Here is a 459640-nt window from a genome sequence, read left to right on the forward strand (position 1 = left end):
CCTCACGTCGTCGGTCCCCTGCACGACGCCGTCGGCCGAGACGCGGGCCCCGTACATCGCGCGACCGTCCCGCTCGTCGGCCCACGCCACGAGATAGCTGCTGCCGTCGAACGCCGCGACGGGGGCCCCGGTGCCCGGGCTCGGCCGCGAGATCGGGAAGTCCCTTGCCGTGATCGCGCCGTCTGCGCGCAGCACCGCGCCCCGGATCGTGCTCGTGGGATCGTCCCGGACCCATGTGGCCAGGAAGCTCGTCCCGCCGGACGCGAGCGCGACCAGCCGCGCGTTGTCCGGCCCCTCCGAGATCGGAACACCGCCGGTGTCGAGCGCCGTCCCGTCGCCGGCCACCCGGGCCGCGCGGACGGCGCGCGCACCGCCGCCGGCGACGTCGTCGTCCCAGGCCACGACGGAGACGTCCGCGCCGGCGTCGACCGCCGGGCGCGACGCGCGGCCGCTCGTGGAGAGGACGCGCTCGGCGCCGGGAACGGCCCTGCCGCTCGGGTCGATCAGGGTCGCGCGGACGTCGTCGGCCCCATCGTCGGCGAGGCTGAGCCAGGCGGTCACGAAGCGCTCCCCGTTCCATTCGACCGAGGGATACACGCCCTCGTCCGCCGTCGAGACCGCGAAGCTCGCCGACCCTTCGAGCGCGCCGTCGGGTCGCATCACGCGGCCGCGGATGGTGATCCGGTCGTCGGCGCCGTACTGGCTCCAGGTGACGAGGTAGCGGCCTCCTCCGTACGCCACGCTGGGCAGGTACTGCCCGGCGGACGCCTCGCCCAGATCCAGCCAGTCGGGATCGAGCACCTCCCCGCGCGCGCCGACGCGGACCGCGCGGATGCGCGACAGATCCTCGAAGACGACGACGTAGCTCGTCCCGTCGGTCGCGATCTCCGGAGTGACCCCGACGTCTTGCTGGACGGACACGGGCGGCTCCGTCCCGATCTCCGGGCCCACCTCCGGATCGAGCAGCGCCGGATAGCCGCTCTCCTCGACGACCGCGGCGGGCACGCGCAGCTCGATGTGGCCGTCCGCCCAGCGGGCGGGCACCGGAACGCGGCGGCCCGACGCGTCGATCCACGCGCCGTGGCCGTACACGAACCGCTGCCCCGGCGCGTCGCCGAGGACGAGGCCGCGGGCGTCGCTCGCGACCGATGGCGCGGCGTCCGCGGCGCCGAGCCGGGCGCTCACGCGCACGACGAGATCGCCGCGCCCCCCGGGCCGCTCGGGGAACCGGAACGCCTGCTCGGCGTTCGCCTCGTGGTTCTTCCATAGCTCGCTGCAGGTCGCGAACGCGCGCTCCGCGCCGCCATCCGCCGCGATGCGCGCGCGGCCCTCGCCGTCCACGCACTCGTAGCCGGCGCGGGCGATCGATCGCGTCGTCAGCGTGAGCGCGCCTCCGGGCTGGAGCTCGCCGGGCGCGCCCTCGAGGGGAGGCCCGCGGAGCGCGCGGCGGCGCGCCGCCAGCTCGGCGGCGGAGCGCGCCTCGACGAGCGCCTGGAGCTGCCTCGCTCGCCCCCTGCGTGCCGCCCTCGCCGAGGGCTTCGCGCGGATCCGCGCCGCGCCGCCATCGAGGTCGAGCCGATGGGCGGCGCCCTCGGCGGAGAGCCCTCGTCGCGTGGCTCGAAAGCTCGCCCGCGCCCTGCTCACGATCCGCTCCAGCTCGACCGGCGCGGCGCCGCTCGGCCGGAGCGCGCGCGCCGCGGGGCGCTCGGCAGGACCATTCCCCGCCGCCTGCGGTCCGGGCGCGCTGCAGGCCGAGGCGCACCCTGCCATCAACAACAACAATGCTCGACTCGAAGCCAGCGTCATAAGGCACCTCCTGACGGCCTTGGCAGCCGACGGGCATCACGCCGTTCTCTGATGGATGAGCCAGCGGGACGGTAACAGCGCGCGTGCGCTCACGTCGATCGTCGACCACGACGAGGTCATGCGATGACTCCGATATTACGACCGGGCTACAGCGGGGTGCAGGTTCGTGCGCTACGGGCTCAGCCGCGTCGTTCGGCTCGCTGCGGCGTACCGTTGTACGCCTCACTCACCTGCCTTGCGGCTGAGCCCTTATCACACGAACCTGCACCCCGCTTCCGATCGCGGAGCCAGCGAGAGCCAGAGGATGCTGTGCGCTCGACAGGGGCAGGGACGTGAAGATCGCCAGCGGGCCAGAGCGAGCCGGCCCGCAGCTCTCACTACGCTCTCACTGGAGAATGGCCGGGGACGGATTCCCTGTATAGACTTGCGAGCAGCGGGGCTTCTTCACGTCGGATGGACAGCGGAGCCCCTGGTAGAAGCTCAGCGTGTTCGCCAGGGGAGCGTAGCCGCTCGGGACCTGGAGCTTCGACACCGAGCCGAAGTAGGCGAGGCAGGCGTCGCGCCACCAGCGCGCCTCGTAGTGCTGGATCTCGAGGAAGTCGCTCACGTCACCGAAGCGCTTGCCATCGATACGGCCCTCGACGGACTTCCATGTCTCTCGCATCACCCCCACCTCATCGACGCCCTGGCTGTAACGATGGACGAGCTCCTCCCAGACCGTCCTCCCCGACTTCGCCTTGTCTTGCCAGCCGACGCGGTGGAAGAAGAGCAGGAGATCGTCCGGCACCGTGTCCCGGCTCCCGAACTTCTGTCCTACCTGCGCAGCGTACTGGGCGACAGCGTTGCTGCCCGACGAGGTGCGGTTGAAGCCGATGCTGTTCGCGTCCGCCTTGTGATAGTAGACCGGGTTCCACTCGGCGCGGCTCAGGCTGTTCAGCCACGGCCCTGGCCCGTAGTGATGGTCGTTGCCCATGATGTGGACGAGGCCGAGGGGCGTCATGTAGTCGACGAGCGCCTTGCGGGACTCCATCATGATCTGAACGACCGGCTCGACGACGACGGGGTCGTTCGAGAAGGTCTGCCGGACCCACTCCTCTGCGATGGCCTCCGAGGAGAGGTCCGGGTTCCACGCCAGGCGCCCGAACACGTACCAGTTCGCCTGGTTCATCTGCGACCCGGTCCAGTTCGCGTCGTCACCGACGTTGGCGACGCCCGAGATCGCGGTGGTCGTATACTTGTGGAGGGTGCCGTCGATGACCCGCGCCACGGTCGAGCCCTCGCCGGCCGCGTAGGTGTCCGCCTTGAGGACCTCCTCGTAGAGCGGGCCGAGGTAGGCGAGGTGCGTGTCCTCGCCGAGGTACTCCTTCGTGATCTGGAGCTCGAGGGCCAGCGGCGTCTTCGGCATGGCCCCGAACAGCGGATGGAACGGCTCTCGCGGCTGGAAATCGAGCGGGCCGTTCTTGGCCTGCACGAGGACGTTGCTCTTGAATTTGCCGTCCAGAGGCTTGAACTCTTCGTAAGCCTGCTTGATGCGGTCCGGGGGGCTGGTGTCCGAGTAGACGAAGGCGCGCCATATCACGATGCCATCGTGCGGCGCGAGGGCGTCGGCGAGCATGTTGGCGCCGTCGGCGTGGGTCCGACCGTAATCTTGCGGCCCCGGCTGCCCCTCGGAGTTGGCCTTCACAAGGAAACCCCCGAAGTCGGGGATCTGCTGGTAGATCTCGTTGACCTTGTTCGTCCACCATTGCTTGACGCTGGAGTTGGTCGGATCGGCCGTGCTCAGGTTGCCGATCTCGACCGGCGCGCTGAAGCGGGCCGTGAGGTAGACCTTGATGCCATAAGGGCGGAAGACGTCGGCGAGCGCCTTGACCTTCGTGAGGTACGAGGGCGTCAGGACCTGCGCGTTGGCGTTCACGTTCGTCAGCACCGTCCCGTTGATGCCGATGGAGGCGTTGGCCCTCGCGTAGTCCTTGTAACGGGGAGAGATCGTGCCGGGCAGCGCGCTCCAGTCCCAGATGGATCGGCCCGCGTAGCCGCGCTCCACGCTGCGATCGAGGTTGTCCCAGTGGTTCAGGATGCGGTGGCCGATCTTCGGAGAGCCGGTGAGCGACAGCTTGTCGAGGGAGCTGTGGCTCTGGACGTGCCGGAGGAGCGCGAAGGTGCCATAGAGCACGCCCACCTCGGAGTTGCCCGCCACGGCGATCACCGGCTGGCCCCCGACGTCGGCGGCCTCGACGAGGTAGCCCTCGGGGCCCAGGGCTCCGAGGCGCGATGCGAGCGGCAGGCCCTTGATGGCGTCCGAGGTGGCCGTCCCGATCACCACGGCGCCCGGTCCCTCGACGGCCGCGCCGGTCTCGACGGTTCCACCCGTCAATCCGCTCAGCCCTTTGACGAGCTCGGCCTGGGCGACGTCGAGGCTCGCGCCGGTCCCCGACTTGACCACGCGCTTGAAGGCCGCCTGATACTCCGCGAGGCGCCCCGGAATCGGCACCTTCGGGTACCTGAGCCAGAGGTCTGCGCCCGTCTCGTCCGGCAGGGCGTTCGGCACGGGGTACTCCTCGTCGGAGCCCGGCATTCCGCCCGTGCTCCCGGTCGATGCGCCCGTGTCCACGCCACCCTGGCCGACCGAGGCGCCGCCGCCCGTACCGCTGTTCGCGCCGCTGCTCGCGCCGCCTGTGCCGGTGGCCCCGCTGGGGCTCCCCGACGAGCTGGAGCCGCCGCTGCCGGTCACCTCGTTCGGCTCATCGGTGCCGCTCGAGGAGCAGGCGCCCGCGAGCGCCGCGCTCAAGAGCCCGACAACGAGGAGCGGTACCCTCAGGATCTTCATCGAGTGAGGCCGTCTGGTGGGCGGTCGACCCGCGCAACGTGACATCTTGTTTTCCGAAGGAGGCGCCATCTGAATCAGCCTTTCCATGGAAGGTGGCTTGGGAAATAGAGTGAGCAAACCGGTTCACCGATCTCGAGGGTGAATCTCGACGCCCGTCAAGGGCTAAACGCGCCGTGAAAGACCGCAGAGCACCGCGGCTTCGCCATGCCTGCCCCGCCTCGTCAGAGGTCGCTCCTTGTACGGTCGTGCGCGAAGTGTTCAGCGCTCCTGCATCTGGGCGGGGTCAGGGCAAAAACCGTCAGAAATGCGGGCTGAAGCCGCCAATCCTCGTGATCGACGCGCCTTCCGCTGCGAATGCTCACCCGATCGCGCTGCGGTCCAGTATCTCCGACACCGACGTGCTCAGGCGCGACGGGGCGAGGGCCGATCTGGCCAAGTGGATGAAGTGGACGGCGCCGACGCTCGAGTGACCGCCGCCGTCCGGGCTCGCTTCCAGAGGCCCGGCGTGGCGCCGCATCGTGGAGCGGCGCCGGGCCGCGCGGTGGCTGTGTTATGCCATGGCGGTGTCCAGCGCCGCTGATCCCTCGGCTCCTCCGCCGCCGCCCGCCTTCGAGGCCAATGACTACAGCTGGCTCGTCGGCTTCGAGGGTGACTGGCGCGACACCTGGTGGAACCGCGATTTCGTCGAGCTCATCGCCCGCCGGCTCCGGCTCGACGAGGTGCGCGCGGCGGTCGACGTCGGCTGCGGCGTAGGGCACTGGGGTCGCACCCTCCTGCCCGTGCTGCACGGCGATGCCACCCTGGTGGGCGTCGATCGTGAACCGTCGTTCGTCGCGCGCGCCGCCGCCGAGGCCGAGGCGTGCGGGGTCGCGGCGCGCACGTCGTACCGGGAGGGCCTCGCCGAGGCCCTCCCGCTGCCCGACGCGAGCGTCGACCTCGCCACGTGCCAGACGGTCCTGATGCACGTCGCCGACCCGCTGCGGGTGCTGCGCGAGATGCGCCGCGTCCTGCGCCCCGGCGGCCTCCTGCTGGCGGTCGAGCCGAACAACTTCGCCGAGAAGGCCACCGCCCTGGTCACCGCGCCCGGCCTGTCGCGCGCCGACCGGCTCGCGCTGCTCGAGCTCGAGGCCATCTGCCAGGACGGCAAGCGCGCGCTGGGACAGGGGGACAGCTCCGTGGGCGAGCGGCTGCCAGGCCTGTTCCGAGAGGCAGGGCTCGGCGATCTCCACGTGTGCCAGTCGGACAAGTGCGCCGCGCTGATCCCGCCCTACGAGACGCCCGCGGAGCGCGCGGAGCTGCGCCAGGTGCTGGCGTGGATCGACGGCGGCATCTGGCTCGGAACGGGCGGCACCCGCGATCAGGCCCACGCCTGGTATCTGGCCGGCGGCGGCGATCCGGCGCAGTTCGAGCGGCTGTGGGCGATCGCCATGCAGGAGGCGCGCGCGTGGAAGCAGGCCGCGCTCGCGCGCACGCTCGGCGGGGCGGGCGGGGTGACGTTCTATCTGGTGTCGGGGCGCAAGCCGGCGTGACGCCCCGCCTCGGAACGGCGTAGTTCGACGATCGCGCGCGCCCAGGCAGCCTGAGCGACGACGGCACGATCCGGAGGACCGACTCAGCGGGAGACTGCTGAGCGCTCGCTCCTTGCAGCTGCGTTTCCGAGTCGCTCTTGCTTTCTCATGGTGCCCCGCCCCACCTCGGGGTATCCGCATGTGAGTAACTGTCCGACGAACACCGTGGTTGCCAGGCATGAGGTCGGCAAGGTCCGCGAGGTGTTCATGATCAGGCGCACGCTGGCCGGGAATATTGAGCCCTACCAATAGAACGAGGGTTCGCGGGTGCATGTATCCACCTTGAGCAGAAGCCCGCGACTCAGCTTTTTCGATCACGGAGAACCTTATGCGTACCACTCACTTGCTTGGCTACATCTCGGCTGCGTTCGCGTTCGGTCTGCTTGCGTGTGCCGTCGAGCCCATCGACGAAGAGGAGCTCGACACGCTGGACGGCGCACTGGACAGCGCCGACGGTTCGATGTCGGCGGATATCGCGATTCAGTCGGACTGGGGGAGCGGCTACTGCGCGAACGTGACCGTGAAGAACAAGTCCCGCTCCCCGGCCACCTCCGCCTGGAACGTGGGCGTCAGGCTCAACGGCGCGACCCTGGCCAATTCGTGGAACGTGAACGTCACGCAGTCGAGCGGGCAGTTCACCGCCACGAACGTGAGCCACAACGGAGCGATCACTCAGAACGGCTCGACGACGTGGGGGTTCTGCGCAAACGGCAGCGGGCGGCCCGCGGTCGCGTCGGTCACCGGCAGCGGAGGCACGGTCGTCGGTACGGGAGCGTCCTCCTCATCGAGCAGCAGCTCGAGCTCGTCGTCGAGCAGCAGCTCCTCGTCGAGCAGCAGCTCGTCGTCGAGCAGCAGCTCGAGCTCGTCGTCGAGCAGCAGCTCCTCGTCGAGCAGCAGTTCGGGGGCGGGCGGCTCGGGCGGGGCAGGCGGCTCCGGCGGCGCGGGCGGCTCCGGTGCGGGCGGCTCCGGCGGCTCCGGCGGTGCCGGAGGGAGCACGGGCGCGGTCGAGGACAGCGGCGCGAGCTGCCCCAAGCCGACGTTGCCTGCCGCCTCGTCTCTCCCGGTGTTCGATACGCATCACGATCCGTTCCTGAGCTTGAGCGGTTCACGCATCACGAAGAAGTCGGAGTGGGCGTGCCGGCGCGCGGAGATCAAGTCGCAGGTCGAGACGTATGAGTCCGGATCGAAGCCCGTGGTGTCCAAGGACAACGTCACGGGGCAGTTCTCGGCGAACAAGCTGACGGTCAACGTCAACGAGGCAGGGAAGAGCGCCTCCTTCTCCATCAACATCAGCCGGCCTGCCGGGGCGCCGACTGGTCCGATCCCGCTCGTCATCGGCATCGGCGGTTCGAATCTGGACAACACCGTGTTCAGCCAGAACGGCGTCGCGATGGCGACCTTCGACAACAACGCGATGGGCGCCCAGAGCGGCGCCGGCTCGCGCGGGACGGGCACGTTCTATAACCTCTACGGCAGCAACCACTCGGCCAGCTCGATGATCGCGTGGGCCTGGGGCGTGAGCCGGATCATCGACGCTCTGGAGAAGACCCCGGGCGCCAACATCGACCCGAAGCGCATCGCCGTGACGGGCTGCTCGCGCAACGGCAAGGGGGCCCTCACGGTGGGCGCGTTCGACGAGCGCATCGTGCTGACGATCCCCCAGGAGTCGGGCGCCGGGGGCTCGGCGAGCTGGCGCGTCTCGCAGGCGGGCGCGAGCGCCGGGGAGAACGTGCAGACGCTGTCCAACGCGGCCAACGAGCAGCCGTGGTTCCGCGCGAACTTCGGCTCGACCTTCGGCAACCGGGTGACGTCGTTGCCGTTCGATCATCACATGGTCATGGGCCTCGTCGCGCCGCGCGCGCTGCTCGTCATCGACAACAGGATCGACTGGCTCGGCATCAACAGCACCTTCACGGCGGGGTCGATCGCCCAGCAGATCTGGAAGGGGCTCGGGGTGCAGGACAAGATGGGCTACTGGCAGACCACCGGCCATAACCACTGCGCGTTCCCGTCCTCGCAGAGGGCGGCCCTCGAGGCGTACGTGAAGAAGTTCCTCGTCGGCAACGGCACCGCGGACACCAACCTGCTCAAGGGCGACGGGGCGACGGCCGACCTGGCCAAGTGGATGAAGTGGACGGCGCCGACCCTCCAGTAACCGCGCAGGCCGAAGGGGCGGCGTCGGTACTACGCGCTCGCGCGGGCCCCTCCTTGGCCCTGGCGCCCGCCGCTCAGCCGCTGTCCGAGGAGCTGCTTCGCGCGCTCCGCGAGCCGCAGCTCCTCCTGCCGGACCTCGCTGAAGAAGGAGGCGAGCTCTTGATCACCCTGCTTCTTCGCATCCTGGATGTACTGTGAGTGGGTCTCCGCGCCCTTGAGCACATGGTAGAGCACGCTGACCAGGTTGTAGTCCTTGTCGGAGACCACGCTGCTCTCGCTGCGGCCCTCCTGTAGGCCGGCGCCCTGCTGCCCCTGCGCGCCCGGTCCCTGCTTCTGCTCGGTCGCCATATCGAACCTCCTCGACTCCCCCCACCGGGGCGGGGCAATGCAAGCGGGAGACCGCCCAGCAGGAAGCCCCCGTGTCGAGGGCCCTGCGCGAGCGGCGCGGTGGCTCTACCCCGCCCGTCGCGTTCCGCGGCAGCAGGCAGACGCCCGCGCAGGATCGCACCACCCTGCGCGCGCACCCCCTCACGCGGAGATGGCCGCGGGCGCGCTCGACGCAGCCCGCGCCAGGCCACCGCAACAGGCGCTGCTCAGCTCGCATGACACGCTCCCCGTGGCGCCTGCCACGCTGACCTGACGGCCTTACAGGAGGCTCCTCCTTTCCCGCATTCTCCTCGCGACCGCGCGTAGCCAACGTTGTTCTCTCCGCTCTGGTTGGATCTTCCAGTGTGCCATTGGCTGCCGAGACTGCCTATCGCGGGCACGTGGTGATCGCCCCCACGGCAGCGAGAACTCGGGCGGCTCGAGGCCCGGACGAGCTGATACGCTGCGCCTCACGCACCAGCTCGTCCCTCTGAGCCCGCACCCATCCTTCCATGAAATCACGTTCTCGCGGCTTTCCTCTCCCTCTTCACACCCTCGCTCCGGCGCTCGCGTGCGCCGCGCTCACGGCCGCGGCGTGCGGCACGGACGCCCCCGGGCCGAGCGAGCCGCGGGACACCGGCGTCCATCCTCGGCTCCTCGCGCGCCCGGAGCACCGCGATCTCCTGCGCTCGCGGGTCGATCGCGAGCCCTACGCCTCGATCCTCGCCACCCTGAAGCGCCGTGCCGACCGCCCCTACGAGGAGGAGCCCGACCCCGCTTCATGGGACTACAGGACGAACGGCAACAACGCCTCGACGGCGCAGGCGAATGCCCTCCTCGCCTGGGCGTTCGAGGACCGGGCGGCGGCCGACAAGGCGCGCGAGTTCCTGCGCCGCCTGGAGACCAACTGGGACACGAACACGGTCCTCGACATGAACATCCGGATGGCGAAGGTCCTCATGGGGTACACGAACGCGTGGGATCTCCTGAGCGCCACGCCGTGGTTCCCCGCAGAGGAGTCCGCCCAGGCCGAGGGTAAGATCACCGACATCACTGGTCAGTTTTTCGCCAAGTACCTGGAGCAGGATTTCTATCGAGATCTCCTGCTGCGCCCGGCGCAGAACAACCACCCGATCCGGACCGCGGACGCGATCGGTTATGTGGCGCTCGCGTTCCCCGAGCACCCGGCGGCCTCGACGTGGTGGAACTGGTCGATCTCGGAGCTCGACTACCTCTGGGGCCCGGAAGGCCAGTACGTGCAGCCCGACGGCGGGGCGTCCGAGGGCCCGTATTACTCCGGCTTCGCCTGGGGGCCCACGGCGGCGTTCTTCATCGCCCTCGACAACGCGCTCGAGGGCGAGGTGGCCTTCACGCGCGACTGCCGCACCCGGTCCGACGAGGACCCGTGGGCCGGACACGGCTGCGTCGACGGCGAGCAGGGCGCGCTGGAGGTCCCGCTGCGCGGCGGGCTCTTCACGAAGGCCGTCGACTGGTCGCTCTCGCTGCGCCTCCCCTGGGGCAGCCGGCCTCCGGTCGACGACGGCGTCTTCACCCCGTTCAACGGGGGCTCGCTGCTCACCTCCTTCGGCGGAGGCGGGGAGTACCTCTGGGACTGGGAGCAGAACCGCGACCCCCAGGCCATGGAGTTCGGCGCCGACCTCATCGCCCATCACCTGCTCTACGTCGACGACGTCGTGGCCCCCGAGGCGCCGCGCTTCCTCACGCGTTTCTTCCCCGACACCGGCCATGCGGTGTTCCGCTCGGACTGGGGCGACGACGCGCGCTGGCTCCTGCTCCTCGCGGAGCACGGCTCGGCGCGCAAGGCGATCCACGACCACGTGGACGGCACGTCGTTCTCCCTCGCGGCCTACGGAGAGTACCTGTTGATCGACGCGGGCTACTACAAGCCCGATTCGCTCGACAACGCCAAGACCAGCCAGTCGCCGTCGCACAACGTGATCCTCATCGACGGCCGATCCGCGCCCGACAAGGGGCTCTTCGACGATTTCGGCGACGCGGACGCCTTCCTCCGGAACACCCACGACGGCGACGCCGTCGATTATGCGGAGGCGCACCAGGACTACCAGGACACGCACGTCGAGCGATCCGTGGCCTTCATCGACGGCCGCTACTTCGTGGTCGGCGACCGCCTCTCGACGTCGCACCCGGCGGCCCGCAAGCATGCGTGGCGGCTGCACGGCTACGCGGGGCTCACGTCCGGCGGCACCTTCGAGCTGCTCCCCGACGGCGGCCGATGGGAGCGGGCGCGGGCGGGCGTCGAGGCGCGCGTGCAGTCGACGTCGCCGGGGCTCGCGGTCGTGGAGCCGCCGTACACTCCGCTCACGGTGCCCCACGTCCACGAGTTCGAGGAGGACCGCAAGGCCGCCGACCACGCCGTCATCGACGCGACGGTGGAGGCCGAGGCGCCGGGGTTCCTGGCGGTGCTCCTGCCCTACAAGGTCGGCGTGGCCGCGGGCCCCGACGCGCCGCTCCAGGCGGCGCCGATCGCGGCGGAGCCCGGCGTGGTCGCGTGGCAGATCGAGAGCGACGGCGGGACCGACGTGGCGGTGCTGAGGAGCAAGGGAGCCCCGGAGGCGCTGGAGCTGCCCGGGGGGCAGGTCCTCGAGACCGACGCGGAGCTCGTCGTGCTGCGGATCGAGGGCGAGCGGCCGTTCGCGCTGATGGCCCGGGGCACGAGGGTGGTCCTCGACGGGAAACCCCGGGTCACCTCGCCCGACGCGCGCGGCATCGCCGTGGAGGAGTGAGATGCCCCGTCGCGAACGTGGACCTGGACGTGAACGCGGACGTGAACGTGGTCGTGGTCGTGGTCGTCGACGACAAGAGCGTGGACGTGCACGTTCTGCCGATCCCTCGGTTCACGACCACGTTTACGACCACGACCACGACCACGACCACGACCACGTTCACGACCACGTTCACGGCCACGACCAGATGCCGCCGAGCGCGCGCACTCCCCTGTCGCGCCGGTCGTCGCCCTTCCGCGCGCTGCTCGTCGCCGTCGCCGCATGCGCCGCCGCGGCCAGCGGGTGCACGGGGGAGCCGGACGCCGGGCAGCCGGCCAGCTCCGGCGCGGAGTGCACGCCGACGTCACCGTCGGCGGACGACGCGTTCGCGCGCGAGCGCGCGCCCGACTCCGAGAGCATCGCGCTGGCGCGCGCCGTCGCCGACCGCTGGATCGCCGAGCACCCGGCGGAGGCGCTCCCGTGGGACTGGGGCGAGGGCACGGTCATGCTCTCGCTGGTCGAGCTCTACCGCGTCACGCAGCACTCCCCCTACCGGGACTACTACCGGCGCTACATCGACCACCACCTCGAGTACGGCTACGAGATCACGACGAGCGACCGGTGCCCGCCGGCCATCGCCGCGCTCGAGCTCCACGAGGAAACGTGCGCGGCCCCCTATGCGAAGGTGGTCGACGACGTGCTCCGCTACCTCTACGAGGAAGCCCGCCGGACGGAGCAGGGCGGCATCAGCCACCTCGGCGTGTCGCCGCTGTTCGAGCCCACCCTCTGGGTCGACTCGCTGTTCATGTTCGGCAACGTGCTCGTCCGCGCCGGCGAGCGCTCGGGCGAGGCGCGCCCGCTCGACGAATTCTCGAATCAATTCCAGATCTTCGCGTCGCTCCTCCAGGACGAGCCCGGGCTCTTCCGGCACGCGTACGACTGGCCGGCGCCGCAGGATCCGGACGTGTACTGGGCGCGCGGCAACGCCTGGGTCACGGCGGCCGGCTACGAGTACCTCCGCGTGCGCGCGGCGCGCGGGGAGCGCGACGACGCCGTGGCCGGTGCGCTCGATCGGCAGGTCGCGGCGGTCCTGGGCGCGCAGGACCAGGACAGCGGCCTGTGGTGGACCATCATGAACCGCCCGGGCGAGATCTACCTGGAGACGAGCGCGACGGCCCTCTTCGCCGTCGGGCTCGCGCGCGGGCTGCGCCACGGCTTCCTCGACGCCTCGGTGCGCCCCGCCATCGACCGCGCCATGGCGGGCGTGCGCTCGCGCATCGAGGAGGACGGCTCCGGGCGGCCGGTCGTGACCGGAACCTCGGGGCCCACGACGGTGGGAAAGCTCGAGGATTACGCGGCGGTCGAGCTCCGCGACGACCTCTCGTACGGCGTCGGGGCCGTGATCCTGGCGCTCGTCGAAACGTCCGGGCTGTAGCTCCGCCAGCGCCACGCCCGCCGTGGCCTCGGCGCGCGACCGCCGCGCTCCTGCGCTGCGGTTGCCTTGCTGCTGCGCTTCGCCTACGCCTCAGCGCGCTCGCCGGCCTTCGCAGCGTGATGGCCGGAGCGACGAGCGCGGCGCACCCTGGTGCGTCACGCGCGGGTCAGGTGAACCGGGCTCGCGCGCGCCGCGGCCGTCCCCGTGGACGGCGCGCAGGCCACCGCCGAGGACCCTCATGTCTGCACTCGTGAAGCTCGACGCGATCACCAAGGTCTACTGGATGGGCGAGGTTGAGGTGCAGGCGCTCCGCGGCGTCTCGCTGGAGCTCTCGCGGGGCGAGATGGTCGCCATCATGGGCGCCTCGGGGTCGGGCAAATCGACGACCCTGAACGTCATCGGCACGCTCGACCGCCCCACCGGCGGCCGTTACCTCCTCGACGACGAGCCGGTCGAGGAGCTCGACGAGGTCGAGCTGGCCCAGCTCCGCAACCGCAAGATCGGGTTCGTCTTCCAGTCGTTCAACCTCCTGCCGCGCGACACCGCCCTCGCGAATGTCGAGCTGCCCATGGTCTACGCCGGCGTCCGACCGACCGAACGGCGGGCGCGGGCCGCGCGGGCGCTCGCGCGCGTCGGCCTCGACGACCGGGCGCACCACCTGCCGAACCAGCTGTCCGGCGGCCAGCAGCAGCGCGTGGCGATCGCCCGCGCGATCGTCAACGAGCCGCCGCTCCTCCTTGCCGACGAGCCGACCGGCGCGCTCGACTCCGCCACCACCCGGCAGGTCATGGAGCTCTTCTGCGCGCTGCACGCGCAGGGGATGACGGTGGTCGTCGTCACCCACGACCGCTCGATCGCCGACTACGCCACCCGCGTCGTCACCTTCAGGGACGGCGCCATCGTCGAGGACACCGGCCCTCGTGGCCGTCGCGTGGACGTCTCGTCGCCGGTTCCTGGACCAGCGTCGTCGGTTCCTGGACCAGCGTCGTCGGTTCCTGGACCAACGTCGTCGGTTCCTGGACCAGCGTCGTCGGTTCCTGGACCGTCGTCGTCGCCTCCCGGAGGCCTCTCGTGAGCGCCCGGCGTCGGCGGCGCCTCTGGCCGTGGCTCGTCGGGGCGCTGGCGCTCGCCGGGGGCGGGGCCGTCGTCCTCGCGAAGGCCGGCTCCGGCCCCGCGCCCATCGACCCCGCGCTCGTCGTGACCGCGAAGCGCGGCGACCTCGCCGTCGAGATCCTCGAGACCGGGCGCATCGAGGCCCGCGAGCAGGTCGAGCTCAAGTCCAAGGTCGCGGGCCAGGTCGCCCAGGTGCTCGCGGACGAGGGCGCCCGGGTCCAGAAGGACCAGCTGCTGCTCGTGCTCGACCCGACCGACTACGAGCGCGAGGTCGCCCGCGCCGAGGCCGAGCTCGCCCGGGCCAGGGCCGCCGCGGGCTTCGCCAAGCGCGTCGTCGCGCAGCGGACCGCCGGCGTCGAGGCCAGCGTCGTCCCCGCGCAGGAGCTCGACGTGGCCAAGCACGACCTCACCGAGAAGACCGTCGCCATCCGGCTCGCCGAGGTCGCGCTCAGCGCCGCCAGGGACCAGCTCCGGTACACGAAGATCGCCTCGCCCCTCGACGGCACCGTCATCCAGCGCAACATCGAGCCCGGCGAGGTCGTCACGCCGGGGGTGCAGTCGACCTTCAACGGAAAGGCGCTGCTCACCGTGGCCGATCTCTCGACGCTCGTGGTGAAGGTCGACCTCAACCAGATCGACGTGGCCAAGGTCGCGCTCGGCCAGACGGCGACGCTGACGCTCGACGCGCTCCCCGGCAAGACGTACGCGGCCAGGGTCACCAAGATCGCGCCCGCCTCGGTGAAGCTCGAGGGCCGCGAGGTCGACGTCTTCCCGGTCGAGGCCGAGCTCACCCAGATCGACGGCCTCATCAAGCCCGGCATGACCGCCGACGTGCGCATCCGGCTCGACAGCCGGCCGGGCGTCGTCTCGCTGCCCATCGAGGCCGTCGCCGACGAGGGCGGCAAGCAACTCGTCACGCGCGTCGTCGACGGCCCCGACGGCAAGCAGACGACCGAGAAGGTCGAGGTCGCGCTCGGCGCGCGCAACGATCGCGACGTCGAGATCGTGAACGGCGTCCCGGAGGGGGCCCGCGTGCTCATCAACCCGCCCTCGGCGGCCGCGAACGAGACGAAGATGTGAGGTGGTCCGCCTACCTCGCGATCGCCGCGAAGGCCCTCTCGGCGCACAAGCTGCGGTCGCTCCTGACCGTGCTCAGCATCACGCTGGGCGCCTTCGCCATCGTGCTCATGACCTCGCTCGCGGAGGGCGGCCTGCTCACGCTGGGCCGCGGCATCGAGCAGCTCGGCGGCGCGCGGCTCATCCTCGTCGCCCCGAAGGCGCCGGAGCGCGCCGAGCGGAAGAAGACCATGTACGTCACCGGCTTCACCCGCCGGGATCGCGATCGGCTCGCGCGCGGCGTCCCCCACGTCGCCGAGCACACGATGTACGCCATGCTCGGCTCGCGCGACGTCACCTCCGACGAGGGCAAGGAGGATCGCACCGACTTCGTCGCGGCCGACAGCGGCTTCCTCGACGCCTTCCGGATGCACGTCGCGCGCGGCCGGACGTTCTCCGACGAGGAGGATCGCCGCAGGGCCCGGGTCTGCGTCGCCGGCCCGAAGCTCGCGGCGCGGCTCTGGCGCGGCGACCCGATCGGCCGGTGGGTGACGGTCGGGACCCTGCGCTGCCGGGTCATCGGCGTGCTCGCCGACGCCGATCGGATGGGCGTGAACTTCGGCTTCAGCTGGGTCGACCTGCTCGTCGCCCCGTTCGACACGGCGGCGGACGTCGAGAAGGCGGTGGGCACCTCGGCGCTGCTCGTCATCAAGACCGACGACGTCCGCAACAACGACCCGGTGAAGCGCATCATCAACGCGCTCCTCGTCGACCGCCACCACGGCGTCGACGACTTCACCCTCCTCGATTTCAGCAGCATCATGCAGAAATTCGAGGCCGTGTTCGCCACGATGAAGGCGATCGTCGGCCTCATCGCGGGCGTCGCGCTGCTCATCGGCGGCGTGGGCGTGATGAACATGATGCTCGTGAGCGTGTCCGAGCGCGTGCGCGAGATCGGCATCCGCAAGGCGCTCGGCGCGTCGCCGCGCGACATCAGCGCGCAGTTCCTGGCCGAGGCGGCGCTGCTCTCGGGCTTCGGCGGCCTGCTCGGGGTCGTCGGCGGCGCCGCCGCGGCGGAGCTCGCCTCGTCGATCATCCTCCGCTTCACGCCGAGCTGGGTCGGCGCGGTCTCCACGCCGGCCGTTGTCGCGGCGCTGCTCGTCTCCTCCGGCGTGGGCGTGGTCTTCGGGTGGCTGCCTGCCCAGCGCGCGGGCCGGCTCGATCCCGTGGCGGCGATGCGGCGATGAGGCTCGACGATCTCCTCCACTCGACGCGCGCCGTGGTCGCCGACCGGACCCGCGCCGCGCTCACGCTGCTGGGCATCATCATCGGCACCGGCTCGATCGTGCTGCTCGCCTCGCTCCTCGCGGGCGGCGAGGAGGCGCTCCTCCGGGCGAGCCAGCAGGCCGTTGAGGCCGACCTCATCCAGGTCCACCCCGCGGAGGTGAGCGTCGGCGACCGGCGCCGCACCCGGCGCGATCTCTCGCGGGACGACGCCAGCGCGCTCGCCGCCTCGCGCGCCCTCGGCGGCGCCTCGGCCCTGAGCGAGTCGGTGCGCCCGACCGAGGCCCGCGCCGGCGGCAAGAAGAAGCGGATCTCCCTCGTCAGCGCCGTGCCGGCGGCGCCGGCCCTCTACGACCTGGAGCTCGCGGCGGGCCGGTTCCTCGTCGAGGCGGATCTCGCGGCGCGGCGGCGCGTGTGCGTCGTCGGCCACGAGGTCTGGGCCGAGCTCTTCGGCGGCCCTCCGGCGCGGGCCGCGCAGGCCGAGCCCCTCCACATGACGGCCGACGGCCACGTGTGGACGGTCGTCGGCGTGCTCCAGGACCGGCCGATCCTCGGCTCCACGGACGACACGAACATCTGGAACCGCAAGGTCCTCGTCCCGCAGACCACCTACGACGCGCTCTACGCGCCGTCGCACAAGACCGACCGCCTGTACGTCCGGCAGGATCCGCTCGTCACGGTCCGGACGCCGCTCGCCGCGCTCCGCGGCGTCATCGACGCGACGCTCCAGCGCCGCCACCACGGGGTCAAGAACTTCAGGATCGAGGACAAGGACAGCCACGGCCAGGAGCAGCTCGTCCTCGACATCATCAAGATGCTGCTGCTCAGCACCGGCGTGGTCGCGCTGATCGTGGGGGGCATCAACATCATGAACATCATGCTGGTGACCGTGACCGAGCGGACGCGGGAGATCGGCATCCGCCGCGCCGTCGGGGCCTCGCCGCGCGCGATCCTGCTGCAGTTCCTGTGCGAGGCGGCGGCCGTCTCGCTGCTCGGCGGCGTGCTCGGCGTGCTCTCGGGGCTGGCCCTCTCCTGGCTCGCCGGCGCGCTGCTCGCGCAGGTGGTCGGCCGCTGGGCGTTCCAGGTCGAGCCCTGGTCGCTCTTCCTCGGCCTCGGCCTCTCGGTCACGATCGGCGTGGTCTTCGGCTTCTACCCGGCCTGGCGCGCCGCGCGGCTCGACCCGATCGAGGCGCTCCGCTCGGAGTAGCGCCGGCCGGCGGCGCGACGCCGGCTCGGTCCACGCCGGTCAACCGCGGATGAACACCCAGACCGCATCGTCCTGCTGTCGCGCGCCCGCCCTGTAGAACAGCGAGACGTCGACGTGCCGTGTCTTGTGAGGGAAGTGGAACACGAAGCCGAAGGTGGCCTTGAGCTCGCGCCGCTCGACCCCGTCCAGGAAGCGCCCGTGGAACTTCTTCACCCGGCTGCAGGGGGCGATGTCGGTGAAGAAGTTTTTCCCGATGACGTCCTGACGATTCCGGCGCGCCTGACGTTCCTCGTAGAGGTTGTAGGAGAGCACCGTGCCTTCGCGATCCAGCCGGATGATCCCGAAGGGCTGCGCGTCCAGGCCGCGTTCATCCAGGTTGAACACCCCGATATCGAACTCGAACTCACCGCTTGAGGACTGCTCCTCCGAATCCATCCGAAAACCTCCCGACGTGCGCTGCCCCCGACAGACGCTCGCCAGGGTAGGGGACGCCGAGGAGCGCGGCAATCCGGCGCGACCTCATCGTGGCGTCGGGCAGGGGAGGGGGGCCGCCCGGGGTCGAGCGGCCCTGCCCGCGCGCTCGCCGCGATCTCGCCTCGCGCGCGGCGCGGCGCGGTGCAGGCGTGCCCGCGTGGACCTCGGCTCGCCGTCCTTCGCGCCGGTAGGACCAAGGGGGTCGCGGCGGCGTCGGTGGAGCGGGCGTTCCTGGGCGATCGCGCGCGCTGCGTGGGTCGAATGAACCGGCGCGGATTCTGCGCGCTCAGCGCAGCAAAAGCACCGCGCGCGCGAGCGCGGGGGAGGCGACGCGGGGGATCGCCTCTCCGGTACGCGTGATGCATCTGGTTGGAGCGTGACGTCTCGAATGTCTAGCCTGGCGGCATTGAATTCTTGAGTACTGGTCTGTGTCGAGTCAGGTCGCAGAGGGAGTTCGATCGACGCGTTCTCCGATCTGATGCGCATCTCGCGCGGCGCGGCGGCGGAGGAGGAGGTCCGTCTGCATGAGGAGCTGTTCGACATGTAGAGGAACACCATGACCGGCCTGTACGAGCTTCTTGCGAGAGAAGAGCTGCTCCTGCTCTTCGCCGTCATCCTGCTCGGGCTGACGCTTGGGCGGCTGGAATATCGCGGCTTGCGGCTCGGGACGGCCGGCGTCCTGTTCGCGGGTTTGGGGCTCAGCGCCTGGCTGCACCCTCTGGGAGAGCTGGAGCTGGCGCCGCAGATCAAGGAGCTCGGCCTGCTGCTGTTCGTGTACTGTGTCGGCCTCACCAGCGGTCCCGGCTTCTTCGCCGCGTGGCGCAGCCGCGGTCTGGGGATGAACCTGGCGTGCGCCGCGGCGCTCGCCTGGGGGGCGCTGCTCGCGTGTGTCGCAGGCTGGCTCTTCGGGTTGAACCGCGCGCAGATCGCCGGCCTGTTCTGCGGGGCCCTGACCAATACACCGGCGCTCGGCGCCGTCAGCAGCCGGCTCTCCGGCACCGCGCTCGAGGCGATCCCCGCGCTCGCCTACTCGCTGACCTACCCGGCGGGCGTGCTGGGGGCGCTCTTGCTCGGACGTGGCTTCGCGAAGCGGCGCCGCAAGGAGCTCGCCGGCGAGGTCGCGCGGCAAGCCGCGTCGCGCGTCGCGATCGAGTCGAGGAGCGTCGAGGTCACGAACCCCCGCGTGCTGGGACATTCGATCGGGGAGCTGCGCGTGCGCGACGAGTTCGGCGTCGTTGTCTCCCGCCTTCGGCGTGGTGAGGTCGACTCGGTCCCGAACAAGTATACGGTGCTTCACGCGGGTGACGTGATCACGGTGGTCGGCACCCTGTCGTCGATTCGATCCGCCATCGAGTTCTTCGGGAGGGTCTCGAGCGAGCGTCTGGAGCTGCGCCGCGACAGGGTCGACATGCGTCGGGTGCTGGTCTCGAAGCGCGAGCTCGTCGGGCTCACGCTGGGGGAGCTCGACCTCGCGCGTCGCTTCAACGCCCAGGTGACGCGCCTGCGCCGGGCCGACCTCGACTTGATCCCCTCCGACGAGCTCCGCCTGGAGCTGGGGGACCGCCTTCGCGTCGTGGCGCCCGTCGAGCGCCTGGGCGAGCTCAGCAGTTTCCTCGGCGACTCGGAGCGCGAGATCGATGTCGACTACGTCGCGCTGGCGGTGGGCCTCTGCGTCGGCCTGCTGTTGGCGCGGGTGCCCATCCCTCTCTTCGGGACGTCCGTTACGCTGGGGACCGCCGGAGGGCCGCTCGTGGCCGCGCTGATCTTCGGTCGCCTGGGGCGGACCGGCAAGCTGATGTGGGCGCTGCCTTACGAGGCGAACCTGAGCTTGCGAGAGATCGGCCTGCTCCTGTTCTTGGCAGGGGTCGGCGTGAACGCGGGGGGCAAGCTCGCGGGGTTGATGAACCGGGAGGGCCTGGCCATCATCGCGATCGGCGCCTGCGTCACCGTGACGACCGGCGCGCTGGCGTTGGTCCTGATGCGGCGCTGGGGCGGGGCGGGCGTCGTGGCGGCGCTCGGAGGCGCGAGCGGCCTGCAGACCCAGCCGGCGACGCTGGCGGCGGCCTTCGAGCTGTCCCAGCGCTCCGAGGAGACGTACGTCGCGTACGCGCTCGTGTATCCGCTGGCGATGATCGGCAAGATCCTCATTGCGCAGCTGCTCGCCGTGTTGGCCTGAGGCCGTCCCTCGACGACGAGCAGCGCGGCTCCCGAGGACGGCGTCGCGCGGCGAGGCGCCGGGCAGCTCCTCACGTCGTCGCGGCGGCCTCGGCCGTGCCTCCGCCGTCCGCGCTCTCCTCGGGATCTCGCTTCGCGTGCGGGAAGCGGTCCATGCGGCTGAGCACGGGGAAGCCGAGGGCCCACAGCGCGGCGACCACGAGGGTGGCGCTGCCGCCGAGGAGGATGGCGGGGAGCAGGCCGAGCCAGCTGGCGGTGAGGCCGGACTCGAACTCGCCGAGCTCGTTGGAGGCGCCGATGAACACCGCGTTGACGGCGCTCACCCGCCCTCGGATGGAGTCCGGCGTCTCGAACTGCACGAGGATGTGACGGATATAGACGCTCACCATGTCGCCGGCGCCGACGAGGAACAGGGCGATGAGCGCGACGGTGAAGCTCCGGGTCTGCCCGAGGCCGATGGTGGCGAGCCCGAACACGGCGACGCCGCCGAACATCCAGCGGCCCACCTGGCGCGTGATCGGCCGGAAGGCGAGCACGCCGGCGGTGATCGCGGCGCCCGCGGCCGGCGCCGTGCGGAGCAGGCCGAGGCCGGTCGGGCCGGCGTGGAGCACGTCGTGAGCGTACGCGGGCAGGAGCGCCACCGCGCCGCCGAACAGCACCGCGAACAGGTCGAGCGAGATCGCGCCGAGCACCGCCGGCTTCGACCAGACGAAGCGCAGCCCCTCCAGCACCGCGCTCCACGACGTCGGCTCGGCGCGCCTCGCCTGCTGGGCCGCGCGCACGAGGCTCATGAGCGCGAGAGAGACGAGGAGCAGCGCCCCGACGATCGAGTACACGACCTTCGACCCGGCGAGGTAGAGGAGCCCGCCGAGCGTCGGCCCGACGATGACCGCGACATGGAAGCTCGATGAGCTGAGCGCGACCGCCTTGCTGAAGCTGTCCTGCGGCACCAGGTTCATCAGGATCGCCTGCTGCGCCGGCATCATGAAGGCGCGCGCGCTGCCGAACAGCACGAGCACCGCGAACACGGGCCACACCACGGTCAGGCCGGACACCGTGAACGCGAGCAGCAAGAGCGAGCAGAGCAGCTCCACGGCGAGGCCGACCGTGATGATGCGGCGCCGGTCGAACCGATCCGCCGCCTGGCCGGCGAAGAGGATCAGCGCGAAGAAGGGCGCGAACTGGGCGAGGCCGATGAGGCCCAGATCGAAGACATCGCCGGTCAGCGCGTAGACCTGCCAGCCGATCGCGACGCTCTGCATCTGCACCGCGACCGCGGAGAGCAGCCTCGCCGCGAGGTAGAACGCGAAGCTCCGGTGGCGCAGCACGCCGAGCCCGGTGAGGTTGTTGGAAGACATCTCGGCGCCTGCGGCGGCCCCAGAGGGGCGATGTGGACTCTCGCTCATGTACGATGAGCACTAGGGCATGTCGCGACCGAGTCCAGGAGTCGCGCCGCCGTTGCCAGCACACCCGGCGTGTGCGACGGGCGATTCGCCTCGCCATGAACCGCAACATCCGTACCAAGGTCCCCGCGCGCGCGGCGGCCGCCGGAGCGGGGCGCGCCAGGCGCTATCAGGCCGCGGCGCGCGGAGGGATCGCGGTCGCTGCTGCTCCAGCAGCAGCCGGTGGTGCTCCGCTGCGCCGCCGCGAGCAACGCAGGCAGCGAGCGCGTCAGCCCTGCGCGAGCCGGGCGAGCGCCTCGCCGGTGACGCGGTGGACGGTCCACTCGTCCATGGGCTTGGCGCCGAGCTTCCGGTAAAAGCCGAGCGCCGGCTCGTTCCAGTCGAGCACGGACCACTCGAAGCGCCCGCAGCCGCGGTCCACCGCGAGCTTCGCGAGGTGCACGAGCAAGGCCTTGCCGTGGCCCGCTCCGCGGTGCTCGGGGAGCACGAAGAGGTCCTCGAGGTAGATCCCGGGCTTGCCGAGGAAGGTCGAGAAGCTCTGGAAGAAGAGCGCGAATCCCACCGGGATCCCCTCCGCTTCGGCCAGGACGACCTCGGCTGCCGGCCTCGGGCCGAAGAGGTGCGCTTCGAGCTCGCTCTCCTCGAAGGTGACCTCGTGCGCGAGCCGCTCGTACTCGGCGAGCATCCGGATGAGGCGGGCGATGGTGGGGATGTCGGCGGCGGTCGCGGGGCGGATCATGGCGTCTCTCCGGCGCGTCATACCGCATCGTCGCGCAGCGGTGGAGGGAGTAGGCTCCCCGCCTGCATGACCATGAAGACGCCGCCCTCCGCCGCCGGCCCGCGCTGGCTCTACCTGCACGGCTTCGCCTCGGGCCCGAGCTCGACCAAGGGCGTCCGGATCGCCGCGCACTTCGAGCAGCGCGGGGTCGCCGTCGAGCGGCTCAACCTGCGGATACCCTCGCTCGAGCAGCTGCGCCTCAGCGCGATGATCGACGCCGTGAAGCAGGCGCTCGGCGGAGAGCGCGAGCGGGCCGTGGTGATGGGCTCGAGCCTCGGTGGCCTCACCGCGTGCCGCGTCGCCGAGGAGGACGCGCGGGTGTGCGCGCTGGTGCTGCTCGCGCCGGCGTTCCGGATCATGGAGCGATGGCGGCAGCGGCTCGGCGAGGAGGGCTTTCGGGCGTGGGAGGAGCAGGGGTGGCTCGAGGTCGACGATTACGCCGAGAAGCGGCGAGCCCGGGTGGACTTCGGCTTCGCCGTCGACGCGGCCGAGGTCGATGACCGCTCGGAGGGCTGGCCGGACGTGCGGGTACCGACGCTGATCGTCCACGGCCGGAGCGATGACGTGGTGGACATCGAGCTCTCGCGGACGTTCGCCGCAGGGAAGCGGCATGTCCGGCTCATCGAGGTGGACGACGGCCACGAGCTCGTCGCCTCGATCCCGCGCATCCTCCGCGAGGCAGACGAGTTCCTGCGCCACTTCCTCGTTGGCTGTTGAGGTATTCCCTCGAATTCTTCGGAAAATTCACAGGGAGGCGGGGAGGCGGGGAGGGAAAGTTTCAAAATCCTCCCTGTCTCCCCGCCTCCCTGTTCAAATTCTCCGCTGAAAAGGGCTGCAAGATGAAGGGATTCAGCGGCGACTGACGAACACCCGCTGCTGCCAGGACCGCGGACGCTGAGCGTTTGTTCAGCGCGGTACGCTCGTCGGCCGTCCCCTCACCAGCCGACTGACATTCTATGCGAGAAGGGCACAGCTATCAAGAGCGAAGAGCGTCGCTTACAGATCGCGTGTGATCGGCCGCGGACTGGCCGCGGTCGAGCGATCGGAGGAGCGAATGGCGACAGCGACGGCCACCGGGCGCACCGCGCCCGTCAACGACATCGAGATGCACTACGAGCTTCGCGGCGAAGGGCCGCCGCTCGTGCTGCTCCATGGCTTCACCGGGGCGAGCGGCGACTGGGCTCACGTGTTCGACCTCGCGGAGCTCGGGTGTGGACACACGGTCATCGTCCCCGATCTGCGCGGCCACGGCCGCTCGACCAACCCGGCGGGCTCCCTGACCATCCGTCAGTGCGCCTCCGACGTCTTCGCCCTCCTCGACCACCTGGGGGTGAAGGCGTTCCGGGCCATCGGCCTCAGCTTCGGCGCCAAGTGCCTCCTGCACCTGGCCACGCAGCAGCCGGACCGCATGGAGTCGATGGTCCTCGTGTCCGCGACACCGTACTTCCCCGAGCAGGCCAGGGAGATCATGCGCCTCGTCTCCGACGAGGGCCGCTCGGAGGAGGAATGGCGGGACATGAGGAGCCGCCACGCGCTCGGCGACGCGCAGATCCGAGCGCTGTGGAACCAGCCGCGCCGCTTCGCGGCCAGCCACGACGACATGAGCTTCACGCCCCCCCACCTGTCGACCATCACGGCGCGCACGATGATCGTGAGCGGCGACCGCGATCCCCTCTACCCAGCCGAGATCGCCCTGGAGATGTACCGCGCCATCCCGCGCTCCTGCCTGTGCATCCTGCCGAACGGCGGACACGGCCCCATCTTCGGGGAGTGGAAGGAGCCGTTCGCCCGCGCGGCGCTGGCGTTCCTGCGCGGTGATCCGGGCGAGCAGGCCGTGATCCAGGCCTGACGAGGGAGACGCGCGCCGCGCGGCGTCACTGCGCGCCCTCGGCGCGCTCCTCCGCCGGTGACTGCGCGCCGAGCTTCGGCAGCCGGACGCTCAGCGTCTTCATCTCCCCTGGCTCCACGTTGACCATCAGCGTCTTGGACGCATGCCCAGGGGCGGACAGCACGAGACGGTGTCCCTCACCCACCGTGAGCCCCTCGATCCTCGTGCGATTGCCCTTCCAGAGCTTCCCGTCGATGAAGACGCTGGCCGGCGGATCCACCCAGAGCACCACCGTCGCCGTGAGCCTGTCCAGATCGGCCACGATCTCCTTGAAGCGCACCTCATCGCTCAGCTTCACGGCCGTGCGGTACGGCTTGTATCCGTCTTTGGTGAGCTTGATGTGGAGCTCACGCCCGAGCGGAAGCTCGCGGAGCTTGGCCGGCGTGGCGACGGGGTGAGGCTCGCCGTTCACCCAGATGGCGCAGCCCTCGGGCTTGCTCGTGATCTCCAGCGAGCCCTTCGCCTCGACCGGCGCGGGCGGCTCCTGACGGCTCGCCTGGGCGTCGTGGACCATCGTCATGAACTCGGCGTGCCGCTCCGAGAGCTGGCCCTGCATGTAGAGGAACCCAGGCACGAGCGCGAGCGCGCTGGCGGCCGGGATGAGCGCCGCAACACCTCCCTTGCCCGCGAGCGGCGGCGGGCTGCTCAAGGTCGTCGGGCTCGTGCTCGTCGGGACGCCGCTCTGCGAGACGGTCGCGCCGCCGCTCATCTCCAGCGACCAGCGCTGCTGCTGCGCCGCGATCACGTCGATGAGCTGCCTGACGCCGAGGAGCGCCTCCTTGTGGCGAGCGAGCTTGTCCCGGAAGAGCGACTCCATCCATGCCGTGAGGCCCATCGGCGAGACGGGGATGCGCTCGTCGCGGATGAGCTCCTCGATCGCCGCGTGCATCTCGCGGGCAGACTGGTAGCGATCCTCGCGCCGCTTCTCGAGCGCGCGCAGGACGATCTTCTCCAGCCCCTTCGGGTAGCCGGGCTTGATCGCGCTCGGGAGGGGATACTCCGACCCGTGGATCTGGAGGAGCGTCCGCATCTGGGTACCGCCCTTGAACAGCCGTTTGCCCGTCGTCATCTCGAACAGGACCACGCCGGCGGCGAAGATGTCCGCGCGATGGTCGATGCGATCCCCCGCCACGTGCTCCGGGGCCATGTAGGCGAACTTGCCCATCAGCACGTTCTCTTTCTGCTCTTCGACGTCGCCGAGCCCGCTCCGCGCGATGCCGAAGTCGACGATCTTCACGTCGCCCGTGTAGCTCACGACCACGTTGCGCGGCGAGATGTCCCTGTGGACGATGCCAAGCGGCGTGCCGTCGAGGCCGCGCTTGTCGTGGATGTACGCGAGCCCCGCGCAGACGCCGAGGATGACGCTGAGCGCGTGCTCGAGCGGGATCCCCCCCGGGTCGCGCTCCGCCGCCTCGCGCACGATCGAGCCGACGTCCTCACCGTGGATGTGCTCCATCGCGATGAAATACGTCCTGTCCACCTGCCCGGCGTCGAACGTCTGGACGACGTTGGGATGCGAGAGCGTCGCCGCGACGCGCGCCTCGTGGAGCAGCATGTCGATCAACGACGGATCCTGGTTCATCGAGGGCAGGATGCGCTTGATCACGACGAGCTTCTCGAAGCCGAAGGACGAGCGATGCAGCGCGAGGAAGATCTCCGCCATGCCCCCCGACGAGAGCTTCGACAGGAGCGTGTATTTGCCGAACTGTTTCGGCAAGAGCTCAGGTGCGTTTCCGGCCGTGCTCGGCGGCGCGCCGCCCGCGGCCGACGCGGTACGCTCTTGCATGAGACATTCTCCTGGTTCCATGGACGCCACTGTAAGGCCAGCGCAAAGGGGCCTCGCGAGGAGCGCTCTCGTGCGAGTCTTACCATGGAGCGGTCATGAGATCTCAGCTTTTTTGAATGCGTCCGCCTGAAATGGCGGAGCGCGGAGCGGCGCGCGCAAAGCAATCTCCGGAAACATGAGCGATACATGTTCGTTCCGGCGCTCGGCTAATGTCTCCCTCCTCGCCCATGGAGGGAGAACAATGGCGCAGGTTTCCTCCGAGCTCCTGGCACCGACCCGCCGGTTGACGCGCCTGTACGTCAGCGCGCTCGGCGCCGTGGCGCTCTTGTCGGTCGTGGCGCAGCTCCTCGTGCAGCACGCGTTGAACCAGCAGACGAGCGACGCGCACATCGTCAACGTGGCCGGACGCCAGCGAATGCTCAGCCAGCGGCTCAGCAAGGCCGCGCTGACGTTCCAGGTGACGACCGACCCCGCCGAGCGCAAGGGCCGCGCCGACGAGCTGGCGCAGGCGATGGCGCTCTGGGAGCGGTCGCATCGCGCTCTCCAGCACGGCGATCCCGGGATGGGATTGCCGGGGAAGAACACGCCGGAGGTGACCCGCATGTTCCAGGCGATAGAGCCATTGCACCAGAGCATGCTCCGGGACGCGAAGGATCTCCTCGCCGCGGTCGGCGCCGGCGGTGAAAAGCCGGTGGAGGTGGCCGCCATCCAGCCGATCGTCTCCGCGATCCTCGCGGCGGAGCCGGGCTTCCTGATCGGGATGGACCGGGTCGTCTCCCAGTATGCCCAGGAGGCGACGGCGCGGATCGAGCGGCTCCGGCTCGTCGAGCTGATCCTGCTGTGTGTGACCCTGGGGGTCCTCTTTCTCGAGGGGCTCTATATCTTCCGCCCGGCGGTGCGCGAGATCCGAAGGACGATCAGCCACCTCATCCAGGCCAGGGGGCACCTCGACAACACGGTCCAGGCGCTCCGGGCGATCGCTGGTATCGGGCACCCGTGATGCACGTCGGCGCTCCGTGACCGCCTGTCCGACCTGCGCCGCCGCCGGGTGGCGTTCAGCGGGTGGAGGCGGCGGTCGCAGCCAGCCGCAGCCGCCGTCGAAGTCGAGGGGCGGCGTGGGCTCCGTGGACGACTGCGATTCACGACAGGCATCCTCGATGTTCTGTCGCAACGTCAACATCAGGTTGTTGTCGTCCTGGATGTCCGTGTCCGGGTACTTCCCGAGCCACGCCGCGATCGGCGCCTTCATCATCTCGATGACCCCGAGCGAGCGCCGGCAGTCGCCCGCCTGGTAGAAGTCGAGCGCGCCGCGCAGCGCCACCCGTTGCTCAAAATTGAGCACTACCCGTTTTTTGACCAGCGCCCAGGTCGCGATCTCTCCAGGATCCTGTTTGGGAGGCGATGCCCAGGTCAGGATTTGGGCGCTCCTGTAAAATTACGCCAGACTCACTGTCGCGACGTCCGTTCTGACGTTCCACGAGCGCCGGCCGCGGAGGCGACCTATCGAGACGGAGCGCTCAAGCTTGCTCGCGCGCCCCTCCAGTGGCACCGGCAGCCCGAGCAGCCCGTCCAATCGCCGTAAATTCTTCCTCCGGGGGCGCGGCACTACAGCGCGGCGCACCGGGGCGCGACGTAGCGGCCATTCGGGTCGTCGTCGACGAAAATGGTGCCCACGTCGGAGAGCTCGAAGGTGACCGAGGTCGGGTCGATCGCCGTGATGGTGAGCCTGCCGAATCCCGTGTTGCCGCCGCCGCTGACGGCCCCCGTGCTGCTGCAGTCCGCGCGAGAGGACGTCCCGAAGATCGTGAGATCTCCGCTCGCCGTGTCCACCTCGCCCACGGCGAGCATCGACTCGGGCATGCGGAGCTCCAGATCCCACCAGTCGCTGCAGGGCTCGTACGTGGGGTTCGCGTCGGGATCGCTGCAGGACAGGGCCAGGGTGGCGATTCGGAGGGTCACGGTCGAGTCGCCGAAGACGATCGCGCTCACCCGGCGCCCACCGCCGCCCGAGGTCGTCGGCGACGGCGCGACCGAGCTCGTCGTCGAGACCGGGCCATCCGGGTCGTCCGGGCTGCCCTGGCCGCCGGTGCTGCCCTGGCCGCTCGTGCTGCCCGCGCCGCCGGCCCCGCCTCCTCCGCCGTCCATGACCACCGCGCCGCCGCACGCGCTTTGGACGAGCAGCGCGAGCGAGCCTACCGCCACTGAGATGCATCGAGGTGAGCGCTTCATCGTCGTATCGTATCGCCCTCCGGCCGGCGATCGCAGACGAGGGCAAGCCTCCGTCGATGGACCGGCCGGGGCGCACCTGTGCTACCATCGACCACAGCAGGCTCGGATGGCAGCACGCCCCGTGGCCGGGCGTGAAGCGCGGAGCTCTCATGAAGCCACCTGTCGTCGAAGGAGACGTGATCGCCGGCAAGTACCGGGTCGATCGCGTCGTGGGCCGAGGCGGCATGGGCATCGTGGTCGCCGCCAGCCACCTGTTCCTTCCGCAGCGTGTCGCGATCAAGCTCCTTCTCAGCGCGGAGAGCCCTGCGCTCGTGCAGCGGTTTCTCCGCGAGGCGCGCGCTGTGGTTCGCCTCAAGGGCGAGCACGTCGTGCGGGTGTTCGACGTCGGCGAGCTCGGCTCGGGCATCCCGTACATCGTGATGGAGTATCTGGAGGGCGAAGATCTCTCCGATGTGCTCCGCGCCCGCGGCACGCTCAGCGTCGTGGACGCGGCCGACTACGTCCTCCAGGCCTGCCTGGCGATGGCCGAGGCGCACGCCGCGGGCATCGTGCACCGCGATCTCAAGCCGGCGAACCTCTTCCTCACGACGACGCCCGGCGGAGCGACGCTCATCAAGGTCCTCGACTTCGGGGTCTCGAAGGAGGTGCCGGGCAGCACCGAGGGCGTCGGCGGGTCGTTGACGCAGACGCGGGAGATGCTCGGCTCGCCCATCTACATGTCCCCGGAGCAGATGCGGTCGTCGCGCTCGGTCGACGCCCGCTCCGACGTGTGGGCGCTCGGCGCGCTCCTCTACCGCCTCCTGGTAGGGCAGCCGCCGTTCGATGCCCCGGCGCTCGCCGAGCTCGTGCTGCAGGTCGCGAGCGCCGAGCCCATCCCGCCCACCGCGCTCAGGAGCGACATCCCACCGGCGCTCGAGGCCGCGATCCTCCACTGCCTCCAGAAGGATCCGGCCCGGCGGCCGCAGACCGTGGCCGATCTGGCGCGCGCGCTGGTCCCCTTCGCGCCGGCGGGCGGGCACGAGCGCGCGGAGCGCGCCGCGCGGATCCTCGGGGCAGGGACGCAATCGCTGCCGCCGACGACCGGTTCCGTGCCGGCGCCGCGGGCCGTGCCGGCCAGCGGCCCTCCGAGCGCCCCGTCCGGCACGATGGCGAGCCTCCTGCCCACGACGCGCGGGCTCACGCGAACGCCCGCGCAGCCTGGGTCGCGCAGGGTCCTCGGGGTGGCGCTCGGGGCGGTCGTGATCGCCGTGCTCGCGCTCGCCCTCTGGGGCGCGGTGGCGTTGCCCGGCAGAGCACCGGAGGCGACGGCGCTGCAGGCGGCGGCGGCCTCTCGGGACGAACCGGTGTCGGGGCGCGCGCGGCAGGACACCGGGGCGCGGGGCGCGGACCCGCTGATCGCGCCGGAGCCGCCGGCGGTCCGTGACGCCTTGCCGCCGCAGCAGCCGTCTGTCTCCCCGGTCGTCGCGCCGGCCACCGATGCGGCGCCCTCCGGGGCGGCGCTTCAGGGCCGGCGCGCGCCCCCGGCGACGAGCGCGTCGGCAACGCCGAAGGCGCCGTCGGCGCCCGGAGGGACGAATCCCTTGGAACGACCTATCCAATGAGACAGGAACCTCCCGCGTCCGACGGGCGCCATCTCGCATTCCAGCCGGATGCAGGCGAGGCGCCGGTGCGTTTGCGCCGCCCGGCGATGGGGCTCGCGCCAGCGGTCGCCATCGTGGTGTTGACCACGGCCGGCGGCGCGGCCGCGCAGCCACCCCAGCCCGCGCCGGCGGAGGCTCCTGCGCCGACTGCCCCCGCGCCGACCGCCCCCGCGCCGACCGCCCCCGCGCCGACCGCTCCCGCGCCGACCGCCCCCGCGCCGAGCGAGGCCCCTGCTGCCCCCGTCGCCGAGCGGCTGAGCGGTGAGGCAAGGGCCGATTACGAGTCCGGCAAGGCGCTCTTTCGCAACGGCGACTTCGCCGACGCCTTCCTCGAGTTCCAGAGCGCGTACGAGAGCTCGAAGGACGCGCGCCTCCTCTGGAACATGATCGCCTGCACGTCGAAGATGCACCGGTACAGCCAGCTCCTTGCGCTGGTGGAGCGGTTGAAGCAGGAGGACCGCGGCGTCCTGCTCCCGGAGGACTGGGCGACGATCGCCGAGGTCGAGCGGAACGCTCGCGCCCTCGTCGGTCACCTGGACATCGCCGTGAGCGAGCGGGACGCTGAGGTGACGATCGACGGCCAGCCGATCGGGAAGACGCCGCTCCCGGGCAAGGTGATCGTCGACGCCGGCACGAGACGAATCCGTGTCTTCAAGCCGGGGTTCAAGGAGCATCTCCGCGTGGAGAGCGTGGCCCCTGGCGCCCAGCTGGCGCTCGACGTCCGGCTGGCGCGGCCGATGAACGGCGGCAGGCTCTCCATCCTTGCCTCTCCGGGCGATCGCCTTGCGCTCGACGGGGAGTTCCTGGGCGAAGGGCAGTGGGAGGGCATCGTGCCGAGCGGCCGCCACGTGGTGAGGGTGACGGCGCCGGGGAAGGTGCCCTACCAAGCCCGGATCCTGATTCAGGACGAGGCGCTGAGCAGCGTCAGCGTCGGTCTGGTGCCGGCCGAGAAGCACGGCGGGACGCCCCCGTGGGTATGGATCGCAGGCGCTGGGGCGGTCGTCGCGGCGGTCCTGTCGGCCGGCCTCCTCCTCGCGCACGATCCCGATCCCGCGCAGGTGGGTGCGGGCCAGGGAGCCCTCAGCGAGGGCCGCCCGACCGGATTCGGTGGCCGGTTTTGAGCGCGCCGCCCTGGTTGACGGCGGCGATCGCAAACGAACCTGCACCTCGCTCTGGCGAGCGCGGCCCGCAGGCCGCCGTCAGATCAATCCTACCAGCGGTCCTGTGCAGTAGTCCGGGTCGCCGAACGTGTCGGCCTCGACGCCCATCACATTGAGCAGCGACAGGAGCAGGTCGTTGTGCGCGACCTCCTTCTGCTGGACGACGTATCGACCCGTCTTGAACTGGCCTCCCGCGCTCCCGGCGACGACATAAGGGATGTTCTTGCGCAGGTGATTGCCGTCCGCGTGCTCGTTGGTCCAGAAGATCACCGTGTTGTCGAAGACCGTGCCGTCGCCCTCCGGCATGCTCTTCAGCTTGGCGATCAGGTACGCGAGCTGCTCGGCGTAGAAGCGGCTGATCCTGGTGAGCCGCCCGCGGTTCACCTGATCGGCGTAGCCGTTGTGCGCCATCGGGTGGTGGCCCTCGGTGATGTCCGGCCCGAGGAAGCTCAGCACCTTGGTCGTCGCGGAGTTCGTGAAGTGCAGGCTCGCGACCCGCGTCAGATCGCAGGCGAGGGCCATCGCGATGAGATCCAGCTGGAGCCGGCAGAGCTCCGGCATGCTGGCGACCTTGTCGACGTCGAGATCCGGCGTCAGCGTCGGCGCGGCGCACGCCGGGGAGGCCGGCGCCGAGCCGCGATCGAGGCGCGACGCGATGTCCTCCACCGACGCGAGGTGCCCGTCGAGCTTCAGCCGATCCGCGGCGCCCAGCCGCTTGCGCAGCCGGTCGTAGTCCGAGGCCACCTTGCCGAGCACCGCCCTGCGCTGCTCGGTCTTCCGCATCGCGTCCGCGGGCGCGACCGACAGGTCGGAGAAGAGCCTGTCGAACGCGGCGTACGGGCTGTTCTCCGGCGGCAGCGGCTGCGCCGGCCCGCGGTACGCGAGGCGCGCGCCCACGGTCGCCCCGTAGACGAGCACGCCGAGCTCGAGCGAGAGGAACTTGGTCTTCGTGCCGATGTGGTTCGCGATCTCCTGGTCGACCGAGATGCCGTCGGCCCAGCCGCACGACAGCCCCGCGTCGCCGGGGAAGTCGCCCTCCTGCATCGCGCGCGCCGTCAGGCACTGCCCCGTGCCCTTCTGGTGCGCGTCGCCCGGCCCCGTCAGCGCCGACAGCGCGCTCACGTTGCCGAGCACCAGCAGATCCCTGTTGTGATCCTTGAGCGGCGCGAGGATGGGCGACAGCTCCTCGCCGTTCTGGAACGTCGAGGACGACGGCCAGAAGTCCGGCGGGACGGTGCCGTTCGGCGTGTAGAGCACGATGAACCGCTTCGGGAACTCGACCCCGAACGCGGCCCGCCCCGTCTGCTCCGACGCCGGCGCGAGCCGCTTCGAGCAGCCCATCGCCTCGAGGAACGGCAGCGTGAGCGCCGCGCCGCCGAGGCCCCTGAGCACGGCGCGGCGGCTGAGTCGGAACGGCTTCATCACGGCTCTCCTTCCGGGGCGCTCTCCGAGGCGCCCCTTGCGTCGTCTCCCACGTCGCCTCCCACATCGATCTCGCGCCGGTAGCGGAACGCGTCGGTCTGGGTGAGCGCCACGAGAAGCGCCCTGATGTTGTAACGGGACGCCTCGAACGCCTCCGTCGCCTGCGAGAGGCTGCACGCGTCCTCGCGCTGCTCGGCGCGGCCGTAGCCGAAGCGGAACCACTGCTTCACGACGCACGCGCGCACCTGCTCGCTCTCCGCGAGCCGGTGCGCGAGCTCGACCGCGCCGTCGAACGGCCCGTCGGTGTCGGTCTGCGTGAGCTCGCCGCTGGCGTCGACAGGGATGCCGTTCTCGGCGTCCCGCCAGCGGCCGAGCGCGTCGTAGTGCTCGAAGCCGAACCCGATCGGGTCGAGCAGCGTGTGGCAGCTCCTGCAGCCAGGGTCGGACACGTGCTGCGAGAACTGCTCGCGCGTCGTCTTCGTCCGGTCGACCATCGGCGGCTCCGGGACCACGTCCGGCGGCGGCGGCGGGATCTGGCAGAGCAGGCTCTGGCGCACGAACCGGCCGCGGTGGACCGGCGAGGACCGGTTCGGCTTCGCGTAGAGCGAGAGCAGCCCGGCGTGCGTCAGGAAGCCGGCCCGCTGCGACGGATCGAGCTCCACCCGCTCGAACGCCTCGCCCTTCGGGCCTCCCTTGATGCCGTAGAGCTCGGCGAGCTCCCGGTTCATCATCGAATAGGACGCCGTGAACAGCGTGCTCACGCTCGCGTCCTCCTCGAAGATCGCGTGATCCAGGAACGCCTCGGTCTCGGCCTGGAACAGCGGCAGGAGCTCGTCCCGGTACTCGGGGTAGAGCTCCGGGTCCCTCCCGCCCGCGGCGATCTCGTCGATCTTCGAGAGCCCGAGCCACTGGCGGTGGAAGTTCTTCACGGCCTCGCGCGCCCGCGGATCGTCCAGCATGCGCCGCGCCTGCGCCTCGATCTCCGCGGCGGTGCCGAGCGTCCCCTTCTCGGCGGCCGCGAAGAGCGCGTCGTCGGGCATCGTGCCCCAGAGCAGGTACGAGAGCCGCGAGGCGATCTCGTACGAGGTCAGCGGCACGACGTCGCTCTCCACCGGATCCGGCATGCCGAGCTCGACGCGGTAGAGGAAGTGCGGCGACTGGAGCATCGCCTGGACGACGAGCGAGAGGCCGGTCGACGCGTCGTCGGGCGTGTCCCCGAGGCCGAGCCCGCGGTCGAAGAGCGCCGCGAGCTCGGCGATCTCGTCCTCGGCGAGGGGCCGGCGGAACGCCCGCTTGCCGAGCGACGCGATGAGCGCCGCGATCTCGCCGCGGCACGCGGCGCCCGACGCGGCCTCGCGGCACGCGGGCGCCTCGCCGAGCAGCTTGCCCGCCGCGCGCGCCGCGATGCCCTCGGCGGCTGTCATGTACTGCTCCGCGAGCAGCGGGCTCACCACGAGCGCCGCCGCCTGGTTGTTGAAGCCGAGCGACTCCTCCTCGGGCACGAAGGCCCTCGCAGGGCGGCTGTCGTCGCCGAGGAGATCAAGTATCGTATTGTCGTACTCCACCCGTGTCATGCGGCGCAGCGGCGACTCGCCTGGCTCGATCGAGGCGCAGAGCGGGGCCGTCGCCTCGCCGCCCTCGTCGTTCGCGGGGAGATCGCCGAACTGCCCTGTGCAGGAGGCGAGGAGGAGCAGGCCGATGGGCCAGCGGAGAGCTCTTGGTTCAGCCATGGTGCCTCTTCGACGAGCGCGAGCGGGAGCACGGGACGGTGCGCGCCCCTCCGTGCAGCGTGCGCGGCGCGGCCGTGTGCGCGGCGCGCCAACTCGCCATCCTCGAGGCAGCGTATGGCAAACCGCCGCTCCCGGATAGGAGCCGCGCTCGGAGCGGCCGAATCAAGTGGGAGCACGGGGCCGATGTGATCATCCCGTGCGCGCGTGTCTTACGGCGTTGCCGCGGACTCCGGCCTTCGAAGGCGGCTCGACCTGCGGTGTGCGGAGCGACTATGCTCGCGCCCAATGCAAAGGCGAACGCTCGCCTGTCCTGTCTCTCCTCGGGGGTCGCGGCGCCGCGCGCGCCGCTCTTCTGCGGCCGCGCTGCTCGGCGCGGCGCTCTCGACGCTGTCGGCGCTCCTGGCGCTTTCGGCGCCAGGCTCCGCGCTCGCCGATCCCGGCGCGGCGTCCAGCGCCGATCGCCCTCAGCGCGATGAGGGCGCCCGGCCGCCCGCCGCGGGGACCGCGCTCTTCAGCGCGGGTGTCGATCTCGAGATAGCGGGTCGTACGCTGTCCTATAGCGATCTGCTCTCCGACAACCTCCGCACCTACGAGGTGCTGGGCGTGCCCATGCCGTCCCTCCGGGGCGAGCTGTACCCGTTCGCGCGAAGCGCCGTCCCGGTGCTCCGCGACCTCGGTGTCGAGCTCTCGTACGCTCGCGCGCTCGGCCTCGACTCGGAGGGCGCCGGGGGAGCGAGCGTGTCGACCTCGTGGAGCCGGCTCCACGCCGGCCTCCGGGGCCGTTACCGCCTCGCCGGGCGGGACGGGCCGGTCCTGTTCGCGGGCGGCGGACTCCGCTGGACCGACTTCGATATCGAGTCGACGGGCGACGCGTCGCGCGACGCCGCGTCGGTGTCGTACCTCGCCTTGCGCGTCGGCGTGGACGGGCGATTGCCAGTCGGCCCGGTCGCGCTGGAGGCCGGGGGAGGGGTTCAGGCGCCCCTCTCGATGGGGGCCCTCGCGTCTCATTTTCGCGCCCCGAGCGCCGGAGGCGTCGATTTCCGGATCGCGGTCGCCGCCCCCCTCGCGCCGGGGATCGAGGCGCGCGCCGGCGCGTCGTACGCGCGGTTCTTCTACGACTTCGACTCCGAGCCAGAGGACACGTACATCGCGGGCGGGGCGCTCGATCAGCTCTTCAGCGTTCACCTGGGGGTGGCTTATTATGGGGAGTGAGGTGCGCTCGGCGCGCGCCGTGTCTGCCCGTCGCGGCGGGCGCTTCACGGCGGCGGTGACGGCGGCGGCGCTCGTCGCGCCGGCCTTGTCGCTGCTCGCAGGGTGTCCGGGGACGATCGACGACCAGGAGCGGTTCGGCCGGCGGGACGGCGGCCCGCAGCCCGCGTGCGCCGACGTGCCCGCGGTGTTCGCCGAGCGGTGCGGCGGCGCGAACTGCCACGGACCGGGCGAGCCCGCGGCTGGCCTCGACCTCGTCACGCTCGGCGTCGGCGATCGCGTCGCCGGCCGCCAGGCCACGAGCTGCGCCGGCGTGCTCGCCGACCCGGACCGGCCGGAGGAGAGCGCGCTCTACGTGCGGCTCACCGACGCGCCCTCGTGCGGCGCGCGCATGCCGCTCGGCGGGGCCCCGTACTCGTCCGAGGAGATCGCGTGTGTCGCCGCCTGGATCGCGGAGCTCACGCCGGCCTCGTGCAGCGGCCTCGACTGCGGCTGTCCCGGCTGCGTGTGCACGCCGAGCGCGCAGGAGGCGTGTTACACGGGCCCGGAGGGGACGAGCGGCGTCGGGCGCTGCGCGGCCGGCACGCGCGTCTGCAACGCCGAGGGCACGTCGTGGGGCCCGTGCATGGGGGAGGTCGTGCCCGCGTTCGACGCGTGCGACACGCCCGACGACGAGGACTGCGACGGCGCGACGCCCGCCTGCGAGGACGTGTGGAGCCGCGGCTTCGGCGACGCGAGCGGCCAGTACGCCCGATCCGTCGCGTTCGACGCGGACGGCAACGTGATCGTGGCCGGCCAGCTGGAGGGGACCGTCGATTTCGGCGGCGGCCCGCTCACCGCCATCGGCACGGACGCCTTCGTGGCGAAGTTCGACAGGTTCGGCACGCACCTCTGGAGCAAGGTGTTCCCGGGCGAGGGCAACCAGTTCGCGATGGCGCTCGCTGTCGACGCGGCGGGCAGCGTCCTCGTGGCGGGCCGCGCCTTCGGCCGCGTCGATCTCGGCGGCGGGGAGCTCGCGTCGCACGGGAGCGACGACGTGTTCGTCGTCAAGCTGGGCGGCGACGGCGAGCACATCTGGAGCAAGATCTTCGGCGGATCCGGCGCGGATCGCTGCGACCGCATCGCCGTCGACGCGGCGGGCAACGTCCTCGTGGCGGGCGGCTACAACGGCACCGTCGACTTCGGCGCCGGCGAGCTCACGAGCGCGGGCAAGCGCGACGCCTTCGTGCTGCGCCTCGCCTCGGAGGACGGCCGGACGCTCCTCGCCGTGCGCGCCGGCGGCGAAGGCGACGACTACGCCTATGGGATCGCGGCCGACGCCGACGGCAACCTGCTCGTCGCGGGTTATTTCGAGGGATCCATCGATCTCGGCGGCGCGCCGCTCGAGAGCGCCGGCCTCTCCGACATCTTCCTCGCCAAGCTCCGTCCTTCCGGCGACCACGTCTGGAGCGCCCGGTTCGGCGGCGCCGAGGCCGACGAGGCGCACGACGTCGCGGTCCACCAGGCGACCGGCGACGTGGCGCTCACGGGCACGTTCGCGTCGACCCTCGACCTCGGCGGCGATCCGCTGGTGAGCGCCGGCGGGCGGGATCTGTTCGTCGCCAGGTTCTCCGGCGCCGGAGCGCACCTCATGAGCCGGCGCTTCGGCGACGCCGAGGACCAGCTGCTCACCGATTTCGAGACCGGGGCGCGCGCGAGCGTCGCGGTGGACTCCGCCGGCAATCTCCTGCTCGCGGGGCCGCTGTTCGGCTCGGCGGACTTCGGCGGAGGGCCGCTGACGAGCCGAGGAAAGACCGATGTCTATCTGGTCAAGCTCGGCGCCTCCGGCGGTCACGTGTTCAGCAAGCTGTTCGGCGACGTCCAGACGCAGGTCGGCCTCGACGTGGCGGCAGGCTCAGGCGCGAGCGTGCTGATCGCCGGCCGTTTCTACGGCGCCATCAACTTCGGTCAAGGAGTGCTCTCGAGCGCAGGCCAGGGCGACGCGTTCGTCGCGAAGCTCTCTTTGTAAATACCGTTCTCGTTGCAAATGTCGCGCTCGGCGGCGCTGCGCGCTGTTTGCCCACCTTTTCTGCCGAGGTCACCCACGGCGCGTGGCAATTTGCCTCGCTGGGGCAGCATGGCTGTTCGCTCATCGCTCGTATGGGCGCGCTACTCCCACCCCTTGCCCCGTTTCCAGCTTTCTCGCAGTGGCATGTTCTCTGCTCGACACCGCTCGACCGCGCGGCGAGATGCTCCCCTGATCGGAGGATTTTCGTCGAGCCGAGCGGGCCAGTCCGAAGGAGCAGAGGTATGCGCGTCCTGCTTATCACCAAGATCTTCCCGAACGCGACAAACCCGGTACAGGCGCCGTTCAACCGGCGGCAGTTCGCCGCGCTTTCGAGGTATTGCGACATCGACGTCTTTGCGACGATCCCCTGGTTTCCGTGGGCTTCCAGGTTCTCTCGGTGGTCCATGTCGAGCGACGCGCCTCGCGAGGACGTGATCGAGGGATTGCCGGTGCGCCACCCGCGGTTCCTCTATGTGCCCAAGGTGGCGCCCTATCTCAATGGCCCGCTCTATGCGGCGTCCATGCTCTTCGAGCTGGCGCGCCACCGTCCGGCGCCGGACGTCATCGTCGGCTCGTTCGCCTATCCGGACGGGTTCGCCGCGGTGTGCCTCGCGGAGCTGCTCGGCGTCCCGGCGGTCGTCAAGGTGCACGGCTCGGACGTCGACGTGCTCTCGCGGCAACCGGCGGTCAGGCCCTCGCTCGAGTGGGGTCTCCAGCGCGCGGCCCGCGTCGTCGCCGTGAGCAAGCAGCTGGCCGAGGGGGTCCACGCGCTCGGCGTCCCGCGCGACCGCATCGATGTCGTCATGAACGGCGTCGATCGCGGCATGTTCCACCCCCGCGACCGGCGCGAGGCCCGCGCCGCCCTGGGCCGCCCCGCGGAGCGCCGGCTGCTGCTCTACGTCGGCCACCTGCTCCGGGACAAGGGCGCGCTCGACGCGATCGCCGCGTTCGAGCGCATCGCCGCCGCTCACCCCGACATCGACCTCGCGCTGGTCGGGAGCGGCGCGGACGAGCAGGCCTGCAGGTCGGCGGCGGAGCGGCTCGGCGGGCGCGTCCTGATGACCGGTCGCCTGCCGCACGACGAGGTGGCGCGCTGGGTCGCCGCTTGCGATGCGCTGGTCCTGCCGAGCCATCACGAGGGCACGCCCAACGTCGTGATCGAGTCGCTCGCGTCGGGCCGCCGGGTGGTCGCGACGCGGGTCGGGGGCATCCCCGACGTGATCAGCCGCCCCGAGCTCGGCGAGCTCGTCTCGCCCGGCGATCTCCCCGCCCTGGCCGGCGCCATGGAGCGCGCGGCGCACGCGCCCTACGATCCCGAGCGGATCTCGGCGCTCTCCGGGTGCAAGGGGTGGGACGAGAGCGCTCGCGCGCTCCACGACACGCTCGTCATGGCGCGGAGCGAGCGGCGCTCGCCGGCGCTCGCGCCTGCGCCGCTGCGCGTGCCCGTGATCGACAAGCGCCCCGCGCTCCAGGCGGACGCGCAACCCCCTGCGTCCGTGCGATGGGCGCCGCCCCCCTCGCGGCGGTTCCCCGACGGCGCGCAGCTCGGGGTGAGCCAGGCCTGAAGGGCCCGCGCAGGCCCTGCGCGCCGCTCGCCGCTCGCCTCGTCCCGGCCCCGCCTCAGGCCACGGGCACGGCCTTTTCTGGCCGCAGGCGCACGGTGGGGCCGGGATCCGGGGGCGGCGGCTCGGCGCGCGGCATCGCGGCGCGCGCCGTCCAGAAGCTCCTTGCGTCGTCCGGCGTCCACGCCGGCGTCGGCTCGCATGCGTCGAGCGCCGCGAGAAGCTCGCGCGCGCTCTGGTAACGGTCGCCTGGCCGCTTGGCGAGGCACCGCATCACCACCTCTTCCAGCTCCGACGACAGCGGCCAGGGCGCGCGCAGCGACGGCGGGATCGGCGGCATCGTCAGGTGCGAGTAGACGAGCTTGCCGAAGCTCCGGCCGTCGAAGGGGGCCACGCCCGTCAGCAGGTAATAGAGCGTGACCCCGAGCGAGTAGATGTCGCTCCGGGCGTCCACGGCGCCGGCCGAGATCATCTCCGGGGACATGTACGTCGGCGTTCCTTTGATGACGCCGACGTCCGTCATGCTCGCGTCTCCCTCCAGGCTCACCTGCTTCGCGATCCCGAAGTCGAGCACCTTGAGCACGTCCTGATCGTCGCCCACGCGCGTGATGTAGAGGTTGTGGGGCTTGATGTCGCGGTGGATGACGCCCGCGTCGTGCGCCTCCGCGAGCGAGAGGCAGGCCTGCCGCGCGAAGTGGACGACCCGGGAGGGCGGCATCGGGCCGTGATCGCGCACCAGGGTGGCCAGGTCGGCGCCGGCCAGGTGCTCCATCGCGATGTAGAAGATGCCGTCGCTGCTCGCGCCGAAATCGAAGATCCGGATCGTGTGCGGCGACGTGAGCCGGCTCGTCGCGCGCGCCTCGCGCTCGAAGCAGCGCACGTCGCCCTCGGACTTGCTCTCGCTGCGGAGCAGCTTCAGCGCCACGTCGCGGCGGAGCGACTCGTCCCAGGCGAGCCACACCTCGTTCTGCCCGCCCCGACCGACCGGCGCCACGAGCCGGTAGCGGCCGAGCTTGCGGGCCTCGTAGACCTGCTGGCGCGCCGACCAGAGGCCGTGGCTCGCCGCCGACACCAGGATCGCTGTGGCGAGCACGAAGATGTAGTTGCAGGCGAAGATCACGAGCGACCGCGGCGACGTCCACTGCGCCGCGAGCGCCGGGTCGAGGGACGCCCCCGCGCCCATGATGATGGGGAAGCTGAGCGCCACCGGGATCGTCATCCGGAGCGATCGCGAGAAGTGCGTGGGCAGGATCGTCGCGTCGACGAGCATCACGATCGAGAGCCCGTGCATGTAGTTCCAGGTCAGATCCCCGAACTCCAGCGCCATCACGGAGATGAGCCCCCCCGTGCTCCAGACCGCGAAGACGTGCGCCGCGTCGAGGAGCTCTGCCGAGGTCTGCTCGCGCCGGGCGAGGAGGTACAGCCAGAGCAGGATGACCTCGCCGAGCAGCCGGTAGAGCAGCAGCCGGGTGACCGAGGCGCTCGGAAACACCGCGAGCACCACGAACACGTCGAGCGCCGCGAACGTGGGCCAGGTCACGAGCGCCGTGGGGAGGCCCCGCGCCATCGCGCGGCGCTCGTCCGCCGAGCTGGCGCCTCGAGGTCCCTGGGATCCCGTCGAATGGAAGCTGCTCGAGGCGGTCATGGTGCGGCGCAGGCCGTATCGCAGGCCATTGGAGCCCTGCGCTGGCGCGGAGTCAAAGCGCGCGTCGCCTGTCTGGAGGAGTGAGAAATGACGCAATGCACGTGTCGCACGCAACGTACGTGCGGCGCGCATCGCACGCATCGCACAGGTCGTACGCGTTGCCCACGTCGTACGCACCACGCGAGCGCCGTCCGGGCGCGGCGCGACGAGCGCGCCTCCGGGGTTCCGCCGGCGGGGCGTCCGTTGTAGACGCGCTCCGAGCTCGCTCCGAGGCCCCCGCGCTCGCGGCGATCTCGGCGGCGATCCGAGGGGAAATGGGATGAAGCAGAGACGTGCGCTCGTGATCCTCGCTGTCCGCAATGGCGTGCTCGCCGGCGCGGCCCCCGCGCGGGCGGCAACGGACCCGCACGCGATCCTGGGACCTGCGTTCTCTCGCGCGCGCGGCTGCGGCGCGCCGGCGCGCTGACGGCCCGTGGCCAAGATCGGCTACTACGTCCACGGGCGCGGGCGCGGGCACGCGAGCCGCGCGCTCCCGATCCTGGGGGCCCTCCGCGAGCGCGGCGACGAGCTCCGGATCTACGGCGGCGGCCAGGCGGCGGATCTGCTCGGCGCGCTCCCGGAGCACCGCCTCGTGCGGCCGATCCACCGCGGGCTCGCGGGCGTGATCGAGCTCCCGCGCCGCCTGGCGAAGGAGATCGTCGAGCAGGCGGGCTTCCGGCCCGACGCCATCGTGAGCGACGGCGACGTCCCGTCGCTGCTCGCCGCGCGCGCGCTCGGGATCCCCGCCGTCGCGCTCGGCCACGATCTCGTCTTCTCGCGCTGCCGCCTGCCCGAGGGGCTGCCGTGGCGGCGGGTGCTCGCGTGCCGGCGCACGACCTGGGCCTCCAGCCGGGCGCGCCGCGCGGTCGCCGTCCACTTCCTGCCGATCGAGCCGGAGACGCCGGGCACCCTCGTCGCGCGGCCCGAGCGCCGGCTCGCCCCCGCGCGCGCCGGCGAGCCCGGGGCCGTCGTCTGCTACTTCAGCGAGTGCGACGCGCGCCGCGTGCTCGAGCTCGTCGCGCGCGACGGCCGGCGCGTGGTCGCGTTCGGCGACCCGGGCCTCGACGTGCCCGGCGTCGAGGCGCGCCCCTTCGATCCGGGCGCGTTCCTCGCTCACCTCGAGGGCGCGTCGGCGGTCGTGACCACCGCCGGCAGCAACGTCCTCGCCGAGTGCGTGCTCGCCGGCAAGCCCGTGCTCGCGCTCTACGACGACCGCCACAACGAGCAGACGCTCAACGCGCTCCTCGCCGAGCGGGCCGGCGTCGCCGTCGCGAGCTCGCTCGCGGCGCTCTCGCCGGCCGTGGTGGGGCGCTTCTTCGATCGCTGCCGCGCCGCCGACTTCGCTCGCATCGACCTGGAGCGCGCGCTGCCGAGCGCGCCTTCCGCCGTGCTCGCTTTGCTGGACGAGGCGTGCGCGGGCGCCTCGTGATGAGGTGCATCGCGACGTTCGCACCTCGCGCCATGGCCGAAGTCAACACAAGCGGCATAAGGTTTGCTAATTACGCCCACCGCCGACAGGCCGATCGGCCGACGAGGAACGGCTGCTGTGCCGAGCAACAGGCCGCGCTCGCGGCCGCAGCGCGACACGGCTGTCGCAGGCGCGACACGAACGCCCTACCGCCCGTCACGCCGCGCGCCTCGGTCGGCCATCGACCACGGTTCGCGCCGCTTCTCCAGGAGCAACGAAGATGACGATGGATGCAATTCTGCCGCTCAGCGACCACCGGAGCGATCGCGCGCCGCACGAGGCGATCGCGCCGGCGCGCCACACGCCGTCGACGGGACCCGCGCGGGGAGGGCACGCCTCCGTCAGGGCGCAAGCGGCCATTCCAGAGAATCCCTTCGCTGCCCTCTCCGGCGCCAACGGGCGGCCGCTCAAGGTCGCCATCCTCAGCGATTTCACGCGCATTCCTTACGCGAATGGCGCGGTCTTCCAGACGCGCGCCCTGTATCGCGCGCTCAACACCTGTGGTCACCAGGCAACACTGATCGGACCTCGGGATCCGGATGCCTCGGCCGATGAGGTCCCTCCCGGCACCGTCGCCTTGCCGAGCCTGCCGCTGCGCACCTACCCGGGGGTGCACCTGCCGATCCCCGTGGGATCCTCGGTGCTCGATCCGATGCGGTGGGATTTTGACATCTGCTTTGCGCAGACCACGACCCTGCTCATCGAGTTCGGCATTTGGCTGCGCAAGATGCGCGGCGTCCCGCTGCTCTGCGTGAACACGACGCACCTCGCGGCCGCGTACGACGTGCTCCTGCCGGAGCGGGTCTCCCGGATCGGCGCGGTCCACACGGTGCTCCACAAGACGCTCCGCGCGCCGATGGAGCGGCTCTTCGTGGACCTGTACAACCAGGGAGACGGCCTCGTCGTGCTGAGCGAGGGCCTGCGCGATTACTGGCGCGAACGGGGCGTGACGGTGCCCATCCACGTCATCCCGCGGATGGTCCCCGAGGACGTGTTCGAGCGCCCGCTCGGCCCCGACCCGTACGTGCAGCTGCTCGAGGAGCGCGGGCTCGACACGCGCGGCCCGCGCCTCGTCTGCGCGGGCCGCCACACCCGGGAGAAGTCGCAGCACCGGCTGATCCGCATCTTCGCCGAGCACATCGCCCCGCACGAGCCGCAGGCGACGCTCACGCTCGTCGGCGACGGGCCGGACAGCGCGGCGTACGCGGCGCTCGCGCGCGAGCTGGGCGTCGCGCGCCGGGTCATCTTCACGGGCGAGGTGCCGTACAGCCAGATCTCGGACTACTACCGGCACGCGAACCTCTTCCTGCACTCCTCGCTGAGCGAGACGTTCGGAAACGTGCTCAGCGAGGCGCTGTGGTGCGGCTCCCCGACGGTCGCGTTCGCCGACGGCATGGGCGTGAGCTCGCAGATCCAGAGCGGCCACAACGGCCTGCTGATCGACCCGGGCCGCGGGCCGATCGCGGAGGAGAGCGCGAACGCCGCGTTCGGCAAGGCCGTGATCGCGCTCGCGCGCGACCCGCTCGCCGCCGCGCGGCTCGGGAACGCGGCCGCGCAGCGGGCGCGCGAGCGGTCCTCGCCCCTCGTCGTGCAGCGGATGCTCGCGAACGCGTTCGCGAACGCGCGCGAGCACGCGAGGCAATCCAACCTGCGCCCGCTCGTCGACGGGCCGAAGGCGCTCCAGTGGCTGGAGACTTTCCGGCACTTCCGCACCTGGATGGGCTTCACCGGCGGCCTCTTCGCGTTCGGCCACCTGCGCCCCGCGGCGGCGCCGCGGCCCAAGGGCATCCAGCCGTCGTTCTGCGCCTAGCGCGCGTGGTAAGACCGGCCCGAAGCCGGCCCGCACGCGGCCGCTTCGAGGTGTTCCCGGTTTCGAGGTGTCCTTCGAATGCTCCTCAGGATGATCGGTGCGCTCGTCGATTTCAGCGGGCGCCGTCCCTGGCTCGTCATCGCGCTCGCCCTCCTCTCCATGGCAGGGCTATGGGGGTACGCGTCGCGGCTCGAGCTGCGCACGGAGCTCCGGGAGCTCTTGCCGCGCGACAGCCCGGCGTTCCAGGCCTACGAGCGTCAGGCGCAGCGCGTGGACGGCGGAGCGCAGCTCATCGTCATCGCCGAGTCGCCGGATCGGGGCGCGAACGAGCGGTTCATCGACGCGCTCGCGGAGCAGCTGAACGAGCCGCTCCGGAAGCGCGCGGCCTGCGCCGCCGCGTGCGGCGACGACGCCTGCCGGGCGGCGTGCGGGCCGGCGTCGCTCATCCGCTACGTCGAGTCCGGCACGAAGGAGGTCCGCCGCTTCTTCGACGCGAACAAGTGGCTCTACGCGAGCGTCAGCGAGCTCGAGGCGGCGGACGAGGCGATCGAGCTGGAGCTCGCGCTGCGGAGCGGCCTCATCGAGGACCTGGAGGCTGGCGGGGCATCTGGGAGTGATGCGGGCGAGGCGGGCGCGGCGGCGGCGCCGGCGCCAGCGAAGAAAGGGCTGTCGCTCGACGAGACCTGGCAGGAGCTCCAGCGGCGCCTGAAGAAGATCGACGAGTTCCCGAGCGGCTACTTCGCCACCCCCGACGGGCGCATGGTCGCGCTCCGCATCGTCTCGCGCAGCGCCGGGATGGGCGATCGCCGCGCGGCGGAGCTCCTCGACCAGGTGACCGCGCTCGTCTCGCGCCTCGATCCTGCGGCGTTCCACCCGGCCATGCAGGTCGGGTACGCGGGCGACATCCCGAACGCCATCGCCGAGCAGAAGTCGCTCGTGAGCGAGGCGGTGTGGGCCACCGTCATCGCGCTCGTGCTGATCGTCGGCGGCGTGATGATCTACTACCGCTCGCCCTGGTCGCTCGTGGTGATCATGCTCCCCACGGCCCTCGGCGCGAGCGCGGGGTACGCGTTCGCGACCCTGACCTACGGCTACGTCAACACGGTCGGCGCCTTCCTCGGGGCGATCATCGTCGGCAACGGGGTCAACTACCCGATCGTGCTCCTGTCGAGGTACCGCGACTTCCGCGCGCGCGGCATGCCCGCGGACGAGGCGCGGCGCGAGGCGGTCATCAACGCGTTCCGCGCCGAGCTCGTCGGGGCGAGCGTGGCGGCCATCGCCTACGGATCGCTCACGATCACGCACTTCCGCGGCTTCAGCCAGTTCGGCACGATCGGCTTCGTCGGGATGTTCATGGTGTGGGCGTCCATCGTGCCGCTCGTGCCCGCGACGCTCGTCGCGATCGAGCGCATCCAGGCGAGGCTCCCGCGCTGGATGCGCGATCCGGCGCCGCGCGTCTCGGACGAGGGCACCTCCGGGCCCGGCGCGCGGGCGCTCGCGCGCGTGACGTCGCGGTGGCCGTTCGCGTTCCTCGCGGTCGCGCCGGTCATCGTCGCGCTCGCGGCGTGGAAGCTCCCCGCGTACATCCGGGACCCCTGGGAGTACAACTTCGCGCGCCTCGGCTCGAAGAGCTCGCGGGAGAAGGGCGCGGGGAGCTGGTCGCTCAAGGCGTCCGAGGTCTTCGGCGGGAAGATGAACGTCGCCGGCGCGATGATGCTCGCGGACGCCCCCGAGCAGGTGCCGGCCATCAAGGCGCAGATCCTGGCGAACGACGCGAAGGATCCGCAGGGCCAGCTCGTGGCCGACGTCGCGACGATCGCCGACGCCCTTCCCGGCACGGCCGAGGAGCAGCAGCGGAAGATCGAGATCCTGGAGCGCATCCGGGACCGGCTGACCCCGCGGGTGCTGAAGGCCCTGCGCCCCGAGGAGCGCGAGCGCGTCCTCGCCATGAAGCCGCCGGAGTCGCTGCGCGTCATCGGCCCCAAGGACCTGCCCGACCTCATCCGCCGCAGGTTCGAGGAGAACAACGGCGTCGTGGGGACGGTGTTCTACGTGAAGTACAAGAACAACGTCTCGTTCTCGAACGGCAGGAACCTCCTGCGGATGGCCGACACCACCGGCAACGTGGTCCTCCCTGACGGGACCCACGTCGTCACGGCGAGCAGGCCGACGGTCTTCGCCGAGATGATCCGGTCGATGGAGCGCGACGGCCCGCTGGCGACGGCGGCCTCGCTCCTCGCGGTCACGGCCGTCGTGGTGCTCGCGACGGGCAGCATCGCGGGCGCGCTCGCGGTGCTCCTGGCCCTCGTGCTCGGCGTGCTCGGGACGGCCACCGCGATGGCGATACACGACGTCAAGATCAACTTCCTGAACTTCATCGCGCTCCCGATCACGTTCGGCATCGGCTGCGAGTACCCCTTCAACGTCTTCGATCGCGCGCGGCTGCTCGGCGGCGACGTGTCGCTCGCGGTCAAGCGCTCGGCCGGCCCCGTGGCCCTCTGCAGCTACACGACCGTGCTGGGCTACGGGTCGCTCATCTTCGCCGACAACCAGGCGCTGAACTCGTTCGGCTGGGTCGCGGTCAGCGGCGAGATCGCGTGCGTGGCGTGCGCGCTCCTGTTCCTCCCGGCGCTGCTCCACCTCATGAACCGCTCTGCGCGGATGCGGCGCTCGTGGAAGGGCGGCCTTCTCCTGCGCGGGAGCAACCATTCGTGAAGATCCTCGACGTCGCGGAGTTCTTTTCGTCCCGCGGGGGCGGCGTGCGGTCGTACCTGGAGGAGCTCGTGCGCCAGGGGAGCCGGCGCGGCCACGAGATCGTCGTCGTGGCGCCCGGGCCGCGCGACGAGGTCGTGCCGCTCGAGCGGGGCCGCATCGTGCGGGTGGCCGGCCCGCCAATGCCGTACGACCCGACCTACCACGCGCTCCTCCGGCTCGGCGCGGCGCGGGCGATCATCCGCCGCGAGGCGCCGGACGTTGTCCAGGCGAGCGCGCCCTACACGGCCGCGCTCGTCGCTGCGAGCGCCCGCGAGGTCCCGCTCCGCACGTTCGTGTACCACTCGGATCAGATCAGCACCTACGCGGCGCCGCTGCTCGACCGGGTGCGCCCGCGCGCGGTCGCCCGGGCGCTCGAGGGCGCGTTGTTCGCCTGGCCGCGCGCGCTGTCGCGGCGGTTCGACGCGACGATCGCCCCCGGGACGTTCATCGCGGAGCAGCTCCGCAGCCACGGCTGCGAGCGCGTCCACCGCGTCACCTTCGGCGTGAAGCGCGGCGACTTCGGCCCCTCCCGCGCGGACGCGGCGCTGCGCCGCAGCCTGCTCGGCCGGTTCGCGGACGAACCGTCGGCCGCGCTGCTGCTCGTCGCGTGCCGGCTCGCCGTCGAGAAGCGGGTCGCGCTCGTGATCGACGCGGCGCGGGAGCTCGCCGCGCGGCGCCCGATCGCGCTCGCGGTGCTGGGCGACGGGCCCGAGCGGGCGCGGCTCGAGCGCCGCGCGGCCGCCCTGCCGCAGGTGACCTTCCTCGGCTTCGCCAAGGACCGCGCCACCTACGCGGCGCTGCACGCCAGCGCCGACGTCTTCGTCCACGGCGGCGCCGCAGAGACGTTCGGCTTCGTGCTGGGCGAGGCGCTGTGCTCGGGCCTGCCGCTCGTCGTCCCGGCCGCCGGCGCCGCGCTGGATTTCGTGCAGCCCGGCGCCGCCGAGGTGTACGCGCCGCGCGCCTCGCCCGGCGAGGTGGCCGCCGCGATCGAGCGGGTGCTCGCGCGCCCGCGGGAGGAGCGCGTCGCGGCGGCGCGGGCCGCCGGGGAGCGGCTGCCCACGAGCGACGAGCACTTCGACGCGCTGTTCGCGCTCTACGCGGACCTGCTCGAGCGCGGGGTGCGCGGCGAGGGCTGACGTCGTGGACGCCAGCTTGCCCGCGAGAGGATCGATCGTGCGCCCCTTCCTGCTGATCTCCCCCGCCTTCGCTCCCCAGACGAGCGTCGGCGCCTTCCGCTGGGTGAAGCTGGCGCGGCACCTGCCGCGCCACGGCTTCCGCCCCGCCGTCCTGTCGGGGACCTTCCCCGAGGACCCGCGCGACGACGGGCTGCTCGCCGCGCTGCCGCCGGAGGTCGAGGTCTTCGACGAGTACCTCGATCCGGCCGTCCTCGCCGTGGGCGCCGCGCTGCGCGCCCTCCGCGCGCGGGCGCCGCTCCCCGCGGGGCGCGCGGGGCCGCTCGTCGGGCTCCGCCCCTTCCAGGCGATCACCGACCGCTGGATCGCGCACGCCCCGCGCGGGGCGCGCGCGGCGGTGGCCCTGGCCCGCCGCACCGGCGCGCGGGCCGTCGTGGTGAGCGCCGGGCCGTACTCGGCCTGCCCTGTCGGCCTCCACGTGAAGCGGGCGCTCGGCGTGCCGCTCGTCCTCGACATGCGCGACCCGTACTCGCTGCACGAGACGGGGAACGGCCCGCCGTCCGGCCTGGCCGAGCGGGCCCGGCGCGCCATCGTCCCGCGCCTGGAGCGCCGCTGGCTCGAGGGCGCCGACCACGTGATCTTCAACACGCGGGCCGCGCTCGAGGCCTACCGCGCGCGCTTCCCCGAGCTCACGCCGAAGTCTTCGTTCGTGCGCAACCACTTCGATCTCGCGCTGTACGCGCCAGCGCCCGCGCCCGAGCCGCCACGCCGCTTCGTCGTGCTCCACCTCGGCACGATCCGCGAGGAGGCCTCCGCCGACCAGATAGGCGCCGCGCTGCGGCGGTTCATCGACCGCGAGCGGCTCGCGCCCGACGACGTCGTCCTCCGGCAGATCGGCCGGATGTCCGATCACGATCGCGCCTGCTTCGAGCGCATGGGCCTCACGCCGTACATCGAGGCGCTCCCCCCGGTGCCGCAGCGCGACGTGCTCGGCGAGCTCAGGCGGGCGCACGTCCTGCTCGCGATGCTCAGCCCCCACGTCGTGCTTCGCGTCTCGGCCAAGACCTACGACTACGCCGCGTCGGGGATGCCCGTCGTCAGCGTGACCGCGAACCGCGAGGTCGACGATCTGCTCTCGTACCGGAGCGACAACGCGCGCGTCGCGCCGGACGACGCCGACGGCATCGCCGCCGCGCTCGCGCGCCACCTCGCGCGCTTCCGGGAGACGGGCGCGCTTCCGGTCCCGGCGCCTCCGCCCGCCGAGCTGTCCTCCGAGGCGGCCGCGGCCAGCATCGCCGCGATCCTGGACCGCGTCATCGCCGACGCGTCCTCCACCCATCGCGCCCGCCGGCCTCCTTGAAAACGTCCCGCCAGGGATCCGGAGCGAGATTTCAACGCAAAGTCGCAAAGGCGCAAAGTCGCAAAAAAGAATAAATTTCATGCACTTTGCGCCTTTGCGCTCTTGGCGTCTTTGCGTTGAAATCTCGCTCCGGATCGCTGGCAGGACCCCTGGTGGGTGGAACTAGACTGGCGCGCGCCGCGCCGCCTTCGCGGCGCCATCCCCCTTCCTCGGAGCTGTGCATGCGCTTTCTCCACCCCGAGCATGACGAGAGCCTGGAGCTCGCCCTCGAAGACGTGTTCCTGACCCCCGGGTACTTCGCCGGCGGCTCCCGCCTGGAGACCGACCTGCGCCCGGCGGACTTCCCTGGCGGCTCGCACCCGATCGTCTCGGCGAACATGAACGCGGTCACCGGCAAGCGGATGGCGGAGACGATGGCCCGCTTCGGCGGCCTCGGCGTGCTCCCGCAGGACATGGATCTCGACACGGTCGAGCGCATCGTCCGCCACATCAAGCGCGCCGACCCGCGCTACGACACGCCCCTCTCGGTCTCCCCGCGGGCGACGCTCCGCGACGTGCACGGCATCATCCGCAAGCGATCGCACGACATGGTGGTCGTGGTCGACGACGAGCGGCGGCCGATCGGCATCGTCACCCACGCCGACCTGCGCGACCGGGACCAGTACACGCCCGCGTCCGCGCTCATGTCGTCGCGCCTCATCACCATCCCGGTCGGCACGCCGAACCGGACGGCCTTCCTGCTGATGGAGGACGCCCGCGTGAAGGCGGTCCCCGTGCTCGACGGAGACGGGCGGCTCCACGGCGTGCTGACGCGCGACGACGCCGTGCGCCTCGAGCTGCTGAAGCCGACGCTCGACGGCGGCGGTGAGCTCATGGTCGCGGCGGCGATCGGGATCTCCGCGCAGGCGGCCCAGAGCGCCGCGCGCCTGATCGAGATCGGCGTCTCCGCGATCGTGCTCGACACCGCGCACGGCCACCAGCGCCGGATGATCGAGGCGATCCGCGCGGTGCGGAGCGCCGTCGGCGACGCCGTCCCGCTCGTGGCCGGCAACGTCTGCACGGCGGAGGGCACGCGGGCGCTCATCGAGGCGGGCGCAGGCATCGTGAAGGTGAACGTCGGCCCCGGCGCGATGTGCACGACGCGCATGCAGACCGGCGCCGGCCGGCCGACGTTCTCCTCGGTGCTCGCGTGCGCCCGCGAGGCGCGCCGCCACGGCAAGCGTGTCTGGGCCGACGGCGGCGTCCGTCACCCGCGCGACGTGGCGCTCTACCTCGCCGCCGGCGCCTCGCGCGTCATGGTCGGGACGACGCTCGCCGGCACGTACGAGAGCCCAGGCGACGTCATGGAGGACCGCGACGGGCTGCTCTACAAGGAGAACTACGGCATGGCGAGCGCCCGCGCGGTCAGCGAGCGCACCGCCGAGCTCGACGCGTTCGAGCGCGCCAAGAAGGCCTTCTTCCGCGAGGGCATCTCGACGTCGCGGATCTACATCCACGAGGGGCGCGAGAGCGTCGGCGCCATCCTGATCGAGATGATCACCGGCGTGCAGTCGGCGTGCACCTACGCCGGCGCGGCGAACCTCGACGAGCTCCACGACAAGGCCGTCATCGGTGTGCAGACGCTGGCGGGCTACGGCGAGGGCAAGCCGCACGGAATCGAGCGGCGTTGATCGAACGGCGTTGATCGAGCGGCGCGGGATGACGGAAAGGTGACGTGACTTCCACCTGGGCAGCGACGAACCTCTGGCTGCTTACCGTCGAGGTCCTCCATGCCGAACGCACCCGCTCCACGCTTTTTCGCCGCGCGCCGCGCCGTTCGCCGGTTCGTCGGCCGCACCTGGTTGTCCGTGTTCGGCTGGCGCGTGGACGGCATCACGGAGCTCCCGTCGAAGGCGGTGATCATCGCGGCGCCCCACACCTCGAACTGGGATTTCCCGTTCACGCTCGCGGTCAGCTACGTGCTCGACCTCGAGTTCTCCTGGCTCGGCAAGCACACCCTCTTCGAGCCGCCGTTCGGCTTCTTCTTCAAGTGGCTCGGCGGCGTCCCCGTCGACCGCCGCGACAGGAACAACCTCGTCGCGGCCGTGGTCGACGTGCTGAAGGAGCGCGACGAGCTCATCCTGGTCATCGCGCCCGAGGGCACGCGCTCGCGCACGAAGCGCTGGAAGACGGGCTTCTACTACGTCGCGCTCGGCGCCGGCGTCCCGATCCTCCTCGGATACCTCGACTTTCCCCGGAAGCGGGGCGGGATCCTCCACGTGTTCCACCCGACGGGCGACATCGAGGCCGACATGGCGGCGATCCGCCATCACTACGATGGCATCGAAGGAAAGCACCCGGAGCGGATGAGCGAGATCACGCTCGGCGCCAGGGGTGCTCCGGCGAACGGGGTCGTGCAGCACCCCTGAGCTCGGGTCGAGGGCGCGCGATCCGCCTATCCGCGCGCCCGGGGGCGCTCGTCAGCGCGGGGACGGCGCGCGGACCGACGAGGCGGGCCCCGCCGTGATCCTCGTCGTCAGCACGCCAGCGAGCGCCCATTCGAACGCGGAGCGGTCGGTGTACACGTTGAAGCGGCCGCCCGTGGCGAGGTTGGCGACCGTGACGCCCATGGCGACGAGCCCCGGCCGCACGAGGATATGAACCTCCTTCAGCTTGCCGGGGTTCCGCAGGTGCCACGCCGTGAGCCTGGCCCGGACGTCGCTGTCATAGCCGGTGCCGAGCTCGAAATCGTCGAACACGACCGGGTGCACGCCCGCCTCGACGAGGGTCTCCAGGTGCCTGATCGCCGGCTCGATGAGATCGAGCGACGCGTACCCCTCGAGGCGCCTCGTCACGACGTCGGATGCGGGCGTTCGAATATCGAGGACTCCGCGCCCGGTCGACCAGCGGTCGCCCCGCGCTCCGAGCCGTGTGTGTGCCAAATCCATCTCGATTTCGAGACTTTAGTCTATGGGCGGCGCTCCGCCATGCGATCCGTCCGATCCGCGCCCTTCCCCGACGCTGGGGGTCTGGACTGCGCTCGCGGACGGCGCCTCGCCGGCCGGGCGCGCGAGGCGGCGGCGCGCGAGGCGGCGGCGTGTCGAGCACGTCCGGCGGGCCAGGCCGCCTCCTGCTGCGTCGAGCGCCGTCGGCGCGGCCGAAAGCGGCTATGATGCCGCGGCTGTTTCGGCCGCCGGCCGGTGCTGGCGGTTCGCGAGGCGTCTTCGCCCGCAGCAGAGGGACGAAGGAGGAGCTACCGAGATGAGAGGACATGTTTCCAGGGTGCTGCGGCTCGCTGTCGTGGCGTTTGCGTGCGCGCTGATGGCGGGCTGCGGCGGCCCGCTGCGCTACACGCCGCAGGGCATCGGGAAGGCGCCGGGCGCGGACGCCGTGATCATCGCCGACGTCAACTTCGACGCGGCCATGACCCGCCTCGACATCAACGCGAAGGACCTCCCGCCGCCCGATCGCCTCGACTCGAGCAGCACCGCCTACGTCGTCTGGGCGCGCCCGGACAGCGACTCGCCCTGGCAGCGGATCGGCGCGCTCAACTTCGACCCCGATACCCGCACCGGCAAGCTCAAGGACGTGAGCGTGCCGCTCACCCGGTTCGAGCTCGTCATCAGCCTCGAGAAGACCGCCAATCCCGAGTCGCCGTCCTCGGAGCTCATCTTCAAGCAGGACGTCGAGTACTGACGAGACGGCGTTCGCCGCCGGGGGTGCATCTTCGCAGCGCTGCTCGAAGCGCTCCCGGCGTGCGCGTCGCAGCCGTCCGGCGCGACCCGCGGCGCCAGCGGCATCACCGTGCCGTCCGCCGTGGATCGCGTGAATGCCCGCGAGCTCCGGTGCATCGAAGCGCGGGAAGTGAAGATTCTCCTCCTGTCGCAGTGGTATCACCCCGAGCCGGTCGCGCGCCCCCACCTGCTCGCAGAGGCGCTGGCCGAGCGCGGGCACCAGGTGACGGTGGTGACCGCGTTCCCGAACTACCCGCATGGCCGCACCTACCCGGGCTACCGACAGCGGCTCTGGGACGTGGAGCACGCGAGCGGCGCCAGGGTGATACGCCTCCCGAGCTACCCGGATCACAGCCGGTCGCGCGTGCGGCGGACGCTCAACTACGCGAGCTTCGCCGCCTCGACAGCGCTGCTCGGGGCCGCCCTCTCCGGGCCGGCGGACGTCGCCTGGGTCCACAATCCCCCGCCGAGCCACGCCATCGCCGCCTCCTGGCTCGCCGCGCTCCGCCGGATACCGTGGGTCTATGAGGTCCAGGATCTGTGGCCCGAGACCGCTGCAGCCTCGGGCATGCTCGATAACAGGCTCGTGTTCGCTGGCATCGATCGGGTGAACCGCGCCCTCTTCCGGCGCGCCGCGGCGATCACCGTCATCAGCCCGGGGCTCGAGCGCGAGCTCTCCCGCAAAGGCGTGTCGACAGACAAGGTGCACCTGATCCCGAACTGGGCCGACGATCGGATATACAGGCCGGTGGAGCCCGACCCGCAGCTCGCGGCGGAGCACGGGTTGTCAGGGCGGTTCGTCGTCCTCTTCGCCGGCAACATGGGCCCTGCCCAGGCCCTCTCCAGCGTGCTCGACGCGGCCGATCGGCTGCGCGACCTCACCGACGTGCGGTTCGTGATGGTCGGGGACGGGAACGACGCGCCCAGGCTCCGGCGCGAGGCTGCGGCGCGGGCCCTCTCGAACGTCGTCTTCATCGGCCAGCAACCCCACGAGCGCATGCCGCATTTCTTCGCGCTGGCCGATGTGGTGCTCTCGCACCTCCGGCGCGATCCGCGCTTCGAGATCACGATCCCCTCGAAGATCCCGGCCTACATGGCCGCCGCCAGGCCGGTGCTCGTCGCGGCGGGCGGGGATCCGGCGGATCTGGTGCGCAGCAGCGGGGCGGGGCTCGCCTGCGAGCCCGAGAACCCCGCGGCGCTCGCGGACGCCGTGCGGCGGTTGCACGGCATGACGCCGGAGGCGCGGCGCGCGATGGGGGAGGCCGGCCGGCTCTATTTCCTTCGCTGGTTCACGCGCGAGCCGCTCGTGCGTCGTTATGAGGAGATCTTCGCGCGCGCAGCGCGGTGAAGCGTCGTCGTGGAGACGCCGGCGCCCTCGGGCACCGGCGCGGGGCTGGGGGGCTATCGAGGGACGCAATGCACCGGTGCATTGCGGTGAGCAACGTTTCTTGGGCGAGACGACAGACACAACGGTGAGCACCATGCAAGGTTACAAGGACCGGAGGATCATCGTGACCGGCGGGGCGGGCGCGATCGGCGGCTCGCTCACGGCGGCCCTGGCCGACGCGGGCGCGGAGGTGATCGTGGTGGACGACCTCTCCTCCTCATCCCGCTGGGGTATCCCGGCGCGGCGCAATGTGCGCTTCGTGGAGGGGAGCGTCGTCGATGACGGCTTGCTTGCGGCGGTGTTCCGGGAGCAGCCCTCGCATGTCTTCCACCTCGCCGCGCTGTTCGCGAACCAGAACTCGGTGGACAACCCGGAGCGCGATCTCGAGGTCAACGGCCTCGGCACCTTGCGGGTGCTGCAGCACGCGCAGCGCAGCGGGGCGCAGCGCGTCGTCTTCGCCTCGTCCGGGTGCGCGCCCTACGGCAGCGACCCGCCGCGGCCCGTCCACGAGGAGCACCTCGCGCTCGATGTCCACACGCCTTACCAGGCGACCAAGCTGCTCGGCGAGCTCTATTGCAATTACTTTTGCGATCATTCGGCCGGCCACGAGGGGCTGAGCACCGTGCGGGTGCGCCCCTTCAACTCGTATGGTCCGGGCGAGGTCCCTGGCCGATACCGCAATGTGATCCCCAACTTCGTCTACTGGGCCCTGCGCGGCGAGCCGCTGCCGATCACCGGGACGGGAGAGGAGACCCGCTCGTTCACCTACGTGGGCGACATCGTCGATGGGTTTCTCCGGGCGGGCGCCGCGCCGGCCGTCTCGGGCGAGGCGTTCAACCTGGCGTCTGGCGAGGAGATCGCCATCATCGACGTCGCGAAAGCCATCAATGAAATGACGGGCAACCGCGCCGGCGTCCGGTTCGTCGCGCGCCGAGCGTGGGATACGCAGCGCCGTCGGGTCGCGTCCACCGACAAGGCCCGTCGCGTCCTGGGCTTCGAGGCGCGCACGGGCCTGCGCGAGGGGCTCGCGCGCACCGTGGCGTGGTTCCGCGAGCGCTGGGACCAGATCGAGGCCGAGGCGCGCTTCTAGGGACATGCGCGTCGCGCTCTGGGGCCCCCTCCCGCCGCCCGCCGGCGGAATCACGCGGTGGATGCGCAATTACCTCGCCGCGGCGGCAGCGGCGGGCATCGAGGCGGACGTCATCGACACCTCGCCACGAGGCGCCTCGATCGATCCGACGAGCAGGCTTCGCCCCGCGCGCGTGGTCCGCGCGGGCGAAGCGCTGGCTGCGCTTCAGCGTCTGCTCGCGCGACGCCGGCCGGACGTCGTCCATCTGTGCACCACCCTGTTCTGGGCGACCGCGCGCGACGGCCTCGCGGTGGAGCTGTGTCGTCGCGCGGGTGTGCCCGCCGTGCTCCACCTGCGCTTGTCACCGCAGATCATCGCCTGGCATCGGGCCCTGCCGTGGCCGGCTCGGCAGGCCGTGCGCGCCGTGCTGGGCCGCGCTGCAGCCGTTATCACGCTCTCGGAGGAGCTGCGGTGTTACGTACGGGCCTTGGTTCCAGGGAACCGTGTTGTCCGGATCGCCAACCCGGTCGACACCGACGGCTTCCACCCCGCCGCCGCGCCGCGCTCGCCCGGCCAGCCGCTGCGGGTGCTCTTCGCGGGGCTCGTCACGCCGCAGAAGGGGGTCCTCGAGCTCGCGCGGGCCGTGCTGTCCGTCGATGGCCTGACCCTCGCGCTGGCGGGGCCTCGAGACGCAGGGGGCGCTGCCGGCCCGTCCCGCCGCCTCGACGAGGCGCTCGCGGAGCTCGAGCGGCAGGGCCGCCTGAGCCTGCTCGGCGAGATGCCCGAAGACGCGATGCCCGCGGTCTACCGCGACGCGGACGTCTTCTGTCTACCGAGCCATGGCGAGGGCCTGCCCAACGCGTTGCTGGAGGCGATGGCCAGCGGCCTGCCCTGCGTCGTCACGCCGGTCGGCGCAGTGCCGGAGGTGATCCAGGGCGAGGGCGGTCGGGTGGCCCTCCTGGTGGCGCCGAAAGACGAGGAGGCGCTGCGGGGGGCGCTCCGCTCCCTGCGCGACGACCCTTCCCTGCGGGCGCAGCTCGGCGAGGCTGCGCGCCGGCGCGCCGTGCACCGCTATGCGAGCAGGACGATCATGGCGGAGTACGCCGCGCTGTATGCGCAGCTCGCAGCGGGCTTCTGAACCCTAATTCGCAGCCGCCGGCTGTTCGGTCGGAGAGTAGCGGAGCACCATCACGGTGACGTCATCACGAAGCCGCTGCCCCGCCATGGGGCCCACGAGGCCCTTCACGATGGTGCTCGGCGACAACCCTTGCGCCGCGAGCGCGTGGAACCGCTCTGCCAGCCCCTGGGTCTCCAGCATTCCGCCTGCGGGGGTGACAGACTCCGTGAGCCCATCGGTGTACAGCAGCATCGTATCCCCGGCGCCTATCTCTATCACGTCGTCCCGGAGCAGCGCCGTGATGTCGTCCTCGATCCCGATCCACATCCCGCTGGTCTCGACGAGCTCCACCGTGTTGGAGAGCGCCCTGTGGATCAAGATGTCCAGGTGGAGGCCTGCGTAGCGGACCGTCCCGCGGCCGAGCTCCAGCGCGACGAGCGTCATGTACTGATCGGGGCTCACGCGGAGCAGGTTCTCCCGGACCGCGGTTCGCCCGGCTCAGCACGACTGCAGGGGTGAGAGGCTCGCCGTCGCGCGGCGACGTCGTCAGGATGGTCCGTACGGCGGTCTGGACCATCATCATCGTCAGGCCGGCGGTGACCCCATGGCCGGATACATCGCCGATGAGGACCCAGCTGCTCCCGCCCGTCTGGACCACGTCGTAGTAGTCGCCGCCGACGCTCTCGGCCGGCGTCATCAGGGCGGCCATGTCGTAGTCCTTCAGACGACTTTGCTGCGGAAGGAGCACCGTCTGTATCTTGCGCGCGAGATCCATCTCGCTCCACAGCTCCGCGACCAGGCGCCTTAGCTCGGCGGTGCGCTCGGCGACGAGCGCTTCGAGGTTCTCGTTCGCGCGCCGGAGCTCCTGCGATGCGGCCTCCAGCCGCCCGTAGAGCATCGCGTTCTCGAGGGACACGGCGGCTTGCGTCGCGAGGAATTGCAAGAGCCCGCACCGCGCAGGGCTGAACGCCTCCGCGGTGATGCGGTTCTCCAGGTACAGGACGCCGGTGACCTTTCCGCCCTGGAGCATCGGAGCGCACATGGGTTCCACCAGCGGGGACAGCTCGAGAGAGAATCAAATCCAGAGCGGCTCGGAGGAGCAAGGTGGTATCCCGAACGGATGCAGAAGAAGGAATGAAGTCCAGAACGGCTTGGGGAGGTCAAGCATCTGCCGGGCGCGCTGCTCGGAGGTGAGAGGGCTGCCTCACATCGGCATGCGGCATGCTGTGCGCCCGCGCCCCGTCGTGCTCGCGGGCGCCTCGTGTCCTGGTCGACGCTAAAGCTCATGCGGCGGCTGGGCCGCATACCTGACGGCGAGCTTCCGCCGTCATGGGCGTGGCCGAGGACCCGGCGCGCTTCGAGCGCCGCGCGTCGAAATAGGGGCTCTCCCGATCCGTTTGGCTGCTGGCGTCCTCTCGATTCCATATCAGTCTAGTGCGCCGATGAACGGCCGCCTGCGCGTCCGTCAGGCTCGGATCGAGCCTTGAAGGGACGTCGCCGTTCCCGCCAGAAGCGGAGGAATCGAGGTGTCAGTGCGAGCGGACCTCTTCAGAAGCGCTCCGTTCACGAAGGTCCTGTCGCCGCTCGTCATCGCTGCTGCCTTGATCGCGGTCGACTGCGATCGTCCCCGGCAGGCGTCGGGGCCGGAGGCCGGCGAGGGCGGGAGCGGCGGGAGCGGCGGAGGCGGCGAGGACGGCGGGGGCGGAGGGGAAGCCGCGCCTTGCGCCACGGCCGCGGACTGTCCCGGCGTCGACGGCGCGTGTCAGCGGCGCACCTGCGAAGGCGGCCGGTGCGGCCTCGACGCCGCGCCGCGGGGAAAGCCCGTGGGCGAGCAGGTCCTGGGCGACTGCAAGGCGCGCGTTTGCGATGGGCATGGCGCCGTGATCGAGCTCGATGACGACCAAGACGCCTTCTCCGACGGAGACCCGTGCTCGGCCGACGTCTGCGTCGCCGGGGCGCCCAAGAACCTTCCGGCGCCGGCGACCACGGAGTGCGGCGGACCCGACGCGACCGGAGCGCGCTATTGCGATGGGAACGGCGCCTGTGTCGAGTGCCTCGTCGCCGGCGATTGCCTGAGCGACGTCTGCGTCGAGAACCGCTGTGTCGCGCCCGATTGCGGCGATGGCGCGACGAACGGCGCCGAGACCGGCGTCGACTGCGGCGGCTCGGACTGCGTGCCGTGCGCGGATCTCGAGGCCTGCCTCACCGGCGCGGACTGCCGGAGCGGGATCTGCGAGGACGGCAGGTGCCGCGCGTCGTCGTGCACCGACGGCGCGACGAACGGGGCGGAGACCGACGTCGACTGCGGCGGACCGGCGTGCTCGCCTTGCGCCACCGGCAAGGCGTGCGCCGCGGACGGCGACTGCCTGGGCGGCCGCTGTTCAGGGACGACGTGCCTCCCGTCGTGCACCGACGTCGCCCGGAACGGCGCGGAGACCGACATCGACTGCGGCGGCCCCGCGTGCGTCGGGTGCGCCGCCGGCATGCGCTGCGCCGTCGGGCGCGACTGCCTGAGCCACGTGTGCAGCTCGGCAGGCACCTGCGCCGCGCCGGTCTGCGGCGACGGCGTGGTCAACACCGCCGCCGAGGCGTGTGATGACGGCAATACGAGCAACACGGACGCGTGCCTCACCACCTGCGTCGCCGCCTCGTGCGGGGACGGGTTCGTCCGCGCGGGCGTCGAGGCGTGCGATGACGGCAACGCGAACAACACCGACGCCTGCCCCACGAGCTGCGCGCGCGCCGTGTGCGGCGACGGGTTCGTCCGCGCCGGCATCGAGGCGTGTGACGACGGGAACCGGAACGCGGGCGACGGGTGCAGCCCAGGGTGCCTCCTCGACGGCTGCGGCGACGGCGTGATCCAGGCCGGCGAGGAGTGCGACGACGGAAACACGAGCAGCACCGACGCCTGCCCCATCACCTGCCGCGCCGCGAGGTGCGGCGATGGCTTCGTGCGGGACGGCGTCGAGGGCTGCGACGACGCCAACACGTCGAGCGGTGACGGCTGCAGCGCGGGCTGCGTCGTGGAAGCGAGGTACACCTGCCGGGGCACGCCGAGCGTGTGCTCGTACTCGAAGGAGCGCAACTGCGGCGACGCGGAGGACGACGACCTCGATGGCGAGACGGACTGCGCCGACCCGGACTGCGCGCTCGGATGCGACAATGCCGTCGGCGCGTGCTCGCCCGGGCAGGTGCTGTGGGTGCAGTCGTCCATGGACATACCCAAGACCGTCACGGATCGCGCTGTCGCTGCCAGCGTCCTCCCGGTCGTCTCGAGGGGCACGATCCGGCGCGTGACGCTCGAGGTCGATATCGCGCATTCGTTCGACGGAGATCTCGATATCTCGCTCACCTCTCCGTCGGGTACGACGGTCGATGTGTCGAGCGACAACGGCGGCTCCGGCGACAACTACCGGAAGACCGTCTTCGACATGGGCTGCGCGACCGCGGTCACGGGAGCGATGGCGCCGTTCCGAGGCTGTTTCCGCCCGGAGTCGTCGTTCGCGGCCTTCCTCTCGGGGCCGGCGAACGGCACGTGGACGCTCCGGGTCGGGGACGACGCCGGGTCCGACTCCGGCACGCTGACCGCGTGGTCCCTCGCGCTCTGCATCGAGCCGTGATCGCAGGGAGGCGCCGCCGCGCGCGGGCCGCCCGCCGAGCGCGCCTCGAGGGCTGCGACGAGGGCAGGCGCGGCCGCGCCCGGCCGGCCCGATCGGCCGCGCTCGCCTGGCATGGTCCCCGTACCGGCGGCCTTCGATCCATGCCAGGGTGCGCCCGTGCCCTGGGTCCGCGCATCGCTTCGAGGTCAAACGGTCTATGCTCGCGCCGACGCCGCCGGCGCCTTTGTCGCGGAGGAGGGCGGTGGCGTCGAGATCCGCTACAAGCCGCACGACGGCCGCAGATACAAGGCGCGCGCCGAGAACCTGACCGTGGTCGACCCGAAGGTGTTGCCCGACGACACCTGTGGGCCTGCGGAAGCGGTCGTGAAGGCGCGCGCCGGCGAGCCGCCCGAGGGGGGCGCGGCCGCCCCGGCGCCGGCCGGGCGCGCGCAGCGCAAGGCGCCGGCGCGGGGGGAGTCCGGCGCAGCGCCCGTCCCGGAAGGGGCCGTCATCGTCTACGCGGACGGGGCGTGCTCGGGGAACCCGGGGCCGGCGGGGCTCGGCGTGGTGATCATCGACGGCGGCCGGCGGATCGAGCGCAGCGAGTTCCTCGGCACCGCGACCAACAACATCGCCGAGCTGACGGCGATCCTCCGCTCGCTCGAGGAGGTGGAGGAGCCGGGGCGGCCCATCGTCATCCACACGGACAGCCAGTACTCGATCGGCGTGCTCCAGAAGGGGTGGAAGGCAAAGGCGAACGCCGAGCTCATCGCCTCGCTGCGCGAGGCGCTCGCCGCGCGGCCGCGCGCGCGCCTCGTGTATGTGCCGGGGCACGCGGGCGTGCTGCTCAACGAGCGCGCCGACGCGCTCGCGCGCGAGGCCGTCCGCGAGCGCGCGTCCCGTCGGACGGTGTACCCCGGCTCCGGCTGAGCCCGGGCCGCGCGGGGCCGGAAACGCGTGGAACCGCCCGGGGCCCAGTGGTAGAGGCGCGCGATGCGTGTTCCGCTCCGCCTCGCGCTCGCCGGGCTCGTCGCCGCCGCCGCCTTCGCCTCGCCGCTCGCCCACGCGGTCGTGAGCGAGCGGATCGTCGCCGTCGTCGGCGATCGCGCCATCCTGCTCTCGGATCTGCGGCAGCGGGCTCGCCCCTTCCTGCTGCAGATCCAGGCCCGGGTCCCGCCGGGCGCGCAGCAGGCGGCGGCCGAGTCGCAGGTCTTCCGCGATCTCCTCCAGAAGATGGTGGACGAGGAGCTCGAGGGGCAGGCCGCCGAGAAGGCCAATATCCGCGTGACCTCCGAGGAGATCGAGAACGCCTTCCGGAACATCGCGGCCGCGGAGCAAGTGACGGTCGAGGAGCTGTTCCGGATGGCGCGGGCGAGCTCGGGGCTCACCGACCAGGAGTACCGCGACGAGATCCGCCGGCAGATCCTCGAGGGGAAGATGCTGCAGCTCCGGGTGAAGGGCCGGGTGCGCATCACCGAGCAAGACGTGCGGTCCGCCTTCGATCGGCTGGTGCGCGAGGAGCGCCGGCGGCGCGACTACCACCCGGCGTGGATCGTCCTGCGCGTCCTTCCCGGCTCGAGCGCCGAGGCGGTCGAGGAGCGCCGCGCGCTCGCCGCGGCGCTCGCGGAGCGCGCGCGCGGCGGCGAGGATTTCGCGGCGCTCGCGCGGCAGTTCTCGGACGACACAGCGACCCGCGAGGAGGGCGGCGACCTCGGGGTCCGCGCGCCGCAGGGGACGCAGGCCGCGGCGACCGGCCAGCGCGAGGTGATGGCCCCGGAGCTCGAGGCCGCGCTGATGGCGATCGAGCCGGGCGGCGTGACCGCGCCGATGCGCGCGGGCGACGCGTTCGTGGTCATGAAGCTCCTGAGCCGCCAGCCGTCCCGCTTCACGACGCTCGAGGCGGCTCGCCCGGAGGTCTTCCAGCGGCTGCAGGCGGAGATCATGACGAAGGCCAAGCAGAAGTGGCTCGACGATCTGAAGCGCGGGACGCACGTCGAGGTCCGGCTCTGACGCGCAAGGGCGAGCGGGCCGCGGTGGGCGTGGCGCGCGCGGCGCGCGCGGGCGGCGCGAGCGGCGAGGGAGATGCGGCCGTCCCCGAGTGCACCGCGTGCGGCACCTGCTGCTTCTCGACCCTGCCGGAGTACGTCCGGGTCTTCGGCTGCGATTACGATCGCATGGACGATCGCGCGCGGGGGCTCACGCGCTTCATCGGCAACCGCTGCTACATGCGCATCGAGGACGGCCGCTGCGCCGCGCTCACGCTGGACGCGGAGCTCGGCCGCTTCCTGTGCTCGATCTACGAGGTGCGGCCCGACTGCTGCCGCGCGCTCGAGCGCGGCAGCGGCCAGTGCCTCGGCGAGCTGAACGAGAAGCGGGAGCGGCCGCTCCTCGCGCTCGAGGCGCTCCGCCGCCGCGCGGGCGGCGAGGGCGGCGACGGCGTTGCGGTCTCCGCGGGTGGCGCGAGCGGCGAGGGAGACGCGGCGGGCGCCTGCGGCGCGAACGGCGCGGGGACAGCCGGCGGCGCCGTGTAGGCGTGGCCGGCGCCGCGGTCAGGGCGACGCGTCCCTGTCCTCCACCGGCGGCGCGCCCGCGTCGATCGCGCTGCGATCGATCCGCATGCTCACGTCGAGCGTGACCGTCTGCCCCTCGGAGACGGTGATCGTGCGCTTCTCCTCGGGCGCGTTCGGGTGCCGGAACGTGACGTAGTGCCGTCCGGCCTGGAGCGGGATCGCCCGCGCCATCGGCGTCACGTCGATGAGCTCCCCGTCGATGACGACCTCCGCCCACGGCCTGGCGAGGACCTTCAGGTAGCCGCGCTCCTCCGAGCGCTCGCCGGGCTGCCTGACCTCGGCGCTGGGCGGCTCCGCGGCGTCGTGCTGGCGGAGGCTGAGCTCGATGAGCGCGCCGCCCGCGACGATCAGCGCGAAGATGCCGACGAGCCGGCCCACGTCGGGCGCGAGCGACGGCGCGCTGCGCTGCCCGACGGCGGGGCGCGCGGAGGGCGCCTGCGCGGGCGGCAGCTCGTCGCCGCCGAGCTTGGCCGCCGCGAGGGCGCTCGCGATGAGCGCGCGCGGCTGCGGATGACCGCGCTCCGCGAGCTCCTCGGCCAGGGCGTCCGCGACGGCGCGGCCGTTGTCGTAGCGCTGCTCCGGCTCTTTCTCGAGGCACCGGAGCACCACGCGCTCCAGGCCGCGCGACACGTCGGGCACGAGCCCCCGCAGCGGCTGCGGCGGCGCGTTGCGGATCCGGTGCGCGACGGCCCTGCCCTCGGCCCACCGGTCCTCCTCGCGCTCGCGCGGCGCGCCGGGCGCGGCCGACGCGCGCTTCGACGCTTGATTCGACGCGTGGTTCGAAGCGCGGCTTGCGTCCTCCGGCCCCGCCTTCGGCTCGTCGAACGGGCGCACCCCGGTGAGCATCTCGAACAGCACGACGCCCAGCGCGAACACGTCCGCCTGAGGCCCGGGCTCCGCCCCGAGGATCTGCTCGGGCGCCATGTAGTCGGGCCGCGCGAACGTGTCGCTGCCCTCGAACGGCTCCGGCAGCGAGGGTTGCCGGCCGTCGGACGCCGCCGCGAACTCGAGGATCTTCACGCCGCCCGCGGGCGTGACGATGACGCGCTCGGGGCGCAGCTCGCGGTGCACGACGCCCCGCTCGTGCGCGTGCCCGAGGCCGCGCGCGATCTCCAGCGCGATGGCCGCCGCCGCGCCCTCGTCGAGGCGGCCGGCGCGCGCGCACAGGGCCGCGAGCGTCGGCCCCGAGAGCGGCTCCAGCACGAGCCATATCCGGTCCTCGTCGCGCTGGAAGTCGTGGATGTCGATGATGTTGGGGTGCCGGATGCGCGCGAGGATCTTCGCCTCGCGCTCGAGGCCGGCCGCGAACGCGCTCGCGGCCGACACCGTGGGCTTGAGCGTCTTGATCAGCGCCGCCCGGCCGAGCCCCGCGTGCTCGGCCCGGTACGTCACGGTGAGCGCCCGCGACGAGACGGCCTCGCGCAGGATGTACGGGCCGAGCTGCCTCTGGTCGGCGCCCACTTACCGCTGTCGGACGCGGAGCGTGCGCCCCGTCATCGCCGCGGGCTGCGGGAGGCCGAGGATCTCGAGCATCGTCGGCGCCACGTCGCAGATGCGGCCGCCGGACCGGAGCACGACGCCGGGATCGTTCTTGTTCAGGTAGTAGAGCGGCACCGGGTTGAGCGTGTGGGCGGTGTGCGGGTTGCCGTGCTCGTCCTTCATCTGCTCGCAGTTGCCGTGGTCCGCGGTGATTAACAGCGCGCCGCCGGCCTCGCGCACGGCGTCCCCGATGGCGCCGAGCCCCTTGTCGACCGCCTCGTTGGCGTGGATGGCGGCCTCGAGGATGCCGGTGTGCCCGACCATGTCCGGGTTCGCGAAGTTCACAAGGATGAAGTCGTACTTGCCGCTCTTGATCGCGGCCACGACCTCGCTCGCGACCCCCGCCGCGCTCATCTCCGGCTTCTTGTCGTAGGTGGCGACGTCGCGCGGCGAGGGCACGAGCTTCCTGTCCTCGCCTGGGAACGTCTCCTCGCGGCCGCCGTTGAAGAAGTACGTGACGTGCGCGTACTTCTCGGTCTCCGCGCACCGGAGCTGCGTGAGCCCGGCGCGGGCGATCACCTCGGGGAACGACTCGGTCACCTCGTCCTTCGGGAACGCGACCGGCAGCTTCAGCGCCGCGTCGTACTCCGTCATGCCGCTGTAGCAGTTGTCCTGGAAGGCGAAGACCGGCTTGCCCCGGTCCGAGAGGAGCTCCAGCACCTCGGCCGGCAGGTTCCGCCGCGTGAGCATCGCCGAGATCTCGCGCATCCGGTCGGGCCTGAAGTTGACGGAGAGGCCCACCTCCTCTCCCTGCCACTCCCAGCGGGGCTCCTGCGAGGCGAAGTCGGCCACGAAGTCGCCCTTGATGCCGTTATAGTCGCCGATGCGGATGGGCTCGACGAACTCGTCCGTCTTCCCGGCCGCGTACGACTGCTGGATCGCGTCGAACGCGGAGTCGGCCCGCGGCGCCTCGCCGCGCACGATCGCGGTGTAGGCCTTCATGACGCGGTCCCAGCGCTTGTCGCGGTCCATGGCGTAGTACCGGCCCGAGATGGTGCCGATGACGCCGATGCCCTGGAGCGCCTCCTCGATCTTCTCGACGTAGCCCCACGCGCTCTTCGGCGGCGTGTCGCGGCCGTCGAGGAACGCGTGCAGGACGAGGGGCACCTCGTGGAACTTCGCGAGCTTGATCAGCGCGAGGAAGTGGTCGAGCGACGAGTGGACGCCGCCGTCGGAGACGAGCCCGAAGAGGTGCACCCGGCACTTGCGGTCCTGCGCGATGCGGAACGTCCGGTCGATGATCTCGTTCGAGCCGAGCTTGTTCTCGGCGATCGCGACGTCGATGCGCGAGATGTCCATCAGCGCGATCCTCCCCGCGCCGAAGTTCAGGTGGCCGACCTCGCTGTTGCCCATCTGCCCCACCGGGAGCCCGACGTCGGGGCCGCTCGTCCCGATCAGCGTCTTCTCGGAGTCCCGCTTGATCGCGTCGAGGTTCGGCATCGCCGCGAGGGCGATCGCGTTCTGGTCCTTTTCTTCGCGCTCGCCGAATCCATCGAGGATGCAGAGGACGAGCGGACGGGGGCGTTGCGTGGGGGAGGGGGCTGCTTCGCTCATGGCGGCGGAATCTACAACGAACCCGCGGCGATCGGAGGGGGGCTGCTCACGGATTTTCGCCGGGCGAGCCGCCGCGCGCGGCGTGCATGCTAACATCCGAGCATGTCCGACTGCGCCCGTCGCGCCACGTACCAGGATGTGCTTGACACGCCGCCGAATCAGGTGGCGGAGGTCCTGAACGGCGTCCTCCACGCGACGCCGCGGCCTTCCGTGTTCTCCCGCAACGTGACGTCGGTGCTCGCGGGCGAGCTTTACCTGCCATTCCGTCGGGGCATCAAGGGGCCTGGCCGGTGGGCGCTGCTTGTCGAGCCCGAGCTGCACCTCGGCACCGATCCGGACATCGTGATCCCTGACATCGCCGCGTGGCGCCGCGACCGGATGCCGCAGATCCCGATGCGGAACGCGGCAATCTTCCTCGCGCCCGACTGGGTGTGCGAGGTGATCTCGCCGTCCACCGAGGCGCTCGATCGCCGCGACAAGATGGAGATCTACGCGCGCGAGCTCGTGGCGCACTACTGGCTGATCGACCCGCGGCTCCGGCTCCTGGAGGTCTACCGCATCGACGGTGGCCGGTTCGCGCGCGTGGGGGCGTGGGAGGGTGACGTCACCGTGCGCGTGGCGCCGTTCGACGCTGTGGAGATCGAGCTCGGCGTTCTTTGGCAGGAATAGCGCAGGAATAGCGCAGGAATAGCGCAGGAATAGCGCAAGAATAGCGCAGGAGCTGCCGTCGCCGTCCGGCGTCGAGCCGCGCGCCCTCATGGGATCGAGCGGCGCGCGCACCGGGCAGGGTGCGTGAGCTATGGTCGGCGTCGCGGTGGGCCGGAGCGCCCGGGGGCTCCGAGTGCTCGGCGAGCGCTGCGTGGAGGTGACCCTCGAGCGGCAGGTCGCGGCCTCTGGTCGATGAGCTCCGCGTGGTTCGAGGGCAGGACGATGTGTGCCCTCATTGCGCGCTTGCCCCGTGAGAGATCCGGTTGTCTTGCATGATCCGCTCTCTCCCTCTCTCGTCACACATCGCGTAGTGCGCCGACGGGATACTCGGCCGATGGGGACCTTTATCGTGATTGTCACCCCGCGAGAGGGGAAGCGACGGCCCTCCGCCGGATGCGGCCGGGGCGTGCGGCTTGCATGGACGTTGAGGACGCACGGCCATGTTCGGCGCTCATCATGAGCAGCCGTCGCACGGGGGGATGAACATGAAGCGCATCAACATCATCGGCATGCTGGCCGCGACGCTCGCGTGCCTCGGGGTAGCGCAGCTCGCCTCGGCCGCAACCACGACGCCCGTCGAGGAGCTCGTCCTCGTCGCGGAAACACGGGCTCCCGTCGCCGCGGATGCACCCAACGCTCGTCCTGCACGCCAGCGGCCCTGGTACAGGCCCTGGCACGGGTACTGGTATGGTCATTGGCACGGGTACTGGCATGGTCATTGGCACGGGTACTGGCATGGTCATTGGCACGGGTACTGGCATCGTCCTTGGCACGGTCATTGGCATCGTCTCTGGTACGGGTACTGACGGTGACATGGCCGGTGGCGGTCCGATGGGGCCTCACACCTTCGGCCGGTGGACGCCCGATGGGGGCAGGATGAAGCGTTGAGCGCGCCGGCGTGGCGGCGCTGACGCCGCGAGGCAGGAGAGCGCGACGGGCGGCCCCATCTCGCCTCGCTCTCGTCGGTCAGGATCGCGAGCGGGTACCACCGGAGGGAGCAGCATGGAGGAAAAACAGAACAGCCGGAGCCACGCCGCAGCCTTGGTCGCCGTCGTGGGCCATCTAGGCCTCGTCGTCATGGGGGCTCTCCAGATCTATCCCGAGGGAGACGGTTGGCTGGCGCGGGCGCTCGCGTATTACGGCGCGCTCTCCGGGGCCGAGAGCGGCTATGCCTTCTTTGCTGACAGCATCACCCCGCTGCCAAGGGCCAGCTTTCACGTCTCGGAAGCCGGCGGCGCGACCATCACCGACGCCCTCGAGTCGGGCGCCAGCCGCGAGACGGAGATCCGGATCCTGAACCTCATCACGCCTTTCTTGAACGTGGAGGATCCGACGATCCAGCGCTCGATCGCTGCCTCGTGGGCGGGCAAGGTGCTGGCGAGACACCCCGCGGCCGAGAGCGTCCTCCTCCGACTGGAGACGTATGATCTGCCGTCGATGCGGGAGTACCGGGAGGGGAAGAGGTCCAGCTGGAACCTGCAGTACGAGGCGAAGTTCATGACCCGCTCGAAGCTCCGGACCTCTCGAGAGGCGAGCGGCGGTGCGCGGTGAAGGACCCTTCGAACTGCGTCCACGAGCCGGCCGAAGGCAGCGAGCGCGCGCGCGTCCTCCGCTCGATCGAGCGCTTCGCGCTGGCGCCGGCCTCGGCGGCGCCGCTCGCGGCCCTCCGCATCGGGCTCGCGGCCGTGCTCTTGCTTCAAGCGGCGCTCGTCGCGCCCGCGCTCTTCGAGCTCTACGGTCGGTCCGGGATCCTCCAGGGGCCCCTGCGCGACGTGTTCGCGAGGACCGAGCTGCCTCGCATCGGCTGGGCGGTGGAGCTGCTCGCCCCGCTCGGGATCGGGGAGGATCCGGTCATCCTGGGCACGGGGGTGATCTACGTGGTTGCCCTCGCCGCGCTCCTGGGCGGTTGGTGCACCAGGGCCGCGGCCTTCCTGGCGTGGCTCACCCACCTGGTGCTGGTGACGACGGCGAGCTCCACCGTCTATGGCGTGGACAGCTTCGCCAGCATCTTTCTCTTCTATCTCCTCTGGGTGCCCTCGGAGGCCGCCTTCTCCATGGATCGCCGGCTCGGGCGCGTGCAGGGAGGACCCACGCCGGCGGCCCGGCTCGGGCTGCGCGTGGTGCAGCTGCATCTCTCGTTTGCTTACCTGGTCAGCGGGCTGGGAAAGGCCGCGGGCGAGCCGTGGTGGGACGGCGAGGCGATCTGGCGTTCGGTCATGTTGCCGGAATACCGGCAGTTCGACCTCTCGTGGCTCGCCCACGCCCCCTGGCTCGCGGCGGTCGCCGGGTGGACGGTGCTGCTCGTGGAGATCGGCTATGGCTTCCTGATCTGGCCGCGCCGCACGCGGCTGCCCTGGGTCGTCGCCACCGTGGCGCTCCACGCCGGGATCGCCTTGTTCATGGGGCTCCTCGTGTTCGGCGCCCTCATGGCGGTGCTCACCATCGCCGCGTTCGCGGTGCCGAGCGAGCCCCCCGGGCCTGCGGCTCCGGCTGGCGCGGCGCCGGGGTGATCCGCGCGTCCCCCCTTCTGGCGAACGGCGCCCCCGGATAAGCTGTCGCAGGTTCGATCATGTCGCGCGCGGCCATTCCGACCTGGTGCTTCGCCGTGGTGCTGGTGAGGCACCGGAACCGGTTCCTCCTCGTGCACGAGCGCAAGCACGACCAGCTCTGGTATCTGCCGGCGGGCCGCGTCGAGCCCGGGGAGACGTTCGCGGAGGCGGCGCGGCGCGAGGCGCTGGAGGAGACCGGCGTGCCGGTGGACCTGGAGGGCATCCTGCGCATCGAGCACAGCCCGGGCCCCCTGCAGGCGCGCTTCCGGGTGATCTTCCTCGCGCGCCCTCGGGACGCCACGACCCCGAAGAGCCAGCCGGACGAGCACTCGCTCGAGGCGCGCTGGGTCACGCTGGAGGAGCTCGCTGCCTTGCCGCTGCGCGGCCCCGACGTGGAGCTCTATTGCGCCGACGTGCTGGCCGGAGCGCAGGTCTTCCCGCTGTCGCTGCTCGGGGCCGAGGGGGAGCCGCTCCTCGTGAGCGGCCGCTGAGGCGGCGCCTCTCGCGCCCTGGCGATCCTGCTGGCCGCGCGGCTGCTCGTGTCTACAGCTTCAGCTTCATCCCCTCGTGGCTCGCCACGAAGCCGAGCCGCTCGTAGAAGCGGTGCGCGCGCAGCCGCGCCTTGTTCGAGGTGAGCTGCACCCGGAAACACCCCCGCCGCCGCGCCTCGTCGATGGCCCATCGCATCATCGCCTCGCCGATCCCGCGGCCCCGCAGGCCCGGGTCCACGATGACGTTCTCGATCTGCGCCACGCGTGCACCGCGGTTCGCCACGTACTGGATGATGGTCAGGTGGAACGCGCCGGCGACGCGCCCGTCGACCTCGGCGACGAGCAGCGCGTTGTTCGGATCTTCCGCGATGGCGGCGAGCGCCTCGCCGTAGCGGGGATCGAGCGGCGGGCCGGGGTGGTCCGTCTTCGCGTTGCCCTCGTCCGGGATCGAGAAGAGATGGACGATCACGGGCAGGTCTGCCTCGGTGGCGCGGCGGATGGCGGGTACGAGCTGCGGCTGGCTCATGCACGCATCCTGCCACAACGCATGGCGGTCCCGGGCATCGTGCGTCGTCCGCCCGCGCTGGCCGCGCCCCCCGCCGACCATAGGCGCGCAGGCGCCTCCGCTGCGGGCGAACACGTGAGCGGGAAGCAAGGGAAGCAAGGGAAGCATAGAAGCACGGAATCATGGAAGCATGGAATCATGGAAGCAGAGGGGCAGGGAGGCAGAGGCGCAGAGAAACAGACGATCAGGAAAGCAGAGATGCTGAGAAGCAGCGGCGCGGGGAGCGGGAAGTGTGAATGAAAAGAACTGCAGGAGTTCTTCCTTTTCAGGCCCGTAGGATTCGCCTTCATGCCCGAGTGTGATCTAGACACAAGCGATCAAGCCGTGCAGAGTCGACACACCATCATGTCGACCCGGAGGACCGTGTAGATGCGCGTAGTCAACACAGCCGACATCCTCGCGATCGAGCCTCTCAAGGCGGATGAGCGCACCCTGCTGGGGCTATTCAAGGATATCCGGAAACACTCGGAGCTCTCGGCTTACCTGCCGGAGGCTTGCCGCCTCTCCTTGAGATGGATCCGCCTCCTCGAAGATCAGCCGCTCAAGCCTCGTTCGCTCCCCGGCAAAGGCATGCTCGTCATCACCGAAGGCTCAGGCGAGGTCATCGGGGACTCGCGCCGGGGCGTTCGGGCGGGAGAGGTCGTGATGGTCCCTCCCGGCGGGCTGCAGGGGCTCGTGGGCGGCGCGCCGGACGGGCTCTCCGCTCTATCCGTCCATTTCGAGGAGTTCGATGAAAGCGAGGCTCGCTGGGAAACGCCGTGTCTGTGCGCGGCGCTCGGGCGGGAGGACAGCGTGGAGGAGGGGGCCCCGGATCGCGCCGTGTCCCCGGTGGATCTCCTCATCGAGGAGAACGAGGTCCACGCGCGGGAGTTCGCGGGCAGCCCCTTGATGCAGCTCATCCGGTCCGAGCGCGCCCTCCGGGACGACGTGAAGCGGCGGATGCTCGGCGCGCTCCAGATCTGGTCGAACGCGTTCCAGAAGGTCCTGTGCGCCCGGGTCGTCTTCGAGTCGCACCCTGGGGCCATCGCGATCGCCGAGCGCCACCTCGCCGACGAGGTCGGGCACAACCGGAGGCTCTCCCGGATGCACGACCCGCGGAGCTCGCCGTCCTGGGACCGCGGTATCGCCGCGGCGTCGTCCTGGTTCATCGAGCGGATGGGCTCGGCGTCCACCGAGGAGCGGACGGTCCTCGTCCACTTCGTCATCGAGCGCTGCGCCGACGTCCTCCTCACGGCGGCCCAGCAGATCTTCCCCGACTCGGACTACTTCGCGACGCACGCCGAGGTGGACGCCGAGCACTTCAAGCTCGGGCACAGCCTTCTGAAGGGCTTCCCCGGCCTCGACCTCGGCCCGCTGCGGGGCGCGCTCACCGAGGGCTGGCAGATGATGAACCTGATCTGCCAGCGCATCAGCGACATCGCTGCGGGGGACGGCGACGCGGCCACCGAGATGCCGGCGGGCGGCGCGAGCCCCGGCGAGCTCGCCCGCGATCCTCGGCGCGAGCTGACGGCCGTGCTGGATGGCCTCTACGGTGGTGTGATGTGAACCGCTGAAACGCCGAGGGAGAGGGAGAGCCCTTCGCTCTCTCCTCTCCCTCTCGCTCCTGGCGCGCGTTTCGCTCCTGGCGCGCGTGCTCTTCGTGGCGCGCGGCGCGCCGCGCGTCCGGCGCTAGCTCGAGGCCTTCACCACGTCGGTGATGCCCTGCACGCTCTTCGCGCTCTTCGCGAGCATCTCCTTCTCTTCTGCGGTCAGCGGCAGCTCGACGATCTTCTCGATGCCCTTGCCGCCGAGGATGACCGGCACGCCCATGAAGATGTCCTTGTACCCGTACTCGCCGTCCAGGTAGGCCGCGACGGGGAGCAGCCGCTTCTGGTCGAGCAGGTAGCTCTCGGCCATCGCGACGGCGCTCGAGGCGGGCGCGTAGTACGCGCTCGTCCCCATGAGCTGGACGATCTCGCCGCCGCCCTTGCGGGTCCTCGCGATGAGGGCGTCAAGCTTCTCCTTGCTGATGAGCTCGGTCGCGCGCACGCCGTTGATCGTGCACGCCGACGGGATGGGCACCATGTCGTCGCCGTGGCCGCCGAGGACCATCGCGCGCACGTCCTTCACGGAGACGTTCGCCTCGCGCGCCAGGAACAGCTGGAAGCGCGCGCTGTCGAGCACGCCCGCCATGCCGAGCACGCGCTCGCGCGGGAAGCCGGTGCGGCGCTTGAACTCGTAGACCATCGCGTCGATCGGGTTCGAGATGACGATCACCAGCGCGTTCGGGCAGTGCTCCTTCGCGCCGTCGGCCACGCTGCGGATGATCGGCAGGTTCGTCGCGACCAGGTCGTCACGGCTCTGGCCCGGCTTGCGCGGGATGCCGGCGGTGACGATGAGGACGTCGGCCCCCGCACAGTCGGCCCAGCTCGAGGTGCCCTTGATCGAGGCGTCGTAGCCCAGGACGGCGCCGTTCTGCTCGAGGTCGAGCGCCTTGCCTTTCGCGAAGTCCGTCTTCTGGGGGATGTCGAACAGCACGACGTCCCCGAGCTCCTTGCGCGCGATGAGGGCCGCGAGCTCCCCGCCGATGTTGCCGGCGCCGATAAGGGCGATCTTTCTTCGGTTTGCCATGGGCGGCCCTATTACCACCCCCCCGGCCGGAGACCAACGGGGCTCCAGGGCGGGCGCAGGGGAGGGAACTCGGCCGGCGCCTGCGAAACCTGTCGACTCGGCCCGCGAGCCCGGGTAAGCCGCGCCCCATGGTCACCGAGGACGATCTGCGCACCGCGCTTGGCAGGGTGCTCGAGCGCACCTCGCTCGCGGGCCCCTTCGCCCGCTACGAGGGCAAGGTGCGGGACTGCTACACGACGCCGGACGGCCGCCGCCTGCTCGTCGTCACCGACCGCATCAGCGCCTTCGATCGCGTGCTCGGCACGCTGCCGCTGAAGGGCCAGGTGCTGAACCGGCTGTCCGCCTTCTGGTTCGAGCGCACGCGGAGCGTCGCGCCGAACCACATGATCTCCCAGCCCGACCCGAACGTCCTCGAGGCGATCGAGTGTGTGCCCCTGCCGGTCGAGATGGTGGTGCGCGCCTACGTGACGGGCGTGACCTCGACCAGCATCTGGACGCACTACGCGCGCGGCGAGCGCGTCTTCTGCGGCCACCGGCTCCCCGACGGCCTGCGGAAGAACGAGCGCCTGCCACAGCCCATCCTGACGCCGAGCACCAAGGCGCCAAAGGGCGGGCACGATCTCTCCGCCTCGCGCGAGGAGATCCTCGCCCTCGGCACCATCGCGCCGCGCGACTTCGACGCCGCCGCCGAGATGGCCCTCGCGCTCTTCGAGCACGGCGCCCGCGCGTGCGCGGAGCAGGGGCTCATCCTCGTCGACACCAAGTACGAGTTCGGCAAGGACCGGGACGGGAACATCGTCGTCATCGACGAGATCCACACCCCCGACTCGTCCCGCTTCTGGTTCGCCTCGTCCTACGGCGAGCGCTTCTCGGCCGGCGAGGACCCGGAGTCCTTCGACAAGGAGTACGTGCGCCGCTGGCTCGCCGCGCGCGGCTTCCAGGGCGACGGGCCGATCCCCTCGATCCCGGACGAGGTCCGGATCGAGGCGTCCCGCCGCTACATCGAGGCGTTCGAGCGGATCACCGGGGCGGCGTTCGTCCCCGACCTCGAGGACCCGGCGGTGCGCATCCCGCGCAACCTGGGGCCTCGCTCGGCAGCGCGCCCGACCTCGAGCAGCGGCTGAAGAAGATGGCGGACGAGATGCTCGCCAACACCGTCATCGAGGAGTACGAGGTCACGATCGCGCCGTAGCCCTGGCCCCGCGGGCGGCGGCTCAGGCCTCGGGCGCGACGAGCTTCTTCGCCCAGAGGATGGCGTCCTTGCGGGCGCGGCCGACGACGAGGTGCCGCGCCAGCACGGCCGAGCGGCGGAAGCCGTTCGCGAGGAGGGCGGCGCACAGCTCCTGGTCGTCGGCAGGGGCGAAGGTGAACGTGCTCACGGCCTTCTCCTCGACGAGGCGGTCGCAGAGCGCGCCGATGGCGGCTGTCGTGGCGAGCCGCTCCGACTCGTGGCGCGGCGAGCTCAGGAGCTCCAGGAACGAGTTGCCGAAGCACGACTGCATCTCCCACGCGGCGTGCAGCGTGAAGCCGCCCCGCGCGGACAGCACGTAGCCCGTCCGCACCGCGTCGCGCCCGAACGGCTCGAAGCCCGTCAGCGCCCGCCCTGCCCGCTGCGCGGCCGAGGCCGCGCGCCGCAGCTCGACGCCGCTCGCGGGCGCGATCTTGATCGCGGGCAGCGGCCGCCCCTCGGCCTCCCGGAGCAGCCGCCGCGCGCGGGCGATCGTGCGCTCCGCGAGCAGGACCGCCGGCGAGGCCGCGACGTCGTCGCCCTCGCCGCCCTCCTCGCCGTCGCCGCTCGCGCGCAGCCGCGACGTCATCTCGGACACGACCGCCCCGAGGATCCAGGCATCACTGCGCTTGTAGAAGCCGGGGATCGACCCCTCCCGCGTGAACCCGAGGCGGGTCCACGTCGGCACCTCGTCGCGCTCGACCAGCGTGAAGATCTTCTCGACCCCCTCGCGCTTGGCGGTCGACAGGACGAAGCTCCGCTTGGACGGTGTAGGTCCCGCGCGGAAGTCGACGATGCGGAGCGTCCGGTGCCGTCGATTGACCAGGAGACAGAGCGAGACGGAGTCGTTCCGGAACAGGAGCTCGTCGACACCGCTGCTCGCCGTCGAAGACAAGTTTGTCGCTGCCATACCCCTCACGCTCGGCGCAGACGTGACGCCTCGGATCAGATGGTCATTGCAGAATTGCAAATTGCAGATCTGCAATGCCCCCCTAGCAGCCGAGGCCCACAGCGTCAACGATGTCGGCGGGATCGCGGTGAGGAGGGGGCTCAGGGGGTCGCGGCGAGCCGGCTTGCGTCGGTCGGCTTGACCCCGAGGGCCACGAGCGCCTCCTGGAGCCGGGAGCGCTGGAGGGAGATGCGGGTCGGCATCCCTCCGGAGATCTTGAAGGTCTCGAGGAAGTTCACCCCGCTGTCGAACCGGGCGGCGAAGGTGATGCTGTCGTTGTCGACGACGACGGAGATCGGCGCGCGCTCCTGTCCGATGAGGAGGAGCAGGGTCTTGTCGTAGGCCCCGCCCCGCTGGGAGGCGTCGACGAGGACGAGGCCCGGCTCGACGCGCTCGTAGCGGAGCGCGATCCGGCGGGTCTCGGCTTCCATGGTGGCGAGCTCGGCGCCGGCCTGGTCGATGGGGGTCCAGAGCGACGGGTCGGAGAGGCCTGACGCGAGGTGCCGGACGATGAGGCCGAAGAGGGCCTGATCGCGCGGGCGGGCGCGGAGCGCGCGGTCCATGCGGGTGGCGGCCGGGCCCGGGACGCCGATGCGGGTGTCGATGGCGCGGGCGTCGTCGTCGCAGCCGGGATAGGGCTCGACGCCGCCGCGCATCCACTTCGCGCCGCTGGCGAGGCCGTCGAAGTCGACGTGGCAGACGAGGGTGTCAACGCGCCCGGCGCGGGCGACGAGCTCCGGCGTGATCATCTCGGGGCAGGCGCCGTGCTCGGCCTTGGTCGACAGGACGAAGCGGGGATCGCCGGCGAAGCGCGCGTGGTGGGCGCTGTCGTGGTGGTCGACCCAGGCGGCGAGCCGCGGCCCGAGGTCCTGGATGAGGGGGAGAGTGACCGTCTCGAAGCTCTTGCCCCCCGCCTCCGAGGCGAAGGCGATATCGAGGACGGCGACGTTGCCGCGCAGATCGCGGGCGCGGGGGAGCTTGCGGGGGGAGGCGAAGGCGAGATCGAATCCGTGCATGGCGTGGCTTCCCGGGGAGGCAGGTACCGTCCAGCCGGGCGACCCGGCGCGTGCCGCGTCGGGCGCCCTGCTCCATACACCCGAAACGCTCGAAGCGCTGCGGTGGAGGACCTTTCTCGGGCGAGGCCTGAATGATCCGCTAGGATGATCCGACCAACGGCAGGGGCGGCTCGGCGTGCCGGGCGGCCCTGCAGTGCTCCGCCGCGCAGAGCTGGCCGGCGGTTCCAGGGAGACTCGACAGGTGGAGACCGCGCTCGGGCTCGCCGCGCGAGCCGGGCTGCCGGCCTGTGTCGGAGGAAGTGGATGAGAAGCAACGTTCTGGGACTCGGTCTTCTGGCTCTTGGGGGGGTGCTCTGCGCGGGGCTCCCGGGCGCGCCGGCCGTCTCCGAGGCGAGGGCAGAGCCCGCCCAGGTGGTGGTCTCGGCCGCACAGGTGACGGGGGCGGCCGCACAGGCGACCGCGACGGTCGGGCAGGCGGTGTCGGGGCCGGCGTGCAAGCTGAAGGGGACGGCGCCGGTGGCCAAGGGCGCCCGGCTGCATGACGCGCCGAGCGGCGGGCGGGCGGTCGCGAGCTTCACCGGCGCGCTGGTCCCGATGACGCTGAGCGCGATCCCGGCGGATCCGGCGGCGGGCCGCGCGCGGCTGAGCACGTCGGACAGCTCGCCTGCGCTGCGGATCGACGGTTATATCGCGCCCTCGGACGTAGCGGTGTTCACGACGCGCGACATCCCGGTGATCGCCGGGCACGTGTGGATCTCGAGCGCGCAGAAGGTGAAGCTCGTCGCGGCCACGGGTGATTCGCTGCGCGCGGAGCTCTTGATCTCCGGGTCCGAGGGGCAGACGGCGAAGGCCTCGGCGCCCTGCGACGCCTTCGCGCTGCAGCGCGGCGTCTCCATGAAGATGGAGATCCCCGGCAGCGCGCGCGGCTACCTGATGAAGACGTCGACGATCGAGCTCTTCGATCGCGCTGGCGGCGACGTGATCTTCACGCTGAAGATGCTGGAGGGGGCGGCCCAGCTCTTCTGGAGCACCGAGGCGAAGCCCGGCTTCGTCCACCTGATGTCGCGGGGCGACCTGACGATCGACGCCTGGGCGCGCCTCAAGGATCTCGAGCCGCTGAAGAAGGGCGAGATGATGGACCAGTACATCCCGCCGACGACCGCGGTGGCCGGCGCGCAGCTCGCGCTCGACAAGGCGCCGCCGATCGTGAAGGCGACGAGGGCCATCCCGGTGCGCGCGCGGCGCGACGAGAAAGAGAAGCCGATCGGCGAGATCGAGGCCGGCGCGGAGATCTACCTGCTCGAGACGGTGGCGGGCTGGACCAACGTGCTCCCGAAGGCGCTCGGGATGACGCCGCCGGACGAGGGCGGCTTCTGGATCCCCGCCTCGGAGACGCCGAAGTAGCGAGGGCGCGCGGGCCCGCCGGGCGCGGCGGGCAAGCCCGGACGACGCGCCGCAGCGCCGGTCCGGGTGGGAGCGGCGCTGTGCTCGAGGCGCCAACTCTCGAGGGGTCTCGCCGCGTCGGGCGATTAGGATGGCGCGCATGTCCAGATCGCCGTTTCGTTTCCGGCGGCCTCGCCTTGGCGCCGCGGCCGGGGTGATCGCTGCCTCCGCCGCCGTCGGTGGCAGCGCCGCCGCGCAGGTCGCGCCCGTGGTGCTCCCTCACGCGGCGGGCCAGCAGGCGCTCGCTGTCCGCATCGATGCGGGCGGGGTCACTGCCCGCGCCTGTCCAGCCGCGGCGGCGTGCGCGCCCGACGGAGGCAAGGTCCTCGCCGTGCCGTCCGAGGTGGCGCCGCTGCTCGGCGGCGCGCGCGTCGTGCCGGTCACCCTGGCCGACGGCAAGCGCCTCGCCAAGATCGAGGCGCCGGCCGCAGGAAAGCCGGCGGGCGCCGGCGCGCCGGAAGGCGCGGGCGGCAGCTGGGTGATGCTGCTCGCGGCGCCGCTCGCGGGGAAGGGGACGGAGCCGCTGGTGCTCTGGAGCGGCTGGACCGGCGTCGCGACCGGGGAGCACGGCGAGGGGCGGAGCGACGCCGTGGTCGTGGAGCCGCTCGGCAGCGGCAACCGCGTGCTCGTCGGGCAGCTGCGAGACGACGTGACCCTCTGCGGGCGGCCGGCGCTCGTCGGCGCGAGCGAGGTCGATCCCCGGACGATGACGCTCCTGAAGGGGGCCAGCTTCCAGAACCTCCCGGCGGAGGAGCGGCGCGCCGCGGGCAAGGTGGTCGCCGAGCGCCGCGACGCCGACGCGCCGGCGGCTACCTTCCGGCTGCTGCGCCCGACCGCCGCGTCGAGCGCGGTCGGCAAGCGCTTCGCGGAGATCGCCGACGGCGACCCGAAGACCGCGTGGTCCGAGGGCAAGGTGGGCGCGGGCCGGGGCGAGTTCGTGTCGTTCTCGTCGGCGGACGAGGTCGGGATCACGGGCCTCGGCCTGCGCATCAAGCCGTCCGACGGCGTCGAGGGTGGCGCCGCGCCGCGCACGCTCTTCGTGGCGACGCCCGATCGGCTCTTCCAGGTGAGCCTGCCCGAGGACGCGTGGCTCAAGGAGTCCGCCGGCTACGAGGTGAAGCTCCCCGAGGAGATCAAGGCCTCGTGCATCGCCGTCGTGCTCGACGACGCGTACGCGCCGGCGGGGGCCGGGGGCCGCGGCGCGCCCTCCGCTCCGGAGGTGCGGGTCACGATCGCCGAGGTCACGGCGCGCACGGCGTTCGACGGGCAGAACCCGGCGGCGCTCGTGGGCGCGCTCGCGGGCGGCGGTGAGCGATCCAGGGCGGCGGCGGCGCTGCTCGCGCGCGGCGGACCGGAGGCGGTCGAGGCGGCGATCGCCGGCTATGACAGGCTCGACCCCGCGGGCAGGCAGCTCGCCCGGGGCGTGATCGACACGGCGCCATGCGCGGTGCAGATCCCGTTCCTCACCGCGCGGCTGGCGTCCGGCGCGGCTTCGGCGGCGCAGCTCGCGCCCGGCGCGGCATCCGCGGGGCGCGCGTCCGGCATGGCATCGGCGCCGGGGCGCGCCCCTCGCGCCGCGCCGCCAGAGCCGGATCCGGAGCTCCACCACGCGCGCGATCGCATCCGCCGTTGCGGGCGCGCGGCCGCGCCGGCGCTCGCGGAGATCGTGAAGGCGGGCGCGGCCGCGGCCAGGGTGGCGGCGGCCCGGGAGCTCGTGCTCGTTGCGCCGGCCGAGGCGATCCCGGCGCTGCTCGACGCCCTCGCCGGGGCGCGCGGCGCGGCGCGGAGGGAGCTCCGCGCCGCGCTCGCGCTCGCGGCGCGGAGCGAGCGGGCCGCTTCCGTGGTCGAGGAGGAGGTGCAGCTCGAGCGGCTCCGCGCCCGGCCGGAGGACGCGCAGCTCGATCTGCTGCGCGCGCTCGGGCCGGCGCTCGGGCGGATGAAGGGCGGCGGAGCGGCGTTCCAGGCGCTCGCTTCGGCGGGCGGCGCTCCCTTCGATCGGCGCTACCTGCTGCAAGCGCCGGCCGCGGCGCTCGCGCGCGTGGGCGAGGCGCCGGCGGAGGCGTACCTCCGGGCGTCGCTCCGGAAGGACGCGGACGCGCACGTGCGCCTCCGCGCAGCCGAGGTCGCGGCGGACGTGCCGGCGCTCGCGCCGGACCTGCTCGCGGCGGCCTCCGATCCGGAAGCGCGCGTGCGGGAGGCGGCGATCGTGGCGCTCGCGCGCGCGGCCTCTGCCGGCGCGAAGCTGCCTGCTGGCGCGGGCGAGGCGCTCGCGGCGCGGCTCACCTCGGACCCGTGGACGTTCATCCGGGGCGGCGCTGCGCTCGCGATCGGCGCGATGCCGGCGACGACGGCGGGCGACCGGGCGCTCGTCGGGGCGCTCGCCGACAGCTCGCCCGAGGTGCGCCGGCACGCGCTCGACGGCCTCGGCGCGCACCGCGCGACCGCGCACATCGAGGCCGTGCGCGACCGGGCGGAGGACAAGGAGGAGGACGTCGAGGTGCGCGCGCGGGCGATCCTCGCGCTCGGAGCGATGTGCGACGCGAGCTCGGTCGACCTGTGGACGCGGCTCGCGCTCCGCGCGAAGTCGCCGATCGGCGAGCACGATCAGCGGCTCGGCTCGGCGGCGCTCGCGGCGCTCGGGTCGGTGCACCCTGCGGATCTGCCCGCGCGCCTCAAGCCGCTCCTCGACAAGGACACGCCGCACGGCCTGCGCGAGGCGGCGAGGGCCGCGCTCTCCGCGCCGCCGCAATGCCGCCGCCGCTGACGCGGCAGGCCGGCCCCCGCGCGCGCCGTTCGCGCGCTAGGCAAGGTCGCCGCCGAAGCAGCTCGCGCGCTTCGACTTCTGGGGTCGCCCCTTCCGACCACGGCTGTTCCATCGTGAGAGCGCCAGCGCTCACCTCACGCCGCGGCCTGCTCGCCGCGGCAGCACGGCGCGCGCGCGCGCGAGCCACTCGCCGAGCGACGTGGCGTCCGGGGGGACCGCGTCGAGGTCGGCGTCCTCCGTCACGCGCACCATGGCGGCGCCGTCGCCCGGCATCATGCCCTTCGCCGCGAGCATCGCCTGCGCCCTGAGGGGCGACATCTCCTCGGTCGCCTTCTCGCCGAGCAGCGCGAGGATCCAGCCTCCGAGCGCCGGCGCGGCCACGCCGCCGATCACGTCGGGCGGCGAGGACAGGGCCGACGAGACGCGCCGGATGCCCTCCGCGATCGCCTCGCGGCGCGCCGGATCGCGGTCGATGTCGCGGGCGAACGCGAGGATCTCGCACCCCGCCTCCTGCGCGTCGAGCGCCGCGCCCAGCACGTGGTGCGTGTCCTCGTGGGCCGCGCCGCGCGCCTGGTACTTCCGGATGCTCTTCCACTCGCGGGCGCCGCCGACGACCCATCCGCTCGGCTGGACGCGCGAGAGCAGCGTGAAGAGCACGCCGGGGTGCTTGTCCGACTGGTAGGCGGGCGCCCCGGCGCGGCTGCCCAGCTCGCTCTCGCCCTCGCCGACAAGGAAGACCCGGATCCGCTCGGGCGCCTTCATCACGGCCGCGGCCCTCCTCCGAGGAGCGGCGCCTCGTCACCGCCGTTGGCGTAGCTCAGCCAGAGCTCCCCCAGCGCGTACACCCTCGCCCGATCCTCGAAGCCCGGCGTCTCAAGGATGCGCGTGGCCCTCATTCCGTGCTCGCCCGCGCGGGTGACGACCGTGACCTCCTCCGGCTGCAGCTCGTTCACGACGAGCGGGCTGTGCGTCGCGAGGAGGACCTGGGTCTTCTCGGAGACGAGGCGCAGCGCGCGCATCACGTCGGCGATGCGCGCGGGGTGCAGCCCGTGCTCGGGCTCCTCGACGAGGAGCAGGGGCGTCGGATCGAGGTGCGGCAGCGCCGCGAAGGCGAGGTAGTACAGCATGCCCTCGCTCATCAGCGACGCCGGCACGACGGCGCCGCCCTCGAGCTTCACGCCGATGGCCTTCGTCGTGGAGCTCGGGTTGGCGAGGTGGAGGCTCTTCACGCTGGGGAACAGGCGGGTGAGCTCCTCGTTCAGATCGACGTACGCCGACAGGTCGCGGCTGATGACGGCGTCGTAGACGGCCGGCAGGCCGGTGCCGCGCTCGTCGGCGAAGCAGAGCGGGTGCCCGTCGGGGATGAGCGGGTGCGGGGCCCTCAGCGCGTCGGGATCGAGCCGGAGCATCTGGGCCCCGCGCAGCGCCTGGACGATGTCCAGGGCAGGGCGCTCGGGGCTGGGCCCGCCGCCCGCGTCGTCGTCCCCGTCTGCGTCGTCGAGCAGGGAAGGGGGCTCGAGGTCCCTGGGGAACGACATCGACCGGACCCGCCCCCCGGCGTCGAGCTCCACGCGCCACGTCGTGCTCGCCGCCGACACCTCGAACACGGCGCCGCCCGGGGCCTTGCTCGTGGGGCCGGCGCGCCCGAGCGTGTCCGGCGACGGCGCACCGAGCGCCCGCTCGAGGACGGAGGAGAGCGTGCGGAGCGCCCGCAGCACCGTGCTCTTGCCGCTGTCGTTGGGCCCGATGAGCGCATGCAGCGGCGTCAGCTCCAGCGTCGCGTCCTGGACGCAGCCGTAGCCCTGGATGCGGAGCTGCTCGACGTAGGGTCGGTCCATCGAGGTCGACGCCAGCATAGCCGCTCGCTCGGCAGCAAGGAACTTGGCCCGCCCTCGCCAGCCCCTCTACGCCGCGGTCATGCGCCGCCTCCCGTCGATCGCGCTCGTCGTCCTCATCGCGCTCGCCGTCCCCGTGGCGAGCGGCCTCGGCGAGCGGCACGCCAGCGCCAGCGTCGCTTATGAGTCGCCTTACACCTTCGAGCAGACCTTCGGCACGGCGCTGCGCCTCGTGCGCGTCGATCTCGGCTTCAAGATCGTCGAGAAGGACGTCTCCAATGGCTACCTGCTCTTCGAGTACCGGAGCCCGGAGAGCGGCGGCAGGGCGACGCAGGGGGCGATCGAGGTCGTGGACGGCCGCGCCGGGGTGCACGTCGCCGTGCAGCTCCCCGCGATGCCGCAGTACCATGAGCAGGTGCTCCTCGACGGGCTCGTGAAGAAGCTCGCCGCCGAGCACGGCGACCCGCCGAAGAAGGCGCCCGCAGGCGGGGGCGCCCCTCCCCCCGACGCGGGCGCCCCTCCCCCTGACGCGGGCGCGCCCTAGCCGCGCCGCACGTACTCGAAGTCGACGGGCTTGCCCTTGAGCCCCTTCGCCGGCGCCGCGATCCAGTTCGCCATCTGCTTCGGATCGAACACCGGCTTCTCCATCAGGCTCTTCACGTAGGCCTCGTCGCTCGCGGTCGGCAGCCACGCGTCGCGCCGGCGCTCCCACTCCTCCTTCGAGAGCGGGTTGCCGTCGACGTCGAAGTGGAGCCCCGCGTAGATCCCCGAGCTCCGATGGAAGCGCCGGCTCGGCAGGCTCAGCCTGAACGACACGCCCGACGCCTCGATCACCCGGTTCATCTTGTCGATCCCGCGCTGCGAGTCGGCCACGTACTCGTCGCGCAGCACCTCGTTCATCGCGTTCCTCAGCGGCACCTCCTCGCGCCGCCAGCCGGGCACCGCGCCGCCCCCGGCGGCGGGCGCGTGCGGAACGTCGAACACGTACACGCCGTCGAGCGCCCGGTGGTCGTCGTACGACGCCTCCTTCGCGCGGCCCTTCACGCTCGAGGCGAAGAACGACGCCGCGTTCGACGAGATCTCCCCGCCGAAGAGGTCCAGCGACAGCGAGTACCAGAGGTTCAGGTACTTCTGCATCGTCGGCAGATCGATGCCGCCCTCGGCGCGCGCGTCCTCGTTCCTGTTGCGCTTCATCAGCTCGCAGGTGCGCTCGATGATGCGGAGCAGGCCCGTCTCGCCGACGAACATGTGGTGCGCCTCCTCGGTCAGCATGAACCGCGTCGTGCGCGACAGCGGATCGAAGCCGCTCTCCGCGAGCGCGAGCAGCTGGTACTTGCCGTCGCGATCCGTGAAGTAGGTGAACATGAAGAACGAGAGCCAGTTCGTGCACGGCTCGTTGAAGGCGCCCAGGATCCGCGGCTTGTCCGGGTCGCCGCTGCGCCGCTCCAGGAGCGCCTCCGCCTCCTCCCGGCCGTCGCGGCCGAAGTGGCTGTGCAGGAGGTACACCATCGCCCAGAGGTGCCGCCCCTCCTCGACGTTCACCTGGAACAGGTTCCGCAGGTCGTAGACGCTCGGGCAGCTCTGGCCGAGCAGCCGCTGCTGCTCCACGCTCGCAGGCTCCGTGTCCCCCTGCGTCACCACCAGGCGCCGTAGCATGTTCCGGAGCTCCCCCGGCACCTCTTGCCACGCCGGCTCGCCCAGGTGGTCGCCGAAGCCGATCGTCCGGTCCGCCACCCGATCCGCGAGGAAGATGCCCCAGCGGTACTCCGGCATCTTCACGTAGTCGAAATGCGCCCACCCCTCGTGATCGACGCTGATCGCCGTGCGCAGGTAGATGTCGTCCGCCTGGAAGCCCTCGGGCCCCGTCTCCCGCCACCAGTCCAGGAACTTCGGCTGCCACGCCTCGAGCGCGCGCTGCAGCTTCCTGTCCGACCCGAGGTCGACGTTGTTCGGGATCCTCTCCGAGTTGACCACCGCGCTCATGTCCGCCTCCAGTCGAATTCGGGGCGCTCCGGCCGCCCATACACCGTCAGCGCGCCCCGCTGGCCCACCGCGTTGGGGCGCTGGAAGATCCAGTTCTGCCAGGCCGACAGCCGCGAGAAGATCTTCGTCTCCATCGTCTCCGGCCCGCAGAAGCGCAGGCTCGCCTCCATCCCGGTGAGCGCGTCGGGCGACAGGCTCACCCGCTCCTCGATCGCGAGCCGCACCTCGTCGTCCCAGTCCATCGCGTCCGGCGCGAAGGTGCAGAGGCCCTCCTCCAGCGCCTCCTCGGCGGACAGGAGGCCCGTCCTCTCCTTCAGCGCTGCCACGCGCTCCGGCGCGCCGAGGAAGCGCGACGCGAGCCGCGTGAGGCCGTTCGACATGACGAGCGGACCGAAGTTCAGCGAGCTCAGCGCAATCGACGCGGGCGACGCGGGCGACGCGGGCGACGCGGGCGACGCGGGCGACGCGGGCGCCCCTGCCTGCCCCTCGTCCCCTCCGCCGTCCAGCATGTAGGAGCGGTCCGCCGCGAGGGCGAGCTCGAACAGGCTCCCCGCGAAGCAGGAGCCTGGCTCGATCAGCGCGAACACGCTGCGCGCCGTGAGGTCGAGCCGCTTGAGCACGCGCCGCATGTGGAGCAGCACCTCCTTCACGAACCAGTCGTCGCGGCTCGCCCACAGCGCCTCGTCCGCGGCCCGCACCGCGGCGGGAGAGCCGGACGTCCGCAGGAGCACGAGGCCCACCGTCGGGTGGTTGAAGCGGAGGTCGAGCAGCGCGTCGTCGAGCTCGCGGAACGCGCGGAGCGCCCACAGGTCCGCGCCCGCCCGGCGCATCTCCGCGGCGTCCGTCGACACCTCGCGCCCTTCGCCGTCCGGCCCGAGCACGCGGATCTCCGCGGTCCTCGCGGCGCGGTCGACCTTCATCGACACGTGGCGGTAGTCGCAGGTGGACACGTCGCCCGCCGTGGCGCGCCGCGCCTCGAGCGGCGGGAGCCTCACCCCGGGCCCCGCCCTGTCCGGCGTCGCCGCCGCGAGCTCGGCGGCGCGCTGGGCCACCGCCTGCTCGAAGCGGCTCTTCGGGATCGAGCGATCGACGAGGCCCCACTGCTCCGCGCGCTTGCCGCGCACCCCCTCGGCCAGCGTCGAGAACACGTCCGCGAGGTCGCGCCGCACCTTGCGCTTGTCCACGAGCCGCGTGAGCCCCCCGGTCCCCGGGAGCACGGCGAGCAGCGGCGTCTCCGGGAACGAGACGGCGCTGCTCCCGTCGTCGGAGAGGAAGATCTCCTCGCACGCCAGCGCGAGCTCGTAGCCGCCGCCCGAGGCGACGCCGTTCAGCGCCGCGAGGTAGCGCTGCCCGCTCTCGGAGCACGCCTCCTCGAGCGCGAGGCGCGTCTCGTTGGTGAACTTGCAGAAGTTGACCTTGAACGCGTGCGTCGACGACCCGAGCATGTAGATGTTCGCGCCCGCGCAGAAGATCCGCGGCTGCGCGCTCGTCACGACGACCGCCTTCACCTCGGGGTGCTCGAAGCGCAGCCGCTGCACGATGTCGGCGAGCTCGATGTCGACCGCGATGTCGTAGCTGTTGAGCTTCAGCTGGTAGCCGGGCCGCGCCGCCGCGTCCTCGTCGACGTCCATCGCCACGCGCGCGATCGCCCCCTCGAACGAGAGCTTCCAGTGCCTGTAACGACCTGGCTCCGTCTCGAAGCGGAGGGGCGCGTCCTCGCCGGACGAGCCGTCTTCCCGGGCCCTGGTCTGCGGCGCCGGCGCCGCGGAAGGAGGAGAGGTGGTCGCTTCCATACCCGACGAGCCCACCACCGCGCCGGGGTTCAGTCAAGCAGTATAGTTCTTGTTGGTCCGGCTTTCATGAAATATAGTGCATCGACGAGATGGCGTCCCGTCAGACATCGCGCAGGGCGCGCGCAGGCCAGGGGCCGGAGGCCGGCGAGGCGGGCGCCGCGGACGGCGCGCCGCCGATCCTCGCGCACCTCGGCGGTCGGCTCCGGCAGCGGCGGACGGAGCTCGCGCTCACCTTGCGCGAGCTCGCCGGGCTCGCCGGCGTGAGCGAGCGCTTCCTGGTGCTGCTCGAGGGCGGGCGGGCGAACGTTTCCGTGGTGCGGCTCGAGGACATCGGCCGCGCGCTGGGCACCTCGGCCGCCGCGCTGCTCTCGGCCGGCGAGCTCGGCGAGGAGGCGCCGCCGCGCGGCCGGTCGGCCGGCGAGGCGGGGGGAGGAGCGGGCGCGCCCCTCGTCGCGCTGCTCGGCCTGCGCGGGGCCGGCAAGACCACGATCGGCGGCCGCGCCGCGGCGCGGCTCGGCGTGCCCTTCCTCGAGCTCGACGGCCTCGTGGCCTCGCGCGCGGGGATGACCCTCGCCGCCCTGTTCGAGATCCACGGGAACGCCTACTACCGGCGGCTGGAGCGCGAGGAGCTCGCGCGGCTCGAAGGCGCGCGCGCCCACGGGATCGTGGCCACGGGCGGCGGCCTGGTGACCGATCCGGCGACCTTCGAGCGGCTGAGGCGCTGTGCGGTGACGGTGTGGCTGCGGGCGACACCCGAGGACCACTGGCGCCGCGTGGTCGAGCAGGGGGACGCGCGCCCCATGGCCAACCGGGCCGACGCCATGAAGGAGCTCCGGGCGCTCTTCCAGGCGCGGCGCGCGCTCTATGAGCAGGCCGACTTCGCGGTGGACACGTCGGCGCTCGGTCTCGCGCGCTCTGTCGATCGCGTGGTCAAGATCGCGCGCGAAGCTGGTAGAAGGAACGCGACGCGCTCGCCTTGAGTCGGGGGCGCGCTCCCCCTCCTCCCCATGTCCATGCCGCGCCTCAAAATTCTCTTCGTGGTGTCCGAGTGCGTTCCCTTCAGCAAGACGGGTGGTCTAGCCGACGTGGTGGGCGCGCTGCCGATCGCGCTCGCCGCGGCCGGTCACGACGTGCGCGTCGTGATGCCGGCGTACCGTGTCGCCAAGCGCTACCTTGCCCGCCAGATCGCGCTCGCCGAGCAGCGGCCCGCGGGCAGCGAGGCCGTCGCCGCGCCGGCCGTCGCCGCTGCGGCCGCCGGCAACGGGCTCGCTGGCTCGGCGGCTGACGCGGTTCCCTCGGCTGATGCCGCCCCGGCTGCCGATGCCGCCCCGGCTGCCGATGCCGTCCCGGCGGTCGACGCCGCTCCGGTGGCCCACGCGGCCCGAGGCGGAGACGGCGAGCCTCCGGCGGAGCGCTTCGTGCCGCACCGGCTACCGCTCTCGCTCGGCGTGCCCCTCGGCGGCGGCGAGGCGTGGACCGCCGTCTGGGAGACGCGCCTCGATCCCGGGACGCCCGGCGCGCCTGCGCCCCGCGTGTACCTGCTCGAGCACGACGTGCTCTACGATCGCGACGGCATCTACGGCGACGCGCACGGCGAGTTCGGCGACAACCTCGCCCGCTACGCGCTCCTCTCGCGCGGCGCGCTGCAGCTCTGCCACGCGCTCGAGTTCTGGCCGGACATCGTCCACGTCCACGACTGGCAGTCGGCGCTCGTCCCGCTCTACCTCAACGTGCTCGAGCACCGGTCGCCGCTCGCGCGCGCCGCGTCCGTGCTGACCATCCACAACCTCGGTTACCAGGGCTGGTTCAACAAGGGACAGCTCCCCACGACCGGGCTCGGGTGGGATCAGTTCCACAGGTTCTGCCTGGAGGCGTACGACAGCATCAACCTGCTCAAGGGCGGCATCTACAACGCCACGCTCGTCTCCACGGTCTCCCCCAGGTACGCGCAGGAGATCCAGACGTGGGAGGGCGGCGAGGGGCTCGACGGCGTGCTGCGGGATCGCGGCACCGACGTGATCGGGATCCTCAACGGCATCGACGATTCCATCTGGAACCCCGCGACCGATCCCCACATCGCGGCGCCGTACTCCGCCGAGGATCTTGGCAACAAGCGCCTCTGCAAGGCGGCGCTCCAGCGAGAGATGGGGCTCGAGGAGCGCCCCGACGTCCCGCTCCTCGGGCTCATCAGCCGCCTGGCGACCCAGAAGGGGATCGACATCCTCGCGGGCGCGCTCGATCACATCCTCTCGCTCGACGTCCAGCTCATCGTCCTGGGCTCCGGCGAGCGCTGGGCCGAGGACCTCTTCTCGCGGATCTCCGGCGCGAGCGACCGCTTCCGCGTCTACGTCGGCATGAACGAGGGGCTCGCCCACCGCATCGAGGCGGGCGCCGACCTCTTCCTGATGCCGTCGCGCTACGAGCCCTGCGGGCTGAACCAGATGTACAGCCAGCGCTACGGGACGCTGCCGGTCGTGCGCGCGGTCGGCGGCCTCGACGACACGGTCGAGAACAACGTCACCGGCTTCAAGTTCGAGGAGATGTCGTCGAGCGCGCTCGGGAACACCGTCGCGTGGGCGGTACACCTCTACCGCGCCGACCCGGCCTACTTCCGGTCGATGCAGCTCCGGGCGATGAAGAAGAACTTCGGCTGGGCGCAAGCCGCGCGGCAGTACGAGGCCCTCTACCGCCTCGCGATCGCCCGCCGCACAGGCCGCCCGTTCTGATCGCGCCCGCGCCCCCGGCGGAGGCGCGGCGCGGTCGGCTCGTGCCTCCCTCGAGGGAGGCGCGCGCCCCCCTCGCGGGGAGCGCGCCCGGGCGCGTCACTCCTTCTCGGGCTCGGGGGCGGCCGGCGCGGCCGGCGCGGCAGGCTGCACGGCCCCGGCGGCCTCGCGCGTCGCCGCCTGGCTCTTCGCCATGAGCGAGCGGGAGAGCGCGCGGTGCTTCCCCTCGATCACCGACACGAAGCTCGTGACGACCGGCAGGAACAGGGCAGGGGAGGTGATCCCCTTGTCCGTCAGCTTGGGCTCCGCCGCCTTCACGTCGCGGATGAAGCCGGCGAGGGCGGGCTCCATGATCTTGGCCCACGGGTCCGTCTGGTGGGTCGAGCCGTACTCCTTGAGCGCGGCCGCGGACGTCTCCAGCTTCTGGAGCGCGGTCTTCTCCGCCGCGGGATCGACGCTCTTGCTGGCGAGGATCAGCATGAGCGCGCGCGCGTCCTCGAGGGCCGTGATCGCCTCCTTCTGGCCCGCTTCCGCCTTCGCGAGGTCGGGCAGGTGGGACGAGTGCCACGCGGACACCGCGACGCCGAGCTTGTCGGAGTGCGCGTCGAGCTTCTGGAAGTCGGCGACGAGCTTCGCGTGGAGCTCCTTGCCCTTCGCGAAGCTGTCCTTCTTGTACTCCTCGCGCTGGTAGTAGTTGGCCGCCGCGGCGATGTTCTTCGCCAGCTCGGTCGCGAACGGCGCGTACTCGGCGAGCGCGGCGTCGACGTCCGCCATGGCCGGCTCCTTGAGGCTGAGGGCGACGGTGCAGGCGCGCGCGTTGCGCTCGTGCGGCGCGCGCGCGCTGAAGTTGATAGGCCGGCGCTCATCCACCTTGCCGGGCGGCGCCGTCGGGCCCTTGGCGACGGGGGCGCTGGTGCCTCCCGGCGCCGCGGCGGTGCCGGGCAGGCCTGTCGTCTTCGGCGCGGCGGCGGCGGCGGGCGCCTTCGCGGGGAGCGGGCCCTTCGCGGCGTCTCCGGCCTTCGCCTGATCGTCGTTGCCGAAGCTCGGGATCTTCTTCTCGCTGGGCTCGTCCTTGCCCAGGCTCGCGAGGTACGCGTCGCGGGCCTGCTTCAGCGAGAGCGTCCCGAAGTAGCAGACGTCGACGCGGTACTCCTTCATCGACTGCGGGTCGACCTTCGCCATCGGCGACACGGGCGTCCGCAGGCTCGCCTTTCCCTTGTTCGCGTTCGCCGCCGCGGAGCTTGCCGGCTCCGGCTGGGGAGGAGGCGGGTCCTCCTTGCAGCCGGCAGCACCGCTGGCGACGAGCACGAGCGCGATAGAACAGAGAGACCTGACGGAAATCATTCGGTGTGCCTCCTCGGCTGGCGCAGGAACGGGCGCATCATGCCTAAGCCGGCGGCGCTTGCAACACCCGGCCAGGGGCGAGAACTTGCGGCCCTGGTCGGGAAAACCCCGCCCTCGGCCCAAAACACGCGATGCCGCCCGGTTCTTCCAGGCCTCCGCCGGGGCCGTCCTCCCCCGGCCTCCGCTGTGGCTGACGAAACGTTCCGGGTCTAATGTCCGCCGCGTGAAGTTGCGAACCTTGACCCTGGACGAGCTGACCATCGACGACGAGCGCTCCTTCCGGCACGTCGCGCTCTACGACGATCTGAAGCAGGCACTCCGGCGCGACGGGTACCGCTTTCGCGTGCCCGAGGGCGATGCGAGCTGGGATCGCGTCGTCTTCTTGAACCTGACGTTCTGGAGCCAGAGCGAGCAAGGCGACCTGATCGCCGGCGATCATGTCGCCGCCGACGTCGTCGCGCACGTCGCGTGGCACCACCTCGCCCACCGCGCGCTCACGGCCGCGGGCGGCGGCGCTCCGCCCAGCGCGGAGTCGCTCCTGCTCGCCGAGGCCATCGCGAGCGCGTTCGATCTGTACCTCGTCGGGCGCCTCCTTGGGCACGCTCCCAGCTCCGACTTCCTGGCCACGCAGGTGCCCGCGATGGCCGAGGCGGCCGAGGCGGCCGGCCTCTCCGACGCCGGATTCGAGGCGCTCCTGGAGAGCGTGTCCGCGGACCCGGAGCGCGCCTTCGAGGACCTCCGCGCCCTGCTGTTCGACGTCACCACGGCGCTCGTGCGCTGCGATCGCCTGAGCCGCGCCGCGGAGATCCTCGCCGGCTTCGACGCCCACCGGTTCGCGCCGCTCCTCCACCACTACGAGCTGTCGAACTGGATCCTGTCGACCCGCGCCTCCGGGTCCGCCCCCGCCCCCGATCCGGTCGCGCGGGCCGTCGACGCGGCGCTGCGGAGCGCGCCGGTCTCGCTGGAGTGGTTGGATCAACGCTGGGTGCGCCCGCCCGCGCCCCTGCCCGCGCTCGCCGGCGAGCCCTCCGCTTAGGCAAATCCAGCGGGATCCGGCGGAATCCCGCGGCCCCGAGCCGGGCGGAGCGGGCGGACCCGAGGACGACCGCCCTGGTCACCTGTGAAGAAGATTGCGCGTGCTGGCGAGCTGCGCGATTCTCTTCTCAAGGTGCAACTCGCCTGCTCTCTCTGCAGGACCTACGTGGAGATCGGTGTAGGACGCGAGATGCGTCCGTCCTTGCCGTTTGTCTGCAAGACGTGTCGCGCGAAGAGCAAGCAGTCCGCGTCCGAGAGGGGTGAGCCACGGTCTTCCCCCTCGGGCGTTCCGAGCTCCGCGAACGGACGCGACCGGCGGGAGCCATCGAGCGAGCCCGAGCGCGTGAAGCCTTCCTCTGGGCGCCGCTCGGAGACGGGGGCCGGGCTGTCGACCGATGTGCTGGACGCCGAGACGACGCTCCCGGGCGCTGACATCCAGCGCCGGCTGGAGACCGCGGGCGACACGGAGCGGCGCGCTGCGCCGGCGCCGGCCGCGCGCAGGCGAGGGCTCACGCTCGCGGAGCGGATCGCCCAGCAGGAGCTGGACGCCGCGCCCGAGTCCAGCCCGAGGGCGCACCCGCTGGATGCGTTCGACGCGGCGGCCGAGGCCTCGCTCGAGCACGCCGTCGTGACGCCGGACGGCGGGCTGGGCCGGCGCGAGGTCCCGGCGCGGCATCGCACGTTCGCCGGCCTCTCCTGGGACGACGCGCCCCGCGCCGTGGCGGCGCCGGCCGGCCGGAGCCCGTCCGCGCTCCCTCCCGCCGACTCGGATCCCGTCTCGATCCAGGACCTCGCGCAGATGCTCTCTCCGGGGATCGAGCCGCCCTCGCTCTCGTTCGGCTCGCACGCCCTCGAGGAGGAGCGCGCGAGCCAGCCCGCGCCTCCGCTCGAGCCCGCCGCCGCACCCCGCGCGACCCCGCGCACGCCGGTCCCGGCGCGACCGCCTGCGCGGCGCGAGCAGCGCGTCACGGCGGCGCTCGCGCGTCCGCGGAGCGCCGCTGTCCCGCGCGCTGGCGGCTCCTCGCGGCCCATCGCGCCGCCGTCGGAGATGCCGCCGGCGCCGCTCTCCGAGATACCGTCGGCGCCGCTATCCATCGACGAGGGCCGGCCGTCGTCGCACCGCTCGTCGCCCGAGCTCCGGCTCCAGGATGTGCAGGCCATGGCGGCGCTCGCCCCGCAGCCCATGCCGTCGGCGCGGCGCGCCCGGTCCGGCCCGAGCGCCGCGCAGCCCGCCGACGCCTCTCCAGCGGACCTCGCCTTGCTGGGTTCGCTCGCCCCGTCGCCGGCCGCGAGCTCGCCGCGCGCCGCCGAGGAGCAGCGGCGAGACCGCGCCAGGTCCAAGGCGGCCGAGGCGCAGGGCGCCGCGGGAGGGCAGCGGGATCAGGGGAGCGACGAGCGGCCGTCGTACGAGCCCCTCGCGCTCACGAACCTCTCCCCGCGGTCGACAGCCCACGCGGCGGGCGACTGGCCCAGCCAGACCGAGCCTCGCGGGCGCGCCGAGCGCAAGGAGACCTCGGGCCTGATCGACCTGCGCAGCATGGCGCCGCCGCCCGGCGCGGAGGGTGAAGCGCGCCGCAACGAGGACCGGGCCGATGACGAGATCCTGAGCATCAACGGCGGGCTGTTCGACGACGCCGCGGCTGGGCGGAGCTCGGACCCCTCGTTCCCCGCGCAGCCCGTCGAGCCCGAGCTCCCTGCCGTCGAGGGACACACGTCGTCCGGGGAAGAGACGCCGGTGCGCACCTCGATCACGGCCGGCTCCCTCGTATCCGAGAAGCTGCGCGCCCTCTCGACGCCGGCATCGCGCCAGAACCTGGCGCTCGCCGGCTGGGTGACCGTCGTCTTCATCGTGTTCGGCGCTGCGCTCTACCTCGCGCAGGCTCACGGCCGCTCGTCCAGCGCCGTGGCGACCCAGAACGCCCACGCAGACAGCAGCGGCGCGCTCGAAGCGGCGCCGCCTCCGTCGCCGGCCGCGACGGCTCCCGCTGGCCAGACCGCCGACCGGGAGCCGTCCCTGGATGACGAGCCGGCCGCGGATCCGCCGGCCGCCGCTCCCGGCCCTGCGGAGCAGGCGCTGGCCGCCTCCGCCGGTCCGGCCGGCGAGCCAGCTGCACCCCCGCAGCCCGTGCAGGCAGGGGCTGCTCCTGGGGCGGCACCCGAGCCGACCGCCGCGCCGGCGGCGAGCGCCGCGCCGGCGGCGACCGCCGCGCCAGCGGCCACCGCTGCGCCAACGGCGACCACCGCGCCGGCGGCGAGCGCCGCGCCGCGAGCCAGCGAGAAGCCTGATGGTGCCGAGCGCCCTGCCCGGGCCACGGCGCCGAGCGAGCCCGAGCGCGCCAAGCCGGCGGGCAAGCAGCCGTCGCCGGGCGCGCCGCTCCTTCCGGCGAAGGACGAGCCAGCGCGCTTCGATCAGAGCGCGGCGTCCAGCGTCCTCGCGTCCGCGGCGGCGGCCGCCGCCGGGTGCACCGGCGAGGGCCTCACCGGCACGGCCCGCGTGGCCGTCACCTTCGCGCCCACGGGGAAGGCCATGTCGGCGCGCGTGGAGGGGGGCGACCTGGTCGGGACCGCCACCGCCGGGTGCATCGCCGCTGCGTTCCGCGACGTCGCGGTGCCGCCTTTCGAAGGAATTCCGGTCACCGTCATGAAGCAGGTGAAGATCCGCTGACGACGGGGCGAAAGCTTTCTATCCTCCCGCCGCTGTGCTGGTAGCGCTTCGGGTCAAGAACTTCATCCTGATGGACGCCCTCGAGCTCCGGCTCGAGCCTGGGTTCAACGTGCTCACCGGCGAGACGGGCGCGGGCAAGTCCATCGTCGTGGGTGCGCTCTCGCTGGTCCTCGGCGGCCGCGCGAGCGCCGAGCAGGTCCGCCCCGGCGCGGACGAGGCCGAGATCGAGGCGCTCTTCGACGTGCGCGGCTCCGATCGCGCGATGGCGATGCTCGACGCCGCCGGCATCGCGAGCGAGGGCGAGCTCGTGGTCCGCCGCGTGGTCCAGGCGACCGGCCGCTCGCGCGCCTACCTGAACGGCCGCCTCTGCACCGCGGGCGAGCTCCAGGCGCTCGCCCCGGAGCTCGCCGACGTCGCCTCGCAGCACGAGAGCGTGGCGCTGACCGATCCGTCGACGCACCTCGGCTACCTCGATCGCTTCGGCCGCCTCGTGCCTGCGCGCAGCGAGCTCGCGGCGGACGTCAGCGCGCTCGAGGCGCTCACCGCCGAGCTCAGGGCCGCCCGCGAGCTCGAGCGCGGCCGCGGCGAGCGCGAGGCGTTCCTCTCCTTCCAGCTCCAGGCCATCGACGCGCTGTCGCCGCGCCCCGGCGAGCTCGCCGATCTCGCGGCCGAGCGCAACCGGCTCCGCCACGCGGGCCGCCTGCACGACATCACGCGGCGCGCAGCGTCCCGCCTCGATCAAGGGGACGACGCGATGTGCGACGAGCTCGCGCGCCTCGCCTCGGAGCTCCGGGCCGCGGCGGAGATCGATCCCGCGCTCGACGATGTCGCCCGCGCGGTCGACGGCTGCTGGACGGAGCTCAGCGAGGCGGCCCGCCAGATCGCCCGTTACGCCGAGCGCGCGGAGGCCGATCCGGATCGCCTCTCCGAGATCGAGGATCGCATGTACCGCCTCGAGGGCCTGCTCCGGCAGCACGGCCCCACGCTCGACGACGTGCTCGCCGCGCGGGCGCGCCTCGCGGCCGAGCTGGAGCGCCTCACGGGGGTCGAGAGCCACGTCGCGGAGCTCGAGCGGCGGCGCGACGCCTTGCTCGCCGTCGCCGCCGAGCGCGCCCGCAAGCTCTCGGCGAAGCGGCGGAAGGCCGGCGAGAAGCTCGGCGCCGCGATCTCCACGGAGCTCGCCGATCTCGGCATGGGCGGGGCGCGGGTCGTCGTGGACATCGAGCCGCACGGCGGCGATCGCGCCGAGCTGGTCGTCGACGGCGCCCGCCTCGGCCAGGACGGCATCGACCGCGTCGAGTTCCTCATCTCGCCCAACAAGGGGATCGAGCCTCGCCCCCTGCGCCGCATCGCCTCGGGCGGCGAGCTCTCGCGCGCCCTGCTCGCCCTGAAGCGGGTGCTCGCGGAGTGCGGGCCCGCCGGGCTCTACGTCTTCGACGAGGTCGACAGCGGCGTCGGCGGCGCCGTCGCCGACAAGATCGGGCGCGCGATCGGCGACGTGGCGCGCCACCACCAGGTGCTCTGCATCACCCACCTCGCGCCCATCGCGGCGTTCGCCGGCGCTCACTTCGTCGTCGCCAAGGAGAACGCGGGCGGCATCGCCAAGAGCTCGGTCACGCGCGTCGACAAGAAGGACCGCATCGCCGAGGTGGCGCGGATGCTGTCGGGGGCGAAGGTCACCGGCGCGTCCATCCGGGCCGCGACGGAGCTCATCGAAGCCGCGCGCCTCTAGAGCGGCGTACCCAAGGCGGGTCGCGTGGCGCGGATCAGCTACGCGCGAGCGCGTAGTCGTTCAGATCGACGCGGATCAGGTCCTTGAGCCAGGGGTGCACCGTGATCGCGGTGCGGTAGAGACCCTGGGCCATGCGCCGGTAGCTCGTGTGCCCCTGCTTCGCCGAGCGTAGCTCGATGACGTGGAAGAGCTCGCGCAGGTTCAGCGTCCAGAGGGTCCTCACGCGGAAGCCGAGCGGCACCGCGTACTGCGACTCGAGGGGGTAGCGCTCCTCCATCGCGTTCCACGCGTCGCGCGCGGCGAGCATCGCGTCCTGATACGCCTCGGCGTGGCCGAGCTCCGAGAGGGCCTGCGGCGTCTCGAAGCCGAGCCTGCAGGTGAGCCGCTGCGTCGCGGGCGTCAGCATCCGGTGGCGCTGCAGGTCGCGGTACGCGCCGTAGTCGAGCATCAGCTCGAAGGTCATGCTCGACGCCTCGAACGCGCGCGGCGGCGCGTCGTACGGGCCGCGCTTCTCGCACGCGGCCTTCGCGATCCCGATGAGCTCCGGCAGCGTCGCGCGGCGGAGCGCGTCGCTCAGGTTGTAGGCGTGCACGCCCGGATCGCTGCCGTCGTACGCGAGTGCGAGCGCGACGCGCTCCAGCGCGTCCTTGTCGTAGCGCACCAGCCGGACGGGCTGGTTGATCACCATCGTCGCGCTCACGCCCTCCTCCGGCGGCGTGTAGACCCGCTTCATCGCCGCGGCGACCGTGGCCTGCAGCGTCTGCCGGAGCTCGTTCGGCGCGGCGTACTTCACGAGCGTCGGCGTCACGGCCAGCGCCGCCGTGTGCATGTCGCGGGCGACCCTGCGCACCTCCTCGAGCGGGTGCGACAGCATCTTCGTGAGCAGGATCTCGAGGGCCCTCGCGTTCGCGGTGAGGCCGATGTTCGTCCGCGTCCCCGCCGGCAGGAGGCCGCGCAGGAGATCGCACGCCTGCGCGCGCAGCGCCCCCTTGTAGGCCGCGTCCGACATCTTCTCGGGCTTCGGCGAGCGCTCGCCGAGCCGCTCGGTCACCCTGGGGACGAGGTCGAGGTAGGTCGCGAAGAGCCGCTCGCTGGACGCCTTGTATTTCGCGGCGTGCTCGGCGTCGAGCTCCGGCAGATCGATGAACGAGTGCTGATCGAAGACCACGTAGCGCGTGCTCTTCTCCGTGTACGAGCCGAGCCGCAGGTCCTCGATCACCTTGGAGGCGACGATGCTGACGTTCTCGATCGCGAGGTGCACGACGGCGTGCTCGGCGACCGACGCGTGGCCGTAGCCCACGACCCATTTCTCGTGGAAGCTCCGCGCCTTGTCCGACGCGAACGCGAGGCCCCGGCGCGGCCGGCCGTCGGCCTCCGGGGCGACGTCGAGCTCCTCGTCGCCGAGCAGGCGCGCCAGGTTGGTGCGCAGATCGTCCCGGCTGCGCGAGTAGTACGCGAACAGGACGGCGATGACTTCTTCCGGCAGACCCGACAGCGAGAAGACGTCGGCCGTCGGGCTCGACACATACGGCGCGATGCGGGCACGCGACGCTTCGTCCAAGGCCATGCCCCTGCTTCTACTCCCAATCGCCGGCCGGACGGTCGACAAAACTCGGTCCCGATCGACAGATCCGGCCCACGTCAGCTCATCGCCGCGTCGGCCCTCGTGGCCGGGGCTGGCCGGCGCGCGTGGTCCGGGCGCGGCGCGGCGCGCATTTGACGTCGAGCGCGTCGAGCGCGTCGAGCGCGTCGAGCGCGTCGAGCGCGTCGAGCGCGCTCTGCGTCAGAGCGCTCGCGCCGCGGAGACGGCGAACGGATCGGCGAAGATCTCGCTGTTCGCGAGCGGCCGGCTGCGACGGGTCAGCACCTCGCAGCCGTTCCTCGTCACGACGATGGTGTGCTCGAACTGCGCCGACAGCGAGCGATCGGCCGTCAGCGCGGTCCACTTGTCTTCCTGGATCTCGACCTCGTAGGTGCCGAGGTTGATCATCGGCTCGATCGTGAAGCACATGCCGGCGCGGAGGCGGGCGCCGCTTCCGTACTTGCCCACGTGCGAGACCTGCGGCGCCTCGTGGAAGCGCCGCCCGATGCCGTGCCCGACGAAGGCCCGCACCACCGAGCAGCCCTCGCCCTCGGCGAATTCTTGAATGGCGGCCCCGATGTCGCCGAGGCGCGCCCCGTCCCGGACCTGGGCGATGCCGAGCTGCAGGCTGCGCCGGGACACCTCGGTCACGTGCTTCGCCTCGGCCGACGGCTTGCCGATGTAGAAGGTCGCGGACGTGTCGCCGTAAAAGCCGTTGTAGATCGTGGTGACGTCCACGTTGATGATGTCGCCCGGAACGAGGACGCGGTCGCACGGGATGCCGTGGCAGACCACCTCGTTGATCGAGGTGCAGACGCTCTTCGGGAACCCGTGGTAGTTGAGCGGCGCGGGGTAGCCGCCGCGGCGGATCGTGTCCTCGTGGACGAAGGTGTTGATGTCCTCGGTGGTGATGCCGGCGCGGATCATTTCGCCGACGCCGAGGAGCGTCTCCGCAGCCATCTGCGAGGCTGTGCGGAGGGCGTCGACTTCCTTGACCGTCTTGATGCTCACGTTGCTCACGGCGCAGACAGCTCCCCGAGGACGACGGCCTCCTTGACGGCCGCGGCGACCTCCGCTGTATCAGGTGAAAGGTGCCAGTGGATCTCCGGCTCGCCAGCCTCGCCGGCGAAGCGCCGGATGAAGGCGATGAAGGTGAGCCCGCGGAGCCGCGCGTCGATCGCCTTCGCGACGCCGAACGCGCGGCTCTGCGGCCGGATGTGGAGCTCGAACGTCCGGTCCGGCGCCCGGGGTGTGGCCAGCGGAGGGTAGCCGACCTGGATCCCGAGGTGGTAGGTGCTCTGCTCGCCGATCGAGTCGACGGTCACCGTGTTGACGCGGACCCGCGCGACAACGTCGGCCGTCTGCGCCCTCTCGCGCAGGAACGGGTCCGATCTGGGCGAGGGGCCGTCCAGCGAGAAGCCCACGGCGGCCGGCTCGATGTTGTCGTCGAAGACCTCGCGCGCGCGCCCCTCCCATGCGGGCAGGCCGGCCTCTGGATCGACGGACGCCGCGGGGCGCTCGTGATCGGCGACGCAGCCGCCGGCGGGGCCAAGGGCCGCCAGCGCGGCGAGCGCAAGGCGCAAAGGTGCAGCACCGGCGGCAGGGATCATCCTTGGGGCCAGAGCTCGTAGCACGTCGGCCGTTCCCTGTCAGGACCCGGCACACACCGGCCACACGCGCTGCCGAGCCTGTTTTGCCCTCGTCGCGATCCGATTCGCGATCCGCCTTGCGCTCGCTCTCCATCGATCCACCCGAGCGATCGTCCAACGGCGGTCGACCCCGCTCGGTGCGGAGAACCTATTCTCCTGTCCTACCGCAGGTGCTAGCGTTCTCCGGCTTGCCGGGCTGGGTTTCCTGGCTTTTGCGATTGCACAGAGCGCAGGGACAGGGCCTGCGCCGGCTGGAGGAGGAACATGAAAGCGAAGAGGCTCCTGGGAGCGGCGCTGGCTCTGGGGCTGGGCCTTGCGGCGATCACGAGTGCGACCGTGGCGGCTGCCCAGCAGAAGCGGGGGACGGCCGGGGCGCCTGCCGCGGCTCCTGCCAAGCCTGCCGATACGCCGGTGACGAAGAAGACGATCGCGCTGACGCCTGCGGGCATCGCCTGGGGGATGACCACCAAGCAGGTGGCGGCGGTCATCGACAAGATGCTCGATGAGGCGTACGTGCCGCGTTACAAGGCGATCTCGCCCGGCGTGAAGATGAGGGCTCTCGACGCGGAGCTCGCCGAGGAGAAGAGCGCGTTCCGCCGCAGCCGCATCGACTTCGGCAGTTTGCCGACCGGCATCGACGGGACGCCGCTCAAGGGCGAGTACACCTACCTCAACAAGGAATCGATGATGACGCTGACCCGCGACAGCGGGAAGCGGTACTTCTTCTTCATCCAGGACAAGCTCTGGAAGATCATCGACGAGCACCCGCTGGGCGAGAAGGCCGCCCGCGGGAAGGACTATGCGTCCGCCGTGGTCAAGCTCGCGACGGCGTTCGGGGTGCCTGGCCGCGTGACGCCGCCCGCTCCGGACAAGGGCCGCTACGTCAACGAGGTCGACTGGAAGGACGCCGCCACGCACTTCCGTGCGATCGAGCGGAGCGACTCCGAGATCGCGTTCGCCTACGAGGACCTGGTGACGCTGGGCAGCCTCGAGTCGCTTCGCCCCAACAAGCCGGCCGACACGAACGCCATCGACCCGGCCGTCGCCTCCGCCGTCCGCAAGGAAGAGCCCCCTCCCGGCCCGCCCCCCTCCGCCGACAAGCCCGGCAAGAAGAAGTAGCTCTTCTTCTCGCCCCGCCCCGGTAGCCCAGCTGAGGCGGTCACCGGTAGCCCAGCTGAGGCGGTCACCGGTAGCCCAGCTGAGGCGGTCACCCGCACAGGAGACGGGCCCAGATCGGCGTTTTCGGCGCGCAAGCGCACTCCAGTGCGCTGAGCACCGAAAACGTCGAGATGGGCCCGTATCCGCAGCGGGTGCCCGCCTCAAGCGAGGGAGGCGCCATCGGGGACACGCATGCCGTTGGTCACGATGACCCGTGCGGACGGCGCGACCGCGAGCACCGCTGGCTCGATCACCGCGCGCGCGGTGAGCATGGCTCCGGGGCAGCCCGAGCATGCGCCGGCCAGGTGGAGCGTCAGGTGATCGGGCTCGACGGCCACGATGTAGAGCTCACCGCCGTCGGCTCGGACGAGCGGCGCGATCACCTCGCGGCAAACCTTGAGAAGCTGATCGATGGAAGCCGGCATGGGGGTGAGCTCGGCAGCGCGAGCCAGTCGCCACAGCCTAGCACGGTAGCGCTCGATAAGGAGATCTCCCCCAGGCCCGCCGCCGACCGTCACGGCACCCGGGCCGCAGGCCGGGGGCCGCCCCGGAGCTCGCGCTCAGAGCGTCGAGACGAGCGCGGCGACGCCGGCGTCCGCGGCGAGCTCCGGAGCGCGCTGCGCCGCGGCGCCGAAGGTGCGGCCGGCGATCTCCACCGTACCGCTCCAGGGGCCCGAGGCGGTCTTCGCCGGCAGGTCCAGCTTCTCGAGCGCCTCGGTGTTGACGTCGGGCGTCACCGGTCCGCCGTACGCCTTCGCGCCCTTCCACGCGAAGACGTAGAGCAGCGGCGTCGACTTCAACCCGTCGCGCTTGGCGAGCTCGGCGATGTCGCGCTTGGCCGCCTCCTGCAGCCGGTACGCGTAGGCGCGGAACGACCAGCCCGTGACGAAGAGGCCCTGGAGCTCGCCGCCGCTCCGCGTGACCGGGTGCACGGCGACCCACTGGAGATCGGGGCCGTTCCTGACCCCGCGCATCTCCTGCATCTCCCCGAACGCCTCGACGACGCCGCTGCCCGGCGCCAGCACCTTCCTGAGCTCGGGGAACGAGGCCAGGACGGACCTGTTCGCGAGCATGTCCGGATCGGCCTCGCTGCGCAGCACCGTGCCGCTCGGATCGGCGAAAGAGAAGAAGGTGCTCTTGGCGAACTCGAGCTCCTTCACCGAGGCGCGCGCTCCCGCGATCGCCTTCTGGAGCCCGAGCAGGTTCGCGCCCGGGTCGGTGTCCACCAGCGCCGCGAGCTTCTGCGAGCCCGCGGGGAGGCCGGTCCGCACCTGGCCGACGTCCTCCGCGACCAGCGGCGCGAGCTTGGCGCAGAGCTCCGCGGCGTGCCTCTGGGACGTCTTGCCGTCCTCCTGACACGCGCTCCCGAGGGCGGCGGCCAGCGCACAGGCGAGCACGGCAGGCTTGCTTTCGCTTCGGGCGAAGGTGGAAGAGCGCATCATCGAGAACGACTCTCCGAGGCGAGCGGAGTTCCGGCGGCCGGGACCATCGCGCCTCACAGGGTTTCCGGGGTTACAAAGATGATCTCGACCCGGGCGTTGCGGGCGCGCTCGCTGCCCCCCGGATCGACGACCGGGGACGCGGATCCCGCGAGGAACGGCGCGATGGACGGGCTCGCGGGCGCCCCCGCGGCGGCCGCTCCTTGCGCCGGCCCCAGGGCGCGGACGACGGCATCGGCCCGCGCCGCCCATGCAGGCTCTTCCCTGGCGCTGAGCTCCCGGTCCGTGTGCACGACGACGGCCACGGGAAAGGAGGGGTGCGCCGCGGCGACCAGCGCAAGATCGCGGAGGCGCGCCTCGCCGGCCTTCGTGAGGGCGTTGCCGGCGAACAGCCCGCGAAGCGTGACAACGATGCCGCGATCGTCGCGGACGGGCGACCAGGTGCCTGCGGCCGACAGCTCTGCGAGGAGCGCATCACCGGCGCCAGGCGCGCGGGTCACCGGCGTGGCGGCGCGGCGCGCGGCCGTCAGCGCGGCGAGGCAGCCCGCACGGGCGCGGGAAGCCTGGTCGATCGGCGCCAGGATGGCGCGGGTGGAGCCGCTCGCCTCCGCGAGCTCCGCGTCGAGCTTCTTGATCGCGGCGGTCGCTCCCTCGAGCTGCGCCGCGAGCTCGGCGCTGCCGGGCTGGGCGCCAGCGGGGCTCGCGGTCGCGGGCTGGGCTCCGGCGGGGCTCGCCGCAGCGGGCTGCGCGCCTGCAGGGGTCGCGGCAGCGGGCTGCGCGCCAGCGGGGCTCGCGGCAGCGGGCTGCGCGCCAGCGGGGCTCGCGGCAGCGGGCTGGGCGCCAGCGGGGCCGGCGCTTGCGGGCTGCGCGCCGTCCGGCGGCGCCGGCGCGATCAGGAGGCGCGCCGCGCCGCACAGCAGGCGGGCCTGGAGCGCGAGCGAGCGCGCTGCGGCGAGGCGCGCCTTCTCGCGATCCGCGTCGGCCTTGCCCGACGGGACCACGGGCTGCGCGTCGCGGGCGACCTTGGTCCGCATGTCGAGCGCGTCGACCTCGGCCGCGACGCGCGACTGCTCGGCCTCGAGGCCCGCGAGAGACGCCTCGCCGGCGGAGCGCTGCGCCTTCGCCTCGGTCTCGGCCGCCTCGGCCCGAGCCACCCGCGAGAGCGCGTGCGCGTGCGCGTGCGCCGCGATGGCCTGCTCGCCCAGGATCTGCGCCCCGGATCGATCCTCGCTCTCGAGCGCGGCGAGCGCATCGCCGCGGAGCTTCTCCGCCCGCGCGAACGCGCCGGGCGCGTACCGCTTCGACTCGGCGGCGACCGCCCCCGCGCGGACATGCTCGAGCTCATCGAGCACCGCTGGCCGCGGGATCGGCGCGCACGCGCCGAGGAGCACCCCCGCGATGGCGACCCCTGCGAGGCGACGCGCGCTCAAGGCTTGCCCTCCTGGCCCGCGGGAGCCGTCGCCTTGGCGGCGCCGCTCTTGGGCCCGGCGCCTGGCGCCGCGGCGGCGGCCCGCTCGGCCCCCCGCGTCGCCGGCCTCGCCTCCTTGGGCGCCGCCCCTCTCTTGCCGGCCTCGATCCGCTGCGCTTCGGCGTCCGCCGCCGTCCTTGTCGCCTCGCGCGCCTCGGCCTCGATCCGATCGAGCTCCGCCGCGGCGCGGCCTCGCCGCGCCTGCGTCTCTTCGAGCAGCGCGCGCGCCCGCTCGAGCTTCGTCTCGACCTCGCGCGCGCGCTTCGCGGCCTCCACGGCCGTCGCCTCCGCCGCGGCGGCGCGCAGCAGCGTCCTCGCCGTCTCCGCCCACTCGAGGGCCACCGCGTCGAGCTGCCGCGCGTGCGCCGCGTCGCCCGCAGCGCGCGCGCCGTGGGCGCGCTGGAGCGCGCGCTTCGCCTGCGCCACCGGCTCGGCCACGACCTTCGCGGCGGTCGGCGAAGGCCCGCTCGCTGCGATCGGCTCGACGGGCGGCGCCCCGACAGCGCCCTTCTCGCCGTCGGCGGCCTTCTCGCCGTCGGCGGCTGCGGGCGGGGGCGCGACGCGGCCCTCGATCTCGCGGAGGATCTGCGCCGCCTTGGCGCCGTCGCCGGGGGGCGGCGCGGGCGCGGCGGCGAGCGGCTTCTCTCCTCCGCCGTGCGCCAGGGCGTCGGCGCTGCCGAGCGTGGCCGCGAGGGCGAGGAGCAGCGCCTGGCTCGACCGGCGCTGCCGCGCGTCACAGGGCATGGGGCGGGAACGCACGTCCGCCAGGTAGCAAACAGGGCTTCCGCGAGCAAGCGCAGCGGCGCCGCGGCTGCAGGGACGCGCGCGCGGCCGACGCGGGCAGCGCGCGTCACTCCGGAAGGAAGTTGCGGATGGCCCAGTCGATCTGCTGCTGATGCCGCTCGACAAGCGCCTTCGCGCCGCCCGCCTCGTGGAGGAAGACGCGATCGTCGTTGACGAAGACGGTGAGGTAATAAAGGTGCGCTTCCTTCCCCTCGTCGTGCCCGAAGCGCAGCTGGACGCCCGGCTGGCCGTTCCGGGCCTTCACGTCGGTCTTGCCGAGCAGCGCGTAGCCGCCGCCCTCGCGCAGCCGCTTCTCGATCACGCGGGACCAGAAGGCGAGGTCGCCCTTCGGATCGTTCTCGAACGCGCGGATCCCGATCACCAGCCCCTCGGCGGTGGTCGCGCGGTACTCGTCGTCGCCGTAGCGATCGCCGAGGTCGACGAACCCCGGCGGGGTCGCCGGGACGAAGGGCCGGCCGCAGCCGATCAGCGCCGCCGCTCCGGCGAGCGAGGCGAGGAGGACGAAGGCGTGGCGAAGGGAGTGGTTCATCGGAGGCGCCCGGTTCACAGGTTGAGGAGCCGCGAGAGGCCGAGCTCGTTGAGCCAGTCGATGGGGAGCCGCGGTCCCGACGGGGCGAGGGTCTCCGTCGAGCGCGGCTGGAAGGTCACGGTGAGGGTCGAGAACGCGACCCGATCGCGCAGGAACTTGAGCCGCCCCTCGAGGCGCTCGAGCTCGCTGGACACGCGCGCGAGCTCGCGCTCCAGCTGGATCGACTCCTCGACCTTGGCGGCCTTCTCGAGGAGCTTCTCCAGGCGATCGCGCACGGCACGCGCGTTCCGGATGCGGATGCCGAGATCGAGGAACTCCTCGGTCACGTCCTCGGCGACCACGTTGCGCTGGAGGATGTCGCCGAGCCCCTCCAGGCGCTTCAGCGCCTCGTCGAACCGGGCGGCGGGGATGCGGATCGTGATCGTCCGATCGTCGCGGCGGGCGAGGAAGCCGCCGAGATCCCGCGCGAGCGCCTCGACCTTGCCGAGCGACGCGCCCACCTCGAACACCGCCATCGCGATGTCCGCCGTGTAGACGAGGAGGGGCGCGCGCGCCGCGCTCACCTCGCCGGCGGCCTGGGGCGCGCCCTGCGGCGCGGCGCCGGACGAGGTCGGCGCCGGCTGCGGCGTAGCGGCGGTCGGCGCCGGCCTCGCCGCCGGGGGCTGAGCGCCGCCGCCGGGCGCCGGCGGCGGCGCAGCCTTGGCGAAATCCCCCGCCGCCGACACCTCGGCGTCGTACGACTCCTCGCGCACCGACGCCGAGCGCGTCGACGCGCCGGTCGTCTGCATGACGCCAGGAGGCATCCCCGCCACCGGGGCCGGCGCCGCCCCGTACGACGGCGAGCTGGAGGCGTCGCGCGCCGCCGAAGGGGCGGAGCTGCAGGCGGTGGGGCCGGCGAGCGAGGCAAGGAGAGCCCAGACGGGCAGCGTTCTTCGCATGGTTCCTCGGAGCATGGAGCCGGTGGCAGGCGCTCAACGCGCCGCTTCGGCCGACCTTACACCAGGAGCGCCTCCAGGCGGCGCCTACGCCGCCCCGGGCACGCGGCGGAGCTGGCGCGCCCAGTACGAGACGCCCGCGGCCGCGCCCGCGATCGCCGACGCGGCGAGCATCGCGGTCAGCGCCGAGGGGAGCGCGATCGCGGCGAAGACCGCCGCGAACTGCACCGCCGTGGCGAGCTTGCCGGGGATGTTGGCGCTCGCCGCCGACAGGCGCGCGCCCTGGAAGCGGCGGCTCACCGCGATCCAGAGCGCGAGCGGCAGCTCGAGGAGCTCGCGGGCGAGCAGCGCCGGGATGCCCCAGAGGGGGAGCGCGCCGCTCTCGAGGAGCGTGCCCACCACCGCGAGCGCGAACACCTTGTCCGCGATCGGGTCGACGATCGCCCCGGTGGGCGTCACCTGACCGGAGCGGCGGGCCAGCCAGCCGTCGAGCACGTCCGTCAGGCCTGCGCAGCAGAGGACGGTGAGGGCGAGCGCAGGCTGCGTGGCCACGATCGGGAACAGCGCCGCCAGCGGCAGCCGGGCCAAGCTCAGGAGGTTCGGCGGAAGCGCGAGATCGCGCGGAGACAGGGGCGACATGCGAGGAACTCCACGCGCCGCATGCGACGCAGAAGCCGGGGCCCTGACCCGCGTCGAGCGCGGTCGAGCCCGCGTTAACCCAGTCGAGCGCGGCCCTGCCCGCCGCGCCCCGGCCGGCAGCCGCGCCGGTCCGCTTACCGCGAGGCGCCGCCGAGGATCAGCTGGCCACGCGCACCGTGAGCACGGGGATGTTGCTCTTCCGGATCACCTGCTCGGCGACGCTCCCGAGGAAGAGGTGCGTGATCCCCCGGCGGCCGTGCGTGCCCATGACGATCATCGCCGCCCCCTGCTCCTCGGCGGCGGCGAGGATCTCGGTCGCAGGGTCGCCCTCGCGCAGCGCCGTCGAGAGCCCCCCTGTCTGCGCCGACAGCTGCTGGACCGCGCGCGACGCGGCGGCGCTCACCTCGGCGTGGAACCCGGGCATCAGCGCCGGCTCGAGCCCGGGGTACGTGTAGACCGGGAGCTGATAGACGTGCAGCAGCACGACCCGGTGACCGAGCCTCGCGCCGAGATCCCTCGCGAGCTCGATGGCCTTCATCGAGGCCGCCTCGAAGTCGACGGGCACCAGTATCACGTTCGCGCCTTCCTTCATCGCGCTCTCCTCGCACGCGGGACGGGTGTCCCATCGAACCTCGACCGCCGCTGACCTCCGGGACGCTTTCGCCGCTGGCGGAGGCGCGTCGCGCGCATCTTGGATCCAAAAATTGGCCACTCCCAGGAGAAATCGTCCCGCCGAGGCCGCGCTGACGCCCTGGGCGGTATGCAGCGCGCTGGGGCGCAGTGGCCGATCCGCCCGGATTCCGCGGCAAATCAGGCGTTACGCGGGCGCGCCGCGGCGAGCACGGCAGCGCAGGAGCGCGGCCGCGATCACCTGGCGGACTGCTGGGGCCGCATGCGCGCGCGATCGAGCGCGATGTCGAGATCGACGTCGTCGGCAGGGGCGGGCGCCGCGGGGGCAGGCTCGCCGCCGGCGCGCGCGCGCCGGTGCTCCGCGGCGCGCTGGCTCTGCCGGGCGCGCTCGAGGGCGCTCTGGTTCGCGCGCACGAGCGAGGACAGCAGCGAGCACTGCGCCCTCCGCCGCGCCACGTAGGCGGCGTCGCGCGCGGAGGGCGAGCGCGGGTTCTTCCGCTCCTCGCGCTCGGCGATCGCGAGGGCCTGCTCGGCCTGCTTCAGCTCGGCGATCGCGAGCGGGGAGAGCGGGTTGTCCCGCGCCTGCACGACGGCGGCGCGCGCCGTGACGAGCTCGGGAGACGGCCCGGCCGCGCTCCGAGCGCAGCCCGCGAGCGAGAGCGCCAGCGCGAGCGGGACCGCGGCGCGCGCGCGGCCCGTCACTCGGCCCGCCCCGCGAGCGTGCTCGCCTCGTCCAGCGTGCGGCCCGCGGCGTCGCGGAGCCCCGCCTCCCTCACCATGAGCGTCGAGAGCTCCGCGTCGACCTCGGCCCTCCGCAGCAGCCAGCGGGCTCCTTCCTTGTCGCCCACCGACAGCCGCCGCCTCGCCTGGGCGAGCTCGCTCTTCGCCAGCGCGAGGTGCATCGCCGAGCGCCGGTCCGCGCCCGCGCCCTCCCGCTCCGCCGCGCGGATCGCCGAGAGCGCGTGGGAGAGCTCGGGCGGCGCCGCCGGCGATCGAAGGACGGCACATCCGGCGAGCTCCAAGGCGGCGAGCACGAGCGCGGCTTTGGCGAACATTTGCGTGGATTCCCGATCTCACAGCGCCAGGTGGCACCGTTGTGCACCGTGGCGCATCTCGGGCGCCTTTGTGCATCGACCAGGCCAGCGCGCTCCCCTGCGCGCGAGCTTCTCGCTCCAGCGGGGGCGTTCCGCTGCGTGGCCGAATGCCTGCTGCGGCCCTCGTGCCGTTTCCGGCGCTCGCGCAAAGGATTGCGTGATCCCGCATCGCCTTACGGCGCCTCCGACGGCACGCGCCCCTCGCGCCGCGCGATACCCCGGTCGCGTGCAACAGCGCTTGCGGCAAGTTGTCAGGAGAGTGAACTCCCGACCTCGACCATCCCACCGATCCGATGACCGAGGGAAGCCTCCAGGGACAGGCAGCCGGCGGCCAGGGACACAGAGATCGCCACCAGGGACATGGGCAAGAGCCGGGCGCGGGCCGAGGTGCTCCCGCAAGGGACAGGGAGGCTGCGTATCAGGGACGTGCGGTGAAGCGTCAGGGACCCACATGCGTGCCGCGAGGGACAGGGGGCGACGCGCCAGGGACACCCCGACGCATCGTCCTCTGTCCCTGGAGCCGTTCTGTCCAGGCACGCCACGTGTATCCCTGTGGCCGTGTCGCGAAGCTCCCGAGCCTCGCGCGCTTCGATAACGGCCCTGCGCCTCTCGGGGCGCACGAGCTCGGGAGTGACGCGTCGAGGTCCTTGTGAAGGGGAGCCCGGTTCACGGCTCTCCGGAATGGATGCCCGGGATTGCCGCTCCGGACAGGGGGTCCGGCGCCGCGACCCAGGGGAGGTCGAAATGGCGAAGAAGAAGAGCGATATCGAGCAGTGGTCGGACGTCGTCCAGCAGATGAGCGCCGGCAATCTCCCGGCGATCACGGTGCCCTTGCACGTGCTCCTCGGGGAGGCGGTCGACGTGGCGAAGTTCTGCGACAAGTACTGGAAGACACAGGTCGATGCCCAGAAGCGGGTGACCCGCCTGGGCCTCGAGTCGGCGGTCCCGAAGGACGGCAAGAAGGGGGACGCCGCGCGCCTCGGGCCGAGGACGGCAGAAGAGATCCTCTCGCTGCAGCGCGCCACGCAGGAGGCGCAGACGCGGTATCTCCTGACCGTCGAGAAGAACAAGAGCCCTCGCGAGCGCGGGAAGTTCTTGCTGGGGGAGATCTCGGCGACGCTGACCTTCTATTTCGACGACGGCGTGGACGACGCGAAGGACGAGATGCTGGCCCGCATCGACGCGGCGCACGCGGAGGATCCCGACACGGCCGACGCCCTGGCGAGCGCGCTGGACGACTACGCGCTGCTCGGGGAGAAGCACCGCGACGCGCTCGACGGGCTCGGCGGCTTCGAGCCGGCTCACCTCGACGAGGCGCGCGCCGTGGCGGTCGAGCTGCGGAGCCGGCCGGCGCAGGCGGAGGCGATCTCCAGGCAGGCACAGGAGGCGCTGCTGCTCCGCAACAAGCTGGCGACGCTGCTGGTCGAGCGCATGGGCCTCGTGCGGAACGCGGCGCGCTTCGTGTTCCGTGGCCAGCCGGAGATCGTGCGCGATGTGACGAGCGCGTACGAGCGCCGCAAGCGCGCAGCGGCCCGGCGGGCCAAGGCGACGGCGGCACCCTCGCCCGCGGCACCCGCGCCGGCGACGCCTTCGCCGGCGGCGCCAGCGATCCCTCTGGAGGGCTGAGCGGCACGCGAGGGGGCTCGCCTCGCCGCGGCAAGCGATCCAGAGCGCGATCGCAGCCCGAGACATAGGCGTCGAGCGACGGTGCCCCCAGGGAAGCCCAGCGCTTCTGCTGAGCTTCCCTGGGCCGACCCACGATGGTACGCTGCGGTCATGAGGGCGCTGCGAGCCAAAGTGCACGGCGGCCGGCTGATCCTCGACGAGCCGACGAGCTTTGCCGAGGGGACCGTGATCGATCTCGTGGTGGCCGACAACGACGACCTGGACGGAGAAGAGCGGGCTCGTCTCGACGAGGCGCTCGAGGTGTCGCTGGCGAGCGCGCGCGAAGGCACGATCGACGCGGACGAGTTTCTGGAGGAGATCGCGCGCCTCGAGCCGGCGCGCGGATGAAGCGAGCCCGCATCCGGCTCACCAAAGAAGCCGTCCGCCAGGCGAGGGAAGCGGCCGCATGGTGGATCGAGAACCGACCTGCCGCTCCTTACCCTGTTCCGCGAGGAGCTCGCGGCCCTGCTCAGCCTGCTCAGGACAGCGCCCGAGGCCGGAGCACCGCACGCGCACCGGCGGATCAAAGGCGTTCGCCGCGCTCCACTCCCGACATCGCGTTACCTGGTCTACTACGTCGTCGACCGCGAGAGCGGAGAGGTCCTTGTGCTGGCCGTCTGGAGCGCCCTGCGCGGGCGGCCGCCGCAGCTCTCGCTGGAGTGAGCGGCAGCCGGGTGGACTCGTGCACGTAGGCGCGACGCTCGACGTCCGTTTTCTCCCGGCGCCGTAGCGCCGGGATAGCCGCGGTGGCGCACCTCCGCGTCGACGCGACGCTCCGAGCGAGAGAACGTGAGCCCGCCGGCGCCTCCGCCAGCCTCCGCGAATAAACGCCCCGCGCCGGCCGTCTTCCGTCCGCCGGCTTCTTTCTCAGCGCTCGCTGCTTCCGCTACTCTGGCAATCGCTGTGCCGCCCGTCGACCCCAACCTCCGCACCACGATCGTCCACGCGTTCGCCGTCACGGTGGCGGATCCGTCCAGCCTGGTGCGCACCACGTCGCGCGGCGGGACCGACGACCCCGCGAGGAGCAGCAGCCGCGGCCCGTCGATCCTCCCCGAGGTCGGCCAGATCGTCGGCGGGCTCTACCGCCTCGGGCGCCTCCTTGGGCAGGGCATGTTCGGCAAGGTCTACGTTGCCCAGCGGATCGACGTCCCCGAGCACCAGGTCGCCCTCAAGCTCATGCCCCGCTCGCTGTACGCGATGCGGAACGTCGAGCGAGAGCTCGTCATGCTCGCGACCGTCGGGCACCCGCACGTCGTCCAGCTGAAGGACCACGGCATGAACGCCGACTACGTGTGGCTCACCATGCCGGTCTACGAGGGCGAGACCCTCGCCCAGCGGCTCGAGCGCAGCCCCCTCGGCCTGCGCGAGGCGCACGACATCTTCCTCGCCGTCGCGCGCGGGCTCGAGGCGCTCCACGCCGCCGGGCTCCGGCACCAGGACGTCAAGCCCGACAACATCTTCCTCGCCAGGTTCGCAGGCCGCGTCCACCCCATCCTGCTCGACCTGGGCGTGGCCGCGGAGCGGGAGGCCTCCTTCTGCGCCGGCACCGCGCTCTACGCCTCGCCCGAGCAGCTCCGGGCGCTGAACGGCTTCCCCGGCGCCGTGCCGCTCTCGGAGAAGATGGACACGTACGGGCTCGCCACGACCCTGCTCTACTCGCTCGTGAACCCCAGGGACTTCCCGGGCGAGTCCGCGCAGAGCCGCACCGAGCTCGCCGAGGCGCACGACGTCCGCGCCGACAAGCCGCTCGCCGACAACGCGCTGCCGGACCTCACCGGGCGCCCGCGCGAGCTGTTCCAGGCCGCGCTCAGGCGATGGCTCGCGATCGATCCGAACGAGCGGCCGTCGATGACCCAGCTCGCCGAGGAGCTCGACGTGCTGCTCGAGCCGGAGCGCGAGGCGGAGCGCGAGGCGGAGCGGCTGCGGATCAAGCAGAAGACGTCCTACCTGCGCGCGCGGATCGCGGCCGGCGCGATGACCCTCGTGGGCTGCGCGGTCGTGCTGCTCGGCTTCTCGAAGCGCGAGACGCTGCGGCTCGCGAACGAGCTCGAGCAGGCCCGCCAGCGGGGCGCCGAGTCGTTCGACAAGCTCGATACCTGCGTCGCCAGCCACCAGATCGCCCAGTCCGAGGCGATCGCGTGCCGCGGCGCCCGCGAGCAGGATCGCGCGGATTTCAACGCGACGCTGGCCACCCTCCAGAAGAGCGGCTCCACGTCGGAGGCGGAGCACGCCCGCGAGATCCAGGCGCTGCACGCGACCCAGGCGGCGCGCCTCAAGACGTGCGAGGACAGCGCGGCGGCCGCGCAGAAGGCGGCCATGGCCGAACACGAGCGGCTCGCCGAGGTCGAGAAGGCGCGCGCCGCCGTCACCGCCGAGCGCGACGAGGCCAGGGCGCTCGCCGACCAGCGCTCGGCGGACCTCGCCAACGCGGCGCAGCTGCGGGCCGCGTGCGACGCGGAGCGCGCCAGCTGTTTCGCAGAGCGCGATCGCCTGAAGGCCGACCCGTACGAGCCGGACGAGCCCGCCACCCCGCCGCCTGCGCACGCGCCGCCTGCGCACGCGCCGCCCGCCGCGAGCGGCGCGCCGCCGCAGGCGCCGCAAGCGCCGCAGCCGGCGAACACGGGCGCCTCCCCCGCCGCAGGCGCTCCGGCGACGCCGGCGGCCCCAGCAACCCCGGCGGCCCCAGCGACGTCCACCGCGGCTCCTCCTTGAGCGCCGTCGCTGGAAGCGCCGGGAGGCGGCGCACGTCGCTGCCGCCAGGCCACCTCTGCTTGTGGCGATCGCCCGGGGAGGCTATCCGTAGGTCCAGGGAAGGCGAGGGCCATGGGTGACATTTCTCGACGTGAAGTGCTGCGTCGGCTGGGCGCGGCGGGCCTCGTCCTCGGGGGCGCGGGCGGGCTCGCGGCGGCCCGGTGGGACCGCGGCGGCAGCGCCGCCGCCGCAGCCGAGCGCCAGCAGACGCGGGACTACCGGCTCCGCGACGCTCCTGCCGACCTGCCGCAGCTCGTCGTCGCCCGCGCCGGCGCCGAGGCGCTCGCCGGGGGCGCACCGGACCCGGCCGCCCTGGTCCGGAAGGCGGTCGACGCCCTCGGCGGGATGCGGCGCTTCATCTCGCGCGGGGACGTCGTGGTCGTGAAGCCGAACATCGGCTGGGATCGCACGCCGATCCACGCGGCCAACACGAACCCCAAGGTCGTGGCCGAGGTGGTGCGCCTCGCCTACGACGCCGGCGCCAAGACCGTCATCGTGACGGACGCCTCGTGCAACGAGCCGAACCGCTGCTTCCAGCGCTCCGGCATCTGGAAGGCCGCCTACGACGTCGGCGCGGAGGTCGTCATCCCCGCGGCGCACCGCTTCCGCGGCATGCGCCTGAAGGGCGAGGTGCTCGACGACTGGCCCGTCTACACGCCGCTCGTCAACGCGGACAAGGTCATCAACGTGCCGATCGCGAAGCACCACAACCTGTCCAAGTACACCGCGGCGATGAAGAACTGGTACGGGGCGCTCGGCGGCCGGCGCAACCGCCTCCACCAGAACATCGACGTGTCGATCGCCGATCTCGCGACGTTCATCCAGCCGACGCTCACCATCGTGGACGCCGTCCGCGTCCTCATGCGCAACGGGCCGCAGGGCGGGAACGTCGCCGACGCGAAGGACATGCACACCGTGATCGCGACGACCGATCAGGTCGCCGCCGACGCGTACGGCTGCCAGCTCATCGGCCGCAAGCCGGAGGAGATCCCGTACCTGAAGATGGGCCACGAGCGGGGCCTGGGCACGATGCACTGGCAGAACCTGCGGCTCGCCGAGGTGTAGTACTCATGGCAAACCTCGATCCGACGCCGGCCGCGCCGGCGCACCGTGAACCGGCGGCAGGAGCGGGCGCGGCGCCCGCGAAGGGGAGCGCGGCGCCGCCCGCCGCACCGAGCGCGGCGGCGCCCGCGAAGGGGAGCGCGGCGCCGCCCGCCGCGTCCGCGAAGGAGGCCCGCTCGGGCGCGCTGTTGCGCGTGTTGCGCAAGGCCGGCTCGATCGTCCGGCCCGCCCCGAAGCGCCGGCCCGGCTCGGGGCTGCCGGCGCGCAAGGTGATCCAGGTGCTCGTCTGGGTGCGCCGCGCCGTGCAGGCGGGCTGCCTCGGGCTGTTCCTCTACTTCCTGTTCCAGACGGGCTTCCGCGGCTCGTTCGCCTCCGCCGAGGCGCGCGTGCGCCTGCCGCTCCCCGTCGAGGGCTTCCTCCTCGCCGACCCGTTCGTCGGCGCGATGACCCTGCTCTCGACGCACACCGTCTACCGCGGCCTGCTCTGGTCGCTCGGGATCCTCGCGCTGACGCTCGTCTTCGGGCGCGTGTTCTGCGGCTGGATCTGCCCCTTCGGCACCCTCCACCATTTCTTCGGGTGGATCTTCCCGTCGCGCTACGGCAAGGGCGGCAAGCGCGTCGAGGCGAACAAGACGTACACGCGGCAGCGGGTGAAGTACTACCTGATGTACGCCTTCCTCGCGGCGAGCGTGGCCGGCAGCGCGATCGGGGGGCTGTTCGATCCGATCTGCGTGGCGGTCCGGGCGATCGGGCTCGCCGTCATCCCGGCCGCGCAGTACGTCGCCGGCGTGGTGACCGGCTCCGCGGCCGGGACCGGGAGCCGATCGGTGCAGCTCGCCGCGGACCACACGCAGGACTTCCTCGCGGCGAGCGTGTGGCAGACGAAGCAGTTCTACTTCCACCAGACGTGGTTCGTCGGGATCCTGTTCGTCGCGATCCTCTTCATGAACCGGTTCATCCCGCGGTTCTGGTGCCGCGTGCTCTGCCCGCTCGGCGCGTTCCTCGGCGTGTTCGCGCGCTTCGCGCTCTTCGGGATGCAGAAGGATCACGCGAAGTGCACCGACTGCAACCTGTGCCTCGTGCACTGCCAGGGCGCCGACTCGCCCCAGGGCGGGGTGAAGTGGCGGCAGGACGAGTGCCACATGTGCCTCAACTGCGAGAGCGCCTGCCCCGAGGACGTCATCAAGTTCCGCTTCCTGCCGAACCGGAAGAGCGCCCTCGTGACGCCCGACACGGGCCGCCGCACCGCGCTCGCGACCGCAGCGGCCGGCGCGGTGATCATCCCGACGGCGCGCATCGCCGACGTGCTCGACGCGAACTACGACCACCGCGTGATCCGGCCCCCGGGCTCGGTCGAGGAGCGCGAGTTCCTGGAGCGGTGCATCCGGTGCGCCGAGTGCATGAAGGTCTGCCCCAACAACGCGATCCACCCCGCGTTCTTCGAGGCGGGCATCGAGGGGCTCTGGACGCCGATCGTCATCCCGCGCATCGGGTACTGCGAGCACTCCTGCGTCCTCTGCGGCGACGTCTGCCCGACCGGAGCGATCCAGAAGATCACCGAGGAGCAGAAGATGGGCATCGGCCAGAAGCCGATCTCGATCGGCACCGCGTTCTACGATCAGGGGCGCTGCCTGCCCTGGTCGATGAGCGTGCCGTGCATCGTCTGCGAGGAGTTCTGCCCGACGTCGCCCAAGGCGATCTGGGTCGAGGAGGTCGACATCCCGAAGCGCGAGCCGGTGGCGGCCGAGAGCGGCAAGGAGCCGCCGATGAAGATGGTCCACGTGCAGCGTCCGCACGTCGATCCGTCGCTGTGCATCGGCTGCGGCGCGTGCGAGAAGGTCTGTCCGGTGCAGGACAAGCCCGCGGTCTACGTGACCAGCGTCGGCGAGACCCGCTCGAAGACGAACGTCATCCTTCTCGAGGACACGGACTACAACAAGGCGTCTTGACCGCGCACGCCGGCTCCGCGCGGCGGGACCACGACAGGAGGCAGCTCGGGTGCGCACGCTTCGCTTCTACGGAACCTTCTCGCTCGCCGCGCTGTGCGCGCTCGCCGGCTGCGGCGAGCCGTTCACGGCGGCCGGCGCGGACGCCACCTCCACGTCGTCGAGCGGCGGCGAGGGCGGCGCCGGCGGGGCCGGCGGCGATGGGGGCGGGGGCAGCGGGGGAGGCGGGGGCCCGGCTTCGTCGTCCACCGCGTCGGGCGGGGGCGGCGAGGGCGGGTGCGGCGCGTGCAAGGACGGGGAGTTCTGCACGGCCAGCGAGACGTGCGTTTCCTGCGCGGCCCGCGGCGGCGTGCTGGCGTTCGGCGCGCTCTCGGAGGTCGAGGTGGCGGGGGCGATGCCCGCGTTCCCGCGCGTGCGCGCGGAGGCCGGAGAGGGCGAGGCGACGCTCCGGCTCGTCTACACGGCCAAGTTCGGATCGGACGACACGAAGATCGCCACGGCCACCGGGCGGCCCTGGACGGCTGGCGAGGCCGTCTCGAGCTTCGTGGTCGACGATGCGGGCCAGGAGTCGGGTCCGCTCCTCCTGCCCCTGGACGCGCCCTCGCCGGTCGAAGGCTTCCCTGCGGGCTCGCTGCTCTTCGATCGCCTCCCCACCGAGCCGGGCAGCCTGCCGCAGCTGCTCGTCGCGGATGGGATCGAGGCGACGCAGGCGAACGCGCTCCCTGCGCTCAACCCGGACGGGGGGAGCCGCTCCGTGGCGGTCGCCCACGGGCTTCGGCCCTCCTACCGGTACTGGTTCATGAGCAGGCACCAGGAGGGCGGCGGGACCACGAGCCGGCTCGTCACGAAGCGCGCAGAGGACGCGGAGGTGCAGGCGCTCGACATCCACCTGCCAGGCGACTGCCCGGCGCAGGGAGACGACCTCGCCCCGTGGGTGACGCCCGACGGCAGCCTGCTCTTCTTCCAGGCGCCCTACAGCGCGCGCGGCGAGTGCGAGGCGGCGTCGGTGCTGCGGAGCTTCTATGTGGCGCTCGGGGACGACGGGCTGCCCGTGGACGGTCAGCCGGCGAGGATGCTGCTGCCGAACCTGGCCCCGACCGTCGCCGTCATGACCCCGTCGCTCTCTCCGGACGAGTGCACGCTCTACCTGGCGTCCAACAAGGACGGGCAGCAGAAGCTCTACTCCGCCTCTCGGCGGTAGCCGGCGCGACGCGTTGGGATCGAGGGGGGAGGCCTTCAGCGTCGCCCGGCCCGAGGTGGGCCTACCGGGGCGCGGGGAGGCGGGGGCTCACTGCGCGCGGAAGCCCTCGGCGGGGCGGAGGCGCGCGGCGTAGAGGCTGGGCACGATCGTGGCGGCGAGGCAGATGAGGATGGCGATGCAGCCCGTGATGATGAACTCCTGCGGGCGCGCCTGGACGGGGAGGTGGGAGATGAAATAGACCTTCGGGTCGAGCGGGAAGCCGTACACAAGGAGCCCCTTGCACACGGCCACGCCGAGCAGGAGGCCCAGCGTGGTGCCCGCGACGCCGATGATCCCGCCCTGGTAGAGGAAGATGCGCAGGACGGCGGCGTCCGTGGCCCCCATCGCCTTGAGGACCGCGATCTCCTTCTTCTTGTCGAGGACCACCATGATGAGCGTCGCGATCACCGTGAACGCGGCGACCACGATGATGAGCGCCAGCACCGCGCTCATGCCGATCTGCTGGATGCGCAGCGCCGTGAAGAGCCCGTGGTTCAGCTCCTCCCAGTCCATCGTGTAATAGAGCCCGCTTCCGAGGAGCTTGCTGATCTCGCGCGCGATGCCGCTCGCGTTGTCGATGTCGTCGACCTTCATCTCGACGCCGGTCACCGTGTCGCCCTGGTCGTAGAACGCCTGCGTCTCGTAGAGATCGGCGTACGCCAGCTTGGTGTCGTACTGCTCGAAGCCGGCCTCGAAGATCGCGATGACCCGGAATCGCTTGGCGACCGGCGGCTTGATGGCGCCGTTCGCGAACGAGAAGCCGATCGTGGGCGAGGTGACGGTGACGCACTGGCCGAGCTCGAGCGACAGGTTCTTGGCCAGCGCGGCGCCGATCACGATGCCCGGCATCTTGGCGATCTGCTCCTTGTCGGCGCAGGGGTCCGGATCGACCTCGGGCGGCAGCTCGTCGTCATCAGGGAGGACGCTGCCATAGCCGCCCTGCGGCTCGATCGCGCCCCGCGGGGCCCCCTCGGCGACAGCGACCTCGGCCTCCTCGTCCCTGGCGTCCGGCGCGCCGTCCGCCTCGGCCGCGCGCGACGTCGGGGGCGCGAGCGCGGCGTCGCGCGCGGCCGCGGCGCGCTCGTCCTCGCGGATCCGCGCCTCGTAGGCCTTCAGCAGATCGATCTCGGCGCCCGCGTCCGGCGCGGGCGCGTCCGGCGCGAGCGCGCCCCGCGCCCCCGCGTCCGGCTCCAGGACGGGGACGTCGGGCAACGACGGCACGGCGCGCTCGGCGGGCTTCGAGCCAGGGCGCCGCAGCCCGGCGAGATCGCCGCCCGGGAGGATGTGACGGGGCAGGTCGAGCACGGCCGTGGAGGCGCCCTCGGCCCCCACGCCGAGGCTCCTGGCCGGGTCGACCCCCTTGACCAGGACGCCGGTCGCCGTCGCGTCGCCGTGCGTCAGCATCATGGGGTTGATGCTGAACGGCGCGACGCCGATGACGCCGGGGACCTTGGAGACCTGCTCCATGATCGTGCGGTACTCACGGAAGTCCGTCGAGTACTTGATCACCAGGACGTGCGCGTTGACGCCCAGGACCTTCTCGCGGAACTCCGCCTGAAAGCCCCCGGTCACGCTCATCACGGTCGCGAGCGCCGCGACCCCGAGCGCGACCCCGAGGATCGCGAACGTGGTGCCGACCGAGATGAACGCCCGCTTCTTGGAGCCGAGATATCGCAGCGCGACCTCGATAGGGTAGCTCATCGCGGTGCCCTCCTAGCAGAACGCGGCGCGCGCGGCACGCTGGGCCGCCATGGTCGGCGACGGGCCGACCCGCGGTCGACGCGCACGCACCGCGGCCTTTCGCGCGCGGGGTCCGCATGATCTCGCTTCCCGGACCGAACGCCTGCTAGAATCCAATCCTGTCGCAGCTGCCGGCATGTGGCGTGCACTTCTGCCCGCGAGCCTTTCATGAGCGCCACCAAAAACGAGCACCACACCGCGCGCAGCAGGGTCTTCAACGCCGAGGAAGGCGCGCTCGAGGAGGCACCGCCGTCGCGCCCCACGAGCGCGGCTGGCGGGGCTCGCTCGTCCGGTGTCGCGGCCGCGTTCGCGCCGTCCTCCGCGGAGCCGAGCGGCGCCGATGACGACGTGCCGGTGGAGGTCGAGCTCCGCCCCTCGTCGAGGCCCTCCAGGGCGGGGTGGGTCGAGGGGCCCGCGAGCGAGGTGCCGCCGAGCTTCCGGGCTCCGCCGAGCTTCCGGGCGCCGCCGCCGCTGCGCCAGATGGCCCCGCGGCTCGGGCGGCAGAGCGAGCCCGACGCCGACGAGATCAGCGGGCGAACGAGCCCGGTTCCGATCAGCGAAGGGGAGCCCTCCCTGGAGATCCCGCCGCCGGACGAGGTCGAGCCGCGCGAGCGGCGGCCGCCGGGCGCCAAGGACCCTTACATCGGGACGACATTCGATCACCGGTACAAGATCGAGCGGCTGCTCGGCGAGGGCGGGATGGGGTTCGTCTACCTCGCCCGCCACAAGGTCATCGACAAGCGCGTCGCGGTGAAGGTGCTCCGCGCGGAGCTCGCGCGGGACCGCGAGATCTTCGAGCGCTTCGTGCAGGAGGCCCGCTCCGCGTCGAGCATCGGCAACCCGCACATCGTGGACATCTCCGATTTCGGCGACCTGCCGGACGGCTCCACGTACTTCGTCATGGAGTACCTGGAAGGCGTGAGCCTGGCGCAGCTCATCGACTCGCCGAACGACCTGCCGATGGAGCGCATCTGCCACATCGCGCTGCAGCTGTCCGCGGGGCTCGCCGCCGCGCACGACGCCGGCATCATCCACCGCGATCTCAAGCCGGACAACGTCTTCGTGGTCGCCCGCGGCAGCGATCCGAACTTCGTGAAGATCCTCGATTTCGGGATCGCGAAGGTGTCGACGAGCACGACGACCAAGCTGACGCGCGCCGGCGCGGTGTTCGGGACGCCGCACTACATGTCCCCGGAGCAGGCCGCGGGGGCGCCGATCGATCACCGGACCGACATCTATTCGCTCGGCGTGATGCTCTATGAGCTCGTGAGCCGCCAGCTCCCGTTCAACGCCGACAACTTCATGGGGATCCTGACGCAGCACATGTACAAGGCGCCGGTCCCCATCCGCGCGCTCGTCGGCGGCCCCGACTGCCCGCCCGGGCTCGAGGCGGTGATCCTGAAGTGCCTCTCCAAGAAGCCGGAGTCGCGCTACCAGACCATGGGCGATCTCCACACCGACCTCGAGCAGGTGAAGTGCGGGGGCGTGCCGGGCGCGGTCGCGGAGATGATGGCGCGCTCGGGCGGCTTCAACGTGCCGCACGATTACTTCAAGACCTCGAAGGTGATCGTCCCCGCGACGCCGCCGTCGCCCCCGCGCTCGCACTGGCCCCGCTACGTGTGGGTGGCCGGGGCGGCGGCCGCGGTGGGGATCGTGACGGCGATCTTCGTCATCGGCGCGAGCGGGTCTGCCAGGGACAACGCCCAGAAGGCGCAGAAGCCGCCGGTCGAGGCGCCCGCCAAGCCGGCGCCCCCCGAGCCGCCGCCGGTGCAGAAGATGGTGGTCGCGCTGGCCGCGGTGCCCGAGACGGCGGTCGGCTACCGCAACGGCGTGGAGCTGAAGCTGCCGGCGAGCATCGACGTGGAGCAGGGGCAGACGGTCACGATCGACATCCGGGCCGAGGGGTACCAGACGAGCACGGTGGTGCTCGACGGCACCGAGCCGAGCAAGCTCGTGAAGCTCGAGGCCGACGAGAAGAGCGGTCCGAAGGCGAGGCCCGGGGCGGGCCGGCCGCCGGCGGTGCCGGCGACCCGGACGCCCAAGAACCCGGATGTCCGGGACCCCTGGGCTCACCCGAAGAGGTGAGCGCGCGCTCGGCGGGGGCCCTGCTCGCCGTGGCCCGTGATAAGCCGCAGGCGTGACCCCGATCGATCACCTCATCGACGCCGTCCCCGAGGACGTGCTCGGCATCTGTCGCCGCCTCCGCGAGCGCGGCAAGCGCGGCTGGATCGTGGGCGGCTGCGTGCGCGACCTGCTCCGCGGGCAGGACGCCAAGGACTGGGACGTCGCGACAGACGCGCGGCCGGAAGAGGTCGTGGCCGCGTTCCGGAAGGTGATCCCGACCGGGATCCAGCACGGGACGGTGACCGTCCTCGTGCGCGGCGTGCCGTACGAGGTCACGACCCTGCGCGGCGACGGGACCTACAGCGACGGCAGGCGGCCGGATCGGGTCGAGTTCGTGGACGACATCACCGCCGATCTCGCGCGGCGGGACTTCACCATGAACGCCATCGCGATCGATCCGGTGGACGGGCACCTCATCGATCCGTTCGGCGGGCGGAGCGATCTCGAGGCGAAGATTATCCGCGCGGTCGGGGATCCGGGCGCGCGGTTCGCCGAGGACGGGCTGCGGGTGCTGCGCGCGGCGCGCTTCGCCGCGACGCTGGAGGGCACGCTGGACCCCGAGACCGAGCGCGCCATGGGCACCGCGCGGTCGCACCAGACGTTCCGCTGCGTGAGCGCGGAGCGGGTGCGCGACGAGTGGCTGAAGGCGATGCGCGCGCGCCGCCCGAGCGTGGCGTTCGAGATCATGCGCCGGACGGAGCTGCTGGCGATCACCTGCCCGGAGATGATCGAGTCGGTCGGGTGCGAGCAGAACCGGTGGCACGCCTACGACGTGTGGGGGCACGCGATGGCCTGCCTCGACGCGTGCAAGCCCGAGCCGATCCTCCGCGTGGCGGCGCTGATGCACGACATCGGGAAGCCGAGGACGCGCGAGTTCTCCGAGAAGACGAAGGACTACACGTTCTATGAGCACGAGCGGATCGGGGCCGAGATGGCCGACCCGATCCTCACGCGGCTCCGCTTCTCGAACGACGAGCGCGCGCGGATCGTGGCGCTCATTCGACACCACCTGATCTGCTACGACGACACCTGGACGGACGCAGCGGTGCGCCGCTGGCTCCGCCGGGTGACCCCGGCCCTGGCGCCGGATCTCTACGAGATCGGCTTCGCCGACGCGCTCGGCAAGGGGCGCGAGGCGACCGAGGACATCGCCACGATAGGGCGGCTCCGGGAGCGCGTGGACGCGCTGCTCGCGGCGGGCGCGGCGCTCTCCGCCAAGGATCTCGCCGTGAACGGCAATCGATTGATGAAGGAGCTCGGCATTCCGCCGAGCCGGCTCGTCGGCGAGCTCCTGGAGCGCCTCGTCGAGCTCGTCACCGAAGAGCCCGAGGCGAACACGCCCGAGCGCCTGCTCGCGGCGGCGCGCGAACTCGTCGCCTCGAAGAGCGCAGTCTAGCGCCCCCGGCCGTCGCAAAGGTGCGAGTCCCGCCGCGGAGCCGACGAGGGGAGCCGCCAGGATCGCTGTGCGCCGCGCTCGCCGCGTGTGCCCGAGGGTGGTCTCGCCGGGCTGCCCCGGGCCGCATCGTCGGGCGTCGCTCCCATTCACCCGCCCTCGGCCATCTCCTCGCTCCTTTGGTGAGCCTGTCCCAGAGGGCGAGTCGAATGGTCGTGGACAAGGTCCCTGGACCGACAACGGTGGTCGGTTGTCTACCTCCTGTCGGGCTAGATTATTTCATGTCGATCGCGTCCATCGGGACGTGAGTCTGGTAACATCCGTCGCTGCGCATTGTCGCGTTCCCCGATTTGGAGGTCATTTTGAAGCTCTCGACGAAGACGCTTGTTGGGCTGGTTGGTCTGGGTTTGCTTGCGGCCGCGGCGGCCATCGGCGGGTGTTCCGGCGGGGGGGGTGAGGCGAGCCCCGGCAACAGCGGCTCTGGGAGCGGCAGCGGCAGCGGCGGTAGCGGCGGCAGCGGCGAGACGTCCGGGAGCGGGTTCGGGAACGGCGGTGAGTTCGATGTCGGCTCAGGGACCGGGGACAAGGACGCGGGGCTCAACGAGGACACGGCGTGCATCGCGACCCGATTGCAGGCCGATTACCAGCAGCGCCCGGCCGACATCATCTTCATCATCGACAACTCGGGGAGCATGACGGACGAGATCAACAGCGTCCAACGGAACATCAACCAGAACTTCGCCTCGATCATCGCGGCGAGCAAGATCGATTACCGCGTCATCATGCTCTCGAAGCACGGCAGCTCGGACGTCGAGCAGTCGGTCTGCATCGAGGCGCCGCTCGGCAGCGGGAGCTGCTCGCCGGTCCCGCAGAACCCGAACACCAACCCGCCGCACTTCTACCAGTACAGCCTGGAGATCGGCAGCCTCGACTCGCTCTGTCTGGCGATCGACACGCTGAACGGGGCGATCCCGCCCAAGGGAGAGGCCACGTCGCCCGGGTGGTCGCAGTGGCTGCGGACGGACTCGCTGAAGGTGTTCGTCGAGATCACCGATGACGGCGTCAACTGCACGACGAAGTCGCTCGGCGCGGACAAGGCGGTCTTCGATGAGGGGGCTGACATCACGCTCTACGACGTCGACGATGACGAGCCCGCGAACAAGAACGTCGCCGGCGGCACCAAATCGGCAGAGGCCTTCGACGCGGCCCTGACGACGATCGCGCCGGAACTTTTCGGCTCGAAGGACGCGCGCAACTACAAGTTCTTCAGCTTCGTGGGCATCAAGGAGAACAACCCGCCGACCGCCCCCTGGCCGCCGGAGGCGCCAGCCACCTGGGAGCAGTGCCGGCCAGACTCGGTCGATCCCGGGACGACCTATCAGGTCCTCAGCGTCATGACCGGCGGGCTGAGATACCCGATCCAGCAGCACGCCACCTACGATGCGGTGTTCCAGGCCATCGCAGACAGCGTGATCTCGGGCGCCAAGCTGTCGTGTGAGATCGATGTGCCCAAGGCGCCGGATGGGCACTCGATCGACCTGAAGACGGTGCAGATCGAGTTCACGCCGAGCAACGGCGGGCAGAAGCAGACCTTCTCCCAGGTGAAGAGCCTCGAGGAGTGCGCCGGGGCGTCCTCGTCCTTCTACATCGAGGAGGGGATCATCAAGCTGTGCGAGGACACGTGCGCCATGGCGGCGCAGGACAACACCGCGGGCATGGAGCTGCTCTACGGCTGTTCGGTCACCCCGAACTGAGCGAGGAGGCGCTCCCGGGCGCATCACCCCGGGAGCGCCGCCACCTCGAGGCGCCCGGCCGAGCGAGCCCTCTCCGTGGAGGGATCGCGGGAGCCGGGCGCCCGCACCTGCTACCCTGCGCGAAAGGCAGATGCGGGTCGATGTGGCGTGCCGTGCCGGCCACGGCGGGAGCGAAGAGCCCGAGACGGTCACCCTGGGGGAGCGCCGCGTGCGGGTGACGGAGATCCTCGACCGGTGGCCGGGGGGCGATCACCTCTACTTCAAGGTGCGCGGGGACGACGGCGCACGGTACATCCTGCGGCGAGATTTCGAGATCCTCGTCTGGGAGCTCGAGGTCTATGAGGCCGCCGAGGAGGAGACGGAGACCGGTCAGGGGTAGACAGACCGGCCGCGCACGAAGGCGCGCTCGACGGTCGCGTCGGACGAGAAGACGAGGTGGTTCAGCGTCTCGGCCTCGCCGATCACGTGCTCGGGGAAACGGACGGCGATGAAGTCCGCCTCCTTGCCGACGTCGAGGCTGCCGACGACGCGGCCCAGGCCGACGGCGTCGGCGGTGCCCTGCGTGGCCATGACGAAGAGATCGGCGGGGGTCAGGCGGTCGCCGAGGCAGAGGGCGTTGTCGAAGGCGCTCGACATGCTGCGGCGCATGTCGAAGCTGCGGCCGGCGCCGACGTCGCTGCCCAGCCCGACCGGGACCCCGCGCGCGCGCGGGTCGGAGAGGCGCATGCGGCCGCTGCCCAGGAAGAAGTTCGAGTCGGGGCAGTGGACGACCGACGAGCCCGTCTCCGCGAGGCGGTCCCACTCGCGCGGCGAGAGGTGAATGGCATGCGCGAGCAGGGCGCGCCCGGTGAGCAGGCCGACGCGGTCGTAGACGTCGACGTAGTCGCGCGCCCAGGGGTGCGCGCGCAACGTGGCCTCGCCCTCGGCCGGGTTCTCGGCGACGTGCGTCTGCACGAGGAGGCCGTGATCGCGTGCGAGCCGCGCGGCCGCCTCCATCAAGGGACGGGAGCAGCTCGGGGCAAAGCGGGGGGTGATCGCGAACTCGAGGAGGCCGCCGCCCTCGCCGTGCCAGCGCTGCGCGAGATCCCGGGCGGCGGGGATGGCCTCGTCGCGAGGGACGCGGAGCGCCTCCGGGCAGCTCTGGTCCATGAGCGTGAGGCCGGCGATGCCGCGCAAGCCGGCGGCCAGCAGGGCGCGGAACAGCCGGTCGGTCGCGCCGGCGCACGAGCTGGAGAAGACGACGCAGGTGGTCGTGCCCGACGCGAGCAGCCGACCCGTGAACTCGCCGGCGACGAGCGTGGCATAGGCCTCGTCGCGGAAGCGGGCCTCCTCGGGGAAGACCGACCGCTCCAGCCAGTCGAGCAGCGGGCCGCTGGCGCTGCCGATGATGCGCGTCTGCGGGAAATGGACGTGCGCGTCGATGAAGCCCGGCATCAACACCGAAGGCCGCAGGTCCAGCACCGGCCCGCGGAACGCGCCCGGGGCGAACGGCGCTGCCTGGGCGATCCGACCGTCGCTGCCGACAACGAGTAGCGCGTCGTCGATGGTCCGGACCTGAGCGCCGTCCGGCGACGCGGGGATCGGGGTGAGCAGGCGACCGCGGTAGGCGCGCGGCGACTCCGGCGAGCGCGCGCTCATCGGATGGCGATCTCGCTCCGGCGGGCCCAGCCCATGAGCAGGTCGCCCCCGCCGTTCTTCATGACGAGGGCCCACGCGCCCGCCTCGCGCACGATCATCACGATCTCGCCGGCGGCGATGGAGCCGACCCGGGCGCCGTCCGCCCGCGGCTCGTCGAGCAGCGTGATGCCGCGCGAGGCGATGCCCGCCTGGAGGCGCCCAGGCGCGCCCGGATCCTCCTCGTCGTCGAAGGCAGGGCCGTCGTCGTGAGGTGATGGGCGCTCGTCGGAGCCTGGATCCTCGTCGAACGGGAAACGAGGGTGGACCTGCGCGCCCCGATCCGCCGGGGGACGCCCGTCGAGGACGTGCGCGAACCGGCCAGCGCTCTGCACCGGCGAGCGATCGCCGGCGACCGCCCGAAACACGACAGGCGCCATCGGGAGCAGCACGACGGCGGCGGCGGCGAGGAGCACGAGCCCGGTCAGCCGATCGAGCTGGCGCGCGCGCGGCGGGGCCGGCGCGGCGCCCGGCGGCTCCGCCCGGGCAGCGAGGCGTGTGCCGGCGTGCTCGGCGCGCACGTCGCGGGGGCCAGGCGAGGCACCCTGTCCGGCGGGGGGGTGGTCCATCAGCGCAGAGGATACGCGCTGCGGCGAGCGCGGTCGACTGCGCGGCGAACGCGAGCGGCCGCGCGCTCGTGTGCGCTGCGGCGAGCGCGTCAGCGGAGCTCGCGCGGCAGCGGGGCGGCGGCAGGGTCGCCGGAGACGGCGCGCTCCGCGGGGACGCCGATCGTGGCGCCGTGGTCCGCGCAGCAGCGGAAGCCCTGCTGGTAGAACATGTGGTTCTCGTCGTGCGAGCGGGTCGAGGGGCGGCAGCGCGTGCGGACAGGGCCCCAGTAGCCGCCCTTCAGGATGGAGGGGCGCTCGCCCTCGCGGACGGAACGGGTCCACTCGTCGATGTTGCCGGTCATGTCGTAGACGCCGAAGGGGCTCCGGCAGCGGGGCTGGACGCCCGACGCCATGCCCTGCCAGAGCCGGTCCATCTCGGCCATGGCCGCGGGGCCGCCCCGCGGGCGCAGCGCGGTCTCGATGTACGGGCGCCATGCCTGATCGACGACGCACGCCTCAGGCTCGCGGACGTAACCGTAGGGGTAGGGGCGCGCTTCCTCGCCCTCGCAGGCGAAGGTCCACTCGGCCTCGTCGCAGAGGCGCTTGCCCTCCTCGGCGCAGAGCTCGTTCGCCTCGTAGAACGAGACGAGGATGAACGGATAGACGCCCTTCTGGTTGGGGTACTCGTAGCGATCCATGCAGAAGTGCATCGGCTTCGTGTCGAGGTCCTTCGACATCGAGAGCCACTTCTCGCGATCGAACTCCGCGCACCGCTCGGGGTAGTCCCTGCTGATCCAGTGCTTGCAGGTGGTCCGCTGCATCTCGTCGATGGAGCGCAGGTCGCCCTGGGCCTTCGGGGCGGGGTCGAGCTTCATGAGGCCGGAGACCTCGACCATGCCCGTCGGGCAGGCGCCGCGGGTGCCCTCGATCTGGTCGGTGGCCTCGCGCGACTCGGCAGGCGACGAGGCGATCTGCCAGTGACGATCGCGCACGAGGCGCCACTCGAACCGGAGGCGCCGCGGCAGCGAGCCCGTGATGGCGCCCGCGCCGAGCGTCAGCGGCACGGACGGCGCATCCGCGAGCCGCACCACGAGCAGCGCGAGCGAGGCGAGGGCCACCGCGAAGCCGACGGCGACGGCGGCGCGCAGCGCCCTCGCGCGCGGGGGCGCGGGCTTCCGCGTCGAAGGGGCGAATCTGTGCATGATCCCTCGCAGTAAACTCTACTGCGAGGGAGACTCGAAGGCAGACAACTTTTCGCGGAGCCGCCCGAGGTCGGCCTCGAAGCGCCGCTCGCCGGACAGGTCGCGGGTCTCGCGGGGATCGCTCCCGAGATCGAACAGGAGCAGGCGGTCTTGTTTCGCCCGCTTCTTTCGCTCGATCACGAGGAGCTTGAGCTGCCCGTCGACGACCGCTGCGCGGCGGGCGGTGCGAGCGAACACCGGTCCCCGGGGCGCGCGCTCGGCGCCCGTGGCGATGGCGGTCAGGGAGGCGCCTTCGACGGCCGTGGCCTCCGCGCCGCCGATGTCGAGGACGGTGGGCGCGATGTCGACCGTGCTCACGGGATGCGGGTAACGGCCCGGCGCGGCGCCGGGGAGGGCGATGACGAGGGGGACGCGGATCGCCTCCTCGTAGAGCTCGACGCCGTGCCCGACGGGGCCGTGCTCGCCGAGCCCCTCTCCCTGCGAGCCGTGGACGATGACCGCCGTGCGGCCGGCGCGGGGGCCCCTCGCCACGGCGTCGAGCAGGGCGCCGAGCTGCCGGTCGACGTAGGCGATCTCGCCGTCGTAGGCGGCGGTCCTGCCGGAGCCGAAGCGGATGCCGGGGTGGGCGACGTAGCGCTCGTGGGCGTCGAAGAGGTGGAGCCAGAGGAAGATCGGCTGGGTGCGCTTGGCGTATCCGTCGAGGAGCTCGATGGCCTTCTCGACCGCGAGGTGGCCTGTCGCCTCGCGCTCCGGGTGGGCGTCGCCGTAGACGGTCTCGAAGCGGTCGAACCCTTGATCGAAGCCGCGCTCCTGGCTGATCCACGTGAACGAGCTGACCGCGGCGGTGAGGTAGCCGGCGCGCTTCATGCGCTCCGCGAGGGTGTCGTTCTCGGGCAGCAGCGTCGGCCACTCGCGGCGGTCGCGCGCCGCCCGGTTGAGGCGGCGGCCGGTGACGAGCGGCGAGATGGCCCGCTGCGTCTCGCTCGAGGCGGCGTAGGCGCGCTCGAACAGCACGCCGCGGGCCGCGAGCTCGGCGAGCCGCGGGCTGGTGTCGCGGCCGTAGCCGTAGGCCGACGTGTGGTCGGCCCGGACCGTGTCGAGCGTGATGAGGAGGACGTCGGGGCGCGTCGGCGCGGCGGCGGGCGCGGCGGGCGTGGTCCCGGCGGGGGGGATGGACTTCGTCAGGACGGCCGGGATGACCGCGCCGCCCTCGTCGCGCGCGGCAGGCGCCGACGCGGCGCGCACGTGCGCGGCCGTCGTGGCGCCTGCGGGAGCGGCCGGCGTGGCGCCCGCGGGAGCGGTCGACGCGGCGCTGGAAGCGGCGGCAGGCTTGGCGCCGGCAGCCGCGGTCGTCAGGGCGCCGGCAGGCGAGCCCGCGACGGCCCTGGCGGGCAGGGGGGCGGCGCCCTCGTGGGCTCCGTCGCTGCAGTCCTGATCGATGCCGTCGCCCGGCGTTTCCCGCGCGCCGTGATACCGGGTGGGGTCGCCCTCGTCGCAGTCGAGGCCGCCGAAGTGCGAGCCCATGCCGTCGCCGTCGCGGTCGGTCCACTGCTCGAGCGCGCTGAAGAGGGTGGCCGCGAGGCCGCCGCCTGCGCGCACGGCCTGGCCGAGCGGGGGAAACGACTCGATCCGGGCGGTCGCGGTCATGAGGACCAGGGCGGCGAGCGGGACGCCCGCGATGCCGGCGAGGCGGCCGACGGCCGCGCTGAGGTCGACGCTCGAGACGAGCGCGGTCGCCACGAGCGCGATGGCGCCGTCGACGATGGCGGCGCGCACGGCGGCCCCGGCGTCGCCGCTCGTGTTGCCCGCGTGGGCGGCGAGCGGAGCCAAGGCGGCGACGAGGGGCACCACGCCGATGGCCGTTCCCGCGACGGCGAGCAGCCACGGCTTCACGCCGCGGGCGGCGAGGCGATCGCCGAGCGCGACGAGGCGCTGGGTGACGAGCGCCGCCGCCGCGACGCCGGCGAGGCCGAGGACGCCGAAGGTCGCGCCGGCGAGGCCTCGGTGGTGGGTCGTCGCCTTGAGGAGGGCGGCGAGCGCGGCGAGCACCGGGAAGGCGACGCCGATCCAGAGCGCGACGCGGAGGACGGCGAGCCGCTCGCCGCCGGCGCCGACGATGCCGCGGAAGCCGCGGCCGGCGGCGCGCGAGAGGATGAGCGCGAGCGTGACGAGCGGGAGCAGGACGGCGGTGCCGACGAGGAGCCCGTCGAGGAAGGAGGCGCCGGCGCGGGCGGTGCGCAGCGCGGTCGGCACGGCGGAGAGCGAGGCGACGCCGAGGCCGAGCACGCAGGCCTCGCCGAGGCGGGTGGTCCAGGCGCTGCGGCGCGGCGGCGGAGGGGCCGACCGCCCCGGCGGGGGGAGGGAACGCCCCGGCGGCGCGCTCTGCCGGGCGGGCGGACCGCTCTGCGATCGCGGCGGGACGCTGTCATGAGAGCCGGCGGCGCTCGGCGGCGGCGGGGGACCTGGTTCGGCGGTGATCATGGGCACGCAGGGGGGAGGGCCGCGCGGGCGCCTCGCGAGGGCCGGTCGCGCCTGGCTGCGAGGTCGTGCGCCCTGGAGAACGGGGCCTACCATCGGTGTACCGGGCCGCAAAGTATCCTGCGGGAGCGGACGAGCCGGGGGCGCCGGGGTCAGGGCGCGGGAACCGGGCCCCGAGGGCGCCTTTCGTGTAGGCCGGGCGGCGCGGAAGGCGTCGCGCTGGAGGTATCCGACCGGCCGCGCGCGCTGGAGACTGCCGGCGGCGCAGCGTGAACGCTGCGTCCGTGAGGCGCATGATCCCGTGCAGCACGTCGAGCTAGTGATCCTCCTCGAGGATCGAGCGCAGGTGCGCCCGCGCGTCTCGCAGCCGAGACTGCACCTCGCGCTTGTTCAGCGCGCCCGGGGAGTACGCCGAGCGGCCGCAGCCGAGCTTCGATGGATGCAGCCTCCATGGGCTGATGCTGAGTTGGCGGGCCGTTCTGCGTGAGGCTCACGATCGGCGCGCTGGCTCGGCGAGCCAGCGGACCAGCGCGTCGCCCTCGAGCTCGAGCAGCGTGTCCTCGACCTCGCCCGGACCGAGCGCGCGCGCCCGATCGAGGATCGAGCGCTCCTCCTCCGTGGTGGGTCGCCGCCCGACCCGCCGCGCGAAGAGGCGGCCGAGCAGCTCGGCGATCGCCTCCTCACGGCCCTTCAACTGTCCCCTCTGCTCCGCCTTCTGCTCGGCCTCGATGATCATCTCGCCGATGATCGGCGTGCGCCGAAGCAGCCCTTCCTCCATGTCCTCGACCATCGTGACGAGCTCCTGTTGCAGATTGTGCCCCCAGGGGTCGACGGTCGCCAGTACCAGGAACGCCGTGTACAGCTCCGCCCGCTCCTCACCGGCCACCGTCCGCGCGTGAATCTGGGCGATGACCTCCCGCATCGCCTTCGCGGTCGCGTCCCTGGCGAGCGGCGCGAACGCCAGCCAGAGCACGCTACCGCGCGCTCGGAGCTCGGCGACCGTGCGTTGATAGACCGCGTCGATGCGGAAGTGCGTACCGCTGAACCGCCGCTCCGGCCAGGCCGTTCGGAGCACGCCGGTCACAGGCAAGCGCTGCCTGCGGCCCGAGAGGACCACGGCGACGCTCTCGATGGGCGGCACCGGTTCGCGGGGCGCTTCGATGCGCAGCGCGGCGAAGAGGAAGCCGAGGTACTCGAAGACCTGAGCCGGGACCTCGTCGCGCAGCGCGAAGCAGAACTCGACGTGTAGCACGCGCAGCGTGCCGTCGATATGCGATGTCGGCATCTCCCATGCAACGCGTCGCTCGCAGGGAGCGTGCCAGGGGATGGATGGCAAAAAGTGACGGCATCCTCGCGTGTCTCTTGAGCTCCGGGGGGTGGCGGCGCCATGGCGGATCGCCGCCCGCGTTCAGCGGGAGCAGCCGATGAGCGGCAGCGCGATCGTGTCGTCGAGCGCGGCACAGCCGCTGGGAAGCTCACCCTTTCCACGGCGAACCGCTCGGAGACAGCCTGAGAGCGGCCCGAGCCCGTCGAGCGTGGCTATCTCTCCTCAGATCGACGCTGCCGTTGCCGCCTCGTCTGTGCTGCCGGCAACTCGGAAGCGATGCGCTCGGAGTCGAGGTGGCGCCACGCGAGGCCGACAAGATGTCTGCTCGGGTGCGCCAGGGACCCGCGAGGCGCCTGGCAGGTGCCCGCTGGCGGGCTCCGGGCAGGTACGCCACGATGGTGAAGCCGTGTCGCTCCCCGCGCGCAAGCTCGCCACGATCGCGGATATGCTGGCCCTCCCCGAGGCGCAGCGCTTCCACGACGCAGGAGCGCCCTCGACGGCGCGCGCCCCCGGGCTCGTTAGGCCTGAGGCCGCGCCGGCGGGGAGCCTGGACGCGCGCTCATCGGCAGTCCGCTGGACCAGCCCCTCGCCATGCCCTGGACCATGGCCTCGTAGTCGGTCGCCTTGCTCCTGCGATCCCTCGCCTCGCAGAGCGCAGGATCGGTCGCGAACAGCGAGCGCGCGAGGTCGCGGGCGCCCGCGTTGATCGCGGCGTTCTTGGCGTGGCGGCGCTTCGTGAAGGCGGTGAACGCCTCCTCGAGGGAGGCCGCGCTGCTCAGACAGTCGGCCAGGTGCCACGCGTCTTCGAGGGCCTGACTGGCGCCTTGGCCCGACGTGGGCAGCGCCGCGTGCGCGGCGTCGCCGATCAGCAAGACGTTGTCTCGATGCCACGTGTCGATGGGATCGTGATCGTGGACATAGATCTTGTTCATGCGCTCGGAGGGCGTCTCCTCTATCAATTCCGGTATCGGGCTCGGCCACCCGCGGAAGAGGGCGCGGAGCTCGGCCCGGTAATCTGCTGGCTCCTTGCCCCGAGCCTCAGGGCAGGCCGCGGCGCCGGCCCAGTACGCCTTCGACCGAGATACGGGCACGACGCCGAAGCGCACGCCGACACCCCAGCAGTCCATCACCTCGATCTGCGATTCCGAGAACACCGCGCGATCGCTCTCGAACGTGCCAAGCCAGTTGACGAAGCCCTGGTATCTCGGGCGATTGTCGCCGTGCACGAACGCCCTCGCGACCGATCTCATCCGCCCGTCCGCTCCGAGGATCACGTCCGCCGCGACGGTCGCTCCGTTCGCGAAGTGAACGCTCGCCGGGCCGGCGGCCGAGGGCTCGATGCGATCGGCGGCGTGCCCGTACCGCACGCCGACACCCAGCCCGTCGACGCGGGACAGCAGCGCCGCCTGGAGCTCTCTCCTCAGCACCGAGAGGCTCGGGGACCCCATGAGCTCGTCCAGCTTCCGGATGTCCAGCGCGCCGAGCTCTTCGCCGGTCCACGAGACCCTCCGCATCCGGGTCGGGCGCCCGGCCAGCCCGGCGACGGAGTCCAGGAGCCCGAGCTCCCGGAGCACGAACGAGGCGTTTGGCCAGCAGACGATCCCCGCGCCGATGTCCGTCGGGGCAGCGTGCCTCTCGAAGACCTCCACGTCGAACCCCCGTCCGGCGAGGGCGATCGCCGCGCCCAGCCCGGCGATCCCGCCTCCAAGAATGGCTATCCTCAACATGAACCTTTCCGTGCTCTCTCGTGGCCTACCTGCGACCACGACCCTTGCAACGACGCTGGTTGTGGTTGCATACCACACGCCTCACTTGAGCGCTGGCTTGATGTCGAGGATCGGTGTTCCGTCGATGGCTTCGATCGGGCCGATCCGCAGGCGGACTCCGTCGATCGCGCGCACGAAGACCGGATGGAGGCCGAGGGGGTTCGGTCTGTCCGGAGATCGCGTCGCGAAGACGCCCGTGAGCGGACTGCGCGCGTCGGACCGTGGGTGGACCTGGAGGACGTCGCGACGCGCCTGGTGAAACCACGTGATGACGATGATCTCGTCGCCGACGGCGAGGCCAAGCAGTCCTTCCGCCGCCCACGGGTACACCTCGAGCCAGGCATCCGGCGCTCCCTCCGAGCCTTGCCTCGGCGCCTCGCTGCGCTCTTTGAGCAAGGACCGGATCACGCCAACCGGGCGCAGCTGAGCGCCGTCCAACGCCCCCTCGAGTTCCATGGTGCTCATGGAGGGTAAGGGGACGCCAGACGATGTGCTGGTGTCAACGGCGAATCGTCACGCGTGCAGTTGACACTCAGTTGACCGATGCACGGTGACCGACGCTCCTTGCGCGACACAAGCTGGCGCCAAGCGATGGCTTCCCTGCGAACTTCAGCGCCTGTCATCTCGTCTGCCATAGGACGGGATGCGGCGCCGGCCCGAGCGCGCGGAGATCTTCGACAGCGTGCTCTCTGTCTTCAGCGTCTACCGAGGCGCCGGCGAGAACCGGTATCCCGCGCCGGCCTCCGGGCCGCTGTCGACCCGTCGCGATGCCGGCGCTGGCCGCCTGCGAGGGCACGAGGACCGTCCAGCGGAGGCGTGGCCCGCGGATGGCGGTGGAGAGCGCGGAGGCCTCGGAGGTTCGCTGATCCGAGGAAGCTCGGGCCATGGCGGCTGAAGCGGCAGCTCGGCGGCGGCTCAATGCGCGCGGAACCCGCTTGACGCTCGTCGCACCCGCAAGCTATGTTCCCCGCATGTCCCGCGCGCTCCCCGCGTCCTGCGCTCGCTGCTGTTCCGAGGCCTTCGTCCTCGGCGGCGCGTCGCGCTCGGCCGTCGAGGTGGGTTCGTGCGTGGCAGGGCTGCGCTGGTGGCGCTGGTGCTGTACCACGGCGGGCCCTTATCCCGGGTAAAGCGCCTCCCTGCGAGGAGGACGACCTGAAGGAAAGAAGAAAGAGGGCCCGCCGGAACAACGGTGGGCCTTTTCGCTTTTGTCCGCTATGCAGTGCGCCGCGGCGCGACGCCCGAGTCCCGAGGATCCGTGTCTGCCAGAACAGCCGTGAACATGAGGAGAGAACCATGATGCATGCAGTCATCGATGCGCTCTGCGCCGGCGTGGACCTCTCCACGGAGCAGACCGAGGCGCTGTTCCGCGACCTGATCGCCGGGGCGCTGACGGAGATCGAGCTCTCCGCGCTGTTCGTCGCGCTCAAGGCGAAGGGCGAGACCCCCGCGGAGATCGCGGGCGCGGCGCGCGCGCTCCGGGGGACGTCGGTGCCGTTCGCGCGGCCGACCTATGCCTATGCCGACTGCTGCGGCACCGGCGGAGACGGGCAGTCCACCGTCAACGTGTCGACGGCCGTCGCCTTCGTCGCGGCCGAAGCAGGCCTGCCGGTCGCCAAGCACGGCAACCGCTCGGTCTCCTCCCAGTGCGGGTCCGCCGACGCGCTCGAGGCGCTGGGCGCCCGGCTCGATCCGCCGGCCGAGGTCTCGCGCCGCTGCCTCGACGAGGTCGGCTTCTGCTTCCTCTTCGCGCCGCAGTACCACGCCGGGCTCCGCCACGCGATGCCCGTGCGCCGCGCCCTCAAGGTGCGCACGATCATGAACCTGCTCGGCCCGCTCGTGAACCCGAGCGCGCCGCCGATCCAGGTGATGGGCATCTACGATCCGGAGCTCGTCACCCACGCCGCGCGCACGCTCGGCATGCTCGGGTGCCAGGCCGCGCTCGTCGTCCACGGCGGGGGGCTCGACGAGGTCGCCCTGCACGCCCCGACGCGCGCGGCCCGGCTCCGCGATGGGGTCGTCGAGGAGCTCACGATCGACCCGGCCGACGCGGGGGTCGCGCCGGCGCCGATCGACGCGCTCCGGGGCGCCGGCCCGGCGGCGAACGCGGCGTGGCTCCGCGACCTGCTCGCCGGGCGCGGGGCGCCCGCGCACCGCGACGCCGTCGCGATCAACGCCGGCGCGCTGCTCTGGATCGCCGGGCGCGCGGAGGGGCTGCGGGAAGGGACGGCCGTGGCGCTCGACGTGCTGGGCTCCGGGCGCGCGGCGGAGCGGCTCACGCGCTTCGTGGCGCTGAGCCGGGACGGGGCCCAGGAAGCGCGGAAGGAGGCGAAACATGGCTGAGCAGGGCAATGTGCTCGCGCGCATCGTGGAGCGGAAGCGGGCGGACGTCGCGGAGCGCGAGCGGCGGACCCCGCTCGCCAGCCTTCGGGCGAGCGCGCCGCCCACCTCGCGGAGCCTCCGGCGCGCGCTCTCCGCGCCGGGCGCGCGGTTCGTCCTGGAGTGCAAGAAGGCCTCCCCGTCCGAGGGCCTCATCCGGCCGGATTTCGACCCGCACACCGTCGCCGCCGCGTACTACGGCGTCGCCGACGCGGTGAGCGTGCTGACCGACGAGCCGTTCTTCCAGGGCAGCTTCGAGATCCTCCAGGCCGTGCGCGCGGTCGTGGACGTCCCGATCCTCTGCAAGGACTTCGTCGTGGGGCCCTACCAGGTGATCGAGGCGCGGGCGCACGGCGCGGACGCGATCCTGCTCATGCTGTCGGTGCTGGACGACGCGACCGCGCTCCTGTGCCTGGGCGCCGCCGAGGCGCTCGGCATGGACTGCCTCGTCGAGGTCCACGACGAGGCGGAGCTCGAGCGGGCGCTCGCGCTGCCCGCGCCCGTGATCGGCATCAACAACCGCGATCTCAAGTCGCTCAAGGTCGATCTCGCCGTCTCGGAGCGGCTCGCCCCGCGCGTGCCGCGCGATCGGATCGTCATTGCCGAGTCGGGCGTCGAGTCGCGCGCCCACGTGGAGCGGCTCGCGCCCTCGGTGGACGGGTTCCTCGTGGGCACGTCGCTCATGCGCAGCCCCGACATCGCGGACGCCGCGCGCGCGCTGGTGACCGGCAGGGTGAAGATCTGCGGCCTGACCCGGCCCGGGGACGCGCGCGAGGCGGAGCGGCTCGGGGCCCGCTTCGGCGGCCTCGTCTTCGCCGAGACCTCGCCGCGGCGGGTGACGCGCGAGCAGGCCGAGATCGTTGTCGCCACGGCCGCGGGGCTGCCCTTCGTCGGCGTTTTCCTCAATCAATCCGTGGATTTCGTCGCGGATACGGCGCGGGCGATCGGGCTGCGCGCCGTGCAGCTCCACGGCGACGAGGACGCGGCGTTCATCGAGGCGCTGCGGCGCGCGCTCCCCGAGGGGTGCGAGGTCTGGAAGGCGGTCCCGATGGCGCCGTCCGGGGAGGCCGCCAGCGCGGCGGGCGCCGCGGGCGCGGCCGGCGAGGCGGGCGCGGAGGTCGAGCGCAGCGCCGATCGGCTGGTCTTCGACACGCGCACGGCGGAGGCGCGGGGAGGCACGGGGCGGACGTTCGCCTGGAGCGCGATCGACGGCCACCCGGCGCGCGCCCGGAGCCTGCTCGCGGGCGGGCTGAACCCGGACAACATCGCCGCGGCGCGCCGGGTGGGGACGTGGGGGCTCGACGTCGCGTCGGGCGTCGAGCGCGCGCCCGGCGAGAAGTGCGCCGACCTGCTCGTGCGCCTGTTCGACAGCGCGCGCGGCCCGTCGCGCCACGACCGTGACCCCGCGGCCCCGGCGGACCGCGCCTCCTCCTGACGGCACCTCTCACGACCCACAACGCACAACGCACCACCGACGATCGAGGCAATCACCATGCAGCAAAGCGGCCGCTTCGGCGCCTTTGGCGGCGCCTATGTCCCCGAGATCCTCGTGCCCGCGCTCGAGCAGCTCGAGCGCGCGTACCTGGAGGCGCGCGGCGATCCGTCGTTCGCGGCAGAGTTCGACGCGTTGCTGACGACCTACGCGGGGCGCCCGACGCCGCTCACCCTGTGCCGGAACCTGACCGGCGACCCGCGCGTGAAGCTGTACCTCAAGCGCGAGGACCTGCTGCACGGCGGCGCGCACAAGACGAACCAGGCGCTCGGCCAGGGGCTGCTCGCGCGGCGCATGGGCAAGCGGCGGCTCATCGCCGAGACCGGGGCCGGCCAGCACGGCGTCGCGACCGCCATGATCGGGGCCCTGCTCGGCATGCCGACGCGCATCTACATGGGCGCGAAGGACGTCGAGCGGCAGCGGCTCAACGTCTTCCGGATGCGCCTCATGGGGGCCGAGGTGGTGCCCGTGACCTCGGGCTCGCAGACGCTGAAGGACGCGCTCAACGAGGCGCTGCGCTACTGGACCGAGAGCTACGAGGACACGCATTACCTGATCGGGACGGTCGCCGGGCCTCACCCGTTCCCCACGATCGTGCGCGATTTCCAGTGGGTGATCGGCCGCGAGGCGCGCGCCCAGATCCTGGAGGCCGAGGGGCGCTTGCCCGACGCGGTGGTCGCGTGCGTGGGCGGAGGCAGCAACGCCATGGGGATCTTCTCCGAGTTCATCCCGGACAAGGACGTGGCGCTCGTCGGCGTCGAGCCCGCCGGTCACGGCCTGTCGACCGACAAGCACGGGGCGACGCTGCTCAAGGGCCGCCCGGGGGTGCTTCACGGGTCGGAGACCTACATCCTCCAGGACGAGCACGGACAGGTCGCCGAGACGCACTCGGTCTCGGCGGGGCTCGACTACCCCGGCGTCGGGCCGGAGCACGCGCACCTGATGACGTCGGGCCGGGCGACGTACGTCGCGGCGACGGACGACGAGGCGCTCGACGCGTTCCAGCGGCTCTCGCGCAGCGAGGGCATCATCCCGGCGTTCGAGTCGGCGCACGCGATCGCGCACGCGCTGAAGATGGTGGCGGAGGCGGCGCAGGCAGGGCGCGAGACGGTGCTCGTCGTGAACCTGTCGGGCCGCGGAGACAAGGACATGGAGCAGGCGCAGAGGCTGCTCGATCCCGGGAGGTCGACATGAGTCGGGAGACGGTGACGACGCGCTACGATCGCGCATTCGAGCGGCTGCGGCAGCGGGGCGAGGGGGCGTTCATCCCCTTCCTGATGCTGGGGGATCCCGACCTCGCCACGAGCGCGCGGCTGCTGCGCGCGGCGGTGGAGGGCGGCGCGGACGCGATCGAGGTCGGGATCCCGTTCTCGGATCCGATCGCGGACGGCCCGACGATCCAGGCCGCCGCCGTGCGGGCGCTCGAGGCCGGCGTGAGGCCGTCCGATTGCATCGAGCTCCTGGCGCGCTTCCGGGCGGAGGCGCCGGAGGTGCCGATCGGCATCCTGACGTACGCGAACCTCGTGAAGCACCGCGATCTGGCGGGCTTTTACGCGTCGGTGGCCGCGGCCGGGGTCGACAGCGTGCTCGTCGCCGACGTGCCGGTGAGGGAGTCGGATCCGTACGTGGCGGCGGCGCGCGCCGTGGGGGTGGCGCCGGTGCTGATCGCGCCGCTCAACGCCTCGGAGGCCACGCTGCAGCAGCTCGCGGAGCGGTGCAGCGCGTACACGTACTGCGTGACGCGCAAGGGCGTGACGGGGGCGGACGAGCAGCTGCGCCTCGGCCACGGCGCGCTCTTCGAGACGCTGCGCCGGTTCGGCGCGCCGCCCGCGATCCTGGGGTTCGGCATCTCGAAGCCCGAGCACGTGCGCGACGCCCTCGCCGCCGGGGCGTTCGGCGTGGTCAGCGGGTCCGCGGTCGTCCAGCGGGTCTCGGCGAACGTCGGTGATCCCGAGGCCGCCGCGCGCGCCGTCGCGAGCTTCGTGCGCGAGATGAAGGCGGCGACGGCGCGCTGAGCGCGGGGGCCGGCGTCGGTCCGAGGGCGCGACGTCGGCCGGCCGCCGTCCGAGGGGGCAACCGGGGGCTCGCCAGGGGCGCCGACGCCGATCGTAAGGCGTCGGCGCGCGGCCCGGCGGCATGGGACGATGTCGTTCCACCCGTCGAGCCGGTCGGGTCCACGGCGGAGCGCCGTCGCTACAGCGCCATGCGTGGCTCGCCTTTCGGGCGGCGAGCCGAGCTCACAGGCACGTGGCGTCGCAGAGTATCTCCGAGAGCGCGATGCAGCTCTCGTCCCACCCGATCGTGCAGCAGAAGCTGTCACCGTCCTCACCGCACACGGTCTCGACGCAGCTGTTGCAGGACGCGTCGAGGGGCGCGCCCGTCTCGCAGAGGTCGTGGGCGCACCCGCAGGCCCGCCCGCAGGCGGCGGTGAGGCCGGCGACGCAGTGGGTGTCCCAGTTGCTCATGCAGCACGCCGGGTCCTCCGCGCACAGCTCGGTCACGCACGGATCGCAGCCCATGAGCAGGGGCGCGCCTTCCTCGCAGAGGTCGTGGCTGCACTCGGCCGGCGGGCACGCGCCGCAGTCGGTGGCGCACGCCTGACAGTTCTCCCTGCCGGGCTCGCACACGCCATCACCGCAGACCGGCGGGATCGGAGGGCACACGCCGCAGTCGATGGCGCACGAATCGCACGTCTCGCCGGCGTCACACCGCAGGTCGCCGCACTCCGCCGCCCCGCCCGCTCCACCGCCGCCGGCCGCGTCGCCGCCGCCCGTCGATGCGCTGCTCACCGAGCCACCGCCAGCGGCGTCGCCGCCCGTCGATGCGCTGCTCACCGAGCCGCCGCCAGCGGCGTCGCCGCCTGTCGATGCGCTGCTCGCCGAGCCGCCGCCAGCGGCGTCGCCGCTGCCCGTCGAGGCGCTGCTCGTCGAGGCGCTGCTCGTCGAGGCACCGCCGCCGCCGGCATCGCCGCCGCCCGTCGAAGCGCTGCTCGTCGAGGCGCCGCTCGTCGAGGCGCTGCTCGTCGAGGCGCCGCCGCCGCCGGCGTCGCCGCCGCCCGTCGAGGCGCTGCTCGTCGAAGCGCTGCTCGTCGCGCCGCCTTGCCCGTCCGCTCCGCCGCCGCCTGCGGCATCGCCGCCAGCCGAAGCGCTGCTCGTCGCGCCGCCTTGTCCGTCCGCTCCGCCGCCGCCAGTGGCGTCGCCGCCAGCCGAGCCGCCTTGCCCGCCCTCTCCGCCGCTGCCCGCCGATCCGCCGGCCGCACCGTGCCCGCCTTGCCCGCCTTGCCCGCCGGCGCCGGACGTGCTCGCCGCGCTGCTCGGCGCGGCGCTCTCGTCGTCGCCGCAGCCGGCGATCGTGAGGGTCGATGTCAGGGCGAGCAGAGCACATATCCGGAGTGAACGGTTCATCAGGGGAGCCTCGTTATCATCATGCGGTTGGGAGCCGCCTCGCGCGCGACGCGGCCTGTCAAAAGAGCCCTACGGAGAAGTGGAGTGCACCGTCGATCTCGTCCAGCTCGTCGCGCGGATCCAGGTTGAATCCGTAGTCGAAGGCGAGGGGACCGATGGGCGTGTTCACCCGCAGGCCGGCGCCGATCCCGTAACGCAAGAGCCGCGGATCGAGGTTGACGTTCTTCGCCCTGATCCAGAGGTTGCCCGCGTCGAGGAAGAGCCCGAGCTGGAGCAGGTCGGTCAGCGGAATGCGCAGCTCGGCGCGGGGGTTCACCATCACCGTCCCGCCGCGCGGGATATCGTCGGTCGAGACCTTCGCGTCCCCGCCCAGCGCCTTTTTCGCCTCCTCGAGCCCGTCCTCCGGATACAGCGACTCGGCCAGATGGGAACGGAGCGAGTCGACGCCGCCGAGGAAGAACAGGCGATCCGGGTACGTCCCGCTCTGGGCCACGAGCGGCTGAATATACCCTCCGGACAGGCTCAGGGCGAGGGTGAGCCGCGACCGCGGCGCGAGGGGGATATACCCCGACACACGGCCCGTGAATCGCAGAAAGTGGCTCTCGGGGAAGCTCGATTGGGTCCGGACCGAGGCGAAGGCGTCGAAGGCGTCGACGTGCTCGACGCCGCCGGAGAGGAGGAAGCCCCGGGTCGCGGCGAAGGGGGTATCCCGCGTGTCCCAGGACGCGTCGAGCCGCTGCGCCAGGGCGATCGTGTCGCCTTCGGGCATGCGCAGCTGATCGAGGATATCCCGCTTGTCGGCGCCGACGGCGCCCGGGAAGAATCCGACTTTGTTCAGCTCGGTCGACAGGGCGAGCTGCGTCGTCACGGCGCGCCGCGGGCGGTAGGTGATCGCGGGGATGATCGCCGTCTTCGTGACGCCGAAATCCAGCTGGTTGTCGCGCACGTGGATGCCCGCGAGCGACATGCTGACGAGCGGACCGAGGCCGATGTCCGGGAGCGCGACCGAGACCGCGATGCGGCGCTCCAGCTGGTCGTCGACCTGGAGCTCCTCGTAGTGGCGGCTCGCCGCCTTGTCCACGATCATGAACTCGAACAGGTAGCTGAGCTGGACGCCCATCGTGAGGCCGATGGCGAGGCCGCCGATGTTGCGGTGTCCGTACTCGAAGGCGAGGCGCGCGCCCTCGCCGGTCGAGAACCCGATCTGCGGGTTGAGGTACTGCGGCAGCTGCTCGACCACGTGGATGACGACCCGCTTGTTCTTCTGCGGGACTTCGGGATCCTCGAGCGAGATCGACACGCTGGAGAAGGGGCCGAGCGTGGCGATGCGCTCCTCGCTCAGGCGGGCCTGCGACTGGCGGAACGGCGCGCCCTCGCGGAGCAGCACGCGGCGGAGGATCAGCTGCTCGTCGGTCCGGACGGCGCCCTTGACGACGATGCCGGTGACGAACACCCGATCTCGCTCCGAGACGATGAAGCGCGCGCGGGCGCGCGTGCGGTCGGGCGAGGGCTCGATGGCCGTGCGGACCTCGGCGAACGCGTAGCCCAGGTCGCGGTAAGCATCCATGATGCGCAGCCGCGCGGCGTCGAGTGCGAGCGTCGAGAGGGGCTGTCCGACCTTCAGATCGGCGAGGTCGCTGAGCCAGCGCTCGCTGAACGGCCGCGCCTCGGCGCAGAGGGCGCGGTCGCGCTCGCTCAGGCCGGTCTGGCCGCAGAAGCCCTTGTTCCCCTCGAAGGCGAGATCGTAGAGCTGGGTCTGCGGGCCGGGATGGACAGGAATGCGGAGCGTCACCTCGGGGGCGCACGCGATGTGCCGGGCGGCGTCGGGGCGGCACGTGAGGGCGGCGGGGACGGGCGGCTCGGGGAGGGGGAGCCCTTGCGCGTCGGTGAGGCACTGGGCCGTGACGCGCTCGGCGACCGGCTCGGGGATGCAGGCGCCCGGCGGGGAGCGGCGCGAGCAGGTGGCGCGGAGCACGGAGACAGGGCCGACGACCGCGTTCAGGTAGCCCTTGCTGAAGTAGAGATCGCGGAGGTGCTTGAGGGCGCGCTCGTAGGTCTCCTGCGCGTACGTCATCGAGGGGATGAGCTCGACGGGCCGAGCCCGGCCGCCGGCGCCGCGGGTCGGGCCGAAGAGGTCCGAGATGCCTCGCGGGTCGGGCATCGAGAAGGCGTCGGCGCCGGGCAGATCCTCCTCGAGGAAGCTCTCGATCTCGCGGCCGAGGTCGTCCGGGCCGAGGTCGCCCGTGAGGCAAGGGAAGACGCGCTTCGTGACCCGCACCTGGTCGTGCTCGCGGACGGTGAACGTCAGGTAACGGACCGCATCGTCGGGCTTGCCGCCCAGCGAGGGGGTGACCTCGGCGTCGAGGAAGCCGCGCGCGACGTAGAACGCGCGGAGCCGATCGGTGAGATCGTTCGTCTTCGTCTCGGTCGTCTCGCCGAGATCGAGCGCGGCCTCGAGGGCGTCGTCGTCGAAGGCGCGGTTGCCGTCGAAGACCGGGACGATGCGCGCGCCGGGCTCGAGGTAGACGTAGAGGTAGTTGTGCGGGCCGACCGCGAGCACGCGGTGGGAGACCTCGGCCTCGTGAAAGCCGCTCCGGCGGAGCAGCTCGGCCATCTCGCGGTCGGCCACGGCGAGGGCGGGCTCGTCGACGCGGGCGCCGACGCCGAGGCCGTAGCTCTGCTTGAGCGAGCCGAGCTCCCGGTCCGCGCGCGGCGCCACGACGAAGACGCGCTCGGAGACCACGCGCGGAGCGCCGGCCTCGATGTCGAGGGCGAGGACGACCTGGGAGGGCTCGTCGGTGTCGACGGCGCGGATCGTGACGGCGGTCGCGGGGTAGCCGTGAAGCGCGTAGAACGCGCGGATGCGGGGGCTGATCTCGGCCAGCGTGGCCGCGGTGATCTCGCCGCCCTCGGCGATGCCGGCGGCCTCGAGGGTGTCCTGCCGGTCGAGCGCGCCGCCGGTGATCTGGATGGTGGCGATGCTCCTGCGGGGGACGACGACGATCCGGAGCGCGGCGCCGTCCGGCACGAGGTACGCCTCGGCCGACGCGCGGGCGAAGTTGCCGGAGGCGAGCAGCTCGCGCATGGCGCGGCGCGCGGCGTCGGGGCTGAGCGGCTCGCCGAGGTCGACGCTCGTGACCGGCGACACGATCTGCCATCGATCGCCCTGCGCCGTGACATCGATGCGGACGATCGGCTTGCCGACGAGCTCTCCGAGGGCCAGCGGCTGGCCGAGCGACGGCACGTCGGTGGCCTGGGTGCCGGCCTCGCCCGAGGGCACGGCCCGTGCCGAAGGGTTGACAGCGTCGACAGGGGCGACGCTGGCCTGACCGGGGTTGAGGTTGGGCTGACCGGGGTTGAGGTTGGCCTGAGCCGGACGTGCGGACGTCGGGGCGGCGTGCGCCGGGACGGCGAGCGCGCCGAGCGGCAAAAGGCCGAGCAAAAGGGGAATGAGGGTGGAACGGAAGCGAGCCATCAGGCGCGGAGCGCCGGGGGACGAAACTGAAATGAACCGGCGCCGGCGTGCACGACGGACGCAGCGTAGCCCGGTTGGGCGCTGGATGGGCAAGAGGCCGCCCCTGAGGCGCCGATGTGCGAGACGCGGGGCTCTCGGCGGGCGAAGCTCGTGCTAGCGTCGCCGCCCGTGCGAGGCACCGGATGAAGGACCTGGCGATGCTCGTCGGCGCCGTGGCGCATGACGCCAAGGTGGTGACGCTGTGGGAGAGCCTGCGCGAGCACTTCCGCGAACATGGAATCCTGATTGATTTCGCGCTGTTCTCTACCTACGAGCGCCAGGTCGAGTCGCTGATCCGCGGGCACATCGACGTGGCCTGGAACAGCGCCGTCGCGCACGTGCGGGTGAAGCGGCAGACCGAGGGGCGGTCCCGCTCGCTGGCGATGCGCGAGATCGATCGCGACTTCCACAGCAAGCTGCTCGTCCGCCGCGACGCCGCCGTCGGGGCGCTCAGCGATCTGGAGGGCAAGGCGCTCGCGGTCGGGAGCGTCGACTCGGCGCACGCGCGCATCCTGCCGCTCCACTTCCTCCGGCAGGCGGGGGTGGCCGTGGAGAAGATCCAGCTCGTGCCGTTCGAGGTGGACGTCGGCAAGCACGGCGACACCGCGACGAGCGAGGTCCAGGCGCTCGCGGCGCTGCACGAGGGCAAGGCGCAGGCGGCGGCGGTCGGCGACGCGGTGTGGCTCGCCGAGCAGGCGAACGGACACATCGACCTCCGCCGGGTCGACGTCCTCTGGACCACGCCGGCCTACGATTTCGCGATGTTCGACGCGCTGCCGGCGCTGCCCGAGGCGAAGGCCGAGGCGTTCCAGCGCGCGCTGCTCGGCATGACCTGGAAGAACCCGAAGCACCGGCGCATCTTCGAGCTCATGGGCCACAAGCAGTGGGTCTCCGGCCGCGACGACCGGTACGGCGCCCTCGACGCGGCGCTCGCCGCGGCCACCTGACGGCCGCGGATCGAGCGCCGCGCGAGCGTCGTTCGAGCTCGATCCTCGGCTCGAGCGTCACTCGAACTCGAGCCGCCACCTCAGGTCGGCGCCCACGTTGCCGAGCGGCGAGCTCGAGGCGTCGCTCGAGTTGTCGTACGACCCCTGGAGGCTCATCCGGTCGCTGAGCTTCACCTCGACGCCCGCGCGCACCTGGCTGCCCTGCGAGAGCCCAGTCGTCACGTTGGCGCGCACCGCGTCCGTGATGCGCTTGCCGATCGTCACCGTCGGCTCCGGGGCGCCGTTCTTGGACGAGTAGCCGGTGCCGAAGCGGAACTCGTCGATGAGGGGGACCATCGTCTTCACCGCCTTGTCGGCGCCGGTCAGCGACGAGAGCGCCTCGAGGCCCATGGTCTCGCCGAGCGACGACACGGCGCCCTGGTTGAGCTCGGCGCGCGTCATGCCGAGCGTCAGCAGCAGGACGATGTCCTCCTGGCTGAGCGGCGGATCGCTCGTCAGGTTGAGCTGGAGGTTGTCGGCGTCGCCCTGGGCGTGCAGCTTGATGCGCCAGAGCCCGCTGGAGTTCGCGCTGCTGCCCGCGGCCGCGGCCGTCGGCGCCGCGGGCTCCGCGCCCGACGTCGCGTCCGCCGCGGCGGTGCTCGTCGCCGTGTAGCGGCGGTACTCGCTCTCGGCGCGCACGTCGACCTTGGGCGCGATGCGGAACGGATCGTCGAAGCGGACGTAGCCGTCCCGGACCTCGAACTCGGTGCTCCGCAGCATGAGCTTCGAGTCGGGCAGGATGCGCAGCGTGCCGCGCGCGCCGAAGCGCTGGTTCGTGCCCGAGAGCGCGAGCCCGGGCTGCGAGACCTCGAGCCGCATGTCGGCCAGATCGTTCGAGAAGCGGAGCGGGTTCGGCGAGGCGACGGTGACGTCGAACCGGACCACGTCGGCGGCGGGGTCGTAGGTCTGCACCGTCGTCCGCTGGCGCCCCGTGAGATCGCCGAGGTCCATGCTCATCAGGATGGGGCGCGTGTAGCTGAACGACGTGAGCGTGATCTTCCCCTCGACCCGCGGCAGGTTCTTCTCCCCCGACGCGTCGTCCTCGACGCCGGGCCGGAAGCTCGCCGTCAGGTTGGCGTTCGCGGTGAGGTTCACCCCCTCCGCGACCGGCAGCTTCACGCCGGTCGCCACGATGGAGGCCTGCGCCGTGCCGAGGGTCAGGCCGCGCACCGGCATGTGCCCCACCGCGGTCACCGTGCCCGTGCCGACCCGCGCGCTCGCCCGGGTGAGGCGCACCTGGTCGCCGCCGATCGCGAACTCCACGTCGATGTCGTCGAGCGACACCGGCAGGCCGACCACGTCGAGCTCGCCCTCCTTGAGCGTCGCCGAGCCCGTGTAGCTCAGCCCCTGGAGCGGCCCGGCCACATGGACCTCGGCCTGCACCGTGCCCCGCGCGCGCCGGATCTGCGGGATGTCGGCGCTGAGCCGCGACAGGTTCGTCGGGCTGACCCGGATCGCCACGTCGAGGTCCGGCGCCGTGAACACCCGCTTGACCTCGCCGGACGCCGTGAACGCGGCGGACAGGCGCGAGGCGGTGTGCGCCTCGAGGTGGAGCTCCGGCACCTTCAGCGTGTTGCCCGCGAGGCGGATCGGGCCGCTCGGGCTCGTGAGGTGGACCCCCTGGCCCTCCCGCTCGAGCTTGAGCGCGTCGACCGTGAGCGTGAGCGCCGCCTGCCGGAAATCGGCCAGGGGGAGCCGCTCGATGTCGAGCGACCCGGTCATCGTGCCCTTCGGCGCCGCCGCGAGCGCGGCGCCCGGGATCACGTTCGCGAGCGTGCCCAGGTCGAGCGCGTCCATGCGCACGTCCCCGTCCACGATCTTGCGCCGCTGGCGCGTGACGCGGAGCCCCTTCAGCGCGACCTGCCCGCCGAACAGCGAGCCGTTCGCGACGAGGGAGCCGTCGGGGAGGTCGCGGTCGTACTCCGCCGGGTCGAACGGCGCGCCCTGGGGGTTGCCGCAGATCGGCGTCCTGCCGATGATCTTCGGCGCCTTGTCGTTCGGCACGATCGTGAGCTCGACCCGCGAGGGCGGCAGGCTCGCGTGCGTGCGGCGGATGCCGACGCGCGAGACGTGGACGTCCGCGAAGCCGGAGAGCCTGCTCACGGTGCCGCCCAGGCTGGCGACGACCGACACCGAGCCGTCGAACTGCGAGGCCGCCGCCCCGAGCCCGTCGATCCGCGAGAGCGGGAGGCCGCTCGCGATGACGCTCCCCTTCAGCGCGCCGCCGTGCGCCACGGAGGCGCTCGCCAGCACGGAGCCCGTGCCCTTGCGCAGCGACGCCGAGCGGACGTCGAGCCGCATGCCGTCGGCGCCGGCGGCCTGGTCGTCCCAGATCATGTCGAGGTCGACCTCGCCCTCGTCGAAGCGCTCGTCGAGCAGCTCGATGCCGGTGAGCCGCATGCCCGCGTTCACCGCGAGGTAGCCGCCGCCGCAGCGGTCCTCGGGGCCGCCGAGCGCGAAGTGGGCGCGGGCCGTCCCGCTGGCGGTCGCCTTGTAGGCGGCGAACCGCGGATCCTTGTCGAGGCGGAGCACCTCGAGGAGGTCGCGCGCGGCGAGGTGCGGCGCTTCGCGCGTGTCGACGGTCGCGTCCACGACGACGATCCCCGACGAGCTGTCGAGCGGGCGGCCCTTGGGCAGGTTGCCGGCCGGATCGAAATCGACCTTGATCGACGGGATCCGGACGCGGCTCGCACCGTGCCGCACCCGCGCGTTCTCGAGCGTCAGGGCGAGCGGCTCGAACGCGACCGGCGAGGGCTCGAGGTCGCCGATGGGGAAGCCGCCGAACACGAACTTCTCGATGCCGACCTCGCCCGTGAGCTTCGGGTGCGCGTACGAGCCGTGCATCGCGGCCTTCAGCGTGGCGACGCCGGCGAGCTCGAGCGCGGCGAGCGGGGAGACCTCGGCGAGGTCCACGCGCGAGCCCGGGTGGACCTCGACCCCGAGCTGGTCGTTGAAGCCGAGCGAGACGGTGGTCCTGAGGTGCGAGCTCGGCGTGTCGACCGAGAAGCCCGAGAGCACGACGGCGTTCTGGCGCACCTGGAACGAACCGCGGACCGTGCCCTCCTTGACGCCCATCAGGCGCTTGCGGGCAGGGTCCTTCGTCGGGTGATCGAAGATCTCGAAGCCGTGCGTCTGCACGGCGAGCGGGCCCTCGAGGGAGAGCGGGGACAGGGTGCCGCCGAAGCGATCGAACCTCCCCTCGCGCAGCGTCCACGCGACGTGCGCCTGCGGGTGGACCGCGAGGTCGCGGAGCAGGCCGGGCAGCTCGACGTTGGCGAGATCGATCGGCCCGGCCTGGAGCGGCACGCCCTTCTCGAACGGCTTGATCTCCGCGCTCGAGATCTTCAGCGTGCCGTCGGCCCAGGCGACGTCGGCGTCGGAGAGCTGCACGGCGTCCGGGGTCGTCGAGACCCTGCCCGCGAGGCGCGTGACGAAGACCCTGCCGTCGAGGCCCGGCCGGTCGAGCAGGAGCGTGCCCTTGACGCGGGGGAGCGCCAGGCCGAGCGGCGCGGACGCCGCGTCGTACTCCGCGTCGACGTCGAGCGAGACCGAGCCGGACGCGGGCGGCAGGCTCACGAAGCGGTGCACGATCGGCACGGGGAGGCGCGCCCGCACGCGGCCCTCGATCCGGTGGGGCATGCCGTCGCCGAGGCCGACGGCGCGGAGGGCGCCGAGCTCGAGCTCCACCCGGCGCCAGTCGCCGTCCTGGAGCGCGCAGGACGGCGCGGTGCCGGGATCCGGGTCGAAGTCGGCGGCGCCCTCCAGGATCAGCCGGCGGACGAGCGCGCGGCCCGGCTCGACGCGGACGCGCGTGTCGAAGCGGCAGACGACGTCCTCGTCGACGCTGTCCTCCTCGGCCTCGCGGCCGGGCGCGGGGTGCGTGCGGACGACCGAGACGAGGCCGGAGCGCATCGCGATCTCGAACGCGTCCGACGGCTCGGCGGAGACGTCGACGTCGACCTCGGTCGCCTGGACGCGGACGTTGTCGATCGTCAGGTCGAGCCGCGCGTCGGTGATGGCCACCGAGGAGAGCGGCGCGCGGCCGAGGCCGCCCCCGCCGCCCTTGCCGGTGCTCGGGAGGGTGAGGTTCCGGAGCTCCCCGTCCTTCACCACCGCGCGGACGCGCGGGCCGATGATCTCGACGTCCCCCGCGTCGATGTGCCCCGCGAGCAGCGAGAACAGGCGCGGGCGGATGGCCACGCGCTCGAGCTCGAGGAACGGCGCGCCGCCGTCCGAGGAGTCGACGACGAGCCGGTTCAGGCCGACCATGAGGGGCCAGGCCTGGACGCGCACGTCGTAGCGGGCCGTGATGCCGAGCTCGCGCTCGAGCAGCGCGGCCGTCTCGCGCGCCGCCCAGGCCCGCACCGTCTCGGTGCGCACGAGGAAGCCGAGCGCGAGCGGGATCGCGCCGATCACCGCGAACACGGCGCACAAAAAGCGCACGGCGAGGCGCCCCCAGTCCCTGCGGGCGCTCGGCGGGGAGCCCTTTCTCCTCGTGCCGTGCATCGGTGCGCAGCTTAGCTGAAGCGCGGTCGGACGCTTACGTGGGTGGGGTGATCCTGTGCGAGGAAAATACCGGTGCGTGCGCGTCGCACCCGACCGGAATCGTGCTCCAGGGTGGAACGCCGCGGGGGCGGCGTGCGAGGCAGGCCGGGTCAGCCCGCGGTGAGCTTGCGGTAGCGGAGCTTGCGGGGCTCGGCCGCGTCGGCGCCGAGGCGGCGCTTCAGGTCGGCCTCGTAGTCGGCGTAGTTGCCCTCGAACCAGACGACCTTGCTGTCGCCCTCGAAGGCGAGGATGTGGGTCGCGATCCGGTCGAGGAACCAGCGATCGTGGCTGATGACGACGGCGCAGCCGGCGAAGTTGAGCAGCGCCTCCTCGAGCGAGCGGAGCGTGTCGACGTCGAGGTCGTTGGTGGGCTCGTCGAGCAGGAGGACGTTGCCGCCGCGGCGGAGCAGCTTGGCGAGGTGGAGGCGGTTGCGCTCGCCGCCGGAGAGATCGCGGACCTTCTTCTGCTGATCGCTGCCGGCGAAGTTGAAGCTCGCGACGTACGCGCGCGAGTTGACCTCGCGCTTGCCGACGAGGAGGCGATCCTCGCCGCCGGAGATCTCCTGCCAGACGTTGTTGTTCGGGTTGAGCGCGTCGCGCGACTGGTCGACGTACGCGAGCTCCACGGTCTCGCCGAGCTTGAGCGCGCCGCCGTCGGGCTTCTCGAGGCCCATGATCATGCGGAAGAGCGTGGTCTTGCCGGCGCCGTTCGGCCCGATGATGCCGACGATGCCGCCGCGCGGGAGCGAGAAGCTGAGGTCGTCGATGAGGACGCGGTCGCCGAAGCCCTTGCGGAGGTGCTCGGCCTCGACGACCACGTTCCCGAGCCGCTGGCCGGCGGGGATGTGGATCTCGTTCTCCTCGACCTTCTTCGACTTGTCCTCGGCGAGCAGCGTCTCGTAGGCGGCGAGGCGGGCCTTGCTCTTGGCCTGGCGCGCGCGGGGGGCCAGGCGCACCCACTCGAGCTCGCGCTCCAGGGTGCGCTTGCGCGCGCTCTCCTGCTTCTGCTCCAGCTCGAGGCGCTTCTTCTTCTGCTCGAGCCAGCCGGTGTAGTTGCCCTCGTACGGGATGCCGGCGCCGCGGTCGAGCTCGAGGATCCAGCCGGCGACGTTGTCGAGGAAGTACCGGTCGTGGGTGACCGCGACGACGGTGCCGGGGTACTCGTGGAGGAAGCGCTCGAGCCAGGCGACGCTCTCGGCGTCGAGGTGGTTGGTCGGCTCGTCGAGCAGCAGGATGTCCGGCTTCTCGAGGAGGAGCCGGCAGAGGGCGACGCGCCGGCGCTCGCCGCCGGAGAGCTTGGTGACGTCGGCGTCGGGCGGCGGCAGCCGGAGGGCGTCCATGGCGCGCTCGACGACGCGGTCGATCTCCCAGCCGTTCGCGGCCTCGATCTTGTCCTGGAGGGCGGCGTACTCCTCGAGGAGCGCCTCCATGTCGGGGGGCGACTCGCCGAGCTTCGCGCCGATCTCCTCGAAGCGCTGGACGAGGGAGCGGACCTCGTGGACGGCCATCTCGACGTGCTCCTGCACGGTCTTGCCGGCCTCGAGCTGCGGCTCCTGGGCGAGGTAGCCGATGCGGATGCCGTCGGCGGGCTTCGCCTCGCCGAGGTACTCCTTGTCGACGCCCGCCATGATGCGCAGCAGGGTGCTCTTGCCGGCGCCGTTCGAGCCGAGGACGCCGATCTTCGCGCCCGGGTAGAAGGAGAGCCACAGGCCCTTCAGCACCTCCTTGTTCGGGGGGTGCACCTTCCGGACATCCTGCATCGTGAAGATGAATTGAGGGGCCACGTCTTCGCCTGCCTGTGCGTGCCCGGCGCGCCGTGGGGCCCCGCTCGGCCTTCGAGCGGGCGCGGCGCTGGCCGGGCTGGGGGGAGAGGCCGTATGCGAGATCGCCGGCTGACGGTCAAGAGGGCGTGGAAGCAGCTGTAGGCGGGGGCGCAGGGCGCGCGTCGGGACGGACGCGGGCGTCGTATGTATGAAGGGAGATTTCAACGCAAAGGCGCAAAGGCGCAAAGACGCAAAAAAGAGCAGATTTCATGCAGGTTTGCGCCTTTGCGCCTTTGCGCCTTTGCGCCTTTGCGTTGAAATCTCTCTCGGGATCCTGGCCGGACTCCTGACGGCAGAGCTAGGCGCGCCGCGCGCCGCGCCCGAACGCCTGCTTGAGGGCAGCGAGGTCCTCGCGGCCGACCTCGCGCGTGGCGACGAGCACGGCGAGGTACACGAGGGCGACAAGGATCGCCTCGCCGAGCACGGCGATCTTGCCGAGCCACGGGAGCTGCGCGCCCACGGCGATCGCGGCGAGCAGCGCGGCGCCCACGCGGAGCGCCGTCCGGGCCGGGACGAAGCCGCCGGCGGCGCGGTGGAGCAGGACGCCGCCGGCGACCGCGGCGGTGGCGAGCGCGAGCGAGGTGGCGACGGCGGAGCGCACGAGCATGTCGGGGCCGAACGCGGCGCGCGGGACGGCGATCGAGCAGCCGGTGGCGACGAGGAGGACGGTGGCGGCGGTGAGGGCGGCGGCCGCGCGCTCCCGGTGCAGGCTGGTGAGCGCGGCCGAGGCGACGCCCAGGACGGCGAACGCGCCCATGCCGAGGGAGAGCACGCGGAGCGTGTCGCCGCCGCGGCTCCAGATCTCGACAGGGAAGGCGAAGCGCAGGACGTGCGGGGCGAGGCCCGAGATCGGGGCGCAGAGGAGCCCGGTGAGCAGGAACGAGAGGCGGACGCCGGTCATGGCGTAGCGGCGGACCGCGGCGCGGTCGTTCTCGGCGTGCGCGCGGGCGAGCATCGGGAAGAGGATGAACGTGACCGAGAGGAGCAGCTGGTACGGCAGGAACGCGAAGAGCTGCGCGCCGCGGTAGACGCCGATGAGGTCGTCCGCGGCGTTCGCGCCGAGCGCGAGCCCGCTCGTGGCCTGCCCGAGGAAGCGGCGGAGGAGGAAGAAGTCGGTCTGGAGCAGGAGGTTCAGGAACGTCTGCGAGACGGCGAGCGGCAGGAGGAAGGCGGCGTGCTCGCGGATCGAGGGGCCGGCGCTGCCGCGGCGGCCGAGGCCGGTCCTGGTGAGGGCGAGGGGGACGATGACGGTCGCGGCGGCGACAAAGCCGGCGATCGCGCCGAGGACGCCGCTCTGGCCGGCGCGGAGGAAGAGGAAGGCGAAGCCGGCGATGCTCGCGGTGCGGAGCGCGCCGTAGCCGACGTCGAAGGCGGCCTGCGTGACGAAGCGCCGCTGGCCGTTGAGCGCGCCGACGAGCGGGGCGTAGAGGCCGTAGAGGAGGACCACGGCGGCGGCGAGCCGCAGCGGGCCGGCGACGTGCGGGGCCTCGGAGAAGTCGGCGATGGCGCCGGCGAGGAGCGCGAAGCCGGCGGAGACGACGACGGCGAGGACGGCGTGCAGGGCGAGCGTGCGGCGGAAGGCGGCGGCGACGTCCTCTTCCGCGACGCTGGAGACGGCGCGCGAGACGCCCTGGATGCCGGTCGCGACGATGACGTTGTTGACGACGCCGACGCCGGCGAGGACGACGGAGACCGCGCCGTAGCCGTCGGTGCCGAGCAGCCGCGGGAGGATGAGCTGCTGGACGAAGCCGAACAGGATGAAGGAGACCTTGGCGCCGGCGATGGCGAGGCCGCCGCGGCCGGCGGAGCGGGCGGTGGCGGGGGAGGTCGGGGCGGAAGGGGAGGGAGAGGAAGCGGCAGGCGCCGGGGCGGCCTGCGTAGGGTCCGCGGCGGTTCGCGAGGGATCCGGGGCGGAGTGCGGGGGATCCGAGGGCGCCGGAGCGTCCGGCGGCGGCGGGAAGGGCACGGCGGCGCGCTGCACGGCGGGGTTGTCGCAGAAGCACGCCGGGCGGGCAATCTCGCGCGGAGCGGCCGAGCACACCGGGGCGTCACGTAAACTTCAGCGGCGGTGCGGATTCGCTTGACGGGAAGGCCTCGCCGACTATCCTCGCGCCCGTCTCCAACGCATTCCAGCTTAGCTCAGTTGGTAGAGCAGGCGGCTGTTAACCGCCGGGTCGCTGGTTCGAGTCCAGCAGCTGGAGCTATTTCGCCGAGGCGACCCGGTCAGGGCGCCATGCCGACAAGGGGCCTTGCCAGAAAATCTGGCAAGGCCTCTTTGTTTTTTCCGCAGCTCACGCAGCGCGCACGCGGAACCCAGGAGAGCGCTCAGAGCAAGACGTGGCGCGTGACGAGCCACAAGGTTCGGCCCACGCAGAGCCGAGGCCGAGCGGTGCTCTTGAGTTCACGGTGAACGGCTCCCCGCTCTGGGGTTCACGGCTCCTCCTCTCCTTGCCGGTCGCGCCCGCACACCGGAAGATAGAGAGGGAGGCCGCGATGAAGAAGCACACCATGACGCTGCTGGGAGGGACGCGCGGCGAGCTTCGCGTTCCGGCAGACGTGCTTCTCGAGACGGTCGGCGCGCTGCTCGAGGGTGCCCGCCAGGCGACGCGCTTCGTCGTCGAGGGCGAGAGCACGCGCAAGGGGCCGCGACCCGCGTGGCTCGATGTGGCTTGTCGCGTGGAAATCACGGGGCTGACCGCTGGTTCCGCCGTCGTGGCGCTCGAGGCTCCGACGCTGGCCGACGTGGCGCCCGAGCGCTTTGGAGGCGCGCATCGATTCTCGCTGTTCGTCGAGGCGCAGCGGCTGATCGAGACGAGCAGCTCGGCCGTGGACATCTTCGCGGGGGTGCTCGCGAGCGTCGTGAAGGGCGACCGAGATCGCGTGCTCGCCGACCGCGCGCTGCTCGACACCTGCGTCCGGTTCGCTCGGGCTGCGCGTGACGGCTTTCATGGCGTACAGCTCGAAGGCATTGCTGGGCTCGACGCCCCCCTCGTCGTGCGACGCGACGATGTGGGCAAGATCGAGCTCCTTCGCGACGAGACCCCGGATCCCAAGGCCGTGCGTGTGACCGGCACGCTGGACACGATCTCCGCGACGAAGTCAGACGTCATGCTCACGCTGGCTGATGGCACTGCCGTGGCTGCCCGGCTCGACGCCCGCGACAACGAGCAGCTCAAGACCCTGTTCGGCTCGCGGGTGGTGGTTTCGGGCATGGCCCAGTTCCGTCCGTCCGGCAAGCTCCTGGTCATCGACGTCGAGTATCTCGGCCCCGCGCGCGCTGGTGACACCGTGTTCGAGAGCGCGCCAAAAGCCACAGCCAGGAAGCCCGTGGCCTCCTGGGTGCCGCAGGACGAGGCCACTGGCGTGTCGGCGTTCTTCGGCACGTGGCCGGGGGACGAGACCGATGAGGAGCTGCTCGGCGCGCTCGAGGCGATCCGGTGAGCCAGCGGATCTACCTCCTCGACACGAGCGTGATTCTCCCGCTGGTGCGCGGTAACGCGCTGGGTCGGTACATCGACGAGCGCTTCGGCCTGCGGTCCGCTGCGCAACGTCCGCTCGTGTCCGTGGTCAGCCTCGGCGAGGTGCGCGTGCTCGCGCTGCGCAACGCCTGGGGCGACGCCAAGCTGAAGGCGCTCTCGAATGCGCTCGACAGCCTGGTTGTTGTGGACATCAATCATCCAGCCGTCCTCGAGGCGTACGTGCAGCTCGACCTGGTCTCGCAGCGCCATCCCGACGGCGCCCGCAACATGGGAAAGAACGATCTGTGGATCGCGGCCTGCGCCAAGGCTGCCGGCGCGACGCTGCTCACCACGGACGACGACTTCTCCCACCTGATCCCCGAGCACCTCGATGGCGAGGTCATCGAGCCCACGATGGCGTCGTCATTGCTGACGTGAGTTCTGCTGAAGCTACGGACGACGCCGAGCGAGCCGAGGAGCTGAGCGAGCCCCTCCGACCTCATCGGAGTCACTGAGCCGGCGCGGGCTCGGAGCGCGCCCGTGCAGCGCACACGGCATCTCGCATGTTCACCGCGCTCCAGAACGGGATGCCGCCCGCCTGGGGCGACGAAGGCTTCCCTTCGTCGACCATGAAGGTGCGCGCGGCCGAGCTGCTCGGAGCGATGGGGCTCGCCGACCGAATGAATTTCAGGGCGACCGCGCTCTCGGGCGGCCAGCGGCAACGCGTGGCCATCGCGCGCTGTCGCGCCGATCGCCGCTCGTCCTCGCCGACGAGCCGACGGGGAACCTCGACACCGAGTTGTCGGCCGAGGTCTTCGCGTTGATGCGCCGATTCAACCGCGAGCTCGGCACGACGTTCCTCGTCGTCACCCACGATCCGCGCATCGCCGAGCAGTGTGACCGCGTCATCGAGATCGTCGACGGTCGCATCGCCAACGACCGCGCGTGACGGTCATCCAGGCGTCGCACCGAGACGCAGCTCGGCGCCTCGCTCAGTAGTACTGGCGGATGTAGCCGTAGGCGCGCTTGAAGATCTCCGCATCCTGGTGGAGCTGGTACTTGAGCAGGCTCTTGCGCAGGGCCTGCTTCACCTCGCGCTCGCCGGCTGCCGTGTTCTGCCAGCCGGGGAAGCGGACGAGCCGCACGATCCCGTCGATGTCGGCGACCACGCGTTCGACCATCACGGGCGTCTTTGCGTTCTTCACCTGCTGGAACAGCTCGGTGAGGGCGGCCTTGCCGCGGTCTTCGTCCTCCTCGGGTGGCGTGTCCTTCTCGGTGCGGACGAGGTCGCGTGCGAGCTCGAGGAGTTGCTTCAAGAACTCCACGCTGTTCTCCAGCCCCTGCTCGTGTCGCTCCTTGAGCGCCTCGAGGCGTTCGGACAGCGCCTTGTAGCGAGGGTTGCCCATGTGCTTGCGCAGGCGCGCGGTGAGCTTGATCTCGAACTCCTTTGCGCGCTTCTTCGGGTTGGGTGAGCCGATGACCGCATCGAGCAGCTCGGCGTCGAGCACCAGGGTCTCGAGGTCGTCGCGTACCGCATCGACGTGAACGTTCTGGTGAATCAGCTCGATGGTCTTCGCGCCGAGCGCGTGCCACACGAGCTTGCCTGTGCCGCTCGTCGGCTGGACCGAGACGTACACCTGCGTGAGCCAGCGGTAGTCGACCTCGAACGGCAGCAGCATCGGATCGGGCGAAATGGCCTCCCAGAGCTTGCCGAGCACCGAGTACTCGGCGGCGAACGCGTCGCGCACGTCGTTGTTCGGCAGGCACTCCTGTGCCGCCATCAGGCCCTCGTAGCCGGTCTGCGTGCGGTCGACGCCGGGGAAGAACGCGAAGCACTTCTGCATCGCTTCGGGGAGCTGGGCCTTGAGACCCTCGATGTTGCCGACGACGCTGCGGAAGCCCTTCTCGTCGAACTCCAGCGCCTTCGCCACATCGTCGAACACACCGAGGTAGTCGACGATGAGGCCGTGGGTCTTCTTGTCGCCGTAGGTGCGGTTCGTACGGCAGATGGCCTGGAGAAGCGAGTGGTCGCGCAGGGGCTTGTCCAGGTACATGACCTGGAGGATCGGCGCGTCGAAGCCCGTGAGCAGCTTCGCGGTGACGATGAGCAGCTTCAGCGGATCGTTGGCATCGCGGAAGCGATCAAGAAGCTTCTCTTCCTCGTCCCGCGAGCGCGCGTAGGGCTTGAAGCGCTCATCGGACCCGGTCGCGGAGATGACGATCTCCGTTGTCTCGGGCGGCAGCAGCTTGTCGAGCGCCGCCTTGTAGAGCAGGCAGCACTCCTGGTCGAAGGTCACGACCATGCCCTTGAAGCCGTTGGGCGCGACTGCGTCCTGGTAGTGCCTTGCGATGTCCTCGCAGATCTTCTGCACGCGCTCGGGCACTTTCACGAGCACCGCCATCTTGGCGGCGGCCTTCGCGAGGTTGTCCCTGTCGAGGTCGGAGAGCTTGCCCGTGAGCGCCTGGTAGGCCTGGTCGATGGCGGCCTTGTCGATGTGCAGATCGACGAGGCGCGGCTCGAAGTGGAGCTTCAAGGTCGCGCCGTCGCGGATCGACTCCTCGAAGCCGTAACGGCTCATGTAGCCGCGCGCGTCCTCCTCGGCGCCGAAGGCGTAAAACGTGTTCCGGTCGCGCCGGTTGATGGGCGTGCCTGTGAGCCCGAACAGGAACGCGTTGGGCAGCGCCGCGCGCATCTTCATGCCGAGGTCGCCCTCCTGCGTGCGGTGCGCTTCGTCGACGAGGGCGACGATGTTGCCGCGGTCGTTCAGCATGCCGTCGGCCTCGCCGAACTTGAAGATCGTCGTGATGATGACCTTGCGTGTGTCCTGCTTCAGCAGCCGCTGAAGGTCCTCGCGCGTCTCGGCCTTCACCAGGTTCGGCACGTCGGAGGCGTGGAACGTCGAGCTGATCTGCGCGTCGAGGTCGATGCGGTCGACGACGATGATGACGGTGGGGTTGCCGAGCTCGGGCTGGAGCCGGAGCTTCTGCGCGGCGAACACCATGAGCAGCGACTTGCCCGAGCCCTGGAAGTGCCAGATGAGGCCCTTGCGCGGCTTGCCGGCGAGGACGCGCTGCACGATGAGGTTCACCGCCTCGTACTGCTGGTAGCGGCAGACGACCTTGATGCGGCGCTTCTTCTTGTCCGTCGCGAAGAGCGTGAAGTGGGCGAGAATGTCGAGCACCACCGCCGGGCGCAGGAGGCCGCTCACCGCCGCCTTCAGCCCCGCGAGCGCGCCCGGCGTCGCCTCCTCCTCGCCACGCCACGGGCCCCACAGGTCCACCGGCATGCGAACAGCGCCGTACATCAGCTCCTTGCCCTCGGTGGCGACGCTGAACGCGTTGGCGACGAAGAGCTCCGGGACGTTCTTCTCGTAGTCGTCGTGAAGCTGGAGTGCGCCGTCGAGCCAGCTCACCGCTTGGCGAACGGGCGTCTTCGCTTCGATGAGGACGATGGGAAGGCCGTTGACGAGCAGCACGAGGTCCGCGCGTCGCTCGGCGGGCCCGGCGCGGAAGGTGAACTGGTTCGTGACGACGTACTGGTTGTTTTGGAGGTTCTCGAAGTCGATGAGGCGGATGGTGACGTGCTCGTGGTTCGGCCCGAAGGGCATCGAGCGGTCGCCGCGCAGCCACGCGGTCAGCTCCTCGTTCGCCTTGAGCAGGCCGTCGGAGCGCACCGCGAGTAAAATCGCCCGCAGCTTGTAGAGGACCTCGTCGGCGCGGTCGGGAACGGCGGCGATCTCGAGGTTCAGCCGAATGAGCGCGTCGCGGATCCAGTCCTCGACGAAAACCTCGTAGGGTTGACGCGGGATGTTCGCGGGCGCCAGGTAGTGCCAGCCGAGGCCCGCGAGCTTGCCGCTCTTGCGCGCGAGGCCCGCGCCGACGGCGGTGTGGTGGGTAACGCCGCCGCAGAGCAGGTCGCGGATCAGGTTCTCGACAGTGGAGGCTTCGGTGAAGCTCATGCACCCTCTACAGTGAGCGAACGAATCAGCTCCGCCGCGCGGTCCGCGCGTTTATTCAGTGCGTCGAAGCCGCGATCGAACGAGTCTATCGCTTGCGCGATCTCCTTTTGCTCGCCAACCGACGGGAACGCGATCTCCATGGCACGCAGCTTCTCGGCCGGGAGGTGCGGGATGGTCGTCTCTCCAGTGAGCGCGGCGAACCGTCCAGTCAGCGAGAGAAAATAGAGGCAATGAAGAAGGAACTCCGGGACGTCGTCGCCCTTCGCCCGAAGTCGATGCAGCGCTTTTTGATAACAGGCACCGGGGATCTCGTTGCGCCAGATGGCGGATTTGCCGACGTGTCGTCCCTCGCACGCCAGGATGTCTCCAGGGCGGAGAGCGAACTTCTCACGCTCCGCTTCCGTGAACGACATAGTCGCCACGTCGTCCAGCTCGAGCCTGTTCCACTGAACGTTCGCGTTCCGCAGATACGGAATATGCGATCCACCATTGCTGCCGGCTCTGGCCGTTTCCGACATCATCTTGCCGAGCTGGACGCTGTAACGATTGCCGAGCGGCTCGACCGACCACGAGCGGGGAATGGTACCAACGGCCGTGGCCGTCAGCGATTCGCCCCGAGTACCACGCTGGTACAGCTCGACGATAAGGGCGTCTCTCGTCTTCGTTCCAATGTCAGCTGCGTTTCGGAATTCGCAGGCAACATCAGCGGCCCGTTGCAGTACGGCCGCGAGTCTCCGCTGCTCCTCCAGCGGGGGCAGTATGAATTCGAATTCCGCCATGTCCGTCCAACGGAAATGGGGCGTTACGGAACCGACTTCCTTGGCGATGTTCCAATTCTGGACCGGCGAGCTCGCAAGCAGGTGTTCGATGAAACCGGGATGTAGGTCGCTGCGAGCGGTGGGTTTCAACACAAGGATCTTTTCCCCAGTCAGCCCGTCGAACGGCGCGACAGCACACTTCCGAAGTCGAGGCCGGCGGGTGGGGACAAGGACCATGCCTTGCCGGAAGACGAACCGAAAGGTCGGAGGAATCTCGTCGACGCCAATAACGCCGTGTCGGTGGAGCCGAAGGTCTTGCGTGTCCAAATGATCGACGCCAACGAACTTGGAATAACCAGCGACGTCGCCGGCACGTTCTACATGTCGCTCCACGATTTCGCCCAGCTTTACCCGCTTCCAGCCGGCTCTCGTCCTAGCCATTAGCCACCTCGGGCTCGCTTACCGCAGCATCGTCACTGACGAGAGTGTCGAGCATGTCCACGATTGCGTCCATCTGCCGCCAGAATGCCCGCCCGGACGTCTCCCAAGCCTCCCAAGCCTCGCGCAGCCTGGCTGCCTCGCCCTCGGCGCTCGCTGTCGCCGCCATCGCCCGCTTGACGTAGAGCGGGATCGATAGGCTGAAGCCGTGTGCGGCGATGTCTTCGATGGTCGCGACCTTCGCGAAGCCCTCCTGGTCGACGAACGCGTCATAGGCGGCCTCGATACGCTGCTGGTGCTCGGGGCGAAGGAAGCTCATCGCCCGCTCGCGCGCGATCTCGTTCACCGCGTCGATGAGCAGCACCTTGCCGCGCTTTTTCGGCGGCTTCTTGGAACGGCAGAAGATGACGCACGCCTCCATCGGTGAGTTGTAGAAGAGATTCGGTCCGAGCCCTAACACGCAGTCGACGAGGTCGGCGTCGACGAGCTTTTTGCGCAGCTCGGCCTCCTCCCTGCGAAAGAGCACACCGTGCGGGAAGAGGATCGCGCAGCGCCCCGTCTTCGGGGCCATGCTCTTCAAGATGTGCTGGAAGAACGCGTAGTCGGCGCGGCCCTGCGGCGGCGTTCCGAGGAAGTTCCGGCCCCAGCGGTCGGTGTTCCACGCCTCGCGGTTCCACTGCTTGATCGAGTACGGCGGGTTCGCGAGGACCACATCGAACGTCTTCAGCTGGTCGGCCTCGTGGAATGCGGGCGCGGCCAGCGTGTCGCCGCGCGCGATCTCGCAGTCTTCCACACCGTGAAGCACGATGTTCATGCGCGCGATGGAGGCCGTCATGTGGTTCCGCTCTTGACCGAAGAGCTTGAGCGTCCGGTGTTCGCCGCGCTTTCGCTTTACCTCGGCGAGCGCCGAGATGAGCATGCCGCCGGTGCCGCAGGTCGGGTCGTAGATGGTCTCGCCGCTCTTCGGCTGGAGCATCTGCACCATGAGGTGGACGACGGTGCGGTTCGTGTAAAACTCCTGCGCCGTGTGCCCGCTGTCGTCGGCAAACTTTTTGATGAGGAACTCGTAGCCATTGCCGAGCTCGTCCTCGGGCACGTTCGCGATCGAGAGCGTCTGCCCCGAGAAGTGCTCAAGCAGGTTTTTCAGCGTAACATCGGGCAGCCGCTCCTTGTTGGTCCACGGCGCGTCGCCGAAGATGCCGTCGAGCCGCCCCGGATTCGCCGCCTCGATCGCGCGGAGCGCCGTCTGGAGCTTCTTGCCCACGTCCTTTGCGGCGGCGCGCACGTTATTCCAGTGCGAACCGTCCGGGATCACGAATCGGTCGTCGGCCGTCGCGGTCGCGTACCTGGTGTCGCTTTTCGACTCGGCGAGGGCGGCGGCGTAGTCCTCGTCCCACACGTCCGAGAGGCGCTTGAAGAAGATCAGCGGGAAGACGAACTGCTTGTAGTCACCAGCATCGACCAGGCCGCGCAGGATGACAGCGGCCCCCCACAGATACGACTCCAGCTCTTGCTGGGTCATGTGCGTGGTCACGACAGCCAACCTCCCTCGCGCATGACGCGACGAAGGTTGTCTTCGGCCTCGCGGCACTTCGCGAGGGCGTCCTTGAAGGCGGCGACAGCGACCGGAAGCGGCGGAATGTCGGCCCCGATGGGCGGAAGCACGTAGCGCGAGATGTTCAGAGTCCAGCCTTCCTTCTCGATCTCTGAGAGGTCGACGACGCGCGCGCGATCCTGGACGTCGGCGAAGCCCTGTACCCACGCGTGGATCTCGGTGACATGCGCCGGATCCATGAAATTCTGCGCTCTCCCACGACGGAACACCGAGGACGCATCGACGATGAGGACCTTGCCCTTCTTGCGCTTCTCCTTGCGCTGACGAAGCACCAGCACGCACGCGGCCAGGCCGGTGCCGTAGAAGAGGTTCGGTGCGAGGCCGATGACGGCCTCGACGAGATCCTTTTCGAGGAGATGCTTGCGGATCTGCGCTTCGACACCACCACGGAAGAGCGCCCCCTGCGGGAGTACCACGGCCATGCGACCGGTCTTGGGCGCCATCGACTTCACCATGTGCTGCACCCACGCCATGTCCGCGTTGCTGTCCGTGGGCAGCCCGGCAAATGCGCGCCCCCACGGATCGGTCTCCCATACCTCGCGGCCCCACTGCTCCAGCGAGAACGGCGGGTTGGCGATGACGACATCGAAGGTCGCGAGGCCGCCGGTGCTCGGGTCGGTGAAGACCGGGTTACGAAGGGTGTCACCGCGCTCGATGATGAAGTCCTCGATGCCGTGCAGGAAGAGGTTCATCCGCGCGACCGAGGCGGTGGTGAGGTTCTTTTCCTGGCCGTACAGCCTGCCGAAGAAGGTCCGTGGATCGCCGCCGCGCTCGCGTACGTGCTCAACGGCCGCGAGCAGCATGCCGCCCGTGCCACAGGCCGGGTCGTAGATCGTCTCGTTTTCCTTCGGGTCGAGGATGTCGACCATCAAGCGTACTACGCTGCGCGGGGTGTAGAACTCGCCCGCTTTCTTGTTGGTCGCGTCGGCGAACTGCTTGATGAGGTACTCGTAGGCGTCGCCCATCACGTCGGAAGCGACGCGGGCGTTGCCAAGCGAGAGCGCCGAGAAGTGCTCGATGAGGTCCTTGAGCAACTCGTCGGGCAGCCGGTCCTTGTTGGTCCACTGGGCGTCGCCGAACACGCCGTAGAGGTGCTTCTGGTTCGCGGCCTCGACGCCGCGCAACGCATTGGCGAGCGCTGTGCCGACGTTCTTCGGTGCGCGGCGCACGGCGGACCAGTGGCAGCCCTCGGGCACCTGGAAGCGGTGCTCGTCGGCAAAGTCCTCACCGTACTCGGCGAGCATCGCGGCGTGCTCCTCGTCCCACACGTCGCAGATGCGTTTGAAGAAGAGCAGCGGCAGGATGTACGACTTCCAATCCGTGCGGTCGACCGGGCTGCCGCGCAGGATGTTCGCGGCCTCCCAGAGGTGCGACTCGAGCTCGGCGAGCGTCATGGGCAGCGCGAGGGACGACTGGCTACTCATGACCTCCCTCCTCACGACGCGCGGTCGCCTGCTGCGGATCCACGCGTCGATATCCGCGCGCCGGAAACGCGACTGCCCGCGCACCTTGAACGCTGGGATCTCCCCGTTCTGGGCCATCGTGGAGACGGTCTTGTCGGCGACCTTCAACAAGGCCGCGACCTCTTGGATTGTGAGTATCTCGTCGCTCATCCGTTCAGGAATCCATGGCGGCGGAAGGCGTGGGCTTCCGGCCATTTCCAGAGTACGGCGGAGGATGGGGCGGCATCAAGACGGGCGAGGTGTCGGCGCTCAGATCCTCCGGAGCCCAGTCCACGCCGCCCGCTGCCTGGCCCAGCTCCCCGCATGCGCCACTGCCCGGAGTGGCCGCTCGGCCATCGGCTCGGCGCCGTTGACGGCTTCGAGGGCCAGGACGGCCGCCTGGAGGTCGGGCGCGAGAGGGAAAATGAAGCAAGTCGAGCCGTTGCGTGACCCGCGCTGCGGCCCCAGCTTGCGGGCTACGGGGGCCTGGTCTGCGATGCGCCCCCGGTCGATGGTGCCCTGGAGGTGGCGCGCGGGGGCCAGCATCCGGGCGACCTTCGCCGGCCGCCGCACGGGTTCGGGCTTCGGGGGCGGCGGCTGCTCGGTGAGGAGCGCGCCCGAGCATTCTGGCGACTTTCGCGGGGCCGCACAGGTTCGGGCTGGGCGGTGGCGGCTCGGTACGGAGCACCCGCGAGCACCTCGCGACGGGCCAGGAGCCACCCCGTCTGGCCGGCCTTCTGCTCGTCCTCCCACGCCTTCCTCAGGCCGGGCTCGACGCGCTCCGTCTTCGCGCGCGCGAGCAGATCTTTCTCCAGCGCCTTGAGCGCGGGCTGCAGCAGCTTCGGCAAACCGGTCGGGGCGGTCACTTCGTCGCTCCCATCGCGTCGAGGAAGCGCTTGCCCCACCATAGCTTGCGGATCGCTTCGGGTGAGACCCTCTCAAGTACCTTGAAAGAATGCGAGCCCTTGCCGTACGCGCCGGCCTTCGTGGGCTTGGCGGCCGCTGCGAGCGCCTCGTAAATCGCTTGCTTGTCCATGTTCTCGAGCCGATCGATGGCCGGGAGCTTGCTGTCATCCAGCTTCGGTCCGAAGACGTCCTTCATCGCAGCGACGTCGGCGGCGAGCCACGTCTCCATGCAGACGGTCATCAGGTGGAGCTGGTCGTCGCTCCCGTTGGCTGGGCGATCCCAGCCATCGCCCGTTCGTGCCTTCACGTGGTCCCACGGTGACTGCGCCTCCGGGAGCTCCTCCGCGTCGACGAGCAGCCAGGTGTCGGCCTCCGACGACGCGTGCGCGTCACAGAACTGCTTGTAGGCGAGCCCGCGGCCGCCACACGCGATGACCCTTGGCCTCTGCGTGACGCCCGCGCGCTCGAAGAGCTTGCTGAAGGCCCTCCTGCACTCGCTCGCGAGGCTCGGGTTCTTGTCGCCGCCGCCTTCGACGTAAAGCTCGCGAGCGCGCCGCGGGGTGGGATGGCTGCTCTTCACCATCGCGTGCCTCCGATACGCCCGGAAAGCCAGAGCGGACCGAGCGAGCCGAACTCCTTCCAGCGCGCGATCTGGTCGGCGTCGAGGCGAGTCATCTTCGAGGTGCTCCCGTCCTTTTCACAGACGACGACCGCGGCGGCGTGCTCCGTCATCGCGTCGACGAGCTGCGTGGAATGCGTGGTGACGACCAGCTGGAAGCGAGAGCTCGCCTCGAGGAGCAGGTCACGCAGCGCCGGCAGCACGTCGGGGTGGATGCCGAGCTCCGGCTCCTCGATGAGGACCAGGCGCGCGGGGCCAGGGTCGATGAGGATCGCCAGCAGCGACAGGAACCGCAGCGTCCCGTCCGACAGCCGGTGCGCAGGCACGTTGCGCTCGCCCTCGGTGAGGTAAAGCCGAAGCTGTCCGCCCTCGGGGATGACCTCCACGTCGGTGAAGCCGGGAGCCACCTCCGAGAGCAACTCCAGCAGTCGCTTCTTCGTCGCAGGGGTGCGCTTCAGAACAGCCAGCCGGGCAGGCAGGTTCGAGAAGTCCTCCAGGAGCCGGTCGGTCTGCACGTCGGCACCGCACGCCGCACGAATCGCGCTCTGCGGCCCGAAGCTCCAGGCTCGATAGATGAGGATCTGCTTGAGCCGATCTCCCGTCGCCGCGACCTCCGGATAGATCTCGGGATCGCGACGCTGCGACAGGATCGACTGCGTACGGTCGATGTCGGCCCGCTCGAGGGCGCGCGGCTTCGTCTTCGTCTTCGCGCTGTTCAGCATGGGGCGTCCGTTCTCGTAGCCGAAGTAGAAGTAGGGCTTGGGCGACCCGTCGCGATTCTCGATACGCTCGTCGAGCACGACGAAGCTTCCTCCCTCGCTCCCGAACGCGACACGGTACCGAACTGCACTGGGCGCGATCGCCGCAGGCACGAAGAGGATCTCGATGGCCGCGGAATCAGCGCGCTCGTGAGCACCTCCACGCCAGATCCACTCGTCGACACCACCCCCTTGGCGGATCGGCAGCGGCAAGTCCTTCGGAACCGCGCGCAGCACCGAGAATGCCTCGATCAGGTTCGACTTGCCGGACCCGTTGGGACCGATCAGCACGTTGAGGGATTGCAGCTTCAGCGTGTGAGCACCGGGTCCGAACGAGAGGAAATCGGTGAGCGTAATCTCTTCGATCATGGGGAACTCTCGGCTCTGTGGGCGTTTGCCAGCCACGCATCGGGCATGACGAGCCGCTGGCTCGGCAGCGGCGCGGGAACGGGCAGCCGACCGTCGATGGAGGGCGCGCTGCCGTCGGCGTGCGACGGGACCACGAGCAGGGTGGCCGGGGCGTCCCCGCCCTCCGCTTCGTTGACGATGCGCGCGAGCGCACCGGAGAGGCTGTAGCGCGCGAGCGCTCCGGCGAACTGCGTCCAGCGCGCCTCCGCATCGGCGCCGAAGCGGCGCGGCGTGGTCTCGCCGGCGTCGAGCGCGCGAAGGCCGAGCACCGCAGCGCCGTAGGAGGCAGAGCGATCCTGGTCGGTCAGGGGGCTAGTCACGTCGACTCCTCCTCGCCAACGGCGCGGCGGGTCTTCGCGCCGAGCCAGGCGTCCAAGTCCGTCCGGCGGAAGCGCCGCTGCCCTTCCGCCTTGAACGCTGGCGGCCTCACCTTCTGGGTCATCGTGTAGACGGTCTTCTCCGCAACCTTCAGCGGTCGTGCGACCTCAGGCACAGCGGGGATGTCGTCCGTCATCGAGTGAAACTCCGGGAGCGGTCGGCAGGAGTGCCAGCTCTGGCAGAGGTACACTGGATACGTATCGGGTCGCAACGGACGCGAGTGTTCCAGCTGCACCGGTGCGGGTCCAGGCGGCTGAACTGATCAACCGAGGCCTGGCGCGCACTCACGCGCAAGGCGATCGGCGCCGCCTGGCGCATCGACGCCGCCTCGGCCATTCGCGCGCCCCCGCCGTTCGAACGTCCTCCTCGCTTATCTGGACATCCCCCGGCTTATCTGGACATCCCGCCCGCCCATCTGGACAGGGGGTGGGGTCATCTGGACATCCCGCCCGCCCATCTGGACAGGGGGCGGGGTCATCTGGACACCCTGCCCACCCATCTGGACATCCCACCCCGCCGCCTCGCCTCCCGGCTCCCCCCACCCGTGTCCAGATCCTGCTCCGTGCTGGACGTCTCCACGACCGAGCTCATCCTTGCCGCTTTGCGTCGTGCCCCGAGGGGCGCGGATCGCAGGAGGAGGGGTCAAGCAGTCATGGCAAAGCAAGGAACGGACTTCGATCGCTGGGTCAAGGTCGCCGCCGGGTCGGAGCGGACCGACAACCCGCTGAACATTCCGTACGACGTCGCCGTGCGTGAAGCGGTCGCCGCCGCGGCGTTCGTGAAGAAGTACTGGGAGCCCGACGGCGATCGCCCGGGTCTCAAGCGGGTCAAGAGCCGCCTGCCCGCATCGAGCGGCGAGGAGCTGCTCTCCCTCGTGCACGCGGTGCAGGAGGCGCAGACGCGGCTGCTCCTCATCGTCGATCCGGCCGTGGCCGATCTCGGCGAGCGCGCCCGGTTCGTCGTCGATGAGCTCGAGTCGGCGCTCGAGTTCCTGCTCGACGACGACGTCGACGAGCCCGCCGACGCGCAGCTCGCGCGCATCAAGGAGTTCCACGCGCAGGACGGCCAGCGCTCGAGCGCCCTCTCCCAGGCGCTCCGCGATTACGCGGGGCTCGCGGAGCCGCTCAAGGATCGCCTGGTCGAGGCGGACGAGGCGTTCGACGTGCGCCTCGTCGCCGAGGCCAGGAAGCTCGCGGAGGATCTGCAACGGCGGGCGCTGGAAGCGGCCCCCGAGGCCGGCGCTTCGGCCGCCGCGACCACGATCCGCAACCAGCTGCTGCACCTCATGGTCGGGCGCGTCGGCGCCATCCGGAAGATCGCGGCCCACGTCTTCCGGCGCCACCCCGAGATCGCCCGCGAGGTGACGAGCGCCTACGAGCGGCGCCGCCGTGCGGTGGCGCGGCGCGAGAAGGCCCGCAAGGCCACCGAGGCCGGCCAGGCCAACGGCAAGCCGGCGGCGGTGCCCGCGCCCGCGACCCCCTAGCAGGAGCCGATGTTGACGATCGCCCCGCGCCCCGCCGCACCGAGACGAGCACCATCGCCTCGATAGGTCCGAGGACGAGAGGGCGCGCGGCTCGATCGAGCCGGATGCGACCGGCTTCGCCTTCTCGTGCCCGGAGAACCGGAAGCTCACGAACCACTCGCGGTATAGCGAGCGGGCCATCTCGTCGAGGAGGTTGACTCGAGGCCGCCGGCAGCGCGGGCAACACGTCGCACCAGGCACCGCCCGAAGGGATTGGCTATCCTCGGGGCATGACCGCATCCGCGCCGAAGGCTGCCCGTCCCGCGACCTTGGAGGATCTCCTTGCGATCCCGGAGGAGGAGCGGCGCCACGAGCTCATCGAGGGCAGCATCGTCGAGAAGGGGGCCGCGACCGGCGAGCACGGGGCCGTGCAGCGCAAGCTCTCCGCCTACGTCGACCCCTACGATCAGCGCCCCGGCGGGCGCAGGCCCGGGGGATGGTGGTTCGCCACCGAGGTCGATGTCTACTTCGACGCCGCGAACACCGTCCGCCCCGACGTGGTCGGCTGGCGACGAGACCGCGTCCCGGAGCGCCCGCGCGGTATACCGATCATGGTGCGCCCCGATTGGATCTGCGAGATCCTCTCGACGAACAAGCGGAACGATCTCATCAAGAAGAAGCGCGTCTATCACCGGCACCAGGTTCCACACTACTGGATCATCGACCCCGAGGAAGAGACCCTGGCCGTCTACCGCTGGACGCAGGAAGGTTACGTCGAGATCCTCGCCGCCGAGCGCGGCGAGCAGGTTCGGGCCGAGCCGTTCGAGGCGACTCCGCTGCAGGTCGGCGTGCTCTTCGGCGACGACGAAGACGACGAGCCCTGAGCTGGGTGACCGTGCGGCGCTGGTCGCTCGCCCGTCGACCAGGGGCGCCTCTTCGATGCATGCCTACAAGCCGTTGCGATCGCTCGGTATCGTCGTTTGCCTCGTGCTAATCGTCCTGCCCTCCTGGCTTTGCCTCCGTGGTCCGCATCCTCAGATAAGCAAGTAGAACCGGTGAGGCTGCCAATCGCTTCTTCGCTGTACCCAGAGGACCGGTGGCGTGATAGCTTGTGCGGGTGCGAGATCCAGCAGCCACTGGTCGAACGGATACCGCGTCGCTCGTCGTCGCAGCCCGACCCGACGCGGTCTACCGTGCCTTCGCCGATCCCGACGCGCTGATGGCGTGGCTCCCGCCCGAGAGCATGACCGGTCGCGTCCTCGACTACGACTTCCGCGAGGGCGGTCGCTACCGCATCGAGCTGACTTACGATGATGCAGCGCCCGTCGGCTTCGGAAAGACCACCGGGCGGACCGATGTCAGCACCGGGCGCTTCCTTTCGCTGGAGCCGGGCAAGCGCATCGTCCAGTCGGTCGCGTTCGAGTCGTCGGACGCTTCGTTCGCGGGCGAGATGGTGATGACGTGGTCGTTCGAATCGCTGCCCGCAGGGACCCGCATCACCATCACCGCGGAGAACGTTCCGCCCGGCATCAGCCAGGCCGACCACGAGGCCGGCCTCCGAGCGTCCCTGGAGAATCTCGCGCGCAACCTGTCGCCGCCGCGGCGTTCGTGAAGAAGTACTGGGAGCCCGACGGCGATCGCCCGGGCCTCAAGCGGGTCAAGAGCCGCCTGCCCGCATCGAGCGGCGAGGAGCTGCTCTCCATCGTGCACGCCGTGCAGGAGGCGCAGACGCGGCTGCTCCTCATCGTTGATCCCGCCGTCGCCGATCTCGGAGAGCGCGCCCGGTTCGTCGTCGATGAGCTCGAGTCGGCGCTCGAGTTCCTGCTCGACGACGACGTCGACGAGCCCGCCGACGCGCAGCTCGCGCGCATCAAGGAGTTCCACGCGCAGGACGGCCAGCGCTCGAGCGCCCTCTCCCAGGCGCTCCGCGATTACGCGGGGCTCGCGGAGTCGCTCAAGGATCGCCTGGTCGAGGCGGACGAGGCGTTCGACGTGCGCCTCATCGCGGAGGCCAGGAAGCTCGCGGAGGATCTGCAACGGCGGGCGCTGGAATCGGCCCCCGAGGCCGGCGCTTCGGCCGCCGCGACCACGATCCGCAACCAGCTCCTGCACCTCATGGTCGGGCGGGTCGGCGCCATCCGGAAGACCGCGGCCCACGTCTTGCGGCGCCACCCCGAGATCGCCCGCGAGGTGACGAGCGCCTACGAGCGGCGCCGGCGCGCGGTGGCGCGGCGCGAGAAGGCCCGCAAGGCCGCCGAGGCCGGCCAGGCCAACGGCAAGCCGGCGGCGGCGCCCGCGTCCGTGACCCCCGCGCCCTCGACCAACTAGAACAGCGATCACGTTGAAACCCGGAGAATTTTCACAGGGAGGCGGGGAGGCGGGGAGGAAGAAAAAAAAGAATTTCTCCCTCTTGTCGTCTCTCGCTCCCCGCCTCCCCGCCTCCCTGTGAAATTCCTGCTCTTTCTCGTGGTTTCAACCCGTTTGTCGCTCTAGACATCGGCCGGCGCTCGGCCGCCGTCATCCCAGCCGGGCCTCGGCCGGCTCAATCCCGGCCGGCTCACCGTCCGCGCGGAAATTGCGCTCCGAGGCGCGTTCGCCCCCATCCACCATCGCCCATCGCCGTTCGCAGCCATCTGAGACGACGCCGCCGGTTTGGGGCGCCGGTAGGCGGTCGTTGCGCCAAGCGTCGGCTCGGCCGGGCGGCGGTGGGCTCCGGCGAGCTCAGGCGATGCAGCAGAACGTGGACGGCTCGGCCGGCTGGAGCTCGCCGACGGGCTCGCCGCCCTGCGGCGCGCACGCGCCCGGCTCCATCGCCATGACCGCGGCCGACTTGCTGCCCAGGCCGACGCCAGGCAGCGTCACCGCGCAGAAGGGGACGCTCGAGCTGACGAGGTTCGACGCGACCAGGTCGGTGCACGCTGCGTCGCGGTACACGGATGCCATGATCGTGCACGAGGCGCCGGTCGGCTCGCCGCAGCTGCATGGAGTGCAGTCGCGGCTGTCGAGCACGTCTTTATAGAAGACATGCCTCTGGGCGTAGCCCTCCGGACACTCGGCTTCGCCCTCGTGGTAGACGCAGGTCAGGAACCCGGGCGGCGCTGCCGGCGCGCACGTCGTCGCGTCGGCGCACTCGGTGTGCGCCCCGGCGACGCAGGCCCTCGCGCGCGTCGCCCACAAGAGCGCGTTCTGGGGGATGGGCTGCGGGACTTCGATGCGCGGCGTACACGCGCCGGCCGTGATCGAGGGCGCCGCGATCGTCAGCGACTGCACGCAGGGCTCGCCGTTGCAGTCCTGATCGGCAGGGATCGCGCTCCCGGCGGTGCAGCCGCCGTCCCATGCGTCGGGCGCGGCGAACGGCGTCGTGACGGCGGTGGGCTCGTCGCCGGGGCAGGAGGAGGACGATGCGGCCCACGCGGTGGGGAGCGAACACGAGACCTCGGGCGGGTCGCACGCGCAGGTCGGGCACGTCTTCGGCACCTGCTGGAGATCGGCGAAGCCCTCGTACCCGATCGTCGGTGCGCCGGCGGGGCATTCGGGGGTGGCCTCCGGCGGACCGAACCAGAGAAGCGCCGGGCCGGACCAGCCGAGCGGGGCGGGGGAGACGCACTGGCCGGAGCACAGCGCGCTGTGCGCCTCACCGCCATCGCCGCCCTGACCGCCGTCGCCGCCCTGACCGCCGTCGCCGCCCTGACCGCCGTCGCCGCCCTGACCGCCGTATTTCTCGCACCACTCAGGATAGTGGGCGCGCTCTTCGTCCGTACATGGGCCATAGAGGATACCTGGCTCTTGGGTGCACCCAACGCTCAACAGCGCTCCTGCAAGGGCAACGCATGACACGCGCATGCGTGGAACCCTACTCGAACGATGGCCTTCGGCGCAAGGTGGGTATCGCCCTGCGAGCCCCGTAAGGTTTGAGCATTCGGCGGATTGAGGAAATTTTCTCATGCTTTCTCATCTTCGGGTACGGCAGATGTCCTTGCCGCCGGATCCCCATCACAGGTTCAATTGTAGACCCATCCCGAACGCCACACCGAGCGCGGGAGCGCTCCAGGTCGCGCGTTCTGATTCGGCGATGTCTCCGCGGCGGAGGAGTGACCAGTCGACCAGGCGCTGAACGGCCTCGCTATACCCGTACCCAGAGAGGCTCTCTGAAAGCGGCCACGTGACGCCCGCTCGCGCGCCGATTCCGGCACGAAGACCCAGCAGGGATTCCGGGGTGATTGGAACCTCGGGCACCGCACGGAGCACGCCGAACTCTCCGACGCCGCACGCGAAGAGAAAATGCCGGTGAAGGCACAAGGCAGCGTTCCCGGTGAGCGCCGATGCCGTCACGCGCACGCTATCTACGTTGGTCGACAGCGACGAGAGCCCGCGGGCTTCCAGCGCGACCGACCATGCCGGCCAGCGTCCCGTGACCGCCAACGTCGGCCCAACCGCAACGCCGGGCGTCAGCCCCAGCGCCATCGTGGCGCCGGCGCCAACGCTCCACCGGAAGCGCTCCGCCGCAGCTTGCCCCGCACTGCTCGAGGGCGGCGCCTGCACGGATCGCAGCACGCGCGCCGGCGCCGCCTTGCCCGGCCGGCGCGCGGGTGGCGCCTCGCTCGGCGGCAGCGCCGGCTGCCCCGCGCACGGGCGTTCGGGGGAGCATGGCGCCTCGGCCGGCGTCGCGGGCTCTTCCTGCGGGGCTGGCGCTGCCTGCGGCGGCGGGCGCTCGCCCGGGTCGTCGAGCTGCACGGCGATGGACAGGGCCACCATCGAAACCAGCGTCTTGCAGTCGCCGCGGGTCCTGTAGCCGTCGGTCCAGCGCAACCTGCCGCCGCGATCGCGAAGGTACATCGACGCAATGAGCTCGCCCTGCTCTTGTGCTATCGACGCCGCCATCGCGAGCGGAGCCTCCGCGTCGAAGGGGTCGAAGCTCATGCGCCGGGCGATCTCCGCGCGCAGGAACTGCTCGTCGGGGCAGCGCTCGGCGCCTGGGCCGAGCGTGAGCTCGAGCCGCACGCGGGCCCGGCGCGGTCCGGGATCGGCCCGGACCGGCATGGCCGCGAGCTGCGCGATGGCGACCGCGACCAGCGAGGCGAGCGTTGCGCGCCATGCCTGCTTTCCCCGTCGCCGGCCGTGCGACGGGGGGCGCGCGCGTCGCGGCGGCTCTGCGCTCACGGCCGATCGTGCCCCGTCGTGCCGCCGGTCGTGGTGACCGGCAGCGCTCCTGCGCTCGACCGCAGCCGCTCGCGAAGCAACGTCAGCCGGCCGTGAGGAAACCGCTGAGCATGCGCATCGATGTGCTCCAGGGCGGCGGCGCGCTCGCCGTGCAACAGCGCCTGCCTGGCCGCATCGAGCAGCGCGAGCTCCTCGTCGAGCCGATCCTGGCTCTGGTCTGGGGGCGCCGGGGCGTGCCTCGATCCGGCCGGCTGGCGCTGGCCTGGCCCATCGGTCGTCCGTGCCGCGGGCGCTCGGGGGCTCTGGGTGTCTCGGGGGCTCTGGGTGTCGGCGGAGCGCGTTGCGTCGTCGGGGCGCGGCGCTTCACCGAGGACGCCCCGGGGTCGCGGCTCCGGCGTCGGGGCCGGATGTGTGCTCCGCGCGACGACGAACGATATTGCGCCCGGGCCGAGATGGCGCGCCCAGTCCACCGGCGCTCGACCGAGCCAGGCGGCCAGGAGCACGCCGCCGGCGACGCCTGCCGCACCCCACGCGAGCGCCGGGCGAAGGGCCCGGGCGACCGGGCGCGCGAGGCGCACGAAGCGTGCTCGCCACCGTGTCCCATCGACCCGCGCTCCGGCGCTCGGCGCGGCCGGGTCGCTCGCGGGCAGGATCGTCTCGCGGAGCGAACGCAACGAGGTCGCGGAGAACAGCGGGAGCACGAGGACGCTGGACCGGAGCGCTCGTCTCTCTTCGGGGCGCAGACGCTTCTCGGCGGCGCGGTAGTCCCGGCGCGCGAGGCGCAGCCGGCTCGCGGCGGTGTGCTCGTTGAGCGAAAGGGCGCGCGCGATCTCGCGCATCGGGACATCGTACGCGTCGGCCAGGACGAGGACGGCGCGGCGCTCGGGCGCGAGCTCCGACAGGAGGCGGATCGCGAGCGCGAGCCGCTCCTGCACGGCGATGTGATGCTCGCTGCTCGCCGCGATGTCTGCCTCCTGGAAGCAGGCGGCGTCCGCGAGCCCTACCGGCACCTCGCGGCGCCGGTAGGCGCGCTCCAGGTGATGACGGACCTGCCGCCAGGCGATCCCGAAGAGCCACGACGCCTCCGCCCTCCAGTGCTCGCCGAGGCGCTCCGGTCGAGCGGGATCGGGCATGCCCGTGGGTGTGCTGCGCGGGCGACGAGGTGTGTCACCCGGTGCGCTGGCTGCGGGGACGGCGGCCAGCGCGGGCGCTGCGGCGGATCCCAGGGGGTCTGGCGAGTCCACCAGGGCCGGGGCGCGCGCGCTGCTGGACCGCATCGGGTCGTACCGGGGGAAGCTGCGGTACGCGCCCAGCAGGACGTCCTGGCACAGGTCGTCGAGGTCGTCCTCGGCGACGCCGAGGAACCGGAGCATGCCAGGGAGGACATGAACGGCAGTTGTGTGCATGGATGTCCAGGCGCCGTGCTGGACCGGGTCGGCCGGAGGACGAGAAGGGCTCATGCTCAGAATTACGGGGCGTTTCTCGCAGCCGTCACAGAATCGGTCCGGGCCGAAGCCCCCTCCGACCCGATGCGGCCCCCCGCCGACCCGGTGCGATGCCAGCTCGGACGAGGGGCGACCCCCTCGACCGTGTGGGATGCCCGATGGGAGGGGGGCAGGTCCTCCAGCAGACCGAGGCGTCCATCCGCTGTGCGCCGCGTGGCGAACCTGCCCGACCCTCCGATCTGCCGGGAGTTCGATGTCGGCGCCCTGCGCCCAGAGTGTCGTGATGTCACGATAGCGCGTGCGTGTGGTGGTTCCCCGTGAACGTGACGGCGTTGGGGTGACGCGGACGTAGAAGGGGTGCTGGGCCAACGGGCCGACATGCATGGATACCGGGGCCCGACTCGATCACCGACGCCGGGCAGCATCCTCAACGGCCCACGACGCCCGTAGCAGCTGGATAGCCGACCGCGGACGGCTCGTCGGAGCGCACCGCGCGAGGATGATCTTCCAACCGTTCCGTGCGCTCGCCGCCTCCGCGACGATGTCTGCGACCTCGCTCGCATCCACCCGCTCTTCGGAGAGCCGCGCCGTCGCACCATACTCCGCGGCGAGCGCACGGCGCTCGGCCGGGCCCTTGGCGCGCGCGAGGATGCACGCGTAGGCCTCGCACGAGTACGCGAACGTCTCGCGCTTGCGGTACTCGATATCGAGGAGCCACTCCTTCGTCCGCGTCTCGCGGAGACCGACGGTCGCGCGCTTGCAGTTGTGGAAGATGTGCGCCGCCTCGTGAACGATGAAGTCGGCGAACGGATCGTCGTCCGCGAAGTACTCGACCGAGACATAGCAGGTCGTCCCCTCGCTCAAGCCAACGAGGCGCGGCGCGCCCTCGCCGAGCAGATCCGCGCCGAGGCTCGCGAGGTACAGGTTGGCGAGCGTCCACGCCGAGCTGTCGTATCCATGCTTCAGCAAGAGCGGCTCGATGTTCGCGCTCGTGACGAACACGACCGACCTCTCGAGCGTCGCGAGCACCGCGTCCTGCTCGACCCGCGGGAACAGCCCCCGCACCATCGGCTCGACCTTGCCGCGCGTGATGGCGACGGTGTCGGTGTGCGGCAGGGATTCGTGCGCGAGTCCTTCGGCCCGCCGCCGCACCTCGCGCACGAGCGCGCCTCGGAGATCCTCATGCGCGCGGTTCGCACGCTCCATGAACTCACCGGGCCATGCCGCGTTGTGTGCGTCGGTCGCGCCGGTGCGGAGGTACCGCTCGACCTCGTCGGCGATGCTGGGCACGTTGCTCACTGGCGCATTCTACTCGGGCAGCACTTCCGGTCTGGCAGCAATCGACGCGGACGATGCGCGCCGGGTGGCCGCTTTTGTGGCAAGGAGGCTATTCGTGTTGGTGAGCTCGTACTTGCGCGGAAAGGCGGTGAAGAAAATCGGTGAAGTCGGCCCAGCGCGCAGTCAGCATCCGGGAGTGCTCGCGCGGGTCAAGGGTGCGCTCGCGACGCGAGCCGGCTGCGCCGCCCTTGACCCACGCTCCGCCCTCCCGGGCCGGAACCTCGGGCGATGGGCAAGCGGGCCTCCGGCGGGGGCTCCGTCTTTTCTCCTGCGCCAACGTTCCGCGTGACGGGCCTCGCAGGCCGCGCCGGTTCGGTGGTAGATGGTTCGGCAAATGAGGACGCTCCTTCGGCGCCCTGGGCTCTGGATCCTGATCGCGTTGATCGCGGCCTCCACGATCGTGATGGCGGTGCGCGCGCGTGGCCCCAAGGTGAAGGTCGCCGTGGCCGCTCGAAAGGATCTCGAGCAGCGCGTCGTCGCGAGCGGACGGGTGAGGGTGCCGACGCGCGTTCAGGTCGCGGCGCAGGTCCCGGGCCTCGTCGTCGCGGTCGGCGCGATCGAGGGGCAACGCGTGAAGGCGGGCGATCTCCTCGTGCAGATCGACGACGCCGAGGCGCGCGCGGCGGTGTCGCAGGCGAAGGCCGCCGTCGACCAGGCGAGCGCGCGCGTCGAGCAGCTCCGCCGCGTCGGCGCGATCGTCGCGACGGAGGCGCTCCGTCAAGCGGAGACGAACCTCGAACGCGCCGAGGTCGAGCTCGCGCGGGTGCGAGAGCTCTCGGCGTCGGGGGCGGTCGCTCAAGCCGAGCTCGACAACGCCCAGCACAGCGTCGAGCTCGCGCGCGCGCAAAAGGTCGCAGCGGAGGCGCAGCGCATCGCGTCGACCCCGATGGGCGCGGACTCCCGCGTCGCGCTGACCGCGCTCCTCCAGGCGCAGGCGCAGCACGTCGGCGCGACCGTTCGCCTCGCGCAGACGCGGATCGTGGCGCATCAGGACGGCGTCGTGCTCACGCGCTCCGTGGAGCCCGGCGACGTCGTGCAGCCGGCGCGAACGTTGATGGTGCTCGCCGCGGACGGGAGCCCGCAGCTCGTCTTCCAGCCCGATGAGCGGAACCTCGCGTGGATCGCGCTGGGGCAGAAGGCGCGCGCGTCCGCGGACGCCTATCCGCAACAGGTGTTCGACGCCGAGGTGAGCTATATCGCGCCTTCCATCGATCCGCAGAGAGGCAGTGTCGAGGTGCGCCTCGCGGTGCCGCGCGCGCCAGCCTTTCTCTTGCCCGACATGACCGTATCCATCGATCTCTCGGTCGCCCGGCGCGAGAGTGCGCTCGTCGTTCCGAGCGACGCCGTGCGCGACGCGGCGACGCCGGCGCCCTGGGTGTTCGCCGTCGAGGGCGATCGCCTCGTGCGCAAGGACGTGAAGCTGGGCATCCGCGGAGAGGGCGCCGTCGAGGTCGTCGAGGGCCTCGGCGAGGGGAGCGTCGTTGTGCTGCCCGACGGACGGATCCATGCGCCGGGCCAGCGCGTGCGCGCGGAGCTCGATTGAGATGCCGTTCGAATGGTTCGTGGCGCTCCGTTACCTGCGCGACGCGAAGGGGCAGACCGCGCTGATCCTCGCGGCGGTGTCGGTGGGCGTGAGCGTGATTGTCTTCCTCTCCGCGCTCATCAACGGCCTCCAGGTGTCGCTCATCGACAAGACGCTCGGCTCGCAGCCGCACATCACGTTGCAGGTGCCGCGCGAAGCGGCGCGCCCGCTCGTCGACCCCTCGAACGATCTCGCCGTCGCGCGCTCCGTGCAGCCCGCGCCGCAGCGCCTTCGCTCCATCGACCAGTGGCCGCTCGTCATGGCCGACGCGGAGCGCACCGCCGGCGTCGTCGCCGCGTCGCCGGCGATCGTGGGCGCCGGCTTCGCCGTCCGCGCCGAGGCGAAGAACGCCGTCGTCGTGCGCGGCGTCGATCCGGAGCGCTTCCTCGCGATCATCGACGTCCGGAGGCGCATGCGCGCGGGTCGGTTCGACGTCGCCGGGGGCGACGCGGTCATCGGTGTCGTGCTCGCGAGCGAGCTCGGCGTCGGCGTCGGCGACAAGATCCGGATCACGACCACCGAAGGGATCGACGATGTCGTCGCGATCACGGGCGTCTTCTCGCTCGGTAACGAGGCGGTCGACAAGACCTGGGTGATCACGTCGCTCCGCAGGGCGCAGACGCTCTATGCGCTCCCCGGCGGCGCGACCTCGATCGAGCTCAAGGTCGCCGACGTGTTCGCCGCCGAGACCGTCGCGGGCGAGCTGCGCGGGAGGACGGGGCTCAAGGCGGACAGCTGGATGAAGATCAACGCCGAGCTGCTCACCGGCCTCTCGGCGCAAAGCAGCTCGAAGAGCATGATCCAGTTCTTCGTCGTCCTCGCGGTCGCGCTGGGAATCGCGAGTGTGCTCATCGTGTCCGTCGTCCAGAAGTCGCGCGAGATAGGCGTCCTCCGCGCGGTCGGCACGTCGCGGGGCCGCGTCCTGCGCATCTTCCTGATCCAGGGCGCGGTCCTCGGGCTCCTCGGGTCGTTCGTCGGATCGGCGCTCGGGGCGCTCCTGTCGAAGCTCTTCGAGGGCCTCGTGCGCGGGCCCGACGGCGCCCCGAAGTTCCCCGTGCAGCTCGATCTCGAGCTCTTCGTGTTCGCGACCGCCCTCGCCATCGGCGTGGGGCTCCTCGCCGCCGTGCTCCCCGCGCGGCGCGCCTCGAGGCTCGATCCGGCGTTGGCGATCCGCAATGGCTGATCCGCTGCTCGTCGTCGAAGGCGTGGTGAAGGAATACGGCCAGGCCGTCGTCTCGCGCGCGCTCGACGGAGTCGATCTCCGGATCGAGAAGGGCGAGTTCGCCGCGCTGATCGGTCCGTCCGGCTCCGGCAAGAGCACCCTGCTCAACATCATCGGCCTGCTCGACCGGCCGACGCGCGGGCGGGTGGTGGTCGACGGCAAGGACACGACGGGGCTCGACGAGGCGAGCCTCACAAGGCTTCGCGCGCGGACGCTCGGCTTCGTGTTCCAGTTCCATCACCTCTTGCCGATGTTCACCGCGCTCGAGAACGTGATGCTGCCCGCCTGGGGTGACGAGGGATTCCCTTCGTCGGCCATGAAGGCGCGCGCGGCCGAGCTGCTCGGAGCGGTGGGGCTCGCCGACCGGATGAACTTCAGGGCGACCGCGCTCTCGGGCGGCCAGCAGCAACGCGTGGCCATCGCGCGCGCGCTGTCGCGCCGACCGCCGCTCGTCCTCGCCGACGAGCCGACAGGGAACCTCGACACCGAGTCGTCGGCCGAGGTCTTCGCGCTGATGCGCCGGTTCAACCGCGAGCTCGGCACGACGTTCCTCGTCGTCACGCACGATCCGCGCATCGCCGAGCAATGCGAACGCGTGATCGAGATCGTCGACGGGCGCATCGCCAGCGACCGCGCATGAGGGGCATCATGACTCCTCCAGGATCTGAACGAAGTCTCGGTTGCCGTCGACGCGGATGCGCTGACCCGTCTTGATGCGTTCGACCGCCGACGCCACGCTGACCACCGCCGGAATGCCATACTCGCGGGCTACGACGGCTCCGTGGGTCATCATGCCGCCCACCTCGGTGACGACTCCCGCCGCGTGCACGAAGAGCGGCGTCCACCCCGGGTCGGCGAACGGCGTAACGAGAATCTCGCCGGCGCTCAGCACCTCGCGACCGGGAGTTCGCCGTCGACGCCGAGCGCATTATAGTGCCGCAAGTGGCCCGAAAGCCAACGAGCGAGCAGGGCCGATCCTACCCCTTCCACGAGCTCAAGCTCTTCCAGGAGTAAAAGATGACAGTGAAAGCTTTTGGTTCCTACGCCGCCGACAAGCCGCTGGAGGCGCTCGACATCTTTCGTCGCGCTCCAGGCGACCACGATGTGCAGATCGACATCGTCTACTGCGGCGTCTGCCACTCGGACTTGCACACCGTTCGAGGTGAATGGGCGGGCACGCTTTATCCGTGCGTTCCTGGGCACGAGATCGTGGGGCGGGTGTCCGCCGTGGGGGCCCAGGTATCTCGCTTCAAGAAGGGCGAGCTGGTCGGCGTCGGCTGCATCGTCGACAGCTGTGGCCGCTGCGCGTCCTGCGCCGAACACCTCGAGCAGTACTGCGAGAGGGGCATGACGCTCACCTACAACTCTCCGACCCCGGACGCCCCCGGGCACACGCTGGGCGGCTACTCCCAGCGGATCGTCGTCAACGACAGGTACGTGGTGAAGATCACCCATCGCGAGGATCAGCTGGCGGCCGTGGCCCCGCTGCTCTGCGCCGGCATCACCACCTATTCGCCGCTCCGGCACTGGAACGCCGGGCCCGGCAAGAAGATCGGCGTGGTGGGCATCGGCGGGCTCGGCCATATGGGCGTCAAGCTCGCCCACGCGATGGGCGCGCACACCGTCGCGTTCACGACGTCGGAGTCGAAGCGGCAAGACGCCAAGGCCCTCGGCGCGGACGAGGTCGTGGTGTCGCGCAACGCGAGCGAGATGGACGCTCACGCCGACAGCTTCGACATGATCTTGAATACGGTCGCGGTGAGCCATGACCTCGACGCCTTCACGAGGCTGCTCAAGCGGGACGGCGCCCTGGTGCTCGTGGGCGTGCCGAAGGACGCTCACCCGTCGCCCAACGTCTTCAACCTCGTGCTCAAGCGCAGGACGATCGCCGGGTCGACGATCGGCGGCATCGCCGAGACGCAGGAGATGCTCGATTTCTGTGCGGAGAAGGGGATCGTCGCCGACATCGAGGTGATTCCGATCCAGCGGATCGAACAGGCGTACGAGCGGATGCTCAAGGGCGACGTCAAGTATCGCTTCGTCATCGACACCGCCAGCTTGGCCGCCGCGCCACAGCAGTAAGGCCGTAGGTCATCGTCACAACTGAAGGGCGGCACTAGCCCCTTCGCCTCTTCCGTGGCTCGCGGCGGTGCCCAGCACGCCCGTTCCGCGCCACCGTCTCTTCCCCGCCTGCCACGACCTCCCGCACGCTGTCGCGCAACCAACGGTGAGCGGGGTCCGCGTCCAGCCTCGGGTGCCACAGCAACGAGACGGTGATCTCCGGCGCAGCGAAGGGCAGCGCGAAGCTGAACAGGCCGTCGCGCAGGCTCCTTGTGTGGTGCTCCGGAACGGTGGCGATCAGGTCGGTCGCGCGCGCCAGGGCGATCGCAGTCGCAAACCCGCCGACGATGGTCACCACCTCGCGCGCCAGACCGAGCGCGGCCAGGTTCTCGTCGATGCGCCCCTTGGCCACGCCGCGCCGTGAGAACACGACGTGGCGTCCGGCGGCGTAGCTCGCGGGCGTGATCTTCGCCCGCCTGAGGGGGTGGTCGCTGCGCACGACGCCGATGAAGCGGTCGCGGAACAGCGCCTGGGTGCGCAGCTCGGGGCTTGTGTCTTCGTCGACGACGCCCGTCTCGAGGTCGACGGCGCCAGTGCGCAGCGGCGCGCTGTCCTTGTCGGGCTTCGCCACGAAGCGCAGCCGGACGCCTGGCGCCTGGGCGCCGGTGCGCTCGATCAGGGCTGGACCGAAGCTCTCGACGAAGCCCTCGCTGGTGCGCAGCGTGAAGGTGCGCGCCAGGCGCTTCAGGTCGAGCTTCTCGGCAGGGCGCAGGACGGCCTCGACGCCCTGCACAAGGTGGCTCACGCGCTCGCGCAGCTCGAGCGCGCGCGGGGTCGGCACCAGGCCGCGCCCAGCGCGCACCAGCAGCGGGTCGCCCAGGGTCTCCCGCAGGCGCGCGAGCGCCCGACTCATCGCCGAGGGGCTCAGGCGCAGGCGTCGGGCCGCGCCGGTGACGCTGCCTTCCGTGAGCAGCACGTCGAGCGTCACGAGCAGGTTCAGGTCGGGCAGCGCCATGCCACCAGGCTAGCAGAGGTCGGGGCGAACCATGGCGTCAAACGCACAGATAGATTGCATCCGTTGCGCGTTCCGCAATCCGTGCCGGCGTCCTAGCTTGGACGTCGAAGCGCGGATCACGTCGATTCGAGCCGAGCCGGAGGCCACCCATGACCGAGAACGCCCTTGAACTGTTCATCCATCGCACCCGCGCCAGCTGGGGACCGCTCAGCAGCGAGCTTGTCGCCAGCTGTCGCCATCACCTGGAACAGCTGGCGAAGTCGCACGCTGACGAGCCCTGGCTCGCGGCGCTGCACGAGGAGGCGCCCGCGTCCAGGGAGCTCTACCGGGATGCGAAGGACGGCTTCGTGCTGCAGGCCCACACCGAGCAGGCCGGGCTCTACCGCCCGCCGCACGACCACGGTCGCAGCTGGGTGATCTACGCCCTTCAGCGCGGAGAGATCGCGATGTCGACCTACGCTCGCGTCGAGACCGGAGCCGGCGTCCAGCTGGTCAAGCGTGACGAGACGCTGTTGCGCGCCGGTCAGGCGCAGCTGTTCTTGCCGGGAGACATTCACGACACGCGCTGCGCTTCCGGCCCGGCGCTGCTGTTCCGTTTCACCGAGCGCGATCTCAAACAGGAAGATCAGGTCGCGCGGCGCGTGACCCGCTATGTCGAGCGCAACGGCGTCTGGACGGTGGGAACATGATGGCGCTGCGCACCTCGATCGCGGGCGCGCCCCTGCCGAGCGAGGCGCCCGATCAGGCGGCTTCCAGTGTGCGCGGCCCGGCGCGCACGGAGGCGATTGCGTGCGTGCTCGCGGCCATGGTGCTCGTGGTGCTCTCCGCAGGCATCGCCAACGTGGCGCTGCCCGTGCTGGCGCACGCGTTCCAGGTGACGCCCGCCGTTTCGGTGCGCGTCGTCAGCGCCTACCAGCTCGGGCTGGTGATGGCGCTGTTGCCGTGCGCCGCGCTGGGCGAGCGCCTGGGCTATCGCGCCGTGTTCACGGCGGGCGTCGGGCTGTTCACGGGCGCGTCGTTGCTGTGTGCGCTGGCGCCATCGCTCCACTGGCTGGTCGCTGCGCGCTTCTTGCAGGGGCTCGGCGGCGCCGCCGTGATGGCGCTCGGGGTGGCGCTGCTGCGCTTCGTGGTTCCGCAGGCGCAGCTGGCAGCCGCCATCGGCTGGAACGCGCTCGCCGTGGCGCTGTCCTCTGCCGCAGCGCCCACGGTCGGCGCCGTGCTGCTCTCCAGCGCGAGCTGGCCCTGGCTGTTCGCCGTCAATCTTCCGCTCGGCGTGGCGGTGCTTCTCGCCACGCGCGGCCTCCCCGACGTCCCCGGCGCGGCGCGAGCGCTGGACGCGACGAGCATGGCGCTGAACGCGGGGGCCTTCGGCGCGCTGATCGCAGGCGCGGAGCAGCTGCCGGTAAAGCCAGCGCTCGGGGTCGGCTTGCTTGCCGCGTCCGTGCTGAGCGCGGCGCTGTTGCTCCGCCGCGAGCTGCCGAAGGAGGCGCCCCTGGTTCCGCTCGATCTGCTGCGCAGCCGATCATTTCGCATCTCCGTGATCGCGTCGGTCGCGTGCTTCGCGGGACAGGCCTCGGCGCTCGTCGCGCTGCCCTTCTATCTGCGGCACGGCTTCGGCCAAGAGGCCCTGACCACCGGGCTGCTGATCACGCCCTGGCCGCTGAGCGTGGCCATCGTGGCGCCCGTCGCGGGCCGCCTCGCCAACCGCATCTCCACGGGCTGGCTGTGCGCGACGGGCGCGGTGTGCCTCGCGCTGGGGCTCGCTGCGCTCGCGCTGATGCCGGCGCACGGCAGCGCGCTGGCGCTGGTGCCGTTCGTGGCGCTCTGCGGCGCCGGCTTTGGCCTGTTCCAGGTGCCGAACAACCGCAACATGTTCCTCGCGGCGCCGCGCGCGCGGAGCGCCGCCGCGGGCGGCATGCAGGGCACCGCGCGGCTGGCCGGCCAGACGGCGGGCGCCGTCGTCATGACCTTGCTCTTCACGCTCACGCCGCTCGACGCCGCGCCGCGCATCGGCCTCGGCATCGGCGCCCTGCTGACGCTGGGCGCCGGGACCGTCAGCACGCTGCGCGCTGGCGCGCACCGCGGCCATGACGGTGGGGGGATGGGCAGATGAACAGCGCTCGAGCCGAGAGCGCCGCGGGCGAGAAGGAGCGCGCGACGAGGGCGCTCCGGTCGTGGCGCGCGACGATCCCCCGCGTCCCGTCGACGGTGCCTATGTCGACCGAGCCAGCGCCAGCGCGTCGGGGCCGGCCGGAAAACGGAGCTTCCCCGTCGCGTCGTTCGCGGCGCACCACACGACCTCGGCCACGTCGGACTCCCTCGTCACCGCGGACGGCTGCCCGAGAGATGCGAAGATGCGCTGTGCGAAGGGCGCGTACGCCTCGGGGATCAGCCCCTGCATGCGGGCCCCCCCGTTGCTCGTGAAGCTCGTGCTCGGGCCATAGCCCGGCTCGACGAGCTTCACGCGCACATTGAACTCCTCGAGCTCGAACGCGAGCGACGCGGTGAACCCTTCGATGGCCACCTTGCTCGCCGTGTAAACGGCCACCAGCGGCATGGGCGCCAGCGTCGCGCTCGAGGTCACGTTCACGATCACCCCCGACCTGCGCGCGCGGAGCTGGGGCAGCACGGCCTGAGTCATCGCCATCACGCCGAAGGTGTTGGTCTCGAACACGTCGCGCACCGTGGTCATCGGCGTGACCTCGAAGGCGCCCATGAGCCCGATACCCGCGTTGTTGACGAGCACGTCGATGGGCCCGCTCGCCTCGAGCGCGGCCGCGATGCTCTCGGGCTTCGTCACATCGAGCGCGACCACGCGCAGCCGGTCCGAGCGGCTCAGGACGCCCTCGCGCGGCGTGCGCATGGTCGCGACCACGTTCCAGCCCTGCGCGTGGAAATGGCGCGCCGTCTCGAGGCCATAGCCAGAAGAACAACCCGTGATGAGCACCGTCTTCATCGCATCACCTCCCCGCGAGACTCGCCATGAAATCCAACCGTCGCCTTCATATCGACCCCTCTGCCGCGGCGCGCGCGGCGTTGATGAGGGTAAAGTAGTCGCGGCATGCCGGACGATCTATGATGTACAGTCCGTATTTCGTTTGCTAGAGTCCGGACGTGAGCGACCCTCTCTCCGAAGTCATCGCGCTGCTCCAGCCGCGCGCCGTGTTCTCGAAGGTCATCAGCGGAGCCGGCCGCTGGGGTGTTCGCTACTCGGATTTCGGCCAGCCGAGCTTCTCTGCCGTGCTCGAGGGCAGCTGCCGTCTCGCTGTCGACGGTCAGCGCGCCGTCACGCTGGAGGCAGGTGATTTCGTGCTCCTGCCGGCGACGCCGGGCTTCACGCTGTCGGGCTTCGATCCGGTGCGGCCAGAGCGCATCGACCCCAAGATCGCGCCCGCGCCGACGGGCGAGGTCCGCCACGGCACGCGCGGCGGACGCCCCGACGCGCGGCTGCTCGGCGGCTATTTCGTCTTCGACTCGCCGGACGCGGCCCTCATGGTGTCGCTGCTGCCGGCGCTGGTGCACGTGCGCGGTGTCGAGCGGCTCTCGGTGCTTGTGCGGCTCGTCGGCGAGGAGTCGAACGAGCAGAAGGCGGGTCGCGACCTCGTGCTCACGCGGCTCGTGGAGGTGATGCTCATCGAGGCGCTGCGGTCGACCTCAGGCGACGACGCGCCTCCGGGGCTCCTGCGCGGGTTGGCCGATGCGCGGCTCGCGCCGGCGATACGACACATGCACGGCCAGCTCTCGCGCTCGTGGACGATGGCCGAGCTCGCGAAGACGGCGGCGCTCTCGCGCTCGACGTTCTTCGAGCGCTTCACCCGCACCGTCGGCCTGCCGCCGATGGAATACCTGCTCGCCCTGCGCATGGCCGTCGCGAGGGATCTGCTCCGCCGCCAGGACCTCGGGATCGCCGAGGTCGCCGAGCGCGTCGGCTACGGCTCCGCGAGCACCTTCAGCACGGCGTTCAGCCGACACGTAGGCCAGCCTCCGAGTCGCTACGCGCGCGCGGGCTAGCCGCTGCTCGAGCCGTCAGCGCCGGGGACGCTTGAATCTCTCGCGCGACCGCTCGACTTCTCCTCGGATGACGCAGCCCTCGACGTGATCGTTCACCAGCCCCATCGCTTGCATGAACGCGTACACCGTCGTGGGGCCGACGAACTTCCAGCCGAGCTTCTTCAGGTCCTTCGAGAGGGCGACCGACTCCGGCGAGGTCGATACGGTCTGCGGGGGCGCGAGCCGCTCCGCCTGGGGCTCGTAGCGCCAGAGGAACGCCGCCAGCGAGCCCTCACGCTCGACGAGCTCTCTGGCGCATCGCGCGTTGTGGATGACGGCCTCGATCTTGCCGCGGTGGCGGATGATCCGCGCGTCTCCGAGGAGCCGCTCGACGTCCCGCCCGGTGAAGCGAGCGACCTTGTCGACGTCGAAGCCGTGGAACACAGCGCGGAAGCTCTCACGCTTGGCGAGGATGGTGCGCCAGCTCAACCCGGACTGGAAGCCCTCGAGGCTCAGCTTCTCGAACAGGCGGCGGTCGTCGCTGACAGGAAACCCCCACTCGAGATCGTGATAGTCGATGAACTCCGGCGCTGCGCCGGACCAGCGGCAACGCGCTCGGCCGTCGGGCCCCACGATCGTCGCGGTGCTCATGGCGCCTCGCCTCGCAGGAACCGGAGCCGCTCGTCGACTCGAACGATCTGAGGGCGCGTCGTCGGGTTGCTCACAGCGTCGCCTCGCCGGATGGCCGCTGTCGCAGCCGGGGAGAGGCGATCTAGTAGGACGGTTGCCCTGGACCGTCAAGCGTCGCTGCTTCCGCCCTCGCCGTGGGCCCCTTCTGCAACTGGTTCAAGGTGACCGAATCGACGATCGTCGCATGCGTTAATGATAGCGTGCTATGTATCTGGGCGACGTGAGCTACTCCGCCGAGCGGACCAGCCAGTACCAGTGCGATCGGAGCACGCGCCGGCGGCTCGCCCTGGCGTCGCGCAGCGCGAAGCGAGGCGCGAACGCCGACTCTACTGCGGCGGCGTCCAGCGGGATGCCGGCCGGCGCCGCGTCCAGCGCCCAGATCAGGTGGGTGCCGCCCGGCGCGAGGAGACGGGAGATCTCCGATACATAGAGGCCCTGCTGGGTCGCGTCGAGGCAATGGAAGCAGCCGACGTCGAACGACAGATCGAAGGGGCCGCTGAGCGCGTCCAGGTTCGTCACGTCGCCGACGAGGAAGTCCGGCCGGACCTCGTCCGCGGCCACGCGGGCGCGCGCCTTGGCGATGGCGACCGGGGAGAAATCGACGCCGGTGACGCGGAGCCCCTGCTGGGCGACGTAGCGCGAGAAGCGGCCGACGCCGCACCCGAGATCGAGCACGCCGTTCGGCGCTCCTCGGCGCACGAGCGCGGCGATCTCAGGAGGGATCCGAATATCTCCCCACAGGGTGAGGGGGCGGCGATAGGCGCGGTCGAAGTAGGCGCTGGTCGTGGATGGCATGGGGTCTTCCGGGGTTCGGGTTGCTGTTGCCTTCGGAACATCACCCATGTATATCGCATGCTATGAAAGTCAAGGGAGGCCCCGCGTGGGCGCCCGAGTCCGTGCCCACCTTCTGGGTCAACCACGCCTCGCGGTTGATCATGCGCCATTTCGAGGAGCAGCTCCGCCCTCTCGGGTTCGGGATGGCCTACCTCCCGGTGATCATCGCCCTCGAGGAGAACGGCCCTCTCCTGCAAAGGGATCTCCTCGAGCGCGCCCACGTCGAGCAGCCGACGATGGCGGCGCTCCTCGGTCGGATGGAGCGCGACGGGCTGATCGTGCGCGCGCCTGACCCGGTCGACGGCCGCGCACGTCGGGTGTCGCTCACGGCCAAGGCCAAGGCCCGCCTTCCCGCGGTGATGAGCGCGATGCAGCGGGTGGTCGAGCGCGCGCTGTCGGGCGTGAGCGAGCGGGAGCGCGCCGCGCTGATGGCGACGTTGCGAAGGGTGGTGGAGAACCTCGACGATCCTTCCGCGGGCTGAAGCGCCAGGCGCCGTCTAGAGGAAAAAACGGGTGGAAACCGCCTGATAAGCGCAGAGTTTTGAACGCCAAGGCGCCATGAGGCGCCGAGGTATTTGTTGTTCTTATGGCGTCTTATGGCGCCTCGGCGGTTCAGTTCTCGCCTGAGCAACGTGATAGGTATTCTAGTCGCGATCGGTCGGCGCGCCGCCCGGGAAGTAGTGGCGGTAGGGGCGGCCGCCCTCCACAGCGCGATCGACGGACGGCCGCTCGCGCAGGCGGCGGTAATAGGCGCGCAGGTTCGGGCGGTCGTCGAAGGGGTGGACCCAGTCGGCGTAGAACAGCGACGGGGCGGCGGCGCAGTCGGCGAGGGTGAAGGACTCGCCTGTCGCCCAGGTGCGGCCGGCGAGCTCGCCGTCGAGCCAGGCGTAGACCTTGTCCAGGGTCGCGCGGGCCAGAACCTCCCCGTACTCATCGGGCGGGTTGGACTGCATCTCGCGGATGCGGTTGTTCACGATCACCTGCATCATATTCATGACGTAGTTGTCGAAAATGCGGTCGAACTTCCGCACCTGGAGCGCGGCGGCCGGATCGGGCGGGATCAGGCGCGCAGGATCCGGATGAGCCTGGTCGAGCCACTCGACAACGATGCTCGCCTCCCACAGGGTGAGGTCGCCGACCCTGAGCACGGGGAACTTGCCGAGCGGCCAGATCGCCGCCAGCTCCGCGCCGGCCTGCGGATTGGAAGGCTCCAGCACGCGCAGCTCGAAAGGGATGTCCTTTTCGTAGAAGGCGATGAAGGCCTTCTGGGAGTAGGAGGAGAAGGGGTGGGCGTAGAGGATCGGCGTCGTCATGGCGGCCTCGCTGATTCGCGTGTCTTCAAGCGGTTCGTGTCTTCTAGCAATCATGATCCGGCGACACCGTCGAGCCTTCCGTCGGAGCGCCCGAAATTGCCGCAAGATCAACCTGAACGGTGTTCTGGCCGGGCGTCTTCGCGCTCCTCGCCAGCTCTTCGCCGAGCGCGTCCAGCATCTGGAGCCAGCTCGGGTGTGCGCCTGTCCGGCGAGCGAGCGCCTCGCTCACGTTCTGCTCGAGCCTCACGAGCGTCCGCCCGTTTCGAGCGATGAAGGTGATCGACACGAGCGTCTCCTCCGGCCAGTCCCGATCGTGCCCCTGGCTCTCGGAGGAGACCGGATTCCCGTTCGCGTCAGCGATGCGCATGGTGAACGTGAGCCGCTCCGGCCGCACGACCTCGCGATAGACACCGATGGTCCAGCAATCGCCGAACTGCGGGTTGTGGATGCACGAGTGGAAGCCTCCTCCCGGCCGGATGTCGATCCGCGCGAAGCGGATGGTGCACCCCCGCGGCGCGAACCAGCGCGCGAGCAGGTCGGGGTTCGTCCACGCATCGAACACCACGTCCCGCGGAAAATCGAACGTGCGCTCGATGAGGACCGTGGGCTCATGAGGGACTCGAGGAGATTGCATGATGACGTGATCACCCTTTCTTCGGCGGATGCAGCTCGTGCAGGAGGTCGTCCAGTCGGTCGAACGCGTCCTCCCAGTGCTGCCGGTACTGCTCGACCCAGGTCGCCACCTCGCGCATCGGCGCGGGCTTGAGCTGGCAAACGTGCTGCCGCCCGTCGCGCCGCTTCTCGATCAGGCCCGCTCGTTCCAGGGTTGCCAGGTGCTTGGAGATGGCCTGTTGCGAGATCTGAAACGGCTGCGCCAGCTCGTGCACCGACGCAGGCCCCGTCTTGAGCCGCACGAGGATCGCGCGCCGGGTGGCGTCGCTCAGGGCGGCCAGCGTCGTGCTCAGCGAATCCACAACCATATGGTTGTGGATCGACGTCCGGAAGTCAAGCGAGGGGCGAAGTGCAATCAATTGGTTGCACTTCGTGGCGCGGCTCGGTATTGTGCATCCAGGAGGTTGCACATGGCATCCACGGACAGGATCGAGAAGCGGGTCACGCTGCGCGCGCCCGTGTCACGCGTGTGGCGGGCGATCGCAGACGCCCGGGAGTTCGGGCGCTGGTTCGGCGTCGAGCTGGTGGGGGAGTTCGCCGCCGGCAAGACGCTCACCGGCATCTTCGACGAGGAGCTCAATGAAGCCGCCATCATCGACTACCAGAAGAGCCGCGGTCTCCGGCCTTCGAAGGTGAAGCTCCCCGAGAAGGGCGCGGTGTTCTGCACGGTGGAGCGCATCGAGCCGGAGCGGTACTTCAGCTTTCGCTGGATCCCGTATGGCATCGACGCCGAGGCCGACCTGGAAAACGAGCCGACGACGCTCGTCGAGTTCCGCCTCGAGGAGGTCGCTGAAGGCACGCTGCTCACCATCGTGGAGTCCGGCTTCGACCGGGTGCCAGCGCATCGACGCGAGCGCGCGTTCCGCATGAACGAGGGGGGATGGGCCGCTCAGGCCGAGAACATCGCGAAGTATGTCGACGGCGTGTGAACCGGCGGTCGCTGACGTCTTCTTCGCCCTCGGCGACGGGACGCGGCTGTCGGTGGTGACCAGGCTCGGGGCCGGAGGGGCGCTGTCGGCGACCGCGCTCTCCGACGGAGCGAAGGTGACGCGACAGGCGATCGTGAAGCACCTCCGGGTGCTCGAGGGCGCGGGCCTCGTGACGCACGAGCGGCGCGGGCGCGAGGTCCTCTACGCCCTCGAGCCGCGGCGGATCGAGGAAGCCCGCGTGTTCCTCGACGGGATCTCCGCAGGCTGGGATCGCGCGCTCGAGCGCCTGCGTCGGATGGTCGAGGAGCCTCCGTCGCCTCCGCCGCGGAAACAGGAAATGCGATAGGGAAGCGGCTTATCGGCGAAGCCCTGACCGAAGCTCCGCCGAGGTGCTGGGTCAGCGTTGACCATCTTGCGAACGGTTCGTATAGTTTCCCCCGTGCGCCACGTGACCCAGCCGCCCGCGCTCGACGAGGCCGGCCTCGAAAGGGCGCTGGAGCGGCTGCGGCGCACGGTGCGGCAGCGCGGCCTGAAGGGGTCGTCGGTCCGCGACGCCATCGCGCGCGCGGCGCTCCTGCGGCGAGGCCACTTCTCGGTCGACGACCTGCTGAAGGAGCTCCGCGAGAGCGGCGTCGTCGATGCCCACCCCGCCACGGTCTACCGGGTCCTACCGCTCCTGGTTGAAGCGGGGCTCCTCCAGATGACGCTCGTGTCGAAGGGCGACGGCGCGCGGTACGAGCGGGCGTTCGAGCGTGAACATCACGACCATCTGATCTGCACACGCTGCGGCAAGGTCGTGGAGTTCGAGTTCGAGGCGATCGAGGTTCTTCAGCGCGATGTCGCGGAGAGATTCGGCTTCCGCTTGACGGGCCACGTCCACGAGCTGCTCGGGATCTGCAAGGACTGCAGCGCTGCCGGCGTCGAGCGCTGACGCGCGAGAGGCGCCCTGCCTGCGCCGCAGCGCGACCGGATCACCGGCGTGCCCCACCGCGAGGCACGCGGCGTACAGGAGCAGCGACCCGGACACCACCACCAGGTAGCCAGGCCACTCGACCCAGCCGGCGCTCAGGGCGACGAACGCACCGACGAAGCCGAACATCGCCGCGCATCCGGCCACGGCGACCCACCGGCCAAAACGCCCCATGGCCGCACACGCGAGCGCCCGGACCCGCGCGCTGGACGTCCCCCAGGGCCCGTCCAGCGGAAGAGCCGTCGAGGGCGCGCGCGCGAGCGCCCGGGCCCTCACGCGACACCTCGCCTCACGACGTTCATCACCTCGGGCGTCCTCCGCGCGTGGAGCTCCGCTGCGGCCTCTCCGAGCACGGCCCACAGCGCCTCCAGGCTGGAATCGTCGAGCCGGACGGAGACTGGGCCGAGGTGAATCGAGATACCCCCGCAGTCCAGGCACCGCTGGACGTGCGCGACACCGTTGTACGCGAGGGTTTCGTGACGACAGTCCTTCGGGTTTGACAAGTCGACCTCCCGAGCGAGACGGTAACGCGAATGATTCTCATTTTCAATATGATCGCGCAGGAGGCGACGGGCGGATGGCCTCGCGACCGGGATCCGGCCGTGAACGACGGTCTTCGCTGCTCCTTGCTGAATTTTCAGGCTGAATCCGCGCGTCTGGAGCGCGGCGAATCGCCGGCGCTGCGCGCCGCGGCGACGAACTCCTCGACGAAGGGCGACGCCGGTCGGGCGGAGAGCTCCTCCCAGGTGCCGGCCTGCGTCACGCGCCCTGCCTCGAGGACGGCGATGCGATCTCCCAGGAGCCGCGCGTCCGTCGCGTCGTGCGTGACGACGACGGTGGGCAGGGCGAGCGTTCGCAGGTAGTCCGAGAGGAACGCCCGGACCTCGCGGCGCGAGTGGACGTCGAGCGCGGCGAGCGGCTCGTCGAGGAGCAGCGCCCGCGGGCCCACGGAGAGCGCGCGCGCGAGCGCCACGCGCTGCTTCTCGCCTCCGGAGAGCGCCTGCGTCCGCCGGTCGGCGTGCACGGCGATGCCGAGCTCGTCGAGCATGGCGTCGACGACCTCGGCGTCGGCCGCGCGCCTCCGCCGTGAGGGAGCGCTCCTCACCGCGAACGCGACGTTCTCACGGACGCTGAGGTGCGGGAACAGCGCGTAGTCCTGGGGCACATAGCCGATCCCGCGCTGCTCGACGGGCACGTCTATCCCGGCCGCCGTGTCGAGGAGCACCGCCTCGCCGATCTCCACGCGCCCTCGCTCGACGGGCAAGACGCCCAGGAGGAGCGAGAGCAAGGTCGTCTTCCCGGCGCCGTTCGGCCCCACCAGGACGAGCGAGCCGTCGCCGGTGTCGAGTCCGGCGTCGATGCGCAGGCGCCCGACGCGCGCGGTCACGCGGGCGCGGAGGCGCTCCGCGGCCATCACGGCGCCTCCTCGGGGCGCTCGGTGGAGCGCCGCAGCACGGCCCGCACGAACAGGAGCAGCGTGAACGCCACGACGACGAGGACCATCGACAGCGCCTGCGCGGCGCGCAGCTCGGACTCGAGCGCCGTGTAGATGGCGAGCGGCAGCGTCTGCGTCCGCCCCTCCAGGTTGCCGGCGAACATGAGCGTCGCGCCGAACTCGCCGAGGGAGCGGGCCCAGCTCATCGCGGCCCCCGCGGCGAGCCCAGGGGCCGAGAGCGGCAGCGCCACGCGGAAGAACACCCGGAGCGGCGGCGCGCCGAAGGTCCGCGCGACCACGAGGAGCCTCGGGTCGACCCTTCGAAACGCGCTGGTCGCCGCCTGCACGAAGAACGGCGCCGAGACGAACACCTCGGCGACGACGACCGCCGTCGTCGTGAACGAAACGGACCACCCCGCGGGGTAGAGCCACCCGGCGAGGAGCCCGCGGCGGCCGAACGCGAGCAGCAGCGCGACGCCCGCGACCGCGGGCGGGATGACGATGGGCAGCTGCACCACCGCCTCGACCGCGCGCGAGAGCCGCCCGCGCGAGCGCGCCAGCGTCCAGGCGAGCGGCGTCCCCAGGAAGACCACGACGGCGAGGCTCGCGGTGGTCGTCAGGAGGCTCAGGCGCAGCGCGGGCCACACGAGGGGGTGGCGGAGCCCCTGCTCGACGTCCCCCGCCGTGGCCATCGCGAACAAGGCCAGGATCGGGACGGCCAGGAAGGCCACGAGGACCGCGCCGACCGCGGCCAGGGCGACCCGCTCCGCGCGGAGGCGCCCGCTCACCGAGGCGCGCCGCTCCCGGAAGGCACGAGGAACCCGGCGCGCCACAGCGCCGTCCGGCCGGCCTCCGAGGTCACGAGGTCGATCCACGCGCGCGCGAGCTCGGGGTGCGCGGCGCCGGACACGACGGCGATCGGGTACTCGGCGATGACGTTGACCTCGGGCGGGATCGCCACGACGACCACGCCGTCCTGCGCCGCCTGCGCGTCCGTCCGGTAGACAACGCCCGCCTGCGCTTCCCCGAGGCGCACCTTGGCGAGCACCTGCCGCACGTTGGGCTCGCGCGAGGCGACCTTGGACTCCACGCGCGCGCGGAAATCCGCGCCCAGGGAGGCCGACGCGCGATCGAGGATCTGCTGCGTATAACGGCCGATCGGGACCTCGGGCGTGCCGATGACGATGCGCGCCGCGGCGGGGAGGTCGGCGAGCCCCCGGATGGTCGCGGCGCTCTCGCTCGCGACGACGAGGACGGGCTCGTTGCGCGCGAAGACGACGGGTCCCGCGGCGCGCTGGGATTTCACGAGCTCGTCCATGTGGCGCTGATCCGCCGAGGCGAACACGTCGGCCGCGGCGCCGTGCTCGAGCTGCGTGCGGAGCTCCTGCGTGCCGGCGAAGTTGAACGTGACATCGACGCCCGGATAAGAGCGCTTGAAGTCGTCTCCCAGCGCGGTGAACACGTCCCGGAGGGAGGCGGCCGCGAAGACGACGAGCTTGTCCTCTCGCTGGGCGGACGCCGGCTCCGAGCGCTCGCAGCCGCCGAGGACGGCGAGGCACGCCGTGAGGAGCAGGAAGGGGAGGGCTCGCAACAGCTGTCGTCGGGGGTACTTCATTCGGGAGACTCCTGGGTTCCGTCGTGCCGTGGATCGTTCCGCGCCGTCATGCCGCTCGCACCTCGGCGACCCGCTCGCCCGCCTGGCGAGCGTCGTAGGCGAGCGCCGAGAGCTCGCGGCGGAACTCCCCTGAGACGAGGACGTCGAGCAGGCGCTGCACCCTGCCGTCGTCGAGCCCCTCGCGCGGGACCGCGAGGTCGTAACGCTCCTCGGCGAGGGGCACGAAGCCGAGCCCGAACGCCAGCGCCGCGTCGCGCGTCGCGACGCCGGTGTCCGCCGCGCCCATCGCCACGGCGCGCGCGACGTCGAGGTGGCCGGCGACCCGCAGCTGCGGCTTGCGGGCGAGCTCGAGCGGCAGCCCGTGGCCGCGCACCTCGCGCTCGAGGAGCCGCTGGGCGCCGGCGCCCGCCTCGCGGCCGGCGAGGCGCAGGCCGGGGAGGCCGAGGTCGGCCGCGCCGCGGATGCGGTCCGCGTCCTCGCGGCGAACGATGAGGCCCGCCTCCCAGCGCGCCAGCGTGATGAGGACGATCGGCTCGGCGTGCCCGAGCCGGCGGACGTCGGCGACGTTCGCCTCGCCGGTGCGCGTGTCGACGAGGTGCACGCCCGCGACGTGGGTCCGCTGCCGGGCCAGCGCCTGGAGGGCCGCGGTGCTCGAGCGGGGGAACCAGAGGAACCGCCCCGGCCCGGGCCTCGTGTTGAGGCGGTCGGCGAGCAGCCCGAGGCCGGCCGCGCAGCCCATCACGACGACGTTCTCCTCGACCTCGGCGAGCGCCCGGAGGGGCTCGACGACGGCCCTCCCGCGCCGCTCGCCGGTCACGATGCCGTCCGCGGCCATCCGCACCGCGTCCTTCTCGAGCGGGTAGGAGACCCAGCGGTCCGCGATGCGCGCGACCGCAGCGCGGCCCAGCGCCGCCGGAGCGTCGGTCTCGGTCGCGAGATCCGCCGCCGCGCTCGGCTCCCCGAAGAGGTCCTCGACCGAGCAGTCGAGGGCGCTCGCGAGGCGCAGCGCGACGTCGACCGCCGGGGTCGTGCGGCCCGCCTCGATGGCGCCCACGCTCTGCCTCGTGAGGCGGGCGCGCTCGGCGAGCGCCACCTGGGACAGCCCGCGCGCCTCGCGCCGCTCGCGAACCCGGTTCGCCGCTCGGTCCGTCATGACGCACACTCTTTACACCGAGGAACGCTTGCTTGTCATCCGCTGGCGGCCTCGAGGCGCTCCTCGTCCCCTGACAGGTCGAGCTCTGACAGGACGAGCCGCCCTGCTCGTCGCGCGTTGTCCTGCCACGCTCCTGCTCGCCGCCGGAGCGCGTCCTGCCGGCCTGTGTGGCGCCGGGGCGCCTTGCTCTTCATGCAACGCGGCCTAGCCTTCGCGGAGTGGCTCAGCCCCACGGATCCGCCGACGCCCGTCGAGAGGACGGAACTTCGGTCATGCCGACGCGGACGAGCTTCGAGGCCACGGCGAGGATGGGCTACGCCATCCTCACCCTGCTCCTGGCGCTCGGCATGGCGTTCTCGGTGCGGCGCTTCTCGTCCGTGGCCGAGGCTCAGATCGATCGGCTACGCGCCAAAGAGCACGAGATCACGCTCGTGGAGCGGCTCGGGTGGAGCAGCGAGCTCATCGTGTCCGAGGGCAGGGGCTACCTCATCTCCGGCGATCCCGAGCTCCTCGAGCAGGCGAAGATCGCCAGGGCGCGCTTCGACGAGCACGTCAGAGCGCTCCGCGACCATGCGCTCAGCCCGACCGGTCTCCAGCGGGTGGCCGAGGTCGAGCAGGCGGCCAGGCGCCTCGTCCGGATGCAGGGAGAGCTGCTCGCCGCCCGGCAGCGGACCGAGGACGCGCGCGAGCTCGTGCGTCGGTTCGATGAGGAGCTGAGGCCGCTCCACCGGGATCTCGAGGGCTCCCTCGCCCGCCTCGTCGACCACAAGCAAGCCCTCCTCAAGCAGCTTTACGATGACGCGAAGGTGGAGCGAGCCCGGCTGGAGGTGTGGCTCGATGGCCTGCTGGGCTTGCTGGTCGTGGCCGGCCTGGGGATCGCCTGGTACTTCACGAAGCTCCTCGGCGGCCCGTACCACAAGGCGCGGGAGGCGCGCGACGCCGCGCGCCTGGCGCTGGCGGCCCGCGACGAGCTCATGGGCATCGTGGCCCACGATCTGCGCAACCCGCTCGGCGCCATCGCGCTGAAGGCCGCGCTGCTGCGGAGGGGAGCCGACTCCGAGCGGACACGGCAGCAAGCGGAGTCGATCGAGCACGTCTCCCTGCGGATGGAGCACCTCATCAGGACCATGCTCGACGTGACGACGATGCAGGCCTCCACGTTCTCGGTGACGCCGAAGCCGTGCGCGGTGGAGGACCTCCTGCACGAGACCATGGAGATGTTCGGGCCGCTCTCCGAGTCGAAGCAGGTGCGGTTCGAGCAGTCCCTGAAGGAGCCCGGGCTCGTGATCCGCGCGGAGTGGGAGCGCGTGCTCCAGGTGCTGTCGAACCTCGTCGGGAACGCGCTGAAATTCACGCCCCAGAGCGGCCAGGTGACCCTCTCGGTGGACCGGGACGGGGCGATGGCCCGCTTCGCGGTCCTCGACTCGGGGCCGGGGATCCCCTCCCAGAACCTCACGAGCATCTTCGAGCGGTTCTGGAAGGACGAGACGCCCGGGAAGAAGGGCACCGGCCTCGGGCTCTACATCGCCAAGGGGATCGTCGACGCGCACGGCGGCCGCATCTGGGTGGAGAGCGAGGTCGGGCAGGGCGCCCGGTTCTACTTCACGCTCCCGATCGCCGAGGCGGCGGGACACGAGGCGCCCGAGGCGCCGGCGTCGCCAGCGAAAGGCGACGACCGCCCGCGCGGGTGAGACGTCGATCGGCCCTCAGCGCGGCGGCCGACTGCGTGTGAGATAGACGGTGAGCGCGACGCCTGCGATCGCTCCACCGCCGCCGCCTGCCGCGATGTGCCAGACCTCGAGCGGATCGCGCGTGCGGAGCAGGCCCAGCGCGAGGCCGGTGAGCCCGAAGAGCGCGAGTCCGGCGACCGCGCCGACGGCCGCGGCGGTCCACAGCGCCGCGACGCGCGCCCCGAGCGGCGTCACGACGCGCGGCAGCGATGCGAGTTGCTCTTCGACGCCGTGGCGTCGGCGATCGAGGTCGAGGATCTCCCGCAGATCGGACGCCGCGCGCAGGTGTACGGCCTCGCCGGGGAAGAAGGCGTCCGTGAGCGGGCGCGTCGCGCCGGAGCGGTCGACGAGGACGATGCGCCCGGCTGGCGAGGGCGCCTCTCCCTTGTTGAGCCACCCCTCGCCGAGCGTTCCGCGCTCGACGCGCACGTCGGCGACGCCCTCGAGGGAGACCTCGCGGGACGAGACCGGGATCGCGAGGAGATAGCGCTGGACGCGGAGCGCGGCGCCGCCGCGCGTGACGTCGAGCCGGAAACGCCCGAGGCCCTTGGCGGCCGAGCGAGCCATCGAGAGCGTGATCGCGAGCATCACGAGCGCGAACGGGAAGGTCCACCACGGGCCGCGCAGCGTGACGTCGATCCGCTGCTCGCTCGAGAGGCCCGCGCGGATAGCCGCGCCGACCTCGGCGGCCCTCTCGGGGGTCACGCGCTGCAGGGGAAGCTCGCGCCCGTCGTCCATGACGAGGATCACCATCCCGTGGCTGCCCCCCTTCGATCCCCGCTCGATGTCGACGCGCGCGTCGCGCAGCGCCGACATCGGGAACCAGAGCGTCCTCGACGGGAACGCGCGCGTCACGACGCACGTCGCGCCCGGCGTGCAGGTCAGGTGATCCTGCGCGAGCGCCGCGAGCGCGACGACGAGCGCGACGAGGACCAGCAAGAGCGCGAAGGCGAGGCGCCCGGTGCGGACAGGGAACGGGCCGTAGCGGACGCTGCCCGAGGCGGGGTGGAAGGCGGGCTCGCGGAAGGCCATCAGGCGCAGTCTAACCCCGCGCCTCCCCGCGGGGCGCCGGCCGGCGCGCCCTCCCGGACGCGCGCGTAGAGCAGCACGTCACCCACCCGCCCGTCCTTCACGACGTGGCGGCGCATCCGCCCCTCGAACGCGTAGCCCGCCTTCTCGAGCACGCGGGCGGACGCCCCGTTCCAGTCGAAGACCCCCGCCTGGATGCGCTCGAGGCCCAGCTGCTCGAAGCCGTACCGCGTCAGCGCGATCACCGCCTCGGTCGCCAGCCCGCGGCCCCAGTAGGACGCGCCGAGCCAGTAGCCGAGCTCCGCGGTGCGCCGGTGCACGTCGTCGAGGCGCTCGAGGCCGATGCCGCCGGCCGCCTCGCCGGCGACCACGATCGCCAGGCCCTCTCCGGGCCGCGCGTTCGCGGCGCAGTGCGCGATCCAGCCCTCGGCGTCCTCGCGCGTGTACGGGTGCGGGAAGCGATCGCGGAGGTTCGCCCAGACGCGGCGGTCGTTCGCGTTCTTCACGAGCGCGTCCACGTCGACCGCCGCCCAGGGACGCAGGGTGAACGCGGGCAGTTCGAGGATCATGGGGTCGCTCCTTCCGGTCGAGCCTCGCCGGCCCGAGCCTCCGATCGATCGAAGAGCTTCACGAGGATCTCGCTCCCGATGCCGGTCGCGACCATCCGCTCCCGGCGGTTCGAGAGCAGCGCGCCGAGCCACGACAAGGCGCCGCCGTCCCCGATCGGGAGCTCGAGGCCGTCGTCCCGCCGGATGATGAGCTGGATGAACGGCCCGGCGTAGTAGCCGAGCCCTTGCAGCCGCGCGAGGTCGTGGACGACCTCGACCTCCGGGCGCGCGCGGGTGAGCGGCTCGCTCACCTCGGCGACCCAGCGCTCGGCGCGCGCGAGGAGCTCGGGGCCGAGGCCGAGGGACCGCGCGGCCCCCACGAGATCCGCCGCGCGCCGCGGCAGATCGACGGCGGCCTCGCGCAGGGCCGCCTCGGACGACCCGGGCTCGTGCGCCTTCGCCCGCCGCGTCATCGCGTCCGCGTCGACGCCGCGCGCGGCGAGGCCCGCGCGGACCAGCGACGTGTCGGAGAGCACGACGCGCAGCCCCGCGGCGCGGAAGCCCGCGTGCGGCAGCGCGCGGACCAGGTCGGCCCAGACGAGGAGGTGCTCCAGCAGGGCGCGCCGCTCGCACGCGTCGTCCTCGCCCCGCGCCGGCGAGCGGGCCGCCGTCGCGAGGGCGAACAGGCGGAAGTGCGGCGTGAAGCCCGGCTGGGTCGTGGGCTGCATGCGCAGGACGCGCTGGCTCGCGCAGAACCGCAGCGGCTCGTCGCCCCGGGTCCCGCGCCGGCGCCGCGCGGCGTGCAGCGCGAGGCCCGTCGTGGGATCCGCGGCGACCTCTGCGAAGCGGACCGTCGCGAGCACGTTGTTCGGCTCGACGCCCGCGCACGCGGTGGCGCCGAGGGGCCCGATCGGGGCGAGATCCACCGCCTCGAAGCCCGCCGCCGCCGCGTACGCCGCCGCGTCGAGGGCGTGCAGCCGCCGGGCGTCCGCCGTCGAGGCGTGCGTCATGGGCGCGCGCTCCGCGTGGTCGAGGACGTCGGCGAAGCTCCGCCGCAGCGCGCGCCGGCGCAGGCAATGGAGCAGGAGCGTTGTCAGCTCGTTGCCCGGGAGCTCCTCCGCGAGGAGCCGATCGAGCGGCTGGCCGGCGTGCGCCTCGGCCGCGCGGCGGGCGATGCGCGACGAGAGCTCGCCCGTCTTGTCGCCTTCGAGCGGTCGCCGCGAGGGAGCGGTTGACGGCGTCGTGGGGTCGTCATCGGCGGTGGGCATGGCTGGCTCCTCGTCGACAGCGTGCCCCGGATCTGGCACCCTGGAAAGGTCCAGATCAGCCAGTTTCGATGGTGCCAGCGCGCTCCGCCTCTCACGCCGCCCACGCCTTCCTCCGCCTCCAGCGCGGCGCGCCCGCGACCCTGGCCGCCCAGCTGGTCGAGCAGCTGCGCCGCGCCGTGCTGGAGGGCGTCCTCCAGCCAGAGCACCTGCTCCCGTCGTCCCGCGAGCTCGCGCGGGAGCTCGGCGTGTCGCGCAACACGGCGGCGGCGGCGTACGAGGCGCTGGCCGCGGACGGCACCATCGTGGTCCGCCCCCGGCGGGCGCCTGTCGTCGCCCACGTGCCGGCGCGCGCGGGGTGGCAGGGCGCCGCCCGCGCCCAGCCCGCGGCCTCCGCGCCGCGCCTGTCGAAGAGCGCGCGGCGCCTCGCGGCGGTCGTGCCCCCCGACAAGCTCGACGCGCTCCTCGAGAGCCGCGCCCGTTCGCGCCCTTTCGGCGTCGGCCTGCCGGACCTCGAGCTGCTCCCGTGGCGCATCTTCGAGCGGTGCCTCGCGCGCCGCGTCCGCTCGATGTCGGCGGCCGACGCGCTCGACCACGATCCGCGGGGCGCGCCGCTGCTCCGGCGCGCCGTGCTCCACCACGTCGCGGTGGCCCGGGGCGTGCGCGCGACGGTCGACCAGGTGTTCATCACGGAGGGATCCCAGGCCGCGGTGGACCTGTGCTGCCGCGCGCTGCTCGACCCGGGCGACGCCGCCTGGGTCGAGGACCCGGGGCCGCTCGCCCTCCGCGCGGCGCTGCGCATGGCGGGCGCGCGGCCGATCCCGATCCCTGTCGACGAGGACGGGCTCCGGGTGCACGTCGGCGCCCATCGACGTCGGGGCGCGCCGCGCGCGCGGGTCGCCTTCGTGTCGCCGGCCTACGCGTTCCCCTCCGGCGCGCGGCTCACGCTGCCGCGGCGCATCGAGCTCCTGTCCTGGGCCGCCAGGGCGGGCGCCGTCGTCGTCGAGATCGACTACGAGGGCGAGCTGCGGTTCGACGGCACGCCGCTGCCCTCGCTCCTCAGCCTCGACCTCGAGGGCGTGAAGGATCGCGTGATCCACGTGGGGACCTTCAGCCGCTCGCTGTTCCCGGGCCTGCGGCTCGGCTTCATGATCGTGCCGCCCGCGCTGGTGCGCGCCGTGGCCGCGGTGCGCGCGGCGTCGACGCGCTCGCCGCCCTACCTGCTGCAGGCCGCGCTCGCCGACTTCATCGACGAGGGCCACTTCGCGCGCCACCTCCGGAAGCTCAAGCAGGCGACGCGGCGCCGGCGCGACCTCCTGCTCGCGGAGCTCGGGCTGCTCTTGCCGAGCGCCGTCCGGGCGCGTGCGCCGGCGGGGGGCTCCGTGCTGGCGCTCGACCTGCCCGCGGGCGCGGACGACGTCGCCATCGTCCAGGCGCTCGCGGCGCGTGGCGTGGACGCGCAGCCGCTCTCGCGCAGCACGGCGGCGCGCGCTTCGGCCCGCGCGCCGCGCGCGCCCGGGCTCATCCTGGGGTTCGGCGCGCACTCGGAGAGCGCGCTCCGGGACGCGGCGCGGACGCTGGCGGCCGTCGTGGTGGGGGCGATCGGGGCGGGCGAGGCGAGATGAAGCGCCGGCGGCGCGGCGCCCAGCTTGGAAATCGGAGAAATAAACCGCCAAGTCGCCAAGGACGCCAAGAAGAGATTGAAATCTTGGCGTCCTTGGCGACTTGGCGGTTCATTTTCATGCCTTCTTGGCGATTTGGCGGTTCATTTTCATGCCTTCTTGGCGTCCTTGGCGACTTGGCGGTTCAACTTCATGCTTGGTAGTTCAACTTTTTGCTGTTTGAAGGCGGCTTCAACCCGTCTGTCGCTCTAGACTTGGGTCTGGTCGCCGCACCCACCGCGCGCCGCGGCCGCTCCCCAATGGCCCCGATCCGCCTGTGCGCCGCCGCTTCCCTCGCCGTCCTCGTCTCCGCGTGCGCTGGCCGGACGACGGCGGTTCCTCCGGCTGAGTCGGCCTTCCCGTCGAGCCTCCCGGCCCCCTTGCCGGAGCGCGCGCCTGCCGCGGGGGAGCCCCAGGTGTGGCCGCGCGCCGCCGCCGCAGCCGCAGCCGAGGAGCCCGTCTGGGCGCCGCCGATCGTGCACACCCTGGCCGTGCTCACGGTGACCCGCAGCGTGGAGGCGGCGCTGTGGCCCGACCCCTTCGCCGACTTCCGCGTGGAGCGGTGGGGATACCACTATGGCGAGGCGCTCACGAAGCCGCCGCTCTTCGACCCCGATCAGCCCGCCTTCCGGTGGGATCACGACCCGTGGACGATCAACGTGGTCGGCCACGGCCTGCTCGGGAGCGAGATGTACCTCAGGGCGCGGATATGCCGCTTCGGCGCCCCGGCCGCGGTCGCGTTCGCCGTCGCAGGCACCCACCTCTGGGAGTACGGCTACGAGGCCAACGGCGTCCGGCCCTCGGCGCTCGATCTCGTCTATACGCCGCTCGCTGGCGTCCTCCTGGGCGAGCTCCGGTACGCGACCTGGCGCGCGGCGGGGGGCATCGAGAGCGCGCCTGCGCGCCTGATCGTGCGCGCCCTCATGGACCCGTTCGGCGAGATCGAGCGAGGCGCCGGGGTCTTCGGCTGCTGATCCCTGCTCGATGGAGAGTGATTGAACGGCGTCTCCTCCTCGGCCGGCGGCGGATGGGTCATCCGGTCGTCTGCCAGCTCGAGCTCGCCGCCATCCCGTGAACGGCCGCGAAGCCGCGATCGAGCAACGCGATGAACGCAGCGTTCGCCTTCTTCGCCGAGCCTCCGCGCTCGAACACGCGGATCGCTTCGGCGTAAGCCGTGCGCCACGTCAGCACGACCATGCCGGCGACGAGCCGCGCGAGGCCATCGGGCTTCGGACCAGCGAGATCGACCGCGAGCCCCTCGACCACCTCGTCCCCCATCTCGCGGAGGCGCGCCTTGAGCGACGGGCTCGCCGCAACGACCCGCCACCAGCCGACCGTCTGGCTGTCGATGCGAGCGAACGGATGCCTCTGCTCGCACAGCCTGTCGACGAGCCGGCGGAGCGCGTCGATCGGCGACTGCCCCTGCGCCCTCCCGCTGATTGCCTCGCGCAAGAGCAGCTTCACCTCGTCCTCGCGATCCAGGAAGAGGTCCTCCTTGCGCGCGAAGTAGTTGAACACCGTCATCTTGGAGACGTTTGCGGCGGCCGCGATCTCTTCGACCGTCACCGCGTCGAAGCCGCGCGCGAAGAACATCGCCGTCGCGACGTCGGAGATCCGCTGCCTGGTCTCGCGCTTCTTGCTTTCGCGGAGCTCGCCCATGGATCAAATCTTAGACTAAGACAAAAATTCTGCTTGCGCAAAGTTTTACCGGGTCCAAGATTCACGTCATGATTCACGACGTGGTCATCGCAGGCGCTGGCCCGGTAGGGCTCTTCCTCTCGATCGAGCTCGCGACAGCGGGCGTGAAGCCGCTCGTGCTGGAGCGGCTCGTGGAGCCCGACCGCACGATCAAGGCCGCCGGGGTCGGCGCTGTGGCAGCCGAGGCGCTGGAACGACGCGGGCTCGCGCGCGCGCTCGAGGACGAGCGCCGTGCCGCCATGGCGCTGATGATGCCCGCGCTGAAGGCGCGCTTCGGCCCTGGACCGGTGAAGAGGCCGGGAGGCCATTTCTCTGGATTGTTCTTGATCGATGGGAGCCTCCAGCGCGACCCGGAGCGCCATATGCGTCTCGTGCCGCAGGAGGCGCTCGAGAAGATCCTGAGCGCGCGCGCGGCGGAGCTCGGGATCGAGCTCCGTCGCGGCATCACGGTGGAAGGCTTCGAGCGGGACGACGACGGCGTGACCGTGCAGACGAGCGCGGGCCCGCTGAGCGCGAAGTACCTCGTCGGCTGCGACGGCGGCCGGAGCCGCGTCCGCAAGCTCGCCGGCTTCGAGTTCCCCGGCACGGATCCGACCATCACCGGCTATCAGGCGCTCGTCGAGCTCGATATGCCCGAGAAGCTCGCGACGGGTTGGCACCGAACGCCGCGCGGCCTCGTCGCGTCCGGACCGATGCCGGGGCGCGTCTTCACGGCGGAGTTCAACGGGCCGCCGCCCCATCGGGATACGCCGATCACGCGAGCCGAGGTCGAGGCGGCGATCCAGCGCGTGAGCGGCACAGACGTCAAGATCCTGTCGATGACGATGGCGACGCGCTGGACCGACAACGCGCGGCAAGCAACGACCTACCGGATGGGCCGCGTCTTTCTCGCCGGTGACGCCGCGCACGTCCACTCGCCCTTCGGCGGCCAAGGCTTGAACCTCGGCCTCGTCGACGCCGCGAACCTTGGCTTCAAGCTCGCCGCGGCGGTGAAGGGGCGCGAGGATCTCCTCGACTCGTACACCGCCGAGCGCCATCCCGTGGCTGCGAGCGTCCTCGAGAATACCCGCGCTCAAGTCGCGCTCATGCGTCCCGACCCGCTCACGAGCGCGCTCCGCGCCATCGTGAGCGACCTGATGAAGCTGCCTGAAGGCAATCGCTACTTCGGCGAGATGCTCACGGGCGTCGGCATTCGTTACGACCTCGGCGACGACGACCCGCTCGTCGGCACGCTCGCGAAGGACCAGCTCCTCACGCTCGAAGACGGCAGCGAAGAGCGGCTCTACGCGCTCATGGAGAGAGGCGGCGGCCTCTTCATCTCCCCTTCGAAACGGTCACTCCCGCACGACGTGCACCATGCACGCACCAAGGACGGCCCGTCGATGCTCGTCCGCCCCGACGGCTGCATCGCGTGGACAGACGCGTCGTCGACGTCGCTCGACGACGCGCTCGCGCGCTGGTTCTGAATCGGAGCGACGTGCCAGTCCAGCACCCGGCGCGGGAACAGCCGGGCCGTCACCGCGCCCTCGGTGCCTGCGCGCGGCGGCGTCCGTGCCGCCGCGCGCGCAGGAGCGCGCCGCCGGCCGCGGCGAGGCAGCTCAGGAGCGCTCCGGCGCGCCCCCCGCCCGACGCCGCGCAGGAGCAGCCGCCGCCGGCGCTCGGCTCGGCTGCGCCCGCGCCGGCCTCGCCCCCGCCGGCGCTCGCCGCGCTCCCGCCCGCGCCCGCGGCGCCGCCCGGGCCGGCGCCGGCCTCGCACGACGCCGCGGCGCCGATGAAGCGCGCGGTCGCCGGCCAGAGGTTGGGGCAGGTCTGGCCTGTCGATCCGTCGACCCCGCAGGCCGCCGGCGCGCCGCAGAGCCGGTCGAACGTCATGAGCGGCGAGAACGTCCTGCCCCCGTCCGTGGAAATGCCGGCGGAGAAGCCGTCCACGGGCTCGTCGGCGCAGGCGAAGAGGCCCCGCGCGGTCCACGTCAGGCAGCGGACGCCGAGCTGCCCAACCTGGGTGAACTCGAGGGTATCCGTCGGCGCGACCCACAGGCCGTCCAGATCGCTGCCGGCCGCGATCTCGGTCCCGTCGGGCGAGAGGGCGAGGCCGAGGAGGCTCGCCGCCTGGAACACCTCACGCCACGTGGCGCCGCCGTCCCGCGAGACCAGCAGGGCGTCCGCGCCGTCGCCGTCGCGGCGCACGTACACAACGTCAGGGTCGTTCGGGTCCACGGCGCCGAGGTACGGCAGGTTGCGATCGTCGCTGCCAGGGATGTCGAGCTCCTCCCAGGTCGCGCCGCGATCGTCCGAGCGCCGCACGATCCCCTGGAACGTGGGGCCATTGCGGCGCCCGCTCACGTAGATGCGCCGCGGATCGCTGGGCGCGCTGTCCAGGGTCACGCCGAGGAACGTGCTCGGGAAATCGACCCCGGCCTGCGTCCAGGTCCGCCCGTCGTCCTTCGATTCCCAGACCTGCGTCAAGATCGCGTCGCTGGCCATGACGCTGGAGCCGAGCAGGAGGACGCTCGCGGGATCCGCGCGATCGATCGATAGATCGACGACGTTGCCCTTGGGGAGCGCGCCCTCGGCGATGTGCCAGTCGCAGCCGCCGTCGTGCGTCGCGCTGAGCCCGTCGAAGAGCCCGGCGAGGATCGAGCCGTCGGCGGTGACGACGAGCATGGGGTCCTCGAAGCCGCTGTAGCCGATGGCCCCTTCACAGATCCACGACCAGCGCTCGCCGCCGTCATGCGTGGTGAGGACGCCGTAGGTCGCGCGGACGACGATGTGCTCGGGATCGGCGGGGTCGACGAGGATCTGGCCGGCGGCGGGGTATCGGCCGTTGGCGCGCGCGGGCGGGGCGGCGGAGAGGGCGAGGCCCGCCGCGGCGGCGAGCCCGAGGGCGATGCGGTTCATCGAAGCGAGGATCGCTACTGCCGCCGGAACTGCTGGTTCGTCCCGTTGTTACAGGTGTACTGGGCGAGCCTGGCGCCGTCGGCGGTGCTGGCCCCGTAGACGTCCACGCACTTCCCGCTGTTGACCGAGCGCAGCGAGACGACGCCGTTGCCGCGATCGATGAGATCCCACTTCTGGCTGTTCTTGCCGCTGTTGCAGTCCGCCTGCGTGATGTTCGCCCCGTTGTTCCGGCTGGACCCCTGCACATCGGCGCACTTTCCGCTGTTCACGTTCTTCACGGTCGCCGTGGTGCCGCTGATGATCTCGACCTGCCACTGCTGGTCGCTCGCCCCGGTGCACGGCCGCTGGACGACGGTGGCGCCGTTGTCCAGGCTCGCCGCGTTGACGCTCATGCATTTGCCGGAATGGAGGGCCGCCAGGCTCTGGCCGACAGCGCCGCCGGTGCCGCCGCCGGGATTGCCGCCGGGGTCGCCCGTGCCGGCGCCCAGGCCAGAGATCTGGACCTGCGCGCCCGTGGCCGAAACGGAGAGGAGCTTCAGCGTCGCGTTCGTCCCGAAGAGCTGATGAGAAGCGCCGACGACGAGCGGCGCGTCCCTGAAGTTCCCGCCAGGGACCATGTCGAGCAGGTGCGCCCGGCCGCTCTCTCGCGACTGCGTGAAGAACGCATGGATGAGCAGGCCCTTCGTGGAGATGTTGCGCGAGTCCACGACGTTCGTCGCCGCCGGCTGGCGGAACTCGATCTGGTACATGATGTCGTTCGGGCCCTTGACGCGGAGGAGCTGGATCCCGGTGCTCGCCTCGGTCATCGGGGCGAGCGTATACGTCCCGTCGGCGGTGACCGTCTGGACCTGCGACGACGGGATCCACCCGAGGTTCACCTTGTAGTTCGCGTTGTAGTGCTGCTTCCCGCCGTCGCCCATCGGGTCGAAAATATCGCCGTACTCGTCGAAGGTGCAGTCGTTGCTCATCGTCACCGTCGCCCCGCCGCTGCGGCACGTCCGCGAGGAGGCGTGCCACAGGCCGAAGTTGTGGCCGAGCTCGTGCACGACGACCTCGGGCCAGAGGCCGGCCATCCAGGTGGCGTTGCCGGGCTGCGCGCCCATGCCGGCGTACCCGCAATCCATCTTCCCCATGATCATGTAGTGCTGGTACGCCTTCAGATCGAAGCCGGCGTTCTTCGCCGCGGTCCTGGCCTCGTTCTGCCATCGGTCGTAGTCGTCGCACTTGCCGAAGGTGATGTTGAACGGGCCGGCGAGGTCGTACTCGAGCTGCATCTTGCCGAACGACGAGCCCGCCAGGTGGGTCGCCGCTCCGGCCATCATGTTGCGCACGTCCTGCTCCGTGCCCATCGTCTGGCCGCCGTCGAACTGCACGCGCAGCACAAGGACGCGCTTGGTCCCGGTCGTGACGAGCGCGTTCGTCAGCTCGCCGATGCCCTCGGCCGGCCGCATCGTGTCGACCACGATCGCGCCGTCGTCGGTCACGGTGCCGAACACGTCCACCGGGGAGCCGCTCGCCGTGCGCCAGTCGGTCGACGGCTCGGCGCCCGGCGCCGTATCCGTCATCGAGTCCAGGTTCAGGCGCACGAACACCCCATCTTCCCGCTCCAGCATGTACCGCGCCTCGCCGTTGGCCACAGCGACGGTCAGCGTCCCAGAGGCGGTCGGGGTCGGCCCCGCTCCCTCGTCATCGGCGTCGATGCTCAGGCAGCCGGGCGCGAACGCGCACGCTGCGGTGAGGGCAGCCGCGGTGAGGTGTGACTTGAAGCGCTTCATTGGATCTTCCTTTCCTGGCTCGGTCCGATGCGCCCATCTCCCCCGATGTCGGAGAGCGCCGCACCATCCCCCTCAGGAGCCCGGGCGCGGCGCGACGGAGCGCTGCCAAGGAGAGGCCGCAAGCGCCGCCAGCCTCTCCGCTGCTGATGTAAATTGACGGCCGATCCGCTCGCGGATCCGCGCGACCATCGCTCGCGATCGCCGCGCGGTGCTGCCGTCCCCGCACCCTCGCGAGTGCCTGTCGCTTCGACGTCAACGTCTGAGCAAATCCGCGGCCAAGGTCGTGCTACCGCCTTGACACGGGCAGCGTGCCTCTCTCGGTGAAACAATCACGTGAGGACGGCCCGTGATCCACTCTGATATGATGTTTGCGCGACTGGCATGGATCGCGAGAGATCCTGAATGGACATGAAAACACCACCCCGGTGAGGCCGCGTGAGTCGGTGGATGAGCGCTCGCGCTCGGCAGAGCGAGCGAGCTTGGCCGGCGTTCTGCGCGATTTGCTGCGAGGGTGGCAATCCATGGTCGCGGGTGAGCTCGTGAGTTCTCCGGTGAGGGCGGGGGAGGTGATGTGGGTGGATTGGCGTGCTCGCGGCGCGCCCTGTCGGCCGTCGCTTCGTCGGGCCTGGTATCGTCGCCGGGATGAGCATCCGGCACAGCGCCGTCTGGGGACGAGGTCACCTGATTGTCATCGCGGGATCCGAGGGGCACGTGCTCCGCTCGGAGGACGGCGGCCAGCGCTGGAAGAGGGTGCAGACGCCCGTCCGCCAGGATCTGAGCGCGCTTGCAGGCGTCGGCCCTGCGCTGCTCGCCGCTGGGCTGAGCGGCACCCTGCTGGCCTCGAGCGACGGAGGGCAGCGCTGGTCCGACGTGAGCTGCGGCGCAAACGCGGACCTGCGCGGCGTCGCCCTGCGGGACGACGGCGAGGCCATCGCGGTGGGGCTCGGCGGGACGGTGCTCCGCTCCGGCGATCACGGCCAGACATGGGGAGCCGCGCCGAGCCCCGGAGACCTTTGCCTGGAGGCCGCTGCGCTCGACGCCGAGGGCCGCTTCCTCGCGCTCGCGCTCGAAGGACAGCTCGCCACCTTGCAAGGAGCGACATGGACGCGTCGTAAGGTCCCAGGCCGGAATCCGAGGGCGCTCTGCGCGCGAGGCGGGCTCGTGATCGTGGGCGACGGCGATGGCCATGCCCACGCGAGCCGGGACGGGGGCGCCTCCTGGGAGTCGCATTCCACCGGGACCGGGCGCTCGATCAAGGCGCTGTGGCTCGGCGCCGCGGGCCTCGTGATCGCGTCGGGCGAGAGCGGCATCCTGGCGGTCAGCGAGGACGAGGGCCGCACCTGGAGGCGCACCGCGCTCCGGTCCGATCAGCACCGCTGCGCGGCGTGGGGCGATGACCAGGGCGCGATCTGGTGCGTGGGAGACGGCCCCGCAGCCCGATCCCTCGATGGCGGGAAGAGCTTCACCAAGGTGCCAGTCCAGGCAGGGGACGCGCCGCTCGACGGCCCCTGGGAAAAGGTGCCTGTCCGAGGGAAGTTCCGGGGCCTCTGGGTGCAAGGCCACGGGAGGGTCGTTCTGGTGGGCGACGGCGGCGCCATCGCGCGAACCCACGACGGCGGCCAGACATGGGAGAGGAGCGCCGTGGAGGACGCCGGCGCGCTGATCTCCGTGTGGGGCAGCGGCGAGGTGACCCTGGCTGTCGGCGAGGGATCCTCGCAGATCCGATCCGAGGACGGCGGACACCGCTGGATGGCAGTGACAGGCAATACCGGCGGGGCCTCGGTCCACGGGCAGGGCGGGACAAGAGCGTTCGCCGTCCTCGATGGCCGGGTCTGCCGCCTCGACGCGGACGGCTCACGATGGGTGGAGCTGGAGGTCCCGCGCGCGCCGCGCCTCCGCGCCGTCTGGGCAGGGCCGGAGCGGCGCGCCGTGGCGGTGGGCTCCGGCGGGACCATCGTCCGCACGATCGACGACGGCGCCACGTGGGAAGCCGCGGAGAGCGGCAGCTCCCGCGATCTGTCCGCCATCTGGGGCAGGGGCGATGAGCTGTTCGTGGCGGGTGGACTGGGCGTCAGCGACGTGCTGCGCTCTCGAGACGGCGGCGTGACCTGGGAGGCGCTGGCCCAGGTCTCCGGCAGCCTCAGGAGCCTCTGGGGCGATGACGCCGGCACGCTGTGGGCGTGCGGCGCGGGCGGCGTGCTCCTGCGATCCATCGATGGCGGGCACACCTGGCGAGGCGAGGCGTCCGGCACCTGGGGCACGCTGTTCGAGGTGCGCGGGGACGGGGCCGAGGTGTGGGCGCTGGGGGAGAACCTCCTGCTGCGCCGGCGGCATGGGGCATCGACAGGTTAACTGCCCGCACATTCCTCAGAAATACGTCCGAAACAGAGCGGCTGCTACATCACTGCGAGCCTCCTCGACGCGCTCGGTGAGGGTGGCTGACGCGACTCCATGGCACCGCGCTCCTCCCTCCGGCTCAAGATCGTCTCCTCCGAGACGACCACGCAGACCCACTGTCCTTACTGCGCCTTCCAGTGCGGCGTGGTCATGACGGATCGCGCGGCCCACGCGGGGGCGATCGACGTCCGACCGGACGACGATTTCCCTGTCAACCGCGGGCAGATGTGCATCAAGGGGTTCACCTCCGCGGCGCTGCTCGATCACCCCGAGCGGCTGACGGTGCCGAAGATCCGCGGGCGCGCCGGGCGCCTCCTGCCGGCGCGCTGGGACACGGCGCTCGATTTCGTCGCCGAGCGGCTCCTCCGGCTGCGAGAGCTCCACGGCCCCGCGGCGCTGGCCGCGTTCGGCAGCGGCGCCCTGACGAACGAGAAGACTTACCTCCTCGGCAAATTCGTCCGCCTCGCCCTCGGGTCGCCGAACGTCGATTACAACGGCCGCTATTGCATGTCCTCGGCGGCCGCGGGGCAGAACAAGGCGTTTGGCGTCGACCGCGGCCTGCCGTTCCCCGTGTCCGATATCGCCCAGACCAAGGCGCTGCTCCTCTGGGGCGCGAACTGCGCGGAGACCCTGCCGCCGATCATGCAATGGATCTTCGCGCAGCGCGACAACGGGGGCGCGCTGATCGTCGTCGACCCGCGGCGCACCGACACGGCGCGCGCCGCGGCGCTCCACCTCCAGCCCACGCCCGGGTCCGACCTGGCGCTCGCCAACGGCCTCCTCTACCTCGCCCTCGAGGAGAAGCTCATCGACACGGCGTATATCGCCGCGCGCACGGACGGGTTCGACGATCTCCGCCGCGCCGTCCTCTCGTACCACCCGGCGCACGTCGAGCGGCTGACCGGGGTCTCCACGCAGGATCAGCTCAAGGCCGTGCGGCTGCTCGCCGAGGCGCCGAGCAGCATGCTGCTCTCCGGCCGCGGGCCGGAGCAGCAGTCGAAGGGGGTGGACACCGTGCTCTCCTTCATCAACCTGATGCTCGCGCTCGGCAAGGTCGGCAAGCCGTACAGCGGCTATGGCTGCCTCACCGGACAGGGCAACGGCCAGGGGGGCCGCGAGCACGGCCAGAAGGCGGATCAGCTCCCCGGCTACCGGCATATCGAGGACGCGGAGCACCGGGCCGCCATCGCCCGCGTCTGGGGCGTCGACCCTGCCGAGCTGCCAGGCAAGGGGAAGAGCGCCTACGAGCTGCTCGACGCGCTCGGCCCCGAGGGGGGCATCCGCGCGCTGCTCGTGTTCGGATCCAACGTGGCTGTCGCGTCGCCGAACGCGCTCAACGTCGAGCGGCGGCTCGCGTCGCTCGATCTGCTCGTGGTCTGTGACGCCTTCGCCAACGAGACGGCCCGGGACGCCCACGTCCTCCTTCCGATCGCCCAGTTCGCGGAGGAGGAGGGGACGATGACGAACCTCGAAGGGCGGGTGATCCTGCGGCAGAAGGTCCGCCCGGCGCCCCCCGAGGTGAAGACCGATATCGAGATCTTCTGCGAGCTCGCGCGCCGCCTCGGCGCGGGCAGACACTTCCAGTACACGTCCGCGGAGCAGGTGTTCGACGAGCTGCGCCGGGCGACCGCGGGCGCCAGGGCGGACTACAGCGGCATCACCTACGACAAGATACGCCGGCACCGAGGCGTCTTCTGGCCGTGCCCGTCGGTCGAGCACCCGGGGACTCCGCGCCTCTTCGCCGAGCGGTTCCATCACCCGAACGGCCGGGCGCGGTTCCACGCGGTCCACCACCGCCCCGCCGCCGAGCTCCCCGACGACGCCTATCCGTTCTACTTCACGACGGGCCGTTACAAGGAACACTACAACTCAGGCGCTCAGACGCGCCGGGTCTCCACGCTGGAAGAGGCCAAGCCCGAGCCGAAGGTCGAGGTCCACCCCAGGCTGGCGGCGCGCCTCGGCGTCGTCGAGGGCGATTCGCTCCTCGTCGAGAGCCGGCGAGGGGCGGTCACCTTCCGGGTGGCGGTCGCGCCCGCGATCCGGCCGGACACGCTCTTTGCTCCGTTTCACTGGGGCGGCAGGAAGGCCGCCAACATCCTCACCGTGCCGGCGCTGGACCCGACCAGCCGGATGCCGGAGTTCAAGGTGTGCGCCGTCAGGGCGCGCCGGGTCTCGGAGTCGAACTGATGCGAAGGAAGGACCTTGTCATCGTTGGCAACGGCATGGCGGCGTGCCGCCTGCTGGACGAGCTGATGTCGCGCGGCGCGAGGGACCGCTACGACATCACCGTCTTCGGCGAGGAGCGGGGCGGCGCCTACAACCGCGTCCTGCTCAGCAAGGTGCTCGCAGGGGAGGCGCCCGACTCCATCGTCACGAAGCCGCCCGCCTGGTACGAGCGGAGCGGGGTGCGGCTCGTCGGCGGGACCTCCGTGGCGCGGATCGACACCGCGTCGAGGGCGGTCGTGGCAGCCGACGGCGCGCGCCAGCGTTATGACGTCGCCGTGCTGGCGACCGGCAGCCAGCCGCTCGTCCCGCCGCTCGAGGGCATGACGACCTCGGAGGGCGATCTGCGCCCGGGCGTCTTCGTGTACAGGACGATGGACGATTGCGTCCGGATGCGCGGCTGCGCGCGGGCGGGAGACAACGCCATCGTGGTCGGCGGCGGGCTCCTCGGCCTGGAGGCGGCCAAGGTGCTGAGCGACATGGGCCTCCACGTGACCGTCATCCACGTCGCGAAGAGCCTCATGAACGCGCAGCTCGACCCGATGGGCGGCGACATGCTCGAGCAGCACATCGAGCGCTGCGGCATCTTCGTCCGCACCGGGCGCACCGTCGAGGCCATCTGCGGGGAGGAGTCGGTCGAGGGGTGTCGCCTCGACGACGGCAGCGTCCTGCCGGCCGACATGGTGGTCCTCGCGTGCGGCGTCCGGCCTCGCGTCGACGTCGCGCGGGCCTCCAACCTGCCCATCAACAAGGGCATCGTCGTCAACGACACGATGGCCACCCAGGTGCCCGGCATCTATGCGATCGGCGAGTGCGCCGAGCACCGGGGCAGGCTCTATGGCATTGTCACGCCCATCTGGGAGCAGGCCGCCGTCCTCGCCGACGTCCTGACGGGCGCGAACCCGCAGGCGCGCTACCGAGGCACGAAGCTGTATACCCGGCTGAAGGTGGCGGGCGTCGACGTCACCTCCATGGGCAGCACCGAGCCGGAGCTCGAGAGCGACGACGTGCTCCAGGTCGTCGAGACGCGGAAGAGCACGTACCGGAAGCTGATCATCCGCGACGGGCGACTGTTGGGCGCCCAGTTCGTCGGCAACACCGCGGCAGCCGCCACGCTCGTGCAGCTCTTCGATCGCAACGATCCGCTGCCCGCCGATCCTCTGGAGGCGCTCTGCGCCGGCGGCGGCGCGGGGCCGGCGGCGCAGGCCGAGCGCGTCGTCTGCAACTGTCACAAGGTCAGCGAGGCGACCCTCCGGGAGGCCATCGAGGGCGGCGCCTGCTCGCTGGAGGCGGCGTGCGCCGCGACCAAGGCCGGCACGGGGTGCGGCTCCTGCCGCGGCGAGGTCGCCCAGCTCGTGGCCCGGCACGCGCCCTCGGCGGAGGTCGCCAGCGGCCGCGCCGTGGCCGCCGGATAACGTGGAGAGCGCGCCGAGGCGAGCGGAGCGGCGCGGATGCGGCCGTGGCGCACGAGGATCCGCCCCGCTATAGACGCCGGCGCATGCACCGCACGCCGCGCGAGCGCCTCCACGAGCTCTTCACCAAGGTCGACGCGTTCTTCGCGAGCGCGAGCGCCCGCCACGGCGGGCGGATGGCCTGCCGCACGGGGTGCAGCGACTGCTGCCGGCGGCGCTTCTCGGTGACGTCGATCGAGGCCGACGCGATCCGCGAGGCGCTCGCGGCGCTCCCGGAGGCCGACCGCGCGGCGCTCGCCGAGCGCGCGCGGGCGGGCGATCCCGGCGTGTGCCCGGCGCTCGACGGGGAGGGGAGGTGCGCCATCTACGCGGCCCGGCCGCTCATCTGCCGCACGCACGGCCTGCCCATCCGGTTCGCGCCGGCCAGCGAGCGCGCGCTGCCGGTCATCGACGCCTGCCCGAAGAACTTCGTGGGAGAGGACCTTCACGCCGTCGAGGCGTCGTCGGTCCTGGACCAGACGACGCTGTCGACGGTGCTGGCCGCCCTCGACATGGCACACGCCGACGCGGCGGGGCGGCCGCGCGGGCAGCGCGTCGCGATCGCAGCGGTGCTCTCGGGCGAGGAGTAGCTGCCGCCGAGCCGCCGGCTCGATGACGAGCCGGTCCCGCTCAGCCGACCGACGGTCGTCGGCGCCATGACGCTCCCGGCCTCGGCCTGAGTGCGCTCGCAATGGCACAGATCAGGCAGTGGCACAGGCTAACTATGGCCCAGATCTGTGGCTCAATATGGGCCATGTGCTGGGTGGGGTCCAATGTGCACGCGCTGATTTGCCGCAAATCCAGGTTGGCCCGCGGGTTGCTCTTTGGTGGTGGCCCACTCTGGACCGGTGGCAGGTCACGGCACACGCCGCCGTCGGTCCGGAGGGGCAGCTTACCTGGAGGATAGAATGACCAAGACGATCAGAGGGTTTGGATCGGTGGCGGCGGCTGGCGTGGTGTTCGCGGCCTTGCTCAGCGGTTGCGGCTCGCAGGCTGCCGATCGCGGTCCGGACGTCGGCTCGATCAGCTTGCCGCTCGCGGCCGACGCGCCGTCTGGAGCGCGATATCGGCTCCGCGACGCCACGTTCGAGATCTCGAACGGTTATTACTACTACGAAGATGAGAATACCTCAGCCATGGCTGTCGGTGGTGGCTACGGAACTGTGGTGACGGTCAGCAGCGAGGATCAGGATCCGGACGAGAGCTCCCTCGTCGTCGATCTGGAGCAGGGAGGGTACGGCGTCAGGCTCCTTCCGGGCTGGCACTTCGAGAAGGTCGAGGACGGCACGGTGACGGATCCGAACGTGGAGGCCACGCTGCTATCGCGGCAAACGGTCTACGTGTACGTCTCGCCGCGTTCGACGACCTGGGCTGAGTATGCGTTCGGTATCGGGAGCAGCGAGCTGTGGCTCAACGGCAAGGTGAACCTCAGCATCGACGTCTACGAAGATCCGGACGACTACTACGGTTCGGGCGGAGCCGGAGGCGGGGACCCCGGAACCGGAGGCGCGGGCCCTATCGGGAGCGTGACCAGCGGCTACCCCGGGACCGGGGGCAGCTACTACGGGGTCGGAGGCGGCTCGCCGTGATAGAAGAGCTGCTACGACGGTAGCGGCGGTTCGTGGCGCGGCTGAGGAGAGCTCAGCCGAACGAGCGGCTCGCCGCCTGTCATCGAGGGCTGCACTGCACGATGCAGATGGCGGTGGCGCCCCTGGCGCGCGCGCTCGCCTCGCATGCATGCTTCGCTTGCTGCGACGCCAGGAAGCGATCCTTAGCTGAGCCGTTGCCGAACACCATCTGATAGTTGCATGCGCCCGCGAAGCCGCAGACGCGCACGGACGCGCTCGCCGTACACCACCAGGACGACCCGCCGGTCGCGCTCCCATTGCTCGGGCTTCCCTTCGAGGAGCCCTCGCTCGGGGAGGTGGGCGTCCGCCCTGCCGCCGGCGCCTCGCCCGTCTCGTCGTTGTCGGCGGCCGACGGGGTATCACCCGCGGCGCGGTCGCCGGTGGACGGGTCTTCGCCCGCCGCTTCGTCGGGCTCCTGGTCGGGCCGAAGGGGAGTGCTCGTCGACCTGGGCACCACCGGCGAGACGCCGCCGGCGGTCGACACGCCGGAAGGCGTGGTCTCGACCACGGTTTGCTCCGGCGATGCGCTCGCCGCCAGGTACACGGCGCCGCCGATCACGAGGATGGCGCCCATGCCCAGCGCGAACAACCCGCCGAGGACGATGAGCACGATCACGAGCGGCGACAGGCCTGACTTCGGACGCTGCGGCGGCGGTGGAGGGTAGTAAGGCGGCGGCTGCGGAGGGTAGTAAGGCGGCGGTTGCGGAGGGTACTGAGGCGGCTGCTGCGGAGGGTACTGAGGGCGCCCTGGACCAAACATCTCGCAGTCATAGCGCAGCGGAGCCGTCCGCGCTGCGTGAGACGAACACCCACGCTGTCGGCGAACGAACGATGTCGCATCGGACGAGCCCGCCCGCGGGGGGGCTGTCCGCGGTGGTGTTGCTTCGGAGTCGGCGGAGCCGCCTGCTCACACCCAGCCGGTCGTGGCGCGCAGGAGCAGCCCCAACCCGAGCGACGCGCCGTTCGCGAGCGCCGAGGCCGCGATGGCGTGCGTGGCAGGCAGATCGCGCAGCGCGAGCCGGTAGACGCCGAGCTCGAGCAGCACCGCCCAGAGCTCCGAGAGGGCCAGTCGCGCCGTGGCGCCGATCGCGAGCGCGGGGAAGATGAACCACACCGCCGGGTGACTCGCGATGTTGGCGACGGCCACGAGCGCGGCGCGGCGGCCTCGTGACCGCTCCGCCGCGCCGAGCAGCGGTGAGGCGACGGCGAGCTCGATGAGCAGCGTGAACGCGAACGCGCGCGCCCAGGCGGCCACCAGCGGATCGGTGAAGACGCGGCTCATGGGGCGGCCGGCTGCGCGGCGATCTCGGGCCCGCGCTCCTCCGCGCACGCCGGCCCGGACGGCTCCTTGTGCGCCTCCGCGGCGCGCTGGCCGACGTCGCCGCGGACATAGAAGTACGCGAGCAGCGCGAGCTCCAGGTACCCGTGGAAGGAGGCGAGCGAGAGCACCAGGTTGCGCGTGCCGAGCGCGCTGCGCAGGGCGCCGAGCAGCACCAGGCCGGCGAGGACCGCCACGGCGGCGAGCCCTGCGTCCCCGAAGTCGCGCCGGAGCGAGCGCGCGGACATGCGGAAGGTGGTTGTCCGCCGGCCCGGTTGATCTTCCTGAGGAATGAGCAGCAGCCAGACCGCGTAATGGACGGACTGCAGGAACGCATAACATGCGGTGAGCGCCATCGCGGAGCGGGTCGGCAGCCCGGGCGCGAGCCAGTCGCTCGCCAGGAAGAGGTGCAGCCCGAAGGCGTCCAGCCACCCGGCGCGGAGGGTGACGGAGGTCATCGCCCCGCTCGCGAGGAGCGCTGTCCCGGCCAGCACGAGGCCGAGCGGCCAGGCGACAGCGCGCACCCGGCGGCGGAAGAGCGCGAGCCACAGCGCGAGCGCGACCAGGTTGTGCGCGTGCGCGAGGGCGAGCCGGAAGCCGCGCGGCGCCGCGAGCGCCGCCGCCGACAGCGCCACGGCCGCGGCGGCGGCCAGCGCGACGCGCCGCCACGCGCGCGACGCGAGCGCGCCGGCGACGATCGCGGCGCCGAGCCAGGCGGCGAGCAAGGCGTGCTCGGCGCGGAGCAGCGCCGCGGCCGAGCCGAAGAGCTCCTGGGCGCCCCGCAGCCCCACCAGCGCGGCGCAGGCCGTCCAGACGACGCCCCGCCACCACGACGGCAGCCCGCGCCGCAGCACGAGGTAGCGCACGTCGGCCGCGACGTGCAGGACGCCCAGCAGGACGGGCCCGAGCACGAGCAGCGCGCTCGGCGCAAAGACCGCCATGGCGAAGGCGCCGAGCGCGTTGGCCGCGGCGAGGGTGGCTATCCTGCGATCGGGGCGCGCCACGATGGCGATCGCGAGCTCGCTCCGGCGGAGCAGGTTGAAGAGGTGCCGCCGCGCGCCGTCGAGCGGCGCGACGCCGCGCTCGAGCAGGCGGGCCACGCTCGCGGGCGGAGGACCGGGCGCACCCACGGGCCGAGGCTCGCTTCAGCGGCGCCGGCGGGCGGTCACGAGCGCCGCGGCGCCGCAGAGCAGCATCAGCCCGGCCATCGCGCCGCCCGAGGCGGCGCCGCTCATGGCGCAGCCGCCGTCGTCCGATGACGCCTTGTCCGAGCCCGCGCTGCCGGCCGACGTCGCGTCCGCGCCCGTGGTCGACGTCGAGCTCCCGCCCGTGGTCGACGTCGAGCTCCCGCCCGAGGAGATGCACAGATTGCAGTCGTATTCCACCGTGGTGAAGCCGCCGTCCTCGCCCGGCAGCGTTCGCTGGCACTTCTGCTTCGTGCACGTGCCAGGCTCGTTGGCCTCGGGCCCTGCGTTGTTACAGCTCGACCCCGGCGTGTCGCACGCGGCGGGCGGCGGGATGTCCGCCCGCGCTGAAGAGGTGAGGAGCGGCGCTGCGAGCAAGGCGGCGATCGCCACAAGGCACGAGGGCTTCATCATCCTGCCACTCTGTGCTTTTCTCCGGAAAACTTCAAGAGCGGTGCCGCCGATCCACGCTCGTGCACCTGGCCCTTGCGAGGAAAAACTACCCGGGTGATACCGAGACGGTCAGATATTACTCGGCAAAAATCTATGGACACCAACATCGAAGTCGAGGCGCCGTCCGCGCCGCGCGGCGTGCACGACATGACGCAGGGCAAGCCGCGCGCGCACGTCGTGCGCGTCATGCTGTTCATCCTGGCCGGCATGGCGATCCAGACCCTCTACGGCCTGATCGACATCTACTGGGTCGGTCGCCTCGGAAAGGAGGCCGTCGCTGCCGTGGCGGTCTCCAGCAACCTGATGTTCGTCTCCCTGGCCGCGACGCAGATGCTCTCGGTCGGCTGCGTGGCGCTCGTCTCGCAAGCGGCCGGAAGAAAGGAGCACGGCGAGGTGCAGCGCCTGTTCAACCAGGTGCAGAGCCTCGCCATGTGGGCGGGCGCCCTCTTTCTCGTGCTCGGCCTCGCGCTCCACCGCACGTACGCCGAGCGGCTCTCTGGAGACGCCATGACCGCCGAGCTCGCGAGCAGCTTTCTGCTCGCGTTCATTCCGGCGCTCGCGCTGCAGTTCACGATGGTGGGGCTCGGCTCGGCGCTGCGCGGCATCGGAGACATGAAGCCGGGGCTCGTGGCCCAGACCGCGAGCGTGCTGCTCAACATGGTCCTCGCGCCCTTCCTCGTCTTCGGCTGGGTATCGGGGCGCCCGCTCGGCGTGCTCGGCGCGGCCCTCGCCACGCTCATCGCGACCGCGGCCGCCGTCGTCGGGCTCGCCGTCTATCTCTTGCGCGGCAAGACCTTCCTTCGCCTCCGCCTCGCCGACTGGCAGCCGGATCTCCCCACATGGCGAAAGCTGGTGGCCATCGGCTTGCCCTCGGGCGCGGAGTTCTTGTTGCTGGCCGTCACCATGGGCGTGATCTACGTGGTCACGCGCCCCTTCGGCTCGGAGGCGCAGGCCGGGTTCGGCATCGGGCTGCGGGTGATGCAGGCCGGCTTCATGCCCGCGGTGGCGATCAGCTTCTCCGCTGCGGCGGTCGTCGGCCAGAACTACGGCTCCCGCGCCTACGCTCGCGTCCGCGAGACAGCGCTCGAGAGCGTGAAGCTCGTGCTCGGGTTCATGGTCCTCTTCACCGTGGTCTGCCAGGTCTTCCCCGCGCAGCTCGTCGCGCTCTTCTCGCCCGCGCCGGACGTCGTCGCGGCCGGCGTCGACTACCTCCAGGTGACCTCCTGGGGATACTTCGCGAGCGGCATCGTGTTCGTCTCCGCCGGCGTCTTTCAAGGCCTCGGCAACACCTGGCCTTCGCTCGCCGCCTCGGGGGCGCGCGCGGTCGCGTTCGTCTTCCCCGTCCTCGCCCTGAGCGCTCGGCCCGGGTTCCGCATGCACACCATCTGGCTCGTCTCGGTCGGCGCCACGCTCGGTCAGTTCGGGCTCCAGCAGATCCTGCTGCGGCGCGAGCTCGCCCTCAAGGTTCCCGCATCGCAGTGACGGGGCGCCGCGGCGCCTGGCCGAGCGCCGATCAGGGGCGTGCGCCCGCCACCCTGGCGGGCAGGGCGCGCACCTGGTTCTTCCGCATGACCTCCGCGGTCAGGCGCGCCGCCATGGCGCGCGGCACGAAGCGCGCGAGGTTCGCGAGGATGTAGTTGCCGAGGCCGTGGATGGCGTGGGTTCGCCCCGTCGAGAGGGAGCGCAAGCCGAGCCGCACGACGTCGCTCGCCTTCGCCTTCGCGCCCACGGCCGCGGCTTCCCCGGCGATCTCGAAGAACGGCGTCTCGGTCGCGCCGGGGCAGAGCGCGACCACCTTCACGCCCCGCTCGCCGAGCTCGGCCCAGAGCGCCTCGCTGAACGAGAGCACGAAGGCCTTGGTCGCCCCGTACACCGCCATCGAGGCGATCGGGTAGAACGCCGCCGTGGACGCGACGTTGAGGACCGCGCCGCGCGTCCTCACGAGGTCGGGCAGGAACGCGTGGGTCATCGCGACGAGGGCGCTCACGTTGAGCGCGATCTCCTCGAGCTGCCTTTCGATCGGCGTCTCCTCGAAGCGGCCGTGGGTCGCGAATCCCGCGTTGTTGATGAGGAGATCGACGGTCACGCCGCGCCGCGCGACCTCCGCGTGCACGCGCCCGATCGCCCCCGCGCTCGTGAGGTCGTCGGCGATCACCTCGACGCGGACGCCGTGCGCGGCGCGCAGCTCGGCGGCGAGCGCCTCGAGCTTGTCGCGCGAGCGGGCGACGAGGATCATGTGGCATCGCTGCGCGGCGAGCTGGCGGGCGAATTCGGCGCCGATGCCGGTGGAGGCGCCAGTGACGAGGGCGTTCCGGTTCTCGAAGGGGTGTCGCGTCATGCCTCCATGTGTAAGCTCTGGGTCGGTTCGCGAGAACGGACATCTTCGGGCATCGGAGTTCCACGGATGAAAAACGACGCCTTCTCCTGGGACGACCTGCGCGTGCTGCTCGAGGTCGACCGACGTCGCAGCTTCCTCGGCGCGGGCAAGGCGCTCGGGCTCTCCACCTCGACGGTCGGGCGGCGCATCGACGCGCTCGAGCTCGCGCTCGGCCGGAAGCTCGTGCACAGGACGACGGCGGGCACCTCGATCGATCCGACGGCGCGCGCCCTCGTCGCGCTCGCCGAGGGCATGGAGAGGGAGCTCCGCGTCGAAGGGAGGGACGCGCGCGGCGCCGAGTCGCTCGAGGGCGTTGTGCGCGTCTCGATCAAGGAGAGCTTCGCGCGCCCGATGGCGAAGGTCCTCTCCGAGTGGCGGCGCATCCACCCCGAGACGCTGATCGAGCTCGCCTCGGAGGCGCGCCTCGCGGACGTCGCGAAGCGCGAGGCCGACCTCGGCGTCCGGACGGCGCGCTCGTCGTCGAAGGCGCTCGTCGAGAAGCGCCTCGGCACGTTCTCGTACGGCCTCTGGGCCTCGAACGAGTATGTCGAGCGACACCTGCGCGACGGCCACCTCCGCGAGGCGGACTTCCCGCGGCACGACTTCGTCGGCTATGACGGGCCGGGCCGGGAGTCCGAGCAGGAGCGGTGGCTCGTCGCCCGCGGCGCGCGTCGGTTCCCGTTTCGCTCGAGCTCGGACGACGCGGTCCTCACGGCCGCGAGCGAGTCCCAGGGGATCTGCATCTTCGCGGACGCGCTCGCGCGTGACGTGCCCGGGCTGCGACGGCTCGTATGCCCGACGCCGCTCCCGACGGTGAGCGTGTACCTCGTGGTCCACCGCGATCTGCGGCGAGTCCCGCGGATCCGCGGCGTCGCGGGGGCGATCGAGGAGGCGATCCGGCAGATCGCCGTTCGTGAGAAGGCTCGCGGCTAGTTCCGCCCGCCAGGAGTCCGGAGGGAGAGTTCAACGCAAAGGCGCAAAGACGCAAAGACGCAAAAATGCATGAATTTCTATCTATCTCTCTCTCTCTCTCTCCCTTGCGCCTTTGCGTCTTTGCGCCTTTGCGTTGAACTCTCTCCGTCTCTCCGTCTCTCCGTCTCTCCGTCTCTCCGTCTCTCCGGCCAGCGCCCGTTCGTTGATGAGCGCCTGCTGAAGCGTGAAGACGGTCGATGCGCGGGACCTGGCCGCGCCGCGGTCGCCCATGGCTCGCCGGCGTCGTCCGGCGGGGTCACCTGCCCAGCGCGATCATCTTCTCGTTTACCCAGTCGTCGCCGGCGAGGGGGTGCACGCCGGCCCCGTCCCGATCGAGCGCGATCCCCACCGAGAGCAGCCCACTCTTCACGAGGAACGCTCCCCTGGCGGTCTGCCCGTCGGACTTCGTGAGCCGCCCGCGGATCGCGAGATCGCCCCCCTTCGCCTCCAGGAGCCTGAAATCGACGCCGCCGTCCGCGCGCTTCACCTTCGCGGACGCCTTGAGCCCCTCCATCGCAAGGAGCCCCGCGGCCCAGCCGGGAATGGCATCCTCGGCATCGAGCAGCATCACGGCCGGCCGCGCGTCCTTGCATTCCATCCGGATCGCCGCCTCCGTGAGCCCTCGTCTCACCTCCGCGTCCTCGATGTCGATGTGCGCCCACCAGCCAGGGAGCGCCTCGCCCTCGTGCTCGATCGCGAGGTCCTCGATGTCGATGCGGCCCTCTCGCAGCTTGGCAGTCGGATTCAAGACGTTCACCGCGTCGAGCTTCATGCGCGCCGCCACGTCGCCCTTCACCTTTGTCTGTTTCCACTGCAGGGCGCCGTGTTTCAACAGCAGGCTCAGCGAGCCCGTGCCTCGCCCCAGCGGGTCGACCTCCAGGCTGCTCCGCGCGAAGGCTGCGCCGCCCGTGAACCGCGGCGCGTCCGGCGCGGCGCCCTCGGCGTTCAGCCAGCGCAGGTCCGGGATCGCCGCGGCGACGACATCCACCTTCGACGCGAACCCCGGCGGGAGCCGCAGGAGGTGGAGCTCCGGCGCGTCGAAGGTGGCGCTCGCCCTCTCCACGACGATGGGCGGCAGGCCGCTCTCCGGGCGCTCGAGCGTCGCCCGGGGCAGCGTCACCGCGAGGCGCGGCGCTCCGCGCTCGTCGACGCGGAGCGCCGCGCGCGCCTCGGCGGTCGCGCGGAGCGACGCGGTGGAGGCCACGAGGTGGCTCGTCTCGTAGGACGCGGTGCTGCCCGGCTCGACGCTCCCCCGGTTCACGACGAGGTTCGTCCTGAGCTCTCCGCTGCCGTCCTCGATCCGGGGTCCGGCGCCCTCGCCCCCGGGAAGGCGGATGAAATCGAGCCCCGGCAGCTGCGCGTCGAGGCGGACGCGCGCCCAGGTGGTATCGAGGACGTCGAGCCCTTCGACGTCCCGCGGATCGAACGTGCTCATCGTCACGTCGGCGTCGGCGTCGAGCCGCGCGACGACGCGATCGGCGACGTGGACCTCGCCCGACCGGAGCTCCAGCGCGACGGGCCCGACGCGAACGGCGCGGAGCGGCTTGTAATAGAACCCTCCCCGCACGCGGCCGCCGCCGGCATACCTGACTTGCTGGATCCAGATCTCCTTGAGCGTCGTGTCGATGCCCTCCAGGTGCACCGTCCACAGGTTGTAACCCTCGTCGGAGTTCTCGAGATCGTGCTTCGGCGGCAGCTCCGGCTTGAGCGGAGGGTTCGCGAAGTCCGGGATGGGCGGCAGCGCCTGGATGTGCGGCGCCTCCAGATCGCGCTCGCTCGTCGGATCCACGAGCATCCGCATCCGGAACACGAAGCCTCTGGCGCGGATGTCCTCCGCATAGAACTTCTTCCGCAGGAGATCGGTCAGGTGGATATCGAGGTCCGCTTCGTCGAGCTCCACCGCCCACTGAAGCACGCTGTCGGAGCCGCTGAGCCGGAGCTCCTCGACGTGAACGACGCCCGGCCAGAGGCTCCACGCCGAGCCGTAATAGAGCGAGGCGTCGATGGGGTTGTAGCTGACGAGCCTCGCGATGAGCCCCGTGCTCAGCATGGCGTTCACGACGACGACGTAGCCGAGCCAGAGCGCGATAGGCAGGATCAGCAGCGCCTTCAGCGCCCTCCTCGCCCGTGGCCCGAGCCTCCCGCTGAGCGCAGGTGGAGACTTCAGCGCGGCGGCTTCGTGCAGGAGCGCGTGCATGAACGCATGGGATCGCACGCTCCATGCCGCGAGCTGAGCGGCGGCGCGAGGGGGCGGCCTCAAGGCTGGCCGTGGCGATCTGCCCCGCTCGTGGCGAACCTCGACATGCGCGGACCGCGGGCGGGCCCGATCCCGCGCGGAGGCGCCCAGAAATGGCCCAGCCGTGAGCGCTCGGCCCCCGTCGGACCCGACAGGCACCCGGCTTGCTAATCCCGCGAACGCTGGCGCTGGCGAGCCTGTCGCGCGTGCGCGTCTCGTCAACGCCCGGCGGAGCCGATTTTCCAGCCATCACCCGAGGTCATCATGAACCACACTGTCCATCACGACCTGAACGACGAAGAAGCGAAGAGCGCCGTCCTGCGGGCGATGGCGAAGTACTGTGATCGATATGCAGAGTACGCTCCCTCCATTCTCTGGAGCGACGAGCGGCACGCGCATCTCGGCCTCTCGTTCAAGGGCTTCACGCTCTCCGGGCGGCTCGAGCTCCGGCCCAGGGCCGTCGATTTCGCGATCGACATGCCGCTGCCGCTGCGCATGTTCAACCGGATGGCGATCGCGGCGATCGACGCCGAGGTGAGGCGGTGCATCGACGAGGCGCACCGCGAGCGCGCGCGGCGGCGCGCTCCGGGCTTGGTCGCGCAGGAGGGCCCTCTGAGCGGTTCGCGCCATGCAGAGCGGCAGCGCCATGACCACCCGTGAAAGGCGCCGCCCGCGGAGCGCTCCGCGCCGCGAGAGGCGGGAAGCCGCCAGCGGCGTCGTCCTCCGCCGGCGCCGCGTCAGCGTGTCGGTCGAGTCCGTCGAGACGGTCGAGCTCGCTCGCACGACCGGCGAGCTCGCGGGGACAGGACAGCTCACCCCGTCACCGATCGAGTCCGCCGAGTCGGCCGGGCTCCGGTACGTGAACGACGGTGAGCCGGGGATCTCCAGGCGAGGGGCGGGCAAGGGCTTCCGTTACGTCGACGCCGACGGTCGCCCCGTCAAGGACGAGGCGACGCTCGCGCGGATCCGCCGGCTCGCGATCCCGCCCGCGTGGACCGATGTGTGGATCTGCCGGAGCGAGCGCGGGCACATCCAGGCGACTGGGCGGGACGCGCGCGGAAGAAAGCAGTACCGGTATCACCCGCGCTGGCGCGAGGTCCGCGACGAGACGAAGTACGATCGCATGCTCGCGTTCGGCGCGGCGCTCCCGGCGATCCGCGCGGCGGCCGAGCGGGATCTCGCGCTGCCTGGCCTGACGCGCGAGAAGGTGCTGGCGGCCGTGGTGCGCCTGCTCGACGAGACATCGATCCGCGTCGGGAACGACGAGTACGCGCGCGACAACGACTCGTATGGTCTCACAACGCTCCACGACGAGCACGTCGAGATAGAGGGGAGTCTCATCAGGTTCCACTTCAGGGGCAAGGGCGGCAAGGAGCACACGCTGACGGTGCGGGATCGCAGGCTCGCGCGGATCGTGAAGCGCTGTCAGGACGTGCCCGGCCACGAGCTGTTCCAGTACATCGACGGCGAGGGCCGGCGGCAAAGGATCCATTCGGACGACGTGAACGAATACCTGCGCTCGGTCGCGGGCCAGGACTTCACCGCGAAGGACTTCCGCACCTGGACCGGCACCGTGCTGTGTGCGTCGTTCTTCTGCGAGATGGAGGTCGCGACCTCGGTCCGCCAGGTGAAGAAGCGCGTGGCGCAGGTGATCGACAGGGTGTCTGCCCGCCTGGGCAACACGCGCGCGGTCTGTCAGCGTTGTTATGTCCACCCGGCCGTGATCCGCGCCTATACGGAGGGCGCCCTGCAGTCCCTGATCGACGCGGAAGAGGCCGTCGCGGACGGGGCGTTCGCGGCGCTCCGGCCCGAAGAGGCGAAGATGCTCCGGATCGTCCGCGGCTTCGGCGAGCGAGAGGCCGCGCCGCTCGTGACCCGCCTCCGCGAGAGCGTTCGCGCGGTGAACGCGCGGCGAGCCGGCAAGAGCGCGAAGCGTCCGGTCAGGGAACGGCGCGCAGCGGCCTGAGCCGCGCCGACGGCGGGCGCTGCAGCAGCCGCGCGGGGATGCGCCTCGCCGCGCCGTTCGCGACGAGTCTGCCGTGTCGTTGCGTCACAGCGTGATCGCCTCGCTGTGGCATCGTGCCGCGGACGCGACGGGCGCTGTTGCTGGGGTCGCGAGCGGCTCCGCGATCTCCCGCCGGGTACGCGCGCGGTACGGTTCGTGTTGTGCGGATGCTCCCAGGAAATCAGCGCGAGCGGCGTGAGCCCTCAGCCAAGGAGGTCTGTATGGCGAACCAGAGGTTGATCACCGGGATGGTGCGAGCACGTGAGGAGGCCGAGGACGCCGTCCGGCGGATCCTGGACAGCGGGCACACGCGACGGGACGTCTGCGCCATCGTGAGCGAGGCGGCTCGCCGCCAGCACTTCGCGCGCCCGCGCACGCAGGGCGCTGCCTCGCACGGGAGCGCGCTGACCTCCATCCTCGCCTCGGCGAGCGCGGGGCTCGTCGTCCCGGGGCTGCGGCTCGCCGTGGCCGGCCCCATCGCTGTGAGGCTCGCGGACGCGAGCTCGGCGAGCGAGACGGCCAGCCTGAGCAGCGTGCTCGTCGACGCCGGGATCCCCGAGCACAGCGCGCCTGAGGTCGAGAGGCGCCTCAAGGAGGGCGCGATGCTCCTCGGCGCCCTCGCGCGCGACGACAAGGACGCCGCGGCGCTGCGCTCGATCCTGCGAGACGCGGGCAACGGCGATTTCTGCGGCACGGGCAAGGGAGCCCGCGTGTTCGCCGCGCTGTGAGCCCGCCGACGCCCGGCGCTCCGCGTCGCCGCTGGAGGGAGCCGCCGCTGGATCGATGAGCTCGCTTCAAGACCGAGAAGTCCCGGACATTGGAACGGGATTTGGAAGGGAATGAAAGAGTTCAGCCGAGACTGATTCGGTACGAGGCGAACATGTACCCCTGAGGCAACGGGGGCGCGCGCCTTCCAGCAGTGGCGACGATCCCTGGCGATCGGGGCTCCTGCGTGGACGTACGGCGTGGAGGCCCAGCTCGGGAGGTAAGGAGGAGAGGAATCGGGCGTTCACCAGATATCGCAGGAGAGTACCCATGGAACCGGTCGCATTCGCAGACGAGAGCGTGGGCCTGGACGGACTCATCGACGATGACTCGATCGAGCAGCTCAAATCGTTTTGCCGCGGCGAGATGTCCGCGGTCGAGACCTACCGTCAGGCCATCGCCGCGGCGCGGCAGGGCTGGGTGGCTCACCACCTCAGGCTCAACCTCGCGTCGCACGAGGCGCGGGTGAAGGTGCTGCGCCGGCGGATCGAGGAGCTCGGAGGCGACCCCCCGGCGAGCTCCGGGCCATGGGGCGCGTTCGCCAAGGCTGTCGAGGGGACCGCCGTGGCGCTCGGCCACAAGACGGCGCTCTCGGCGCTGGCCGAGGGGGAGGAGCACGGCCTGAAGGACTACCGGAACGACATCGAGGAGCTCGACACCGAGTCGCACGCCCTGGTGCGGGACGTGATCTTGCCGCAGCAGGTGTCGACGCGCCGCTCGCTCGCCGATCTCAAGCGGCAGCTGCCGTGACGCGGGAAGCCGTGGGCGGATTGTTCCGGCGGGCGCTCCGTGCGATACTTTCGGGCGTATGGGCAGGGCTGCGCTGGACATCACCCGACTGAGCCGCGACGAGCAGCTCGACCTCCTCGACGAGTTATGGGCGAGCCTCGGGCGAGACCCTGAGGCGCTGCCGCTCAGCGACGCCCAACGCGTCGAGCTCGATCGGCGCCTCGATGAGCTCGAGGCCGAGGGGCCAGTCGGGCTCACCTGGGATGAGGTCGTCGCCCAGGCGCGCGCTCGGTCACGGTGAGGCCGTACCTCGTTCGGCCCGCTGCCGCGGCGGACATCGCGCGGGCATATGCCTGGTACGAGCGAGAGCGCGACGGGCTAGGAGAGGAGTTCCTCGTGGAGGTCCGCGCGGCGATGCAGGCGGTCGTCGAGGCGCCGACGGCCTACGCCGTTCTGCACCGCCAAACACGGCGAGCGCTCGTCCGGCGCTTCCCCTATGGGCTGTTCTTTCGTCTGATGGATGACGTCGTCGTCTTCGTCGCGTGCTTTCACACGCGCCGAAGACCCGAGTCATGGAAGCGGAGGCGCTGAGGGCAACATCGGTGTTGGGACGGGGGCGAACTCCCCAGCTCAGCCCTTCATGTCGTATCCCGCCTGGAGCAGCTTCGCGATCGTGGAGAGCTGCATGTTCGACGTCCCCTCGTAGATCTTCCCGATCTTCGCGTCGCGGTAGAGCTTCTCGACAGGATAGTCCTTGGTGAAGCCGACGCCGCCCATGAACTCGATGCAGAGCGACGCCGTGCGCTCGGCCACCTCGGACGCGAACAGCTTGGCCATCGCCGCCTCCTTCACGAACGGCTGGCCCGCGTCCTTGAGCCGCGCGGCGTTGTAGACGAGGAGGCGCGCAGCCTCGATCTCCATGGCGACGCGCGCATACTGGAACTGCACGCCCTGGAAGCTCGCGATCGACTGCCCGAACTGCTTCCGCTCGCCCATGTAGCGCATCGCGTGGTCGAACGCCCCGGCGGCCAGGCCGAGCATCTGCGCGCCGATGCCGATCCGGCCCTCGTTCAGCGTCTCGATGGCGATCTTGTAGCCCTTGCCGACCTCGCCGATCACGTTGCCCTCCGGCACCTCACAGTCCTCGAGGACGAGCTCGCACGTGCTGGAGGCGCGGATCCCGAGCTTGTTCTCCTTCTTGCCGACCGAGAAGCCCGGGAAAGAGCGCTCGACGACGAAGGCCGTGATGCCCTTGTAGCCCTTCGTCGGATCGACGTTGGCGAACACAAGGAACACCGAGCTCTCGTTCGCGTTCGTGATCCAGAGCTTGCGGCCGTTCAGGATCCAGCGGTCGCCCCGGCGCTCGGCGCGGGCCGCGAGGGCGAACGCGTCCGAGCCGGAGCCCGCCTCGCTCAGCGCATACGAGCCGACCCAGTCCCGGGAGAGCCGCGGGAGGTATCTCTCCTTCTGCGCCTCGCTGCCCCAGCGGAGGAACGCATTGGCCACCAGCGTGTTCTGCACGTCGACGAGCACGCTCACGCTCGGGTCGACCACGGCGAGCGCCTCGATCGCGAGGATCGCGCTGAAGAAGCCCGCTCCAGAGCCCCCGTACGCCTCCGGGATCTCGATGCCCATGAGGCCGAGCTCGAACAGCGGAGGGAGCAGATCGTGGTCGAGCGCGCCCTCTTCGTCCATCGCCGCCGCGCGCGGCGCGACGCGCTTCCTGGCGAAATCAAGCACCGAGTCGCGGAAGAGGCGCTCCTCGTCGGACAGCTGGGTGAGCGGGGGGTGGGACACGACGGTTTCTCCTTGTGGGCCCATGGCGCAGCGCGGCGCCGTGGCGGCGTCGCCCCACTATGCTACGCGAGGGCCGCCAGCGAAAGCCGTTCGAGCGCGCCCCGCCCGGTCATCGCCGCGGCGCAACGCAGGCCACGCCGCGCCGGCGACGGACTGGGGCACGCCGCCCCGAGCCGCCTCATCCGTGGTGTCGCCGCTCGCGCCGCGGTCGGGATCGTCCAGGCTGCTATGCGCGTCGCTCCCCCGGGACGCTCACGCGCGCTTGCCCGCTGGCGCGTCGCGCCGGCGGCACCGGAGCAGCGTGTGGGCGAGGCCGAGGTGATCGATCTCCGCCTCGACGACGAGGCCTGCCTCGTCGACGCAACGCCGGATATCGGCGGCGCTGTACATGCGGCTGTTCCCGTTCGCGAGGCACGTGAAATACAGGGAAGAGCCGTGCAGACAGTGGACCGCCACCTCGTTCGTCTGCCGATCCCAGAACGTGTCGAGGATCCAGAGCACCGTCTCGTCCCCCATGGCTGACGCGGCCCGCCGGAGGATCTGGACGATGTCCGGCTCGGAGAAGCACACGAGGAACTGGCTCATCCAGATGGCGTCGAAGCCTGTCGGGAACGCCTGGCCGTGATCCAGGAAGTCGATGGGGGTGCCCATGATCCGGCCGAGCAGGCCGTGCTGCTCGACGTTGGCGCGCGCGTCCTCCAGCTGGCCCGGCAGGTCGAGCAGCGTGACGCGCACGTCGGGGTCGTGCGTGCAGCACTGGATCGCCCACCGCCCGGTGTTGCCGCCGATGTCGAGGAGCGTCCTCGGCCTCCGCTCGAACACGACGGGCAGCGCCTCGGGGAACGCGGAGTCGGAGTAGAGGTGATCGAACGCAAACCAGCTCTCCCTCACCTTCGGCGGGAGCGCCGGGAGCGCCTCATAGACCGTCGGCCACTCGCCAAAGACCTTCAGGCCAGCCGGCTTGCCGCCCTCGATGGCCTCGTCGAGAAAGCGCATGCCCTCGTAACAGACGTCATGGATGAAATCCATGTTGATACGGGTCATCCTGTCATTCTCGACGATGAGCCCGACCCGCGTGATCGTGTAGCGCTCGCCACGCTCTCGCGGCTCTGCCTGGACGTTCGCGCCGCCTGCGCCGCCTGCGCGCTCCACCAGGCCGAAGCTCAGGCTCGCCTCCAGCAAGGTCTTGGCCGCATAGGCGGAGAGGCCGGTGTCCTGGGCGACCTCGGCCGGTGTCCTGCCGCCCTTGCCGGCGCGCTGGAGCGCCCGGAGGACGCCGCGGTTTCGCATCACCCGCGCCACCTGGAACATGACGGGCGCAAACGCGATGCGCTGGGCGGCGAGCATGGCGTCGAGGGTGGGATTCGGGGCGGGATCGTTCTTCATCGAGCTCCGGTCGTCGGGGGTGGGGTCAAGGCTAGCGTGCACCCTAGCGCTGGAGGAGCAAGACGAAGCCGCAGACGCCCGTGAACAGCAGCGTGCACTCTGCCCGACCCTCGTCGGCGAGCGAGATCCCCGTCACGCCGCAGAGCAGGCCGAACACGAGGCTCGCCACGCTGATCCGCCGCCGTTGATCGATCGACCGGACAGGCGGCGGAAAAGACGGCCTCGTGCGGTAGGGGCTTGCCACCCCACGATGATACCACCGGCGCCGCGATCACAAGGACGCCGCCGCGATGTCGAACAGCTCCTCGTCGGTGAGCGGCAGCGGGTTCCCCTTCATGCTGCTCGCCGCCCTGGCCTTCGCGACCAGCGCCGGGAGGTCCGCCTCACCCATGCCGTAGCGCCGGAGCCCCGGGATCGCGAGGTCACGGCAGAGCTCGCGGACCCAGGCGATCCCTTCCTCGGCGACGGCGCCGGCGCGCCCCGTGACGAGCGCGGCCAGCTCGTCGAAGCGCGGCAGCGCGAGGTGAGCCGGGTCGCGCGCCCGGAGCGCCCGCAGGTTGACCTCCAGGACGGCAGGTAAGAGCGCGGCGCACACCGCGCCGTGCGGCGCGTCGAACATGCCCCCCGCGGGCGCCGCGAAGCCGTGGACCGCCCCGAGGCCGGCGTTCGCGAGGCAGAGGCCGCCGAGCAGGCTGGCGATCGCGAGGTCGTCCCGGGCCGGCGCGTCGGCGCCCTCCAGGACCGCGCGGCGCAGCGAGCGCGCCGAGCGGCGGATGCCCTCGCGCGCGAGGCCGTCCGTGAGCGGGTTGCGGCGGCTCGACAGGAACGGCTCGATGAGCTGCGAGAGCGCGTCGAGCCCGCTCGAGGCGAGCACCCCGGGCGGGGCGCCCGCGAGCAGGTCGGGGTCGACCACCGCGAGGCGCGGCAGCATGTGCGGGCTGCGGAGGCTCGCCTTCACGCCGGCCTCCCGCGAGGCGAGCACCGCGTTGCGCGTCACCTCCGCGCCGGTGCCGGCGGTCGTGGGGATCGCCACGAACGGCACGGATGGCCTCGAGAGCGCTCTCCCCTGGCCGATGACCTCCAGGTAGTCGAGCGGGTCGCCGCCGTTCGCGACGAGCGCGGCGATCGCCTTGCCGGCGTCGATCGCGCTGCCGCCGCCGAGCGCCACCACGACGTCGCACCGCTCGGCCGCGGCCCGCGACGTGCCCTCGCGGGCGATGTCCACCGTCGGCTCGCCCGCGACGGGGAAGCGCACCGCGGCGACGCCCGCCGCCGCGAGCGCGGCGAGGAGCGGCGCGGCGCGGCCGGGATCCTGCCCGGTGACGACGAGCGCCCGCGTCCCGCCGAGGCCCCGCACGGCCGCGGGCACCTCGGCGATCTTGCCCGCGCCGAAGGCGATGCGCGTCGCGGTGGCGAACTCGAAGGCGGGTTCATTGCCGGGAGGCGCCATGTCAATACCCCGCGTCGTCAGGGAAGACATTGACGTATTTCCGGCTGGTCCGCGGCTCGGCCATCATCTCCGCGACGGTGTCCCGCCACCGCTTGTAATGCGCCGTTTCCTTGTGTGCGGCCGGCGCTTCCTTGGTCCTGTAGACCTCGACGAGCACGAACCGCGCAGGATCCTCGGTGTCCTGGACGACGTCGAACCGGGCGATCCCCGGCTCCTTCACGCTCTCGCGTGCGTTCTCGATCGTCGCGCTCCGGAACGCGTCGACGAGCTCGGGTCTGACACGTACGTGCACATGCACGATGAGCAGGCTGTTGGACATGCGCGCAATCTAGCTCGGACGCGCGGCCGCAGGAACCCGGCTCGCGCCGCGGCCGGCCTCCCTGGAGAGCGCGCGCAGGCCGCGCGCGGGCTCGGCCGAGAGGCGGGGCGCGGCGGGCGGGGGGCGGGGCGGGCGCGCGGGTGGCGGCGCGGCCGGCAGAGCGCCGTCGTCCCCTGCGTCGACTCCCGACTTGGCCCGGCCGCCTCGCGCACTACGATCGTCGTGACACGGCGTGTGGCTCGGCAAGCGTCGAGTGCATGAGCGCCGTGAGCGAGGAAGGTCGATATGGCGGATCCGACCCCGGAGAGCCCGCAGCCCGATGCCGCGCAGTCCATCGCGCTGTATTCCATCGAGTTCAGGTCCGATCACGGTCTCCTGAAGGACTGCAACGAGGAGCACGACTGGAGAAACGAAGGACCCCTGTGCTCCCGGCCGGAGTGGACGCCGCGGGGCGCCGTCCCCCTCTCGATCTCGATGGGCCGGCACATCGTCGTCCGGCTCGGGCTCTCGTCGCGCGACGCCTTCAGCGCGGCGGCGGCCGAGATCCGCGCCGTGGGGCCGGGGGGAATCGTCCTCGAGAGCCGCGGTAGCGGGGCCGTCGCCGCGCCGCTCGATCTCTTCTCCTCGCGGCAGCTCGGGAGGAAGATCCAGAAGTTCGACCTCGCCCTGAGCTGGTCGGCAGGCGCGGGAGCTACGGTGTCGCCCGCCCGGACCTCGAACGTCGTGTATGTCACGATGGGCAGGCCCCAGACCGACAGACAGGAGGTCTGGCAGGAAGATGGGGTGACCTTGAAGCGGATGGACAGGGCGGTTTCCTGGGTGGCGCCGCTCGATACCATCGATCCCCACGAGATCGTGTACGGGATCATGGCCAAGTTCCCGACGTACACGCTGCTGCCGAGCCCGAGGGTGCCCCGGAAGTACCATCACCCGACGTTCATGAACGACGAGGGCGGCGCCTGGCCGATGACCGATTACGTGGAGGAGAGCGGTGAGTGCCAGGCGATCGTCCGCCTCCTCCGAGCCATGCTGCGCCAGCTCGGGATCCCGGGGCGGACGCGCATGATCGTGATCTGGGGCGATCCCAACGTCGGCGGCGGGCGCAAGACGCTGTCGGCCGACGTCGAGCAGAACCCGTGGGCGGGGCTCGACGTCACGAAGGTCGAGGGCGGCCGCGTGTGGCGCGCCGCGCTGGTCGACGGGCCGGTGGAGGTGGGGAGGACCTACCCGGCGTCCCATACGCGCCTGCCCGACGGGTCGCTCAGCCCGGGGCTCAACCGGTACGAGGCGTGCCTCGAGTTCTCCCACGGCGGCGTGACCAGGTATTACGCGGGGGGCGCTGGCGTGTTCGATTCCGTGGAGCCCATCCTGGGCGTCTTCTGGGGGCTCATCTGGTTCAGCTCGGCGCCGGACGACGGGTACCGCGTCGAGCAGATCGTGGCGACCTACAGAAATGGAGGCTGGGGATGAGCGCGCACGCATTTCACAAAGAAGACATCGACGCGAGGATCACGGGGTGGCTCGCGGCCGTGGCGCGCGTCGCCCCGGATGGCTTCACGCCCGTCGAGCGGTTCGAAGACGTGCCGGCCCAGGCGCGCGCGGAGTCGTTCTACTGGTGCGACTCCATCTTCAGGGACGAGCTCAACCCGCACGGCGAGGGCGTGAGGGCGCGCCACGCGTTCCATGCCGCCACGGACGATACGCCCGACCTGCTCCGCCACGAGTATGCCGCGGGCGGGCTCGGGCTCACCGTCACCGAGGGGCGCAACTTCATTCTCGTCCAGGTCGATCGCGCGAGCCTCGATATCCTCTCTCTCTGCGGTCCAGATCGCGCCGCCGCCGTGCGCCGGGTGGCCGAGGCGCTCTTCAACACGGGCGTGGAATCGCGCACGGTGGGCATGCCGGTGACCTCCGGCCCGTCGGCCTGCCCGGACCTCGCCGGGACACAGGAGCTCGAGGAAGGGACGGTGGTTTCGAGCAATCCGGCCGTGGACCCGGATCTCCTCACCTGCTGGAAAGACCGCACGGAGTGCGGTGTTCAGGGCGGAAGGCTCTACTTCCTCTGTTACAAGAAATCATCCCAGCGCGTGGGGTTCGCGAACGCGTGGCAATGGTTCGACGACCGGAGGGCCGGGGTCGGGTGAAGCGGGGGTAGACGGGGCGCGCGCGGGGACGTGCGGGAACGTAGATGACCTCCGCGCCGGTATTGCGTCAGCGCGCCGCGCGCGGGATGTTGCGCGCGTGGCGGGAGCACAGGCACCCAGGATCTTGATCTTCCCAGGCGGCCCCTCGGGCGCTGCGCAGGCGCTCGCCGCGGCGCGCGGCTATGTCGCGGTCCCGGCCCGGGACGTCGAGGCCGGGCTGGATCTCCTGGCGACTCAGCCGTTCGACGTGGCCGTGCTGGCGGACGAGGGGCCGCTCGAGGACACGCTCGCGCTCTGCCGGCGGCTGCGCGCGGCGCCCGGGGGCGATCGCGTGGCCGTGGTCGCCGTCACCGGGAGCGCGGGCGCGACCACGGCGCTGCTCGAGGCGGGCGCGACGGTCGTGGCGGCGGCGCTCGAGCCGTCGATCGCCATCCAGCTCGACGCGGCGGTGTGGTGGGTGCGGCGGCCGTCGGCGCACGTGGCCGACCGGGCGCCCGCGGAGCGCGCGCTGCTCGAGCGCGCCGCGCGCTCCTTTCGCGACGCGTCCGCCGAGGTGATCGGCCTCCTCGTGTGGGACGCGGCGGGGGGCGTGCTCGACGCGAACGACGCGTTCCTCGGCATGGTGGGCTACACGCGCGAGGACATCGAGGCGGGGCGCCTCAACTGGATGGCGATCACGCCGCCCGAGCACCGCGCCGCGGACCAGCGCGCCCTCTCGGAGGTCCTGAAGAACGGCGTCTGCCCGCCGTTCGAGAAGGAGTTCCTGGCCCGCGACGGGCGGCGCGTGCCCGTCCTCATCGCGCCTGCGCTGGTCGAGGGGGCGCGCGATCGCGGCGTCTGCTTCGCCTTCGACATGAAGGCGCGCAAGGCCGCAGAGGACGCGCTCCGGACGAGCGAGGAGCGCATGCGGCTCGTCGTGCGCGCCACGAGCGACGCCTTCTGGGACTGGGATCTCTCGTCGGGGCGCGTCACCGGGAGCGAGCGCATGCGGAGCTTCTATGGCACGGGCGGCGCCGACATCGAAGAGGACGCGGTGTGGTGGTTCGAGCGGGTCCACCCCGAGGATCGCGATCGCGTGATGAACGGCCTGCGGCGCGCGATGGAGGGGGACGAGAGCACGTTCGAGCTGTGGTACCGGTGCCTGCTCGCGGACGGCAGCTACGCCGACGTCCACGACCGGGGCATCGTGCTGCGCGACGCGACCGGCAGGGCGTACCGGATGCTCGGGGCCGTGTCCGACGTCACGGAGCGCCGGCAGATGGAGACGCGGCTCCAGCTCGCCGATCGCATGGCCTCGCTCGGCACGCTCGCGGCCGGGGTGGCGCACGAGATCAACAACCCCCTCGCGTACATGGTCGCGAACGTCGATTTCGCGCGCAAGGAGCTCCGCGCGAAGGGGGCCGGCGCGCGCCTCGACGCGCTCCTCTCGGCGCTCGACGAGGCCGCGGAGGGCGGCTCGCGGGTACGGCACATCGTGGGCGGCCTGAAGACGTTCTCGCGGGCCGACGACGGCGAGCTCGGCCCGGTCGACGTCGACCCCGTGATCCAGCTGGTCCTGCGGATGGCGCAGCAGCAGATACAGAGCAAGGCGCGGCTCGTCCTCGAGCTCAGCCCGGTGCCGCCCGTCCACGCGAACGAGGCGCAGCTCGGCCAGGTGATCCTGAACCTGCTCGTGAACGCCGCCCAGGCGCTGCCGGAGGGGAAGGTGTCGGAGAACGAGATCCGGATCTCCACCGCCCCCGCGCCGCCCGGCCGCGTGTGCATCGAGGTGTGCGACACCGGGCCCGGGATCGCGCCGGAGCTGCGGAGCCGCATCTTCGACCCGTTCTTCACGACGAAGCCCATCGGGGAAGGGACGGGGCTCGGGCTCGCGATCTGCCACGGCATCGTGACGAGCTTCCAGGGCGAGATCGACGTGGAGAGCGAGGTCGGCAAGGGCGCGTGTTTCCGCGTGCTCTTGCCTGTCCATGACGATCGCGCGGGGGCAGGCGAGGAGCGCAGCGCCGCCTCGGGCGGGGCCTCCGATGAGTCTCCCGAGGAGGCCGCTCAGTAGGCGCGGCGGCGGCGAGCGCGACGCGCCGCCGTCCGCGGCGGACGGGCTCCGACAGGGTGCGCGCCGTCCGTGCTCCGGCGCGCTGCGGGGCCGCTCCGCGGGACCGACCGCTTGCCACGGCAGCGGCGGTCGCTCAAGTTGCGTCACCGGGCCCATGAACACTCGATCGGTCAGGGCCGCAGCTGGGCTGCTCGGCGGGTCGGCTGAGGAAGCGCGCCGCGTGGCGCAGTCCGGTCGTGAGGTTCGGTCATGATCGAGAAAACGGGGCGCATCCTGGTCGTCGAGGACGATCTGGATATCAGGAGCATTCTGACGCAGCTCCTCGTGTTCGAGGGGTATGACGTCGAGGAGGCGGCGGACGGCGCCGAGGCGCTCGAGCTGCTGCGGCGAAACGGGCCGCCCGCGCTGATCCTGCTCGATCTGATGATGCCGATCATGGATGGGTGGCAGCTCCGCGCCGAGCTCCAGCGCGACCCGGCGCTCGCGTCGATCCCGGTGGTGATCGTGTCCGCCGACGTGCGGGTCGAGCAGGAGGCGTCGCGGCTGCGCGTCGCCGGCCTGCTGAAGAAGCCGCTCCAGATCGAGCCGTTGCTCGAGCTGGTCCACCGCATCTGCGGCGCGCCGGCGCGATGAGCCCGGCGAGGTGCGCGCCGGGGCGACGCTGGAGCGGCCCGGGGGCCCCCTGATCAGGCTCCGGGGCGCAATCGCTACCCGGCCGGCAGCGCCGCGGCGGGCGCCTTCCCCTCCGCGTGGCGGCCGGCGCCGTGCTCCTGGAAGTACTCCTCCAGCCGCCTGTCGGCCTCGTCCCCGAAGAGGAGCCTGCACGCCTCGCGGAGGCCGGGCGACCTCGCGAGCGCCTCGCGGCGGAGCAACAGCGCGATCTTCGTGCGCCGCCGCAGGAAATCGTCGAGCTTCGCGATCATCTCGTGCTTCGCGGCGTGGGCGACCTCGCAGCGCAGGTCCTCCGCCCCTTCGATCAGCGGATCGGCCATCCTCGGGTCGCTCCGGATGTCCTCGAGCAGCCCGAGCGCCTGCGCGCCATAGCGGCGCCATAGCCGCGTGCTGAGCGTCTCCGAGGCGCGCGGCGGCGTCAGCGCGTCGAGATCGAGGGCGCGCGCCTTGTGGAAGAACTCTTTACGAAGCGCCTCGGCCGGCTCGCCATACCAGCGCTGCGCGGGGCGGGGCAGCGCGACGCCGAGCCGCTGCACGGCGGCGCAGACCTCGTCGCCCACGTTGATGCAATCGGTGAGCTTGCCGCCGAAGATGCTCACGTGGGCCTGCGCCCGGTCCACCTCGAGGGCGTGCTTGCGCGAGAGCTGAAGCCAGTCCTCGCCGCCCCCGCCGCCCTCGACGGCCAGGGGGCGCACCCCGCAGCGCTCCGCGATGACGTCGGCCTCGGTCAGGGGGCGGGGCAGGTCGAGGCGTTTGTTGATGTTGGAGAGCACGAAGCGCCGGTCCTCGGGCGTCACCGCCGCGCGCGGGCCCTCGACGCGGGTGTCGGTCGTGCCGATGCACGTCCTCGAGCCCATCGGGATCACGAAGAACAGCCGGCCGTCGTCCGCGAAGAACGTGAGCACCCGCCGGCTCGAGGTGAGCCGATCCACGATGAGGTGGATGCCCTTCGAGAAGATGTGGCGGTGCCTGGTCTGCTGGCCCGTCAGCTCGTTGTGCGCGTCCACGAACGGCCCGCAGGCGTTCACGAGCACGCGCGACCGGATGGCGAGCTCCCTGCCCGACAGGACGTCGCGGGCGCGCGTGACCCACCCGCCCCCCTCGCGCCGCGCGCCGAGCGACTCGACGTAGTTGGCCGCACGCGCGCCGTGATCGAGCGCCGCGCGCACGAAGCCCCAGACGAACCGCGCGTCGTTGTCGACGAGGTACGCGTCGGAGTACTCGAATCCTCCGTCGCAGCCGTCCAGGTTGATGATCGGCTCCTCCCGCGCGATCGCCCGGCGGGAGAGCAGGCGAGGGATGCGCGTGAAGAAGCTGCCGATGATCCAGTAGAGCCAGGTGCCGAGGAAGAGCTTGAAGAGCCCGTGGCGGAAGCCCCGCTCGTGCGCGGCGTAGAACCGGATCTCCTGCACCGACGACGGGTAGCTCCTGAGGAGGAGGTTCCTCGACGTGCAGAGCTTCCGCACGAGCGGAAACTCGAAGCTCTCCATGTACTTGATGCCGCCCCAGGCGAGGTTCGACGACTCCTGGCTGGTGAATCCGGCGAAGTCGCCCCGATCGATCAGCGCGACCTTCGCCCCCCGCGCGGCGAGGGCCGCGGCCGCGACGGCGCCGTTGATCCCGGCGCCGAGGACGAGGACGTCGAACGTTTCGCGGCTCAAGCTGTCGATGTTCGTGGCCCGCAGCATCGATGGCGATCCGGCGAAGGCGCGGCCCGCGCGCGCCCCATCTGCTCTATCACGTCCCCGCCGCCTCGTGGCGGCGGACGGCGCCCAAAAGCGCGGCGGCGGCGTCGCGCGCGCTTCTGTCCGCTGCGCGCGCTGGCGTCCAGGCGGCTCTGTCACCGCCGCCGCTGTGTTCAACGGAGTTTCTGTTACGTCCTGCCGACGTTTCGCTCAGCCCATCAGCCCATCGGCCCAGCTGCCGTCCTCGCCGCGGTACGCGTCGGGCGACGGCGCCGGCTGGACGCGGCGCGGGCTGCTCTTCGCCGGGGCGTGGCCTGTGTGGAGGTGCTGCCAGCGCGCCATCTTGGTGTAGACGCCGCCCCGCCGCAGGAGCTCTCCGTGCCCGCCGTGCTCGACGATGCGGCCGCGCTCCATCACGAAGATCTGGTCGCAGTCGACGACCGTGCTCAGGCGGTGGCTCATGAGGACGATCGTCCGCTTCCCCTTCAGCGCGCGCAGCGCCTCGCCGATGGTCCGCTCGTGCTCGGCGTCGAGCCCGTCGGTCGGCTCGTCGATCACGAGGATGGGCGCGTCCGTCAGCAGCGCGCGCGCGATCGCGATGCGCTGACGCTGGCCGGTCGACAGGTTGAGCCCGCCGTCGGCGATCGCCGTCCGGTAGCCGTCCGGCAGCGCCTCGACGAAGCCGGCCGCCCCCGCCATCTCGGCCGCCATCCGGATCTCCGCGTCGGTCGCGGAGGGGCGGCCGTAGGCGATGTTCTCCGCGATCGTGGCCGGCAGGAGGATGCTGTCCTGGAGGACGAGCGCGATGTGCCGGCGCAGGTCGGCCACGCGGACCGCGCGCGTGTCGATGCCGTCGAGCCGCAGCGCCCCGCAGGTCGGGTTGTGGAAGCGCGGCAGCAGGCCGAGCAGCGTCGTCTTGCCGGCGCCGACCGAGCCCACGAACGCGACCATCTCGCCCGGCCGGATCGTCGCGTCGACCCCGCGCAGCACCGGGTGACCCGGGCGGTACTCGAACCCGACGCCATCGAGCGAGAGCGCGCGCGGCTGGGGCGGGAGGTGGGCCGCGTCGTGCCTGTCGACGACCGCCTGGTCGCGGTCCAGCACCTCGAAGACGCGCTGCGCGCCCGCGACGCCGCCCTGCACCGCGGCGCCGGCGCCGGTCAGCTTGCAGAGCGGGTCGTAGAGCATGCCCAGGTAACCGAGGAACGCCGTCAGCGCGCCGAGCGTCATGCCCGCCTCGCCCCCGCCCGCCCGGGCCTGGACGATGAGGTAGCCGCCGTAGCCGAGCACCAGCGCGCCGCCGAGCCCGAGGATCGAGCCCATGGCGAGCGTGTGGCGGAGCTCGTCGTGGTGGAGCCTGAGCCACGCCTTCACGCTGTTGCGCAGCGTCGTGTGGAAGCGCGCCTCCTCGTCCGCCTCGCGGCCGAACGCCTGGACGAGGCCGATCGACGCCATCGAGCGCTGGACGGACGTCGCGAACTCGCTCTCGACCTCCTTCGCCTCGGTGCACTTCTTGTGCAGCACGCGCCCGAACTTGGCGTTCGTGAGGAGGAGCGGCGGCACGACCGCGAGCGCGAGGATCGTGAGCTCCAGGCTGCGCGAGGCCATGATGCAGATCATCACGGCGAGCGTCAGCGCGCTCCCCATCACCGCCACCGCCACGTTGAGGATGCCGTGGAACCCGGAGGCGTCCTGGTTGAGCCGGTAGAGGGCGTCCCCCTGCGGCTGCGCCCGGTGATAGCCCATGTGGAGCGCCTGGAGCTTCCGGTACACGTCGCGCCGCACGCGCGTGAGCCCGCCGTATCCGATGCGGAACGTGAGCAAGGCGCGGCCCATGCCCACGAACTCCTGCGCCACGCGGAGGACGAGCGTGATCGCCGCGAGCCCGAGGACGCGGCCGAGCAGGCTGTCCGGGAGCGGGGCGAGCAGGATGCGATGGACGAAGTCCCCCGTGCGCGGGCCGGTCGAGATGAGATCCACGATCACGGCGACGGGCCACACCTGGAGCAGGCTGATCGTGATCGAGACGCAGACCAGCACGGCGAGCGCCCCGAGGCGCGCCCACTCGCCCTTGAAGTACGCGCCCACCCGGAGGAAGAAGCGGACCCGCTCCGCGCCGGCCGGCTGGCTGGGCGCGGCGCGCGCGGCGGTCAGCTGCGCGGTCGTCCTCGGAGAGTGCCTCGAGCTCCTGAGCCTGCCTTCGCGCCGAGGCGAAGGATGATAGTTCTTGCGGTGAGCGTGTGCGCTCATGGTTCGCTGAGCTCTCTCCTGTCTACGGCTGAGGTGGTCGCCGGCGGCCCATCTCGGGCCCGGCCTGACGATCCATCGGTTATGACCGGTAGCGAGGTATCGCCGCTGGTGTAACAGCCCAACGCGGAGGCGCTCTACGCGAGTGCCGAAGAAGAGGCTGGCGCTTGCTGATTTGCTGCGCGGTTGTCCGGGACTCCAGGGCCGGCGGCGCCGGCGCGGTCAACGGCACAGGCCGACGGCGCGGCCGGCTCTCCGCGCCTGCCCGCGAGTCCGGTCCTCGAACAGCGCGAGCCTGCGGCCGAGGGCGCGCGCCGGCGCGAGGTCGAGCTCCGCCGGCGCGTGATCCGCGCTCGCCCGAGGCGGGCCGTCGCGCTGCGCGGCCCTGCTCGTCGGCTCCATCTCCGCGCGGGCGGGGGCCTGGAGCAGGAGTCCATGGCCGGCGAGGGAGGCGAGCGTCGCCTGGAGCGTCGCGCGCTGCGCTCCCTGGACCGCGGACGGCGAGCAGAACACCGAGGCTACCTTGCCGGCGAGATCTCCCGACGGCTGCCTCGATCCGTCGAGGAAGCGCCGGATCTCCGCGCACATCGCGCCATAACGCGCGGGCGAGCCGATGGCGATGCCGTCCGCCCAGAAGAGGTCGTCTCGCTGCGCCGGCGGGACGGAGGTGAGGTGTTCCCGCGCGGCGCGGATCCGCTCATTCGCCGTGCTCCACCGGTCCTCGATCGCTGCCAGATCGGCGACGCGCCGGAGCCGCACGGTCGCTCCGGCCTGCTCGGCGCCCTGCGCCACGGCGGCCGCGAGCGCGGCCGTGCCGCCATAGAGGGAATAGAAGATCACGGCCACGTTCATGCCGAGCGCGCATGCAGCCCTCATACCGCCGTGACCACCGCCCGGGCGCTTCCATGGCGCTCCGGACGAGCTCGCACGCGCACCGTCATGGCATCGCCAGGAACGACCCGCTGGCAGGCTCCGCAGCCGCGGAGGACGCATGGTGCATAGACTGCGGCGCGATTCAAATTGCGCGCCGCGGCTCCGCGCCTTATGGGTCCCTCGATGGGCCGGAGCGGATCGCGCAGGGGCGCTGGCGTCGATGTCCCGTGCGCTCCCGGAGGAGGGGGCGGCGCGGAGCAGGGCGATCCGGCGCGCCCTCTGGGCCCGATGGGGCGGAGGCTCGCGGAGCAGGGCCCCTCCCGACGGAAGACGATCTTCATCGTCGAGGACGACCCAGGCGTCTGCGATGCGCTCGTGACCGTCCTGTGCGACGAGGGATACGAGGTGATGACGGCCCGGGACGGCGCGGACGCGCTGGCCAGGCTCCGCGAGGCGCCCACGCCGGCGCTCATCGTGCTCGATCTGATGATGCCGGGGATGGACGGATACGCGTTCCGCGCAGAGCAGCTGCGCACGCCCGCGATCTCCGACGTCCCCGTGGTCGTGCTGACGGCGGGGGCGGCGCCGCGGGCCACGGAGCTCGGATCGGTCGACATCCTGAAGAAGCCTGTCGATCTCGTCGCGTTGCTCGACGTGGTCGGTCGCAACACCTGAGTCGGCGCCGGGCGCCCGAAACGAACATCGCTGAGAGCGCGGCGCGACGGACGCGTTACAGAGCTCGTTTCCGCTTGCCGGGGCGGCGGTGCGCGCGTCATACGCAGCTCACCGCACGCGGTCGACGGGGGGCGAGATCATGTCGATGGCCCGGCGAAGCATCCTTTGCAGCGTATCCATGTTCAGCCTCGCCGCGCTCCCCGGAGTGTCGGGCGGCGGGGGCGGCGCGCCGGACGGCGGTGAGCCTCTGCCGGCGTCGGGTGACGCCCCGCCGCCGGACAGCGAGCTGTCGAAGGCGGTATTCCAGCACGGCGTGGCGAGCGGGGATCCGCTGCCCGATGCCGTCATCCTCTGGACGCGCGTGACGCCGGTGAAGGCGGGCGCGGTGGCGGTGACATGGCAGATCGCGCTCGACGCCGGCTTCAGCCGGATCGTGGGCGCGGGGGCGGTCCTGACGGACGAGGAGCGCGATCACACGGTCAAGGTCGACGCCGGCGGGCTCGACCCGGGGAAGACCTATTATTACCGGTTCATCGCCCTCGGCGGATCGTCGCCGGTCGGGCGCACGAGGACGGCGCCGCGCGGCGGCGCTGGGCGGCTGCGCTTCGCCGTCGCGTCGTGCTCGAGCTATGCGCACGGGCTGTTCCACGGCTACCGGCACATCGCCGCGCGCCTCGACCTCGACGCGGTGATCCACCTCGGCGATTACATCTACGAATTCGGCACCGGCGAGTACGGGAGCGCGCGGTATTACGAGCCCGCGCACGAGATCGTGACGCTCGCCGACTACCGCGCCCGTTATGCCCAGTACCGGCGCGACAGGGATCTCCAGGCGGCTCACCAGCAGCACCCGTTCATCACGGTCTGGGACGACCATGAGCTCGCGAACAACACATGGAAGGGCGGCGCGGCGAACCACACGTGGCCTGCCGAGGGGGCGTGGGAGGTGCGCAGGGCGGCCGCGCAGCGCGTCTACGCGGAGTGGATGCCGATCCGCGAGCACCCGGGCGATGCCGGCCGGATCTGGCGCGCGCTGCGCTATGGCGATCTCGTCGACCTCTTCCTGCTCGACACGCGCTCCTGGGGGCGCGACCAGCAGGCCGACCCGGGCGACCGCGCGGCGATCGAGGCGCCGGCGCGGACGATCCTCGGGCGCGATCAGGAGGCGTGGCTGCGCGCGGAGCTCGCGGGCTCGACGGCGGCGTGGAAGGTCATCGGCCAGCAGGTGCTGATGGGCCAGGTCCCGCAGGACCTGAACACGGACGCGTGGGACGGGTATCCGGCGGCGCGCCAGCGCTTCTTCGAGCTCCTCGACGAGGAGCGCGTGCGCGACGTCGTCGTGCTCAGCGGCGACACCCACGCGTCGTGGGCGATCGAGCTCGCGCCGGCGCCGCTCGATCCGGCGCGCTACGACGCCGCGACCGGCCGGGGCGCGCTGGCGGTCGAGATCGCGGTGCCGGGGATCACCTCCCCGTGGCTCACCGAGGAGCAGGCCCGGACGACCGAGCCGCTGTTCCTCACGAACCCGCACGTCAAGTACGTCGACCTGTGGCGCCGCGGGTACGCGGTCCTCGACGTGACGCCGGAGCGCGTGCAGGGCGCGTGGTTCCTGTACGACGCGCCCGAGCGCCCGGAGGTCGACGAGGTCTTCGCCGCGGCGTTCGCCGCGCGCCGCGGCGAGAGCCACCTGCGCCGGGAGGAGGCGGCGGCGCCCGCCATCGACGACCCGCCCGAGGCCGCGCCTCGGCTGAGCTGACCTGGAGCCGACGCGCGGCGGGCCGGCGAAGCCCGCGAAAACACGCGGGTTCTCCGCCGGTTGGTGGTAAGATCCGTCCGCGCGATATGCTGTGCCGGCGTTCTGCTTGTCCTTTCGCGGGCCTCTGGCTCGCCGTCGCCGCGATCGGGTGCGCGGCCGAGCCTCCGTCGCAGCCGGAGGGGTGGGACAGCGCTGTGGCGCTGCGACCGGCGCGCGATCTCGACGCGAGGCCTGGGGTGCTCGAGGTCGATCTGACGGCGCGCGTCGAGGACGTGGAGATCGCGGCCGGCAAGAAGACGCCGACCTGGACCTACAACGGCGGGCTCCCCGGCCCGCTGCTCCGCGCCAGGGTGGGAGATCGCGTGATCGTGCACCTCCGCAACGAGCTGCCGGCGCCAACGACGGTCCACTGGCATGGCGTGCGTTTGCCGGCGGCGATGGATGGCGCGCCCGGGCACAGCCAGCCGGAGACGCCGCCGGGCGGCGACTTCACGTACGACTTCGTGGTGCCGGACGCGGGGCTGTACTGGTATCACCCGCACGTCAATTCCGCGGTGCAGGCGGGCAATGGCCTCTACGGCCCGCTGCTCGTCGAGGATCCGGACGAGCCCGCGGAGCTCGGCGACCAGCTCGTGCTCGTGCTCAGCGACGTCAGCCTGCGCGACGACGGCTCGCTCGAGGACCCGCAGGCGGGCGGCAATCTCGGCACGCTGTTCGGGCGCGAGGGCGACCTCCTGCTCGTCAACGGGCGCGTCAACCCGGTGATCGGGGCGCGCGCCGGGCTCAGGCAGCGGTGGCGCATCGTCAACGCGGCCAAGTCCCGCTATTACCAGCTCCTGATCACGGATCACCGCTTCACCCGCATCGGCGGAGACGGCGGGCTCCTGGAGCACCCGGTCGAGGAGGACAGGATCCTGCTCACCCCCGGAGAGCGCGCCGACGTGCTCGTGACGCCGCGCGGGGCGCCGGGCGCGACGCTGTCGGTGCGCTGGGTGCCCTACGATCGCGGCTATGGCGCGACCTTCGAGAGGCCCGAGGTCGAGGCCTTCCGGCTGCGCCTCGCGGACGAGCCCCTGGCCGAGGACGACCCGCTCCCCGAGGTCGCGCGGCGCATCGAGGCGCTCGACACGGCGGCGGCGAGGCGCGTCGATCTGCAGCTCACGCGGGAGGAGGGCCCGGGCGACCTCGTGATGGGCATCAACGGCGTGCCCTCGTGGGAGGCGGAGCCGCTCGTGGCGGCGGTGGGCGAGACCGCGGTGTGGACCGTCGAGAACACGATGGAGTTCGATCACCCGTTCCACCTGCACGGCTTCTTTTTTCAGGTGCTCGGCGCCGACGGTCAGCCGGTCAGGCCGCTCGCGTGGAAGGACACGGTGAACGTGCCTGTCGACGGCGCGGCCCGCTTCGCGGTGCGTTACGACAACCGGCCTGGCATGTGGATGTTCCACTGCCACATCCTCGATCACGCCGACGCGGGCATGATGGGGATGCTGCACGTCGTGCCGTGAGAGGCGGCCGCGGGGGAAGGCGGCGAAGCGCGCGAAGCAGGGCGCGGGAGGCTTGCGATGCGCGGGTTGGGTTGATAACAGCGCTGTAGAAAAACAGGGGCTCTGTCGGTATCTCGCACAACACAGCACCTCCGCCGCGGCGGGAGGGGGCTGCGAGGCGCGGACAGGCATGATCCCGAGACGGGGACCCCCTGGATCGGGTAGGATGGGCGCGTGGTGGATCTCGATGCGATCTCGGACCGAACCTATGTGGCTGCGGGGGCGGACTTCGCGTTCGTGATCACCCGGCGGGGGCGGCTCGTCACCAAACGCGTGCCGCGCGACATGCCCAGGGAGGGCCGCAGCCAGATCGTCGACGCGGCGCTGAGCCTCGGGGAGCGGGGCCGGCTCGGGTGCGTGGAGCTGAGGCGCGAGGATCTGGTGCCGTACGGGGGCGCGGCGCCCGTCGACGTGTATTTCGGGGTGGCCGCCGAGGCGATCCTCTGCGTGGTGATGCCCACGTGGGCGGACCGGCGCGATGTGGCGTCCGCGATCGAGCACGGCCTGCGCGAGATCGACGAGGGGACCCCGGCGGCGTCCCGGCAGGTCCGGGCCGCGCCGCGGCGCACCCGGTCGCGCCCGCGCGGGGAGGCGGTGACCTTGCCGGCGCGCCGGCCGGCCGCCGAGGTGCGCGAGGTGCCGCCGCCGATCAGCGGGGCGGCGGCGTCCTTCGGCGAGCCGCAGCCGCTGGGATCGACGCGCGCCGCGCCGCCGTCGTCGCCGGGGGGCCGGCGCAGCGCCGTCGCGGGGCTGGTCCTCCTGGCCAACGGAGGGCCGCCGCGGTCGCTGGCGCGCCCGGTGGCGGTGCGCGAGGCGCCGGCGTCACCTGGGACGCCAGCGCGGCCGTCCGGGTCGCTGCCGGACATCCGCATCGGCGAGGCGACGCTCGGGCGCGAGAGCCTCGATGCGATCGGGCGAGAGCTCGGCGGGGCGTGGCCGTCGGCGCCCGAGATCCGGATGGGCGCGGCGCCGGCGGGGGAGGGGGCCGCGGCGGCGATCGGGGCGGAGATGCCGGAGCCGGCGCGGGCGGGCTCGATGCCGGAGGCGGTGCGCCTCGAGCTGGTGAGCATCAGCCGCGAGAGCCTGATGGAGATCGCGGCCGAGGAGGGGCGCATGGCGGCGGCGGGGCCGAGGCCGTGGGTGCCGCCGGTGCGGCCCATGCAGATCACGCAGCCGTGGGAGGAGCCGCCCGAGGACGCGGGGCGCATGGCCGAGGCCGAGAGCGGGGCCGGCGAGGCGGCGGCCGCGGCGCTGGAGGTCGAGGCGGGGGAGCCCGAGAGCCAGATTATCGAGGTGGGGCCGGCGGGGCGGGGCGCTCGCGCGGGCTGAGGCGAGAGCGGGGGAGCGTCTCGGTCGGCGGGGAGACGACGCTGCTCGCTTACGCATGGCCGGGAAACGGGCGCGAGCTACGCAACGTGATCGAGCTGGTGTCGTGCCTGGTCGCCGCAGGGGAGCTCGGGCGCAGGGAGCTCGTGGATATCGCGCCAGAGCTCGTGCCAGGCTTTGCGATCGGAGGAGGCGAGCGCGAGGCTCTTCTCCTTCGCGCTCGCTCCTCCGGAGGACGCAGCGGCGGAGCCTGAGCCGAAGTGTCGCCTGCCAGGCGACAACCTCCCGGCGCGATGTGACCGCCGCGCGACAACTCGCTCGCCCACGGAGGCTGCCAGTCACGCCGAGCGCCACGAATCCAGGCTTTCCGCGCTCCCGGAAGCCCGCGGCACGGGCGCTGCAAAACGCAGCTGCGGGCGCGGACGGAGGGCACCGCTCCCGACAAACAATGATTGCCCTCCGGAGAACTCCTCACATGAGCACCACCTTCAAGAGCTTCCTCCTCGCCGCCGTGGCCGCCGTCTCCGTCGGTGCTGTCGCCGCGCCCGCCACCGCCAGGACGACGACAGCCAGCGCCGGGACCACCGTCGCGCCTTCCGATCGCGCGTGCTTCTCGGAGTACTGGGGCAACATCTACAACAACGGCTCTACCGGCTGCGCTGGCCCGCGTGCCTGGCTCGTCCCCGCCGTCGTGGATCACGCCGGCTGGACCAACTTCTCGGTGGGCGGCATTGCCTTCAACCTCAGCAGCGACGTGAGCTGCCGCGCCATCGGCACGAGCTGGGACGGCTACGTCTGGGATCTCTATGCGGCGAAGTCGCTCACCTCCGTCAACGTGTTCCAGCAGATCAACGTGACGAGCTACCACACCGCCAACGGGTCGTCGTACCTGGCGTGCGACATCACCCCGAGCGGCCGCATCACCACTGTGACGTACTGAGCACGACGGCCGGCCCCGGGGAGCGAGCCTCCCCGGGCCCGTCCCGCAGCGAGCGACACTTGCTCTGGAGACAGCCATGAAGAACGGTCATGTCATCGTCACATTCGTCGTGCTCGTCGGGGCCGCCGCCGGGTTCAGCGTGATGAGCGAACGGCGGCACGAGCAGCAGCTAGCGGGCCTCCGCACCGAGATGCAATCGCTGTCCGTGTCGATGGAGGCGGCGCAGGGCCGCCCGCAGAACAAGGCCGTTCTGACCGCGGCCGCGCCCGTGCTCGCGCGGCAGACGGCTCCGCTCGCTCCGGACCCGGGGCAGGATGACGAGGACGAGGCGTCGCCCCGGGGCGATGTGCAGGACGAGCCGGCCCGCCCCACGCTCGAGCCCGCGGAGATGAAGAGCGAGCTCGACACGGTGTTCGCGTCCGAGCGCCCCGACCCCGCCTGGACCGCGGAGGCGAGCCGCACGGTCAGCTCCCGCGTCGCCGCGGTGCTGCCCGAGTCATCGGCGCTGCGCAACGTCGATTGCCACGGCAGCATGTGCCGTATCGAGACGAGCCACACCGACTTCGAGAGCTACCGGCGCTTCGTCCAGGGGGCCTTCATGACCCCCGGCTCCCGGATCTGGAACGCCGGCTTCTTCGCCTCGCCGCCGATGCCCGACGAGAGGGGCGAGCTGACCGCCACTGTCTACCTCGCGCGCGAAGGCGAGCCCTTGCCGGTGAGCATGGTGCAATGAGCAGCCGTGCGCGCGGGAGGATTGCCCATATGGAGGAGCTCGCCCGCGAAGAGCAGCGGCGTAACCTTCAGTGACTGTGACTGTCACGGCGACGCGACGTCCTCATGCGCAGCTCCGCCACCCCTCCTGCGCACCTTTGCCATCATGGGATCTGACGCGCCCTGGCACGCGCCATGCACTTGCTTCGGGCCGAGGCGCGACAAGGCCCATGCGAGTGCGCGAGATCGTTCCTGAAGTCGCCCTGATCGCCACGCTCACGAGGCCGCCCTCGCGCTCCGGCGAGGAGCTCACGGCGCTGCCGGCGAGGGTGCGCTTCGTGGAGGTGCGCGCGGATCGGGTGGGCAGCGTCGATCCGGGCGTCCTCCGCCGCCATTTCAATGGAAAGCTCGTTTACAGCCTGCGGAGCCGCCGCGAGGGGGGCTCGTTCGACGGCGAGCTCGCGGCCCGCCATGAGCGGCTGATCGCAGCGGCGGAGCGGTACGATCGCGTCGATCTCGAGGCCGAGCGGGATCTGGTGCCCCGCGTCCTCGAGCGCATCCCGCCGGAGCGGCGCGTGATCTCGTGGCACGGGACCGCGGCAGACCGCTGGGACTACCGCGATCGGCTCGGCGTGCTGGATCGCGCGGCGGCGTGGCTCTATCGGGTGGTGCCGACCGTGACGCACACGGCCGAGGCGCTCGCAGCGCTGGAGTTCCTCGCGGATCTCGGACGGCGGGACGTGACGGCGTTCGCCGCGGGCCCGGCGGGCACGTGGACGAGCCTCCTCGCCCCCCGCCTGGGCGCGCCGGTCGCGTTCGGCGCGGTCGAGCGCCGCGAGCCGGACGCGGGGAGATCAGCGCGGCGCAGCTCGTTGCCGACTACGGGCTGCCATCGCTCAAGCCGGTGCGCGAGCTGTTCGGCATCGTCGGCTCGGTCGTCTCGCGCTCGCTGTCCCCGAGGCTCCACAACGCGGCGTACCGCGTGGCCAGCGTGCCGGCGTTGTACCTGCCCTTCTCGGCGGAGCGCTTCGAAGACCTCTGGTCCGACAGGGTGCGGGCAGGTCTGGCCGCGCTGGGGATGCCTTTGAAGGGGCTCACGGTCATCTCTCCGCACAAGGAGGCGGCGCTCGCGGCCGCGGCCGTGGCGAGCCCCGTCGCTCGGCGCGCGGGGGCGGCGAACCTCCTCGTCCAGCGCGGCCGATCGTGGCTCGCGACGACGACCGATGCCGAGGGGGTCCTCTCGCCGCTGCGCGCGCGGAGGGTCGACGTGGCGAGGCGCAGGGTGGCCGTGGTCGGCTGCGGGGGCGCGGGGCGCGCCGCGGCGGCGGCCTTCGATGGAGCCGGCGCGGAGGTGACGCTCGTGAACCGGGGCCTCGAGCGTGGCCGCTTCGCGGCGTCCCTCTTGGGCCTGCCGTTCGCGCCGCTCGCTGACTTCGCTGTGGGCGACTACGCCATCGTGGTCAATGCGACGCCCTGCGCGGGCCACGACGGCGAGTTCCCCTTCGATGTTCGAGGGCTGGCGAGGGGGGCGATCGTCGTGGATCTGGTGGTCGGAGCCGCGCCGACGCCGCTCGTTCGGGCCGCAGAGGCGCTGGGTCAACCGGTGATCGATGGCCGCGAGGTGCTCCTCGTCGAGGCACGCCGCCAGTTCCGCCTGATGACCGGGTGGCACATGGCGGCCGAGGCGGCGCGCGAGCTCCTCGACGGCCATGGCAACGAGCGTGCTGACGAGGCAGCGGAGCGGCGGCAGGCGATCGCGTGAGGGGAGAGGAGGAGATCGTGTTGTCGATGTTCAAGCTCCCCCCGGAAAGGCAGGCGCTCGTCGATCGCGTCCGCGCCCTCGCCAGCGAGCGCTTCGCTCCGCGCGCGGGCCGCTATGACCGCGCGGCGGCCTTCCCGGCGGAGGATTTCGAGGATCTGTCCCGCGAAGGCCTGCTCGCGGCGGCGGTGCCGGCGGGGTACGGCGGGCTCGGGCTCGGGCCGCGCGGCGGCGACGCGCTCACCCTGTGGATGATGACCAAGGAGCTCGCGAAGGCCGATCTGTCGCTCGCGCGCTGCTGGGAGGGCCACGCGAACTCGATGGTGCTGCTCGACGCGATGGCGGACCTCGCCCAGAAGGAGCGGTGGTTCGATGGCGTCGTGCGCCGAGGCGAGAAATGGGTCGCGTGGAGCGGTGAGCCGCAATCTCCGGCCCCTGGAGAGAAGGCGCGGTTCGGCACCCACGTCGAGCGCGCCCCGGGCGGATGGGTCGTCGACGGCTCCAAGGTCTTCTCCACGAGCGCGGGCGGGGTCGAGTGGGCGATCCTGCTCGTGAACAGCGCTGGGCCCGGCGGCGCGAGGCACGCGCAGGGCTCGCCGGAGGCGCTGCTCCTGCTCGCGTGCGAGCTCGGCGATCGTTCGGTCACGTTCGACGGCTCATGGTGGGATCCCGTCGGCATGCGGGCGACCGTGAGCCACCTCGTGAAGTTCGATCGTACGTTCATCCCGGAGGAGAACCTGATCGGGGCGCCGGGGCAGTATCTCCGCGAGGGGTGGCAGACGGCGTTCACGCCCCATTACGCGTCGAGCTTCCTCGGCGCGGCGGAGGCAGCCTATGACTATGCGATCGAGTGCATCGCGTCGCAAGGCAAAGGGGGCGATCCCTATGTGCAGCAGCGGGTCGCGCGCATGGCGGTGAACCTCGATACCGCGCAGCTCTGGCTACGCCACGTCGCCTCGCTCTGGGACGAGGCGCGCCACGCCGAGGCGCAGCTCGCGGGGATCCGCGCGCGGCACGTCATCGAGCACCTCGCGGCGGAGACGGTGGACCACGCCATCCGCGCCTGCGGCGCTCGCTCGCTGATCCGCCCGAGCCCCGTGGAGCGCATCCTCCGCGATCTCACGTTCTACCTGCGGCACGACAACGACGACCAGCTTCTTTCGACGATCGGAAAATCCGTGCTGGGGCAGGTGTTCGACCCCTCGTTCTACAAGCCATGAGCGCCACGCTGCCATGCTCGCTCCGGCGAGGTGGCAGCCTCGTCCTCGCTGCCGTTCTCCAAGAGATCCATCACGCCGTCAGGGACCTGTATCGAGAGGGCGCCCTGTGCTCGCACCGATGGACGTCCTCCTGAGGCGCTCTCGCCTCGAACGTCGGGGCGGTCGGTCCTCCTGGAGCGAGGAGCCACTGGAGGATTTTTCTTTTGAATGATCCTGCGTACTCTCTCACCTCAAAACCTGCCTTCGCACCTCGAAAACGATGACCTGATCCCCTGCAAGCGGATCAGAACGGGCGATAACGTCTCTGATGTGGGGACGTGTAATGTAATTCACAAAATTCCCGTTTCAGGGGCACGTTGTTGCGAAGGGAATTCAGTGTGAAGTGAATTTTCTCATGGAGAGGTACGGCGCATGAACCAACAAGCTCGAACCGTTTTCTCCGTAGTGCTCGTGGCAGCTTCGATGGGCGCGGCCGGGCCGGCCTATGCCGGCGTGTCCGTCTCGGGGAGTGTGACGCCCGCTGTCGCTGACCCGGGCGACCCGTGGGATCTCGGGGCGAACGCGCTGGTGGTCGGCGGCGCGCTCAACGCTGAGGAGCCGATGGGAGAGGTGATCGTCAGCCACCAGGGGACGTTGATCAGCGCCGGCGCCTCGGTGGCGGCGGCCGCCTACTCCAGCGGCAGGGTCCAGGTCATCGGATACGGCTCGCGGTGGATCAACCATGGGCAGCTCGCGCTCGGGCTCCGCACCGGGGCGTCCGGCTCGCTCCTCGTGAAACGGGGCGCCCAGGTGACCACCGACGACCTCGTGCTCGGCGTGCGCGGCTATTCGGCCTTCGGATACGTGCTCGTCGAGGGGTACGACGCCTCCCTGACGAGCCGGACGAACGCGTACATCGGCCGCTCGGAGGAGAACAGCGTCCTCGAGATCAAGCAGGGAGGGAGCTTCTTCTCGAACAACGTATTCATCGCGACGTGCCGGATCTGCACGGGCGACGTGACCGTCACGGGCTCCGCGACGAGGTGGGTCAACACGGGCGAGTTCATCGTGGGCGCGAACGGCGGCGCGAGGCTGCGCATCGAGCAGGGGGCGCAGGTCTTCACCGCGAACGCGCAGATCGAGAGCTATCGCGGCGAGCCCAACTACTTCGCGAGCTCGGCGATCGTGAGGGGCTGGGACGCCACCTGGACCAACGAGGGGCTGCTGCGCGTCGGGGCGGCCGGCTGGGGCGAGCTCACGGTCGGCGCTTATGGAACCCTCGTGACGGAAGAGACGGAGATCCGCTCCACGTACGGCCACGGGTTCGTCTGGGTGAACGAGCCCTACGCGTCATGGCGCAACAGCGGCGATGTGACGATCTACGCGACCTTCTCGATTTCCCCGTCGCTCCTCGTCGACGGGCGAGGCAAGGTCAGCATCGGCGGCCTCCTCCGGATCACGCCCTTGATCGAAGGCGGAACGCCTGGCCCGGAGCCCATCGTGCGCCTCACGCGCGGGGAGCTCGCCGCGGGCGCGATCGAGATCCAGGCGCGCGACTTCGACTTCGCCGGCGGGCGCCTGAGCACTGGCAGCTTCGTCGGCGATCTCGCCAATACGCAGGCCGGCGCGCTCTCCGTGGGAGAGGTCTACGCCTCGACGGACGTGGCCGGCGATTACAGCCAGGGCCCGAGCGCCACGCTGAGCGCCACCGTCGCGGGCCCGGGCGCCGCGCCGCTCTTGGTCGTGGACGGGGATGTGAGCCTCGATGGTGTGCTGGAGGTGGTCCCGGCGGACGGCACGGCGCCGTTCCAGGCTGGGGACACCGTCGCCCTGCTCGGCTGGAGCGGAGAGCTCACAGGGACCTTCGCTGACGTGCACATCGCCCTGCCGCTCGCCCCCGGGCTCGCCTGGGATACCTCCGCGCTGTACACGACCGGAGAGATCACCGTCGTGCCTTCCGCCTGAGCGGAGGCGCGGTACGACGGGAGCTCAGTGGAAGCACACCTCGAGCGAGGGGCGGTCGCCGAGGATGTCGTGCTCGCTCGAACGGTAGCTGGTGAGCGCCGTCAGGTCCTCCTCCAGGAGGAAACCGTGGTTCGGGTGCACGCCGTCGACCCACGCCTGGACGAGCTCGGTCAGGTCGACGGTCGCGACGCCGGACGACGCCCCGAGGAACGTCGCCTCGACGGCCGGCTCGAAGCTGTCGGCGAAGCTGCTCCAGGTCACCGTGGACTCCGCCCAGGAAGCGTTGATGCGGTGCACCCGGATCTCGCCCGTGCCGGAGCTGTAGAGCGTGGTGCTGAACGTGGCCGACTCGACGGTGGCCCCGTACGGGATGGAGTCGAGCTCGAAACGGTACAGCGCGTTCTTCTCCGCGCCGCTGCTCAGGCCCGTGTGGAGATAGGGAGAGCTGCCCTCGTTGTAGCTCGGGTACAGCGCCCAGATCGCCGTGTCCGCCACCTGGCCGAAGGTGCCCCGCTGGATCATCACGCAGATGACGTCGCAGGCGTCGCCCACGCCGTCACCGTCGCTGTCGGCCTGGTCGGGGTTGTGGTTGAACGGGCAGTTGTCCGCTCCGTCGCAGCGCCCATCGCTGTCGCCGTCTACCCCGCCCGATCCTGCGCAGGCGTCGCAGGCGTTGCCCACGCCGTCACCGTCGCTGTCGGCCTGGTCGGGGTTGTGGTTGAACGGGCAGTTGTCCGCTCCGTCGCAGCGCCCATCGCTGTCGCCGTCTACCCCGCCCGAGCCTGCGCAGGCGTCGCAGGCGTTGCCCACGCCGTCACCGTCGCTGTCTTCCTGGCCGGAGTTCGGCGTGGCCGCGCAGTTGTCGCAGGCGTCGCCCACGCCGTCGCCGTCGGCGTCGCTCTGGTCCGGGTTGGCGGTCGCTGTGCAGTTGTCCTCTCCTCCGCAGAGCCCATCGCCGTCGCTGTCGTACTTCCCTGGGCCTGCGCAGTGGTCGCAGGCGTCGCCCACGCCGTCGCCATCGGCGTCGCTCTGGTTCGGGTTGAAGCCGTAGCAGTTGTCCTCCCCGTCGCAGACCCCGTCAAAGTCGACGTCGTCGAACCCGGAGCCTCTGCAGCCGTCGCAGGCGTCGCCGAACCCGTCGCCGTCGTTGTCGGCTTGGTCGGGGTTGGTGCGGTCCGCGCAGTTGTCCGCCGAGTCGCAGACCCCGTCGCTGTCGAAGTCGAGGTCCCCGGACGCGTAACAGGCGTCGCACGCGTCGCCGCGGCCGTTGAAGTCGTAGTCTTCCTGGCCGGGGTTCGGCGTGTCCGCGCAGTTGTCGCAGCGGTCGCCCACGCCATCGCCGTCTGCGTCGCTCTGGTCCGGGTTGGCGTAGAAGTAGCAGTTGTCCGGCCCGTTGCAGATCGTATCCGAGTCGAAGTCGTCCGACCCCGGGCCTGCGCAGCGATCGCACGCATCACCGAACCCGTCGCCGTCGGCGTCGCTTTGGTCCGGGTTGGCGGTCGCGTCGCAGTTGTCCTCCCCTTCGCAGAGCCCATCGCCGTCGCTGTCGTCCGATCCCGGGCCCACGCAGCGATCGCAGGCATCACCGAACCCGTCGCCGTCGGCGTCGCTCTGGTCCGGGTTGGCGGTGGCGGAGCAGTTGTCGCACCCCGAGCCCGCACCCGCCATGAGGCCGTCGCCATCCCCGTCCGCGCTCCCCACGGGGAACGGGTTGACCTCATAGGCTTCGCAGATATCCCGGTCGGCGCAGTTGTGGGTGATCATGTTGGCGTCGAAAAGACACGCTGACGCCGCCCCCTCGTCCGACGTGACGTCGATGCGCATGTAGCCCCACAAAACGAACTCATCACCGACCGTTGCGACCTGGAAGTCGTTACAGCTCGCGGGGTTGTAGAGCTCGAGCAACGCCGGATCGGTGATGCTCACCCGGAGCGGCGGGGAGTTGCACTCGCAGTCGTTCGAGCTTGGCACGGTGTCGAGCAGCGTGCCGTTCATGTACAGCGCGAAGCTGTTGTTCGCGCCGCAATCGGCGTGGCCGATGGTGTACGTGATCGCGGTGGTGGCCGCGCGCGCCGCATCGGGCAGCAGCGCGAAGCCGAACAACAAGCCAAGCGTACGGAATAGCAAAGAGCCAATTTTGCCGTGACGGCGCATCGTTCCTCCTCGGTTTCGGGGCGCTCGCACCGGAGCGCACGGGGCGAGGAGCACATCCGATCTGCCCGGAGACCCGCCGGGCCGCGCTGCGCCCGTCGAGCTGCACGGTCCAGAGCTCGTCGCCTCCCGCCACAGATGCGACAGCGCTTGCCAACATTCACCGTCCGGTGAGGAACGCCACGGCGCGGTCGCTGGAGGCTCGAACGCCGCCGTCATGACGATGGCGGCCTCGACTCCTCGATGCGCAGGTGGATGAAGCGCGGGAGCGCGACGAGGAGAGGCTCGCCCTCCGTCGGATCCACGTTGGACGATCGGTTTTTTTTTGATATTTCAGGCATAGAAAGTCTACCTGCCGGGACGTACGGTGCAACGACGAACGGGCGGCGAACACGGGCCGCCATCCCGCCGGAGGACGGCGAGCAGCGCTCGCTCGCCGCCGACGACCGAAGAGAGCCCGGAGAGAAAGACGATCATGCGGATGATTTCCACGCGGCGAATCGCGTCCATCGCGGCCTCACTCCTGCTGCTCGGAGGCGCTCTGACCCTCCCCGCCGCGTGCGCCGCCCCGGCCCCGCCGCGCAGCAGCGCTCCGGCGAGCCCGGCGGCTCCGGAGCAGCCCGCCGCGACGCCGGCGGCACCGGCACCGGCGCCGTCTCCGGCGGCGAGCGCGCCGATTCCGTCCGGCGGCGAGAGGCGTCAGGCGGGCTTTTATCACACGCGCGTGGGCGACATCGACGTGACCGTGCTTTCCGACGGCACGTTCGGCCTGGATATCTCGAAAGACCTCGTCCTCAACGCCAAGCCGGGTGAGGTCGACAAGCTCCTCGCGCAATCCTTCCAGAGGTCGCCGATCGACGTGTCCTTCAACACCTTCCTGATCCACAGGAACGGCAGGACGATCCTCGTCGACACCGGGTGCGCAGAGCTCATGGGCCCCACGACCGGGAAGCTCCCCGCGTCGCTCTCTGCTGTGGGCGTGAGCGTCGAGAGCGTCACCGACGTCTTCCTCACGCACGCTCACCCGGATCACGCCGGCGGGCTCGTGATCGGCGGGAAGAGGGCCTTCCCGAACGCCACCGTCCACGTGAACCAGAAGGAACTCGACTACTGGATGGACAAGGCGGCCGCCGCGAAGGCCTCGGGGATGCAAGCCCAGTTCTACGCCGCGGCGCAAGCCACGTTGCAGCCGTACCTCGACGCCGGGCAAGTGAAGCCGTTCACCGGAGCGGCCGAGTTCTTTCCGGGGTTCCGCGCGGAGCCTGCGTACGGCCACACGCCCGGCCACACGCTGTACGCTCTCGAGAGCGGCGGCCAGAGGCTCGTTCTATGGGGCGACCTCGTTCACATCATGGCCGTTCAGTTCGACGATCCCTCGGTGGCGGTTGCCTTCGACGTGAACGCGCCGACGGCCGTGGAGACGCGCAAGAAGGCGCTCGCCGACGCGGCCGACAAGGGCTACCTCGTCGCGCACACCCACGCCCCGTTTCCCGGGCTGGGCCACGTCCGGAGAGACGGAGCGTCCTACCGCTGGGTGCCCGCCCCCTACGTCGACGACGCGAAGAGGAAGTAGCGCGACGCCGCGAGAACGCACGGACGGGCTCACCCCCGCGGATGGATGACGCGCATGGCCCCTCTCCCTCGGTGACGATCGGATCGAGCGCCTCGCGCGCGCTCGATCCGATCGTCACCGGCTTCGCGCCCTCGAGGTCGACCTCGGCGGGAGACAAGGTCCTCAGGTATCCCACGCGAGAACCATCATTGGACCGGCAGCAGCGCGGGCACGCCACGGTCTTTCACGAGCACGACAAGGATCCTCGTGGTCGATCAGGGAGGCTCATCGATGAGTCGGTTCAAAAACCGGTCGAGAACGAGCGGCAACCACCCGCATCGGGTTCACGAGGGGACGATCAGCTCGGCCAGCGGGAGCAAAGCGTAATCGGTGGCTGCGGCAAACCGCATCTCCCCGTCGATCAGGTAGAGGTCCGTCGCGCCGGGCCGATCGTCCAGGATTTCGAGGTCGTACACGACGACGTCGCCGTCGACGCGCAGCGTGCGGATTCCTCCGATCTCCTTCCGGTGCGCTGCCGCCGTGAGCCAGTCGTGACCGAGCTCCGCCTTGCACTTCCTGTGACCGGTGTGGCCGGCGACCTGTCGCAGACCGCGCGGGAGTGAGCTCGGCTCGAAGCGCCGTGGCCGTGCCGGATCGAGCTCCCATGCCGGATCGCCGCCCGGGCGATCGATGTGCGCAGGTCGATGATAGAGGAGGCCGCCACCCTCGTTGCCTGCGGCGCCTGCGACGTGGAGAGGCTCGAGCGAGAGCGGCGTGCGCTCGCCGCGCTGCCATTCCGTGCGCCGCGCGTCGACCGCGGCGCGCATCTGTCGCTCGAGGGCCGCCGCCAGTCGATGCGGATCGCGCTCGTCCGGCATGCCCAGCATCGCGAGCTCGCGCGTGGTCACGCCCGCGTGGGTCAGCAGCACCGCGCGGCCGTCGGGCAGCACGCCTGAGAGCGCGAGATGAAAGCGGCCGCAGAGCAGCAGCTCGATGACGAGCTCGCGCTGGGACTCGCTGAACGACGCGTAGTCGCGCGCCGCGAGCCCCGAGGTCGCCACATCGGGAAACTGCGCCGCGAACTCGTCGCGCTGGCGCCGGGCGGCGGCCTCGGCGCCTTCACGCCGCCTGGTCTCGCTGATCGAGCGCCCGAGCGCGCGCGCCGCAGCGAACCGCACGTCGTCGAGGCCGGCGAGCTCCATGACCCGCGCAGCGTCATGATTGCCGAACAGGAGCCTCACCTGCGCAGGATCGTGGCTCGCCAGCCAGCGCAGCGTGCGGAGCCCCTCCGCGCCCGCGCCCACCGGATCATCGAGGTCATAGTCGAAGTGATCGCCGATCGACACGAGCACGACGTCGTCGGCCAGCCGGCCGTCCGCGCCGAGCAAAGCGTGCGTCGCGAGCACGGCCATCACCTTGGCCATCGGCGCCTGCGGGTCGCCCATCACGAAGATGCGCCGGGGCGTCACCATGTTCGACCGGTGGCATTGGCCATGTTCGCGAATTGTAGCATGTCCTCGACGGCTTCGACAGCAGGGCCCTCCCGGCTTTCAGACCGACGGAGGCTTCGCTCCGGTGGCATCGGCGCGCGGCACCTGCGGGAGCTCCGGGGCGTCGAGCCCCGCGAACGGATCGCGCCAGGCGTCGAGCTGCCACAGGCGCGCGTGCCAGGCCGCGACGTGCGGGTAGTCCGCCAGCGGAAGGCCGGCGAGATCCGCGAACGGAAGCACCGACGCCATGCGAAAGTCTGCATACGAAGCCGCGCTCCCGACGAGCCAGTCCCTGCCGCTCAGGACCTGCTCGAGCAGCGTCGCCGCTCCGGCAAACCCCGAGAGCCCCTCCGCCACGACGTCGTCGCGGATGGGACCGAGCCCGTAGCGCTGCTTCGTCACGCGCTCGAAGTGGACCTTGTCGCACGCGGCGACGAAGTTGTGCGTGCCCCAGCTCAACCAGCGGATCATCTCCGGTTGCGCGGTGCCGGTGCGCCAGAAGTCCGAGCCCGTGAGCTGCGAAAGACGGCACGCGATCGCGTCCGTTTCCCAGAGCGACTCGTCCCCCTCGACCAGGATGGGCACGCGCAGGTTCGGATTCAGCGCTCGAAACTTCTCCTGCTGTGACGGGTCGAGAGGAGCCGCGTGAACGTATTCCACCGGTGCATCGAGGTAGCGCGCCACGGCGACGGCGACCCGTGGATTCAAGTTTCGGCTGAAGTACAGCTTCATGGAGCGTCCTTTCCTGCCAGCTGGCTCTGTGCGTCGATGACGTGCCGGCGCCGGGCATTCAGACTGGAGAGCACCTCTTCTGCCATCCCGGCTCGCTCGTGGCGGGGCAGCAGCAGCACCTGCGCGACACGTCCTTTGGTGGACATAGGCGAGGTATAACATGGCCAGTCCCTCCGCGGCTGCGACGAGGCGGGGGCCCTCCCCGCAGCCGGCGCTCCCCATCCCTCAGCGGCTCGTGGAGCGCGAGCGGCAGCTTGGCGCGCGGGCGGGGAGCGGCCCCGACGGCTTCCTTCACAAGCACGCCCTGATCCGCGCCGAGATCGCCCGGCTCCGCGGGGGAAGACCTGGAGGCCGCCCGGCTCCACGAGCAGGCCACCGCGGCGGCGCGGGACGGCGCCCGGGAGCAGCCGCGCTCGCCCGAGCGGCGGCGTGCCGGCCGGCGTGACGTCACCAGGTCCGGGGCGCGTACGTTGCCTGCCGGATCGCTTGGGGGGGCGGTGAGCGTAATTGTGGATTGCTTGACAACCCGATGGCTCTTCGCACGATTCGTCATCGTGGGGGAGCATGCGTACCGGACCCGACGATCAAACGGAGCCAGGCGCGCTCGTTGTCGACCATGCCCGCCACCCCGGGCCGGGCGAGCCCGCGCCCGCGGAGCGCGCCGAGCGCGCGGGCCTCGGGCCGCATAAGGCCGCCTCTGGCTGCCCGCCGGAGCAACGCACGGACGATCTCGGGACGAAGAGCCCTCCGCCGGGGAGCGGCCGAAGAACCCAGTCGAGCACGGTCGCGACCGACATCCCGACGGACATCGCTCGCAAGTGGCAGGAGATGACCGATCTCCTCGCGGAGATCCTGCGCGTCCCGGCCGCTCTGATCATGAGGATCGAGCCGCCCGAGATCGTCGTCTGCGTCTCCAGCGAGTCGAAGGGGAACCCTTATGCGCCCAAAGAACGCGCGCGCCTAGGCTCCGGGCTCTACTGCGAGAGCGTGATGAAGACCCGAACGCCGCTGCTGATCCCTGACGCCCTGAAAGACGAGCAGTGGAAGTCGAACCCGGACATCGAGCTCGGTATGATATCTTATCTCGGTTTCCCGATCACGTGGCCCACAGGGGATATCTTCGGAACCATCTGCGTGCTGGATGACCGCGCGAACCATTACAGCAAGGCCTACCAGGCGCTCATGGAGCAGTGTCGCGACGTGATCGAGATGGACTTGAAATCCATCTTCGCCTTCGATGCTCGCCTGACAGAAGAGGCCCGGGCGAAAGAGCGGCTGGAGCAGCAGGTCGCCGAGCGCACCGCCGACCTGCGCCATGCCAACGCCCAGCTCAGGCAGAAGATCGCCGAGCACGAGCGGACGGAGGCGGCGCTGCGGAAGGTCGCGGAGGAGCGCAGGCGCGCGGAAGAGGCGTTGCGCACGAGCCAGGAGCTCCTGCGCGCCATCATCGACAGCTCGACGGCCATCGTCGCCGTCAAGGACATCGACGGGCGCTACCTCCTCGTCAACCGCCGCTTCGAGGAGCTGTTCGGCGTCGCTCGGGAGGCCATCGTGGGCAAGAGCGACGATGACGTATTTTCCGGGGAGCACGCCGAGGCGCTCCGCGCTTTCGACCGGCGGGCGCTCCTCGCTGGGACTGCGCTGAAGGACGAGGAGGTGATGCCCGAGGACGACGGCGTGCACACCTATCTCACCATCAAGTTTCCTCTGCGCGACGTCGCCGGCGTCCCGTACGCGGTCGGCGGCATCTCCACGGACATCACGGAGCGGAAGAAGATCGAGGCGGAGCGCGCCCTGGTCCTGGAGCACGAGCAGAGGGCCCGGACCGCCGCCGAAGCAGCGGTGCGGATGCGCGACGACTTCCTGTCCATCGCCTCACATGAGCTCTATACCCCCATCGCGGGCCTGAAGCTCGCCGTGCAAGGCTTGATGCGCGAGGCGACGACGCTCCCCGCCGGCGCGACGAAGCTGGCCAGGATGGCCGAGCGGCAGTGCCAGCGGCTCGTCAGGCTCATCGAAGATCTGCTCGACGTGGCTCGGATCCAGGCAGGCAAGCTCGAGCTGAAGCTGGAAGACGTCGATCTCCGGGCGCTCTCGCAGGAGGTCGTGGAGCACTTCGACGTGGAGCTGAAGCAGGCAGGAAGTACGGTGAGCTGGCGGGCAGACTCTCCCGTGGTGGGTATGTGGGACAGGGCCCGTCTGGAGCAGGTGGTGACGAACCTGGTGCTGAACGCCATCAAGTATGGGAGGGGCAAGCCGATCGAGATCAGCGTCGCGGCCGAGGGCGATGTGGCCAGGCTGGTCGTCGCCGATCGCGGCATCGGGATCGATGCGGGCTGCGTGCCGTACATCTTCGAACGCTTCGAGCGAGGCGTCTCGGCGCAGCACTACGGCGGTCTCGGCCTGGGACTGTACATCAGCCGCCAGATCGTGGACGCCCATGATGGCTCGATCCGGGTCGAGAGCGAGCTCGGCGCGGGGGCTGCCTTCATCGTGGAGCTCCCTCTGCGCCGGCGCCGCGACGCTCTGCCGACCGAGGTGTCTCCGCCGGCCGGAGGTCCCGATGCGCCCGCAGGATGATCCTCACGACGGTGTCTTGATCGTCGACGACGACATCGGATTTCGCGCCGTCGTGGAGGAGCTCTTGCAGGCATGCGGCTACGAGGTCGTGTGCGCGGAGAATGGCGCGGTGGCGCTGGATCTGCTCCGCCGCGGCCTCCGCCCGAGCATCATCCTGCTCGACCTCATGATGCCGGAGATCAATGGCTGGGAGTTCCTCGCGCTCAAGCGACGGGAGCCCGCGCTGGTGGACATCCCGGTGGCGATCCTGTCGGGCGTCGACTCGCTGGAGGCCAAAGCGGCCACCCTGGACGTGTGTGCGCTGCTCAAGAAGCCGATCGATCTCGACACCCTCCTCGCCGTGGTCGCCAAGACACGATGAGCTCGTGAGCCGCCGCCGCTATCGCGAGGTCACTTCTCGCTGTCGAGCATCGCCATCATGGGCGCGGGGTAGCGGGCGCCGGCGATCTCCTCCGCGGGGACGGCGGCCTCGATCTCGGCGAGGTCGGAGGGCGCCAGCGCGATCTCGAGGCCGGCGAGGGCATCCTCGAGCTGCTTCCGCGTGCGCGCGCCCATCGTCGGGATCACCGTGACGCCCTGCGCGGCGCCCTTGGCGCGGACCCAGGCGATCGCGAGCTGCGCGGGGGTGACGCCGCGCCCCTGGGCGAGGCGAGCGAAGGCGTCGACGAGGGCCTGGTTCTTCCGGGCGTTCTCGCCCGAGAAGCGCGGCAGGTGGGCCCGCATGTCGCCCGCGCCGGCCGGCTTGCTCCCGGCCAGCAGGCCGCGCGAGAGCACGCCGTACGCGGTGACCGCGATGCCGAGCTCGGCGAGCGCGGGGAAGATCGTCGCCTCCGGGCTGCGGCTCACGACCGCGTACTCGATCTGGAGGTCCACGATCGGGTGCACCTTCGCCGCGCGGCGGATCGTCTCCGCGCCCACCTCGGAGAGGGCGATGTGGCGGACATAGCCCGCCTTCACCATGTCGGCGATGGCGCCGATGGTGTCCTCGATCGGGACCGTCGGGTCCAGGCGCGCGGGCCGGTAGACGTCGATGTAGTCGACGCCGAGGCGCGACAGGCTATGGGCGAGGAAGCTCTTCGTCGCCATCGGGCGGGCGTCGAAGCCGAGGAAGGCGCCGTCGGGCGCGCGCAGGCCGCCGTACTTCACGCTGAGCACGGCCTTGTCGCGCCGGTCCTTGATCGCCCTGCCGACGAGCATCTCGTTCTTGCCCATGCCGTAGAAGTCGCCGGTGTCGAGGAGGCTCACGCCCCGATCGAGCGCCGCGTGGATGGTCGCGATGCTCTCCGACTCGTCGCTCTCGCCGTAGGGGCTGCCCCCGGCCATGCTCATGCAGCCGAGGGCGAGGGGGAAGACGGAGGGGCCAGTTTTGCCGAGCTTGGTGGTGTTCGTCGTCGTCATGCCGTCACCCTAGGCGCTCGCGTTTCATTGCTCCAATGAATACGATGTATTCTCGACATGCCTGATATTTATGGAAGGAACCTCGACCTGAACCTGCTCCGCGTCTTCGCCGTCGTCGCGGAGGCAGGCAGCGTCACCGAGGCGGCGAGCCGGCTGTACCTGACGCAGCCGGCGGTGAGCGCCGCGCTCCGGCGCCTGACCACGACGGTCGGCGCGCCGCTCTTCGTGCGGAGCGGGCGCGGGCTCGCGCTGACGAGCCGCGGCGAACGGCTGCGAGCGTCGCTGAAGCCGCACCTCGGCGCCCTGATCGAGGCCGCGCTGGCGCCGCCGACCTTCGACCCGAAGACGTGCGAGCGCACCCTGCGCCTCGGGCTCTCCGACACGGCCGAGGTGTGGCTGCTCCCGCCGCTCTTGCGCGTGCTCGAGCGCGAGGCGCCGCGCGTGCGCGTCGTCGCCGTGCCCGTGCAGTTCCGCACCGTGGGCGCGGCGCTCGCGGGCGGCGTCGACGCGGCGATCTCGGTCGCCGACGATCTCCCTTCGAACGTCCGCCGGCAGCGGCTCGTGAGGACCGGCTTCACCTGCCTGTACGACCCGCGCCACGCGCGCCTGCGCAAGCTGACGGAGGCCCAGTACTTCGCGCACGATCACGTCATCGTCTCGTACAACGGGGACCTGCGCGGCTTCGTGGAGGACCTGCTCGGCAAGACGCGGAGGATCCGGTGCTCCGTCGCGACCTTCTCCAACCTGGGCGCGCTGATCGACGGCACCGCGATGCTGGCGACCGTGCCCGAGATCGTCGCCGACGACATCCGCGCCGTCAGGCCGCACCTCCGGACCAGGCCCCTGCCGTTCGAGGTCCAGCCCGGGTACATGGAGCTGCTCTGGCCCGCCGCCACGGACGACGACGAGGCGTGCAAGTTCGCGCGGGAGAAGATCGTCCAGATCGCGCGGCCGCTGAGCAAGAGATGACCGGCTTTCTTACGGCCTCCCTGCCTTCTGGTTCCACCTGGAGCGCTGCTTGCCCCTGGTCCCTACGCCCCCGTCGCCCCGCGCGGCTGCCGCGCCGCGGCCGTCGCATAAGGCGGCTCGCGGCCGGCGCGCACGGCGGCGAGATCGGCGCGCATCGTCCTCGCGTCGGGATAACGCTCCTGCTTGAGGAAGGCGAGGGCGCGGTCGACGACGGCGCACAGGCCGGGCGGCGCCGTGGGGGCGTGCAGCGAGAGGGGCGGCGCCCTCTCCGTGGCGACCGCGATGAGCAGGCGCGCGTCGTCCAGGTTGCCGTGGATCGTGCGGCCCGCGAGCAGCCGGAACATCGTCGCTCCGAGGCCGAAGAGGTCCGTCCGGCCGTCGATCTCGCGGATGAGGCCCAGGGCCTGCTCGGGCGCCATGTAATCGTCGGTGCCGATCGACACGCCCGTCTTGGTCTTCGTCATCTCCGGCATCCCGGCGACGTCCTCGAGCAACGGGTCGAGGACGCGCGCGAGGCCGAAATCGAGCACCCGCACGCGCCCGTCGTTGCCGATATGGAGGTTCTCGGGCTTGAGATCGCGGTGAACGACGCCGTGCTCGTGCGCCACGATCAGCACGTCGAGGACCCGCTCGGCGAGCGCGATCACCTGGCCGACAGGGAGCGTCCCGTGCCGGGCCATGCGGTCGAACACGGTCTCTCCCTCGAGCACCTCCATGGCCATGTAGACAAGGCCGTCGTCCGTGGCCGCGGCTTCCAGCACCTGGGGGAGCCCCTCGCAGAGCGGCGCCACGGCGGCCAGCGCGCTCCCGATCGGCCCCTCGCGCAAGAACCGCTTTCGCACCGCCTCGATCTCGGCGAGCTCGGCGTGCAGGAGCTTCACCGCCGCCACGCACCCGTCGGCCCGCCGGCAAAAGAAGACGCTCGCCATGCCGCCGACCCCGAGGACGCTCTCCACCGCCCAGGGGCCGATCCGCGTGCCGACGCGCTGCTCTGCCAGCTCCTCTTCGGTCACCATGGAGCGATGTTACCACCGGCGGCTCCCCGCAGGGCCTCGTCCCGCAGGGGCTCCTCCGCGCGCCGAGCTTCACGCCAAGGAGACTCCCTCGATGCCCGCCATGCATTCGATCTCGCCGGTTCATCGCCCTCTCGAGGACGCGCTCGCGCTCGGCCCTGCGCTGCTCGCGCGCGCCCGCGCGGCGGAGGGAGCGCCGTGGCTCGCCGCCAGCCTCGTCGAGGGGCCCGCCGTGGTGCTGGGCGCGGCCCAGCGCGCGGCGCGCGTCGTCGACCTTGCGGCTTGCGCCGCGCGCGGCGCGAAGGTCCTGCGGCGCGCCACGACCGGCACCGCCGCTTTCCTCGGCGGGCGCGGCGTCGTGTGGACCCTCGCGCTGCCGCACGCCGCCGCGCTCGCGCCCGACGCCACGGCCCGGACGCTCCTCAACCGCAACGTGCGCGGCTTTCTCAAGGGCTTGTCCCGCGCCGGCGCGCCCGCGCATTACTTCGGGCGCGAGTGGATCTCGCTGCAGCACCGCCCCGCCGCGCTGCTCGGCCTCGACGCCACGCCGGACGGCGCGGTCCTCATCGAGGTCTTCGCGGGCCTCGACGCGGCGCTCGCGATCCCCCCGGAGCTCGCGGCGCCGGACGAGCGCGTCGTCGACCGCTGGCTGGGCAAGGCCCCGGCCGCGCTCTCCGACGTCCTTCCGGGGCGCCTCTCGCTCGAAGAGATCGCGCGCGCCGTCGTCGAGGGGGTCGCCCTCCGCGCCGCGCTCCCGCTGATCGACGGCGGCGAGGCGCCCGAGCTCGCTGCCGAGCGCTTCCAGCCCCTGACCGAGCCCGACGACCCGGCGCCGCCGGGCGCCTCCGCCGCGGCGCTGGCGCGCGTGCCCATCGGCTGGATCGAGGCCGCGGCGGTCTTCAACGTTCCGCACGTCCCGCACGTTTCGCCGGCGCGCGCGTGGCTCGGCGGCGACGTCCTCACGGCGCGCTGGCTCCTCGACGCGCTCGGCCGGGGTGACGCGCCGGCGCGCGGCGAGGACGTCGACGCCGAGGCCTCGCCGCTGGAGGGCGCGACGCTCGCCGACCTGCGCGCGCTCGCGCGGCGCGCGCTCGCCCTGGGCCGCGCTCCCGGGGGCTGATCCGCCTCAGAGGGGCGCCTGGCAAGGCGCGAGCTGGCTCGCCAGGGGCCCGTCCGCTGCGCCTGCCGCGCCTCCGGCGAGGAGGCCGGCCAGGGCAGGGCGCGGGCGAGGATCCGGATCGGGAACGTATCGCCCTGCGTCGAGGCGATAACGCCAGCGGGGACCCTGGGCGACGAGATCGGCGAGCGCGAGGAGGAACCGATCGACGTCCGCGGCGCTGGTGCCGACGCCGAAGCTCACCCGCACCGCGAGGGGTACCGCCGCGTCGTCGCTCGCCTCCGGCGCGCGATTCCTGGCGAGCGCCATCATGAGCGGGTGCGCGCAGAACGAGCCGTCCCGGACGCCGATGCCGTGCTCGGCGCTCAGGACCGCGGCGACCGCGCCGGGATGGAAACCCCGCACGTTGAATGTCACGACGCCGATCCGGGGGCTCGCCGGGCCCCACATCGCGAGGCGCTTGACCGCCGGCAAGGCCTGGAGACCGCGCGTGAGGCGGTCGAGCAGGCTCGCCTCATGCGCCGCCACGGCGGACATGCCCACCGCGGAGAGCGCGCGGCACGCAGCCGCCAGCGACACCGCGCCGACCACGTTGGGCGTGCCGGCCTCGTGGCGGTGCGGGCCGCTCGCCCATTCGACGTCGTTGCGCGTGACGCGCCGGACGGCGCCTCCGCCGGCGAGGTAGGGACGGGCGGCATCGAGCCAGTCCCCGCGGCCGACGAGCACGCCGCCGCCGAAGGGGGCATAGAGCTTGTGACCGGACAGCGCGACGTAATCGGCCCCGATCCCGGCGATGTCGATAGCGCAGTGGGGCGCGAGCTGAGCCGCGTCCACGGCGAGCCGCGCCCGGTGGCGATGGGCGACCGCGGCGAGCTCCGGGACCGGCCACAGCTCGCCCGTGACATTGCTCGCCCCCGTCACGGCGAGCAACCGATGGCGCGAGGTCACGTCGCGCAGCGCGTCTTCGGCCCGCATGACCGCCTCCTCCGCGCTCACGGGCACCGGGAGGACGACGCACCGACCGCGCCGCCACGGCAGCTGGTTCGCGTGGTGCTCCGAGGCGAACGTCACCACCGTCGTGTCCTCGGGCAGCGCCGCGGCGAGCAGGTTGAGCGCGTCGGTGGTGTTCCTCGTGAACACCACCGTGTCCTCGGCGCGCGCTCCCACGAAGGCGCCCACCTCCTGGCGGGCGGCGGCATAGAGCTCCGTCGTCACGGTGGACGCGAACCCCGCGCCGCGGTGCACGCTGCTGTACCAGGGAAGGAGCGCCGCGACCGCGTCGAGCACCGAGCGCAGGCAAGGGGCGCTGGCCGCGTAATCGAGGTTCACATAACCCACCTGCTCGCCGGTGACGAGCGGCACGGAGAGGTCCGCCCCGACGACGGGTAAAGGGAAAGCGCCGAAATCGGACGGCGCCGGCGCGCCCGCGTCAGGGCGCGAATCCACGATGGAAGCGATCGACATACCACCTCGCGAGTCCAGGGGACTCCGGGCGACCAGAGTCCGCGCTTGCCTGCCGCACATGCGGCCGGCCAGGTCGTCACCCGGGACACCCCACCGCGGTTCGGAGGGTTGTCGGCCAGCAAGCCGGGGCTACGCGCTGGCGCTCATGACCTGCCGAACCATTACCTCGATTGCTTCGTTGTGGCAAGTACAGACTCGACATTGCACCCGCCCGCTCGGCTGCGAACGCCGGTACGGTGGTTGCATTGTGAATCTCCGGGGCAATGCGATGCCGCACATCGTGGCTCCTGGACAGGGCCCTCACGGCCGACTCTGCCGCACGAGGCGGGGTGTGACCGTGGGTCCTGCGTCCTCCAGCGCATCCCGAGAGAACCCATGACGAAACGCACACTCCTTCTCGCTCTCTTCCTCCTTTGCGCCTCCTGCAGCTCCTGCAGCCCGGACGAGAGGCTCGCTCCGGTGGGCAACGGCGGCTCCGCGTCGTCCACGTCGTCCGCGTCGTCCGCGTCGTCCACGTCGGGCGACGCAGGCGCGGAGCCGGACGCCGCCGGGGACGACCCGTTCGCCCAGCTCCCGGAGATCGCGCCGACGGCCACCGGGCGGCGGGGGGCGGCGGCGACGGTCGATCTCCGCGGGACGCTGGCCGCCATCGAGATCCTGAAGCGAGGGGGGAACGCCGTCGACGCCGCGGTCGCCGCGGCGGGCGTGCTCGGCGTGACCGACCCGTTCTCCTGCGGTATCGGCGGCGGCGGCTTCATGCTCGTCTACCTGGCCGGCGAGGGCAAGGTGATCGCCCTGGATCACCGCGAGACGGCGCCGTCCCGGATCGAGGCGAGGTCCTTTTATGAAGACGGCGCGCCGATCGCGTTCAATGAGCTCGTCACGAGCGGCCTGTCGGTCGGCGTGCCCGGCACGGTGCGGGGCTGGAGCGAGGCGCTCCGCCGCCATGGAACGCTCGGGCTCGGAGACGTGCTGAAGCGGGCCATCCAGGTCGCCGAGGCGGGGTTCGACGTCGACGCGACCTTCTTCGAGCAGACAGGCCGCAACCTCGCGCGATTCCAGGCGATCACGAGCACCAAAAAGCTCTTCCTGGGGCCCGACGGCCAGCCGTGGCCCGTCGGCACGATCTTCAAGAACCCGGATCTGGCCGGCACCTACCGGCTCATCGCCGAGGGGGGAGAGAAGGCGTTCTACGAAGGGCGGGTCGCGGAGGCCATCGTCGCCGCGGTGAAGTCGCCTCCCGTCGAGCCCGGGAGCGCGCTCGACGTCCGGGCGGGGGTGATCGAGCTCCCGGACCTCCAGGGCTACGAGGCCCGCGTCCGCCCCGCGGTCTCGACGACGTACCGCGACACCACCATCTACGGCCTGGGACTCCCGAGCAGCGGCGGGATCGCCGTCGCGGAGGCGCTGAACCTGCTCGAGGGGTATGACACGGCGACCCTCACGCCGGTCGAGGTGCTGCACCGCTACCTCGGCGCCTCCCGGCTCGCGTTCGCGGATCGAGGCGCCTTCCTCGGCGATCCCGAGTTCGTGGACGCCCCCGTCAAGGGGCTGCTCTCGAAGGACTACGCCGACGCGCGGCGCGCCCTCATCGATCTCGCCGAGGCCCCTTCGGCCGCGGCGGCGCCGGGCGACCCGTACGCATTCCAGAGCGATCCGAGCCCCGCGCCCGGCGGCGCCCCGGCGGCGAGGCGCGGGGGCGCCGGCCCGAAGGACGCGCACGACAACGAGACGACGCACATCACGGTCAGCGACGCGGCCGGGAACATCGTGTCCTATACCTGCACCATCGAGTACGAGGGCGGCAATGGCATCGTCGTCCCGGGGTACGGCTTCCTGCTGAACAACGAGCTCACGGACTTCAACATCCCGTCCGACCCGAGCTCGCCGCACCCCAACGCGGTCGAGCCGGGCAAGCGCCCGCGCAGCAGCATGAGCCCCACGATCGTCCTCAAGGACGGCAAACCCGAGCTCGCGCTCGGCTCGCCAGGCGGGTCCACCATCATCACCACGGTGCTCCAGATCCTCGTCGGTCATATCGATCTGGGCCTCCCCATCGACAAGGCGCTCGCGGCGCCGCGCCTCTCCCAGCGCAACTCGGGCAACGGCGCCACCGACGCGGAGACGGCATTCCTGAGCGCCCCGGAGGCCGAGGGGCTCGCGTCCCTGGGCCACGTCCTCTCCGACGCAGGCACGATGGGAGGCGAGATCGGCGCGGCCACCGCCCTGCGCTTCAACGGCGATGGGACCGTGACCGCGGTCGCCGAGCCGGTCCGGCGCCACGGCGGGAGCGCGATGGTCGAGAAGGAGCGGTGAGCGCGGCGCCCACGCGCCCGCCGCCACCCGCGCCCGGCCCCGACGGCCGCCCCGAGCACCCCGGAGGCGGGGCGCTCAGGGCGCCGGGGGCCACGCGCCGATCTGCGCCAATGCGGTGAACCAGTCCTCGAGGTGCCACGTCCGCGCGATCCGGCCCTCCCGCAGCGCATGAAAATCGTGGCACGGGACGCGGATCTCCCTCCCGCTCGGCGCCACCCCCAAAAACGTGTCTCGATGGGTCCCCGTGAGGACTGACCGGACCGCAGCCCGGCCTGGCTCCTGGAGGATGTCCAGCACCTCGAGCTTCACGTCGGGAAAGGCCTTGAAGAACGCGCGCAGGATGGGTTTGACGCTCTCCGGGCCCACCCCTTGACCGGGGGGCAGCGGGATGTCCTCCCAGTCCTGGGTCACCGCCTCGTCGATGAGCTCCGGCCGCCGCTCGCTGAAGGCGCGGTAGAACGTCAGCAAGGCCGCGCGCTCCGCCTGGACCGCGGTCGCAGCGGCCGCGGCAGGGGCGGTCGGAATGACGGCATCGATGTTCGCCATGGTTGCCTCTTCTCTGTCGGGTGGGACGGCGGATTGACCGCCCCCGGATAGCAAGGGCGTGCCGCCTGGCAATGCGCGCGCCAGCGGGCAGCCATCGTGCCCGCCGGCGCACCTCCCCGCCGCTCGTCCGAACCAGGCGCACAGCGCGCCGCGATCGGGACAGCGGCAGGGCGAGGCCCGTCGCACGCGCCGGGTGCTGCCGGGGCAGCAATCGATAAGTAACGCTGATGCGTCAGCAGCAGCGGCCATCGCTTCCCGCAATGGAACGCCGGCGCCGATTCTGTCCACGCAGAATCCATTGCCGTCCCCCGGCATTGCCGTCGGTGAAGCAGGGCCGAAATCTGCCCGACAGGTCCAGACGACAAATCCGCGAGTCGAGACGCCGAAGGCGGCGAGGGGCAGCAAGCTGTGCGGCACGTTCCTTGTTTACTCCGCCGCGAGTCGAGCGAAGGTGTCGGCGCCCTGGTCGTTCCGGGGAGCGATGATTGGCTCCGCGCGCCGCTTTGGGTCGCTCGCCGTAGCAGCATTTCGACGCTCGCTCCTCGAGCGTTGCGTCGACACGCCTGCTCCGGGGAAATGGCATTATGAAGGCTCAGATCATCGATGTCGTCAGCTTCATGCCGGAGCGCCGGGTCGTGAACGAGCCGCCCGAGGGCAGCTCCGAGGACGCCCTGGCGGACAACGCCTTCTTCAGCGGGGTTCACGAGCGGAGGTTCGCCTCGCCGGATTACCTCTCCGAGGACCTCGGCGTGCGCGCCGTCGAGCGGCTCCTCGAGAGGACAGGGATCCTCCCCGAGACGATCGATCTCCTCGTGTGCTCCTGCATCTTCTCCGACACGTTCTGGCCAGGGATCGGCCCTGCGATCCAGCACCGCGTCGGCGCCCGGCAGGCGACGATCCTCAACATCGACACGAGCTGCTCCTCGTACCTGTCGGGGCTCAACACGGCCCGCGCGTTCGTCGAGTCGGGCCAGTACAAGCGCGTCGTCGTGGTGACGGTGACGAACTTCATCTCTCGCCTGCCCGAGTTCCAGAAGTCCCGCCGGTCGTCCGTGCTCGGCGACGGCGCCTCGGCCACGCTCGTGACGCCCGGCGAGGCGTCGATCATCGCCCGCTACGAGCGCTCCCACGGCGAGCACTACGGCCTGTTCCGCTTCGAGCCCGACGTCGTCGACGGGGTGTTCAAGAACTACTGGGAGCGCGGCTGCGGCCCGATCACCGTCAATTTCTCCAGGGATATGGTCGAGGCGATCCGCACGAACGCGCTAGAGCTCGTGCCCGACGCGGTGGGGCGGTGCCTCGCGGAGGCCCGGCTGTCGCCGAGCGACGTCGACCTCCTCATCACCCACCAGCCGAACGAGACGTTCCTCAAGGAGTGGCGCGCCCGGATAGGGATCCTCCCTCCGCGCACGCACGACACCCTGTCCCGTTATGGCAACCTGTTCCAGGGATCGATTCCGGTCACGCTCGCGGACGCGCTGGAGAGCGGCCGCATCCGACGCGGCGATATCGTCGCGCTCGGGACATTCTCGAACGGCGGAGACTTCGTGAGCTCGATGGTGCTGCGCTGGCAGTAGTCGCCCGAGGTCCACGCACGGAAGGTACACCCTGTATGAAGTTGGCCGACGCGTTGGTCGAGATGCTGAGGGGTTGGGACGTTCAATACGTCTTCGGAGTGAGCGGCGCGAACATCGAGCACCTGCACGACGCCATTCATCGGCACGGGCAAGGGAAGCTGGTCTCCGTCCTCGCGAGGACAGAGACGGGCGCCGCGTTCATGGCGGACTGCAGGGCGAGGGTCCACAGGCGCCTCTCGGTCTGCTGCGCGACGTCGGGCGGCGGGATGCTCAACCTGGCTGTCGGGATCGCCGAGTCCTACGCCGAGGCGGTCCCCGTGCTCGCGATCGTCGGCCAGCCCCCGACGCCGCTCGAGGGGCGGGGGGCGTTCCAGGACTCGTCGGGCATCGGCAACTGCGTCGATGCCGTCCTGCTCTGGCGCTCGATCTCGAAGTACGTCGGAAAGATCAGGAGCCCACACGACTTCTGGCCGATGCTGCGCGAAGCGGTCGTGGCGGCGACGTCGGGCCGGCAGGGCCCGGCCGTGCTCCTCGTGCCCCGGGACCTCTTCGATCAGGAGGTCAGCCCGCCCCCGGTCGACTGGCCCTCCGATCTGCCGAGCTTCTGCCGATCGCGGCCGGTCGGGATCGGCGAGGTGATGCCGCTGCTCGAGGCCATCCGCAGCGCGCGCCGCCCGTTGCTCCTCATCGGCCAGGGGGTGCGCCGCTCCGACGACGCCGGCGCTGTCGAGGCGTTCGCGCGCGCGGTCGGTCTCCCCGTGGTGACCACGATGTCGGCCCGCGCCGACTTTCCGAACGACGACCCGCTGTATCTGGGGACCGTCGGCGCGGCGGGACACCCGTCGGCGCACGCGTACCTGCGCGACGAGGCGGATCTCGTCATCGCCGCGGGCGCGACGCTCGACGTCATGACGCGCGCCGCGGTCGAGAAGAGCTTCAAGGACAAGCGCTTCGTCGTCATCGACGTCGATCCCGAGGCGATCCACCGCGTCCTTCAGCCCGAGATCACCCTGTATGCGGACGTCGGCCGCGCCTTCCGCGCGCTGCTCGATCTCCTGGAGAGGCGCCCGATGTCGCCGCTCCCGCCGATCGAAGGGTACACGCGGCGCTGCTACGAGCCCCGCCTCGCGCCGGCCATCCCGGGCGACGACCCGGGCGCCGCGGGGCCCGATACGCTCCTGCAGAGCGAGGCCCTGGCCATATTGGCGGAGTTCCTGCCGGCGAAGGGCCACGTCGTGCTCGACGCCGGCAACTGCGCCGCCGCGGCCATGCACTACCTCCCCGTCCCGGAGGGCTCGACATCGACGATCGCGCTCGGGATGGGGGGAATGGGCTACTCGATCCCCGGCGCTATCGGCGCGCAGCTCGGGTCGGAGCCCGGGACGCGGACGACGGTCATCTGCGGCGACGGATCGTTCCTGATGCTCGGCCTGGAGGTGCACACGGCCGTCGATCTCGGCCTGCCCATCCTGTTCGTCGTGTTCAACAACGCGATGCACGGGATGTGCGTCACGCGCCAACAGCTCCTCTTCGAGTCCCGGATCGAGGCCGTTCGTTATCCGGAGGTCGATTTCGCGGCCCTCGCGGGCGGGCTCGCCCCGGGCGGCCGGCTCTGGGTGGGCTCCGCGTCCACGCCGCAGGAGCTGCGCGAGCGCCTGAGCGATTATCATGGCGACCACCGCGACGTGCCCGGCGTGCTCGATCTGCGGCTCTTGCGCGAGGAGATCCCGCCTTTCGCGCCGTTCCTCGGGGCGGACGCGCCGACGATACCGGCGTCGGCGTTCGCGGCATGACAGCGCGCGGAGGCGTCATCGCGCGGCGATCTCGGGCGAGCTCGCGTTTCCTGGAGAGTCGCGAAATGCCTTGTCGTGCCCGATGGTTTCGATGGAACGACGTGTGTTGATTTTGAGTTGTGTCCATTGTTGTTGTTCGAGGTCGAGTCATCATTGGTTGATTGCCGGCGCTGGAGTCGGTGACATGAGGAGGCTTTGATGTATCTGCGCGGTTCCGTGAGTTCCCTGCTGCTCGCTAGCGTTTTCACCGCCGGTTGCGCCGTGGAGGCCGCCGACCCCGAGATCACCGCTGAAGCACAGCAGGAGATCCGGGGGTTCAGCCTCAGCTTGACGAACGTCGTCGAGACGATCGGCCTGGATCTCGTCCCGACCGACGAGGCCGATGCCCTGGTCCCGGAGGAGTTCGTGCTCGCCGGTGAGGGGGGGCCCGTCACCCCGATCGTCGTGAGGACGTCGCACGCCGACGGCATCTCGGTGAACGGAGGCACGCCGACGCCGGGCTCGGTCGTCCAGGTCGGCCTCGCCGTCGTCCCGCCCGACGGGACCGGGGACGTCAACAGCTACACGCTTTGGTATTACACCGACCACGCGCTGCTCGCGTACAAGCTGCTTCAAGCCGGCTTCCTGGTTCAGTACGTGCCGTCGCTCGACTACGATCTCGCGTTCTCGGGCGGCGTCGGCGACCTCCACGTGAGCGTGCCGTTCCCCGGCTACCCTCGCCTGGTCGTCGACGGGACGGTCGCGACGCCCAGCGGGCCCCCGGCGCCGTTCGTGGCCAACTGGTGGGTGTCCACCTGGCGCGGCCCCGTCAAGCAGTCGACGGCGATATCGAACCTCTTCTTCGGCGGCGCGGACGCCACCCTCGAGACCCGCGCGCAGAACCCGCTCGGGGCCCTGATCGGCGGCTCGACGGCGGAGTTCTCGGTGCTCGACAGCTACAACGAGTTCCCGACCGCCGACGTGACCGTGGGGCTGTCGCCGTTCTAGCGCGGCGCCCAGCCGATGAGATGCGACGCGAGCCGGCACGGCGCAGGCCAGCGTACGACGTGATGTGATTGTGATGTCGAATTGAAGGAGAGCACGATGACCGCACATGACGACAGAGGGCCGTGGAGCCGATCCGGGCTCGTGAAGAACGGGGTCTCCAGCAGGGAGATCCCCGGCCTGTACGTCTCCGAGGATCACTCCATCGAGGAGTGCGTGAAGCACCTGGAGGGGATCACCAAGCCGACGTACTCGCACGAGGAGATCTTCGGCCAGTATTGCCACCTCGGCGAGTACATCCACGTCCCGGTCGAGGTGGCGTACGAGTACGCGGCGAACGTCTACAGCCTGGAGGAGTGGACCTTCAGCCTGCGGAGCCTCCACCACATCGGCGGCGGCCTCTATAAGGGGAAGGAGTTCCTCGCGAAGGATACGTCCATCTACGTTCGCGCCGAGGCCTACCCGGACAGCCGAGTCGTCGATTACCCTTGCGCCTGGGACCAGGGCGACGAGCTGTGGATGCGGTACCACTTCCGCTTCGTCGACGCGAGGCCCACCATTCGCAAGCCGGGCACCATCGTGCTCTGGACCAACGTGAAACACCCCTACTACGACAGGGCCACGGGGGAGCTCCCCGATTACATCAGCAAGCCGCGCGCGCGGGCGGACCGGGCCTGGGTCGGCGATATCTGGCCGCACTTCGACGCGATCCACAAGATCGAGATCGCCAACCTGAAGGCCATCCTGGAGCACCGGTACTCCAAGCTGTAGCGCCGCCCGCTTTTTTCCCACCCGATGGCGAGGCCGGCCCCATCCCCGTGCGCTCCTCTGCTCGCGTTTCTCTTTCGGCCTCGCGACGGCCGTCGCGCGCGCCACCGGCGGCGGGCCGGCGGCCCTCACACCCTGATAGGAGATCTGTGAACTTCATGCATGAAAGGCGCGGTGTCTGGGCCGCGCGGCTGGCTGCGGCCGCCAGCCTGCTCCTCCCGACCTCGGCCTTCGCCACCGGCTCCGGCGTCCTGACAGGCACGGTCCTCGATTCGTCGACGAGGCAGCCAGCCGCCGATGTCGTCGTGACCGTGACCTCCCCAGCGCTCCAGGGAGAGCAGCTGGTCGTCACCGACCCTTCCGGCCAGTTCCGCATCCCGAACTTGCCGCCGGGCACGTACACGCTCCGGCTCGACAAGGACGCATACAGGCCGTACAGCCGCGGCGGCATCGAGCTCCGCGTCGACAGCACCATCCGGGTGAACAGCGAGCTGCTGCCCGAGGCGCTGAAGGCCGAGGAGATCGTCGTCGTCGGCAGCGCGCCGATCGTGGATGTCGGCTCGAGCGCGACCGGCGTGAACGTCGGCTCGGAGTTCGCGAGCCGCATCCCGCTCATCCCCACGGGCGCGAAGGGCGCCGCGACCCGCTCCTTCGAGGCGCTCGCCGACGTGGCGCCCGGCGCGAGCGCCGACCGTTACGGCGTGTCGATCAGCGGGACGACGTCGCCGGAGAACCAGTACGTGATCGACGGCCTGTCGGTGAACAACCCGGCTTTCGGCGTCATCGGGACGCCGCTGTCCGTGGAGTTCATCAAGGAGGTCAAGGTGATCACGGGGGGCTACCTGCCGGAGTACGGCCGCGCCACCGGCGGCTACCTCGACGCGGTGACGAAGTCGGGCTCGAACGAGCTTCACGGCGCGGTGTTCTTCAGCATCACGCCGGGCCTCTTCGAGGCGTCGCAGACCGGGGTGCAGAGCGAGGCGAGCACGATCACGACCGACACCCGGCTGTCGTCGCTCCGGGACGTCGGCGTCGAGATCGGCGGCCCGATTTTGAAGGACAGGCTCTGGTTCTTCGCCGGGGTCTCTCCCTCGGCCGCGAGCTACCGCCTCGAGCGCGAGCTGCGCTTCAACCGGTCCGACCCGATCCCCGGCACTCAGCGGGTCTACTACGCCACCCAGCAGAGCGTCCAGTACCTCGGCAAGCTCACGTGGCTGATCGACCCGGACAACACCGTCTCGCTGTCGGTCTACGGCTCGCCCACGACGTCGGGGGGAGACGGCGACTTCGGCATCAGCCCGAAGGACGGCACCGTGGAGCTGAACAACAGCTCGAGCAACAACGTCATCAACGGCAGCTTCGGCGCCCTCGCGCACAGGTACGTGTCGAGCGCGACGGACGGCGCGCTGAAGTGGTCCTCGGCGTTCCAGAACAAGACGTACCTGCTCGACGTCACGCTCGGCGTCCACCACGAGGAGAACGCGATCCGCGCCGCCGACGGCACGAGGATCGGGAGCGGGAAGGGGCTCTCGGACACCGCGCAGGTCCACTGGCAAAGGAGCGATCCCGGGTTCCACTCCATCAACGATTTCGAGCCGTCCGAGGCGACGCGCGATTGCGATCCCGCGGGCACGCAGGCCGCCGAGCGGTGCCCCGTCGCGACGTACTTCAGCGGCGGGCCGGGGGCGCTCAGCGAGACGACGCTCGACAGGTACCAGGGCAAGGCCGTGTTCACGGGCCTGTTCACCGCCCTCGGCCACCACATCGTCAAGGCGGGCGCCGACCTCGAGCTGATGCGTTATGCGTCGTCCCGCGGCCACTCCGGGCGCAACGTCTTCGCCGAGACGACCGACGGGGCCGCGTTCACCGGCTTCCGCCGGCTCGGCTTCATCGCCGACCCCGACGAGGGCGTGCCGCTCGACAAGTTCGAGACGGTGTCGAAATCGACCACGATCGGCGGCTTCGTGCAGGACAGCTGGAGCATCCTCGACAAGGTCACGCTCAACGCGGGGGTCCGGTACGACGCGCAGCTGCTGTATGGAGGCGACGACAAGCTGGCGATAGCCCTCCCCAACCAGTGGTCGCCGCGCGTCGGTGTGATCTACGATTTCACGCAGGCCGGCCGCTCCAAGCTGTTCGTGAACTACGCGCGGTTCTACGAGAGCGTGCCGCTCAACATCATCGACCGCGCGTTCCCCGGCGAACGGCAGGTCTTCACGCTGCACGCCGCGGCGGCGTGCGACCCCCTGGACCGCGCGCAGCAGCGCGACGCGTGCGATCGGAACGAGAACCTGATCCCGACGGCCGCCCCGTACAGCCCCAACCAGAAGTGGCGTGTCATCGGGGGCGACGGCGGCATCGATCCGGACCTCGAACCGCAATCGACGGACGAGATCGTGCTCGGCGGCGAGGTCGAGATCTATCCCCGGCTGCGCGTGGGGGCGCAGTACACGAAGCGCTACCAGAACCAGGTCATCGAGGACATCAGCCGGGACGAGGCGAGGACGTACCTCATCGGCAACCCCGGCTACGGCGTCGCCAAGGATTTCCCGAAGCCGACGCGCGACTACGATGCGGTCACCGTCCATGCCGAGAAGGCCTTCGCCGACACGTGGCTCGCGCAGGCGAGCTACACGATCTCCTACCTGCGCGGCAACTGGGCCGGGCTCTTCCGCCCCGAGACCGGGCAGCTCGATCCGAACGTCAACTCGGACTTCGATCTGGTGTCGCTCCTGCCGAACCGCACGGGGCCGCTCCCCGGGGATCGCAGGCACCAGTTCAAGGTCTTCGGCGCCAAGGACTTCACGGTTCATCACCGCGTGATCGTCAGCGTGGGAGGGACGTACCGGTCCGCCTCCGGAGGGCCGACGAGCCACCTCGGCTCGCACCCGCTCTATGGCCCCGATCAGGTCTACATCCTCGAGCGCGGGAGCGGCGAGCGCCTCCCCTGGGCGCATTCCGTCGATGCCCACGTCGGCGTGGGCGTGCAGCTCGCCAAGGAGAGCACGCTGACTGTCACGGTCGATTCGTTCAACATCTTCAATTTCCAGGCGGCGACGGCCGTGGACCAGCGGTACACGGTGGCCTCCGTCCTCCCGATCGTGAACGGGACGAAGGGCGATCTCGGGCAGCTGAAGAACGTCGATGGCTCGGCGTTCAACCCGATCAACAAGAACCCGAACTTCGGAAAGCCTGTTGCGTATCAGGCGCCGCGCACGTTCAGGATCGGCGCCAAGGTGACCTTCTAGGGCGATGGCCCCGAGAGACACACGACCATGAGACGAATCCTCGGAACATCTCTCGCGCTCCTCGCGCTCCTCACGCTCGCCGCGTCCTGCGAGCAGCGGCGCGTCACCTGCACCGCGGCCCACGGCGGCTTCGCGGCGAAGTACACGCTGAAGCCCGGCTCGAAGCGGGGCGAGGGCGCGTGCGACACGCTGAAGGGGGAGATCATCGGCCTCGAGAAGTACAACCCCCGGCAGGCCGGGAACCCGCAGCGCCCTGATCCGACGAGGGCCCACCTCGCGGTCCGGGCCTCGGGGATCGCCTTTCCCGCCTTCGCGGCCCAGGGCGCGCAGGTGGAGCTCGGCCCGACGGCGCTCGACGCGCTCGGAGACTTCGCCTCCGTCGATCCGGACGGCAGCGACGTCTGCTCGGTCCCCTCGTTCACCGAGGCCACGCTGAGCGTCCCGGCGTACGAGGAGCCCCCGCCCGCCGACGCGCCGGAGGGCACGCCGCCCACACAGCACCCGGCCGTCGAGATCAGCTATGCATGGAGCAACTTCCGCATCTACGTGACGGCCGCCTACCCGGGCACGCAGATCGTCGGAGAGCTGAGGTACACGCAGGACGGCTGCTCTGCGTCCTACAGCGTCGTGGGCCTCTATCCCGCGGTGGAGTGCGCGCCCGGCGGCGTTCCGGATCCGAGCCTCTGCGATCCCCACCCCGACCTGGCGAACGGCCGAGCTTTCGGCTCCGGGATCAACCCGGACTTCGCCGATCGCGTGACCTGCGACGCCGAGACCGGCCTCTGCGTGCTCACGTCACTCCCGGAGGAGCTGCGATAACGCCGCTTGCACCATGGTCACGGCGACGCGAGCGGCCAGTTCGGCGTGTCACAAATCCATCCCGGGATCTGTCTCGCGAACCAAGCGAGATGTCGACGCAAAGACGCCAAGGGCGCAAAGACGCAAAAATACTCAGAGTCTGTTCTTTTTTGCGTCTTTGCGTCTTTGCGTCTTTGCGTTGAAATCTCTCTCCGGATCCCTGGCCAGCGAAACTCGCGGAAAGCGGACCGCGGCGCCCCGCTGGACTCGCTCCAGCGGGGCGCGCTCTTCACTTCACGCCGACGACGAACGAATCCGAGCCGATGAGCTTCTCCGCGCGGACCTCGCGGAAGCCCTGCTCGCGAAACCATCCAGCGCAATCGGCGCTCGTGTAGTCGAACCCCTCGGGCGTCTCGAGGAGGATGGTGAGGCTCATCATGAACCCGGCCACGTTCTCGCGGCGCTCGTCGTCGATCATCGCATCGTAGACGATGAGCACACCCCCCTTGGGGAGCGCGTCGTACGCCTTCTTGATGAAGCCCCGTTTGTCCGCGAGCTTCCACCCGTGGAGGATGTGACCCATGGTGATCACGTCCACCCTGGGGATCGGGTCCTTGAAGAGGTCGAACACCTGGAAGCGCAGCCGATCCGCGACCCCGTGCTCCCGGACATAGTCCTCGAAGACCGGCTGCACGGGCGACAGATCGAGCCCGATGCCCGTCAGTTGCGGGTGGGCCAGCGCGACCTGGACAGGCAAGCCGCCCTGGGCCGTGCCGACGTCGGCGAACGTCTTGTAGCGACCCCACGGAAACTTCGCCGCGAGCGCCCGCGCCGACGGCAGGCTGAGCCCCGTCATCGCCTGAGTGAACTCACGATATTTCTCGGGGGTCTTGGAGAGCCACGTGAAGATGTCCTCGCGCGCCCCGATCTCGTTCTGCGGCTCGCCCGTGCGCAGCGCCTCGGTGAGCGAGCCCCAGATCCCGTAGAGCCGCGCGTTCGACATCTCCAGCATTCCGCCGATGTACGACTTCTTGGTCTTGTCCAGGAAGAGGTCCGCCTCTCGTGTGTTCGAGTACCGGCCGTCCTCGCGCTGCAGGACGCGGAGCGCCACCAGCGCGTCGAAGAAATCGCGCGCCGCGCGGGGGTGGATGCCGATCCGCTCGCGCAGCGTCTGCCAATCGAGCGGCTCTCTCGCGAGCGCCGTGAACACGCCGAGCTCGACGGCGCTGAGCAGCGTCTTCGATTCGGCGTAAGCCATTCCCAGTCGTACAATCGCGTTGTGATCGAACTCTTGCGTCATATGGATCACCTGTGTTCGTGCTTCGGGGGCACACCTATGTATTGCATATAAGAATCACAGGCGCTCTCGAAAAGTCAGAGTCATAGCTGTCATTTGTTCGCGACGCTCGCCCCCTGGGCCCTTGGTTCGCGAGGTGGCGAGCAGACGCGGTCGTGTCTGCGCAGTTCAACTGGATTCATGGGAGTCGAAGCCATTCTGGAGGCTGTATGAGGTTGAGTAGACTGGTTCATGTGGGCTGGATTGTCGTCGCCGCGCTGGCGTACAGCGCCTGCCGGGAGGACGATGCTTTGAGCCCGGCGCCCTCGGCCGCTGCGCCGGCCTGCGATGACGTCGACGCAGAGTTCGAGGGCAGCTTCGACGCGCTGGCCAGGCTGGTCGCCGCCGAGACCTACCGCGCCGAGCAGTTCGCGAACGAGGACGCGTTCGTCACCAGCATGCAGGCGGTCGTCGACGACCTGAAGGCCCAGGCGCAGCAGTTCAACGAGGGGCAAAAGACCCACAGGATCGAGCCGTGGGAGTGGAAGGTCGAGAGCGGCAACGCGGCCGAGCCCAGGTACTACTGGGTCTTCGGGTTCCGTCTCGGCAATGGGCCCCGCAAGATCTCCCTGAACACGCACTTCGATACGGTGTCTCCGGGGGACACCGACGTGTGGGAGCCGTTCGTGCTGACCAAGTCGAGGGGCGAGACCAAGCACGGCGGCGAGCAGGATCTATGGGTCGGCCGCGGCGCCATCGACGACAAGGGGCCGGCGCTGGCGACGTTCCTCGTGCTCAAGGACATCGCCCGAGCGTACGACGGCAGCCCCCTGCTCGACGACATCACGGTGGAGCTCATCTTCGACACCACCGAGGAGATCGGCGCCATGTCGATGCGGCGGTACCGCGAGGAGAACGCCGAGGAGGCGGCGGACCTCGAGATCATCTTCGACACGTTCTGGGCCGTGCGCGCGGAGAAGGGCATCGAGCGCCCCGTGTTCACGCTCCCGCGCGAGGCGCCGCCCACGGCGGGCGTATGGATCGACTCGCTGAACACCCCCTCGGGCCCCGTCAACCAGCTCCCCGATCGGGCCGAGGCGATCCTCCGCAGCGATTCACCCGAGGCGCTCGAGGAGCTCGCCCTGCACATCGAGGCGGACTATGCCGATCATCCGTTCGACGATCCGTCGTACAGGCGGGCCGAGCTCACGGTCGACACCTCCGGCCTGCCGGACGCGATCAAGCTGACGACCCTGGTGGCGGGCGCGCAGCACGCGTCCGTGCCCCAGGAGAACCGCGCGAACGGGGCCAATCCGCTCGTGTCGCTCACCAATTTCCTGGGCGCGCTCGCGGAGGAGGAGGTGATCGTCGACAACGACGTGGCCCGGATGTGCAGGTTCATCAAGTCCACCTGGGGTACGAGGACATTCGGGGAGGCTCACCCCGAGCTGCTCGAGCGACATGACGAGGTGTTCACCGAGGGCAACGGCACCACCTACGCGCTGACCAGGCTGTACACCGAGCCGGAGCCCGGGGCGATCACGCTCAACCTCGACATCCGGTACGCGATAGGCCACCACAGCCAGCCGTGGGATGGGGAGAGCGAAGGGCTCCTGTGCGGTGACGCGAGCGAGTTCGCCGGCATCTTCGGGCAGATCGTCGACGAGTTCAACGCCACCTCCGGCGGCGCGCCGATCACGTTCGAGACCGCCACCCGGATCGCGCCGGACATCCGCCGGGTCGACGGCCCCACCTTCAGCCGGATCAGCAGCGCGTTCGAGGAGGTGACCGGCGAGCCGGCGCCCGCGGTGGCCATGGGCGCCGGCACCGACGCGAAGGCGTACGTCAAGGCGATCGCCGCGGGCGCCCTGTTCGACACCACGTTCGGCGCCCCGGTCAATTACCATGGAATCAGGGAGGCCGCGCCGGTCCGCGATCTCGCGCTGAGCACCAAGATCCTTTGCAGCGTCGTCGACCGGGAGATCAAGCAAGCGAAGGAGGAGCACCCGGAGCCGGTCGCCGGCGTGTGCGGCGCCTCCTCTGCGCGCAAACGCTCCTCCGTGACGGACGACGGCCACGACCATTGACGGTGCGCTGCCGGGAGAGCGGCGCCGTCGCGCCGCTCTCCGTCACTGGAACGAGGCGGCGAAGGTGGCCACCGTCGTCTCCGGCTTGCCGAGCTCGTTCCAGGTCGACTCCGCCTGGAACGGCTCCGGCGCGTTGTTGATCGCGTCGGAGATGTGCCAGACGTAGTTGAACGTCGGCGAGAACAGCCCGAGCACCTTGAAGATCCCGAGCGGCGCCGCCCCCACGGAGAGCTTCTCCTTCGTGTAGTGCTTGGCGAACTGGTCCGCCGCCTCCTTGATGGTGAGCGGCTCGGGCCCCTGCACCACGTACTCTCGCGACGCGTCGCCGGGGAGGGCGAGGGCGCGCGCGACCTGCTTGCCGTAGTCGCGCGCCGAGATCCAGTACGCCTTCTCGCGCGGGCTGCCGGCGAGGTTGATCCGGCTGCCCTGGCGGCTCCGGTAGGGGATCGACTCGATGAAGTTCGACGGGAAGAAGACCGTGCTCGGGATCCCGCTCTCCTTCAGGATCGAGAGCGCCTCCCGCTTCATGTCGAAGACCCACCAGCGGAAGCCGTCGTATCGGTGCAGGAGCGAAGACAGGTAGGCGATCCGCTTGATGCCCGCCTCGCGCGCGGCGGCGACGATGTTCTTCATGCCCTCCGACTCGACGCGCCACGCGCTCGCGGACGCGGTGATCGGCACCGCCAGGCTCACATAGACGATGTCGTGCCCGCGGAAGGCCGCCGTCAATGCCTTCACGTCGCTGACGTCGCCGGCGACGAGCTTGACGCCCGCCGGCAGCCGCTTGCTCGCGCGGGTCGCCTCGGGGTCGCGGACGAGGGCGGTCACGGCGAAATTGGCGGCGACGAGCTCCTGGGTCACTGGGGCGCCGAGCATGCCGGTGCTCCCAATCACGACGATGCGAGGAGAAGCGCTGCTCATGAAGATCTCTCCTGAGGTCTCGGGGGTACGGGGGTACCCATGAAAGGTCGTCGCGGCGCGGGGCGTGCGGCGTTGACTGCACGCTGCGCCAGATCCGCTCCGGCCCGCCAGCGGGGGCCGGAGCGCCGGATATGCACCGATCTGTAGCGGCAATGCGCTGGCGCATCCATGCGACTTTGGCTCGTTCCCTTTCGAGATCGTCCACCGCGGCGTCGGATTGATGGACCGTCTCGGGTCCTCTATCCTGGCGCGGAGAGCATGGACCTCCTCAGCGAGATCGTCGGCGAGCTCCGCCTCGAGAGCGTGTCGTACTGGCGGCTGGAGCTCACGGCGCCCTGGGCGCTCCGCTTCCCGGCCGGCGGGCGGGGCATCCACATCGTCACGCGCGGGAGCTGCTGGCTCGAGGTCGACGGAGGCCGGGCGCCCGCCGCCGTCGCGAGCGGCGATCTCGTCGTGATGCCGAGCGGCCGCGGTCACGTGCTCCGTGACGCGCCCAGGCCGCGCAAGGCGAGCCCCATCGAGGAGCTCGTCCGGGGCGCGTCGCCGGGGCGCGCGATCGAGCACGGCGGGGCCGGCCTGCCGACGACCATCGTGTGCGGGCAGTTCCGCTTCGGCACCCTGGGGCACCCCGCGCTCGAGGCGCTGCCGCCCGTGCTCCACCTGCGCGGCGACGAGCGGATCGGCCCCTTCATCCAGGCGCACACGCAGTGCATCGCCGCCGAGGTCAGCGCGCCGGCCGAGGGCGCGGCGATCGTGACGGCGCGGCTCTCGGACGTGCTGCTCGTGCAGGCGCTGCGCGCGTACCTCCGCGACGTGCCCGCCGACGAGCGGGGATGGCTGCGCGGCCTCGCCGATCCGCAGATCGGGCGCGCGCTCGCGCGGATGCACCGGAGCCCGGAGCTCGACTGGTCGGTGCCCGCGCTGGCGCAGGAGGCCGGCATGTCGCGGGCGGCCTTCTCCGCGCGCTTCTCCGAGCAGATGGGCGTGTCGCCGGGCAAATACCTCGCGGACTGGCGCATGTACCGCGCCAAGGTCCTCTTGCGGTCCGGGCCGGCCCTGGTGGCGGAGGTCGCCGCGGAGGTCGGCTATCGCTCGGAGGCCGCGTTCTCGTTCGCCTTCAAGCGGCTCGTGGGCTCGTCGCCGTCGGCCTACCGGGACGACCATCGAGCCGCCGATGTTGCAACCGCAACACGCGAACAGCAGCCGCTGCTGCGCCCTCAGCAGTCGGCCCTCGACGGCGGCGCCCTCTCTCGCCGTTCTGGCATGCGGGTGAAGCGGCGCCTCCCGTGAGCGGCCGCCGCCGGTCTCGGCGCGGAACTTGATACGTCGAGGCCGCCGGTGGGGGAGCGTGCCAGTCCTTGCGCGCCGCAGAGGGCCGGAGCCGTCGCGCCCGCGAGCTCCCGCCTGGAACCAGAGGAGCAGAACTTTCATGGCCACCCGTGATGTCGAGAAGACGCCGCTCACCCCCTACCAGTGGCGGCTGCTCGCGTTCCTGAGCGTCGCCTCGTTCTTCGAAGGCTACGACCGACTTGCGATCACGCAGATCCTGCCGAACCTCGGCGCGGAGATGGGGCTCTCCGCGAAGGGGGAAGGGCTCCTCATCGGGGTCATCAGCTTTGGCTCGATGCTCGCCTTCCTCCTCGTCCGCAAGGCGGACCACTGGGGCCGGCGGCGGCTCCTGACGATCACCATCGCGGGTTACACCTTGTTCTCCCTGCTCACGGGCCTCGCGCCGAACGTCTTCGTGTTCGCCGGCTGCCAGCTCCTCGCGCGCGTCTTCCTCGTCGCCGAGTACGCGGTCAGCGTGGTCTACGCGGCCGAGGAGTTCCCGAAGGACCGGCGCGGGCTGGCGATCGGCCTCATCGAGGCGTTCTCCAGCCTGGGCACCATCACGTGCGCCGGGCTCGTGCCGCTGTTCCTCTCGACCGCGCTCGGGTGGCGGACCATCTACTTCGTCGGCGCCATCCCCCTCGTGCTCGTCGCGCTGGCCCGGCGCGGCCTCCGGGAGACAGCGCGGTTCGAGCGGCTCTCGCTCGAGCGGAGGGGCGAGGAAGCACAGCCGTTCACGCGCATCCTCAGCTCCGAGTACCGCGGGAGGATGCTGAAGCTCGCCCTGATCTGGGGGCTGATGTTCGTCTGCGTCCAGAACGCCGTCACGTTCTGGAAGACGTTCGCCACCCGCGAGCGCGGGCTCACCGACGGTCAGGTGGGCACCAGCATCATGATCGCCGCGATCGTCGCCATGCCGTTCGTCTTCACGTCGGGGAAGCTGCTCGACGCCGTGGGCCGCCGCAAGGGCGCGGTGATCGCCTTCGCGCTGGCCTCCGCCGGCGTGTTCGGCGGGTACTCGCTCCGCTCGCACGCGGGGCTCACGGCCGCGCTGGCGCTGTGCATCTTCGGCGGGAGCGCCGTGCTCCCCGTGTTGAACGCGTACACGACGGAGCTGTTCCCGACGCACCTCAGGAGCGACGCGCTCGCCTGGTCGAACAACCTGCTCGGCCGGACCGCGTACATGCTCTCGCCGGTCTTCCTTGGCATCGCGGCGGAGCGCGTCGGCTGGGGACCGGCCATGTCGGCGACGGTCATCTTTCCGCTGATCGCGCTGGGACTCATCCTGTGGTTCCTCCCGGAGACGCGGGGCAAGGAGCTCGAGGAGACGGCGCGGGTTTGAAGGCGCGCCGCGCTTTTCATCGAAGAGACGAAGAAGGAGCTTTGGCCATGAGCACGCACGATCTCAAGTCGCTGTATCGGGAGTACGTCGAGGAGGTCTGGCACCGGAGGAACGTCGCCGCGGCGGACGAGTACTTCACCGACGACGTCGTCGACCACGCGGCGCCGCCGCAGCAGGGGCCGGGGCTCGCGGGGCTCAAGGCGACCTTCGCGATGTTCCTCGAGGCGTTCCCCGATTTTCACATCACGATAGAGGACCTGATCGCGGAGGGGGACAAGCTGGTCGCCCGCGTCTCGTTCACCGGCACGCACCGCGGCGCGTACCACGGGATCCCGGCGACGAACCGCGCGATCGCGTCCGGCGGAACGCACATCGTGCGTTACGTCGGCAAGAGGGTGGCCGAGCACTGGGCGCACAGCGACGATCTTCGCACACGGCAGCAGCTGGGCCTCCTCCCGGCGCCGGGGCAATAGGCCTCGACCATGTGCGCGGCGCTCGACGCCTCTGGCTTCGATGATCGGCTGATCTGGCAGCTGTGCCAGTCGAGCTACCATGCTCCGGCGGTCGAGCTCGGCCTGGTTTGCCTTCTCGAGGGCGCCGCCCTCGACTTTCAGGGACCCTCGTGGAGCGCCGAGCGATGGAGTCGAGGGTGCGGTCCGACGACGGATCTCGCCGGACCGCACCGTCTATAGGTCGCGGGCCGCGCTCACGCCTTCCAGGCGTCCTTGTGGTCCTGAGCGTACTGCGCCAGGGTGCGCGGGGGCTGGCCGGTCAAGGTGGTCACGCCCGCGCTGACCTGCGCCGCGGCGCCCTGCCTCACGAACCCGAACAGCCCGGCGAGGAAGTTGGCGTATCCCTCGGAGATCCCCGCTTGCCGCGCCCCCTGGATGAAGGACGCGTCGTCCGTGTTCACGTACTGGATGGCTCGCCCCGACGCCTTGGACAGGGCCGCGGCCGCCTCGGCGTAGGTCAGCGCCTCCGGGCCGGTGAGCGTGAACGCCTTCTTGTCGAACTTGTCCGATCGCAGCGCCGCGACCGCCGAGGCCGCGATGTCCCTCGCGTCGATGAAGGCCGTTTTGGAGTCCGCCGCCGGGATGGGGAGCACCCCCGCGTGGACGATCGGCCCGCGCCAGAACGTGTGGAAATTGTCGAGGAACCAGGTCGGGCGCAGGATCACGTAAGGAGCCCCCGACCGCTCGAGGAAGAGCTCCACGCGGCGCAGGGGCTGGCTGTCGTCGTACTCCACGCCGGACGCGGTCAGCAGCACGATCTTGCGCTTACCGCCCGAGATCGCCGTCTCCAGGAACGGGATCAGCAGATCGTATTGAGACAGCTCGCCCGAGGGCGACAGCAAAAATACCCGGTTCACCCCCTCCAGGGCCCCGGCGAAGGTGCTGGAATCGCGGTAATCGAAGCGCACCACCTCGACGCCGCGCACCGGCGCCACCTTCGCGGGATCGCGGGACCCCGCGCGCACCTGCTCCCCCGCCTGGGTGAGCTGCTCGATCAGCAGCTTCCCGACCGTTCCGGTGCTCGTCAGGACCAGGATCTTGTTGCCGCCGCCGCTGCCATTGCTGGTGCCCATCTCTCTCTCCTCCTGCCGGCGTGTGTGGATGTTCGTCACGTCCGGATGCACGGCAGTATTGGGACGCCGGGAGAGATGATCCATACGAGTATGTCTTTATTTCATGTCCGATCGTCTCATCGCCAGGTACGATCGGTGAGCCATGTCGACCGACGTCCTCACGGAGTGGTGCCGCGTGCTGTCCACTAAGGGAGTGCTGCTGGCCCGTAGCCGCCTGCCGGCGCCGTGGGGGATGCGCCTCGAGGCCCGCGCGCAGGTGACGTTCCACATCGTCACGGAGGGGGCCTGCTGGCTGCGGCGCGACGGCGCTGCCCCGCTGGCCCTGCACCAGGGGGATCTCTGCCTCTTGCCGCAGGGGCTGGCGCACGAGCTGGTGCACGCCCGCGATGGCCGGGCCGAGCCGCTCGAGCGCCTGCTAGAGCGGCGAGCCATTCTGCCCACCGGGGGCCCGATGACGACCATGGTGTGCGGCGCCTACTGCCTCGACGCGCAGCTCGCCGAGCCGATGCTGCGCGGGCTTCCGCCGGTCGTGCACTTCGCCGCGAAGGAGGTGCGCGCGAACCCGCCGCTCTCGGCGATCATGTCGCTCGTGACTGCCGAGCTGGATAGGCCCGGTCCGGGGAGCGAGGTGCTGGTGCAGCACCTGTTCGACGCCCTGTTCCTGTACATCCTGCGGGCGTGGGCGGACGGCGTGGCCGCGTCGGCGCCCGGGTGGCTGCCGGCGCTGAAGGACGCGGCGCTCTCGCGGGCGCTGGCCAGCATGCACGCGGACCCGGCGGCCCCCTGGACGGTGGAGACGCTGGCGCGGGAGGCGGGGCTGTCGCGCGCGGCGTTCGCCCGCCGGTTCACGGCCGAGCTGGGCGAGCCGCCGCTCGGGTACCTGACCCGCTGGCGCATGGGGCTCGCCTCGCGGATCCTGCTCCAGAGCGAGGCGTCTCTGGCCGAGGTGGCGCGCCGGGTGGGGTACGAGTCGGAGTTCGCCTTCAGCCGGGCCTTCAAGCGCAGCCGCGGGGTGGCCCCGGCGTCGTTCCGGCGCAGCCGGGCGGAGGTGCCGGGGCTCGGCGGCGCGCCGTGAGCGCTCGATCCGACCCGCTGTGCACGCCGGAGCTCTTCGCGATTCGAGAGAGCTGCCAGCTGCGCGGCCCAGGCCAGCGCCGTGTAGACGGGGATCTGCGGCGTGTCCGTGGACCCGCCAGCGGCCGCGAGGCTGTCCAAAGTCGCTTGATTTCGGTCATGTAGCGCACACGACAAAAAAGATTCGCCCGGCGTGTCGATCCGACCGACCCTCGTTCGTCGTCACGGTGAAGGCAGGGGGACACCCGGTCTAGGCCCGCCGGTCCCCCGCTTCGAACCCTCAGGAGAGACGACGATGCGATTCATGATCACCGCAGGACGAGCCGAGGACGACGCGAAGGCGCCCGGCGCGAACGATGCGAAGGCCGAGGCGGATGCGCCTATCGACGAGAAGCTGTTTGCCGCCTACATGAAGTACAATGACGACATGACGAAGGCCGGCGTGCTGATCGCCTCCGAAGGGCTCAACCCGAGCGGGGCCCGCGCGCGCATCGGGATCGTCGGCGGAAAGCGCGTCGTGCTCGATGGGCCCTTCGCCGAGTCGAAGGAGCTGGTCGGCGGGTTCTACCTTATCGAGGTGAGCTCCAAGGAGGAGGCGATCGAATGGGCCCTGCGGTGCCCGGTCGGGTTCGGCAGCGACGAGGTGCTCACGATTCACCAGATGACGGAGCTCTCGGATATCCCGCTACGGTTCAGGGAGATCATCGAGGAAGTCGCGCCCACCTGGAGCGCGTCGCTCTCGAAGGGGAGATCGACTCATGGCAGCTGAAAACCTGCATCCGGCGCACGTGGCCGAAGGGCGCGCCGCCTTGCCGATCGCTCGCTATCTACCGGTCGCCGCACGGGTCCTGTTGGGGCTGGTCTTCTTCGTGTTCGGGCTCGATGGGTTCCTGCAGTTCATGCCACGACCCTCGGTTCAAATGTCCGAGGGAGCGGCGGCCTTCAGCGCCGGGCTCATGAGCGCGGGCTACATGTTCCCGATGATCAAGGGCACCGAGGTGATCGCCGGGGCGCTGCTCCTGTCGAACCGCTTCGTGCCGCTGGCCCTGGCGCTCCTCGCGCCGGTCGTCGTCAACATCTTCGCGTTCCATGCCTTCCTCGCGCCGGATGGGATGGGCGTCACCATGGCCATCCTGGTGCTGGAGCTCTACCTGGCCTGGGCGTACCGGAGCGCGTTCCGCCCCATGCTCGCCGCGCGCGCCGCGCGCGCCACGCCAGAGACCGCGAGAGCCGACGCTCGTTCGTCCTGACAGCGGAGCGAGGTTTCACGCCCGGTCGCGACCGTGAGGCGGCCCGGCGTCACACCAGGGAAGGACCTGGACCGGCCCGAGCAACGGGGAGCGCTGCGCATCGAGCGCACCGCATCAGGAGTCTCCCTCGTCCAGGAGCGCTAATTCGGCGGGCGTGTGCTCGAGCGCCACGAGCTCCCCCTGGGCTCGACATCCGAACGCACCCGCGTGTCGCTCCTTCAGGCCTGCTGTGCGTCGTTGCGGCGCACATCCTTTGCTTCCCTGCTACCTGCCTCCCTGCTGCCTCCTTCCACCCGCCTTCGACCTCCATGAGCTCCCTGTCGCGGAGCTCGCGCGCCTGTTCCGCGCGCGATCGCTGTCGCTGCGGGGATGGCGCCCCCACTCGAGGATGCGCGCGCCGGCTGCAGGCCCACCAGCGCCAGCGCCTGCCCGCCTGCATACCACCAGAGTCGTGGCCTCGAACCTCATGGAGAGGATCCGGGCGCGCCGGCAAATCATCGCGACCGACAGGGACCAGATACGTGCGTGTTGAAAATTTCTATTGAAGATTCCGCCTACTCTCGTGGTAGGGTGATCCTGCTGGGGGGAGACGCCCTGCAGGTAGGTGGAAGAGGGGGAGTCGTGCTCATGCGCAATGGCACGGCCATCCTATGTCCGCTGAATCGGATCGAGGGGGGCCCGACGATGTCCATCGGCCGCCGGAGGCAGCCCAGGATGAGCCGGCGCCCCGGCGCGCAGGGCGCCCGTTTTCCATCTCTCTCCATGGAGGCGTCATGATTCCCGACGCGTCGAGCCCCGTGTCGCAATATATCTCCTTCATCATCGCGGGGGACGAGTACGCCGTGAACATCCTCCGGGCGCGGGAGATCGTCGAGCTCAGCGTCACCTCGCGGGTCCCGATGATGCCAGCGTGCATCGTCGGCGCCATGAGCCTTCGGGGCCGCGTCGTGCCGGTCATCGATCTCGCGGTCAAGCTCGGGCTGCCGCCGACGAGGGTGAGCCGGTGGACATGCGTCCTCATCGTCGAGAGCGAGCTCGACGGCGAGAACACCCGCCTCGGCCTGCTCATCGACGGCGTGGGCGATGTGCTCACGCTCTCCGAGGACGAGATCGAGCACGCGCCGGCCTTCGGCGCGCAGGCGCGCGTGGATCAGCTGCTCGGGATGGCGAAGGTGGGCCAGAAGCTCGTGCTGCTGCTCAACATCGACCGCATCCTCTCGCCGGCGGAGCTCTTAGGAAGCCGCACCACATCTAGCCCGGAGCATGCATCATGCTTGCGCATATCGGAGTAGGCCGGAAGCTCTACCTCGGCTTCGCCGCCATGGTCGTCCTCGTCCTCGGACTGGCGGGCACGGCCTACAAGAGGTTCTCGGAGCTCGACGAGGCCCGCTCATGGGACCAGCACACGTACGAGGTGATGCTCACGACGAGCGAGATCATGAAGTCGCTGCTCGACACCGAGACAGGAGAGCGCGGCTTCATCATCACCGGGGTGGAAGCGTTCCTGGAGCCGTACCGCAGCGGGCGCGACCGGTTCGAGCAAAGCCTGAGCCGTGCCCGGGAGCTCACCAGGGACAACCCGCGCCAGCAGACGCGCCTCGAGAAGATCGGCAAGCTCCACGACGAGTGGCTCTCCTCCGTGCTGGAGCCGATCATCCAGCACCGCCGCAGCGCGGACGAGGCGAGGGCGCCGGCGGATCGCGCCGCCGAGGAGGTCAGGAAGGGGCGCGGAAAGACCCTCATGGACCAGATGCGCGCGGCGCTCAAGGAGATCGACGACGAGGAGATCTCCCTCCTCGGCCAGCGGCAGGCGGCGACGAACGCGCTCGTCAAGACGATGTACGTGACGCTGCAGATTGGAGGTCTGCTCGCGATCATCGTCGCCGCCGTGCTCGCCGTCGTCTTCAGCAGGATGATCCTCTTGCCGCTCACCCAGGCGGTGTCGATCCACCAGCGCATCGCCGGGGGCGACTTCACGGGCCACGTCACGGTGAAGAGCTTTGACGAGTTCGGCCAGATGCTCGGCGCCGTGAAGGCCATGTCGGAGCGCCTGGCGGGCCTCATCGGCGAGGTCCGGAGCGGCGCGGTCTCGGTCTCCTCGGTCTCGGTGCAGCTCTCGGCGACGGCGCAGAGCCTGTCGCAGGGCACCAGCGAGCAGGCGGCGTCCGTGGAGGAGACGATGACCAGCCTGCAGCAGCTGAGCGGCACGATCGCGAAGAACGCCGCCAACTGCAAGCAGGTCGAGGAGACGGCGCACCGGAGGACGAGGGACGCGGAGCAGAGCGGTCAGGCGGTCCGGGAGACGGTCGAGGCGATGAAGTCGATCACCCAGCGGATCGCGATCATCGAGGAGATCGCGTACCAGACGAACCTGCTCGCCTTGAACGCCGCGATCGAGGCGGCTCGCGCGGGCGAGCACGGCAGGGGCTTCGCCGTGGTCGCCACGGAGGTGCGGCGGCTGGCCGAGCGAAGCCGGGATGCGGCGAAGGAGATCGGCTCGTTCGCCGCGTCGAGCATCGTCGTCGCGGAGCGCTCGGGACAGCTCATCGCGGACCTCGTCCCGTCGATCCGGGAGACCGCGGAGCTGGTGCAGGGCGTCGCCATGGCATCCAGGGAGCAGTCGAACGGCGTGACCCAGATCAGCGGTGCGGTGGAGCTGATTGAGCAGGCCACGCAGCGCAACGCGGCGATCTCCGAGGAGCTCGCCAGCACGGCGGCCGAGCTCTCGGCGCAGGCAGAGCAGCTCCAGAACGTGATGGCGTCGTTCCGCCTCGCGCAGGAGAGCGACGGCGACCCGGGCCACCGGCCTGCGGCGCCGGGGCGCCTACCGGACCGCCGCGGCGACAAGGCGCTGTGGAGGCCGCCGCAGAAGGGCCCCCCGAGCGGCGGCGCATCGAGCAACGGGCGCGCGCCGCGCGCCGCGGGCGATCAGGACTTCGTCCCCTTCTAGAGGAACGCACAGCAGCGGGCGCCGCCTCTCCCACGTCACGGCTCGAACGGCCGTAGGACCGCCTCGATGAGCTCAGGATCGCGGATCTCTACGTCCTGGAGGAGACCGATGGCGAAGTGCTCCGCGGAGATCTCTTCGGCGGAGAGGATGTACTCGGTCGTCGTCCCGAGCTGCTCGAACAGACCTTCCGCGGACTCGAGAGAGTGAAGCGCGCCGCTCTCGGGCTCCACCAGCCACAGCTCCAGGTAGTCGAAGAACGATCCACCTTCGTAGTCCGAGCGCGCGATGGTGGCGAGGGCCACGTCCACAGGCGCGCCATCGAATGAAACGCGGATGACCTCCTCGAGGAGCGGATCATCAGGGTTCGTGATTTTCCTGTCCGCCAGGCCCGGCGGAAGGGTCAGGCCCTGGACGCGGGAAAAGCCGAGCGCCTCATGCGCCGGCCAGCGGACGACGTCGGGGTTCGCGCGGCTCCAGATATGAAACAGCTCGTGCGCCACGGTATGGATCTGAAGGGCGGGATCCAGGCCGAAGAACTGATCGCAGAGGAATACCGTTCCGCTCCGTGTGTAGGCGGCCGGCGCTCCTTCTTCCTCGCCATCCGTGCGGACGAAGCGGACCTCCGGGGGATTCGCCGGGGGACGCAGGCCGCTCTCCGCCATCCGGTCGAGGACGGCGTTCACCTGTTCGCCGACGTTCTCCTTCTCGGCCTCGGAGAACGCGAGGACATGCTTCCGCACGACGCCCAGGTAGTCCTCGACCGCGACGGGCCGCGGAGCGCCCGTCCTGCTCTCCAGATCGAACGCGCTCAAGGCCGAGACGAACTCGTCTCGGCGGCTGATCTCCTCACGGGCCTCGTCCTCGCTCAGGAACACCGGCGTCATCGTGGCCGGGATCTCGCCGAGATCGCGGCTGTCCTGCGGGTCGTTTGCCTCGTCGCTGCAGGCGGCCGGCAAGAAGAGGAGCGCCATCACCGTAGGCCAAAACATCGCCGCCGCATTGGTTCGGCGGCGAAGCGCTCTCATCGCCGCGTCGCCGTGCATCGTATCCATGTGGACTCTTCTCCTGTTCGCGTCCATGGTCTCCGCCTTCATCGGATGGCGCTTGTGCTCCATCAGGTTGGAGCGAGCTCCGAAGGAGTGCCCGGCAGCAGGAGGATCGTTCAAGGCGGCGACTCATGTCCTCGCGCCTTGTTCCGAGCCCGGCGGAGCGCCCGAGCGTGCAGCCCGTGAGGTGGCGTCGGGGGATGCTCGAGGCCCGTCTCCTCGTGCGCGCGCGACGCCCGGGCGTCAGCCGCTCCGCGCGCGCCGCAGCATCGCGACGCTCGCGAGCGTCGACGCGCTGAGCACGAGCCACATCGCGGCGTACCCCTTGGTGGAGGCGAAGAGCGGACGCAGGAGATCGATGGCCGCGCCGGTGAGCGCGGGCCCAAGGAGCGTCCCGATGCCGCCGCTCACGTCGAAGAGGCCCGCCGCGGCGCCGTGGCTTCGAGCGGGCATCCGCTGCATGAGGATCGCGTAGGGCAGGGTGCTCGCTGCCCCGCCGCAGAAGGCGATAGCCCCAGGCCGGGGGCGCCGAGGAGAAGGAGGAGGCGTCGCTCCGCGCTCGAGAGCCGCGCCCGCGCCGGCCGCTTCACTCGCCGCTCCGGCGCCGCTGCTCCCGGCGCCACGCGGCCGTCCCGCTGGGCCCGCCCATGGGCCACGCGAGGTCGATCACCACCAGCGAGACGAGCAGCAGGACCGGGATCGCCAGCGCGTGCGCGCGCCAGCGCGCGTACGCGAGCGCGCTCGCGGCGGCGCCCGCCACGAAGCTCGGCCAGATCAGCCCCGTGGCCACGAGGTGTCGCGCCGTCGAGCGCATGTCGACGGGGGCGTCGCGAGGCCTGGCGAGCAGCTGGGCCAGCTCTTCGGCGAAGTTGGTGAGCATGCCGGTGATGTACGTGGTGCGCACCGTCACGCCGTCGATGCGGCGGAACGTGGCCGTCTGCACCCCCATCGCCAGGCTGACGAGCGACGCCTGCAGGTCGAACGCCCAGGCCGGCTCGAGCGGGACCGGCCCCGCGTGCGCGGTCACGCTCACCCCGGCGAGGAAGCCCACGAGCAGGGCCGCGGTGAGCGCGAGGCCCGGCGCGACCGCGGCGCGCACGCCGCGATGGATGCAGGCCTCGGCGAGCGCGGCGCCGCCCACCACGCCCGCCATGAAGACCACGGCCGGGAGCCCGCGCGTCACGATCGCGCGCGCATCTCCGCGGGCGATGGCCTGAGCCAAAAATGGGTGGCTTTCTGGAAGGCACTTGAAGCGCCTATCCGCTCCCCGGGCAGCCCGACGCGCTGATGGTCTGATGCAGCGCGCGGCCGTCAGCCGTGATCGTCGGCCGCCATGGAGCGCAGGACGCGCTCGGAGGCTTCGGCGTGCTCGAGCAGCAGCGCCGCAAAACCGCGCTGAAGCTCGATCTTGCGGCGCATCCACGCCTCGAAGGCGCCGCGGTCGAAGCGCGCGAGGTCGTGGGGGGCGGCGGGCAGATCGCCCGCAGCCCGCATTGCCTCCGCGGCGCGGCCCGCCGCCTCGCCGATCCCGCGGTAGCCGGCGGCCACCCGGCGCATCGCGTCGTGTTCGAGGCGGGCCTCGGGCGTGGCGCTGCCCACCCAGGCCGCGTGGGCTTCCAGGTTGTCGGCCACATGTCGGAACAGCTCCGCCAGCCGCTCGGGAACCACCGCGTTGTTCGCCAGATCGCGTCCACAGGGCTCGTCGTCCATCGGTACCTCCTGTCCATTCGCCCCAACGCGCGAGGCGTCGGGTCGTGACCGCAGGCCGCAGTCCAGGAGCGGGCGTTCGGGCGTGTGGTATCCATGGCGGCAGCGGTGTTGTCGTCCCCTGCGCCCGCTACGATGGCGGGTCGCCCGCCGCGGAGCCCTGCCGATGACCGACGTCCACCACGCCGAAGCCACCGCCTTCTTCGACGACTTCGTCGCCGCGTTCGCGCGCTTCAGGGCCAAGCGGACCGCGCCGACGTGGCTCAACGGTGGTCGCCGACCCCGACCTGACGGCAGAATTCGAGCACGGTGCATGTCGAGCACCTGGGTCGCGCGCCGGTGCACACGTGCTTGCCGAACGGTACCAGCAACCGGTTGATCTCGACCCAGTGGGCGCGGGGCAGGTGGTCTTCGAGCGCCGTGGTCGTCGCATCGGGCGTCCGCGTCGCCACGTAGCCCCAGCGGTTCGTGATGCGGTGGACGTGCACGTCCACGCTGATGCGGCTCTCGCCGCAGGCGACGCCGAGCACAAGGTTCGCGCACTTTGGACCGACGCCGCGGAAGCCGGTGAGGACGTCGTACGAGCACGGCAGCACGCCACCCAGGTCGTCCCGCGTGCGGTGCGCAATGGCGTGGATCTGGCGTGCCTTGACGTCGGCGAAGGTCGAGGGGGCGATGTGCCGCTCGATCTCGACGGGCGTCAGCTCGGCGATGGCCTCGGGTGTGCGGGCGACCGCGAAGAGCCGCTTCACGGCCGGGATGGTGACCTCATCGAGGGTGCGGATGGAGATGATACACGCGACGAGCTGCTCGAACACCGAAGCGTAGCCGTCGTCGGCGAGCGCGAACATCGCGGCCTTGGGGAACGGCCGGACCGCCTCGCGCACCCGCGCCAGCACCTGCTCGATGTCGAAGGGCCGCTTACCGGGAGCGCTTAGGTCGGCGGGGGCCGCGGGGGAGGGGGCTCGCCTGTTGCTCACCTGGCCTTCTCCGCGTCGCCCTGCATCTCGATCTCTCCGAACAACCATCTTCGAGCAGCGGTACCTCGATGACCAGCCCCCCACGAAGCGGCGGGCAAAGGCGACGGGGACACGAAGCCGGCTGCGCTGGTGGCGACGCCGCGCTTTACGGCGTTCACGCCGCTCGGATGCGCTGTTGCACTTTGCCGTGCTCGGACGGCAGGCGATCGACTTGTTACGTTGTCGGGCAGCCGACCCCCGGCGTGAGGCCGGCAGAAGAGTGATCGCGCCTCCGCGCTGGACCGGTGAGGAGCATGCTCGTCGCCGAGATCGATGGTGGTGAGCTGGGTTGTTCGCCGTGCAGGAGCCGCACGGCGTTCCTCGTCGCCTCTGCGGAGGAGGGGAGGCGCCGGCGGCGCTCAGCGCCGTGCGGGCAGCGAGCGGAGACAGACCTCGATCCCGGCGCGCAGATTGCCGTGCGTGGTGACGCCGGAGAGGTCGACCCCGATGCCGCACATGGATTGCGCGACGGCGGGCCCGATGCCGGTGAGGACGCCGCTCGCGCCGAGCAGGCGGATCGCGCGGACGATGCGGACGAGGTGGTCGGCCGTCGCGGCGTCGACGCTCTCGATGCCGGTGACGTCGATGATGGCGAAGCGAGCGCCAGTGCGCACGACCTCGTCGAGGAGCTTGCTGGTGACGTCGGACGCGCGGGCGTCGTCGAGCGCGCCGATGAGGGGCACGGCGAGCACGCCCTCGGCGACCTGGAGGATGGGCGTGGACAGGGCGCGGATGAGCGCCTGCTGGCGCTGGATGACCGCGAGCTGAGCGGCGATGGCCTGCTTTTGCCGCTCGAGCTCGGCGATGGTGGCGGTCATGTGCTCCTCGTGCTCCCGCTGCGCCGTGATGTCCGTTCCAATGGCGAGGATGTGCGCCGTGCCGTCCTGCTCGACGAGAGGCACCTTGACGACGGACATCCACCGCGTCTTGCTGTTCGGGCGCGTGACGGGGTGAACCCTCGAGATAGGCTGCATGCGCGCGAGCACCTCCCGGTCCATCTCGCCGATGACGGAGAGCTCGGCGTGGGAGCGCGGCAGATCGGTAACGGTCTTGCCCACCGCGGCGTCCACCGTGGTGTCGTACAGTTCAGCATAGCTCTTGCTGACGAGCTTCATCTTGCCGTCTCGATCCTTGACCGTGACGACGATCGGGATGGTGTCGAGCACGAGGCGGATGAACTGCCGCTCGCGCTCGAGGGCGAGCTCTGCCTCCTTGAGCGCGGTGGTGTCGATCCGCAGGCCGACGAAGCTGCCGTCGGCGAGGCGGCCGCTCTTGAGGGCGATCCAGCGGTCCCCGAACCGCCGCATGTAGACGTCCCCGGGGCTGCGATGCTCCGCGAGGCGAGCGGCGACCCACTCGTCTTCGCTCAGGCCGCTGTGGAGGTGAATCCCGTTCCGGCAGCCCTCGCGGACGACGTCTTCGAACGCATTGCCTATCTGCATGGCGGCGGCGCATTCGGGGTAGAGCGACTTGTACGCCGTGTTGAAGAAGCGGAGCCGATCCTCGGCATCGTAGATGACGAAGCCGACGTCGAGCGCCTCGATGGCGTCGTTGATGCGCGCTCCTCGATCGCGCGCCGCCAGCTCGGCCCGGCGCTGCTCGGTCACGCCGCGCAGCGCGAGGAGCACCCCGGCGCACGCGCCCGCGGGGTCGACGAGCGGGCTGAGGCTCCCCTCGGCGAGGACGACGCGCTCGTTCGCGAGGTGGAGGGTGAAGTCGGGCGGCAGGGCGCGCGGGGCGCGATCGCGGAGCACCTGTTCGAGCAGCGCGCCGAGGGGCGGATGGGGCCGAAGCGCCTCATCGACGGGCGCTCCGCGCGCCGTCGCCCCGGGCGTGGAGGACAGGCGCTCGGCGGCGGGGTTCAGCGCCAGGATCCGGCCGCTTTCGTCGAGCAAGAGCAGCGGATCGACGCTGCAGGTGAAGGCGAGCGAGTAGAGATCGACAGGAGCGTCGCTAGGCATCGGGAGCAGCGTAGAGCAAGATTTCCTTACGGTGTTGGCCTCGGTGACCCCATGGCGCGTCCGCAGACAGCGGAGCTTCCGCCGAGCTCGGCGTGGGCTCGAGCCTTGAACCGCCGGACGATCGCGGCCGCCGACGCGGCGCCTCCTGGACGACCACGTGCCGTGGCACACCGGCAGCCGGCATGGACCCAACCCGGGTCCAGCTCTCAAGCCCCGGGCCTGGGGAGCTCGCCGTGACGGATCCGTCGCATCGGGCGGCCGTGGTCGCCTCGATCGTCAGCACCCTGAGCCGCGCCGTCGCCCTCGGGGATGAGGTGGGGGCCCGGGTCGTTCACGAGGCGATCGGTCGGCTGCTCGGCCTGACGCCAGCGCCGAACGGGCGAGCAAGGACGCGTCGACAGTAGCAGGCCACGTGGACGAGGTGCCAGAGTGCGATAGACGCGGAGATCCGCGTAGGCCGAACCGCGTCGTCACGATCCGCTTCGCCATGGATTTGGCACGACCCAGGGACCGCCAATCCCTGGGAGCGCAGCGGGCCGACGACGCCCCCGCTCCGGTCGACGACCTGGCGAGTCCGAGCTGCCACGCGACCGGGAGAAGGCGGCCCCAACATCGCCGCCGCGGCGAGGCGCAACGTGCTCTTGATGGGTGCACCGGGCTCCGGTGGAGCCGGCAACAAGATCTGCCTACGCGTGGAGGTCAACGTCCGCACAGACATGGGCGGCGCGCAAGCGCGATTCTCCTGCAGCACGGACGGCACCCGATTCACCTGCCTGGGCAACACGCTCAACATGAACAAGGATTGGCAATACTTCCTGGGCTATCGCTCCGGCATCGTCAATCACGCCACGCAGTCTTCAGGCGGCTCGGTGAACGTTGCTTCCTTCGAGGTAACCACGCCGTGAGATGCGGGCCGGCCCAAGGAGGCGGGCCCCCCCATCGACGCCATTGGCTGCCAGGCCCACGGCACGGGTGACCTGTCCGCCGCCACCGTGAAGCGGTTCATCGACGCGATCACCTCCGAGACCAGCTGTCTGGCGACACCTGACGAAGCTCCGGGAGAGCGGCGAGGTCGAAGAATGGGCGCGCCTGCCGGGTCGAATCGGGGCCCAGCTCCCCGGCGGGCGCGGTCGCCGCCCTGGTCGCGCTGGGCGGGGTCGTGGCCCAGCGGCGCGCGCGAAAGGCAGGAGCGAGTCGGGTCGCCGACGCGTGCGGCGGCTGATCGTGTCCGGATCGAGGCGAGCGGCGCCACCACCGGCGGCTGACGACCCGCTGAGGGCAAAGCCGGAGGACGAGGCCCGACCGGGGACGTTCACGCCGAGCCGCCCCTCCGCCGCCGAGAGCGGGCCCGGCCAATGGCAAGGCGCCGCTCGCGCGGCGCATCAGGAGAAGCGGGCGCCGGGGTGCGGTCGTGGTGGATGTCGATACCATTCCCCCCGCGCGCGACTAAGCTTGGCCCCGATGGACGACAACTCTCCTCCCGAGGGGCGCATCAAGAGAGGCGGGCGCCGTGCCGCGGTCATGGTCGACGTGGCCAAGCTCGCCGGCGTCTCGTACCAGACGGTCTCGCGGGTCCTGCACGACAGCCCCCACGTGCATCGGGACACGCGGGAGCGCGTGCTCGACGCGATCCGCCAGCTCGACTACCGCCCGAGCTCCGTGGCGCAGGCGCTCGTCACCGGGCGCTCGCGGACGCTCGGTGTGGTCAGCTTCGACACGACGCACTACGGCCCGGCGTCGACGCTCCACGGGCTCGAGACGGCGGCGCACGACGCCGGGTACGGCGTCAGCGTCGTCAGCCTGAAGTCGCTCAGCCGCGCGCCGGTGGTGGATGCGGTGAAGAGGCTGTGCGATCAGGGCGCCGACGGCATCATGGTCATCGCCCCGCTGCGGTCCGCGGTGGACGCGCTCCGCCACGTCACCTCCGACGTGCCGGTGGTCGCCGTCGAAGGGGGGCCGGACGATTCGGTCCCGGTGGTCGCCGTCGACCAGCTCGGCGGCGCGGCGGCCGCGACCCGCCATCTCCTCGACCTGGGTCACCGGACGGTGTGGCACATCGCCGGTTCGGTCGACTCGCTCGAGGCCGAGCAGCGCATCGAAGGCTGGCGTTCGACGCTGGAGGCCGCGGGCGTCGAGCCGCCGCCTCTCCTGCGCGGCGACTGGAGCGCACGCTCGGGCTACGAGCTCGCCCCGCAGCTGGCGCGCACGCCAGGCGCCACCGCCGTGTTCGTGGCCAACGACCAGATGACGCTGGGCGTGCTCCGCTACCTCCACGAGAGCGGACGCGTGGTGCCGCGGGACATCAGCGTCGTCGGCTTCGACGACATCCCGGAGGCGGCCTACTTCACGCCTCCGCTCACCACCGTCCGCCAGGACTTCTCCGAGCTGGGGCGCAGGTGCCTCCACTTGCTGCTCGGGCAGATCGAGAGCGGCCGCCGCTCCTGCTCGCGCGTCGTGGTCGATGCCGAGCTGATCTTGCGCAAGAGCACCGCCGCGGTCGCCCGGAACCGATGAGACTCCAGCCTGCCAGCTTCGTCTGCACCCATCCCCTCACGGATCAGAGACCCGTAATAGATCCGATGAGACAGTCGAATATCCACCGCAGCCATGAGGCGCTTATCCTCGTCGGGGTATAGAGGGCTTGGGGCCTTGTTGTCCGGCTCGGGAACCCGTCCACACTGTTCCGGATGTCGAAGTGGTTTCACGTGCAGCGGGTACTGCTCGGCAAGCTGGCCAGATAGCACCCGCTCAGCAAACTGCGTATTCCGGGCCGACGTGACGGCCGATTCCGAGCGCACGTGACGGTTGACGGCACGATGGTGCCGATCGGCAGCGAGGGGGTCTGCGGCCCGTTCATGAACGAGGCGGGAGAGGTGGCCACCCAGCCCAACGTCAAGAGCACCGCTGGCTCAGCGGTAATTACGCGATTTTCGTGAGAATATAAGTATAAATATGTGCCTGCGCAGCAAGGCCGCTACTCATCGCCGAAGCAGACTTTTACATACTCCTGGAGCTCCGATGCACAACTGCCGCTCGTGAGCTGAGGTACGTTACCGCCCGCGCGACAAGCCCATGAAGCACGACTGCCGCAATTGAAGTAGGCCTCCGCCTTCGGCGCGCACTCGGCACTGAACCGAGAAACGGTCTCATCACAGACTCTCCTGCATTTCGAGTCGTCTCTCACATAAGCTGGACAGCCTGCCCCTTCAGCCTGCTTGCGACACAGTCCCGCGCAGGCCGCGGCGACCTCGCCCAGCGGATTGTCGGCTCTCAGCAGCTCGCTTGCATCCTGCGCCTCTTCCGCCTTCTCGCTGTCCCCGATGGTGCCGTCGCCGCAGCCCAGGATGAGCAAAGCGAGCATCAGGACGATGGAAATGGCGGACACATGCATGATGGATTCTCCTTGGCGACCGGATCGTCGCGGTATCTGCGAGACGAGCGTCGTGCCGCGATGGTGACCAGATGATCGAGGCCGCGCCTTTTAACACGCGCCACGCGTCCCCTCGACGCCTATTTCGCCGCTCCCCGCCGAGGCCACAAATGATGAGTTCGCTCGCCGGACATCGCCGCTAGCACGTCGCCCGCGATTGGCCACCCTGATCAAGTCCACATGAGGCACCGCCTCCCCAGGCGACGCGCCGCTGCCGCCCCCGTCGGCCGGCTCCTCTGGTTCGGGCCTCTCCGATCGTTCTGATGCGCGACGGCGATCAAGTCATCGCCACGGGTGCTCGCTGCATCGCTGAACGGAGGGACGTCGCCTGCGTACCGGCCGTTCGCGTCCGGGCGGGAGGCGGTTACCGCCCGATTCCCCCGAGGATGTCTTTGATGACGCGCGCGGAAACGGCATAATTCGACTCCTGGGGCCGTCCCCCGAAATGTAGACCGAGCACGCTCCCGCTCTCGATGCTCATCACGAGCGATCCCGAGCTGCCTCCCAGCGTCGAGCAATCATGGAGAACGGTCTCCCCATGGACAGCTTTGATCCGACCCGGCGAGAGTCGCTTGGTGCCAGGAGGTCCGCGCAGAGCGCCCTCGATGACGGGGAGATCACCGGTGCGGCTGTCGATCGCCGGGTGTCCGATCGCAGCAACCCTGACGCCCGACGTTACTTCCTCGTCGCTCGCCCACGCAATCGGCTCAGGCACGGGCGCTCCGGCGGGTAATGGCTCAAGCTCCAGGAATGCGATGTCCGGGCCGTCGTCGCCTGGCGCCATGTATATCACCTTGGTGACCTCGACCTTCGCTCCTTCTGCGGTTCGGGCGTCTTCCTTCGAGAAGTCGACGAACGCACGGATGCGCCTGTTGTTGACTGGATGGTTGAAGAATGAGAACGTGTCCCCCTCAGGGTAGGCAAAGAATTTAGCGACGTGGTTGTTGGTCACGAGGATGTTGTGGTCGACGAGCCACCCTGTACCAGCCCAATCCAGGCTGGGATGGTTCTCCATGTCGATCCGCCCCACGGAGGGAATGAAGCGCTCGATCCTCGCGCGGGCATCCTCCAGCAACTGTCTCCACTCACCGCTCTCGGGCAGCTCAAATCTGTGGTTCAATATCCGGAGCATCGGTCGACCGAACTCGACAATACTTCGATATTGCCACATCAATTTACTGAGCATCGACATGTCGACGGAGAACGCCGGAGGCCGAGCGCTTCGTGGCTGCGGCGCTGTCGCGGCGGAGGACTGAGAGGCCTGCCCCGTGGGCGCGGGGGCCCGTGCGGGTGCGAGGCTCATGTCGAGTCCACCCCTGGAGATCGCCCTGTGTGCCATCATCTCCAGCTCGTCGATGGGGTGCGGCTGGCCCTTGCGCTGGAAGACCCGGCGGATCTCCTCGGCGAGCAGCGGATCATTGAGAATATCATCGAATCCCATGGTCCATTTCTCCAATCAGTGTGCGTTCTATCAGGGCCATGCGGTGGACGACCCCTCGACCGCGCGGCTCGCGCATTTCAAGGCTCCCGACGCATCTCAGCGCTTCGACGCGGACAAGCGACAACAGCCCGTGTCTGCGGAGCGAGCCGGACAGCGAGCGTGCTTCACCCGTGGCCGCCGGGAAGATTGGGATGCAGCAACCTCTTGAGCTCCTCCAGATCCTTCTTTTCGAGCAAGGCAAGAGCAGCGAGCGCGTTGTGTCTCGTCATCGACTGGATGTTGGAAAGCCCTTTGTCGCGCATGAACCTCTTCATCGCCCTGTGCCCCCTGTCGTACAGCATCTCCTTATCGAGGGCGGGCAGATCGAACTTGGTAACGGGGACGTTATCGGTGTTGATGTCGATCGTCCTCGCGAAGCGGAGCTCTTCGAACTTCTCTGTCGTGCTGATGTCGTGCGCGTCGATCGCCGTGCGGGTGAGCGCATAAAGCATCTTGAGCGCCAGCCATGGACGTTTCACGTCGTGGGGGCCTCCCTGAATGATCCGGATGCCCAGGGTCTTCGGTTCGTTCAGATAGCGCAGCAGCTCTTTGTTGCTGTCCCACAGCTCTCGACACGCGCTCCCCGACGGCCCCTCCTCGATGATCCCCGTCACCCCGAGGAAGTACTGCAGCATCTTCACTTCGTCCGGACAGTTCGCCACCATACCCGCGCAGTAGGGGGATTCTCGGTCCCACTCTCTCGTCGACATGGCGGGGTCGAATATCTCCAGTGGAAAGTTGCTCAGCAGGCCACCATCGACGATGATGCTCGCGGTGCCGCTACGACCTCTCGTGCGCACCGGCATGAAGACGAACGGAATGCTCATGCTCATCCTGACCGCGAGCGCCACATCCATGTGATCTGGATCGTACCCATAGTTCCATTCATTCAAGTCGTCCGGGATGATGAGCATCCGACCCCGCGTGATGTCGGATGCCACGATGTGGGCCTTGTATTTCCACCTTGCTTGAGGTCGGACGCACGCCCTTTCACATAGGCGCATGTAGTCGCGGTCCACCAGGTCGCCGAACGTCCGCACGCCTTTGTCGAGCAGCTTCGACCGGATGAAGTCCAGGAAGTAATCCCCCTTGTACATGCCGAGGTTATTGAGTATTCCGTAGGCCGGACCGATAACGGGCAGCTTGAACGACGGGTCGGTGAACTTCGCAATCTCTGGACCAGTGATGATCTCCGTGAGCTCTTTCGGTGTGTAGCCGGCAGCTCGAAGGGCGACGACGATCGCGCCCGCGGAGGTGCCTGCCAGCCGGCGTATCTCGACCTTCCGGCCGCTGCTACGATCCTCTTCGAGGGCGCTCAGCGCCCCCACCAGCGCGATCCCCTTCGCCCCGCCGCCCTCGAGCACGAGATTGACCTTCTCAGTCGCAGACGGACGATCATCGTCCCGCGCGCCGACATCACTCATGTTGACCCTCCTCGCCTACTTCGAGCGTAGCGCGGCGTCGCTTTCTATCAAATCCAATGCAATGGAGGTCCCGAGGTCGATCCGAATCTGTCCCTTACGGTCCCGACAGGTACCCAGGCGCCGCGCGGGCGGCACGTCCAAAGATCGGGTCGCCGGAGCACGGGGAGGGCGGGGCCATTGAACCGCCTCCTGCTCCCCGGATGCGGCTGGGCCCGGCCGTCCTTCACGAAATCGTAGTTACCGCGACAACTCGTATATGCCGCGCCGGTTTTAGGGAGAACCGGGCGCGCGGGGCGCGAGCTAGGGCGAGAACCATGAAAATCGCAGCCGTTTCCGGCGACCGCTCGCCATCGACCGGCTCTTCTGGCGGGATCCCTGGCACGCGGCGCTACACGGCCACGTGGAGCGGCTGTACCACCGCCGCGAACACCGGGAGCGCCTCGCAGCGCGCCGCGTGCGCGGCCAGCGCCGGCCGCTTCGCGGCGTCGGTGAGGGCCGGGTGCGCCTCGCCGACGAAGCGCAGCGCGCAGGCGACCGCGATGTCGGCGTGGCTGAAGTCGCCCAGCCACCAGGTGTCGCCGCGCCGGGCGGCGCGCTCCCGCTCCAGCAGGTCGAGCGTCTCGCCGATCTGCGCGGTGCAGCGCTCCACCCAGACAGGGCTCCGGCGATCGCCCGTGCGCAGCACGTGCTCGTAGAGCAGGCTCACCGCCTTGTCCGCGAGCCCCGTGGCGAGCGCACAGACCCGCAGCCCTGCGCGGCGCGCCTCGCCCGAGCGCGGCAGGAGCGCGCGCTCGGGCCCCACGAGGTCGTCGAGGGCGTCGAGGATCGCCGCGCTCTCCACGAGCGGCTCCCCGCCGTCCGTCACGAGCACGGGGACCCGCCGGAGCGGGTTGTACCTCGCGATGGACTCCGCGTCGGCCCACACCGACCACGGGCGGTGCTCGTACGCGAGCCCGTAATGCTGGAGCGCCACGGCGACGCGGCGCACGAAGGGAGAGTCGTACTGGCCAATCAGGATCATGACGGCTCGTTTAACCGAGCCTGCCCCGCGCGGCTACCAGACCGTGCACGCCCTGGCCGGCCGCGCCGAGGGCCCAGGCAACTCCATGTCGCGGCGGGCAGCTCCATCGAGGAGAGCTCCCGAGCGCTGCCCGCCGGAGCTGTTCTCTACGCCCGCGCGCCCTTCTTGAGCTCTGCACGCGCGGCGCCGACCACGGACATGAACTCACGCGCCCGCTCCGTGAGGACCTCGTCCTTGCCCGCCGCGAGCGCCGCGGCGTCCACGAGCTCGCCGCCGACCCCGAGCGCCACGGCGCCGGCCTCGATGAAATCCCTGGCTGTCGTCAGGTTGACCCCGCCGGTCGGCATCATCTTCACCTCCGGGAGCGGCGCGCGCAGGGCGCGCAGGTACTTCGCGCCCCCCATGGCGGAGCACGGGAACAGCTTCACCGTGTCGGCGCCGGCGTTCCACGCGGTGATCACCTCGGTCGGCGTGAGCGCCCCCGGGAATACCGCCTTCCCGAGATCGTGCGCCGCGCGGATGACCTCCAGGTCGAGCCCCGGGCTCACGATGAACTCGGCGCCGGCCTCGATGCACCGGCGTGCCGCGTCCGCGGTGAGCACGGTGCCCGCGCCGACGAGGACGCGGTCCCCCATCCGCGAGGCGATATCGCGCATGACGGACAGGGCGTCGGGGACGGTCATCGTGATCTCGATGACCTCGATGCCCCCCGCGCACAGCGCGCGAGCGGCCCGCACGGCGAGCTCTCCGCGCGGCGCGCGCACGACGGGGACGACGCCGATCTCCTCGACGCGGCGGACGACTTGCTCCCTGTTCATCGCTCGATCCTCGCGCCGGCCCCGCTCATGGCCCTCCGCACCTCGGCGAGCGACGCCATCGAGGTGTCCCCCGGGGTCGACATCGCCAGCGCGCCGTGCGCGACGCCGCACTCGAGCGCCCACCGCGGGCTCTGCTCGGTCAAGAGGCCATAGATGATCCCCGAAGCGAACGAGTCGCCACCGCCCACGCGGTCCAGGATCTCGATGTCTCGCTGCGGGACCTCGTGGAGCTCGCCCTTGTAGTACAGGATACCACCCCAGCCGTTCACGCTGGCGGTCTTGGCCGTCCGGAGGCTCGTGGCGACGACCGAGATGTTGGGATACGCCGCGACGACCTCGGAGATCATCCGGCGGAAGCCGTTCGTATCGAGCTGGCTGTAGCTGCTGTCCACGCCGGACACCTCGAAGCCGAGGCCCGCGACGAAGTCCTCCTCGTTGCCGAACACGCAGTCGACGTACGGCATGAGGGCGCGATTGACCTCGCGCGCCCGCCGCTGGCCGCCGAAGTTCTTCCACAGCGAGGGTCGGTAGTTGAGGTCGTAGGAGATCCGCACGTCATGCGCGCGCGCGACCTCCATGGCCTCGTGCGCCACGCCGGCCGTGGTCTCCGAGAGAGCGCAGAAGATGCCCCCTGTGTGCAACCAGCGCGCGCCGCGCTCGCCGAAGAGGGTCTCCCACGGCACGTCCCCGGGCCTGAGCTTGGACGCCGCGCTGTGGCCGCGGTCCGAGCAGCCGGCGGCGGCGCGGGGCCCGAAGCCGCGCTCGGTGAAGTTGAGGCCGTTGCGCACGTCCCGGCCCACGCCGTCGTAGTCGACCCAGCGCAGGAAGGACGTGTCGACCCCGCCCTGGAGCATCAGGTCCTCGATGAGGCGCCCGACGGCGTTGTCCGCGAGCGCCGTGACGATGGCGGTGCGGAGCCCGAAGCAGCGCCGGAGCCCCCGCGCCACGTTGTACTCTCCCCCGCCTTCGCAGACGTCGAACGTCCGCGCCGTGTGGACGCGGCGCTCACCCGGGTCGAGGCGCAGCATCACCTCGCCGAGGCTCACCTGGTCCCACTGGCAACCTTTTGCACTGCGAATCTGCATCTTCTTCTCCTCGACGGCTCATCACAGTTCTCTAGCGTCGCTTTCCCAGGGGTGGTGTCGGATCGCATAGGGAACCTTCTGTCACCTGAGGTGAGCGTGGCGATTCGCCTTTGAACTCCTTGAATCGATCTGCTCTCCCGTTCCTCCACGGCTGAGGTTCACAGTGAACCGGTGCGCGCGCGGGTCGCAGGTGAGACTTCGCACCCAACCCGGTCGATGCCGCCGCGACCTCGCCGTCGCTCGCGCCCATGACAACCGCGCGAACGGAGTCGGTGCAGAGATCGATCACGATGCCAGATAACGAAGGGCCGCCGCGCATCACGGCCTGCACAGGGGAGAGCGAAAGGATACCCAAGGCGAATTGTGAACGTTCACACTTCGGGTGTCAACCAAAATGGAACGGCGCGAGGATATCCCCAGATCCCAGATGCTCCCTGCTGGGATAGGCCCTTGGCCGGAGGCGAGCGGATTGGAAATTCGAATCTACATCGAACATGACCGCGGCCCGGTGCCCGCCTCTCTTGCCGCGCCGCTCCGGACGAGACGTGCCCGCCACCCGAGTCGGAGCTTGGCCGCAGAAACGAATTGGTGTTGACATCGAGAATGTGAACGTTCACATTACGGCCTCCTTATTCGGCTTTGTCATGAGGGGGTCGTCATGCGCAGCGGCACCTTCGCTCTCGGGATCGAGTTCGGCACCGACTCCAAAAAGACTGCACCATGAAAATACTCACGAGTATTCCGACGACTCTCGCCAAGCTGTGCCTGATGATGACGCTCTCGCCGCTCGCGGCGTGTGCATCCTCTTCCGCGACCACCGCGACGCCACCCGGGACGGCGGGCGACACGAGCAAAGCGGCGGCCCCGCTGGCCGTGCCGGCGGAAAAGCATGGTCCGATCCTCGACACGCACATCCATCTCTACCAGGTCACGCGTCCGGGCGGCGTCGTTTGGCCGGAAGCCAAGCAGAAGCCGATCTACCGCGACGTGTTGCCCCCGGAGTATGAAGCCATCGCGAAGCAGAATGGCGTCATCGGCACCGGCATCGTCGAAGCCAGCCCCGTCGTCGACGACAACTTCAAGGTCCTCGAGATGACGAAGGGCAACGACTTCTTCAAGTTCCTCGTCGCGCAGCTCGAGATCGGCTCGCCGAGCTTCAGCGCCGATCTGGCGCGCCTCGCCGCGGACCCGCGCGTGGTCGGCATTCGCGGCTTCCTCTGGAGCCCGAAGCTGACGCTCGACGCCAAGCAGCTCGCCTCGCTGGAGGAGCTCGCGGCCAAGGGCATGACGCTCGACATCATCAGCCGCGGCACCCTGAACCCGAAGGACAAGGTCGAGGCGCTCGCGACCGCGGTGCCCAAGCTCCGTATCATCATCGACCACCTGGCGGGCGCGAAAGGGCCGACGCCGGATCCGGCCTGGGTCGACGCGGTTCAGCGGCTGGCCAAGCACCCGAACATCTACATCAAGTTCTCGTCGTTCTTTGACATGTACAACCCGGCCGCCACCGAGGACGATCCCTGGAAGGCGCCGACCGATCTCGCGGCGTACAAGGCGCACTTCGACGTGCTGATGAAGGCCTTCGGCGAGGACCGGCTGATCTGGGGCAGCAACTGGCCCGTCGTCGACATGGGCGGCAGCCTCGCGTCGGAGATCGAGGTCGCCGAGCTCTACCTCAAGGAGTTTGGTCAGGGAGCGCGTGACAAGGTCATGTACAAGAACGCGCAGAAGTTCTACGCGCGTCACCCCTGAACAGCGGCGTCCCGGGCGCCACGGCGAAGGCGGCGCCCGCCGCCCCGCTCACCGATCGTAAAGCAACGCCACGTCGCTTCGGCTTCGGCCATTCGACATGGAGCTCTGTTCTTTGGCAGGACGAAGCGGCCCCGGCTGCGGAGCGCGCCGTGAGAGCCGCGAGTGAACGAAGTCGCTCAGCGAGGCAATGACAGCATGAAAGCCCTGACGATCACGGGTCCGTCGGTTGCACAGGTGAGCCAGATCCGCGAGCCCAAACCGGCACACGATGAGGTGTTGATCCGCGTGCAACGGGTCGGTTTGTGCGGCTCCGACTTGAACACGTTCTTGGGCAAGAACCCGATGGTGACGTACCCTCGGGTGCTGGGGCACGAGGTGGCCGGCACCATCGTGGAGCTCGGCTCGGGCGTCGAGGCGGACTGGCGCGTCGGTACCGACGTCACGTTCACGCCGTACACGGCGTGCGGCGGGTGTCCCTCGTGCCGCGCGGGACGGCGCAACGCCTGCCGCGACAACAAGACCATGGGCGTGCAGCGCGACGGCGCGCTGACCGAGCTCGTGGCCGTGCCGTACCAGAAGCTCTTCACGTCACGGAGGTTGAGCCTCACGGAGCTCGCGCTCGTCGAGCCGTTCTCGGTAGGCTTTCACGCGGCCGCGCGAGGGCGCGTCGAGGCCGGCGAGACCGTGCTGGTGATGGGCTGCGGCGGCGTGGGGCTCGGGGCCATCGCCGGCGCGGTGAGCCGCGGCGCGCGCGTGATCGCGCTCGACACGCAGGAAGAAAAGTTCGCGCTCGCCAGGGCGCTCGGCGCGCGGGAGTCGGTGCTCGGGGACGCCGATGCACGCCAACGCGTGATGGACCTGACGAACGGCGACGGGCCGGATGTCGTGATCGAAGCCGTGGGCGCGACAGCGACTTACCGCAACGCCGTGGACTGGGTGAAGTTTTGCGGTCGAGTCGTGTACATCGGGTACGGCAAAGAGCCGGTGAGCTACGAGACCAGGCTGTTCGTGATGAAGGAGCTCGACATCCTCGGCGCGCGCAATTGCCTGAACGAGTTCTCGGACGTGATCGCCTTCTTCGAGCGACGCACGTTCGACCCCAACATCCTGATTTCGAGATCGATCCCCATCGAAGGCGTGCCCGAGGCGCTCGCTGACTGGGCTGCCCATCCCGGTCGAACGTCCAAGATCATGGTGAGCATGTCGTGAGCGTGCGCGATTCGGCGCCTTCGCTGAAGGGATTTCGGATGAAGACGATCCATCAGTTTCTGCAGCTGAACAACCTGCTCGTGAAGCACGACCCCGGGTCGACCGTGTTGCCGAGCGCGACCGGGAGCCTCGCGCACACGAGCCTCGCGTGGGTACGCGCCTGCTGAGCCGCCGGAGCACTGACATGGGCAATCCGATTCTTCAGTTCGGCACGAGCCGGTTCCTGCAGGCTCACGCGGACCTTTTCATCTCCGAGGCGCTCGGCGCCGGCCGCGCGCTCGGGACCATCACCGTGGTGCAGACCACGTCGAACCCCGAGAGCCGCGCGCGCATCGACGCGCTGCGCGCGCAGGGGCGTTACCCCGTGCGGATCCGCGGGCTGCGCCGCGAAGAGGTCGTCGATACGACGATCGAATGCAGCTCGATCACGGAAGCGCTCGACGCGAACACCGACTGGCCGCTCGTGCGCGAGCGCTTCGCGAACGATGCGCGCGTCGTGATCTCGAACACGAGCGACAGCGGATACGCCTGCTTGCCCGAGGACACGGCGACGTTGCTCGCGCCCGGCGCGGGCGCGCCGCGCGGGTTCGCCGCGAAGCTCGTCATCTTGCTGCGCGCGCGCTTCGATGCGGGCGCCGCGCCGCTCACGCTGCTGCCTTGCGAGCTCGTCTCGAACAACGGTGACACGCTGCGCGCGCTCGTCGCCGGCCTGGCGCGCCAATGGGGCGCCGATGCCGCCTTCCTGCGCTACATCGAGCACACGTGCATCTGGGTGAACTCGCTCGTCGACCGGATCGTCTCCGAGCCGATCCGCCCCGTCGGCGCGATCGCCGAGCCCTACGCGCTCTGGGCGATCGAGCGGCGCGAGGGCATGGTGCTGCCGTGCCAGCATGAAGCGATGATCGTGACGGACGACCTGCTCCATTACGAACGCTTGAAGCTGCTGCTCCTGAACCTCGGGCACACCTACCTCGCCGAGCGCTGGCAGCTGGACGGGCGCCCCTCGGACGAGAACACGCTGCGCGCGATGCGCGATCCGGCCTTGCGCGCCGATCTCGAGGCGCTCTGGCGCGACGAGGTGGTGCCCGTCTTCGATGCGCTCGGCAAGGGCGCTGCCGCGCGCGCCTACCTCGACGAGGTGCGGCAGCGCTTCCAGAACCCGTTCCTTGATCACCGGCTCTCCGATATCGCGCGCAACCACGGCGAGAAGAAGCGACGCCGCTTCGGGCCCGTGATCGAGCTCGCGCGTGAGCTCGGCCTGAACCTCGATCAGCCCCGGCTGCACGCGGCGCTTCGCACGGCCGCGCCCGCATGAGCATGTGAGGCTGTCCAAAGGAGACATGCAGATGAGAAAGATGCGTTGGGTCGTGCTCTTCCTGTGCTTTCTCGCCGTCGCCGTCAACTACATCGATCGCGCGAATCTGGCGGTCGCGGCGCCCCAGATCGAGAAGGAGCTCGGGATCGGCCCCGCCCAGATGGGGTTCATCATGAGCGGCTTTTTCTGGACCTACGCGCTCATGCAGATGCCGTTCGGCTGGTTCGTCGACCGCGTGGGCGCGCGCATCGCGCTGCCGATCGCCGTCGGCTGGTGGTCGCTCTTCACCGCCGCGACCGCCGGCGTGTCGAGCGTCGCGGCCATGTTCGGCTGCCGATTGCTGCTCGGCGTGGGCGAAGCCGGCGCCTACCCGGCCTGCGCCAAGCTCGTGAGCCAATGGTTCAAGCCGCGCGAGCGCGCGCTCGCGACGGGCATCTTCGACAGCGGCGCGCGCGTCGGCTCGGCGCTGTCGATTCCCCTCGTCGCGCTCATCATCGACTCGCTCGGATGGAAGGCGGCCTTCATCATCACGGGCCTGTTCGGCGCGGTGTGGATCCTCGGCTGGGTCGTCATCTACCGCAGCCCCGCGCATGGCGACATGACGGGCGCGCAGGACGTCGTCCACGCAGCGCCCGCCGAGGACGCGCAGAGCAACGTGACGTGGGCGTCGCTCTTCCGCCACCGCACGCTCTGGGGCATGATGCTCGGCTTCTTCTGCCTCAACTTCACCAACTACTTCTTCATCACGTGGTTCCCGAGCTACCTCGTGCAGACGCGCGGCTTCTCGCTCAAGTCGCTCGGCACGCTCGGCATGATCCCCGCGCTGATGGCGATCCCGGGCGGCTGGATCGGCGGCTTCGTCTCCGACGCGCTCTATCGCCGTGGCTGGAGCCTCACCGCCGCGCGCAAGACCTGCATGGTCGGCGGCATGCTTGTGTCATCGGCGATCACGCTGTCGGCGTTGACCTCCAACATCTATCTGATGCTCGCCTGCTTCGGCATCTCCTACGCGAGCCTTGCGTTCGCCGGCGCCAGCGTCTGGTCCCTTCCCGGCGACGTCGCGCCCACGCCGCGCCACGTGGCTTCGATCAGCGGCATCCAGAACTTTGCGTCGAACCTGGCCGGCATCGTCATCACGACGTTCACCGGCGTGATGGTCTCGCTGACCAAAGGATCGTTCACGATCCCGCTCGTCGTGGCGGGCGGCTTCTGCCTGCTCGGCGCGTTCAGCTACCTCGTCATCGTCGGCAAGATCGAGCCGCTCCAGGTCAGGTCGGCGCCGATCGCCGCGAGGTACCCCAGCCTGGATATCGACCGAGATAGCTCGCCGAATAGCGCGGGATGAGGTCGTCCCCATCCGGATCGTTGACCGGAGGAGGCTAGGCGGGCCGTTCGACGTGCGGTGGAACGAGGTCGAGCCTGGCCTCCGACGGGCGTCGTAGGCTCAAAGGGTGACGCCCCGCTTCCAAAGTGCGATCTCGCGCTCGCCGTTCTCCTCTGCGCGGGTTGGACGGCCCGAGGCGGTGGCCAGCACCAGGTCCATCAGGGCGTCGGCGGCCGCGTCCATGGATTCGCCCGAGGCGATGCGGCCGGCGTCGAAGTCGATCCAGCGCTGCTTGCGCTGGGCCAGGCTGGAGTTGGTGGCGAGCTTGAGGGTCGGCGCGGGGAAACCGAGGGGCGTGCCCCGGCCGGTGGTGAAGAGGATGACCGTCGCGCCGGCGGCTGCGAGCGCTGTGGACGAGACGGCGTCGTTGCCGGGGGCCTCCAGCAGAGCCACGCCCGGCGTGCCGCGGATCTGCCCGCCGTAGTGGACCACCTCGGTCACCGGGGCTCGGCCGGCCTTCTGCACCGCGCCCAGGGACTTCTCCTCCAGCGTCGTGATGCCGCCGGCGATGTTGCCGGGCGAGGGGTTCTCCGACACCGGCTCGCCGTGGGCGATGAAGTAGCTCTTGAAGTTGTTCACCACGCCGACGATGCCCTCATAGACCGCCTCGCTCTCGGCGCGGGTCATGAGCAGGCGCTCGGCGCCGAAGATCTCCGGGATCTCGGTCAGGATGGCCGAGCCACCGGCGGCGCAGACCTTGTCGGCGATGCGGCCCACAAGCGGGTTGGCGGTCAGCCCCGAGAAGCCGTCCGAGCCGCCGCACTTGAGACCGATCACCAGGTCGGAGACGGGGCAGGGCTCGCGGCGGTCCTGCTCGACGATCCTCACGAGTTCCTCGACGGCCTCGAGGCCCGCCTCCAGCTCGTCCTCGGCCGTCTGGGCGGTGAAGGACCGCAGGCGATCGGGATCGAGGTGCGGGGCGCTCTCGAGGAGCGGGCCGAGCTGGTTGTTCTCGCAGCCCAGGCCGATGATCAGCACTCCGCCCGCGTTCGGGTGGCCGGCCAGGGCCACGGTCATCCGGCGGGTGGCATCGAGGTCGCCCCCCAGCTGGGAGCAGCCGAAGGGGTGGGTGAGGGCGTAGACCCCGTCCACCCGGCCCTTGAAGCGTCTGTCCGCCTCGGCGGCCACCTTCTGGGCGGTGCGCGCGACGCAGCCGACCGTCGATAGGATCCAGATCTCGTTGCGGGTCCCCACACGCCCGTCCTTCCGCCGGTAGCCCATGAAGGTGCGGTCTTCGGTGGCGGGAAGGGGATCAGGGGTCGTGGGCTCGTAGGTGTAGGTGTCGAGGCCGGAGAGCGCGGTGGCCAGGTTGTGCGTGTGCACGTGATCGCCCGGCTGGATGTCCGCTGTCGCCCGCCCGATGGGCCAGCCGTACTTCCGCACCAGCTCGCCAGCGGCCATCGCGCGCAGCGCCACCTTGTGTCCGGCCGGGATGTCGGCGCGGGCGGTGATCGCGTCGGCCACCGAATCGCCGGCGGCCAGGCCGCGCACGGCGACGGCCACATCATCTCGGGGATCGATCTGCAACAGGGAGGCTGCCACGCTCATTTCATCGATGGTAACCGGCGTCGTTTGGCGCGGCAAGTTGGAGGGCAACCTCAGGTCGCTGCTCGAACGCGCGAAGCCCGGCACGTACCGCGCGCCGCCCGTGCGGCGGGTCCATATCCCGAAGGGGACCGACGGGGAACCACGCGCAATAGCGCGGATCCTCGGCGCGATCTACGAGCAGGACTTCACTCCTCGCAGCCAATCCGCTCGTCGTCCAGCGCGACGTCGTCAATCCACGCCGTGAACCCCGGCGGCGCGCTCTGGTAGTTGTTCCACCCGACCCGGACCTCGCTGAACGCATCCGGGATCTCCGAGCCCGAGGTGTTGCCCGGCCCGTTCGCGATGCTGATCTCGTCGAGGAGCTCGCCGTCCAGGTAGAAGTCGTAGCGCTGCGTTGGACCGTCGATGTGCCACTCGACGCAGTGCCACTGGTCCTCATAGTACCAGCTGTACGCGCTCCCCTTGCCGAACTCCGCCCCCGCGGGCTGCACGTTGTAGAGGTACTGGATGTGCGACCCGTTGCCGTCATTGTTCCAGCCGTCCTTGTCTTCCTTCACCGTGTCCACGACGCGGACCTCCTGGGCGCCCGTCGTGGGGCCGTTGCCGTACAGCGCGACGAGCGTCGAATGGACGAACGCGTCAGGCACCGGCCGCTGCACCCGGTAGCGGATCCGGCCCCAGTGCCCGCTCCCGAGCTGAGAAGCGTCGTGATAGATGCGCCGCTCCCCGTTCGCGACAGGGCCCATCTTCAGCGCGTGCTTGCCGTGCGCGGCCTGATCGTCGGCGACCGCGACCGGCTCACCATGCTTGGTCCAGCCCTGCGGAACGCCGCCCACGTCGGTGTCCTCGAAATCCTCGCAGAGGATGTACCTGCCGGACGCGCAGCCTGTCAGGGAGGTCTCGCCGCCGCCCGAGCCGCCTTGCCCGCCGCCGCCCGAGCCGCCTTGTCCGCCCCCGCCCGAGCCGCCTTGTCCGCCGCCGCTCGACGAGCTGCTCGTGAGGCCCCCGCCGTGGCCGCCGGCCCCGCCGCTGCCGGTCGTACCGGTGCTGGTCGCGCCACCGCTTCCGTCGCCTCCACCGGAGCTCGAGTCCGAGGAGGTTGAATTGCAGCCCACGTGGAATGCAATGAGGGCCAAGGTAAGGCTCACAGCGTGAACACGATGCATGGTGGACCTCCGGCTCTCCGAGAGCCAAGCAAGCGGACCAAACTTGATACTTTTGTCATGGGGTGATGTCAAGACCCCCTCGGCGCGCGCAGAACTCTCGATGGGAAGAGTGACACGAACGATGCTGGAATCGTGGGTCTGCGATCGGTGCGAATCGCGGCCTCGCTCATCGCGTCCATCAGCCCAGGGCAGGTCCCGCAGTTGGGTCGTGAGAGCAGCGTGGACTCCATCACCACAAGCGCGGGCGCCGTGCTTTTCTCTATGAATTTGAGATTTCGCCATGCACGAGGACGCGGAGCTGTAGACAGGCCACGCCTGGTCGCCCGGCTCGGGCGCTCCGCTCTCGGGAGCACCGGTGTACGACCCGAGCGAATCGCCCCGGAGGTTCGCTTGTCGGTCAAGCCTTCAAGAACGCGTCGCAGTCTCCGCCGTAGCCGTCGCCGACGCTGCTCACCGGGACGTCCATCGCGTGGCAGAGCGTGGCGAGCAGCTTGTTGTGCGGCATGCTCCCCAGCTTGACCTTCCGCCCGGTCTTGAAGAACCCCCCGCAGCTCCCGACGAGCAGGAACGGGATGTTGTCTACGGCGTGGTAGTTCCCCTCGTTCATGTCGTTGGCGACGACGACGACGCTGTTGTCGAGCGCGCTCCCGTCCCCCTCGGAGGAGTCGGCGAGCTGCGCCACGAGCGTGGCGACCTGCTCGTAGAACCACCGATCGATCGCCGTCTTCTGGGCCGCGTTGTTCGCGCCCTCGTGGGCGATGGCGTGGTAGTCGGGGCTGCCGATGCCGAGCCACGGGAACGTGAGGCTGTTGCCCCCGCCGTCGTCGATGAGATCGAGGGTGACCGTCCGGGCCAGGTCGCACTTCACGGCTGCCGCGGCCAGCTTCATCATCAGGTCGACGTGCTTCGGATAGTCGTTGATGTTATCGTAGTTGATCCCCCCCTCGCCGATCGTGGGCGGCGTGCACGCGCGCTGCGAGGCCGCCGCCTCGAGGTCGAGCTCCAGCGCGCGGATCGAGTCCAGGTGCGCCTGCACCTTCAGCCGGTCCTCCGTCCCGAGGCGCTGGCCGAAGCGCTCGAGGTCGGTCCCCACCAGATCGAGGACGCTCTGCCTGCGCTTGCGCAGCTTGTCGATCTGGGCTGCCGGCAGGCTCGCCCCTCCGAAGAGCCTGTTGAAGAGGCGGTAGGGATCCGTCTCGGCGTTGTTCTTCTGATTCCGCCCCGCCCAGCTCGTCGAGAAGCCATAGGGGCGGCAGCCGAGGTTGAGCTGCGGCGAACTCACCCCCTTGCTCCTGAGATCGTCTCCGATGATCTGATCGATCGACGGCGCGACGCCGTCGCTGACCCCGGGGGCGGGGCTCACGCCCGTGAAGAGCGCGCCATAGCTGAAGTGCCCGTCGTACGTCCGGTTCGCGTCCAGCATCACCTTCAGGTCGACCCCTTGGGGGATCAGCACCTTGGACTTCCAGCTCTCGAGCGGCTCCAAGATGGTCGGGAGGCGCGCCGCGTTCAGGTCGTCGTTGCCCGGCAGCCAGTTCTGCTGGAAGATGCCGTTGGTCCAGGTCACGGCTATCATGCGCTTCGGGAACGCGCTCGGCGCCGCCGTGGCCGCGCGCTCGGCGTGCAGCAGCGGCAGCATGGCCGCCCCCACGCCCAGCGCCTGGAGCAGTGCTCGCCGTGAGAATCGCGCCTGGTTCATTGCAGCACCTCTCCTTCCATGATCGCCCGGAAGCGGAACGTACGTGAGCTCACCAGCGCCACCATCAGCTCGCGGATGTCCTGATCAGCGCCCTTGAAGGCATCCACCACCGACTCGAACGAGGCCTTGTCGTCCCCCGTCTCGCCTCGACCGAGCGCATAGCGCAGCCATTGCTTGGCGAAGCAGCTGTGGACCGCCTCGCTCGAGGCGAGCACCTGGCTGAGCCCGCGCGCGTCGGCCACGGCGTGGACCTGGCCGTCCAGCTCGACGGTGCTCGTCGCGTCGACCGGCTCTCCGTTGTCCGTGGTCCGGAAGCGTCCGATGCCGTCGTAGTTCTCGAACGGGAAGCCGAGCGGATCCAGTCGCGCATGGCAGCCCTTCGCGCACGCCAGCTGGGAGTGCTCCGCGAAGCGCTCTCGCGTGGTACCTCCCTCATCTGGCTTCTTTGGCTCCGGGATGTCGTTCGGCGGCGGCGGGAGCGTCTGACACAGGATCTGGTTAAGGATGGCTTTCCCTCGCCTGACCGGGTGCGAGCCGTCGGCCGCGCCGGTCACGGTCAGGAACGCAGGCGAAGTCAAGATGCCTGACCGCTCGGCCGGGTCGAGCGACACGGGCTGCATCTCCTCGCCCTTCGGCCCGCTCACTCCATAAACCGCGGCGAGCGGCTCGTTCGCGAACGAGCTCGTCCCGATCAGCACCTCCTCGAAGCGCCCGGTGCCATCGAGGACGACCCCGGCGACGAAGCGCCGCACCTCCTCCGACATCGCCCGCTTCAGCGCATCGTCGAACTCGGGGTAGACGTCGGCGTCCTTCGGCTTGCGAGCGACCGCCGAGAGGTCGAGCCAGTCATCGAAGAAGTCGGCCACGGCGTCGCGCGATCTCGGATCGCCTAGCATCCGGCGCGCCGCTCGGGCCACGTCTTCCGCGCTCGCCAGCCGATCCGCGGCCGCGGCGTCGAACAGCGCCTGGTCAGGCATCGTCCCCCAGAGGAAGTACGAGAGGCGGCTGGCGAGCGCATAGCCGTCCAGCTTCACCGTCTTCCCCTCGACGATCGCTGGCTCCTGTCCGTTCTCCCAGTGGTAGAGGAACCCCCGCGACTGCAGCATCGCCTCGACGAGGAGGACGATCGCGCCGTTGAAGTCGAGTTCGATCTCCGTTCGCCCGGTCTGATAGAGGCGCATTAGCCCGTCCACCTCGTCGGCGGAGAGGGGGCGCCGGTACGCCTTCAGGCCGAACTCCGTCACGAACTGCCGGGCGCACGCTGCTTCTCCGGCGCTCTGCGCGTCGCACGGCACGAGCGCGCTCAGGCGTGATGCCGCGTTCGCGGCGAGCTTCTCGGCTGCGTCGCGGAATAGCTCGGCGTTCAGCTTGTCGACCGGGCCGGGCAGATGGTAGCCGAGGACCGGATCGTCATTCTCCACGGGCACATCGTTGAGGTGCAGCGTGGTGTCTCCGAGCAGATCCCGGACGGTGTTGAGGTACTCGCGCCCGCTGAGCCGGCGGAGCACCTTGACGCCCGCCGAGGTGGGATCCGCCGGGGTCCCGTCGAAGCTCGGGTCAGGAGCCACGGAGCCGCCAGGCCGCTCCTCGACGTCGCCCGGGCCGCCAGGCCGCTCCTCGGCGTCGCCTGGGCCGCCGAGCACCCCGGTGCATGAGGCGGCTGCGAGCGCGCAAAGGACGAGCCCTGCGCAAGTCCGTAAGATAAGTCTCATCGTGTTCATCTCCTCGTGTGAACGCATCCGCTCCGCGAGCGCACCCCTGCAACGACCCGGGCGTCTCGAGAGAGAAAGCCGCAGGTTCGACGTCGCGACGGGCAGCGTCGCGGGGAGGGTCAGGCGACCAGCAGGTCGGCCGTCGCAGGGAGCATCTGGCAGTAGCGGATCGCCCCCGAAACGGCTCACCCTCCAGTCGATTCGCACTCCATGACAAATTTCTGATCAAACGCGCGCTGCGAGGCGACGCAGGAAGATTCGGATATGTTGCAGCCCAGCACGCTGCGCCGCGTCACCGCCGGGGGCCTCAGGACACCGAAGCTCGGAACCGGGGATTGGCCGAGATCGGGACAGGACCGGCGGGCCCGCCGTGTCCCTCGGCGCCGCCTCTCTGTGCTGCTACGGAGAGGGCCTGACCATGAAGCGGTCGAACACGCTGCCCCCGCGGGTTACCACCGCGATGCCGGCTTCTGCCGCGAGGCCCCCCGGCCGCGCGATCCCCCGCCGCCTGGCCGCCCTCGCGCTGCTGGGGCTCGCGGCCTGCGAGGCAGGGCCGCTCGACGCCATCGAGCTGGCCCCCACGACGCTGACCCAGGGCATGGTCGCGCACTGGACGTTCGACGAGGGAGAGGGCACGGTCGTGCTCGATTCCTCTGGCAACATGCGCGACGGAGCGCTGACCGGAGGAACGTGGGTGCAAGACGGCCGGTTCGGCAAGGCGATGCACCTCGGCGAGGGCGAGTTCATGGCGGTCGACAGCTTCCCGAACGCCACCGCGAGCTGGAGCGTCTCGGCGTGGGTGCGCCTGACGAGCGATGAGCCCGCGCCCGAGGTCCTGGCGACCGTGGTCAGCACGGAGAACATCGGCGGATGGGAGATCAACATCGACTACGCGCAGTCGCCGCCGGGCATGCACTTCGGGTTCTGGAAAGGGCCGGAGACCAGCGATTATCAATTCCTCATCTGCTTCTGCATGGAGCCTCGCCGGTGGACGCACGCCGCCGCGGTCGTCGACGGCGAGGCGCGCACCATGTCCCTCTACCTCGACGGGCAGCTCGACCAGGCGGCGCCGATCGACGTGACGATAGCGCCGGGCTCTGACACCCTTTATGTCGGTCGATGGGGGGGCGCGGGTCGGTTCCTCTTTGCGGACGTCGATGACATCGTCATCCACAGCCGGGCGCTCGTCCCGGCAGAGGTCGCCGAGCTCTCGCAGCGCTCTCCGCCGGATCCGCGATGAGGAGGCTCGCCTGCGGCGCTCCTCTCCTCACGGATAGAGACGTGGTCGCGCCGCGCTCTCACAGCCACCCCACGAAGCTGAGGCTGCCGAGCAGCGCCGGGCGCGCGCCGGACGCCACCTCGTCGTTGAGAAAGCGCACCACGGGATACGGCTCGGCGACGAGCACGTGCCCCTCGACGGAGATGTCGAGGCCCCGCACGAGCTCGATCTCGGCGCCCAGACCGGCGTCCGCCGAGAACGCCCACCGGGCGCTGTGGACGCCCCGGTACGGCCACGCCGCCTCGCCGTCGACCGACGCGTGCAGCGCCCCCGCGCCGGCCGAGAGCATCGGGCGAATGCGCAGGTCGGGCCAGGGGAGGACCGCGAGCTCGACGAGCGCGAGCCGCTGGGCCACCGTGGCGCTGCCCTGCGGCCCGTCGACGCGCGGGGCCGTCCCGAGCCCCGCGAGCGACAGGCGCGCCTGGAACGGCCGCAGCGGCGCGAAGCGGAGGCGCCCGACCGAGAGCAGCGCGGGGCCGACGCCGCCCGGGCTCGCGAGGAGCGCGCCCCCCAGCTCGACCCCCCACGTCGACCGGCGCGCCCCGTCCAGCGACTGCTCCGCCCACCGGGACGCCTGCCGGCGCGCGTCGCTCGCCACGGGCGGCGGGGACGCCCCCTCCGTGGAGCGCCGCGAGGCCATCAGGAGCTCGAGCAGGCTCGCCCGGAGCAGCTCGACCGCGCGCACGGCGAGCACCTCGGCCATGCGCGCCTGCGGCTCGCCGCGGATGTCGATCCGCCGCGTGAGCGTCTTGCTCGTGAGCCGGTCGACCACCCAGAGCTCGGCGGCCTGGGCGTCCGGCTCCAGCGACATCCCGATGAGCGCCGCGGAGCCGCGCTGCTGCGCGACGTCGACCTCGGCCGACCGGGGCGCCGAGGCCGCGCCCGCGTCGGCGAGCACGACGTCGAAGCCGTCGGCGACCAGCTCCCCCCGGATGCGGATCAGCGCCTCCGCGATCGACGGGTCCGCGGCGCCGGGCCGCACGAGGACCACGCGGGCAGGCTCCGCGGAGGCCACGGCGCTCGCCGCCGCCACGAGCAGCGCGAGCGCCTGCGCGAGCGCGCGCCTCACGGCGTCCGGGCGAGGGCCCGCGCCGCCTGCGCGTAAGTGCCGCCCGGGAACCGGCGCAGGTACTCCCGCGCGACCAGCTCGGCCCGATCATCGCCCTGGAGCCCCTGCACGAGCACCATCTTGCGCCCGAGCGCCTCGGAGGCATAGGCCCCCCCTTGCGGCGCCTCCTTCAGGTAGCTCTCGAACCAGGCGAGCGCTGCGGCCGGCCCCTCCTGCGCCTCCGCGAGCCGCCCGAGCAGGAACGCCGCCTCGGCGCCCCGGCGCGTCCCTGGGAACCGCCGCCGCTGCGCGAGGAGCGCCCTCCGCGCGACGTCGGTCCGCCGGGTGTACCGCGCCGCGTCCGCGAGGGCCGCGAGCTCCTCGCTCGTGCTCTCGGCGAGGGCGGCGTCGAGCCCGAGGCGCTGCGCCTCGTCGACGATGGCGTCGAGCTTGCCGGCCGCGAGCTTGCCGGCCCAGTCGCGCTTCGGCCCCGCCTCCGGGCCGCGCGCCGTCCCCCGCGCGGCCGCGGGCTCGCCGCGCGGCTCGGCGGCGGCCGCCGAGGCGACCGGGGCCTCCGCGCGGCCTTCGGCGGGCGGAGCGGCGGCCAGCGCGGAGGCGGAGGGAGGCGGGGCGGGCGCCGCTTCGGCGCCCTGCCGCGCGTCGAGGTCCCGGAGGAGCACCTCTCCGTTGCGCACCCGGACCGTCAGCCACTGCCCTGCGCGCACCGCGATCGGCTCGGCGGAGAGCGGCCCATGGACGGCGACGGAGCCGTCCTCGAGTCGGAGGTCGAGCCGCTCGTCGTCCGGCGCCCAGGCGAGCGCGAAGGCCGTCCCGGTCACGGTCACGAGGAACGGCCCCGCGTCGAACAGCCACTGCGTCTCCGACCGGTGGACCACGCGCGCGTGGACCTCGCCCTTGTCGAGCGCCACCCGGGCGCCCTGCGCGGTCACCGCCGCGATGTGCGCGCGCGCCCCCTCGGCGAGCTGCACCTCGGTGCCGTCCGAGAACCGCAACGTCGGGCGGCTCGACGCGTCCGCCTGGAGATCGCCGTCCTTGGCGACGCCCCCCTCGACCTCGTAGGACAGCCGATCTCCGTGCGCCCGCCGCTGCCACCCTCGGAACGCGAGCACGCCCGCGGCGGCGACGGCGAGCGACAGCCCTCCTGCGAGCAGCGGCGACGACCGGAAGCCCCGGCGCGCCGCCGTCCGCTCCGTCACGCGAAGCAGCCCCCGGGTGCGCTGCTGGTGCGTCATCGCGCCGAGCGACTGGCACGAGAGCTCGACCAGGCGCGCCGCCCTCGGGCTCAGCTCCGGCTCCTTCGCCTCGTCAGGGTTCATCCCGTGCCTCTTCTCTCATGCCGTAGGCGGCGAGGGTCGTGTCGCTCTCCACCAGCGACGACACGCGCTCGGTGGCCCGGCCGAGCCGCCGCTTGACGGTGGCCAGCGAGACGCCGACCGCCTCTGCGATCTCTTGCAGGCTCATGCCCTCCATGTGCCGGAGCACGAACGCGGTCCGATCGTCCGCGCTCAGCGTGTCGAGGATCGCGTAGAGGCGCCCCAGCGCCTCGCGCGCCTCGCTGTCGGCCGGCTCGACGGGGTGCTCCGGAAGATCCGCGGTGTCCGACAGCTGGAGGATGCGCCGCACGCGCCTTCGCCGGAGCTCCCATTTGAGGATTCGAACGGTCACCGAGAACACGAAGCTTCCCAGCGCGTCCGGGTCCCTCAGCTCGGATATCTTGGAGAAAACCCGCACGAACACCTCCTGGGTGATGTCCTCGGCGTCGGCGCCCGGCCCGAGTACGCGCGCCGCGATCCGGAACACCTTCGGAGCATGCTTGTTCCATACCGCTGCTGCCGCCCATGGCTCCCCTGTCACGAGCGCGCGCACCACCTCACCCTCGTCGGGACCGCCACTCTCCAGAGGAGTGATGGCAAGGCTGGCTTTACGTGCTACGGCATCGCTCCGAGGGCTCATGACTCCCGCAGCGGTCGTGCGGAGCGGTCACAGTACCGAGCCGGTGCTCCCGGCGCAAGAAGGTGAGTCGGGGCGGCCGGGGGAGCGCGCCCCGCGCACGTCCGCAGATGCCGCGCGCGCGGCGGGGCGGCTTCGGTCCAGCTGGCGAAGCGCACTTCCATGCAGTAGCGGCTCGGGCTCGAACCGGCTCACCACGGGAGTGACTGGCGTGGGGATGTAAGTTTGCCGCAAGAGCGACCGGGGCTCAGGCGCCGCGCGCGACCTCGAGGACGCGGAAGGTCTGGTCCGCTGCGCCGCCCGGCTTGCGCCGGGTCCCCCAGCCGACCGCGGCGCGGTAGCTCCCGAGCAGCCCCGTGGCCGCGAACTGCTCCTCGTCCACGGGGACCGGCTGCTTGGCCTCGGGCGCCACGTAGAGCGCGTCCACCGGGCAGTAGGCCTCGCACATGAAGCAGGTCTTCACGTCCTGGGCCCCGCCTCCGTTGACGTCGCCGGTCCGCGCCACGCGTGGATCGGCCAGGGTGACGGCATCGCCGAGGCTGGCCTGGAACGGCACCCCTGCCTCGACGAGCCAGAACGGCGGCCCCGCGCGGTCGCCGGTCGCGAGCAGGACGGCCTACGGACGGCACGATGAGATCGATCTTGCTGTCGGCGTCGACGTCGAGCGTGTGGAGCTCCGTATCGCAGGGATAACCGACGAGCAGCTCTAGCGATTCGCCCGTGGGATCGAATCCCGCGGGCGTCGCGTCCGAAGCGAGCGCTGGTCAGCTTGCCGACGTGCCGGACCGAGCACGAAGGCAACGCGCGCCTGGGCACCCTCACCCGATGTCGTGCGCGCTTCGGGCCTATTTCGCTATATGTCCACCGAAGCAGCGTGTCTTCATCGGACCGAGCGGGTCCCTGCCGGGACGCAACGGCGCACAGAACTTTCATTTCGCCGCCCTGCGAGAGGCGGCCATCGCAGGGCTGGGCGTGGCGTTGTTACCCGATCACATCGCTGCGGCGGACTTGAGGGCAAAGATCCCCGAGGAGCCGGCATCACGTGCCAACCCGCTTTTTAGCGGCAACTCATCTCCCCAAATGAAGGCGCAGCTCCCACCGAATCAACCTGCCTCGACGCAACGCGGCTGCGGCGGCGGTGCCGGAAGCGGGAATGGGCGCGGGAACGCGTGGGCCCTGAAGACATCAGAGCTCTGCGTGTGGCTGAGCGTTGCCTGCCGGCCTTGAAAACCAATTGACGCACGACAAGCTCGGGAGTACGGCAAGCCCACCATGCCGTCTGTCCACCTGACGCGCCATCTCTACACCTTCTTCCCGCACCTCGAAGGCCAACACCTCGTCGTCGAGGCGTCGACAGCAGGTGAGGTCGTGGCGGCCCTGGAGAGGCTCGCGCCCGGCATCGGCTTCTACATCTGCGACGAGCGCGGCCGTTTGCGGACGCACGTCAACATCTTCGTCGGCAAGCAGATGATCCGCGACCGTAAGGGACTCACCGACGCGGTCGCTGCCGACGACGAGGTCCATATTCTGCAAGCGTTGAGCGGAGGGTAAAATGGCAAGCCGTATTCTGGTAGGCACGCGAAAAGGCACGTTTATCGTCGAAAGACAGAACGGCTCGTGGAAGCCGCGCCTCGCGGGCCACGCCGGCGGCGGCGTCAACTATGTCGCGCGCGATCCCTACACGGGCAAGCTCTGGGCGCTGCTCGGCTTCGGCCATTGGGGAGCCAAGCTGTCCGTCTCGACGGATGAGGGCGAGACCTGGAATGACAACCCCGCCCAGATCAAATATCCCGAGGGCGCTCGCTACATCGGCCAGGACATGTACGAAGACGCCGGCAGCGAGTTCGGCGTCGGCATGAAGATCGTCACGCGCCCGGCCACGGTGCAGAAGCTCTGGATCATCGGCTTCGGCCCGGGTGGCGCGGTCTACGTGGGCACCATTCCGGGTGGCTTGTTCGTCAGCCGCGACGGCGGCGGCTCCTTCGAGCTCAACCGGCCGCTCTGGAACCACGAATCACGCGGCGGCGACCTGTTCACAGGCGAGGGCAAAGGCGAGACGAAATGGTTTGGCACACCGGCCTCCGAGGGGGGCGAGTTCGCCCCGGGCATTCACTCCATCGTGGTGGACCCGCGTAACCCGAAGCGAATCCTCGTCGCCGTGTCCACGGCGGGCGTCATCGAAACCGCGGACGGTGGAGAGACCTGGCAACCGCGCAACAGCGGCATGCGGCTCGATCACACGCCCGAGCCAGACGCCGAGTGGGGCCACGATACGCATTACATCGAGCAATGCGAGGGCGATCCCGACCATGTCTGGCAGCAGAATCACGTTGGGATCTACTACAGCAGCGACGGCGCAAAGAGCTGGCGCAAGGTGAGCCGCCCCGAGCAAGGCGTGCATTTCGGCTTCCCCATCACAGCGGACGCGAGGGACGGACGCACGGCGTGGGTCGTCCCCGGCAAGTCGGACATGCAGCGAATCACCGTCGACGGCGCGCTCTTCGTGGCTCGCACGAAGGACGGCGGTGAGACCTGGGAGCAGCTCCGCCGGGGTTTGCCCCAGGAGCAAGCCTACGACGTCATCTACCGCCACGCGCTCGCCAACAAGGACGGCGCTGTGGCGTTCGGCACCACCACGGGCAATCTCTACGTGAGCGATGACGGCGGAGAGGGTTGGACGACCGTCGCCAATAACCTGCCGCCGATCTATTCAGTACGCATGGCGTGATAGGTCGGTTGGCCGGGAGAATCGGTATACAAATCAGGATCGCGGCGGCTCGTTCGACCGAGCCTGCCGCGCCCGGCTACCAGACAGCGCACGTCTTGGTCGGCCGCATCGGCGTGCCCGGCGCGCACTTGAAGGCCTCGCCGAACTCCGGGAGGTTCGCGAGCGGCCCGTTCACGCGGAACCGCGGCGGGGAGTGCGGGTTCACCTGGACCATCAGCCGGAGCGCCTCGTCGCGCAGCTTGCCGCACCAGGACTGCCCGTGCGCGAGGAAGAACTGCTGATCTTCCGTGAAGCCGCTCGCGACCGTCTGCTCCGCCGCGCCCTTGCGCATCGCGCGGTACGCCATGAAGGCGAGCTTCACGCCCCCGAGATCCGCGATGTTCTCGCCCAGCGTCAGCTTGCCGTTCAGCTTCAGCCCCGGCAGCGCCTCGAAGGTCGAGTACTGCGCCTCGACGCAGGCGGTCTTCTCCCTGAACGCCACCCCGACCTCCTTCGACCACCAGTCCTCCAGGTTGCCCTTCTGGTCGAACTGGGAGCCCTCGTCGTCGAACCCGTGCGTGAGCTCGTGCCCGACCACCATGCCGATGCCGCCGAGGTTCACCGCCGCGGCCGAGCTCACGCTGTAGAACGGCGGCTGCAGGATGCCGGCCGGGAAGACCATGTGGTTGCGCTGCGGGTCGTAATAGGCGTTCACGGTCGGCGGGCTCATCTGCCACTCGTCGCGATCGAGCGGCTTGTCGATCTTCCCGAGGTCCCACTGCGTGTGGAAGGCGCGCGCGGCGAGCGCGTTCTTCGCGTACGATCTCGGATCGACCTCGAAATCGTAGGTCCTCCACTTGTCGGGATAGCCGATGAGGTACGCCATCGCGGAGAGCTTGGCGAGCGCGCGCTGCCGCGTGCCCTCATCCATCCAGTCGAGCGCCCGGACGTTGCGCGCGAACGCGTCGCTGATCTGGTGCACCATCGCCTCGGCCGCAGGCTTGCTCGCGCCGGGGAAGCTCGTCTTGACGAACGGCTGCGCGAGCAGCTCGCCGAGCGCGTTGTCGGTCGCGTCCACGCAGCGCTTCCAGCGCGGCCGCACCTCCTTCTGCCCGGTGAGCGCGGCCTGCAGCGTGAAGCTCTCGTCGATGAACGCCTTGGGCAGCGCGGGCGCCATGGAGCGCACGACGTGCCACGAAAGGTAGCTCTGCCACGCGGCGGGCCTCACCGACGTGAGCAGCCGGGAGAGCCCCTCGAAGAACCGGACGGAGGTCACGTTGACCTCCTTGACGTCCTGGAGGCCGAGCGCCCGGAAATACGCGTCCCACGAGAACGCCGGCGCGGCCTTCGCGAGCGCCGCCCTGTCGAGCTTGTTGTAGAGGCCCGTCGGGTCCCGCCGCTCGACCCGCGTCTTCGAGATCTTCGCGAGCTCTGTCTCGATCTGCAAAACGTCGAGCGCCGCGGCCTTCGCCGCCGCCTCCTGCGCGCCGGCGAGCCGCATCATCCGCGCGACGTGCTCCTCGTAGGTCTTGCGGAGCGCCTTCGATTTGTCGTCCTCGCCCAGGTAGTAGTCGCGGTCTGGCAGGCCGAGCCCGTTCTGGTCGAGCTGCGCGATGACGCGCGTCGCGTCCTTCATGTCCTGCGCGGACTCGATGTCGAACAGCGCCCAGATGCGGCGGCGGTGGAGCTCGGTGACGAGCGCCCCGAGGCCCTTCGGGTCGCGCACCCGCCGCGCCTTCGCGAGCAGGTCTGCGATGGGCTTCGTGCCGGCGGCCTCGACCGCGGGCTCGTCCATGCACGCGCCGTAGTAGGCGCCTATCTTCTTGGTCACCGGATCCCGGTCGCCGGCGCTCGCGGCGTCCTCGAGGATGCGCCGGAGCTCCGACTCGTTGCGCTTCTCGATCTCGTTGAAGCTCCGCATCCAGGAGGCCTCGTCCCCCGGGATCTCGGTCTTCGCCAGCCATCCGCCGCACGCGAACTGATAGAAGTCCTCGCAGGGGTTCGCCGATCGGTCGAGCGCGGCCTCGTCGAGCCCGACGCTCTCGAGCTTCGTCTCGACGACGGGGAGGCCCTGCGGCGCCGGCGGCATCAGCGCCTTCACGGCGGGGGGCGGGGGCGCCGGCGGCGGGCTCGCGGCGGGTCCGCAGGCCGCCAGCGCGGAGAGGGCCACGGTGAGCGCGAGGGGAGCGGCAGGCTGTCGGTGCGTGCGCATACAGCGCTCTACCACAGACCCGCCGGGCGCGGGCTCGCGATGGCCGCCCGCAGCGGGATCCCGCGCGGTCGCGCCCGCATCCGCCCGGAGCGGGGACAGCCTCACTCCCGGTCGAGCTTGCCCATCAGGCTCAGGGTGAAATAGGCCCCCATGTACTTGAGGTGCGGGCGCACCTCGAGGTGGACCCGGTACCAACCTGCGCTCCCCTCGACCTCGGTCACCGAGGTGCGCCCCTTGCGGAGCGGCCTGCGCGAGCGCACGGCGGGCGACACGACATCCATGTCCGCGACATACTGGCTGAGCCAGCTGTTCAGCTCGCGCTCGAGGTCGCCGCGCTCCTTCCAGGTGCCGATCTGCTCGCGCTGCATGACCTTGAGGTAGTGGGCGAGCCGGCTGACGAGGAAGACATAAGGCAGCTGGGTGCCGAGCCGGTAGTTGACCTCGGCGGCGCGCCCCTCCTCGCTCTGGCCGAAGTACTTGGGCTTTTGCGCCGAGTTCGCGGAGAAGAAGCAGGCGTTGTCGGTGTCCTTGCGGAACGTGAGCCCGATGAAGCCCTCCTCGCTGAGCTCGAACTCGCGGCGCTCGGTCAGCATGATCTCGGTCGGGATCTTCGTCTGGATGGCGCCGAGCGCCTCGTACTCGTGGAGCGTGAGCCCCTCGACCGTGCCGCCCGATTGCGGCCCGATGATGTGCAGGCACCAGCGGTGGCGCGCGAAGCTCTCGGCGAGCCGCGTCGCCATCGCGTAGGTGGGCGCCCCCCAGAGGTACGCCGCGTGGTTGCCGACGACGTCCTCCTCGTAGGAGAACGCCCGGATGGGGGCGGTGCTCGCCCCGTAGGGCAGGCGCAGGAGGAAGCGGGGGAGGAGCAGGCCGACGTAGCGCGCGTCCTCGGACTCGCGGAACGCTGTGTACTTCACGTACTGCGGCCCCTCGAAGAGCGCCTTGATGTCGCCGAGGTGCGGCACCTTCCGGTAGTCCTTGAGCCCGAAGAACTGCGGGCCCGCGACGGCCAGGAAGGGCGCGTGCGCCATCGTCGCCACCGCCGCGCATTTCTGGAGGAGCGCGATGTCCTGGGGCACGGGGCCGAACTCGTAGTTCGAGATGATGGCGCCGAACGGCTTGCCGCCGAAATTGCCGAACTCCGACGAATAGGCGATCTTGTAGAGGCCGCTCCTCACGACCTCGGACGAGTCCTCGAAATCGGCGAGCAGGTCGTCCTTCGAACAGTTGAGGATCTCGACGCGGATGTTCTCCCGGAAGTCGATGTGATCGATGGCGAACTTCAGACCGCGCCACGCGGCCTCGAGGCGCTGGAACACCGGGTGATGCAGGATCTCGTCGATCTGCCGCGACAGCCGCTGGTCGATCTCCGCGATCCACAGGTCGATGAGGGCGCTGTCCAGCGCCGCGCCGGCCTCCGGGCGGCGCGCCACCTTGCCGACGACCGCCTCCACGCCCCGCTTCACATCGTGGTAGGCGCCGCTCGTGGGGCCGACCCCCGTCTCCGCCAGGAGCTCCGCGAGGAGAGAGCCATTGCTCCCGGTCACCGGCTCTTCGTGCTGCCCCGCTTGCATGTCCGGAAATTTACCACGGTCGCTCGTCGGCTGGAAGCGACGGGCACGCCGGCGCCCGCGCGCCGCCCCGGGCCCTCCCGGGCGCGGCGGGGCGGGCCTGGGGCGGCGCGGCGCGGTCACGAGATGCGCGCGCTCGGCGCGCCTCGGACGCCCGCGCGGAACGCTCCCTCAGCACGCGAGTCAGGTGTCGACCGGACATGAAAAGCGCATGGCGGTCGCGCGACTGCAGTGTTACAAATCACATGTGGGTGCACCCACGGAAGCCGAAGAAACAAGGGGTTTTCGTTCGAGTCTGCCCTCTCGCACGCCCGGATCGGGCGCCGGCGCCCCCGCGGCGACGCCCGTCCTGGTCGTGGCCGCGCGGCGCCGCGCGGCGCCAGCGCCCTGAACGGCTCGGGACCGAGTGAAATGGGCAGTGCGAGCACGGAGGGACAGCGGACATCGCGTGTCTCTATCTGTGTCTCCGTGTGCCCCGTGTCTGTGTGGGTCCAGATTCTCTGTCTTTACATCCGGCGCGCGTCTGTGCGTCGTCGGCATTCGGCGCGCCTTGGCTCGCCGTCGGTCGTGGATTTCGAGGAGAGGAGTGGGGATGGAACGCCTCGGGCTCGGCATCATCATCGGTATAGGGCTCGCCAGCTTGACGAGGATCACCCGTCCGACCGTCAAGAGGGCCATGGCGCTCGGCTTCGTCGCCGCGGACAAGATCAGGGGCGCGCTCGGTGAGGGCAGGGAGAGGGTCGCCGACCTCGTCGCCGAGGTGAGGGAGGAGATGGCACGCCAGGATCAGCGCGCCGGCTCGGGCGGCGCGGAAGGGTGGTCGCGCGCGGAGATGGAGCCGCCCGGGAGCTGACGAGTGGGGTGTTCTGGTGACCCGGCCTCGCAGGCCGGGAGGTGAGCCATGCCGAGCGATCGAGGGGTCGTCATCATCCACTGGGTTCCAGGGCGCGTGCGCCTCGCCGTCCCCGCGCTGCGCAGGGACCCGGCGAGGGCGGAGGAGATCGCGGAGCTGGCGCGCGCCTGCCCCAGCGTCGTCGACGCGCGGGCGAGCGCGTGGGCCGCGAGCCTCACGATCGAGCACGAGCCCGACGTCCCGCTCGAGGACGTCTTCTCCGAGCTCGCGCACATCCCCGAGCTCTCGGGCTGTAGCTGCCGGTCGATAGATGAGCTCACGCCCTCGCCCTGCGCGCCGCCCATCGAGCCGCCGAGCCCTGGCCGGACGGCGCGCTTCGTCGTCCAGGCCGCGGACAGGCTGAACGCGGCGTCCCAGGCCGTCCCGCCGCCGCACGTCGACCTCAAGCTCCTGCTCCCGGCGCTCCTGGTCGGGTCCGGGCTGCTCCAGGTGCTGACGCGGCGCTCCCCGGGCATGCCCCACTGGATCACGCTCGTGAAGTACGGGGTCGACTTCTTCGTGGTGCTGAACCACGGCCGCATTCAGAGCTTCTTCGCGAGCGCGGGCGCACCCACGGGCGGCGAGGCGGGGTGACGATGGCAGCGCTCCTATCGACCGGGACCGAGCCGGTCTCGGTGGTCCACGCGATCCCGGGCAGGGTCCGCCTGCGGCTCCCCCGCCTCGGGAAGGACGCGGCCTTCGGCCCGCTGCTCGAGGCGGGGCTCACCGCCCTGCCGGGGGTCCTGTCCGTGCGCATCGCCGAGGGCGCGTCGAGCGCCGTCGTCGAGCACGACCCGCGGCACGTCGAGCTCGACGTCATCGTGCGCGCCGCCGCATCGGCCTCCGCCGCGCCGGCCCCGCGGGGGGCGCTGCGCGCCGCGCGCGCCGCCCGGGAGGCGCGCCGCGCGGCCGCCCTCGCGAAGCGCCCGCTCTACCTGTCGAGCGTCGGCATGGTCCTCTCGCTCGGCAGCTTCGTCTCGCCGCTGCTCGCGTACCCGTTCATCGCCGCGACGTCCGCGCCCATCCTCAAGAGGGCGTGGGACTCGGTGGTGCGGGACCGCAAGCTCAACGTCGACCTGCTCGACAGCCTGGCGATCGCCTCGGCCGTGGCGACCGGAGACGCCATCAACGCGGCCGGCATCATCTGGCTGGTCACGCTCGGCGACCACATCCGCGATCGCACCCAGGCGCGCGCCCGGCGCGCGATCCGCGGCCTGCTCGAGTACCAGCGGGACCTCGCGTGGGTGGTCCGCGGCGACGCGAAGGTGCAGATCCCGGTGGCCGAGCTCGTCGCCGGAGATCTCCTCGTCGTCTATACCGGATCGGTCATCCCGGTCGACGGGACGGTCACGGACGGCGAGGGGCTCGTCGATCAGCAGACGCTGACCGGCGAGTCGATGCCCGTGCTCAAGGGCCCCGGCGACCGCTGCTTCGCGGCGACCGTCATCAAGGACGGCAAGCTGTACATCCGCGCCGAGCGGGTCGGCGGCGACACGACCGCCGCGAGCACGGCGCGGCTCATCGAGAACGCGCCCGCCCTGGAGACGCGCGCGCAGAACTACGCGGAGCTCGTGGCGAACCGGCTCGTCCCGCCGGCCCTCGCCTGCTCGGCGCTCGTGCTCGCCGCGACGAGGGACCTCGGCCGCGTGTCCGCGATCCTGACGATCGACTTCGGCACCGGCCCGCGGGTCTCGGCCCCGACGACGGTGCTCGCCTCGATGAACGCCGCGGCGCGCCGCGGGATCCTCATCAAGGGCGGCGCCTACATCGAGAAGCTCGCGAAGGTGTCGACCGTGGTGTTCGACAAGACGGGCACGCTGACCTCCGGCATCCCCGAGGTGACGGACCTCCTCGTCCACGACGGCCTGTCCGAGCGCGAGGCGGCGACGCTCGCCGCGGCGGTGTCCGCGCGGCAGACCCACCCCGTGTCGCAGGCCGTGCTCCGGCTCGCCGAGGCGTGGTCTCTGACGATCCCGGACCGGGAGGAGTCCCGCTACCTCGTCGGTCGGGGCGTGCAGGCCAGGGTCTGCGGCAAGGTCGTGCAGCTCGGCAGCCCCCGCTTCCTCGACGAGCTCGGCGTCGTCTGCCGCGCCGAGCCCGTCGCGAGGAGGGAGCTCGAGGCGGCGGCGAAATCGCTCCTCTTCCTCGCCGTCGACGGCCGGCACGTCGCCACGCTCGCCTGCCGCGACGCCATCCGGGCCGAGAGCCGCGCGACGATCCGCAGCCTGCGCGCCCGCGGGATCGAGGACATCGTCATGCTGACGGGCGACAGCCGCGAGGTGGCCAGGCAGGTCGCGCTCGAGCTCGGCATCACCCGTTACTTCGCGGAGATGCTGCCCGAGGACAAGGCGGAGATCACGCGCCGGCTGACGCAGGAGGGCCGCACGGTCGCGGTCGTCGGGGACGGCATCAACGACTCCCCGGCGCTTTCGTACGCCGACATCGGCATCAGCGTGTCCGCGGGCGCTGAGATCGCCCGGGAGACGGCGGGCGTCGTCCTCGTGGAGGACGACCTGTCGAAGCTCGTCGAGGCGATCGACGTCTCGCGCGCCGCGATGCGCCTCATCCACCAGAACTTCTCGATGATCCTCGGCGTGAACGCGGTCGCGTACGCGCTGTCGATCCCCGGGCTCCTCAACCCGGTCGCGGCGACGCTCATGAACAATGGCTCCGCGGTCCTCGCCTGCGTGAACGGACTCCGTCCGCTCATGGCCGCGCCGCGGAGGAAGGCCCGCGCCGGCGGCCGCTAGCGCGCTCGTGCGCGCCGCGCCGCAGCCCGGCACGCGCGCTGCACGAGGGGTGGAATGGTTGGAATGCAGAGCGAAACGCGCGCCGGATCGAGATCGTCCGCCGCGGACCGGGCGCGCGCGGCGCGCCGGACTGTGCAGTGGCTGCTCGGCGCGGTGCTCCTGGTGTCGATCGGCTGTGCAGCCGTGGCACGGGTTCCTGCCTCGCCGCGCGTCACGGCGGGGAGCCCGGAGGAAGCCGGCCGGTACCTGATCCTCGTGGGCGGATGCAACGACTGCCATACGCCTGGCTGGGACAGATCGAGCGGCAGGCTCCCGGCCTCGGAGTGGCTGACGGGCAGCGACGTCGGCTACCGAGGTCCGTGGGGGACGAGCTATGCGGAGAACCTCCGGATCTCCGCCCAGAACCTCAGCGAGGAGGCCTGGGTGCGGATGTTCCGCGAGGCCGCCGGCCGGCCGCCGATGCCATGGCTCAACTACGTGACCCTGCACGAGGGCGACCTCGTCGCGATGTACCGCTTCATCCGGAGCCTCGGGGAGAAGGGCGTCCCCGCGCCCCGCGCGGTGCCGCCGGGGGAGGAGCCCGCGACGCCGTACATCCTCATGGTCCCGCAGCAGCCGAAGGGCAGGCCGTAGTCGTCGGCTCGCGTCGGCCCGCGTCGGCTCGCGTCAGGCCTGCAGGCCGCCGAGCGTCGCCGACGCCGCGTGGCTCGCCGCCGGCCGCTCGCAGGGCAGCTCCACCGTGAACCGCGCCCCCTCGTCCGGCCGGCTGACCACGCGCACCGCGCCGCCGAGCGCCTCGACGATGCTCTTCACGACGTGGAGCCCGAGCCCGAGCCCGCCGAAATGGCGGCTCGACACCGCGCGCTCGAACCTGTCGAACACGTGCGGGAGCCGCCCCGCCGGGATCCCGATGCCCTGATCCTGCACCACGAGCTCCGCCGTGCCGTCCTTCCGCGCGACCGAGACGTCGATCGGCTTGCCGCCGCCGAACTTGAGGGCGTTGTCGAGCAGGTTCGAGACCACCTGCTCCAGCCTGCTCCTGTCCCACGACCCCACGACGGACGGCTCGGCGCGCACGCTCACGGGCGAGCCGGACTGCGCGATGCGCTCGGTGAGCCGCTCCACGACGCCGTCCACGACCTCCGCGAGATCGACCTGCTCGACGTGCAGCTCCAGCCGGCCGGTGTGGAGCTGCGACACGTCCAGCACGTCGTCGATGAGCCGGACGAGCCGGTGCACCTGCCGATCCATCCTTTGCAGGGCGCGCGCGACGCGCTCGTCGGACGCGTGGTCTCCCCGGCGGAGCAACGCCTGGAGGCCGAGGCGCAGGGAGGTGACGGGCGTCCTGAGCTCGTGCGACGCGACGCTGAGGAACTCGTCGCGGACGCGCACCGCGTGCTGCGCCTCGCGGTAGAGGCGGGCGTTCTCGAGGGCGATCGCGATCTGATCGGAGAGCAGCTCCAGCACGTGGACGCGAGCGCGCGTGAAGGCGTACGTGGTGAGGTTGTTCTCGAGGTAAACCACCCCGAGCCGCGCCTCGTTCCGCTGGATGGGCAGGACCAGGACCGACCGCGAGCCGCCCTCGGCGAAGTGAGGATCGCGCTCGCGCTCCGGCTGGCTGTCCGCGTCGTCGAGCACGACGATCTCGCCCGCGCCGTGCGCGTGCTCGACGATCTGCCGGGGGACCTCGCATGACCGGGAGAGCGGCGTGCGCTCGATGGAGACAGGAGCGGCGACGGACCCCTGGGCCCGCACGAAGAGCTCCCCCTCTTCCTCGAGCACGAGCGCCCCGCACTGCGCGCCGGCGGCCTCCAGGCAGACGCCCAGGAGCTTCTCGAGCAGCCGATCGAGCACGATCTCGCCCGAGAGGGTCTCCGCGGCCTTGAGCAGGCTGAGCGCGTCGAGGGCGACCGCCGGGAGCCGCTCCTCCGCGAGCTCGGGCTCGTCGCCGGACCCGCCGAGCCCGAACTCCTCCGCGAGCGCGCGGGCCTTCTCCGACGCCCCCCAGCAGGCGAACCCCTGGTGCGCGGCGCGCAGGTACATGGCCGCGATCCGGGCCCGCCCGAGCCCGTGGTAGAAGCGCCCAGCCAGCTCGTTGCCGAGCGCCGCGATGTGGAGGAACCCCCCGCGCGTCGCCGCCTCGATCGCCTCGTCGTACCGCGCGCCGGCGAGCTCGAACCTGCGCTCGACGCGGGCGATCTCCGCGTCGACGAGGAGGCGCCGCGGGAGGAAGTTCTCCGCGCAGCCCGACTCCCACCCTCGCAGGGCGCGCTGCAGGTCCGTCGCGCGCGCGAGCAGCGCGGCCCTCTCCCGCTCGTCGGCCTCATCGCACCGCCACAGCAGCGTGAGCGCGGCGTACAGCGCGTACTGGCACTCCGGGATGTAGCCGCCGAGGAAGTGGATGGACGCGACCGCCGCGTCGGCGTGCGCGGTGGCCTGGGCCAGGTCCCGGAACAGGTACGAGGCCTGGAGCCGCAGGATGTGATACACGCACTTCGCCGGCGGCTCCCGCTGCATCGCCTCGAGGAAGACCCGCTCGTCGAACTCGGCGTCTTCGGGCACGTTCCGGCCCCTCGTCAGCCCCTTGAGGCACCGGATCATCTGCCGGTAGGAGACCTGGTAGAAGAGCGTCGACTTGTTGCCGGTCTGCTGGCTGAACGCGAACCCGTCGTTCAGGTCGACGAGCACGAGATCGAGCTCCACCCCTGCGGCGAACGAGTGCCCCACGAGCCCCGTGCGCGCGTAAGACGAGAAGCGGAGCTCGCCGGACGACACGCCCAGGGCGACGATCTCGCGGAACGGCGCCCCGCCCGACGCGAGCGGCGCGATCCACGGGTGAACGAACTCGTTGTACATGTACCGGGCGATCGTCTCCTGGGCGCGATCCTCGAACCTCCGCGCGAGCTCCACGGCGAGCTGGCCGAAGCCCTGGGCGCTCGAGAGCTCGCCCTCCGCCGCCAGCAGCATCGCGTGCCCTGCGTAGGAGAGGATCGACTCGCTCGCGTTGCCGTGCTCCAGCGCGAAGCGGACGCCGAGGGAGGTGAGGAGCACGAGCTGCTTCCGGTCCGCGAACCAGGCGGGGGCCACCATCTCGGCGAGGAGCCTCATGCGGGCCCGCTCTTCCGGGCTCGTCACGTGGGGGAGATCGACGAGCGACTCGGGTGAGCGCTCCGCGAGCTGGCCGGCGATGGCCCGCCGCTGGGCCGTGATCTCTGCGTCGAGATCCGCCGCCGACAGCTCGGCCCCGAAGTGCGCGCGCAGCGCGTCGCGCCCCCAGCTGAGCGCCAGATCGTGCTCGCCGGTGATCGTCGCGCTCATGATCCGGAGCGCCTCCAGGTCGACCTTCTCCGGGATCGACGCCGCGTGGCGGAGCCCCTCCTCCACGAGCGCGCGGGCCGCCGCGTGCTGATCGGTCAGCGCGGCGCACTCCGCCGCGTCGCGGTGGAGGGAGAACCAGAGCTCGTAGCGCGAGCGGAAGGCGCCGTCCGGCAGCAGGCGGAGGCCGCTGCGGAAATACGCGAGCGCCGGGCCGAAGGCGGCGGCGCGGCGCGCCTTCACGCCGGCGCGGAGGTTGAGCCGCGCGAGGTGGTCCCGCTGCTCGGCGTCGAGCAGCGCGGCGCCGAGGTTCAGCTGGTCCGCGGCGTCGAACAGCGCCGCGTCCGTCCCGTTGGTGCAGGTGGCCTCGAGGAAGCGGCCGATCTGCAGGTGCAGCTGCATCCGCAGCTGCTCCGGCCCGAGCTCGTAGGCCGTCTGCTGGACCCGGTCGTGGACGAACCGGATCGCGAGCCCCGCCTCGCGCTCGCACGTGCCGTCGGGCACGACGAGCCCCTCGCGGAGCGGCTGGACGAGCGCCCCGGTCGTCTCGTCGACGGATCGGCCGAGCACCGCCGCGATGAGCCTGAGCTCCGCGCGCCTGCCGATGCACGCGGCGACCTGCAGCAGCTCCTGCGCCGCCTGGGGCAGCCTGCGGACGGACTCCGACATCAGCTGGACCACGTTGTCGGTGACCCCGACCCGCTCGATCCGGCCGAGATCCCACGTCCATGTCGAGCGGATCGCGTCGAAGAGGAGCAGGCCTTTCTCCTGGAGGGACCGGAGGAGCTGGCGGATGAAGAACGGATTGCCCGCCGTCTTGGCGAGGAAGAGCTCTGCGAGAGGGCGCGCCCGCTCCGGCTCGCAGCGGAGCGCCTCTGCGAGCAGCGCGACGACCGGCTCGACGCCGAGCGGGCCGAGCGAGAGGTGCGTCATCGGGGGGACCTGCGCGCCGCGGATCTCCTCGATGGTCTGGTGGAGCGGGTGCGCGGCGCCGACTTCCCTCGACCGGTACGCGCCGAGCAGGAGCACGTGCTTGCTGCGCGGATCCGCGGCGAGGGCGCGGAGGACGCGGAGCGACGCGGCGTCCGTCCACTGCAGGTCGTCGAGGAAGATCGCGAGCGGCGGCCGCTGGGTGGCCACCGCGCGCACGAAGTCCTGGATCGCGAGCAGGAAGCAGTTCTCGGCGCGCATCGGATCCGCGGCCGGCGGCGCGGGCGCGTCCCCGAGGAGCTCGGTGAGCTCCGGGCAGAGCTCGCCGAGGGCGCGGCTCCGCTCGCTGACCGCCTCCCTGAGCTGCGCGCGGCTCTCCTCCGGCTCGGCGCGGAGCGCGGCCGCGAGGGCGCGGAGCGCCTCTGCCAGGGACGCATAGGGCACGTTCGCGGCGCGCAGGTCGAACTTGCCCTCGATGAACCGCCCGCCCCGCTCGACGACGGCGGCCTGCAGCGCCTCGACGAGGGCGGTCTTCCCGACGCCTGCCTCCCCGGTCACCAAGACGAGCTCCGTCCCGCCGCTCGACACGCGGGCGAGCGCGCCGCGCAGCACGGCGAGCTCGCGCTCGCGGTCGATCAGGCGCTCGGGCAGCGGGAGGCGCCGCGCGAGATCCATGCGGCCGAGCTCGAACGGCGCGATGGTGCCCGTGGCGCGCCATCGCCTCTGCGCCTCGTGGAGGTCCTGGGCGAGGCACTCGGCGCTCTGGTATCGCAGGTCCGGCATCTTCGCGAGGAGCCGCTGTACGAGCTCCGAGAGGGCCGCCGGGACACCGGGGCTCACGACGTGCGCGGGCACGGGGCTCCTCGCCATGTGGGCGTGCACGAGCGCGAGCGGATCGAGGTCCTTGAAGGGCGGCGCGCCGGTGAGCATGGCGTAGAAGGTCGCTCCCAGCGCGTACAGGTCCGATCGCGCGTCGATGAACCAGCAGGTGCGCCCGAGCTGCTCGGGGGACAGAAAGGGCAGCGCGTCGAGCTTTTCGAGCTCCACGGCTCGGGGCATGCTCGTCAGCTCGGCCGCGTCCGAGAAGTGGACCAGGGTGACCTGCCCGTCCTCGCCGAGGACGACGCGGCTCGGGGCGATCGCGCGATGGACGACGCCGCTCCCGTGAATGCGCGCGCACGTCTCGGCGAGCGCGATGGCGATATCGAAGAACGCGTCCAGCGCGAGCGGCCCTCGCGCGAGCCGGCGCTCGAGGTCCTCGGGACCTGCGTCCTCGAGGAGCAGCGCCGGCGTGCCCTCCGGGCCGTCCAGCGCCAGCGGCCGCACGACCCCCGGCACGTCGAGCCGGCGCAGGAAGGCGTGCTCGCGCAGAAGGAGGGCCGCCGCGCCCGGGGCTGGATGACGCCCCCGAACGGTTTTCTGCACCACCATCCTCCCGGCAAACCTCTGTCTGCGGAGCAGAAATCGGCTGCAGCGGTGGACGTCAGTCGCTTCCGCCCGAGTCATACGCGTTCCCCCCCGCGCGTTGCCGCGAGAATATAAAGCAGGATGTGTGCTGGTGCGAGCCGGGAAGTCCCGGGTCTCGTGATATGGGAGAGACGTCGGGTTGTGCGCTTCGCGCTATCGCGCGGCGCCATCACCTCCTCCTCTCGGCGCGACAACGCGACGGCGCGCGCTGCGCGGCCTCCCGCCGCCGCGAGGGCGCCCCTCCAGCAGCCATTTGCCTGGCCGTCTGGCTGCGCGGGAAGGGGTGAATGGGGCGTGAAAGGGGCAGCACGGCGCTGGCTTCGAGCTCCGGCGACGACCGGCGACCGCCAATCCGGCGAGCGAAGGTGCTAGGATGAATCTGCGCATGTACGGGGGGCGGCCGGCTGCCCCCGCGCCGGTGCGCGCTGCGGGGAGCTTTGATGAACGCACCTGTCGTCGCAGGGGACGTGATCGCCGAGAAGTACCGGGTCGACCGGATCTTGGGCAGCGGCGAGCTGGGAACGGTGGCCTTCGCGAGCCACCTCGTGCTTCCTCAGCGGGTCGCGATCGAGCTCCTGCTCGCCGACGGCAGCCCGGAGCGCGTGGAGCGCTCGCTCCGGGAGGCGCGCGCGGCGGTGGCGCTCAAGGGGGATCACGTCGCGCGGGTGCTCGACGTCGGTCAGCTCGCCTCGGGTGTCCCGTACATCGTCACGGAGCACCTCGACGGACAGGACCTCTCCGAGCTGCTGCGCGGCCGCGGCCGGATCGAGCTCTCGGAGGCCATCGATTGGGTGCTGCAGGCCTGCGTGGCGGTGGCCGAGGCGCACGCCGCGGGGATCGTGCACCGCGACCTCGAGCCGGCGCGCCTGTTCCTCGCGACGACCCCCGGCGGCGCGACGCTCCTCAAGGTGCTCGGCTTCGGCGCGTCCAGGGAGCTGCCCTGCGCGAGCGACGGCGGCGCGCCGGCGCAGACGCGGGAGGAGCTCGGCGCGCCGCTCTACATGTCGCCGGAGCGGATGCGGTCGTCGGTCGCCGTCGACGCGCGCGCCGACGTCTGGTCGCTCGGCGCGATCCTCTACCGGCTCCTGACCGGGCGGCCGCCGTTCGAGGCGAGCTCGCTCGCCGATCTCGCGCCGCGCGTCGCGAGCGCGGCGCCGGTGCTCCCGAGCGCGCTGCGGTCCGACATTCCCCCCGGCGTCGACCGCGTGCTCCTCTGCTGCCTCGAGAAGGACCCCGCGCGGCGGCCCGCGAGCGTGGCCGAGCTGGCGATCGCGCTCGCCCCTCATGCGTCGGCGGAGGGCCAGGATCACGTGGAGCGGGCCGCGCGGCTCCTCGGCGCGACGCTCCCGTCGCGCCCCCGCGCCTCGCTCCCGACGATCGGGCTCGGGCTCAGCGCGAGGCCCCGCCCGCCCGAGAGCGCTGGACCGAGCTCGGAGGCGGCCCCGGAGACCTTGCGGCACGGCGCGCAGGACACGGGGCGCCACAGGGCGCGCATCGCGCTGATCGCAGCCGTCGCGTCGCTGCTCGCGATCCTCGGCGTGGCAGCGACGCAGCTCAGGTGAGCCGGCGCCGGCCGAGCCGCCGCGGGCGCAGGAGCACCCCTCCGGCCCTCGCCGGAGAAGCGTCGTCGCCGCGAGCGCGGCAGGATGGGAGAAGCCGGAGAGCCGTCCTGTCTCTCACGGAGCGGGTCGCGGATCCTCGCGGCTGCGCCGAGAAAACGTGACATCCGTGTAGACCGGCTGTCGTAGTATCCGCCGCATGCCGCATTCTCTCCCACATTCCGGGGGTGGCCTCGCTCCGCCCGCGCGCATCGGCAAGGTCGCATTCCTCGGGTATGGCCGCTTCGGTGCGGCGCTCGGGTCGCTGCTCCGCGACGCGGGGATCTCGGTGCGCGCGTTCGACCCTTCCGCGGAGATCCGCGGCGCCGCGCGGGCCGCCTCGCTCCCGGAGCTCGTGGACGGCGCGGACCTCGTCATCGTCGCCGTCCCGGTGCCAGCGGCGCGCGAGGCCCTCCTGTCGCTGCGGCCTCACCTCGCGCCGGGGCAGATCGTGGCCGACGTGGGCAGCGTGAAGAGCGTGCCGGCGAGCGCCATGGCCGAGGTGCTCGGCGACAGCCGGCCCTGGGTGGCGACGCACCCGCTGTTCGGTCCGGCGAGCCTCGCCCGCGGCGAGCGCCCGCTGCGCGTCGTCGTCTGCCCGAACCCTGCGCACCCGGACGCGGTGCGCCGCGTCGTCGCGCTGTTCGAGCGGATGGGCTGTCAGGTGCTGGAGCAGGCCCCGGAGGAGCACGACCGCGTGATGGCCTTCACGCACGCGCTCGCGTTCTTCATCGCGAAGGGCATGATGGACGCGGGCGTGCCCGCCGGCGCGCCCTACGCGCCGCCCTCGTTCCAGGGGATCGCTCACACGATCGAGACGGTGCGCGTGGACGCGGGGCACCTGTTCGCCGCGCTGCACCGCGAGAACCCCTTCGCGAGCGAGGCGCGCCGCCGCCTCATCGACGCGCTCGTCGCCGTCGATCGAAGCCTCGACGTGCCGACCAAGGACGCCGCGCCCGAGGACCTCGCCGCGCTCGCGATCCCCGATCTCGGCGCGCTCTCTCCCGAGCTCCGCGAGACGCGGGAGCTCATCGACGACCTGGATCTGGAGCTCGTCGGCCTGCTCGCGCGGAGGGCCGAGCTCGTCCAGCGCGCCGGGCGCGCCAAGGCCACGATCGGGGCGGCGGTCCGGGATCCGGTGCGCGAGGCGCGGCTGATGGAGTCGCGCCGCCGCTGCGCCCTGGAGCTCGGCCTCGACCCCGACGGCGTCGCCGAGGTCTTCGAGGTGATCCTCCGGCACTCGCGCTCGCTCCAGGAGCGGCGCTCCGCCGTCTAGCGCGCGGAGCGCGGCGCAGGCGACGGACTCCTCACCATCGGAGCACTCGACACTCCGAGCGCGTCGAGCGGGTATCGCCAGAGGGTCAGGAGAGCGTCGCCACATCGCCCTCCGCGTCACTTGCGTCCGTTTTCTTCGTCATCTCTCCGATTCTCGCGCTCTCTCACGGCCTCTTCGAGGGATGGCGCTCGGTGGCGCCATGAATTCCTCTTTTCACGCTGGCGTGCTCCGGTGTAGGGTTTGCGTGCGGGAATCATGCAGCGGCGTCAGGTGCTCCCTTGTGGATACTGCAGGCGAGCCCTGGGTCGCAGGTAAGACAGCGCCTCGATTACGATACGGGCTCGTCGGCGCAGCGCAGGGAGGGGCTGGAATGGATCTACGGAGCGGCCATGCCGGGGGGCCAAGCGTTCCGGGGCTGAGCGTCGCCGCCGTGCGATCCGCGCGCCGGCGCCCCCGCGCAGGGCCGCCTGCGGGAAGGCCGTCCGGCGCCTGGGCGGTCGCCCCGGCGGGCGGGCGGGCGGGCTCACCCTCCGCCGTGGGCGTGGGCTGCATCCTCGCGGCGACGTGGTTTCCCCGAGCTTGCTCGTACGGAGCGCTGGAGCGGGCTGGAGCGGACGCGGCAGACGCCGCCCGAAAGCGGTGGACACAGCCCCATTCCTGAGGATGCTGCGAGGCTGGCCGCGGCGCTGACAACGGAGCAGGGGGGCAAGGAGACGCGGGATGAGGGCAGAAGTAGGCAGAGTCAACATCCTGATCGTTGACGACAGGCCTGAGCAGCTCCTCTCCCTGGAGGCGGTCCTCGCGCCGCTCGGCGAGAACCTCGTCAAGGCGGCGTCCGGGCGGGAAGCGCTTCGCCATCTCCTTCAGGAGGAGTTCGCGGTCATCCTCCTCGACATCAAGATGCCTGAGATAGATGGGTTCGAGACGGCGACGCTCATCCGCAAGCGGAGGAGCACGCTGCACACGCCGATCATCTTCCTGACGGCGCACACCGAGCGCGTCTATGTCGAGCGCAGCTATTCGCTTGGGGCGGTCGATTACATCATGACCCCGTTCGCCCCCGAGGTCCTCCGCACCAAGGTGTCTGTCTTCGTCGATCTCTTCAAGAAGACACAGAAGATCAAGCTCCAGGCGGAGTCGCTGCGCGCGCACGCGGAGCAGCTCCAGCGGCTCAACCGCGCCGCGCTCAGGATCAACTCGGCCCTGTCGCTCGACGCCATGGTCGCGGCGATCACGGAGGCGGCCCGCGACGTCGGCGGCGCCCATCAGGCGATGACGCTCGTGAAGCTGGAGCGACCCGGTGAGCGGGCGCGGACCGCGGTGTCGCTCTCGGAGCGGTACACGACGTTCCAGAAGGAGGCGCCTCCGCCGATCGCCGGCAAGCTGTGCGCGCTCGTCTGCGCCAGGAACAGGCCTCTCCGTTTGACGCAGCGAGAGCTCTCGCTGCACCCGGAGTGGCTGGACAACGGCGGGCAGCGGCCGCCGCCGCGGGGGTACCTCGCGGTGCCCCTCACCGCGGCCGACGGCCAGAACATCGGGAGCATCCAGCTCTCGGATCGGCACGACGGCGAGTTCTCCGACGACGACGAGACCGTCCTCGTGCAGCTCGCGCAGCTCGCTTCCATCGCCATCCAGAACTGCGTGCACGCCGAGGCGCGCGAGGCGAACCGCCTGAAGGACGAGTTCCTCGCCACGCTCTCCCACGAGCTGCGCAGCCCGCTCAACGCGATCCTCGGCTGGACGCACCTCCTGCGGTCCGAGCCGTTCGATGAGCAGCGGGTGTCCCATGGGCTCGAGGTGATCGAGCGCAACGTGGCCGCGCAGACGAAGCTCATCGAGGATCTCCTCGACGTCTCGCGGGTCACGACGGGCAAGCTGAGCATCAGCGCCGCGCCGATGGCGCTCGCGCCCGTCGTGGAGATTGCCATCGACGCGATCCGCCCCGCCGCCGAGGCGAAGGGGCTCACGATCGACGTCTCGCTCGACCCCGGCATCGAGGTGAACGGCGACGCGGATCGGCTGCAGCAGGTCGTCTCGAACCTCACGTCCAACGCGCTCAAGTTCACGCGTCCCGGGGACCATATCCTCGTCTCCCTCCGGCGGGCCGGCGCGACGGCGGAGCTCACGGTGCGCGACACGGGGGAGGGCATCGCGCCGGATTTCCTCCCGCTCGTCTTCGAGCGCTTCCGCCAGGCCGACAGCACGAGCCGCAGGACGCACGCGGGCCTCGGCATCGGGCTGTCCCTTGTGCGCCATATCGTCGAGATCCACGGCGGCTCGGTCGTGGCCGACAGCCCTGGGTTGCACAAGGGATCGACGTTCGTGATCCGGCTCCCGCTCCTCGGGGTCGAGCGCAGCTCGCTCCCGGCGCTGACGAGGGAGGCCCGGTCGCGCTCGCTCGTGTGCCCGGAGTCCGCGTCCAACCTCGGCGGGCTCCGCGTCCTGCTCGTCGAGGACGACGCGGACGCGAGGGAGCTCCTTCAGGAGGTGCTGTCCCAGCACCACGCCGAGGTGACGGCCGTGGCTTCGGCCCACGAGGCGCTCGCGGCGTTCTGCGTGGCTCTCCCGCACGTGCTCGTGAGCGATATCGCCATGCCGGGCGAGGACGGCTATGAGCTCATCCGCGCCATCCGGCGGCGCCCGCCGCAGGCCGGCGGCGATCTGCCCGCGCTGGCCCTGACGGCCTATGCTCGCAAGGAGGACCAGAAGCGCGCGCTCGACGCCGGCTTCCACATGCACGCCACGAAGCCGATCGAGCCCGCCGCCCTCGTGGCCGCCGTGGCCAGCCTCGCGGCCCGGGCCCGCGCCGGCGACCTCCCCTGCGCCCGGGACCGAGGATCGAGCGAGGAGATCAACCCGTGAGGATCGCGCGGAGGCGAGGGCGCTCGGGCGCTCCATAGCGGGGTGATCGCCGCCGGTCGGTCGGCGGGCGAGGCGCCGTGCGGTGAGTGAGCGCCTGTGAGCTTCCTTGACCGGGGGCGCCTTCGCGTTATCTATCGCTCGCACATCCCACCTGAGCTCGCCCGCTCCCGCGGCCCGGCCCGCGAGCGATATCGGGTCTCTCCCCAGCGGCCTGCGCTCATGAGCAGGGACGAGGAGCAAGGCCCGACGGGCATTGGGCCTGGGACTTGCAGCTCATGACGCGAACGTGTCCTCATGGCCAGACCGGGAGCCGACCCCCATCGGGGGCCAGACGAGTCGCGTCCGCGCTGCAGTCGGGCTCTGTTCGCCTGTTGCGAGGCGCCGCTCCTCCAGGTCGCTCACGCGAGCAGGCTTTGGCTCATGGGGCCCTCACCTCTGGAGGTCAATCCGCTATGGCGGAGGTGCCGTCAGGCACCGTCGTTCTTCACGCGCCACGTTCGCCCGCGCCCGCGTAGGCGAATGTGCTTGACCGGTGGGCGTTCGCAGGGGGGCACCCACATGCAACGATGATGCAGTGAGACAAAAAGCTTGCGTAATCCAGTATGGTGGCTTATTGTCCACCATAACGGAATCACCACGGAGTTGACACCGGGCCATCGCACGCGGCGTGCTCATAGCGCCTCTGGGGCGCACGTTTTGCGCGATTTTGCGTGGATTGAGTCGCTTGGCCGTGTGGAGCGGTGATCGGCGCGGGATTCTACCGAGTCATTCTTTGGGGGGGACAACCCAACGGAGAGAACGAACCATGAACGCTTCGAAGAGCATCTTTGCAAGCGCGCTGCTGCTAGGCGCGACCATGATGATGATCGGCGCCGGATGCGGCGATGACGAGGGGACCACCACCTCCTCCTCCACGACGACGAGCTCGGCGACGACTGGCAGTGGCGGCGCGGGCGGCACCGGCGGCGCGGGCGGCACCGGCGGCGCGGGTGAGGGCGGCGCGGGCGGCGCGGGCGAGGGCGGCGCAGGTGGCGCCGGCGGCGCGGGCGAGGGTGGAGCGGGCGGCGCGGGCGAGGGCGGCGCAGGTGGCGCCGGCGGCGCGGGCGGCGCCTGAGACGAGCGCGTCGATAGCGCCCATCCCTCGCCGAGCCCGCGGTTGGGCGGGCGGGGGATAGGCTGTTGGAGCGCCACTCATCACCTCCCGTCCCATGCGCCTTCGCGGCTGCATGGCGCGGTGTGGCTTTGTCCGGCGCTCTATCGTGATGCGCAGATTCGTGCGATGCTGGCTCAGCCTCCGAGCCGGCGCGCGAGGCGTACGAACGTGCGCTGAAGCGAGCCGAACGACGCGGATGAGCCCGTAGCGCACGAAGATACGCCCCGCTCTGGGCTCGGGAATCACGGGTGGGCTCGAAGACGGAAGATGCTTTGTGTCTTCCCTCCGTCCCGTGGTGTCCCGAGCATTTTGATTTCAGAACATGTGCCTGTCGCGCCGGCCTCAAGAGGCTATGTGCTGGGCGGCGTCTGCGCTGCTGCCGCGCGCTCTACCGCGCTGCCACGTGCCTTTCGCGCTGCAGCGTGCCTTGTTCGCGCGACTGCGCTCCCCTTCGCGCTCGCGCGCATCTCGGACGGAGCTCTGGCGCGCGGACGCGTGCACGCTATGCATGTTTTGCGGCCCCTCTGGTGCCGGCGTCATGGATTTTCCAGAGGGGATGTCCGATCCGCGATGTGAGCTTCGCCCACAGCGCCTCCTCAAGGCCGCGCCGAAGTCCTTCCTTCCTGGCGGGGAATCCTTGCTGAGCGAGTTCCTGGCGGGGAATCCTGTCGGGCAGGACGAGCCCGGATAAAGACATGCTTGCGGGAGCTAGCGCGCCTCGTTGCAGCGCCGCAGCTCGCTCGTGGGGCTAGCGTCGCGGTTGCAGGCGCGGAGCTCCTCGGTGAGGCGAGCGACCTCTTCTACGAGGGCCTCGTTGCAGCGACGGAGCTCGCGCGAGGTGCTCTGAGCGTCGCGGTAGCGCAGCGCGTTGTGCACGGCCACCGCCGCCTGCGACGCGAGGAGGCCGCAGAGCTCGACCTGGCCGGCGCGGAAGGCGCCAGCGTTCGCGCCGTTCTCCGCGTAGAGCACGCCCGTGAGGCGGCCCTGATGCGTCATGGCGAGGCACAGGATCGATCGAAGGCCGCCCTCGAGCAGGTAAGGGTCGTCCGCGAACCGCTCGTCCATGGCCGCGCTGGCGAGGGCGATCGGCTGCTGTGTCTGGGCGACGTGCTGGACGACGCTGGCGGCTAGATCGGCGGCCTCGAGCGGCGTCGCAGGTCCGACGCGGACCCCTCCGCGGTCGCCGTCGAGCTCGGCCTCGACGGTCAGCGCGCCGTCGCGCGCGAGGAGCAGCACGGCGCGCTGCGCCCCCGCGCTCTCGCTCAGGGCCCGGAGGAGCCGCTCGAAGAGGCGCTCCGGGACGAGCTCTCCGCAGATCGCGCGCGAGACGCGGAGGAGGGCGAACGCGTCGAGCGGCGTGGGGCGCTCCGTGCTCGCCGGGAGCGCGGACTCCGGCGGACGGCTCTGCTGCCCGAGGAGCGCGGCGCGCGCGACGAGGTGCGGGTATTTTCGCGACAGCTGTCGCGCTTTGGCCGCCGCGCCCCACCGCAGATAGCCCTCGTGGGCGTCGGCCATGTAGACGTGGGCGATCCTCTCCCTGCCGCTCGCCAGGTGGAACTTCGCGCAGAGCTCGCTGGCGAGCGCCTCGTCCCGGACGAAACCGTTCACCTTCGCCGACTCGATCGCTTGATCGTAGAGCTTCATCGCCGCGAGCTCCTCGCCGGCGGCGCGCGCGGACTCCGCGCGGAGGAGGAGGTGCTTGTGACGGTAGTTGTCCGGGCACCGCTCGGCCCACTCCGAGAACCGATCCCGGTAGCTCGCCACCGAGACGGTGCTCAGCTGCCGGCCGCGCGCCAGCGTGGGCGAGAGCAGCGTCAGGCAGGTGTAGAAGAACACCTCGGTCGCGAGGTGATCGTCGACGCCGCCCTGCATCCTCGCCTCGGCCAGCGAGCCCATCCGCAGCGCCCCCTCGTGATCCTCGTTCAGGAAGCAGATCTGCTGCCGCAGCGCGTAGTGGACGCGCGCGGCGGCGCCGTACGCCGGCGCCGAGAGCTTCGCTTCGTCCCCTGCGTCGTCGGGATCGCCGTGGCTGGGCGGGCGTGACGCGCCGGCGCGCGTCGCGTCCATCAGGTCGTCGAGCGCGCGGCGCACCCCGGCCAGCGCGAGGATGGAGAGCTCCTCCCGCGCGCGCCGCACGACGGAGAGGAACCCGTCGACCTCGGCCCGCACCGCCTCGCACTCGTCGCCGAGCCCGAATCGAACGAGCGCGGTGTGGACGCACGCCTGGGACAGGTAGGTGAGATCGCCCGTCCTGTGCCCCGCCTCGAGGGCGGCCTGGAAGAGATCGAGGCTCGAAAGGAGGTGATCGGTGAAGACGCTGATGTGGGCTCCGAGCACGACGCGCAGCCGGCAGGAGAGCTCGGGCTGTCCGGACCTCTCGTTCATCTCGATCGCGAGCTGCCCGAGCTCGTAGGCCTCGTCGTAGCGGCGGAGCACCCGCGCGGCGACCCAGGCGTAGGCCATGTAGCCGTACGAGGAAGCTCCGCCGTGGCCGCGCTCCAGCGACAGGTTGACCTGCCTGGCCGCGATGAACGTGCAGAGCGGCGGGTTCACCGTCGCGGCGGGGAGCATGAGGGCCATGAGGAGCCGGAGCGCCGCGCGGGTCCGGGCGTCCGACGCCTCGGGCTCGTCGAGCAGATCCTTGAGCCGGCGCGTGCCGAGCGCGACGCGCGCGGCCGCGAGCTCGGCGTCCGCGGCCGCCTTGCGCCCCGGCCCGTCCTCGGGGAGGGGGACGCCGAGCATCGCGAGGGCCGTCTTTCCGAGCGCCACCGCCTCATCGAGCCGGCCCTGGGTGGTGTACACGGCGATGCGCAGCTCGTACGCCCTGGCCCGCTCGAGATCGGAGCGCGCCTCCGCAGCGAGCACGTCGAGCAGCGACTCCGCGCGATCGAGCCGACCGCCGAGGTGCGCGCACTCGGCCGCCTCCGCATGCAGCGAGAAGGCAATCTCGTGGTCCCGCTTGAAGCTCCCGTCCGGCAGCGCCGCGATCCCGGCCTCGAAGAGATCGGCGGCCGCCGGGGTCGCGCCCCGCTCCCTCGCCTTGCGGCCTGCGGCGAGGTTCATCGCGGCGAGCGCCGCCCGCTCGCGCGGCTCTACGATCAAGGGCGCGCCGAGGTTCAGGTGGTGCGCGGCCTCGAAGAGCGCCTCGTCCGAGCGCTCGCGCTGCGATCGCGCCTCGGCCATGCGCCCGAGGCGCAGGTGGACCGCGCGCCGCTCCGCGTCAGGGAGGGCGGCGTAGGCGTCGATGTCGACCTTCAGCACCTGCGCACGCGGCGTGCGCTCGTCAGCGGGCTTGCAGAGCAACTTCATCGCCATCTCCGAGGCGATCGCGGGGGCGCCGGCGGCGAGGGCGAGGCTGGCGCGGGGGGGCCGCGCAGTCGCGCCTTCGCTCGCAGGGAGCTCCGTCGTGATCGTAGATGGGTGGGGGGTCATGGAGGGGCCGTCGCCCGTGGCTGCGGGCTCCTCCAGCGGGGATACGTCCGCCGGAGTCGGGTGGCAGCATCCTACCCTAAGTGGGCGCGGGTGCGCTACAGTGGTAGGCTCCCGTCTTCTCGTTCTGCGCGCGCGGCCAGCCACCCGCCGAGCCCGGACGAGGGCGGCCTCGGGGGCCGCGCGAGCGCCCCGCCCGCGGCTCGCGGTGCGCGGCTTCGACGCCCGCCCCGGCATCAGGGCTTCGCGCGCGAGCAGCCCGCCCCATCGCCTGCGCCTCGCCGGGGCCCGGCGGCGTTCAAGATGCCAGTCGCCCGCGCCTCGACGGCAGCGGCGGGCGGCTCGGCCAGATCTCGTGCGTCGATGATCTGGATTCGGAACATGCGGTGTCCATGGCGAGAGACGCTCTATCCACCTCTGTCGACGCGAGCGGGCCAGTGCGTGAATCGAACGTTCGCGCGGCCGGGGTCGAGTGGCCAGCTCTCCGGGGAGCGACGGTGTGGAGAGGGCATGAAGCGGCTCTGCACGAGCGCGTCCTGCCCCGGATGAGCCCGCATTCATCGAGAAAAGTTTGGATTTTTCAACTTCGCGAGAAGCTTGAAAGGCGCGGGCCATGGTCCGCATCCTGCAGTGTTTCCAGTGTGCCCGCGTCGAGGCGGGAGAGGAGATGCAGTATGTGGTCTGTCTTGAGAGCACTGAGCGCCCTCTGCGGCGTCATCTGCTGTGGAGCCGGGTGTATGTCCTCGGAGGCTGCGGACGCTGTCGCGGAGGGCGAGCCGGGAGGCGACAGCGGCGCTGCGATGCGGGCGAACGCGGAGCACGGCCCGCCTCCCGGGATGTGCGAGATGGGGGCAGTCGGCCCCGGGGGCGTGTGTCTGGGTGCCGCGGTCGCACCCGGCGGGCGGTCGGCCGGCGCGGCCGGGCTCGCCGACGGCGAGCGGGCCGAGCGCGCGTGTCGGCAGAGATCGTTCAGCCGGCAGTATCCTGGCAAGGGCGCGACCCTGCGCGGCTTCACGATCGACGGCGCCGGCCGCGCGTTGCTCGCGGGCTCCTTCGAAGGGGAGCTGACCTTCGGCAGCACCCGGCTGCGGAGCGCGGGCGCGACGGACGCCTTCGTGGCCGAGCTCGACGCGTGCGGCGCTCCCCTCTGGAGCAAGCAGTTCGGCGACGGCACGGCGCAGAGCGCCATCGACGTGGCCGCCAGCAGCGGGGGTCAGACGCTCGTGCTCGGCGATTTCTCCGGCACGATCCGCTTCGGCGCGCACCGGCTCACGGCGGCGTCGCCCTCGGGCGCGGACCTGTTCCTCGCGAAGCTCGGCCCGCGCGGCGCGGCGAGCTGGGCGGCGCAGATCTCCGCGGAGGAGGGCGCGATCCTGAGCGGCACGGCGCTCGCCGCCGATGGCCGCGGCGGAGCGCTCGTGCTCGGCAGGCTGGAGGGAGCCGCGAAGGTCGCCGGCGCGCGGATCGAGCGGCGGGCGATCGGCGCCTTCGTCGTCCGGCTCGACGCCTCGGGTCGCTTCGCGTGGGTCAGCCTGCCGCCGAGCGGCTCCGACAGCGATGAGATCGGCATCAAGGTCGACCGCGACGGGAACGCGATCCTCGCGAGCCAGGACGGGCGAGGCACGGCGACGTTCGTGACCAAGCTGGACCGGAACGGAGAGCTCCTGTGGCACAAGCGGTTCCGTGGCTCGCCGGATCAGCTTGAGGAGGCGTACGACCTCGCCGTGGATCCGGAAGGCGCCGCGTTGCTCTCCGGCCGCGGCGTCTTCGGCGAGCCCGATCTGCCGGGCGGCCCGCGGCCGTTCGTCGCCAAGATCGGCCCGGACGGCCGCGTGATCTGGGTGAAGCGCTTCGACGCGCGGAGCCCCCGCCGCGTCACCGCGAGCGGCGAGCGCGTGGTGCTGGCCGGCGACGCCCTGTGCGAGTCGGCGGGCGAGCCGGCGTCGTGCAGCGCGTGGGCGGCCGGGCTCAGCTCCAGCGGAGAGGAGCAGTGGACCCGGCGCATCGGCGCGGACGTCCACGTCTCCGGGCTGGAGATGGACCCGTGGGAGAGCCCGATGCTGGCCGGGTCCTTCCAGGGCACGATGGCGCTCGGGGGCGAACGCCTCTCCAGCGACCAGGGCGCGCTCTTCCTGACCCGCCTGCCGGACCCGGGCTGACGCGCGCGGGCGTTCGGCTCTCCCCGAGAGATCGCCTGGAAAGAGCCTGGCTTCGGCAGAAGGCGCGGCGCGGCCCGGCTCACACGCCGAGCGCGCGGCGGATGGCGGCGACGATGTCCTCGGGGGTGCCGCTGATGTCGACGCGGATCGCGTCCTCGGGCGGCTCCAGCGCGGCGAGCTGCGTCGCGAGGAGGCCGGCGGGCATGAAGTGATCCTTGCGCGCCGAGAGGCGCGCGGCGATCAGCGCGGGATCGCCGGTCAGGTGCACGAGGCGCATCCGCGCGGGGTCGACGAGCAGCTGCGCGCGGTACGCCGCCTTGAGCGCCGAGCAGGCGATCACGGCGCCGCGCCCCTCGTCGAGGAGCTGGCGGATGCGCGCGGTGAGCGCTGCGATCCACGGCGCGCGGTCCCGATCGTCCAGCGGCTTGCCGGAGCGCATCTTCTCGATGTTGGCGGCGGGGTGGAGGTCGTCCGCGTCGACGAGCTCCCATCCGAGCTCGCGCGCAAGGCGCGCCCCGACCGTCGTCTTCCCGGCGCCGCTCACGCCCATCACGAGCACGATCACGGGCGCCGCGCCTCTCCGAGGGCTGTCTCTCGCGCTCTCCGCATGGCGGGATCCATCCTATCATGGGCGGTTCGGCACGCCCCCTGCTGCGCCGGGCGCATGCGTAGTTCTCCGATCCCTGTGGTCCTGTTGTCATTTTCCCTCCTCTGCGCCGGTTGCTCCTCTGCCGGCGCAGAGCGGGAGCCGCAGCCCTCGCCGTCCGGGTGCGCCGATCCGGGCACCGCGGGCTGCGTCGTCGCCTCGGACAGGCAGCGGGCACGCGCACCTCGGGTATCGGAGGCCGACGCCAGGGAGCTCGCCCTCGGCAACACGGCGTTCGCGCTCGAGCTCTACCGTCGGATCGGCGCCGCGCCGGGCAACCTCTTCTGGTCGCCGTACAGCGTGTCGAGCGCGCTGGCGATGGCGTACGCTGGCGCGCGCGGGGAAACGGCCGAGCAGATGGCGCGCGCGCTGCGCTTCACGCTGCCGCAAGCGCGGCTCCACCCGGCGTTCAACGCGCTCGATCTGGCGCTCGCGCGCCGCGGCGAGGGCGCCGAGGGGCAGGACGGCAAGGGGTTCCGGCTCCACGTGGCCAACGCGATCTGGGGGCAGGTCGGCTCCGCGTTCGTGCCGTCGTTCCTCGACGTGCTGGCGGAGAGCTACGGGGCCGGGCTGCATGTCGTCGACTTCGTCCATGCGCCCGACGAGGCGCGGGGGATCATCAATGGCTGGGTGGCCGAGCGCACCGAGGACCGCATCGAGGACATCCTGCCCGAAGGCGCCCTCGGGCCCTCGACCCGGCTCGTGCTGACGAACGCCATCTACTTCAACGCTGCGTGGCAGTTTCCGTTCGAGGAGGAGGAGACGACCCCGGGGAGCTTCACGCTGGCGGACGGCTCCACGGTGTCCGTGCCGATGATGGCCAACCACGCGCAGGTCCGTTATGGCGAGGGCGACGGCTACGAGGCGCTGGAGCTGCCCTACGACGGCGGCGAGCTGTCGATGGTGCTCGTGCTCCCGTCGGAGCTCGGGACCTTCGAGGCGGGGCTCGATCAGGCGCGGCTGGATGGCGTCCTCGCCTCCCTCGGATCGCGGAGCGTCACGATGACGCTGCCGCGGTTCAAGATCGTCTCGACCCTGGATCTCGCCCCGCCGCTCGAGGAACTGGGGATGCCCGCCGCCTTCTCCGATGGCGCGGATTTTTCGGGGATCGACGGCCAGGGCGGCCTGTTCATCACCGATGTGCTCCACAAAGCGTTCGTCTCCGTGAACGAGGCGGGCACCGAGGCGGCGGCGGCGACGGCGGTGGTCATCGGCGAGACGTCGGCGCCCGAGCCTGTCACCATCCGCTTCGACCGCCCGTTCCTCTTCGTCATCCGGGATCGCGCGACGAGCGCGATCCTGTTCGTCGGCCGCGTGGCCGACCCATCCAGGTAGGAGCGCCGGGCCCGGGAGAGCGAGGCGTCCTGCGACAGGCGTGGCGTCCTGTCCCATGGCGGCGCGTGGCTGCCGCGGTGCGCGCCGCGCGAGAGCCCTCTCAGTAGAGGCGGGGGACGAGCCGCGCAGACGTCCGGCGCGCGTAGTCGTCGTATTCCGGGAAGGTGTCGCGCAGCACGCGCTCCTCGTATCCCATGCGGATGATCTGCAGGATCATCTCGACCGTGTAGATCAGGATCGCGGCCATGGACGGAAAGATCAAGATGATACCCGTCCCCTGGATCAAGGTGGCGAGATAGACCGGGTGGCGCACGAGCCGGTAGGGGCCGCCGGTGATGAGGCGTCGCGCCTCGGGCATGACGCTGAACGACTTGCCCAGCCACCCGATGCTGATCACGGCGAGCGCCATTCCAGCGATGATGAGCAGCGTGCCCGCCACCTGAAGACCGGGCATCGGCGGGGCCTTGGGCAGCCATGCGATGCTCGCCGGCAGCAGGCCGGCGGCGAGCGCGGTGATGCGAGGTACGACGCCGCTCAGCTTGCGTACAGGGCGGAGGCGAACGAGCGTGAACGCCGCGACGAGCAGCAGGTAGGCCTCGGTGGCCACGAGCGATGCCACCGTCGTCCCGTACGTGAGCCCCCTGGGCCCGCTCCAGAGAAACAGGTGAGCATGGATATCGCGCCCGACGAACAGGGCGTTATAAAGCATGAGGACGGCGAGCGGCAGCCGCATCGCGAGATCGTAGAGCACCGCGCCATTCATTTGTATTCCCCCTCACTTCGCATCGTGAGAGGGGGCGCGAGCGAGGTCAAGCCAGCAGGGCTATTGCTGCGTCGGATCCATCATCCATCTACCGCGGGCGCAGCGCGCTTCGACGAGGGTGGGGCCGCGGGACGATCGCGGTCTGTCGAAGACAGCGCCTGCGGGGGAAGAGGAGAGTTCAGCCGTATCGGAGCTTGAGGAGGAACACGGTATCCGGCGCTCAGCTGGTCCGTCCGCCTGGGCGCTCACAGCGCCTCGACCATCCTCTCCACCGCATCGCTGATCTCTCGCTCGTCCAGCGCCGCGAACCCGAGCCGCAGGAAGGGGCGCTTCTTGCCGTCGAACGCGAAGCGCCGCCCCGCCGAGAACGCCACCTTCCGCGCGAGCGCGCGCTCGGCCCAGGCGTCCGTGTCGATCGCGGCGTCCACCTTGGCCCACAGGGCCATACCGCCTGCTGGCACGGCGAAGTCGAGCGCGTCGGGGAGCCGTGCGCGCAGCGACGCGACGAGCAGATCGCGCCGCGCCCGGTAGGCGCGGCGCGCGCGCTGCGCGTGGCGCTGCACCTCGCCGTCCTCGAGGAGCTCGGCGACGGCGCGCTCCACGGCGTGATCGCCTTGCCGGTCGACGAAGGTGCGGTGGAGGGAGAGCCGCTCGATCAGCGGCTCCGGGGCGACCACGAAGCCGATCCGGAGCCCGGGGGCGAGGATCTTCGACAAGGTGCCGATGTAGACGACGACGCCGGCCGTGTCCGCGCTGGCGAGCGGCAGCACCGGGCGGCCGTCGTAGTGGAACTCGTGATCGTAGTCGTCCTCGAGGATCGCGATCCGGCGGGCCCGGCAGAGCTCGAGGAGCGCGATGCGCCTGCCGGGCGCGAGCACCGCGGTCGTGGGGTACTGGTGGTGCGGGGTGACGTAGACGGCGCGCAGGCGCTCTCGCTGGGCGAGCTCCGAGAGCGCGTCGACGGAGAGGCCCGCGGCGTCGACCGGCAGCGGGAGGAGCCGCGCGCCGGCGAGGCGGAGCGCCTCCCACGCGGGGCGGTAGCCGTAGGACTCGACGGCGACCGCGTCGCCCGGCGCGATCAGGGCGCGGGCGACGAGGTCGAGCGCCATCTGGCTGCCGCGCGTGACGAGGACCGACTCCGGCCCGGCGGCGAGGCCGCGCACCGCCGAGAGCATCGCGGCGAGGGCGGCGCGGAGGCGCTCGTCGCCGCGCGGATCGGCGTAGTCGAGCAGCCGGTGCGACCCGGCGTGCAGCGCGCGGCGGTAGGCGCGCGCGAGCGCCGCGGTCGGGACGAGGCGCATGTCGGGGAGGCCGCCGCTCATGCGGAGCGTGCCGGGCGGGATGATGGGCACGTGCCGGAGCGAGGTCGCGCCGAGGCCGAAGCCGAGGCGCGCCGGCACCTCTGCCCGCGCGGCGGCGCGCCGGGCGAAGCGGCGGGGCGACGGCGCTGGCAGCTCCGCCGAGACGAAGGTGCCGCGCGCGGCGCTGGCCTCGATCCAGCCCTCGGCGGCGAGCTCGCGGTACGCGGCGAGGACGGTGTTGCGATGGACCGACAGGGACCGCGCGAGCGCGCGGCTGCCCGGCAGCTCGGCGCCGGCGCGGAGCCGGCCGCGGCGGATGTCGTCCGCGAGGGCGCGCGCGATCTGCAGGAAGATCGGCTGTGGCGCGGCGGGATCGACGGCGAGGGCGAGCTCCCAGGGCATGCCAACTGGTCTAGCAGAAAACGTCGGACCGGATCTTTCGGGAGTACCAGGTGCGCGGCAACCTGGGGCCATGCGCAGGGAGATTTTTCGCATGGAGAGGGCGGAGGCCGAGGCGTTCCTCGGGCTCGCGGAGGTGGTCCACCTGGCGTCGACGACGGCGGAGGGCGAGCCGGTCTTGAGGACGGTGCACGGCGTCGTGGTCCGCGGCGCGATCGCGTTCCACGGCGCGCCCGTGGGCGAGAAGACCGAGGCCGTCGGCCGGCCCGCGGTGGTGTCGTGCGAGCAGGTCGTCGCGTCGATCCCGAGCTACTTCACCGATCCGGAGCGGGCGTGCCCGGCGACGACGCTCTACCGGAGCGCGCAGGCCCACGGGGTGATCGAGCGCGTGGACGATCCGGACCACAAGGCCGAGGTGCTGGAGGCGCTGATGCAGAAGTACCAGCCCGAGGGCGGGTACACGCCGCTCGACGCGTCGAGCCCGCTCTACCGCAAGGCGATCGCCGGGATCCTCGTGCTCGCGGTCCCGCTGTCGCGGCTCGACGGCAAGGCGAAGCTCTCGCAGAACCGGACGCCCGAGGAGCGGGCGCGGATCCTCACGAAGCTCTGGGAGCGGGGGGCGCCCGGCGATCCCGCGGCGATCGAGCTGCTCCGCGCCGCTTGCCCGGACACGCCGGCGCCCGAGTTCCTGCAGGCGCCGGCGGGCTGCGTGCTCTCGTGCGCGCTGGGCCCGCGCGATGTGGCGGAGGCGGTCGATCTGCTGGAGGGCGGCTACTGGAACCAGGGCGTGCCGCGCGAGGCGATCGGCCGGGCGCAGCTCGGCTCGTCGGCGTGGGTGGGCGCGCGCGACGCGGCGGGCCGGCTCGTGGCGACGGCGCGGGCGATCAGCGACGGGAGCAGGCGCGCGTGGGTGTACGACGTGATGGTCGCGCCCTCGCTGCGGGGCCGCGGCGTGGGCGAGGCGGTGGTGCGTCTGCTGCTCGGGCACCCGGCGGTCCGCGGCGCGAGCCACGTCCACCTGGGCACCCAGGACGCGCACACGTTCTACGCGAGGTTCGGGTTCCGCGACCGCGCGGAGCTGCCGCCGCGGCCGTTCACGTCGACGGAGATGCAGCTCATCCGTGCGTGAAGCGGCGGCCAGGCGTCAACGCGGCGCGGCCGCGCCGCTGCACCGCGGCGGCCCGCGAGACACACGGCACCTCCGACCCCGTTTTCGCCGGCGGAAGGCTAGTTCGCACCGATCGAGATGGCGTTGACCACCGAAGAAGGGTGTCCCCAAGAGATCCCAGATGAATGCCTGATCCGCCGCTGAGCACGGCTCAACTTCTGGGGCGACGAGGCTCGGAGCGCCTCGATTCTCGACGGTTACGAAGGTGAACTAGATACGAGCAGGGGATACCGTTCGATCGTGGGCACAAGGGGAGACAGCGTCGGGACTGGCCCTCTCGCCTGCACGAGCGACGATCCGCGCTCCCTTGATGAGCTGCGTATCTTGATTGGGGGCGTGCGGCCACGCCGTGGACTCGCTCGCCTCGTCGCGATTGCCGAGGAGTGGCCAGCCACCGTCGTCCTCGCCGGAGAGCCCCCTGACCGGAGGCCCCAAGAGCAGAGGACCGGACCACGCACCTCCCGCCATTGCGCTCGTGCGGACGCCCGCGCGAGATATGGCCGGCACAGCCGCGAAAGTTGCGGAAAGGCTGAGAACCCAGCGCGCCACAGTGGATTCGAACCACTGGCCTTCGGCTCCGGAGGCCGACGCTCTATCCAGCTGAGCTAGTGGCGCACTCTCGCGGGTTTCGCGAGGGGCCCCGAACCTACCCAAGACCTGGCTCTCGCGCAACCCCATTCCTGCACCTTCGCGCGCGTTGCCTCTCGCCGTCCCGTCGCCCACCGCTCACCGAGGGCCCGCGCCAGCCGGGAAGCGCCGCCGCCCGCCCGGCCGGCGGCGAGAGCCTCGCGCCATCCGCCAAAATTTGGCCACTGGCCCGTCTGTCCGGCATTCCCGGGGCATGGATGCCCGACAGCGAAGCTCCGCGATCCCGGCCCCGGCGCGCGGACCCCTCCCGCTCGCCCTGGCCGTCGCCGCCCTCGCCCTGCCGGTCCTGCCGGCCTGCAGCGGCGGGGAGAACGCCACGCCCGAGGGCATCATCAGCCTCTCCGCGGGCGCGGCCCAGAAGGCCGCCGAGAACGACCCCGCCACCCTGCCGCGCCCGGACGGGCCCCGCATCGGCGCCGTGCAGATGGTCGCGCCCATCTACGAGAAGGCGGACCGGCGCTCGGCCAAGCTCGGCTACCTCCGCGCGGGCGGGACGGCGCCCCGCGGGGAGAAGCCCGCCGCGTTCGACGACTGCCAGGGCGGCTACTACCGCGTGCTGCCCGCCGGGTACATGTGCGCGGACGGCGACGCCACGATCGACATGCAGCACCCGATCCTCCGGGCGCTCACGCGGCGGCCCGACCTGTCCAAGCCGATGCCGTACCCGTACGCGTTCGTCCGGGCCATCGCGCCGAACTACTACCGGATGCCGTCGACGAAGGAGCAGCTCCAGTACGAAATGAGCCTGGAGCGGCACCTCCGCAGCTACAAGAAGCTCAAGAAGAAGTGGGACGAGATCAAGGTCGGCGCCAACGACGTGCCGCTCGACGCGGCGGGCAACGCGGTGGCCGACCCGCCCGCAGAGCCGCCCGAGCTCGGCGACGGCGAGCTCTTCGGCGGCAACGGCGGCAACGGCGGCGACGAGATCCCGTGGTTCTTCAAGGGCGGGCGGCAGCTCCCGAACATCTCGTCGTTCAAGGTGCCGGGCTACGCGATCATCACCAACCGGATCGCGCGCAAGGCAGGGCTCGCCCTCATCGACACCTTCATGGGCGACGGTGGGCGGCGCTTCGCCATGACCACCGACGCGCGGCTCGTGCCCACCTCGAAGCTCAAGCCCGCCCGCGGCTCGACGTTCCACGGCGTCGACATGACCAAGGGGTGGGAGCTGCCGCTCGCGTTCGTGCACCGGCAGGACGCGAAGCGCTACGACATCTCCGGCGGCGAGATGGAGAAGGCGGGCGAGCTGCCCTGGCACACCGCCGTGCAGCTGACGGGGCGCTCGAAGAAGGTCGGCGGCGCCCGCCTCGTCGAGGCGAAGGACGGGACGTGGGTGCGCGACTCCGACGTCGCCATCGCGGTGAAGCCCTCGGAGCTGCCGTCGTTCGCGCAGGGGACCGTGAAGTGGATCGACATCTCGATCCTGAGCCAGACGCTCATCCTCTACGAGGGCAAGAAGCCCGTGTACGCCACCGCGGCGGCGACGGGCCGCGACGGGCTCGGCGACCCCAAGAAGACCTTCTCGACCGTGCGGGGGACGTTCCGGATCCGCGACAAACACGTCACGACGACCATGGACGCGCACGAGGTCGACAACAAGTTCGAGCTCCGCGACGTGCCGTGGGTGCAGTACTTCGAGGCCGGCTACGCGATCCACGCGGCGCCGTGGCACGACGACTACGGCAAGCCGCGCAGCCACGGGTGCATCAACCTGTCGCCGATCGACGCGCGCCGGGTGTTCCTCTGGACCGATCCCCCCGTGCCCGACGGGTGGCACGGGGTCAGCGCGGGGAAGGCCACGGGGGAAGGGACCATCGTCCACATCCATCCCTAGGTGGGCTCGTTCACCAACGTTTACGTGAACGTTTACGTGGTCGTGGTCGTGGTCGTGGTCGTGGTCGTTCACGGCCTATCGTTGACGACCACGACCACGACCACGACCACGAATACGACCACGTAAACGTTCGGATGTAGGAGAACGCGGGGCGAAGCTTCGTTCACGCCTACGCGGAGGAGGCGGCGGAGGTCAGTCCTCGTCGGCCTCGGCCTTGAAGCCGCTCTCCTTGATCACCTTGTCCTGCACCATCGGCGGGCAGACCTCCAGGTGCTCGACGTTCATCGTGAACGTCCCTTTGCCCTGGGTCATGCTCTTCAGCTTCGACTCGTACTCGAGCACCTCGGCGAGCGGGACGAACGCGTTCACGATCGTCTGGCTCTCGACCGAGTCCGTGCCGATGATCCTCCCGCGGCGGCTGTTGATGTCGCCGATGATGTCGCCCATCGCGACGCTCGGCACCGTCACCGAGAGCCGCACGATCGGCTCGAGCAGCACCGGCGCGCACTGCGCGGCGGCGGCCTTGAAGGCCTTGCTGCCCGCCATCTGGAACGCCGCGTCCGAGGAGTCGACGTCGTGGTACTTGCCGTCGAAGAGCCGCACCTTGACGTCGATCATCGGGTAGCCGGCCAGGACGCCCTTCGACATCGACTTGACGATGCCCTTCTCGACCGAGGGGATGAACTGCCGCGGCACGGCGCCGCCCACGACCGCGTCCTCGAAGACGAAGCCGCCGCCGCGCGGCAAAGGCTCCATGTCGATGTAACAGACGCCGAACTGGCCATGTCCGCCGGTCTGCTTCTTGTGCTTGCCCTCGATGTTCGTGGCCTTCTTCGAGATCGTCTCCTTGTAGGCGATGTGCGGCGGGCCGAGCCGACAGTCGACCCCGACGCGCCGGCGGATGCGCTCCACCGTGATCTCCAGGTGCAGGGCGCCGAGGCCCGAGACGACGAGCTCGCGGGTCGACGCGTCCTGGTGCACGCTGAGCCCCGGGTCCTCCTCGGTCAGCCGGTAGAGCGCGTTGCCGACCTTGTCCTCGCCGCCCTTGGCGTCGAACCGCACGCCGCGCGAGAAGAGGGCCGGCGGCAGCTCCGGCGCGGAGAGCAGGAACGCGTTCTTCTCGTCCGAGAGCGTGTGCCCGCTCAGCGTGGCCTTCAGCTTGTGCAGCGCCACGATGTCCCCGGCGCGCGCCTCGTCCACCTGCTTGTGGTCCTTGCCGACCACGCTGTGGATCTTGCCGAGCCGCTCCGAGCCGCCCGTGCTCGCGTTGAGCATCGTGGCGTCGGGCCGGAGCACGCCGGAGAGCACGCGCACGAACGAGGTGCGGCCGGCGTGCGGATCGATCGAGGTCTTGAAGACGAACGCCGCCGCCGGGGCCTCCGCCGACGACGGCCGCTCCGCGGCCTGCGGCGCGGCGCCGGGCTTGCCGCTCGGGACGACGCCGCTCCAGGCCGGGTGCTCGGTCGGCGGCGGCACGAGCTCGACGATGCCGTCGAGCAGCGCGGCGACGCCGCTCGGGCGGACCCCGGAGGCGAAATAGACCGGGATCAGCGTCCCCCGGCGGACCGCGGCGCGGAGCCCTTGGTCGAGCTCCTCCTGCGTGAGATCTCCCTCGGTCAGGTACCGCTCGGTGAGCTCGTCGTCGCTGCCGGCGACGTCGTCGACGAGCTTCCCCCGGGCCTTCTCGACGGCGCCCGCGGCGTCGGCCGGCACGGGAGAGCCCGTGGCCGCGGCGGGCGCCTCGGGCTTGTCGAGCCAGGCCTTCTTCGTCCGGATCGCGACGACCCCCCGGTGCTGGAGCCCCTCGCCGACGCGCTCCTCCATCACCGCGAGCGGCGCCTTGAGGCGCGCGCGGACCTCGGCGAGCACCTCGTCGGGGCGGGCGTTCTCGGCGTCGACCTTCGTCACGACGATCATGCACGGCAGCTTTGCGTCCCTCACCCAGCCGAAGACGCGCTCGGTGATCGGCTGCACGCCGTCCTTGCCGCTCACGACGAGGATGGCCGCGTCGACCGCCGCGAGGGCGAGCCGCGTCTCGGCGAGGAAGCTCCCCTCGCCCGGCGTGTCGACGAGGTTGACCTTCTTCCCCGCCCAGGAGAGGTGCGCGACGCTCGCCTCGAACGAGCAAACGTGCTCTTTTTCCTCGGCGGTCTCGTCGAGGACACTCGACTTGTCGTCCACCTTGCCGAGCTTGGCCGTCGCCTTGGCGACGTACAGCATGGCCTCGGCAAGCGATGTCTTCCCAGCCCCCTTGTGCCCGATGATTGCAACGTTCCTGATGTCCCCTGCCTCAGTCGTTGTCATCCCTCGTTCGTACCAATCCCCGTCGAGATCGAGAAGGCCGGCACGCGATTTTTGCGGCGCTTTCCTCGAGGCAGGAGGTCAGCGAAGCCGGGCAGCGCGTCGCTCACCCGAGCTCTGCCGCGACGCGCTGCGGCGTGCTCCGGCGATTTGCGCTTGTCCGGCGCTGCCTGAGTGGAGCGCTCGCCCGGGAGCTCGGCGCACGAAATGAGCACTCTCCGCCTCGCGCTCCAGATGGTCCTCGGTATCGCGCTGCCGTTCGCGCTGCAGCGCTGGGATCGACGGCGGCTCACGCCCGAGCAGCGGGAGGCTTGCTGGAACGGAGCGACCTGGGGCGCGGCCCTCTATGCGTTCGGCCCGCTGTCCATGCTCGGGTGGTGCTGGGTCACACGCGGCGTCCAGCACGGGCGGCCGGGGGCGCGTGGAACACGCGGAACAGCGCGCTTCCGCGCGCTGAAGGCGCTCGGGCTCGGCGCGGCGTCCGCCGTAGCGCTCGTCCTGATCCTGAGCGGCGTCGATTATCTGGTCGCGCTCGCATTGGGGCTCCCGCCGTGAGCCGCGTGGGTGGCACACGGCACGCATGGAAGCGGTCTCGATGGCTCGATGGCGCATGACAGTAGCCGCTGATGCCGCTCATGGAGATGGCTGCAGGCCGGCCGGCCGGCCAGCTGGCCGGCCAGCCAGCTGCTCCAAAATGCGTGAAGAACGGACATTTTCGTGCGCGGGTGTCACTAGACGACACGTCATGGACGCGATAGCAGCACTCTGAGTCTGCTATTCAGGGGACAGGCTTTTACTCTGTCCGCGAAGCTCGCGGACACACACCGAGGCAGTGCGTTGACGTCGCTGAAGCCCAGAGGAGAGGATCGCGCGGCCGCACGGGAGCGGACCGACGCGTGGACCGACGCTGAACGTGCGCCTCGGGCGGCCGAGGGCGGCCCGAGGTGGCAGGAGATCGTCGCCGGCAGGTACGCGGTGGAGACCCGGATCGGCGCCGGCGGCGTGGGGGTCGTCCAGCTCGCCACCGATCGCCTGTCGGGCCAGCGCGTCGCGCTCAAGCGCGTCGATCCGAGGCTCGTCGAGAACAGGCACGCCGTCGATCGGCTGCTCCGCGGCGCCCGCGCCGCGCGCGCGCTCAAGGGCAGGTACGTCGCGCGGATCCTCGACGTCGGGGTCGAAGGTGGCGCGCCGTTCGTGGTCAGCGAGTACCTGGAGGGCTCCGACGTCACGAGCTACCTGCGGCGCCGCGGGCCGATCCGGGTCAGGGAGGCGGTGAAGTACCTGCTGCAGATCTGCGAGGCGGTCGCCGAGGCGCACGGCCTCGGGATCCTCCACCGGGACATCAAGCCCGAGAACCTCTTTCTCAGCTTCGGCGACGGCGCCCCGAGCGTGAAGGTCCTCGACTTCGGGGTGTCGGCCGTCGCGTGCGGCGTCGAGAGCGAGGGGCCGAACGCCGCCTCGGGCGCCATGCGGACGTCGCTGCTCTTCATGGCGCCGGAGCAGATGCGGTCGGCGGGCGGCATCGACGAGCGCGCCGACATCTGGTCGATCGGCGCGGTCGCCTATGCGCTGCTCTGCGGGGCGAGCCCGTTCGAGGCGCCGACCGAGCTCGAGATCTGCACCAAGGTCCTGACCGAGCCGCCCGCGCCCTTCCCGGCGTGGGTCGAGCCCCCGGAGCTGCGGGCGCTCCTGCTGCGCTGCCTCGCCAAGGACCCCGAGGCGCGCCCCTCGGACGTCGCGAAGCTCGCGTTCGCGCTCGCGCGCTTCGGGGGCGAGGGCGCGGAGGACGCGGCCGAGCGCGTGTGGGAGGCGCTCCGGGCGGACGAGACCGTCCGCATGGCGACGCCTGCCCCGGCGCCGGTGGCGGACGAGTGGGAGGCCGACACGCTGGCCGACCTGCCGAGGATGTCGCCCGACGATCTCTTGAGCGACCTCGAGACGACGGCCAAGTGGGAAGCTCCCGGAGGCCCCCGTCTGTCCGACATCACGCTGGTGTCGCACGCGGGGGCGGCGTGGGACGGCGGCGATCAGCTCCGGGCGAGCCGGACTCCGCCCCCGCCGGTCCTGACGGTGAAACCGCCGGAGCGCCGCTCCGATCCCCAGGCGAGCGGGCCAGGGCAGCGGCCGACTGCCGAGGACACGCCGGTTCCGCTCGGCCGCAAGGTCGTGCACCGCGTCAGCGATGGCGCGGCGCCTCGCGTCACGCCGGCGCTCACGGTGCGCGCGCAGACCGAGACCGATGCGGAGCGGCTCACGGTGGTGCGCCGGGGGCCGTCGCCGTGGCCCCGACGGCTCGCGATCGCGTTCGCGCTGTTCGGGATGCTCGCGGGCATCGGCGGCGTGTGGCTCGTGCAGATGCGCACGCTCGACGGAGGTGGGAGCGCGCTTCCCGCGGCGAAGGGGCTGGCGAAGCGCGCGGTCCAGGAGGCGCGCTCGTCGGTGGTGGCAGGGCGGCCGAGCGCGGCCGTTCCTGCGGCGCCCGAGCTCCCGGCGGCCGAGCCCCCCGAGGCCGAGCTGGTTCCCGCGAGCGCCGCGGGCCCCGACAGCGAGGCGCCGCGGGTGGCGCAAGCGCGGGGGGCCCGGCTCGACGCGCGGCGCCCCGAGGTCATCTACGACGAGGTCGAGCGCGAGCGGCGTCGGCGGCGCGAGAAGCTCGAGCGCGAGCGGGCGTGGCGCGATGCGACCACCCGCGCGCGGCAAGAGCGCGACGCTTCCCGGCGCGAGCCGCCGCGGCCCGAGGAGGGCGCGCGTGAGCCGGCGCAGCCCGCCGAGGGCGCGCGCGAGCCGCAGCAGCCCGCGGAGGGCGACGGCGCGCAGCGACCCCAGGCGGGCGACGGCGGGTGACGTCCGCGGCCCGGCGGTCTGCCTGCCTGGTATAAGGCGGCCCGTGCCAGGGATGAGTCGAGGAGGTTGCGCGCTCGCCCGCGCGGCGTGCGCCGCGCTCGCCGTGTCGGCGGCGGTCGGTGCGCCTGTGCGCCCTGCGAGCGCCGCGCCGCGGGTCGCGCAGCAGGCGCCGCGGGTCGCGCCGGAGCACCTGCCGTACGGCGCGGAGGGGTGGGCCGTGTCGGGCTGGGGCGGCGTGCGCGGCGTGACGATCGGGCCGATCGAGAACCTGCGGCACCCGGGCCGCGGCTACGGCACCGCGGCGAGCGGGCGGGCGATGGATGAGGCGGTGGCCATGGGCGCGACCTGGGTCAGCCTGACGCCGTTCGGCCGCGTGTGGGACGGCAAGGGCACGGGCGTCGATCTCGTCTTCGAGGCGCCGTTCGAGGAGAACCGGCGCAACGTGCTCGCGGCGATCGCGCAGGCGCACGCGCGCGGGCTCAAGGTGCTGCTCGTCCCGCACCTCTGGGTCGAGAGCGGCGAGTGGCGGGCCCTGATCGATCCCGGGGACGACGTCGGCTGGGCGCGCTGGGCCGAGTCGTACCGCCGGTTCCTGCTCACGTGGGCCGCGGTCGCGCGCGAGGGAGGCGCGGAGATGCTCAGCGTGGGCGTCGAGCTGCGGAGCTGGGTGACGACGCCGCGGGCGGCGAGCTTCCTGCCGATCATCGAGGCGGTGCGCCGCGTGTACCCGGGGCTGCTCACCTACTCGGCGAACTGGGACGACGTCGAGCACACGCTGATCTTCGACGCGCTCGACCTCATCGGCATCAACGCGTTCTACCCGCTGGCGGAGCGGGAGGGCGCGTCGTTCGAGGAGCTCCTGCGCGGGGGGCGCAAGGTGGCGGCCGGGGTGGACGCCGTTGCGCGCGCGTGGGGCAAGCCCATCCTGCTGACGGAGATCGGCTACACCACGCGGCGCGATCCCGCCGTGCGCCCGTGGGAGTGGCCCGATCGCATGAAGGACGTGGTGGTCGATCAGCGCTCGCAGGCCGAGGCCTACGCCGCGGTGATCGCGCCGTTCCTCGACGCGCGCACGTGCGCCGGGTTCTTCGTCTGGCGGCTCTACGCCGATCCGGACGACGTCTCGCAAGAGGCCGAGTGGGGCTTCTCGCCGAGGGGCAAGCTCGCGGAGCTCGTGCTGCGCGACGCCTTCGCCGCCCGCTGGGCTGCCGACGGCCCCCGGCTGCCGGGCGACGCGCTCGGCAGGCACCGCGCGCGCACCCCGGGGCTCTTCGGCTGGGAGCTCGATCCCGACGAGCCCGAGAGCCTGTTCCCGTAGCCGGGCAATCCGGAGCTCCCGGGCCAGCCCCGGGATGCGGCCGGACCCGGGCGCTGCGGCTCCCGTCGAGGCTGCGCCGCGCGCAGCCTCAGGCGTGCGCGTTTTCCAGGCCCTTCAGGCTCGACAGCGCCGCCTGCGCGATGGCCATCTGCCGCTCGAGCTCTGCGGGCGACGCCGGGGTCTCCAGGATCAGCGCCGCGTCGTCAGGGACGTGGGCGGCAATCCGCTGGAACGCGTGCGCCGCGCTCTGGCTCAGGGCGTCGTGGCGGCTCCCCGCGTTCACCTCGCTCACGTGGAGCTGCTTCAGCCGTGTCCTGTGCTCCCGTACGAGGAAATGGGCCTCGGTCATCGTGCGATCGACCTGGTGCGCATGGCCGATATCGAAGCAGAACGACGCGTCCGGCAGCGCGTCGAAGAAGGGCCCGAGCTCCTCCACGGTGCGGCCTGTCCGCTTTCGCTTATCCATGTTCTCGATCGCGAGGAAGCCGCCGAGCTGCCGGAAGGCGCCGAGATCATGGAGGGTGTCGGGGTGGAGGACGATCAACCATCCCAGCGCGGCCACCTCCGCCATGGCATCGGCGACGGCGCGCTCCTCCGCCGCGTCGAAGCGGCTCGGAGCGTGGAACGAGACGTAGTCGTACCGCGACAGGTCGAGCGAGCCGAGGAGCCGGAGCAGCGGCTTGAGCTCCGAGATCCGCAGCGCGGAGAGCTCCACGGCGGTCGCCGAGCTCCCTTCGAGCATCGAGAGCGCCCGCTCGACGTCGCTGAGGGCGAGCGCCCCTGTCGAGTAGCCCACGGGTCGCATCAGAACACCCCATAGGTCTGGAGGAGCTTGCGGAGCTCGTCATCTTCCTTGAAGAAGAGCCGGTCGAGCCCGCCCTGGAACTCACGCCCGATGTCCCGCACCCGCTTGAAGGTCGGGTCGCTGCCCAGCTGATCGTCCAGCGGCAGCTGCTTCAGCCGGCCGCGCTCCTCTTCGTTCGAGAGGAGCGCGAGGAAAGCGTCGTAGCTGTCGAACAGCGTGCGCGCCGTCTCCGCGGAGATCGAGGGCCGGAGCAGCACCTCGGCCAGGCTCTCCAGGGGCGTCACCCGGATGCGCTCTCGCAGGAAGCGCACGAGCGCCGGCGTCGAGAGCCGCTCGCCGTCGTCGGTCAACGTCGTCCGATCCTTGCAGAACAGCTCGAAGCCGAAGCAGGTGAGGAGCCCGCTCACGAAGATGAGCTTCCGCGACATCCTGAGCTTCGCGTTGCGGAGCGCCCAGCCCGAGCTGCGCTCCCGCTGCTTGTAGACGAAATCGACGGCGACCGTGCGCCAGTACCGGACGATGTCGTTCAGGAGGAACATCGGGAGGATCTCGCGCTTGCTGCCGTAGCGCAGCCCGCGGTCGTCTTCCACGTACCGTGAGAGCACGAGCCTGAGCACCCGCTCGTGGGCGTCCGGCTGGCCTATCGCGAGCGACTCGAGGAGCAGCAGGATGCGCTGGGTCGTGTTCTTGTTCGTGTCCTCCTGCCCGCCGATCTGGTGGAGGATCGGGTGGCTGAAGGCCACGTTGCCGAACACGCCCGTCGGGCCCGGCTCATGGAACTTCGCTTCCTTCAGGATCCTCGTGATGGCCTGGGCCTGGCTGAAATGCCCCTCGTCGGCCTGACCGTCGATGAGCAGCGTCCAGTCGAGATCGCTGCCGGTGGTGTACTCGCCCCGCGCCAGCGAGCCGAAGACGACCACGCTCGTGTCGCACGGGATCTGCTCGCGGAGCAGCGCCGCGAGCCGCGCCCGGGTCTCCGCCGAGAGCCGCGCGGCCGCCTCGATGCTCGGCCACGATCGGCCCGTCTTCTCGCCGATCCGCTCGATGGCGCTCCGCGGCGCCGCGCCTTCATCGTTCGTCATCGATCGCACCCTCGATCGCGGGAGCCGTTCATTGAGCGCATCGCATCAGAGCGCGCCGCGGCGCACCGCGTTGCGCGCCTCACGCCCCGCCGTCGCCGGGGAGCGCGAGCCCGAACCACCGGTTCACGAGGTCATGGTGCTCCTCGAGGCGGTCGCGGTAGCGGGGGGTGCCCTCGAGCGCGGCCCGCTCGAAATCGATCCAGTACAGGGCGCCCGTCTTCTCGCCGACGAGCACGTTGCCGAGCTTGACGTCGAGCGGCGCGACGCCGCGCGCGTTCATCGCCCTGACGATCTCCTCGATCCGGCCGCGGTAGGCCTCTCCGCCGCGGCTCGCGAACGCCTCGATCTCTCGCCGATCGCGGTCCGGATCGAACAGCTGCCCGAGCGGCGCGAGGTCGATGTCGAGCACCTTCTCCCCGCGCTCGGCGACCTGATGTTGCAGCGTCCGTCCGCGCACGTAGTCGAGGTAAAGGGTGCGCGTGGCGAGGCTGAGATCGCGAATCCTCGGGACGCTGGGGAGGTCGCGCAGGCGGAAGAGCGAGGCTGCTTCGTTGTAAAAGAAGAGACCGAGCAGGGCGAAGAGGTGCGCCTGGAGCGGCGCGTTCTGCGGCTGGCCGACGAAGCGCTTGCGGACGCAGACGTAGCCGTTGCGCAGCACGACGTGCAGCCGGTAGCGCAGGCGCGGCATCTTCTCGCTCCGCCGGTTGAAGAAGGCGACGTCGGCCGGGTGGACCGCGAAGGCGAAGCCGTCCTGATCGAGCTCCGCGAGCACCCTGTCCCCCGGGCCGAGCTCGGCGACCGATGGGATCTCGCTCGGGGTCACGGCGTCGGGCACGGGGAGCGGGTTCTCGGCGAGCCGGCGCGCAAGGAGCGCTCTGACCGTCTCGAGCCGCACGGCGAGCAGCCTCGTCGCGGCGTCCATGCCGGGCACGCGGCGCATGCCTTCGTCAAGGGCGCGCCGAAGCTCAGGGTTCATGCCCGTCTAGTAGCCGCTTCCGCTCGGCAAATCAAAAGGTGAGGTGACGGCGAGGCGAGGTGGTACGCTGATCCATCGATCTCGGGCGCGCGCGTCGACGAGCGTGGACGAGCGTTGGCGCGCGCCAACGAGCGTGGACGAACGCTGACGTTCGCTGGCGCGCGCCAACGTTCGTCCACGCTCGCCAGACGCCAAGACCGCCGGCGTGCCGGGTGGGCGTTTGGCAGCGCGTGTGGTGATGCTGGGTGCGGTTTGCGCTTCAACAGGGGACCCGATTCGGGTAGCAAGCCTTCATGGGGAATTCGACGCTGCGGATCGTCCATGTCGTGAGCAGCCTGAACGGCGGAGGTATGGAGCATTTCGTGCTGCGCCTCGCCGAGGCGCAGCGGCGCCACGGCCACGACGCCTCCATCCTCGCGCTGCGCGGCGGGCCGCTGGCGGAGCTGGCGCGGCAGCGGACGCTGCCGACCACGGTGCTGGACGGGCGTCTCCCCAAGCGGCTCGCGCACGCGGCCCTCTCCTTCGGGCGCGCCCGTCCGCACGTCGTCCACGCGCACAACCCCACTGCGCTCCACTACGCCACGATCGGCAAGCTCCTTACGCGCGCGCGGCTCGTCTTCACCGATCACGCCCAGACGCGCGGGATCATCCGCGTTCCGTCGCGCTTCGAGTGGCGTGAAACGGACGCCGTCGTCGGCTGTTCGCAGGACACGGCCAACAAGAGCGGCGCGGTCGGCGTGGCCAGCAACATCTCTGTCATCCACAACGGGATCGACATCACCCCGGCCAAGCGGACGCGCGACGAGGTGCGCGCCGAGCTCGGCCTTGGCCCGGACGTGTTCGTCGGCATCATGCCCGCCGCGTTCCATCCGGTGAAGGGGCACGACGTGCTGCTCCGGGCGCTCGCGCGGCTCCGGGAGCGGGGCGTCGCGGTCACGGTGCTCGTCGTCGGCGACGGCGACGAGCGCGATCGCATCCATGGGCTCGCGAGGGAGCTCGGGGTCCACGGCGCCGAGGCGCGCTTCCTCGGCTTCCGCAAGGACGTGCCCGATCTGCTGGTTGCCGCCGATTTCTTCGCGCTGCCCTCGCGCGACGAGGGGCTGCCGCTCGCCGTCCTCGAGGCCATGGCGCGCGGCCTCCCTGTCGTGGTGACGCCGGTCGGCGGGGTCCCGGAGGTGGTGCGGCACGAGGAGCACGGCCTGATCGTCCCGGTGGACGGGCACGACGCCCTCGCGGACGCGATCGAGCGGCTCGCGAGCGATCCGGCGCTGGGGCGGCGGTTCGGCGAGGCGGGGCACGTCCGGGTGCGCGACGACTTCTCGTTCGAGAAGATGACGCGCAAATACGAGCAACTCTATTTCCGCCTCACGTGACGGGCGAGCGCGCGATGAAGGTACTGGTCTTCACCCATCATTACCCTTCCACGCGGCTGCCGACGATGGCGCCGTACAGCTATCACACGTACAGGGCGCTCGCGCGCCGCTGCGAGGTCCGGATCGTGGCCCCGATCCCCTGGTGGACGCGCGCGCGCGGGGCGTCCCGGGAGCTCTTCGGCGGCACGCGCGAGGCGCACACCGGCATCGACGCGCTGTTCCCCACGTACTGGTCGATCCCGGGGCTGCCGAGCCTTCACGCGCAGGGGCTCCGCGCGTCGCTCCGGCGCACGATGGCGGGGCTGCGGCGCGAATTCCCGTACGACGCGATCCTGGCCGCGTGGGCCTATCCCGACACCGTCGCCGCGGAGGCGTTCGCGCGGGAGGCGGGGGTGCCGGTCGTCACGACGGTGCTCGGCAGCGACATCAACGAGCAGCCGAGGAACGCCGCGCTGCGGGCGCAGATCGCGCCGGCGCTCCAGCGCTGCGCCCGGGTGGTCGCGGTGAGCGGGGCGCTCGGGGAGCGCCTGGTCGAGCTCGGGGTGCCGCGCGAGCGCGTCGTGGTGCAGCACAACGCGGTCGACGGCGCGCGGTTCGCGATCCGGGATCGGGCCGAGCCGCGGCGGCGCTTCGGCGTCCCGGCGGACGCGAAGGTGGTGCTGTACGCTGGTTATCACGTGCCCGAGAAGGGCGTGGACGTCCTCGTGGACGCGATGGCGCACCTCGACCGGGCGGGCCGCCGCGACATTCACCTGATGATGGTGGGCGGCGGCGAGCTGCTCGAGCCGCTGCGCGCGAAGGTGAGCGCGCTCGGCCTTGGCGATCGCGTGCGGCTGTTCGGCTGGGCGCTGCCCGTCGAGATCCCGGACTACATGGCCGCGTGCGACGTGTTCTGCCTGCCGAGCCGCCGCGAGGGCTGCCCGAACGTCGTCCTGGAGGCGCTCGCCTCGGGCCGCCCCGTCGTCGGAACCCGGGTCGGCGGCGTGCCGGAGCTCGTCCGCGAAGGGCACGGGGGCAATGGCCTCCTCGTCCCTCCCGGCGATCCCGGGGCGCTCGGGGCCGCGTTGACGCGAGCGCTGGACACGGCATGGGAGCCGGAGGCCCTGCGGGGCAGCGTGGGGGCCCTGTCATGGGACGTCGTGGGGGAGCGCTATCACGCGCTCCTGACGGAGGTCCTCAGCGAACAGAGCGGTCGCGGGCCGGGCTGAGGCGCTGTCAGCCGCCCGATCCGCGCGACGGACACACCAACGTGAACGTGAACGTGAACGTTTACGTGGTCGTTTACGTGGTCGTGGTCGTGGTCGTTCACGGCCTACCGTTGACGACCACGACCACGACCACGACCACGACCACGACCACGTAAACGTTCGGATGTAGGAGAACGCGGCGCGAAGCGTGGTTAACGCTATGCGCCGAGGGACTACGGTGTTGTCGGAGGGGGGACTGGTCGCGTCAGCTCGCGCAGGGCGGCGGCTTCAGGCGGTGATCCCTGTAGTCACCGGGATTGCCCGTCTTTCCCTCGAGCGCGGCGATCGCGATATTGTACATCTCCCGCGCGGTCACGTAGTGGAGCACCCACTCCTTGCCATCGTTGTAACGGGTGGTGAGCTCCCGGTGCAGCGCGTGGCCCCCGGCGCCGAGCAGCGACTCCGCCTGTTCCTCGGGCGCGCCGTGCGTGTAGACCTTGACGAACACCCACTCGGGCCTCCCCTCGACGTGGATGTTCTGATCCACCCACGTCTTCACCCGGTCCGGCGTCGGCGGATCGACCGCCTGGAGCGCGCCGTACTCCATCCGCATCCGCACCCGGCTTCCCCGGCGCGTCAGCGCGAGCGCGAGCGGGCCCTCGATCATCAGGATCCGGTCCTCCAGCACCTCGCCGACCTTGGCGCGCGCCCCCACGGCGTGGGCGCTCCGGCGCGCCAGGTTGCCCGTCGGCCAGTAGATCTGGTTCACGATGGAGTGCTGCGACTCGTCGGGTGCCGACGGGAACGTGTAGTCGGCATAGCAGCCCGTCTCGAAGAGGAGCGGGAGCTCCGCGTCGACTCCGCAGTTCCGCGAGTCCCGCCCGGAGTTCGCCAGGCACCAGTTGCCGTGGATGAACCCGTAACGCATGCGCCCGTCCGGGTCGCGCGAGAAATGCCCGTGCTTCCCCAGGATGTCCAGGTACCTGAGGATGTCCGCGCGCAGGTTCTCCTCCGTGTCGTTGTGGTGGTGCAGGTGCAGCTCCACCTCGCCGAAGCCGCTGCGCGTGAGGTCCGCCAGCGCGTCGAGCCACCCGGGCGTGTACTGCTCCCCCGGAAAGAAGAAGCTGTGACGCGGGTGCCGTCCGTCCGCGTCGCGGTACGCGCCGGCCATCTCGGGATACCCCTTCGACCACGCCCTCACCCGCGCGTCGCCGACCTCCGGTGTGGCGTTCTCCCACCCTGGCTCCCAGTGATCGCAGACCGCGAAGAGCAGGTGCCGCGGACCGAGCGGACGCGGAGCACGGGCGTTCTCGATCCTCTGCCGGGCGTAGCCGCCGAGCCAGTTGTGGAGGTTCTTGTTCTTGAGATACTGGAGCTTCGCCTGGAGTGTTCCGATCATGTGCTCTCTCGACCGCGACGCGTTGGACCGGCGGCCGCCGCGGAGGAACGGATACTAACCTGGCCCCCCCGGGCGTAGCCATAGCCGCCTCGGGGCCGCGCAGCGATCAGGATCACCTCGCGGTCTCACGCGACGTCGCGCGGAGCGCGGCCCACCTGCCTCCCGGACGGCGCGCGTAAGTCAGGGCCCGCGCCGCGATCGTGCTCGCCACGTTCGTCCCCCGTGAGGCGCGCGCGACGCCGTCCTCGCCCCCGCAAGCTGCGAGCGCACACGGCCCGCCCGCCCCCACGCCAAGGGATGCGCAGAGGCCATGGAAGCTCGAGCACACCCCAGAAGAGCCCGGGCGGCCGTCCCGAACAGCCTCCGTACAGCGAGCCCGTACGGTATGCATCGTGTCTTCAATTTTTGCATCTGGCTGTTCGTCGCGCTGCCCCGCCTTACCAAGCGAGGGAGGCTGTGAGGGGGACAAATCGCCCCACCTGTGGCGGTTTGTGCCGCCCAGTCTGTCAGCCGAGCACCCACCGTTGTGTCTACGGTGAGCATCCGCACCGGAGCCGTGCTGGCACGACGCCTGCTCTGGGGGGTGCGGACCGCAGCCATCACTGATAAGGAGCCAGGCATGATGTCGACCACGATGACGCCGAGCGAAGAGATGGTCTCCCTCCCGCGGAGGGCCTCCCTCGAGTCACCAGCTTCCATGACCGAGGCGTGCGAGCTAGCCCGGCGGCTCGTGGACATGATCGAGCGCCTCAGGATGTGCACCCCGGAGGGCGATCAGGCGCAGGCGCTCCGCATCGCGGAGGGGATGGCTCGGAGCGTCGTGGATGTCGTGACCGACGCCATGGGCAGCCGGCGCCCTCACGTCGCCTAGCCTCGCAAACACGCCGGCCGGGGCGACGAGGCCCGAGGGGGGTGCCGCCCCAGCCGTGGATCGCGAAACCGAGACCAGCATGAGCCACAAGCGCAAAGGATTGCGACCGGGGGATCCGTACCCGCTGGGCGCGACATGGGACGGCATTGGAACGCAGTTCGCCCTCTTCTCGGAGAACGCCGAGGCGGTGGATCTGTGCCTCGTCGACGACGAGGGGAACGAGCAACGCCTGCCGATGCGTCACCGCACCTCCCTCGTCTGGCACGTCTACGTGCCGGAGGTCGGGCCCGGGCAGAAATACGCATATCGCGTGCACGGCCCGTGGGCGCCGGAGCGGGGCTTGCGCTTCAACCCGCGGGTGCGCCTGCTCGATCCGTACGCGAAGGCGCTCGCCTCGCGGGTCCAGTGGGACGCGGGCGCGTTCGCGCACCGGAGCGGCGAGCCCGACGGCGACCTCGCCATGGCCGAGGGGGAGGCGCTCGGCGCCCCGCTCGGCGTCGTCATCGACCCGTCCTTCGACTGGGGCGGGGACCGGCGCCCTTACGTGCCGTTCCACCGCAGCGTCATCTACGAGGCGCACGTCCGCGGCCTGACGATGCAGCACCCGGAGATCCCCGAGGAGCTCCGCGGGACCTACCTTGGCATCGCCCACCCGGCCATCATCGGATACCTGCGGTATCTCGGCATCACGGCCATCGAGCTCCTGCCCGTGCACGCCTTCGTGCACGAGAAATTCCTGCTCGACAAGGGGCTCCGGAACTACTGGGGATACCACTCGATAGGCTTCTTCGCGCCGGACGTCGGGTACCGCGCAGGCGCCGAGGTGGCGTCGGAGGTGCGTCAGTTCAAGGAGATGGTGAAGGCGCTCCACGCCGCCGGCATCGAGGTCATCCTCGATGTCGTCTACAACCACACGGCGGAGGGCAACCACCTGGGCCCGACGCTGAGCCTGCGCGGCATCGACAACCCGACCTACTACCGCCTCGTCCCTGGCAACGAGCGCTACTATTTCGACTACACGGGCACGGGGAACACCCTCAACGTGCGTCACCCGCAGACGCTCCAGCTGATCATGGACTCCTTGCGGTACTGGGTCCTCGAGATGCACGTGGACGGGTTCCGCTTCGACCTCGCGGCGGCGCTGGCGCGCGGCCTCCACGACGTCGACCAGCTCTCGAGCTTCTTCACGATCATCCACCAGGACCCGGTGCTCAGCCAGGTGAAGCTCATCGCCGAGCCCTGGGACGTGGGCCCCGGCGGCTACCAGGTGGGCAATTTCCCGGTGCGCTGGGCGGAGTGGAACGGCCGTTATCGGGACACGCTGCGCGACTTCTGGCGGGGCTCCGGCGGCATCGCCTCCGATCTCGGGTTCCGGATCACGGGGAGCAGCGACCTCTACGAGAACAGCGGGCGCAAGCCGTACACGAGCATCAACTTCGTCACGGCCCACGACGGCTTCACCCTGGCGGATCTCGTCTCCTACAACGAGAAGCACAACGAGGCGAACGGGGAGGGGGGCTGCGACGGCGCCGACGACAACCGCTCGTGGAACTGCGGCGTCGAGGGGCCGACCGACGACCCCGAGATCCTAAAGCTGCGGGCGCGGCAGGCGCGGAACATCATGGCGTCGCTCCTGTTCTCGCAGGGGACTCCGATGATCCTCCACGGCGATGAGCGGGGGCGCACGCAGGAGGGGAACAACAACGGGTACTGCCAGGACAGCCCGCTCACGTGGCAGCCGTGGGGCTGGGACGAAGCGTCGCGGGCGCTGCTGGAGTTCACGCGCAAGTGCCTCCGCATCCGGCACGAGCACCCCGCGCTCAGGCGCTCGACCTTCTTCAAGGGGCGCCCGATCCGCGGCGGCAAGACCTACGATATCCAGTGGTACCGCCCGGACGGGGAGCTCATGACCGACGAGGACTGGTCGAACCCGTTCACGCAGTGCGTCGGCGTGTTCCTGTCGGGAGAGGGGCTCGACGACGTGGACGAGGCGGGCGATCGGCTTGTCGACGACGACTTCGTCCTGCTGCTCAACGCGTCGCCGTGCGACCTGGGCTTCCTCCTCCCCTTCGCCGACGATGCCAGGCCGTGGCAGCTCCTCGTGGACACCCACGACGACGCCGCCGTCGAGACGCGGAGGGGAGGGGAAGAGACGGCGCTGACGTCGCGCTCGCTCAAGCTCTTCCTCCGGAGTAGGCGAATCGCCTAGGGCGGGGCGCTCAGAACGCGTTGAAGGTGCCGAGGAAGAGGGGGGGGCCGGCGAACGCGGCGTCGAGGAGGGCGGCCGCCTTGGCGCTGCCGACCACGAAGCCCTGGCTCAGGAGATCGCGCGCCGAGGCGGCGCCGAAGTAGATCTGCGTGAGCCGCTCGATGGAGAGCGAGAGGCGGTCTCCCGCCGTGCTGCCGGGCGCCGTCTGGACGCCGCGCGCCGCGAAGGTGACGTCGAAGGCGCGCGGCGCGTCCGTGAACACGGGGTCCTCGACGTCGACGCCGATGGCGCCGCGGACGCCGTGCTTCCGCGGCGACGGGTGAAGCGCGAGCGCGGCGGCGACGTCGACGATGCGCCCCATCGCGCCCGCCGCCGTCAGGCCGAGGACGCTGCGCCGGTGCGCCGTGTGCGCGGGCGGGCACAGGCCGGGGTGCCGGGCCGCCGTCTCGTACACGATCGGCTCGTCGCGGATGCCGGGCTCGTCGAGCAGCGGCGCGCCCTGGCCGCGCGGGAGCGTCAGCTCCACGACCTCGTACTGGTCGCCGAGCGCGCCGAGGAAGCCGATGAGCCCGCGGTAAGCGCCCGGCGTCGGCGCGTGGAGCTCGCGGACGACCAGCTGCTGGGCGCCGTAGGCGCCGCCCTCGGGGACGTCGAAGAACAGGTAGCCGGCGATCGCCTTGGAGCCCGGATCCACGTAGACGGCGCCGCTCGGAGAGCGCTTGAAGACCCGCACGTCCCACCAGTAGTCGCTCCGCTTCAGCTGCCCCGTCGTGTCGGCCCGCGCGACGTCGTAGGCCTGCTTGATGAGCGGCTCGTCCCGCGGGCGGGAGAAGGCCCGCACGTGGCGGCGCAGCACCGAGTCCGGGAGCCGATCGGGCGAGGTGCGCACGACGTCGCGGAGCTCGCAGACGCCGAAGCCGAACCTCCGGTAGAACGAGAGCCGGAAAGGGTGGATCAGGGTGAGCGCCTCGCCCCGGCGGCGCATGCGGCGGAGGCTCTCGCGGACGAGCCGATCCGCGATGCCCCGGCGGCGGAACTCCGGGAGCACCGCCACGGACGAGAGGCCCTGGAACGGCACGTCCGCGCCCGCGAAGCTCATCGTCAGGTCGAGCGAGGCGACGTACCCGACGAGCTGGCCGTCGGTCTCCGCGACGATCACGTTGTCGAGGGCGAGGTGCGCGTGCTCGGTGAAATACCGCAGCCACGCCTCTGGATCACCCGCCTGGAACGCGCGGTAGGCGACCGTCGCGAGGGTGCCCTCCTCGCCCTTGCGGGCGCTGCGAAACACGAGCTCATGGTTGGAGCGGCTCGGGGTGCGGGCGCGGGCCATGCCGGTCAATCTACCTTGGGAGGCGCGCTCCCTGGGCCCGGCGGCCCGGCGGCGGCCCGGCGGAGCGCTTCGGACATCTCCTCGGCCGATCCGAAGCGGCCGGACGGCTCACGGGCAAGCGCCTTGACGAACCACGCGTCGAGGGCAGGCGTGATCTCGGCGCAACGCTGGCTCGGAGGCGAGAAGGTGCCGATCCGGATGGCGCCGAGGAGGGCCTCGATCCCCTTCTGCTCGAACGGCGGCGCGCCGGTGAGCGCGTGGTAGGCCATGACGCCCACGGACCAGAGATCCGAGCGGCCGTCGACCAGCTTCGGGTTGAAGAACTGCTCCGGGCTCATATAAACGAGGCTGCCGACCACCGCGCCCGTGTTCGTCAGCGTGGTCCCATCCGGGTCGACATCCCCCCTGGCGACCCCGAAATCGAGCAGCTTGACGCAGGTGCCTCCGTCGGTGTCGGCGAGGAAGACGTGCTGTGGCGTGATGTCCCGGTGAATGATGCCGAGCTTGTGCGCGGCGGTGAGCCCCGCGCAGAGCTGCGAGACGAGGGCGAGTGTCTCCTCCAGGGGGAGGCGCCCGGCGCGCGCTAGCAGGTCGGACAGCTCCTCGCCCCGCAGCAGCTCCATCACGATGTACGAGAGGCCGTTGGCGGCGACGCCGTGCTCGTACACCTCGGCCACGTGGGGGCTCTTGATCCTCGTCATGAGCGCGCCTTCGCGGTGGAACCGGGCGACCGCGGTCGCATCGGTCGCGAGCGACGCAGAGATGAACTTGACGGCGACCTCCTTGCCGAGCCCGAGGTGATGCGCCGTCCAGATGCTGCCGACGCCTCCCATCCGGAGGAGGCTCTCGAGCGTCAGGTGCGGCGCTACGTGGGATCCAGGCTCAAGCCGCATAGACAGTCAGTATGAATGATGCTCGCACCAGTGCACGTTTCTCCGGTCTCTGTCCGCCGGGCGGGCGGCCGGCTCAATACAGCCCATCGGGTGGCCGCCCATCGGACATGAACTTCTTGGCCACAGCCGCGATCCGGCGCGCGGAGAGCTCCCGCCGGACGGGGACGACGTGGGTGAGCAGCGCCGCGAGGTACGCGCCGTCGGGCCGAGGATCGGACGACTCGAGCCGCTCCAGCGCCTCGAGCGTCTTCACGGCGTGCGCCGTGAAAATGGGCCTCACCGCGGCGTCGAACGCGGCGAAGGGGGCGAGCTCGGCGAACGCGCGCCGGCGACCCGCGGCGTCGAGCTCCCGCGCGATCGCGAGCGCCGCGCCGACGTCGCGCGCCTCCACCGCCTGGAGCAGCCCGCCGCCTCGCCCGTGAGTCGTAGCGGACGCCTGCGGCGCGGCGGCGTCCGCTTTGCGGAGCTTGCCGACGAAGCCGGCCGCGAGCACCGCGAGCTGCGCGGCCTCGCGCGGGAGGGCCTCGCGCCCGAGCGCCGCCGCCGCCTCCGCGAAGGTGACGGCGTGGGTGACGTCGAGCACCCCGACCTCGGCGTCGAGGCGCGCTTCCCAGGCCGAGTCGAAGCGCGCGAGGCGGACGGCGGCGGCGTGGCCGATCGCGCCGAGCAGCGCGAGCGGCCCGGCGCCGCGCGCGAGCCAGCGAGCCGTCGCCTCGACGGCCGGCTGCTCTCCTGCGAGCACCTCGGCCTCGAAGGCGGCGCGCTCCGCGCCCTCGAGCGGCGCGGCGTCCGGGCGCGTGGCCGCCGCGGCGCCGTCGGGGCCGGGCAGGGCCAGATCGGCGAGGCGCGCGAGCGCGGCGCGCGTGGCGGTGAAGGGGGGCAGGCTCGTGTCGGCGGTCGCCCAGGCGAGCTGCACCGTGGAGGCGGCGAGGACCTCGTCGGCGGCGGACGAGAACCGCTCGGCCAGCTCGAGCGCCTTCGAGAGGAAGATGGCGCCGTGCCCGTAGTCGTACAGGTGCTGCGCGACGAAGGGCATGAGCGCGCGGCGCGCGCCGGCCGTGCCGCGGATCTCGACGAGCTCGCGCATCCGCGCCTCGGCCTCGTCGCGGCGCTCCGCCGCGAGCGCCTCGCTCACCTTCGCCGGCTCGTCGAGCTCGAAGTCGGCGATGCGCGCGAGGGGCGAGCGGGCCCCCACCTTGCCGTGGCCCTTGCCGCGGGGGCCTAGCCGGGCCGACGCCTCGCCGATCGCGTGGGCGGCGACCACGAACGCTTCGTCGGCGGGGATCCAGCCGCGCTCGACCCAGGCGCAGAGGTCCGCGAGCAGGGCGAGGCCGTGATCGAAGCCGTACTCGGCGCGCTCCGCGCCGTCCCTGGCGAGCACCTCGAACGCGAGGTGCAGGCTGCCGAGGCCGGTCTCCCCCCGGTGGAGCCCGAGCGCGCCCAGCCGGAGGCCCTCGCGCAGGGCGCGCGCCGGCTCGTCGCGCACGACGGCCTCCCGCAGGCCGGCGACGAGGCGCCGCACCTCGGCCGCGGTGTCGACGGCCCGGTTGAGATGCACGCGCCCGCCGTCGATGCGGGTGGCGTAGCGCCGCACGGGCTCGCCGCCGAACGTGCAGGCGCCCGAGGCGAGCTCGAACTTCCAGTTGTGCCACGCGCAGGTCAGCACGCCGTCGCGCAGCGCGCCCTGCGAGAGCGGGTAACCCTGGTGCGGGCAGCGATCGTCGAGCGCGTGGACCTCGCCGCCCCGGAGGACGCAGGCGAAGCGCCGCCCCGCGTCGTCCTTGCGCAGCACGGGCACCTCCGCCGGAAATTCGGAGAGGGGGCCCAGATCGATCCAGTCCGACTTCATGGCTTCTCCGCGCGGCGGTGCGCGCCGCGGTGGGTACGCGGCGCGCGTCGTGAACGCGACGTGCATCGTAGCCGAGAGCGGGGCGGGGAGGGGCCGCGAACGGGGCCGCCGCGAAAAGTTCCCTGTCCGGACCCGCGCCGGTCGCTCACCCCTTCACGCAGAGGACCTGCCGGAGCTCGGCGACGATCTCCACGAGATCGCGCTGGTCTTCCATGACGCGCTCGATCGGCTTGTAGGCGGAGGGGATCTCGTCGAGGACGCCGCCATCCTTGCGGCACTCGACCCCGGCCGTCTGCGCGGCCAGATCGTCGACCGTGAAGCGCCGCTTCGCCTCGCCGCGGCTCATCCTGCGCCCCGCGCCGTGCGAGGCGCTCTCGAACGCCTCGGGGTTGCCGAGGCCGCGGACGATGTACGAGCGCGTGCCCATCGAGCCGGGGATGATGCCGAGCTCGCCCTTGCCTGCTCGGATCGCGCCCTTGCGCGTCACCAGCACCTCTTCGCCGAAATGACACTCTTCTGCCACGTAATTGTGGTGGCAGTAGATGGCTTCCTGGATCGCGAGCTCGGGGAAGTGCCGGCGGAGGACGCCCTCTGCGAGGTGGAACATGGCCTCGCGGTTCGTCCGCGCGTACCGCTGCGCCCAGAAGAGGTCGTGCCGGTAGGCCTTCATCTCCGGGGTGCCGGCGAGGAACACCGCGAGATCGCGATCGGGCAGGTCGCGGTTGTGGGCGAGCTTCTTCGCCGTGGCGATGTGGATCTCGGCGAGCTCCTTGCCGATGTTGCGAGAGCCGGAGTGGAGCATCAGCCACACGCCGCCGTCCGTGTCGAGGCAGAGCTCGATGAAGTGGTTGCCGCCCCCCAGCGTGCCGAGCTGACAGCGCGCTCGCGCGAACAGCCCCTGGACCTTCGGGCTCAGGCTCGCGAACTCGTCCCAGAGCGGGAGGCGCTCGAACCCCTCCGGCGGGGCGTCGTGGGCGGCGAACCCGACGGGGATCGCCCGCTCGATGTCGCTGCGGATCCGCCGGAGGTCGTCGGGCAGATCGGCCGCGGTGAGGTTCGTGCGGAGCGCGCCCATCCCGCAGCCGATGTCGACGCCGACAGCGGCCGGCGCGACGGCGTCCCGCATCGCGATGACCGAGCCGACGGTCGCGCCCTTGCCGAAGTGGACGTCGGGCATGGCGGCGACGTGGTGGAACACCCAGGGCAGGGCGCTGATGTTCCGCAGCTGCTCCAGCGCGATCGCCTCGACCTCGTCCGGCCGGGTCCACAGCTTGATGTCCACGTTCTTGCCCTTGATCTGCGCGGGTCCCATGCGGGCAGAATAGCGCGGGGCGCATGCAGGCGAATAGCGAGGGCGCATGTGGCCGAATCGCGAGGCGCGCGTGCGGGCGCATCGCGAGGCGCGCGGCTACCCCGTTCGGCCTTGCGGGACCTCTGGGTTCTTGATACCCGTCGAATCGCTGCTTCGGGGTCCTTGTCCATGCCGTCTGCTCGCGTGCTCTCCATCGCAACCCTGGCGGCCTTCGCCGCTCTGTCGTGTGGGGTCACGAGCGGTTGTGACGGCCGCAAGCCGAGCGAGGACCCCGCGGCCGGGAAGCCCGCCGCCGCACCTTCCGCGACGGCCAGCGCCGCGGAAGGTGCGGAAGGTGGACAGCGCGCCCTTCCCCCGGGCGACGACCGCTTCGCGGCGCAGATCGCAGCGAACCTACCCCGGGTGCCCGACCCGGTGATCCAGGCGCCGGAGAACGGGGGCGCGGGCGCCGAGCTCGACAACGACTCCTTCCGCGATCGCGCCGTCGCCTTCGTCCGTCAGGTGGCAGCGGGCGGTGACAAGGTGACGTGCGATCTCGCCCTCTCGTCCAAACGCCCCTTCCGCGCCGTCGTGATGGGCTTTCAGGAGGGGAAGCAGATCGCCCGCGGGGAGGCGTCGGACGCGGGGCTCTGCGTCGCGCTGAAGGACGCCGCGCGCAGGGCCGTGGCCGCGGCGGGCGGCGCGCGCGAGGCGCTCGCGGGCGCGCGGCTGGTCGTGGAGCTGCCGGATCATCACGAGTCGATGGTGGAGAGCGTCGAGCGCCCGGGGAAGGGCGTCGAGCTCGTCGAGGGGCTCGTGCCGGTCCGCGCCCTCGACAAGGCCCTCCTCGCGCGGCGCATCGAGGACGGCAAAGGCTATCTCTTGCGCGTCATCGATCCGCGGCACAAGGGGGTTCACAAGTACTACCACGCCCCCACGGACCGGTTCGAGCGCGAGCTGCACACGATCTACACCGCGTCCACGGCGCTGACGCTGCTCAAGCTGCACGCCTACAAGCCGGACGAGCGCCTGCTGCGGCTGGCGACGGAGGCCGCCGGCTTCATGATGGGCATGCAGAGCCGCGAGGCGCGCGACCGCACGGCCGGCGGCTTCTTCTATGCGTTCGACCTGGAGCGCGAGCGGCCCGAGCGCCGGCTGGTCGTCGGCACGGCGTCGAAGTCGATCTTCACGCTCCTCGAGCTCCACGGCGTCACGAAGGACAAGAGGTACCTCGAGTCCGCCGTGCTCGCGGCCGAGTGGCTGATCTCGATGCAGCGGCCGGACGGCAGCGTGCGCTCGGCCCTGATCGGGCAGGAGGGCGGAACGTGGAAGGTCCAGGGCAAGGACTCGACGCTCTACACAGGGCAGGTGCTCTCGGCCCTGTCGCGCACCTACCGGGCCACGAACAACAAGAAGTACCTCGACGCCGCGGCCCGGACCGCGGACTACGTGCTCGCCAGGATCGCGGAGAAGGGGTGTTTCCTCGGCGACGACTACAGGAAGCCCAACCCGATCTCGAGCTCGTGGGCGGTCCAGTCGCTCCTCGACTTCGCCAAGGCCGGCGGCGACCAGCGCGTCGAGCAGACCGTCTTCCGCTGCGCCGACGACCTCGTGAAGCGGCAGTGGCGCAGGCCCGAGGACGCCTACCGCTACGGCCGCTGGCAGCGGTCGCTGTCGAGCAGCGGGAGCGGCTGGCTCGCCGAGGTGATGTCGGAGGTGTACCACCACTGCCGGAAGAAGGGCACCGAGGGCTGCGATCGGTACAAGGATGCGGTGGTCGCCGCGATCCGGTTGCTCTTGCAGTACACGTACGGTCCGGAGAGCTCGTTCGTTGTGAAGAACCCGCAGGCTGCCGCCGGCGGGGTGTTCTGGAGCGTCAGGGATCGCTACGTGCGCACCGACTCGGTGTGCCACGCGATGAACGCGTACCTCAACATGATCGGCGATCTCGGCGACGGCCCGCTGCTCACGCTGCCCGAGCGGCCCCTCGCCGAGCGGATGGCGCTCGCCGCGGAGGCGGCGGACGCGGGGCTCCCCGAGGACGAGGGCGAGGAGGCCGCTGCGGGGCAGTCCGGGCCGAAGGGCGACGACGCGGACGACTGAAGAGAGCGCGCGCAGACGGGGGCGGCGTCGCCGGAGGGCGCGTGGCCGCGGCCCGGCGTCGCTTCGCCGAGCGGGGCGCTCCGGAGCCGGAGCGCCGGCGGACCGCGCCTTCGGCGCGATCGAGAGACGAGAGCAGGGTGGCATGAATGATTTGACGTTGTTCCAGGAGAACCGCGCATGGCTCAGGTGAAGATCTACGGAATCAAGGAGAAGCTCAATCCGGTGAAGGAGGCCCTGTCGAGGGTGATCCACGCCTGCGTCATGGAGGCGCTGCAGATGCCGCAGGACAAGCGGGCGCATCGCTTCTTCCCGATGGAGCGCGAGGACATGCTGGCGCCGGGCGGGCGTACAGACGCCTATACGATCATCGAGATATCGATGATCACCGGGCGCAGCGTGGAGACGAAGAAGAAGCTCGTGCGGCTGCTGTTCGACAAGATCCGGGATGAGGTCGGGATCGACCACCAGGACATCGAGGTATGCATCTCGGAGTCGCCTCCCCACGACTGGGGGTTTCGCGGGATGCACGGCGACGAGGTCAAGCTGAACTACAAGATCAACCTCTAGGTCCGGGCGCTCGCGGGCTTCCCCGCGCGGCAGCGCGGGCCGGGCGCCGGCGCGGATCCGGCGGTCAGCGCGGCAGCACGCCCACGATGCGCAGCGGCCCGCCGGAGCCGGCGCGGATTTTCATCGGGAGCGCGATGACGAGCGCGCCCCGCGGGGGCAGCGACTCCATCGAGGCGACGTTCTCGAACGCGGGGATATCCGCCCCGAGCAGCACCTGATGGGTGATGAAATCCTTCGACGGGCCGTGGTCGATGCTCGCCGTATCGATGCCGACTGCGCCCACGCTCCGCGCGACGAGCGCCCGCGCGGCGTCCTCGCCGATGCCGGGGAAGTGCAGCGCCTCGGCGTGGCCAGGTCGATCGTCGCCGAGATACCTCTTCTTGTCAGGCCAGCGCGCGCCCCAGCCCGTCCGGATCAGCACGATGGTGCCCGGCTCGATGGCGCCGTGCGCCCGCTCGAACGCCTCGATGTCCGCCCTGGTCACGAGGTAGTCGCTGTCCCTGGCCGCGGCGGCCGACACGTCCACCACCACCGCGGGGCCCACGAGGCGCGATAGGGGCACGGCGTCTGCGGTCGTTTTGCCCTCGGCGAAGTGGATGGGCGCGTCGAGGTGCGTGCCGCCATGCTCCGGCGCGCAGAGCGTGTATGCGGAGTAGAAGTAGCCGCCCTCGGTCTTGCCGTGGTGCACCGTCTCGTGGGCAAAGCCGGTCGTCGCCGTGGGCCAGTAAATGGTCTTGTCGTCGAAGGGATAGGTCAGGTCGACGAGCCGCGCGCCCTCGGGCAGGCGGACGGCGCTCGCGCCGGCGCCGGCCGAGGTGTCGCCCCGCGCTCCGGCCTGCTCCGCCGCGCAGCCCGCCGAGTGCGCGGCGATCAAGATAACCGTCGAGATCAACGTTCGCATCGAGCCCCTCCTGGCCGGCCATGCTACCGGCCGCGTGAGGTGATCCTGTCACCGGCTTCGCGCCGGGGCATCGATCCCGACGTCGCGCGCGGGCAAGAGCGCAGGGAGCGACGAGGACGGGAGCGTGGCCAGCAGCAGGCGATCGCGGCGCTGCCCGGTCGGCTATCCGAGGCGCGCTCGCCGGTCGGCCCCGACCCGCGCCCGCCATGGCGCCGCCACCTGCCTGGCGCCACGCCACACCCTGGATTCCGCTGATTTCGGCTCGCCGTCTACCAGCGCACGGTCTTCGAGCTGCGCGCGCGCGGCAGCGTGCTCTGGCTGGTGTTCGCGCCTCTCGCCCGGGACGCGACCCTGGCGGCGCTGAGGCAGATCGTCGCGGAGATCCATACGGGGGCGGCCACCCCCGAGGAGCGGGCCGAGCTGTACACGGCGCTCCTGGTGATGGCCACCATCGATCCCTGGGGCATAATCTGCTGAAGGAGCTCGTCGTGATGGTGGAGGACAAGGAAGAGGGGCTGCTCCGGCGCACGCCGATCATCGGGGAGATGATCATCGAGGCCGAGCGACGCGGGGAGCGACGCGGCGAGGAGCGCGGGGAGCGGCGCGGGGAGCGACGCGGCGAGGAGCGCGGGGAGGAGCGCGGCAAGCAGCAGGCGATCGCGGAGCTGCTCGGCCGGCTCTTCGCCCGGCGGATCGGGCGGCGACCGACTGCCGAAGAAGAGCGCTCGATCATCGAGCGAGCCCGCGCCATCGGTCCGGGCGAGGTCGAGGATGCCTTGCTCGATCTCGAGGCCGACGCGCTGGTGCGCTGGCTCGCGGAGCCGCTTCGCCCCTCGTGAGCTCCCGCACGAGGATCGCTCTCCGCGCGCATGATCGCGGCGATTCGACCCAGGTAAGCGCAGCCGCAGCACAGGAGCCGCAGCCGCGCGGCCCAGGTCGGGAGCGACCGTCGGCCCGAGCGGGCCGGCCATCCCCGCCGGCGGCGGTGCCGGCGGCCAGGGGCTCAACGTCGGGCTGCAAGACGCGATGAACCTCGGATGGAAGCTCGCTGCCGAGGTGAACGGCTGGGCGCCGCCCCGCCTCCTGGACAGCTATCATGACGAGCGCCACCCCGTGGGCCTGGCCGTGGGGCGCAACACGGAGATTCAAACGAAGCTCGGCGACGTCTCGGAGGCGGGGCTGGCGCTCCGAAAGACGATGAGCGACTTGCTCGCCATGGAGCCCGTCAATCGGCGGATCTCCGAGCTCGTGAGCGCGCTGGATGTCGCGTATCCGCCCGGCGACACGGCGGCGGCGCACCCCTGGGTCGGCAGGCGGGCGCCCGACCGCGCGCTCGTGACGGACCGCGGCGCCGCGCGGCTGTACGAGCTGCTCCACACGGGCCGGTTCGTCCTGCTCGACCTCACCGGTGCGGTCGATCTCCGGGAGGCAGGCGCGGCGTGGAGCGATCGCGTCGACGTCGTCCGCGCGACGGCCGCGCCGGAGAGCGATCTCGCCGCCCTCGATGCGCTCCTGGTGAGGCCGGACGGGCACGTCGCGTGGGCGAGCGACGCCGCCCGACGGGCGACGTGCCTCGCCGATCTGGGGGGCGCGCTCGAGTCCTGGTGCGGGCCCGCGTGAGGACGCGAGGGCGCGCTCACACCTTCGGAAGAGGTGGAGAAGGTGGCGCACCGACGCCCGTTCGCGCGTTCAGCCCGCACGCTCCTGGATTCGGTCTGGCGCGCCCCGACGCGAAGCGCTAGCGTCTGGCCAGGGTGCGCAGGGGCGCCCTCCCCGCCGGAAAGAAGCCTTTCACCCTGCGACGCGACGACCGCGAGTCACCTCGCACCGTCATGACCACGTCGACATCCTCGGGCCGAGGGAGCGGGTAGCGGCCGATTCGAGAGGAGACGTCCATGATGGATCCCGTTCGCGAGCTGAAGACCCGCGCCGAGCTACTGCACAAGCAGCTCGCGTCGAACGACGCCAAGGCGCTTTTGCGCCTGCGCGCGCTGCCCGAGCTCGGGCGCGCCGACGAGGCCGCGCTCGCCGCGGCCGTCGCCGGCATCCGCCGGAAGCACTGCCTCGCGGTGGTCGCGCGCGAGTGCGGCTTCTCGAGCTGGGAGCGCGCGCGCCTCGCGCTCGCGGGAGAGCCCGGCGCGCCCGAGCTCGGGACGCTGCTCTACGGCCGGGATGGCGGCGTGCTGCACCACTGGTTCGCGACCTACGAGGAGGCGCGCGCCCACGTCGAGGCGCTGCCGGAGGCGTCGCCCGGCTATCTCCTCGCGTACAAACACCACTTCTTCGTCGCCGATCGCGCGTTCGTCGCGTCGCTCGGGCTCGATCCCGACGACCCGGACTGGCAGGCGATCGGGTGGGACTGGGCACGGCCCGCCGATGTCGCCGCGCGGAGCCGCCTCTACGCAAAGCGGCTCGCCTCGATGCGGGGGTGGGCATGAGCGCCCCGGAGCTGCACCCGGACCTCACCGCCGCGCTCGAGGCCGCGTTCCCGGGGCGCCCGGTCCAGGACGTGACCTCGCTCTCCGGCGGGTTCTCCGGCGCCGCGCTGATCGCGTTCGTCGTCGACGGCGCGCCCTACGTCGCGAAGCGCTTCGCGCTCGATCCGAGCGATCCGGAGCGCGCCGCGCGCGAGAGCGCGTGCATGCGCATCGCGTCCGAGCGCGGCGTCGCGCCGCGCCTGCACCACGCGGACGCGCGGACGGGCGTGACGATCATGGACCGCATCGCGGGGACGCCGCTCCGCCCGACGCGCGATCCGGCGCACATCGAGCGGGTCGCGGCGGCGTTGCGGCGGCTCCACGACGGTCCGCCGTTCCCGCGCAGCCGGTCGCGCATGGACTTCCTGCGCTCCCTCGACGCGCAGTGCGCCGCGCTCACGGGAGCGGGCCTGCCAGCCGAGCTCGTGCGCACGGTCGTCGAGCTCGAGCGTGTGAGCGCGCCGCACGCGCACGCGGCCGCGTGTCATCGCGACCTCAACCCGAACAACGTGCTCGTGGCGGCCGAGCGCGTGTACTTCGTGGACTGGACCCACGCGGGCGCTGGAGATCCGTTCATCGATCTCGCGCAGCTCGGTGTCTTTGCGTGCCCGCGGCCCGAGCAGCGCGAGGCGCTGCTCGAGGCGTACCTCGGGAGGCCGGCGAACGACGGCGAGCGCGCGCGGGCGGGCCTTGCGCGCGCCGTCGCCCTCGCCTTCTACGCCGCGAGCTTCTTCTTCGCGGCAGCGCGCATCGGCGGGCCGCCTCGTGAGGACGACGCGTCCCGCCCGCTCGCGGAGGTCCTCGCCGCGTTCGGCGCCGCGCCGGAGCGAACGCACCCCGGCGTCGTCGCCGCCGCCCTCCTGCGCGAGATGCGACAGGAAGCCCAAGCGCTCGACGTCCTGCGCGGCTAGCCGAGTACGCATCTCGATTTCTCTTTCCGGATCATTGCCCGCGCCAGGGCCTGTTTGCCGCGATCTGCTGAGCCAGCCCCGGGACCGACGGCCTCCGCGTGAACTGCAGAGTCCGCCATTCGCATGGAGGAGCCGCGCTTGACGTCATGAACGGCAGGTCCGCATAATCGCGCCCATGAGCTACATCGACGGCTTTGTCACTCCTGTGCCCACGGACAAAAAGGCAGCTTATCGCGAGGCCTGCGTGAAGGCCGCGGAGGTCCTCATGGAGTATGGCGCGACGCGCGTCGTCGAGTGCTGGGGCGACGACGTGCCCGACGGCAAGATCACCGACTTCAAGGGCGCGGTGAAGGCCGAGGCAGGCGAGACCATCGTGTTCTCCTGGATCGTGTGGCCATCGAAGGAGGTGCGCGACCAGGCGGGCGCGAAGATGAAGGACGACCCGCGCATGCAGATGACGGAGAATCCACCTTTCGACCCCAAGCGCATGATCTGGGGCGGGTTCGCTGTCCTCTTCGACTCGAGCGGAGAGGAGCGTTAGGCGAGCACCAGGGCCAACGAGATCACGCCGCACCTCTGGTATGCGGAGGAGGCGGCCCGGTTCCCCGAGGCGATGCTCAACATGGGGGACCTGGACAGCACCGGCTTCAAGGCCGCGCACGAGGCGCGCTGAACGCTGGCGCAGGGCGCCCCGCTCGATCCCCCGCACGAGCACGAGCGGCCGGCCTCGACGGCTGCAACCTTGTCTCACCCCTCGGTAGCGCACGCGTGTGCCGGTCGAGCGCCACGTACCGCGCTTCTTTGATATACAGACCAGGACGGAACCGAGGGTACGGATGAACGGTGATGTGGATTACACGGCTGTCGTTGCCGAGAACCAGCAGCTGAAGCAGCGCATCCGGGAGCTGGAGGAGGCCGAGGAGGCGCGGGATCGCCTCGAGGCGGCGCTGCGCCAGAGCGAGGAGCATGCGCGCGTCTTTGTCACCTACAGCCCGGCTGCGGTGGCCATGTTCGATAACGACATGCGCTACATCCTGGCCAGTCACCGCTGGCGGGAAGATTTCGGCCTGAAGGAGAAGGACATCATCGGCCGGTGCCATTACGATCTCTTCCCCGAGATCCCAGAGCACTGGAGGGCGATCCACCGGCGCTGCCTGGCAGGAGCCTCGGAATCGAACGATGAGGAGCCCTTCCCGCGGGCCGACGGGAGCGTCGACTGGGTGCGCTGGAAGATCTTTCCCTGGTACAAGTCGACCGGCGAGATCGGCGGGATCATTCTGTTCACGGAGGTGATCACCGACCGGAAGCGGCTCGAAGATACGCTCCGGCTGCAGGCGAAGACGCTCCTGGAGCTGTCGACGCCGATCGTGCCCATCAGCCAGGGCATCCTCGTGTTGCCGCTGGTGGGCGTGCTGGACGCGGCGCGGGCGCAGCAGATGATGGAGAACCTGCTGAGCAAGGTGGTCGAGCGGCAGGCGCGCGTGGCGATCATCGACGTCACCGGCGTGCCGCACATCGACACGGCCTCGGCGAGCGCCCTCCTGCAGGTGGCGCGGGCCGTCCGGCTGCTCGGGGCGCAGGTCGTCCTGACGGGCATCCGGCCGGAGGTGTCCCAGGCCATCGTCTGCCTCGACATCGATCTCGCCGGCATCGTGACCCGCCGCGACCTGCAGAGCGCGATCTCGTTCGCGACCGGGATGAGCCTGGCACCCGCGTCGCCGTTCAAGCCATGACGCACCTTGCCCGGGAGCTGCTGCTGCAGAAGCACCCGGGCAGCACCCGCCTGCTGCTCCAGCAGCATGGGATTGTCTGATATAACGGATCTGCGTCTTCTGAAGCGGACATAAGCCTGGTACGCCGCATGCAGAACGCAACCCGCAGCGGCGCGACGAGCGTCGAGCTTCTTTCCTGACAGAGTGCGCGGCGTGTGCCGCGCGCGGCCAGTTTCCTTCGCTGCCGGGAGGCGTCGGGGCCTTCGAGCCCTCTCTGAATTCTCCCCCGGGGCGGCGCGCTGGAGCGCGAGCGCGCGGTCACAAGGCCGAGCGCATCTGCGGTGCTTCCGCCCGACCTGCTCTGCTGGCCACGGCGAAGGCTTGGTCCGCGCAATGCAACGCGTCAGGACGAGTGTTGACCTGAAGAGAGCCATGAAAGATCCAGTGATCGCGCCCCGCGCGGTCTCATCCATCCTCGCGAGCACGATCCTGACGAACGCCCTCCCGGGCGCGCCGGGCGTCGTGTGGCGTCGACTCGCGACGCGCTCCGAGCTCTGCGCGCAGGCGCTCTCCCGGCGCTCGCGGCGGCTCGCGCCCCGCCGGATCGGCGCTGACGTCGAGCGATGGACCGCCACGCGCTGTAGGGGCGCCGCGCTCGCGGCGCTCTAGCTCGAAGGCCTCTCACATTCTCAGCACAGGAGCGGGCGCCTGGTCGGCGCGCGGCCTCGTGCGCCCTGGGCGCGGCTGCCCGGCGCCGATGGCCGCCGCGCGACCGCGCGACCGCGCCATGGAGTCATCGTCATGAGCGTCTCATCCTCTCACCTCTCGCTGAAAGACGGCAAGAAGACCTCCCGCTCGCGGGTGGTGCGCGACAAGCTCGATTACCCGGTGATCGACACCGATCTGCACACGATCGAGTTCGCCCCGATCCTCGAGGATTACATCGCGAAGTACGGCGGCGCGAGGTCCGTCGACGAGTTCCGCGACGCGATCAACCGGGGCTTCGGCTACCTGAGCAACGAGTGGTACGAGCTCACGCCCGAGCAGCGCGCGGCGCAGCGCTCGGTCCGCCCGCCGTGGTGGGCGCTGCCGACGAAGAACACCCTCGATCTCGCCACGGTGTCGCTGCCCAGCCTGCTGCACGAGCGGCTCGGCGAGTCGGGGACGGACTACGCCGTTCTTTTCCCGAACGTCTCCACGTTCGCCACCCACGTCGGCAAGGAGGATCTGCGCCGGGTGCTCATCCGCGCGGTCAATGCCTATCACGCCGACGTGTACCGGCCGTACGCCGACCGCCTCACGCCTGTCGCGGCCATCCCGCTGCACACGCCGCAGGAGGGCGTCGAAGAGCTCGAGTTCGCCGTGCGCGAGCTCGGCCTCAAGGTCGCCCTCATCCCGGGCAACCTCCGGCGGCCGATCCGGTCGGTGGCCGAGAAGTACCCGTCGCGGCACCACCCGGACGTCGCGCGGCACGCGAACTGGCTCGACACGTTCGGCGTGGACAGCGAGCACAACTACGACCCGTTCTGGGCCAAGGCGGTCGAGCTCAGGACGGTGCTGACCACCCACTCCGCCGGGATGGGGTGGACCAGCCGCAGCTCGGTCTCGAGCTACATGTACAATCACATCGGCCACTTCGCCTCCGCCTCCGAGGCGCTCGCGAAGTCGCTCTTCTTCAGCGGCGTGACCCGCCGGTTCCCCGATCTCCGCGTCGGCTTCCTCGAGGGAGGGGCGGCGTGGGGCGCGACGCTGTTCGCGGATCTGGTGGGGCACTGGGAGAAGCGCAACGGCAGGGCGGTCCAGAACTACAACCCCGATCTGATCGACGCGAAGCTGCTGTATGCGCTGTACCAGCAGTACGGCGGAGAGGAGGTCGCGGCGCGGCTCGGCGACATCAACGCCGTCCTCGGCGGGGCGCTCGGCGTCTCGAACAACTCGCGGAGGCAGCCGCAGGATCCGGGCGCGCTCGACGACTTCGCGGCGGCGGGCATCGAGCGGATCGAGGACATCCGCGACCGGTACGTGCCGAACTTCTACTTCGGCTCGGAGGCGGACGACCCCACGATCGCGTACGCGTTCAACACGAAGGTCAACCCGCTCGGCGTGCAGCTCAACGCCTTCTGGGCGTCGGACAGCGGCCACTGGGACGTGCCGGATCTGACCGAGGTCCTCGCGGACACCTGGAGCCTCGTCGAGCGCGGGGCGCTCACGGAGGCGAACTTCCGCGATCTCGTGTTCACCCATCCCTACAACTTCTTTGCCGGCAAGAACCCCGGCTTCTTCGCCGGGACCGCGGTCGAGCAGAAGCTGCGGAAGAGCGAGGCGGCCTGAACGTGGAGCGTCGGGCGGGGCGACGGAAGCGGCCCCGCCCGACGGTAACTGTGAATCAACGAACCCCTCTGGATCCATTCATGCGTTTGCTCGACCGCTCAAGAACCGCCATCTCATCGATCCTCGCGACGACGACCATCGTCCTTTGCGTGACGCAGGCGAGTGCGCAGAACCCGCCCGGCAGAACCCAGGGTGAGCGTCCTGTACCTGCGCCCGCGGGTGCGGCCCCTGCGCCCGCGGGTGCGGCCCCTGCGCCCGCGGGTGCGGCCCCTGCGCCTGCTGGCGCGGCTCCGACGCCCGCGGGTGCGGCGCCTGCTGGCGCGGCACCGGCCGCGCCGGGCGCCGCGGCCGCCGCCCCGGCCGCTCCCGGCGCGCCGGCCCCCGGCACCTCGCCCGCGGGCGACGCGACCGCGGAGGCCTTCGTCGAGCCCGATCCCAACGTCGTCACGCGGGACGACCTGCAAGGGCTCGTCACCGACCTCGAGAATTTCAAGTTCCAGTGGCAGCGAGAGCGCGACCTCCACACGGCCCTCTCGACCCGCTCCCTCCTCGTCGGCGGCGTCATCCAGGCGCGCATCGGATGGACGGAGCAGCCGGTGAACACGGCGACCTCGAACGATCGCAAGGTGACGTTCGACACGGGCGCCGCGACCCTCACGTTCAATGGCATCCTCTACAAGGACTACGAGGAAGGCCGCAACCTGACCTACTCGGTGCGCTTCGGCGCCTCACCCCAGCAGGCGAGCAACAACAGCTTCCTCAACCTGCTGGACGCGCAGCTGGCGTACTCCGTGCTCCCCACCCTCGCCCCCGAGGACTGGGTCCTGCAGGTCACCCTGGGCCAGCAGCTCCTGCCGTTCGGGCTGGAGGTCCCCGCGAGCGAGGAGCTGAAGCCGGTGATCACCAACGCGCAGTTCACGACGAAGCTCGGGCTGAACCGGCGCGACCTCGGGCTCATCGTCCGCGGCGACGTGCTGCCGCAGGTGGACTACGGCTACAACTACCGGGCGCCCGTCCTCGCCTACGCGATCGGCATCGTCAACGGGAGCGGGCCGAACACGGCCGACGACAACAGCGAGAAGGACATCATCGGCCGCCTCGCGTTCACCGTGCCGTCCGACTACAACTCCATCCTCCGCCAGATCACGCTCGGCGGGAGCGCGTACATCGGCTGGCAGAACACGTTCCTCAAGGACGAGAAGAAGACGCTGTCCGGAAAGGGCGTCAAGCGCCGCTTCGGCGGCGATATCTACTACAACCACTATCCGATCGGCGTCACCTACGAGTTCATCTACGGCCAGGACGACGTGACGCTCGGGACGACGGCGGAGGACCCTCGGAAGACGAGGCAAACCAGCCTGTCGCACGTGGCGACCTTCTTCTACAACTGGGGCGAGCAGTTCCTGAGGGGCTACCGCAACCAGGGCCGCTACGACGACTGGTGGCCGAAGACCTACCAGCCGTTCCTCCGCGTCGACCTCTTCGACCCGAGCACCGAGGTGAAAGAGAACCGGGTCGACGTCTACACGCTCGGCTTCAACGTCTTCTTCGCGGAGACGACGAAGTTCCAGCTCAACCTCAACCGTCGAGACGACCGCACGAGCACCGAGGGGGCCACGCACGAAATCCTAGCCCAGCTCCAAGGCGGCTTCTGAGGAGCGATGCTCGCCCGCTTCGGATACGGCCCACCTCGACGTCTTCGGTGCTCGGCGTACCGGAGTACGCCTGCGCGCCGAAGACGTCGATCTGGGCCCGTCTCCTGTGCGGGCGAGCATCGCTCGGCGACGCGTGGCAATGAATTCAGTGAGGAAAAATATGAGACGAGCTTTGATTTTTGTGCAGATGTTGGTGGCGGCGATTTTGACGTTGTCTGCGCATGTGGCGCGGGCGGACGCGCCTAGCGTCATCCGGGTGGCGTTCGCGGGGGTGGGGATCGGGAACCGGCCGTTCGTCGGCGGTAGCAGCTTGAGCGTGGTGCACGCGCGGGGGCTCCTGGAGGAGGAGTTCAAGAAGGACAACATCAAGATCGAGTGGTCCTTCTTCAAGGGCGCCGGGCCCGCCGTCAACGAGGCGTACGCGAACCACCTGCTCGATTTCGCGCTCCAGGGAGACCTGCCGTCGAGCATCGGGAGGGCAGGGGGGCTCAAGACGAAGCTCCTCGCGGGGGTGTCGACGAGGCAGCACACCTACCTGGCCGTCCCGGCGGACTCGTCGATCGCGTCGCTCGCGGACCTCAAGGGGAAGAAGGTCGCCCTCTTCAAGGGCACGAACCTGCAGCTCGCCGTCAACAAGATCCTCGCGGGCAGCGGCCTGTCGGAGCGCGATCTCCGGATCCTCAACATGGACTCCGCGACCGCGAAGGCGGCGCTGGCGACCAGGGACATCGACGCCGCCTTCGGCGGATACGACCTCCTCACGCTCCAGGATCAAGGCGTCGCCAAGATCGTCTACTCGACGAAGAACGACTCGCCGGCCTACCTGCGGCACGCCCACCTGATCGTCACCGAGGACTTCGCGAACAAGTATCCGGACATCACGAAGCGCGTCGTCAAGGTCGTCGTGCAGGCCGCCCACTGGATCGCGCAGAACGAGGCCAACCCGGCGCCGATCTACCAGCTCTGGTCCAAGTCGGGGGTGCCGTACTCGAACTTCAAGGCGGACCAGACGGGCGACTCGCTCAAGGTGCGCGCGAGCCCCCTGTTCGATGAATACCTGATCTCCCGCTACAAGGCGGCCGTCGTCGACGCGAAGCGGTTCGGCCTGATCAGGAGCACGTTCGACGTCGACTCCTGGATCGATCTGCGGTTCCTGAACGCGGCGCTGAAGGAGCTGAACCTGGAGGGCTACTGGCCCGAGTTCGACGTGAACGGGAAGGTCAAGCACCCCGGGAGGTCATGAGAGGAGCGCGCGGCGAAGGGGCCCAGCGCAGGGCAGGGCGGAACGCCACGAGAGAAAGGCAACCAAGATGACGCAGCAGGGAATTCAAGAAAGCCAGACCCAGGCCGCCTACAAGCTCGCGGCGCCCGACGTGGCGCTGCCCGCGGGCGGCGCCTCCCGGCTCCTGTCGCGGCGGGTGGGCAACGTCGCCGTGGGGCTCGTCTTCCCGGCGGCGCTCCTCCTCGCGTGGAGCTACGCCTCGCAGCGCGAGCTGATCCCGGCGCAGATCCTGCCGGCGCCAGGGCTCGTCCTGCAGACGCTGACCGAGCTCGCGAGCTCGGGCGATCTGCACACGAACATCGCCGTCAGCCTCGGCCGCGTCCTCGGCGGCTTCGCCGCGGGCGGCGCGGCGGGCCTCGCGCTCGGCATCGCCATGGGGCTCTCGCGGCGGATCGAGGAGCACGTCCACCCGCTCTTCAAGGCGCTCGCACAGGTCCCCGCCCTCGCGTGGCTTCCGCTGGTCATGATGGTGGCGGGGATCGGCGAGTCGCTCAAGCTGATCCTCATCGCGCAGGCGAGCCTCATCCCGGTGGCGATCAACACGTTCCAGGGCATCAAGAACGTGCCGAGATCGTACATCGAGGTGGCCCGGGTCTTCCGGTTCAGCCATGCTCAGCTGCTCCGGAAGGTCGTGCTCCCCGCCGCGGTGCCGTCCATCGCCGTCGGCATCCGTTATGGCCTGACGCAAGCGTGGCTGTCGCTCGTCACGGTCGAGCTCCTGGCGTCCTCCGAGGGCGTCGGGTTCCTGATCGTCTGGGGCCGCCAGCTGTTCCAGCTCGACGTGGTGCTCGCGGCGATCCTCGTCGTGGGGATCGTCGGGCTCCTGCTCGACAAGGGGCTCGAGGCGATCGAGGCCCGCCTCCTCCGCTGGCGGCGCGCCGCCCTGTAACACCTCACCGGAACCTTACCGGAACCTTACGGAGATCGCACGATGAGCGCCATCACCCATGCTCTGATCCAGCCGCGGCTGCGGCGCGGCCTGGTCCTGCCCGTCCTGCTGTTCGTCGCGTGGATCGTGGTCTGCCGCTACGAGCTCGCCAACACCCGCATCCTGGTCCCGCCGCTCGCGGTCTGGGGGGCCGTGAGAGCGCTTCACGAGAGCGGCGAGCTCTGGGGCCACCTGAGCGCAAGCCTCGTCCGGGATCTCCTTGGGCTCGCGCTCGGCATCGTGGCGGGCGGCGCCGTCGGCGGCCTCCTCGCCCTCTCGCGCACCGCCGACAAGCTGTTCTCGCCGAGCTTCCACGCCGCGAAGCAGGTCGCGCTGTTCGCGTGGATCCCGCTCATGTCGGTGTGGCTCGGCGTGGGCGAGCAGGCGAAGGTCGCCTTCATCGCGCTCTCCGCCTTCTATCCGGTCGTCGTGAACACCTATGAAGGCGTGCGGAGCGTCGGTGTCGAGCACATCGAGGTGGCGCGGGTGCTCCGCTTCTCGCGGTGGCAGACCCTCCGCAAGGTCATCCTGCCGTCCGCCGCGCCGTCGCTCTTCGCGGGCGTGCACCAGGGGCTCATCTACGCGTGGCTCGGTACGCTCGGTGCCGAGTACCTGCTCGAGCCCGCCCCCGGGATCGGCAGCCTGATGGTGGACGGGCGCGAGCGCTTCGCCATGGATGTCGTGCTGGTCGGGCTCATCGTGTCCGGCCTCGTGGGCTTCGGCCTGAACGCGCTGGCCAAGGCCGCGGAAGACCGCCTGTTGCGATGGCGCGTCCGCGGCGTGTGAGCGTGGTCAACGTCGTCAACGTCGTCAAATTCTGATTCCGTCTGCTTCGTCTGCTTCGAGGAGGAACTCATGGGCTCGCCTGGAGTCATCAACATTCGCGATGTCAGCAAGAAGTACGTGGTCAAGGACAAGCCGCTGGAGGTCCTCCGCGGGATCGGCCTGACCATTCACCCCGGCGAGTTCATCAGCGTCGTGGGCACGAGCGGTTGCGGCAAGTCGACGCTCCTCCGGCTCCTCGTCGGGCTGGACGGCGACTACGAGGGCGACATCCTCGTCGGCGGCGCGCGCGTCGGGGGGACGAGCCTCGATCGGGGCATCGTCTTCCAGGAGCACCGGCTCTTCCCCTGGCTCACCATCGAGCAGAACGTCGCGCTCGGGCTCGAGAGCTCGGCGTGGACGGAGGCCGACAAGGCCCGCGCTGTCGACGAGCACCTCGAGCTCGTGGGCCTGTCGGCGTTCAAGCGGGCCTACCCGCACCAGCTCTCCGGCGGGATGGCCCAGCGGGCGGCGATCGCGCGAGGGCTGGTCAACCGGCCGGGCATCCTGCTGCTCGACGAGCCGTTCGGCGCGCTCGACGCGCTGACCCGCGCGAAGCTGCAGCAGGAGCTCCAGCGCATCTGGCAGGAGGAGCAGATCACGATGATCCTCGTCACGCACGACGTCGAGGAGGCCGTGTTCCTCGGCGATCGCGTCGTCGTGCTCGAGCCGCGGCCCGGGAGGATCAAGCGCGTCGTCCCTGTCAGCGCGCCGCGCCCGAGGTCCCGCACCGACCACGAGATCAAGGCCCTCGTCGACGAGGTGCGCGGCTATCTCCTCGAGGCGTAGCGCGACGGATCGAGGCGCAGCGTGACGGAAGGCCCGAAGCCATCCGAGACAACCGGTGGGGTCGCGCCAGAGAAAGATCTCTGGCGCATGGCAGGTGCATCCGTTATAATGGATGAACCGTCCGCTATCATGGTGAGTGAAGCCCGATGACGATGCCCTTGCTCACGCTTCCCAACACGAGCTCGTTGGCCCTTTCCGTGCGCGCCAAGGCGCTTGTCTTCGAGGATCCGCGCTCGCAGGCGATCCTTGAGCGGATCCGGCAGCTCTCGCCGAGCGACGCGACGTTGCTCGTGACGGGGGAGACCGGCACGGGCAAGGAGATCGTGGCCCGTCACATCCACACGCTGAGCCACCGGCGGGGGCGGCCCTTCGTGGCGGTCAACTGCGGCGCCTGGTCGGAGTCCCTCGTCGAGAGCGAGCTGTTCGGCCACGAGAAGGGCGCCTTCACGGGGGCGACGACCTCGAAGGCCGGGTGGTTCGAGGCCGCGGACGGCGGAACGCTGTTCCTCGACGAGATCGGGGATCTGTCGCTGCCGCTCCAGGTCAAGCTGCTCCGCGTGCTGCAGGAGCGCGAGGTGGTGCGGCTCGGCTCGCGCCAGCCGATCCCGATCGACGTGCGGCTCATCGCGGCGACCAACGTGAACCTGGAGGAGGCGGTGATCGCGCGGAAGTTCCGCGAGGATCTCTTCTACCGGCTCAACGTGGCGACGCTGTCGCTCCCGCCGCTGCGCGAGCGGCCGGGCGACATCCTCCCGCTGGCGCGCTACTTCATCGAGCTCTACGCGCACCGGCTCGGCTCGGGGCCGGCCGTGCTCACGGCGGAGGCGACGGCGCGGCTCCTCGGGCACCCTTGGCCTGGGAACATCCGGGAGCTCGAGAACGCGATGCACCACGCGCTCCTGGTCTGCAAAGGCCAGGAGGTCACCCCGGCGGATCTGCGCCTGACGGCGCTCCAGCCGAAGGCGGGGGCGAGCATTCCTCCGCCGGATCAGGGGGCGACGGACGCGGTGTCCCAGGTCAGGCCGACGCCGCAGGCGACGGCGCTGGAGGGCGCGCTGCTCGCGCTGTTCGAGCAGAACCTGCCGAACCTGCACGAGCAGATCGAGGAGACGATCATCCGGACGGCGTACCGCTACTGCGATCGCAACCAGCTCCAGACGGCGAGGCTGCTCGGCATCAGCAGGAACATCGTGCGCGCGCGGCTCGCGCAGTTCGGAGAGCTGGCGCGCTACCGGGCGTCGCGCGGCGGGGCGGCGGCCGCGGCGTTCGGGCGAGGGGAGGCGAGTTCCGCGTCGCGCGCCCCGGGGACGACCTGAGCGAGCGCTGAGCGAGCGCGTCTGCTCGGCCGTGCGGGGCACGCCGGTGCGGCGAGGCTCACGGGGGCGGCTCAGGAGCGCGACGGGGAGGCCGGCCGGGGCGACCCGGCGTGCGGGTGCGAGCCCTCGCGGCCGGGGTTCTGATCCCGAGGGCCTCTCGCACTGTCGTGGCCGTGGCCGCCTGCACGATCCACCGATCGAGCCTCGCCGCGTCGGCGCAGGCCCGGATGCGCGCCTCATCGTCCTGTGAGGGGGAGAGCCCGCGCGCCCGCAGCAGCGTGAGCAGCGCGTCTTGACGGCCCTCGGCCCGGCCCTTGGCCTCGCCCTCGGCCCGGCCCTTGGCCTCGCCCTCGGCCCGGCCCTTCTTCCGCCCCTGCGCTTCGAGGAAGAGGCGGAGCTTCCGGGCAGCGGGTGTCTCCGGGATCTTGTCGGGGTTCATCGAGGCCTCCCTGAGGAGCTCCAGCATTCGCTCGCTGAGCACGGAGAGGATCGCACGCTGCTGGGCCCGTCGCAACGCGCGCGGCAGCCGCTCGGTCAGCTCGAACGCGCGCTCGACGACGGCGCGCGCCCCAGGCCCGTAAATCCAAATGGCTGCGTCGACCGACGCGGAATGAACCAATTCTTCAACGCCACGCCTGCCTCGCTGGACGCGCAACGTTTGATTGAAGACGTGCTGGTGACGTCGACCAGGCGCTTCGCGTCACCCGCTCTTCTCGGCTTCCAGCTCCCCAGCTCCGCTCCCTCCAGGGCCCGTGGCGCGGGCTCAAGCGTGGCTCGCGCGCGTGGAGGGCTGCCCGGCCTTGGTCTCGATCCAGCGCTCCAGATCGGCGCGCGAGGTCACGCCGCTGCGGCGATCGAGCTCTCGCCCTCCGTTGAAGAGCACGAAGGTGGGCACCCCCTGGATGCGCCGGCGCCCGGCCTCCGCCGGATCGGCGTCGGTGTCGAGCTTGAGGACCAGCACCTTGCCCGCATTCCTGCGGCCGAGCTCGTCGAGGACCGGCGCGACGACGCGGCACGGGCCGCACCAGGTGGCCCAGTAGTCGACAAGGACGGGGACAGGAGAGCTCGCTATCGCCTGCTCGAGCGCGGCCCCGTCCACCGGCTGCGGAGCGCCCGTCGTGTCGAGGTGGGCCTTGCAGCGGCCACAGACCGGCCGATCCTTGATCCTCTGGTCCGCAACCCGGTTGATCGAGCCGCAACGGCCGCAACGGTAGATAGCCATGCTCCTTCTCCTTGCCGTCGCCGCGTGCCGCGGCATTGCGAGCAACTTGGGTCCGGCGTACGCCTTGGCAACCAGGGGGCGTGTGGGGCCGCGCGGCGGACGCGGCGGTCGGCGAGCGGGCTACCGCGGCGGGGCTTCGCAGGCCCGTCGCGTCACCTCGTGGCGGTAGTCGAACATCCGCTCCAGCTTCCAGCGGACGAAGCGACCGCCGCCGAGCCGGCCGAGCGCGCCGAACGGGAGCTCGTACTCCACGCGGTCCGTGAGGTAGCAGCCGCCCGAGCCGTCGGGGTCCATGCGGTGCGTGTGCACCCAGCGCTTGAACGGCCCGCTGCGCTGCGTGTCCTGGAACATCCGGCCCCGCTCATACTCCGTGTGCTCCGCGACCCAGCGCAGCAGGACGGGGCCGACGCGCGTCTCCACGACCACGCGCGCGCCGACGAGGATGCCGCCGGTCTTCTCCAGCACGCGCGCGTGCTCCCAGGGGGGCGTGAGGCGCTCGAGGGCGTCAGGCTCCTCGTGGAAGGCGAAGACCCGCTCGGGGGACGCGGCGATGCGCGTGCGCTTCTCGAAGGTGGGCATGCGCGAGCATGGATCGTATCGCGCCCCGCTTCGAGAAGCGCACACGCATGCCGCCGCTCCTGGCGACGGCACGCCGGAGAGGGGATGTCGCTTTGTTGTTTCGCTGACGACATATTCTCACAGGAGCACGCGAGTACCGTCCGAACTTCAATCCACCCAGAGGGGAGCGTCTCATGATCAGGAAGAGCGCCAGAATGAGCGCTGCCATGGCGCTTGTCGCGCTGCCTGTCGCTGCGCTGAGCGCGTGCTCCAGCGGCGACGAGTCGGTGCAGCCCGCGCCGCTGCCGGCCCCGCCGGCCGAGGACGATGCCGCGCAGTACGGCGTGCAGCTCGGCCCGCGGCCGTATTACCTCGTCGCGGACATGGAGGAGGGCGAGCTGAAGGAGAAGCTCCTCTCGTGCTCCGAGGGGCCCTTCGAGCGGACCGATTTCTCCATCGGCCATCGCGGCGCTTGCATGCAGTTCCCCGAGCATACGAGGGAGTCGTACGAGGCGGCCGCCCGGATGGGCGCCGGCATCGTGGAGTGCGACGTGACCTTCACCAAGGACCGAAAGCTCGTGTGCCGTCACGCCCAGTGCGATCTCCACACGACGACGAACATCCTCGCGATCCCGGAGCTCGCCGAGAAGTGCTCGGAGCCGTTCCTGCCCGCCGACGCCGAGGCCGGCACGCCCGCGTCGGCGAAGTGCTGCACGAGCGACATCACGCTCGCCGAGTTCAAGCGGCTCTGCGGCAAGATGGACTCCGCGAACCCGGACGCCGCCACGGCCCTGGAGTACATGGCCGCGACGCCCACGTTCCGCACGGACCTCTACGCCAGCTGCGGTACGCTGCTCACGCACGCCGAGAGCATCGAGCTCTTCTCGAGCCTGGGCGTCAAGTTCACCCCGGAGCTCAAGGTCCCGGAGGTGGAGATGCCGTACCAGGGCGAGTACGAGCAACAGGACTTCGCGCAGCAGATGATCGACGAGTACAAGGCGGCCGACATCGACCCGAAGCAGGTGTTCGCGCAGTCGTTCAGCCTCGACGACGTGCTCTACTGGCTCGAGAGAGAGCCGGAGTTCGGCGCGCAGGCCGTGTACCTCGACGAGCGCGTCGATACCGCCGAGGGGTACGAGGAGGCGGTCTCCGGGATGCAGCGCCTCGCGGATCAGGGCGTGAAGATCATCGCGCCGCCGATGTTCGCGCTCGTGACGCTCGACGGCAAAGGAGGGATCGTGCCCTCGGACTACGCCGAGGCCGCCAAGGCGGCCGGCCTCGACATCATCACATGGACGCTCGAGCGCTCGGGCCCGCTGGCGAGCGGCGGCGGCTACTATTACCAGTCGGTCGCGGACCGCATCGACAACGACGGCGACACGATGGTGATGCTCGACGTGCTGGCGCGCGACGTGGGTGTCCGCGGCGTCTTCTCCGACTGGCCGGCCACCGTGACGTATTACGCGAGCTGCATGGGCCTCTGAGGCGGGCGGCCGGGAGCGGGGCGCACGCGAGGCCGCCGAGCCCGCGGCGGCCTCGCGACGTGGCATCAGAACGCCCACGACCAGGTGACCGCGGCGGGCTCGGGGGGCGGGCCGGGCATCACGCCGGCCGCGTACCGGGCCTTGGTCGGCTGGATCGGGTGAACGGCCGCGATCGCGAAGCCCGTCACGTGGCCCAGGATCATGCCGGCGCCGACGTCCTGCCACGAGTGCGCGCCGGCGCCGATCCGCAGCGCCATCGTCACCACCGTGGCCGCCTCGGCGAGGGCGAGCGCGCCGAGGCGCGGCGCGGCGTCGCCGGTCGTGCGCAGCGCGAGGTTCAGGCGCGCGCCCGCGATGGCGGCCACCGGGGTCGTGTGACCCGAGGGGAAGGCGTCGAAATCGAGGTCGGTCTCGCCGCACCGATCGGTCCGCCACGAGCGCGGCCGGCACCGGCCCGCCAGGCGCTTGATCACGTTCGAGAGGCCGGTCGACAGCGCCGCCGCCTCGACCTCGATGAGCGATGTCCTGAGCGCCCGCGCGTAGGGGCGGGGGACGCCGGCGCCCCCGAGGTAGCTGCCCTCGAGGGCGTACCCGCTGCCGAGGAGGAGCAGCGTGCCCGCTGCGGCGCCGGTGATATCGCTGGCGAGGCCGATCGCGTCGTTGCGCTCCTCGCTGGAGGCGGCGCCCCACCCGGAGCGCCGCTGCGGGAGCAGGTACGCCGCGAGCGAGGCGGTGCAGGCCGCGGCGAGGGCCACCTCGCCGCCCGGCGTGCCGAACGCCCAGTCCGGGGCCGCCGGCCCCGTCTGCGCGGCGGCGGGCGCGCTCCACGCCAGCGCGCACACGCAGGCGAGCAGCGCGGCGTACCTCACGGCTTCTTCGCTGCGGGGGGCGCTGCGGGCTTCGCGGGCGCGGCAGGCTGCGCGGGCGCCGCCGGCTTGCCGGGCGCCGCCGGCTTGCCGGCCGCCGCCGGCTTGCCGGCCGCCGCCGCCGGTCCGGCCGTCACGCCTGGCGCCTTCTGCACGATGACCTCACCGAGCTGCAACGCCGAGAGCTGCTCTCCGACAGCGCCGGCGTCGCCCACCAGGACGACCCGGAGCTGCTCGGGCGCGAGGTACTTCTGCGCGACCCGCTGCACGTCCGCGGGCGTGATCCGCTGGAGCCTCGCCGGTCGCGTCGCGTACTCGTCGAGCGGCAGATCGTAGACCGCGAGGCCCGCGATCGTCGACGCGGTCGCGTCCGCCGTCTCGAAGCGCGCCGGCAGCTGGCGGATGAGGTTCGCCTTGGCGTCCGCGAGCTCCTCGCTCGTGACGGGCTCCCTCCGCATCCGGTCGATCTCCGCGAAGATCTCCCGCACGGCGGGGCCCGTGTTCTCCCGCACGATGGCGCCGCCCGCGGAGAACGGGCCCGCTCCGTGGCGCATGTCGAAGCCGGAGCGCGCGCCGTAGGTGTAGGCGTGCTTCTCGCGCAGGTTCAGGTTGAGGCGGCTCGAGAACTGCCCGCCGAGGAGGGTGTTCATCACGAGCAGCGCGTCGTAGTCCGTCGTCGCGCGCGACACGCCCGGCAGCGCCACCGTCACGGTCGACTGCGTGAGCCCTGGCCGGTCGACGACGACGACGCGCGGCGCGCCCGCGGCGATCGCCGGCGGATCGGCGGGGAGCGCCGCCTTCGCGGGGGCGGGCGGCGCGGAGGCCGGGCCCTTCCAGGCGCCGAAGACCCGCTCCACCTCCTTCACCGCGTCGGCCTTGGTGATGTCCCCGGCGATGGCGACGGTCGTCAGCTCCGGCCGGAACTGCGCGGCGTGGAACTTCGCCAGGGCGCCCGCCGTGATCTTCTTCAGCGCCGCCTCGGTGCCGATCAGCGGCGCGTTGTACGGGTGGCCCTCGGGGTAGAGGACCTGGGCCTGGGCGATGGAGAGGAGCGACGCGGGGCGATCGTTCATCTCGGCGAGCTGGGTGATGCGGCGCGACCGCTCGCGCTCGATCTCGGCCGGCGCGAAGGCGGGGTTCATGTACGCGTCGCCGAGCAGCGTGAGCATCTCCCCGAACCGCGGCGTCACGCTCTGGCCCTCCACGCCGCCGCCGTCGAAGCCGACCGCGGACGAGAAGCTCGCGCCGAGCTTGCCGAGCGCGTCGCTGAGCGAAAGCGCGCTGCGGGTCTTGGTGCCCTGCATGAGCATCGCGCCCGCGAACGCGCCGACGCCCGGCTCGGCCTGATCGGCGCCGCGGACGGTCTTCACGTCCACGGCCACGATCGGAAGCTCGTGCCGCTCCACGACGAGGACGCGGATCCCGTTCGCGAGCTTCGCCTCCTCGATCTGCGGAGGCCGGAAGACCACGTCCGGCCCCGGGGGAGGCGGCGATCTGCGGAAGTCGTCCGCAGCCGCGGCGGGGGGCGGCGCCGCGGCGGGGGGCGGCGCGCCGGGGGGCGCGGGGGGCGGCGTCGACGTGACCGGAGCGCAGGCGGCGAGCGCCACGGCTGCGAGCGAGGCGGAGACGGTTCGTTTCATGCGCATGGGCTCAACCCCCCTTCGGCGCGGCCGGTCCGGCCGCAGGCTTGTCGACCGCAGGCTTGTCGCCAGCGGGCTTCATGATGGCCGGCGCGGCCGCCGGTTTGTCGGTTGCCGGCGCCGCCGCGGGCTTCGGGCCCGCCGGCGGGGCCGCGGGCGCCGCGACAGCAGGCGCTACAAGCGCGGGCTGCGCGCTCGCCGCGGACGTGGGCGCCGCGGCGGTGGGCTTCGCGCCCGCCGTCGCGGGCGCCGCCGCCCCGGTCTGCTTCACGAGGCGCCCGGCCTTGGGAGCGCCCGGCTTCGGCGTGACGAGGGCGATCACGCGCCTGCCCTGGGGCAGGAGCTCCGCGGTCGCCTTCTGCAGGTCGGCGGCGGTGGCCTTCTCGTACCTGGCCACGTCCTTGGGGAAGTACCCCGGATCGCCGGTGAGCTGGTTGTAGTTGTTGATGGCGTTCGCGCGGGCCGTCACCTGCTCCATGCTGAAGACCAGCTCCGAGAGCACCTTGGCCTGGGCCCGGTCGTGCTCGTCCTGCGTCGGCGGCGCCTTGCGCAGCCGATCGAGCTCCGCGTCGATGAGCTTCAGGGCCTGCTCGGGCGACTTGCCCTTCTTCAGCGTGGCCGTGATCTGGAAGGTGCTGGCGAGCTGGCTCGATTGCTGGAACGCGAAGACGTCCTGCGCGATCTGGAGATCGTACACGAGCTTCTTGTAGAGCCGGCTCGTCTTGCCCGAGGCGAGGACGTTGGCGACGAGGTCGAGCTCGGCGTCGCCGGGCGCGAAGCTCGGCGGCGTCACCCAGCTGATCGTCACGCGGGGCAGCTCCACGTCCGCCTCGATGTCGAGGCGCTTCTCGATCGCGAGATCGCCGGGGTCGGGCTTCGTCGCCACGGGCGGCGGGGCGCCCTTCGCGACGGGGCCGAAGTACTTCTGGATGAGCTCCTTCGCCTTGCCCAGCTCGATGTCGCCCGCCACGACGAGGGTCGCGTTGTTGGGCACGTAGAACGTCCGGAAGAAGGCCTTCACGTCGTCCATCTGCGCCGCGTCGAGATCCTCGGGCGTGCCGATGGTCAGCAGGTGGTAGGGGTGGCTCTCCGGGAACTGGGCCGCGCGGAGGAACTGCGGCACGAGGCCGTAGGGCGCGTTCTCGTAGTTCTGGCGGCGCTCGTTCTTCACGACATTGCGCTGGCTCGTGAAGGTCGCCTCGTTCGCGTGGTCGAGCAGCCACCCCATCCGGTCGCTCTCCAGCCAGAGCACCAGCGCGAGCTCGTTGGCGGGGACGGTCTCGAAGTAGTTGGTGCGGTCGGTGTTCGTCGTCCCGTTGCGATCGCTCGCGCCGGCCCGCTCCAGGTACTTGAAGAACATGTCCTCGCCCACGTGCTTCGAGCCCTGGAACATGACGTGCTCGAACAGGTGCGCGAAGCCGTTCTTCCCCCGCGGCTCGTCCTTGGAGCCGACGTGGTACCAGACGTTGACGGCCACGACGGGCGTGCGGTGATCCTCGTGCAGGACGACCTCGAGCCCGTTCTCGAGCGTGTACTTCTCGACCGGGATCGCGACGCTCACACTGGTCGCCGCCGCGGCAGGCTGCGCCTTCGTCGCGACCGGCGCCGCCGCCGCGGGCGCGGGCTTGGCCGCAGGTTGAGCCGCCGCAGGCTGCGCCGGCGCCGCGGCCGGGGGCGCGGCGTAGGCGGGCAACGTCAGGCCGAGCGCGGCGACGAGCGCGCTCGACAGGGACGAGAGCGCCCGGAGGCGCGTCCGTTCGGACCGATGGTGGGCTCGCATGGGCGCGGTTTTAGCGCAGATCGCCCGAGGTCGAGCGCAAACTTCGCTCGTGGAAAGGGAGGCGCAGCGCAGCGCGGTTCACGCTCGGCGCTGCGCTCCTGTCACTGGAATGGCGCGACGAAGAGCTGGTACGGCCCGAAATCCACCGGAGTACGCCCCTTTACGGTGATGGCGCCGAGGCTCCCTCCCGGTCGTGCCCCGTAAATCCGGGAGTTCACGCCCTCCCTCTCGCCCGCGCACGCGCTGAGCGGGCCGAAGCACTCGATGTCGATGGGATTGCATGCGTCGTCCGCGGTCTTGATCGTCATCGGGAAGCCTGTCAGGCCGCACGAGGACACCACGGTGGACGTCCCCGGGCAGACAGGGACATAGAACGTCTGCTCAGGGCTGCTCGCGCCGCACAAGGAGCTGGGAGGGATCGGCGCCCCGGTGGTGTCGCCGCCGATGAGGCCGCTGCCCGAGATGACCCCGGCCCTCTCGCCGAGGCACGACGCGCGCTGGAACCTGAGGCGGACCGTGCCGAGCGCCTCGGGGCGCGAGGCCTTGACCACCACCGTATAGGTCCCGGCCCGGAGCCTGGCCGCGAAGTGCGCGCCCGGCGCGGCGTCGCCGCAGCTGTCGGCCGCGCAGCCGACGGGAGGGCCGCCGCACCCGTCGCCCTCGAGCACCGCGAGCGCCGTGTCGACGTCCGACGCCAGGGTGCCGAGGTACACGACCTCGTCGGACGGGAGCGTGAACCGGAAGAACACCTCGCCGCCGCTGCCGCCGCACGGCAGCGCGACACCGGAGGTGTTCTCGGCCGTGATCTCCGCCGCGTAATCCATCGAGCCCGTCAGCTCTCCCGGCGTCTCGCAGCTGTCGGCGCCCGGGATCGGCGTGCAGCCGTCGTCCGGGACGCCGTTGCAGTTCTCGTCGACCGCGTTGCCGCACACCTCGGGCACCGGGGAGGCGCACCCCTCGCCCTGGCAGCCGTCGTCGGGGAGCCCGTCGCAGTCCTGGTCCACCGCGTCCCCGCAGATCTCCGGCTCGGGCTCGCAGGGCGCGAACGCCGGGACATGGACGGGCACCTCGACCACGTTGTTCTCGATCGCTTGCTCGGCGATCGCGCCGATCGGGTTGACGGTGACGCGGAGGGTGTAGTCCCCCTCGGGCACGTCCGTCACGTCGACCCACTGGCACGGCGTGCCGACGTCGTACGTGTCGGCCCACCCCGCGCTCAGGAAGTTGCACCCCATGCCTCCCGAGGTCGGGTAGCCGCGCGGCGCGGGGGACGAAGGATCGAGAGGCTCCATGTCGACAAGGCAAAACGCCTGCTTGTGCCCCTGGGAGACGACCTCGCCCTCCGCGTCCACCAGCCGGTAATCGGTGAAGTTCAGGAAATGGAAGTGCTGGTGGCACTGCGCGTACTCGAAGAGCGGGCTGTTGAACTCGGGCCCGGGGTCGAGGTGGCCCGGCCCTGCGTTCTCGACGCGCCCCTCGAACTCGAGGAGATGCCGCCGGCCGGGGCCTCCGATGCACCTTTCCATGAGCTCGCAGGCGTCTCTGGGGAACGTCTGGTACGAGAACTGGATCGTGTCGACGATGCGCTGCCTGTCCGGGCGCAGGTCGGGCACGATGCAGACGCCGGCCTCGCACGCGTGGCCGCTGGGACAGCACGCGCCGCCGCAGATCGTGCCGTCGCAGGCGGTGTAATCGACGGGGAGGACGATCGTGTTGTTGTCGAAGCGCGCCTCGGCGAGGGTCCTGTTCGGGTTCACGGTGATCTCGAGCTCGTAGAGCCCGGCCGGGACGCCGGTCACGTCGAGGGCGTTGCACGCGAGGGTGCCGGGCTGCTCGACGTGCTCTCCTGGGCCGAGGCCCTGCGCGTCGCAGCCGTACTGGCCGCCTGGCATCGCGACGCAGCGCGCGTCGAGCTCGGCCTCGGCGACCACCGCGCCGCCCTGGCCGAGGCGCGCGTGGAAGAAGCGCGGGACGACGTAGCTGTCCTCGCAGAAGTTCGGCTCGAAGACGTCGCTCTCCGAGGGCGCGCCGAGCTCGAGCGGAACGTCGCCGGCGTTCTCGAGCGAGACGTGGAAGCGCATGAGCGCCCGCCGGCCGCTCGCGCCGACGCACCCGTGCAGCAGCTCGCACGCGTCCTCGCCCACGCGGACCGTGGCGAACGTGACGGGCTCTCCTCGCTCCGGGGGCCCGAGCACGAGGTCCGCCGCCTCGCAGACGCCGCGCGCGCACGTGGCGCCTGGGCTGCAGCACGCCGCGTCGCCGCAGGCGCGCGCCTCGTCGCACGCGGCGGCGCAGCCCGACGGCTTGCCCTCGGCGTCGATCTGGCACCGCGCGCCCCCGGGACACACGATGTCCGAGCCGGGGCAACGGACGCCTCCGGGCGCACCGCCGCCGCTCCCGCCGCCTCCCGGGCCGCCCCCTGCCGTGTCCGAGGGCGGCTCGGTCGGCCCGTCGTCGCCGCACGCGACGGCCGCCAGGAGCCATGAGCCCATCAACAGCGCTTCGACGACGTTCTTCATGTGCACCCTGGTCAGCAGTAGCAGACGAGCCGCGCGTGCCGGAAGGCGTGTGCCGCTCCGGTAGGCCGTCAGGCAAGCTGCGTATCGTGAGGGTGCGCGCGGGGATAACCAGAACGGCCGAGCGGGGGCGCAGGATTTCGACCGGTCAGGGCGTCGGCAACGCCACGAAAACAGCCGAGGAGGCGATGCCGAGATTTCTCATGAACATGAGCCGCGCGGCGCTCGCTGGGTCGGATGAGCTCCAGTCTCCCAGGAGGACAGCGGCATACCAGGTCGGTGACAGGCTTCTCGCAGCGCTCCGGATGCCGTCGGCCGATCCGACCGGTCGAACTCCTACCCATTGCCGGCCGGCGGCTCTCGGCGCCGCGAACTCGACGGCTGTGCTGGCGCTCGCCGACGCGTACGCGACGTCCGTGAGCACGGGTGTAAACGGTTCACCTTGGGTCCCATCTGCATTGACCGACCAGTGGCCGAGATCCACCGAGGGCGCTGCCGCCGAGGCGTTGATCAACATGACGCGCGTGCTGGTGACCGTCTCGGGCAGCTCCGGCTGAACCCTCCACAGCTTGAGCTGCAGCGCCTTGTCGCCCGTCTCTCCGGTGATGCCGAGGAGACCTCCCAGGTAGATCGCACCAGGCTCCAGCGGACCCGTCGGCTGGGCGCCGACCACCACGGTGTCACCCGAGCCCTCGCCGCCGCCGGAGCCGGGCGCGACGACTGAGAGCGTCGACTCACCCGGCGGCAGATCGGTGTATGTCGGCGCCTGCGCATACGTCAGGTTGATGGCGATCCTCTCCGTGCCCGAGTACACATCGAGGGGCGATGGCGTGGGCGGCGGCGATGCGTGGAAGAGATAGACGAGCGGATCCCGGTTGATGAACACGGCAGGCGAGTCGTCCCCCGCCGGGACGACGAGCAACCCGTGTGCGCGCGCATCGGCGACGACGCGGGTCGGCTCCCCGGTCTCGATGACGAAGTACGATCGCCCACCGACGAGCGATGCCGCAGAGAACGAGAACGGCGCCTGACCCGTCGGACCGAAGCTGCTCGACGCGGTGACCGTGATCGACCGTGGCGACTGGGGCACGAGCAGGCCTTCTGGAGCGCTGACGGTGAACCCGTCGAGCGCCGCGACGGCCGTGGCGCTTCGGTCGATGTAGAACGATTTCGGAGGCCCCACGCTGGCGTCGGCGTTCACGAAGCGCAGGCCGACCTCGCTGCATGAAGGCGTCGTGAACTTCTCTTCCGCGATGAGAAGCTGCGGCCCCGTCGAGCCGGTAGTGCCCAGGATTCCGACGGCCACGATCGTGTAGCGCGTCCCAGGGGCAATCGTCAGCGGATCCGCCGAGATCGTGAGCGCGTCGCCTGCGCCACCGCTGGTTCCGTCATCGCTTCGTGCCGAGAACGTGATCGCGCCCGCCGTGACTTTGGCGTACCTCGTGACGGACGCGGCCACCCTGCTGGGCGACACTGCCTCGATGTCGGGCACCGGCGCCCCGTTCACGTAGAGGCGGAGCGCAGGCGGGTCGCCGCTCCCCACCGGGAAGTTCGTGCGATTCGGCAGAAGGGCATTGATGAAGCGGACCTTGGGTTCAGGGTCGGTGTCCGGCGGCAGGCCGCACTCCGCCGGATCGCCGCCACCCGTGCCACCAGCGCTACCCGTGCCGCTGGCGCCGCCCGTGCCGCTGGCGCCGCCCGTGTCGCCACCGCCCGTGCCGCCAGCGCCGCCCGCGTTGCCGCTGCCGCCCGTGCCACCCGTGCCACCCGTGCCACCAGCGCCGCCCGCATTGCCGCTGCCGCCCGTGCCGCCAACGCCACCCGTGCCGCCGCCGCTGCCCGTGCCGCCCATGCCGCCGCCGCCGTCAGAGCTACCGCCCGACGACGTGCTGGCGCTGGCGCTCGTGGCCCCACCTCCGCCTTGCCCCGACGATGATGAGGTATCGTCGTCCCCGCAAGCGCTCGTGAAGATCGAAAGCCCGGCCAGCGCACCCACCATGATCAGCCATCGTTGACGCATCTTCATCGTAACACATCTCCGTGTAGCGCGTCGCACGCGCCAGAACGATCCACTACCGCGGGAACTTCAGCTCGCAGGCGTCACGCGGAACCGCGACGACTCCCTTCGTCAGCTCGTCACGCATGTAGATGTAGGCCATTACACCGGCGTTGAAGGCCGCTCTCCGGAGCCATGCATCGACCTCCGGCGAGCTCGCGTCCGCGGTGCGGAGCTCGTCCGTAAGAGGGTTCCTGAGCGTGCACACGTCCCTCCACATGGGCACGCCGAACTCCGGAGCCACGGCGCTGCCCAGGATGACGCTCCAATTCCCGCTCGCGGCCGCGGCGTCGTAAAGGGCTCCGAACCGATGAGCATCGGTGCGGATCTCATCGCAGGCGGCGCGCGCAACGCCGAGCATGTTCGCCTTCGATCTCTTGAACGCGGCTTTCGCGGTCTCCGGATCGAGCGGGATCGGCACCGCGGCCACGATCCGATTGTCGACGAAGACGTTGAAGAAGGTCCTCTCCTCCTCCGCGTTACGGCCGAATGAAACGGTGGTGCCCCCCGTCGCCATCCAGACGAGGTACTTCGCCGCCCCGTCGGGGCCGAGGCCGGCCTCCCCCGCGTCGGGCCCATGGAACGTGGCGAGGTTCTCGTTGGGCGCCCAGCGCGGGCCGAAGAGCCCGTCCACGAAGCTCGCCACCCTCGCCCCGGAGGTCGCGCGGAGCGCCCTCGCCGCGCCGGTCTGGGCGTCGCCGTAAATTCCATGGCAATTCGTGCAGATACCGGCGTAGATATGCTCCCCCGGGTTGGCCCAGTAGATCGCGCTCCACGGCCGGCGCGGCCTCCCGGTCCCCGGATTGATCATCCACTGCTCCACCGGTTCAGGCTCTGGCGCGTCGTCCGGAAACGCGCAGCCTGGGATGAAGAACCCCTGAGCATAGACCTTCTTCGCCAGCGCCTCGTGCTCGCTCGTCACCTCCTCCGCGCGGATCCAGTCGTCGAGCTTCGTCTTCCAGTCGATGTTGCGCGGGACGTACGGATAGCGCTCGGTCGTGTCCTCGAGCACCCACCCGAGCTCGCGATGCTGCTCGCAGTCGTGAAGGGCACGCGCCTCCGCGGCGTCCGCCGCGCGCGTGGCGAGCTCGATCGCCTCCGGATCCTCCGGCGCCTCCCGTCCCCCGCGCTCGTAATCGCGCGGCACCGACGCCCACCAGCGCGCCACGAGGACCGGCAGGCGGCAGTCCACAGACGCCGTGTGCATCGGCATGTGGAGGTTGAAGAATGCGTTTACCTCCTCGTTGTCCACGGGCAGGCCGAACGCACGGGGAGTCCACGATCCCGTGGGCAGGACGACGCGACGGTAGATACCTCCGACTGGGATGGAGTTCTGGATGACGAGCTCATCGAAGGACGCCGGCACACCAGGAAAGTAGAGCCGCCCGTCCGAGCCCACGGTATCCATGTGAAACCCGAAGATGCTCCCGCCAGGCGACATATCCAGGCCTCGCAGCGTCGCCTTGCTCGCCACCGCATAGCCGCGCGGGTTATGGCAATGGGCGCAGTTGCCTGCCATGTAGGCCTGCATGTTCAGCTCGTCGTCATTGCGCGGCCGGCGGGGCAGCGCGGACTCCTCGAGCCTGGGGAAGTCGTCGGGCGTGAGGGTCGCCAACGTGCCGCGCACGACACCGTACGCGAGGAGACGCTCCAGCTGATTGAGCTCGTCGGCGAGCACGTCCGGCGTGTAGACGCCGCCTTCCCCCTTGGGTCGCTTGTGGAGTTGGAAGGGCGTGATGCCGAGGACGAAGCTCTCGCTCTCCGAGCCCGTGTGGCACGCCACGCATCGCGTCGCGCCGGGCACGGCGTAGCTCTGCAGTGCACCGGTGGTCTCGTTGGCCGTGTAAGGGCGGACGTAGTCGGGGAACGGCTCACCGTTCAGGTAGAGCTCCCTGCTGTCCGGTGACGCCGGATCGAGCCCGGTCCCGAGGAGCTTCGCGCTCGTCTCCTCCGCGTTCCACACGTACGTGCCGAAGATCGCGTCCTCGGCCTGCTCGCGCGTCACGATGATGCGCGTCTCCATCTTGCGGTATCGCGTGACGCCGTCGGGCTCGACCACGGCCCTGAAGAAGGTCTTGTAGAAGCGGCTGTTCGGGGGGATGCGGAGGCTCTTCGCCTCCGGGTCGTACGTGATGGCCTGCCCCGCCGGGACGTGCACGAAGCGGAGCTTCGCCGCGTCGTCCGACCAGAGAGGGTAGGTCGGCGCGTAAGCGAGCGTCCCCCTGCGCGCGAGCACCTCGGCGTCCAGCGAGACGAAATCGGTCTCCGACAGCTTGACCGGGAGGTCCTCGAACGATCGCATCGCGGCGAAGCGCTCATCCACCTCCTCGTCTCGACCGACGATCTCGGCGTCGGGGATGCAGTTCCCGAGCTCCGTCTGCGCATCGCCGATCTCGCGCGGGGTCACGATATCCACGTCGGGATCGACGTGGATTTCGCCCTTCGGGAGGACATACGTGCCGGCGGGGCACCCCTGCTCGATCCACGCCTGCACCCGCCGGCCGAGCGCCTCTTGCCCGCCGATCTTGTAGGGCATCTCCCCGCTGAGCATGACGTCAACGGGCGTCTTGCCGCTCTTGCCGCGCGCATTGCACAGGTTCTCCGGAGCGCCGGTGTAGGAGAAGTCGCCTTGCTCTGCCGGGGCCTTGTGGCAGTTGCCACATTGAATCTCGATCTCCCCCGAGAGATTGCTGAAGGTATCGAGGGCATCCTCGACCGTCGCCGAGCGGCGCTGAGGGATCGGCTCGTGCGATCGGGCAGGAGCGCATTGACGTGGCGGCGTGCCCCCCCCGTCACCGCCGGTGCCGCCGCCTCCGCTGTTATCGCCGCCCGCGACCCCGCCGGTACCGCCGGTGCCGCCGCCTCCGCCGTTATCATCGCCCGCGACCCCGCCGCTGCCGCCGGCACCGCCGGTGCCGCCGCCGTCACCACCGCTGGTAGCGCCGCCGCCGCTCGTGTCCTCCGGGGGCTCACCGGTATCGTCACCTCCACAGCCGTACCCGGCCACGGACACGACCCCGAGCAACAGCACCAGCGATCTCATCGTCACCCAACGCCGATCTTGACGCATCGATGCCAACTCCCCGGGCTCGCAGCGGCGAACCCCCTGTCGTCGCGGCGGCCGAAATGCCACCGGTGAGCTCCTGGAACAACCGTGAATGCCGGCTGTCACGGACCCGTGACGCTATCGCGGTGACGTCGACGTAGATGATAGCTCTGCCATTGATTCACGCGCGGCAAGCTCGCCTCTCGACCGTGATGGAAAGTAAGGGCTCACCGCTCAGACCTCCTGTGCTGGGCAGTGTTGCGGAGCGGTTTCAATCCGGCAGCAGCGGGGGCGCGTTCCGTCCCTGGAGGACGACTTCGCGGTGCACGGTGCTCAGCGGGTGATGAGACGGGGGGCGTGCCCGAGCGCGCCGCGCTGGCCATGTGCGTCGAACGGAGCGCGCCTACCGCAATGGCTTGCGCGGCGCGCTCCGTCCTTCGTCATCAGCCTATCAGCTCACGGCAGGCTGCTGTTGCGGGGGCACGTGGTGCCGGTGGCACCGCAATCGAGAGGATTTCCCGCGTCACACGCGATGAAGCCGGAGGCCGTCAGGGTGTTCTCGAACGTCTGCGGGTTCGCGATGATCCAGTTCAGGAAGTTCGTCTCGGCCGTAGCCCGAGATCCATTGCCCTCGTTGAGGTACAGGAAGCGAGCGAGCGGGTACTTGTTGCTCGGGTCCGTGATGATTTTGCGGATGTTGGCCGTGGTCGGCGCCTTGCTGTCGATGGTGAACGCCTGGTTGGCGAAGGGGTTCGACGGGCGCAACGCGTCGCCGCCCGCGTAGGCGAGCGCGTCGATGTTCGCGCCCGCGAGCTTGCCGATGCAATCGGTGGCCGAATCGGTCTGCAGGCAGGGCGCCGCCGCGGTCGGAGAGCCCGAGTACGTCACGATCGACGACGTGTTCGGCGTCCCCAGGGTTCCTGCGGAATCGGTCGAGAGCCGCGGCCCGGCGATCAGGTCCTCGACGATGATCTTCACGCCGGCGCAGAACGTGGTGCAGCCGGTGAGGCTCTTGAATGTGTCGGTCGTGCCCGAGATGTCGTCGCGGCGGTACAGCTTGATCGCGTTCGCGGGGTTCGACGAGCCCGTGGTGAGCTCGCCCCACGTGTCGAAATTGGCGCAGGTGGCGGCGCTCCCGGAGCCGTCGCCGCAGAACGCGCCCTTGATGTTCGCCGAGGTCGCGCTGGTGGCGGCCTGGGTGTCGTCCGCCAAGATGTAGATAGCGTCGAGCGCGATGCGATTGCTCTTCTGACCGCTGTCACAAGAGCCCTGCAAGTCCCTGGACATCGGGGCGATCGTCTGAGCCTTCGTGTTGCAGGGAGTGCCGCCGGTGCCCTCCAGGCACTGCTCGCCCTTGCCCGACCCGGTGCCGAGGTAGTCGAGGGACGCGCTGAGCCCCGCCTGGCTGATCGCGGCCGTGATCGCGTTGAACAGCGTGTCCGACCCGTAGAACTCCGTGCCGTTGATCAGCGCCTCCTGCGACTCGCCCAGGACCTCTGCCTCGTCCGTGCCGCTCACGGCGCACGCCGCGAGACCGAGGACCGAGAGCGCCGAAAGAACCAACTTACCCGTCGTGTTCATGCTCATCTCCATCGTTCAGAGTGACGGTGCGCGTGTGCACCTGGATCATCCCGGTGCACGGCGCATCTATCAAGCCAACAATCCAGCGAAGGCCGCCTGGCCGCCGAAGCGCTCGCCGGCAGGCGGTCAAGTCTCTATCTCTCCGGATGCGTGCTTCTCAGTGGGTGGTCACCGTGCGGATCTTGCCGAGGCGGCTCCCCCCCGCCTCGGTGAACCAGAGGTCGAGGAAGCCGCACCCCTGGAGCGACGGGACCAGCGTGAGCCCGAGCGGACGAGAGCCCGCGATCGGGAGAGCGTACTCGGTCATGACGCCGCTCGTCGTGATGCGTACGAGCTTGTCCACGGACTGCTCCGTGAACCAGAGATTGCCGTCCACCCCGAGCGTGATGGCCGAGACGCCGAGGCCCAGCGCGGGGAGCGCGAACTCCGTCACGGTCCCGCTGGTGTCGATGTTCGCGATCTCGCCCGCCGTGGTGAACCAGATTTTGAGGTCGGGACCGAGCGTCATCGCGTTGGGGCGCGCGGCCGAGGGCGGCAGCGGGTACTCGGTCACGGTCCCGGACGCGCTGATCCGCGCGATCTTGTTCCCGCGCGACTCCGCGACCCAGACATTTCCGTCGATTCCCGCCGCGATCCCGCGCGGTTGGCTGCCGGCGGTCGGCAGCGCGAACTCGGTGATCACCCCGTCCGGCGTGATGCGTCCGACCTTGTTGCCGAGGACCTCGGTGAACCACAGATTCCCATCGAATCCCAGCGTGATCGCGGACGGGCTCGAGCTGTTCGTCGGGATGGCAACCTCGGTCACGACGCCGTGCTTCGTGATCGCCCCGATCTGGTTTCTCCCTGCGTCGGTGAACCAGATCCGGCCATCCGGACCGACGGTGATGCCGACCGGGCTCGCGCCGGTCGCGAGCGGGTACTCGGTCACAGCGCCGCTGGACGTTGCGGCCCCGATCTTGCTGCCGGAGAGCACGGTGAACCACACGCGGCCGTCAGGGCCGAAGGTGATGTTCCCCGGCGAGGCGTTCGAAGGAATGGCGTACTCCGTGATGTCACCCGCGTACGCCGCCGGGCAATACCCGGCGCTCGCGGGCTCCGCCTGCGCCACGAGGGCGGCGCCGACCATCATCGACAAGGCAACAATCGACTTCTTCTTCATTTCATTCTCTATCAGGGTTTGAGGTTGAGAGCGTCTTGCGAGATCTGCTGTCACGAACACGTGAATACCGCGGCTGCGCCGCGCGCAGGGGTGCTCGCCGAGAGCGTCGCTATGCGCGCTCTCGCTCGCTGCCTCCACGCGCTCACGCTCGTCAGCGGCCCGTTACGATCCCGCTCCGCGCCCCGTTCTGAATTGCGCTGGCGAGCTGCGTGCACACACGGTGCTTCGCCCATTCCCTCCCCGGAACCGGATTCCGTCCTGTGTCGATTTGCGCCTGTTTGCTCGTGAAACGAGCCACGTAGTCACGGAGGAAATTACGTTCCGCGCATACGTGGAATGTCAGCGCCAGGCGCGCGATGAGTACGCAACGCCGAGATCGTTCGCCGGCCGGACACGCCAAACAGGTTGGTTGAACGGCCATGGCTGCATGGAGCCGAGGGCCGGACCCATTCGGATCACCCCACGATCACGAACCGCCGCCGCGGTGCTGCCGTCCGACGGAGGGAGGACGCGCCGCGCTCCTGCCTCTGCTGGTCACCCCGCGTCAGAATGCAACGGCGACGCGCTCGCGCATTTGCGCGATTCGGGCGCGTCAATGCAATCGAGACCCCAACGTCATAGCTCGCTATGCGGGGAGATGGCCAGCCACCCCCCCGGCGGCTTCGTGTGGGCCGGACTATAGTAGGCGCGATGGCGAAATGCGCGAAGTTTGTGTTACGTATTACCGAACTGTGTCCTGTGATGGCGTGCTCCTGTTGTCCTCGATCGATGAGTTGATCCATTCGAGAGCGATTCGGCTGTCAGCCGTGCGACGGTCCTGTGCCGGAACGGTAGAACGCCAGCGCCGGATACCGCTGATGGAGAACGATTGGGCTGTCAGCCGTGCGACGGTCCTGTGCCGGAACGGTAGGACGCCAGCGTCCGATACCGCTGCTCCCGCGAGATCAGGCGTCGTGCGTTCAGGCAGCTGCGCGCGAGATCGGGGAGGCCGGGATCGCGGCGCCGGCTGCCCGATCCCTCGCCGTGCGGCAGGCGGCCGCCAGCAGCAAGTCTCTCCTCGCGATCCGAATGTCGTGTACTCTCGCCGACATGGCTCCCGTCGTCGTCATCACCGGTGCATCCAGCGGAATCGGTCGATCGCTCGCGTTCTCCTGGGCGAAGCGCGGCGCGCGCGTGGTGCTGAGCGCGCGCGGGCGAGACGCGCTCGAGGGCGTCGCCTCGGAGGTGCGCGCGGCGGGCGGCGAGGCCCTCGCGGTGGCCGGCGACGTGACCGTCGAGGAGGATCGCAAGGCGCTCTGCGAGCGGGCGCTCGGCGCGTACGGCCGGCTGGACGTGCTGGTGAACAACGCCGGGCGCGGCTACTACACGCCGTCGATCGAGATCGAGCCCGCCGAGCTGGAGGCGCTCTACCGGCTGAACGTCGTCGCCCCCGTGCACCTCGCGCGGCTCGCGATCGAGCCCCTCGCGGCCACGAAGGGCACCATCGTCATGGTCTCCTCGATCGCCGGGCTCGTCGCCGCGCCGCGAATGGGCCCGTACGCCTCGTCGAAGTTCGCGCTGGAGGCGCTCGCGATGTCGCTCCGCGCGGAGCTCTCGTCGCGCGGCGTGCGCGTGCTCGTGGTGCGGCCGGGCCCGGTCGAGACCCCGTTCCACGCGAACGCCGTCGTGACCGACGACAACGTCGGCTACCGCCCGCCGGGCCACAAGAAGCAGAGCCCGGACGAGGTCGCCGAGATGATCGTGCGCGCCGTCGACGCGGGCCGCGACGTCCTGGAGACGAGCCTGTTCGTGAAGACCGCGAGCCTCGCCGCCCGCGTGGCGCCCGGCCCCATGCGCTGGCTCTCGAGGCGGATGGCGCACCGCTCGGGGTTCTGAGCGGCGCCCGCCCCTTGTGCGCCGGGAACGTCGAGCGGATCGAGCCCCCAGAAGGCCGAAGGAAGGCGGGGGCGGGGAGAGGGCGCTCTTAGCGAGCGCAGAAATGGGGGCGCTCGGAGCGAGGGCAGAAGGGCGAGCGCTCAGAGCGAGCGCAGGAAGGCGACCACCGCGTCGCGATCTCCTGCCGGGAGCGCCATGAAGCGCTGCTTCGCGGCGTCCGCCTCGCCGCCGTGCCACAGGATCGCCTCGACGACGTTCCGCGCGCGGCCGTCGTGCAGCAGCTGGGTGTGGCCGTTCACGGCCTCGAGCAGCCCGATGCCCCACAGCGGCGGCGTCCGCCACTCGCGCGGCCCCGCGAGGTGCTCGCTCGTCGACGTGTCCGCGAGCTCTTCTCCCATGTCGTGCAGGAGCAGGTCGCTGAACGGCTGGATGAGCTGATCCCGCAGCTCGACGAGCGGGTGGCGGCTCCCCGTCTTCATCGAGGGGACATGGCAGCTTGCGCACCCGGCCTGGCTGAACAGCGCCTCACCGCGCTGGACGGCCGGGTCCGCCGTGTCGCGGCGCGGCGGCACGCCCAGCATGCGCATGTAGGTCGCCAACCTGTCGAGATCGTCGTCGGCGAGCTCGGGATCTCCGCGCGTGCCGGCCTGGCAACCCGTCTGCGCCTCGCCGCACTCCTCGACCGGGAACAGGCTCGTCGTCACGCCCATGTCCGCCACCAGCGCGTCGGCGACCTGATGCGGTACGCTCACCTTGCTCGCCTTCCAGCCGAAGCGCCCTACTCGCAGCGCCCCCGAGACCGGGTCCGGGATCAGGTTCGGACGGCCCGAGATACCGTCCTGGTTGCAGTCCATCCCATCTGCGCGCTCGAGCAGCGCGTCCTCCGCGATCGCCTCGAGAAGGCCCATGCCCACGAGCGGGCGGGCCACCCGGACCGAGTAACTCGCGATCGGCCCTGCGGAGAGCCCGTCGAAGCGGAACGCGGGCTTTCGCAGGACGTACGCCGTGCCATCGGGGAACTGCCCGGGTTCCTCGGTGTAGGCCACGGTGGCCGTGCCCTCGCTGGCGGCCCCGCCCTGCGCCTTGTCCTGGAGCTGCCGGCCGTAGCTCGGATCTGCGATGGGCCCGCCGTCCGCCTTCGCTCCTGCGCCGAACACCTTCACGACGGCCGTCTCCATCGCCTCGCCGGGCTCGGGCGGGGCGCCGCGACCGTTGTTGATGTGGCAGCTCACGCACGCCGCCTGGTTCGAGAGTGGCCCCGCCTTGCCGGCTTGCTCCTCGAAGACGGGGTTGCCGCCCTCGCTGTGCTCGCCGGTGACAAAGTCCGTATGGAACAGGCGGCGCCCCTCGAGGAAGGGCTGGATCGAGCTCTCCTGGATGTTGAGCGCCATCTGTTCGTAATAGAGATGAGGCTCCTCGTAGATGTACGGTATCGTCCCGTCGCCGCCCGACAGGGCCACCTCGTTCGGCTCGTTGAACGGCGTCAGCTCGCCGCTGCCGACGCGGTAGCGGAACGTGTCGCTGTAATAGCTCGTCCTCCCCTCGACGGTGCCCGCGTCAAGGAACACCCCGAACTCGAACTCGAGCAGATCTCCCGCGCGGATCTCCCTGCTCTCCCTGGCGTTGCGATCCACGACGAACTCCCAGTGGGTGCTCGTGATGCGCTCCATGCCGTTGTTCGAGTCGAACACGTTGCCCTCGCCCGAGTACCAGCAGCGGAAGTTGATGGTCTGGTTGGTCGACGCGTTGGCCTTGGGGAGCCAGGTGAATTTGATGGTGCTGCCGCCCGCCGGGATCGTGTCCTCGACGATGAACTTGTAGCTTCGGTTCTCGAAATAGCGCGGCTGGTAGGGGCTGAACTCTTCCTCTTTCTCGTGGCGCCCGCGCACGCGCCCCGCGGCCTCGAGCGTGATCGTCCCATCGGCGGCCTTCGTGGTGATCGGCCTGCCCTCCGCCGCCGAGGGGAACAGCGGGGAGATGTCGCCGTCCACCCCGGAGCACTCGCCGGGCTCGACCTGGCCGCCGTCGCAGGCCGGCGCGGGCGGCGCTCCCGCAGAGAAATAAGCGTAGATCGCCTCGATGTCGGCCGTCGCGATCTGCTGCTCGCCGAAGGCCGGCATGCGTGCATTCTCCGTGCGCCCCGTGCGCACCTGCGCCGTGAACTCCTCCAGGGTGCCGTCGAAGGCAAACAGATCGGGGAACCCGCCGGCCGGCTTGCCGTGGGCGCTGTGGCACCCGCCGCAGTTCAGCGCGAACGCCTGAGGCAGCGCTGGCCCGTCGTTCGTCTCCACGCAGGGCGGTTCGCCTGGCGGACCGCCCCCGTCGCCCGGCGAGGGCGACTCCGGCGAGGACGACTCCGGCGGAGACGAGGACGACGGGTCGCTCGAGCACCCGAGCTCTGCTGTGCAGGTCACGAGCAGCCCGAGCGCGACATGGAGACCCCCGGACACCAACCGACGTGAGCGGCTTTCGAACATCGCGTTTCGACCTCCGGTGTGAGCCCATCCATCGAGACCGTGATCCGCAGAGCTACCGCAGGATCTCCTCGAGAAGCGCGTTCGGCACGCCGCGCCGATCTTCGCCGAACGACGCGACGCCGAGGTTGTAGTACTGGTTCATGATGGTGAACCACAGATCGCGGAGCTGGCGATCCTGGCCGAGGGGGCCATACGCGACGTGCGCGTCGTTCAGGAAGACGCCGTCGCCGCCCAGGAGGACGATGGGCAGATCGTACGCGTCGTGGTCGTGCGTACGCATCTCGCTCATGTAGACCATCACGGAGTGATCGAGCACCGTCCCGTCCCCCTCGGGGATCGCGTCGAGCCGCTGCGCGAGCTGCGCCGTCTTCTGGCCGAGCCAGCAGTTGATCGCCGCGAAATCGAGGTTGCTCTCCTCGACGACCGCGTAGCGGCCGCCCTCGTCCGTTGTGCCCAGGTTGCCGGGGCCGTGCTGGCAGGCGTGATAATGGAGGCTGCTGCCCTCCCTGTACTCGAGGCCCACCTTCGCGCGGACGTCGGCCGGGATGCACCGGTACTCGAACTCGGAGCGCGCGTCGTCGAGCATGTGGGTGATCACGCGCGTCACGTCGCATTGAATCGCCATGACGATGAGATCGATCATGACGTTCGCGTGATCGTCGTGTTTGTACTCGCCGGCCTCCGTGCTGTCGTTCTCGTTGAGCCCCTCCTGCTGGCCCGGCGGCTCGGGGACGACTCCGGGCTCGCCGATCGGGCTGCAGCCCAGGCTCGACGGGGTCATCGTCGACTGGATGCGGGTCACGTTCTTCTCTGTCTCTCGCAGGGCGTCGAGGTACTGCTGGACGACCTTGCGATCGTCGGAGCCTACCTTGCGCATGAGCGAGTTCGCGTCCGCGAGCACCGCGTCGATGACGCTCTTCTCGGTCGCCGCGCGGCGCTCCGCCTCGATCCTGGCCTGCTCGTCGGTCTGCCCTGGCACCGAAGGCGCGCTCGCGGCGCCCGCGTTGATCAGCGCGTCGAACACCGCCTTCGGGTTGACCGAGCGCTTCAGGGGCTCGCGCGGGCTCTTCCAGGAGACGGCCTGATTGTAGGCGTAGCTGCGCCCGTCGAAGAAGCCGGGCTTCACCCCGAGCCCCGTCTGCAGAGACGGGATGCGGGTCGCCTGCTCCGGGCCTGCCTTCTGCACGATGATCTGGTCGACCGAGACGCCGTTGCCCACCCACTCGCCGAGGTCCTGCCCGGCGGCCCTCCCCAGCTCATCGGCGTCCACGCAGGTCGACAGCGCGGCCATGCAGCGCGAGTGGGACGGCTCGAGGAACGCGTTCTGCTCCTTGCTCCACGTGTGGTTGCCGAGGCGGCTTATCATGAGCATCTTCGATTTCACCGGCGCGAAGTGCTCGAGCACCCTCGGCAGCTTGAAATCGGCGCCCTTCAGCGTCTTGCCGAACGCGGGCGCCGTCTCCCACCAGTGGTGGGGCGCCCCGTTCGGGAACGTGCAGAGCAAGAAGCGCTTCGGCGTGCCGGGCTCCCCGGCGCGCGCCCTGCGCGGGGCGAGGCTCTCGAGAAACGGCAGCGCCAGGCAGACGCCCGCGCCGCGCAACAGGTTCCTGCGTGTCATTCCGCGTTTCATGTGCGCATCGCTCCTTCGTGCCTGGTTCCGTGAGGAAACAACGCCTGCAGCTTCACTTCGCCCCGACCTTCGCCGCGCGGAGGCGGAACGCGTCGCTGGTCACCACCTGCTTCACCAGATCCGCGATCGTCCCCTTCTCCCAGCGCGCGGCGATCTCCTCGAGCGTGTCCCTGTCGCCGCCGCTCGGGCGCCGGCGCAACGCATAGGTGAAGAGCTGCTCGGAGGGGCAGATCCCCAGCTGAGGGTCCTTCTGGAGCTCCGGGATGAGGCCCGAGATGTCCTGGAACTCCGCGCTCCCGTACTTGCCTGTCGCGTCGACAGCGTCGCCGTTCGGGTACTCGGTCCGGTAGGCGCCGATCGCATCGAAGTTCTCGAGGCTCAGCCCGATGGGATCGAGGAGATCGTGACAGCCCGCGCAGTCGGGCGACTCGCGGTGCTTCTCGAGCTTCTTGCGGACGTTGTCGACGCGGCCCGAGTCGCCTCCCGCGGCCTCGAGCTCCGGGATATCCACGCCGGCGGGAGGGGCCAGGTCGGCGCAGTAGAGCTGCGCCAGGATCGTCTTCGCGCGGGACGTGGGGGAGGTCCGTTCGGCGCGGGAAGACAGCGTGAGGAAGGCGGGGAGCGTCAGGAACCCGCCGCGCCCGGCCTCGGGGTCGTTCGCGTAGAGCGGCGCGAGCAGCGGGCTCTCCGGGTGGGGCGCCGTCAGGAACTCGGACCACGGCCGCTCGCCGGTCGTGAAGCCGGTGAAATAGGCGTTGGCCTGCTCGATCATCGCGCCCTTCACCTCGTCGTTCCAGCCCGGGAACAGCGTCGTGTCGACGGTGTGGCTCGGGAGCGTGCGGGTCCCGAGCCACTGCCCGAAGAAGTTCTGGAAGAACGCGGCGCTCTTCGGGTCGGACAGCATGCGGTCCACCTGCTGCCGGAGCTCGTCCTCGGTGGCCAGCTCGTCGCTCTCTGCGGCGTCGAAGAGCTCCTCGTCCGGGAGCGAGCTCCAGAGGAGGTACGAGAGGCGCGACGCGATCTCGTGGCCGCCGAGGGCGCCCGGCGATCGCTTCGAGTCGGGGCCGACCTCGATCCGCAGGAAGAAATTGGGCGACGTCAGCAGGGTCCGGACGACGTGCTGCACCGCCTCGACGGGGGACATCTCGAGGGTGGTGCGCGCGTCGGCGTACTGCGCCGCGTACCGGTGGACCTCCGCCGCCTCGAGCGGGCGCCGGAAGGCGCGCAGCCCGAAGCGCTCGATGATCTCGCGCGCGCACCCGTCATCCGCGCCCTCCGCCGGGTCGCATACGAGGATCCGGGCGCGCTGCGCCTCGTTCGAGAACGCGTCGGCCGCCAGCTTCTTGGCGGCGTCGTAGTACCCCTGGACGAGGACCTGCGAGAGGCTCGAGAGCGCGCTGGCGTTCGCGTCGAAGCCCTTCGCGCCGGAGGCCGGGAATCCGTCCGCCGGCCGCAGGCGCGTGCCCAGGAGGTGGGCGACCGTGTTGTTGTACTCCGATGCTGTCATGTGGTGCAAAGGCATCCCGCCTGGCGCGGCGGCGTCGTCTCCCGGTTCCAGCCCCGGTCCCGGAGCGTCGTCGCCTCCGAGGATGCCAGTGCACGAGATGCTCAAGAGACATCCCCCGGCGACGAGCCAGGGACTTGCGAACACTCGGTCAAGTCGGCACATCATGGTCGGCTCCCGCGTGTGGAATCAGCACTCTCCCCCTCGTTGCCGGGGCGCGCGCCTTTCGTGATCGAATCGACCGCACGCCCGCGCTAGGATCAGCCCGTGTCGTGCGCGCGGAAGACTACGATGATGGCGCTGCTCCTCGGCTTATCCGGATGTGGGGCAGATGTGGAGATTGCGGTGGGTCGTATGACTCCGACGTCGGTTGTGGGCGGCGGCGGGGAAGGTGGTAGTGGCAGCGGGGAAGGGGGGCGTGGTGGTGGGGCGCCGAGCGGCGGTGAGGCGGGCAGCGGCGGCGAGGCGGGCAGCGGCGGGGAAGGGGGCAGCGGCGGGGAAGGGGGCAGCGGCGCGGCCCCCTGCGATGCGCTGCCGTCGCTGGCGCATCGGTACTCGTTCGACGGCTTGGGGGAGGTCGTCACCGATACGGTCGGCGGCGCCGACGGCGAGATCTTCGGCGGCGCGAGCCTCGACGGCGGAGGGGTGCTCACCCTCGACGGAGAGGACGACTACGTCGATCTGCCCGCGGGTCTCCTCACGGGGTTGAGCGACGTGACCGTCATGGTCTGGGTTGCCCGCGACGGCGGAGGGGCGTACCTGCGCGTCGTCGACTTCGGCATCGGCAGCACGGGTGAGGATCCCGTCGAGGGCGACGCGAGCGTTGGGCGGTCCTACCTGGTCATCACCCCCTCGACGGGCTTCGATCCGCCGGGTATCGCCGCGCTCGCGAGCGACAGCGGCGCCGCGGGTCAGGTGCAGGTCACCACCGAGCCCACGCTCGATGACGCCGAGATCCATCAGCTCGCCGCGGTCTTCGACGGCGCGGCGGGGACCCTGGCGCTTTACCTCGACGGTGCGCTCCTCGGCAGCACGCCGGTCGGCTTTCCGCTCTCGGCCATCCAGGACGCGAACAACTGGCTCGGGCGGTCCCACTTCGATCAGGATCCGTATTTCGGAGGGCGTTACGACGAGCTGCGCCTCTACCGCGGGGCGCTGGCCGGCTGCGCGATCGAGGCCGCGTGGCGCGCGGGCCCGGACATGCCCTGAGGCTCAGAAGGCCAGCGCGAGACCGAGGCGCGCGCTGAGGCCTGCGGCCGGGGGGCGGTAAACGATGCCGTCGAGGTTCTCGACGACGAAGCGGGGCCGCCTCAGCGGGACGACGGCGTGCAGCGCGCCCTCGACGCTCACGGGAGCGGCGATGCGCCATTCGAGCAGCGTCCCGAGCCCGGCCGCGAAGATCGGCGTCGTGAGGGTGAAGGGCTCATCGACGTCCCGCCCCCTGGAGCGCAGCCAGTGCTGGCGGCCGAGCGCGCAGACGTAGACGCGGACGGGGCCCTCGAGCGGGAGCGCGCACGCGTCGACCTCGAGGAACCAGAGCCGGAACTCGGCGCCTGCAGCCTGCCCCGCGATGTGGCTCGAGCTCGACGGCACCACGCCGGCCGCGCCGTCCGCGCGGAACCAGCCGCTGCGGATCCCGCCGCCTGCGGCGAGCCCGACGCCGATCGTCGGGGCGAGCGCCTGCTCGAGCTGCGCGCTCACCCAGAGCGCTCCCTCCACGTCGCGCTCGTTCGCAGCGGACGGCTGCGCCGGCGCGGGAGGTGGAGGGCGCGGCGCTGGAGGCGCCAGGCGCGGCGCGCTGGCGGCGGGGGCGGCGACCGCCTGGGGTGGCGCGGGCTGCGCGGCAGCGCTCCGCGCGACAGCGTCGGGATCGATCGACATCGCGACGATCAGCGCCGCTGCCCGCGACATGGATGCGCAGTCGTCGCCACGGATCACCCGCTCGCCCGGCGCCGGCGCGCGGATGCGCAGGTCGAGCCGGAGGCGCTCGCCGCGATCGCGAGCGATCGCGATCTCGACCTCGATCGGCTGGTGCTGCTCCGACGTTCCCAGCAGCCGGGCGATCTCGTTCCGGACCTGGTCGACCGGCGGGCACCCCTCGGGCGCTTCCCAGCGGAGATCGATGGTGCGCGGCTCGGCGGGCGCCGCGAGCGCGCGCGCGGGCAGGAGCCCTGCCGCGACGATCAGCGCCGGCAGGATCGACGGCGCATGCGCCCACCTCGATACGTGCACCCGCGCACTCTACTCCTCCTGTCCGCACGCGGCGCGCACGCGCGTCGCGAGCGGCGAGCCCGGGCTCTTCGCGAGCAGCCTCGCGGCGATCGCCCTGCCGGACGACGCGCGGCCGGAGCGGCAGAGCGCGATCGCGCGCGACGCCTCGCGCTCGGTCGAGAGCACGCCCCTCGGGTACCGGCTGGCGTGCTCGTCGAGCTTCGAGAGCGCCTGCGCGAACTGGCCCGCCTGCAGCGCCTGCTGCGCGTCGCGGAGCAGCGCGATCTCCGCGTCGAGCCCCTCGGAGCCCTGCCTCGCGGCGGCCGCCGTCCGTGGCGTGCGCGGCGCGATCGCGCGCGCTGCAGCGGCCGCGGGCGCGGCGCTGGTCTCGGCGGGGGCGCTGGCCTTGTCGGGGCCGTCGGCCTTGGCGGAGGCGCTCGCCTCGGCGGGAGCAGGCGTCTCGTCGCCCAGGGCGCTGGAGGGCGCGGCGGCGCGCTCCGCTCGGGGCGCCTCGGCCGCGCCCGTCGCTGCTTCCAGCGCGCGCTGCGCATCGGGCGCCTCGCCCGGTGTCGACAATGTTGGGAAGTAGAGCGCGGCCCCCGTCGCGAGTCCCACGACGAGCGCCGCCAGCCCGATCTTCATCGGGGCGCCGAGCAGCGTGATGGCCGCGCCTTTCGCGACCGCGGCGCTCGCGCCCGCGGCCATGCTCGCGGCGGCGGGACCGACCGCGTGCGCAGCCGCGCCTGCGCTCGCTGAGCCGGCGGCTCCGGCGCCCGCGGCGCTCTCGGCGCTCGCGGCAACGGCCGTGGCCGTGGCCGCCGTCCCCGCGAGGCCGAGCCTCGCCCACACGGCCGCGCGCATCCGACGTCTGTCGTCGTCGGTCGGCTCGTCCTCGTCACGAAGGGCGTTCAGGAGCGCTCGCTCCCCGGCCCGCAGCTCATCCATTGCGGCCTCCTCGGATCCTGGCGTGGTGGCGGTGCACCGCGTCGGAAAACGCCTGTCGAGCGGCCCTCAGCCGCGCATAGACGGTGTTGACGTTCACCCCGATGCCCCGCGCGATCTCCGCCGCCGGCATCTCTTCCAGCTCGGCGAGGAGGAGCACCACGCGCTTCTCCTCGTCGAGCGACGAGAGCAGCTCGTGCGCGACGCGCGCGGCCTCCGCCCTCGTCATGGCCTCGTAGGGGCTGAGGCTGCTCGGCCCCGCGAGCAGCTCGGGATCCACGGTCTCTCCTGCCCCGCGGTGGGCGGGGCTCTTGCGGCGCAGCGATCTCCGGTGCGTCTGCACGACGTTCACGACGATGCCGAAGACCCACGTCTTCAGCGACGAGCGGCCCAGGAACTCCGGGAGCCGCCGGTGCACGACGACGAACACCTCCTGGCACACGTCCTCGTGCGCCGAGGCGTCCACGCCGAGCCGGCGCACGGTCCGCCAGACGAAGGGGAACATCTCCTCGTAGACGTCGGCGAAGTCGAGCGGCGCGGCCTGCACGCCGGCCGCCGGGACGGCGGGCACCGCGCCGGCGGGCGGAGGCGTCGACGGAGCGACCGCCGCGCGGGCCGTCACGAGCTGCACTCCTCCTCGTGGCGCAGCGAGACGTAGAGCTCGCCGAGCGTGGTGAGCTCACCGCGCGCGCCGAGCAGGTCCACGTTGGGGATCGCGTCGGTTCGCCCGGAGAACCAGGCGTACCGGAAGACGTCGGGGTCCGATTCGAGGAGAGGCACCGCTTCTCGCATATACGCCGCCTGCGCTTCGAGCGACCGAGCGCCGCTCGTCTCATGGATATTTCCAGTGCCGCCGCTCCCGGTCGCGGCTGAGGGGAGCGTTTCCCCCACGCAAGCCACGGAGAAGAGGATCCCGAGCAGGGGGCTGATACCGCAGAGGAGGGCTTGGCGAGCTCGGCGCATGGGTCGAGGGGCTGGTGACCGGTGCCGCCGCGTTCCGTGAAGGAAAGTGGAGGGACGGGGGGCGACGTGCATCGGGCGGTCGTCGATGGGCTGGCGCTCCACGGCTCGCGGGCGGATCATCCGCTGCGGCGCACCGCGGCCGACAGCGCGCACCTCCGGGCGCTTGACGGCCGCGAGGAGTGCGCCGAGGAAGATCGGATGACACCCCCTCGCTGGCTTGCCGCGCTCGCGGCGCTCACCGTTCCGTTGGCGGTCTCGGCGACGGCCTTGACCCAGGGCGACGCTCCCCTCCCGCCGCCTCCTCCTCCAGAGCCGCTCCCGTCTGCCTCCGCGCAGCCAGCACCGCCGCCGTCTCCTGCGCCGACCCCGGTGCAGCCCGCGCCTGCGCCCGCGCCCGCGCCTGCACCGACGCCGGTGCAACCCGCGCCTGCGCCGACCCCGCTGCCACCCGCGCCTGCGCCGACCCCGGTGCAACCCGCGCCTGCGCCGACACCCGTGCAGCCCGCGCCTGCGCCGACCCCTGTGCAACCCGCGCCTGTGCCGACACCCGTGCAGCCCGCGCCTGCGCCGACCCCTGTGCAGCCCGCGCCTGCGCCGATCCCTGTGCAGCCCGCGCCTGCGCCTGCTCCCACGCCGGTGCCGCCTGCGCCGCGGCCTGCGCCCGCTCCGCGGTCCACACCCGCTCCGCGGTCCACACCCGCGCCTGCGCCGCCGTCCGCGCCGCGGTCCGCGCCGGCCGAGCACACGCCCGCTCCGGAGCCGCCCGCGCCGGTCCCGCCGGCTCCGGCCGCTCCCGAGGAGAAGCCGACGGAGCCCGAGGACGGCGAGAAGGACGGGATGCGCTTTCGTTTCGGTACGTCGCTCAGCGGCGGGATCATCGAGTCACCCACGGGCGCGGGGGCCGTCTTCGCGCTCTCTGGCCGGCTCGGTGTCCAGGTCAACCACTATTTCGCGATATACTACCAGAACACACCGATGGTGACGCTCACCCCCGAGAGCACCGAGAACAGCGCTGGATTCGAGGCGGGGTTCATCGACTACAACTCGGTGCTCGCGGGCTTCACGCTGTTCCACTTCCTCGATCTCGGCGCGGGACCCTCCATGGATTACGTGGCCGTCGCGACCTGCGGCGCGGAGGTCCCGGAGGGCGGCATCCCGCTCCCGAGCGCCGGCTGCGAGAGCACGGCGGCCTGGTACTTCGGCGCTCACGCGCGGGGCGCCCTGATCCTCGGAGGCCTGGCCGGGAGCGGCGCGAGGCGGAGCGGCTTCGCGATCAGCGCGGATCTCCACCCGGTGTTCCTGCCAGACGGGCCGACGTTCACCTTCACGCTGGGCCTCGGCAGCGAGTGGTACTGAGACGACGGCGCGCCGGAGCGCGGCGCGCCGCGTCGCCGGGCGAGCCGCGCCGCTCGCCCGGCGCTCCGGGCAGAGGCGGGCAGCGGTTTGCCCGGCCGCTGGCTGAGTACCGAGTACCCTTCGAGTGGAACCTTCGTTCTCCAGGTCACGAGAGTTCCTTGCAAATATGCCAGGTCCCAGGGCGCTCTGCCTTACGTCTGCGCGGCGGCCGGCGCCAGCGTCTCTGTGGCGCGCCATCCGCTGTGATCCGCGACACCCCGACCCTGCGGCCGCGGTTCGCGAGGGTTGCTGTGCGGCGACCGGATGGACTACAATCCCGTTGTCGGAGCGATTGTTGGCGGGACGCCGCACCGGAGACCTGGACGCCGCGATCGTCCTGCGCCAGCGGCAAGCGCCGGCAGGAGAGCGCCAGCGGTAGGCGGCAAGCAGAGCGCCAGCGGTAGGCAGTAAGCAGCAAGTAGAGCGCCAGCGGTAGCCGGTAAGCAGAGCGCCAGCGGTACGCGGTAAGTAGATCGAGCGCGAAGCGCGAGTCTTCGATCTCGTTGGCGGGGAGCGGCGGCGCACCCGGGGATTCTGCTGTTTGTGCATGACAAGGTGAAATTACCGAGCATCACGATGCACCATCGCTCACCATGTAGGCCGACGAAGCATGATGTATCGCGCGAATCCGGGGCGCCATCTGCTGCTTTCTCCGAGGTGCCGTCTCTTGCTCCCGCGGTGCGACGGGCATGGCGCCCCTGGGGCTCGAGATCGAGCCCTGACACCGAGGTGCGTGAGGAGCGTGTCAAGCGCTCTCCTCGGTGTTTTGCGCGTGCGGCGGCGTCGGCGCGGTCGTGCTGGCCGGCTGCGGGCGGGGGCGCGGCCGTCGGGTGTCGTCACCCTCTCCGACGTCCCCATTTCGCCAAGCTCGGTGGGGACGCGGGGGCGCCTCCCAGGGGGCGCTTGACAAAGAGGGTTAACCATCGGCTACGCTGCCTACCATGATGACCGGGAGGACATGAGCCGGGTGGAAACGAGCTGCAGGCGCTCCATGGGGGCACGGCGGTCAGCGGTCGAGCGGGCCGTGGGGCACCTCGCGTGTCGAGCGCGAATCGCAACCCGCTGGGCGTCATCGTGGGTGCCACGAAATAACCGCGCGGCTCCTCCGGTCCGGCACGGGGGATTCCGCTCACTCCTCAGGACTCTCGCCGAGCTCGCTTGGCCCGACAGGACCGGAGTTCCGGCTCGCCGGGGGCTCCGATCGAAGCGCGCGCCGATGGTCCTGCTCGGGGCGGCGCTGCTCATCGGGTGCTGCCTTCTGCTGCTCAGCCCGCCGACCACGGCCGGGCCCGTGGCCACGCTCTATGTGTATGCGGTGACACCGCTTCGCGCTCGCGCCCTCGAGCAGAAGATCGAGGAGTCGATGCCCGGCGTCGATGTCACCGTGTTCGGAAAGTTGAGCGATTTCAAAGCAGCGCTCGAGTCGGCGCCGCCCGACGCGGCCCTCTCGCCGAAGCCGGTCCTGGCTTCGCTCAATCGGACCGCCGACATCCAGGGCGTGAAGGCCGGGAGCGACGCGGAGCAGTACCTCCTGGTCTCGACGAGGGCGCTGACCAAGGAGATGCTCTCGGGTCTCAGATATGGGATCGTCGATCTGGTCGAACGAAAATCGCTCCCTAAGTTCGTAGCGGGGCTGCTGGGTGTGAGCGCTGCGCCCGAGGTCCAGCGCGTCACGAAGATCGAAGATCTCCTGCAGCTGCTCCAGTTCCAGACGGCCGACGCGGTCCTTCTCCCGGAGCGATTTCGTTCTGACTTCGAGTCGAGAAGCAAGATGACGTTCACGATCCTCAGCCTCTCGACGGCGAAGGTCGGGCTGGTGGCGGTCACGTTCCTGAGCGAGCGCCAAACGGTGGAGAGCGCGATCCGGAGGCTTCCGAAACACGTGCTCGCCGATCTGGGGGTTGACGAATGGAAGTAAGGTCGACGCGTCCCCTCTCTCGGCGCTCGCTGCTGCGGGCCTCCGCCCTCGCGGGGCTCGTGCTGTCGCTGAGCTGTTCGTCGGGCCCGGCCACGCACGTGGCCAGCGACCCGGCGCCGTCGCTCAAGGCGTCGCCTCCGGACGCGAAGCCGGTCATCTCCGTCATCGCCCCCTCGGACCCGCAGCTCGACGACATGCTGAGATCGCTCCGCGTCGAGCTGTCCCAGGAACACCATGTCATCACCTCGCTGCTGCGCAGCGAGGAGTCGAGCCCTGACCTCGTGGCGCGGATCGTGGCCCGCGATCGTCCGCAGGCGGTGGTGCTTGTCAACAACTCGACCGTGCTCCTGTATCGCGAGTGGGCGCGCACCGTCCCGACCCCGCCGGTCGCGCTGATCCTGATGGCGTCCTTCGCGGAGGAGCTCCAGCGCACCGTCCCCAACTCGGTCGCCATCTCTTACGAGGTGCCGGCGGTCACGGCCATGGTGGGCCTGCGCACGCTGGGCCTCGACGCTCATCGGGTCGGCGTCGTGTACCGCCAGGGCTTCGCGGATCACATCGCGCGACAGGAAGCGCTCATGCAGGTCGAGAAGCTGACCTTCGTCAAGGAAGAGCTCTCGAACAAGCCGCGCGTGCAGGACCTCCGCGCCGCGCTCGTGAACCTCCAGCGGGCGAAGGTCGACGCGATCTGGCTGCCGAACGACAATGGCCTGCTGAGCCCGAGGTTCTTGACGAACGTCTGGCTGCCCTATGTGGACCGGCTCGGCGCTCCGGTGGTCGTGGCCGTGCGTTCGCTCGTGAACGAGCACGCGGAGTTCGGGACGTTCGCGGCCATCCCCGACACCCAGGCGCTCGCGGTGCAAGCGGCGGACCTCCTCTACGAGCTCGCGGACGCCGACTGGAAGCTCCGGTCGTCGGGCGTCCGCCTGCCCATCTCGGTGAAACGCCTGGTCGACGTGAGGCTCGCACGGCGCTTCGGCCTGAATTCCAGCCAGTTCGGCCAAGTTGACTTTCTCATCGGTAGGTGAGCGCGTATCGGGGGGAATGGAGGCGCCGTGCGATTACCTTTCCAACCGGGCACATGGTCACGATGCGACGGGCTAGCTCGAACCATCGAGCTCCCCGGCTCGCCTGCCATCTGCTCGTCGCATGGGGAGCGTCGCACGCGTAGCTGCCATTCCTGGAGCGCGCCGTCATGATCCGGGTGCTCGTGATCGATGACGACGACATCGCTCGCGAGGCGATGCGCGCCGTCCTGGTCAGGGCCGGCTTCGACGTGGTCGAGCTGGCCACGCCCATCGGCGCGACGGCGGTCATCAAGCGAGACAAGATCTCCGTGGTCGCGCTCGACATCAACATGCCGACCATCAACGGCGACAAGCTGGCGAAGCTGCTCCGCGACAACGCGCAGCTCTCGAACCTGGGTATCGTCCTCGTCTCCAGCTGTGATATCGACAAGCTGAGCGCGATCGGCGAGAAGGTCGGCGCCGACGGCATCGTCTCGAAAGCGAAGCTGCACGTCGCGCTGGCGCCGGCGGTCGAGCGCGCGGTGGCCTCGCGCGCCGGGAAGACCAGCCCGCCGCCGCCCTCGTCTGCGGGGTCTTCTGCGGCGTCGTCCTCCTCTAACCCGCCGCCCTCGATGAGGCGTCCAAAGTAGAGTGCATGGCAACCCCGAACACCCACGGCTCGCTCCGCATCAAGCTGCTGCGCCTGATCCTGGGCGCGCTGCTGCTGCTCGGAGGCACCACGCTGCTCGCGAGCGGCGCGCTCATCTATTCGACGGATCGTGCGGTCCAGGCCAAGCGTGAGCAGGAGCTCCTGAGCGGTCTCGAAGAGAAGGCGCGCCTGCTCGGCTTCAATCAGGCGCTGGCGCTGCGCAGCCTGGTGGCGGACAACCTCTTCGGGGATGTCAAGGCGCTCATTCACCAGACCGTCTCCGAGAACAACGACATCGCCTACGGGTTGTTCTTCGACGCGGAGAACCGGGTCTGGGCCGCGAGCGGCCTGGCCCGGGTGCCCGCCTCGAACGACGCGCCCAGCCCGGCGGCGCCGAACTTCACCACGGCGGACCTGGAGTCCCTCGGGATCAGCACCGCGCACCAGACCCGGCTCGTGCTGCGGCGGCGGCAGAACCCCCTGGGCGGGGATGACGTCCTCGAGGTCGCGGCCCCGGTCATCTCGGAGGGGACCCACGCCGGGACCGTGATCTACGGTATCAGCACGAGGAGCGTCGTCGAGCGCATGGTCCAGGCCCGGGACCTCGCCGCGAACCGGCTCGTGACCACGCTCGGCCTGATCGTGGCGCTGATCCTCGGCAGCGGGGCGGCCAGCTATTTCCTCGTCAAGCGGGTCGCGGTCCACATCACCGAGCCGCTGCTCGCGCTGCGCACGGCGGCGGGGGCCATCGCCACCGGGCTCCGCTCGAGCGCGCCGTCGACCGAATCGCCCATCGTGGATCGGAAGAAGTGGGAGCGCGTGCAGATCACGAGCGGCGACGAGCTCGAGCTGCTCGGAGCGGCCTTCAACAGCATGGTCGAGGCGAACGAGCAGGCGTTCGAGGAGCTGCGCGTGAAGACCGAGCAGGCGCTCGAGGCGTCCCGGATGAAGAGCGAGTTCCTCGCCAACATGAGCCACGAGATCCGGACGCCGATGAACGGGATCCTCGGGGTCATCCGGCTCATGCAGAACCAGTCGCTCGACGGCAAGATGCGGCGTTACGTCGAGACCGTCGACGCCTCCGCCAACACGTTGATGTCGATCATCAACGACGTGCTCGACTTCTCGAAGCTCGAGGCCGGCAAGTACGTGGCGCAGCACGTCTCCTACGATCTGCGCCTCGTCATCCAGGAGGTCGCGGAGCTGATGGCGAGCCAGGCGCACGAGAAGGGCCTCGAGCTCGTGTACCGCGTCGAGCGCCGCGTCCCCACCGGCATCGTGGGCGACCCCGACCGGTTCCGCCAGGTGCTCACCAACCTGGTCGGCAACGCGATCAAGTTCACCGAGCGCGGGGAGGTGCTGATCGACGCCTCGATCTCTCAGCAGGACAAGGCCACGGCGCTCATCAAGCTCGCCGTGGTGGACACCGGCCCCGGCATCGCGCCCGACGATCAGAAGAAGCTCTTCGCCGCCTTCTCGCAGGTGGACGGCTCGCTGGTCCGCAAGCACGGCGGCACGGGCCTGGGGCTCGCGATCAGCAAGCGCCTCGTCGAGGTCATGGGCGGCGAGGTCGGCCTCGACAGCACGCCTGGGCAGGGCAGCCGCTTCTGGTTCACGATCAGGGTCGGCGTCACGGCCGGAGGCGAGCAGATCCGCTCCGCCGAGTGGGCGAGCGGGCGCCGCGCGCTCGTGGTGGAGAACAGCAGGAGCTGGCGCGACGTCGTGGTGGAGCACCTGGTGGCCTGGGGCTTCGACGCCGAGTCCGCGACCTCCGGCAGGGACGCCATCAATCGGCTCGAGCTCGCGGTGCTGGAGAAGCGGCCGTTCAGCGCCGCCGTCGTCGGCGTCCAGATGGACGATCTCGGCCTCGAGGAGTTCCTCAAGACCATCCAGTCGGTCCCGGCGCTGCAGACGCTGCCCGTGGTGGCGCTCTACCACATGGGATCGAGCGTGACGTTGAGCGGGATGGACTCCAGCATGGTCACGCAGCTCCCCAAGCCGCTCCGCGTCTCCGAGCTGTACAACACGCTGCAGAGCGCGCTCACGGGCGCCTCGACCCCGCCGCCGAGCAAGCCCGGCGCGGAGCCGGGCAAGATCGCGAGCAAGCTCCCCGTGCTGGTCGTCGATGACAACGAGATCAACCGCTACGTGGCGATGGAGCAGGTGGAGCAGCTGGGGCTGCGCGTGGAGACCGCGTGCAACGGCCAGGAGGCCCTCGAGTGCGTCAAGCGGAAGCAGTATGTCGCCGTGCTCATGGATTGCCAGATGCCCGTGATGGACGGGTACACCGCCACCCAGGAGATCCGCGCCTGGGAGCGCTCGAGGAATCGCCACACGGTGATCATCGCGCTGACGGCGCACGCGCTCGTCGGCGAGCGGGACCGGGTGCTCGCCGCGGGGATGGACGATTATCTGGCCAAGCCGGTGCGCCCTCAGTCTCTGCAGAAGACCTTGTGGCGCCACGTGGTCTTGAGCCGGGAGGAGCCCGGGTCGTCTCCGTCTCTCTCCGCCGCCGTGACGGAGGCGTCGAGCGCGCCCGTGCTCGACCCGGAGGTCCCGCGCTCGCGGAAGCTGATCGAGCTGGTCCTCAAGAACGTCCCGGCGCAGCTCGATGGCCTGGAGGGGGTCATCCGGAGCGCCGTGGCTGCAGAGATCAAGGCGAACGCTCACAAGCTGAAGGGCAGCATGCTCTCGATCGGCGCGGGACGCGTCGCGGAGCTGGCGGAGAAGATGCAGCTCGAAGCCGGTCAAGGCCAGCTGCCGCAGGCCCGCGACCTCGCGCGGATACGTGACGAGTTCGACGCCGTGAGCGTTGCCCTGAAGGAGGAGCTCGCCGCGACCGCCAAGGCGACGTGACGATCGCGCCGAATCGACGATGGACGAAGGTCTGGAGCCCACTGAACCCGCATGATGCTTGCCTCACTCGAAACCAGGTGGATGGTTGCGCTGGTGATCGCTTCGATCCCCGGTCTCGCATGGGCCCAGCCGACGGCCGCGACGGCGCCGGCAGCGCCGAAGGCGGTGGGGGGTGAGCGCCGGAACGACGCGCTCGAGGACGTCGACCTCTTGCGGCTGCTCGACGTCGAGGTGTCGACGGCCACCAAGACGCTGGAGACCCTCGACGACGCGCCCGCCATCATGACGGCGATCACCGCGGAAGAGATCCAGCGCTGGGGATATACGAGCGTCGGCGAGGTGCTGGAGCACGTCGTCGGGTTCTACCTTATCGACGATCACATCCTGCCGAACGCCGGCGTGCAGGGGATGACGGGCGGGCTGGGGGCCGAGAGCGGCGGGATCAAGGTGATGATCAACGGGCGATCGGCGGCGTTCCGGACCACCAGCGGCAACTGGCTGGGCACGGAGCTGATCCCGCTGTCGGCCATCAAGCAGATCGAGATCGTCCGCGGTCCGGCGTCGGCGCTCTATGGCGCCGATGCGTTCCTCGGGGTCGTCAACATCATCACCCTCGATCCGGAGGACATTCCCTTCGTCGACGGCACGGTGCAAGTCGGCGTGACGAAGGACCACCCGCGCGGCCGTCTCGACCTGGTGGGCGGCATGTTCACCGATCGCTTCGAGATGATGCTGACGGCCGCGGGGGAGCTCGATGATCGAAGCGGCCTGGAGATGCCTACCCAGTCCCCGGCGGCCCTCATCCCGCCCTACAACGCGGGGCGCCTGGACGCCCAGAACCTCGAGCGCATGTCGGGGGTCGTCGGGGCGCGCATCGGGTTTCGCAGCCCCGAGCGCGGGCACCACCTCAGGCTCAGCGCCTACTGGTCAGGCCTCCGGCGCGGCGGGGATTTTGCGCAATGGGCACAGCTCACCGGCGGGACGGACGACGACGGGAATCGCGCCGGCACGGTGGTCAGCCTCCAGCAGCGTCGGGTGGCGGTCGACGGGCTTTTCCAGCTGAACCGGGAGCTCGCGTTCGCGGTGCAGGGGATGTACTTCCAGGGCGGCGTCCTGCCGGCCGATCGCGTGGACGTCGCCGGCGGCTGGTACTACATCGAGCGGCGCATGGCGTATCGCGGCGTGGACGCGAACGTCGAGGCCCGGTGGATGCCATGGGACCGATTCAACCTGATATTGAATCTGGAGTCCGTCTACGACAAGGAGGACATGCCGTCCTTCCGTCGGGTCACCAAGGAGACGGGGCAGTCCTTCGGCTCGCCGGAGCGGGAGCGGCAATCGGCCGAGCTGGTCGACATCGGGGCGCTCCTTAGCGCCAACCTCAAGGTGATCGATCCGTGGCTGAAGCTCACGGGCGGGCTCCGTTACGATCACCACAGCAAGTATGGCAATCAGCTGACCGGTCGATTCGGGGCGACCTCGCACCTGGGGAAGACGGTCGTGGCCAAGCTGCTGTACGGCAGCGCCTTCAAGGCGCCATCCCCGTATTTGCTCTTCGCCCAGCCGCTCGTGCCGGGCGACGTGATCGGAAATGAGCGCCTGTCGCCTCAGCTCATCCACACCGTGGATGCGGAGCTGACGTGGAGGCCTGCTGTCTGGGCCTCGGCGAGCACGGGGGTGTCGTACAGCCTCTTGAACGACAAGGCAGAGTTCGTCCCGCGGGGCATCAACCAGACGGCCTTGAACGTGTCCAGCCAGAAGTCCTTGATCTGGGCGACCCGCGCCGAGCTGCGGCACGGCGACGCCTTCGGGGGCTACGGGTCGTTCGAGACCGTGCACTCCACCCGGGAGTCCGGCCAGGTGGGGTACCAGGCGGATCTGGTCGGCTCGTCGATGGTCGCTTACCCGAGCTGGATCGCCCGTGCCGGGGCCTATGTGAAGCTGCCGTCGCCGAGCTCCGTGCCGCTGGAGCTCTCGACGCAAGGGATCCTCGTCGGGCCCCGGCGGTCCGCGGAGGCGAGCACCCTGGAGGCCGGCGGCGCGTTCGAGCTGCCGACGTACCTCAGGTGGAACGCCAGCCTGGTCGCGCGCAACCTGTGGATCATCCCCGGGCACGAGACGACCCTGGCCGTGCGCGCCAAGAACATCCTCGGCACCTTCGGCCCGGATCCCGGGTTCTCGGGCTTCGAGTACCCGCTTTCGCCGCGCGAGATCTTCTTCGAGCTACGACACCGTTACTGAGCGACGGTCACCCGCTGAGCGACGGTCACCCGCTTCGGATACGGGCCCACCTCGACGTTTTCGGTGCTCAGCGCACCGGAGTGCGCTTCCGCGCCGAAAACGCCGATCTGGGCCCGTCTCCTGTGCGGGAGACCGCCGCTCTGCTCTGCAGTTTAGCAGAGCGGAGACCGCTCTAGATCATTGCTGGACCACGCACTTGGCGTCGAAGGGGTCGAGATCGCGGAACTGGTCGCCTTCGATGACCCACCTTTGCATGATGTGATTCCGGCTCGCCCCGTAGGCGTCGAACTCGTATTCGGCGGCCGCCCCGACGTAGCGGAGCGGGGTCCCCGCGCGGAGCTTGGCCATCGCGGTGTTCAGATCCCACCACAAGGCCACATCGTTCTTGGGATCGTTGAGCTCGAGGATCTTCTGCCGCAGCTCATGTCCGGACGTGATGATCTGCCCGGTGGTCGCGTAGCCGTACACGAGGCCCATCGCGATGAGGACGACGCCGTCGTAATAGAAGTGCGCTGCGGGGAACGGGACCTCGCCGTTCCACCGGCGGGAGAAGTGATAGGTGAAGGCGGTGGCGTTCCAGTTCGTGCAGTCGAGCTTCTCCCCGGTGTCGTCCTTGGGCCTGCACTCGCTCCGCAGGCTGAGCGAGGGCGAGATCCCATAGGAGTCGTCATCGAGGGTGCCTTGAGGGATGTTGGCGAGGAACACCTCGGTGTGCAACGCAGGGCCGAGGAGCCACCTGCCCGGACGTCCGCGGACGGTCCATTCGGTCACGATGGTCGAGGCGGCGGCGGGATAGGCGGCCAGCAGCGTGCGGCCAGCCGGCGCCCGCTCCGGGTCGTCCAGGTTGAAGGCGGCTTCGATCTTGTCCTTGTACGTCTGTGCGCCCGGCTTGAACGTCACCGAGGGGAGGATCCTGCCCTGGAGCGCGGCGAAATGGGTCGTGAACTCGGTGCTGACGCCTGTGTTGTAGTCGTCCCGCGCGGAGAGGCTATTGGCGGTGCGGACGCCGTCGCTGACGATGTATTTCGCGAGCGCGCAGCCGATGGCGAACGGGGAAGGGGCGAGCCTCATCCTGCCGCCCACGTCATCACGGCGCGCGATGGAGGGCGCGGCATAGCCCGGCAGCATGTGGAGGAGGTCCTCCTTCTTCACCTCGAACGCGATGTCGCGGGCGAGCTCGTTCTCTTCTGGCCCTACCAGGTAGCGGACGTCATCCGTGTAGATCAGCGAGAGAAGCTGGTCGAGCCCGCGCTCCTGGCTCGAGTGGCTGTCTCGGCTCACGATGTCGAACGGCCTCCCTCCGAGCCCGCCCGCGGCGGTCAGATCTTCGGCCGCGAGCAACATGGCTTGCTCGAGGTTGCGGCCGATGGCCGACTCGCTCCCGGAGAAGGGGAGGAGGGCCCCAATTTTGATGGCGTTCTCGGGCTCATCGGGCTCATCGGGCGCCGTCGACGAGCATGACGCGGAGAGCAGGGACGCGAGTCCCACAATCAGCCCGGTCTCCATACAGCGCATGCGTCGCCTGCGCGAACCCAGCCACGCGCCGGCTCGATGGAGGCAGTCCCGAACGGTAGGCATCCCAGTGTACATGGTTGTCCTTCGAGACGATGACATCGCATTGAGGACGGAGCTGTCAAGGGCCGTGGGTGCGATGCGCACCACAAGGTTCGCTGTTTGCGTTCTGCGATCGATACCCGTCGAACGCGGTTGTCGGGCTGCCGTGAGGGCGTGACCGAGAGAGAGGGAGCCCAGGTCGGGCGCCGGCCGCGGCGTCGTGCCGTGGGCGACGCGCAGGTTGCGCCGCCGCTCGGATTGTGATGGACGCCCGCCGCTCGTCCGCGAAACCTTTGCGGACCGCCCGTGTCCAAGGAGACGTGATGCCCTCCAACCTTCGCTCGCACTTCGCCTTCAACGCCCTCGCCGCCGCGATCGGGCTCTCCCTTGCGGCCTGCGCCGGGGCGCCTCCGCCCGCGCCGAACGCGCCGGTTTCGCCGGGCGACGGCCGCCCGGCGGCCCCGCCGCCGGCGCCGCTCCCGGAGGAAGAGGCCTTCGCCGTCCACGGCACGCTCAAGGACGAGTGGCTCCCGATCCTGAAGCCGGCGCCCTTCGACCCGAAGACCGCGCTGGTCCCCCCGGCGCCGGCCGGCGTGCCCGCCGCGCCGCGCGCCTGCGAGGCGTTCGCGCGGCGCGCCCCCGTCGCGCCCGCGCAGCCCTGCGGCGACGCGCAGGGCGCGATCGAGGCGCTCGACGCGGCGCTCGCCGAGGACGACGTCGCGAAGCGCGACGCGCGGCTCGCGGGCGTCGAGGCGTGCGCGGGCCTCGAGGCGGGCCTCGCGCGCGCGCTCCGGGCCGAGCTCGCGCCCATCACCTGCGGCGACGCCATCGCCGCGCCGCTCCTCGAAACGCCGCCCGGCGCGCTCCGGGGCGACCTCTACCAGGTGCTTCTCGGCCTGACGCTCTCGGCCCGGCTCGCGCGCACCGCGACCGAGCCGCCCACGCTGCGGCCGCCCTACGATGTCCAGCGCGTCCTCGCGTTCACGAAGGGGCCGCTCTTCGCGTGGGTGACGGAGCAGGCCCGGGCGATCGAGGATCTCGGGCGGCGCGGCGTCGAGCTTCCGTTCTACGCGAAGGGCATCGTCGCCGTGGAGTCCGGGCGGGCCGACATGCGGCTCGTCGAGGCGGTCCGGTCCGCGCCGCTGCCGGACGCCATGCGGAAGGACGCGGAGCTCGCCAACGTCTACTACGGCGAGCTCGATCAGCTGCTCGATCCCTGGAAGGCCCGCGGCCGTGACGCCGCGCTCGTCGGCCTGCGCGAGCTCTCGTCGGTCGGCGTGCTCCGCGACGCCCGCGTCGACGGCGCGCGCGAGATGCTCTCCCGCCTCTACGGCGGCCGGCGCGTCGACGCGCTGGACGCGCTGGAGCTGCCGCCGCTCGCGGCGGGCAGCCCCCCATCGTCGGCCGTCGAGCGGCTCGCGGCCCGGCTGCCGACGTACTACGCGGGCCGCCTGATCGCGCCCGAGGCGGCGGCGCGGCCCGAGCTCCTGCGCGTCCTGCTCGGCCGGGGCGTTCCACTGCAGCACCGCGCGGCGCTGCGCACCGCGCAGCTCTCGCCCGAGTCGAGGCTCCTCTATGCGAGGGCGCGGCTCGAGCTCGGCCGGCTGTACTGGCGGGCCGTGGACTTCGATCAAGCGACCGCGCTGCTCGCGGCGTGGCCCAAGGACACGCCGCGCCCCGCCGAGGCGACGGCGCTGCTCGCGGTCGCGCTGGGCCTGCGCAACGGCCCCGAGGACGCGGCGCTCATGATGCGGCGGGCGCCGCTCGCGGCGCTGGGCCTTGGCGATATCGCGGCGCTCGACTGGGTGGCCCGCGCGAAGCCCGCCTCGACGTACGCGGGCATCGCGGCGTACGACGCGGCCGTCATCAAGCAGATCGCCGCCCCGCAGGGCGCAGAAGCGAGCTACTGGTCCGACGTGGCGGCGCGCTTCCGCGAGGCACAGGCGCTCCTGACGGGGCCGCTGTCGAAGTCGGCGGAGGAGCGGGCGCGGGCGGCCGACGAGATCGCGCGGGCGGCGCGGTAGGGCGGCGCGCGGGAGCGCCGAGATCGGCTGCTTTGCGAGCCCCCGCCGCCGGTGCCGGTGCCGGTCGCCCTGTCTGAAGCGCCGGCGCTGCCAGCGGTCTACGGATCGATGATCCAAGGACCGCCCGAGCCGTCCTGGGTGCCGGCGCCGCCCGCGCCGCCGGTGGCCCCGTTGCCGCCCGCGCCGCCGGTGGCCCCGTTGCCGCCCGCGCCGCCGGTGGCCCCGTTGCCGCCCGCGCCGCCCGCGCCGCCGGTGGCCCCGTTGCCGCCCGCGCCGCCCGCGCCGCCCGCGCCGCCGGTAGCCCCGGCGCCGCCGGCTCCCGCGCCGCCGCCGCCCCCGTTGTCACCGGGGGTCGAGCCGTTGCCCGCGCCGCCGTTGCCGCCGGGGTCCACGTACGGGCCCGGATCGATCAGACCGCCGCCGATCGCGGCCAGATCATAGATGAGGTCGGTATCGAAATAGATACCGATCGGCCTGTAGGCGATGCCAGAGCCCACGACGACGGTCTCTGCCGCACGGGTCTCCCAGTTCCAGCCGGTGGTGCTGACGATATCCCATGTGTATTGCTGGTAGACCGGATAAGCCGAGACCCGCGCGAGCGCGGCCGTGGGCACGAACAGGACCGAGGTCGCGTCGAGCGCGACGGTCGCGCTCACGTCGAACCCGACCGCCTTGGTGATCTGCTCGTCCGACGGCACGCAATCGTCCAGCGGGCCCGGTGTGGGCTGCGCGCCCGAGGACGTGTTGCCGCCCGACGTGGCCGAGGAAGGCTGAGGACCCCAGGTGCCGCCGCCCGGCATGCCCGGCGCAGGCTGATAGCTCCAGGCGCCGCCGCTGCCCGGCATTCCCGTCGAAGGCTGAGGGCCGAAGGTGTCGTCGCCCCCCGGCGTGCCGCCCGGCATGCCCGGGAAGGGCTGGAAGAACCCGAACGGCTCGTCCTCCGATAGCGCCGGGAAAGGCCAGAAGTTGTTGAGCGCGCGGCTGCTTGCCGGGCGCGTGGGCGTCGCGGACTGGGGCTGCCGGGGCGTGACGGTGCTCAGCACGCGCACCGCCGGCGTGACGCTCGCCGACACGGAGACGCTGAGGGTCCGCGGGCCGAACCCCTCCGCCACGCGGAGCAGGTGGGCGGCATCCTCCCAGTGGAACGTATCCGGTAGAACGAGGACGTTCGTGATCGTCTGACCAAAACACAGGGCCTGCCGGGCCTCGCCGATCCCGGCTCGTGCGCCGCTGTCCGCGCGCTCGGGCACCTCGGGCGCCTCGCGCGGGCTCACGCAAGTGATGGATGGAACGAGCAGCATCGCCGTGCCGAGCACGAGCTTCACGTCAGGAACAGACATGTTCACTCCCCTGGGTTGCGATCAGAGCAGCGAAGCGACGGAGCTACTCCGGCGTGGAGTGCGCCGAGGAGCCGATCGTCGCCTTCCGCGTCCCGGTGTCCCGGGAGGCCTCTTCTTCCGACTCCGAGACGGCAGCGGCCAGAGCGCAGCCAGCCCGTGAGCTCGGGAGTCCTCCGTGAGACCAGCTCGATGAGCATAGAAGTCCTATGGGGCGACGCTCCCTGCAAGAAGCGTGGAGTGGAGCGCGCTCCCCTGCGCGCGCCACCGCGGCGTCCACGGCGCGAGCGCTCCCGGCGCCAACGCCGGTCGCGCATGGACTGGCGCTTGCCGTTGCAGGAGGCGCGTGAGCGGCGTGCCCACGGGCGAGGTCGCGCATCCCCCCAGGATCGGCGGCCGTGCCGCGCACGCGGCGCAGGAGAGGCGAGCGTGACGAGTCCTGTGGTCGTGACCAAGTATCTGTGTGCCGCCGCTGCGATTCACGCCGTGCTCGGCTGCGCCGCCGGCGTCGACCTGCCCGACGAGGGCGGATCCGCGCCGCCTGCGACTCCCACCCTCGGGGTCGCAGAACAGCGGGCCAGCGCCTACGGGTGGAGGATCATCCAGACGCTCGACTTCAATTTCGACGGAAAACAGGATGTCCTCTGGATCGACCCCGATCGCAGCCGCATGGCCATATGGTACATGGACGGAGTCCAGCTGCTCACGCCGGGCCCGATCCTTTATGGGCCGGCCGGCAGAGGCTGGATCGCCATAGCGAACGACTTCAACGTCGATGGCATGGGGGACGTGATCTGGCGGCACGATCAGCGGGACCTGATAACGATCTGGTACATGGACGGAGGCCGGCCGTTCGCGCAGGGGCCGATGATCCCCGGGCCGCGCGGCAGTGGCTGGGTGATCCGGCCGAACGACTTCAACCGCAACCTCGGCTCGGATGTGCTGTTTTACAACGAGGAGAAGAACCTGATGACGGTGTGGCTGATGGACGGCAGCCAGCTGCTCGCGCCGGGCCCGTTCATTTCGGGGCCGGGCACCGACTGGGATATCGGCCCGGTGCCCGACTTCAACTTCGACCGCATCGCGGACGTGGTCTGGAACGACGACGTGCACAACCTGATGACGGTGTGGCTGATGAGCAACACCGAGGTCCTCGGGCGGGGGCCGGTGATCCCCGGGCCGATCGGCGAGGGATGGGAAGTCCTCTGGGCGAGCGATTTCAACGCTGACGGCATGGCGGACGTGCTTTGGTCCAACGGGGACAAGGGCCTCGTGGCGGTGTGGCTGATGAACGGCGTCGAGCTCCTCGACGCGGGGCCGGTGATCCCCGGGCCGATCGGCGACGGCTGGAGAGCGATCGCCGCCGGCGACGTCAACGGCGATCTGATGACGGACGTCGTGTGGCAACGCCTGGGGACGAGCCAGATGGCGGTCTGGTTGATGAATGGCACCCACCTCCTCTCGCCAGGGCCGGTGATCCTGGGCCCCCCCGGCGGCTGACCCGACCCGGGCGGCTCGCGGCGCGCGCCGGCGCGCGCCAACCGTCAGTTCGAGACGCCCGCCGCGCGCAGCCCGTCCCGGGCCAGCGCGTGCTTGGGCGCGATGTCGAGGACCCGCCGGAGCTCCCGCGCGGCGTCGCCGCCCTTGCCCATCTTGAGCAGCGACCAGCCGAGGCCCGAGCGCACCTCGACGTCGCTCGGGTACATCTCCGCGAGCCGGCCGTAGATCGTCGCCGCCTCCGGGTAGCGCGCCAGGTTGTACAGGGCGAACGCGAGCCGCAGGCTCGCGAGGTAGTTCGCGGGGTCGAGCTGCAGCGCCTTCCGCGCGGTCGCCTCCACGTCGGCCCACCGGCGCAGCGCCATCTGCGGGAGCAGCGCGCCGACGCGCGACTCGACCGATCTCGGCTCTAGCGCGCTCGCCCTGCCGTACGCGTCGACGGCCTCTTTGTTGCGCCCGAGCTTGTGATAGAGCCAGCCGCGGCGGAGCTCCGCCACATAGCCATCCTTCTGCGGCGCAGGGAGGCGATCGAGCGCGGCGAGCGCGTCCTGCACCTTCCCGGCGGCCTCGGCGTCATAGGACAGCTGGAACAGGTCCGCCGGCCTCCCCTCCGCCTCGGCGGCCCCGGAAGGGACGCCGCTCAGGGCACAACCGACAAGCATCACGAAGAACCATCGACTCGCTCTCATGACGTCTCCTCGCCGAATGACACGGTGAATTTCCTGTCGGCGTCCTGGACCCGCTCCGCCACCCGCGTGCGGCCCTGCGCCGTGATCTCGACCCTGAGCGGCCCTCTGCCCCTCGTGAGCTCCGCCCGCGTCCGCACGAGCGGCTCGCCGCGGCGATCGCGCCGCCGCGACTCGCCGAGCACCACGAGGAGGTCGCCCTCGCGGCGCATCCCGAGGTCCATCTCGATCCCGTCGCCTGGCAGGAAGGGGGCGACGAAGTCGGCGAGCGCCCGGAGCGCGACCGCGCGGAACCGCCGCGCCGGCAGCGTGTCCGCCCAGCGGAGCGAGGCGCTGCCCTCGAGCGGCACCCGCGGGAGCGCCGCGCGCAGCAGGTGAACGACCGACGCGTCGTCGCCCACCGCGTCGAAGCTCGTGAACAGGTCGTCGCTCCTGCCGTAGAAGAGCGACGCGGCGCGGTCCTCCGAGCGGATCAGGAGCCGCCCGTAGACGTCCACGTCGCACGTGACGCGCTCGACGTGCGCGCCGACGCGGTACGCCCAGGTGTCGGCGCAGGTGAAGCCGAAGTACGCGGACACGTCCTCGTCGGCCTCGATGGAGCGCACGGCGTCGCCCTCCCGCGGCTCCAGGCTCGGCCAGAGCCGCGCCTCCTCGCCGACCGTGACCACATCGCTGAACCTGCATGGGAGCGTCGGCGCGCCGAGCTTGTGGGTCGACTGGAGCTGGAAGTGCAGGTGCGGCTCGGGGGATCGACCCGAGCTGCCGGCGAGCCCGAGGACGTCGCCCCGCTTCACCCATTGCCCCTCCACGACCTTGAGCGTCCCGCGCGCGAGGTGCGCGACCATGGAGTAGACGCCGGGCGCGTGGGCCACGATGACGTGGTTGCCCCAGTTCTGCTCGAGGTTCATCGCGCCGACGTCGCTGTCGGGCACGCTCGACTCGACCTTCACCACCGTGCCGTCGGCGGCCGCGACCACGGGCAGCCGGTGGCAGTGGAAGTCCTGCGGCGCGCTCCCGGCGCCGCGGAAGGCCCGGCCATCGGCGTCCATCACCTGGAAATCGAAGGCATAGCGCCATTGCTCCTTGTGCGTGAACGCGCCGTCGACCGCCTGCGTGCACGTCCACGTGCCGCGGAACGGGAGCCGGAAGCTCACCCCGTGCGGCGACCGCTGGAAGCGCGCGCGCCGCGTGCGGCAGTACGCGAGGTTCTGCTCGGGCGTGCCCGGGAGGAAATCCACGGCCTTGGGCCGCTCGTCGCGCGCGCGCCGCCGCATCGCGAGGAGGACGGCGACGACGGTGACGTTGAACGGCAAGATCAGCGGCGCCGCGCCGAGCCGCGCGAGCGGCGCCATCGCGCCGGCGGTGACGAGCGCGGCGGCGACGGCGCCGGACAGGCCGAGCGCGAACGAGGACGCCGAGGGGACGAACCAGACGCCGCCCAGCCCGACCGCCGTGAGGACGGCGTTGTAGCCGAGCACGTCGAGCGCGCCGTCAGGGAGCGAGAGCCATCGCGAGGCGAGCCCGAGCACCGCCGCGAACGCGAGCGCGGCGAGGAGCGCGGCGATCCGGCTGTGGACGAGGAGCGCGGCGAGCACCAGCGCGCCCGCGTCGGCGCGGGGCAGGAAGAAGAGGCCGCCGAGGCACCGCGTGAACAGCGCGATGGGCGCGGGCAGGCCCTCGATCGCGGGCGGGCCTTGCCCGTGCGCCGCGAGCGTGAGCCCGGAGAACGCCGAGGTGCTCAGCGTCAGGTGGAAGACGACGACGAACGGCAGCGAGAGCACCGGCAGGCCGGCGGCGCCGCCGGAACCAGGACCGGAGAGGGAGCGCAGCGCGGCCGTGACCACCACGCACGCGGCGGCGCCGAGCAGCGCGACGGCGACAGCGGGGCCGTCCGCGGTGAACGACTGCGCCACGCCGAGGCCGACGAGGAGCGCGTTGTACGCGTATGACCCGTCCCTCACGGCGTCCTTCTCGAGGTCGAGGAGGAGCGCGGCCCCGTTCGCCGCGCACGCCGCGATGACGCCGAACACGAAGGCGCGAGGCACGGTGGCGGTCGCGAGCAGCACGAGCAGCCCCACGGCCGGCGAGCGCGAGAACAGGATGTGCGCGTAGACCCGGAGGAGCGACTCCCCCATCTCGACGACGCCGCTCCTCGCGAGCAGCGAGCTCACGGCCGCCGCGACCCGACGGCGCCGGGCCGTCCAGGTCGCGTGCGCCGCGCCGCTCGCGCCTGTCGTCGCCGCGGGGATCACCTGAGCCATGCCGGCACGTCCTCGACGGCGCGGAAATCGTCGAGCGTCTCCGCGCGGCGGATGCAGGAGGCGCCTCCCTCGCCCACCATCACCACCGCCGGACGGAGGGTGATGAACTGGTGCCACTGCGTCACGTTGTAGGCGCCCACGTTGCGGAACACGAGCCGATCTCCCGGGGAGGACGCCGGGAACTGCATGGTGTCGCGCACCACGTCGATGTTCATGCACAGCGGGCCGAACATCACGGTGGGCTCCTGCATGGCGCTGAACTCCTGCGCCGGGACGACATCGTGTTTGTACCAGAACGAGGTGAAGAGCAGGTTGACGCCCGCGTCGAGGACGAGGCCGCTGCGCCCGTCGGGGAGGCGCTTCTTGGCCTCGACCGTCGCGATCAGGTACCCCGCGTCGTCAACGAGCGCGCGGCCCGTCTCGAGGACGAGCGTCGGGAGCTCGCGCGCGGGACAATCGAGCTCGCCGAGGCCGTCGCAGATCGCCTCGGCGTAGCGCTCGAACGACGGAGACGCCTGCTCGCCGAGGAGGTACTGCGCCTTCAGCGTGTTCTTCGAGGCGAAGCCGCCGCCGAGGTCGAGGAACGAGAGCCGGATCCCGTGCGCGGCGCGTATCTCGTTGGCGAGGCGCGCCAGCTTGGACGCCGCCTTGCCGTAGGCGCCCGGGTCGAGGATGAACGTGCCGATATGGCAGTGCAGCCCGGTGAGCTCCATGCGATCTCCGCTCACGAGGCGGCTCACCGCCTCCCTGGCCTGGCCGGACTCGAGGTTCAGGCCGAACCGGCTCCACGGCGCGAGTCCCTCGATGTTCATGTTGACCCGAATGGCCACCTTCGGGCGCGCCTTGACCCGCTCGGCGACCCGCTCGATGCGCGCGAGCTCGTCGAGGTTGTCGATGTGGATGATGGAGCCGCCGGAGACCGCGCGCGCGAGCGCCGCGTCGGGCTTGTAGGGGCCGTTCCAGTGGATCCGCTCGGCCGGGACGCCCGCGAGGATCGCCTTGTCGTACTCGAAGGGCGAGACGACCTCGGCCCAGGCGCCTTCGCGGTGGAACGTGCGGCAGATCGCCTCGAGGTAGTTCGTCTTGTACGACCAGGCGATCCGCACCTTGGCCCAGCGGCGCGCGAACGCGCCATGGAGCTCGCGGTAGCGGTTCACGAGCGTCCGCTGCGAGAACACGAAGAGCGGTGATCCGTGCTCGGCGACGAGATCGGCGATGGCGACTCCGTCGATGTGGGTGAGGGGCCGCACGCCCTGGAGGCGGCCGAACTTGTTCATCGCCCCCATCTGGTGCCGGACGATGCTGGGCGATTCGTAGACCGGGCTGTTCACGAGAGGCCTCCTGAACGGACGAGCTCGCCCGTCGTCACCATGCTCTGGAAGTCGCTGATCCGCGCGACCTGATCGATCGAGATGCGGACGAACATCGCGCCGACCTCGTAGCCGCGGAGCGGCTCGATCGGCGCGCCCGCGGCGAGATCGACCACGGCGCGAGGCAGGTTCATCCCCGCCGCCACGCTCAGGTACACCCACGCCGGGAATCGCGGGTTGACCTCGATGAGGTGATAGCGCCCGTGCGCGTCGCGCATCACCTCGACCTCGAAGGGGCCGCGCCACCTCGTCGCCTCCGCGAAGGCCTGCGCGATGCCGACGAGCTCGGGGTCGCGCACGGTGATCCCGGCCCATCCCTTTCCCTTGTCGGTGAGGAGCATCTTCTTCATCGGCACGGCGCCGACGAGCCCGCCTTCCCCGTCGCCGACCGCCACGACATCGAGCTCCTCCCCGGTCACGTGCTCCTGGACGAGGACCGGGAGGCCCCACTGGGCAATCACCTTGTAATAGGCCGACACCGCCTCATCGAAGGTCGTCGCCAGCGTCGCGCCGTAGAACACGCCCTTCACGTGGAAGGGGTAGGGCACCCGCTCGTGGATGCGGAGGAGCTCGTCGGCGTCCGAGAGGGCCGCCGTGCGCGGGACCCGGATGCCGGCGCGGGCGCCGAGCGCGGCGAGGCTCGCCTTCGAGCGGAGATCGAGCTGCTCGCGCGTGGGCAAGCAGGTGCCGATCCCCATCGCGTGGAGCCGCGGCGCGATGTCGATGAACGAGGGCAGCTCGGCGTCGAGCGTCGGGATGATCACGTCGAGCCCGACCCGGCGGTGGACGTACTCGAGGCGGGACACGAACGCTTCCAGGCCCTGCGATGGATAGGGGATCATGAACACGTCGCTCACGATGTCGCCGGCGTACGCGCCGGGATCGAGCGCGTCGTACGCGAGGCCGACGATGCGGAGCGAGGCGTCGCCGCCCGCGCGGAGCGCCCGGATGACGCCCACGCCGGGCGCGGGGTTGTCGGTCGCGTTGAGGCCGGTGACGGCGATGGTTCGGGGCCTCGTCTTCACTGGGCTCCCTCCGGCTCGGCGGAGATGAGGCCGTGTTGCCGGAGGAGCTCCACGAACTCGCCGACGTCGCGCGCCGGGTCGCCGCCGCGGATATCGAAGCGCTCGCGGAGCCGGGCGGCGACCTCCTCGCGCGAGAGCCCCTCTTTCATGGCGTTGAGGGCGCACAGGCCGGTGGGATTGACGGTGAACGTCGCGCCGGACGCCGGATCGAACACGAATCCGGTGTCGCTGAGTGCAAGCTCTTTCAATCGCAGGATCGCGCTCACGCGAGCCTCCTCGTTGTTTAAGGATGTTGGGGGCGCCGGCCGTGAAATTTTTCGGAAAATTCACAGGGAGGCGGGGAGACGGGGAGGAGAGATTGAAAATACTCCCTGTCTCCCCGCCTCCCTGTTCAACTTTTCGCTGAAAAGCGCCACGAAATGAGGGGATTCCTCAGTATCAGAGCGGGGCGCTTCAGGCGCGGCTGCCTGCCCTCCTTGTGCCCGCCGGGGGCGGGATCGGGTCAATGAATTTGACGGCGCCTCGCGAGGAGGATCAACGCTCCATCAATCAATGCTCGGCCGCGCCCTCGGCGCGGGCGCGCAGCCGGGCCGCGTAGACGCTGTCGCCGTGGCGTGAGAGGAAGTCGTCGATCGCGGCCCGCTCGTCGCTCTCGCGCCCGAGCTGGCGCAGGGCCTCGATGCGGCCGTAGCGCGCCTCGACGCCGAGCCCGCCGCGCCCGGACGCGAGGTAACGCTCGAAATAGCCGAGGGCCGTGGCGGGATCCCCGCCCGAGAGCGAGAGCCGGCCGAGCGATACGAGCGCGACGCGCGCCTCCGGGCTGCCCGGATGGCGCGCGAGCAGCGCGAGGTACGCGGCCGACGCATCGGCGTCGCGGCCGGCGGCGAGCGCCAGCTGGGCGTCGCGCAGCAGCTCGTCGGCGCTCGGACCGGGGCGCGCCTCGCCGCGGTGACCCTCGCGCGCTGTCCCCGCCCTCGGAGCGGCCGCCGCGCCGGCGGCCTCCACCACGCCCGCGTCGGGCGGCGCCTGCGGCGCGGGCGCCGTGGCGGCGGGCTGGATGTCGAGGGAGCGCGGCGGCGGCTCGAGCCCGGCGCTGGCCTGCGCGGGCGCCACGTCTGGCGCGCGCGGGGGCGACGGCGCCACGTCGCGGCGGCTCATGAGCTCGGCCGCGAGCGCGGCCAAGATCGTCGCCGCGAGCGCGACGCCGGCGAAGGTGCCCGCGATCCCGCGCCGCACGATCGCGCGCCGCCTGGGGCGCTCCTCTGGCGCAGGGACGCGCTGCGCCCCGGCCTCGTCGGCGATCTGCGCGAGGATCCGCGCGGCCAGGGCGTCGTCGTCCACGGGGCCGGGAGCCCCGCCGCGCCGCGCGCCGAGCCGGCCGAGGTCGGCCCAGAGCGCGGCTTCGTCGGCGAGCTCCGGGTGCGCCTCCTCGTAGCGACGGCGGAACGCGGCGTCCTCGGGCCCGATCGGCGTCCCGCGACCTTCGGCTGCGACGATCGCGATCCAGCGCTCCTCGTCCGAGGCATGGGCCATGGTGGTCTTCACGGCGATCTTCTCCGGCCGACGGCGATGTCCTGCCGGACCCGCTTTCGCAGGGCGGCGATCCCGAGGCGCAGGCGGCTGCGCACGGTGTCCGGGCTGACGTCGGTCATCTCGGCGATCTCATCGACGGTGTGTTCGAGCGCGTGGTGCAGGATCAGCGCCTCGCGCTGGGCTTCGGGCAGCTCCCCCAGGTAGTCGCGCACGTGACGCGGGAGCGCTTCCTGGGCGCTCCCTCTCGACGACGCCGGGACCTCCTCGGCGTCCGACAGGTCGCCTGCGATGGGGGCGTCGCGCCGCCGCAAGGCGCGGAGGTACCGCAGCACGGTCCGCACGGCGATGCGCCGCGCCCAGCCTTCGATGGCGGCCTCGCCGCGGTACGCGGGCGCGGCCCTCAGGATGGCGAGCGTCGCCAGCTGCGCGGCGTCGTCCGCGTCGGCCGAGCGCCGCAGGAACGCCTGCGCGACCTGCCGGACGCCCGGGAGGAGCCGGGCCACGAGCCACGCCTGGGCCGCGGGATCACCCGCCCCGGCGCGGCGGGTCCGCTCGAGATCGATGGAGGAGACGAGGGGACCTTCGGCCTGGTGAGCGCGCGACCCCTCCGTCAAGCGCACACTCATGAGGAGAGCCTGTCCATCCACGACCACGGTGACCCTGTGCCTCCCGCGGGCACGATCGAGTCATTTTTATATGGTGGCCCGGAGCGACGGTGGCCCGGCGCGGCGAGAGCGCGCCGCGCCCGCCGTCACCGCCCCGCGACCGTACGAGGCGGGGCGCTCCGCCTGGCCGGCCCGAGCTCGAGGCCGATCCCGCCGAGGAAGCGCACGGGAGCGGGCTGAAGATCGGCGACCTGCGGCGCGGGGGTCGAGAGCCGGTTCAGCGGCACGTCGAGGCTCGTCCAGAGGGCGATGCGGAGCTCATCGGAGAGCCGGAGGCTCAGCCCCGTCGTGGGCGCGACGCTGAGCAGCAGGTCGGTCACCCGCTTGTCGGACGTCAGAGGCGGTCCTTCTGGCGAGGACGCTCGCGGCGGACCCGGCGATCTCCAGAGCGCGCGCGGTGCTCGCCACGCGCCGCTCCGCGAGACGACGTCGAAGGTGGCCCGGCCGCCGAGATGGAAGGCCCAGCGCCCGCTCCCGATGTCGAAGCGGTGGCCCCCGCTCGCGAAGAGCGGCGTCCGATCGAGATCCAGATCGAAACCCGCGCGCTCCACCTGGAGGTGCTGTGTGTCCATCCAGTCGTAGCCGGCGCCGACGTATGAATCGGGCGTGGGCGTCCACGACAGCGAGAGCGAGACGGCGCTCTGCCAGGGGACGTGCGCTCCGAACGTGCCGCCCGCATAGCCGGCCGAGAGGAACCACCGCCGCCACCACGCGGCGTCAGCGCGCTCGAGCATCGAGGGCGGCGGCGCGGGGAGCTCGTCCGGCGCCGCCGCGGACGGCGTCGGCGGCGGCGCCTGCGCGGGCGGTCGAGACGGAGGGGCCGCGGGCGGCGCGGGCGCGTCCTGCGGCGCGGACGGCGTCGGCGGGGGCGCGGCCTGCGCGGCGCCGCCGACCTCGAGGCTCGCCATCCCGGCCCCGGTGATGGGCCCCTCCAGCACCTCCGCCGCCGCCGAGCCCGCGACGTTCGCGAGCGCCTCGACGGCCGCGGACGTCCGCCCGGGAGGCGCAGGGAACCGCCGCGAGTACACGCGCTCTCCGCCGCGCGGGAAGAGATAGAGGGCGAGCTCGTTGCCCGGGCCTGCCTCGATCCACAGCGCGCCCTGCGCGGACCATTGCTCCACGAGCGCGCGCGCCGCCGCCACGCGCTCGCCGACATCGAGCGCGGGCGCCGGCGCGCGCCGCACCACGTGGAGCCCGACGCCCGAGGGCCGGACGTGCGCCGCGACGAGCGCAGCGGCGTGCGCCTCGAGCGGCGAGCCCGGGCGCCCGGCGACGATCAGCACGAGCGCGCGCTGCGCAGCGGGCGCCTCGCCCGCGCCGGCGCGCTCCGGGGCGCGCGGCTCGTCCGCCGCGGCCGCGCTCGACGCCAGCGCGAGCGACGCCGCCGCGAGCAGCGCGGTCGCCTTGCGCCGGCGCGCGGCGCAACGGGGGCAGTTCGGTCGTGCGGCGCTCGACGTCATGACTCACGATCCGCGACGCGGTCCAACGTGTCCGGCTGACGAAGGAAGAAGTAGAGTCGACCCGTAGCAGCAAACGAGCGACGACGCTACCGCGCAGCACGGCGCCGCCGCGGCGTTCAGCCTTCGCGTTCACGTTCAGCCTTCACCGCTTCACCGCTCCACCGCTTCACCGCGGCGCGCGGGCGGCGAGGCGGTACAGAAGAGCACCACCGATGCGACAGATCCTCCACATCGACATGGACGCGTTCTTCGCGTCGGTCGAGCAGCTCGACGACCCGTCGCTGCGAGGCCGCCCCGTCCTGGTGGGCGGCGCCTCCCGGCGGGGCGTCGTCGCGGCAGCGTCGTACGAGGCGCGCGCCTCGGGCGCCCGCTCGGCGATGCCGATGGTCGAGGCGCTCCGCCGCTGCCCGCAGGCGATCGTGGTGCCGGTGCGGCACGCCCGCTACGCCGAGGTGAGCGCGCAGGTGTTCGCGATCTTCCGCCGCTTCACGCCGCTCGTGGAGGGGCTGTCGCTCGACGAGGCGTTCCTCGACGTGACCGCGAGCCGCGCGCTCTTCGGCGACGGCGAGGCGATCGCGGCGCAGATCAAGCGCGCGATCCGCGACGAGACCGGGCTCACGGCCTCCGCCGGCGTCGCGTCCTGCAAGTTCGCCGCGAAGATCGCGAGCGATCTGCGGAAGCCCGACGGCCTCGTCGTGGTCCCCGGCGACGTCGCCGCCTTCCTCGCGCCGCTGCCGCTCGAGCGCATGTGGGGCGTGGGCCCGCGCGCGGCCGAGCGGCTCCGCGCGGCGGGGCTCGCGACCATCGGCGATCTCGCGCGCTGCCCCGCGCCGCGCCTCCACGAGCTGCTCGGCCCCGCGTGGGGCGAGCACGTCCGGCTGCTCGCCGCGGGCATCGACGAGCGCGCGGTCGTCCCGGGCCGCGCGGCGGAGTCGATCGGCGCGGAGGAGACCGTGGAGGAGGACCTCCGGGGCAGGGAGCCCATCGAGCGCTGGCTGCTCGATCTGTCGGGCCGCGTGGCGCGGCGCCTGCTCAAGGCGGGCCTGTCCTGCCGCGCGGTGGTGGTGAAGCTCAAGTACTCGGACTTCACGCTGCGGACGCGCCAGGCGAGGCTGTCCGAGCCGGTCAGCGACACGGATTCGATCTACACCTGCGCGAAGGGGCTGCTCTCGCGCTTCGATCTCTCGCGGCCGGTGCGGCTCGTCGGCGTCGCTGCCGGCGACCTGACGAGCCAGACCGCCGGCCCGACGCTGAGCCTGTTCCCGGTCGCCTCGGAGCGCCGTCGGCGCCTCGAGGGCGTCGTCGCGGAGGTGGCCGAGCGCTTCGGCGGGAAAGGGCTCACCCGCGCGGCCCTGCTGGAACCCCCGCCCTCGGGCCGCGCGACGCCGCGCGCGGCCACGGGCGAGCGCGAGAAGAAGAAATAGACGGTCTCGAGCTCGTGTAGAGTGGGACGATGGCACGGATCGTCGATACCAGGTGCCCGCGCTGCGGCGCCCCGCTGCCGATTCAGGCGGGGATGGATGCAGTCACCTGTCAGTACTGCGGCGCGCGGTCGCTCGTCGATCGCGGCAGGAAGCCGACCACCGCGCCGATCCCGCAAGGCATGCACGTCGTCCGGGTCGCCCCGCCGTCCAGCAACGCCGCGGGGGTCATCGTGCTGTCGGTCGTCGTGGCCATGGTCGTGGTCGGCGCGGCCGCCGGCGCCTTCGTGATGAACGCGTCGGGGCCGTCCAGGGGTGGGTCGACGCCGCTCCTCGGCGTCGTACCGAAAACGTACTTCAGCGATCGGCCCATGCTCGCCGACGTGAACGGCGACGGCGCGCCGGACGTGATCGGCAAGAGCAACATTCCCGGCGGCGAGGAGTGGATCGCGGCCTACGACGGGCGCGACGGGAAGCCGATCTGGAAGACGGCGGCGCTCACCAAGGACGCGGCCAACCACGAGGCACGGCGCGCGATCGTCTTCGATCGGATGATCTCGATCGACGCGCTGGGCAAGGTGCAGGCCCATGATCTGCGCACCGGGACGCCGTCGTGGTCGGCGTTGCTCGGCGAGAAGGCGAGGCGGCTGTGCCAGGGCGACGGCGTGATCGTCGTCGAGACGGTCGACGACGCGAAGCACGGGCTCGAGCCGGCGACCGGGAAGCGGCGCGAGCTGGCGAAGGACGCGGCCTGCAAGACGGTTCCGAGCTCGATCCAGGAAGAGGCGCCCGGCTATCGGTTCGCCCGCTGGCACGAGTTCGACGAGTTCGGGCTGCCCGGGTCGCATGAAGTCGAGGGCATGTCGGTGAGCGGCGCGATCATCCCGAGCGGGCCCGGACCGCGGTTCCTGCTCGGCGGCCGCAGCAAGGGCAGCCAGGTCGGCATGGTGGCCGCGGTGGACAAGAAGAAGGTCCTCTGGAAGACGGTGGTGCCCGGCGTCGACCCGCTGACCACGCGGGCCACGGGGGTGGAGGCGGGGGCCTATGAAGGCGGGTTCCTGGTCGTCCCTTATGACATGAAGGATCACAAAGACGGCACGCGCCTCGCCTGCTTCGAGGCGGCCACGGGCAAGCGGCTGTGGGACGTGCAGGTTCACAAGAAGTCGCAGGTCTCGTCCGGGATCTCGATCTCGGCGAACGACGTCTTCTTCGCCAGCTGGACGGCGCTTTACGTGTTCTCGCTGAAGACGGGGCAACTCAGGTACATGATCGGAACCGAGTTCTAGGCGTCCGGCGCGCCCGCGGCAGCGCGAGCTCCACGACTCCACGCCATGTCGTCCGTCCGGCAGAACCCCTGGCGCATCTGCGTCTACCACGGCGTTCAATCGCTGATGTTCCCGTCGGCCATCTTCCCGCTGTTCTGGACGCAGGACATCGGCATGAGCGTGGCCACGATGATGGCCGTGCAGGGCGCGTTCAGCCTGAGCATCGCGCTCTTCGAGTTCCCGTCCGGCTACGTCGCCGATCGCCTGGGCCACCGCCGCGCGCTCGTGATCGCCTCCTTTTGCATCCTGGCCGGCTGGGTCCTCTATGTGCTCGCGCGCGGGCTCTGGTCGGTGCTGCTCGCCGAGCTCGTGCTCGGCGTCGGGTTCTCCCTTGTCTCGGGGGCGGACTCCGCGCTCCTCTTCGACTCGCTGCGCGAGCAGGGCAAAGAGCACGAGTTCGCCCGCTGGTACGGCCGCATGCGCTCGATCGCGCAGATCGCCTCGGGGAGCGCCGCGCTCGCCGCGGGCTTCCTTTACGCGCGCTGGTCCCGCCTGCCGTTCGCGATGGAGGCCGCGGCCTGGGCGCTCGCGGCGGGGATCGCCCTCCGGTTCGGCGAGACCCGCCGCGCCGAGCCGAAGGTCGAGGACCACCTGGGCCGCATGCGCGCGATCGTGCGCGACGCGCTGCTCGAGCGCGCCGACTTCCGCGCGGTGCTGCTGCTCGGCGTCGTGCTCGCGCTCGCGTCGTACCTGCCGACCTGGCTCATGGCGCTGTACGCGACCGAGGCCGGCGCCCCGGTCGCGTGGATAGGCCCCATGTGGGCCGTCGCGAGCTTCACCACCGCGCTCGGCTCGATGCTGAGCGAGCGCGCCGGCCGCCGCCTCGGCATGACGGGGACGCTGCTCGCGTGCGTCGTCCTGGTGGTGGCCGGGTACCTCGGCCTCGCGCTCTCGCGCCACGTGCTCGGAGTCGCGTTCTATTTCCTGCTCACGCTCATGCGCGGGCTGCACATGCCGCTGCTCCACCACGAGGAGCAGCGCCTCGCGCCCGACGGCGATCGCGCGAGCTGCGTCTCGCTCCGCAGCTTCCTCTTCCGCCTCGCCTTCGTGCTGCTCGGACCCGTCGTCGGGATGGGCGTCGATCGCTATGGGCACCGTCCGGTGCTGTGGGCCTCGGGCGCGCTCCTCGTCGCGCTGACGAGCGCGGCGTTCGGCCTGTTCGTCGCGCGCGCGGCGGGACGTGATGAGGCGCGGGCGCCGGAGTGCTAGGGCGCCTGTCATGAAGAAGATCGCGAGGGAGGAAGAGGTGGACCGGCTCGTCGAGCTCGTGGGCGCCGGGTCCTGGGATGCCCTCCACGGGATCCTGGAGCGGCAGTTCGCGGTCCTCCACAACCGGGCCCAGGTGCTCATCGGCCTCTGCGGTATCGTCATCACCACGACCGGCTTCTCGGGCCGCCTCATCGCCGGCACCAGCCCCCACGCGCAGGGGCTGATCATCGCCGGCGTGGCGATCGTCCTGCTCTCCGCGACCCTGATCGTCTGGGGGGTGCAGCACATTCGCTGGCTCACCCAGCAACCGGGCGACGATCTGCGCGGCTGGCTCTTGGCCTCGCTCGCCTACCGCGATCGCAAGACCACGATCTACCGTGTCGCCATCGCGTTCCTCCTGGTCGGCCTCTCGTTTTATGTGGTCGCCATTGCCATGATGCTACTCCACCCCACCGCCGCCCCGTCGTCGGGCGGGCGCTGAGCCCGGCGCCCCGACGGCCGATGGCGCCGCGCTGCGGGCACCGCGCGCATCGCGCGCCGCCGTCGCCTCGACATCGCACCATGGCCGAGCAGCCAAGGGCGCTCAGCCGCTGCGCCGAGGGGCGCCCGCGCTGCGGACGCGACTTCGCAGGTGGCATGATGTGGCTTCTCCGCGCGCATTGGAGCCGGCGATCGGTGATCGCGTAATGCACTAAACTGTAACGACGGATCCACACGTCCGTGTTGTTGAGAAGTTGCTCTGTCCAGGATAGTCTCGCCTCGTGCGGTTTGGCTCGGAGGAGCTCGGGAGCGGTCGGAGCCGCTGAAGGCGAACGGCGGCATCAGCCGCGGGGCCTCGCGGGATGGATCTAGGAGGGGCTAGGATGAGAACAGTTCGTTCTACGGCGGGGTGTGGGTTGCTGGTTGGCGCGTTCG

370 protein-coding genes, 2 tRNA genes, 6 pseudogenes and 1 riboswitch (1 of these 379 running past the window's edge) are annotated in these 459640 nt (G+C 71.1%); of the genes and pseudogenes, 203 read left to right on the forward strand and 175 right to left on the reverse strand.

Annotation, left to right across the window (positions count from 1 at the left end; translation table 11 throughout):
- Positions 1-2191: 2191 nt before the first annotated feature.
- Complete coding sequence (locus WMF29_RS05310) at positions 2192-4633, reverse strand: alpha-glucuronidase family glycosyl hydrolase (RefSeq protein WP_437327790.1); 2442 nt, start codon at positions 4631-4633, stop codon at positions 2192-2194.
- 245 nt (positions 4634-4878) lie between these two features.
- Between WMF29_RS05310 and WMF29_RS05315 the strand changes: the two genes are divergently transcribed.
- The 3 genes and pseudogenes from WMF29_RS05315 to WMF29_RS05325 form a co-directional block, all read left to right on the forward strand.
- Positions 4879-5103 (forward strand): hypothetical protein, encoded by a 225-nt coding sequence (locus WMF29_RS05315; protein ID WP_437327791.1) that lies wholly within the window; start codon positions 4879-4881, stop codon positions 5101-5103.
- A 93-nt stretch (positions 5104-5196) separates the two neighbouring features.
- Positions 5197-6162, forward strand: a complete 966-nt coding sequence (locus tag WMF29_RS05320; protein ID WP_437327792.1) for a class I SAM-dependent methyltransferase — start codon at positions 5197-5199, stop codon at positions 6160-6162.
- Positions 6163-6661: 499 nt separating this feature from the next.
- Positions 6662-6886 (forward strand): annotated as a pseudogene (locus tag WMF29_RS05325) (cellulose binding domain-containing protein); the annotation flags it as partial.
- On the opposite strand, the gene WMF29_RS05330 reads toward WMF29_RS05325, so the two are convergent.
- A complete protein-coding gene (locus WMF29_RS05330; protein WP_437331263.1) occupies positions 6874-7197 on the reverse strand; it encodes a hypothetical protein in 324 nt (107 codons plus the stop codon). The pseudogene WMF29_RS05325 and the gene WMF29_RS05330 overlap by 13 nt on opposite strands.
- Positions 7198-7264: 67 nt before the next feature.
- Between WMF29_RS05330 and WMF29_RS05335 the strand changes: the two genes are divergently transcribed.
- Positions 7265-8356 (forward strand): glucuronyl esterase domain-containing protein, encoded by a 1092-nt coding sequence (locus tag WMF29_RS05335; protein ID WP_437331082.1) that lies wholly within the window; start codon positions 7265-7267, stop codon positions 8354-8356.
- Between the two features lie 29 nt (positions 8357-8385).
- Here the strand turns inward: WMF29_RS05335 and WMF29_RS05340 are convergent, their stop codons facing one another.
- Entirely contained in the window at positions 8386-8703 is a 318-nt protein-coding gene (locus WMF29_RS05340; protein ID WP_437327793.1) for a hypothetical protein, read from the reverse strand.
- A gap of 530 nt (positions 8704-9233) precedes the next feature.
- Between WMF29_RS05340 and WMF29_RS05345 the strand changes: the two genes are divergently transcribed.
- The 6 genes from WMF29_RS05345 (at position 9234) to WMF29_RS05370 (ending at position 17560) form a co-directional block, all read left to right on the forward strand.
- On the forward strand, positions 9234-11486 hold the full coding sequence (locus tag WMF29_RS05345; protein WP_437327794.1) for a heparinase II/III domain-containing protein: 2253 nt from the start codon (positions 9234-9236) through the stop codon (positions 11484-11486).
- Between the two features lie 187 nt (positions 11487-11673).
- The gene (locus WMF29_RS05350; RefSeq protein WP_437327795.1) at positions 11674-12900 is read left to right on the forward strand and encodes a glycoside hydrolase family 88/105 protein; all 1227 of its coding nucleotides are present in this window, start codon (positions 11674-11676) and stop codon (positions 12898-12900) included.
- 238 nt (positions 12901-13138) lie between these two features.
- Complete coding sequence (locus tag WMF29_RS05355) at positions 13139-13975, forward strand: ABC transporter ATP-binding protein (protein ID WP_437327796.1); 837 nt, start codon at positions 13139-13141, stop codon at positions 13973-13975.
- Positions 13972-15093, forward strand: coding sequence for an efflux RND transporter periplasmic adaptor subunit (locus tag WMF29_RS05360; RefSeq protein WP_437327797.1), 1122 nt, complete (start codon positions 13972-13974; stop codon positions 15091-15093). The genes WMF29_RS05355 and WMF29_RS05360 overlap by 4 nt, the downstream gene beginning before the upstream one ends.
- Complete coding sequence (locus WMF29_RS05365) at positions 15090-16316, forward strand: ABC transporter permease (RefSeq protein ID WP_272100475.1); 1227 nt, start codon at positions 15090-15092, stop codon at positions 16314-16316. Before WMF29_RS05360 ends, WMF29_RS05365 begins: the two co-directional genes overlap by 4 nt.
- Positions 16313-17560, forward strand: coding sequence for an ABC transporter permease (locus WMF29_RS05370; RefSeq protein ID WP_437327798.1), 1248 nt, complete (start codon positions 16313-16315; stop codon positions 17558-17560). The genes WMF29_RS05365 and WMF29_RS05370 overlap by 4 nt, the downstream gene beginning before the upstream one ends.
- Before the next feature lie 39 nt (positions 17561-17599).
- Here the strand turns inward: WMF29_RS05370 and WMF29_RS05375 are convergent, their stop codons facing one another.
- Positions 17600-17995, reverse strand: a complete 396-nt coding sequence (locus tag WMF29_RS05375; protein WP_437327799.1) for a PAS domain-containing protein — start codon at positions 17993-17995, stop codon at positions 17600-17602.
- Between the two features lie 595 nt (positions 17996-18590).
- On the opposite strand from WMF29_RS05375, the gene WMF29_RS05380 reads away from it, so the two are divergent.
- Positions 18591-20210, forward strand: a complete 1620-nt coding sequence (locus WMF29_RS05380; RefSeq protein WP_437327800.1) for an aspartate:alanine exchanger family transporter — start codon at positions 18591-18593, stop codon at positions 20208-20210.
- Between the two features lie 70 nt (positions 20211-20280).
- Here WMF29_RS05380 and WMF29_RS05385 read toward each other — a convergent pair whose 3' ends face one another.
- The gene (locus tag WMF29_RS05385; protein ID WP_437327801.1) at positions 20281-21567 is read right to left on the reverse strand and encodes an MFS transporter; all 1287 of its coding nucleotides are present in this window, start codon (positions 21565-21567) and stop codon (positions 20281-20283) included.
- 313 nt (positions 21568-21880) lie between these two features.
- On the reverse strand, positions 21881-22351 hold the full coding sequence (locus WMF29_RS05390) for an N-acetyltransferase family protein (protein ID WP_437327802.1): 471 nt from the start codon (positions 22349-22351) through the stop codon (positions 21881-21883).
- A 66-nt stretch (positions 22352-22417) separates the two neighbouring features.
- Between WMF29_RS05390 and WMF29_RS05395 the strand changes: the two genes are divergently transcribed.
- Together WMF29_RS05395 and WMF29_RS05400 are read left to right on the forward strand one after the other, a co-directional pair.
- Positions 22418-23107 (forward strand): YqiA/YcfP family alpha/beta fold hydrolase, encoded by a 690-nt coding sequence (locus WMF29_RS05395; protein WP_437327803.1) that lies wholly within the window; start codon positions 22418-22420, stop codon positions 23105-23107.
- Positions 23108-23444: 337 nt separating this feature from the next.
- Positions 23445-24239 (forward strand): alpha/beta fold hydrolase, encoded by a 795-nt coding sequence (locus tag WMF29_RS05400; protein WP_437327804.1) that lies wholly within the window; start codon positions 23445-23447, stop codon positions 24237-24239.
- A 25-nt stretch (positions 24240-24264) separates the two neighbouring features.
- On the opposite strand, the gene WMF29_RS05405 is transcribed toward WMF29_RS05400, so the two are convergent.
- Positions 24265-26064: a serine/threonine protein kinase gene (locus WMF29_RS05405; RefSeq protein ID WP_437327805.1), complete on the reverse strand. Its 1800-nt coding sequence runs from the start codon at positions 26062-26064 to the stop codon at positions 24265-24267.
- 241 nt (positions 26065-26305) lie between these two features.
- On the opposite strand from WMF29_RS05405, the gene WMF29_RS05410 reads away from it, so the two are divergent.
- Both WMF29_RS05410 and WMF29_RS05415 read left to right on the forward strand, forming a co-directional pair.
- Positions 26306-27064: a type IV pili methyl-accepting chemotaxis transducer N-terminal domain-containing protein gene (locus WMF29_RS05410; RefSeq protein ID WP_437327806.1), complete on the forward strand. Its 759-nt coding sequence runs from the start codon at positions 26306-26308 to the stop codon at positions 27062-27064.
- 157 nt (positions 27065-27221) lie between these two features.
- Entirely contained in the window at positions 27222-27359 is a 138-nt protein-coding gene (locus WMF29_RS05415) for a hypothetical protein (protein ID WP_437327807.1), read from the forward strand.
- Between the two features lie 310 nt (positions 27360-27669).
- On the opposite strand, the gene WMF29_RS05420 is transcribed toward WMF29_RS05415, so the two are convergent.
- Positions 27670-28266, reverse strand: a complete 597-nt coding sequence (locus WMF29_RS05420) for a hypothetical protein (RefSeq protein ID WP_437327808.1) — start codon at positions 28264-28266, stop codon at positions 27670-27672.
- Between the two features lie 176 nt (positions 28267-28442).
- On the opposite strand from WMF29_RS05420, the gene WMF29_RS05425 reads away from it, so the two are divergent.
- Together WMF29_RS05425 and WMF29_RS05430 are read left to right on the forward strand one after the other, a co-directional pair.
- A complete protein-coding gene (locus tag WMF29_RS05425; RefSeq protein ID WP_437327809.1) occupies positions 28443-29894 on the forward strand; it encodes a protein kinase domain-containing protein in 1452 nt (483 codons plus the stop codon).
- A gap of 65 nt (positions 29895-29959) precedes the next feature.
- Positions 29960-31054 (forward strand): PEGA domain-containing protein, encoded by a 1095-nt coding sequence (locus tag WMF29_RS05430; RefSeq protein WP_437327810.1) that lies wholly within the window; start codon positions 29960-29962, stop codon positions 31052-31054.
- 78 nt (positions 31055-31132) lie between these two features.
- On the opposite strand, the gene WMF29_RS05435 is transcribed toward WMF29_RS05430, so the two are convergent.
- Both WMF29_RS05435 and WMF29_RS05440 read right to left on the reverse strand, forming a co-directional pair.
- On the reverse strand, positions 31133-32515 hold the full coding sequence (locus WMF29_RS05435; protein ID WP_437327811.1) for a DUF1552 domain-containing protein: 1383 nt from the start codon (positions 32513-32515) through the stop codon (positions 31133-31135).
- Positions 32515-34245, reverse strand: coding sequence for a DUF1592 domain-containing protein (locus WMF29_RS05440; RefSeq protein WP_437327812.1), 1731 nt, complete (start codon positions 34243-34245; stop codon positions 32515-32517). The genes WMF29_RS05435 and WMF29_RS05440 overlap by 1 nt, the downstream gene beginning before the upstream one ends.
- Before the next feature lie 285 nt (positions 34246-34530).
- Here WMF29_RS05440 and WMF29_RS05445 point away from each other — a divergent pair, with 285 nt between their 5' ends.
- The 3 genes from WMF29_RS05445 (at position 34531) to WMF29_RS05455 (ending at position 39066) form a co-directional block, all read left to right on the forward strand.
- A complete protein-coding gene (locus tag WMF29_RS05445) occupies positions 34531-35457 on the forward strand; it encodes a hypothetical protein (protein WP_437327813.1) in 927 nt (308 codons plus the stop codon).
- A gap of 19 nt (positions 35458-35476) precedes the next feature.
- The gene (locus tag WMF29_RS05450) at positions 35477-37462 is read left to right on the forward strand and encodes a nucleotide-binding protein (RefSeq protein ID WP_437327814.1); all 1986 of its coding nucleotides are present in this window, start codon (positions 35477-35479) and stop codon (positions 37460-37462) included.
- 281 nt (positions 37463-37743) lie between these two features.
- Positions 37744-39066 (forward strand): glycosyltransferase family 4 protein, encoded by a 1323-nt coding sequence (locus WMF29_RS05455; RefSeq protein WP_437327815.1) that lies wholly within the window; start codon positions 37744-37746, stop codon positions 39064-39066.
- A 55-nt stretch (positions 39067-39121) separates the two neighbouring features.
- Here the strand turns inward: WMF29_RS05455 and WMF29_RS05460 are convergent, their stop codons facing one another.
- Positions 39122-40630 carry a serine/threonine-protein kinase gene (locus WMF29_RS05460; RefSeq protein WP_437327816.1) on the reverse strand — a complete coding sequence of 503 codons (1509 nt, stop codon included), beginning with the start codon at positions 40628-40630 and terminating at the stop codon, positions 39122-39124.
- Between the two features lie 397 nt (positions 40631-41027).
- Here WMF29_RS05460 and WMF29_RS05465 point away from each other — a divergent pair, with 397 nt between their 5' ends.
- From WMF29_RS05465 to WMF29_RS05500, 8 genes are all read left to right on the forward strand, one after another.
- Positions 41028-41174: a hypothetical protein gene (locus WMF29_RS05465; RefSeq protein ID WP_437327817.1), complete on the forward strand. Its 147-nt coding sequence runs from the start codon at positions 41028-41030 to the stop codon at positions 41172-41174.
- 6 nt (positions 41175-41180) lie between these two features.
- Positions 41181-42176 (forward strand): glycosyltransferase family protein, encoded by a 996-nt coding sequence (locus tag WMF29_RS05470; RefSeq protein WP_437327818.1) that lies wholly within the window; start codon positions 41181-41183, stop codon positions 42174-42176.
- A 259-nt stretch (positions 42177-42435) separates the two neighbouring features.
- The gene (locus WMF29_RS05475; protein WP_272100523.1) at positions 42436-44025 is read left to right on the forward strand and encodes a glycosyltransferase; all 1590 of its coding nucleotides are present in this window, start codon (positions 42436-42438) and stop codon (positions 44023-44025) included.
- A gap of 90 nt (positions 44026-44115) precedes the next feature.
- Complete coding sequence (locus WMF29_RS05480; RefSeq protein WP_437327819.1) at positions 44116-46740, forward strand: MMPL family transporter; 2625 nt, start codon at positions 44116-44118, stop codon at positions 46738-46740.
- Positions 46737-47915, forward strand: a complete 1179-nt coding sequence (locus WMF29_RS05485; RefSeq protein ID WP_437327820.1) for a glycosyltransferase family 4 protein — start codon at positions 46737-46739, stop codon at positions 47913-47915. The genes WMF29_RS05480 and WMF29_RS05485 overlap by 4 nt, the downstream gene beginning before the upstream one ends.
- Before the next feature lie 37 nt (positions 47916-47952).
- Positions 47953-49272 carry a glycosyltransferase gene (locus WMF29_RS05490; protein ID WP_437327821.1) on the forward strand — a complete coding sequence of 440 codons (1320 nt, stop codon included), beginning with the start codon at positions 47953-47955 and terminating at the stop codon, positions 49270-49272.
- 221 nt (positions 49273-49493) lie between these two features.
- Complete coding sequence (locus tag WMF29_RS05495; RefSeq protein ID WP_437327822.1) at positions 49494-50942, forward strand: GuaB1 family IMP dehydrogenase-related protein; 1449 nt, start codon at positions 49494-49496, stop codon at positions 50940-50942.
- 99 nt (positions 50943-51041) lie between these two features.
- Positions 51042-51680: a lysophospholipid acyltransferase family protein gene (locus WMF29_RS05500; protein WP_272100531.1), complete on the forward strand. Its 639-nt coding sequence runs from the start codon at positions 51042-51044 to the stop codon at positions 51678-51680.
- A 51-nt stretch (positions 51681-51731) separates the two neighbouring features.
- Here the strand turns inward: WMF29_RS05500 and WMF29_RS05505 are convergent, their stop codons facing one another.
- Positions 51732-52106, reverse strand: a complete 375-nt coding sequence (locus WMF29_RS05505) for a hypothetical protein (RefSeq protein WP_272100533.1) — start codon at positions 52104-52106, stop codon at positions 51732-51734.
- A 406-nt stretch (positions 52107-52512) separates the two neighbouring features.
- Between WMF29_RS05505 and WMF29_RS05510 the strand changes: the two genes are divergently transcribed.
- From WMF29_RS05510 to WMF29_RS05525, 4 genes are all read left to right on the forward strand, one after another.
- A complete protein-coding gene (locus WMF29_RS05510) occupies positions 52513-52947 on the forward strand; it encodes a hypothetical protein (protein WP_272100535.1) in 435 nt (144 codons plus the stop codon).
- A 168-nt stretch (positions 52948-53115) separates the two neighbouring features.
- Complete coding sequence (locus tag WMF29_RS05515) at positions 53116-54333, forward strand: glycosyltransferase family 4 protein (RefSeq protein ID WP_437327823.1); 1218 nt, start codon at positions 53116-53118, stop codon at positions 54331-54333.
- Positions 54334-54466: 133 nt separating this feature from the next.
- Complete coding sequence (locus WMF29_RS05520; protein ID WP_437327824.1) at positions 54467-55462, forward strand: NAD-dependent epimerase/dehydratase family protein; 996 nt, start codon at positions 54467-54469, stop codon at positions 55460-55462.
- A 4-nt stretch (positions 55463-55466) separates the two neighbouring features.
- Complete coding sequence (locus WMF29_RS05525; RefSeq protein WP_437327825.1) at positions 55467-56579, forward strand: glycosyltransferase family 4 protein; 1113 nt, start codon at positions 55467-55469, stop codon at positions 56577-56579.
- Positions 56580-56582: 3 nt separating this feature from the next.
- Here WMF29_RS05525 and WMF29_RS05530 read toward each other — a convergent pair whose 3' ends face one another.
- Entirely contained in the window at positions 56583-57020 is a 438-nt protein-coding gene (locus WMF29_RS05530) for a PP2C family protein-serine/threonine phosphatase (protein WP_437327826.1), read from the reverse strand.
- Positions 57021-57054: 34 nt separating this feature from the next.
- Positions 57055-57600, reverse strand: a pseudogene (locus WMF29_RS05535) (PP2C family protein-serine/threonine phosphatase); the annotation flags it as partial.
- Between the two features lie 484 nt (positions 57601-58084).
- On the opposite strand from WMF29_RS05535, the gene WMF29_RS05540 reads away from it, so the two are divergent.
- From WMF29_RS05540 to WMF29_RS05555, 4 genes are all read left to right on the forward strand, one after another.
- Positions 58085-60178: a DUF4215 domain-containing protein gene (locus WMF29_RS05540; RefSeq protein WP_437327827.1), complete on the forward strand. Its 2094-nt coding sequence runs from the start codon at positions 58085-58087 to the stop codon at positions 60176-60178.
- A gap of 156 nt (positions 60179-60334) precedes the next feature.
- On the forward strand, positions 60335-61087 hold the full coding sequence (locus WMF29_RS05545) for a ribonuclease HI (RefSeq protein ID WP_437327828.1): 753 nt from the start codon (positions 60335-60337) through the stop codon (positions 61085-61087).
- 63 nt (positions 61088-61150) lie between these two features.
- Positions 61151-62167: a peptidylprolyl isomerase gene (locus WMF29_RS05550; RefSeq protein WP_437327829.1), complete on the forward strand. Its 1017-nt coding sequence runs from the start codon at positions 61151-61153 to the stop codon at positions 62165-62167.
- 23 nt (positions 62168-62190) lie between these two features.
- A complete protein-coding gene (locus WMF29_RS05555; protein ID WP_437327830.1) occupies positions 62191-62688 on the forward strand; it encodes a YkgJ family cysteine cluster protein in 498 nt (165 codons plus the stop codon).
- Positions 62689-62706: 18 nt separating this feature from the next.
- Here WMF29_RS05555 and WMF29_RS05560 read toward each other — a convergent pair whose 3' ends face one another.
- Both WMF29_RS05560 and gpmI read right to left on the reverse strand, forming a co-directional pair.
- Positions 62707-64188 carry a serine/threonine protein kinase gene (locus WMF29_RS05560; RefSeq protein ID WP_437327831.1) on the reverse strand — a complete coding sequence of 494 codons (1482 nt, stop codon included), beginning with the start codon at positions 64186-64188 and terminating at the stop codon, positions 62707-62709.
- The gene (gene gpmI / locus WMF29_RS05565; protein WP_437327832.1) at positions 64189-65820 is read right to left on the reverse strand and encodes a 2,3-bisphosphoglycerate-independent phosphoglycerate mutase; all 1632 of its coding nucleotides are present in this window, start codon (positions 65818-65820) and stop codon (positions 64189-64191) included. It abuts the gene before it with no gap.
- A gap of 102 nt (positions 65821-65922) precedes the next feature.
- Between gpmI and WMF29_RS05570 the strand changes: the two genes are divergently transcribed.
- The 4 genes from WMF29_RS05570 (at position 65923) to WMF29_RS05585 (ending at position 69568) form a co-directional block, all read left to right on the forward strand.
- Positions 65923-66489, forward strand: a complete 567-nt coding sequence (locus WMF29_RS05570) for a Uma2 family endonuclease (RefSeq protein ID WP_437327833.1) — start codon at positions 65923-65925, stop codon at positions 66487-66489.
- A gap of 1041 nt (positions 66490-67530) precedes the next feature.
- Positions 67531-68079 (forward strand): hypothetical protein, encoded by a 549-nt coding sequence (locus tag WMF29_RS05575; protein ID WP_437327834.1) that lies wholly within the window; start codon positions 67531-67533, stop codon positions 68077-68079.
- Positions 68076-69038 carry a hypothetical protein gene (locus tag WMF29_RS05580; protein ID WP_437327835.1) on the forward strand — a complete coding sequence of 321 codons (963 nt, stop codon included), beginning with the start codon at positions 68076-68078 and terminating at the stop codon, positions 69036-69038. The genes WMF29_RS05575 and WMF29_RS05580 overlap by 4 nt, the downstream gene beginning before the upstream one ends.
- A 59-nt stretch (positions 69039-69097) precedes the next feature.
- Positions 69098-69568, forward strand: a complete 471-nt coding sequence (locus WMF29_RS05585) for an NUDIX domain-containing protein (RefSeq protein WP_437327836.1) — start codon at positions 69098-69100, stop codon at positions 69566-69568.
- 52 nt (positions 69569-69620) lie between these two features.
- On the opposite strand, the gene WMF29_RS05590 is transcribed toward WMF29_RS05585, so the two are convergent.
- Positions 69621-70094 (reverse strand): GNAT family N-acetyltransferase, encoded by a 474-nt coding sequence (locus WMF29_RS05590; protein ID WP_437327837.1) that lies wholly within the window; start codon positions 70092-70094, stop codon positions 69621-69623.
- Between the two features lie 408 nt (positions 70095-70502).
- Between WMF29_RS05590 and WMF29_RS05595 the strand changes: the two genes are divergently transcribed.
- A complete protein-coding gene (locus tag WMF29_RS05595; protein ID WP_437327838.1) occupies positions 70503-71678 on the forward strand; it encodes a hypothetical protein in 1176 nt (391 codons plus the stop codon).
- 123 nt (positions 71679-71801) lie between these two features.
- Here WMF29_RS05595 and mdh read toward each other — a convergent pair whose 3' ends face one another.
- A complete protein-coding gene (mdh, locus tag WMF29_RS05600; RefSeq protein ID WP_012233684.1) occupies positions 71802-72743 on the reverse strand; it encodes a malate dehydrogenase in 942 nt (313 codons plus the stop codon).
- Between the two features lie 128 nt (positions 72744-72871).
- On the opposite strand from mdh, the gene WMF29_RS05605 reads away from it, so the two are divergent.
- Positions 72872-73867 carry a phosphoribosylaminoimidazolesuccinocarboxamide synthase gene (locus WMF29_RS05605; RefSeq protein ID WP_437327839.1) on the forward strand — a complete coding sequence of 332 codons (996 nt, stop codon included), beginning with the start codon at positions 72872-72874 and terminating at the stop codon, positions 73865-73867.
- Between the two features lie 17 nt (positions 73868-73884).
- Complete coding sequence (locus WMF29_RS05610; protein ID WP_437331083.1) at positions 73885-73935, forward strand: hypothetical protein; 51 nt, start codon at positions 73885-73887, stop codon at positions 73933-73935.
- A gap of 22 nt (positions 73936-73957) precedes the next feature.
- On the opposite strand, the gene WMF29_RS05615 is transcribed toward WMF29_RS05610, so the two are convergent.
- Together WMF29_RS05615 and WMF29_RS05620 are read right to left on the reverse strand one after the other, a co-directional pair.
- Positions 73958-74881 carry a hypothetical protein gene (locus WMF29_RS05615; RefSeq protein WP_437327840.1) on the reverse strand — a complete coding sequence of 308 codons (924 nt, stop codon included), beginning with the start codon at positions 74879-74881 and terminating at the stop codon, positions 73958-73960.
- A gap of 140 nt (positions 74882-75021) precedes the next feature.
- Positions 75022-75936: a hypothetical protein gene (locus WMF29_RS05620; protein WP_272100578.1), complete on the reverse strand. Its 915-nt coding sequence runs from the start codon at positions 75934-75936 to the stop codon at positions 75022-75024.
- Positions 75937-76239: 303 nt separating this feature from the next.
- On the opposite strand from WMF29_RS05620, the gene WMF29_RS05625 reads away from it, so the two are divergent.
- On the forward strand, positions 76240-77340 hold the full coding sequence (locus WMF29_RS05625; RefSeq protein ID WP_437327841.1) for a hypothetical protein: 1101 nt from the start codon (positions 76240-76242) through the stop codon (positions 77338-77340).
- Positions 77341-77479: 139 nt separating this feature from the next.
- Complete coding sequence (locus WMF29_RS05630; protein ID WP_437327842.1) at positions 77480-80143, forward strand: HEAT repeat domain-containing protein; 2664 nt, start codon at positions 77480-77482, stop codon at positions 80141-80143.
- A 129-nt stretch (positions 80144-80272) separates the two neighbouring features.
- On the opposite strand, the gene WMF29_RS05635 is transcribed toward WMF29_RS05630, so the two are convergent.
- Complete coding sequence (locus tag WMF29_RS05635; protein WP_437331084.1) at positions 80273-80905, reverse strand: hypothetical protein; 633 nt, start codon at positions 80903-80905, stop codon at positions 80273-80275.
- A complete protein-coding gene (locus WMF29_RS05640) occupies positions 80905-81981 on the reverse strand; it encodes an AAA family ATPase (RefSeq protein WP_437327843.1) in 1077 nt (358 codons plus the stop codon). The genes WMF29_RS05635 and WMF29_RS05640 overlap by 1 nt, the downstream gene beginning before the upstream one ends.
- Before the next feature lie 79 nt (positions 81982-82060).
- Here WMF29_RS05640 and WMF29_RS05645 point away from each other — a divergent pair, with 79 nt between their 5' ends.
- Positions 82061-82522 carry a hypothetical protein gene (locus tag WMF29_RS05645; RefSeq protein WP_437327844.1) on the forward strand — a complete coding sequence of 154 codons (462 nt, stop codon included), beginning with the start codon at positions 82061-82063 and terminating at the stop codon, positions 82520-82522.
- Here WMF29_RS05645 and boxB read toward each other — a convergent pair.
- Positions 82519-83961 (reverse strand): benzoyl-CoA 2,3-epoxidase subunit BoxB, encoded by a 1443-nt coding sequence (gene boxB / locus WMF29_RS05650; protein WP_437327845.1) that lies wholly within the window; start codon positions 83959-83961, stop codon positions 82519-82521. The genes WMF29_RS05645 and boxB overlap by 4 nt on opposite strands.
- Positions 83958-85754, reverse strand: coding sequence for a 2,3-epoxybenzoyl-CoA dihydrolase (gene boxC, locus WMF29_RS05655; RefSeq protein ID WP_437327846.1), 1797 nt, complete (start codon positions 85752-85754; stop codon positions 83958-83960). The genes boxB and boxC overlap by 4 nt, the downstream gene beginning before the upstream one ends.
- 89 nt (positions 85755-85843) lie before the next feature.
- Between boxC and WMF29_RS05660 the strand changes: the two genes are divergently transcribed.
- On the forward strand, positions 85844-86734 hold the full coding sequence (locus WMF29_RS05660) for a shikimate kinase (protein WP_437327847.1): 891 nt from the start codon (positions 85844-85846) through the stop codon (positions 86732-86734).
- A 33-nt stretch (positions 86735-86767) separates the two neighbouring features.
- On the forward strand, positions 86768-88480 hold the full coding sequence (locus tag WMF29_RS05665; RefSeq protein WP_437331085.1) for a glycogen synthase: 1713 nt from the start codon (positions 86768-86770) through the stop codon (positions 88478-88480).
- A gap of 96 nt (positions 88481-88576) precedes the next feature.
- Here the strand turns inward: WMF29_RS05665 and WMF29_RS05670 are convergent, their stop codons facing one another.
- Positions 88577-89821, reverse strand: coding sequence for a DUF3829 domain-containing protein (locus WMF29_RS05670; protein ID WP_437327848.1), 1245 nt, complete (start codon positions 89819-89821; stop codon positions 88577-88579).
- A gap of 223 nt (positions 89822-90044) precedes the next feature.
- Here WMF29_RS05670 and WMF29_RS05675 point away from each other — a divergent pair, with 223 nt between their 5' ends.
- The 3 genes from WMF29_RS05675 (at position 90045) to recN (ending at position 95253) form a co-directional block, all read left to right on the forward strand.
- Positions 90045-90857: a hypothetical protein gene (locus WMF29_RS05675; RefSeq protein ID WP_437327849.1), complete on the forward strand. Its 813-nt coding sequence runs from the start codon at positions 90045-90047 to the stop codon at positions 90855-90857.
- Positions 90858-91199: 342 nt separating this feature from the next.
- A complete protein-coding gene (locus WMF29_RS05680; RefSeq protein WP_437327850.1) occupies positions 91200-93521 on the forward strand; it encodes a hypothetical protein in 2322 nt (773 codons plus the stop codon).
- Positions 93522-93555: 34 nt separating this feature from the next.
- Positions 93556-95253: a DNA repair protein RecN gene (gene recN / locus WMF29_RS05685; RefSeq protein WP_437327851.1), complete on the forward strand. Its 1698-nt coding sequence runs from the start codon at positions 93556-93558 to the stop codon at positions 95251-95253.
- A gap of 34 nt (positions 95254-95287) precedes the next feature.
- Here recN and WMF29_RS05690 read toward each other — a convergent pair whose 3' ends face one another.
- From WMF29_RS05690 to WMF29_RS05700, 3 genes are all read right to left on the reverse strand, one after another.
- Entirely contained in the window at positions 95288-96820 is a 1533-nt protein-coding gene (locus WMF29_RS05690; protein WP_437327852.1) for an FAD-dependent thymidylate synthase, read from the reverse strand.
- 216 nt (positions 96821-97036) lie between these two features.
- A complete protein-coding gene (gene map, locus WMF29_RS05695; RefSeq protein ID WP_272100605.1) occupies positions 97037-97855 on the reverse strand; it encodes a type I methionyl aminopeptidase in 819 nt (272 codons plus the stop codon).
- A complete protein-coding gene (locus WMF29_RS05700) occupies positions 97852-98445 on the reverse strand; it encodes a cobalamin ABC transporter substrate-binding protein (protein WP_272100607.1) in 594 nt (197 codons plus the stop codon). Before WMF29_RS05700 ends, map begins: the two co-directional genes overlap by 4 nt.
- Positions 98446-98748: 303 nt before the next feature.
- Here WMF29_RS05700 and WMF29_RS05705 point away from each other — a divergent pair, with 303 nt between their 5' ends.
- Entirely contained in the window at positions 98749-99603 is an 855-nt protein-coding gene (locus WMF29_RS05705) for a hypothetical protein (protein ID WP_437327853.1), read from the forward strand.
- Positions 99604-99803: 200 nt separating this feature from the next.
- Here WMF29_RS05705 and WMF29_RS05710 read toward each other — a convergent pair whose 3' ends face one another.
- From WMF29_RS05710 to WMF29_RS05755, 10 genes are all read right to left on the reverse strand, one after another.
- Positions 99804-100067: a NifU family protein gene (locus tag WMF29_RS05710; protein WP_012233706.1), complete on the reverse strand. Its 264-nt coding sequence runs from the start codon at positions 100065-100067 to the stop codon at positions 99804-99806.
- A gap of 135 nt (positions 100068-100202) precedes the next feature.
- Complete coding sequence (locus WMF29_RS05715; protein ID WP_437327854.1) at positions 100203-101084, reverse strand: hypothetical protein; 882 nt, start codon at positions 101082-101084, stop codon at positions 100203-100205.
- Positions 101085-101137: 53 nt separating this feature from the next.
- On the reverse strand, positions 101138-102511 hold the full coding sequence (locus WMF29_RS05720) for a hypothetical protein (RefSeq protein ID WP_437327855.1): 1374 nt from the start codon (positions 102509-102511) through the stop codon (positions 101138-101140).
- Positions 102508-103293, reverse strand: coding sequence for a hypothetical protein (locus WMF29_RS05725; protein WP_437327856.1), 786 nt, complete (start codon positions 103291-103293; stop codon positions 102508-102510). The genes WMF29_RS05720 and WMF29_RS05725 overlap by 4 nt, the downstream gene beginning before the upstream one ends.
- Positions 103294-103399: 106 nt before the next feature.
- On the reverse strand, positions 103400-103882 hold the full coding sequence (locus WMF29_RS05730) for a serine/threonine protein kinase (RefSeq protein WP_437327857.1): 483 nt from the start codon (positions 103880-103882) through the stop codon (positions 103400-103402).
- A 14-nt stretch (positions 103883-103896) separates the two neighbouring features.
- Positions 103897-104820: a DUF4349 domain-containing protein gene (locus tag WMF29_RS05735; protein WP_437327858.1), complete on the reverse strand. Its 924-nt coding sequence runs from the start codon at positions 104818-104820 to the stop codon at positions 103897-103899.
- An 84-nt stretch (positions 104821-104904) separates the two neighbouring features.
- Complete coding sequence (locus WMF29_RS05740; RefSeq protein WP_437327859.1) at positions 104905-105456, reverse strand: CDP-alcohol phosphatidyltransferase family protein; 552 nt, start codon at positions 105454-105456, stop codon at positions 104905-104907.
- A 157-nt stretch (positions 105457-105613) separates the two neighbouring features.
- Entirely contained in the window at positions 105614-106048 is a 435-nt protein-coding gene (locus tag WMF29_RS05745) for a universal stress protein (protein ID WP_437327860.1), read from the reverse strand.
- A gap of 275 nt (positions 106049-106323) precedes the next feature.
- Positions 106324-106788: a hypothetical protein gene (locus tag WMF29_RS05750; protein WP_437327861.1), complete on the reverse strand. Its 465-nt coding sequence runs from the start codon at positions 106786-106788 to the stop codon at positions 106324-106326.
- A complete protein-coding gene (locus WMF29_RS05755; RefSeq protein ID WP_437327862.1) occupies positions 106785-107141 on the reverse strand; it encodes a DUF4398 domain-containing protein in 357 nt (118 codons plus the stop codon). Before WMF29_RS05755 ends, WMF29_RS05750 begins: the two co-directional genes overlap by 4 nt.
- A 783-nt stretch (positions 107142-107924) precedes the next feature.
- Here WMF29_RS05755 and WMF29_RS05760 point away from each other — a divergent pair.
- The 7 genes from WMF29_RS05760 to WMF29_RS05790 all read left to right on the forward strand — a co-directional run bounded on the left by WMF29_RS05760 (position 107925) and on the right by WMF29_RS05790 (position 115805).
- The gene (locus WMF29_RS05760; RefSeq protein WP_437327863.1) at positions 107925-108806 is read left to right on the forward strand and encodes a hypothetical protein; all 882 of its coding nucleotides are present in this window, start codon (positions 107925-107927) and stop codon (positions 108804-108806) included.
- A gap of 150 nt (positions 108807-108956) precedes the next feature.
- A complete protein-coding gene (locus WMF29_RS05765; protein ID WP_437327864.1) occupies positions 108957-109193 on the forward strand; it encodes a hypothetical protein in 237 nt (78 codons plus the stop codon).
- Positions 109194-109286: 93 nt separating this feature from the next.
- A complete protein-coding gene (locus tag WMF29_RS05770) occupies positions 109287-109508 on the forward strand; it encodes a type II toxin-antitoxin system RelE/ParE family toxin (RefSeq protein ID WP_437331086.1) in 222 nt (73 codons plus the stop codon).
- A gap of 240 nt (positions 109509-109748) precedes the next feature.
- A complete protein-coding gene (locus WMF29_RS05775) occupies positions 109749-111557 on the forward strand; it encodes a serine/threonine protein kinase (protein ID WP_437327865.1) in 1809 nt (602 codons plus the stop codon).
- Between the two features lie 111 nt (positions 111558-111668).
- Complete coding sequence (locus WMF29_RS05780) at positions 111669-112661, forward strand: DUF362 domain-containing protein (protein WP_437327866.1); 993 nt, start codon at positions 111669-111671, stop codon at positions 112659-112661.
- Positions 112662-112666: 5 nt separating this feature from the next.
- Positions 112667-114607 (forward strand): 4Fe-4S binding protein, encoded by a 1941-nt coding sequence (locus tag WMF29_RS05785; protein WP_437327867.1) that lies wholly within the window; start codon positions 112667-112669, stop codon positions 114605-114607.
- Between the two features lie 49 nt (positions 114608-114656).
- On the forward strand, positions 114657-115805 hold the full coding sequence (locus WMF29_RS05790) for a hypothetical protein (RefSeq protein ID WP_437327868.1): 1149 nt from the start codon (positions 114657-114659) through the stop codon (positions 115803-115805).
- An 87-nt stretch (positions 115806-115892) separates the two neighbouring features.
- Here WMF29_RS05790 and WMF29_RS05795 read toward each other — a convergent pair whose 3' ends face one another.
- Positions 115893-117545: an ABC transporter permease gene (locus WMF29_RS05795; protein WP_272100645.1), complete on the reverse strand. Its 1653-nt coding sequence runs from the start codon at positions 117543-117545 to the stop codon at positions 115893-115895.
- A 207-nt stretch (positions 117546-117752) separates the two neighbouring features.
- Here WMF29_RS05795 and WMF29_RS05800 point away from each other — a divergent pair, with 207 nt between their 5' ends.
- The 4 genes from WMF29_RS05800 to WMF29_RS05815 all read left to right on the forward strand — a co-directional run bounded on the left by WMF29_RS05800 (position 117753) and on the right by WMF29_RS05815 (position 123234).
- Positions 117753-119669, forward strand: a complete 1917-nt coding sequence (locus tag WMF29_RS05800; RefSeq protein ID WP_437327869.1) for a protein kinase domain-containing protein — start codon at positions 117753-117755, stop codon at positions 119667-119669.
- A 52-nt stretch (positions 119670-119721) separates the two neighbouring features.
- The gene (locus WMF29_RS05805; protein WP_437327870.1) at positions 119722-121104 is read left to right on the forward strand and encodes a CCA tRNA nucleotidyltransferase; all 1383 of its coding nucleotides are present in this window, start codon (positions 119722-119724) and stop codon (positions 121102-121104) included.
- Between the two features lie 359 nt (positions 121105-121463).
- On the forward strand, positions 121464-122855 hold the full coding sequence (locus WMF29_RS05810) for a hypothetical protein (RefSeq protein WP_437327871.1): 1392 nt from the start codon (positions 121464-121466) through the stop codon (positions 122853-122855).
- A 130-nt stretch (positions 122856-122985) separates the two neighbouring features.
- Positions 122986-123234 (forward strand): hypothetical protein, encoded by a 249-nt coding sequence (locus WMF29_RS05815; RefSeq protein ID WP_437327872.1) that lies wholly within the window; start codon positions 122986-122988, stop codon positions 123232-123234.
- On the opposite strand, the gene WMF29_RS05820 is transcribed toward WMF29_RS05815, so the two are convergent.
- The 7 genes from WMF29_RS05820 to tsaA all read right to left on the reverse strand — a co-directional run bounded on the left by WMF29_RS05820 (position 123225) and on the right by tsaA (position 132315).
- Positions 123225-124493: a guanine deaminase gene (locus WMF29_RS05820; protein WP_437327873.1), complete on the reverse strand. Its 1269-nt coding sequence runs from the start codon at positions 124491-124493 to the stop codon at positions 123225-123227. The two genes, WMF29_RS05815 and WMF29_RS05820, sit on opposite strands and share 10 nt — an antisense overlap.
- Entirely contained in the window at positions 124490-125098 is a 609-nt protein-coding gene (locus tag WMF29_RS05825) for an SH3 domain-containing protein (RefSeq protein WP_437327874.1), read from the reverse strand. Before WMF29_RS05825 ends, WMF29_RS05820 begins: the two co-directional genes overlap by 4 nt.
- Positions 125099-125187: 89 nt before the next feature.
- On the reverse strand, positions 125188-126279 hold the full coding sequence (locus WMF29_RS05830; protein WP_437327875.1) for a formylglycine-generating enzyme family protein: 1092 nt from the start codon (positions 126277-126279) through the stop codon (positions 125188-125190).
- 18 nt (positions 126280-126297) lie between these two features.
- Entirely contained in the window at positions 126298-128760 is a 2463-nt protein-coding gene (locus WMF29_RS05835) for a sulfatase-like hydrolase/transferase (RefSeq protein ID WP_437327876.1), read from the reverse strand.
- Positions 128761-129247: 487 nt separating this feature from the next.
- A complete protein-coding gene (locus WMF29_RS05840; RefSeq protein WP_437327877.1) occupies positions 129248-130042 on the reverse strand; it encodes a hypothetical protein in 795 nt (264 codons plus the stop codon).
- A gap of 560 nt (positions 130043-130602) precedes the next feature.
- Positions 130603-131811, reverse strand: coding sequence for an FAD-dependent monooxygenase (locus WMF29_RS05845; RefSeq protein ID WP_437327878.1), 1209 nt, complete (start codon positions 131809-131811; stop codon positions 130603-130605).
- A gap of 81 nt (positions 131812-131892) precedes the next feature.
- On the reverse strand, positions 131893-132315 hold the full coding sequence (gene tsaA, locus WMF29_RS05850; protein ID WP_437327879.1) for a tRNA (N6-threonylcarbamoyladenosine(37)-N6)-methyltransferase TrmO: 423 nt from the start codon (positions 132313-132315) through the stop codon (positions 131893-131895).
- An 831-nt stretch (positions 132316-133146) separates the two neighbouring features.
- Between tsaA and trpD the strand changes: the two genes are divergently transcribed.
- The 4 genes from trpD to trpA are packed head-to-tail and all read left to right on the forward strand — an operon-like array spanning position 133147 to position 137733.
- On the forward strand, positions 133147-134190 hold the full coding sequence (gene trpD, locus WMF29_RS05855) for an anthranilate phosphoribosyltransferase (RefSeq protein ID WP_437331087.1): 1044 nt from the start codon (positions 133147-133149) through the stop codon (positions 134188-134190).
- Entirely contained in the window at positions 134183-135661 is a 1479-nt protein-coding gene (gene trpCF, locus WMF29_RS05860) for a bifunctional indole-3-glycerol-phosphate synthase TrpC/phosphoribosylanthranilate isomerase TrpF (RefSeq protein ID WP_437327880.1), read from the forward strand. The genes trpD and trpCF overlap by 8 nt, the downstream gene beginning before the upstream one ends.
- Positions 135662-135718: 57 nt before the next feature.
- On the forward strand, positions 135719-136912 hold the full coding sequence (trpB, locus tag WMF29_RS05865) for a tryptophan synthase subunit beta (protein WP_437327881.1): 1194 nt from the start codon (positions 135719-135721) through the stop codon (positions 136910-136912).
- A complete protein-coding gene (gene trpA / locus WMF29_RS05870; RefSeq protein WP_437327882.1) occupies positions 136909-137733 on the forward strand; it encodes a tryptophan synthase subunit alpha in 825 nt (274 codons plus the stop codon). Before trpB ends, trpA begins: the two co-directional genes overlap by 4 nt.
- Positions 137734-137955: 222 nt before the next feature.
- On the opposite strand, the gene WMF29_RS05875 is transcribed toward trpA, so the two are convergent.
- Positions 137956-139122: a hypothetical protein gene (locus tag WMF29_RS05875; protein ID WP_437327883.1), complete on the reverse strand. Its 1167-nt coding sequence runs from the start codon at positions 139120-139122 to the stop codon at positions 137956-137958.
- A gap of 58 nt (positions 139123-139180) precedes the next feature.
- On the reverse strand, positions 139181-142597 hold the full coding sequence (locus tag WMF29_RS05880) for a POTRA domain-containing protein (protein WP_437327884.1): 3417 nt from the start codon (positions 142595-142597) through the stop codon (positions 139181-139183).
- Between the two features lie 182 nt (positions 142598-142779).
- Here WMF29_RS05880 and WMF29_RS05885 point away from each other — a divergent pair, with 182 nt between their 5' ends.
- Complete coding sequence (locus WMF29_RS05885) at positions 142780-143583, forward strand: phosphate/phosphite/phosphonate ABC transporter substrate-binding protein (RefSeq protein WP_437327885.1); 804 nt, start codon at positions 142780-142782, stop codon at positions 143581-143583.
- A gap of 57 nt (positions 143584-143640) precedes the next feature.
- Here the strand turns inward: WMF29_RS05885 and WMF29_RS05890 are convergent, their stop codons facing one another.
- The 3 genes from WMF29_RS05890 to WMF29_RS05900 form a co-directional block, all read right to left on the reverse strand.
- On the reverse strand, positions 143641-148128 hold the full coding sequence (locus tag WMF29_RS05890) for a translocation/assembly module TamB domain-containing protein (RefSeq protein ID WP_437327886.1): 4488 nt from the start codon (positions 148126-148128) through the stop codon (positions 143641-143643).
- Positions 148129-148277: 149 nt separating this feature from the next.
- Positions 148278-149951 carry an energy-dependent translational throttle protein EttA gene (ettA, locus tag WMF29_RS05895; RefSeq protein WP_437327887.1) on the reverse strand — a complete coding sequence of 558 codons (1674 nt, stop codon included), beginning with the start codon at positions 149949-149951 and terminating at the stop codon, positions 148278-148280.
- 337 nt (positions 149952-150288) lie between these two features.
- Positions 150289-152031: a lipopolysaccharide biosynthesis protein gene (locus WMF29_RS05900; protein WP_437327888.1), complete on the reverse strand. Its 1743-nt coding sequence runs from the start codon at positions 152029-152031 to the stop codon at positions 150289-150291.
- Between the two features lie 87 nt (positions 152032-152118).
- Between WMF29_RS05900 and WMF29_RS05905 the strand changes: the two genes are divergently transcribed.
- The 4 genes and pseudogenes from WMF29_RS05905 to WMF29_RS05920 form a co-directional block, all read left to right on the forward strand.
- A tRNA-Asn gene (locus WMF29_RS05905) sits at positions 152119-152191 on the forward strand.
- A 247-nt stretch (positions 152192-152438) separates the two neighbouring features.
- Positions 152439-153431: a hypothetical protein gene (locus WMF29_RS05910; protein WP_437327889.1), complete on the forward strand. Its 993-nt coding sequence runs from the start codon at positions 152439-152441 to the stop codon at positions 153429-153431.
- A complete protein-coding gene (locus WMF29_RS05915; RefSeq protein WP_437327890.1) occupies positions 153428-153886 on the forward strand; it encodes a PIN domain-containing protein in 459 nt (152 codons plus the stop codon). Before WMF29_RS05910 ends, WMF29_RS05915 begins: the two co-directional genes overlap by 4 nt.
- A gap of 131 nt (positions 153887-154017) precedes the next feature.
- Positions 154018-154397, forward strand: a pseudogene (locus WMF29_RS05920) (ABC transporter ATP-binding protein); the annotation flags it as partial.
- Between the two features lie 43 nt (positions 154398-154440).
- Here the strand turns inward: WMF29_RS05920 and WMF29_RS05925 are convergent.
- The 8 genes from WMF29_RS05925 to WMF29_RS05960 all read right to left on the reverse strand — a co-directional run bounded on the left by WMF29_RS05925 (position 154441) and on the right by WMF29_RS05960 (position 164865).
- The gene (locus WMF29_RS05925) at positions 154441-157407 is read right to left on the reverse strand and encodes a type I restriction endonuclease subunit R (protein ID WP_437327891.1); all 2967 of its coding nucleotides are present in this window, start codon (positions 157405-157407) and stop codon (positions 154441-154443) included.
- Complete coding sequence (locus WMF29_RS05930; RefSeq protein WP_437327892.1) at positions 157404-158606, reverse strand: restriction endonuclease subunit S; 1203 nt, start codon at positions 158604-158606, stop codon at positions 157404-157406. The genes WMF29_RS05925 and WMF29_RS05930 overlap by 4 nt, the downstream gene beginning before the upstream one ends.
- Positions 158599-160125: a type I restriction-modification system subunit M gene (locus WMF29_RS05935; RefSeq protein WP_437331088.1), complete on the reverse strand. Its 1527-nt coding sequence runs from the start codon at positions 160123-160125 to the stop codon at positions 158599-158601. The genes WMF29_RS05930 and WMF29_RS05935 overlap by 8 nt, the downstream gene beginning before the upstream one ends.
- Positions 160126-160133: 8 nt before the next feature.
- Positions 160134-161876 (reverse strand): N-6 DNA methylase, encoded by a 1743-nt coding sequence (locus WMF29_RS05940; RefSeq protein ID WP_437327893.1) that lies wholly within the window; start codon positions 161874-161876, stop codon positions 160134-160136.
- Between the two features lie 646 nt (positions 161877-162522).
- Positions 162523-163149 carry a DUF4276 family protein gene (locus tag WMF29_RS05945; protein ID WP_437327894.1) on the reverse strand — a complete coding sequence of 209 codons (627 nt, stop codon included), beginning with the start codon at positions 163147-163149 and terminating at the stop codon, positions 162523-162525.
- Positions 163143-164312: an AAA family ATPase gene (locus tag WMF29_RS05950; RefSeq protein ID WP_437327895.1), complete on the reverse strand. Its 1170-nt coding sequence runs from the start codon at positions 164310-164312 to the stop codon at positions 163143-163145. Before WMF29_RS05950 ends, WMF29_RS05945 begins: the two co-directional genes overlap by 7 nt.
- Positions 164309-164671 (reverse strand): hypothetical protein, encoded by a 363-nt coding sequence (locus WMF29_RS05955; RefSeq protein ID WP_437327896.1) that lies wholly within the window; start codon positions 164669-164671, stop codon positions 164309-164311. Before WMF29_RS05955 ends, WMF29_RS05950 begins: the two co-directional genes overlap by 4 nt.
- Positions 164668-164865 (reverse strand): helix-turn-helix domain-containing protein, encoded by a 198-nt coding sequence (locus WMF29_RS05960; protein ID WP_437327897.1) that lies wholly within the window; start codon positions 164863-164865, stop codon positions 164668-164670. Before WMF29_RS05960 ends, WMF29_RS05955 begins: the two co-directional genes overlap by 4 nt.
- A gap of 516 nt (positions 164866-165381) precedes the next feature.
- Between WMF29_RS05960 and WMF29_RS05965 the strand changes: the two genes are divergently transcribed.
- The 4 genes from WMF29_RS05965 to WMF29_RS05980 all read left to right on the forward strand — a co-directional run bounded on the left by WMF29_RS05965 (position 165382) and on the right by WMF29_RS05980 (position 168519).
- Positions 165382-166212 (forward strand): hypothetical protein, encoded by an 831-nt coding sequence (locus WMF29_RS05965; protein ID WP_437327898.1) that lies wholly within the window; start codon positions 165382-165384, stop codon positions 166210-166212.
- A gap of 269 nt (positions 166213-166481) precedes the next feature.
- On the forward strand, positions 166482-167075 hold the full coding sequence (locus WMF29_RS05970) for a Uma2 family endonuclease (protein WP_437327899.1): 594 nt from the start codon (positions 166482-166484) through the stop codon (positions 167073-167075).
- Positions 167076-167308: 233 nt separating this feature from the next.
- Positions 167309-167803: an SRPBCC domain-containing protein gene (locus WMF29_RS05975; protein WP_437327900.1), complete on the forward strand. Its 495-nt coding sequence runs from the start codon at positions 167309-167311 to the stop codon at positions 167801-167803.
- Positions 167800-168519, forward strand: coding sequence for a hypothetical protein (locus WMF29_RS05980; RefSeq protein ID WP_437327901.1), 720 nt, complete (start codon positions 167800-167802; stop codon positions 168517-168519). The genes WMF29_RS05975 and WMF29_RS05980 overlap by 4 nt, the downstream gene beginning before the upstream one ends.
- Positions 168520-168912: 393 nt before the next feature.
- Here the strand turns inward: WMF29_RS05980 and WMF29_RS05985 are convergent, their stop codons facing one another.
- The 4 genes from WMF29_RS05985 to WMF29_RS06000 form a co-directional block, all read right to left on the reverse strand.
- Positions 168913-169998: a hypothetical protein gene (locus WMF29_RS05985; protein ID WP_437327902.1), complete on the reverse strand. Its 1086-nt coding sequence runs from the start codon at positions 169996-169998 to the stop codon at positions 168913-168915.
- Positions 169999-170184: 186 nt separating this feature from the next.
- A complete protein-coding gene (locus WMF29_RS05990; RefSeq protein WP_437327903.1) occupies positions 170185-171231 on the reverse strand; it encodes a hypothetical protein in 1047 nt (348 codons plus the stop codon).
- 116 nt (positions 171232-171347) lie between these two features.
- A complete protein-coding gene (locus WMF29_RS05995) occupies positions 171348-172811 on the reverse strand; it encodes a sigma factor-like helix-turn-helix DNA-binding protein (protein WP_437327904.1) in 1464 nt (487 codons plus the stop codon).
- 390 nt (positions 172812-173201) lie between these two features.
- Positions 173202-174095, reverse strand: coding sequence for a hypothetical protein (locus tag WMF29_RS06000; RefSeq protein ID WP_437327905.1), 894 nt, complete (start codon positions 174093-174095; stop codon positions 173202-173204).
- Between the two features lie 373 nt (positions 174096-174468).
- On the opposite strand from WMF29_RS06000, the gene WMF29_RS06005 reads away from it, so the two are divergent.
- The 3 genes from WMF29_RS06005 to WMF29_RS06015 are packed head-to-tail and all read left to right on the forward strand — an operon-like array spanning position 174469 to position 177578.
- On the forward strand, positions 174469-175677 hold the full coding sequence (locus WMF29_RS06005) for an efflux RND transporter periplasmic adaptor subunit (RefSeq protein WP_437327906.1): 1209 nt from the start codon (positions 174469-174471) through the stop codon (positions 175675-175677).
- 1 nt (position 175678) lies between these two features.
- Positions 175679-176899 (forward strand): ABC transporter permease, encoded by a 1221-nt coding sequence (locus tag WMF29_RS06010; protein ID WP_437327907.1) that lies wholly within the window; start codon positions 175679-175681, stop codon positions 176897-176899.
- A complete protein-coding gene (locus tag WMF29_RS06015) occupies positions 176892-177578 on the forward strand; it encodes an ABC transporter ATP-binding protein (RefSeq protein ID WP_437327908.1) in 687 nt (228 codons plus the stop codon). The genes WMF29_RS06010 and WMF29_RS06015 overlap by 8 nt, the downstream gene beginning before the upstream one ends.
- A 6-nt stretch (positions 177579-177584) precedes the next feature.
- Here WMF29_RS06015 and WMF29_RS06020 read toward each other — a convergent pair.
- Positions 177585-177842: pseudogene (locus WMF29_RS06020) on the reverse strand (PEP-utilizing enzyme); the annotation flags it as partial.
- Between the two features lie 113 nt (positions 177843-177955).
- Between WMF29_RS06020 and WMF29_RS06025 the strand changes: the two are divergent.
- A complete protein-coding gene (locus WMF29_RS06025) occupies positions 177956-179020 on the forward strand; it encodes an NAD(P)-dependent alcohol dehydrogenase (RefSeq protein WP_437327909.1) in 1065 nt (354 codons plus the stop codon).
- Between the two features lie 34 nt (positions 179021-179054).
- Here the strand turns inward: WMF29_RS06025 and WMF29_RS06030 are convergent, their stop codons facing one another.
- Positions 179055-180014, reverse strand: a complete 960-nt coding sequence (locus WMF29_RS06030) for a LysR family transcriptional regulator (RefSeq protein ID WP_437327910.1) — start codon at positions 180012-180014, stop codon at positions 179055-179057.
- Between the two features lie 149 nt (positions 180015-180163).
- Between WMF29_RS06030 and WMF29_RS06035 the strand changes: the two genes are divergently transcribed.
- Both WMF29_RS06035 and WMF29_RS06040 read left to right on the forward strand, forming a co-directional pair.
- Positions 180164-180703, forward strand: a complete 540-nt coding sequence (locus WMF29_RS06035) for a hypothetical protein (RefSeq protein WP_437327911.1) — start codon at positions 180164-180166, stop codon at positions 180701-180703.
- Positions 180700-182127: an MFS transporter gene (locus WMF29_RS06040; protein WP_437327912.1), complete on the forward strand. Its 1428-nt coding sequence runs from the start codon at positions 180700-180702 to the stop codon at positions 182125-182127. Before WMF29_RS06035 ends, WMF29_RS06040 begins: the two co-directional genes overlap by 4 nt.
- Positions 182128-182226: 99 nt before the next feature.
- On the opposite strand, the gene WMF29_RS06045 is transcribed toward WMF29_RS06040, so the two are convergent.
- Positions 182227-182970 carry an SDR family oxidoreductase gene (locus tag WMF29_RS06045; RefSeq protein ID WP_437327913.1) on the reverse strand — a complete coding sequence of 248 codons (744 nt, stop codon included), beginning with the start codon at positions 182968-182970 and terminating at the stop codon, positions 182227-182229.
- A 158-nt stretch (positions 182971-183128) separates the two neighbouring features.
- Between WMF29_RS06045 and WMF29_RS06050 the strand changes: the two genes are divergently transcribed.
- Positions 183129-184025: a cupin domain-containing protein gene (locus WMF29_RS06050; protein ID WP_437327914.1), complete on the forward strand. Its 897-nt coding sequence runs from the start codon at positions 183129-183131 to the stop codon at positions 184023-184025.
- A 15-nt stretch (positions 184026-184040) separates the two neighbouring features.
- On the opposite strand, the gene WMF29_RS06055 is transcribed toward WMF29_RS06050, so the two are convergent.
- Both WMF29_RS06055 and WMF29_RS06060 read right to left on the reverse strand, forming a co-directional pair.
- Positions 184041-184655 (reverse strand): DNA-3-methyladenine glycosylase I, encoded by a 615-nt coding sequence (locus WMF29_RS06055; RefSeq protein ID WP_437327915.1) that lies wholly within the window; start codon positions 184653-184655, stop codon positions 184041-184043.
- 264 nt (positions 184656-184919) lie between these two features.
- Positions 184920-185489, reverse strand: coding sequence for a class I SAM-dependent methyltransferase (locus WMF29_RS06060; RefSeq protein ID WP_437327916.1), 570 nt, complete (start codon positions 185487-185489; stop codon positions 184920-184922).
- 62 nt (positions 185490-185551) lie between these two features.
- Here WMF29_RS06060 and WMF29_RS06065 point away from each other — a divergent pair, with 62 nt between their 5' ends.
- On the forward strand, positions 185552-186010 hold the full coding sequence (locus WMF29_RS06065) for a MarR family winged helix-turn-helix transcriptional regulator (RefSeq protein WP_437327917.1): 459 nt from the start codon (positions 185552-185554) through the stop codon (positions 186008-186010).
- 162 nt (positions 186011-186172) lie between these two features.
- On the opposite strand, the gene WMF29_RS06070 is transcribed toward WMF29_RS06065, so the two are convergent.
- Genes WMF29_RS06070 through WMF29_RS06080 form a run of 3 tightly spaced genes read right to left on the reverse strand, consistent with a single transcriptional unit; the run spans position 186173 to position 187815 of the window.
- A complete protein-coding gene (locus WMF29_RS06070; protein WP_437327918.1) occupies positions 186173-186841 on the reverse strand; it encodes a glutathione S-transferase family protein in 669 nt (222 codons plus the stop codon).
- 43 nt (positions 186842-186884) lie between these two features.
- Complete coding sequence (locus tag WMF29_RS06075) at positions 186885-187475, reverse strand: SRPBCC family protein (RefSeq protein WP_437327919.1); 591 nt, start codon at positions 187473-187475, stop codon at positions 186885-186887.
- A gap of 10 nt (positions 187476-187485) precedes the next feature.
- Positions 187486-187815, reverse strand: a complete 330-nt coding sequence (locus tag WMF29_RS06080) for an ArsR/SmtB family transcription factor (protein ID WP_437327920.1) — start codon at positions 187813-187815, stop codon at positions 187486-187488.
- A 108-nt stretch (positions 187816-187923) separates the two neighbouring features.
- On the opposite strand from WMF29_RS06080, the gene WMF29_RS06085 reads away from it, so the two are divergent.
- From WMF29_RS06085 to WMF29_RS06095, 3 genes are all read left to right on the forward strand, one after another.
- Positions 187924-188442, forward strand: a complete 519-nt coding sequence (locus WMF29_RS06085) for an SRPBCC family protein (RefSeq protein ID WP_437327921.1) — start codon at positions 187924-187926, stop codon at positions 188440-188442.
- A complete protein-coding gene (locus WMF29_RS06090; protein WP_437327922.1) occupies positions 188426-188788 on the forward strand; it encodes an ArsR/SmtB family transcription factor in 363 nt (120 codons plus the stop codon). The genes WMF29_RS06085 and WMF29_RS06090 overlap by 17 nt, the downstream gene beginning before the upstream one ends.
- Positions 188789-188881: 93 nt before the next feature.
- Positions 188882-189373 carry a Fur family transcriptional regulator gene (locus tag WMF29_RS06095; RefSeq protein ID WP_272100776.1) on the forward strand — a complete coding sequence of 164 codons (492 nt, stop codon included), beginning with the start codon at positions 188882-188884 and terminating at the stop codon, positions 189371-189373.
- Positions 189374-189684: 311 nt separating this feature from the next.
- On the opposite strand, the gene WMF29_RS06100 is transcribed toward WMF29_RS06095, so the two are convergent.
- The 6 genes from WMF29_RS06100 to WMF29_RS06125 all read right to left on the reverse strand — a co-directional run bounded on the left by WMF29_RS06100 (position 189685) and on the right by WMF29_RS06125 (position 193809).
- A complete protein-coding gene (locus tag WMF29_RS06100; protein ID WP_437327923.1) occupies positions 189685-189915 on the reverse strand; it encodes a hypothetical protein in 231 nt (76 codons plus the stop codon).
- 134 nt (positions 189916-190049) lie between these two features.
- The gene (locus WMF29_RS06105; RefSeq protein ID WP_437327924.1) at positions 190050-190826 is read right to left on the reverse strand and encodes an ABC transporter ATP-binding protein; all 777 of its coding nucleotides are present in this window, start codon (positions 190824-190826) and stop codon (positions 190050-190052) included.
- Positions 190826-191635, reverse strand: coding sequence for an ABC transporter permease (locus tag WMF29_RS06110; protein WP_437327925.1), 810 nt, complete (start codon positions 191633-191635; stop codon positions 190826-190828). The genes WMF29_RS06105 and WMF29_RS06110 overlap by 1 nt, the downstream gene beginning before the upstream one ends.
- The gene (modA, locus tag WMF29_RS06115; protein ID WP_437327926.1) at positions 191632-192462 is read right to left on the reverse strand and encodes a molybdate ABC transporter substrate-binding protein; all 831 of its coding nucleotides are present in this window, start codon (positions 192460-192462) and stop codon (positions 191632-191634) included. The genes WMF29_RS06110 and modA overlap by 4 nt, the downstream gene beginning before the upstream one ends.
- Before the next feature lie 46 nt (positions 192463-192508).
- The gene (locus WMF29_RS06120) at positions 192509-193615 is read right to left on the reverse strand and encodes a substrate-binding domain-containing protein (RefSeq protein ID WP_437327927.1); all 1107 of its coding nucleotides are present in this window, start codon (positions 193613-193615) and stop codon (positions 192509-192511) included.
- Positions 193616-193650: 35 nt separating this feature from the next.
- Entirely contained in the window at positions 193651-193809 is a 159-nt protein-coding gene (locus WMF29_RS06125; protein WP_437327928.1) for a hypothetical protein, read from the reverse strand.
- A gap of 78 nt (positions 193810-193887) precedes the next feature.
- On the opposite strand from WMF29_RS06125, the gene WMF29_RS06130 reads away from it, so the two are divergent.
- Complete coding sequence (locus WMF29_RS06130) at positions 193888-195306, forward strand: sensor histidine kinase (protein WP_437327929.1); 1419 nt, start codon at positions 193888-193890, stop codon at positions 195304-195306.
- 15 nt (positions 195307-195321) lie between these two features.
- Here WMF29_RS06130 and WMF29_RS06135 read toward each other — a convergent pair whose 3' ends face one another.
- From WMF29_RS06135 to WMF29_RS06145, 3 genes are read right to left on the reverse strand one after another with little or no spacing between them, the layout of a single operon-like run.
- On the reverse strand, positions 195322-196377 hold the full coding sequence (locus tag WMF29_RS06135) for a hypothetical protein (protein ID WP_437327930.1): 1056 nt from the start codon (positions 196375-196377) through the stop codon (positions 195322-195324).
- Positions 196377-196943 (reverse strand): GNAT family N-acetyltransferase, encoded by a 567-nt coding sequence (locus WMF29_RS06140; RefSeq protein ID WP_437327931.1) that lies wholly within the window; start codon positions 196941-196943, stop codon positions 196377-196379. Before WMF29_RS06140 ends, WMF29_RS06135 begins: the two co-directional genes overlap by 1 nt.
- Positions 196940-198190, reverse strand: coding sequence for a hypothetical protein (locus tag WMF29_RS06145; RefSeq protein WP_437327932.1), 1251 nt, complete (start codon positions 198188-198190; stop codon positions 196940-196942). The genes WMF29_RS06140 and WMF29_RS06145 overlap by 4 nt, the downstream gene beginning before the upstream one ends.
- A 68-nt stretch (positions 198191-198258) precedes the next feature.
- Between WMF29_RS06145 and WMF29_RS06150 the strand changes: the two genes are divergently transcribed.
- Together WMF29_RS06150 and WMF29_RS06155 are read left to right on the forward strand one after the other, a co-directional pair.
- Entirely contained in the window at positions 198259-199812 is a 1554-nt protein-coding gene (locus WMF29_RS06150; RefSeq protein ID WP_437327933.1) for a PLP-dependent aminotransferase family protein, read from the forward strand.
- Between the two features lie 296 nt (positions 199813-200108).
- Positions 200109-200822, forward strand: coding sequence for a DUF3943 domain-containing protein (locus tag WMF29_RS06155; protein WP_437327934.1), 714 nt, complete (start codon positions 200109-200111; stop codon positions 200820-200822).
- Between the two features lie 58 nt (positions 200823-200880).
- On the opposite strand, the gene WMF29_RS06160 is transcribed toward WMF29_RS06155, so the two are convergent.
- Entirely contained in the window at positions 200881-201507 is a 627-nt protein-coding gene (locus WMF29_RS06160; RefSeq protein ID WP_437327935.1) for a TetR/AcrR family transcriptional regulator, read from the reverse strand.
- Positions 201508-201575: 68 nt separating this feature from the next.
- Between WMF29_RS06160 and WMF29_RS06165 the strand changes: the two genes are divergently transcribed.
- Positions 201576-203012, forward strand: coding sequence for an FAD-dependent monooxygenase (locus tag WMF29_RS06165; protein ID WP_437327936.1), 1437 nt, complete (start codon positions 201576-201578; stop codon positions 203010-203012).
- Positions 203013-203061: 49 nt separating this feature from the next.
- On the opposite strand, the gene WMF29_RS06170 is transcribed toward WMF29_RS06165, so the two are convergent.
- Positions 203062-204444 carry a WD40/YVTN/BNR-like repeat-containing protein gene (locus WMF29_RS06170; RefSeq protein WP_437327937.1) on the reverse strand — a complete coding sequence of 461 codons (1383 nt, stop codon included), beginning with the start codon at positions 204442-204444 and terminating at the stop codon, positions 203062-203064.
- 14 nt (positions 204445-204458) lie between these two features.
- Positions 204459-206219, reverse strand: a complete 1761-nt coding sequence (locus tag WMF29_RS06175; protein WP_437327938.1) for an RICIN domain-containing protein — start codon at positions 206217-206219, stop codon at positions 204459-204461.
- 642 nt (positions 206220-206861) lie between these two features.
- Between WMF29_RS06175 and WMF29_RS06180 the strand changes: the two genes are divergently transcribed.
- From WMF29_RS06180 to WMF29_RS06200, 5 genes are all read left to right on the forward strand, one after another.
- The gene (locus WMF29_RS06180; protein ID WP_437327939.1) at positions 206862-208571 is read left to right on the forward strand and encodes a WD40/YVTN/BNR-like repeat-containing protein; all 1710 of its coding nucleotides are present in this window, start codon (positions 206862-206864) and stop codon (positions 208569-208571) included.
- Positions 208572-208670: 99 nt separating this feature from the next.
- Positions 208671-210803, forward strand: a complete 2133-nt coding sequence (locus tag WMF29_RS06185; RefSeq protein ID WP_437327940.1) for a molybdopterin oxidoreductase family protein — start codon at positions 208671-208673, stop codon at positions 210801-210803.
- Complete coding sequence (locus WMF29_RS06190; RefSeq protein WP_437327941.1) at positions 210803-212254, forward strand: FAD-dependent oxidoreductase; 1452 nt, start codon at positions 210803-210805, stop codon at positions 212252-212254. Before WMF29_RS06185 ends, WMF29_RS06190 begins: the two co-directional genes overlap by 1 nt.
- 83 nt (positions 212255-212337) lie before the next feature.
- Positions 212338-212880 (forward strand): YkgJ family cysteine cluster protein, encoded by a 543-nt coding sequence (locus WMF29_RS06195; RefSeq protein WP_437327942.1) that lies wholly within the window; start codon positions 212338-212340, stop codon positions 212878-212880.
- Positions 212881-213198: 318 nt separating this feature from the next.
- A complete protein-coding gene (locus tag WMF29_RS06200; protein ID WP_437327943.1) occupies positions 213199-213879 on the forward strand; it encodes a hypothetical protein in 681 nt (226 codons plus the stop codon).
- A gap of 79 nt (positions 213880-213958) precedes the next feature.
- Here the strand turns inward: WMF29_RS06200 and WMF29_RS06205 are convergent, their stop codons facing one another.
- The 4 genes from WMF29_RS06205 to WMF29_RS06220 all read right to left on the reverse strand — a co-directional run bounded on the left by WMF29_RS06205 (position 213959) and on the right by WMF29_RS06220 (position 216834).
- Positions 213959-214678 carry a hypothetical protein gene (locus WMF29_RS06205; RefSeq protein ID WP_437327944.1) on the reverse strand — a complete coding sequence of 240 codons (720 nt, stop codon included), beginning with the start codon at positions 214676-214678 and terminating at the stop codon, positions 213959-213961.
- A gap of 147 nt (positions 214679-214825) precedes the next feature.
- Positions 214826-215200 carry a hypothetical protein gene (locus WMF29_RS06210; RefSeq protein WP_437327945.1) on the reverse strand — a complete coding sequence of 125 codons (375 nt, stop codon included), beginning with the start codon at positions 215198-215200 and terminating at the stop codon, positions 214826-214828.
- On the reverse strand, positions 215197-216366 hold the full coding sequence (locus tag WMF29_RS06215) for a hypothetical protein (RefSeq protein ID WP_437327946.1): 1170 nt from the start codon (positions 216364-216366) through the stop codon (positions 215197-215199). The genes WMF29_RS06210 and WMF29_RS06215 overlap by 4 nt, the downstream gene beginning before the upstream one ends.
- A gap of 15 nt (positions 216367-216381) precedes the next feature.
- A complete protein-coding gene (locus WMF29_RS06220) occupies positions 216382-216834 on the reverse strand; it encodes a hypothetical protein (RefSeq protein WP_437327947.1) in 453 nt (150 codons plus the stop codon).
- Positions 216835-216966: 132 nt separating this feature from the next.
- On the opposite strand from WMF29_RS06220, the gene WMF29_RS06225 reads away from it, so the two are divergent.
- A complete protein-coding gene (locus tag WMF29_RS06225) occupies positions 216967-218355 on the forward strand; it encodes an MATE family efflux transporter (RefSeq protein WP_437327948.1) in 1389 nt (462 codons plus the stop codon).
- A 31-nt stretch (positions 218356-218386) separates the two neighbouring features.
- Here WMF29_RS06225 and WMF29_RS06230 read toward each other — a convergent pair whose 3' ends face one another.
- Positions 218387-219211: an SDR family NAD(P)-dependent oxidoreductase gene (locus WMF29_RS06230; RefSeq protein ID WP_437327949.1), complete on the reverse strand. Its 825-nt coding sequence runs from the start codon at positions 219209-219211 to the stop codon at positions 218387-218389.
- Between the two features lie 66 nt (positions 219212-219277).
- Here WMF29_RS06230 and WMF29_RS06235 point away from each other — a divergent pair, with 66 nt between their 5' ends.
- Positions 219278-220183, forward strand: a complete 906-nt coding sequence (locus WMF29_RS06235; RefSeq protein ID WP_437327950.1) for a LysR family transcriptional regulator — start codon at positions 219278-219280, stop codon at positions 220181-220183.
- Positions 220184-220478: 295 nt separating this feature from the next.
- Here WMF29_RS06235 and WMF29_RS06240 read toward each other — a convergent pair whose 3' ends face one another.
- Entirely contained in the window at positions 220479-222437 is a 1959-nt protein-coding gene (locus WMF29_RS06240) for a hypothetical protein (RefSeq protein ID WP_437327951.1), read from the reverse strand.
- A 285-nt stretch (positions 222438-222722) separates the two neighbouring features.
- On the opposite strand from WMF29_RS06240, the gene WMF29_RS06245 reads away from it, so the two are divergent.
- From WMF29_RS06245 to WMF29_RS06270, 6 genes are all read left to right on the forward strand, one after another.
- Positions 222723-223118: a polyhydroxyalkanoic acid system family protein gene (locus WMF29_RS06245; RefSeq protein ID WP_437327952.1), complete on the forward strand. Its 396-nt coding sequence runs from the start codon at positions 222723-222725 to the stop codon at positions 223116-223118.
- Positions 223087-224424 (forward strand): DNA topoisomerase IB, encoded by a 1338-nt coding sequence (locus tag WMF29_RS06250; protein WP_437327953.1) that lies wholly within the window; start codon positions 223087-223089, stop codon positions 224422-224424. Before WMF29_RS06245 ends, WMF29_RS06250 begins: the two co-directional genes overlap by 32 nt.
- Positions 224425-224684: 260 nt before the next feature.
- Entirely contained in the window at positions 224685-225191 is a 507-nt protein-coding gene (locus WMF29_RS06255; RefSeq protein ID WP_437327954.1) for a hypothetical protein, read from the forward strand.
- A gap of 307 nt (positions 225192-225498) precedes the next feature.
- Positions 225499-225978 carry a DUF2383 domain-containing protein gene (locus WMF29_RS06260; RefSeq protein ID WP_437327955.1) on the forward strand — a complete coding sequence of 160 codons (480 nt, stop codon included), beginning with the start codon at positions 225499-225501 and terminating at the stop codon, positions 225976-225978.
- A 58-nt stretch (positions 225979-226036) separates the two neighbouring features.
- Complete coding sequence (locus tag WMF29_RS06265) at positions 226037-226258, forward strand: addiction module protein (protein ID WP_437327956.1); 222 nt, start codon at positions 226037-226039, stop codon at positions 226256-226258.
- The gene (locus WMF29_RS06270) at positions 226255-226548 is read left to right on the forward strand and encodes a type II toxin-antitoxin system RelE/ParE family toxin (protein WP_437327957.1); all 294 of its coding nucleotides are present in this window, start codon (positions 226255-226257) and stop codon (positions 226546-226548) included. The genes WMF29_RS06265 and WMF29_RS06270 overlap by 4 nt, the downstream gene beginning before the upstream one ends.
- A 39-nt stretch (positions 226549-226587) precedes the next feature.
- On the opposite strand, the gene WMF29_RS06275 is transcribed toward WMF29_RS06270, so the two are convergent.
- The 5 genes from WMF29_RS06275 to WMF29_RS06295 form a co-directional block, all read right to left on the reverse strand.
- Positions 226588-227754, reverse strand: coding sequence for an acyl-CoA dehydrogenase (locus WMF29_RS06275; RefSeq protein WP_437327958.1), 1167 nt, complete (start codon positions 227752-227754; stop codon positions 226588-226590).
- 252 nt (positions 227755-228006) lie between these two features.
- Positions 228007-229140, reverse strand: a complete 1134-nt coding sequence (locus WMF29_RS06280; RefSeq protein ID WP_437327959.1) for a class I SAM-dependent methyltransferase — start codon at positions 229138-229140, stop codon at positions 228007-228009.
- A gap of 43 nt (positions 229141-229183) precedes the next feature.
- The gene (locus WMF29_RS06285; RefSeq protein ID WP_437327960.1) at positions 229184-229384 is read right to left on the reverse strand and encodes a hypothetical protein; all 201 of its coding nucleotides are present in this window, start codon (positions 229382-229384) and stop codon (positions 229184-229186) included.
- A gap of 27 nt (positions 229385-229411) precedes the next feature.
- Complete coding sequence (locus tag WMF29_RS06290) at positions 229412-230590, reverse strand: iron-containing alcohol dehydrogenase (protein ID WP_437327961.1); 1179 nt, start codon at positions 230588-230590, stop codon at positions 229412-229414.
- 1 nt (position 230591) lies between these two features.
- Entirely contained in the window at positions 230592-230909 is a 318-nt protein-coding gene (locus WMF29_RS06295) for a putative quinol monooxygenase (protein ID WP_437327962.1), read from the reverse strand.
- 285 nt (positions 230910-231194) lie between these two features.
- On the opposite strand from WMF29_RS06295, the gene WMF29_RS06300 reads away from it, so the two are divergent.
- From WMF29_RS06300 to WMF29_RS06315, 4 genes are all read left to right on the forward strand, one after another.
- Positions 231195-232379, forward strand: a complete 1185-nt coding sequence (locus WMF29_RS06300; protein WP_437327963.1) for a hypothetical protein — start codon at positions 231195-231197, stop codon at positions 232377-232379.
- Positions 232376-233053: a hypothetical protein gene (locus WMF29_RS06305; protein ID WP_437327964.1), complete on the forward strand. Its 678-nt coding sequence runs from the start codon at positions 232376-232378 to the stop codon at positions 233051-233053. The genes WMF29_RS06300 and WMF29_RS06305 overlap by 4 nt, the downstream gene beginning before the upstream one ends.
- 124 nt (positions 233054-233177) lie before the next feature.
- Positions 233178-235106: an ATP-binding protein gene (locus WMF29_RS06310; RefSeq protein ID WP_437327965.1), complete on the forward strand. Its 1929-nt coding sequence runs from the start codon at positions 233178-233180 to the stop codon at positions 235104-235106.
- A gap of 249 nt (positions 235107-235355) precedes the next feature.
- Complete coding sequence (locus tag WMF29_RS06315) at positions 235356-235739, forward strand: response regulator (RefSeq protein WP_272100854.1); 384 nt, start codon at positions 235356-235358, stop codon at positions 235737-235739.
- A gap of 74 nt (positions 235740-235813) precedes the next feature.
- Here WMF29_RS06315 and WMF29_RS06320 read toward each other — a convergent pair whose 3' ends face one another.
- From WMF29_RS06320 to WMF29_RS06330, 3 genes are all read right to left on the reverse strand, one after another.
- The gene (locus tag WMF29_RS06320; protein ID WP_437327966.1) at positions 235814-237466 is read right to left on the reverse strand and encodes a glycerol-3-phosphate dehydrogenase/oxidase; all 1653 of its coding nucleotides are present in this window, start codon (positions 237464-237466) and stop codon (positions 235814-235816) included.
- Positions 237467-237673: 207 nt separating this feature from the next.
- Entirely contained in the window at positions 237674-239713 is a 2040-nt protein-coding gene (locus WMF29_RS06325) for an ABC transporter ATP-binding protein (RefSeq protein ID WP_437327967.1), read from the reverse strand.
- Positions 239714-239932: 219 nt separating this feature from the next.
- The gene (locus tag WMF29_RS06330) at positions 239933-240586 is read right to left on the reverse strand and encodes an NAD(P)H-dependent oxidoreductase (RefSeq protein WP_437327968.1); all 654 of its coding nucleotides are present in this window, start codon (positions 240584-240586) and stop codon (positions 239933-239935) included.
- A 180-nt stretch (positions 240587-240766) separates the two neighbouring features.
- Between WMF29_RS06330 and WMF29_RS06335 the strand changes: the two genes are divergently transcribed.
- The 10 genes from WMF29_RS06335 to WMF29_RS06380 all read left to right on the forward strand — a co-directional run bounded on the left by WMF29_RS06335 (position 240767) and on the right by WMF29_RS06380 (position 252461).
- Entirely contained in the window at positions 240767-241258 is a 492-nt protein-coding gene (locus tag WMF29_RS06335; protein WP_437327969.1) for a response regulator, read from the forward strand.
- A gap of 178 nt (positions 241259-241436) precedes the next feature.
- Positions 241437-243014 (forward strand): alkaline phosphatase D family protein, encoded by a 1578-nt coding sequence (locus WMF29_RS06340; RefSeq protein ID WP_437327970.1) that lies wholly within the window; start codon positions 241437-241439, stop codon positions 243012-243014.
- A gap of 194 nt (positions 243015-243208) precedes the next feature.
- Positions 243209-244522 carry a multicopper oxidase family protein gene (locus tag WMF29_RS06345; RefSeq protein WP_437327971.1) on the forward strand — a complete coding sequence of 438 codons (1314 nt, stop codon included), beginning with the start codon at positions 243209-243211 and terminating at the stop codon, positions 244520-244522.
- A gap of 213 nt (positions 244523-244735) precedes the next feature.
- Entirely contained in the window at positions 244736-245890 is a 1155-nt protein-coding gene (locus tag WMF29_RS06350) for a hypothetical protein (RefSeq protein WP_437327972.1), read from the forward strand.
- 472 nt (positions 245891-246362) lie between these two features.
- The gene (locus WMF29_RS06355; RefSeq protein WP_437327973.1) at positions 246363-246827 is read left to right on the forward strand and encodes a hypothetical protein; all 465 of its coding nucleotides are present in this window, start codon (positions 246363-246365) and stop codon (positions 246825-246827) included.
- A 76-nt stretch (positions 246828-246903) separates the two neighbouring features.
- Positions 246904-247560 carry a hypothetical protein gene (locus tag WMF29_RS06360; RefSeq protein WP_437327974.1) on the forward strand — a complete coding sequence of 219 codons (657 nt, stop codon included), beginning with the start codon at positions 246904-246906 and terminating at the stop codon, positions 247558-247560.
- Between the two features lie 208 nt (positions 247561-247768).
- Positions 247769-248626, forward strand: coding sequence for a type I 3-dehydroquinate dehydratase (locus WMF29_RS06365; RefSeq protein ID WP_437327975.1), 858 nt, complete (start codon positions 247769-247771; stop codon positions 248624-248626).
- Positions 248521-249300: a hypothetical protein gene (locus WMF29_RS06370; RefSeq protein WP_437327976.1), complete on the forward strand. Its 780-nt coding sequence runs from the start codon at positions 248521-248523 to the stop codon at positions 249298-249300. The genes WMF29_RS06365 and WMF29_RS06370 overlap by 106 nt, the downstream gene beginning before the upstream one ends.
- 26 nt (positions 249301-249326) lie before the next feature.
- Positions 249327-250517, forward strand: coding sequence for an acyl-CoA dehydrogenase family protein (locus WMF29_RS06375; RefSeq protein WP_437331089.1), 1191 nt, complete (start codon positions 249327-249329; stop codon positions 250515-250517).
- 450 nt (positions 250518-250967) lie between these two features.
- Positions 250968-252461 carry a hypothetical protein gene (locus WMF29_RS06380; RefSeq protein WP_437327977.1) on the forward strand — a complete coding sequence of 498 codons (1494 nt, stop codon included), beginning with the start codon at positions 250968-250970 and terminating at the stop codon, positions 252459-252461.
- Between the two features lie 24 nt (positions 252462-252485).
- Here the strand turns inward: WMF29_RS06380 and WMF29_RS06385 are convergent, their stop codons facing one another.
- The gene (locus WMF29_RS06385) at positions 252486-254567 is read right to left on the reverse strand and encodes a thrombospondin type 3 repeat-containing protein (RefSeq protein ID WP_437327978.1); all 2082 of its coding nucleotides are present in this window, start codon (positions 254565-254567) and stop codon (positions 252486-252488) included.
- Between the two features lie 393 nt (positions 254568-254960).
- On the reverse strand, positions 254961-255122 hold the full coding sequence (locus WMF29_RS06390; RefSeq protein WP_437327979.1) for a hypothetical protein: 162 nt from the start codon (positions 255120-255122) through the stop codon (positions 254961-254963).
- A 229-nt stretch (positions 255123-255351) separates the two neighbouring features.
- On the opposite strand from WMF29_RS06390, the gene WMF29_RS06395 reads away from it, so the two are divergent.
- Positions 255352-256185: an MBL fold metallo-hydrolase gene (locus tag WMF29_RS06395; RefSeq protein WP_437327980.1), complete on the forward strand. Its 834-nt coding sequence runs from the start codon at positions 255352-255354 to the stop codon at positions 256183-256185.
- Positions 256186-256508: 323 nt separating this feature from the next.
- Here the strand turns inward: WMF29_RS06395 and WMF29_RS06400 are convergent, their stop codons facing one another.
- The 3 genes from WMF29_RS06400 to WMF29_RS06410 form a co-directional block, all read right to left on the reverse strand.
- Entirely contained in the window at positions 256509-257636 is a 1128-nt protein-coding gene (locus WMF29_RS06400; RefSeq protein WP_437327981.1) for a metallophosphoesterase, read from the reverse strand.
- 78 nt (positions 257637-257714) lie between these two features.
- Entirely contained in the window at positions 257715-258386 is a 672-nt protein-coding gene (locus tag WMF29_RS06405; RefSeq protein ID WP_437327982.1) for a glutathione S-transferase family protein, read from the reverse strand.
- On the reverse strand, positions 258383-258532 hold the full coding sequence (locus WMF29_RS06410; RefSeq protein ID WP_437327983.1) for a hypothetical protein: 150 nt from the start codon (positions 258530-258532) through the stop codon (positions 258383-258385). Before WMF29_RS06410 ends, WMF29_RS06405 begins: the two co-directional genes overlap by 4 nt.
- 418 nt (positions 258533-258950) lie before the next feature.
- On the opposite strand from WMF29_RS06410, the gene WMF29_RS06415 reads away from it, so the two are divergent.
- Together WMF29_RS06415 and WMF29_RS06420 are read left to right on the forward strand one after the other, a co-directional pair.
- Positions 258951-260966, forward strand: coding sequence for a sensor histidine kinase (locus tag WMF29_RS06415; RefSeq protein WP_437327984.1), 2016 nt, complete (start codon positions 258951-258953; stop codon positions 260964-260966).
- Positions 260950-261327, forward strand: a complete 378-nt coding sequence (locus WMF29_RS06420; RefSeq protein ID WP_437327985.1) for a response regulator — start codon at positions 260950-260952, stop codon at positions 261325-261327. Before WMF29_RS06415 ends, WMF29_RS06420 begins: the two co-directional genes overlap by 17 nt.
- Before the next feature lie 29 nt (positions 261328-261356).
- On the opposite strand, the gene WMF29_RS06425 is transcribed toward WMF29_RS06420, so the two are convergent.
- Positions 261357-262364: an aldo/keto reductase gene (locus WMF29_RS06425; RefSeq protein ID WP_437327986.1), complete on the reverse strand. Its 1008-nt coding sequence runs from the start codon at positions 262362-262364 to the stop codon at positions 261357-261359.
- A 57-nt stretch (positions 262365-262421) separates the two neighbouring features.
- On the opposite strand from WMF29_RS06425, the gene WMF29_RS06430 reads away from it, so the two are divergent.
- Entirely contained in the window at positions 262422-263333 is a 912-nt protein-coding gene (locus tag WMF29_RS06430; protein WP_437327987.1) for a LysR family transcriptional regulator, read from the forward strand.
- 62 nt (positions 263334-263395) lie between these two features.
- On the opposite strand, the gene WMF29_RS06435 is transcribed toward WMF29_RS06430, so the two are convergent.
- A complete protein-coding gene (locus WMF29_RS06435; RefSeq protein WP_437327988.1) occupies positions 263396-264349 on the reverse strand; it encodes a serine/threonine-protein kinase in 954 nt (317 codons plus the stop codon).
- A 91-nt stretch (positions 264350-264440) separates the two neighbouring features.
- Here WMF29_RS06435 and WMF29_RS06440 point away from each other — a divergent pair, with 91 nt between their 5' ends.
- Positions 264441-265466 (forward strand): lipoyl protein ligase domain-containing protein, encoded by a 1026-nt coding sequence (locus WMF29_RS06440; RefSeq protein WP_437327989.1) that lies wholly within the window; start codon positions 264441-264443, stop codon positions 265464-265466.
- A 6-nt stretch (positions 265467-265472) separates the two neighbouring features.
- Here WMF29_RS06440 and WMF29_RS06445 read toward each other — a convergent pair whose 3' ends face one another.
- The gene (locus WMF29_RS06445) at positions 265473-266927 is read right to left on the reverse strand and encodes an aminotransferase class V-fold PLP-dependent enzyme (protein ID WP_437327990.1); all 1455 of its coding nucleotides are present in this window, start codon (positions 266925-266927) and stop codon (positions 265473-265475) included.
- A 36-nt stretch (positions 266928-266963) separates the two neighbouring features.
- A riboswitch (SAM riboswitch) is annotated at positions 266964-267078 on the reverse strand.
- 224 nt (positions 267079-267302) lie between these two features.
- On the opposite strand from WMF29_RS06445, the gene ggt reads away from it, so the two are divergent.
- On the forward strand, positions 267303-269243 hold the full coding sequence (ggt, locus tag WMF29_RS06450) for a gamma-glutamyltransferase (RefSeq protein WP_437327991.1): 1941 nt from the start codon (positions 267303-267305) through the stop codon (positions 269241-269243).
- A gap of 75 nt (positions 269244-269318) precedes the next feature.
- Here ggt and WMF29_RS06455 read toward each other — a convergent pair whose 3' ends face one another.
- Positions 269319-269789: an ester cyclase gene (locus WMF29_RS06455; RefSeq protein WP_437327992.1), complete on the reverse strand. Its 471-nt coding sequence runs from the start codon at positions 269787-269789 to the stop codon at positions 269319-269321.
- 584 nt (positions 269790-270373) lie between these two features.
- Here WMF29_RS06455 and WMF29_RS06460 point away from each other — a divergent pair.
- The 6 genes from WMF29_RS06460 to WMF29_RS06485 all read left to right on the forward strand — a co-directional run bounded on the left by WMF29_RS06460 (position 270374) and on the right by WMF29_RS06485 (position 278978).
- Positions 270374-271366 (forward strand): 3-oxoacyl-ACP synthase III family protein, encoded by a 993-nt coding sequence (locus tag WMF29_RS06460; RefSeq protein WP_437327993.1) that lies wholly within the window; start codon positions 270374-270376, stop codon positions 271364-271366.
- Positions 271367-271401: 35 nt separating this feature from the next.
- Positions 271402-273159, forward strand: a complete 1758-nt coding sequence (locus WMF29_RS06465; protein WP_437327994.1) for a thiamine pyrophosphate-binding protein — start codon at positions 271402-271404, stop codon at positions 273157-273159.
- Positions 273160-273375: 216 nt separating this feature from the next.
- Positions 273376-274146: a hypothetical protein gene (locus WMF29_RS06470; RefSeq protein ID WP_437327995.1), complete on the forward strand. Its 771-nt coding sequence runs from the start codon at positions 273376-273378 to the stop codon at positions 274144-274146.
- Positions 274147-274242: 96 nt separating this feature from the next.
- The gene (locus WMF29_RS06475; RefSeq protein ID WP_437327996.1) at positions 274243-274914 is read left to right on the forward strand and encodes a hypothetical protein; all 672 of its coding nucleotides are present in this window, start codon (positions 274243-274245) and stop codon (positions 274912-274914) included.
- Between the two features lie 155 nt (positions 274915-275069).
- Entirely contained in the window at positions 275070-278159 is a 3090-nt protein-coding gene (locus WMF29_RS06480; protein ID WP_437327997.1) for a TonB-dependent receptor, read from the forward strand.
- 27 nt (positions 278160-278186) lie between these two features.
- Positions 278187-278978, forward strand: coding sequence for a hypothetical protein (locus tag WMF29_RS06485; protein ID WP_437327998.1), 792 nt, complete (start codon positions 278187-278189; stop codon positions 278976-278978).
- A gap of 268 nt (positions 278979-279246) precedes the next feature.
- On the opposite strand, the gene WMF29_RS06490 is transcribed toward WMF29_RS06485, so the two are convergent.
- The gene (locus WMF29_RS06490; RefSeq protein ID WP_437327999.1) at positions 279247-280257 is read right to left on the reverse strand and encodes a methyltransferase; all 1011 of its coding nucleotides are present in this window, start codon (positions 280255-280257) and stop codon (positions 279247-279249) included.
- A 206-nt stretch (positions 280258-280463) separates the two neighbouring features.
- Here WMF29_RS06490 and WMF29_RS06495 point away from each other — a divergent pair, with 206 nt between their 5' ends.
- Positions 280464-282320 carry a M20/M25/M40 family metallo-hydrolase gene (locus tag WMF29_RS06495; RefSeq protein ID WP_437328000.1) on the forward strand — a complete coding sequence of 619 codons (1857 nt, stop codon included), beginning with the start codon at positions 280464-280466 and terminating at the stop codon, positions 282318-282320.
- A gap of 42 nt (positions 282321-282362) precedes the next feature.
- On the opposite strand, the gene WMF29_RS06500 is transcribed toward WMF29_RS06495, so the two are convergent.
- Positions 282363-283241 carry an SDR family oxidoreductase gene (locus WMF29_RS06500; RefSeq protein WP_437328001.1) on the reverse strand — a complete coding sequence of 293 codons (879 nt, stop codon included), beginning with the start codon at positions 283239-283241 and terminating at the stop codon, positions 282363-282365.
- 258 nt (positions 283242-283499) lie between these two features.
- On the opposite strand from WMF29_RS06500, the gene WMF29_RS06505 reads away from it, so the two are divergent.
- The 3 genes from WMF29_RS06505 to WMF29_RS06515 all read left to right on the forward strand — a co-directional run bounded on the left by WMF29_RS06505 (position 283500) and on the right by WMF29_RS06515 (position 286385).
- Positions 283500-284531 (forward strand): AraC family transcriptional regulator, encoded by a 1032-nt coding sequence (locus WMF29_RS06505; RefSeq protein ID WP_437328002.1) that lies wholly within the window; start codon positions 283500-283502, stop codon positions 284529-284531.
- 139 nt (positions 284532-284670) lie between these two features.
- The gene (locus WMF29_RS06510) at positions 284671-285912 is read left to right on the forward strand and encodes an MFS transporter (protein WP_437328003.1); all 1242 of its coding nucleotides are present in this window, start codon (positions 284671-284673) and stop codon (positions 285910-285912) included.
- 47 nt (positions 285913-285959) lie between these two features.
- On the forward strand, positions 285960-286385 hold the full coding sequence (locus WMF29_RS06515) for an ester cyclase (RefSeq protein ID WP_437328004.1): 426 nt from the start codon (positions 285960-285962) through the stop codon (positions 286383-286385).
- A gap of 233 nt (positions 286386-286618) precedes the next feature.
- Here WMF29_RS06515 and WMF29_RS06520 read toward each other — a convergent pair whose 3' ends face one another.
- A complete protein-coding gene (locus WMF29_RS06520; RefSeq protein WP_437328005.1) occupies positions 286619-287497 on the reverse strand; it encodes an NmrA family NAD(P)-binding protein in 879 nt (292 codons plus the stop codon).
- A gap of 142 nt (positions 287498-287639) precedes the next feature.
- Here WMF29_RS06520 and WMF29_RS06525 point away from each other — a divergent pair, with 142 nt between their 5' ends.
- The 5 genes from WMF29_RS06525 to WMF29_RS06545 all read left to right on the forward strand — a co-directional run bounded on the left by WMF29_RS06525 (position 287640) and on the right by WMF29_RS06545 (position 292771).
- The gene (locus WMF29_RS06525) at positions 287640-288572 is read left to right on the forward strand and encodes an AraC family transcriptional regulator (RefSeq protein WP_437328006.1); all 933 of its coding nucleotides are present in this window, start codon (positions 287640-287642) and stop codon (positions 288570-288572) included.
- A 294-nt stretch (positions 288573-288866) separates the two neighbouring features.
- Positions 288867-289340: a YciI family protein gene (locus WMF29_RS06530; RefSeq protein ID WP_437328007.1), complete on the forward strand. Its 474-nt coding sequence runs from the start codon at positions 288867-288869 to the stop codon at positions 289338-289340.
- Positions 289330-289821: a DoxX family membrane protein gene (locus WMF29_RS06535; protein WP_437328008.1), complete on the forward strand. Its 492-nt coding sequence runs from the start codon at positions 289330-289332 to the stop codon at positions 289819-289821. The genes WMF29_RS06530 and WMF29_RS06535 overlap by 11 nt, the downstream gene beginning before the upstream one ends.
- Before the next feature lie 773 nt (positions 289822-290594).
- Positions 290595-291113 carry a chemotaxis protein CheW gene (locus WMF29_RS06540; protein WP_437328009.1) on the forward strand — a complete coding sequence of 173 codons (519 nt, stop codon included), beginning with the start codon at positions 290595-290597 and terminating at the stop codon, positions 291111-291113.
- Positions 291092-292771, forward strand: a complete 1680-nt coding sequence (locus WMF29_RS06545) for a methyl-accepting chemotaxis protein (protein ID WP_437328010.1) — start codon at positions 291092-291094, stop codon at positions 292769-292771. The genes WMF29_RS06540 and WMF29_RS06545 overlap by 22 nt, the downstream gene beginning before the upstream one ends.
- Before the next feature lie 35 nt (positions 292772-292806).
- Here WMF29_RS06545 and WMF29_RS06550 read toward each other — a convergent pair whose 3' ends face one another.
- The 6 genes from WMF29_RS06550 to WMF29_RS06575 form a co-directional block, all read right to left on the reverse strand.
- Positions 292807-293760, reverse strand: coding sequence for a hypothetical protein (locus tag WMF29_RS06550; protein ID WP_437328011.1), 954 nt, complete (start codon positions 293758-293760; stop codon positions 292807-292809).
- A 300-nt stretch (positions 293761-294060) separates the two neighbouring features.
- The gene (locus tag WMF29_RS06555) at positions 294061-294270 is read right to left on the reverse strand and encodes a hypothetical protein (protein ID WP_437328012.1); all 210 of its coding nucleotides are present in this window, start codon (positions 294268-294270) and stop codon (positions 294061-294063) included.
- Between the two features lie 133 nt (positions 294271-294403).
- Positions 294404-295240 carry a YoaK family protein gene (locus WMF29_RS06560; RefSeq protein WP_437328013.1) on the reverse strand — a complete coding sequence of 279 codons (837 nt, stop codon included), beginning with the start codon at positions 295238-295240 and terminating at the stop codon, positions 294404-294406.
- Positions 295129-295527 (reverse strand): hypothetical protein, encoded by a 399-nt coding sequence (locus tag WMF29_RS06565; RefSeq protein ID WP_437328014.1) that lies wholly within the window; start codon positions 295525-295527, stop codon positions 295129-295131. The genes WMF29_RS06560 and WMF29_RS06565 overlap by 112 nt, the downstream gene beginning before the upstream one ends.
- Before the next feature lie 260 nt (positions 295528-295787).
- Positions 295788-296504 carry an endonuclease III domain-containing protein gene (locus WMF29_RS06570; RefSeq protein WP_437328015.1) on the reverse strand — a complete coding sequence of 239 codons (717 nt, stop codon included), beginning with the start codon at positions 296502-296504 and terminating at the stop codon, positions 295788-295790.
- 398 nt (positions 296505-296902) lie between these two features.
- Positions 296903-298504 (reverse strand): PAS domain-containing protein, encoded by a 1602-nt coding sequence (locus tag WMF29_RS06575; protein ID WP_437328016.1) that lies wholly within the window; start codon positions 298502-298504, stop codon positions 296903-296905.
- A 233-nt stretch (positions 298505-298737) separates the two neighbouring features.
- Between WMF29_RS06575 and WMF29_RS06580 the strand changes: the two genes are divergently transcribed.
- The 4 genes and pseudogenes from WMF29_RS06580 to WMF29_RS06595 all read left to right on the forward strand — a co-directional run bounded on the left by WMF29_RS06580 (position 298738) and on the right by WMF29_RS06595 (position 301018).
- Positions 298738-298908, forward strand: coding sequence for a hypothetical protein (locus tag WMF29_RS06580; protein ID WP_437328017.1), 171 nt, complete (start codon positions 298738-298740; stop codon positions 298906-298908).
- A gap of 240 nt (positions 298909-299148) precedes the next feature.
- Positions 299149-299409, forward strand: a complete 261-nt coding sequence (locus WMF29_RS06585; protein ID WP_437328018.1) for a hypothetical protein — start codon at positions 299149-299151, stop codon at positions 299407-299409.
- 194 nt (positions 299410-299603) lie between these two features.
- Positions 299604-299726: pseudogene (locus WMF29_RS06590) on the forward strand (hypothetical protein); the annotation flags it as partial.
- A 239-nt stretch (positions 299727-299965) separates the two neighbouring features.
- A complete protein-coding gene (locus WMF29_RS06595) occupies positions 299966-301018 on the forward strand; it encodes a LacI family DNA-binding transcriptional regulator (protein WP_437328019.1) in 1053 nt (350 codons plus the stop codon).
- A gap of 460 nt (positions 301019-301478) precedes the next feature.
- On the opposite strand, the gene WMF29_RS06600 is transcribed toward WMF29_RS06595, so the two are convergent.
- The 6 genes from WMF29_RS06600 to WMF29_RS06625 form a co-directional block, all read right to left on the reverse strand.
- Positions 301479-301895 (reverse strand): hypothetical protein, encoded by a 417-nt coding sequence (locus WMF29_RS06600; protein ID WP_437328020.1) that lies wholly within the window; start codon positions 301893-301895, stop codon positions 301479-301481.
- A gap of 403 nt (positions 301896-302298) precedes the next feature.
- Positions 302299-303375: a trypsin-like serine peptidase gene (locus tag WMF29_RS06605; RefSeq protein WP_437328021.1), complete on the reverse strand. Its 1077-nt coding sequence runs from the start codon at positions 303373-303375 to the stop codon at positions 302299-302301.
- Between the two features lie 164 nt (positions 303376-303539).
- A complete protein-coding gene (locus WMF29_RS06610; RefSeq protein WP_437328022.1) occupies positions 303540-304838 on the reverse strand; it encodes a patatin-like phospholipase family protein in 1299 nt (432 codons plus the stop codon).
- Between the two features lie 388 nt (positions 304839-305226).
- The gene (locus WMF29_RS06615) at positions 305227-305859 is read right to left on the reverse strand and encodes a glutathione S-transferase family protein (RefSeq protein ID WP_437328023.1); all 633 of its coding nucleotides are present in this window, start codon (positions 305857-305859) and stop codon (positions 305227-305229) included.
- A gap of 146 nt (positions 305860-306005) precedes the next feature.
- The gene (locus WMF29_RS06620) at positions 306006-306677 is read right to left on the reverse strand and encodes a bifunctional 4-hydroxy-2-oxoglutarate aldolase/2-dehydro-3-deoxy-phosphogluconate aldolase (protein ID WP_437328024.1); all 672 of its coding nucleotides are present in this window, start codon (positions 306675-306677) and stop codon (positions 306006-306008) included.
- Positions 306674-307762, reverse strand: coding sequence for a sugar kinase (locus tag WMF29_RS06625; RefSeq protein ID WP_437328025.1), 1089 nt, complete (start codon positions 307760-307762; stop codon positions 306674-306676). Before WMF29_RS06625 ends, WMF29_RS06620 begins: the two co-directional genes overlap by 4 nt.
- Positions 307763-308482: 720 nt before the next feature.
- On the opposite strand from WMF29_RS06625, the gene WMF29_RS06630 reads away from it, so the two are divergent.
- The 5 genes from WMF29_RS06630 to WMF29_RS06650 all read left to right on the forward strand — a co-directional run bounded on the left by WMF29_RS06630 (position 308483) and on the right by WMF29_RS06650 (position 313383).
- A complete protein-coding gene (locus tag WMF29_RS06630) occupies positions 308483-309514 on the forward strand; it encodes an amidohydrolase family protein (protein ID WP_272100919.1) in 1032 nt (343 codons plus the stop codon).
- A 195-nt stretch (positions 309515-309709) separates the two neighbouring features.
- Positions 309710-310723, forward strand: coding sequence for a zinc-binding alcohol dehydrogenase family protein (locus WMF29_RS06635; RefSeq protein ID WP_437328026.1), 1014 nt, complete (start codon positions 309710-309712; stop codon positions 310721-310723).
- Between the two features lie 38 nt (positions 310724-310761).
- On the forward strand, positions 310762-310890 hold the full coding sequence (locus WMF29_RS06640) for a hypothetical protein (RefSeq protein ID WP_437328027.1): 129 nt from the start codon (positions 310762-310764) through the stop codon (positions 310888-310890).
- 17 nt (positions 310891-310907) lie between these two features.
- Positions 310908-312038 carry a mannitol dehydrogenase family protein gene (locus WMF29_RS06645; protein ID WP_437328028.1) on the forward strand — a complete coding sequence of 377 codons (1131 nt, stop codon included), beginning with the start codon at positions 310908-310910 and terminating at the stop codon, positions 312036-312038.
- Positions 312039-312069: 31 nt separating this feature from the next.
- Positions 312070-313383 (forward strand): MFS transporter, encoded by a 1314-nt coding sequence (locus WMF29_RS06650; protein ID WP_437328029.1) that lies wholly within the window; start codon positions 312070-312072, stop codon positions 313381-313383.
- A gap of 99 nt (positions 313384-313482) precedes the next feature.
- Here the strand turns inward: WMF29_RS06650 and WMF29_RS06655 are convergent, their stop codons facing one another.
- The 4 genes from WMF29_RS06655 to WMF29_RS06670 all read right to left on the reverse strand — a co-directional run bounded on the left by WMF29_RS06655 (position 313483) and on the right by WMF29_RS06670 (position 319547).
- A complete protein-coding gene (locus WMF29_RS06655; protein WP_437328030.1) occupies positions 313483-314970 on the reverse strand; it encodes a UxaA family hydrolase in 1488 nt (495 codons plus the stop codon).
- Between the two features lie 185 nt (positions 314971-315155).
- Positions 315156-316106 (reverse strand): hypothetical protein, encoded by a 951-nt coding sequence (locus tag WMF29_RS06660; protein WP_437328031.1) that lies wholly within the window; start codon positions 316104-316106, stop codon positions 315156-315158.
- Between the two features lie 427 nt (positions 316107-316533).
- Positions 316534-317835 (reverse strand): DUF1552 domain-containing protein, encoded by a 1302-nt coding sequence (locus WMF29_RS06665; RefSeq protein WP_437328032.1) that lies wholly within the window; start codon positions 317833-317835, stop codon positions 316534-316536.
- Positions 317832-319547 carry a DUF1592 domain-containing protein gene (locus tag WMF29_RS06670; protein WP_437328033.1) on the reverse strand — a complete coding sequence of 572 codons (1716 nt, stop codon included), beginning with the start codon at positions 319545-319547 and terminating at the stop codon, positions 317832-317834. Before WMF29_RS06670 ends, WMF29_RS06665 begins: the two co-directional genes overlap by 4 nt.
- A gap of 418 nt (positions 319548-319965) precedes the next feature.
- Here WMF29_RS06670 and WMF29_RS06675 point away from each other — a divergent pair, with 418 nt between their 5' ends.
- Positions 319966-320787, forward strand: a complete 822-nt coding sequence (locus WMF29_RS06675) for a LamG domain-containing protein (RefSeq protein WP_437328034.1) — start codon at positions 319966-319968, stop codon at positions 320785-320787.
- A gap of 58 nt (positions 320788-320845) precedes the next feature.
- Here the strand turns inward: WMF29_RS06675 and WMF29_RS06680 are convergent, their stop codons facing one another.
- The 4 genes from WMF29_RS06680 to WMF29_RS06695 all read right to left on the reverse strand — a co-directional run bounded on the left by WMF29_RS06680 (position 320846) and on the right by WMF29_RS06695 (position 324401).
- Positions 320846-321895 (reverse strand): hypothetical protein, encoded by a 1050-nt coding sequence (locus tag WMF29_RS06680; protein WP_437328035.1) that lies wholly within the window; start codon positions 321893-321895, stop codon positions 320846-320848.
- Complete coding sequence (locus WMF29_RS06685; protein WP_437328036.1) at positions 321892-323211, reverse strand: FecR domain-containing protein; 1320 nt, start codon at positions 323209-323211, stop codon at positions 321892-321894. Before WMF29_RS06685 ends, WMF29_RS06680 begins: the two co-directional genes overlap by 4 nt.
- Positions 323201-323848, reverse strand: coding sequence for an RNA polymerase sigma factor (locus WMF29_RS06690; RefSeq protein WP_437328037.1), 648 nt, complete (start codon positions 323846-323848; stop codon positions 323201-323203). The genes WMF29_RS06685 and WMF29_RS06690 overlap by 11 nt, the downstream gene beginning before the upstream one ends.
- A gap of 244 nt (positions 323849-324092) precedes the next feature.
- Positions 324093-324401 (reverse strand): 4Fe-4S ferredoxin, encoded by a 309-nt coding sequence (locus tag WMF29_RS06695; RefSeq protein ID WP_437328038.1) that lies wholly within the window; start codon positions 324399-324401, stop codon positions 324093-324095.
- Positions 324402-325117: 716 nt separating this feature from the next.
- Between WMF29_RS06695 and WMF29_RS06700 the strand changes: the two genes are divergently transcribed.
- Both WMF29_RS06700 and WMF29_RS06705 read left to right on the forward strand, forming a co-directional pair.
- Complete coding sequence (locus WMF29_RS06700) at positions 325118-325396, forward strand: MoaD/ThiS family protein (RefSeq protein ID WP_272100930.1); 279 nt, start codon at positions 325118-325120, stop codon at positions 325394-325396.
- Between the two features lies 1 nt (position 325397).
- Positions 325398-326573 (forward strand): WD40/YVTN/BNR-like repeat-containing protein, encoded by a 1176-nt coding sequence (locus tag WMF29_RS06705; RefSeq protein ID WP_437328039.1) that lies wholly within the window; start codon positions 325398-325400, stop codon positions 326571-326573.
- A 76-nt stretch (positions 326574-326649) separates the two neighbouring features.
- On the opposite strand, the gene WMF29_RS06710 is transcribed toward WMF29_RS06705, so the two are convergent.
- Positions 326650-328764: a M13 family metallopeptidase gene (locus tag WMF29_RS06710; protein WP_437328040.1), complete on the reverse strand. Its 2115-nt coding sequence runs from the start codon at positions 328762-328764 to the stop codon at positions 326650-326652.
- 101 nt (positions 328765-328865) lie between these two features.
- On the reverse strand, positions 328866-330338 hold the full coding sequence (gene tssC / locus WMF29_RS06715; RefSeq protein ID WP_437328041.1) for a type VI secretion system contractile sheath large subunit: 1473 nt from the start codon (positions 330336-330338) through the stop codon (positions 328866-328868).
- A gap of 589 nt (positions 330339-330927) precedes the next feature.
- Between tssC and WMF29_RS06720 the strand changes: the two genes are divergently transcribed.
- From WMF29_RS06720 to WMF29_RS06735, 4 genes are all read left to right on the forward strand, one after another.
- Entirely contained in the window at positions 330928-331188 is a 261-nt protein-coding gene (locus tag WMF29_RS06720; protein WP_437328042.1) for a hypothetical protein, read from the forward strand.
- Positions 331189-331236: 48 nt separating this feature from the next.
- A complete protein-coding gene (locus WMF29_RS06725) occupies positions 331237-331821 on the forward strand; it encodes a hypothetical protein (protein WP_437328043.1) in 585 nt (194 codons plus the stop codon).
- A gap of 2 nt (positions 331822-331823) precedes the next feature.
- Positions 331824-333977, forward strand: a complete 2154-nt coding sequence (locus WMF29_RS06730; RefSeq protein ID WP_437328044.1) for a heavy metal translocating P-type ATPase — start codon at positions 331824-331826, stop codon at positions 333975-333977.
- 63 nt (positions 333978-334040) lie between these two features.
- Positions 334041-334610, forward strand: coding sequence for a cytochrome C (locus tag WMF29_RS06735; protein ID WP_437328045.1), 570 nt, complete (start codon positions 334041-334043; stop codon positions 334608-334610).
- A 33-nt stretch (positions 334611-334643) separates the two neighbouring features.
- Here the strand turns inward: WMF29_RS06735 and WMF29_RS06740 are convergent, their stop codons facing one another.
- A complete protein-coding gene (locus tag WMF29_RS06740) occupies positions 334644-339728 on the reverse strand; it encodes an AAA family ATPase (RefSeq protein ID WP_437328046.1) in 5085 nt (1694 codons plus the stop codon).
- Between the two features lie 401 nt (positions 339729-340129).
- Between WMF29_RS06740 and WMF29_RS06745 the strand changes: the two genes are divergently transcribed.
- From WMF29_RS06745 to WMF29_RS06760, 4 genes are all read left to right on the forward strand, one after another.
- Positions 340130-341251, forward strand: a complete 1122-nt coding sequence (locus WMF29_RS06745) for a serine/threonine-protein kinase (RefSeq protein WP_437328047.1) — start codon at positions 340130-340132, stop codon at positions 341249-341251.
- A gap of 196 nt (positions 341252-341447) precedes the next feature.
- Positions 341448-342563 (forward strand): prephenate dehydrogenase/arogenate dehydrogenase family protein, encoded by a 1116-nt coding sequence (locus tag WMF29_RS06750; RefSeq protein WP_437328048.1) that lies wholly within the window; start codon positions 341448-341450, stop codon positions 342561-342563.
- A 720-nt stretch (positions 342564-343283) separates the two neighbouring features.
- On the forward strand, positions 343284-345425 hold the full coding sequence (locus WMF29_RS06755) for a response regulator (protein WP_437328049.1): 2142 nt from the start codon (positions 343284-343286) through the stop codon (positions 345423-345425).
- Between the two features lie 805 nt (positions 345426-346230).
- A complete protein-coding gene (locus WMF29_RS06760; protein ID WP_437328050.1) occupies positions 346231-346539 on the forward strand; it encodes a hypothetical protein in 309 nt (102 codons plus the stop codon).
- Between the two features lie 747 nt (positions 346540-347286).
- Here the strand turns inward: WMF29_RS06760 and WMF29_RS06765 are convergent.
- Positions 347287-349887 (reverse strand): GAF domain-containing protein, encoded by a 2601-nt coding sequence (locus WMF29_RS06765; protein WP_437328051.1) that lies wholly within the window; start codon positions 349885-349887, stop codon positions 347287-347289.
- Positions 349888-350744: 857 nt separating this feature from the next.
- Here WMF29_RS06765 and WMF29_RS06770 point away from each other — a divergent pair.
- Positions 350745-352166, forward strand: coding sequence for a hypothetical protein (locus WMF29_RS06770; protein WP_437328052.1), 1422 nt, complete (start codon positions 350745-350747; stop codon positions 352164-352166).
- 79 nt (positions 352167-352245) lie between these two features.
- Here the strand turns inward: WMF29_RS06770 and WMF29_RS06775 are convergent, their stop codons facing one another.
- Positions 352246-352731 carry a gluconokinase gene (locus WMF29_RS06775; protein ID WP_437328053.1) on the reverse strand — a complete coding sequence of 162 codons (486 nt, stop codon included), beginning with the start codon at positions 352729-352731 and terminating at the stop codon, positions 352246-352248.
- A 120-nt stretch (positions 352732-352851) separates the two neighbouring features.
- On the opposite strand from WMF29_RS06775, the gene WMF29_RS06780 reads away from it, so the two are divergent.
- A complete protein-coding gene (locus WMF29_RS06780; RefSeq protein ID WP_437328054.1) occupies positions 352852-354147 on the forward strand; it encodes a serpin family protein in 1296 nt (431 codons plus the stop codon).
- Positions 354148-354247: 100 nt separating this feature from the next.
- Here the strand turns inward: WMF29_RS06780 and WMF29_RS06785 are convergent, their stop codons facing one another.
- A complete protein-coding gene (locus WMF29_RS06785; RefSeq protein WP_437328055.1) occupies positions 354248-354910 on the reverse strand; it encodes a methyltransferase family protein in 663 nt (220 codons plus the stop codon).
- A gap of 245 nt (positions 354911-355155) precedes the next feature.
- Entirely contained in the window at positions 355156-356613 is a 1458-nt protein-coding gene (locus WMF29_RS06790; protein ID WP_437328056.1) for a PLP-dependent aminotransferase family protein, read from the reverse strand.
- A gap of 91 nt (positions 356614-356704) precedes the next feature.
- Between WMF29_RS06790 and WMF29_RS06795 the strand changes: the two genes are divergently transcribed.
- On the forward strand, positions 356705-357739 hold the full coding sequence (locus tag WMF29_RS06795; protein WP_437328057.1) for a GNAT family N-acetyltransferase: 1035 nt from the start codon (positions 356705-356707) through the stop codon (positions 357737-357739).
- Positions 357740-358319: 580 nt separating this feature from the next.
- On the opposite strand, the gene WMF29_RS06800 is transcribed toward WMF29_RS06795, so the two are convergent.
- Positions 358320-358393: transfer RNA gene (locus tag WMF29_RS06800), tRNA-Arg, on the reverse strand.
- Positions 358394-358619: 226 nt separating this feature from the next.
- Here WMF29_RS06800 and WMF29_RS06805 point away from each other — a divergent pair.
- Positions 358620-360260 (forward strand): L,D-transpeptidase, encoded by a 1641-nt coding sequence (locus WMF29_RS06805; RefSeq protein WP_437328058.1) that lies wholly within the window; start codon positions 358620-358622, stop codon positions 360258-360260.
- On the forward strand, positions 360261-360386 hold the full coding sequence (locus WMF29_RS06810; protein WP_437328059.1) for a hypothetical protein: 126 nt from the start codon (positions 360261-360263) through the stop codon (positions 360384-360386).
- 66 nt (positions 360387-360452) lie between these two features.
- Here WMF29_RS06810 and fusA read toward each other — a convergent pair whose 3' ends face one another.
- Entirely contained in the window at positions 360453-362564 is a 2112-nt protein-coding gene (gene fusA / locus WMF29_RS06815; protein ID WP_437328060.1) for an elongation factor G, read from the reverse strand.
- A 204-nt stretch (positions 362565-362768) separates the two neighbouring features.
- Between fusA and WMF29_RS06820 the strand changes: the two genes are divergently transcribed.
- From WMF29_RS06820 to WMF29_RS06830, 3 genes are all read left to right on the forward strand, one after another.
- On the forward strand, positions 362769-363116 hold the full coding sequence (locus WMF29_RS06820) for a transcriptional regulator (RefSeq protein ID WP_437328061.1): 348 nt from the start codon (positions 362769-362771) through the stop codon (positions 363114-363116).
- A 282-nt stretch (positions 363117-363398) separates the two neighbouring features.
- Positions 363399-365405, forward strand: a complete 2007-nt coding sequence (locus WMF29_RS06825; RefSeq protein WP_437328062.1) for a protein kinase domain-containing protein — start codon at positions 363399-363401, stop codon at positions 365403-365405.
- Positions 365406-365457: 52 nt separating this feature from the next.
- Positions 365458-366723 (forward strand): glycoside hydrolase family 113, encoded by a 1266-nt coding sequence (locus WMF29_RS06830; RefSeq protein WP_437328063.1) that lies wholly within the window; start codon positions 365458-365460, stop codon positions 366721-366723.
- Positions 366724-366811: 88 nt separating this feature from the next.
- On the opposite strand, the gene WMF29_RS06835 is transcribed toward WMF29_RS06830, so the two are convergent.
- From WMF29_RS06835 to WMF29_RS06845, 3 genes are all read right to left on the reverse strand, one after another.
- Positions 366812-367528, reverse strand: a complete 717-nt coding sequence (locus WMF29_RS06835; RefSeq protein WP_437328064.1) for a hypothetical protein — start codon at positions 367526-367528, stop codon at positions 366812-366814.
- Positions 367528-368610: a nucleotidyltransferase domain-containing protein gene (locus WMF29_RS06840; protein ID WP_437328065.1), complete on the reverse strand. Its 1083-nt coding sequence runs from the start codon at positions 368608-368610 to the stop codon at positions 367528-367530. Before WMF29_RS06840 ends, WMF29_RS06835 begins: the two co-directional genes overlap by 1 nt.
- A gap of 79 nt (positions 368611-368689) precedes the next feature.
- Positions 368690-369586 (reverse strand): hypothetical protein, encoded by an 897-nt coding sequence (locus WMF29_RS06845; protein ID WP_437328066.1) that lies wholly within the window; start codon positions 369584-369586, stop codon positions 368690-368692.
- Positions 369587-369879: 293 nt separating this feature from the next.
- Here WMF29_RS06845 and WMF29_RS06850 point away from each other — a divergent pair, with 293 nt between their 5' ends.
- The gene (locus WMF29_RS06850) at positions 369880-370959 is read left to right on the forward strand and encodes a glycosyltransferase family 4 protein (protein ID WP_437328067.1); all 1080 of its coding nucleotides are present in this window, start codon (positions 369880-369882) and stop codon (positions 370957-370959) included.
- 14 nt (positions 370960-370973) lie between these two features.
- Positions 370974-372167, forward strand: coding sequence for a glycosyltransferase family 4 protein (locus WMF29_RS06855; RefSeq protein ID WP_437328068.1), 1194 nt, complete (start codon positions 370974-370976; stop codon positions 372165-372167).
- Positions 372168-372411: 244 nt separating this feature from the next.
- Here WMF29_RS06855 and WMF29_RS06860 read toward each other — a convergent pair whose 3' ends face one another.
- Positions 372412-373545: a hypothetical protein gene (locus WMF29_RS06860; protein ID WP_272100962.1), complete on the reverse strand. Its 1134-nt coding sequence runs from the start codon at positions 373543-373545 to the stop codon at positions 372412-372414.
- A 619-nt stretch (positions 373546-374164) separates the two neighbouring features.
- Here WMF29_RS06860 and WMF29_RS06865 point away from each other — a divergent pair.
- Positions 374165-374416: a hypothetical protein gene (locus WMF29_RS06865; RefSeq protein WP_437328069.1), complete on the forward strand. Its 252-nt coding sequence runs from the start codon at positions 374165-374167 to the stop codon at positions 374414-374416.
- 79 nt (positions 374417-374495) lie between these two features.
- On the forward strand, positions 374496-376625 hold the full coding sequence (glgX, locus tag WMF29_RS06870; RefSeq protein ID WP_437328070.1) for a glycogen debranching protein GlgX: 2130 nt from the start codon (positions 374496-374498) through the stop codon (positions 376623-376625).
- A 10-nt stretch (positions 376626-376635) separates the two neighbouring features.
- On the opposite strand, the gene WMF29_RS06875 is transcribed toward glgX, so the two are convergent.
- The 4 genes from WMF29_RS06875 to WMF29_RS06890 form a co-directional block, all read right to left on the reverse strand.
- On the reverse strand, positions 376636-377955 hold the full coding sequence (locus tag WMF29_RS06875) for a GNAT family N-acetyltransferase (RefSeq protein ID WP_437328071.1): 1320 nt from the start codon (positions 377953-377955) through the stop codon (positions 376636-376638).
- Between the two features lie 5 nt (positions 377956-377960).
- The gene (locus tag WMF29_RS06880) at positions 377961-378848 is read right to left on the reverse strand and encodes a serine/threonine-protein kinase (RefSeq protein WP_437328072.1); all 888 of its coding nucleotides are present in this window, start codon (positions 378846-378848) and stop codon (positions 377961-377963) included.
- A 73-nt stretch (positions 378849-378921) separates the two neighbouring features.
- Positions 378922-380697, reverse strand: coding sequence for a Rieske 2Fe-2S domain-containing protein (locus WMF29_RS06885; protein ID WP_437328073.1), 1776 nt, complete (start codon positions 380695-380697; stop codon positions 378922-378924).
- 145 nt (positions 380698-380842) lie between these two features.
- Positions 380843-382009, reverse strand: a complete 1167-nt coding sequence (locus tag WMF29_RS06890) for an RtcB family protein (RefSeq protein ID WP_437328074.1) — start codon at positions 382007-382009, stop codon at positions 380843-380845.
- A gap of 168 nt (positions 382010-382177) precedes the next feature.
- On the opposite strand from WMF29_RS06890, the gene WMF29_RS06895 reads away from it, so the two are divergent.
- The gene (locus WMF29_RS06895; protein WP_437328075.1) at positions 382178-384091 is read left to right on the forward strand and encodes a D-glucuronyl C5-epimerase family protein; all 1914 of its coding nucleotides are present in this window, start codon (positions 382178-382180) and stop codon (positions 384089-384091) included.
- A 177-nt stretch (positions 384092-384268) separates the two neighbouring features.
- On the forward strand, positions 384269-384658 hold the full coding sequence (locus WMF29_RS06900) for a tautomerase family protein (protein WP_437328076.1): 390 nt from the start codon (positions 384269-384271) through the stop codon (positions 384656-384658).
- A gap of 64 nt (positions 384659-384722) precedes the next feature.
- Here WMF29_RS06900 and WMF29_RS06905 read toward each other — a convergent pair whose 3' ends face one another.
- Complete coding sequence (locus tag WMF29_RS06905; RefSeq protein ID WP_437328077.1) at positions 384723-385559, reverse strand: cyclase family protein; 837 nt, start codon at positions 385557-385559, stop codon at positions 384723-384725.
- Positions 385560-385823: 264 nt separating this feature from the next.
- Between WMF29_RS06905 and WMF29_RS06910 the strand changes: the two are divergent.
- The 14 genes and pseudogenes from WMF29_RS06910 to WMF29_RS06975 form a co-directional block, all read left to right on the forward strand.
- Positions 385824-386398: pseudogene (locus WMF29_RS06910) on the forward strand (hypothetical protein); the annotation flags it as partial.
- A gap of 130 nt (positions 386399-386528) precedes the next feature.
- Positions 386529-387179 carry an FAD-dependent monooxygenase gene (locus WMF29_RS06915; RefSeq protein ID WP_437331090.1) on the forward strand — a complete coding sequence of 217 codons (651 nt, stop codon included), beginning with the start codon at positions 386529-386531 and terminating at the stop codon, positions 387177-387179.
- Between the two features lie 275 nt (positions 387180-387454).
- A complete protein-coding gene (locus tag WMF29_RS06920; protein WP_437328078.1) occupies positions 387455-387997 on the forward strand; it encodes a hypothetical protein in 543 nt (180 codons plus the stop codon).
- Entirely contained in the window at positions 387994-388947 is a 954-nt protein-coding gene (locus WMF29_RS06925; RefSeq protein ID WP_437328079.1) for a phosphotransferase, read from the forward strand. Before WMF29_RS06920 ends, WMF29_RS06925 begins: the two co-directional genes overlap by 4 nt.
- A 175-nt stretch (positions 388948-389122) precedes the next feature.
- Entirely contained in the window at positions 389123-389488 is a 366-nt protein-coding gene (locus WMF29_RS06930) for a DUF1428 domain-containing protein (protein ID WP_437328080.1), read from the forward strand.
- Positions 389489-389717: 229 nt separating this feature from the next.
- Positions 389718-390680 (forward strand): STAS domain-containing protein, encoded by a 963-nt coding sequence (locus WMF29_RS06935; RefSeq protein WP_437328081.1) that lies wholly within the window; start codon positions 389718-389720, stop codon positions 390678-390680.
- A gap of 411 nt (positions 390681-391091) precedes the next feature.
- Complete coding sequence (locus tag WMF29_RS06940; protein WP_437328082.1) at positions 391092-391328, forward strand: hypothetical protein; 237 nt, start codon at positions 391092-391094, stop codon at positions 391326-391328.
- A 132-nt stretch (positions 391329-391460) separates the two neighbouring features.
- Positions 391461-392990: an amidohydrolase family protein gene (locus tag WMF29_RS06945; RefSeq protein WP_437328083.1), complete on the forward strand. Its 1530-nt coding sequence runs from the start codon at positions 391461-391463 to the stop codon at positions 392988-392990.
- 80 nt (positions 392991-393070) lie between these two features.
- Positions 393071-394645, forward strand: a complete 1575-nt coding sequence (locus WMF29_RS06950; RefSeq protein WP_437328084.1) for a hypothetical protein — start codon at positions 393071-393073, stop codon at positions 394643-394645.
- 160 nt (positions 394646-394805) lie between these two features.
- The gene (locus tag WMF29_RS06955; RefSeq protein ID WP_437328085.1) at positions 394806-395888 is read left to right on the forward strand and encodes an ABC transporter substrate-binding protein; all 1083 of its coding nucleotides are present in this window, start codon (positions 394806-394808) and stop codon (positions 395886-395888) included.
- A 67-nt stretch (positions 395889-395955) separates the two neighbouring features.
- Positions 395956-396816, forward strand: a complete 861-nt coding sequence (locus tag WMF29_RS06960; protein WP_437328086.1) for an ABC transporter permease — start codon at positions 395956-395958, stop codon at positions 396814-396816.
- 42 nt (positions 396817-396858) lie between these two features.
- Entirely contained in the window at positions 396859-397641 is a 783-nt protein-coding gene (locus WMF29_RS06965) for an ABC transporter permease (RefSeq protein ID WP_437328087.1), read from the forward strand.
- Between the two features lie 69 nt (positions 397642-397710).
- Entirely contained in the window at positions 397711-398466 is a 756-nt protein-coding gene (locus WMF29_RS06970; protein WP_437328088.1) for an ABC transporter ATP-binding protein, read from the forward strand.
- Between the two features lie 152 nt (positions 398467-398618).
- Positions 398619-399782 carry a sigma-54 interaction domain-containing protein gene (locus tag WMF29_RS06975; protein ID WP_437331091.1) on the forward strand — a complete coding sequence of 388 codons (1164 nt, stop codon included), beginning with the start codon at positions 398619-398621 and terminating at the stop codon, positions 399780-399782.
- 58 nt (positions 399783-399840) lie between these two features.
- Here WMF29_RS06975 and WMF29_RS06980 read toward each other — a convergent pair whose 3' ends face one another.
- The 3 genes from WMF29_RS06980 to WMF29_RS06990 form a co-directional block, all read right to left on the reverse strand.
- Positions 399841-400221, reverse strand: coding sequence for a hypothetical protein (locus WMF29_RS06980; protein WP_437328089.1), 381 nt, complete (start codon positions 400219-400221; stop codon positions 399841-399843).
- 324 nt (positions 400222-400545) lie between these two features.
- On the reverse strand, positions 400546-401004 hold the full coding sequence (trxA, locus tag WMF29_RS06985) for a thioredoxin (RefSeq protein WP_437328090.1): 459 nt from the start codon (positions 401002-401004) through the stop codon (positions 400546-400548).
- Positions 401005-401124: 120 nt separating this feature from the next.
- Positions 401125-401583 (reverse strand): SRPBCC family protein, encoded by a 459-nt coding sequence (locus WMF29_RS06990; protein WP_437328091.1) that lies wholly within the window; start codon positions 401581-401583, stop codon positions 401125-401127.
- A 206-nt stretch (positions 401584-401789) separates the two neighbouring features.
- On the opposite strand from WMF29_RS06990, the gene WMF29_RS06995 reads away from it, so the two are divergent.
- A complete protein-coding gene (locus WMF29_RS06995; RefSeq protein WP_437328092.1) occupies positions 401790-403046 on the forward strand; it encodes a glycerophosphodiester phosphodiesterase family protein in 1257 nt (418 codons plus the stop codon).
- Between the two features lie 65 nt (positions 403047-403111).
- Here WMF29_RS06995 and WMF29_RS07000 read toward each other — a convergent pair whose 3' ends face one another.
- The 8 genes from WMF29_RS07000 to WMF29_RS07035 all read right to left on the reverse strand — a co-directional run bounded on the left by WMF29_RS07000 (position 403112) and on the right by WMF29_RS07035 (position 417690).
- Positions 403112-403915, reverse strand: coding sequence for a phosphatase PAP2 family protein (locus tag WMF29_RS07000; RefSeq protein ID WP_272100992.1), 804 nt, complete (start codon positions 403913-403915; stop codon positions 403112-403114).
- Positions 403912-405558 carry a M16 family metallopeptidase gene (locus WMF29_RS07005; RefSeq protein ID WP_437328093.1) on the reverse strand — a complete coding sequence of 549 codons (1647 nt, stop codon included), beginning with the start codon at positions 405556-405558 and terminating at the stop codon, positions 403912-403914. Before WMF29_RS07005 ends, WMF29_RS07000 begins: the two co-directional genes overlap by 4 nt.
- A 4-nt stretch (positions 405559-405562) precedes the next feature.
- Entirely contained in the window at positions 405563-407332 is a 1770-nt protein-coding gene (locus WMF29_RS07010) for a M16 family metallopeptidase (protein WP_437328094.1), read from the reverse strand.
- A 101-nt stretch (positions 407333-407433) separates the two neighbouring features.
- A complete protein-coding gene (locus WMF29_RS07015; protein WP_437328095.1) occupies positions 407434-409851 on the reverse strand; it encodes a lysyl oxidase family protein in 2418 nt (805 codons plus the stop codon).
- 145 nt (positions 409852-409996) lie between these two features.
- Positions 409997-411874 (reverse strand): DUF4397 domain-containing protein, encoded by a 1878-nt coding sequence (locus WMF29_RS07020; protein ID WP_437328096.1) that lies wholly within the window; start codon positions 411872-411874, stop codon positions 409997-409999.
- A 46-nt stretch (positions 411875-411920) separates the two neighbouring features.
- Positions 411921-414947, reverse strand: coding sequence for a hypothetical protein (locus tag WMF29_RS07025; RefSeq protein ID WP_437328097.1), 3027 nt, complete (start codon positions 414945-414947; stop codon positions 411921-411923).
- Positions 414948-415406: 459 nt separating this feature from the next.
- On the reverse strand, positions 415407-416531 hold the full coding sequence (locus tag WMF29_RS07030) for a substrate-binding domain-containing protein (protein ID WP_437328098.1): 1125 nt from the start codon (positions 416529-416531) through the stop codon (positions 415407-415409).
- A 157-nt stretch (positions 416532-416688) separates the two neighbouring features.
- Complete coding sequence (locus WMF29_RS07035) at positions 416689-417690, reverse strand: Vgb family protein (RefSeq protein WP_437328099.1); 1002 nt, start codon at positions 417688-417690, stop codon at positions 416689-416691.
- A 1089-nt stretch (positions 417691-418779) separates the two neighbouring features.
- Between WMF29_RS07035 and WMF29_RS07040 the strand changes: the two genes are divergently transcribed.
- Positions 418780-419565 (forward strand): SDR family NAD(P)-dependent oxidoreductase, encoded by a 786-nt coding sequence (locus tag WMF29_RS07040; RefSeq protein ID WP_437328100.1) that lies wholly within the window; start codon positions 418780-418782, stop codon positions 419563-419565.
- 140 nt (positions 419566-419705) lie between these two features.
- Here WMF29_RS07040 and WMF29_RS07045 read toward each other — a convergent pair whose 3' ends face one another.
- From WMF29_RS07045 to WMF29_RS07055, 3 genes are read right to left on the reverse strand one after another with little or no spacing between them, the layout of a single operon-like run.
- Positions 419706-422042 (reverse strand): di-heme oxidoredictase family protein, encoded by a 2337-nt coding sequence (locus tag WMF29_RS07045; RefSeq protein ID WP_437328101.1) that lies wholly within the window; start codon positions 422040-422042, stop codon positions 419706-419708.
- Positions 422043-422094: 52 nt separating this feature from the next.
- Positions 422095-423672, reverse strand: coding sequence for a DUF1552 domain-containing protein (locus tag WMF29_RS07050; protein WP_437328102.1), 1578 nt, complete (start codon positions 423670-423672; stop codon positions 422095-422097).
- Between the two features lie 52 nt (positions 423673-423724).
- Positions 423725-425179: a DUF1592 domain-containing protein gene (locus WMF29_RS07055; protein WP_437328103.1), complete on the reverse strand. Its 1455-nt coding sequence runs from the start codon at positions 425177-425179 to the stop codon at positions 423725-423727.
- A gap of 351 nt (positions 425180-425530) precedes the next feature.
- Here WMF29_RS07055 and WMF29_RS07060 point away from each other — a divergent pair, with 351 nt between their 5' ends.
- Positions 425531-426385 (forward strand): LamG domain-containing protein, encoded by an 855-nt coding sequence (locus WMF29_RS07060; protein WP_437331092.1) that lies wholly within the window; start codon positions 425531-425533, stop codon positions 426383-426385.
- 3 nt (positions 426386-426388) lie between these two features.
- Here WMF29_RS07060 and WMF29_RS07065 read toward each other — a convergent pair whose 3' ends face one another.
- Genes WMF29_RS07065 through WMF29_RS07080 form a run of 4 tightly spaced genes read right to left on the reverse strand, consistent with a single transcriptional unit; the run spans position 426389 to position 429109 of the window.
- Positions 426389-427408, reverse strand: a complete 1020-nt coding sequence (locus WMF29_RS07065; protein ID WP_437328104.1) for a hypothetical protein — start codon at positions 427406-427408, stop codon at positions 426389-426391.
- 9 nt (positions 427409-427417) lie between these two features.
- Positions 427418-428332, reverse strand: coding sequence for a hypothetical protein (locus WMF29_RS07070; RefSeq protein WP_437328105.1), 915 nt, complete (start codon positions 428330-428332; stop codon positions 427418-427420).
- Positions 428325-428951 carry an RNA polymerase sigma factor gene (locus tag WMF29_RS07075; RefSeq protein ID WP_437328106.1) on the reverse strand — a complete coding sequence of 209 codons (627 nt, stop codon included), beginning with the start codon at positions 428949-428951 and terminating at the stop codon, positions 428325-428327. Before WMF29_RS07075 ends, WMF29_RS07070 begins: the two co-directional genes overlap by 8 nt.
- On the reverse strand, positions 428948-429109 hold the full coding sequence (locus WMF29_RS07080; protein ID WP_437328107.1) for a glycosyl hydrolase: 162 nt from the start codon (positions 429107-429109) through the stop codon (positions 428948-428950). Before WMF29_RS07080 ends, WMF29_RS07075 begins: the two co-directional genes overlap by 4 nt.
- Positions 429110-430129: 1020 nt before the next feature.
- On the opposite strand from WMF29_RS07080, the gene WMF29_RS07085 reads away from it, so the two are divergent.
- From WMF29_RS07085 to WMF29_RS07110, 6 genes are all read left to right on the forward strand, one after another.
- Positions 430130-430648 (forward strand): hypothetical protein, encoded by a 519-nt coding sequence (locus WMF29_RS07085; protein WP_437328108.1) that lies wholly within the window; start codon positions 430130-430132, stop codon positions 430646-430648.
- Between the two features lie 1330 nt (positions 430649-431978).
- Positions 431979-432605 carry a hypothetical protein gene (locus tag WMF29_RS07090; RefSeq protein WP_437328109.1) on the forward strand — a complete coding sequence of 209 codons (627 nt, stop codon included), beginning with the start codon at positions 431979-431981 and terminating at the stop codon, positions 432603-432605.
- A complete protein-coding gene (locus WMF29_RS07095) occupies positions 432596-433633 on the forward strand; it encodes a hypothetical protein (protein WP_437328110.1) in 1038 nt (345 codons plus the stop codon). Before WMF29_RS07090 ends, WMF29_RS07095 begins: the two co-directional genes overlap by 10 nt.
- Before the next feature lie 167 nt (positions 433634-433800).
- Complete coding sequence (locus WMF29_RS07100) at positions 433801-434262, forward strand: response regulator (RefSeq protein ID WP_437328111.1); 462 nt, start codon at positions 433801-433803, stop codon at positions 434260-434262.
- 5 nt (positions 434263-434267) lie between these two features.
- Positions 434268-437117, forward strand: coding sequence for a response regulator (locus WMF29_RS07105; protein WP_437328112.1), 2850 nt, complete (start codon positions 434268-434270; stop codon positions 437115-437117).
- 93 nt (positions 437118-437210) lie between these two features.
- Positions 437211-439358 carry a TonB-dependent receptor plug domain-containing protein gene (locus WMF29_RS07110; protein ID WP_437328113.1) on the forward strand — a complete coding sequence of 716 codons (2148 nt, stop codon included), beginning with the start codon at positions 437211-437213 and terminating at the stop codon, positions 439356-439358.
- 177 nt (positions 439359-439535) lie between these two features.
- Here the strand turns inward: WMF29_RS07110 and WMF29_RS07115 are convergent, their stop codons facing one another.
- A complete protein-coding gene (locus WMF29_RS07115) occupies positions 439536-440846 on the reverse strand; it encodes an ABC transporter substrate-binding protein (RefSeq protein ID WP_437328114.1) in 1311 nt (436 codons plus the stop codon).
- A gap of 389 nt (positions 440847-441235) precedes the next feature.
- Between WMF29_RS07115 and WMF29_RS07120 the strand changes: the two genes are divergently transcribed.
- A complete protein-coding gene (locus tag WMF29_RS07120; protein WP_437328115.1) occupies positions 441236-442936 on the forward strand; it encodes a hypothetical protein in 1701 nt (566 codons plus the stop codon).
- A 98-nt stretch (positions 442937-443034) separates the two neighbouring features.
- On the opposite strand, the gene WMF29_RS07125 is transcribed toward WMF29_RS07120, so the two are convergent.
- Positions 443035-444276 carry a hypothetical protein gene (locus WMF29_RS07125; RefSeq protein ID WP_437328116.1) on the reverse strand — a complete coding sequence of 414 codons (1242 nt, stop codon included), beginning with the start codon at positions 444274-444276 and terminating at the stop codon, positions 443035-443037.
- A gap of 426 nt (positions 444277-444702) precedes the next feature.
- Between WMF29_RS07125 and WMF29_RS07130 the strand changes: the two genes are divergently transcribed.
- On the forward strand, positions 444703-445773 hold the full coding sequence (locus WMF29_RS07130) for an FG-GAP repeat domain-containing protein (RefSeq protein ID WP_437328117.1): 1071 nt from the start codon (positions 444703-444705) through the stop codon (positions 445771-445773).
- Between the two features lie 44 nt (positions 445774-445817).
- Here the strand turns inward: WMF29_RS07130 and WMF29_RS07135 are convergent, their stop codons facing one another.
- The 8 genes from WMF29_RS07135 to WMF29_RS07170 all read right to left on the reverse strand — a co-directional run bounded on the left by WMF29_RS07135 (position 445818) and on the right by WMF29_RS07170 (position 454770).
- Complete coding sequence (locus WMF29_RS07135) at positions 445818-446459, reverse strand: tetratricopeptide repeat protein (protein ID WP_272101019.1); 642 nt, start codon at positions 446457-446459, stop codon at positions 445818-445820.
- Positions 446456-448717 (reverse strand): urea transporter, encoded by a 2262-nt coding sequence (locus tag WMF29_RS07140; protein WP_437328118.1) that lies wholly within the window; start codon positions 448715-448717, stop codon positions 446456-446458. Before WMF29_RS07140 ends, WMF29_RS07135 begins: the two co-directional genes overlap by 4 nt.
- On the reverse strand, positions 448705-450048 hold the full coding sequence (locus WMF29_RS07145; RefSeq protein ID WP_437328119.1) for a diaminopimelate decarboxylase: 1344 nt from the start codon (positions 450046-450048) through the stop codon (positions 448705-448707). The genes WMF29_RS07140 and WMF29_RS07145 overlap by 13 nt, the downstream gene beginning before the upstream one ends.
- The gene (locus tag WMF29_RS07150; RefSeq protein ID WP_272101022.1) at positions 450045-451112 is read right to left on the reverse strand and encodes an ATP-grasp domain-containing protein; all 1068 of its coding nucleotides are present in this window, start codon (positions 451110-451112) and stop codon (positions 450045-450047) included. The genes WMF29_RS07145 and WMF29_RS07150 overlap by 4 nt, the downstream gene beginning before the upstream one ends.
- A complete protein-coding gene (locus tag WMF29_RS07155; RefSeq protein ID WP_437328120.1) occupies positions 451109-451378 on the reverse strand; it encodes a PqqD family protein in 270 nt (89 codons plus the stop codon). The genes WMF29_RS07150 and WMF29_RS07155 overlap by 4 nt, the downstream gene beginning before the upstream one ends.
- A 283-nt stretch (positions 451379-451661) precedes the next feature.
- Positions 451662-452657: a tetratricopeptide repeat protein gene (locus WMF29_RS07160; protein ID WP_437328121.1), complete on the reverse strand. Its 996-nt coding sequence runs from the start codon at positions 452655-452657 to the stop codon at positions 451662-451664.
- A complete protein-coding gene (locus tag WMF29_RS07165) occupies positions 452654-453271 on the reverse strand; it encodes an RNA polymerase sigma factor (protein WP_437328122.1) in 618 nt (205 codons plus the stop codon). Before WMF29_RS07165 ends, WMF29_RS07160 begins: the two co-directional genes overlap by 4 nt.
- A gap of 125 nt (positions 453272-453396) precedes the next feature.
- A complete protein-coding gene (locus WMF29_RS07170; protein ID WP_437328123.1) occupies positions 453397-454770 on the reverse strand; it encodes a hypothetical protein in 1374 nt (457 codons plus the stop codon).
- 212 nt (positions 454771-454982) lie between these two features.
- Between WMF29_RS07170 and WMF29_RS07175 the strand changes: the two genes are divergently transcribed.
- The 5 genes from WMF29_RS07175 to WMF29_RS07195 all read left to right on the forward strand — a co-directional run.
- Complete coding sequence (locus WMF29_RS07175; RefSeq protein WP_437328124.1) at positions 454983-456194, forward strand: DNA polymerase IV; 1212 nt, start codon at positions 454983-454985, stop codon at positions 456192-456194.
- A 29-nt stretch (positions 456195-456223) separates the two neighbouring features.
- Positions 456224-457477 (forward strand): outer membrane protein assembly factor BamB family protein, encoded by a 1254-nt coding sequence (locus WMF29_RS07180; RefSeq protein WP_437328125.1) that lies wholly within the window; start codon positions 456224-456226, stop codon positions 457475-457477.
- A gap of 45 nt (positions 457478-457522) precedes the next feature.
- A complete protein-coding gene (locus WMF29_RS07185) occupies positions 457523-458725 on the forward strand; it encodes an MFS transporter (protein ID WP_437328126.1) in 1203 nt (400 codons plus the stop codon).
- A 10-nt stretch (positions 458726-458735) separates the two neighbouring features.
- Positions 458736-459206, forward strand: a complete 471-nt coding sequence (locus WMF29_RS07190) for a hypothetical protein (protein ID WP_272101033.1) — start codon at positions 458736-458738, stop codon at positions 459204-459206.
- A 382-nt stretch (positions 459207-459588) separates the two neighbouring features.
- Positions 459589-459640: the beginning of a hypothetical protein gene (locus WMF29_RS07195; protein ID WP_437328127.1), read on the forward strand. 1133 nt of this gene lie beyond the right edge of the window; only the first 52 of its 1185 coding nucleotides appear in the window; its start codon is at positions 459589-459591; the stop codon falls past the right edge of the window.

Source organism: Sorangium sp. So ce381 (assembly GCF_051473845.1).
GTDB lineage: Bacteria > Myxococcota_A > Polyangia > Polyangiales > Polyangiaceae > Sorangium > Sorangium atrum.

Excerpts from the sequence above, each read along its gene's own strand:
- WMF29_RS05310 (WP_437327790.1), bottom strand. The coding sequence starts at position 4,633 with ATGAAGATCCTGAGGGTACCGCTCCTCGTTGTCGGGCTCTTGAGCGCG.
- WMF29_RS05340 (WP_437327793.1), bottom strand. The coding sequence starts at position 8,703 with ATGGCGACCGAGCAGAAGCAGGGACCGGGCGCGCAGGGGCAGCAGGGC.
- WMF29_RS05345 (WP_437327794.1), top strand. The coding sequence starts at position 9,234 with ATGAAATCACGTTCTCGCGGCTTTCCTCTCCCTCTTCACACCCTCGCT.
- WMF29_RS05350 (WP_437327795.1), top strand. The coding sequence starts at position 11,674 with ATGCCGCCGAGCGCGCGCACTCCCCTGTCGCGCCGGTCGTCGCCCTTC.
- WMF29_RS05355 (WP_437327796.1), top strand. The coding sequence starts at position 13,139 with ATGTCTGCACTCGTGAAGCTCGACGCGATCACCAAGGTCTACTGGATG.
- WMF29_RS05370 (WP_437327798.1), top strand. The coding sequence starts at position 16,313 with ATGAGGCTCGACGATCTCCTCCACTCGACGCGCGCCGTGGTCGCCGAC.
- WMF29_RS05375 (WP_437327799.1), bottom strand. The coding sequence starts at position 17,995 with ATGGATTCGGAGGAGCAGTCCTCAAGCGGTGAGTTCGAGTTCGATATC.
- WMF29_RS05380 (WP_437327800.1), top strand. The coding sequence starts at position 18,591 with ATGACCGGCCTGTACGAGCTTCTTGCGAGAGAAGAGCTGCTCCTGCTC.
- WMF29_RS05385 (WP_437327801.1), bottom strand. The coding sequence starts at position 21,567 with ATGTCTTCCAACAACCTCACCGGGCTCGGCGTGCTGCGCCACCGGAGC.
- WMF29_RS05390 (WP_437327802.1), bottom strand. The coding sequence starts at position 22,351 with ATGATCCGCCCCGCGACCGCCGCCGACATCCCCACCATCGCCCGCCTC.
- WMF29_RS05395 (WP_437327803.1), top strand. The coding sequence starts at position 22,418 with ATGACCATGAAGACGCCGCCCTCCGCCGCCGGCCCGCGCTGGCTCTAC.
- WMF29_RS05400 (WP_437327804.1), top strand. The coding sequence starts at position 23,445 with ATGGCGACAGCGACGGCCACCGGGCGCACCGCGCCCGTCAACGACATC.
- WMF29_RS05405 (WP_437327805.1), bottom strand. The coding sequence starts at position 26,064 with ATGCAAGAGCGTACCGCGTCGGCCGCGGGCGGCGCGCCGCCGAGCACG.
- WMF29_RS05410 (WP_437327806.1), top strand. The coding sequence starts at position 26,306 with ATGGCGCAGGTTTCCTCCGAGCTCCTGGCACCGACCCGCCGGTTGACG.
- WMF29_RS05415 (WP_437327807.1), top strand. The coding sequence starts at position 27,222 with ATGTTCTGTCGCAACGTCAACATCAGGTTGTTGTCGTCCTGGATGTCC.
- WMF29_RS05425 (WP_437327809.1), top strand. The coding sequence starts at position 28,443 with ATGAAGCCACCTGTCGTCGAAGGAGACGTGATCGCCGGCAAGTACCGG.
- WMF29_RS05435 (WP_437327811.1), bottom strand. The coding sequence starts at position 32,515 with ATGAAGCCGTTCCGACTCAGCCGCCGCGCCGTGCTCAGGGGCCTCGGC.
- WMF29_RS05440 (WP_437327812.1), bottom strand. The coding sequence starts at position 34,245 with ATGGCTGAACCAAGAGCTCTCCGCTGGCCCATCGGCCTGCTCCTCCTC.
- WMF29_RS05445 (WP_437327813.1), top strand. The coding sequence starts at position 34,531 with ATGCAAAGGCGAACGCTCGCCTGTCCTGTCTCTCCTCGGGGGTCGCGG.
- WMF29_RS05455 (WP_437327815.1), top strand. The coding sequence starts at position 37,744 with ATGCGCGTCCTGCTTATCACCAAGATCTTCCCGAACGCGACAAACCCG.
- WMF29_RS05460 (WP_437327816.1), bottom strand. The coding sequence starts at position 40,630 with ATGGCGCGGGGCCTCCCCACGGCGCTCGTGACCTGGCCCACGTTCGCG.
- WMF29_RS05465 (WP_437327817.1), top strand. The coding sequence starts at position 41,028 with ATGAAGCAGAGACGTGCGCTCGTGATCCTCGCTGTCCGCAATGGCGTG.
- WMF29_RS05475 (WP_272100523.1), top strand. The coding sequence starts at position 42,436 with ATGACGATGGATGCAATTCTGCCGCTCAGCGACCACCGGAGCGATCGC.
- WMF29_RS05480 (WP_437327819.1), top strand. The coding sequence starts at position 44,116 with ATGATCGGTGCGCTCGTCGATTTCAGCGGGCGCCGTCCCTGGCTCGTC.
- WMF29_RS05495 (WP_437327822.1), top strand. The coding sequence starts at position 49,494 with ATGCGCTTTCTCCACCCCGAGCATGACGAGAGCCTGGAGCTCGCCCTC.
- WMF29_RS05500 (WP_272100531.1), top strand. The coding sequence starts at position 51,042 with ATGCCGAACGCACCCGCTCCACGCTTTTTCGCCGCGCGCCGCGCCGTT.
- WMF29_RS05510 (WP_272100535.1), top strand. The coding sequence starts at position 52,513 with ATGAGAGGACATGTTTCCAGGGTGCTGCGGCTCGCTGTCGTGGCGTTT.
- WMF29_RS05520 (WP_437327824.1), top strand. The coding sequence starts at position 54,467 with ATGCAAGGTTACAAGGACCGGAGGATCATCGTGACCGGCGGGGCGGGC.
- WMF29_RS05525 (WP_437327825.1), top strand. The coding sequence starts at position 55,467 with ATGCGCGTCGCGCTCTGGGGCCCCCTCCCGCCGCCCGCCGGCGGAATC.
- WMF29_RS05550 (WP_437327829.1), top strand. The coding sequence starts at position 61,151 with ATGCGTGTTCCGCTCCGCCTCGCGCTCGCCGGGCTCGTCGCCGCCGCC.
- gpmI (WP_437327832.1), bottom strand. The coding sequence starts at position 65,820 with ATGAGCGAAGCAGCCCCCTCCCCCACGCAACGCCCCCGTCCGCTCGTC.
- WMF29_RS05570 (WP_437327833.1), top strand. The coding sequence starts at position 65,923 with ATGTCCGACTGCGCCCGTCGCGCCACGTACCAGGATGTGCTTGACACG.
- WMF29_RS05575 (WP_437327834.1), top strand. The coding sequence starts at position 67,531 with ATGGAGGAAAAACAGAACAGCCGGAGCCACGCCGCAGCCTTGGTCGCC.
- WMF29_RS05585 (WP_437327836.1), top strand. The coding sequence starts at position 69,098 with ATGTCGCGCGCGGCCATTCCGACCTGGTGCTTCGCCGTGGTGCTGGTG.
- WMF29_RS05590 (WP_437327837.1), bottom strand. The coding sequence starts at position 70,094 with ATGAGCCAGCCGCAGCTCGTACCCGCCATCCGCCGCGCCACCGAGGCA.
- WMF29_RS05595 (WP_437327838.1), top strand. The coding sequence starts at position 70,503 with ATGCGCGTAGTCAACACAGCCGACATCCTCGCGATCGAGCCTCTCAAG.
- mdh (WP_012233684.1), bottom strand. The coding sequence starts at position 72,743 with ATGGCAAACCGAAGAAAGATCGCCCTTATCGGCGCCGGCAACATCGGC.
- WMF29_RS05605 (WP_437327839.1), top strand. The coding sequence starts at position 72,872 with ATGGTCACCGAGGACGATCTGCGCACCGCGCTTGGCAGGGTGCTCGAG.
- WMF29_RS05615 (WP_437327840.1), bottom strand. The coding sequence starts at position 74,881 with ATGGCAGCGACAAACTTGTCTTCGACGGCGAGCAGCGGTGTCGACGAG.
- WMF29_RS05620 (WP_272100578.1), bottom strand. The coding sequence starts at position 75,936 with ATGCACGGATTCGATCTCGCCTTCGCCTCCCCCCGCAAGCTCCCCCGC.
- WMF29_RS05625 (WP_437327841.1), top strand. The coding sequence starts at position 76,240 with ATGAGAAGCAACGTTCTGGGACTCGGTCTTCTGGCTCTTGGGGGGGTG.
- WMF29_RS05630 (WP_437327842.1), top strand. The coding sequence starts at position 77,480 with ATGTCCAGATCGCCGTTTCGTTTCCGGCGGCCTCGCCTTGGCGCCGCG.
- WMF29_RS05635 (WP_437331084.1), bottom strand. The coding sequence starts at position 80,905 with ATGAAGGCGCCCGAGCGGATCCGGGTCTTCCTTGTCGGCGAGGGCGAG.
- WMF29_RS05640 (WP_437327843.1), bottom strand. The coding sequence starts at position 81,981 with ATGGACCGACCCTACGTCGAGCAGCTCCGCATCCAGGGCTACGGCTGC.
- WMF29_RS05645 (WP_437327844.1), top strand. The coding sequence starts at position 82,061 with ATGCGCCGCCTCCCGTCGATCGCGCTCGTCGTCCTCATCGCGCTCGCC.
- boxB (WP_437327845.1), bottom strand. The coding sequence starts at position 83,961 with ATGAGCGCGGTGGTCAACTCGGAGAGGATCCCGAACAACGTCGACCTC.
- boxC (WP_437327846.1), bottom strand. The coding sequence starts at position 85,754 with ATGGAAGCGACCACCTCTCCTCCTTCCGCGGCGCCGGCGCCGCAGACC.
- WMF29_RS05660 (WP_437327847.1), top strand. The coding sequence starts at position 85,844 with ATGGCGTCCCGTCAGACATCGCGCAGGGCGCGCGCAGGCCAGGGGCCG.
- WMF29_RS05665 (WP_437331085.1), top strand. The coding sequence starts at position 86,768 with ATGCCGCGCCTCAAAATTCTCTTCGTGGTGTCCGAGTGCGTTCCCTTC.
- WMF29_RS05670 (WP_437327848.1), bottom strand. The coding sequence starts at position 89,821 with ATGATTTCCGTCAGGTCTCTCTGTTCTATCGCGCTCGTGCTCGTCGCC.
- WMF29_RS05690 (WP_437327852.1), bottom strand. The coding sequence starts at position 96,820 with ATGGCCTTGGACGAAGCGTCGCGTGCCCGCATCGCGCCGTATGTGTCG.
- WMF29_RS05700 (WP_272100607.1), bottom strand. The coding sequence starts at position 98,445 with ATGATCCCTGCCGCCGGTGCTGCACCTTTGCGCCTTGCGCTCGCCGCG.
- WMF29_RS05705 (WP_437327853.1), top strand. The coding sequence starts at position 98,749 with ATGAAAGCGAAGAGGCTCCTGGGAGCGGCGCTGGCTCTGGGGCTGGGC.
- WMF29_RS05710 (WP_012233706.1), bottom strand. The coding sequence starts at position 100,067 with ATGCCGGCTTCCATCGATCAGCTTCTCAAGGTTTGCCGCGAGGTGATC.
- WMF29_RS05715 (WP_437327854.1), bottom strand. The coding sequence starts at position 101,084 with ATGATGCGCTCTTCCACCTTCGCCCGAAGCGAAAGCAAGCCTGCCGTG.
- WMF29_RS05725 (WP_437327856.1), bottom strand. The coding sequence starts at position 103,293 with ATGCCCTGTGACGCGCGGCAGCGCCGGTCGAGCCAGGCGCTGCTCCTC.
- WMF29_RS05730 (WP_437327857.1), bottom strand. The coding sequence starts at position 103,882 with ATGAACCACTCCCTTCGCCACGCCTTCGTCCTCCTCGCCTCGCTCGCC.
- WMF29_RS05735 (WP_437327858.1), bottom strand. The coding sequence starts at position 104,820 with ATGCGAAGAACGCTGCCCGTCTGGGCTCTCCTTGCCTCGCTCGCCGGC.
- WMF29_RS05740 (WP_437327859.1), bottom strand. The coding sequence starts at position 105,456 with ATGTCGCCCCTGTCTCCGCGCGATCTCGCGCTTCCGCCGAACCTCCTG.
- WMF29_RS05745 (WP_437327860.1), bottom strand. The coding sequence starts at position 106,048 with ATGAAGGAAGGCGCGAACGTGATACTGGTGCCCGTCGACTTCGAGGCG.
- WMF29_RS05755 (WP_437327862.1), bottom strand. The coding sequence starts at position 107,141 with ATGTTCGCCAAAGCCGCGCTCGTGCTCGCCGCCTTGGAGCTCGCCGGA.
- WMF29_RS05760 (WP_437327863.1), top strand. The coding sequence starts at position 107,925 with ATGGCGAAGAAGAAGAGCGATATCGAGCAGTGGTCGGACGTCGTCCAG.
- WMF29_RS05765 (WP_437327864.1), top strand. The coding sequence starts at position 108,957 with ATGAGGGCGCTGCGAGCCAAAGTGCACGGCGGCCGGCTGATCCTCGAC.
- WMF29_RS05780 (WP_437327866.1), top strand. The coding sequence starts at position 111,669 with ATGGGTGACATTTCTCGACGTGAAGTGCTGCGTCGGCTGGGCGCGGCG.
- WMF29_RS05785 (WP_437327867.1), top strand. The coding sequence starts at position 112,667 with ATGGCAAACCTCGATCCGACGCCGGCCGCGCCGGCGCACCGTGAACCG.
- WMF29_RS05795 (WP_272100645.1), bottom strand. The coding sequence starts at position 117,545 with ATGAGCTACCCTATCGAGGTCGCGCTGCGATATCTCGGCTCCAAGAAG.
- WMF29_RS05800 (WP_437327869.1), top strand. The coding sequence starts at position 117,753 with ATGAGCGCCACCAAAAACGAGCACCACACCGCGCGCAGCAGGGTCTTC.
- WMF29_RS05815 (WP_437327872.1), top strand. The coding sequence starts at position 122,986 with ATGCGGGTCGATGTGGCGTGCCGTGCCGGCCACGGCGGGAGCGAAGAG.
- WMF29_RS05820 (WP_437327873.1), bottom strand. The coding sequence starts at position 124,493 with ATGAGCGCGCGCTCGCCGGAGTCGCCGCGCGCCTACCGCGGTCGCCTG.
- WMF29_RS05825 (WP_437327874.1), bottom strand. The coding sequence starts at position 125,098 with ATGGACCACCCCCCCGCCGGACAGGGTGCCTCGCCTGGCCCCCGCGAC.
- WMF29_RS05830 (WP_437327875.1), bottom strand. The coding sequence starts at position 126,279 with ATGCACAGATTCGCCCCTTCGACGCGGAAGCCCGCGCCCCCGCGCGCG.
- WMF29_RS05835 (WP_437327876.1), bottom strand. The coding sequence starts at position 128,760 with ATGATCACCGCCGAACCAGGTCCCCCGCCGCCGCCGAGCGCCGCCGGC.
- WMF29_RS05840 (WP_437327877.1), bottom strand. The coding sequence starts at position 130,042 with ATGCCGACATCGCATATCGACGGCACGCTGCGCGTGCTACACGTCGAG.
- WMF29_RS05845 (WP_437327878.1), bottom strand. The coding sequence starts at position 131,811 with ATGTTGAGGATAGCCATTCTTGGAGGCGGGATCGCCGGGCTGGGCGCG.
- tsaA (WP_437327879.1), bottom strand. The coding sequence starts at position 132,315 with ATGAGCACCATGGAACTCGAGGGGGCGTTGGACGGCGCTCAGCTGCGC.
- trpD (WP_437331087.1), top strand. The coding sequence starts at position 133,147 with ATGCATGCAGTCATCGATGCGCTCTGCGCCGGCGTGGACCTCTCCACG.
- trpCF (WP_437327880.1), top strand. The coding sequence starts at position 134,183 with ATGGCTGAGCAGGGCAATGTGCTCGCGCGCATCGTGGAGCGGAAGCGG.
- trpB (WP_437327881.1), top strand. The coding sequence starts at position 135,719 with ATGCAGCAAAGCGGCCGCTTCGGCGCCTTTGGCGGCGCCTATGTCCCC.
- trpA (WP_437327882.1), top strand. The coding sequence starts at position 136,909 with ATGAGTCGGGAGACGGTGACGACGCGCTACGATCGCGCATTCGAGCGG.
- WMF29_RS05875 (WP_437327883.1), bottom strand. The coding sequence starts at position 139,122 with ATGAACCGTTCACTCCGGATATGTGCTCTGCTCGCCCTGACATCGACC.
- WMF29_RS05880 (WP_437327884.1), bottom strand. The coding sequence starts at position 142,597 with ATGGCTCGCTTCCGTTCCACCCTCATTCCCCTTTTGCTCGGCCTTTTG.
- WMF29_RS05885 (WP_437327885.1), top strand. The coding sequence starts at position 142,780 with ATGAAGGACCTGGCGATGCTCGTCGGCGCCGTGGCGCATGACGCCAAG.
- WMF29_RS05890 (WP_437327886.1), bottom strand. The coding sequence starts at position 148,128 with ATGCACGGCACGAGGAGAAAGGGCTCCCCGCCGAGCGCCCGCAGGGAC.
- WMF29_RS05925 (WP_437327891.1), bottom strand. The coding sequence starts at position 157,407 with ATGAGCTTCACCGAAGCCTCCACTGTCGAGAACCTGATCCGCGACCTG.
- WMF29_RS05930 (WP_437327892.1), bottom strand. The coding sequence starts at position 158,606 with ATGGCTAGGACGAGAGCCGGCTGGAAGCGGGTAAAGCTGGGCGAAATC.
- WMF29_RS05935 (WP_437331088.1), bottom strand. The coding sequence starts at position 160,125 with ATGACCCAGCAAGAGCTGGAGTCGTATCTGTGGGGGGCCGCTGTCATC.
- WMF29_RS05940 (WP_437327893.1), bottom strand. The coding sequence starts at position 161,876 with ATGGCCGGAAGCCCACGCCTTCCGCCGCCATGGATTCCTGAACGGATG.
- WMF29_RS05945 (WP_437327894.1), bottom strand. The coding sequence starts at position 163,149 with ATGGTGAAGAGCAGCCATCCCACCCCGCGGCGCGCTCGCGAGCTTTAC.
- WMF29_RS05950 (WP_437327895.1), bottom strand. The coding sequence starts at position 164,312 with ATGATCGAAGAGATTACGCTCACCGATTTCCTCTCGTTCGGACCCGGT.
- WMF29_RS05960 (WP_437327897.1), bottom strand. The coding sequence starts at position 164,865 with ATGACGGACGACATCCCCGCTGTGCCTGAGGTCGCACGACCGCTGAAG.
- WMF29_RS05965 (WP_437327898.1), top strand. The coding sequence starts at position 165,382 with ATGGCAAAGCAAGGAACGGACTTCGATCGCTGGGTCAAGGTCGCCGCC.
- WMF29_RS05970 (WP_437327899.1), top strand. The coding sequence starts at position 166,482 with ATGACCGCATCCGCGCCGAAGGCTGCCCGTCCCGCGACCTTGGAGGAT.
- WMF29_RS05990 (WP_437327903.1), bottom strand. The coding sequence starts at position 171,231 with ATGCCGGTCCGGGCCGATCCCGGACCGCGCCGGGCCCGCGTGCGGCTC.
- WMF29_RS05995 (WP_437327904.1), bottom strand. The coding sequence starts at position 172,811 with ATGAGCCCTTCTCGTCCTCCGGCCGACCCGGTCCAGCACGGCGCCTGG.
- WMF29_RS06005 (WP_437327906.1), top strand. The coding sequence starts at position 174,469 with ATGAGGACGCTCCTTCGGCGCCCTGGGCTCTGGATCCTGATCGCGTTG.
- WMF29_RS06010 (WP_437327907.1), top strand. The coding sequence starts at position 175,679 with ATGCCGTTCGAATGGTTCGTGGCGCTCCGTTACCTGCGCGACGCGAAG.
- WMF29_RS06015 (WP_437327908.1), top strand. The coding sequence starts at position 176,892 with ATGGCTGATCCGCTGCTCGTCGTCGAAGGCGTGGTGAAGGAATACGGC.
- WMF29_RS06025 (WP_437327909.1), top strand. The coding sequence starts at position 177,956 with ATGACAGTGAAAGCTTTTGGTTCCTACGCCGCCGACAAGCCGCTGGAG.
- WMF29_RS06030 (WP_437327910.1), bottom strand. The coding sequence starts at position 180,014 with ATGGCGCTGCCCGACCTGAACCTGCTCGTGACGCTCGACGTGCTGCTC.
- WMF29_RS06035 (WP_437327911.1), top strand. The coding sequence starts at position 180,164 with ATGACCGAGAACGCCCTTGAACTGTTCATCCATCGCACCCGCGCCAGC.
- WMF29_RS06040 (WP_437327912.1), top strand. The coding sequence starts at position 180,700 with ATGATGGCGCTGCGCACCTCGATCGCGGGCGCGCCCCTGCCGAGCGAG.
- WMF29_RS06045 (WP_437327913.1), bottom strand. The coding sequence starts at position 182,970 with ATGAAGACGGTGCTCATCACGGGTTGTTCTTCTGGCTATGGCCTCGAG.
- WMF29_RS06055 (WP_437327915.1), bottom strand. The coding sequence starts at position 184,655 with ATGAGCACCGCGACGATCGTGGGGCCCGACGGCCGAGCGCGTTGCCGC.
- WMF29_RS06060 (WP_437327916.1), bottom strand. The coding sequence starts at position 185,489 with ATGCCATCCACGACCAGCGCCTACTTCGACCGCGCCTATCGCCGCCCC.
- WMF29_RS06065 (WP_437327917.1), top strand. The coding sequence starts at position 185,552 with ATGAAAGTCAAGGGAGGCCCCGCGTGGGCGCCCGAGTCCGTGCCCACC.
- WMF29_RS06070 (WP_437327918.1), bottom strand. The coding sequence starts at position 186,841 with ATGACGACGCCGATCCTCTACGCCCACCCCTTCTCCTCCTACTCCCAG.
- WMF29_RS06075 (WP_437327919.1), bottom strand. The coding sequence starts at position 187,475 with ATGCAATCTCCTCGAGTCCCTCATGAGCCCACGGTCCTCATCGAGCGC.
- WMF29_RS06085 (WP_437327921.1), top strand. The coding sequence starts at position 187,924 with ATGGCATCCACGGACAGGATCGAGAAGCGGGTCACGCTGCGCGCGCCC.
- WMF29_RS06090 (WP_437327922.1), top strand. The coding sequence starts at position 188,426 with ATGTCGACGGCGTGTGAACCGGCGGTCGCTGACGTCTTCTTCGCCCTC.
- WMF29_RS06105 (WP_437327924.1), bottom strand. The coding sequence starts at position 190,826 with ATGGCCGCGGAGCGCCTCCGCGCCCGCGTGACCGCGCGCGTCGGGCGC.
- modA (WP_437327926.1), bottom strand. The coding sequence starts at position 192,462 with ATGAAGTACCCCCGACGACAGCTGTTGCGAGCCCTCCCCTTCCTGCTC.
- WMF29_RS06120 (WP_437327927.1), bottom strand. The coding sequence starts at position 193,615 with ATGACGGACCGAGCGGCGAACCGGGTTCGCGAGCGGCGCGAGGCGCGC.
- WMF29_RS06125 (WP_437327928.1), bottom strand. The coding sequence starts at position 193,809 with ATGAAGAGCAAGGCGCCCCGGCGCCACACAGGCCGGCAGGACGCGCTC.
- WMF29_RS06130 (WP_437327929.1), top strand. The coding sequence starts at position 193,888 with ATGCCGACGCGGACGAGCTTCGAGGCCACGGCGAGGATGGGCTACGCC.
- WMF29_RS06135 (WP_437327930.1), bottom strand. The coding sequence starts at position 196,377 with ATGGCCTTCCGCGAGCCCGCCTTCCACCCCGCCTCGGGCAGCGTCCGC.
- WMF29_RS06140 (WP_437327931.1), bottom strand. The coding sequence starts at position 196,943 with ATGATCCTCGAACTGCCCGCGTTCACCCTGCGTCCCTGGGCGGCGGTC.
- WMF29_RS06145 (WP_437327932.1), bottom strand. The coding sequence starts at position 198,190 with ATGCCCACCGCCGATGACGACCCCACGACGCCGTCAACCGCTCCCTCG.
- WMF29_RS06150 (WP_437327933.1), top strand. The coding sequence starts at position 198,259 with ATGGTGCCAGCGCGCTCCGCCTCTCACGCCGCCCACGCCTTCCTCCGC.
- WMF29_RS06155 (WP_437327934.1), top strand. The coding sequence starts at position 200,109 with ATGGCCCCGATCCGCCTGTGCGCCGCCGCTTCCCTCGCCGTCCTCGTC.
- WMF29_RS06160 (WP_437327935.1), bottom strand. The coding sequence starts at position 201,507 with ATGGGCGAGCTCCGCGAAAGCAAGAAGCGCGAGACCAGGCAGCGGATC.
- WMF29_RS06165 (WP_437327936.1), top strand. The coding sequence starts at position 201,576 with ATGATTCACGACGTGGTCATCGCAGGCGCTGGCCCGGTAGGGCTCTTC.
- WMF29_RS06170 (WP_437327937.1), bottom strand. The coding sequence starts at position 204,444 with ATGAACCGCATCGCCCTCGGGCTCGCCGCCGCGGCGGGCCTCGCCCTC.
- WMF29_RS06175 (WP_437327938.1), bottom strand. The coding sequence starts at position 206,219 with ATGAAGCGCTTCAAGTCACACCTCACCGCGGCTGCCCTCACCGCAGCG.
- WMF29_RS06180 (WP_437327939.1), top strand. The coding sequence starts at position 206,862 with ATGAGCATCCGGCACAGCGCCGTCTGGGGACGAGGTCACCTGATTGTC.
- WMF29_RS06185 (WP_437327940.1), top strand. The coding sequence starts at position 208,671 with ATGGCACCGCGCTCCTCCCTCCGGCTCAAGATCGTCTCCTCCGAGACG.
- WMF29_RS06190 (WP_437327941.1), top strand. The coding sequence starts at position 210,803 with ATGCGAAGGAAGGACCTTGTCATCGTTGGCAACGGCATGGCGGCGTGC.
- WMF29_RS06195 (WP_437327942.1), top strand. The coding sequence starts at position 212,338 with ATGCACCGCACGCCGCGCGAGCGCCTCCACGAGCTCTTCACCAAGGTC.
- WMF29_RS06200 (WP_437327943.1), top strand. The coding sequence starts at position 213,199 with ATGACCAAGACGATCAGAGGGTTTGGATCGGTGGCGGCGGCTGGCGTG.
- WMF29_RS06205 (WP_437327944.1), bottom strand. The coding sequence starts at position 214,678 with ATGTTTGGTCCAGGGCGCCCTCAGTACCCTCCGCAGCAGCCGCCTCAG.
- WMF29_RS06210 (WP_437327945.1), bottom strand. The coding sequence starts at position 215,200 with ATGAGCCGCGTCTTCACCGATCCGCTGGTGGCCGCCTGGGCGCGCGCG.
- WMF29_RS06220 (WP_437327947.1), bottom strand. The coding sequence starts at position 216,834 with ATGATGAAGCCCTCGTGCCTTGTGGCGATCGCCGCCTTGCTCGCAGCG.
- WMF29_RS06225 (WP_437327948.1), top strand. The coding sequence starts at position 216,967 with ATGGACACCAACATCGAAGTCGAGGCGCCGTCCGCGCCGCGCGGCGTG.
- WMF29_RS06230 (WP_437327949.1), bottom strand. The coding sequence starts at position 219,211 with ATGACGCGACACCCCTTCGAGAACCGGAACGCCCTCGTCACTGGCGCC.
- WMF29_RS06235 (WP_437327950.1), top strand. The coding sequence starts at position 219,278 with ATGAAAAACGACGCCTTCTCCTGGGACGACCTGCGCGTGCTGCTCGAG.
- WMF29_RS06245 (WP_437327952.1), top strand. The coding sequence starts at position 222,723 with ATGAACCACACTGTCCATCACGACCTGAACGACGAAGAAGCGAAGAGC.
- WMF29_RS06250 (WP_437327953.1), top strand. The coding sequence starts at position 223,087 with ATGCAGAGCGGCAGCGCCATGACCACCCGTGAAAGGCGCCGCCCGCGG.
- WMF29_RS06255 (WP_437327954.1), top strand. The coding sequence starts at position 224,685 with ATGGCGAACCAGAGGTTGATCACCGGGATGGTGCGAGCACGTGAGGAG.
- WMF29_RS06260 (WP_437327955.1), top strand. The coding sequence starts at position 225,499 with ATGGAACCGGTCGCATTCGCAGACGAGAGCGTGGGCCTGGACGGACTC.
- WMF29_RS06265 (WP_437327956.1), top strand. The coding sequence starts at position 226,037 with ATGGGCAGGGCTGCGCTGGACATCACCCGACTGAGCCGCGACGAGCAG.
- WMF29_RS06280 (WP_437327959.1), bottom strand. The coding sequence starts at position 229,140 with ATGAAGAACGATCCCGCCCCGAATCCCACCCTCGACGCCATGCTCGCC.
- WMF29_RS06290 (WP_437327961.1), bottom strand. The coding sequence starts at position 230,590 with ATGGCGCCTCCCGGCAATGAACCCGCCTTCGAGTTCGCCACCGCGACG.
- WMF29_RS06295 (WP_437327962.1), bottom strand. The coding sequence starts at position 230,909 with ATGTCCAACAGCCTGCTCATCGTGCATGTGCACGTACGTGTCAGACCC.
- WMF29_RS06300 (WP_437327963.1), top strand. The coding sequence starts at position 231,195 with ATGGCGGATCCGACCCCGGAGAGCCCGCAGCCCGATGCCGCGCAGTCC.
- WMF29_RS06305 (WP_437327964.1), top strand. The coding sequence starts at position 232,376 with ATGAGCGCGCACGCATTTCACAAAGAAGACATCGACGCGAGGATCACG.
- WMF29_RS06315 (WP_272100854.1), top strand. The coding sequence starts at position 235,356 with ATGATCGAGAAAACGGGGCGCATCCTGGTCGTCGAGGACGATCTGGAT.
- WMF29_RS06320 (WP_437327966.1), bottom strand. The coding sequence starts at position 237,466 with ATGCTGCGGGCCACGAACATCGACAGCTTGAGCCGCGAAACGTTCGAC.
- WMF29_RS06325 (WP_437327967.1), bottom strand. The coding sequence starts at position 239,713 with ATGAGCGCACACGCTCACCGCAAGAACTATCATCCTTCGCCTCGGCGC.
- WMF29_RS06330 (WP_437327968.1), bottom strand. The coding sequence starts at position 240,586 with ATGAGGGCTGCATGCGCGCTCGGCATGAACGTGGCCGTGATCTTCTAT.
- WMF29_RS06335 (WP_437327969.1), top strand. The coding sequence starts at position 240,767 with ATGGGCCGGAGCGGATCGCGCAGGGGCGCTGGCGTCGATGTCCCGTGC.
- WMF29_RS06340 (WP_437327970.1), top strand. The coding sequence starts at position 241,437 with ATGTTCAGCCTCGCCGCGCTCCCCGGAGTGTCGGGCGGCGGGGGCGGC.
- WMF29_RS06355 (WP_437327973.1), top strand. The coding sequence starts at position 246,363 with ATGAGCACCACCTTCAAGAGCTTCCTCCTCGCCGCCGTGGCCGCCGTC.
- WMF29_RS06360 (WP_437327974.1), top strand. The coding sequence starts at position 246,904 with ATGAAGAACGGTCATGTCATCGTCACATTCGTCGTGCTCGTCGGGGCC.
- WMF29_RS06365 (WP_437327975.1), top strand. The coding sequence starts at position 247,769 with ATGCGAGTGCGCGAGATCGTTCCTGAAGTCGCCCTGATCGCCACGCTC.
- WMF29_RS06375 (WP_437331089.1), top strand. The coding sequence starts at position 249,327 with ATGTTCAAGCTCCCCCCGGAAAGGCAGGCGCTCGTCGATCGCGTCCGC.
- WMF29_RS06390 (WP_437327979.1), bottom strand. The coding sequence starts at position 255,122 with ATGGACGCGATTCGCCGCGTGGAAATCATCCGCATGATCGTCTTTCTC.
- WMF29_RS06400 (WP_437327981.1), bottom strand. The coding sequence starts at position 257,636 with ATGGTGACGCCCCGGCGCATCTTCGTGATGGGCGACCCGCAGGCGCCG.
- WMF29_RS06405 (WP_437327982.1), bottom strand. The coding sequence starts at position 258,386 with ATGAAGCTGTACTTCAGCCGAAACTTGAATCCACGGGTCGCCGTCGCC.
- WMF29_RS06410 (WP_437327983.1), bottom strand. The coding sequence starts at position 258,532 with ATGTCCACCAAAGGACGTGTCGCGCAGGTGCTGCTGCTGCCCCGCCAC.
- WMF29_RS06415 (WP_437327984.1), top strand. The coding sequence starts at position 258,951 with ATGCGTACCGGACCCGACGATCAAACGGAGCCAGGCGCGCTCGTTGTC.
- WMF29_RS06420 (WP_437327985.1), top strand. The coding sequence starts at position 260,950 with ATGCGCCCGCAGGATGATCCTCACGACGGTGTCTTGATCGTCGACGAC.
- WMF29_RS06425 (WP_437327986.1), bottom strand. The coding sequence starts at position 262,364 with ATGACGACGACGAACACCACCAAGCTCGGCAAAACTGGCCCCTCCGTC.
- WMF29_RS06430 (WP_437327987.1), top strand. The coding sequence starts at position 262,422 with ATGCCTGATATTTATGGAAGGAACCTCGACCTGAACCTGCTCCGCGTC.
- WMF29_RS06435 (WP_437327988.1), bottom strand. The coding sequence starts at position 264,349 with ATGGTGACCGAAGAGGAGCTGGCAGAGCAGCGCGTCGGCACGCGGATC.
- WMF29_RS06440 (WP_437327989.1), top strand. The coding sequence starts at position 264,441 with ATGCCCGCCATGCATTCGATCTCGCCGGTTCATCGCCCTCTCGAGGAC.
- WMF29_RS06445 (WP_437327990.1), bottom strand. The coding sequence starts at position 266,927 with ATGTCGATCGCTTCCATCGTGGATTCGCGCCCTGACGCGGGCGCGCCG.
- ggt (WP_437327991.1), top strand. The coding sequence starts at position 267,303 with ATGACGAAACGCACACTCCTTCTCGCTCTCTTCCTCCTTTGCGCCTCC.
- WMF29_RS06455 (WP_437327992.1), bottom strand. The coding sequence starts at position 269,789 with ATGGCGAACATCGATGCCGTCATTCCGACCGCCCCTGCCGCGGCCGCT.
- WMF29_RS06460 (WP_437327993.1), top strand. The coding sequence starts at position 270,374 with ATGAAGGCTCAGATCATCGATGTCGTCAGCTTCATGCCGGAGCGCCGG.
- WMF29_RS06465 (WP_437327994.1), top strand. The coding sequence starts at position 271,402 with ATGAAGTTGGCCGACGCGTTGGTCGAGATGCTGAGGGGTTGGGACGTT.
- WMF29_RS06475 (WP_437327996.1), top strand. The coding sequence starts at position 274,243 with ATGACCGCACATGACGACAGAGGGCCGTGGAGCCGATCCGGGCTCGTG.
- WMF29_RS06480 (WP_437327997.1), top strand. The coding sequence starts at position 275,070 with ATGCATGAAAGGCGCGGTGTCTGGGCCGCGCGGCTGGCTGCGGCCGCC.
- WMF29_RS06485 (WP_437327998.1), top strand. The coding sequence starts at position 278,187 with ATGAGACGAATCCTCGGAACATCTCTCGCGCTCCTCGCGCTCCTCACG.
- WMF29_RS06490 (WP_437327999.1), bottom strand. The coding sequence starts at position 280,257 with ATGACGCAAGAGTTCGATCACAACGCGATTGTACGACTGGGAATGGCT.
- WMF29_RS06495 (WP_437328000.1), top strand. The coding sequence starts at position 280,464 with ATGAGGTTGAGTAGACTGGTTCATGTGGGCTGGATTGTCGTCGCCGCG.
- WMF29_RS06500 (WP_437328001.1), bottom strand. The coding sequence starts at position 283,241 with ATGAGCAGCGCTTCTCCTCGCATCGTCGTGATTGGGAGCACCGGCATG.
- WMF29_RS06505 (WP_437328002.1), top strand. The coding sequence starts at position 283,500 with ATGGACCTCCTCAGCGAGATCGTCGGCGAGCTCCGCCTCGAGAGCGTG.
- WMF29_RS06510 (WP_437328003.1), top strand. The coding sequence starts at position 284,671 with ATGGCCACCCGTGATGTCGAGAAGACGCCGCTCACCCCCTACCAGTGG.
- WMF29_RS06515 (WP_437328004.1), top strand. The coding sequence starts at position 285,960 with ATGAGCACGCACGATCTCAAGTCGCTGTATCGGGAGTACGTCGAGGAG.
- WMF29_RS06520 (WP_437328005.1), bottom strand. The coding sequence starts at position 287,497 with ATGGGCACCAGCAATGGCAGCGGCGGCGGCAACAAGATCCTGGTCCTG.
- WMF29_RS06525 (WP_437328006.1), top strand. The coding sequence starts at position 287,640 with ATGTCGACCGACGTCCTCACGGAGTGGTGCCGCGTGCTGTCCACTAAG.
- WMF29_RS06530 (WP_437328007.1), top strand. The coding sequence starts at position 288,867 with ATGCGATTCATGATCACCGCAGGACGAGCCGAGGACGACGCGAAGGCG.
- WMF29_RS06535 (WP_437328008.1), top strand. The coding sequence starts at position 289,330 with ATGGCAGCTGAAAACCTGCATCCGGCGCACGTGGCCGAAGGGCGCGCC.
- WMF29_RS06540 (WP_437328009.1), top strand. The coding sequence starts at position 290,595 with ATGATTCCCGACGCGTCGAGCCCCGTGTCGCAATATATCTCCTTCATC.
- WMF29_RS06545 (WP_437328010.1), top strand. The coding sequence starts at position 291,092 with ATGCTTGCGCATATCGGAGTAGGCCGGAAGCTCTACCTCGGCTTCGCC.
- WMF29_RS06550 (WP_437328011.1), bottom strand. The coding sequence starts at position 293,760 with ATGTTTTGGCCTACGGTGATGGCGCTCCTCTTCTTGCCGGCCGCCTGC.
- WMF29_RS06555 (WP_437328012.1), bottom strand. The coding sequence starts at position 294,270 with ATGCCCGCTCGAAGCCACGGCGCCGCGGCGGGCCTCTTCGACGTGAGC.
- WMF29_RS06565 (WP_437328014.1), bottom strand. The coding sequence starts at position 295,527 with ATGGACGACGAGCCCTGTGGACGCGATCTGGCGAACAACGCGGTGGTT.
- WMF29_RS06575 (WP_437328016.1), bottom strand. The coding sequence starts at position 298,504 with ATGCCTAGCGACGCTCCTGTCGATCTCTACTCGCTCGCCTTCACCTGC.
- WMF29_RS06585 (WP_437328018.1), top strand. The coding sequence starts at position 299,149 with ATGGGTGCACCGGGCTCCGGTGGAGCCGGCAACAAGATCTGCCTACGC.
- WMF29_RS06595 (WP_437328019.1), top strand. The coding sequence starts at position 299,966 with ATGGACGACAACTCTCCTCCCGAGGGGCGCATCAAGAGAGGCGGGCGC.
- WMF29_RS06600 (WP_437328020.1), bottom strand. The coding sequence starts at position 301,895 with ATGCATGTGTCCGCCATTTCCATCGTCCTGATGCTCGCTTTGCTCATC.
- WMF29_RS06605 (WP_437328021.1), bottom strand. The coding sequence starts at position 303,375 with ATGGGATTCGATGATATTCTCAATGATCCGCTGCTCGCCGAGGAGATC.
- WMF29_RS06610 (WP_437328022.1), bottom strand. The coding sequence starts at position 304,838 with ATGAGTGATGTCGGCGCGCGGGACGATGATCGTCCGTCTGCGACTGAG.
- WMF29_RS06615 (WP_437328023.1), bottom strand. The coding sequence starts at position 305,859 with ATGATCCTGATTGGCCAGTACGACTCTCCCTTCGTGCGCCGCGTCGCC.
- WMF29_RS06620 (WP_437328024.1), bottom strand. The coding sequence starts at position 306,677 with ATGAACAGGGAGCAAGTCGTCCGCCGCGTCGAGGAGATCGGCGTCGTC.
- WMF29_RS06625 (WP_437328025.1), bottom strand. The coding sequence starts at position 307,762 with ATGCAGATTCGCAGTGCAAAAGGTTGCCAGTGGGACCAGGTGAGCCTC.
- WMF29_RS06630 (WP_272100919.1), top strand. The coding sequence starts at position 308,483 with ATGAAAATACTCACGAGTATTCCGACGACTCTCGCCAAGCTGTGCCTG.
- WMF29_RS06635 (WP_437328026.1), top strand. The coding sequence starts at position 309,710 with ATGAAAGCCCTGACGATCACGGGTCCGTCGGTTGCACAGGTGAGCCAG.
- WMF29_RS06640 (WP_437328027.1), top strand. The coding sequence starts at position 310,762 with ATGAAGACGATCCATCAGTTTCTGCAGCTGAACAACCTGCTCGTGAAG.
- WMF29_RS06645 (WP_437328028.1), top strand. The coding sequence starts at position 310,908 with ATGGGCAATCCGATTCTTCAGTTCGGCACGAGCCGGTTCCTGCAGGCT.
- WMF29_RS06650 (WP_437328029.1), top strand. The coding sequence starts at position 312,070 with ATGAGAAAGATGCGTTGGGTCGTGCTCTTCCTGTGCTTTCTCGCCGTC.
- WMF29_RS06655 (WP_437328030.1), bottom strand. The coding sequence starts at position 314,970 with ATGAGCGTGGCAGCCTCCCTGTTGCAGATCGATCCCCGAGATGATGTG.
- WMF29_RS06665 (WP_437328032.1), bottom strand. The coding sequence starts at position 317,835 with ATGAACCAGGCGCGATTCTCACGGCGAGCACTGCTCCAGGCGCTGGGC.
- WMF29_RS06670 (WP_437328033.1), bottom strand. The coding sequence starts at position 319,547 with ATGAGACTTATCTTACGGACTTGCGCAGGGCTCGTCCTTTGCGCGCTC.
- WMF29_RS06675 (WP_437328034.1), top strand. The coding sequence starts at position 319,966 with ATGAAGCGGTCGAACACGCTGCCCCCGCGGGTTACCACCGCGATGCCG.
- WMF29_RS06685 (WP_437328036.1), bottom strand. The coding sequence starts at position 323,211 with ATGAACCCTGACGAGGCGAAGGAGCCGGAGCTGAGCCCGAGGGCGGCG.
- WMF29_RS06690 (WP_437328037.1), bottom strand. The coding sequence starts at position 323,848 with ATGAGCCCTCGGAGCGATGCCGTAGCACGTAAAGCCAGCCTTGCCATC.
- WMF29_RS06700 (WP_272100930.1), top strand. The coding sequence starts at position 325,118 with ATGCCGTCTGTCCACCTGACGCGCCATCTCTACACCTTCTTCCCGCAC.
- WMF29_RS06705 (WP_437328039.1), top strand. The coding sequence starts at position 325,398 with ATGGCAAGCCGTATTCTGGTAGGCACGCGAAAAGGCACGTTTATCGTC.
- WMF29_RS06710 (WP_437328040.1), bottom strand. The coding sequence starts at position 328,764 with ATGCGCACGCACCGACAGCCTGCCGCTCCCCTCGCGCTCACCGTGGCC.
- tssC (WP_437328041.1), bottom strand. The coding sequence starts at position 330,338 with ATGCAAGCGGGGCAGCACGAAGAGCCGGTGACCGGGAGCAATGGCTCT.
- WMF29_RS06720 (WP_437328042.1), top strand. The coding sequence starts at position 330,928 with ATGGAACGCCTCGGGCTCGGCATCATCATCGGTATAGGGCTCGCCAGC.
- WMF29_RS06725 (WP_437328043.1), top strand. The coding sequence starts at position 331,237 with ATGCCGAGCGATCGAGGGGTCGTCATCATCCACTGGGTTCCAGGGCGC.
- WMF29_RS06730 (WP_437328044.1), top strand. The coding sequence starts at position 331,824 with ATGGCAGCGCTCCTATCGACCGGGACCGAGCCGGTCTCGGTGGTCCAC.
- WMF29_RS06735 (WP_437328045.1), top strand. The coding sequence starts at position 334,041 with ATGCAGAGCGAAACGCGCGCCGGATCGAGATCGTCCGCCGCGGACCGG.
- WMF29_RS06740 (WP_437328046.1), bottom strand. The coding sequence starts at position 339,728 with ATGACTCGGGCGGAAGCGACTGACGTCCACCGCTGCAGCCGATTTCTG.
- WMF29_RS06745 (WP_437328047.1), top strand. The coding sequence starts at position 340,130 with ATGAACGCACCTGTCGTCGCAGGGGACGTGATCGCCGAGAAGTACCGG.
- WMF29_RS06750 (WP_437328048.1), top strand. The coding sequence starts at position 341,448 with ATGCCGCATTCTCTCCCACATTCCGGGGGTGGCCTCGCTCCGCCCGCG.
- WMF29_RS06755 (WP_437328049.1), top strand. The coding sequence starts at position 343,284 with ATGAGGGCAGAAGTAGGCAGAGTCAACATCCTGATCGTTGACGACAGG.
- WMF29_RS06760 (WP_437328050.1), top strand. The coding sequence starts at position 346,231 with ATGAACGCTTCGAAGAGCATCTTTGCAAGCGCGCTGCTGCTAGGCGCG.
- WMF29_RS06765 (WP_437328051.1), bottom strand. The coding sequence starts at position 349,887 with ATGAAGTTGCTCTGCAAGCCCGCTGACGAGCGCACGCCGCGTGCGCAG.
- WMF29_RS06770 (WP_437328052.1), top strand. The coding sequence starts at position 350,745 with ATGTCCTCGGAGGCTGCGGACGCTGTCGCGGAGGGCGAGCCGGGAGGC.
- WMF29_RS06785 (WP_437328055.1), bottom strand. The coding sequence starts at position 354,910 with ATGAATGGCGCGGTGCTCTACGATCTCGCGATGCGGCTGCCGCTCGCC.
- WMF29_RS06790 (WP_437328056.1), bottom strand. The coding sequence starts at position 356,613 with ATGCCCTGGGAGCTCGCCCTCGCCGTCGATCCCGCCGCGCCACAGCCG.
- WMF29_RS06795 (WP_437328057.1), top strand. The coding sequence starts at position 356,705 with ATGGAGAGGGCGGAGGCCGAGGCGTTCCTCGGGCTCGCGGAGGTGGTC.
- WMF29_RS06805 (WP_437328058.1), top strand. The coding sequence starts at position 358,620 with ATGGATGCCCGACAGCGAAGCTCCGCGATCCCGGCCCCGGCGCGCGGA.
- fusA (WP_437328060.1), bottom strand. The coding sequence starts at position 362,564 with ATGACAACGACTGAGGCAGGGGACATCAGGAACGTTGCAATCATCGGG.
- WMF29_RS06820 (WP_437328061.1), top strand. The coding sequence starts at position 362,769 with ATGAGCACTCTCCGCCTCGCGCTCCAGATGGTCCTCGGTATCGCGCTG.
- WMF29_RS06830 (WP_437328063.1), top strand. The coding sequence starts at position 365,458 with ATGAGTCGAGGAGGTTGCGCGCTCGCCCGCGCGGCGTGCGCCGCGCTC.
- WMF29_RS06835 (WP_437328064.1), bottom strand. The coding sequence starts at position 367,528 with ATGCGACCCGTGGGCTACTCGACAGGGGCGCTCGCCCTCAGCGACGTC.
- WMF29_RS06840 (WP_437328065.1), bottom strand. The coding sequence starts at position 368,610 with ATGACGAACGATGAAGGCGCGGCGCCGCGGAGCGCCATCGAGCGGATC.
- WMF29_RS06845 (WP_437328066.1), bottom strand. The coding sequence starts at position 369,586 with ATGAACCCTGAGCTTCGGCGCGCCCTTGACGAAGGCATGCGCCGCGTG.
- WMF29_RS06850 (WP_437328067.1), top strand. The coding sequence starts at position 369,880 with ATGGGGAATTCGACGCTGCGGATCGTCCATGTCGTGAGCAGCCTGAAC.
- WMF29_RS06855 (WP_437328068.1), top strand. The coding sequence starts at position 370,974 with ATGAAGGTACTGGTCTTCACCCATCATTACCCTTCCACGCGGCTGCCG.
- WMF29_RS06860 (WP_272100962.1), bottom strand. The coding sequence starts at position 373,545 with ATGATCGGAACACTCCAGGCGAAGCTCCAGTATCTCAAGAACAAGAAC.
- WMF29_RS06865 (WP_437328069.1), top strand. The coding sequence starts at position 374,165 with ATGATGTCGACCACGATGACGCCGAGCGAAGAGATGGTCTCCCTCCCG.
- glgX (WP_437328070.1), top strand. The coding sequence starts at position 374,496 with ATGAGCCACAAGCGCAAAGGATTGCGACCGGGGGATCCGTACCCGCTG.
- WMF29_RS06875 (WP_437328071.1), bottom strand. The coding sequence starts at position 377,955 with ATGGCCCGCGCCCGCACCCCGAGCCGCTCCAACCATGAGCTCGTGTTT.
- WMF29_RS06880 (WP_437328072.1), bottom strand. The coding sequence starts at position 378,848 with ATGCGGCTTGAGCCTGGATCCCACGTAGCGCCGCACCTGACGCTCGAG.
- WMF29_RS06885 (WP_437328073.1), bottom strand. The coding sequence starts at position 380,697 with ATGAAGTCGGACTGGATCGATCTGGGCCCCCTCTCCGAATTTCCGGCG.
- WMF29_RS06890 (WP_437328074.1), bottom strand. The coding sequence starts at position 382,009 with ATGGGACCCGCGCAGATCAAGGGCAAGAACGTGGACATCAAGCTGTGG.
- WMF29_RS06895 (WP_437328075.1), top strand. The coding sequence starts at position 382,178 with ATGCCGTCTGCTCGCGTGCTCTCCATCGCAACCCTGGCGGCCTTCGCC.
- WMF29_RS06900 (WP_437328076.1), top strand. The coding sequence starts at position 384,269 with ATGGCTCAGGTGAAGATCTACGGAATCAAGGAGAAGCTCAATCCGGTG.
- WMF29_RS06905 (WP_437328077.1), bottom strand. The coding sequence starts at position 385,559 with ATGCGAACGTTGATCTCGACGGTTATCTTGATCGCCGCGCACTCGGCG.
- WMF29_RS06920 (WP_437328078.1), top strand. The coding sequence starts at position 387,455 with ATGATGGATCCCGTTCGCGAGCTGAAGACCCGCGCCGAGCTACTGCAC.
- WMF29_RS06925 (WP_437328079.1), top strand. The coding sequence starts at position 387,994 with ATGAGCGCCCCGGAGCTGCACCCGGACCTCACCGCCGCGCTCGAGGCC.
- WMF29_RS06930 (WP_437328080.1), top strand. The coding sequence starts at position 389,123 with ATGAGCTACATCGACGGCTTTGTCACTCCTGTGCCCACGGACAAAAAG.
- WMF29_RS06940 (WP_437328082.1), top strand. The coding sequence starts at position 391,092 with ATGAAAGATCCAGTGATCGCGCCCCGCGCGGTCTCATCCATCCTCGCG.
- WMF29_RS06945 (WP_437328083.1), top strand. The coding sequence starts at position 391,461 with ATGAGCGTCTCATCCTCTCACCTCTCGCTGAAAGACGGCAAGAAGACC.
- WMF29_RS06950 (WP_437328084.1), top strand. The coding sequence starts at position 393,071 with ATGCGTTTGCTCGACCGCTCAAGAACCGCCATCTCATCGATCCTCGCG.
- WMF29_RS06955 (WP_437328085.1), top strand. The coding sequence starts at position 394,806 with ATGAGACGAGCTTTGATTTTTGTGCAGATGTTGGTGGCGGCGATTTTG.
- WMF29_RS06960 (WP_437328086.1), top strand. The coding sequence starts at position 395,956 with ATGACGCAGCAGGGAATTCAAGAAAGCCAGACCCAGGCCGCCTACAAG.
- WMF29_RS06965 (WP_437328087.1), top strand. The coding sequence starts at position 396,859 with ATGAGCGCCATCACCCATGCTCTGATCCAGCCGCGGCTGCGGCGCGGC.
- WMF29_RS06970 (WP_437328088.1), top strand. The coding sequence starts at position 397,711 with ATGGGCTCGCCTGGAGTCATCAACATTCGCGATGTCAGCAAGAAGTAC.
- WMF29_RS06975 (WP_437331091.1), top strand. The coding sequence starts at position 398,619 with ATGCCCTTGCTCACGCTTCCCAACACGAGCTCGTTGGCCCTTTCCGTG.
- WMF29_RS06980 (WP_437328089.1), bottom strand. The coding sequence starts at position 400,221 with ATGAACCCCGACAAGATCCCGGAGACACCCGCTGCCCGGAAGCTCCGC.
- trxA (WP_437328090.1), bottom strand. The coding sequence starts at position 401,004 with ATGGCTATCTACCGTTGCGGCCGTTGCGGCTCGATCAACCGGGTTGCG.
- WMF29_RS06990 (WP_437328091.1), bottom strand. The coding sequence starts at position 401,583 with ATGCCCACCTTCGAGAAGCGCACGCGCATCGCCGCGTCCCCCGAGCGG.
- WMF29_RS06995 (WP_437328092.1), top strand. The coding sequence starts at position 401,790 with ATGGCGCTTGTCGCGCTGCCTGTCGCTGCGCTGAGCGCGTGCTCCAGC.
- WMF29_RS07005 (WP_437328093.1), bottom strand. The coding sequence starts at position 405,558 with ATGCGCATGAAACGAACCGTCTCCGCCTCGCTCGCAGCCGTGGCGCTC.
- WMF29_RS07010 (WP_437328094.1), bottom strand. The coding sequence starts at position 407,332 with ATGCGAGCCCACCATCGGTCCGAACGGACGCGCCTCCGGGCGCTCTCG.
- WMF29_RS07015 (WP_437328095.1), bottom strand. The coding sequence starts at position 409,851 with ATGAAGAACGTCGTCGAAGCGCTGTTGATGGGCTCATGGCTCCTGGCG.
- WMF29_RS07020 (WP_437328096.1), bottom strand. The coding sequence starts at position 411,874 with ATGAAGATGCGTCAACGATGGCTGATCATGGTGGGTGCGCTGGCCGGG.
- WMF29_RS07025 (WP_437328097.1), bottom strand. The coding sequence starts at position 414,947 with ATGAGATCGCTGGTGCTGTTGCTCGGGGTCGTGTCCGTGGCCGGGTAC.
- WMF29_RS07030 (WP_437328098.1), bottom strand. The coding sequence starts at position 416,531 with ATGAACACGACGGGTAAGTTGGTTCTTTCGGCGCTCTCGGTCCTCGGT.
- WMF29_RS07035 (WP_437328099.1), bottom strand. The coding sequence starts at position 417,690 with ATGAAGAAGAAGTCGATTGTTGCCTTGTCGATGATGGTCGGCGCCGCC.
- WMF29_RS07040 (WP_437328100.1), top strand. The coding sequence starts at position 418,780 with ATGGCTCCCGTCGTCGTCATCACCGGTGCATCCAGCGGAATCGGTCGA.
- WMF29_RS07045 (WP_437328101.1), bottom strand. The coding sequence starts at position 422,042 with ATGTTCGAAAGCCGCTCACGTCGGTTGGTGTCCGGGGGTCTCCATGTC.
- WMF29_RS07050 (WP_437328102.1), bottom strand. The coding sequence starts at position 423,672 with ATGAAACGCGGAATGACACGCAGGAACCTGTTGCGCGGCGCGGGCGTC.
- WMF29_RS07055 (WP_437328103.1), bottom strand. The coding sequence starts at position 425,179 with ATGACAGCATCGGAGTACAACAACACGGTCGCCCACCTCCTGGGCACG.
- WMF29_RS07060 (WP_437331092.1), top strand. The coding sequence starts at position 425,531 with ATGACTCCGACGTCGGTTGTGGGCGGCGGCGGGGAAGGTGGTAGTGGC.
- WMF29_RS07070 (WP_437328105.1), bottom strand. The coding sequence starts at position 428,332 with ATGGATGAGCTGCGGGCCGGGGAGCGAGCGCTCCTGAACGCCCTTCGT.
- WMF29_RS07085 (WP_437328108.1), top strand. The coding sequence starts at position 430,130 with ATGCGCTTTCGTTTCGGTACGTCGCTCAGCGGCGGGATCATCGAGTCA.
- WMF29_RS07095 (WP_437328110.1), top strand. The coding sequence starts at position 432,596 with ATGGAAGTAAGGTCGACGCGTCCCCTCTCTCGGCGCTCGCTGCTGCGG.
- WMF29_RS07100 (WP_437328111.1), top strand. The coding sequence starts at position 433,801 with ATGATCCGGGTGCTCGTGATCGATGACGACGACATCGCTCGCGAGGCG.
- WMF29_RS07105 (WP_437328112.1), top strand. The coding sequence starts at position 434,268 with ATGGCAACCCCGAACACCCACGGCTCGCTCCGCATCAAGCTGCTGCGC.
- WMF29_RS07120 (WP_437328115.1), top strand. The coding sequence starts at position 441,236 with ATGCCCTCCAACCTTCGCTCGCACTTCGCCTTCAACGCCCTCGCCGCC.
- WMF29_RS07125 (WP_437328116.1), bottom strand. The coding sequence starts at position 444,276 with ATGTCTGTTCCTGACGTGAAGCTCGTGCTCGGCACGGCGATGCTGCTC.
- WMF29_RS07135 (WP_272101019.1), bottom strand. The coding sequence starts at position 446,459 with ATGAGAGCGAGTCGATGGTTCTTCGTGATGCTTGTCGGTTGTGCCCTG.
- WMF29_RS07140 (WP_437328118.1), bottom strand. The coding sequence starts at position 448,717 with ATGGCTCAGGTGATCCCCGCGGCGACGACAGGCGCGAGCGGCGCGGCG.
- WMF29_RS07165 (WP_437328122.1), bottom strand. The coding sequence starts at position 453,271 with ATGAGTGTGCGCTTGACGGAGGGGTCGCGCGCTCACCAGGCCGAAGGT.
- WMF29_RS07170 (WP_437328123.1), bottom strand. The coding sequence starts at position 454,770 with ATGACGTCGAGCGCCGCACGACCGAACTGCCCCCGTTGCGCCGCGCGC.
- WMF29_RS07175 (WP_437328124.1), top strand. The coding sequence starts at position 454,983 with ATGCGACAGATCCTCCACATCGACATGGACGCGTTCTTCGCGTCGGTC.
- WMF29_RS07180 (WP_437328125.1), top strand. The coding sequence starts at position 456,224 with ATGGCACGGATCGTCGATACCAGGTGCCCGCGCTGCGGCGCCCCGCTG.
- WMF29_RS07185 (WP_437328126.1), top strand. The coding sequence starts at position 457,523 with ATGTCGTCCGTCCGGCAGAACCCCTGGCGCATCTGCGTCTACCACGGC.
- WMF29_RS07190 (WP_272101033.1), top strand. The coding sequence starts at position 458,736 with ATGAAGAAGATCGCGAGGGAGGAAGAGGTGGACCGGCTCGTCGAGCTC.